The 457,981-nt window shown below is 70.9% G+C and carries 430 protein-coding genes, 5 tRNA genes, 8 pseudogenes and 2 riboswitches (2 of these 445 running past the window's edge); of the genes and pseudogenes, 294 read left to right on the top strand and 149 right to left on the bottom strand.

Annotated features, from left to right (window positions below; genetic code table 11):
- The 4 genes from EG812_RS10005 to EG812_RS09990 all read right to left on the bottom strand — a co-directional run.
- On the bottom strand, positions 1–1,471 hold the 5' portion of the coding sequence (locus EG812_RS10005; protein ID WP_126711385.1) for an acyl-CoA carboxylase subunit beta. It extends 131 nt beyond the left edge of the window; only the first 1,471 of its 1,602 coding nucleotides appear in the window; it begins with the start codon at positions 1,469–1,471; its stop codon lies off the left edge, out of view.
- On the bottom strand, positions 1,468–3,186 hold the full coding sequence (locus EG812_RS10000; RefSeq protein ID WP_126711384.1) for an acyclic terpene utilization AtuA family protein: 1,719 nt from the start codon (positions 3,184–3,186) through the stop codon (positions 1,468–1,470). Before EG812_RS10000 ends, EG812_RS10005 begins: the two co-directional genes overlap by 4 nt.
- A gap of 73 nt (positions 3,187–3,259) precedes the next feature.
- Positions 3,260–3,895 carry a TetR/AcrR family transcriptional regulator gene (locus EG812_RS09995; RefSeq protein WP_013736307.1) on the bottom strand — a complete coding sequence of 212 codons (636 nt, stop codon included), beginning with the start codon at positions 3,893–3,895 and terminating at the stop codon, positions 3,260–3,262.
- Positions 3,896–4,169: 274 nt separating this feature from the next.
- Entirely contained in the window at positions 4,170–4,847 is a 678-nt protein-coding gene (locus tag EG812_RS09990; protein ID WP_013736306.1) for a Crp/Fnr family transcriptional regulator, read from the bottom strand.
- 212 nt (positions 4,848–5,059) lie between these two features.
- Here EG812_RS09990 and EG812_RS09985 point away from each other — a divergent pair, with 212 nt between their 5' ends.
- From EG812_RS09985 to EG812_RS09960, 6 genes are all read left to right on the top strand, one after another.
- On the top strand, positions 5,060–5,722 hold the full coding sequence (locus EG812_RS09985; RefSeq protein WP_013736305.1) for an adenosylcobinamide amidohydrolase: 663 nt from the start codon (positions 5,060–5,062) through the stop codon (positions 5,720–5,722).
- A gap of 57 nt (positions 5,723–5,779) precedes the next feature.
- On the top strand, positions 5,780–6,928 hold the full coding sequence (locus EG812_RS09980; protein ID WP_126711383.1) for a CapA family protein: 1,149 nt from the start codon (positions 5,780–5,782) through the stop codon (positions 6,926–6,928).
- A gap of 54 nt (positions 6,929–6,982) precedes the next feature.
- Entirely contained in the window at positions 6,983–7,792 is an 810-nt protein-coding gene (nth, locus tag EG812_RS09975; protein WP_193386340.1) for an endonuclease III, read from the top strand.
- The gene (locus EG812_RS09970; RefSeq protein ID WP_013736302.1) at positions 7,789–8,442 is read left to right on the top strand and encodes a TlpA family protein disulfide reductase; all 654 of its coding nucleotides are present in this window, start codon (positions 7,789–7,791) and stop codon (positions 8,440–8,442) included. Before nth ends, EG812_RS09970 begins: the two co-directional genes overlap by 4 nt.
- Positions 8,443–8,456: 14 nt before the next feature.
- The gene (locus EG812_RS09965) at positions 8,457–9,164 is read left to right on the top strand and encodes an NUDIX hydrolase (protein WP_126711382.1); all 708 of its coding nucleotides are present in this window, start codon (positions 8,457–8,459) and stop codon (positions 9,162–9,164) included.
- 63 nt (positions 9,165–9,227) lie between these two features.
- A complete protein-coding gene (locus EG812_RS09960) occupies positions 9,228–10,406 on the top strand; it encodes a MarP family serine protease (protein WP_013736300.1) in 1,179 nt (392 codons plus the stop codon).
- 3 nt (positions 10,407–10,409) lie between these two features.
- Here the strand turns inward: EG812_RS09960 and EG812_RS09955 are convergent, their stop codons facing one another.
- The 3 genes from EG812_RS09955 to eccCa all read right to left on the bottom strand — a co-directional run bounded on the left by EG812_RS09955 (position 10,410) and on the right by eccCa (position 16,589).
- Positions 10,410–11,129: a phosphatase PAP2 family protein gene (locus EG812_RS09955; RefSeq protein ID WP_013736299.1), complete on the bottom strand. Its 720-nt coding sequence runs from the start codon at positions 11,127–11,129 to the stop codon at positions 10,410–10,412.
- Between the two features lie 112 nt (positions 11,130–11,241).
- Positions 11,242–12,552: a type VII secretion-associated serine protease mycosin gene (gene mycP, locus EG812_RS09950; RefSeq protein WP_081476214.1), complete on the bottom strand. Its 1,311-nt coding sequence runs from the start codon at positions 12,550–12,552 to the stop codon at positions 11,242–11,244.
- Between the two features lie 86 nt (positions 12,553–12,638).
- Complete coding sequence (gene eccCa, locus EG812_RS09945; RefSeq protein WP_126711380.1) at positions 12,639–16,589, bottom strand: type VII secretion protein EccCa; 3,951 nt, start codon at positions 16,587–16,589, stop codon at positions 12,639–12,641.
- A gap of 100 nt (positions 16,590–16,689) precedes the next feature.
- Between eccCa and eccD the strand changes: the two genes are divergently transcribed.
- Complete coding sequence (gene eccD / locus EG812_RS09940; RefSeq protein ID WP_126711379.1) at positions 16,690–18,087, top strand: type VII secretion integral membrane protein EccD; 1,398 nt, start codon at positions 16,690–16,692, stop codon at positions 18,085–18,087.
- A 27-nt stretch (positions 18,088–18,114) separates the two neighbouring features.
- Here eccD and EG812_RS09935 read toward each other — a convergent pair whose 3' ends face one another.
- Positions 18,115–18,621 (bottom strand): inorganic diphosphatase, encoded by a 507-nt coding sequence (locus tag EG812_RS09935; protein ID WP_013736295.1) that lies wholly within the window; start codon positions 18,619–18,621, stop codon positions 18,115–18,117.
- Positions 18,622–19,034: 413 nt separating this feature from the next.
- Between EG812_RS09935 and dacB the strand changes: the two genes are divergently transcribed.
- The 3 genes from dacB to tilS are packed head-to-tail and all read left to right on the top strand — an operon-like array spanning position 19,035 to position 22,652.
- Positions 19,035–20,528 carry a D-alanyl-D-alanine carboxypeptidase/D-alanyl-D-alanine endopeptidase gene (gene dacB, locus EG812_RS09930; protein WP_043722187.1) on the top strand — a complete coding sequence of 498 codons (1,494 nt, stop codon included), beginning with the start codon at positions 19,035–19,037 and terminating at the stop codon, positions 20,526–20,528.
- A 56-nt stretch (positions 20,529–20,584) separates the two neighbouring features.
- Positions 20,585–21,652, top strand: a complete 1,068-nt coding sequence (locus EG812_RS09925; protein ID WP_126711378.1) for an Rv3626c family coenzyme F420 biosynthesis-associated protein — start codon at positions 20,585–20,587, stop codon at positions 21,650–21,652.
- A gap of 10 nt (positions 21,653–21,662) precedes the next feature.
- The gene (gene tilS, locus EG812_RS09920; protein WP_013736292.1) at positions 21,663–22,652 is read left to right on the top strand and encodes a tRNA lysidine(34) synthetase TilS; all 990 of its coding nucleotides are present in this window, start codon (positions 21,663–21,665) and stop codon (positions 22,650–22,652) included.
- A gap of 2 nt (positions 22,653–22,654) precedes the next feature.
- Here tilS and EG812_RS09915 read toward each other — a convergent pair whose 3' ends face one another.
- Positions 22,655–23,617, bottom strand: coding sequence for a GlxA family transcriptional regulator (locus tag EG812_RS09915; RefSeq protein ID WP_013736291.1), 963 nt, complete (start codon positions 23,615–23,617; stop codon positions 22,655–22,657).
- A gap of 139 nt (positions 23,618–23,756) precedes the next feature.
- On the opposite strand from EG812_RS09915, the gene EG812_RS29935 reads away from it, so the two are divergent.
- The 4 genes from EG812_RS29935 to folE all read left to right on the top strand — a co-directional run bounded on the left by EG812_RS29935 (position 23,757) and on the right by folE (position 27,614).
- A complete protein-coding gene (locus EG812_RS29935; RefSeq protein ID WP_269764264.1) occupies positions 23,757–23,891 on the top strand; it encodes a hypothetical protein in 135 nt (44 codons plus the stop codon).
- A 114-nt stretch (positions 23,892–24,005) separates the two neighbouring features.
- Positions 24,006–24,581 (top strand): hypoxanthine phosphoribosyltransferase, encoded by a 576-nt coding sequence (gene hpt, locus EG812_RS09910; RefSeq protein WP_013736289.1) that lies wholly within the window; start codon positions 24,006–24,008, stop codon positions 24,579–24,581.
- Between the two features lie 319 nt (positions 24,582–24,900).
- Entirely contained in the window at positions 24,901–26,916 is a 2,016-nt protein-coding gene (gene ftsH / locus EG812_RS09905) for an ATP-dependent zinc metalloprotease FtsH (RefSeq protein WP_013736288.1), read from the top strand.
- Between the two features lie 38 nt (positions 26,917–26,954).
- Positions 26,955–27,614 (top strand): GTP cyclohydrolase I FolE, encoded by a 660-nt coding sequence (gene folE, locus EG812_RS09900; protein ID WP_043722182.1) that lies wholly within the window; start codon positions 26,955–26,957, stop codon positions 27,612–27,614.
- Between the two features lie 86 nt (positions 27,615–27,700).
- Here folE and EG812_RS09895 read toward each other — a convergent pair whose 3' ends face one another.
- Both EG812_RS09895 and EG812_RS09890 read right to left on the bottom strand, forming a co-directional pair.
- Complete coding sequence (locus EG812_RS09895; RefSeq protein WP_126711377.1) at positions 27,701–28,417, bottom strand: hypothetical protein; 717 nt, start codon at positions 28,415–28,417, stop codon at positions 27,701–27,703.
- On the bottom strand, positions 28,414–30,969 hold the full coding sequence (locus EG812_RS09890; RefSeq protein ID WP_126711471.1) for an FtsK/SpoIIIE domain-containing protein: 2,556 nt from the start codon (positions 30,967–30,969) through the stop codon (positions 28,414–28,416). The genes EG812_RS09895 and EG812_RS09890 overlap by 4 nt, the downstream gene beginning before the upstream one ends.
- Before the next feature lie 191 nt (positions 30,970–31,160).
- On the opposite strand from EG812_RS09890, the gene EG812_RS09885 reads away from it, so the two are divergent.
- Positions 31,161–31,727, top strand: a complete 567-nt coding sequence (locus EG812_RS09885) for a hypothetical protein (RefSeq protein ID WP_502697180.1) — start codon at positions 31,161–31,163, stop codon at positions 31,725–31,727.
- Between the two features lie 15 nt (positions 31,728–31,742).
- Here EG812_RS09885 and EG812_RS09880 read toward each other — a convergent pair whose 3' ends face one another.
- The 7 genes from EG812_RS09880 to EG812_RS09850 form a co-directional block, all read right to left on the bottom strand.
- Complete coding sequence (locus EG812_RS09880) at positions 31,743–32,342, bottom strand: hypothetical protein (protein WP_013736283.1); 600 nt, start codon at positions 32,340–32,342, stop codon at positions 31,743–31,745.
- Positions 32,343–32,354: 12 nt separating this feature from the next.
- Positions 32,355–33,524, bottom strand: a complete 1,170-nt coding sequence (locus EG812_RS09875) for a M23 family metallopeptidase (protein WP_126711376.1) — start codon at positions 33,522–33,524, stop codon at positions 32,355–32,357.
- Positions 33,521–34,078, bottom strand: coding sequence for a hypothetical protein (locus tag EG812_RS09870; protein ID WP_102655986.1), 558 nt, complete (start codon positions 34,076–34,078; stop codon positions 33,521–33,523). The genes EG812_RS09875 and EG812_RS09870 overlap by 4 nt, the downstream gene beginning before the upstream one ends.
- Positions 34,075–36,015, bottom strand: coding sequence for an MFS transporter (locus EG812_RS09865; protein WP_126711375.1), 1,941 nt, complete (start codon positions 36,013–36,015; stop codon positions 34,075–34,077). Before EG812_RS09865 ends, EG812_RS09870 begins: the two co-directional genes overlap by 4 nt.
- 1 nt (position 36,016) lies before the next feature.
- Positions 36,017–39,292 carry an ATP-binding protein gene (locus EG812_RS09860; protein ID WP_126711374.1) on the bottom strand — a complete coding sequence of 1,092 codons (3,276 nt, stop codon included), beginning with the start codon at positions 39,290–39,292 and terminating at the stop codon, positions 36,017–36,019.
- 112 nt (positions 39,293–39,404) lie between these two features.
- Positions 39,405–39,767, bottom strand: coding sequence for a hypothetical protein (locus EG812_RS09855; protein WP_013736278.1), 363 nt, complete (start codon positions 39,765–39,767; stop codon positions 39,405–39,407).
- Between the two features lie 13 nt (positions 39,768–39,780).
- Positions 39,781–40,098: a hypothetical protein gene (locus EG812_RS09850; RefSeq protein WP_013736277.1), complete on the bottom strand. Its 318-nt coding sequence runs from the start codon at positions 40,096–40,098 to the stop codon at positions 39,781–39,783.
- Between the two features lie 342 nt (positions 40,099–40,440).
- Between EG812_RS09850 and folP the strand changes: the two genes are divergently transcribed.
- The 7 genes from folP to EG812_RS09815 all read left to right on the top strand — a co-directional run bounded on the left by folP (position 40,441) and on the right by EG812_RS09815 (position 45,122).
- A complete protein-coding gene (gene folP, locus EG812_RS09845; protein WP_126711373.1) occupies positions 40,441–41,343 on the top strand; it encodes a dihydropteroate synthase in 903 nt (300 codons plus the stop codon).
- Positions 41,340–41,699, top strand: coding sequence for a dihydroneopterin aldolase (folB, locus tag EG812_RS09840; RefSeq protein ID WP_043725941.1), 360 nt, complete (start codon positions 41,340–41,342; stop codon positions 41,697–41,699). Before folP ends, folB begins: the two co-directional genes overlap by 4 nt.
- The gene (gene folK, locus EG812_RS09835; protein ID WP_126711372.1) at positions 41,696–42,223 is read left to right on the top strand and encodes a 2-amino-4-hydroxy-6-hydroxymethyldihydropteridine diphosphokinase; all 528 of its coding nucleotides are present in this window, start codon (positions 41,696–41,698) and stop codon (positions 42,221–42,223) included. The genes folB and folK overlap by 4 nt, the downstream gene beginning before the upstream one ends.
- A 106-nt stretch (positions 42,224–42,329) precedes the next feature.
- Positions 42,330–42,815, top strand: coding sequence for a DUF3180 domain-containing protein (locus EG812_RS09830; RefSeq protein ID WP_502697182.1), 486 nt, complete (start codon positions 42,330–42,332; stop codon positions 42,813–42,815).
- A gap of 131 nt (positions 42,816–42,946) precedes the next feature.
- Positions 42,947–44,167: a hypothetical protein gene (locus EG812_RS09825; RefSeq protein WP_043725938.1), complete on the top strand. Its 1,221-nt coding sequence runs from the start codon at positions 42,947–42,949 to the stop codon at positions 44,165–44,167.
- A gap of 59 nt (positions 44,168–44,226) precedes the next feature.
- Positions 44,227–44,532 (top strand): hypothetical protein, encoded by a 306-nt coding sequence (locus EG812_RS09820; protein WP_013736271.1) that lies wholly within the window; start codon positions 44,227–44,229, stop codon positions 44,530–44,532.
- Positions 44,533–44,630: 98 nt separating this feature from the next.
- Positions 44,631–45,122 carry a hypothetical protein gene (locus tag EG812_RS09815; protein ID WP_013736270.1) on the top strand — a complete coding sequence of 164 codons (492 nt, stop codon included), beginning with the start codon at positions 44,631–44,633 and terminating at the stop codon, positions 45,120–45,122.
- 53 nt (positions 45,123–45,175) lie between these two features.
- Here the strand turns inward: EG812_RS09815 and EG812_RS09810 are convergent, their stop codons facing one another.
- On the bottom strand, positions 45,176–46,171 hold the full coding sequence (locus EG812_RS09810; protein ID WP_013736269.1) for an ABC transporter ATP-binding protein: 996 nt from the start codon (positions 46,169–46,171) through the stop codon (positions 45,176–45,178).
- A 2-nt stretch (positions 46,172–46,173) separates the two neighbouring features.
- On the opposite strand from EG812_RS09810, the gene EG812_RS09805 reads away from it, so the two are divergent.
- The 4 genes from EG812_RS09805 (at position 46,174) to EG812_RS09790 (ending at position 50,840) form a co-directional block, all read left to right on the top strand.
- On the top strand, positions 46,174–46,860 hold the full coding sequence (locus EG812_RS09805; RefSeq protein WP_013736268.1) for an ABC transporter permease: 687 nt from the start codon (positions 46,174–46,176) through the stop codon (positions 46,858–46,860).
- 37 nt (positions 46,861–46,897) lie between these two features.
- Positions 46,898–47,620 (top strand): ABC transporter permease, encoded by a 723-nt coding sequence (locus tag EG812_RS09800; protein ID WP_013736267.1) that lies wholly within the window; start codon positions 46,898–46,900, stop codon positions 47,618–47,620.
- A 371-nt stretch (positions 47,621–47,991) separates the two neighbouring features.
- Positions 47,992–48,993, top strand: a complete 1,002-nt coding sequence (locus EG812_RS09795; protein WP_126711370.1) for a glycine betaine ABC transporter substrate-binding protein — start codon at positions 47,992–47,994, stop codon at positions 48,991–48,993.
- 146 nt (positions 48,994–49,139) lie between these two features.
- The gene (locus tag EG812_RS09790) at positions 49,140–50,840 is read left to right on the top strand and encodes a hypothetical protein (protein WP_126711369.1); all 1,701 of its coding nucleotides are present in this window, start codon (positions 49,140–49,142) and stop codon (positions 50,838–50,840) included.
- A 28-nt stretch (positions 50,841–50,868) separates the two neighbouring features.
- On the opposite strand, the gene EG812_RS09785 is transcribed toward EG812_RS09790, so the two are convergent.
- Together EG812_RS09785 and EG812_RS09780 are read right to left on the bottom strand one after the other, a co-directional pair.
- On the bottom strand, positions 50,869–52,050 hold the full coding sequence (locus EG812_RS09785) for an NADH-quinone oxidoreductase subunit D (protein ID WP_199743837.1): 1,182 nt from the start codon (positions 52,048–52,050) through the stop codon (positions 50,869–50,871).
- 18 nt (positions 52,051–52,068) lie between these two features.
- Complete coding sequence (locus EG812_RS09780; RefSeq protein ID WP_233579445.1) at positions 52,069–53,367, bottom strand: SAM-dependent methyltransferase; 1,299 nt, start codon at positions 53,365–53,367, stop codon at positions 52,069–52,071.
- A 138-nt stretch (positions 53,368–53,505) separates the two neighbouring features.
- Here EG812_RS09780 and EG812_RS09775 point away from each other — a divergent pair, with 138 nt between their 5' ends.
- The 11 genes from EG812_RS09775 (at position 53,506) to EG812_RS09725 (ending at position 66,478) form a co-directional block, all read left to right on the top strand.
- A complete protein-coding gene (locus EG812_RS09775; protein ID WP_199743836.1) occupies positions 53,506–54,462 on the top strand; it encodes a Rossmann-like and DUF2520 domain-containing protein in 957 nt (318 codons plus the stop codon).
- Between the two features lie 26 nt (positions 54,463–54,488).
- Positions 54,489–55,337 (top strand): pantoate--beta-alanine ligase, encoded by an 849-nt coding sequence (gene panC, locus EG812_RS09770; RefSeq protein WP_126711367.1) that lies wholly within the window; start codon positions 54,489–54,491, stop codon positions 55,335–55,337.
- 29 nt (positions 55,338–55,366) lie between these two features.
- Entirely contained in the window at positions 55,367–55,786 is a 420-nt protein-coding gene (gene panD, locus EG812_RS09765) for an aspartate 1-decarboxylase (RefSeq protein WP_013736260.1), read from the top strand.
- A 157-nt stretch (positions 55,787–55,943) separates the two neighbouring features.
- Entirely contained in the window at positions 55,944–56,840 is an 897-nt protein-coding gene (locus EG812_RS09760) for a septum formation family protein (protein ID WP_126711366.1), read from the top strand.
- A 61-nt stretch (positions 56,841–56,901) separates the two neighbouring features.
- The gene (locus EG812_RS09755; protein WP_126711365.1) at positions 56,902–58,596 is read left to right on the top strand and encodes an L-aspartate oxidase; all 1,695 of its coding nucleotides are present in this window, start codon (positions 56,902–56,904) and stop codon (positions 58,594–58,596) included.
- Positions 58,597–58,622: 26 nt separating this feature from the next.
- Positions 58,623–59,519 carry a carboxylating nicotinate-nucleotide diphosphorylase gene (gene nadC / locus EG812_RS09750; RefSeq protein ID WP_126711467.1) on the top strand — a complete coding sequence of 299 codons (897 nt, stop codon included), beginning with the start codon at positions 58,623–58,625 and terminating at the stop codon, positions 59,517–59,519.
- A 33-nt stretch (positions 59,520–59,552) separates the two neighbouring features.
- Positions 59,553–60,311 (top strand): type III pantothenate kinase, encoded by a 759-nt coding sequence (locus EG812_RS09745; protein WP_013736256.1) that lies wholly within the window; start codon positions 59,553–59,555, stop codon positions 60,309–60,311.
- 157 nt (positions 60,312–60,468) lie between these two features.
- The gene (gene lysS / locus EG812_RS09740; protein ID WP_013736255.1) at positions 60,469–61,977 is read left to right on the top strand and encodes a lysine--tRNA ligase; all 1,509 of its coding nucleotides are present in this window, start codon (positions 60,469–60,471) and stop codon (positions 61,975–61,977) included.
- A gap of 114 nt (positions 61,978–62,091) precedes the next feature.
- Positions 62,092–62,442 (top strand): histone-like nucleoid-structuring protein Lsr2, encoded by a 351-nt coding sequence (locus tag EG812_RS09735; protein WP_013736254.1) that lies wholly within the window; start codon positions 62,092–62,094, stop codon positions 62,440–62,442.
- 457 nt (positions 62,443–62,899) lie between these two features.
- Positions 62,900–65,440 carry an ATP-dependent Clp protease ATP-binding subunit gene (locus EG812_RS09730; protein ID WP_013736253.1) on the top strand — a complete coding sequence of 847 codons (2,541 nt, stop codon included), beginning with the start codon at positions 62,900–62,902 and terminating at the stop codon, positions 65,438–65,440.
- Positions 65,441–65,830: 390 nt separating this feature from the next.
- A complete protein-coding gene (locus tag EG812_RS09725) occupies positions 65,831–66,478 on the top strand; it encodes a C39 family peptidase (protein ID WP_126711466.1) in 648 nt (215 codons plus the stop codon).
- A gap of 94 nt (positions 66,479–66,572) precedes the next feature.
- Here EG812_RS09725 and EG812_RS09720 read toward each other — a convergent pair whose 3' ends face one another.
- The gene (locus EG812_RS09720) at positions 66,573–67,475 is read right to left on the bottom strand and encodes an iron-sulfur binding domain-containing protein (protein WP_043725917.1); all 903 of its coding nucleotides are present in this window, start codon (positions 67,473–67,475) and stop codon (positions 66,573–66,575) included.
- A 97-nt stretch (positions 67,476–67,572) separates the two neighbouring features.
- Between EG812_RS09720 and EG812_RS09715 the strand changes: the two genes are divergently transcribed.
- The 3 genes from EG812_RS09715 (at position 67,573) to EG812_RS09705 (ending at position 69,528) form a co-directional block, all read left to right on the top strand.
- The gene (locus EG812_RS09715) at positions 67,573–68,085 is read left to right on the top strand and encodes a glycine cleavage system transcriptional repressor (RefSeq protein WP_013736250.1); all 513 of its coding nucleotides are present in this window, start codon (positions 67,573–67,575) and stop codon (positions 68,083–68,085) included.
- A 23-nt stretch (positions 68,086–68,108) separates the two neighbouring features.
- Positions 68,109–68,669 carry a peptide deformylase gene (locus EG812_RS09710; protein ID WP_043725914.1) on the top strand — a complete coding sequence of 187 codons (561 nt, stop codon included), beginning with the start codon at positions 68,109–68,111 and terminating at the stop codon, positions 68,667–68,669.
- A 136-nt stretch (positions 68,670–68,805) separates the two neighbouring features.
- Complete coding sequence (locus tag EG812_RS09705; RefSeq protein WP_013736248.1) at positions 68,806–69,528, top strand: hypothetical protein; 723 nt, start codon at positions 68,806–68,808, stop codon at positions 69,526–69,528.
- A gap of 7 nt (positions 69,529–69,535) precedes the next feature.
- On the opposite strand, the gene disA is transcribed toward EG812_RS09705, so the two are convergent.
- The 4 genes from disA to EG812_RS09685 form a co-directional block, all read right to left on the bottom strand.
- Positions 69,536–70,714 (bottom strand): DNA integrity scanning diadenylate cyclase DisA, encoded by a 1,179-nt coding sequence (gene disA / locus EG812_RS09700; RefSeq protein ID WP_013736247.1) that lies wholly within the window; start codon positions 70,712–70,714, stop codon positions 69,536–69,538.
- 107 nt (positions 70,715–70,821) lie between these two features.
- Positions 70,822–72,273 (bottom strand): DNA repair protein RadA, encoded by a 1,452-nt coding sequence (radA, locus tag EG812_RS09695; RefSeq protein ID WP_126711364.1) that lies wholly within the window; start codon positions 72,271–72,273, stop codon positions 70,822–70,824.
- A gap of 103 nt (positions 72,274–72,376) precedes the next feature.
- A complete protein-coding gene (locus tag EG812_RS09690) occupies positions 72,377–73,069 on the bottom strand; it encodes a hypothetical protein (RefSeq protein WP_043722147.1) in 693 nt (230 codons plus the stop codon).
- A gap of 140 nt (positions 73,070–73,209) precedes the next feature.
- Positions 73,210–74,097: a UbiA family prenyltransferase gene (locus EG812_RS09685; RefSeq protein ID WP_431882792.1), complete on the bottom strand. Its 888-nt coding sequence runs from the start codon at positions 74,095–74,097 to the stop codon at positions 73,210–73,212.
- On the opposite strand from EG812_RS09685, the gene EG812_RS09680 reads away from it, so the two are divergent.
- The 4 genes from EG812_RS09680 (at position 74,096) to EG812_RS09665 (ending at position 77,838) form a co-directional block, all read left to right on the top strand.
- Entirely contained in the window at positions 74,096–74,833 is a 738-nt protein-coding gene (locus EG812_RS09680) for a methyltransferase domain-containing protein (RefSeq protein ID WP_013736243.1), read from the top strand. The genes EG812_RS09685 and EG812_RS09680 overlap by 2 nt on opposite strands.
- 108 nt (positions 74,834–74,941) lie before the next feature.
- Entirely contained in the window at positions 74,942–76,108 is a 1,167-nt protein-coding gene (locus EG812_RS09675; protein WP_126711362.1) for an acyl-CoA dehydrogenase family protein, read from the top strand.
- A gap of 34 nt (positions 76,109–76,142) precedes the next feature.
- Positions 76,143–77,192 (top strand): type III polyketide synthase, encoded by a 1,050-nt coding sequence (locus EG812_RS09670; protein WP_013736241.1) that lies wholly within the window; start codon positions 76,143–76,145, stop codon positions 77,190–77,192.
- Between the two features lie 28 nt (positions 77,193–77,220).
- Entirely contained in the window at positions 77,221–77,838 is a 618-nt protein-coding gene (locus tag EG812_RS09665; protein ID WP_013736240.1) for a hypothetical protein, read from the top strand.
- Positions 77,839–77,849: 11 nt separating this feature from the next.
- Here EG812_RS09665 and EG812_RS09660 read toward each other — a convergent pair whose 3' ends face one another.
- Positions 77,850–78,530, bottom strand: a complete 681-nt coding sequence (locus EG812_RS09660) for a hypothetical protein (RefSeq protein WP_013736239.1) — start codon at positions 78,528–78,530, stop codon at positions 77,850–77,852.
- Between the two features lie 480 nt (positions 78,531–79,010).
- Between EG812_RS09660 and EG812_RS09655 the strand changes: the two genes are divergently transcribed.
- The 4 genes and pseudogenes from EG812_RS09655 to EG812_RS29570 form a co-directional block, all read left to right on the top strand.
- Entirely contained in the window at positions 79,011–79,496 is a 486-nt protein-coding gene (locus tag EG812_RS09655; protein WP_007073334.1) for a CarD family transcriptional regulator, read from the top strand.
- Between the two features lie 56 nt (positions 79,497–79,552).
- Positions 79,553–80,269: a 2-C-methyl-D-erythritol 4-phosphate cytidylyltransferase gene (gene ispD / locus EG812_RS09650; protein ID WP_013736238.1), complete on the top strand. Its 717-nt coding sequence runs from the start codon at positions 79,553–79,555 to the stop codon at positions 80,267–80,269.
- Entirely contained in the window at positions 80,266–80,748 is a 483-nt protein-coding gene (ispF, locus tag EG812_RS09645; RefSeq protein WP_126711361.1) for a 2-C-methyl-D-erythritol 2,4-cyclodiphosphate synthase, read from the top strand. Before ispD ends, ispF begins: the two co-directional genes overlap by 4 nt.
- Before the next feature lie 9 nt (positions 80,749–80,757).
- A pseudogene (locus tag EG812_RS29570) lies at positions 80,758–81,384 on the top strand (tetratricopeptide repeat protein); the annotation flags it as partial.
- Positions 81,385–82,268: 884 nt separating this feature from the next.
- Here the strand turns inward: EG812_RS29570 and EG812_RS09635 are convergent.
- Positions 82,269–83,432 carry a homogentisate 1,2-dioxygenase gene (locus EG812_RS09635; RefSeq protein WP_126711359.1) on the bottom strand — a complete coding sequence of 388 codons (1,164 nt, stop codon included), beginning with the start codon at positions 83,430–83,432 and terminating at the stop codon, positions 82,269–82,271.
- Positions 83,433–83,516: 84 nt separating this feature from the next.
- On the opposite strand from EG812_RS09635, the gene EG812_RS09630 reads away from it, so the two are divergent.
- The 4 genes from EG812_RS09630 to EG812_RS09615 all read left to right on the top strand — a co-directional run bounded on the left by EG812_RS09630 (position 83,517) and on the right by EG812_RS09615 (position 87,368).
- Positions 83,517–84,383: a hypothetical protein gene (locus tag EG812_RS09630; protein WP_126711358.1), complete on the top strand. Its 867-nt coding sequence runs from the start codon at positions 83,517–83,519 to the stop codon at positions 84,381–84,383.
- 8 nt (positions 84,384–84,391) lie between these two features.
- The gene (gene fahA / locus EG812_RS09625) at positions 84,392–85,588 is read left to right on the top strand and encodes a fumarylacetoacetase (RefSeq protein ID WP_126711465.1); all 1,197 of its coding nucleotides are present in this window, start codon (positions 84,392–84,394) and stop codon (positions 85,586–85,588) included.
- A 174-nt stretch (positions 85,589–85,762) separates the two neighbouring features.
- A complete protein-coding gene (locus EG812_RS09620; protein WP_013736232.1) occupies positions 85,763–85,972 on the top strand; it encodes a DUF397 domain-containing protein in 210 nt (69 codons plus the stop codon).
- A gap of 151 nt (positions 85,973–86,123) precedes the next feature.
- Positions 86,124–87,368, top strand: a complete 1,245-nt coding sequence (locus EG812_RS09615) for an outer membrane protein assembly factor BamB family protein (RefSeq protein ID WP_126711357.1) — start codon at positions 86,124–86,126, stop codon at positions 87,366–87,368.
- 116 nt (positions 87,369–87,484) lie between these two features.
- Here the strand turns inward: EG812_RS09615 and hisC are convergent, their stop codons facing one another.
- The 4 genes from hisC to hppD are packed head-to-tail and all read right to left on the bottom strand — an operon-like array spanning position 87,485 to position 91,569.
- On the bottom strand, positions 87,485–88,585 hold the full coding sequence (gene hisC / locus EG812_RS09610) for a histidinol-phosphate transaminase (RefSeq protein ID WP_126711356.1): 1,101 nt from the start codon (positions 88,583–88,585) through the stop codon (positions 87,485–87,487).
- The gene (locus EG812_RS09605; RefSeq protein WP_126711355.1) at positions 88,582–89,520 is read right to left on the bottom strand and encodes an RDD family protein; all 939 of its coding nucleotides are present in this window, start codon (positions 89,518–89,520) and stop codon (positions 88,582–88,584) included. The genes hisC and EG812_RS09605 overlap by 4 nt, the downstream gene beginning before the upstream one ends.
- A gap of 22 nt (positions 89,521–89,542) precedes the next feature.
- Positions 89,543–90,352, bottom strand: a complete 810-nt coding sequence (locus EG812_RS29930; protein WP_286047702.1) for an RDD family protein — start codon at positions 90,350–90,352, stop codon at positions 89,543–89,545.
- A gap of 11 nt (positions 90,353–90,363) precedes the next feature.
- Complete coding sequence (gene hppD, locus EG812_RS09595; protein WP_013736227.1) at positions 90,364–91,569, bottom strand: 4-hydroxyphenylpyruvate dioxygenase; 1,206 nt, start codon at positions 91,567–91,569, stop codon at positions 90,364–90,366.
- Between the two features lie 138 nt (positions 91,570–91,707).
- Between hppD and EG812_RS09590 the strand changes: the two genes are divergently transcribed.
- Positions 91,708–92,214 carry an Lrp/AsnC family transcriptional regulator gene (locus tag EG812_RS09590; RefSeq protein ID WP_013736226.1) on the top strand — a complete coding sequence of 169 codons (507 nt, stop codon included), beginning with the start codon at positions 91,708–91,710 and terminating at the stop codon, positions 92,212–92,214.
- Positions 92,215–92,270: 56 nt separating this feature from the next.
- Here EG812_RS09590 and EG812_RS09585 read toward each other — a convergent pair whose 3' ends face one another.
- Positions 92,271–93,257, bottom strand: coding sequence for an ArsR/SmtB family transcription factor (locus EG812_RS09585; RefSeq protein ID WP_013736225.1), 987 nt, complete (start codon positions 93,255–93,257; stop codon positions 92,271–92,273).
- A gap of 65 nt (positions 93,258–93,322) precedes the next feature.
- Here EG812_RS09585 and EG812_RS09580 point away from each other — a divergent pair, with 65 nt between their 5' ends.
- From EG812_RS09580 to EG812_RS09540, 9 genes are all read left to right on the top strand, one after another.
- Complete coding sequence (locus tag EG812_RS09580; protein ID WP_013736224.1) at positions 93,323–94,621, top strand: MFS transporter; 1,299 nt, start codon at positions 93,323–93,325, stop codon at positions 94,619–94,621.
- A gap of 103 nt (positions 94,622–94,724) precedes the next feature.
- Positions 94,725–96,179 carry a collagen-like protein gene (locus EG812_RS09575; protein WP_050814803.1) on the top strand — a complete coding sequence of 485 codons (1,455 nt, stop codon included), beginning with the start codon at positions 94,725–94,727 and terminating at the stop codon, positions 96,177–96,179.
- A gap of 169 nt (positions 96,180–96,348) precedes the next feature.
- The gene (locus EG812_RS09570; protein WP_013736222.1) at positions 96,349–98,010 is read left to right on the top strand and encodes a fumarate hydratase; all 1,662 of its coding nucleotides are present in this window, start codon (positions 96,349–96,351) and stop codon (positions 98,008–98,010) included.
- A gap of 100 nt (positions 98,011–98,110) precedes the next feature.
- Positions 98,111–98,515: a hypothetical protein gene (locus tag EG812_RS09565; RefSeq protein ID WP_043725901.1), complete on the top strand. Its 405-nt coding sequence runs from the start codon at positions 98,111–98,113 to the stop codon at positions 98,513–98,515.
- Between the two features lie 113 nt (positions 98,516–98,628).
- Positions 98,629–99,291, top strand: coding sequence for an Abi family protein (locus EG812_RS09560; protein ID WP_126711354.1), 663 nt, complete (start codon positions 98,629–98,631; stop codon positions 99,289–99,291).
- Positions 99,292–99,308: 17 nt separating this feature from the next.
- Positions 99,309–100,718 (top strand): class II fumarate hydratase, encoded by a 1,410-nt coding sequence (locus EG812_RS09555; RefSeq protein WP_199743834.1) that lies wholly within the window; start codon positions 99,309–99,311, stop codon positions 100,716–100,718.
- A 698-nt stretch (positions 100,719–101,416) separates the two neighbouring features.
- Complete coding sequence (locus EG812_RS09550) at positions 101,417–101,767, top strand: Scr1 family TA system antitoxin-like transcriptional regulator (protein ID WP_126711352.1); 351 nt, start codon at positions 101,417–101,419, stop codon at positions 101,765–101,767.
- Positions 101,758–101,940 (top strand): DUF397 domain-containing protein, encoded by a 183-nt coding sequence (locus EG812_RS09545; RefSeq protein ID WP_126711351.1) that lies wholly within the window; start codon positions 101,758–101,760, stop codon positions 101,938–101,940. The genes EG812_RS09550 and EG812_RS09545 overlap by 10 nt, the downstream gene beginning before the upstream one ends.
- Before the next feature lies 1 nt (position 101,941).
- Complete coding sequence (locus tag EG812_RS09540; protein ID WP_233579434.1) at positions 101,942–102,337, top strand: TIGR03618 family F420-dependent PPOX class oxidoreductase; 396 nt, start codon at positions 101,942–101,944, stop codon at positions 102,335–102,337.
- A 73-nt stretch (positions 102,338–102,410) separates the two neighbouring features.
- Here the strand turns inward: EG812_RS09540 and EG812_RS09535 are convergent, their stop codons facing one another.
- Positions 102,411–102,956, bottom strand: coding sequence for a CGNR zinc finger domain-containing protein (locus EG812_RS09535; protein ID WP_013736214.1), 546 nt, complete (start codon positions 102,954–102,956; stop codon positions 102,411–102,413).
- Positions 102,957–103,039: 83 nt separating this feature from the next.
- Between EG812_RS09535 and EG812_RS09530 the strand changes: the two genes are divergently transcribed.
- Genes EG812_RS09530 through EG812_RS09520 form a run of 3 tightly spaced genes read left to right on the top strand, consistent with a single transcriptional unit; the run spans position 103,040 to position 106,471 of the window.
- Positions 103,040–103,999, top strand: coding sequence for an EamA family transporter (locus tag EG812_RS09530; RefSeq protein ID WP_126711349.1), 960 nt, complete (start codon positions 103,040–103,042; stop codon positions 103,997–103,999).
- A gap of 13 nt (positions 104,000–104,012) precedes the next feature.
- Entirely contained in the window at positions 104,013–104,756 is a 744-nt protein-coding gene (locus tag EG812_RS09525; RefSeq protein WP_126711348.1) for an HAD family hydrolase, read from the top strand.
- A gap of 35 nt (positions 104,757–104,791) precedes the next feature.
- Entirely contained in the window at positions 104,792–106,471 is a 1,680-nt protein-coding gene (locus EG812_RS09520) for a S8 family serine peptidase (RefSeq protein ID WP_050814802.1), read from the top strand.
- Positions 106,472–106,666: 195 nt separating this feature from the next.
- Here EG812_RS09520 and EG812_RS09515 read toward each other — a convergent pair whose 3' ends face one another.
- Both EG812_RS09515 and EG812_RS09510 read right to left on the bottom strand, forming a co-directional pair.
- Positions 106,667–107,632: a PDDEXK family nuclease gene (locus EG812_RS09515; RefSeq protein ID WP_126711347.1), complete on the bottom strand. Its 966-nt coding sequence runs from the start codon at positions 107,630–107,632 to the stop codon at positions 106,667–106,669.
- Positions 107,633–107,963: 331 nt separating this feature from the next.
- Entirely contained in the window at positions 107,964–108,599 is a 636-nt protein-coding gene (locus EG812_RS09510; protein ID WP_013736209.1) for an IclR family transcriptional regulator, read from the bottom strand.
- Between the two features lie 330 nt (positions 108,600–108,929).
- Here EG812_RS09510 and cysS point away from each other — a divergent pair, with 330 nt between their 5' ends.
- Together cysS and rlmB are read left to right on the top strand one after the other, a co-directional pair.
- Entirely contained in the window at positions 108,930–110,345 is a 1,416-nt protein-coding gene (gene cysS, locus EG812_RS09505) for a cysteine--tRNA ligase (protein WP_126711346.1), read from the top strand.
- Entirely contained in the window at positions 110,345–111,466 is a 1,122-nt protein-coding gene (gene rlmB, locus EG812_RS09500; RefSeq protein ID WP_013736207.1) for a 23S rRNA (guanosine(2251)-2'-O)-methyltransferase RlmB, read from the top strand. Before cysS ends, rlmB begins: the two co-directional genes overlap by 1 nt.
- Positions 111,467–111,542: 76 nt before the next feature.
- On the opposite strand, the gene EG812_RS09495 is transcribed toward rlmB, so the two are convergent.
- Positions 111,543–112,634: an ABC transporter ATP-binding protein gene (locus tag EG812_RS09495; RefSeq protein ID WP_013736206.1), complete on the bottom strand. Its 1,092-nt coding sequence runs from the start codon at positions 112,632–112,634 to the stop codon at positions 111,543–111,545.
- Between the two features lie 316 nt (positions 112,635–112,950).
- On the opposite strand from EG812_RS09495, the gene EG812_RS09490 reads away from it, so the two are divergent.
- Together EG812_RS09490 and EG812_RS09485 are read left to right on the top strand one after the other, a co-directional pair.
- Positions 112,951–113,027 (top strand) — tRNA-Thr (locus tag EG812_RS09490).
- Between the two features lie 157 nt (positions 113,028–113,184).
- Complete coding sequence (locus EG812_RS09485) at positions 113,185–113,952, top strand: enoyl-CoA hydratase/isomerase family protein (protein WP_126711345.1); 768 nt, start codon at positions 113,185–113,187, stop codon at positions 113,950–113,952.
- Between the two features lie 70 nt (positions 113,953–114,022).
- On the opposite strand, the gene EG812_RS09480 is transcribed toward EG812_RS09485, so the two are convergent.
- From EG812_RS09480 to EG812_RS09470, 3 genes are all read right to left on the bottom strand, one after another.
- Entirely contained in the window at positions 114,023–114,466 is a 444-nt protein-coding gene (locus tag EG812_RS09480) for an HNH endonuclease (RefSeq protein WP_013736204.1), read from the bottom strand.
- Between the two features lie 335 nt (positions 114,467–114,801).
- Positions 114,802–116,328, bottom strand: coding sequence for an FAD-dependent oxidoreductase (locus tag EG812_RS09475; protein ID WP_126711344.1), 1,527 nt, complete (start codon positions 116,326–116,328; stop codon positions 114,802–114,804).
- Between the two features lie 109 nt (positions 116,329–116,437).
- On the bottom strand, positions 116,438–116,917 hold the full coding sequence (locus tag EG812_RS09470; RefSeq protein WP_013736202.1) for an MSMEG_6728 family protein: 480 nt from the start codon (positions 116,915–116,917) through the stop codon (positions 116,438–116,440).
- Between the two features lie 101 nt (positions 116,918–117,018).
- Here EG812_RS09470 and EG812_RS09465 point away from each other — a divergent pair, with 101 nt between their 5' ends.
- On the top strand, positions 117,019–118,815 hold the full coding sequence (locus tag EG812_RS09465) for a potassium channel family protein (RefSeq protein ID WP_126711343.1): 1,797 nt from the start codon (positions 117,019–117,021) through the stop codon (positions 118,813–118,815).
- Positions 118,816–118,925: 110 nt separating this feature from the next.
- On the opposite strand, the gene EG812_RS09460 is transcribed toward EG812_RS09465, so the two are convergent.
- Together EG812_RS09460 and EG812_RS09455 are read right to left on the bottom strand one after the other, a co-directional pair.
- A complete protein-coding gene (locus EG812_RS09460) occupies positions 118,926–120,158 on the bottom strand; it encodes an APC family permease (RefSeq protein WP_126711342.1) in 1,233 nt (410 codons plus the stop codon).
- 9 nt (positions 120,159–120,167) lie between these two features.
- A complete protein-coding gene (locus EG812_RS09455; RefSeq protein ID WP_013736199.1) occupies positions 120,168–120,935 on the bottom strand; it encodes a phosphatase PAP2 family protein in 768 nt (255 codons plus the stop codon).
- Positions 120,936–120,994: 59 nt separating this feature from the next.
- Here EG812_RS09455 and EG812_RS09450 point away from each other — a divergent pair, with 59 nt between their 5' ends.
- Complete coding sequence (locus EG812_RS09450; protein WP_081476211.1) at positions 120,995–122,260, top strand: DUF4032 domain-containing protein; 1,266 nt, start codon at positions 120,995–120,997, stop codon at positions 122,258–122,260.
- A gap of 7 nt (positions 122,261–122,267) precedes the next feature.
- On the opposite strand, the gene nagA is transcribed toward EG812_RS09450, so the two are convergent.
- The 3 genes from nagA to EG812_RS09435 are packed head-to-tail and all read right to left on the bottom strand — an operon-like array spanning position 122,268 to position 125,295.
- Positions 122,268–123,377, bottom strand: coding sequence for an N-acetylglucosamine-6-phosphate deacetylase (gene nagA, locus EG812_RS09445; protein ID WP_013736197.1), 1,110 nt, complete (start codon positions 123,375–123,377; stop codon positions 122,268–122,270).
- Entirely contained in the window at positions 123,374–124,315 is a 942-nt protein-coding gene (locus EG812_RS09440) for an ROK family protein (protein ID WP_233579443.1), read from the bottom strand. The genes nagA and EG812_RS09440 overlap by 4 nt, the downstream gene beginning before the upstream one ends.
- A 50-nt stretch (positions 124,316–124,365) precedes the next feature.
- Positions 124,366–125,295, bottom strand: coding sequence for an SIS domain-containing protein (locus EG812_RS09435; RefSeq protein ID WP_126711340.1), 930 nt, complete (start codon positions 125,293–125,295; stop codon positions 124,366–124,368).
- Between the two features lie 188 nt (positions 125,296–125,483).
- Here EG812_RS09435 and EG812_RS09430 point away from each other — a divergent pair, with 188 nt between their 5' ends.
- The 6 genes from EG812_RS09430 to EG812_RS09405 all read left to right on the top strand — a co-directional run bounded on the left by EG812_RS09430 (position 125,484) and on the right by EG812_RS09405 (position 130,726).
- On the top strand, positions 125,484–126,269 hold the full coding sequence (locus EG812_RS09430) for a DeoR/GlpR family DNA-binding transcription regulator (protein WP_013736194.1): 786 nt from the start codon (positions 125,484–125,486) through the stop codon (positions 126,267–126,269).
- A gap of 181 nt (positions 126,270–126,450) precedes the next feature.
- Positions 126,451–127,461 carry an ABC transporter ATP-binding protein gene (locus EG812_RS09425; protein ID WP_043722103.1) on the top strand — a complete coding sequence of 337 codons (1,011 nt, stop codon included), beginning with the start codon at positions 126,451–126,453 and terminating at the stop codon, positions 127,459–127,461.
- Positions 127,458–128,471: an ABC transporter permease subunit gene (locus EG812_RS09420; protein ID WP_126711339.1), complete on the top strand. Its 1,014-nt coding sequence runs from the start codon at positions 127,458–127,460 to the stop codon at positions 128,469–128,471. The genes EG812_RS09425 and EG812_RS09420 overlap by 4 nt, the downstream gene beginning before the upstream one ends.
- A gap of 195 nt (positions 128,472–128,666) precedes the next feature.
- Complete coding sequence (locus EG812_RS09415) at positions 128,667–129,056, top strand: DUF3263 domain-containing protein (RefSeq protein WP_013736191.1); 390 nt, start codon at positions 128,667–128,669, stop codon at positions 129,054–129,056.
- An 81-nt stretch (positions 129,057–129,137) separates the two neighbouring features.
- On the top strand, positions 129,138–130,112 hold the full coding sequence (locus EG812_RS09410) for a hypothetical protein (RefSeq protein WP_013736190.1): 975 nt from the start codon (positions 129,138–129,140) through the stop codon (positions 130,110–130,112).
- Between the two features lie 104 nt (positions 130,113–130,216).
- Positions 130,217–130,726: a GNAT family N-acetyltransferase gene (locus tag EG812_RS09405; protein ID WP_013736189.1), complete on the top strand. Its 510-nt coding sequence runs from the start codon at positions 130,217–130,219 to the stop codon at positions 130,724–130,726.
- Between the two features lie 3 nt (positions 130,727–130,729).
- On the opposite strand, the gene EG812_RS09400 is transcribed toward EG812_RS09405, so the two are convergent.
- From EG812_RS09400 to EG812_RS09370, 7 genes are read right to left on the bottom strand one after another with little or no spacing between them, the layout of a single operon-like run.
- Positions 130,730–133,063, bottom strand: coding sequence for an AAA family ATPase (locus EG812_RS09400; protein WP_126711338.1), 2,334 nt, complete (start codon positions 133,061–133,063; stop codon positions 130,730–130,732).
- A 37-nt stretch (positions 133,064–133,100) separates the two neighbouring features.
- A complete protein-coding gene (locus EG812_RS09395; RefSeq protein WP_013736187.1) occupies positions 133,101–133,580 on the bottom strand; it encodes a hypothetical protein in 480 nt (159 codons plus the stop codon).
- Between the two features lie 41 nt (positions 133,581–133,621).
- Positions 133,622–134,374, bottom strand: coding sequence for a GTP-binding protein (locus EG812_RS09390; RefSeq protein ID WP_013736186.1), 753 nt, complete (start codon positions 134,372–134,374; stop codon positions 133,622–133,624).
- Complete coding sequence (locus tag EG812_RS09385; protein WP_013736185.1) at positions 134,352–134,828, bottom strand: DUF742 domain-containing protein; 477 nt, start codon at positions 134,826–134,828, stop codon at positions 134,352–134,354. The genes EG812_RS09390 and EG812_RS09385 overlap by 23 nt, the downstream gene beginning before the upstream one ends.
- Positions 134,825–135,295 carry a roadblock/LC7 domain-containing protein gene (locus tag EG812_RS09380; protein ID WP_013736184.1) on the bottom strand — a complete coding sequence of 157 codons (471 nt, stop codon included), beginning with the start codon at positions 135,293–135,295 and terminating at the stop codon, positions 134,825–134,827. The genes EG812_RS09385 and EG812_RS09380 overlap by 4 nt, the downstream gene beginning before the upstream one ends.
- A complete protein-coding gene (locus EG812_RS09375) occupies positions 135,292–137,814 on the bottom strand; it encodes a sensor histidine kinase (RefSeq protein ID WP_126711337.1) in 2,523 nt (840 codons plus the stop codon). Before EG812_RS09375 ends, EG812_RS09380 begins: the two co-directional genes overlap by 4 nt.
- Positions 137,801–138,973: a hypothetical protein gene (locus EG812_RS09370; protein WP_126711336.1), complete on the bottom strand. Its 1,173-nt coding sequence runs from the start codon at positions 138,971–138,973 to the stop codon at positions 137,801–137,803. The genes EG812_RS09375 and EG812_RS09370 overlap by 14 nt, the downstream gene beginning before the upstream one ends.
- A gap of 371 nt (positions 138,974–139,344) precedes the next feature.
- Here EG812_RS09370 and EG812_RS09365 point away from each other — a divergent pair, with 371 nt between their 5' ends.
- Positions 139,345–142,209, top strand: a complete 2,865-nt coding sequence (locus EG812_RS09365; RefSeq protein WP_126711335.1) for an alpha/beta fold hydrolase — start codon at positions 139,345–139,347, stop codon at positions 142,207–142,209.
- Entirely contained in the window at positions 142,209–143,132 is a 924-nt protein-coding gene (locus EG812_RS09360) for an ABC transporter permease (RefSeq protein WP_233579433.1), read from the top strand. Before EG812_RS09365 ends, EG812_RS09360 begins: the two co-directional genes overlap by 1 nt.
- Positions 143,133–143,205: 73 nt before the next feature.
- Here the strand turns inward: EG812_RS09360 and EG812_RS09355 are convergent, their stop codons facing one another.
- Positions 143,206–143,913, bottom strand: coding sequence for a DUF4232 domain-containing protein (locus EG812_RS09355; protein ID WP_126711334.1), 708 nt, complete (start codon positions 143,911–143,913; stop codon positions 143,206–143,208).
- 263 nt (positions 143,914–144,176) lie between these two features.
- On the opposite strand from EG812_RS09355, the gene EG812_RS09350 reads away from it, so the two are divergent.
- The 5 genes from EG812_RS09350 to paaN all read left to right on the top strand — a co-directional run bounded on the left by EG812_RS09350 (position 144,177) and on the right by paaN (position 150,354).
- A complete protein-coding gene (locus tag EG812_RS09350; protein WP_013736178.1) occupies positions 144,177–144,626 on the top strand; it encodes a DoxX family protein in 450 nt (149 codons plus the stop codon).
- Positions 144,627–144,807: 181 nt separating this feature from the next.
- Positions 144,808–144,943: riboswitch (SAM riboswitch) on the top strand.
- A gap of 9 nt (positions 144,944–144,952) precedes the next feature.
- Positions 144,953–146,239 (top strand): threonine synthase, encoded by a 1,287-nt coding sequence (gene thrC / locus EG812_RS09345; protein WP_013736177.1) that lies wholly within the window; start codon positions 144,953–144,955, stop codon positions 146,237–146,239.
- Between the two features lie 304 nt (positions 146,240–146,543).
- Positions 146,544–147,560 carry a GNAT family N-acetyltransferase gene (locus EG812_RS09340; RefSeq protein ID WP_126711333.1) on the top strand — a complete coding sequence of 339 codons (1,017 nt, stop codon included), beginning with the start codon at positions 146,544–146,546 and terminating at the stop codon, positions 147,558–147,560.
- Positions 147,561–147,607: 47 nt separating this feature from the next.
- The gene (locus EG812_RS09335) at positions 147,608–148,624 is read left to right on the top strand and encodes a GNAT family N-acetyltransferase (protein WP_126711332.1); all 1,017 of its coding nucleotides are present in this window, start codon (positions 147,608–147,610) and stop codon (positions 148,622–148,624) included.
- A gap of 53 nt (positions 148,625–148,677) precedes the next feature.
- Positions 148,678–150,354, top strand: coding sequence for a phenylacetic acid degradation protein PaaN (paaN, locus tag EG812_RS09330; RefSeq protein WP_199743833.1), 1,677 nt, complete (start codon positions 148,678–148,680; stop codon positions 150,352–150,354).
- Positions 150,355–150,497: 143 nt separating this feature from the next.
- On the opposite strand, the gene EG812_RS09325 is transcribed toward paaN, so the two are convergent.
- Positions 150,498–151,028 (bottom strand): GNAT family N-acetyltransferase, encoded by a 531-nt coding sequence (locus EG812_RS09325; protein WP_126711330.1) that lies wholly within the window; start codon positions 151,026–151,028, stop codon positions 150,498–150,500.
- Between the two features lie 219 nt (positions 151,029–151,247).
- On the opposite strand from EG812_RS09325, the gene EG812_RS09320 reads away from it, so the two are divergent.
- The 3 genes from EG812_RS09320 to groL all read left to right on the top strand — a co-directional run bounded on the left by EG812_RS09320 (position 151,248) and on the right by groL (position 154,799).
- Complete coding sequence (locus EG812_RS09320; RefSeq protein WP_013288855.1) at positions 151,248–151,451, top strand: cold-shock protein; 204 nt, start codon at positions 151,248–151,250, stop codon at positions 151,449–151,451.
- Between the two features lie 547 nt (positions 151,452–151,998).
- Positions 151,999–152,901, top strand: coding sequence for a hypothetical protein (locus EG812_RS09315; RefSeq protein ID WP_013736172.1), 903 nt, complete (start codon positions 151,999–152,001; stop codon positions 152,899–152,901).
- Between the two features lie 275 nt (positions 152,902–153,176).
- Positions 153,177–154,799, top strand: coding sequence for a chaperonin GroEL (groL, locus tag EG812_RS09310; protein WP_013736171.1), 1,623 nt, complete (start codon positions 153,177–153,179; stop codon positions 154,797–154,799).
- Between the two features lie 66 nt (positions 154,800–154,865).
- On the opposite strand, the gene EG812_RS09305 is transcribed toward groL, so the two are convergent.
- From EG812_RS09305 to EG812_RS09295, 4 genes are all read right to left on the bottom strand, one after another.
- Positions 154,866–155,108: a hypothetical protein gene (locus EG812_RS09305; protein WP_013736170.1), complete on the bottom strand. Its 243-nt coding sequence runs from the start codon at positions 155,106–155,108 to the stop codon at positions 154,866–154,868.
- An 88-nt stretch (positions 155,109–155,196) separates the two neighbouring features.
- Entirely contained in the window at positions 155,197–156,132 is a 936-nt protein-coding gene (locus tag EG812_RS09300; RefSeq protein WP_013736169.1) for a GNAT family N-acetyltransferase, read from the bottom strand.
- Positions 156,133–156,175: 43 nt separating this feature from the next.
- Complete coding sequence (locus tag EG812_RS29925) at positions 156,176–156,307, bottom strand: hypothetical protein (protein ID WP_013736168.1); 132 nt, start codon at positions 156,305–156,307, stop codon at positions 156,176–156,178.
- A gap of 126 nt (positions 156,308–156,433) precedes the next feature.
- On the bottom strand, positions 156,434–158,842 hold the full coding sequence (locus EG812_RS09295) for a S8 family serine peptidase (protein WP_126711329.1): 2,409 nt from the start codon (positions 158,840–158,842) through the stop codon (positions 156,434–156,436).
- Between the two features lie 124 nt (positions 158,843–158,966).
- On the opposite strand from EG812_RS09295, the gene EG812_RS09290 reads away from it, so the two are divergent.
- Positions 158,967–160,784 (top strand): glycerol-3-phosphate dehydrogenase/oxidase, encoded by a 1,818-nt coding sequence (locus EG812_RS09290; RefSeq protein ID WP_013736166.1) that lies wholly within the window; start codon positions 158,967–158,969, stop codon positions 160,782–160,784.
- 85 nt (positions 160,785–160,869) lie between these two features.
- Complete coding sequence (locus EG812_RS09285; RefSeq protein ID WP_013736165.1) at positions 160,870–161,379, top strand: hypothetical protein; 510 nt, start codon at positions 160,870–160,872, stop codon at positions 161,377–161,379.
- Positions 161,380–161,412: 33 nt separating this feature from the next.
- On the opposite strand, the gene EG812_RS09280 is transcribed toward EG812_RS09285, so the two are convergent.
- Positions 161,413–162,813, bottom strand: coding sequence for an FAD-binding oxidoreductase (locus EG812_RS09280; protein ID WP_013736164.1), 1,401 nt, complete (start codon positions 162,811–162,813; stop codon positions 161,413–161,415).
- Between the two features lie 69 nt (positions 162,814–162,882).
- Here EG812_RS09280 and EG812_RS09275 point away from each other — a divergent pair, with 69 nt between their 5' ends.
- On the top strand, positions 162,883–163,173 hold the full coding sequence (locus EG812_RS09275; RefSeq protein WP_126711328.1) for a DUF4031 domain-containing protein: 291 nt from the start codon (positions 162,883–162,885) through the stop codon (positions 163,171–163,173).
- Here the strand turns inward: EG812_RS09275 and EG812_RS09270 are convergent.
- Positions 163,160–163,822, bottom strand: coding sequence for an HD domain-containing protein (locus EG812_RS09270; protein WP_126711327.1), 663 nt, complete (start codon positions 163,820–163,822; stop codon positions 163,160–163,162). The genes EG812_RS09275 and EG812_RS09270 overlap by 14 nt on opposite strands.
- 98 nt (positions 163,823–163,920) lie before the next feature.
- Between EG812_RS09270 and EG812_RS09265 the strand changes: the two genes are divergently transcribed.
- Both EG812_RS09265 and EG812_RS09260 read left to right on the top strand, forming a co-directional pair.
- Positions 163,921–165,183: an FUSC family protein gene (locus EG812_RS09265; protein WP_126711326.1), complete on the top strand. Its 1,263-nt coding sequence runs from the start codon at positions 163,921–163,923 to the stop codon at positions 165,181–165,183.
- A gap of 89 nt (positions 165,184–165,272) precedes the next feature.
- Complete coding sequence (locus EG812_RS09260; protein ID WP_126711462.1) at positions 165,273–166,766, top strand: PrsW family intramembrane metalloprotease; 1,494 nt, start codon at positions 165,273–165,275, stop codon at positions 166,764–166,766.
- A gap of 37 nt (positions 166,767–166,803) precedes the next feature.
- Here EG812_RS09260 and EG812_RS29270 read toward each other — a convergent pair whose 3' ends face one another.
- Positions 166,804–166,971, bottom strand: coding sequence for a hypothetical protein (locus EG812_RS29270; protein WP_013736159.1), 168 nt, complete (start codon positions 166,969–166,971; stop codon positions 166,804–166,806).
- 90 nt (positions 166,972–167,061) lie between these two features.
- The gene (locus EG812_RS09255) at positions 167,062–167,400 is read right to left on the bottom strand and encodes a GroES family chaperonin (protein ID WP_013736158.1); all 339 of its coding nucleotides are present in this window, start codon (positions 167,398–167,400) and stop codon (positions 167,062–167,064) included.
- Between the two features lie 160 nt (positions 167,401–167,560).
- On the opposite strand from EG812_RS09255, the gene EG812_RS09250 reads away from it, so the two are divergent.
- A complete protein-coding gene (locus EG812_RS09250) occupies positions 167,561–168,868 on the top strand; it encodes an AI-2E family transporter (protein WP_353505299.1) in 1,308 nt (435 codons plus the stop codon).
- Between the two features lie 13 nt (positions 168,869–168,881).
- On the opposite strand, the gene EG812_RS09245 is transcribed toward EG812_RS09250, so the two are convergent.
- The gene (locus EG812_RS09245) at positions 168,882–171,026 is read right to left on the bottom strand and encodes an ATP-dependent DNA helicase (protein ID WP_043725882.1); all 2,145 of its coding nucleotides are present in this window, start codon (positions 171,024–171,026) and stop codon (positions 168,882–168,884) included.
- Between the two features lie 136 nt (positions 171,027–171,162).
- Between EG812_RS09245 and EG812_RS09240 the strand changes: the two genes are divergently transcribed.
- The 3 genes from EG812_RS09240 (at position 171,163) to EG812_RS09230 (ending at position 173,666) form a co-directional block, all read left to right on the top strand.
- A complete protein-coding gene (locus tag EG812_RS09240) occupies positions 171,163–171,669 on the top strand; it encodes a DUF402 domain-containing protein (RefSeq protein ID WP_013736155.1) in 507 nt (168 codons plus the stop codon).
- Between the two features lie 355 nt (positions 171,670–172,024).
- Positions 172,025–172,651, top strand: a complete 627-nt coding sequence (locus EG812_RS09235) for a DUF47 domain-containing protein (RefSeq protein ID WP_013736154.1) — start codon at positions 172,025–172,027, stop codon at positions 172,649–172,651.
- A 10-nt stretch (positions 172,652–172,661) separates the two neighbouring features.
- Positions 172,662–173,666: an inorganic phosphate transporter gene (locus tag EG812_RS09230; protein ID WP_013736153.1), complete on the top strand. Its 1,005-nt coding sequence runs from the start codon at positions 172,662–172,664 to the stop codon at positions 173,664–173,666.
- Positions 173,667–173,733: 67 nt separating this feature from the next.
- Here EG812_RS09230 and EG812_RS09225 read toward each other — a convergent pair whose 3' ends face one another.
- The gene (locus EG812_RS09225) at positions 173,734–174,702 is read right to left on the bottom strand and encodes a Gfo/Idh/MocA family protein (RefSeq protein ID WP_126711324.1); all 969 of its coding nucleotides are present in this window, start codon (positions 174,700–174,702) and stop codon (positions 173,734–173,736) included.
- 88 nt (positions 174,703–174,790) lie between these two features.
- On the opposite strand from EG812_RS09225, the gene EG812_RS09220 reads away from it, so the two are divergent.
- Positions 174,791–175,621, top strand: coding sequence for an NUDIX hydrolase (locus EG812_RS09220; protein ID WP_126711323.1), 831 nt, complete (start codon positions 174,791–174,793; stop codon positions 175,619–175,621).
- A 12-nt stretch (positions 175,622–175,633) separates the two neighbouring features.
- Here EG812_RS09220 and mshD read toward each other — a convergent pair whose 3' ends face one another.
- The 3 genes from mshD to EG812_RS09205 form a co-directional block, all read right to left on the bottom strand.
- Positions 175,634–176,545, bottom strand: coding sequence for a mycothiol synthase (gene mshD / locus EG812_RS09215; protein ID WP_013736150.1), 912 nt, complete (start codon positions 176,543–176,545; stop codon positions 175,634–175,636).
- A 74-nt stretch (positions 176,546–176,619) separates the two neighbouring features.
- Entirely contained in the window at positions 176,620–177,444 is an 825-nt protein-coding gene (locus tag EG812_RS09210; RefSeq protein ID WP_013736149.1) for a polysaccharide deacetylase family protein, read from the bottom strand.
- Between the two features lie 104 nt (positions 177,445–177,548).
- Positions 177,549–178,289, bottom strand: coding sequence for a winged helix-turn-helix transcriptional regulator (locus EG812_RS09205; protein WP_043725879.1), 741 nt, complete (start codon positions 178,287–178,289; stop codon positions 177,549–177,551).
- Between the two features lie 253 nt (positions 178,290–178,542).
- On the opposite strand from EG812_RS09205, the gene EG812_RS09200 reads away from it, so the two are divergent.
- The 5 genes from EG812_RS09200 to EG812_RS09185 all read left to right on the top strand — a co-directional run bounded on the left by EG812_RS09200 (position 178,543) and on the right by EG812_RS09185 (position 182,022).
- A complete protein-coding gene (locus EG812_RS09200; RefSeq protein ID WP_126711322.1) occupies positions 178,543–179,577 on the top strand; it encodes a hypothetical protein in 1,035 nt (344 codons plus the stop codon).
- Between the two features lie 124 nt (positions 179,578–179,701).
- Positions 179,702–180,487 carry an LmeA family phospholipid-binding protein gene (locus EG812_RS09195; protein WP_013736146.1) on the top strand — a complete coding sequence of 262 codons (786 nt, stop codon included), beginning with the start codon at positions 179,702–179,704 and terminating at the stop codon, positions 180,485–180,487.
- 72 nt (positions 180,488–180,559) lie between these two features.
- The gene (locus EG812_RS30050) at positions 180,560–180,637 is read left to right on the top strand and encodes an Ms5788A family Cys-rich leader peptide (protein ID WP_311202345.1); all 78 of its coding nucleotides are present in this window, start codon (positions 180,560–180,562) and stop codon (positions 180,635–180,637) included.
- Positions 180,638–180,848: 211 nt separating this feature from the next.
- Positions 180,849–181,697, top strand: a complete 849-nt coding sequence (locus tag EG812_RS09190) for a sulfurtransferase (RefSeq protein ID WP_013736145.1) — start codon at positions 180,849–180,851, stop codon at positions 181,695–181,697.
- A gap of 1 nt (position 181,698) precedes the next feature.
- Positions 181,699–182,022, top strand: coding sequence for a DUF1416 domain-containing protein (locus EG812_RS09185; RefSeq protein ID WP_013736144.1), 324 nt, complete (start codon positions 181,699–181,701; stop codon positions 182,020–182,022).
- A 273-nt stretch (positions 182,023–182,295) separates the two neighbouring features.
- Here EG812_RS09185 and EG812_RS29265 read toward each other — a convergent pair whose 3' ends face one another.
- The 3 genes from EG812_RS29265 to EG812_RS09175 all read right to left on the bottom strand — a co-directional run bounded on the left by EG812_RS29265 (position 182,296) and on the right by EG812_RS09175 (position 188,385).
- On the bottom strand, positions 182,296–182,436 hold the full coding sequence (locus tag EG812_RS29265; protein WP_013736143.1) for a hypothetical protein: 141 nt from the start codon (positions 182,434–182,436) through the stop codon (positions 182,296–182,298).
- A 13-nt stretch (positions 182,437–182,449) separates the two neighbouring features.
- On the bottom strand, positions 182,450–183,616 hold the full coding sequence (locus tag EG812_RS09180; RefSeq protein ID WP_013736142.1) for a glycosyltransferase family 2 protein: 1,167 nt from the start codon (positions 183,614–183,616) through the stop codon (positions 182,450–182,452).
- A 389-nt stretch (positions 183,617–184,005) separates the two neighbouring features.
- The gene (locus tag EG812_RS09175; RefSeq protein ID WP_126711320.1) at positions 184,006–188,385 is read right to left on the bottom strand and encodes a S8 family serine peptidase; all 4,380 of its coding nucleotides are present in this window, start codon (positions 188,383–188,385) and stop codon (positions 184,006–184,008) included.
- A gap of 288 nt (positions 188,386–188,673) precedes the next feature.
- On the opposite strand from EG812_RS09175, the gene EG812_RS09170 reads away from it, so the two are divergent.
- Complete coding sequence (locus tag EG812_RS09170; protein ID WP_013736140.1) at positions 188,674–189,192, top strand: winged helix-turn-helix domain-containing protein; 519 nt, start codon at positions 188,674–188,676, stop codon at positions 189,190–189,192.
- 55 nt (positions 189,193–189,247) lie between these two features.
- Positions 189,248–190,111, top strand: coding sequence for a hypothetical protein (locus EG812_RS09165; protein WP_126711319.1), 864 nt, complete (start codon positions 189,248–189,250; stop codon positions 190,109–190,111).
- 10 nt (positions 190,112–190,121) lie between these two features.
- On the opposite strand, the gene EG812_RS09160 is transcribed toward EG812_RS09165, so the two are convergent.
- The 3 genes from EG812_RS09160 to EG812_RS09150 are packed head-to-tail and all read right to left on the bottom strand — an operon-like array spanning position 190,122 to position 192,965.
- Positions 190,122–192,164: an amylo-alpha-1,6-glucosidase gene (locus tag EG812_RS09160; protein ID WP_126711318.1), complete on the bottom strand. Its 2,043-nt coding sequence runs from the start codon at positions 192,162–192,164 to the stop codon at positions 190,122–190,124.
- Positions 192,161–192,541, bottom strand: a complete 381-nt coding sequence (locus EG812_RS09155; protein ID WP_013736137.1) for an SCP2 sterol-binding domain-containing protein — start codon at positions 192,539–192,541, stop codon at positions 192,161–192,163. The genes EG812_RS09160 and EG812_RS09155 overlap by 4 nt, the downstream gene beginning before the upstream one ends.
- Positions 192,542–192,590: 49 nt before the next feature.
- The gene (locus EG812_RS09150) at positions 192,591–192,965 is read right to left on the bottom strand and encodes a DsrE family protein (protein WP_013736136.1); all 375 of its coding nucleotides are present in this window, start codon (positions 192,963–192,965) and stop codon (positions 192,591–192,593) included.
- Between the two features lie 12 nt (positions 192,966–192,977).
- Between EG812_RS09150 and mtfM the strand changes: the two genes are divergently transcribed.
- Together mtfM and EG812_RS09145 are read left to right on the top strand one after the other, a co-directional pair.
- The gene (mtfM, locus tag EG812_RS29920; protein ID WP_013736135.1) at positions 192,978–193,079 is read left to right on the top strand and encodes a small membrane protein MtfM; all 102 of its coding nucleotides are present in this window, start codon (positions 192,978–192,980) and stop codon (positions 193,077–193,079) included.
- Between the two features lie 117 nt (positions 193,080–193,196).
- Positions 193,197–193,790, top strand: coding sequence for a heme-binding beta-barrel domain-containing protein (locus EG812_RS09145; RefSeq protein ID WP_013736134.1), 594 nt, complete (start codon positions 193,197–193,199; stop codon positions 193,788–193,790).
- A gap of 11 nt (positions 193,791–193,801) precedes the next feature.
- Here the strand turns inward: EG812_RS09145 and EG812_RS09140 are convergent, their stop codons facing one another.
- Positions 193,802–194,650, bottom strand: a complete 849-nt coding sequence (locus tag EG812_RS09140) for an aminotransferase class IV (RefSeq protein ID WP_126711317.1) — start codon at positions 194,648–194,650, stop codon at positions 193,802–193,804.
- A 68-nt stretch (positions 194,651–194,718) separates the two neighbouring features.
- Here EG812_RS09140 and EG812_RS09135 point away from each other — a divergent pair, with 68 nt between their 5' ends.
- From EG812_RS09135 to EG812_RS09095, 9 genes are all read left to right on the top strand, one after another.
- Positions 194,719–195,147, top strand: a complete 429-nt coding sequence (locus EG812_RS09135) for a Fur family transcriptional regulator (protein WP_013736132.1) — start codon at positions 194,719–194,721, stop codon at positions 195,145–195,147.
- A complete protein-coding gene (ygfZ, locus tag EG812_RS09130; RefSeq protein WP_126711316.1) occupies positions 195,144–196,256 on the top strand; it encodes a CAF17-like 4Fe-4S cluster assembly/insertion protein YgfZ in 1,113 nt (370 codons plus the stop codon). Before EG812_RS09135 ends, ygfZ begins: the two co-directional genes overlap by 4 nt.
- Before the next feature lie 86 nt (positions 196,257–196,342).
- Entirely contained in the window at positions 196,343–197,170 is an 828-nt protein-coding gene (locus EG812_RS09125; RefSeq protein WP_043722058.1) for a beta-keto acid cleavage family enzyme, read from the top strand.
- A 95-nt stretch (positions 197,171–197,265) separates the two neighbouring features.
- Positions 197,266–198,225: an asparaginase gene (locus EG812_RS09120; protein WP_126711315.1), complete on the top strand. Its 960-nt coding sequence runs from the start codon at positions 197,266–197,268 to the stop codon at positions 198,223–198,225.
- A 269-nt stretch (positions 198,226–198,494) separates the two neighbouring features.
- Positions 198,495–199,175, top strand: coding sequence for a helix-turn-helix domain-containing protein (locus EG812_RS09115; protein ID WP_013736128.1), 681 nt, complete (start codon positions 198,495–198,497; stop codon positions 199,173–199,175).
- Complete coding sequence (locus EG812_RS09110; RefSeq protein ID WP_013736127.1) at positions 199,172–200,062, top strand: hypothetical protein; 891 nt, start codon at positions 199,172–199,174, stop codon at positions 200,060–200,062. Before EG812_RS09115 ends, EG812_RS09110 begins: the two co-directional genes overlap by 4 nt.
- Positions 200,063–200,131: 69 nt before the next feature.
- Entirely contained in the window at positions 200,132–200,446 is a 315-nt protein-coding gene (locus tag EG812_RS09105) for a DUF2516 family protein (protein ID WP_013736126.1), read from the top strand.
- Entirely contained in the window at positions 200,443–201,330 is an 888-nt protein-coding gene (locus EG812_RS09100) for an alpha/beta fold hydrolase (RefSeq protein ID WP_043725877.1), read from the top strand. The genes EG812_RS09105 and EG812_RS09100 overlap by 4 nt, the downstream gene beginning before the upstream one ends.
- 11 nt (positions 201,331–201,341) lie before the next feature.
- Complete coding sequence (locus tag EG812_RS09095; RefSeq protein ID WP_013736124.1) at positions 201,342–202,079, top strand: alanyl-tRNA editing protein; 738 nt, start codon at positions 201,342–201,344, stop codon at positions 202,077–202,079.
- Between the two features lie 33 nt (positions 202,080–202,112).
- Here the strand turns inward: EG812_RS09095 and EG812_RS09090 are convergent, their stop codons facing one another.
- Positions 202,113–202,793, bottom strand: coding sequence for a nucleotidyltransferase domain-containing protein (locus tag EG812_RS09090; RefSeq protein WP_126711314.1), 681 nt, complete (start codon positions 202,791–202,793; stop codon positions 202,113–202,115).
- A 77-nt stretch (positions 202,794–202,870) separates the two neighbouring features.
- Here EG812_RS09090 and EG812_RS09085 point away from each other — a divergent pair, with 77 nt between their 5' ends.
- On the top strand, positions 202,871–203,785 hold the full coding sequence (locus EG812_RS09085) for an SDR family oxidoreductase (protein WP_013736122.1): 915 nt from the start codon (positions 202,871–202,873) through the stop codon (positions 203,783–203,785).
- A gap of 17 nt (positions 203,786–203,802) precedes the next feature.
- Here the strand turns inward: EG812_RS09085 and EG812_RS09080 are convergent, their stop codons facing one another.
- The 5 genes from EG812_RS09080 to EG812_RS09060 are packed head-to-tail and all read right to left on the bottom strand — an operon-like array spanning position 203,803 to position 208,357.
- Positions 203,803–204,786: a helix-turn-helix transcriptional regulator gene (locus EG812_RS09080; RefSeq protein ID WP_013736121.1), complete on the bottom strand. Its 984-nt coding sequence runs from the start codon at positions 204,784–204,786 to the stop codon at positions 203,803–203,805.
- A gap of 2 nt (positions 204,787–204,788) precedes the next feature.
- Positions 204,789–205,430: a response regulator gene (locus EG812_RS09075; RefSeq protein ID WP_013736120.1), complete on the bottom strand. Its 642-nt coding sequence runs from the start codon at positions 205,428–205,430 to the stop codon at positions 204,789–204,791.
- Positions 205,427–206,692, bottom strand: a complete 1,266-nt coding sequence (locus EG812_RS09070; protein ID WP_043722049.1) for a sensor histidine kinase — start codon at positions 206,690–206,692, stop codon at positions 205,427–205,429. The genes EG812_RS09075 and EG812_RS09070 overlap by 4 nt, the downstream gene beginning before the upstream one ends.
- An 11-nt stretch (positions 206,693–206,703) precedes the next feature.
- The gene (locus EG812_RS09065) at positions 206,704–207,438 is read right to left on the bottom strand and encodes an ABC transporter permease (protein ID WP_126711313.1); all 735 of its coding nucleotides are present in this window, start codon (positions 207,436–207,438) and stop codon (positions 206,704–206,706) included.
- Between the two features lie 10 nt (positions 207,439–207,448).
- Positions 207,449–208,357, bottom strand: a complete 909-nt coding sequence (locus tag EG812_RS09060) for an ABC transporter ATP-binding protein (protein WP_013736117.1) — start codon at positions 208,355–208,357, stop codon at positions 207,449–207,451.
- A 164-nt stretch (positions 208,358–208,521) separates the two neighbouring features.
- On the opposite strand from EG812_RS09060, the gene EG812_RS09055 reads away from it, so the two are divergent.
- Both EG812_RS09055 and EG812_RS29565 read left to right on the top strand, forming a co-directional pair.
- Complete coding sequence (locus EG812_RS09055) at positions 208,522–209,298, top strand: EI24 domain-containing protein (protein WP_013736115.1); 777 nt, start codon at positions 208,522–208,524, stop codon at positions 209,296–209,298.
- Between the two features lie 3 nt (positions 209,299–209,301).
- Positions 209,302–209,382, top strand: a pseudogene (locus EG812_RS29565) (O-acetyl-ADP-ribose deacetylase); the annotation flags it as partial.
- Between the two features lie 10 nt (positions 209,383–209,392).
- Here EG812_RS29565 and EG812_RS09045 read toward each other — a convergent pair.
- The 7 genes from EG812_RS09045 to EG812_RS09015 all read right to left on the bottom strand — a co-directional run bounded on the left by EG812_RS09045 (position 209,393) and on the right by EG812_RS09015 (position 216,631).
- A complete protein-coding gene (locus EG812_RS09045; RefSeq protein WP_126711312.1) occupies positions 209,393–209,803 on the bottom strand; it encodes a RidA family protein in 411 nt (136 codons plus the stop codon).
- Positions 209,804–209,909: 106 nt separating this feature from the next.
- A complete protein-coding gene (locus EG812_RS09040; protein WP_013736113.1) occupies positions 209,910–210,917 on the bottom strand; it encodes a LacI family DNA-binding transcriptional regulator in 1,008 nt (335 codons plus the stop codon).
- A 19-nt stretch (positions 210,918–210,936) separates the two neighbouring features.
- A complete protein-coding gene (locus EG812_RS09035; RefSeq protein WP_013736112.1) occupies positions 210,937–212,310 on the bottom strand; it encodes a GH1 family beta-glucosidase in 1,374 nt (457 codons plus the stop codon).
- Positions 212,307–213,140: a carbohydrate ABC transporter permease gene (locus EG812_RS09030; protein WP_126711311.1), complete on the bottom strand. Its 834-nt coding sequence runs from the start codon at positions 213,138–213,140 to the stop codon at positions 212,307–212,309. The genes EG812_RS09035 and EG812_RS09030 overlap by 4 nt, the downstream gene beginning before the upstream one ends.
- Positions 213,141–213,216: 76 nt before the next feature.
- The gene (locus EG812_RS09025; RefSeq protein WP_013736110.1) at positions 213,217–214,224 is read right to left on the bottom strand and encodes a carbohydrate ABC transporter permease; all 1,008 of its coding nucleotides are present in this window, start codon (positions 214,222–214,224) and stop codon (positions 213,217–213,219) included.
- 118 nt (positions 214,225–214,342) lie between these two features.
- Positions 214,343–215,650, bottom strand: coding sequence for an ABC transporter substrate-binding protein (locus tag EG812_RS09020; RefSeq protein WP_043722037.1), 1,308 nt, complete (start codon positions 215,648–215,650; stop codon positions 214,343–214,345).
- A 216-nt stretch (positions 215,651–215,866) separates the two neighbouring features.
- Complete coding sequence (locus EG812_RS09015) at positions 215,867–216,631, bottom strand: maleylpyruvate isomerase family mycothiol-dependent enzyme (RefSeq protein ID WP_043722034.1); 765 nt, start codon at positions 216,629–216,631, stop codon at positions 215,867–215,869.
- Between the two features lie 31 nt (positions 216,632–216,662).
- Between EG812_RS09015 and EG812_RS09010 the strand changes: the two genes are divergently transcribed.
- Positions 216,663–217,784 carry a UDP-N-acetylmuramate dehydrogenase gene (locus tag EG812_RS09010; protein WP_286047704.1) on the top strand — a complete coding sequence of 374 codons (1,122 nt, stop codon included), beginning with the start codon at positions 216,663–216,665 and terminating at the stop codon, positions 217,782–217,784.
- 76 nt (positions 217,785–217,860) lie between these two features.
- Here the strand turns inward: EG812_RS09010 and EG812_RS09005 are convergent, their stop codons facing one another.
- Together EG812_RS09005 and EG812_RS09000 are read right to left on the bottom strand one after the other, a co-directional pair.
- A complete protein-coding gene (locus EG812_RS09005) occupies positions 217,861–218,652 on the bottom strand; it encodes a class I SAM-dependent methyltransferase (protein ID WP_126711309.1) in 792 nt (263 codons plus the stop codon).
- A gap of 11 nt (positions 218,653–218,663) precedes the next feature.
- Positions 218,664–218,864, bottom strand: coding sequence for a hypothetical protein (locus EG812_RS09000; RefSeq protein WP_126711308.1), 201 nt, complete (start codon positions 218,862–218,864; stop codon positions 218,664–218,666).
- Between the two features lie 184 nt (positions 218,865–219,048).
- On the opposite strand from EG812_RS09000, the gene mshA reads away from it, so the two are divergent.
- Both mshA and EG812_RS08990 read left to right on the top strand, forming a co-directional pair.
- Positions 219,049–220,395, top strand: coding sequence for a D-inositol-3-phosphate glycosyltransferase (gene mshA, locus EG812_RS08995; RefSeq protein WP_126711307.1), 1,347 nt, complete (start codon positions 219,049–219,051; stop codon positions 220,393–220,395).
- Between the two features lie 140 nt (positions 220,396–220,535).
- Entirely contained in the window at positions 220,536–221,099 is a 564-nt protein-coding gene (locus tag EG812_RS08990) for a type III secretion system chaperone family protein (RefSeq protein WP_013736103.1), read from the top strand.
- Between the two features lie 148 nt (positions 221,100–221,247).
- On the opposite strand, the gene EG812_RS29560 is transcribed toward EG812_RS08990, so the two are convergent.
- Positions 221,248–222,180 (bottom strand): hypothetical protein, encoded by a 933-nt coding sequence (locus EG812_RS29560; RefSeq protein WP_233579432.1) that lies wholly within the window; start codon positions 222,178–222,180, stop codon positions 221,248–221,250.
- On the opposite strand from EG812_RS29560, the pseudogene EG812_RS29555 reads away from it, so the two are divergent.
- Positions 222,068–222,451, top strand: a pseudogene (locus EG812_RS29555) (hypothetical protein); the annotation flags it as partial. The gene EG812_RS29560 and the pseudogene EG812_RS29555 overlap by 113 nt on opposite strands.
- A 469-nt stretch (positions 222,452–222,920) precedes the next feature.
- Here the strand turns inward: EG812_RS29555 and EG812_RS08980 are convergent.
- Together EG812_RS08980 and EG812_RS08975 are read right to left on the bottom strand one after the other, a co-directional pair.
- Entirely contained in the window at positions 222,921–224,222 is a 1,302-nt protein-coding gene (locus EG812_RS08980) for an MFS transporter (protein ID WP_126711306.1), read from the bottom strand.
- Between the two features lie 69 nt (positions 224,223–224,291).
- The gene (locus tag EG812_RS08975; RefSeq protein WP_126711305.1) at positions 224,292–225,599 is read right to left on the bottom strand and encodes an MDR family MFS transporter; all 1,308 of its coding nucleotides are present in this window, start codon (positions 225,597–225,599) and stop codon (positions 224,292–224,294) included.
- 148 nt (positions 225,600–225,747) lie between these two features.
- Here EG812_RS08975 and EG812_RS08970 point away from each other — a divergent pair, with 148 nt between their 5' ends.
- Positions 225,748–226,515, top strand: a complete 768-nt coding sequence (locus tag EG812_RS08970) for a phosphoglyceromutase (protein WP_013736098.1) — start codon at positions 225,748–225,750, stop codon at positions 226,513–226,515.
- Positions 226,516–226,590: 75 nt separating this feature from the next.
- Here the strand turns inward: EG812_RS08970 and phoU are convergent, their stop codons facing one another.
- The gene (phoU, locus tag EG812_RS08965; RefSeq protein ID WP_013736097.1) at positions 226,591–227,232 is read right to left on the bottom strand and encodes a phosphate signaling complex protein PhoU; all 642 of its coding nucleotides are present in this window, start codon (positions 227,230–227,232) and stop codon (positions 226,591–226,593) included.
- Positions 227,233–227,434: 202 nt separating this feature from the next.
- Between phoU and EG812_RS08960 the strand changes: the two genes are divergently transcribed.
- A complete protein-coding gene (locus EG812_RS08960; RefSeq protein ID WP_233579431.1) occupies positions 227,435–228,724 on the top strand; it encodes an ATP-binding protein in 1,290 nt (429 codons plus the stop codon).
- 23 nt (positions 228,725–228,747) lie between these two features.
- Positions 228,748–229,431, top strand: a complete 684-nt coding sequence (locus EG812_RS08955; protein ID WP_013736095.1) for a response regulator — start codon at positions 228,748–228,750, stop codon at positions 229,429–229,431.
- 18 nt (positions 229,432–229,449) lie between these two features.
- Here EG812_RS08955 and EG812_RS08950 read toward each other — a convergent pair whose 3' ends face one another.
- Positions 229,450–230,259, bottom strand: a complete 810-nt coding sequence (locus tag EG812_RS08950; protein ID WP_126711304.1) for a DUF3109 family protein — start codon at positions 230,257–230,259, stop codon at positions 229,450–229,452.
- A 72-nt stretch (positions 230,260–230,331) separates the two neighbouring features.
- On the opposite strand from EG812_RS08950, the gene EG812_RS08945 reads away from it, so the two are divergent.
- Together EG812_RS08945 and EG812_RS08940 are read left to right on the top strand one after the other, a co-directional pair.
- Entirely contained in the window at positions 230,332–231,276 is a 945-nt protein-coding gene (locus EG812_RS08945) for a Ppx/GppA phosphatase family protein (RefSeq protein WP_013736093.1), read from the top strand.
- Positions 231,277–231,352: 76 nt separating this feature from the next.
- A complete protein-coding gene (locus tag EG812_RS08940; protein WP_193386277.1) occupies positions 231,353–232,159 on the top strand; it encodes a sugar phosphate isomerase/epimerase family protein in 807 nt (268 codons plus the stop codon).
- Between the two features lie 7 nt (positions 232,160–232,166).
- Here EG812_RS08940 and EG812_RS08935 read toward each other — a convergent pair whose 3' ends face one another.
- Genes EG812_RS08935 through EG812_RS08925 form a run of 3 tightly spaced genes read right to left on the bottom strand, consistent with a single transcriptional unit; the run spans position 232,167 to position 234,154 of the window.
- Positions 232,167–232,724: a CGNR zinc finger domain-containing protein gene (locus EG812_RS08935; RefSeq protein ID WP_013736091.1), complete on the bottom strand. Its 558-nt coding sequence runs from the start codon at positions 232,722–232,724 to the stop codon at positions 232,167–232,169.
- Between the two features lie 19 nt (positions 232,725–232,743).
- Positions 232,744–233,910, bottom strand: a complete 1,167-nt coding sequence (locus EG812_RS08930) for a glutathionylspermidine synthase family protein (protein WP_013736090.1) — start codon at positions 233,908–233,910, stop codon at positions 232,744–232,746.
- Position 233,911: 1 nt separating this feature from the next.
- Positions 233,912–234,154 carry a hypothetical protein gene (locus tag EG812_RS08925; protein WP_013736089.1) on the bottom strand — a complete coding sequence of 81 codons (243 nt, stop codon included), beginning with the start codon at positions 234,152–234,154 and terminating at the stop codon, positions 233,912–233,914.
- A gap of 267 nt (positions 234,155–234,421) precedes the next feature.
- Between EG812_RS08925 and EG812_RS08920 the strand changes: the two genes are divergently transcribed.
- The 10 genes from EG812_RS08920 (at position 234,422) to EG812_RS08875 (ending at position 243,234) form a co-directional block, all read left to right on the top strand.
- Positions 234,422–235,342 (top strand): proline dehydrogenase family protein, encoded by a 921-nt coding sequence (locus EG812_RS08920; protein WP_126711303.1) that lies wholly within the window; start codon positions 234,422–234,424, stop codon positions 235,340–235,342.
- 87 nt (positions 235,343–235,429) lie between these two features.
- Positions 235,430–236,230 carry an alpha/beta fold hydrolase gene (locus EG812_RS08915; RefSeq protein WP_199743831.1) on the top strand — a complete coding sequence of 267 codons (801 nt, stop codon included), beginning with the start codon at positions 235,430–235,432 and terminating at the stop codon, positions 236,228–236,230.
- Positions 236,223–236,804 (top strand): TetR/AcrR family transcriptional regulator, encoded by a 582-nt coding sequence (locus tag EG812_RS08910; protein WP_043722012.1) that lies wholly within the window; start codon positions 236,223–236,225, stop codon positions 236,802–236,804. Before EG812_RS08915 ends, EG812_RS08910 begins: the two co-directional genes overlap by 8 nt.
- Before the next feature lie 61 nt (positions 236,805–236,865).
- Positions 236,866–238,254, top strand: coding sequence for an efflux RND transporter periplasmic adaptor subunit (locus EG812_RS08905; RefSeq protein ID WP_013736085.1), 1,389 nt, complete (start codon positions 236,866–236,868; stop codon positions 238,252–238,254).
- The gene (locus tag EG812_RS08900) at positions 238,251–239,099 is read left to right on the top strand and encodes an ABC transporter ATP-binding protein (RefSeq protein ID WP_126711302.1); all 849 of its coding nucleotides are present in this window, start codon (positions 238,251–238,253) and stop codon (positions 239,097–239,099) included. The genes EG812_RS08905 and EG812_RS08900 overlap by 4 nt, the downstream gene beginning before the upstream one ends.
- On the top strand, positions 239,096–240,280 hold the full coding sequence (locus tag EG812_RS08895; protein WP_013736083.1) for an ABC transporter permease: 1,185 nt from the start codon (positions 239,096–239,098) through the stop codon (positions 240,278–240,280). Before EG812_RS08900 ends, EG812_RS08895 begins: the two co-directional genes overlap by 4 nt.
- Positions 240,281–240,508: 228 nt before the next feature.
- Positions 240,509–240,718, top strand: a complete 210-nt coding sequence (locus tag EG812_RS08890) for a helix-turn-helix domain-containing protein (RefSeq protein WP_013736082.1) — start codon at positions 240,509–240,511, stop codon at positions 240,716–240,718.
- Positions 240,719–240,940: 222 nt separating this feature from the next.
- Positions 240,941–241,042 carry a 30S ribosomal protein bS22 gene (locus tag EG812_RS08885; RefSeq protein ID WP_007465623.1) on the top strand — a complete coding sequence of 34 codons (102 nt, stop codon included), beginning with the start codon at positions 240,941–240,943 and terminating at the stop codon, positions 241,040–241,042.
- Positions 241,043–241,159: 117 nt separating this feature from the next.
- Complete coding sequence (locus EG812_RS08880; RefSeq protein ID WP_043722010.1) at positions 241,160–242,233, top strand: NAD-dependent epimerase/dehydratase family protein; 1,074 nt, start codon at positions 241,160–241,162, stop codon at positions 242,231–242,233.
- Positions 242,230–243,234, top strand: a complete 1,005-nt coding sequence (locus EG812_RS08875) for a lysophospholipid acyltransferase family protein (RefSeq protein WP_013736080.1) — start codon at positions 242,230–242,232, stop codon at positions 243,232–243,234. The genes EG812_RS08880 and EG812_RS08875 overlap by 4 nt, the downstream gene beginning before the upstream one ends.
- A 23-nt stretch (positions 243,235–243,257) precedes the next feature.
- Here the strand turns inward: EG812_RS08875 and EG812_RS08870 are convergent, their stop codons facing one another.
- The 3 genes from EG812_RS08870 to EG812_RS08860 all read right to left on the bottom strand — a co-directional run bounded on the left by EG812_RS08870 (position 243,258) and on the right by EG812_RS08860 (position 246,324).
- A complete protein-coding gene (locus tag EG812_RS08870) occupies positions 243,258–244,157 on the bottom strand; it encodes an HAD family hydrolase (protein WP_013736079.1) in 900 nt (299 codons plus the stop codon).
- 98 nt (positions 244,158–244,255) lie between these two features.
- Complete coding sequence (locus tag EG812_RS08865; RefSeq protein ID WP_126711301.1) at positions 244,256–245,107, bottom strand: DUF5667 domain-containing protein; 852 nt, start codon at positions 245,105–245,107, stop codon at positions 244,256–244,258.
- Positions 245,108–245,376: 269 nt separating this feature from the next.
- Positions 245,377–246,324, bottom strand: a complete 948-nt coding sequence (locus EG812_RS08860) for an ECF subfamily RNA polymerase sigma factor, BldN family (protein WP_013736077.1) — start codon at positions 246,322–246,324, stop codon at positions 245,377–245,379.
- Positions 246,325–246,866: 542 nt separating this feature from the next.
- On the opposite strand from EG812_RS08860, the pseudogene EG812_RS29550 reads away from it, so the two are divergent.
- The 9 genes and pseudogenes from EG812_RS29550 to EG812_RS08815 all read left to right on the top strand — a co-directional run.
- Positions 246,867–247,028: pseudogene (locus EG812_RS29550) on the top strand (AMP-binding enzyme); the annotation flags it as partial.
- Between the two features lie 45 nt (positions 247,029–247,073).
- On the top strand, positions 247,074–247,325 hold the full coding sequence (locus EG812_RS08850) for a glutaredoxin family protein (RefSeq protein WP_013736076.1): 252 nt from the start codon (positions 247,074–247,076) through the stop codon (positions 247,323–247,325).
- Between the two features lie 51 nt (positions 247,326–247,376).
- Positions 247,377–248,039 carry an HAD family hydrolase gene (locus EG812_RS08845; RefSeq protein ID WP_126711300.1) on the top strand — a complete coding sequence of 221 codons (663 nt, stop codon included), beginning with the start codon at positions 247,377–247,379 and terminating at the stop codon, positions 248,037–248,039.
- Between the two features lie 328 nt (positions 248,040–248,367).
- Entirely contained in the window at positions 248,368–249,138 is a 771-nt protein-coding gene (locus tag EG812_RS08840) for a redox-sensing transcriptional repressor Rex (protein ID WP_013736074.1), read from the top strand.
- The gene (locus EG812_RS08835; protein WP_126711299.1) at positions 249,135–250,463 is read left to right on the top strand and encodes a glutamyl-tRNA reductase; all 1,329 of its coding nucleotides are present in this window, start codon (positions 249,135–249,137) and stop codon (positions 250,461–250,463) included. The genes EG812_RS08840 and EG812_RS08835 overlap by 4 nt, the downstream gene beginning before the upstream one ends.
- The gene (gene hemC / locus EG812_RS08830) at positions 250,460–251,470 is read left to right on the top strand and encodes a hydroxymethylbilane synthase (RefSeq protein ID WP_126711298.1); all 1,011 of its coding nucleotides are present in this window, start codon (positions 250,460–250,462) and stop codon (positions 251,468–251,470) included. The genes EG812_RS08835 and hemC overlap by 4 nt, the downstream gene beginning before the upstream one ends.
- Positions 251,467–253,047, top strand: coding sequence for a bifunctional uroporphyrinogen-III C-methyltransferase/uroporphyrinogen-III synthase (locus EG812_RS08825; protein WP_013736071.1), 1,581 nt, complete (start codon positions 251,467–251,469; stop codon positions 253,045–253,047). Before hemC ends, EG812_RS08825 begins: the two co-directional genes overlap by 4 nt.
- Before the next feature lie 16 nt (positions 253,048–253,063).
- Positions 253,064–254,047 (top strand): porphobilinogen synthase, encoded by a 984-nt coding sequence (gene hemB, locus EG812_RS08820; RefSeq protein ID WP_013736070.1) that lies wholly within the window; start codon positions 253,064–253,066, stop codon positions 254,045–254,047.
- Between the two features lie 10 nt (positions 254,048–254,057).
- Positions 254,058–254,306: a hypothetical protein gene (locus EG812_RS08815; protein ID WP_233579430.1), complete on the top strand. Its 249-nt coding sequence runs from the start codon at positions 254,058–254,060 to the stop codon at positions 254,304–254,306.
- Between the two features lie 42 nt (positions 254,307–254,348).
- Here the strand turns inward: EG812_RS08815 and EG812_RS08810 are convergent, their stop codons facing one another.
- Positions 254,349–255,365, bottom strand: coding sequence for a GNAT family N-acetyltransferase (locus tag EG812_RS08810; protein ID WP_043722003.1), 1,017 nt, complete (start codon positions 255,363–255,365; stop codon positions 254,349–254,351).
- A gap of 72 nt (positions 255,366–255,437) precedes the next feature.
- Positions 255,438–256,889, bottom strand: a complete 1,452-nt coding sequence (locus tag EG812_RS08805) for a lytic transglycosylase domain-containing protein (RefSeq protein WP_502697179.1) — start codon at positions 256,887–256,889, stop codon at positions 255,438–255,440.
- 38 nt (positions 256,890–256,927) lie between these two features.
- Here EG812_RS08805 and EG812_RS08800 point away from each other — a divergent pair, with 38 nt between their 5' ends.
- Together EG812_RS08800 and EG812_RS08795 are read left to right on the top strand one after the other, a co-directional pair.
- Entirely contained in the window at positions 256,928–257,146 is a 219-nt protein-coding gene (locus EG812_RS08800) for an FmdB family zinc ribbon protein (RefSeq protein ID WP_013736067.1), read from the top strand.
- Between the two features lie 174 nt (positions 257,147–257,320).
- Positions 257,321–260,125, top strand: a complete 2,805-nt coding sequence (locus EG812_RS08795) for an ATP-binding protein (RefSeq protein ID WP_126711296.1) — start codon at positions 257,321–257,323, stop codon at positions 260,123–260,125.
- Between the two features lie 68 nt (positions 260,126–260,193).
- On the opposite strand, the gene EG812_RS08790 is transcribed toward EG812_RS08795, so the two are convergent.
- The 3 genes from EG812_RS08790 to EG812_RS08780 form a co-directional block, all read right to left on the bottom strand.
- Positions 260,194–260,730 carry a phospholipase gene (locus EG812_RS08790; RefSeq protein WP_013736065.1) on the bottom strand — a complete coding sequence of 179 codons (537 nt, stop codon included), beginning with the start codon at positions 260,728–260,730 and terminating at the stop codon, positions 260,194–260,196.
- A gap of 191 nt (positions 260,731–260,921) precedes the next feature.
- Positions 260,922–261,647, bottom strand: coding sequence for a methyltransferase domain-containing protein (locus EG812_RS08785; protein WP_126711295.1), 726 nt, complete (start codon positions 261,645–261,647; stop codon positions 260,922–260,924).
- Positions 261,648–261,727: 80 nt separating this feature from the next.
- Positions 261,728–263,365: an ABC-F family ATP-binding cassette domain-containing protein gene (locus EG812_RS08780; protein WP_013736063.1), complete on the bottom strand. Its 1,638-nt coding sequence runs from the start codon at positions 263,363–263,365 to the stop codon at positions 261,728–261,730.
- Between the two features lie 157 nt (positions 263,366–263,522).
- On the opposite strand from EG812_RS08780, the gene EG812_RS08775 reads away from it, so the two are divergent.
- The 3 genes from EG812_RS08775 (at position 263,523) to EG812_RS08765 (ending at position 265,113) form a co-directional block, all read left to right on the top strand.
- On the top strand, positions 263,523–264,275 hold the full coding sequence (locus EG812_RS08775; protein ID WP_013736062.1) for an ROK family protein: 753 nt from the start codon (positions 263,523–263,525) through the stop codon (positions 264,273–264,275).
- Positions 264,276–264,371: 96 nt separating this feature from the next.
- Complete coding sequence (locus tag EG812_RS08770; RefSeq protein WP_013736061.1) at positions 264,372–264,743, top strand: tetratricopeptide repeat protein; 372 nt, start codon at positions 264,372–264,374, stop codon at positions 264,741–264,743.
- 115 nt (positions 264,744–264,858) lie between these two features.
- Positions 264,859–265,113 carry a Smr/MutS family protein gene (locus tag EG812_RS08765; protein WP_013736060.1) on the top strand — a complete coding sequence of 85 codons (255 nt, stop codon included), beginning with the start codon at positions 264,859–264,861 and terminating at the stop codon, positions 265,111–265,113.
- Between the two features lie 6 nt (positions 265,114–265,119).
- Here EG812_RS08765 and tsaD read toward each other — a convergent pair whose 3' ends face one another.
- The 7 genes from tsaD to EG812_RS08730 all read right to left on the bottom strand — a co-directional run bounded on the left by tsaD (position 265,120) and on the right by EG812_RS08730 (position 271,708).
- A complete protein-coding gene (gene tsaD / locus EG812_RS08760) occupies positions 265,120–266,118 on the bottom strand; it encodes a tRNA (adenosine(37)-N6)-threonylcarbamoyltransferase complex transferase subunit TsaD (protein ID WP_102658135.1) in 999 nt (332 codons plus the stop codon).
- Positions 266,105–266,689 carry an L-threonylcarbamoyladenylate synthase gene (locus tag EG812_RS08755; protein ID WP_013736037.1) on the bottom strand — a complete coding sequence of 195 codons (585 nt, stop codon included), beginning with the start codon at positions 266,687–266,689 and terminating at the stop codon, positions 266,105–266,107. The genes tsaD and EG812_RS08755 overlap by 14 nt, the downstream gene beginning before the upstream one ends.
- A 41-nt stretch (positions 266,690–266,730) precedes the next feature.
- Entirely contained in the window at positions 266,731–267,348 is a 618-nt protein-coding gene (locus EG812_RS08750) for a hypothetical protein (protein WP_126711293.1), read from the bottom strand.
- A gap of 9 nt (positions 267,349–267,357) precedes the next feature.
- Entirely contained in the window at positions 267,358–268,074 is a 717-nt protein-coding gene (locus EG812_RS08745; protein ID WP_126711292.1) for an L-threonylcarbamoyladenylate synthase, read from the bottom strand.
- Positions 268,071–268,733: a tRNA (adenosine(37)-N6)-threonylcarbamoyltransferase complex dimerization subunit type 1 TsaB gene (gene tsaB, locus EG812_RS08740; protein ID WP_013736034.1), complete on the bottom strand. Its 663-nt coding sequence runs from the start codon at positions 268,731–268,733 to the stop codon at positions 268,071–268,073. The genes EG812_RS08745 and tsaB overlap by 4 nt, the downstream gene beginning before the upstream one ends.
- A complete protein-coding gene (gene tsaE, locus EG812_RS08735) occupies positions 268,730–269,215 on the bottom strand; it encodes a tRNA (adenosine(37)-N6)-threonylcarbamoyltransferase complex ATPase subunit type 1 TsaE (protein ID WP_086011352.1) in 486 nt (161 codons plus the stop codon). Before tsaE ends, tsaB begins: the two co-directional genes overlap by 4 nt.
- A 120-nt stretch (positions 269,216–269,335) precedes the next feature.
- A complete protein-coding gene (locus EG812_RS08730; RefSeq protein WP_126711291.1) occupies positions 269,336–271,708 on the bottom strand; it encodes a M20/M25/M40 family metallo-hydrolase in 2,373 nt (790 codons plus the stop codon).
- Between the two features lie 198 nt (positions 271,709–271,906).
- Here EG812_RS08730 and EG812_RS08725 point away from each other — a divergent pair, with 198 nt between their 5' ends.
- The 7 genes from EG812_RS08725 (at position 271,907) to EG812_RS08695 (ending at position 280,929) form a co-directional block, all read left to right on the top strand.
- Complete coding sequence (locus tag EG812_RS08725; protein WP_043725852.1) at positions 271,907–273,112, top strand: PP2C family protein-serine/threonine phosphatase; 1,206 nt, start codon at positions 271,907–271,909, stop codon at positions 273,110–273,112.
- Complete coding sequence (locus tag EG812_RS08720) at positions 273,109–274,959, top strand: sensor histidine kinase (RefSeq protein ID WP_126711290.1); 1,851 nt, start codon at positions 273,109–273,111, stop codon at positions 274,957–274,959. Before EG812_RS08725 ends, EG812_RS08720 begins: the two co-directional genes overlap by 4 nt.
- Positions 274,956–275,408: a response regulator gene (locus EG812_RS08715; RefSeq protein ID WP_013736029.1), complete on the top strand. Its 453-nt coding sequence runs from the start codon at positions 274,956–274,958 to the stop codon at positions 275,406–275,408. The genes EG812_RS08720 and EG812_RS08715 overlap by 4 nt, the downstream gene beginning before the upstream one ends.
- A complete protein-coding gene (locus EG812_RS08710) occupies positions 275,401–276,216 on the top strand; it encodes an inositol monophosphatase family protein (RefSeq protein WP_013736028.1) in 816 nt (271 codons plus the stop codon). Before EG812_RS08715 ends, EG812_RS08710 begins: the two co-directional genes overlap by 8 nt.
- A gap of 334 nt (positions 276,217–276,550) precedes the next feature.
- The gene (locus EG812_RS08705; RefSeq protein WP_013736027.1) at positions 276,551–277,555 is read left to right on the top strand and encodes a coiled-coil domain-containing protein; all 1,005 of its coding nucleotides are present in this window, start codon (positions 276,551–276,553) and stop codon (positions 277,553–277,555) included.
- Positions 277,556–277,591: 36 nt separating this feature from the next.
- A complete protein-coding gene (locus EG812_RS08700; protein ID WP_126711289.1) occupies positions 277,592–279,145 on the top strand; it encodes a fused MFS/spermidine synthase in 1,554 nt (517 codons plus the stop codon).
- Positions 279,146–279,216: 71 nt separating this feature from the next.
- Entirely contained in the window at positions 279,217–280,929 is a 1,713-nt protein-coding gene (locus tag EG812_RS08695; RefSeq protein ID WP_013736025.1) for a serine/threonine-protein kinase, read from the top strand.
- Positions 280,930–280,939: 10 nt separating this feature from the next.
- On the opposite strand, the gene EG812_RS08690 is transcribed toward EG812_RS08695, so the two are convergent.
- The 3 genes from EG812_RS08690 to EG812_RS08680 all read right to left on the bottom strand — a co-directional run bounded on the left by EG812_RS08690 (position 280,940) and on the right by EG812_RS08680 (position 283,465).
- Positions 280,940–281,611, bottom strand: a complete 672-nt coding sequence (locus EG812_RS08690; RefSeq protein WP_013736024.1) for a potassium channel family protein — start codon at positions 281,609–281,611, stop codon at positions 280,940–280,942.
- Positions 281,601–282,935, bottom strand: coding sequence for a TrkH family potassium uptake protein (locus EG812_RS08685; protein ID WP_013736023.1), 1,335 nt, complete (start codon positions 282,933–282,935; stop codon positions 281,601–281,603). Before EG812_RS08685 ends, EG812_RS08690 begins: the two co-directional genes overlap by 11 nt.
- 335 nt (positions 282,936–283,270) lie before the next feature.
- Positions 283,271–283,465 carry a hypothetical protein gene (locus tag EG812_RS08680; protein ID WP_126711288.1) on the bottom strand — a complete coding sequence of 65 codons (195 nt, stop codon included), beginning with the start codon at positions 283,463–283,465 and terminating at the stop codon, positions 283,271–283,273.
- A gap of 503 nt (positions 283,466–283,968) precedes the next feature.
- Between EG812_RS08680 and EG812_RS08670 the strand changes: the two genes are divergently transcribed.
- From EG812_RS08670 to EG812_RS08645, 6 genes are all read left to right on the top strand, one after another.
- On the top strand, positions 283,969–285,174 hold the full coding sequence (locus EG812_RS08670) for a substrate-binding domain-containing protein (protein WP_043721991.1): 1,206 nt from the start codon (positions 283,969–283,971) through the stop codon (positions 285,172–285,174).
- Positions 285,175–285,182: 8 nt separating this feature from the next.
- Complete coding sequence (locus EG812_RS08665; protein ID WP_102660801.1) at positions 285,183–285,926, top strand: ABC transporter ATP-binding protein; 744 nt, start codon at positions 285,183–285,185, stop codon at positions 285,924–285,926.
- The gene (locus EG812_RS08660) at positions 285,926–286,705 is read left to right on the top strand and encodes an ABC transporter ATP-binding protein (protein WP_126711287.1); all 780 of its coding nucleotides are present in this window, start codon (positions 285,926–285,928) and stop codon (positions 286,703–286,705) included. Before EG812_RS08665 ends, EG812_RS08660 begins: the two co-directional genes overlap by 1 nt.
- Positions 286,705–287,595 (top strand): branched-chain amino acid ABC transporter permease, encoded by an 891-nt coding sequence (locus EG812_RS08655; RefSeq protein WP_126711286.1) that lies wholly within the window; start codon positions 286,705–286,707, stop codon positions 287,593–287,595. Before EG812_RS08660 ends, EG812_RS08655 begins: the two co-directional genes overlap by 1 nt.
- A complete protein-coding gene (locus EG812_RS08650; protein WP_013736017.1) occupies positions 287,592–288,710 on the top strand; it encodes a branched-chain amino acid ABC transporter permease in 1,119 nt (372 codons plus the stop codon). The genes EG812_RS08655 and EG812_RS08650 overlap by 4 nt, the downstream gene beginning before the upstream one ends.
- A gap of 79 nt (positions 288,711–288,789) precedes the next feature.
- Positions 288,790–289,536 (top strand): SDR family NAD(P)-dependent oxidoreductase, encoded by a 747-nt coding sequence (locus EG812_RS08645; RefSeq protein ID WP_043721990.1) that lies wholly within the window; start codon positions 288,790–288,792, stop codon positions 289,534–289,536.
- A gap of 99 nt (positions 289,537–289,635) precedes the next feature.
- Here the strand turns inward: EG812_RS08645 and EG812_RS08640 are convergent, their stop codons facing one another.
- Entirely contained in the window at positions 289,636–290,430 is a 795-nt protein-coding gene (locus tag EG812_RS08640; protein ID WP_126711285.1) for a hypothetical protein, read from the bottom strand.
- A gap of 90 nt (positions 290,431–290,520) precedes the next feature.
- On the opposite strand from EG812_RS08640, the gene EG812_RS08635 reads away from it, so the two are divergent.
- Both EG812_RS08635 and EG812_RS08625 read left to right on the top strand, forming a co-directional pair.
- Entirely contained in the window at positions 290,521–292,662 is a 2,142-nt protein-coding gene (locus EG812_RS08635) for a RecQ family ATP-dependent DNA helicase (RefSeq protein WP_126711284.1), read from the top strand.
- Between the two features lie 280 nt (positions 292,663–292,942).
- Entirely contained in the window at positions 292,943–293,944 is a 1,002-nt protein-coding gene (locus EG812_RS08625; protein ID WP_126711282.1) for a DUF8832 domain-containing protein, read from the top strand.
- A 44-nt stretch (positions 293,945–293,988) separates the two neighbouring features.
- On the opposite strand, the gene EG812_RS08620 is transcribed toward EG812_RS08625, so the two are convergent.
- The 3 genes from EG812_RS08620 to EG812_RS08610 form a co-directional block, all read right to left on the bottom strand.
- Positions 293,989–294,405, bottom strand: coding sequence for a helix-turn-helix domain-containing protein (locus EG812_RS08620; protein ID WP_043721987.1), 417 nt, complete (start codon positions 294,403–294,405; stop codon positions 293,989–293,991).
- A 119-nt stretch (positions 294,406–294,524) separates the two neighbouring features.
- Complete coding sequence (locus tag EG812_RS08615) at positions 294,525–295,829, bottom strand: class I SAM-dependent methyltransferase (protein WP_126711281.1); 1,305 nt, start codon at positions 295,827–295,829, stop codon at positions 294,525–294,527.
- A gap of 444 nt (positions 295,830–296,273) precedes the next feature.
- Positions 296,274–297,965, bottom strand: a complete 1,692-nt coding sequence (locus tag EG812_RS08610) for a DEAD/DEAH box helicase (protein ID WP_126711280.1) — start codon at positions 297,963–297,965, stop codon at positions 296,274–296,276.
- A 518-nt stretch (positions 297,966–298,483) separates the two neighbouring features.
- On the opposite strand from EG812_RS08610, the gene EG812_RS08605 reads away from it, so the two are divergent.
- Positions 298,484–298,642 (top strand): ferritin-like fold-containing protein, encoded by a 159-nt coding sequence (locus EG812_RS08605; RefSeq protein WP_013736009.1) that lies wholly within the window; start codon positions 298,484–298,486, stop codon positions 298,640–298,642.
- A gap of 66 nt (positions 298,643–298,708) precedes the next feature.
- On the opposite strand, the gene EG812_RS08600 is transcribed toward EG812_RS08605, so the two are convergent.
- Positions 298,709–298,936: a DUF3107 domain-containing protein gene (locus tag EG812_RS08600; RefSeq protein WP_013736008.1), complete on the bottom strand. Its 228-nt coding sequence runs from the start codon at positions 298,934–298,936 to the stop codon at positions 298,709–298,711.
- A gap of 63 nt (positions 298,937–298,999) precedes the next feature.
- A complete protein-coding gene (locus tag EG812_RS08595) occupies positions 299,000–299,638 on the bottom strand; it encodes a TetR/AcrR family transcriptional regulator (protein WP_013736007.1) in 639 nt (212 codons plus the stop codon).
- 1,989 nt (positions 299,639–301,627) lie between these two features.
- Between EG812_RS08595 and EG812_RS08590 the strand changes: the two are divergent.
- From EG812_RS08590 to EG812_RS08565, 6 genes and pseudogenes are all read left to right on the top strand, one after another.
- Positions 301,628–303,022: pseudogene (locus EG812_RS08590) on the top strand (hypothetical protein); the annotation flags it as partial.
- Between the two features lie 24 nt (positions 303,023–303,046).
- Complete coding sequence (locus EG812_RS08585) at positions 303,047–304,021, top strand: alpha/beta fold hydrolase (protein ID WP_126711279.1); 975 nt, start codon at positions 303,047–303,049, stop codon at positions 304,019–304,021.
- Positions 304,018–304,935: a DUF3152 domain-containing protein gene (locus EG812_RS08580; protein WP_013736004.1), complete on the top strand. Its 918-nt coding sequence runs from the start codon at positions 304,018–304,020 to the stop codon at positions 304,933–304,935. The genes EG812_RS08585 and EG812_RS08580 overlap by 4 nt, the downstream gene beginning before the upstream one ends.
- A 125-nt stretch (positions 304,936–305,060) precedes the next feature.
- Positions 305,061–305,795 carry a DUF3152 domain-containing protein gene (locus tag EG812_RS08575; protein WP_233579428.1) on the top strand — a complete coding sequence of 245 codons (735 nt, stop codon included), beginning with the start codon at positions 305,061–305,063 and terminating at the stop codon, positions 305,793–305,795.
- 85 nt (positions 305,796–305,880) lie between these two features.
- The gene (gene moeZ, locus EG812_RS08570; protein WP_193386276.1) at positions 305,881–307,101 is read left to right on the top strand and encodes an adenylyltransferase/sulfurtransferase MoeZ; all 1,221 of its coding nucleotides are present in this window, start codon (positions 305,881–305,883) and stop codon (positions 307,099–307,101) included.
- A gap of 154 nt (positions 307,102–307,255) precedes the next feature.
- Positions 307,256–308,077: a prenyltransferase/squalene oxidase repeat-containing protein gene (locus tag EG812_RS08565; protein WP_199743830.1), complete on the top strand. Its 822-nt coding sequence runs from the start codon at positions 307,256–307,258 to the stop codon at positions 308,075–308,077.
- A 188-nt stretch (positions 308,078–308,265) separates the two neighbouring features.
- On the opposite strand, the gene EG812_RS08560 is transcribed toward EG812_RS08565, so the two are convergent.
- On the bottom strand, positions 308,266–309,507 hold the full coding sequence (locus EG812_RS08560; RefSeq protein WP_126711276.1) for a glutamate-5-semialdehyde dehydrogenase: 1,242 nt from the start codon (positions 309,505–309,507) through the stop codon (positions 308,266–308,268).
- Between the two features lie 77 nt (positions 309,508–309,584).
- Complete coding sequence (proB, locus tag EG812_RS08555; protein WP_199743829.1) at positions 309,585–310,694, bottom strand: glutamate 5-kinase; 1,110 nt, start codon at positions 310,692–310,694, stop codon at positions 309,585–309,587.
- Between the two features lie 61 nt (positions 310,695–310,755).
- On the opposite strand from proB, the gene EG812_RS08550 reads away from it, so the two are divergent.
- From EG812_RS08550 to EG812_RS08530, 5 genes are all read left to right on the top strand, one after another.
- A complete protein-coding gene (locus EG812_RS08550) occupies positions 310,756–311,070 on the top strand; it encodes an MGMT family protein (RefSeq protein ID WP_013735998.1) in 315 nt (104 codons plus the stop codon).
- A 32-nt stretch (positions 311,071–311,102) separates the two neighbouring features.
- Positions 311,103–312,539 (top strand): MFS transporter, encoded by a 1,437-nt coding sequence (locus EG812_RS08545; protein WP_126711274.1) that lies wholly within the window; start codon positions 311,103–311,105, stop codon positions 312,537–312,539.
- Positions 312,536–314,035: a pyridoxal phosphate-dependent decarboxylase family protein gene (locus tag EG812_RS08540; protein ID WP_126711273.1), complete on the top strand. Its 1,500-nt coding sequence runs from the start codon at positions 312,536–312,538 to the stop codon at positions 314,033–314,035. The genes EG812_RS08545 and EG812_RS08540 overlap by 4 nt, the downstream gene beginning before the upstream one ends.
- Positions 314,036–314,143: 108 nt before the next feature.
- A complete protein-coding gene (locus EG812_RS08535) occupies positions 314,144–314,737 on the top strand; it encodes an NADH-quinone oxidoreductase subunit B (protein WP_126711272.1) in 594 nt (197 codons plus the stop codon).
- Between the two features lie 40 nt (positions 314,738–314,777).
- Entirely contained in the window at positions 314,778–316,094 is a 1,317-nt protein-coding gene (locus tag EG812_RS08530) for a DUF2252 domain-containing protein (protein ID WP_013735994.1), read from the top strand.
- A 27-nt stretch (positions 316,095–316,121) separates the two neighbouring features.
- Here the strand turns inward: EG812_RS08530 and EG812_RS08525 are convergent, their stop codons facing one another.
- Positions 316,122–317,168: a glucose 1-dehydrogenase gene (locus EG812_RS08525; protein ID WP_043721978.1), complete on the bottom strand. Its 1,047-nt coding sequence runs from the start codon at positions 317,166–317,168 to the stop codon at positions 316,122–316,124.
- A 181-nt stretch (positions 317,169–317,349) separates the two neighbouring features.
- Here EG812_RS08525 and EG812_RS08520 point away from each other — a divergent pair, with 181 nt between their 5' ends.
- Both EG812_RS08520 and EG812_RS08515 read left to right on the top strand, forming a co-directional pair.
- Positions 317,350–318,153, top strand: a complete 804-nt coding sequence (locus EG812_RS08520; RefSeq protein WP_126711271.1) for an NADH-quinone oxidoreductase subunit C — start codon at positions 317,350–317,352, stop codon at positions 318,151–318,153.
- Complete coding sequence (locus EG812_RS08515; RefSeq protein WP_013735991.1) at positions 318,153–319,115, top strand: complex I subunit 1/NuoH family protein; 963 nt, start codon at positions 318,153–318,155, stop codon at positions 319,113–319,115. Before EG812_RS08520 ends, EG812_RS08515 begins: the two co-directional genes overlap by 1 nt.
- 419 nt (positions 319,116–319,534) lie before the next feature.
- Here EG812_RS08515 and EG812_RS08510 read toward each other — a convergent pair whose 3' ends face one another.
- Positions 319,535–320,581: a glutathione S-transferase family protein gene (locus EG812_RS08510; RefSeq protein WP_126711270.1), complete on the bottom strand. Its 1,047-nt coding sequence runs from the start codon at positions 320,579–320,581 to the stop codon at positions 319,535–319,537.
- A gap of 131 nt (positions 320,582–320,712) precedes the next feature.
- Complete coding sequence (locus EG812_RS08505; protein WP_126711269.1) at positions 320,713–321,288, bottom strand: Uma2 family endonuclease; 576 nt, start codon at positions 321,286–321,288, stop codon at positions 320,713–320,715.
- Between the two features lie 185 nt (positions 321,289–321,473).
- Here EG812_RS08505 and EG812_RS08500 point away from each other — a divergent pair, with 185 nt between their 5' ends.
- From EG812_RS08500 to EG812_RS08460, 9 genes are all read left to right on the top strand, one after another.
- Positions 321,474–322,100 (top strand): NuoI/complex I 23 kDa subunit family protein, encoded by a 627-nt coding sequence (locus tag EG812_RS08500; RefSeq protein WP_126711268.1) that lies wholly within the window; start codon positions 321,474–321,476, stop codon positions 322,098–322,100.
- Complete coding sequence (locus tag EG812_RS08495) at positions 322,097–322,711, top strand: NADH-quinone oxidoreductase subunit J family protein (RefSeq protein WP_013735987.1); 615 nt, start codon at positions 322,097–322,099, stop codon at positions 322,709–322,711. Before EG812_RS08500 ends, EG812_RS08495 begins: the two co-directional genes overlap by 4 nt.
- Entirely contained in the window at positions 322,708–323,064 is a 357-nt protein-coding gene (gene nuoK, locus EG812_RS08490) for an NADH-quinone oxidoreductase subunit NuoK (RefSeq protein WP_013735986.1), read from the top strand. The genes EG812_RS08495 and nuoK overlap by 4 nt, the downstream gene beginning before the upstream one ends.
- The gene (locus EG812_RS08485; protein ID WP_126711267.1) at positions 323,061–325,010 is read left to right on the top strand and encodes an NADH-quinone oxidoreductase subunit 5 family protein; all 1,950 of its coding nucleotides are present in this window, start codon (positions 323,061–323,063) and stop codon (positions 325,008–325,010) included. The genes nuoK and EG812_RS08485 overlap by 4 nt, the downstream gene beginning before the upstream one ends.
- 46 nt (positions 325,011–325,056) lie before the next feature.
- A complete protein-coding gene (locus tag EG812_RS08480; protein ID WP_126711266.1) occupies positions 325,057–326,589 on the top strand; it encodes a complex I subunit 4 family protein in 1,533 nt (510 codons plus the stop codon).
- Between the two features lie 34 nt (positions 326,590–326,623).
- The gene (locus tag EG812_RS08475; RefSeq protein ID WP_126711265.1) at positions 326,624–328,117 is read left to right on the top strand and encodes an NADH-quinone oxidoreductase subunit N; all 1,494 of its coding nucleotides are present in this window, start codon (positions 326,624–326,626) and stop codon (positions 328,115–328,117) included.
- Positions 328,118–328,256: 139 nt separating this feature from the next.
- Complete coding sequence (htpX, locus tag EG812_RS08470; protein ID WP_126711264.1) at positions 328,257–329,129, top strand: zinc metalloprotease HtpX; 873 nt, start codon at positions 328,257–328,259, stop codon at positions 329,127–329,129.
- A 129-nt stretch (positions 329,130–329,258) separates the two neighbouring features.
- Entirely contained in the window at positions 329,259–330,518 is a 1,260-nt protein-coding gene (locus EG812_RS08465) for an MFS transporter (protein ID WP_013735981.1), read from the top strand.
- A 149-nt stretch (positions 330,519–330,667) separates the two neighbouring features.
- Positions 330,668–331,198, top strand: a complete 531-nt coding sequence (locus EG812_RS08460) for an orotate phosphoribosyltransferase (RefSeq protein ID WP_126711263.1) — start codon at positions 330,668–330,670, stop codon at positions 331,196–331,198.
- A gap of 64 nt (positions 331,199–331,262) precedes the next feature.
- Here EG812_RS08460 and EG812_RS08455 read toward each other — a convergent pair whose 3' ends face one another.
- Complete coding sequence (locus EG812_RS08455; protein WP_013735978.1) at positions 331,263–331,484, bottom strand: winged helix-turn-helix domain-containing protein; 222 nt, start codon at positions 331,482–331,484, stop codon at positions 331,263–331,265.
- Positions 331,485–331,698: 214 nt separating this feature from the next.
- Here EG812_RS08455 and EG812_RS08450 point away from each other — a divergent pair, with 214 nt between their 5' ends.
- Positions 331,699–332,898, top strand: a complete 1,200-nt coding sequence (locus EG812_RS08450) for a helix-turn-helix domain-containing protein (protein WP_233579427.1) — start codon at positions 331,699–331,701, stop codon at positions 332,896–332,898.
- Between the two features lie 63 nt (positions 332,899–332,961).
- Here EG812_RS08450 and EG812_RS08445 read toward each other — a convergent pair whose 3' ends face one another.
- Positions 332,962–333,456, bottom strand: a complete 495-nt coding sequence (locus EG812_RS08445; RefSeq protein ID WP_013735976.1) for a YajQ family cyclic di-GMP-binding protein — start codon at positions 333,454–333,456, stop codon at positions 332,962–332,964.
- A gap of 140 nt (positions 333,457–333,596) precedes the next feature.
- Here EG812_RS08445 and EG812_RS08440 point away from each other — a divergent pair.
- Positions 333,597–333,680 (top strand) — tRNA-Tyr (locus EG812_RS08440).
- Positions 333,681–334,419: 739 nt separating this feature from the next.
- Here the strand turns inward: EG812_RS08440 and EG812_RS08435 are convergent.
- Positions 334,420–334,932 carry a hypothetical protein gene (locus EG812_RS08435; protein ID WP_126711262.1) on the bottom strand — a complete coding sequence of 171 codons (513 nt, stop codon included), beginning with the start codon at positions 334,930–334,932 and terminating at the stop codon, positions 334,420–334,422.
- Between the two features lie 241 nt (positions 334,933–335,173).
- Between EG812_RS08435 and EG812_RS08430 the strand changes: the two genes are divergently transcribed.
- The 4 genes from EG812_RS08430 to EG812_RS08415 are packed head-to-tail and all read left to right on the top strand — an operon-like array spanning position 335,174 to position 341,546.
- Positions 335,174–337,015 (top strand): N-6 DNA methylase, encoded by a 1,842-nt coding sequence (locus tag EG812_RS08430; RefSeq protein ID WP_126711261.1) that lies wholly within the window; start codon positions 335,174–335,176, stop codon positions 337,013–337,015.
- Positions 337,002–338,282: a restriction endonuclease subunit S gene (locus EG812_RS08425; RefSeq protein WP_126711260.1), complete on the top strand. Its 1,281-nt coding sequence runs from the start codon at positions 337,002–337,004 to the stop codon at positions 338,280–338,282. The genes EG812_RS08430 and EG812_RS08425 overlap by 14 nt, the downstream gene beginning before the upstream one ends.
- Entirely contained in the window at positions 338,279–341,215 is a 2,937-nt protein-coding gene (locus EG812_RS08420; protein ID WP_126711259.1) for a type I restriction endonuclease subunit R, read from the top strand. The genes EG812_RS08425 and EG812_RS08420 overlap by 4 nt, the downstream gene beginning before the upstream one ends.
- Positions 341,216–341,219: 4 nt before the next feature.
- Positions 341,220–341,546 (top strand): M48 metallopeptidase family protein, encoded by a 327-nt coding sequence (locus EG812_RS08415; RefSeq protein ID WP_126711258.1) that lies wholly within the window; start codon positions 341,220–341,222, stop codon positions 341,544–341,546.
- A gap of 451 nt (positions 341,547–341,997) precedes the next feature.
- On the opposite strand, the gene EG812_RS30045 is transcribed toward EG812_RS08415, so the two are convergent.
- Complete coding sequence (locus tag EG812_RS30045; protein ID WP_158632496.1) at positions 341,998–342,420, bottom strand: GntR family transcriptional regulator; 423 nt, start codon at positions 342,418–342,420, stop codon at positions 341,998–342,000.
- 877 nt (positions 342,421–343,297) lie between these two features.
- Here EG812_RS30045 and EG812_RS08400 point away from each other — a divergent pair.
- The 3 genes from EG812_RS08400 to EG812_RS08390 all read left to right on the top strand — a co-directional run bounded on the left by EG812_RS08400 (position 343,298) and on the right by EG812_RS08390 (position 345,361).
- Entirely contained in the window at positions 343,298–343,642 is a 345-nt protein-coding gene (locus EG812_RS08400) for a hypothetical protein (protein ID WP_233579426.1), read from the top strand.
- A gap of 133 nt (positions 343,643–343,775) precedes the next feature.
- Positions 343,776–344,597, top strand: coding sequence for a GntR family transcriptional regulator (locus EG812_RS08395; RefSeq protein WP_126711255.1), 822 nt, complete (start codon positions 343,776–343,778; stop codon positions 344,595–344,597).
- Positions 344,585–345,361, top strand: a complete 777-nt coding sequence (locus EG812_RS08390) for a glycosyltransferase family 2 protein (protein WP_233579425.1) — start codon at positions 344,585–344,587, stop codon at positions 345,359–345,361. Before EG812_RS08395 ends, EG812_RS08390 begins: the two co-directional genes overlap by 13 nt.
- Here the strand turns inward: EG812_RS08390 and EG812_RS08385 are convergent.
- Complete coding sequence (locus EG812_RS08385) at positions 345,345–345,785, bottom strand: hypothetical protein (protein ID WP_126711253.1); 441 nt, start codon at positions 345,783–345,785, stop codon at positions 345,345–345,347. The genes EG812_RS08390 and EG812_RS08385 overlap by 17 nt on opposite strands.
- A gap of 462 nt (positions 345,786–346,247) precedes the next feature.
- Here EG812_RS08385 and EG812_RS08380 point away from each other — a divergent pair, with 462 nt between their 5' ends.
- The 9 genes from EG812_RS08380 to EG812_RS08340 all read left to right on the top strand — a co-directional run bounded on the left by EG812_RS08380 (position 346,248) and on the right by EG812_RS08340 (position 353,484).
- Positions 346,248–346,643 carry a transcriptional regulator gene (locus tag EG812_RS08380; protein ID WP_126711252.1) on the top strand — a complete coding sequence of 132 codons (396 nt, stop codon included), beginning with the start codon at positions 346,248–346,250 and terminating at the stop codon, positions 346,641–346,643.
- Positions 346,644–346,948: 305 nt separating this feature from the next.
- A complete protein-coding gene (locus tag EG812_RS08375) occupies positions 346,949–348,544 on the top strand; it encodes an FtsK/SpoIIIE domain-containing protein (RefSeq protein ID WP_126711251.1) in 1,596 nt (531 codons plus the stop codon).
- Positions 348,541–348,789 (top strand): hypothetical protein, encoded by a 249-nt coding sequence (locus EG812_RS08370; RefSeq protein ID WP_126711250.1) that lies wholly within the window; start codon positions 348,541–348,543, stop codon positions 348,787–348,789. Before EG812_RS08375 ends, EG812_RS08370 begins: the two co-directional genes overlap by 4 nt.
- A gap of 5 nt (positions 348,790–348,794) precedes the next feature.
- Entirely contained in the window at positions 348,795–348,986 is a 192-nt protein-coding gene (locus tag EG812_RS08365) for a hypothetical protein (protein WP_126711249.1), read from the top strand.
- On the top strand, positions 348,983–349,525 hold the full coding sequence (locus EG812_RS08360; protein WP_126711248.1) for a DUF2637 domain-containing protein: 543 nt from the start codon (positions 348,983–348,985) through the stop codon (positions 349,523–349,525). The genes EG812_RS08365 and EG812_RS08360 overlap by 4 nt, the downstream gene beginning before the upstream one ends.
- Positions 349,522–351,279, top strand: coding sequence for a replication initiator (locus EG812_RS08355; protein ID WP_126711247.1), 1,758 nt, complete (start codon positions 349,522–349,524; stop codon positions 351,277–351,279). Before EG812_RS08360 ends, EG812_RS08355 begins: the two co-directional genes overlap by 4 nt.
- Positions 351,276–351,461: a helix-turn-helix transcriptional regulator gene (locus EG812_RS08350; RefSeq protein ID WP_126711246.1), complete on the top strand. Its 186-nt coding sequence runs from the start codon at positions 351,276–351,278 to the stop codon at positions 351,459–351,461. Before EG812_RS08355 ends, EG812_RS08350 begins: the two co-directional genes overlap by 4 nt.
- Positions 351,458–352,894: a tyrosine-type recombinase/integrase gene (locus EG812_RS08345; RefSeq protein WP_126711245.1), complete on the top strand. Its 1,437-nt coding sequence runs from the start codon at positions 351,458–351,460 to the stop codon at positions 352,892–352,894. The genes EG812_RS08350 and EG812_RS08345 overlap by 4 nt, the downstream gene beginning before the upstream one ends.
- A gap of 35 nt (positions 352,895–352,929) precedes the next feature.
- Positions 352,930–353,484, top strand: coding sequence for a hypothetical protein (locus EG812_RS08340; RefSeq protein WP_126711244.1), 555 nt, complete (start codon positions 352,930–352,932; stop codon positions 353,482–353,484).
- 251 nt (positions 353,485–353,735) lie between these two features.
- Here the strand turns inward: EG812_RS08340 and EG812_RS08335 are convergent, their stop codons facing one another.
- Positions 353,736–354,065: a hypothetical protein gene (locus EG812_RS08335; RefSeq protein WP_126711243.1), complete on the bottom strand. Its 330-nt coding sequence runs from the start codon at positions 354,063–354,065 to the stop codon at positions 353,736–353,738.
- 635 nt (positions 354,066–354,700) lie between these two features.
- Here EG812_RS08335 and EG812_RS29070 point away from each other — a divergent pair.
- The 55 genes from EG812_RS29070 (at position 354,701) to truA (ending at position 396,809) form a co-directional block, all read left to right on the top strand.
- Positions 354,701–354,847 carry a hypothetical protein gene (locus EG812_RS29070; protein ID WP_013735972.1) on the top strand — a complete coding sequence of 49 codons (147 nt, stop codon included), beginning with the start codon at positions 354,701–354,703 and terminating at the stop codon, positions 354,845–354,847.
- A gap of 60 nt (positions 354,848–354,907) precedes the next feature.
- Positions 354,908–357,436 carry a putative bifunctional diguanylate cyclase/phosphodiesterase gene (locus EG812_RS08330; RefSeq protein ID WP_043721968.1) on the top strand — a complete coding sequence of 843 codons (2,529 nt, stop codon included), beginning with the start codon at positions 354,908–354,910 and terminating at the stop codon, positions 357,434–357,436.
- A 92-nt stretch (positions 357,437–357,528) separates the two neighbouring features.
- Positions 357,529–357,601, top strand: a tRNA-Thr gene (locus EG812_RS08325).
- Positions 357,602–357,626: 25 nt separating this feature from the next.
- Positions 357,627–357,699, top strand: a tRNA-Met gene (locus EG812_RS08320).
- Between the two features lie 131 nt (positions 357,700–357,830).
- Complete coding sequence (gene rpmG / locus EG812_RS08315; RefSeq protein ID WP_007073056.1) at positions 357,831–357,998, top strand: 50S ribosomal protein L33; 168 nt, start codon at positions 357,831–357,833, stop codon at positions 357,996–357,998.
- A gap of 127 nt (positions 357,999–358,125) precedes the next feature.
- Entirely contained in the window at positions 358,126–358,572 is a 447-nt protein-coding gene (locus EG812_RS08310) for a MaoC family dehydratase N-terminal domain-containing protein (protein WP_126711242.1), read from the top strand.
- A gap of 1 nt (position 358,573) precedes the next feature.
- Positions 358,574–358,966 carry a MaoC/PaaZ C-terminal domain-containing protein gene (locus EG812_RS08305; RefSeq protein WP_013735969.1) on the top strand — a complete coding sequence of 131 codons (393 nt, stop codon included), beginning with the start codon at positions 358,574–358,576 and terminating at the stop codon, positions 358,964–358,966.
- Positions 358,967–359,092: 126 nt separating this feature from the next.
- Positions 359,093–359,165, top strand: a tRNA-Trp gene (locus EG812_RS08300).
- Positions 359,166–359,376: 211 nt separating this feature from the next.
- Complete coding sequence (gene secE / locus EG812_RS08295; protein ID WP_013735968.1) at positions 359,377–359,769, top strand: preprotein translocase subunit SecE; 393 nt, start codon at positions 359,377–359,379, stop codon at positions 359,767–359,769.
- A 38-nt stretch (positions 359,770–359,807) separates the two neighbouring features.
- Positions 359,808–360,530 carry a transcription termination/antitermination protein NusG gene (nusG, locus tag EG812_RS08290; RefSeq protein WP_013735967.1) on the top strand — a complete coding sequence of 241 codons (723 nt, stop codon included), beginning with the start codon at positions 359,808–359,810 and terminating at the stop codon, positions 360,528–360,530.
- A gap of 204 nt (positions 360,531–360,734) precedes the next feature.
- Positions 360,735–361,166 (top strand): 50S ribosomal protein L11, encoded by a 432-nt coding sequence (gene rplK / locus EG812_RS08285; protein WP_013735966.1) that lies wholly within the window; start codon positions 360,735–360,737, stop codon positions 361,164–361,166.
- An 82-nt stretch (positions 361,167–361,248) separates the two neighbouring features.
- Positions 361,249–361,965, top strand: a complete 717-nt coding sequence (rplA, locus tag EG812_RS08280; protein ID WP_013735965.1) for a 50S ribosomal protein L1 — start codon at positions 361,249–361,251, stop codon at positions 361,963–361,965.
- A 537-nt stretch (positions 361,966–362,502) separates the two neighbouring features.
- The gene (gene rplJ / locus EG812_RS08275; protein ID WP_013735964.1) at positions 362,503–363,048 is read left to right on the top strand and encodes a 50S ribosomal protein L10; all 546 of its coding nucleotides are present in this window, start codon (positions 362,503–362,505) and stop codon (positions 363,046–363,048) included.
- A 55-nt stretch (positions 363,049–363,103) separates the two neighbouring features.
- Entirely contained in the window at positions 363,104–363,493 is a 390-nt protein-coding gene (gene rplL / locus EG812_RS08270) for a 50S ribosomal protein L7/L12 (protein ID WP_013735963.1), read from the top strand.
- 569 nt (positions 363,494–364,062) lie between these two features.
- On the top strand, positions 364,063–367,494 hold the full coding sequence (gene rpoB, locus EG812_RS08265) for a DNA-directed RNA polymerase subunit beta (protein ID WP_126711241.1): 3,432 nt from the start codon (positions 364,063–364,065) through the stop codon (positions 367,492–367,494).
- A gap of 126 nt (positions 367,495–367,620) precedes the next feature.
- A complete protein-coding gene (locus EG812_RS08260; RefSeq protein WP_013735961.1) occupies positions 367,621–371,508 on the top strand; it encodes a DNA-directed RNA polymerase subunit beta' in 3,888 nt (1,295 codons plus the stop codon).
- Positions 371,509–371,615: 107 nt separating this feature from the next.
- Complete coding sequence (locus EG812_RS08255; protein WP_126711240.1) at positions 371,616–371,990, top strand: hypothetical protein; 375 nt, start codon at positions 371,616–371,618, stop codon at positions 371,988–371,990.
- Between the two features lie 514 nt (positions 371,991–372,504).
- Positions 372,505–372,885 (top strand): hypothetical protein, encoded by a 381-nt coding sequence (locus EG812_RS08250; RefSeq protein WP_013735959.1) that lies wholly within the window; start codon positions 372,505–372,507, stop codon positions 372,883–372,885.
- A 507-nt stretch (positions 372,886–373,392) separates the two neighbouring features.
- Positions 373,393–373,767, top strand: a complete 375-nt coding sequence (gene rpsL, locus EG812_RS08245) for a 30S ribosomal protein S12 (protein WP_013735958.1) — start codon at positions 373,393–373,395, stop codon at positions 373,765–373,767.
- 1 nt (position 373,768) lies between these two features.
- Positions 373,769–374,239, top strand: coding sequence for a 30S ribosomal protein S7 (rpsG, locus tag EG812_RS08240; RefSeq protein ID WP_013735957.1), 471 nt, complete (start codon positions 373,769–373,771; stop codon positions 374,237–374,239).
- A 76-nt stretch (positions 374,240–374,315) separates the two neighbouring features.
- Positions 374,316–376,412 carry an elongation factor G gene (gene fusA / locus EG812_RS08235; protein WP_013735956.1) on the top strand — a complete coding sequence of 699 codons (2,097 nt, stop codon included), beginning with the start codon at positions 374,316–374,318 and terminating at the stop codon, positions 376,410–376,412.
- A 215-nt stretch (positions 376,413–376,627) separates the two neighbouring features.
- Positions 376,628–377,821 carry an elongation factor Tu gene (tuf, locus tag EG812_RS08230; RefSeq protein ID WP_013735955.1) on the top strand — a complete coding sequence of 398 codons (1,194 nt, stop codon included), beginning with the start codon at positions 376,628–376,630 and terminating at the stop codon, positions 377,819–377,821.
- Between the two features lie 350 nt (positions 377,822–378,171).
- Positions 378,172–378,480, top strand: coding sequence for a 30S ribosomal protein S10 (gene rpsJ / locus EG812_RS08225; protein WP_007073037.1), 309 nt, complete (start codon positions 378,172–378,174; stop codon positions 378,478–378,480).
- 11 nt (positions 378,481–378,491) lie between these two features.
- Positions 378,492–379,157, top strand: coding sequence for a 50S ribosomal protein L3 (gene rplC, locus EG812_RS08220; protein ID WP_043721961.1), 666 nt, complete (start codon positions 378,492–378,494; stop codon positions 379,155–379,157).
- The gene (gene rplD, locus EG812_RS08215) at positions 379,154–379,804 is read left to right on the top strand and encodes a 50S ribosomal protein L4 (RefSeq protein ID WP_013735953.1); all 651 of its coding nucleotides are present in this window, start codon (positions 379,154–379,156) and stop codon (positions 379,802–379,804) included. The genes rplC and rplD overlap by 4 nt, the downstream gene beginning before the upstream one ends.
- Positions 379,801–380,103 (top strand): 50S ribosomal protein L23, encoded by a 303-nt coding sequence (gene rplW / locus EG812_RS08210; RefSeq protein ID WP_013735952.1) that lies wholly within the window; start codon positions 379,801–379,803, stop codon positions 380,101–380,103. The genes rplD and rplW overlap by 4 nt, the downstream gene beginning before the upstream one ends.
- 12 nt (positions 380,104–380,115) lie before the next feature.
- Positions 380,116–380,955: a 50S ribosomal protein L2 gene (gene rplB, locus EG812_RS08205; protein WP_013735951.1), complete on the top strand. Its 840-nt coding sequence runs from the start codon at positions 380,116–380,118 to the stop codon at positions 380,953–380,955.
- A gap of 12 nt (positions 380,956–380,967) precedes the next feature.
- A complete protein-coding gene (gene rpsS, locus EG812_RS08200; RefSeq protein ID WP_013735950.1) occupies positions 380,968–381,249 on the top strand; it encodes a 30S ribosomal protein S19 in 282 nt (93 codons plus the stop codon).
- Positions 381,250–381,289: 40 nt separating this feature from the next.
- Positions 381,290–381,745, top strand: coding sequence for a 50S ribosomal protein L22 (rplV, locus tag EG812_RS08195; RefSeq protein WP_043721958.1), 456 nt, complete (start codon positions 381,290–381,292; stop codon positions 381,743–381,745).
- On the top strand, positions 381,745–382,599 hold the full coding sequence (gene rpsC / locus EG812_RS08190) for a 30S ribosomal protein S3 (protein WP_013735948.1): 855 nt from the start codon (positions 381,745–381,747) through the stop codon (positions 382,597–382,599). The genes rplV and rpsC overlap by 1 nt, the downstream gene beginning before the upstream one ends.
- Before the next feature lie 3 nt (positions 382,600–382,602).
- Positions 382,603–383,028 (top strand): 50S ribosomal protein L16, encoded by a 426-nt coding sequence (rplP, locus tag EG812_RS08185; protein WP_013735947.1) that lies wholly within the window; start codon positions 382,603–382,605, stop codon positions 383,026–383,028.
- The gene (gene rpmC / locus EG812_RS08180) at positions 383,028–383,261 is read left to right on the top strand and encodes a 50S ribosomal protein L29 (RefSeq protein ID WP_013735946.1); all 234 of its coding nucleotides are present in this window, start codon (positions 383,028–383,030) and stop codon (positions 383,259–383,261) included. Before rplP ends, rpmC begins: the two co-directional genes overlap by 1 nt.
- The gene (rpsQ, locus tag EG812_RS08175; protein WP_013735945.1) at positions 383,258–383,545 is read left to right on the top strand and encodes a 30S ribosomal protein S17; all 288 of its coding nucleotides are present in this window, start codon (positions 383,258–383,260) and stop codon (positions 383,543–383,545) included. The genes rpmC and rpsQ overlap by 4 nt, the downstream gene beginning before the upstream one ends.
- Positions 383,546–383,640: 95 nt before the next feature.
- Positions 383,641–384,009: a 50S ribosomal protein L14 gene (gene rplN, locus EG812_RS08170; RefSeq protein ID WP_007073026.1), complete on the top strand. Its 369-nt coding sequence runs from the start codon at positions 383,641–383,643 to the stop codon at positions 384,007–384,009.
- Positions 384,006–384,326, top strand: coding sequence for a 50S ribosomal protein L24 (gene rplX, locus EG812_RS08165; protein WP_013735944.1), 321 nt, complete (start codon positions 384,006–384,008; stop codon positions 384,324–384,326). Before rplN ends, rplX begins: the two co-directional genes overlap by 4 nt.
- Complete coding sequence (gene rplE / locus EG812_RS08160) at positions 384,326–384,895, top strand: 50S ribosomal protein L5 (RefSeq protein ID WP_013735943.1); 570 nt, start codon at positions 384,326–384,328, stop codon at positions 384,893–384,895. Before rplX ends, rplE begins: the two co-directional genes overlap by 1 nt.
- Before the next feature lies 1 nt (position 384,896).
- A complete protein-coding gene (locus tag EG812_RS08155; RefSeq protein ID WP_007073023.1) occupies positions 384,897–385,082 on the top strand; it encodes a type Z 30S ribosomal protein S14 in 186 nt (61 codons plus the stop codon).
- Between the two features lie 99 nt (positions 385,083–385,181).
- The gene (rpsH, locus tag EG812_RS08150) at positions 385,182–385,589 is read left to right on the top strand and encodes a 30S ribosomal protein S8 (protein WP_007073022.1); all 408 of its coding nucleotides are present in this window, start codon (positions 385,182–385,184) and stop codon (positions 385,587–385,589) included.
- A gap of 16 nt (positions 385,590–385,605) precedes the next feature.
- Entirely contained in the window at positions 385,606–386,148 is a 543-nt protein-coding gene (rplF, locus tag EG812_RS08145) for a 50S ribosomal protein L6 (protein ID WP_013735942.1), read from the top strand.
- Positions 386,145–386,534 (top strand): 50S ribosomal protein L18, encoded by a 390-nt coding sequence (gene rplR, locus EG812_RS08140; protein WP_013735941.1) that lies wholly within the window; start codon positions 386,145–386,147, stop codon positions 386,532–386,534. The genes rplF and rplR overlap by 4 nt, the downstream gene beginning before the upstream one ends.
- A 34-nt stretch (positions 386,535–386,568) precedes the next feature.
- Positions 386,569–387,183: a 30S ribosomal protein S5 gene (gene rpsE, locus EG812_RS08135; protein ID WP_013735940.1), complete on the top strand. Its 615-nt coding sequence runs from the start codon at positions 386,569–386,571 to the stop codon at positions 387,181–387,183.
- Positions 387,183–387,365 (top strand): 50S ribosomal protein L30, encoded by a 183-nt coding sequence (rpmD, locus tag EG812_RS08130; RefSeq protein ID WP_013735939.1) that lies wholly within the window; start codon positions 387,183–387,185, stop codon positions 387,363–387,365. The genes rpsE and rpmD overlap by 1 nt, the downstream gene beginning before the upstream one ends.
- A complete protein-coding gene (gene rplO, locus EG812_RS08125) occupies positions 387,365–387,808 on the top strand; it encodes a 50S ribosomal protein L15 (RefSeq protein WP_013735938.1) in 444 nt (147 codons plus the stop codon). Before rpmD ends, rplO begins: the two co-directional genes overlap by 1 nt.
- A gap of 240 nt (positions 387,809–388,048) precedes the next feature.
- Complete coding sequence (gene secY / locus EG812_RS08120; RefSeq protein ID WP_013735937.1) at positions 388,049–389,374, top strand: preprotein translocase subunit SecY; 1,326 nt, start codon at positions 388,049–388,051, stop codon at positions 389,372–389,374.
- Positions 389,375–390,028 carry an adenylate kinase gene (locus EG812_RS08115; protein WP_013735936.1) on the top strand — a complete coding sequence of 218 codons (654 nt, stop codon included), beginning with the start codon at positions 389,375–389,377 and terminating at the stop codon, positions 390,026–390,028.
- A gap of 93 nt (positions 390,029–390,121) precedes the next feature.
- The gene (gene map / locus EG812_RS08110; protein WP_013735935.1) at positions 390,122–390,973 is read left to right on the top strand and encodes a type I methionyl aminopeptidase; all 852 of its coding nucleotides are present in this window, start codon (positions 390,122–390,124) and stop codon (positions 390,971–390,973) included.
- A gap of 93 nt (positions 390,974–391,066) precedes the next feature.
- Positions 391,067–391,747, top strand: a complete 681-nt coding sequence (locus tag EG812_RS08105) for a DUF1707 SHOCT-like domain-containing protein (RefSeq protein ID WP_233579424.1) — start codon at positions 391,067–391,069, stop codon at positions 391,745–391,747.
- A gap of 229 nt (positions 391,748–391,976) precedes the next feature.
- Positions 391,977–392,198 carry a translation initiation factor IF-1 gene (gene infA, locus EG812_RS08100; protein ID WP_007073013.1) on the top strand — a complete coding sequence of 74 codons (222 nt, stop codon included), beginning with the start codon at positions 391,977–391,979 and terminating at the stop codon, positions 392,196–392,198.
- A 90-nt stretch (positions 392,199–392,288) separates the two neighbouring features.
- Complete coding sequence (gene rpmJ, locus EG812_RS08095) at positions 392,289–392,402, top strand: 50S ribosomal protein L36 (RefSeq protein ID WP_012184307.1); 114 nt, start codon at positions 392,289–392,291, stop codon at positions 392,400–392,402.
- Positions 392,403–392,674: 272 nt separating this feature from the next.
- Positions 392,675–393,055 (top strand): 30S ribosomal protein S13, encoded by a 381-nt coding sequence (gene rpsM, locus EG812_RS08090; RefSeq protein ID WP_013735933.1) that lies wholly within the window; start codon positions 392,675–392,677, stop codon positions 393,053–393,055.
- 89 nt (positions 393,056–393,144) lie between these two features.
- A complete protein-coding gene (rpsK, locus tag EG812_RS08085; RefSeq protein WP_007073011.1) occupies positions 393,145–393,552 on the top strand; it encodes a 30S ribosomal protein S11 in 408 nt (135 codons plus the stop codon).
- 14 nt (positions 393,553–393,566) lie between these two features.
- Complete coding sequence (gene rpsD, locus EG812_RS08080; RefSeq protein ID WP_013735932.1) at positions 393,567–394,193, top strand: 30S ribosomal protein S4; 627 nt, start codon at positions 393,567–393,569, stop codon at positions 394,191–394,193.
- Between the two features lie 98 nt (positions 394,194–394,291).
- Positions 394,292–395,314, top strand: coding sequence for a DNA-directed RNA polymerase subunit alpha (locus tag EG812_RS08075; protein ID WP_013735931.1), 1,023 nt, complete (start codon positions 394,292–394,294; stop codon positions 395,312–395,314).
- Positions 395,315–395,348: 34 nt separating this feature from the next.
- A complete protein-coding gene (gene rplQ, locus EG812_RS08070; protein ID WP_013735930.1) occupies positions 395,349–395,909 on the top strand; it encodes a 50S ribosomal protein L17 in 561 nt (186 codons plus the stop codon).
- A 69-nt stretch (positions 395,910–395,978) separates the two neighbouring features.
- Positions 395,979–396,809: a tRNA pseudouridine(38-40) synthase TruA gene (truA, locus tag EG812_RS08065; protein ID WP_013735929.1), complete on the top strand. Its 831-nt coding sequence runs from the start codon at positions 395,979–395,981 to the stop codon at positions 396,807–396,809.
- 3 nt (positions 396,810–396,812) lie between these two features.
- On the opposite strand, the gene EG812_RS08060 is transcribed toward truA, so the two are convergent.
- Positions 396,813–397,898 (bottom strand): hypothetical protein, encoded by a 1,086-nt coding sequence (locus EG812_RS08060; RefSeq protein WP_126711239.1) that lies wholly within the window; start codon positions 397,896–397,898, stop codon positions 396,813–396,815.
- 126 nt (positions 397,899–398,024) lie between these two features.
- On the opposite strand from EG812_RS08060, the gene EG812_RS08055 reads away from it, so the two are divergent.
- From EG812_RS08055 to EG812_RS08045, 3 genes are all read left to right on the top strand, one after another.
- Positions 398,025–398,630: a class I SAM-dependent methyltransferase gene (locus tag EG812_RS08055; protein ID WP_126711238.1), complete on the top strand. Its 606-nt coding sequence runs from the start codon at positions 398,025–398,027 to the stop codon at positions 398,628–398,630.
- Positions 398,631–398,686: 56 nt separating this feature from the next.
- Complete coding sequence (locus EG812_RS08050) at positions 398,687–400,366, top strand: ABC-F family ATP-binding cassette domain-containing protein (RefSeq protein ID WP_126711237.1); 1,680 nt, start codon at positions 398,687–398,689, stop codon at positions 400,364–400,366.
- Positions 400,367–400,443: 77 nt separating this feature from the next.
- On the top strand, positions 400,444–401,397 hold the full coding sequence (locus tag EG812_RS08045; protein WP_013735925.1) for an aldo/keto reductase: 954 nt from the start codon (positions 400,444–400,446) through the stop codon (positions 401,395–401,397).
- A 76-nt stretch (positions 401,398–401,473) separates the two neighbouring features.
- On the opposite strand, the gene EG812_RS08040 is transcribed toward EG812_RS08045, so the two are convergent.
- From EG812_RS08040 to EG812_RS08030, 3 genes are all read right to left on the bottom strand, one after another.
- Entirely contained in the window at positions 401,474–402,019 is a 546-nt protein-coding gene (locus EG812_RS08040) for a hypothetical protein (protein WP_126711236.1), read from the bottom strand.
- A gap of 61 nt (positions 402,020–402,080) precedes the next feature.
- Positions 402,081–407,921: a ThuA domain-containing protein gene (locus tag EG812_RS08035; protein WP_126711235.1), complete on the bottom strand. Its 5,841-nt coding sequence runs from the start codon at positions 407,919–407,921 to the stop codon at positions 402,081–402,083.
- Positions 407,922–408,208: 287 nt separating this feature from the next.
- Positions 408,209–412,888 (bottom strand): ThuA domain-containing protein, encoded by a 4,680-nt coding sequence (locus EG812_RS08030; protein ID WP_126711234.1) that lies wholly within the window; start codon positions 412,886–412,888, stop codon positions 408,209–408,211.
- Positions 412,889–413,219: 331 nt separating this feature from the next.
- Positions 413,220–413,329, top strand: a riboswitch (TPP riboswitch).
- Here EG812_RS08030 and thiE point away from each other — a divergent pair.
- From thiE to thiC, 7 genes are all read left to right on the top strand, one after another.
- Positions 413,324–413,950: a thiamine phosphate synthase gene (thiE, locus tag EG812_RS08025; RefSeq protein ID WP_013735921.1), complete on the top strand. Its 627-nt coding sequence runs from the start codon at positions 413,324–413,326 to the stop codon at positions 413,948–413,950. (Overlaps the previous riboswitch by 6 nt.)
- Positions 413,944–415,092: a glycine oxidase ThiO gene (gene thiO, locus EG812_RS08020; protein ID WP_126711233.1), complete on the top strand. Its 1,149-nt coding sequence runs from the start codon at positions 413,944–413,946 to the stop codon at positions 415,090–415,092. Before thiE ends, thiO begins: the two co-directional genes overlap by 7 nt.
- The gene (gene thiS, locus EG812_RS08015; RefSeq protein WP_013735919.1) at positions 415,083–415,283 is read left to right on the top strand and encodes a sulfur carrier protein ThiS; all 201 of its coding nucleotides are present in this window, start codon (positions 415,083–415,085) and stop codon (positions 415,281–415,283) included. Before thiO ends, thiS begins: the two co-directional genes overlap by 10 nt.
- Positions 415,284–415,285: 2 nt before the next feature.
- Positions 415,286–416,065, top strand: coding sequence for a thiazole synthase (locus tag EG812_RS08010; RefSeq protein ID WP_043721948.1), 780 nt, complete (start codon positions 415,286–415,288; stop codon positions 416,063–416,065).
- A gap of 74 nt (positions 416,066–416,139) precedes the next feature.
- The gene (locus EG812_RS08005; RefSeq protein WP_233579441.1) at positions 416,140–416,766 is read left to right on the top strand and encodes a thiamine phosphate synthase; all 627 of its coding nucleotides are present in this window, start codon (positions 416,140–416,142) and stop codon (positions 416,764–416,766) included.
- Positions 416,763–417,551, top strand: coding sequence for a bifunctional hydroxymethylpyrimidine kinase/phosphomethylpyrimidine kinase (gene thiD / locus EG812_RS08000; RefSeq protein WP_126711232.1), 789 nt, complete (start codon positions 416,763–416,765; stop codon positions 417,549–417,551). The genes EG812_RS08005 and thiD overlap by 4 nt, the downstream gene beginning before the upstream one ends.
- 14 nt (positions 417,552–417,565) lie before the next feature.
- Complete coding sequence (gene thiC, locus EG812_RS07995; protein ID WP_013735915.1) at positions 417,566–419,158, top strand: phosphomethylpyrimidine synthase ThiC; 1,593 nt, start codon at positions 417,566–417,568, stop codon at positions 419,156–419,158.
- Positions 419,159–419,234: 76 nt separating this feature from the next.
- Here thiC and EG812_RS07990 read toward each other — a convergent pair whose 3' ends face one another.
- From EG812_RS07990 to EG812_RS07975, 4 genes and pseudogenes are all read right to left on the bottom strand, one after another.
- A complete protein-coding gene (locus EG812_RS07990) occupies positions 419,235–421,781 on the bottom strand; it encodes a hypothetical protein (protein ID WP_126711231.1) in 2,547 nt (848 codons plus the stop codon).
- A gap of 77 nt (positions 421,782–421,858) precedes the next feature.
- On the bottom strand, positions 421,859–422,188 hold the full coding sequence (locus EG812_RS07985) for a cupin domain-containing protein (protein ID WP_013735913.1): 330 nt from the start codon (positions 422,186–422,188) through the stop codon (positions 421,859–421,861).
- Positions 422,185–423,135: pseudogene (locus EG812_RS07980) on the bottom strand (LLM class F420-dependent oxidoreductase). The gene EG812_RS07985 and the pseudogene EG812_RS07980 overlap by 4 nt, the downstream one beginning before the upstream one ends.
- Positions 423,136–423,137: 2 nt before the next feature.
- Positions 423,138–423,923, bottom strand: coding sequence for an ABC transporter ATP-binding protein (locus EG812_RS07975; protein ID WP_013735911.1), 786 nt, complete (start codon positions 423,921–423,923; stop codon positions 423,138–423,140).
- Positions 423,924–424,191: 268 nt separating this feature from the next.
- Here EG812_RS07975 and EG812_RS07970 point away from each other — a divergent pair, with 268 nt between their 5' ends.
- Positions 424,192–425,223: an ABC transporter substrate-binding protein gene (locus tag EG812_RS07970; RefSeq protein WP_013735910.1), complete on the top strand. Its 1,032-nt coding sequence runs from the start codon at positions 424,192–424,194 to the stop codon at positions 425,221–425,223.
- A 91-nt stretch (positions 425,224–425,314) separates the two neighbouring features.
- A complete protein-coding gene (locus EG812_RS07965) occupies positions 425,315–426,172 on the top strand; it encodes an ABC transporter permease (protein ID WP_126711230.1) in 858 nt (285 codons plus the stop codon).
- A gap of 115 nt (positions 426,173–426,287) precedes the next feature.
- Here the strand turns inward: EG812_RS07965 and EG812_RS07960 are convergent, their stop codons facing one another.
- Positions 426,288–427,469, bottom strand: a complete 1,182-nt coding sequence (locus EG812_RS07960) for an ABC transporter substrate-binding protein (protein ID WP_043721942.1) — start codon at positions 427,467–427,469, stop codon at positions 426,288–426,290.
- A 448-nt stretch (positions 427,470–427,917) separates the two neighbouring features.
- Between EG812_RS07960 and EG812_RS07955 the strand changes: the two genes are divergently transcribed.
- From EG812_RS07955 to EG812_RS07940, 4 genes are read left to right on the top strand one after another with little or no spacing between them, the layout of a single operon-like run.
- Positions 427,918–431,106 carry a sensor histidine kinase gene (locus EG812_RS07955; protein WP_126711229.1) on the top strand — a complete coding sequence of 1,063 codons (3,189 nt, stop codon included), beginning with the start codon at positions 427,918–427,920 and terminating at the stop codon, positions 431,104–431,106.
- Entirely contained in the window at positions 431,103–431,510 is a 408-nt protein-coding gene (locus EG812_RS07950) for a roadblock/LC7 domain-containing protein (protein WP_007465177.1), read from the top strand. The genes EG812_RS07955 and EG812_RS07950 overlap by 4 nt, the downstream gene beginning before the upstream one ends.
- Before the next feature lie 42 nt (positions 431,511–431,552).
- Positions 431,553–431,915, top strand: a complete 363-nt coding sequence (locus EG812_RS07945; RefSeq protein ID WP_013735906.1) for a DUF742 domain-containing protein — start codon at positions 431,553–431,555, stop codon at positions 431,913–431,915.
- Positions 431,896–432,519: a GTP-binding protein gene (locus EG812_RS07940; RefSeq protein WP_013735905.1), complete on the top strand. Its 624-nt coding sequence runs from the start codon at positions 431,896–431,898 to the stop codon at positions 432,517–432,519. The genes EG812_RS07945 and EG812_RS07940 overlap by 20 nt, the downstream gene beginning before the upstream one ends.
- 98 nt (positions 432,520–432,617) lie before the next feature.
- Here the strand turns inward: EG812_RS07940 and EG812_RS07935 are convergent, their stop codons facing one another.
- From EG812_RS07935 to EG812_RS07915, 5 genes are read right to left on the bottom strand one after another with little or no spacing between them, the layout of a single operon-like run.
- Positions 432,618–433,706, bottom strand: a complete 1,089-nt coding sequence (locus tag EG812_RS07935; RefSeq protein WP_013735904.1) for a uroporphyrinogen-III synthase — start codon at positions 433,704–433,706, stop codon at positions 432,618–432,620.
- Complete coding sequence (gene nirD / locus EG812_RS07930; RefSeq protein ID WP_013735903.1) at positions 433,707–434,054, bottom strand: nitrite reductase small subunit NirD; 348 nt, start codon at positions 434,052–434,054, stop codon at positions 433,707–433,709.
- The gene (nirB, locus tag EG812_RS07925) at positions 434,051–436,573 is read right to left on the bottom strand and encodes a nitrite reductase large subunit NirB (protein ID WP_126711228.1); all 2,523 of its coding nucleotides are present in this window, start codon (positions 436,571–436,573) and stop codon (positions 434,051–434,053) included. Before nirB ends, nirD begins: the two co-directional genes overlap by 4 nt.
- The gene (locus tag EG812_RS07920; RefSeq protein ID WP_126711453.1) at positions 436,570–438,006 is read right to left on the bottom strand and encodes an FAD-dependent oxidoreductase; all 1,437 of its coding nucleotides are present in this window, start codon (positions 438,004–438,006) and stop codon (positions 436,570–436,572) included. The genes nirB and EG812_RS07920 overlap by 4 nt, the downstream gene beginning before the upstream one ends.
- Before the next feature lie 14 nt (positions 438,007–438,020).
- Positions 438,021–440,219: a molybdopterin oxidoreductase family protein gene (locus tag EG812_RS07915; protein ID WP_126711227.1), complete on the bottom strand. Its 2,199-nt coding sequence runs from the start codon at positions 440,217–440,219 to the stop codon at positions 438,021–438,023.
- A 249-nt stretch (positions 440,220–440,468) separates the two neighbouring features.
- Between EG812_RS07915 and EG812_RS07910 the strand changes: the two genes are divergently transcribed.
- The 6 genes from EG812_RS07910 to glmM all read left to right on the top strand — a co-directional run bounded on the left by EG812_RS07910 (position 440,469) and on the right by glmM (position 445,161).
- Positions 440,469–440,726, top strand: a complete 258-nt coding sequence (locus EG812_RS07910; RefSeq protein WP_043721938.1) for a hypothetical protein — start codon at positions 440,469–440,471, stop codon at positions 440,724–440,726.
- Entirely contained in the window at positions 440,704–441,009 is a 306-nt protein-coding gene (locus EG812_RS07905) for a type II toxin-antitoxin system PemK/MazF family toxin (protein WP_013735898.1), read from the top strand. Before EG812_RS07910 ends, EG812_RS07905 begins: the two co-directional genes overlap by 23 nt.
- A gap of 105 nt (positions 441,010–441,114) precedes the next feature.
- Complete coding sequence (locus EG812_RS07900) at positions 441,115–442,482, top strand: MFS transporter (RefSeq protein WP_126711226.1); 1,368 nt, start codon at positions 441,115–441,117, stop codon at positions 442,480–442,482.
- Positions 442,483–442,690: 208 nt separating this feature from the next.
- On the top strand, positions 442,691–443,134 hold the full coding sequence (rplM, locus tag EG812_RS07895) for a 50S ribosomal protein L13 (protein ID WP_013735896.1): 444 nt from the start codon (positions 442,691–442,693) through the stop codon (positions 443,132–443,134).
- 20 nt (positions 443,135–443,154) lie between these two features.
- Positions 443,155–443,619, top strand: a complete 465-nt coding sequence (rpsI, locus tag EG812_RS07890) for a 30S ribosomal protein S9 (protein WP_102658823.1) — start codon at positions 443,155–443,157, stop codon at positions 443,617–443,619.
- A 186-nt stretch (positions 443,620–443,805) separates the two neighbouring features.
- Positions 443,806–445,161 carry a phosphoglucosamine mutase gene (glmM, locus tag EG812_RS07885; protein ID WP_126711225.1) on the top strand — a complete coding sequence of 452 codons (1,356 nt, stop codon included), beginning with the start codon at positions 443,806–443,808 and terminating at the stop codon, positions 445,159–445,161.
- Positions 445,162–445,255: 94 nt separating this feature from the next.
- Here the strand turns inward: glmM and EG812_RS07880 are convergent, their stop codons facing one another.
- Positions 445,256–446,449, bottom strand: a complete 1,194-nt coding sequence (locus tag EG812_RS07880) for a pyridoxal phosphate-dependent aminotransferase (protein ID WP_043725809.1) — start codon at positions 446,447–446,449, stop codon at positions 445,256–445,258.
- Positions 446,450–446,606: 157 nt separating this feature from the next.
- On the opposite strand from EG812_RS07880, the gene glmS reads away from it, so the two are divergent.
- Complete coding sequence (glmS, locus tag EG812_RS07875; protein WP_013735892.1) at positions 446,607–448,520, top strand: glutamine--fructose-6-phosphate transaminase (isomerizing); 1,914 nt, start codon at positions 446,607–446,609, stop codon at positions 448,518–448,520.
- 98 nt (positions 448,521–448,618) lie between these two features.
- Here the strand turns inward: glmS and EG812_RS07870 are convergent, their stop codons facing one another.
- Together EG812_RS07870 and EG812_RS07865 are read right to left on the bottom strand one after the other, a co-directional pair.
- Positions 448,619–450,232: an alpha/beta hydrolase gene (locus EG812_RS07870; protein WP_126711224.1), complete on the bottom strand. Its 1,614-nt coding sequence runs from the start codon at positions 450,230–450,232 to the stop codon at positions 448,619–448,621.
- On the bottom strand, positions 450,229–450,525 hold the full coding sequence (locus tag EG812_RS07865) for a hypothetical protein (protein WP_126711223.1): 297 nt from the start codon (positions 450,523–450,525) through the stop codon (positions 450,229–450,231). The genes EG812_RS07870 and EG812_RS07865 overlap by 4 nt, the downstream gene beginning before the upstream one ends.
- A gap of 172 nt (positions 450,526–450,697) precedes the next feature.
- Here EG812_RS07865 and EG812_RS07860 point away from each other — a divergent pair, with 172 nt between their 5' ends.
- The 9 genes and pseudogenes from EG812_RS07860 to rimI form a co-directional block, all read left to right on the top strand.
- Entirely contained in the window at positions 450,698–452,167 is a 1,470-nt protein-coding gene (locus EG812_RS07860) for an NAD(P)H-hydrate dehydratase (RefSeq protein ID WP_126711222.1), read from the top strand.
- A 91-nt stretch (positions 452,168–452,258) separates the two neighbouring features.
- The gene (gene alr / locus EG812_RS07855) at positions 452,259–453,377 is read left to right on the top strand and encodes an alanine racemase (protein WP_013735888.1); all 1,119 of its coding nucleotides are present in this window, start codon (positions 452,259–452,261) and stop codon (positions 453,375–453,377) included.
- Positions 453,374–454,468, top strand: coding sequence for an alpha/beta fold hydrolase (locus EG812_RS07850; RefSeq protein ID WP_013735887.1), 1,095 nt, complete (start codon positions 453,374–453,376; stop codon positions 454,466–454,468). Before alr ends, EG812_RS07850 begins: the two co-directional genes overlap by 4 nt.
- A gap of 106 nt (positions 454,469–454,574) precedes the next feature.
- Positions 454,575–455,276 carry a uracil-DNA glycosylase gene (gene ung, locus EG812_RS07845; RefSeq protein WP_126711221.1) on the top strand — a complete coding sequence of 234 codons (702 nt, stop codon included), beginning with the start codon at positions 454,575–454,577 and terminating at the stop codon, positions 455,274–455,276.
- Positions 455,277–455,435: 159 nt separating this feature from the next.
- On the top strand, positions 455,436–455,786 hold the full coding sequence (locus tag EG812_RS07840) for a hypothetical protein (protein WP_126711220.1): 351 nt from the start codon (positions 455,436–455,438) through the stop codon (positions 455,784–455,786).
- 45 nt (positions 455,787–455,831) lie between these two features.
- Positions 455,832–455,924 (top strand): annotated as a pseudogene (locus EG812_RS29915) (uracil-DNA glycosylase); the annotation flags it as partial.
- Positions 455,925–456,240: 316 nt separating this feature from the next.
- Positions 456,241–457,401, top strand: coding sequence for a glycoside hydrolase family 11 protein (locus tag EG812_RS07830; protein WP_043721934.1), 1,161 nt, complete (start codon positions 456,241–456,243; stop codon positions 457,399–457,401).
- Between the two features lie 243 nt (positions 457,402–457,644).
- Positions 457,645–457,755 (top strand): annotated as a pseudogene (locus tag EG812_RS30240) (tRNA (adenosine(37)-N6)-threonylcarbamoyltransferase complex dimerization subunit type 1 TsaB); the annotation flags it as partial.
- A gap of 2 nt (positions 457,756–457,757) precedes the next feature.
- A protein-coding gene (rimI, locus tag EG812_RS07820) for a ribosomal protein S18-alanine N-acetyltransferase (RefSeq protein ID WP_193386274.1) crosses the window boundary here: on the top strand, positions 457,758–457,981 show its beginning. Its footprint extends 229 nt past the window's final position; the window shows 224 of its 453 coding nt (coding positions 1–224); the start codon lies at positions 457,758–457,760; its stop codon lies off the right edge, out of view.

The raw sequence follows: 457,981 nt of genomic DNA, 5'->3' as shown, positions 1-457,981 counted from the left end.
GGAACAGCGCCCCGGACTGCGACTCGATCTGCTGCTCGACCATCATCCGCATCGCCGCGTCGGAGTCGGCGTCGAACTCCTGGCCCCGGGCGGCGGCGGCCTGCCGGGCCACGATGGACAGCACGCCGGCCAACTGCGCCGGGCCCATCACCGCCGACTTCGCGTTCGGCCAGGTGAACAGGAACCTCGGCTCGTACGCCCGGCCGCACATGCCGTAGTTGCCGGCCCCGTACGAGGCACCCAGGTTGACCGTCAGGTGGGGCACCTTCGAGTTCGACACCGCGTTGATCATCAGGGCGCCGTGTTTGATGATGCCGCCCTGCTCGTAGGAGGTGCCGACCATGTAACCGGTGGTGTTCTGCAAGAAGATCAACGGGGTGTCGGTGGCGTTGGCCAACTGGATGAACTGGGCCGCCTTCTGCGCCTCGGCGCTGAACAACACGCCCCGGGCGTTGGCGAGCACCCCGACCGGGTACCCGTGCAGCTCACCCCAACCGGTGACCAGGGCGGTGCCGTAGGCCGGCTTGAACTCGTCGAACTCGCTGCCGTCGAGCACACGGGCGAGCACCTCGCGCGGATCGAAGGGCACCCGGAGGTCGGCGCTGACGATGCCGAGCAACTCCTCCGGGTCGTACTTGGGGGGTTGCGGGTGGAGGTTGCGGGGCGGTGGGCCGAGCTTGCGCCAGTTCAACCGGCGTACGCACTGCCGGGCCAGCCGGATGCCGTCCCGCTCGTCGGCGGCGAGGAAGTCGGCCAGGCCGCTCGTCGTGGCGTGCATGGCCGCCCCACCCAGGGACTCGTCGTCGGCGTCCTCACCGGTGGCCATCTTCACCAGCGGCGGTCCGGCCAGGTAGACCTGCGACCGATCCCGGATCATGATCGTGTAGTCCGACATGCCGGGCACGTAGGCCCCGCCCGCGGTGGCGTTGCCGAAAACCACGCTGACCGTGGGGATCTTCTCGGCCGAGAGCCGGGTCAGGTCGCGGAACACCCGGCCACCCGGAATGAAGATCTCCGCCTGGGTGGGCAGATCCGCCCCGGCCGACTCGACCAGGTTCACCATGGGCAGCCGGTTGGCCAGGGCGATCTCACCGGCCCGGCGGGTCTTCGCCAGCGACCACGGGTTCACCGCCCCGCCGCGTACCGTCGGGTCGTTGGCGACGACCAGGCACTCGACGCCCTCGACCACCCCGATGCCGGTCACCACGCTGGCACCGACCGGGAAATCCGTGCCGTACCCGGCGACCGGCGACAGTTCCAGGAACGGGCTGTCCTGGTCCAGCAGCAGCTCGATGCGTTCCCGGGGCAGCAGCTTGCCGCGCCCGTGATGCCGGGTCACGTACTTCTCGCCGCCGCCGGCCCGCGCCTGCTGCACGGTGTCGTCCAGTTCGGCGATGCGCTCCAGCAACGCCTCCCGGTTGGCGCGGAACGCCGCCGAGGTGGGATCGACGGCGGTGTCCAGTGTGCTCACTGTGCTCCCTCCGATGCCGGTCCGGCGGTCAGCTCTGCCGGCAGGTCCACCACCCGGGCGCGCAGCAGTTCGCCCAGCGCCTTGGCCTGCGGGTCGAACCGGGTGGAGGCGGCCACCCCGGCACCCAGCAGCCCCTCGATGACGAAGTTGACCGCCCGCAGGTTGGGCAGCTCGTACCGCTGCACCCGCAGCGCGGCGGTCTCCGGCAGCAACTCGGCCAACCGCTCGACGCTCAGCCAACCGCGCAGCCAGGCCCAGGTCGCGTCCGTACGCGCCCACACCCCGAGGTTCGCGTCGCCACCCTTGTCGCCCGAGCGCGCCCCCACCACCTCCCCCAGCACCCCCCGCCGGGTCGAGTGAAAGGAAGGGCACCTTATTAACGCCTGGTGTTGTATAAGGGGCCCTTCCAAACAGGTCACCGGGGGCGGCGGGATCGACACGCGAGAGCCGTCCGGCAGTACCGCGACGTGCGCGACCGCGCCCTGCGGCACTGTGTCGGCGGTGAAGACCCCGTACGGCGTGGCGTCGCCGGGCAACGTGGTCAGGGTGCAACCCGGATAGGAGGCCAGCGCCAGCTCCACCGCCGCCGCCGAGAAGGCCCGCCCGGCCCGCGACTTGTCACCGTCCCGCAGGTGTACGTGCAACAGCGCGCTCGCCGTCTCGGTGTCCACGGCATCCGGATGATCGGTACGCGCCAGCGTGAACTCCAGCCCGTCCGGGCCGACCGACTCGGTCAACTGCGCCTCGACCAGGGCCGCCTTGGCCGGGATGTCCAGCCCGCAGAGCACGAAGGTCATCGAGTTGCGGAAGCCACCCAGGTTGTTGATGCCGACCTTGAGGGTTTCCGGTGGGGGCGTACCCCGGACCCCGCAGACCCGGACCCGGTCCGGCCCGTCCTGATCCAGGGTCACCGTCTCCAACCGGGTCACCACGTCCGGCCCCAGGTACGCGGGCCCGCCCACCTCGTACAACAGTTGGGCGGTGACGGTCTCGACGGTGACCGCGCCGCCGGTGCCCGGATGCTTGGTCAGCACGGCCGAGCCGTCCGGATGCAGCTCGGCGATCGGGAAGCCCGGCCGGTGCCCGCCGTCGGGCAGTTCGGTGAAGAAGCTGAAGTTGCCCCCGGTCACCTGGGCCCCGCACTCGATCAGGTGCCCGGCGACGGTCGCCCCGGCGAGCGCGTCCAGATCGTCGCGTCCCCAGCCGAAGTGGGCGATGGCCGGGCCGACGGCCAGCGAAGCGTCGGTGACCCGGCCGGTCACCACCACATCGGCCCCACCGTCGAGGCAGGCGGCGATGCCGAACGCCCCCAGGTAGGCGTTGGCGGTCAGGGCGTCCGGCCTGGCGAGAGCGTCGCCCTCGACGTACCCGACCCGTACGGTGAGCCCGAGCCGGTCGGCGAGGGACCGGACGGCTGCGGCCAGCCCCGCCGGGTTCAGCCCACCGGCGTTGGTGACGATCCGTACGCCCCGGTCCAGCGCGGTGCCGAGGGTGCCCTCCAGTTGCCGCAGGAAGGTCTTCGCGTACCCGAGGTCGGGGTCGCGCATCCGGTCCCGGCCCAGGATGAGCATGGTCAATTCGGCCAGGTAGTCCCCGGTCAACACGTCCAACTCGCCGCCGTCGAGCATCTCCTGCCAGGCGGCGAACCGGTCGCCGTAGAAGCCGGAGGCGTTACCGACCCGTAGCACCGCCCCCGCGCCGGTGGCCCGACTCATGCGAGCCGCCCGGTGGCAGCCGGTGTGGTGGGCGGTGCGGGCAGGTCGAGCATGATGCCTCCGGGCGGGATCGTCAGTGCCGCGCGCTCCCCGGCGGGTCGGCAGCGGGGGTGAGCAGGGCGGCGAGCTGGTGTTTCCAGGCGTGCAGCAGGGCGGTCCGCCGGGCCGAGTCGTCGCTGAGCAGGTTGGCCACACCCAGCCCACGCAGCAGGTCGAGCGTCGCCTGCACCGCCTCGCGTACGCCGGGCCGGCGTTCGTCCACCCCGAGCAGCTCGACGGTCAGCCGGTACATCTCCCGGCCCACCCGTGCCTCCAGCGGCAGCAGCGCGGCGCGTAGTTCGGCGTCGGTGCGGGCGGCCACCCAGAGTTCGAGGGCGGCGACGAACAGCGGCCCGGTGAAGGCGGCGGCGAGCAGGTCGACGACCCGGTCCAGCCGATCTGGGCCGGTCGGCAGGGTCTCGGCCTCGCCGCGCAACTCCGCCGCCCGCCGCTCGGTGAGGTGCACGACGGCGGCGGTGACCAGGGCCGCCCTGGTCGGGTAGTGGTGCAGTTGGGCACCCCGCGAGACGCCCGCCCGTTGAGCCACAACCGTGGTGGTGGTGCCGGACCAGCCATGTTCCACCAGGCAGTCGAGGGTCGCCTCCAGCAGTCGGGCCTGAGTGGCGCGACTGCGTTCCTGTTGAGGGACCCGGGTCGATGCGGTGGACACGCGCACAGCCTGCCGCGCCAGAAACAAACAGTCAAGACTGACTTTTTATAGCTCCTGCGGCTGCCGCGGCCAAAAGGGGGCGTGGACATGGGGCGGATGGTCCAACCGACTGGCCCCGGCCCAGCCCGCGGGCACCGAGGGCTGTCAGGGGGCGAGGGCTGAAGGGGGTCGGGGAAAGGGCAGGCACCGAGAACCGGGGAGCGGGTTGGACGTGGAAAAGCGCCACCCGCCCGGTCCGCGGTGGCGGGCCGAGCGGGTGGGTGAGCAGACGGGGTCAGACGCGGGCGCGGCGGGCCAGACGCTCCGGGTCGAGGATGATGATGCTCTTGCCGTCCAGACGCAGCCAGCCGCGCGAGGCGAAATCGGCCAGGGCCTTGTTGACCGTCTCCCGGGAGGCGCCGACGAGCTGGGCGATCTCCTCCTGGGTGAGGTCGTGGGTGACGCGCAGCACGCCGCCGTCGCGGGTGCCGAAGCGGCCGGCCATCTGGAGCAGGTTCTTGGCGACCCGGCCGGGCACGTCGGTGAAGATCAGGTCGGCCAGGGCGTCGTTGGTCCGGCGCAGTCGGCGGGCGAGCACCCGCAGCAGCTGCTCGGCGATCTCCGGCCGGTTGTTCAGCCAGGGGCGCAGGGCCTGCTTGCGCAGTCGGGCCAGCCGGCTGTCGGTGACCGCGGTGGCGGTCGCCGTACGCGGGCCCGGGTCGAACAGGGACAGCTCGCCCACCATGTCCGACGGTCCCATGACCGCGATCAGGTTCTGCCGGCCGTCCGCCGCGCGGCGACCCACCTTGATCTTGCCGGACAGCAGGATGTAGAGACTGTCGCCGGGCTCGCCCTCGTTGAAGACGACCTCGCCCTTGCGGACCTCGATCGTCTCCATCTCCTTGGCGAGCGCCTCGGCAGCCTCCGGGTCAACGCCCTGGAAGATCCCGCTGCGGGCCAGTACCTCGTCCATCGCGCACACCTCCGGTTGCGCGTGCCGTCTGCTCGGCTGGGACTGCCGTCCGCTGATCCCCTCGCGCGCCGCCCAGTCTAGGCGCACGTGAGCAGTAATCAGAGGTCCACCCCTGGAATCTTGATCGTTGGGTGTAACCCGTCCGTTGCCCACGCCCAGTACGATCGCCGGCCCACCCGATCGGGCGAGGCCGCTGGTCGTAAGGTCACGGCGTGCTGAGCGACCCCCTGCTGACCACTCGTCGTGAGGACGGATGGGACATTCCGCTACTCGTGTGGCGGGCGAGACGACCCCTGCGGGCGGTCAGCAGCGCTCCGCTCGGCGGTGGCATCGGCGTACGGCGGTGGGTGCTGAACGCGACAGTGCCGATGTCGTACGACCGGGAGGACCCCGCCGCCCACCTGGGCGAGATGGCCCGCCGGCTCGGCCTGGACGGACCCGGGGTGGGCCTGCTGACCGGGGTCGACGTGGGCGAGGTGCTGACCCGGGCCGACACCGGGGTGCGGGTGTGGGCCACGGTCGGCCTGGGCATCCCGATCCCCGCGGCGGCGCCGGCGACACCGACCGTCGCCCAGCGGGTCGGCACGGTCAACATCGTGGCCTGGGTGCCGGCCCGGCTCGGCGACGCCGCGCTGGTCAACGCGGTGGCCACGGCCACCGAGGCCAAGGCGCAGGCGATCGCCGAACTCGGCCTGCCGGGCACCGGGACCCCTACCGACGCGGTCACCGTGCTGTGCCCGCCGACCGGGCCGGTCAGCGCGTACGGTGGCCCGCGGTCGGAGTGGGGAGCGCCGCTGGCCCGAGCGGTTCACGCCGCCGTGTTCGCTGTCGGGACCGGCACAGTCGTGCCATGGTCGGATCGGCTCCGGGTCTGAACTCCTCGACCGATCGGCCGTCGTGATCCGGTTTTCGGCCCGGTAGGGTCGCCCACGATGTATGCTCCCGCCCCCCTTGCGTCCCGCCGTCGCCGTCCTGCCCTGGCCGTGCTCGGCGGGCTGCTCGCCGCGCTCCTGCTCGCCGGTTGTGCCGAAGCCACCGGAGGGCCGGTCTGGCAACCCGGTGCGGGCGGTGGCGGCACCGGGGCCCCCGTCGAGTCGCCGACGCCGAAGGTCAAGAAGATCTCGCTCTCGGCCACCGGCGACATCGTGATGGCGATGGCCCCCAACCGGCTGCCGCCGAACAACGGCAAGGGCTTCTTCGACTCGGTGAAGAAGGCGCTCGCCGCCGACCTGGTGATGGGCAACCTGGAAGAGCCGTTGACCGTGGACACGGGGGCCGGCAAGTGCGGGGCGGACTCGACCCGCTGCTTTCAGTTCCGGGCCCCGCCGGAGTACGCCGCACACCTCGCCGACGCCGGGTTCGACCTGCTCAACCAGGCCAACAACCACGGCTACGACTTCGGCGAGAAGGGGTACGAGAACACCCAGAAGGCGCTGGAGGAGCACGGGCTGGAGCACACCGGCGCCCCCGACCAGATCACCGTGGTGGAGGTCAAGGGCGTCAAGGTCGCGGTGGCCGGATTCTCGTCGTACCGCTGGTCGAACAGCCTCACCGACATCCCGGCCGCGAAGAAGGTGATCGCGAAGGCCGCCACCATGGCCGACATCGTGGTGGTGCAGGTGCACATGGGTGCCGAGGGTGCGGAGATGACCCGGGTACGACCGGGCACCGAGATGTTCCTCGGCGAGAACCGGGGTGACCCGATCAAGTTCTCCCGAGCCATGATCGATTCCGGGGCCGACCTGGTGGTCGGGCACGGTCCGCACGTGCTGCGCGGCATGGAGTTCTACAAGGGCCGGCTGATCGCGTACAGCCTGGGCAACTTCGCCGGTGGCGGCAACTCGCTGAGCAACAACGGGCGACTCGGCTGGGGCGGGGTGCTGAAGGTGTCGCTGGAGGAGGACGGCACCTGGGCGGGCGGCTCGTTCGTGTCGACGTACATGGACGGGGTTCGCAAGCCGGTGGTGGATCCCGACGACCGCGGCCTCGGGCTGCTGAAGGAAGTCACCAAGCTCGACTTCCCGGAGACCGGCGCCAGGTTCACCGACTCCGGCAAGATCAGCCCGCCCGCCGCGGGCTGAGTCACCCGCCGCTCGACGAGGGCTGAGCCACCCGGCGTACGCGTGCCCGTCGCCGTGTCGGCGGGGCGACGTAGGCTGGCCGTCGTGACCAGAAGTGCCACCGAGACCGACCTCGGGCGTACCCGACGGGCGCGGCGGATCGGCCGCGTGCTGACCGAGACGCACCCCGACGCGCACTGTGAGCTCAACCACACCAGCCCGCTGGAGCTGGCCGTCGCCACCATCCTGTCGGCCCAGTGCACGGACAAGAAGGTCAACGAGGTCACTCCGAAGCTCTTCGCCCGCTATCCGCGCGCCGCCGACTACGCCGGGGCGGACCGGGCCGAGATGGAGGAGTTGATCCGGCCCACCGGGTTCTACCGCAACAAGACCAACTCGCTGATCCAGCTCGGTCAGGCGTTGGTGCAGCGCTACGACGGCCAGGTGCCCGGCCGGTTGGCCGACCTGGTGACGCTGCCCGGGATCGGCCGCAAGACCGCGAACGTCATCCTCGGCAACGCCTTCGACGTGCCCGGCATCACCGTCGACACCCACTTCCAGCGGCTGGTGCACCGCTGGGGGCTCACCTCGGAGACCGACCCGGTCAAGATCGAGCACGCGATCGGGGCGATGTTCCCGAAGCGCGACTGGACCATGCTGTCGCACCGGATCATCTTCCACGGCCGGCGGGTCTGCCACGCCCGCAAACCGGCCTGCGGAGCGTGTACGTTGACGAAGCTCTGCCCGTCGTACGGCACCGGGCCCACCGAGCCGGCCGCCGCCGCGAAGCTGCTCAAGGGCCCCCGCGCCCGTGACCTCGCGGTCGCCGCCGGGGTCGATCCGGAGCTGGTGCCGGTGCAGGCGGTCCGGGCGGAGGCACCGTGATCCGTCGGCTCGCCCTGCTCACCGTGCCGCTGCTGCTGGCCGCCACCGCCGCCTGCACCGCCGAGAGCGAGACGCCCACACCCGCCCGGCAGGACCCGGCCGCCAGCCGCCCGTCGCCGTTCGCCGACTGCGCCGCGCTGACCAGCGCCCCGGACGGCTCACGCGACGACGGTGCGCCGGACGGCTCGGCCGACGACCGCCCGGCCGGCGACACCGGCAGCGGCGGCAGTCAGCTGCCCGAGCTGTCGCTGACCTGCTTCACCGGCGGCGCACCGGTCGCCCTGCGGGAGGTACGCGGCCCAGCAGTGATCAACATCTGGGCCTCCTGGTGCCCGCCCTGCCGCAAGGAACTGCCCGCCTTCCAACGGCTCAGCGAACGCGCCGAAGGGCAGCTCCGGGTCATCGGGGTCAACACCCAGGACAGCCGCAGCGCCGCCCAGTCCATCGGCGAGGACTTCGGCGTACGGTTCCCGATGCTTGTCGACCAGGGGCAGGCGATGCAGCGGGCCCTGCGCCGCAACGCGTTCCCGATGACCCTGTTCCTGACCGCCGACGGGCAGATCCGGCACATCGACACCTCGGGCGCGCTGGACGACGCCCAGCTCACCGAGCTCGTTGCGCAGCACCTCGACATCACGGTCGGAGCGTGATCGGGGGTGGCGCGATGAGTCAGCCACCGGAGACGGCCCGGCGCGCGCCGGCCTGGCTGCAACCACTGCTGGCCCGCCTCGGCACCGCCCGCATCGAGGACTTCACCCAACTGCGTACGCCGGAGCACGGCGGCCGGGAAAGCGCCGTGCTGGTGCTGCTCGGCGAGGGTGAGACCGGGCCGGACGTGCTGATCCTCCAGCGGGCCGCGACGCTGCGCAACCACGCCGGCCAGCCCGCTTTTCCCGGCGGCGCCGCCGACCCGGAGGACGCCGACGCCGCCGCGACCGCACTGCGGGAGGCCAACGAGGAGGTCGGGCTCGACATCAGCAGCGTGACCCTGCTGACCGAACTGCCCCGACTATGGATCCCGGTCAGCGACTTCGTGGTCACGCCGGTGCTCGCCTGGTGGCACGCCCCGCACCCGGTGCACGCGCGGGAGCCGGCAGAGGTGGCCCACGTCGCCCGGCTGCCCGTCGCCGAACTGGTCGACCCGGAGAACCGGATGCAGGTACGCCACCCGAGCGGCTGGATCGGCCCGGCGTTCTCCGTACGCGGGATGCTGGTCTGGGGGTTCACCGCAGGGGTGCTGTCGGGCCTGCTGGACATGGGCGGGTGGAGCCGGCCGTGGTTCCTCGACCGGGTGATCGACCTGCCGCCGACCGAGGCGATGCCCGCCCCCTCGGCCGGCACCGACGACGTCGACGAGAGCGCGATGCGCTGACCTGACGGTCACCTTCCGCTAGCGATCGTCATTCCGCGAGCCGCCGGCCCGTACGCTTGAGCCGTGTCGGCCGTGGATCTCGTCCTGCTGTTACTCATGCTCGTGTTCGCGATCAGCGGATACCGACAGGGGTTCGTCATCGGGGTGCTGTCGTTCTCCGGGTTCTTCCTGGGCGCCCTGATCGGGCTCCAGATCGGGCCGATGTTCGCCCAGCAGTTCGTCGACAGCGGCACCCGGGTGCTGATCTCGCTGGCCGCCATCTTCGGACTGGCCGTGATCGGTCAGGCACTCGCCGGCTGGCTCGGCTCGCACCTGCGCCGCACCATCAACAATGACGTGGCCCGCCGGGTCGACGACGTCGGCGGCGCGTTCGTCTCGCTCTTCGCGGTGCTGCTGGTGGCCTGGCTCGTCGCGGTGCCGCTCGGCTCCTCGTCGCTGCCCTGGCTGGCTGCCTCGGTACGCAGCAGCGCCCTGCTCAACGTGGTCGACCGGGTGCTGCCCGACCAGGCACAGCAACTTTCCACCGCGCTGCGAGACACCGTCGACACGAACGGGTTCCCGGACGTCTTCGACGGCCTGCGGCGTACCCAGGCTCGGCAGGTCGAGCCGCCCGACCCGGCGCTGGCCGGCTCCGAGGTGGTGGCCAGCGGTCAACGGTCCGTGGTCAAGGTGCTCGGTTCCGCACCGAGCTGCTCGCGCCGCATCGAGGGCTCCGGCTTCGTGTACGCCGACGACCGGGTGATGACAAACGCGCACGTGGTCGCCGGCACCCGTTCGGTGGCGGTGGAACTGCGCGGCGAGCGGTACGAGGGTGAGGTCGTCGTCTACGACCCGAACCGCGACCTGGCCGTGCTGTACGTGCCCGGGCTGCCCGGCCCCTCCATGCGGTTCGCCGCCGGCAACGCGTCCACCGGCGCGGACGCCATCGTGCTCGGGTTTCCGCTGGACGGGCCGTACAACGCGCAGTCGGCGCGGGTCCGCGACGTGGACCGGATCACCGGGCCGGACATCTACTCCTCGGGCAACGTGACCCGGGAGATCATCACGATCCGGGCGCTGGTGCGCAGTGGCAACTCCGGCGGCCCGCTGGTCTCCTCGAACGGGCTGGTCCTCGGGGTGATCTTCGCGGCGGCGGCGGACGACCCGAACACCGGCTTCGCGGTGACCGCCGCCGAGGCCCGCCCGGTGGCCCTGGAGGGCGCGCAGCGTACCCGGGGTGTCGACACCGGTGAGTGCACCTGACGCTCAACGGTGCGGTGCCGGACTTCGCCGGTGCGACGCTGCCCGGGGCCACACGCCCAGGGCGGTGGTGGTGGCGATGACCACCGCCAACCCGAGCAGCCAGCCGGCCAGCACGTCACTGCTCCAGTGCACGCCGAGCGCGACCCGGCTGAAGCCGGTGACCAGGGCGATCAACAGCGCGCCGAGCCAGACCGCCGCCTGGACACCCGGCCCGGCCCCGGTCGCGGGCTGACCGGCCCGGGCCGGCGTGGACGGCCGAGGTAGGAACACCACCACGAGGACCCCGGCGGCGAGCATCGCGTTCAGCGCGTGCCCGGACGGGAAGGCCAGGCCGGGCGCCTCCGCCACGGGGTCGGGAAGTTCCGGTCGTGCCCGGCCGACCAGCAGCTTCAACAGCGGCCCGAGCAGACCGCCGACCACCATGGTGGTGACGACCCAGACCGTGAGCCGTCGAGCGCCGCGGCGGGCCAGCCAGAGCACCAGGAACAGCGCCGCGACGCGCAGCGGCATCGGTGCGAAGGCGTCGGTCCACACGCTCATCACCCGGACCCAGATCGGATGGGCGACGGCGTACCCGTGCAGGTGCTCGGTCACCGTCACGTCCAGCCGGTGCAGCGGTGCCCAACCACCCAGCACCAACCCGGCGAGCAGGGCGAACGGCAGGAACGTCAGCAGGCTGACCGCAGGCGTACGGCCCGACGGTGTCGCGCCCGCCGCAGGCAGCCGCTGCTGTCGCCCTGAGGTAGGCGGGAGAATACGCCGATCGCTGCCCACGGCGATCGTTCTACCCGCACCACCGGGTCCGCTACCGGGGATCGGACGAATTCGTCGACGGTCAGCGGTGCGACTGCCGGAACCGACGCACCATGAGCAGGGCGCCGGTGACCAGGGCGACGAGGATCGCCGAGCCGATCCAGAGCCGATCCGTGCCGCTGCTGTCCTGCGCGCCCGCCGCCCGGGCCCGCCAGCGGGTCTCCTGCTGCGGCGCGGTGAAGCCGAGGTGATCGGCGTCCGGGTCCGGGGTGGGGACCGAGCCCGGCGCCGGGCCGAACCCGCTGATCCCCGGTGCCTCGTTGTCGTCCAACGGGTTGTGCTGCACCAGCGGCACATCCGCGGTCAGCGCCGCGATCGGGTCCACCAGGCCGTAGCCGAACCGGTCGTCGCGGCCGGTGGGACCGATGTCCTTGGCGGTGACCAGCAGACGGTTCACCACGTCGCCGGCGGACATCTGCGGATAGCGGGCCCGGACCAGGGCGGCGGTGGCGGCGACCAGCGGCGCGGCGAAGCTGGTGCCCTGCACCCGCCAGTAGCCGGCGGGGGACCGTGCGCCGACGAGACCGCTGGCGGGCGCGGTCAGTACGGTGGCCCGGCCGGTGATCGCGCCGCTCCACAGGTTGTTGCTGGACCGTTCCAGGCCGGAAACCGCGATCACGCCCGGCTCCCGGGCCGGGTACCACACCTTCGCGTCGGGTGAGGTGGCCAGATTGCCGGTGCAGGCGACGACCACCACGTCCCGGGCGAAGGCGTAGTCGATGGCGGCGGCCAGCGCCGGGCTGTCCCCGCTGCCACCGAGCGACAGGTTGATGACCTGAGCGCCGTTGTCGACCGCCCATCGCACACCCTGGGCGACGATCAGGGCGTCGTCGTAGCGGTTCTCCTCGTCGAGCACCCGTACCGGCAGGATCCGGGCGTCCGGGGCCAGCCCCACCACACCCTGGCGGTCGTCGTTTCGCCCGGCGATCAGGCCCGCCACGGTGGTGCCGTGCCCGACCGGATCCGGCTCGGCCGCCCCGTCCGGCGAGACCAGGTCGATGCCGGGCAGTACCCGCCCGGCCAGATCCGGGTGCGAACCGTCCACGCCGGAATCGATCACGGCGACTGTCACGCCCCGGCCGGTCGACGTACGCCAGGCGATCCGGGCACCGAGCTTGTCGAGCTGCCACTGCTCGTCGCGGATCTGGTCGGCACGGTCGGTCACGTCGCCGGGCGCGTACGCCACCGGCACGGTGACTGTCGGGTTCGCCGGTACGGCGGCAGCCGGCACCGCCGCGACGACAGCCGACACGGCGGTGGCAGCCGTCGCGAGCAGCGCCCGGCCGGTCAGCCGTCGAGGCCCCGGCGGGCGACCGTGCCGCACCCTTGTCACATTCTCAGCCGTTCGGTCGCAGCAGACATGACGATCGGAGATTACCGGTTCCGTCCCGTTTCCAGGCACGTTCGCGAGACTCGACGTCACTGTGGCGGCAAGTACGCCAGTTGGACCAGCCGTACGCCCTCCCGCCGGGTGAACAACCGGCCACGCCCGGCGGGCAACGGACCGGGGCGGACCGGGCCGACCAGGGCACCTTCGTCGGGGCTGCCCGACATCACCAGGCCCGAGGTGGACAGTTCACGCAGCCGTTGGACGATCGGCTCGTACTGTGCCCGGCCGGCGCCACCGCAGCGACGGACCAGCACCAGGTGCAACCCGACGTCACGGGCGTGCGGCAGATGCTCCTCAAGTGACCGCAGCGGGTTCGCCGGCCCGCTGGCCACCAGGTCGTAGTCGTCGACGAGGACGAACAGCTCCGGGCCGGTCCACCACGACCGGTCCCGCAACTGGGCCGGCCCGACATCGGGGCCGGGAATCCGGCCCTGCATGTAACCGGCGGCGGATTCGACCAGGTCGCTGGTGTGTGCGGCGGTGGTGCCGTACCCGATCAGGTGGGGTTCCTCGATGACGCCGAGCAGGCTGCGCCGGTAGTCGACCAGGATCACCCGGGCCTGCTCCGGCGTGAACCGGCTGACGATCGTGCTGGCCAGGGCGCGCAGGAACGACGACTTGCCGCATTCGGCGTCGCCGTAGACCACGAAGTGCGGCTCGGTGGTGAAGTCGAGCAGGACCGGGCGCAGGTCCGCCTCGGCGATCCCGATCGGGATGCGCAACCCGGTGGCGGCGTCGCGATCCAGATCGGCGTACGGCAGCACCGCCGGCAGCAGCCGCACCGGGGGAGCGGACGGCCCCGACCAGGCACCGTCGATCTGCTTCACAAGTGCGGCGGTGTCGGAGCCGATGGACTGGGGCAACGCGACGAGGAAGTGCAGACTCGCGGCGGTGATGCCGCGCCCCGGCGTCTGCTCCGGCACGTCCGCCGCCGCGCGCCGGGCGACGAGCGAGTCGGACGGATCACCGAGCCGCAACTCCAGGCGGGATCCGAACAGGTCCCGGATGGCGGGGCGGAAGTCCAGCCAGCGCACCGCGGTCGCCACCACGTGCAGCCCGTACGACAGGCCCCGGGTGGCGAGATCGGTGATCAGTGGTTCCAGGTCGTCGTACTCGCCGCGCAGGGTCGCCCAGCCGTCGACGACGAGGAAGACGTCACCGAACCGATCGCTCTCGGCCGACCCGCCGGCGAGTCGGGTGGCACGCCGCTGCCGCCAGGCGGCCACCGACTCGACCCCGGATTCGGCGAAGGCGTGTTCCCGCTCCGCCAGCAGGGTGGCCATCTCACCCACGGTGCGTCGTACGCCTGTCGGATCGGCCCGCCCGACCACCCCACCGACGTGCGGCAGGTCGCGTACCGCCGCCAACCCACCACCGCCGAAGTCGAGACAGTAGACCTGCACCTCGGCCGGGGTGTGGGTGAGCGCCAGCGCGCAGATCAGCGTACGGAGTGCGGTGGACTTGCCGCTCTGCGTGCCGCCGACCACCGCGACGTGGCCGGCCGCGCCGTCCAGCGCCAACCAGAGCAGGTCACGACGTTGCTCGTACGGCTTGTCGACCACCGCCACCGGCACCTGGAGGGCGCCGTGCAACTCCGGATTGCCGAAGGTCAGGCCCCGGACGGGATCGATCGTGAGCGGCCCGACCAGTTCGTCCAGCGCGGGGGCACCGTCCAGCGGTGGCAGCCACACCTGGTGGGCCGGTGGACCCTGCCCGGCGAGCCGGCCGATCAGCAGGTCGAGCAGGGTCTGACCGGTCTCCTCGTCCGGCTCTGCGGTGATGGCCGGGACGGGCGGCTGCGCAACCGGCGTGAAGTGGGTGGAGAAGGTGAGCAGCCGGGGCCGGTCCGGACCTGCCGCCGAGGCCGACGCTCCCCGCCGCCGGACCGGCCCGGAGACGTACGCGGCCTTGAACCGCAGCAACGGCTCGGTGCCGAAGCGCAGATAACCGTGCCCCGGCGTACGGGGCAGTTCGTAGGCGTCCGGCACCCCGAGCACGGTGCGCGACTCCAGCGAGGAGAAGGTCCGCAGACCGATCCGGTACGACAGGTGGGTGTCCAGCCCGCGCAGCCGTCCCTCCTCCAACCGCTGGCTGGCGAGCAGCAGGTGCACACCGAGGGAACGGCCCAACCGGCCGATCTGGACGAAGAGGTCGATGAAATCGGGCTTGGCGGAGAGCAGTTCGGAGAACTCGTCACAGATCAACAGCAGCGACGGCAGCGGGGCCAGCGGACTGCCCGCCGCCCGCGCCCGTTCGTAGTCGCGCAGGCTGGCGAAGTTACCGGCCCGCCGCAGCAGCTCCTGCCGGCGGACCAGTTCGCCGTTGATCGCGTCGACCATGCGGTCCACCAGCGGCAGCGCGTCCGCCAGGTTGGTGATCACCGCCGCGGTGTGCGGCAGCCGGTCGAACGAGGCGAACGTCGCGCCGCCCTTGAAGTCGACGAGTACGAAGTTGAGCTGCTCCGACGAGTGGGTGGCGGCGAGCCCGAGCACCAACGTACGCAGCAACTCGGACTTGCCCGAGCCGGTGGCGCCGATGAGCAGGCCGTGCGGGCCCATCCCGTCCTGCGCCGACTCCTTCAGGTCCAACTCGACCGCGCCGCCGTCGACGCCGACGCCGAGCGGCACCCGCAGACGCTCGCGGGCCGACCGAGGGGCCCAACCCTGCTCGGCGGTGAAGCCCGCCGGGTCGCCGAGGCCGAGCAACTCCGGCAGACCCGGCTCGACACCGGGCACCGCATCCTTGCCACCGGTGGCGGCGGCCAGCCGTAACGGTGCCAGCCGACGGGCCACCGCCTCGGCCTCGACGATGCTCAAGGCGTCGGCGGTGCCGACCTCGGCGGCCTCGTCCGCCGAGTGGGAGTGCAGCCGGCCATCGCGCAGCTCCAGCAGCAGCGCGAACCGGTCGAGCAGCCGAGGTGGCGGAGTGTCCAGATCGATCAGGCTGACCCCGTCGATGCCACCGTCGCCCGCCAGTTCGGTGGCACCGGTGAGGTCGCCGCCGTCCAGCACGACCACCAGGTGGGGCCCGTCCGTGGCGGGCCCGGCCGGGCTGAACCGAGGCCGGCTGACCAGCACCTCGTCGAGCAGAGGCTCCAGTTCCACCGCCGAACTGGTCACCAGGCGTATCGGGCCGAGGGCGTCGCTGCGCGTCGGGTGCTGGGCGTGCGGCAGCCACTTGGTCCATTCCCAGCGGTCGCGCCGTTCCGGCCCGGCGCAGACGGCGACGAGGAGTTCGTCCGGGGCGTGGAAGACCGCGAGTTGGGTGAGCATCGCCCGGACCAGCGCCTGCGCGGCCGGCGAGCCGGTGTTCCCGGCCGGCGTGCCCCGGACGAACACGCGGGCGAAACTGCGCAGCGACAGCGCCACCGGCAGATCGGGCACCACCGAGTACGCGTCGAGGAACCGGCGCAGCGCGCCCGCCGTCATCGGCTCCAACTCCTCCAACGGGCGGGTGACCGGCGGGATCAGCGGCGTGGCCAGGGTCTGCGGCCCGACCGCGACCCGGACCACGGCGAAGTCCGGGTCGGTGGGGCGGCGTTCCCACACCCGGTGGCTGTCCACCGTCGACCAGAGCAGCCCCGGGTCCGGGTGCCGGTAGCAGAGCCCGGTACGCTGCCGCGCCGCAGCCTGCCGCACCTGCCGCCGCAACGTCGCCAGGTGCCGCAGGTACTCCCGACGGGCCGCCATCATCTCCGACTTGCGTGGGCTGCCCGAGGCGCTGCCCCAGCTGGTGACCAGCATGGCAAGCGAGGAGAGCCCGAACATGGCCCCCACCACGTACGAGTAGGCGCCACCGCCCCGGCCGAACATCATGGCCATGGCGATGGTGCCGCCGAGCATCGGCAGCACCATCAACATCTGGTGCCAACGTCCACCGGTGACGGCGGGTATCTCCGGTGGCGCTTCGACCGGCAGTTCACCGACCGGGATCTGCGGTGCCGGACGCCGGGGTGGCCGCCGGATGACGACAGTGGACACGCGACCTCCTGACCGCGCTCGGTAACCCGAAGCTGGCTCATCGTAGGTAAAGTGCTCCCGTTCGCGCAGCCGTCGCCCCACTGAGCATGGAGGCCGGTCGATGACAGTCGGGCTGACCCGGATCACCGTCAGCACGCCTCAGCGGCGGGTCGACGTGGCCCTGCCGGCACATGTGCCGCTCGCCGAGCTGCTGCCGGAGGTGCTCCGGCACGCGGGCGAAGGGCTGGCGGACGACGGGGAGCGCCACGGCGGCTGGCTGCTGCGACGGGCCGACGGCACCGCGCTGACGGCCGGGCAGGCGCTGCTCGCCCAGGGCGTCCGCGACGGGGAGATGCTGCACCTGGTGCCGGCCAGCGTGCAGTGGCCCGAACTGGACTACGACGACGTGGTCGAGGCGATCGCCGACGGTGCCCGTCGTCGCGGTGGTGCCTGGTCGCCCCGAGCCACCCGGGCCGCCGCACTGGGCGGGGCGGCGGTCCCGCTCGCCGTCGGCCTGCTCGCCCTGCTGGCCGGCGGTCCGGAGCATCCGGTCGGCTGGTTCGCGGCGGCCCTGATGGCGACACTGCTCGTGTTGGCGGGCACGGTGCTGTCCCGGGCGCAGGGAGACGGCCCGGCCGGGGCCACCCTCGGCGGGTACGCGCTGCCGTATGCGGCAGCCGCCGGTGCGCTCGCCGTCGGCTCGGGTGACCCGGTCGGTCCGTTCGGCCCGCTGCGTTGGATCGGCGCGGCGGAACTGCTGGCCGCCTCGGTGGCGCTGCTGCTGGCCTCGGTGCTCGGGCTGTTCGGGGTGGCCACCCGGTTACGGATCTTCGTGGCCGGCGTGGTGGTCGGCGCGGTCGGTGCCGCGGCCGCCGTCGGCGGCCTGTGGCTTCACCCGGCCGGCACCGCTGCCGTGCTGCTCTGCGTACTGGCCTTCGGGATCGGGGCCGTCCCGCTGCTGGCCATCCGGTTGGGCAAGGTTCCGTTGCCGCCGATCACCCTGCCCACCGGCTCGCCGGACGACGCGGACCGGATCCGGGATCTCCCCGACCGCAGCCGGGTGTACGCGGCGGTGGCCCGCACCGAGGAGATGCTCACCGGGATGCTGATCGGGCACGGCCTGCTGGCGGTGGGCGCCGCGCTGGTGCTCAGCGGCTCGGACACGGCGAGCCGGTTGCTCGTCGCGGTGACCTCGGCGGTGCTGCTGCTGCGAGCCCGGCTGTTCGTGGCGGTACGCCACCGGATGCCACCCGTGCTCGCCGGGCTGGCCGGGTACCTGCTCCTCGGCGCGAGCCTCGCCGCTGCGGCGGGGGAGCGGGGTCAGCTGCTCCTGGCGGCCGGTGGGCTGCTGGTCGCCCTGCTGATCGTGGCCGGTGGCACCACGTACGCCCGGCGGCCGGTCTCGCCGTACCTCGGTCGCCTCGCCGACCTCACCGACACCGCGCTGGTGGTCTCCGTGGTGCCGATCGCCTGCGCCGTGCTCGGCCTCTACGAACGAGCCCGGGGCCTGCTCGGCTGAGCAGGCCCCGGGCTGTCGAAACGTCCGTCAGTGCGTGGATTCGCCGCGCTCGGCAGCCTCCCGGGCCCGCCGGTACGACGCCTGGATCTCGGCCTCGGCCTCGGTACGCCCCACCCAGGTCGCGCCCTCGACCGACTTGCCCGGCTCCAGGTCCTTGTACACCTCGAAGAAGTGCTGGATCTCCAGCCGGTCGAACTCGCCCAGGTGGTGGATGTCGCGCAGGTGCTCCTGCCGCGGGTCCTCGTACGGCACGCAGAGGACCTTGTCGTCGCCACCCTTTTCGTCAGTCATCCGGAACATGCCGATGGTGCGGCAGCGGATCAGGCAGCCCGGGAAGGTCGGTTCGGGGACCAGCACGAGCGCGTCCAGCGGGTCGCCGTCCTCGCCCAGGGTGCCCTCGATGAAGCCGTAGTCGGCCGGGTACTGCGTGGAGGTGAAGAGGGTGCGGTCCAGCCTGATCCGGCCGGTCACGTGGTCCACCTCGTACTTGTTGCGGTGACCTTTCGGGATCTCAACCGTGACGTCGAAATCCATCTGCACGCTCCTCATTCGCCCACGCTGGCTTGACGGAACCGGCGGCCGCACCCCCGGACAGGCGAATACCCGCCCGCATACTCCGGCCGCCGCATAGTCTTCGGACCGAAGTAGTGTCACCCAGGCCGGTTCCGGGTGGGGAGGAGGGGGTCGTGGGGAGGGAAGATTCACACTATCGACCCGACGACGCAGGTGACGGCGTTTCCCGCCAACCGCCCCCGAAACCGGCAGCCGGGCGGGTACCGGTGCCCGAGGCCCAGGTCCTCCGGCCGCAACCGGCCGTGCCGACCGGTCCCCCCGCCGGCGAATCTCCGCAGGATGCGGAACGGACCCAGCCGCTGACGGTCGGCGTCGGCGCGGGCACGACCAGAGCTTCCAGCCCACCGCCGCCGGCTGTCGGCAGCGGACCGGGCGTGCCGTCCGGCGTACCTCCGGAGCAGCCCCGACCGACGTCGCGCCGCCGGCTGCCGGTGCTGCTCGCCGCGGTGCTGGTCCTGGTGCTGGCCGTGGTGGGCCTGGTCGTGGTGCGTCCCGGGCCGGTCGAACGCTGGCTGGCCGACGGCCCCGCCGCCCCGAGCGCCGAGCCGCCGGAGCCGTCGCCGGTGGCGGTGCTGGCCGGCACCGACATCGGCGCGCCGATGCCCGCCACCGACGGGCTGCGTGCCGTACTCGATCCGCTGATCGCCGACACCGCGCTTGGCGGTCGGGTCCACGTGTCGGTGACCGACGCGCTGACCGGCCAGCAGTTGTTCGAGCGGGGCGGCGGTACGGGCACCGTGCCGGCGTCGGTGACGAAGCTGCTGACCGCGGTGACCGTGCTCACCGCTCGCGGCCCGGGATACCGGATTCCGACCACAGCCGTGGCCGGCGCGCAACCGGGCGAGGTGGTGCTTGTCGGTGGCGGCGATCCCACCCTGGCGGCGGGCCCCAAGGGCTTCTACCCCGGTGCCGCCAGCCTGGAAGACCTCGCCGAGCAGGTGCGTACCGCGCTGGGCGGGACCGCGCCGACCCGGGTCGTCGTCGACTCCTCGCTCTACTCGGGGCCGCGGTTGGAGCCGGGCTGGGACGACGACATCCCCACCGGTGGATACGGCGCGCAGATGACCGCGTTGATGCTCGACGGTGCCCGCAAGGATCCGAAGGCCGGCCAGGGCTGGGCCGAGCGGGTCAACCAGCCCGACCTCACCGCCGGGCGGGCGTTCGCCCGACTGCTCGGCGTACCGGAGAGCGAGGTACGCAGCGGCACCGCCCCGGCAGGCTCGACGGAAACGACGGAAGCGACGGATGCCCCCGGGGTGACCGGTGCGCCGGTCGGCGCCACCGGCCCGGGCGCGCAACTCGGCGTGGTGCAGTCGCCGCCACTGATCCGGCTGGTCGACATCATGATCAGCGACAGCGACAACATCATCGGTGAGGCGCTGGCCCGTCAGGTCGCGTTGGCGCGTGGCCGTCCGGCCTCGTTCACCGGTGCCGCCTCGGCGATGACCGAGGTGCTGTCCGAGCTGGGCCTGCCGACCGAGGGCCTGGCCCTCGCCGACGGCAGCGGCCTGTCCCGGCGGAACCTGATCAGTCCCACGTTGCTGACCGAGACGTTGGCCCTCGCGGCCAGCCCGGACCGCCCCGAACTGGGCGGCATCTTCGGTGGGCTTCCGGTCGGCGGCTGGTCGGGCACGTTGCGCGACCGGTACGGCTCGGTGCCCGGCACCGCCGCCGGGGCCGGGACGGTCCGCGCCAAGACCGGCACACTGACCGGGGTGCACGCCATCGCGGGAGTGGTGACGACGGCTGAAGGCCGGCCACTCACCTTCGCCGTGCTCACCGATCGCGTCCCGGCCGACGGGATGGAACCGGCTCGCGGGGCCCTCGACCGGATCGCCGCCGCCCTGGCCACCTGCGGCTGCCGCTGACCCGTACCGCCGTCGATGGCGTGGACGGGTGTGCCGGCGCGGGTACGGTGGGTGGCATGGCGCAGTTCGTGGACTGGGATCTGGCCGTCGCGACCGCGGGGGCTCTGGGCAAGACCGGCCCTCGGGTGTCGTACGACGAGGCCACCGAGGTGGTCGCCGAGCTGCGCCGGTTGACCGACGAGGCGGCCGGGCACGTGGCCGACTACACCGGGCTCACCTCGCAGGTGGCCCATCCGCCGGTGCGGGTGGTCGACCGGCGGGACTGGGCCGCCACAAACGTCGCCGGCCTGCGCGAGGTGATCACACCGCTGGTCGGTCGGCTGGCCTCGGACAAGCAGCCCGGCGCGCTGACCGAGGCGGTCGGCTCCCGGGTCACCGGGGTGCAGGCGGGCACCGTGCTGGCGTACCTCTCCGGCCGGGTGCTCGGCCAGTACGAGGTCTTCTCGGCCGATCCGGGCCAGTTGCTGCTGGTCGCGCCGAACATCGTCGAGGTGGAGCGCAAGCTTCAGGCCGACCCCCGCGACTTCCGGCTCTGGGTCTGCCTGCACGAGGTGACCCACCGCACGCAGTTCACCGCGGTGCCGTGGATGCGGGGATATTTCCTCGGCGAGGTGCAGGCGTTCGTGGATGCCGCGCAGGGCAGCGAGCATCTGCTCGACCGGCTGCGCCGGGGCGTGGGCACCCTGGCTGACGTGGTGCGCAACCCGCAGGGCCGCTCCAGCGTGCTGGACATCGTGCAGACGCCCGGGCAGCGGGCGGTGCTGGACCGGCTGACCGCGCTGATGACCCTGCTGGAGGGGCACGCCGAGTTCGTGATGGACGGTGTCGGCCCGCAGGTGATCCCGAGCGTCGAGCGCATCCGGGCCGGTTTCAACCGCCGCCGGGAGGCCGGCAACCCGGTGGAGAAGACCGTCCGCCGGTTGATCGGCATGGACGTCAAGATGCGGCAGTACGCCGAGGGTCGCAAGTTCGTGCACGCGGTGGTCGAGCGGGTCGGCATGGCCGGTTTCAACCGGATCTTCGAATCGCCACTGACCCTGCCCCGGCTGAGCGAGTTGAGCGAACCCGACGCCTGGGTGGCCCGGGTGCACGGCCCGGTCGGGCCGAAGCCGCCCGCCGACTGAGCCGGCGACGATGGCCGCGATCTCCCCGTCCGTCGCTGCGATCCGGGTCGCGGTTCGTCGGGTGCTGGCCGAACTGCCGGCCGACGGGCCGGTGCTGGTCGCCTGCTCCGGGGGCGCCGACTCGCTCGCACTGGCCGCCGCCGCCGCGTTCGTCGCGCCCCGATCGGGTCGGGTGGCCGGTCTGGTGACCGTCGATCACGGGTTGCAGACCGGGTCGGCCGAGCGGGCCGAGGCGGTGGCTCGCTGGGCGGAACAAGCCGGTCTGTCGCCGGTGGAGGTGGTCCGGGTCGAGGTGGCCGGCCGACCCGGTGGCCCCGAGGCGGCGGCTCGCGAGGCCCGCTACCAGGCGTTGGTCGAGGCGGCCGGGCGGCATCGCGCCGCTGCCCTGCTCACCGGGCACACCCGAGACGACCAGGCCGAGACGGTGCTGCTCGCGCTGGCCCGGGGTGCCGGCCCGCGCGGGCTGGCCGGGATGCCGGTACGCCGGGATCTGGGCGGGGTGCCCCTGGTCCGGCCACTGCTGGAGATCAGCCGCGAGCAGACCCGGGCGGCGTGCGCGGCGCTGCGCCTGACGCCGTGGCAGGACCCGCACAACCTCGACCCCGCGTACGCCCGATCCCGGGTCCGGGCCCAGTTGGTGCCGGCGCTGGTCGAGACACTCGGCCCCGGTGTCGTCGACAACCTCGCCCGGACCGCCCGACTGGTGGCGGCCGACAATGCCGTGCTGGACGAACTGGCCGGGGGTGCGCTGCTCGCGGCGCGGCACCCCGACGGCGGGCTGGCGACCAAGACCCTGGCCGATCTGGCCGGCGCGGTACGCGGCCGGGTGCTGCGCGCCTGGGCTCACGAACTGGGCTCACCGCCGGCCGCGCTGTCCCACCGGCACATCGCCGCGCTCGACGCGCTGGTCACCGCCTGGCGGGGCCAGGGGGCGGCGTACCTGCCGGGCGGACTACGGGTGGTGCGCCAGGCCGACCGTCTGCTGCCCGCACCCGACTGAGGTCAGTCGGCGGGAACGCGGTCGCGGAAGGTGACCCGGTAGGCGTTCGGGGTGGCACCGACCCGGCGGGTGAAGTGGTGACGCAGCGCGGCGGCGTTACCGAATCCGGTCCGGTCGGCCACCTCGTCCACGGTCAGCCCGGTCTCCTCCAGCAGTCGGCGGGCCAGCAGGACCCGCTGGTTGGTCACCCAGTCGTGCGGGGTGGTGCCCGTCTCGGCGCGGAACCGGCGGGCGAAGGTGCGCGGTGCCATGCCGACCCGGGCCGCCAGTTCGTCGACGGTCACCTGCCGGTCCAGCCGCTGAATCAGCCACTCCAGCAGCGGCTCCAGGGTCGGGGCCTGCGGCACCTTCGCGATTGGCGCCTCGACGTACTGGGACTGCCCGCCGTCGCGGTGTGGGGGTACCACCATCCGCCGGGCCAGCCGGGTTGCGGTGGCCGAGCCGTGCTCCTGGCGTACCAGATGCAGGCAGGCGTCGATGCCCGCCGCCGTGCCCGCGCTGGTCAGCAGCCGGCCGTCCTGGACGTAGAGCGAGTTGCAGCGGACCCGCGCCTCGGGGTGTCGGCGCTGCAGCTCGTCGACGTGCCGCCAGTGGGTCGTGCACTCCCGGCCGTCGAGCAGCCCCGCCTCGCCCAGCAGGTACGCCCCGCTGCAGACGCTGAACAGGTACGCCCCACGGTCGGCGGCTCGGCGCAGCGCCGCATGCACCTCGGGGTGCGCGGCGGTGTCGCCGTGGTGGGCGGGAACCGCCACCAGGTCCGCCTGCTCGATCGGGCCGAGGTCGGCGTTGGGCACCAGCTGAAAACCGGCGGAGGTACGGACTGTCGCGCCCTGCGGACTGCACACGTCGAAGCGGTAGCCGGGCAGACCGTCGGCGGTGCGGTCGGTGCCGAAGACCTCGGCCAGTACGCCGAGCTCGAACGGGGCGACGCCATCCAGCACCAGTACGGCCACCGAGTTGAGCATGTGACGAGGGTAACCGCAGCAGTGGCGGAAAATCGAGGTTCAGTGGCATTCCTGCCACTGTTCGAGCGGAGGCGCGAAGCGCAGACTCATATCAGTCGGTGCGCACCGGCGGCGACAAAACACCAGAAACCCTGTGAAAGTGAGCGCCGCCATGGAGTTCCTATTCGTGCTGTTCCTCCTCGTCGTCCTCACCTCCGCCTCGGCCGCCGGCCTGACCGCCGACAGCAGGGACTCGGCCGACTGGAAGCCCTCCGACGGTGGCCGCCGGTGGTGATCCGGTCCCCGCTGGGATGATTGGTCGGCTTCGTCGGAAAACCTGGCCGGGGCCGCCCCACGAAAGGGGCGGCCCCGCCGACGGCCCACCCAGGGCGTACGGCAGGCTAGTGGCATGGCTGACGGCTCCTGGTACGACGCCGACATCGACCACGTGATCATTTCCGAGGCGCAGATTCGCGAGAAGACCGCGGAACTGGCCAAGCAGGTCTCCGCGGACTACGCCCACGTCACCGACGGGCTGCTGCTCGTCTGTGTGCTCAAGGGGGCGGTCATGTTCATGGCCGACTTCGCCCGGGCCCTGGGCCGCCAGGGTCCGCCTGCGGAGCTGGACTTCATGGCCATCTCCTCGTACGGGCAGGGCACCACCTCCTCCGGAGTGGTGCGCATCCTCAAGGACCTCGACCGGGACATCGCCGGCCGGCACGTCGTCGTGGTGGAGGACATCGTCGACTCCGGGCTGACCCTCTCCTGGTTGCTGCGCTACCTGGAATCCCGGTCAGCGGCGAGCGTCGAGGTGGTCGCCCTGTTCCGCAAGCCGGACGCGGTAAAGGTGACGGTGCCGGTCAAGTACGTCGGCTTCGACATCCCGACCGAGTTCGTCGTCGGGTACGGCCTCGACTTCGGCGAGCGGTACCGCGAGTTGCCGTACGTCGGCGTCCTCAAGCCCGAGGTGTACGCCCGCAGCTGACCCCGCACCCGGCCGAATCGACCCGTCTGACATACAGCGGGCTTTCAGGTGATTTGGCTACCGTGGAGCACGGTGGTGGGGACTCCGCTCCCGACCATGCCGGTCGACTCCCGGTTCGCCGTGCGCGTAAGTGCTGGGCTCGCCAGCTCACATCCGTCTCGCACGGTGTACCGTCGAATGACCGTGGCGCGGCAATTTCGCGCCCCGGGGTCGAGGCCGGCCCGCATGGCGGCTACGGCAGCCGCCCCGGCGGCGACACCCAACAGTCGGTCAGGACGTCGATCAGGAGGATGCGGGCGTCTCGGCGCTCGACAAAAGCATGGAACGTACGCGTTTCTTCCGCCGACCGGTGTTCTGGGTCATCCTGGTCATCCTCGGCGCCGTTGTGCTCAGTCAGTTGTTCACCTCTGGTCCCAGCTACCACCGGGTGGACACCTCAGTCGCGCTCGACCAGCTCAACAAGGGCGGCATCGAGAAGGTCGTGTTCCAGGACAAGGAACAGACGATCCAACTCGAGCTCGCCCAGGAGGCCGAGTTCGGCAAGACCACCACCAAGCTGATCGAGGCCCAGTTCCCGTACGAGGTCGGCAACGAGGTCTGGAACCAGGTCCTCGACGCCAAGGCCAACAACCGGGTCACCGGGCCGGCCGACACCGAGGTGTCGTCCGACAGCATCTGGGTCAGCCTGCTTGTCAACCTGCTGCCCATCGTGCTGCTCGTGCTGCTGCTGCTGTTCTTCATGTCGCAGATGCAGGGCGGCGGCTCCCGGGTGCTCAACTTCGGCAAGTCCAAGGCGAAGATGATCACCAAGGACACGCCGAAGACCACCTTCGCCGACGTGGCCGGGGCCGAGGAAGCCGTCGAGGAACTGCACGAGATCAAGGACTTCCTGCAGAACCCGGGCAAGTACCAGGCGCTCGGCGCGAAGATCCCGAAGGGCGTACTGCTGTTCGGCCCGCCCGGTACCGGTAAGACGCTGCTCGCCCGGGCGGTCGCCGGTGAGGCCGGGGTGCCGTTCTACTCGATCTCCGGTTCCGACTTCGTGGAGATGTTCGTCGGTGTCGGTGCCAGCCGGGTCCGCGACCTGTTCGAGCAGGCCAAGGCGAACGCCCCGGCGATCGTGTTCGTCGACGAGATCGACGCCGTCGGTCGGCACCGTGGTGCCGGCATGGGCGGCGGTCACGACGAGCGCGAGCAGACCCTCAACCAGCTGCTCGTCGAGATGGACGGCTTCGACGTCAAGGGCGGGGTCATCCTGATCGCCGCCACCAACCGGCCGGACATCCTCGACCCCGCGCTGCTGCGCCCGGGTCGGTTCGACCGGCAGATCCCGGTCGACGCCCCCGACATGGAGGGTCGCAAGGCCATCCTGCGGGTGCACGCCAAGGGCAAGCCGTTCACGCCGGACGTCGACCTCGACTCGGTCGCCAAGCGGACGCCGGGCTTCAGCGGCGCCGACCTGGCCAACGTGATCAACGAGGCGGCCCTGCTGACGGCGCGGAAGGACCAGCGGGCGATCAGCAACGAGTCGCTCGAGGAGTCGATCGACCGGGTCATCGCCGGCCCGCAGCGTCGTACCCGGGTGATGAGCGACCAGGAGAAGAAGATCACCGCGTACCACGAGGGCGGGCACGCGCTTGTCGCCTGGGCGCTGCCGCACGCCGCGCCGGTGCACAAGGTGACGATCCTGTCGCGTGGTCGCTCCCTGGGCCACACCCTGGTGCTGCCCACGGAGGACAAGTACACCCAGACCCGCGCCGAAATGATCGACACCCTGGCGTACGCGCTGGGCGGGCGGGCCGCCGAGGAACTCGTCTTCCACGAGCCCACCACGGGTGCCGGCAACGACATCGAGAAGGCCACCGCACTGGCCCGGGCGATGATCACCCAGTACGGCATGAGCTCCAAGCTCGGTGCGATCAAGTACGGCACCAGCGGCGACGAGCCGTTCCTCGGCCGCAACATGGGCCACGAGCGGGACTACTCCGACGCCGTCGCCGCCGAGATCGACGGCGAGATGCGGGCACTTATCGAACTGGCCCACGACGAGGCCTGGGAGATCCTGGTCGAGTACCGGGACGTGCTGGACAACATCGTCCTCGAACTCATGGAGAAGGAAACCCTCTCCACCGCCGACATGGCCCGGATCTGCGCCCGCGTGGTCAAGCGGCCGCCGATGGCGCCGTACAACGGCTTCGGCAAGCGTCAGCCCTCCACCGAGCCGCCGGTACTCACCCCGGCCGAGAAGGAGGCGCTCAAGGTGCAGGCCGAGGCCGACGGGGCACAGGCCACCGTCGGCAGCCCGAACTCCAACAACTCGGATGGCCCGCACTGAGCACCAACGACCCAGCGGCCAGCCCCCCGCAGCGGGGGCTGGCCGCCTCCTCAACCGAACCCGACGACACCCTCGACTACATCGCCGCACGGCTGGTCAACGGCCGGCTGACCGGCCGACCGGTCGAGGAGATCGTCGACCTCGCCCGCATCGAGAAGGCGGTCCGCGAGATCCTCATCGCGGTCGGCGAGAACCCCGACCGGGATGGGCTCCAGCAGACCCCGGCCCGGGTGGCCCGCGCCTACGCCGAACTCTTCGCCGGCCTGCGGGTCGACCCGGCCACCGTGCTCACCACCACCTTCGAGGCCAACCACGAGGAACTCGTGCTGGTCCGGGACATCGACGTGATGAGCCTCTGCGAGCACCACCTCCTGCCGTTCCGGGGCAGCGCCCACATCGGCTACATCCCCGGCCCGGACGGGCGGATCACCGGCCTGTCCAAGCTGGCCCGACTGGTCGAGGTCTACGCCCGCCGGCCGCAGGTGCAGGAACGGCTCACCTCGCAGATCGCGGACCTGCTGATGGACCGGCTCGCACCGCGCGGGGTGGTGGTCGTACTCGAATGCGAGCACATGTGCATGGCCATGCGCGGCATCCAGAAGTCCGGTGCCAAGACGATCACCTCGGCGGTGCGTGGCACGCTCCAGCGGGACGCCAAGTCCCGTGCCGAGGCGATGGCGCTCATCCATCCCCGCTGACCGGCTTCCTCCGCTGACTGGCGTTCTTCGCTGATCGGCTTTCGCCGCTGATCGGCCGTCGCTGCTCTGCGGGCGGTGGCGGCCGGTCAGGTGGCCAGCATGGCCAGGACGATTCCGGCGGTGGCGACCACCGCCGGAATCAGGCAGGCCAGGGCACCGAACCGGGGAGTCCGGTCGACCCGCTCCCCGGGCTGGGACGGAAACAGCCGCCCCACCGCCAGCCACCCCGCCCCGAAGGCGACCGCCGGGCCCGGCAGCCCCACCACCAGGGCCAGGATGGTCACCGGACCGGTACCGGCGGCCAGGTAGATCGCGATCAGCAGCAGCGGGACCAGCAGCCCCAACGGACCGTAGACCAGCAGGTTGCGCGGGCGAGGCGACAAGTGCGCCACCCGCGACAGGCCACGCGCGGCGAGGATGTCGTCGACCCCGTACGCCCACCGCCGGGCCTCCCGCAACGAGGCGAGCACCGCCGCCGGGCCACCGGACATCGACCGGGTCGCCTCCGACAGTTCCGGCGGGGTCGGCGCCAGCGAGATCGGCGGTACGCCCAGCTCACACAGGCGCGCCTCCTGGGCCGCCAGGCGGGTGCGTACCGTGACCAGTTCCTCCCGGGCCGCTTGGACGGTGCGCGCCTGCTCGCTCGCGGCGGTCGCCGCGTCGCGGCGTACCCCGTCGAGTTGGCGGGCGGCGGCCAGATATTCCGCCCACGCCGTCGGCAGCGACTCCTCGGGCGTCGGTGCCGCGGCTGTCCGCTGTCGACCGGGACGCACGGGCGTGGTCCCCGCCTGGCTGATCGTCATGCCTGCTGCCCGCCCTCCGGCACGTCGTACGGCACCAGCACGACCCCCTGCTCATCCGGGCCGTCCCAGAGCACCACCCGATCGGGGCGCGGCCGCCACTCCACCGGCCGGCCGAAGACCGGCGTGAGCTGAGCACCCGGCACACCCGCCACCGCCACGGCGGTCAGCTTGTCGACCGTCTCCTCGGCAGCGATCAGCGCCGCGAACGACGGCACCGTACGCCACCAGCCCAGCAGATGCTGCCCGGCCGGCGGGCCCTCGCGCAGCAACATCCGCAGTCGAGCCGGCGGCAGGTCCTCCGCAGGCGCCACATCCAGCCCGAACACCACCAGGTAGGCCGGCGCTCCGTCGTCCAGCACGGCCACCAACCCGGCCAGGTCGACCGTCTCGACCGGATGCCGTGCGGCCAACTCGGTGGCCAGCGCGTCGGCCACCGGCCGGGCCTCGACATCCGGTACGGCGATCACGAAGCGCGCCGTTCCCGGCGGATGGTGAGCTGCCGTACTGCGGGCGGCCACGGACAGCAGCCGGCTGCCGTCGGGCCGAGGACCCAGCACCGCGAGATTCCGGCCGGCGGCCGGCCCGAACGGCACCGCTGCGGTGGTCCGCGCGACATCCACCGCCCGCCCCAACAGCGCCGCCGGTGCCAACGACCGCCCGGCAAGGGCCGACCGGTAGCGAGGATCGTTGCCCAACTGCGGACGGGCGTAGCCGGCGAAGACCACCGGCGGGACGGCACCCTCCGTACGGGCCGACCAGAGCCGGTGCCGTAGCCCCTCCACGACCTCCGGTTCGTCCTGCGGATCAGGGAACCGGATCATCCGCTCGTGTCCGCGAATCGCACCCCGCGGCCCACCCAGACCACCGGCGGTGTTGACGACCGCGCTGCCCGCCGGGAGCCCGGCCGCCGAATCGTTCGTCGGCTCCAGCACCGCTCCGCCTCCGGGCAACGCCACCCGGACCGGGAACTGGCCGAGCAGCGAATCCCGCTGCCCGCCCTCAGTGCGTACGCCCAGGCCCAGATCGGCCTCACCGGCGAGGACCAGGTGCACGCCGTGCAGCCGACCGGTCCTGGTCAAGGTGTCCAGCCGGGCGGCGGCGTCGACGGTCAGCCGATCCCGTTCGGCGAACAGCAGAGGCAGATTGTCCACCACGCACACGATGCGGGGCAGCCGCTGATGCTGGCGCAACTCCGCGAACCGCTGCCCGCCCGCGCGGGCGGAAGCCTCGGCCCGCCGCTGGACCTCGGCAGTCAACTGGTCGAACAGGTCGAGCAGGTACTCCCGATCGGCGGCCATCGCCGCCGCCCGTACCTGCGGAACCCAGGACCTGTCGCGCTCGGTCTGAAGGAACTCGGCGAACGACTCGCCCTCGCCGAGATCGGCCAGGTACAACGACAACTCGTCCGGGCCGTACCGGGCGGTGAGACCGAGCAGCGCGGTGGTCAAAAACGTCGACCGGCAGGCCCGCGACCGGCCACTGACCAGCCAGTGTGGCGTCAACTCGGTGAAGCCGAGCGACACCGCTCGACCACCGGCGTCACCGACCGTGGTGCTCATCCCCTCGGTCGCGTCCGCCTGCCACAACTCGTCCTCAGTCGAGGGCAGCAGGCTCGCCAGGGACAGCCGGGTGCCGGCCTCGACCTGCGCGGCGAGCCGCCGACACACCTCCTCCACCAGCCCCGCCTGTGGGTCCGGCTCGACGAACACCGGCGAGTTCAACCCGCCTTCGGAACCGGCTGCGGCGAAGGCGGCACCGGGCGCGTCGCCCAGCAACGCATACCCGGTGCGCATCGCCAGTGCCGTGGCCCGGGGCAGCGGAGCATGGTCCACAGTCGGCCACCCCGCCACCACCAGGTGCAATCCGGCGGCCGGCCCCTGCTCGGCCAGGGACTCGATCCGGGCCAGCTCATCGTTTCCGGTGCGCTCGGGTAGCCCGGCGAGCACCAGCAGCAGCATCCGGTCATGTCGACGCGGCCCGGTCGAGCCCGGCGTCACCCACCGCTCCGCCTCGTCGAGCAGGGCACGCAGCCCCGCGACATCCCGGGCCGGCGGCGACAGCAGCCCGGCATCACCGAGCGCTCCGAACGGCGCCAGCACGTCACCGGTCGGATCCACCGCCCGTACCAGCAGCGTCCCGGCCGGCGTCGCGGCCACCAGCCGCAGCATCAACCCCCGCAGCATGCCGGCCACCCGGGGATCCTGCGCGTCGGTGTCCACCGTCAGGTGGCCGGTGCCGAGCAGCGGAACCAGGGCGGGAAAGCGGGCATCGTCCAACGGCGCGGCGGTGCCGACCCGGACGAAGGGCGGCGGAGCTTCCCCGGCACGGGTCGTCGACTCGATACCGTCCAGCGCGTTGCCCGCCCAATCCGGTGCGAGTACGGCGGCAGCGGTACGCAACCGTTCGGCCAGCGCGTACTGGCGGCGCTGGTCCGCCGGGGCTGGGCGGGTGTCGTCAAGACTGGTGGCCGCGGCCGCGACCGTCGCGGCGGCCCGACGGTGCAACGCGGCGGCACGCAGGGCCCGTACCTTCGGACCGCCCACCGCGTTCACCTCCTCCCGCCCGAGGTCGGCACCCACCCGGCCGAGCAGAGACGACGGTATCCCAGCGACCGCCGGACCTCTGGGACGTGTGCCGGTACTGCGTCGGTGTTGTCGTGAATCTCACCGGTCGGCAGGGGTCCGTCACGATCTGCTGAATCTGGGGCATTGGGTCCACAGCCTCCAGCCGATAGCCTCAGGGGGTGGAATCAGTGCCGCCCCCCGCCGGTTCCCAGGTCTCCCGCGTACCGGCGCAACGGACCCCGCCAGAGGATCTGGCACCGCCCACCGTCGCGCCAGCACCACAGCGACCACGTCGGCGGGTCCGTACGGTGCTGGCGGTGGTCGCCGGAGTGCTCGCGGCGATGTGTCTGGGCGGTGGCGTCGTCGGCTACCTCGTCTACGACCGCGCCACCACTCCCGACCGCAACTCTCCGGTAGTGGTGGTGGACAGCTATCTACGGGCGTTCCTCGTGGACCAAAACGATGTTCGCGCGACCCTATTCGCCTGTGAAGGCAGCGCGGACCTCGATCAACTGCGGTTGCTTCGGAGCGACCTGCAGGCGCGCGAGGAGCGATTCGAGACCACAATGCTAGTTAGTTGGGAAGAGCTTCAGGCGGCTGTCAATGGCAACTCTGCCGAAGTGCGATTAGACCTGGTTTTTGCAGCTCATGTCGATGGTGTTCGTCAGACGGACCGTCAGTCATGGAGCTTCGGGCTACAACTGAGTGACGATTGGCGCATCTGCTCCGCGGGGCGGAAGGACTAGGCTCTACACCTGTCGCTATTCCAGCCACAGCATATGCACAGGAACCTCCAACGTGGTTGGTGGTTGGCCGCGCCAGGCCCAGCGGTACCACTCCACCTCCGGCGCGACCCGTACGCAGATGTCGCCCTCGGCACCCGAGTAGGTCTCGGTGACCGCGCGCAGGTCGCGCTGCTCAACGCCGCCGACCATGTGAACCACCCGGCGACCGACCACCGAGTCCGCCTCGAAGACCGGTGTCGGCGGCCGGTGTGCCGGCGCATCCAGCGAGACGAGCCGCAGGCCCCCGCCATCCACAGTCGGCTTGCTGGGCGCTGAGCCGATCGTCTCGACCCAGACCCGTTCGATGGGCACCAGCGGAGCGAAGACCTCCACCTGGTCGGACTCGGCGCGATACCACTCGTGTTCGGGTATGACAGGCACGTAGGTGCGGCTGTTCTGCACCACCTTCTCGTCGGCCCGCAGGTCACCTCGCCAGCCGAGGCCGGGCAGCCCGACCAGCACCCGTTGTCCGCGCAGGTCCACTCGGCCGGCCGCCGGAACGATCTCCACGGGTCGGGGCGGTTGCGGTGCCCAGTCCGGCTGATCGGCGAACGGGTCCGGTAGTGGCTCGCTCATGACGCAGAAAGGCTACTCCGCGCCCTTGAGCGGAGCACCCTTCGACCGCATGAACGGCACTGGGTCGATGGCGCTGCGGCTGCTGCGGTCGCCATCGGTGTGCACCTCGAAGTGCAGGTGCGGTCCGGACGAGTTGCCACTGCTGCCCACCTCGCCGATCACCTGACCAGCCTCCACGGTCTCGCCTGCAGCGACCCGAGGACGACTCACCATGTGGCAGTAGCGGGTGACGATGCCCTGGGCGTGCAGGACATCGACGAACCAACCGCAGCCACCCTTGTTCGGCCAACCGTCCACGTCGCAGCTGAGCCTGCCTCGCCAGTCCGGGTCGCAGCGGGAGACCAGGACCCGACCGGTGGCCGCGACCCGGATGAGGGTGCCCTTCGGGGCTGCGATGTCGACCCCGTTGTGACCGGGCCGGCTCGCCGTGCGGAAACCGGAACCGACGCCACCCGGAATCGGGGCGGTCCAGCCGGAGGCGGCGATTTCACCCGACGCGGCCGCGTCACACACCTCCTGCCCGGCGATCAGGGCGGTCCGGGCCGCGCCACCGGCCAATGCGTCGACGATCCGGGCGGCGAGTTCCTCGTGCTTGGCGTACGCGTCGGGAAAGGCGCTGATCTGCACGCGTTGGGCGGCCACGGTGAGCGGGAGCTTCTGCCAGTCGGGCAGGTCCACCAGCTTCTCGTAGAACTTCCGAGAGGCGTACTCGGGATTCATCCGTTGCGCGACGGTGCCCCACGACGCGCGTTGCTGGAACAGCCCTACCGAGTCGTGGTCGGCGCCGACGCCCTCGTGCGGGATGTCCTGAGACTCGGCGACCGTGCGGTTGGCCAGGTTGAGCAGCCGTGACTCCTGCATGGCGGTCGCCACCGCGATCACCCAGCCACGGGCCGGCACCTTCATGTCCTGGCCGATCTTGATGATCACTGCGGCGTTGCGGAGTTGGCGTTCCCCGTACTGCGGGATCCGGGGCATCTTGCCGGTCACTTCGACCGTGAAGTCTCCGGTGCACTCCAGGCTCGCCGGCGTGATCTGTTCGGCCGCGTCGCCGCCCAACTCGGTAAGGAAGAAGGCACCGGCACCCCCGGTGCAGCACAGGAACGCCAGCGTCGCGGTGAGCGCGGCGGCCAACGCGCCGATCCGCACCGGTCGGCGGCGGGAAGGATTCGCATCGGTCATGACCGCTCCCAGTCCACGGCGTCCACCAGCCACCGCCCCTGCGGCGCTACCAGTTCGAGTCGGAGGCGTCCGCTGTCGAGCGCGATCAGTGCCTCCACGAAGGTCTCGCTCCGCGGCCGGATGGTCACTTCCTCCGTCATCTCACCCGCCGGAACGCCGGCCGGATCGGCACCAGCGAGCTTGTCCATCAGGGTGGCAGTGGAGAGCGGACGGAGACCCTCGTGCCAGTCCTCGGCGGTCAGGCCCGATCCGCCGAGCCAGGCCACCACGAAACGTTTCGCGACCTGTTCCGGTTTCGCCTCGCCAGGGCTGGTCACCGGGGTCGGAGTGGTGGTGGTCGAGATCGCACCGTCGTCGCCCGCGGTCGGATGCACCGTGGTGATCGGCTCAGACGGCCGGTTGCTCAAACCGGTCGTCGGGTCAGCAGGACCGGCGACCAGCCGGGCCGCACCGACCACGCCGAGCACCAGTACGGCAATGCCGAGGGCGACCCCTAGTCGGGAGCGCAGCAGCCGAGTGACCAGGAATTCGATGACCCGCCGCACTGCGGTCACCGAGCCTCGGAGCGGATCCGGGGTGCTGGCTTCTCGGGTGTCCGTTCAGCCGAACCCGGACGGTAGATGGCGAAGGACGGGTTCTCCTCGGGTACATCCGGCTCCGTCCAGGTGGCGGGCTGCCGACGCCTGGGCCGGGGTGCGACCGGCTGCTTCTCGGGACGCGGCTGTTCCTCGCCCTTGCCTCGGTCGTCGCTGGCTCCGCGGCTTTCCGAACGTTCGCCGGCGGGAGGTGCGCCGCTGGGAACCGGGTCCGGGCGCGCCTCCGGCCGCACCTTCGGCTGTTCCACCATCACAGTGCGGCGCCGTCCCATGGCGGGCTCGGTGGTGCCGCCCGGTTCGGCGACGTCGAGCCGGGCCGCCGTACGCATGTCGCGGAAGAACCGCCGATGCCACGAGCCGGCCGAGCTGACCGCCTCGCTGCTGTCCTTGCCGCCGAGCTGGGTGATCCGCCGATACGGGCGCAACAGCAGCCAGCCGACCACACCACACAGCCAGACAAGCACCACCTGGAGCCAGCCGGGCAGGGTGGGCGTGCTCATGATGAGGTCCACCGCGAAGAGGTAGATCGCCGCACCGGTTCCGAAGATGGCGATGTTGAAGAGGGCGGCCACCACCGCGTTGCCCAGCCGGCGCAGACCGGCGCTGGCCGGTCGGAGCAGGCCGATGGTGCCCAGGATCGGTGCGGCGATCACCGCCCACCGGAAGATCAGGAAGCCGAGCAAAACGAGCAGCGAGGCGGTCAGGTCGAACATCGCGAAGAGCAGCGCGGCCAGCACCGCGATGAAACCCGCGCCGACCCGGTCCATGTCCCGCACACCTTGCAGGTACTCGTACGCCTCCGGATCCTCTCGTTCGATCTGCGCCGCCACCGTCATCCACTGCTGCTTCTTCGCGTTGATAGTGGCTTCGCGAAGCTCGGGATTACTTCGAATCCTCTCCGCCTCACCCCACGACAGCGACTTGGCGTCGTAGAGCGCCGCGCCGTACTTGCGGGCGGTCTCGCTGTCGGCCGAGCCGAGCACGCCGCGCAGCCAGTTCCGGTAGAGCATGCCCTCCGTGGCGGTGTCGCTCGCCCTCACCGCAGGGGGGCGCTTGTCGGTGCAGGCATCCGGGTTCGGCATGGCGCAGCGATCGGGCGGCACGTCCTTGGATGCCGGCCCGACAGCGTCATGTACGACGCCGAGGGTGGAGATGAGTGCACCGTCGGCCAGGTTCGCGGACTTGACCGGCCAGGCGGCCAGCGCCGTGACCGCCACCATCACCACGAGCGCCCATCCCGCCGTGGTCATCGCGCTGCTCATGTCGCTCTGGCGTGAGCGCCAGAGCAGGTAGAGGCCGACCACGCAGAGCGTGATGATGCCGAAGACGCTGAACACCTTCTGGTAGATCGCCTTCGTGGCCTGGTCCACAAGCGGATCCGCCCAGCCCCACATCGTCCCCGGATCCCAGGCGCGTTCCCGCAACGCGTTCGAGGCACCGATGATCGCCGTGGCGATCATGAATTCCCCGTTGGCGATGGTGTTGGTGAACTTGTAGTCAGGGTGCAGCAGCGTGGTCGCGCAGCCGGTTTCGATCTTGTAGGTGGTGTAGCTGTAGCCGGCGTATCCGTAGTCGCTGTAGTAGCCCTTGGGGCCGGCGAGCTTGGAGGCTTCGGGCCGGGACGCGAACCAGCCGGCGATGCCGGAGTCCGGTGCCGTCGGTGTCGGTGGGTTCAGGCAGGTCGCTTCGCTCTCCGCGACCTGGTGGAGCTTGGCGACGCAGGCGCGGAAGTCGGCTTGCCATTCCTCCGTGGTGCAGAGGTCGGTGGGGGCCTGGTACGCGACCGGAGCGGCGTACGCGGGTGTGGCGGTGAGCCCTGGCCAGCTGATCGTGGCACCGGCGAGTACGCCGATCGCCAGGAGGAGCGCCGTGATCCGTGCCCGGGCCCTCGCCATGTCATGCCTCCAGGTCAGGCAGCACGGTCGGCAGCACCCCGGCGGCGGCAGCGATGGCGGCGGGGGTGGTGTCGAGGTGCTCCAAGAGTCCATCCACGTAGGAGACGTCGACTCGGACCTTCTGCACCCGGCCGTCGACGTCGCGCATCACGAATTCGCGGAAGCCGAGCCGGTGGGAGGAGGTCGCGTCGGCGGTGGAGAGCGAGGCGAGGGTCGCCTCGTAACCGTCGTCGACCGGGACCCGCAACAGGCGCAGCGCCTCCGAGGCGATCTCGGCGTCCTCGGCGATCCGGCCGACGAAGACGGTGGAGACCAGGTTCTGGACGTCGAGGCCGAGGATGTCGCGAGGGTTCTGGGAGGCGACAAGCGCGGCGAGGTTCCACTTGCGGGAGTCGCGGGCGAGCCGGACGAGGAAGGAGCGGCCGGACCGCCAGCCCTCCATGAAGTGGGCCTCGTCCAGGCCCACCAGCTTGCGGGACGCCATCGAGCCGCCGTAGCAGCGGCGGACCGCCAGCCGGTGCGCGGTGTGCAGCATCGGCAGGGCCAGCGCCTCCTCGGCCGACCAGTACTCCCGCTCGATCTTGAGGTCGGGCAGCCGGAGGCCGGCCATGGTGATCACGGTGAGCGCTGCGTCCGCGCCGAGCAGGCCCTCCGGCGGCCGGCCGAAGAAGAGCATGGCCAGCGGCATCTCGGCGGTGTCCAGCAGCAGGTTGGCCAGTTCCCGGCCGGCGTCGTCGTCGAGCTGCGCGAGGCAGGTGACCACGTCGTCCAGGGTGGAGGTCTCTTCGGCCGGCACCTGGCGTACGGCGTGCCGGAACAGGGTCGCGGTGGACGCCTCGCGGGCCACCTGCGGCGGTACCAGCATCATGCAGATGTCCTGCACCAGCATCCGGCGTTCGGCCCGGGCGTTGGAGACCGCGATCTCGAACTCGCGGTCCCCGGCGGGGCCGGCACCGAATTCGCTGCGCAGCGGCGTCGGGATCAGCGAGTACGGTGCCAGGGTGCCGTGCTCGGAGCCGGTCAGGTTGAGCACCCGCGAGTACGGCCGCAGCTCCGGCATCGCGCAGAGGCGGGCCAGCGGGCCGGACGGGTCGAGCAGGGTCACCTGCACGCCGCGCCGGGCCGCCAGGTAGCCAAGCGCGCCGAGCAGTGTCGACTTGCCACCACCCGGCTCGGCCACGAAGACCGCGAGGCCGGAGCGTTCCCGTACCTCCATCGGGAAGTGCAGGTCGAGGAAGACCGGCCGACGGCAGGTGCCGGCGGTTCGTCCGATCAGGTCGCCGCGGCGGTCGCCGACCGTCGACGCGGCCTGCGGCAGCGCCGCCGCCAGCAGGTGCACCGGCATTCGCCGGACGTAGCCGGTGTTGGCGATGGGCTCGCCGGGGATGAACTCCCGGGCCAGCCAGTCCTGGTTCTTCGGGTGCTGCAGGGAGATGCGCAGTTCCCGGGAGTAGAGCTGGATCAACCGGCGGGCCCGCTCCAGGCACTCCTCCCGGGTACGCCCACCCACCGCGATCCGGTGCCAACCGTGCGCCCGAGCGGAGTCCACCGGCAGGCCGGTGGTCATCTCGTCGCCGATCACCAGTGCCCGCTTGGCCAGCCGCTCCAGCTCCGGCGGTGCGTCGATGCCGTGCTCGGCGTAGTCGAGCTGCTGCGACCGGATCATCCGCAACCGGTGTTCGAGGTTACGGAAGGAGTCACCGGAGCCGAGGATGTCGACCCGGGTGGAGAGCTCCATCGGCCACGGCAGTCGCTCGTGGAAGTGCAGCCAGGGCTCGTGCCGTTCGGGGATCTCCAGCGGCTCCATCCGACCCACCGCGAGCACGGCGACGTGCCGCTCCTCGCCGGTCATCCGGTTGACCAGCTTCACCGTCGAGCCGTACGGGGTGCGGTAGCGCTCCACCTGCTCGGTCAGCGCGAGCAGGTCACCGCGTTCCCAACGCCCGTCGGTGATCGGCGAGAGCGCACCCGGAGGGGCCATGCAGAGCGCCACCGAGCGGTAGAGCAGCCATTCCAGTTCCTGTGCGGTGACCCGCCGGCCCCGCATGCCGAACGCGCCGAGCACCTCGTCGAACTGCTCGACGGTACGGCCCAGCTTGCGCCGTTCGCCCTCGGCGACGCCACGCCCGAAGGTGCGCAGCAATCGTTCGGTGAGCGAGTCGCCGAGCGAGCGACGGGCGAAGGTGACGCCGAGGTAGGTCTGGCCCTCGGCATGGTTGACCGAGAGCAGGTGCCGTTGGGCGGCCACCAGATGGTCGGCCCAGCTCGGCGTGCCGGGCACGTCGGGCAGCGGGGAGTGGGTGTGGGCGTCGATGGTGCGGGCCCACTCGTCGGCCGGGAAGGGGCGGGTGGTGCGGCGCAGGTGCAGTCGGAACCCGGCCAGGCCGGCGTACTGCTCGGAGATCGCCGAGAGCAGCGCCTCGCGTTCCGCGTCCGGGCGGAAGGCCCAGCGCACCTCGGGCAGCCAGTACCAGGCGGTGACGGTGTTCGGGGTGAAGGTCAGGTGGCCGGCGATCTCGGTGATGGCCAGCTCCACCGCCGGATCACGGTCGCCGAACTTGATCTTCGGGGCGCGGACCCGGACCGGCTTGGTCGGTCGGTCCCGACGGTCGGCCGAGCGCTGCCGGGGTGGGCTGGCGACGCCGGTGGCCGGTGCGCCGGCTCGGCGGCTGGGCGCGGCGTCCACCGGTGGACCGTCGTGCGGACGGTCGTCGGCGGGGGGACGGGCGCTCGGCAATCGGTCGCTGGTGGTGGTGGCGGTGGTGACGGGCGGCGGCGGAGTCGGCGCGGGGGGCACGATCGCCGGGCCGGCCACCGGGCGAGGGGCGTCGGCGGGGCGCTCCGGCGCGGCGATCGGCGTCGGCGGGACGGGTGGTGCGGGTAGCGGGGCCGGCGCCGGTCGGCGGGTCACCGGAGCCGGTGCGGCGGGGGTCGCCTGCTGCGGCAGGGCCCGGGCCGGCTGGCCGCTGCCGCGCAGCGCGGACCCGGGCCGGGCGTAGGTGCCACCGAAGAGGTCGAGGAACGGCGAGTCGATGTCGGCGCTGTCGCGGGTGGCGGGTACGACCGGCGAGGGCTCGGCCGGTGCCGACCGGCGCTGCGGCGGGCGGGGTGCCTGGAAGACTCCCACGCTGCCGTGCCCCGGGGTGGTGGCCAGCGCCGGATCGAGCGAGGCGTCCTCGGGATCTGCGGATTGTGGGTAGTCGAACGATCGCGCACGGTTACCGTGCGGTGCGGCCGAACGCCCGGCCGGGGACCCCGGCGTGGAGGAGCGGCTCATGCGATCGCCCTGCCCGTGTTCGCAGTGGTCACCCGATGGCGGCGAGGCGGCTGCGGATCCGCTTCGCAAGTCGGCGGCAAACCCTCCGACGGCCGGTACGGCGTGCAGCCGGTCATGCCAGTTCCTCCCGGATCCTGATCCCGCTTCCGACCAGACGCGGGTCGCGCTGCTCGGCGGCCGGCTCCCGGGTACGTCGCCAGTCGGTCAGCGCGGTGCGGATCACCATGCGCGCCGGCCGGTCCGGATCGACGTACCGGAAGACGAACGAGGTGGTCACGATGGCGAGGGCGATCTCCCACGCGGGGAAGAGCTCGACCTGCAACGTGAACAGCCAGTGGATGAACATGTAGAGGGGAACGAGCAGCATGAAGAGCCCGTACTGGGCGTAGGGCAGGTGGACCGGAAGGGTGTAGCCGGGCGGCCCGAGATAGACCAGGCGGGCCCGGTAGATGTCGTCGTCGGTGCGCAGCCGCATCTCGTGCCCGCGCCTATTCGAAGATCAGGTTGATCAGGAAGTCGCCGATGAAGAAGAGAGTGGCGGCTCCGGCGATGAATGCCAGTCCGACGATCGCGATGGCGGAGCTGGTCAGCACCTTCGAAATCTCGCCTCGGCTGGCTCGGCCGATGAAGATGACGCCGAGCACGGCGAGCAGGATCGGCGCGATCTTGCTGGCGAAGAAGGTGACGACGCCCTCGGTGTTGATTCCCTTCGGCTCCTCGGCCGCGAGTGGAATCGACGATGCCAGGGCGGTGAGCAGGTGGGCGGCGTTGCTCGACGCCGATTCCATCAGCTCGATGGCGATCACTGGAACCTCCCCAAGTCGCGGCCGGCGGCGCCGCGGTGGTGCAGTAGGCAAGCCTTGCGGGATCGGTGCTTACTGTGCGCAGCGGCCGAGACCCTGCGTGCGTAGCTCGCCACGGTAGGTGGCGATTTTTGGGCGGATTACCCCGCTTTGGCCCTCCCTCCAAGCGTCGCCATCTCGATGCTGGGCAATTCCACAGCGTACGGGCCGCCCCCCTTTGCGACAAGCCGCGAAGAGTCTGCCCGATACGACCCGGACGACCGATCGTACACACGTTTCAATTCGCATGTCAGCGCCCTGACCCGGGTCGATCACGGCGGTCTCGACGACCGGTACCGTCTAGTCGTGACCGATCTGGTGCGGGCCCCGGCCCCGGTGGTGATGGGCGTCCTGAACGTCACGCCCGATTCGTTCTCCGACGGCGGACGCTACGCCGACGTCGGGGCCGCTGTCGCACACGGCGTCCGGCTGCGTGACGAGGGTGCGGGGTTGGTTGATGTCGGTGGCGAGTCGACCCGGCCCGGTGCCGAGCGCGTCGACCCCGAGACCGAGGTGGCCCGCGTGGTGCCGGTCATCCGGGAGTTGGCCGGCGCCGGCGTGCCGGTCAGCATCGACACCACCCGTGCCCAGGTCGCCGCGGCGGCCCTCGCGGCCGGTGCGGTGGTGGTCAACGACGTCTCCGGTGGGCTCGCCGATCCCGACATGGCCCGGGTCGTCGCCGACGCCGGCTGTCCGTGGGTGCTGATGCACTGGCGAGGTCACTCCCGGCGGATGACCGAGCTGGCCGCCTACGACGACGTGGTCGCCGACGTACGCGCCGAACTCGGCCAGCGGGTGGAGGCCGCGCTCGCCGCCGGGGTGGCCGCCGATCGCATCGTGATCGATCCGGGGCTCGGGTTCGCCAAGACGGCCGCCCACAACTGGCAGCTCAGCGCCCGGCTGCCCGAGTTGCTGGAACTCGGCTATCCGCTGCTGTTCGGCGCGAGCCGCAAGTCGTACCTCGGTCTGCTGCTGGCCGGACCCGACGGCGTACCCCGACCCACCGGCGGTCGCGGGGCGGCCACCGTCGCCACCAGCCTGCTGGCGGTCGCCGCCGGCGCCTGGGGGGTACGCGTGCACGATGTGCGCGCCACTGTGGACGCCCTGGCCGTCTGGCAGGCGACCGGTCGTCCACGATTGGCCCCGGCAGCCGGCACCGCGCTGGCGGGCGCGGGTTCCACCGGCGATCCGCAGGGGGTATGGCGATGACGGACCGGATCGAGCTGACCGGGCTGCGGGCCCACGGGCGGCACGGGGTGTACGACTTCGAACGCGTCGCCGGGCAGGAGTTCGTGGTCGACGCGGTCCTGGAACTGGATCTCGCGCCGGCCGCCCGCTCCGACGAGGTGAGCGACACCGTGCACTACGGCGAACTCGCCGAGCGGCTGGTCGCGGTGATCACCGGGGAGCCGGTCAACCTGATCGAGACCCTCGCCGACCGGTTGATCACGATCTGCCTGGCCGACCCGCGGGTCAACGCCGCGACGATCACCGTGCGCAAACCCGAGGCGCCGATCCCGCACGCCTTCACCGACGTGGCCGTCACGATGCGTCGGGCCCGATGAGCCGGGCCCTCCTCTCCCTGGGCAGCAACCTGGGGGACCGCATGGCGCACCTGCGTACCGCCGTGTCGGTGCTCGGCGAGCACGTGCTGATGGCGTCCGGGGTGTACGAGACCCCGCCGTGGGGCGACACCGACCAGCCGGCGTACCTGAACGCCGTGCTGCTGGTGGCCGACCCGGAGGCTGGCCCGTACGACTGGTTGACCCGGGCGCGGGCCGCCGAACAGGCGGCCGAGCGGGTACGCGACCCGAACCGTCGGTTCGGCCCGCGCACACTCGACGTCGACGTGATCGCGGTCTGGGCCGACGACGGCGAGCCGGTGCTCAGTGCCGATCCGGAGCTGACCCTGCCGCACCCCCGGGCGCATCTGCGCGCCTTCGTGCTGCGGCCGTGGATCGACATTCAGCCGTACGGTGAGCTGCCCGGACACGGCTGGTTGACCGATCTGCTGACCTCCGGGCCGGCGGCGGCCGAGGTCGCGGAACTGCGTCCCCGACCGGATCTGGCGTTAGAGTCGACCACATGAGCGAGCGGCAGCGAGCGAGTGATCAACGCGGTGCCGTGGCGCGTCGTGACGGCACGCCGCGCAGGTGGCCGGCATGACCCAGACCCCACCGCCCGACGGGTCGCGGATGCGCCCCACGCGCATCTCCACCCTGGTGGTCGCCGCCCTGGCCGCTGCGGCGGTCGCCTGGCTGCTGATCAGCAGCATCTACTACGACCGGCTGCCACCGCTGCCGTGGCTGCCGGTGGTCACCCTGGCCGGGCTGGCCGTGCTGGAGGCGTACGCCGCGATCAACACCCGGGGGCGGATCGAACGGCGACCGGGCCGCGAACCGGTCAACCCGCTGATGGTCGCCCGGTTCGTCGTCCTCGCCAAGGCCTCCGCCCTGGTGGGGGCGATCTTCGCCGGCTTCTACGCCGGGCTGGCCGGTTGGCTGCTGGTCCAGTCGACGCGGGCTGCGGAGCAGGACCGGCCGGCCGGCATCGCCGGGCTGGTGGCCGCGGTCGCCCTGGTGGCGGCGGCGCTCTGGCTGGAGCGGTCCTGCCGGGTTCCGGAACGGCCGGACGACGACCATGAGCCCGACGATTGGGAGTCGCAGCCGGGTCGCCGCTAGACCCACCTTCCGCACAGGGGTTACGTCCGGCTGCGCTCGCGGGTACGGTGCCTGCGACCGCAGGGCAAGCGGTCACCACCAATATGCCCTTTCGTCGAAGCAGTCCGGGCGGCCGCTGGAAGGCAGGCATGATGGCGTACGACGAACCAGGCCGCAGTGGGCAGGCAGAGTCGACTCCGGTCGGATCCACCGTCGGCACGGACACCGTCGCCGACGACCGTCAGAACGGTGAGCCGGGCGGGGACCGCTTCGGGGTCTACGTGCTCTGGGAGACGCTCCTGCTGCTCGGCTTCGCTGCCCTGGTCTACCTGCTCTGGCTGGAGAACCCGACGGCGCTGCGCGGCAGCGGGCTGCGTGCCCTCATCGTCGACGTGGTCGCCCTCGGTCTGCTGGCGTTGGCTGCCGGGCTGACCCTGCGCACCGCGGCGGTGAACCTCGCGATCGGGCCGGTGGCGGTCGCCGCCGGGTTGAACTTCGCCGAGCAGAGCGACCGGGGCCTGCTCATCGCCGTGGGCACCCCCGCTGCGGTGGCCGCGGTCGGTGGCCTGGTGCTGGGGCTGGTGGTCGTGCTGCTGCACGTCCCCGGCTGGGCCGCGAGCCTGGGCGCGGCGGCCGGCGTGGTCGTCTACATCGAGCAGCGTGCCGCTCCGGTGCTGGTCCAGGGGGACTACGACCCGCGCGACATCGCCGGGCAGCTCTTCGTGGGTTTCGCCGCGCTCACCGTGATCGGTGGGCTGTTCGGTGCGATCGGGCCGATCCGCCGGCTGGTGGGCCGGTTCCGTCCGGTCGCTGACCCGGCCCGACGGCGAGGGGTGGCGGCCGCCGTCGTCACCACCGGCGGGTACGTCTGCTCCACCGTGCTGGCGATGCTCGCGGGCGCCCTGCTCGCGTCGAAGGACGACGCGGTCATCCCGGGGGACGGGCTGGACTGGACCGTGCTGGCCGTCGGTGCGGTGCTGCTGGCCGGCACCAGCGCCTTCGGTCTGCGGGGTGGCGTCTTCGGCACGCTGCTGACGGTCGGCGCGGTCGGCCTGTTCCTCGCCTACGCGCAGGCACGCGGCTGGACGGTGAGCCGGTGGGTCGTCGGCGGGGCGGCGCTGGCGGCCGGACTGGCGGTGACCCGGCTGGTCGAGCGGTACGGCCGACCTGTCGTCGGACCGCCCCGCCCGGTGTCTCCGCCGGCGGCCGGGGAACCCACGGGAGGTGCCGGCGGCTGGGCGATGTCCCAGCCGGAGCCGGTCGGCGACTGGCCGCCCGTCCTGCCGGCACAGTCGACGGGCGACCCGACCGATCCGTGGGGCCCGCGCCGCTGGGAGACCAACTCGCCGATCTGGCAGGCCGACGACCGGTGAACGATGTTCTCGCGCGTCGTCGGCGAGCCGGATGTGATCTCGGCAGTTAGGCTCGGCGCATGACCGACACATCATCGAGCTCCGGCGGCCGGTCGTTCGAGGCGTTGGACGCGCTCAGCACCGAGGAACTGCGTGAGCAGGCGTTCGCGGTGGCTCGGGAGCGCCGGGACGTGAAGTTCTTCTGGTCGGTGCTCCGGCATCTGCCGAACGCCGACGAGGCTGCCGCGCTCGACGGTGCCCCGAACTCGGTGGGGCCGACGGTCGACGAGGCGGTGGCGCTGTGGCGGGAGATGACCGGTCACGGCTACGAGGAGTCCGCCCCGTTGCTGCGCGCCGCCTTCATCGACTATCTGTTGAAGCACTGACCGGGGGCTGCTGACCGCGACATCCGCTTGTCCCGGCATACCGTCACAAAACGCGCCCTCGCGTTTGTTCATGTCGATCCGCTGGGAACTAGCGGGCCATGGCTCTCACCAACCGATACAAGTCCGCACCTGGAGCCGGCACCCTCGCCGCGCTCCTGCTGGTCCTGGTCTTCGGCAGCCCCTGGTACGCCGACTGGGCCGCAGACAACACCGATCCCGACAGCGCCGGCGGGTGGTTCCTCAGACTGCTCGCCTGGCCCGCCTGGCGGTTCGACTCGTCCGACTCCATTCAGGAGATCATCGCGGCGGACCTGAAGGCGATCCTCCTGGTCGTCCTGACCTTCGTCTTCCTCTACCTGCTTCCGGGTTCCCAGCTGGCCCGCGCCCGGGGCACGCTCAGCCAGTTCTTCGCCGGCTGGGCCGCGTACGTCTTCGCAGCGGCCCTGGCGGCCCTGCTCACCGCACTGATCCGGACCAACCCCTCGCTGCTCGGCGCGTTGCAGGCCGCCGGCGATGGTGCGGAGTACGGGCTGTTCACCGGCTGGATCATCGGCATCGCCACGCTGGGCGGTTGGCGGGGACGTCGTTGACGCCGTGGCCGGCCCCGTGACCTGTTCAGGTGGCCGGCCCGGTGCCAGTCACATCAGCCGGTCGGCTCCGCGAGCGCCAGGACACGTTCCCGGCTGAGCAGACCGACCGGCTGGCCCTGCTCGGTCACCACGGCCTGTCCACCGGCCGAGGTGAGCAGCACGGCCAGCGCGTCGTACGCCGAGCCGCCCAGTGCCACCGCCGGCAGGTCCGCCACACCGTCGCTGGGCAGCGGCGCGAGCACCTCCCGGGTGACCGGGGTGACCACCAGCCGGCGGATGCCCCGATCGGCGCCGACGAACTCGCGGACGAACGGGGTGGCGGGCGCGCCGAGCAGCGTCGCCGGGGTGTCGTACTGCTCCAGCCGACCCCCCTCGGAGAGCACCGCGATCCGGTCACCGAGCCGGACGGCCTCGTCCAGGTCGTGGGTCACCAGGACGATGGTCTTGCGCACCTCGGCCTGCAGGCGCAGGAACTCCTCCTGCAGCCGGGTACGCACGATCGGGTCGACGGCGGAGAACGGCTCGTCCATCAGCAGGACCACCGGGTCGGCGGCGAGCGCCCGAGCCACGCCGACCCGCTGTCGCTGACCACCGGAGAGCTCGTGCGGGTAGCGCCGGCCGAACTGCGTCGGGTCCAGCCCGACCAACTCCAGCAACTCGTCGACCCGCCGCCGGGCGCGGTCCTTGGACCAGCCGAGCAGCCGGGGCACGGTGGCCACGTTCGCCGCCACCGTCTGGTGGGGGAAGAGCCCGACGTTCTGGATCACGTAACCGATCTGTCGACGCAGCCGCACCGGATCGGTCCGGGTGACGTCGGCGTCGCCGAGCATGATCCGCCCGCTGGTCGGCTCGATCAGCCGGTTGATCATCCGCAGCACTGTCGACTTGCCGCAACCCGACGGCCCGATCAGGACCACCAGCTCACCCGCGTCGACGTGCAGACTGAGGTCGCGGACCGCCTCGGTGCCGTCCGGATAACGCTTTCCGATGCCGTCGAGAGTGATCGACGCCGCGCGCTGGCCGTCGTCGGCGACCGGGGTACCGTCCACGTATGTCCTTCCGCCTGAGCTACCGGGCCGACCCGGGTAACCCGTGGTTCTCCTGGCAGTACGTGCGGGACAACTCTGACACGGTGCTGGCCGCCCTGCGGGACCACACCACCCTCACCCTGCGCGCGGTGCTGATCGCCACGCTGATCGCCGTCCCGCTGGCCGTGGTGGCGTACTGGTTCCGACCGCTCACCGGGCCGATTGTCGCACTCACCGGGGTGCTCTACACCGTCCCGTCGTTGGCCCTGTTCGCGTTCGTCGCGCCCTATCTGGGCATCGGCGTCGCGACGGTGCTCAGCGTGGTGGTGCTGTACGCGCTGCTGGTGATCGTCCGCAACACCGTGGCCGGGCTCAACCAGGTGCCGGCGGAGGTGCGGGAGGCCGCCGAGGGCATGGGGTACGGCCGTTGGGGTCGCCTGCTGCGGGTCGAACTGCCGCTGGCCCTGCCCGGCATCCTCACCGGCCTTCGGCTGGCCACGGTCTCCACGGTCGCCCTGATCACCGTGGGCGTGGTGATCGGGCGGGGCGGGCTCGGGCAGATCATCTTCGCCGGTTTCAACAACAACTTCTACAAGGCCCAGATCATGACCGGGACGCTGCTCTGCGTACTGCTGGCCCTGGTGCTCGATCTGCTCCTGGTGGGCGTCGGCCGGCTGCTCACCCCGTGGCTGCGCGGGCGGGTCGGATGAGGGCCGCCGGGCCGGCGGGCGTGATGCGGAGGTGCCGATGAATCCCGTACAGCAGGCGGTGGTCTGGCTCAACGACCCGCTGAACTGGACGAACCCGGGTGGCGTCCTGGACCGGCTCGGCGAGCACGTCACCATCTCGGCCGCTGCGGTGCTGCTGGGCTGCCTGGTGGCCTGGCCGCTGGGGCTGTGGCTGGGCCATGCCGGCCGGGGCGGCGGGCTGGTCGTGCTCGTCTCCAACGTGACCCTGGCGGTGCCCACCCTGGCCCTGCTCACCATCCTTCCGTTGACCTTCCTCGGCTTCGGTCGACCGGCCGTGGTCGTCGCCCTGGCGGTGTTCGCGGTGCCACCGCTGCTGGCCAACGCCTACACCGGCGTCCGGCAGGTCGATCCGCAGACCCGGGAGGCGGCCCGGGGCATGGGGATGACCGGGCCGCAGGTGCTGCGCCAGGTGGAGTTGCCGCTGGCGATCCCGTACCTGGCGGCCGGGTTCCGGACCGCCGCGGTCCAGGTGGTCGCCACGGCCGCCCTGGCGACCTTCGTCAACGGTGGGGGCCTTGGCGAGATCATCCGGCTCGGATTCGGTCTGAGCATCGCGGTGGGCGGCGGCCAGATCCTCGCCGGTGGCCTGCTGGTCGCCGGGCTCGCGGTCAGCGCGGAGCTGATCTTCGGGCTCGTCGAGCGGCTGGTCACGCCACGTCCGCTGCGCCGCGCCCGGCGCCGCGCCGCACGTCGCGCCGCCGACGCGGTCACCGGCGGCTGACCTGATCTCCCGCACTGCGGGCCTGATCTCCGGTTGACCGCCGCCGCGCCTCGGTGGTTCCGCCATGGTGGTGACGGGCGCCACGATGCAAGGTCGTAGTTGCGGCGGAATGGCGGTCACCGGGGTGCCTGGTAACCACCATTCCGCCGCAACGGTGTCAAGCAAGGACGGGACGCCGGGCGTCGCCGGCGGATGGTGACGTTCCGGTGACGAACGCGGCGCAGAAGTTGTCGGTGGCGCTCGGCAGGATGTTGGGTGGATCAGCGGGCGGCCGGAAGGCGGGATCGGCGGGATGATCCGCCGCAAGATCGCCGCCCGTCGGACACGCGGCCGGCCCGAACGGGCCGCGCCGGGACACGGAAGGCGGGTCCATGCGCGCAGGTAGAAGACTGTCCATCGCCGTTGTCGGCGCCGTCGCGGCGGCAGGCGTGCTGGCGGGCTGCGGCGAGGCAGGTTCGTCCGGCACCGAGGCGCCACAGCAGTCCGCCTCGGGCGAAGGCTGCGCCCCGGTCGCCGGGGAGCAGTTGATCGCGCTGACGGACGACAAAGCCCTGCAGAACGCTGACAACATCATCCCGGCGATCAACACCAAGGTCGCCACCCCGCAGCTCGTCGCGGCGCTCGACAAGGTCTCGGCGGTGCTCGACACCCCGAAGCTGGTGCAGCTCAACAAGGCGGTCGACGTGGACCGCAAGAGCGCACAGGCGGCGGCGCAGGAGTTCAGCGCCGCCAACGGGCTCGCCGACGGGGTGGAGAAGGGCCCGGGCGGGAAGATCACGGTCGGCGCGGGCAATTTCACCGAAAGCGAGATCATCGCCGAGCTTTACAAGATCCAGCTGACTGCGGCCGGTTACCAGGTGACCGTGCAGCAGATCGGCAACCGGGAGCTGTACGAGCCGGCGCTGGAGAAGGGTGAGATCCAGGTCGTCCCGGAGTACGCGGCGACGATGGCCGAGTTCCTCAAGGGCAAGACCGGCGGGGGCAGTGACCCCGTCTCCTCGCCCGACGTGGAGAAGACCGTCACCGCCCTGCGCGGTCTCGGCGAGCAGGTGGGGCTCAGCTTCGGCCAGCCGGCACCGGCGCAGAACCAGAACGCCTTCGCGGTGACCAAGGAGTTCGCCGAGAAGTACGGCGTACGGACGCTGTCCGAGCTGGCCGCGAAGTGCTCGGGTACCGCCACGGTGCTGGGTGGCCCGCCGGAGTGCCAGGAGCGCCCGTTCTGCAAGCCGGGTCTGGAGCAGACCTACGGGCTCTCGGTCGGCTCGTTCTCCTCGCTGGACCAGGGTGGTCCGCTGACCAAGACCGGGTTGCGTAACGGCACGATCAGCGTCGGCCTGGTCTTCTCCACCGACGCGGCGTACGCCACGAGCTGAACCGACACCGCCCCCGGCCGGCCTGGTCGGGGGCGGCCCGTCGTTGCTGCTCACGGGTCGATCAGCGACCGGCGTCGAACTTCGGTAGCGATCCCTGCCACTGGCCCCGTTCCCAGCCAACGCAACTCTCGGTAGGCTCCGGACCCATGCCCGCAACGGTGCCCACCGATCCGCGCAGCAAGCAGTTGCTCACCGCCCTCTTCTGGGGTGGAGTGGCGTTGGCCCCGGTCGCGGCGCTGATTCTGCTGGTCGCCGACGGGAACGGTCCACTGCGGTTCGCCGCGCTGTTGGCCATCCTGGCGGTGGTGCTGATCGGGCTCTCCATCACGCTGCGCGGCGACAACGGTCACGAGCAATACACCGAGGAACTGCGCGAGGAACTCGACGAGCTGCGGCGGGAACTGCGTAGCGAGATCGTGGCGGCCGCGCAGCGGGGCAATCAGGCGTTGGACGAGCTCCAACGGGTCCAGCAGACGCTGGCCGGGTTGCGTCGCACTGCGGACGCTGCCGGTTCCTCAGCCGGTGATGCTGCGCCCGCCAGTGCGGAACCAGTCGGCGGAGGCCGCGCCCGGGTCGCGGCACCGGAACCCCCACCGCCCGCACCCTTCGCGGACCGGCCCACGTCGACCCCTTTCGGAGAGCGACCCGAACCGGCCCCTTTCGGAGACCGACCTGAATCGGCCCCTTTCGGAGACCGGCCCGCGCCAGCACCCTTCGGGGAGCGGCCTGCACCGGCTGGTGTGGGGGAGCGACAGACCCGCCCCGGCGGGGTCTACGGCTCGGCCCAACCGGCAGGCCAGGGCGTCGTCCGCCACACCGAAACGGTGCACGTCACCACCCGGCACACCATTGTGGACGGTGGTGGGATGGGTGAGGTGCCCCGGTATGGCGGCTACGCCGCCCCATGGTCGGCGGGTGAGCGACCACGCGGCGGACCCGGCGTGGACCCTGCCGAACGACACTGGCCCGACGGCGACGAGCGCCCTCGCCGCGATGACGACAGAGCCTGGTCGGGACCGGCCCGCGACGAGCATGTCGCCTGGTCGGAGCCCCGGGACGAGCGTCCCTGGTCCGGGCCTCGTGACGACCGGTCCACCCACCGCGACGACCGCTCCGCACACCAGGACGGCTCCGCTTACCAGGACCGCTCTGCTTACCAGGACCACTCTGCGTATCGGGACGGCCCTGCACGCCACGACGCCTCTGCACACCAGGGCGGCTCGACATTCCAGGACGGCTCCGGGTACCGGGACGAGCGGGACTGGGCAGCCCCGCGCGACGAGCGGGGCTGGGGTGACGGTGGGCAGCAGTGGGCGGCTGCCGCCGAGGTGGCACCTGGACCGTCGCGTCCGGACGACACCGGCGAGTACTGGGCGCAGCTACGTGCCGGGGACCGCTGGGCCGCCGTACGCGACGACGAGCGGGGGCGCGAACTGCGGGTCGGTGAACGACACGCCGAGGTGAACGCGGACCACACCGGCACCGAGTACCGGATGGCGGACCGCTGGGCCAGCGTGCGCCACGGCGAACCACGTCGTGCCGCCGACGGCGACGAGGGATGGCGGGACGGCCGAGGTGAACCGGAGCGGCGGCCCGGCCTGCCCGCCGGCGGCGTGCCGGTCCCGGACGAGTGGCGTCCTCCACGACAACGCGGACACCAGCCCGAGCCGTCCCGGGCGTACCAGCCCGAACCAGCACGCGGATACCTGGCCGAACCAGCGCGCGGATACCAGCCGGAACCGGCGCACGGCTACCAGCCGGAACCGGAGCCGTACGGCCGGCGGCACGGGGCCGAGGACACCGGCTACGGGCAGCCGGTCCAGGATCCGAACAACCGCTGGCGCTGATCGGATCGCCGCGCCACCGGCCGCCGAATCACTTGTCGATGTCGCCGACCACGAAGAACATCGAGCCGAGGATGGCGATCAGATCCGGCACCAGGCAGCCGGGCAGCAGGGTGGCCAGCGCCTGCACGTTCGCGTACGACGCGGTGCGCAGCTTGAGCCGCCACGGCGTCTTCTCGCCCCGGGACACCAGGTAATAACCGTTGATGCCGAGCGGGTTCTCGGTCCAGGCGTAGGTGTGGCCCTCGGGGGCCTTCAGCACCTTCGGCAGCCGGGTGTTGATCGGCCCGGTCAGCCGGTCGACCCGGTCCAGACACTGCTCGGCCAGATCCAGTGAGGCGTACACCTGGTCGAGCAGCACCTCGAAGCGGGCGTGGCAGTCTCCGGTGGTGCGGGTGACCACCGGCACGTCGAGCTGGTCGTAGGCCAGGTACGGCTCGTCGCGGCGCAGGTCCAGGTCCAGCCCGGAGGCGCGGGCGACCGGGCCGGAGGCACCGAAGGCGGCAGCGTCGGCCGCGGAGAGCACCCCGATGCCGACCGTACGGGCCAGGAAGATGTCGTTGCGCCGGATCAGATTGTCCAGATCGGGCATCCGGCGGCGAACCTCACCGATGGCGGCCCGGGCCCGGCCGGTCCACCCGGACGGGACCTCCTCCTTGAGCCCACCGACCCGGTTGAACATGTAGTGGATGCGCCCGCCGGAGACCTCCTCCATCACCGCCTGGAGCGTCTCCCGTTCCCGGAAGGCGTAGAACATCGGCGTGATCGCGCCGATCTCCAGCGGGTACGAGCCGAGGAACATCAGGTGGTTGAGCACCCGGTTCAACTCGGCCAGCGCCATCCGCAACCAGGTCGCCCGCTCCGGCACCTCCATGCCCATCAGCCGTTCCACGGCCAGCACCACGCCCAGCTCGTTGGCGAACGCCGAGAGCCAGTCGTGCCGGTTGGCCAGCACGATGATCTGCCGGTAGTCGCGTACCTCGAACAGCTTCTCCGCGCCCCGGTGCATGTACCCGACGATCGGCTCGGCGGCGACCACCCGTTCGCCGTCCAGGGTCAGCTTCAGGCGCAGCACACCGTGCGTGGACGGGTGCTGCGGTCCGATGTTGAGCACCATGTCCGTGCCGAGTTGCTCCCCGCCGGTGCCCGCCACCAGCCCGGCGCCGGTACCGACGGTCAGCTCACGCAGGTCGCCCGTGGTCATGCCCGCCATCGTGCCATGACCGGCCGGTCACGACGGCGCAGCGGTGTCGATCGGTCCGGCACACCCCGCCGGTAGCCGGTCCGCGGACAGGCCGACGGGCTGCCACAACCACAAGTGCCCGCCGAGCCCGGCCGCATCGGTCAGCTCGGCCGCCGCCGATGCCGCGGCCAACGCCCGCACATACCCGGCCGGGTCACTGACAGCCAGGCTCAGCGGCGGTCGCCCTCCGTCGGCCCCGAGCGCCCGCAGCCCGTCCCGCTGCGACCCCAGGAGGTACGCACACCGGGCGACCCGCTCACCGGCGGAGGCGACCGAGTCCATGGCCACGTGCGCGGTGACGTCACACGACCCGTCCGGCACCGGCGGCACCTGCCGCCCGGCCCGGTACCCGGTCAACGTCCCGTCGACCGGCCGCTCCGCACGCAGGTGCCCGTAGTCCACCGCCAACGCCAGCCCTCGTTCGACGTTGCCAACCGCGTCCGCCCAGGCTTCGTCCCTGTTCCTGCCGATCTCCACGCGTTCGAGCGGGAGCGGGGTGCGGTCCGTGGGGGTTTCCGGGCAGCCCGACCGGCTCCGGGCGGTCAGGCTTGATCCCTGCGCCGGTCGGGCTGCCCGGAAACCCGACCCGGTCGAGCTGGGCCACCAGGTGGAGATCCAGTCGAGATCTGCTCGGCCGACTGGTTCTCCGATCGTCTCCTCGCCGGAGGTGGGGTCGACGAGTAGGTAGTGCCAACCGGTTCCGGTGTGCACGGCGAGGTCCAGGGGGACGTTGTCGAGCCACTCGGTGGCCAGCAGCAGACCCGTGACACCGGCGGGAATCCGATCGGTCCAGGCGATCTGTTCGGGCAGGTCATCGGGGCGCGGCGCCAGCTCGACGGCGGTGAACCGTACCCGCTGGGCCAGCGGCACTGACCCGCCCACGGTGACGTCCGATGCGTAGCTGTCGCCGTACCCCGTCGTGATCTTCAAAGGGTTGACGGGTGAGGGGCGGACGGTGGCCGTGGTGGTCGGGGTTTCCGGGGAGCCCACCCGCGCAGGGATCAAGCCTGACCGCCCGGAGCGGGTGGGCTCCCCGGAAACCCCCACCCCGACGAACAGCGCCCGAAGCAACTCACCCCGCCCCGCTCCCACATCCACCACGTCGAAGACGGAAGGATGACCGAGAACCCCGTCAAGGTGATGGATCAACCGGAGCAGCGCGTCAGCGAAGACCGGGGAAGCGTGCACGCTGGTGCGGAAGTGCGCCGCCGGCCCCGCACCCGAGACGAAGAAACCGTCGGTGCCGTAGAGCGCCCGCTCCATGGCCTGATGCCAGCGCATTGCCATCAGCTCAGCCCCCGCTTTCAGCGCTTCCACCGCACCGATTCAACGGCGGTGAACGATTTCACACATCCTTGTTTCGGATCCCCGTCGGCGACGCATACTTGCCTCGACCGGTACCCATCTCGAGGACTGGATCGTGACATGAGCGCACCGCTGCGCACGCGCCCGGCCGCCCGTCGACGGCCCGCGACCGTGCCATTCGCCACCATTCCCGCCGTGCTCACCGTCGGCATCGTCGGCGCTGGACGCGTCGGTGCCACGCTGGGGGCCGCACTCGCGGCCGTGGGTCACCGGGTGGTCGCCACCACCGGCAGTTCCGGGGCCTCGCAGGCGCGGGTGGCGCTGCTGCTGCCCACCGTCTCCCGCCGCGCGGCCGCCGAGGTCGCCCGGGCGGCCACCGATCTGCTGCTGATCGCGGTACCCGATGACGCCCTGGCCGGGGTGGTCGCCGGGCTCGCCGCCGAGGGGGCGTTGCGACCCGGCCAGGTGGTAGCGCACACGTCGGGGGCGCACGGCCTCGCGGTGCTCGCCCCGGCCGTCGCGGTCGGCGCCCGCCCGCTGGCGCTGCACCCGGCGATGACGTTCACCGGTACGCCCGACGACCTCAGCCGGCTGTCCGGCATCTCGTACGGGGTGACCGCGCCGGCCGAACTGCGCCCGTTGGCAGCCCGGTTGGTGGCGGATCTCGGCGGGGTGCCCGAGTGGATCGGGGAGGCCGACCGGCCGCTCTACCACGCGGCGCTGGCGCACGGCGCGAACCACCTGGTGACGCTGGTCAACGAGGCGGCCGACCGGCTGCGCGACGCCGGTGTGGCGCAGCCCGAGAAGGTGCTCGCCCCGCTGCTGCGGGCCGCGCTGGAGAACGCGCTGCGCCTCGGCGACGACGCGTTGACCGGCCCGGTCGCCCGGGGTGACGCGGGTACGGTCGCCCGGCACCTGACGCAGTTGACGGCCACCGCACCCGAATCGGTTCCCGCCTACCTGGCGTTGGCCCGGCGTACCGCCGACCGGGCGATGGCCGCCGGCCGACTGCGGCCGGTGGATGCCGAGCCGCTGCTCGGGGTACTCGACCGGGACCAGAGCGGGGTGGCGGCGTGAGCGGATTGGTGGACCAGATGGATCGCGTGACGAGGCTTGTGCACACCCGTGCCGACTTGGCCGAGGCCCGGTCCGCCCTCACCGGAACGGTGGGGGTGGTGATGACCATGGGTGCTCTGCACGAGGGGCACGAGTCGTTGCTACGGGCGGCCCGGGAGCGCGCCGATCACGTGATCGTGACGATCTTCGTGAACCCGCTCCAGTTCGGCCCGACCGAGGACTTCGACCGCTATCCCCGGACCCTCGACGCTGATCTCGAGGTGTGCCGACGGGCCGGTGCCGACCTGGTCTTCGCCCCGGCGGTGCCGGACATGTATCCCGGCGGCGCACCGCAGGTACGGCTCAACCCGGGTCCGCTCGGCGAGGACCTGGAAGGGCTGAGCCGCCCCGGCTTCTTCCACGGTGTGCTCACCGTGGTGCTGAAACTGCTCCAGCTCACCCGCCCCGACCTGACGTTCTTCGGGGAGAAGGACTACCAGCAGCTGACCCTGGTCCGGCGGATGTGCCGGGACCTGGACGTGCCGGTCGAGGTGGTCGGCGTACCCACCGTCCGGGAGTCCGACGGGTTGGCGCTGTCCAGCCGCAACCGCTACCTCTCCAGCGAGGAGCGGCAGGTGGCGCTCAGCCTGTCGCGGGCGCTGCGGGCCGGTGCCGAGGCCGCCGAGGCGGGCCGCGACGCCGGGGCGGTGCTGAGCGCCGCGCACGCCGCCTTCGGAGCCGGCGAGCCCGGTGCCCGGCTCGACTACCTGGTCCTCACCGACCCCGACCTGGAACCGGGGCCGGTGCAGGGGCCGGCCCGGCTGCTCGTCGCCGCCTGGGTGGGCCAGACCCGGCTGATCGACAACGCGCCCGTCCTGCTGCACCCGGCGTCCTGACCAGACACATCAGCGCGAAAGGCGTCCCGATGTACCGCACCATGCTCAAATCCAAGATCCACCGGGCCACGGTGACCCAGGCGGATCTGCACTACGTCGGGTCGGTGACCGTCGACGAGGACCTGCTCGACGCCGCCGACCTGCTGCCCGGCGAACAGGTGGCGATCGTCGACATCACCAACGGTGCCCGACTGGAGACGTACGTGATCCCGGGCCGGCGGGGCAGTGGCGTGATCGGCATCAACGGGGCGGCGGCGCACCTGGTGCACCCGGGTGACCTGGTCATCCTGATCTCGTACGGGCAGATGGACGACGCCGAGGCCCGCACGTACCGCCCCCGGGTGGTGCACGTCGACGCCGACAACAAGGTCGTCGACCTGGGTGCCGACCCGTCGACCGCCGCTCCCGGCACCGCCGGCAGCCCCCTCCCCAACCCGCTGGCGGTGTAAGGAAGGGCCCCTTCTTAACGCCTCGTGAGGTGAAAGGGCCCCTTGTTAACGCCTGCTCCCCGCAGTGCCCTGGAATCCGGTCTGTCACCGGAAGGTCATTATTGGTTACGCTGTGACCGCCGTCGGGGGACGGCCGCTGGCTGGGGGAGGCGGCGTCATGCAGCGTGCGACGAGAACCCTGACCGCGGCCCTGGCCGTCGCGGCGGTGCTGGCGGGCTGCGGTGCGTCGCACGGGCTCGACGGCGACCTGACCGACGACTGGCCGGCCATGGCCGCGCCCGGCGCGTTCACCCCGGCGGCCGAGGTCTGCCACGAGACGGACTTCGCCGACGCGGTGCCGGTGGCGGCGTACGCGCCGGTGGACTGCGCCACGCCGCACCGGGTGGAGACGGTGCACGTCGGAGTCTTCACCGCCGAACGCAACGAACCGCCGCCGATCGCCTCACCCGAACTGCGTACCGCCTTCGCCGACTGTGACCAGCGGACCAACGGCTACGTGGGGGACAACTGGCGGGCCGGCCGGCTGCGACTGGCGGTGGCGGTGCCCTCCGGGGCCGGCTGGGCCGCCGGGTCGCGCTGGTACCGCTGCGACCTGATGGAGGTGACCACCGCCGAGGCGGGAGCCAAGGTGGTGACCCGCAGCGGCTCGCTGCGCAACGCCCTGCGGCCACCGTCACCGCTCTGGTTGGGGTGTCAACAGGCCCGTACCAATCGCTCCGGGGTGGTGCAGGCCCTGGTGCAGGTGGACTGCGCCGAGCGCCACAATGCCGAGTTCGCCGGGGTGTGGCAGGCGCCTGACCGCCCGTACCCGGCGAACGGCGCGGAGTGGGCGCCGTTCTACGCCGGCTGTCGTACGGTCCTCGCCCGCTACGCCGGTCTGCCGGACAGCACCGACCTGCTCTACCGCACCGACCTGGTGGTCCGCCCGCCCAGCGCCGGTCGGTGGCGGGCCGGTGACCGGGGGGTGCGGTGCTACCTCTGGCTCAGTGACCGGCAGGTGACCGGCTCGCTCAAGGGGGCCGGTCCGGCCGGTCTGCCGGTTCGGACGAAGTAGCGGGAACCACTCGTCCCGCCCCCGCCGCCCGAGCCGAGTGACGTTCGGGTTGACTGAGGGGATGGAGCTACCGACCGTCGGCCTGCCGGCGCTGCCCCGCCTGCTGTCCGCTCCGGCGCCGGGTTGGGTGGAGACGACCGACGTGATCGTGGTCGGCTCCGGAGTGGCCGGACTGACCGCCGCGTTGCACCTGCGCGAGGCCGGCCTGCACGTCACCGTGGTCACCAAGGTGAACATCGACGAGGGCTCGACCCGCTGGGCTCAGGGCGGCATCGCAGCGGTGCTCGACCCGGCGGACACCCCGGCGATGCACGCCTCCGACACCGAGATCGCCGGCGTCGGGCTCTGCGACCCGGCGGCGGTCGGTGTACTGGTGGAGGAGGGGCCGACCCGGCTGCGGGAACTCATCCGCATCGGCGCCGCCTTCGACCGCAACCCCGACGGCTCGTTGATGCTGACCCGGGAAGGCGGGCACCGGGCGGACCGGATCGTGCACGCCGGCGGCGACGCGACCGGCGCTGAGGTCCAGCGGGCCCTGCACGAGGCGGTCCGCCGCGACCCGTGGATCCGGTTGGTCGAGCACGCGCTGGTCTTGGATCTGCTTCGCGCCCCCGGTGACGGCCCCGACGGGCTCGGCAGGGCCTGCGGCATCACCCTGCACGTGCTCGGTGAGGGCAGCGAGGACGGCGTGGGCGCCATCCTGAGCCGGGCCGTGGTGCTGGCCACCGGCGGGATGGGTCAGGTTTTCGCGGCGACCACCAACCCCGCGGTCTCCACCGGTGACGGGGTGGCCCTGGCCATGCGGGCCGGTGCCGCGGTCACCGACGTGGAGTTCGTGCAGTTCCACCCGACCGCGCTGATCGTGCCCGAGCAGGCCCGTACGCCCGGCGACGGCCACGCCCAGCAGCCGCTGGTCTCCGAGGCGCTGCGGGGCGAGGGCGCGCACCTGGTGGACGCCGACGGCAAGCGGTTCATGCTCGGTCAGCACGAACTGGCGGAGCTGGCCCCCCGGGACGTGGTGGCCAAGGGCATCCACCGGGTGCTGCTGGCCACCGGTGCCGACCACGTTTACCTCGACGCCCGCCATCTCGGCGGCGACTTCCTGGCTCGCCGGTTTCCCACCATCGTCGCCTCCTGCCTGGCCATCGGCGTGGATCCGGGCGTGGATCTGATCCCGGTGGCGCCCGCCGCCCACTACGCCTCGGGCGGCGTCCGTACCGATCTGCACGGTCGCACCTCCATCCCCGGCCTGTACGCCTGCGGCGAGGTCGCCTGCACCGGCGTGCACGGCGCGAACCGGCTGGCCAGCAACTCGCTGCTGGAAGGGCTGGTCTTCTCCCGGCGGATCGCCGACCACATCGCCGCCGGACTGCCCGAGCAGGCCCGCCCGGCGGAGACCGGGGCCTGGCGCGGTGGCGACGGCTGGGTGCTGCCGGCTGCGGCCACACCCGTCCTGCAACGGGCGATGACCCGGGGCGCGGGGGTGCTTCGATCGTCGGCGACGCTCGCCGGGACCGCCGCCGAACTGGTCGAGCTGGGTGCGGGTCGTGGTACGCCTCGTACCGCCGACTGGGAGGCGACGAACCTGCTGACGGTGGCGACGATGCTTGTCGCTGCGGCGTACGCCCGGCAGGAGACCCGGGGCTGTCACTGGCGGGAGGACCACCCGTCGGCCGATGCGCGGTGGCACGGCCACCTGGTCGGCGCGATCGGGGCGCAGAACCGGCTGGCCATGCGGTGGGAGGAGACACGATGAACGACAACGGTGCCGCAGGGGTGGGCATGAGCGCGGCGACTCAGACACTGCTGCGCGCGGCCGGGCTGGCGCCCGAGCAGGTGCGCCGGATCATCGAGACCGCGCTGGTCGAGGATCTCGGCCCGGACCTGCTCGACGTCACAAGCGTGGCGACCATCCCGGCGACGCAGACCGACACCGTCGACGTGGTGGCTCGGGCCGACGGGGTGGTGGCCGGGCTGGCCGTGGCCGCCGCCGTCTTCGAGCTGGCCGACGAGCTGACCGGCGGTGGTCGTACCGTCGAGGTGTCCGTGGTGGCCCGCGACGGCGATCGGGTGGCCCGCGGCGACGTGCTGGCGACGGTGACCGGCCCCACCCGGGTGCTGCTCACCGCCGAACGCACCGCGCTCAACCTGCTCAGCCGGATGTCCGGGGTGGCCACCCACACCCGGGCCTGGGCGGACGCCCTGGCCGGCAGCAAGGCGATGGTCCTGGACACCCGCAAGACCACGCCGGGCCTGCGGATGCTGGAGAAGTACGCGGTCCGCGCGGGCGGCGGCACGAACAAGCGGATGGGCCTGTACGACGTCGCCATGATCAAGGACAACCACAAGTACGCCGCCGGCGGGATCACGGCGGCCTACCGGCGGGTCCGCGAGACCTTCCCGGACGTACCGGTGCAGGTGGAGGTGGACACCCTCGCCGAGGCGGTGGAGGCGGTCGAGGCCGGCGCGAAGTTCCTGCTGCTGGACAACATGTCCCCGCAGCTGCTCACCGAGGTGGTGGCGGCCGTCGGTGACCGCGCCGAGCTGGAGGCGACCGGCGGGCTGACCCTCGCCGACGCCGCCGAGGTCGGGGCGACCGGCGTGGACTTCCTCTCCGTCGGCGCGCTCACCCACTCCTCGCCGATCCTGGACATCGCTCTGGACCTGCGTACGGAGTGAGCCCCGCAGGACCGGCCGTCTAGGCTGCGTGGCGTGCTGCTCTGCATCGACATCGGGAACACCAACACCGTGCTGGCGACCTTCGACGGCGACCAGCTGGTGCACTCCTGGCGGATCAAGACCGACGCCCGCTCGACCGCCGACGAGCTGGGGCTGATGTTCCGAGGGTTGCTCGCCGGAGACGCCGTCGAGATCACCGGGGTGGCGGCCTGCTCGACCGTGCCGGCCGCGCTGCGGTCGCTGCGGACAATGCTGACCCGCTACTACGGGGAACTGCCGAGCGTGATCGTGGAGCCGGGGGTACGCACCGGCGTGCAACTGGCCATCGACAACCCGAAGGAGGTCGGCTCCGACCGGGTGGTGAACACGCTGGCCGCGTACACCCTCTACGGCGGCCCGTCGATCGTGGTCGACTTCGGCACCACCACCAACTTCGACGTGATCAGCGGTCGTGGTGAGTTCCTCGGCGGCGCGTTCGCGCCGGGCATCGAGATCTCCTTCGACGCGCTGGCGGCCCGCGCCGCCCAACTCCGCAAGGTCGAGGCGACCAAGCCGCGGTCGGTGATCGGCAAGAACACCGTGGAGTGTTTGCAGGCCGGGCTCTACTTCGGCTTCGCCGGGCAGGTGGACCGGATCGTCGAGCGGATGGCCGAGGAGATGGGCGAGCTGAAGGCGGTGATCGCCACGGGTGGGCTGGCGCCGTTGGTGCTCAACGAGTGCCGGACGATCACCCATCACGAGCCGATGATCACGTTGATGGGGTTGCGCATGGTCTATGAGCGGAACGTCTGATCTGTTGTGGGTGGGGTTCAGCCGTTCCTTGCGGGCTTCTCCAAGGGGTGGTGGTGGGGTTGGTCATGGGGGCGGGTTATCCGGTAACGGGGGTTCGGGGGCTTGAGTACGCTCTGGGCTTGACCCCGTCCGAATTCTCCCTCTGAGGAAGCGTGCCGTGACCCAGCAGAGCCCCGTGCCAGTCGACCCCGCCGACGACCTTCCCGAGCAGATGAAGGTCCGCCGGGAGAAGCGGGAGCGGATGCTCGCCGACGGGGTCGAGCCCTACCCGGTCAGCTTCCCGCGCACCAGCAGCCTCGCCGAGGTGCGGGAGCGCTACGCGGAACTGCCCACCGACACGGCGACCGGCGACCGGGTCTCGGTCACCGGCCGGGTGATCTTCGTACGGAACACCGGCAAGCTCTGCTTCGCCACTCTGCGGGACGGCGACGGCACGGAACTGCAGGCCATGCTGTCGCTGGACCGGGTCGGCGCGGAGCGGCTGGACGACTGGAAGCGCCTGATCGACCTCGGGGACCTGGTCGGCATCACCGGCGAGGTGATCACCAGCCGGCGGGGTGAGCTGTCGGTGCTCGCCGAGGAGTGGGCGGTCACCGCCAAGGCCCTGCGCCCGCTGCCGGTGGCGCACAAGCCACTCAGTGAGGAAGCCCGGGTACGGCAGCGTTACGTCGACCTGATCGTCCGCCCTCAGGCGCGCCAGATGGTGCGTACCCGGGCGGCTGCGGTGCGCAGTCTGCGCGATTTGCTGCACGACAAGGGATTCATCGAGGTCGAGACCCCGATGCTTCAGTTGCTGCACGGCGGTGCGGCGGCCCGGCCTTTCGTGACCCACAGCAATGCACTCGACACCGACCTGTATCTACGAATCGCGCCGGAACTTTTTCTCAAGCGCGCTGTGGTGGGTGGCGTCGAGCGGGTGTTCGAGATCAACCGTAACTTCCGTAATGAGGGCATCGACTCTTCGCACTCACCGGAGTTCGCGATGCTCGAGGCGTACCAGGCGTACGGCGACTACAACACGATGGCCGAGTTGACCCGGAATCTCATACAGCAGGCGGCGATCGCGGCAACCGGGTCGACCGTGGTGACGCACGCCGACGGTCAGGAGTTCGACCTGGGCGGCGAGTGGCGTTCGGTGAGCCTCTTCGGTGTGCTTTCCGATGCGCTCGGCGAGGAGGTCACGGTCCGCACCGAACGGGCCCGTCTCGTCGAGTACGCGGACAAGGTCGGCGTAAGCGTCGACCCCAAGTGGGGGCCGGGCAAGTTGGCCGAGGAGTTGTTCGAGGAGTTGGTCGTGCCCGGGCTTCAGGCACCCACTTTCGTGCGCGACTATCCGGAGGAGACCAGCCCGCTGACCCGTGGACATCGCAGTGAGCCGGGCGTGGCCGAGAAGTGGGACCTGTATGTGTTCGGGTTCGAGTTGGCCACCGCGTACTCGGAGTTGGTCGATCCGGTGGTGCAGCGGGAACGGCTGCTCGCCCAGGCGCAACTGGCCGCTCGTGGCGACGATGAGGCGATGCGGCTGGACGAGGACTTTCTCCGGGCCATGGAGTATGGAATGCCGCCGGCCGGTGGCATGGGAATGGGAATCGATCGACTCCTGATGGCGCTGACCGGCCTGGGAATTCGGGAAACCATCCTGTTCCCGTTGGTTCGCCCGGAGTAGTCGTACGGAACTCGTCGGCTCGTTACCGCGTCCTATTGACGTGACAAGCATCTGACAGGTTATTGTTGCTGTCGCAGATGGCAGTATCAGCCCTGCTCGAAAGGAATGTGGGACGTGGCCAAGCAGATCATTCACAAGCTGGTCGATGACCTGGACGGCGGGGACGCGGACGAGACCGTCAAGTTCGCCCTCGACGGCGTTCAGTACGAGATCGACCTGTCGAGTTCCAACGCCGACAAATTGCGTGATGCATTCGCGCAGTACATCGCGCACGGCACCAAGGTGGGCCGTGGCGGTGTGGTCGTCGGTGGGCGCGCCGCCCGTGGTCGGGGTGGAGCCACCGCCGACCGCGAGCAGAACAAGGCCATCCGGGCCTGGGCGCGCAAGGCCGGCAAGGACATCTCCGACCGGGGTCGCATCCCGCAGGAGATCGTCGACGAGTACCACGCCAAGGCGGGGCACTGAGACGACTCCTGCGAAGGTCATCGGCCGACGCCGGCCCGGAGGAACATTCCGGGCCGGCGTCGGCGTCGTTTCCGGCCCGGCCGCGGGGACTAAAGCCGACGGGTCGGGCGTTGTCCACAGCCGGTGGATGTGTTGTCCACACCCTGTGGATGGCGTCGGAAGGGATGCCGTCCGGTCTCCGGGGCCCCTCCGTGCATGGTTCCGGTGGCTTGCGGCTGTCCGCCGAATTTCGCTCTGCGCGTACAGACCCCCCGCCCGGAACACCCGCTGAGCGCGGAGGGTTGTGCAAAACGACGCGTACCGGGCCCACCGCGCAGACACACGAGGTCAGCCGAGCCGGTTCGCGGCGATAGAGTAATGAGGCGCGGACGCCCGTCCCGGGCGCTCGCGCACCGGCCCCGCCGAGAGTCTTGACCACCAAGATCGAGTGCGCACGGCACGTGAGGAGCACGAGGGCATGTTCGAGCGGTTCACCGACCGAGCGCGACGGGTTGTCGTCCTGGCCCAAGAAGAGGCCCGGATGCTCAACCACAACTACATCGGTACGGAACACATCCTGTTGGGCCTGATCCACGAGGGTGAGGGCGTCGCGGCCAAGGCCCTGGAGAGCCTCGGGATCTCCCTGGAGGGCGTCCGCCAGCAGGTGGAGGAGATCATCGGCCAGGGCCAGCAGGCACCGAGCGGGCACATCCCGTTCACACCGCGGGCCAAGAAGGTGCTGGAGCTGTCGCTGCGCGAGGCGCTGCAGCTCGGCCACAACTACATCGGCACCGAGCACATCCTGCTCGGCCTGATCCGCGAGGGCGAGGGCGTCGCCGCCCAGGTGCTGGTCAAGCTCGGCGCCGACCTGAACCGGGTCCGCCAGCAGGTCATCCAGCTGCTCTCCGGCTACCAGGGCAAGGAGCCGGCCGCGGCGGGCACCGCGCCGGGTGAGGCCGCGCCGTCGACCAGCCTGGTGCTGGACCAGTTCGGCCGGAACCTGACCCAGGCGGCCCGCGAGGGCAAGCTCGACCCGGTGATCGGGCGCGAGAAGGAAATCGAGCGGGTGATGCAGGTGCTCTCCCGCCGTACCAAGAACAACCCGGTCCTGATCGGTGAGCCCGGCGTCGGCAAGACCGCCGTGGTCGAGGGGCTGTCCCAGAAGATCATCAAGGGCGAGGTGCCCGAGACGCTCAAGGACAAGCAGCTCTACACGCTCGACCTGGGCGCGCTGGTGGCCGGCTCCCGTTACCGCGGTGACTTCGAGGAGCGCCTGAAGAAGGTACTCAAGGAGATCCGCACCCGCGGCGACATCATCCTGTTCATCGACGAGATCCACACCCTGGTGGGTGCGGGTGCCGCCGAGGGCGCGATCGACGCGGCGAGCATCCTCAAGCCGATGCTGGCCCGTGGCGAGCTGCAGACCATCGGCGCGACCACCCTCGACGAGTACCGCAAGCACCTGGAGAAGGACGCGGCGCTGGAGCGCCGGTTCCAGCCGATCCAGGTGGGTGAGCCGTCGCTGGCGCACACCATCGAGATCCTGAAGGGCCTGCGCGACCGCTACGAGGCGCACCACCGGGTCAGCATCACCGACGCCGCGCTGGTGGCTGCCGCGACGCTTGCCGACCGGTACATCTCCGACCGGTTCCTGCCGGACAAGGCGATCGACCTCATCGACGAGGCGGGCGCCCGGATGCGGATCCGCCGGATGACCGCGCCGCCAGACCTGCGTGACTTCGACGAGCGCATCGCCCAGGTGCGTCGCGACAAGGAGTCCGCGATCGACGCGCAGGACTTCGAGCGCGCCGCCCAGCTGCGCGACAAGGAGAAGCAGCTGCTGGGCCAGAAGGCGCAGCGGGAGAAGGAGTGGAAGGCCGGTGACCTGGACGTCGTCAGCGAGGTCGACGACGAGCAGATCGCCGAGGTGCTGGGCAACTGGACGGGCATCCCGGTCTACAAGCTGACCGAGGAGGAGACCTCGCGCCTGCTGCGCATGGAGGACGAGCTGCACAAGCGCGTCATCGGCCAGGAGGACGCGGTCAAGGCGGTCTCGAAGGCGATCCGGCGTACCCGCGCCGGTCTGAAGGACCCGAAGCGCCCGTCGGGCTCGTTCATCTTCGCCGGCCCGTCCGGTGTGGGTAAGACCGAGCTGTCCAAGGCGCTCGCCGAGTTCCTGTTCGGCAGCGAGGACGCCCTCATCCAGCTGGACATGTCGGAGTTCCACGACCGCTACACGGTCTCCCGGCTCGTCGGTGCCCCGCCCGGGTACGTCGGCTACGACGAGGGTGGCCAGCTGACCGAGAAGGTGCGGCGTCGGCCGTTCTCGGTGGTGCTTTTCGACGAGATCGAGAAGGCCCACCCGGACGTGTTCAACACGCTGCTCCAGATCCTGGAGGACGGTCGGCTCACCGACGGTCAGGGTCGGATCGTGGACTTCAAGAACACGGTCATCATCCTGACCACCAACCTGGGCACCCGGGACGTGGCCAAGGCGGTCTCGCTCGGGTTCCAGGCCTCGGAGGACTCCGAGTCGAACTACGACCGGATGAAGCAGAAGGTCAACGACGAGCTCAAGCAGCACTTCCGGCCTGAGTTCCTCAACCGGATCGACGACACCATCGTCTTCCACCAGCTGCGTCAGCAGGAGATCCTGTCGATCGTCGACATCATGATCGCCCGCATCGAGACCCAGCTGCGGAACAAGGACATGGGTCTTGAGCTGACCGACAACGCCAAGAAGTACCTGGCTGCCAAGGGCTTCGACCCGGTGCTGGGCGCGCGGCCGCTGCGCCGCACGATCCAGCGCGACATCGAGGACAACCTCTCCGAGCGGATCCTGTTCAACGAGCTGATCCCGGGTCAGATCGTGGTGGTGGACTGCGAGGGCGACCCGAACGACATCGACAAGTCCAAGCTCGTCTTCAAGGGCTCCGAGCGCCCGGTCGACGTGCCGGACGCCGTCCCGGCTGATCTCGGTGGCACCGCTACCACCGGTGCGGACGAGACAGCAGCCTGAGTCCTACCAGCTCACATCGACGCCGGCCCGGTGGCATCTGCCACCGGGCCGGCGTGTTTCTGCGGCGCGGCATCGAAACCGGATTCTGATCCGGCACCCGTCTCATACCGGACAAAATGACAGGCCGGCCCCATGGGCGGGCAGACGTTCCGAGGCGTCGGGCAGAGCCGCCAATCTTGTGGTGGCGGTCACGGTTTGCCAGGGCATGTGCGCCCACCAACAGCGGTTGTACGAGGGGTACGCGACGGCACCCACCGGGTGAGGCCGTTGCCGTCCGACAGCCGCCTTGCCGAATCACGCCGAGGCATGCTGCTACTTCCCTCCGACGCGATTCCGCACCCCTCCCCTTTCCGGGTGTCGTGTCGATCCCCGAGATGGAAGGCGATGACCATGACGACTCTGATCTACAAGGCGGCCGCCCTGACCGTCGCCGGTGCCGTTGTCGCTGGTGGAGTGGTCGCCGGTCCGACCGGCGCAGTCGCCGCTTCCCCGAACCCCAGCCAGCAGGCCGCCGACCGCGGTCACGCCAAGGGTGAGCGGCAGCTCAAGGTGCGCTATCAGGCGCAACCCAACTACTACTACTGTGGCCCGGCCGCAGTGCGCAACGCGCTGACGGCCATGGACAAGGACGTCCCGCAGGACGAGTTGGCCCGGGAGATGGGCACCACCGAGCGGGGCACCGACTCCGCGTACGACATCACCAAGGCGCTCAACGAGCGGGTCGGTAAGGACGTCTACCGCACGGTGGAGATCCCCGGCCGGGCCGCTGACGGTGCCGAGACCGATCGGTTGCGGGCCGACATCGTCCGCGCGGTCGACGAGGGGCGCAGCGTGGTGGCCAACGTCGCCGGCACGGCGCTCGACCTCGACGGCGGGACGCACTCCTTCGAGGGCGGGCATTACGTCTCGGTGACCGGCTACCGCGACGGCGGCGCCCAGGCGAAGATCGCTGACTCCGCCGACCCGGCGAAGGCCGAGTACTGGATCGGCATCGAGGCGTTGGCCGACTGGGTCGCCACCCGCGGCTACTCCGCCTGATCCGTCAGCCACCTGATCCGCTGGCCGTCTGATCCGCCAGACATTCAGGGCCGGCCTCCATCCGGAGGCCGGCCCTGACGCGTCGGATCCGGGCTCAGCTCGGGACGGGTGCCGGTGGGCCGTCGCCGATCAGGCGGAAGGACGCCTCGCCGACCGGCTCGACCAGGCCGTCGGTGACCAGGCCGGCCAGCGCCCGAGCCCGTTGCACGTCGTCGTCCCAGACCTGGTCCAGGCGTTGGTGCGGCACCGGGCCGGTCGCCTCCCGGAGCACCCCGAGCAGCAGGCCGCGTACCTGGCGGTCGGTGCCCGCGTACCGCTGCGGTCGCCGGGTCGGCCCGGCCGGGGCGACCCGGCCCGAGGCACGCCAGGCGCAGATCGACTCCACCGGGCAGGCCGGGCAGCGGGGTGACCGGGCGGTGCAGATCAGCGCTCCCAGCTCCATGATCGCGGCGCTGGCCAGGGCGGCGGCAGCCGGCTCGACGGGCAGCAGTTCCTCGGTGGCGACCAGGTCGGCGGGGCGGGTCGCCGGGCCGGCGTCCGGCTCGCCGGCCACCGCGCGGCAGACCACCCGGCGTACGTTGGTGTCGACCACCGGATGCCGCTGACCGTACGCGAAGGCAGCCACCGCCCGGGCCGTGTACGTGCCGACGCCCGGCAGGGCGAGCAGTTGGTCCAGTCGGTCCGGCACCGCGCCACCGTGCCGCTCCACGATCGCCACCGCGCAGTCGCGCAGCCGGACGGCGCGCCGCGGATAGCCGAGCCGTCCCCACATCCGGATCGCCTCGGCCGGACTGTCCTGCGCCAGGGCGGCCGGGGTGGGCCAGCGATCCAGCCACGCGTGCCAGGCGGGCAGCACCCGGACCACCGGGGTCTGCTGGAGCATCACCTCGCTGACCAGGATCGCCCAGGGGCTGACGTCGGGTTTGCGCCAGGGCAGGTCCCGGGCGTTGTGTTCGTACCACCGGCTCACCAGTCCGGCGAATGTCGATTCCGTCATCGCGTCGCTGATGATGTCACGCGCGCCGGTTCCCACGATTGGACACCTCCGGGCGGGCCGTGGCCAATGGCGACTGACGATCGGGGAGAATGCCCGGATGAACGAGCTCGCGATCACCGTCATCGGCCGGGACCGGCCCGGCATCGTGGCCGACGTCGCCGAGGTGCTCGCTCGGCTCGGGGCCAACCTCACCGACAGCACGATGACCCGGCTACGGGGGCACTTCGCGATGACCCTCATCTGCGTCGGTCCGTCGGCCGCGGAGGTCGAGGACGCCCTGGGCCCACTGACCGCCGACGGCCAGCTGCTGGCGACCGTACGGCAGGTGCGGCCGGACGGGGAGACCGTGCCCACCGGTGAGCGCTATGTCATGTCGGTGCACGGCGCGGACCGGATGGGCATCGTGGCCGCGATGACCCGCGCGGTGACCGTGGCCGGCGGCAACGTCACCGACCTGAGCACCCGGCTGGTCGGATCGCTCTACGTGGTCGTCGCCGAGGTCGATCTGCCGGCCGACGTCACCGGCACGCTTCCGGGCCAGCTGGCGGAGGTCGCCGCCGGCCTGGGCGTGGAAGTCACTCTCCGTCCCGCTGACCCGGATCTGCTGTGAGCGGGCAGGTGGGCGGGCCGGATCTGGACCCGCAGACACCGACGGGCCTCGGTGACTGGACACCGGAGCTGCTCGGCCCGGGTCAGGTGTTGCCGGTGGTCTCCGCGCCGCACCCGGTGCTCAGCCGGGCCGGTGCGCAGGTCGACCCGACCGCCGAGGAGACCGTACGGCTGGCGGCCGACCTGGTCGCCACGATGCGGGTGTCGCCGGGCTGCGTCGGGCTGGCCGCGCCTCAGGTGGGTGTGGGTGCGCAGGTGTTCGCGGTGGACGTGACGGGGCACGCCAAGGCGGTCACCGTGCACGGCACGTTCGTGCTCTGCAACGCCCGAGTGGTCGAGGCGACCCGATGGAAGGCGGGCCGCGAGGGGTGCATGTCGGTTCCCGATCTCACCGGGGACGTCAAGCGCGCCAGCCGGCTCGTGGTCGAAGGGGCGTTGCCCGGCAGTGGCGAGCAGGTCCGCCTGGTGACGGACGGTTTCGAGGCGCGCGCCCTGCAACACGAGATCGACCACTGCGCCGGGCTGCTCTTCCTGGACCGGGTGGCCGGCGCACACGCGATCTACCAGCGCAAGGTCTACCTCTGAACCGGCCGCGCCGGTACGAAGAGTGACGACCCCGGGTCGGGTCTGTCGACAGTGGAGGATGTGTTCCGATGGCTCCGGTCTGCCTCGGCGCGTCGTTACCGTCCGTCGCGCACGACGCCGCTACGGTGGGGGCATCATGCGTCTGACGGTCGGCCCCCTGCCTCCCGCCGTGTACTGGCGGCGTCGCGCCGTCGTGCTCGGCGCGGTCCTGCTCTTCCTGATTGTGCTGCTCTACTCGTGCAACGGCCCGCGTGGCGGCAACGATGCGACCGGGGGCAATCAGCCCGATCCGGGCGTCTCCGGCACTCCGGAGCCCACCGGTTCGGTGCTGACTCCGCAGACCGGTTCGCCGCCGCCATCGTCGGGTGACGCCGGTGCCGGTCCGGCCACACCGACCGAGACCCCCGGCCCCGGGTCGAGCCTGACCAACAACCCGCCGGCCGTCGCACCCGTGGCCGACGAGGGCACCTGCACGGACGCGGAACTCTCGGTGACCGCCGTGGCGCTGCCGGCGAAGGTGGTCCGGGGTGCCTCGGTGGACCTGCACCTGAAGGTCCGCAACCGGGCGGACCGGACGTGCAATCGGGATGTCGGTGCGACCGCGCAGGAGATCTACATCAAGTCCGGTGCCGAGGTGGTCTGGTCGTCGGACACCTGCGGCACCGCCGCCGGGTCGGACGTGCAGTCCTTCACCTCGGGCTTCGAGCGTTCGTACCAGGTGGGCTGGAACGGCAAGGACAGCAGCCGGTGCGCCAACGGGCTGGCGAGCGGGGAAACCCCGCCCGCCGGGACGTACGAGGTCTTCGCTCGGGTGGGCACCAAGCTGAGCCAGCCGGTCAAGCTCGTCCTCACCGACTGAGCGAGCGTCAGACGTACCGCTCCAGGATGGACGCCTCGGCGAGGCGGGACAGCCCTTCGCGTACGCCTCGGGCCCGGGCGTCGCCGACGCCCTCGACGGCCTGCAGGTCCTCCACGGTGGCGCCGAGCAGCCGCTGGAGGCTGCCGAAGTGCACCACCAGCCGGTCCACCACGGCCACCGGCAGCCGGGGCACCTTGGCCAGCAGCCGGAAGCCGCGAGGGCTGACCGCCGCGTCCAGCGCGTCGGAGGCGGCCGGGTAGCCGATGGCCTTGGCGACCGAGACCAGGTCGATCAGTTCGGTGGCGGTGAGCAGGTCCAGCTCGACCAGGGCCTCGTCGAGCGTGCGGGGCTTCCGACCGGTCGGCAGGTAGTCCCGGATGACAAGCGTGCGGTCGGCGTCCACCCCGGCCATCAACTCGTCGAGCTGGAGGGCGAGCAACCGGCCGTCGGTGCCCAGCTCCACCACGTAGCCGGCGATCTCGTCGGCGATCCGGCGGACCATCTCCAGCCGCTGCACCACGGCCACCGCATCACGTACGGTGACCAGGTCCTCGATCTCCAGCGCCGAGAGCGTGCCGGAGACCTCGTCCAGCCGGAGCTTGTAGCGCTCCAGGGTGGCCAACGCCTGGTTGGCGCGGGACAGGATCGCCGCCGAATCGTCGAGCACGTGCCGTTGCCCGTTGACGTAGAGGCTGATGATCCGCATCGACTGGCTGACCGAGATCACCGGGTAGCCGGTCTGCCGGGCGACCCGCTCGGCGGTGCGGTGCCGGGTGCCGGACTCCTCCGTCGGGATGGTCGGATCGGGCATCAGGTGCACCGCGGCGCGGACGATCCGGGTGCCGTCACTGGACAGCACCACCGCGCCATCCATCTTGCACAGCTCGCGGACCCGGGTGGCGGAGAACTCGACGTCGAGCGGAAAACCGCCGGTGCACAGCCCTTCGACCACCTTGTCGTAGCCGAGCACGATCAGCGCACCCGTCCGCCCGCGCAGGATGCGTTCCAGACCGTCGCGCAGTGCGGTGCCGGGTGCCATCAGGGCCAGATTGGCGCGCAGCGGATCGCCGGCGCTGCCACCCCCGGTCACGCTGATGCTGATCGGACGGGCGGGCGAGCCCACGGCGCCGGTGCGGGCGTGGGGCGTCGCGCCGGCAGGCTTGGTGGTATCGCGGTCGACTGGCACGGGCACAGTCTACGGACTGCCGTGCGGTGGGTGCTCCTGTGGTTACTGTGATGTGTCACGATCCGTCCCTCCGTCCGGGCCGGGCGGAATCACCCGGGACGTGGCTTTCATTCCGCCGATGCCCGGGCTGCCGCCTGAAGCGCCGAACGGACGTTGTCGACCTCGATCACCCGCATCTGGTCGGGACCGGCACCGGTGCTGGTCGGCCCGCAGCCCGGTGGCACCAGGGCCAGCCGGAAGCCGAGCCGGGCCGCCTCGGTCAGCCGGCGGGGCACCGCGCCGACCCGGCGTACCTCACCGGTCAGACCGACCTCGCCGATCGCCACGAGGTGGGGTGCGATGGCCAGGTTGAGGCCGCCGGAGGCGACGGCGAGCGCGACCGCCAGGTCTGCCGCCGGCTCCACCACCCGGATGCCCCCGACGGTGGCCGCGAAGACCTCCCGGTCGTGCAGGGTGAGCCGTTCGGTGCGGCGTTGCAGCACCGCCAGCACCATCGCCAGACGGGCCGAGTCCAGACCGGAGACCGTACGCCGGGGGGAGCCGGCCACCGTGGCACCGATCAGCGCCTGCACCTCGGTGACCAGGGCCCGCCGCCCCTCCATCGCCACCGTCACGCAGGTGCCCGGCACCGGCTCGGCGTAGCGGGTGAGGAACAGCCCGGACGGGTCGGCGAGGCTGCTGATGCCGCCCTCGTGCATCTCGAAGCAGCCCACCTCGTCGGCCGCGCCGAAACGGTTCTTGACCCCGCGCACCATCCGCAGCGACGAGTGCTTGTCGCCCTCGAAGTGCAGCACCACGTCGACCAGGTGCTCCAGCACGCGAGGGCCGGCCACCTGACCGTCCTTGGTGACGTGGCCGACCAGCACGGTGGCGATGCCGCGCTCCTTGGCGACCGAGACCAGCGCGGCGGTGACCGCCCGCACCTGGGTGACCCCGCCGGGCACCCCCTCGGTGCCGGTGGTGGAGATGGTCTGCACCGAGTCGAGCACCAGCAGGCCGGGCTTGACGGCGTCGAGGTGACCGAGCACCGCCGCCAGGTCGCTCTCGGCGGCCAGGTAGAGCTGGTCGTGCAGGGTGCCCATCCGTTCGGCCCGCAGCCGCACCTGGCTGACCGACTCCTCGCCGCTGACCACCAGCGACGGGCTGCCCGCGCCCGCCGCCCACTGCTGGGCGACGTCGAGCAGCAGGGTCGACTTGCCGACACCGGGCTCACCGGCGAGCAGCACCACCGCCCCCGGCACCAACCCGCCGCCGAGCACCCGGTCGAGCTCGCTGACGCCGGTGGGCCGGGCCCGGGCCGGTGCCGCGCTGATGGTGGCGATCGGCCGGGCCGGCTCGGCGGGCATCCGAGAGCTGACCACCCGTCCCGACACGGTGGGACCGGTGATCGTGCACTCGACCACCGAACCCCATTCGCCGCATTCGGGGCAGCGTCCCACCCACTTCGGTGGCTGGTGGCCGCAGGCGTCGCACTCGTACGCGGGCCGGGGCTCGCGGCCGGCAGCCTTGCTGCGCCCACCGGCGGTGCCTCGGGCCGGAGTCGATCGGGAGATGCTCACCCCAGCGACGCTAACCCCCGGGTACGACGACGGCGCCGCCGGCATGGGGTCACCACGCCGGCGGCGCCGGAATTCGGTCGGGCGGGACCTGCCGCCCGGTGGGTCAGTGGCCGCCTTCGCCCTCGAACTCGGTGTGCCGCTCGATGATGGGCGAGGGCGGCGGCGGCGGGGTGAGCGGCACGGCCACCGGGGCCGGGCTGGTGATCTGGTCGCCGCCACCGAAGTCGAAGTTGACTGTGACGTTCTGGCCCGCGAGCAGGGCCCCGTTCAGCCCGATGAGCTGGAGCACCCGGTCACCCTCGGTGTTCAGCTGCACGTAGCTCAGCGGCGGGATCTCGATCCGGGCCGGCTGGGTGTCCGGCGACGAGGTCGGGTCCGGCGAGGGCGAGCCGTCGGGCGACGGGGAGCCGGTCGGCGAGGGCGAGCCGGTCGGCGACGGGCTGGCGGTGGGCGACGGGCTGGTCGCCGCGCGAACCGTGGTGAGCACGACCTCGCGGGCGTCCGGCGAGGTGACAGTCACGGTGACCGGGTTGTGCGTGTCGTTGTAGAAGACCGCGTTCAGCACCGCGTTGTCGCCGGCCTGGTAGCCCTCGACGCCGGGGTACGCGACCAGCACGCCCAGCACGCCGTACTTGCCCTCGGCGCCCTCAAGGTTGACGCCCTGGACCGACGGCACCTTGTTGGCCGTCTCGGAGATCTGGCCGGCGCCGCACCCGGACAGCAGCAGCGCCGCTGCCGCCGCGATTCCGGGCAGCAGTACGGCAGCTCGCCGGGATCCCCTGATCGAGCGCGTCACGTCGGTCCTCCTCGTCACGATCACTACCCGGCTAACCCGCCGGACCCGCTGGCCATGCCCGCGCAGACCGCGCTCCAGGGTAGTTGGAGCTGATCGTGGCCCGCACGCCGACCCGGCGCAGCCACCTGCCAGGGTGAGGCTCAGACCAGCCGACCGCTCGTGACCAGCAGCACGACATCGATCAGCGCTACCAACATCATCGCCCGGAAGGCGGCCACCGGGCGGACACCCGCTCGTTCGGCGCTGCGACCGGCGTACCAGGCGCTTGCGGTGATCATCAGGGCGGCGGCGACGGTCGCGAGGCCCACGCCCGACGGCGGGCCGGGCGGGCCGAGCACCAGCGTGCCGGTCGCCGCGACCAGCAGCCCGACGGCCGCCAACCGGCTCCCCGCCGGACCCAGCCGGTGTGGCAGTCCGCGCACTCCGGTCCGGGCGTCGTCGGCGAAGTCGGGCAGCACGTTGGCGAAGTGTGCGCCCGCGCCGAGCAGAGCTGCGGCGGCGACCAGCCAGACGGGCGGGGCGGGTGCGCCGGGCAGGGCCAGGACCACGAAGGCGGGCAACGCGCCGAAGGAGATCGCGTACGGCAGCACCGAGACCGCCGTCGACTTCAGCGGCCAGTCGTAGAGCAGGGCCGCGACCAGCCCGATGGTGGCGCAGAGCGCGGCCACCGGGTTCGTGGTCAGCGCCAGCGCCACGGTGGTGGTGGCGGCCACCGCCGCGGCCACCGCCACCAGCCGGCGGCTGACCAGCCCGGCCGCGACAGGTTTGTCGGCGCGGCCGACCAATGCGTCCCGGTCGGCGTCGACCAGATCGTTGGTCCAGCCGACGGCGAACTGACTGGCCGCCACGGTGATCGCCACCGTGGCGATGCCCTGGGGCGGGTGACCGATGCCGACGGCGAGCAGGGCGGCCACTGTGGTGACTGCCGCCGTCGGCTCCGGATGGCTCGCCCTGACCAGCCCTAACACCGTCGACGACATAACGGAAGTCTGGTCGTTACCCGTCAGTCGTGCCACGCTCGATGTCATGCGTGATGCCGGCCTGAGCCTGCCCCGCAACGATCCGCGCCAGTACGACGACCTGGCCGGGGAATGGTGGCGGCCGGACGGCGCCTTCGCCATGCTGCACTGGCTGGCCCAGGCCCGGGCGGCCCTGGTGCCCCCGGCGGCGCGTCCCGGCGCGCTCCTGGTCGACCTCGGTTGCGGTGCCGGACTGCTCGCCCCGCACCTGGTCGGCAAGGGTTACCGGCACGTCGGGGTGGACCTGACCCGCTCGGCGCTGATCCAGGCGGCCGACCACGGTGTGACAGTGGTCAACGGTGACGCCACGGCGGTGCCGCTCGCCGACGGCTGCGCCGACGTGGTCGCCGCCGGTGAGCTGCTGGAACACGTCCCGGACTGGCGCGCCGCGGTCGCGCAGGCGTGCCGGTTGCTGCGACCGGGCGGCCTGCTCGTGCTCGACACGCTCAACGACACCGCCCTGAGTCGGCTGGTCGCGGTCCGGATCGCCGAGCGGCTGCCGACCGTGCCGCGTGGCATCCACGACCCACGGTTGTTCGTGGACGATCGTGAGTTGGTCGCCGAGTGCGCCCGACACGGGGTGGACCTGCGGGTGCGTGGCGTCCGCCCGGCCGTGCCCGGCCTGCTGCGCTGGTTGCTCCGCCGGGCTCGCGGCATCGAGACGCCGTCCGGCCAGGTGCCGCGCATCGTGCCGACCGCGTCGGCCGCCGTGCTCTACCAGGGGCACGGGGTACGCGACGGATAGCGGAACTCGACGGGGGTATGGGGATGGCCGAGGAGGGTTCCATGAACGAGCGTCATCGGGTGGGTGGTCGGCGGGGCGCGGTGGTCCGCGCCGGTGCGGAGCGCCGGCATGGGTGAAGCGGGGGCGGCTGCGGCTCGCAGGTTGGCGCCCCGGTTGGCGGCTCGGGCCGCCGAGCATGACCAGGCCGGCTCGTTCCCGGCCGATGACTTCGCCGATCTGCGCGCGGCCGGGCTGTTCGGGTTGATGGTCCCCGCCGAGCTGGGTGGTGCGGGCGCCACCTTCGCCGAGTACGCGGCCGTCGCCACCGAGTTGGCCCGGGGCAACGGCGCGACGGCACTGGTGTTCAACATGCACGCCTCGGTCACCGGCGCGCTGGGGGCGGTCACCGAGGAACTGGCCGAGGCGCTCGGCGTACCGCCGGAGGCACTTGCCGCCCGGGACCGGTTGCTGCGGGCGGCGGCCGACGGGGCGTGGTACGCCGTCGCGATGAGCGAACGCGGCGCCGGCGCCCGACTGTCCCAGCTCAGCACGGTGTACGAGCCGGTCGACGGCGGCTGGCGGATCAAGGGCAGCAAGACGTTCTGTTCCGGTGCCGGTCACGCCGACGGCTACCTGGTGGCCGCCCGGAGCGCGACCGACCCGTCGATCGTCTCGCAGTTCCTGGTCCCGGCGGGGGAGGGTCTCACCGTCGAACCGACCTGGGATTCCCTGGGCATGCGGGCCACCGCCTCGCACGACCTGCACCTGGACGTCACGGTGCCGGCCGATCGGCTGCTCGGCGGGGTGGAGGGTCTGGCCCTGGTGGTCGCCCAGCTCATGCCGCACTGGCTGGTGGCCAGCTACGCCGCCGTCTACGTCGGGGTGGCCCGGGCGGCGATCGACGCGGCGGCGGAGCACCTCAACGCCCGCAACCTCGCCGGCCTGCCGGCGGTACGCGCCCGCCTCGGTCGGGCCGACGCCGCCGTGGCGGCGGCACAGTTGACGGTGGCCGAGGCGGCCCGCCGGGTCGACGAGGCACCCGGTGACGCGGAGACCAACCGCTGGGTGTGGCGGGCCAAGCTGCTGGCCGGTACGACCGCCGCCGACGTGGCGGCATCCGTGCTGGAGGCGGCGGGCACCTCCGCCACCCGACGTGGCCAGCCGCTGGAGCGCCTCTACCGGGACGCCCGGTGCGGGTCGCTGCATCCGGCCACCTCTGACGTCTGTGCCGACTGGCTCGGTGTCGCCGCCCTCGGTGGTGACCCGGACCGTGAGGGCTCGGCCCCTCGTTGGTGAGGGTGGTAAGTCCGACCAGAAGGAGGGTGAAGCCGTGTCGGTACCGGTGATCGCGGGCCTGGGCACGGCTTCGCCGCCGTCGGCGGACCAGGACGAGTTGTGGGAGCGGTTCTTCTCCCGGCACTACTCCGGCAGCACCCGGGCGCTCGCCGAGCGGATCTTCGCGAACTCGGGGGTCGACCGGCGACAGGCCGCGGTCAACCCGTTGATCGAGGACGTCTCCGACTGGCCGACCGAGCGGCGGATGCGCCGTTACCAGGTCGAGGCGCTGCCGCTGGGCAAGGAGGCGGTCGGCCGGGCGTTGACCAGCGCCGGGCTGGCGGCCGGTGACATCGGGCTGTTCGTCGTCTGTTCCTGCACCGGGTACGCGACGCCGGGGCTGGACATCCTGCTCGCCCGGGACCTGGGCATGGCGCCGTCGACCCAGCGGATGTTCGTGGGTCACATGGGTTGCTACGCGGCGTTGCCCGGGCTGGGCGCGGCGAGTGACTTCGTGACCGCGCGGGGACGGCCGGCGCTGCTGCTCTGCGCCGAGCTGACCAGCCTGCATCTGCAACCGTCGTCGGCGAGGGTGGACACCCAGCAGATCATCTCGCACGCGCTCTTCTCGGATGCCGCCGTCGCCGCCGTGGTGGTTCCCGGCGGCCGTGGGTACGCGGTGCGCTCGGTCACCTCGGTCACCGACTCGTCCACCGCCGACCACATGACCTGGGACGTGACCGACACCGGCTTCCGGATGGGGCTGTCCCCCAAGGTGCCGCAGGTGCTCTCGGCACACGTCCGGGGGCTGGTCGACGAGCTGCTGACCAGCCACGGCAGCCAGCTGTCCGACGTCGACGGCTGGGCGGTGCACCCGGGGGGGCCGCGCATCCTCAACGTGGTCGAGCGGGAGCTGGCCCTGGCCCCTGCCGCCTTGGCCGCCTCGCGGCAGACCCTCGCGGAGCACGGCAACTGCTCGTCCCCCACCGTGCTGCTGATCCTCGACCGGCTGTTGCGGTACGCGCCGTCGCCCCGTCGAGTGGTGATGCTCGCCTTTGGACCCGGGTTGACCCTTTACGCAGCGTTGCTGGAGCGTCACGTCTGAGCGGTACGACGGCGGCTACCCTTTAGGCGTGGACGTCGATGCCATCTACCGCTTGCGCGGCGCCTTGCTGGTCGGCGTCGGCGTCGTCGCGTTGGCCCTGGGCGGCTGGTGGTGGCGGGTGGAAGCCCCGGCGTCGCCGCCGGCGGGGGAGCGCATCGAGGCCGCGTCGGAGGATTCCTTCTGGCAGGAGGATCGGATCGACCGGAGCAGGTTCCGACAGGAGCCGGGCGCATCCTCGTCGATCGTGATCGAGTCCACCACCGGCACGGTACTTGTGGACCCGCACACCGGGCAGGTGATCGGGACGGTCTCCGAGAGCGACGCCGGCCCCGGTGCGGGACGGGGCACCGGTCGACAAGCGGCGGTGTGGACCGAGCGGGCATCGCTGGACGCGGGCACGGCGCTGGCCCGGGAGTCCCGGCTCGATCGCGGCGAGCGGAACGTGTTGATCTTCAGTTGCACCGGTCCCGGCGAGTTGCTGGTCACCGTCGTCGGCGCCAGAGCGGGCGATCCGATGACGGTGGGCTGCGACGGCACGGTGATCACGACGGAGATGGTCGGCACGGGCGCGAACGTGACAGTGCTGTTCTCCACCGCCGGTGCGGCGTCGCTGCAACTGGTGGCCCGCCTGGTCGACCCGTCCTGAGCGGGCGGGCTTCAGCCGGCCAGGGCGGTCAGTTCCCGCTGGTAGTCGGCGATCGAACCGACCTCGGGGACCACCAGCACGATTCGACCGGTGCGGTCGGCGAGCAGGGCGGTGACCGTGTCCGGGCGGGCCGGCAGGTGCAGGAAGGCGCGCAGTCCCCCGGCCGGGTCGCCGAGGGCGCGTGCGTCGCTGCCCGCAGGCGCTGCTCGGGGGCGTTGTGCCCCGACGGTGACGACGGTGACGCCGACGGGTGCCGCTGCGGCCGCCTCGGTGACCCGGTGCGGGCAGGCGCACCCGTCCACCAGCAGCACCACCGCCGGCAGCAGCCCACGCAGCGGCACCGGCGACTGTTCGGCGTCGACGAGGTCCAGCGCGGGCAACGCCCTGCCGTTGAACTGGGCGGGTGTGGGTTCGGGCCCGGCCGTGGTCGGTTCGGGAGTGCCCCGGCCGGCCCGGGGCCAGGTGACGGTGATCAGGCCGGCGACGGTGGCGATGACCGCGACGAGCAGCACCAGCACGGGCACCGTCGGGGGTCGCCACCGACGGGATCGGCTCACCACCTGCGTACGCAGCTCACGGCGGACCTGTTCGGCCTCGGCGGCCAGCGCGGAGGCGTCGTCCGGCACGACCACCCGACCCCACTCGGGAGGCAGGTCGGGCAGCCCGGGACCGTCGGCGTCAGCCTTGCCCATCACGACCCCCTGGTGCTTCCTGGGTACGCGGACAGTGGCCTCTCCAGCGTCCCGTACTGTGCCCGGTCCCGCTACCGCTGCCCACACTTGGGTACGGCGGGATATCATGGGGTGGGTGCGTAGCCTTTGATCTCTGGTTACTTGATCTTTGAGTGCCTGATCATTGGGTGTCTGAGCAATGAGGTACTTGATCTCTGGCGTGGGCGAAATCGCTGACGTAGAGGTATTGGTCTGCAGACGTATTGATCATTGGTGGGTTGATCATTGACGGGCACGCCGAGGTTCACGGCTTTTTCGTCAGCCATGCCCGATCGGTCATGTTCAGATTACAGAGCGTGCTCGAATCATCGGATCGGTCATATGTCAAGCCGAAGAAAGACCTCTCACAGGGCCCCTGAGCTGCGCCAACGGTCAGGACAGCGGTGAGACATCGGTGCCTGAGCGTGTTACCCTAGACACAGCGAAAGGGGTTTCGAACCTATGGTTTTCAGTGTCGGCGAGACCGTTGTTTACCCCCACCACGGGGCCGCACTCATCGAGGCAATCGAGACTCGGGTCATCAAGGGCGAGCCCAAGCAGTACCTCGTCCTGAGGGTCGCGCAGGGTGACCTGACGGTCCGGGTGCCTGCCGAGAACGCCGAGATCGTGGGTGTGCGCGAGGTGGTGGGCGAAGAGGGCCTTGGCAAGGTCTTCGACGTTCTCCGGGCTCCGCACACCGAGGAGCCGACCAACTGGTCGCGACGTTACAAGGCGAATCTGGAGAAGCTGGCCTCCGGCAATCCGCTGAAGGTGGCCGAGGTCGTCCGCGACCTGTGGCGCCGGGAGCGGGAGCGGGGCCTTTCCGCAGGTGAGAAGCGCATGCTCGCCAAGGCCCGGGACATTCTCGTCGGCGAGGTCGCGTTGGCCGAGAAGAGCACCAAGGACGAGGCGGAGACGCTGCTCGACAAGGTGCTGACCGAGGCCTAGTCCGCACAGCATCGTCGTACCCACTTCGTAGCGAAGAAACCATCGAGGACCGCGACGTGACCGCGCAGCTGAATCCGCGCGGTGACGTCGCGGTCCTCGTGCCTGCGGCCGGTGCCGGCGTACGCCTCGGCCCCGGTCGACCCAAGGCGCTGCGGCTGTTGGCCGGGGAACCGCTGCTGGTGCACGCGGTCCGCCGGCTGGCCGCCGCCGCGTCGGTGCACACCATCGTGGTGGCCGCCCCGATCGCCGAGGTCGCGGCCGTACGTGAGCTGCTCGCCCCGATCGCCCCGGTCACGGTGGTGCCAGGTGGGGCCGAACGGCAGGAGTCCGTGGCCGCCGCCCTTGCCGCCGTGCCCGTCGGGCCCGACATCGTCCTGGTGCACGACGCGGCCCGCGCCCTGACCCCGCCCGCCCTGGTGGAGTCGGTGGCCGCCGCGGTGCGCTCGGGCCACGACGCGGTCATCCCGGTGCTGCCGGTGGTCGACACGATCAAGGAAGTCGACGCGGACGAGCTGGTGCTCGGCACCGTCGACCGGCGAGCGCTGCGGGCGGTGCAGACCCCGCAGGGGTTCCGCAGGTCGGTCCTGGCCGCCGCGCACGCCGCCGCCGGTGACGCGTTGACCGACGACGCCGGGTTGGTGGAGAAGCAGGGCGTACCGGTGTTCTGTGTGCCCGGCTCGGATCACGCCCTGAAGATCACCCGCCCCTTCGACCTCGCGCTGGCTGAGCACCTGCTGGCGACCGGTCTCCGGACGCGTACCCTCAATTCATGATCGTTCCTCGGGTGGCCATCGGCACGGACGTGCACGCTTTCGAGGCCGGCCGACCCTGTTGGGTGGCCGGCCTGCACTGGCCGGGCCAGGACGGTCTGGCCGGGCACTCCGACGCGGACGTGGCCGCCCATGCCGCCTGCAACGCGCTGCTCTCCGCCGCCGGGCTGGGCGATCTCGGCGCGAACTTCGGGGTGGACCAGCCGGAGTGGTCCGGGGCGAGCGGGGTACGTCTGCTGACCGAGTCCGCGCGCCGGGTCCGCGCCGCCGGCTTCGCCATCGGCAACGTGTCCGTGCAGGTGGTGGGGGTACGACCCAAGATCGGCCCACGTCGGCAGGAGGCCGAGCAGGTGCTGTCGGAGGCGGTCGGCGCCCCGGTCACCCTCTCCGCCGCGACCACCGACGGGCTGGGTTTCACCGGGCGCGGCGAGGGACTCGCCGGCATCGCGGTGGCCTTGGTGTACGCCCAGCCGAGCGCCTAGGCTCGCGCGATGTCCGCCGACGTCCCCGCCGACCCGCCCGCCGCCGACGGCTACCTGCAGCGCGCCACCCTCCTCGCCGAGTTGGGCCGCTATGACGAAGCGGTCGGTGAGCTCGGGTTCGCGCTCGCCCTCGACCCCGCCCACGTGGAAACGCTTGTCATGCTCGCCCGGGTGCACCTGGCCGCGGACCGGCCCGTCGAGGCGTTGGCCGCCGCCGAATCCGCCGCTGCCGCCGCACCGGGGCAGGTTCCCCCGCTCGTCCTGCGTGGCCTGGCTCTCGGCGACCTGGAACGGTACGGCGAGGCCGCGCGTACCGCCGACGAGATCCTGGCCCTGGGCCCGCAGGACGCGTACGCCCAACGCAGCGCGGCGGCGATCCTGGCGGGTTCCCGCAATGGCCAGCCGGCCCTGAACGCCGCCTGGCACGCGGTGGAGTTGGCACCCGAGGAACCGCAGGGACACCTGGTGCTGGGCCTGGTGGCGGCGAACATGCGAATGTTCGATCTCGCCGAGCGGGCCTACCGGGAGGCGTTGCGACTGGATCCGCGACTGGCCGAGGTGAGCGAGGACGTCGGCGTGCTGCGGTTGGAGCAGCGACGCTGGAGCGCCACGCTGGAGCGACTGGCCGAGGCCGCCGTGCCGACGCTGCCGCCGACCGATCCCCGCCGGACCGAGGTGAACCGTCCGGAACAGGCTCCCGACGATCTGCCCCGGCAGGGCCCGCACCCGTCCAGCGGTCCGGGCACCGACCAGCAGCCCGGCCGGCCGACCGAGGGTCGTACCGGGCCGGGCGGGCCGGCCGACGGGGGTACCTGGCCGAGTGGGTCGGCCGACGGGGGTACCTGGCCGAGTGGGACACCTGCGGGGTGGGACACGCCCAGCGGCGAGCACCGCCCGGGGCCCGGTCCCCAGGACGGTGGGGAGCAGCCGAGCCACGGTGGGGCCGAGTTCCCCGAGCCGGGCCGGTTCGGCGGGCCGGTGGATGCGGGCCGGGCCGGCACCGGTCCGTTCGTCGCGCGTCGTCCGGTGCCGGCGGCGCTGCGGCAGTTCGTGCTCTGGGGGGCCGGCTGGTCGATGGTGGCCGCCCTCGTGATCGCCTGTTCGGCGACCACCGGTTCCGGGTTCTCCCGGTTCATGGCGGTACTGGCGGCCGTCGGCGGGGGCATCGTGCTCTGGCGGCACGCGTCCCGGCTGCCCGGCCTGACCCGGACGGTGCTGCCCGTACTGCGGCGAACCGACCGTCCGCTGGTCCTGGCCGTGTACGCGGCAGCCGCCGCGCCCGCGCTGATCCTGCTCTACGCCCTGGTCGGCACGCCCTGGCCGCTGGTGCTCTCCATCGGCATCGCCACCGTCGCCCAGTTGACGATCGTCTCGCGTCCGGTGGCCTGAGCCCCGCCGTCGCCGTGCGGCAGGCAGCGGGGCTGCGTTGGTGCGACGTGCGCAGCCCAACGCCGGCGACCTGGCGCGTTAACAAGGGGCCCCTTCACCTCGCGAGGCGTTAACAAGGGGCCCTTCCTTCGTCAGCGGCGGGACCAGGTCCAGGCGTAGGCGTCGTCCTCGCAGTCGGCTGCCGCGTCGCACAGGTCGAGCGGGCGGAAGGTGTCGACCATGACGGCCAACTCGTCGAAGAAGTCGACGCCGATCGAGCGTTCCGCGGCACCGGGCTGGGGGCCGTGGGTGAAGCCGGACGGGTGCAGCGAGATGGAACCCTGCTCGATGCCGGATCCGCGCCGCGCCTCGTAGTTGCCGCCGGTGTAGAAGAGCATCTCGTCGGAGTCGACGTTGTGGTGGTGGTACGGCACCGGGATGGCGTCCGGGTGGTAGTCGACCTTGCGGGGGACGAACGAGCAGATCACGAAGTTCGGGCCCTGGAAGGTCTGGTGCACCGGTGGCGGCTGGTGGATCCGGCCGGTGATCGGCTCGAAGTCGTGGATGGAGAAGGCCCACGGGTACATGTGACCGTCCCAGCCGACCACGTCGAACGGGTGGTTGGCGTAGACGTGGCGGGTCCAACCGCGCCGGTGGCGTACCAGCACCTCGACGTCGCTGCCGTCGACCAGCAGCGGCGCGTCCGGCCCCCGGACGTCCCGCTCGCAGTACGGCGAGTGTTCCAGGAACTGGCCGCGCACCGAGAGGTAGCGCTTCGGTGGGCCGATGTGACCGGTCGCCTCGACGGCCAGCAGCCGGGTCGGCGTGTCCCCGGTGGGCACCAGTCGGTGCACCGTCGAGGTCGGAATGATCACGTAGTCGCCGGCCACCGCGTCCAGTACGCCGAAGGTCGACTCGACCCGCAGGGTGCCCGCCTCGACGTACAGGCAGTGGTCGCCGGTGGCGTCGCGGAACAGCGGGGACGGCTGGTCGGCGAGCACGTAGGCGATGCGTACGTCGTCGTTGGCGAGCAGGTAACGCCGACCCAGGATCGGGTCGGCCCCGGTGCCGTCGAGCTTGTGGGTGCGCAGGTGCCGGGGCTTGAGCGGCAGGTTGGGCACCCGGGTCACGGCCGGCGGGGTGAACTCCTCGGCGGCGACGATCGCGGTCGGGGCGTACCGGTGGTAGAGCAGGGAGGAGTCGGAGGAGAAGCCCTCCTGGCCCATCAGCTCCTCCGTGTAGAGGCTGCCGTCGGGCTGCCGGAACTGGGTGTGGCGCTTGCGCGGCAGTTCGCCGACGCTGCGGTAGTACGGCATGTCGCCTCCCGGTCACCAGCTCGATGCGTCCGATTATCGGACGCTGTTGTCCGCTCCTTGTAGCGTCCCGTACATTCTTGTCTCGTGTCAACGCAGCTGCCCGCACTCGTCGCCGGCCTGGTCGACGATGCCGCCGTCTTCCCGCCGGGCAGCGCGTCGCTGCCCGACGCCGTCGCCGCCCACCGGCGACACCGCGCCGACTGGTACGCCGACCTCGTCGGCCCGTTGCTGCTGCCCGCCTCGAAGGTCGCGGCGGGCGAACTGAGCGGGCTGGTCGACCCGGCCGAGGGCTTCGTGATCGGGCTGATCGGCGACACCGGCCTCGACCGGCTGCCCTTCGCGCTGTCGTTCCTGCCGCCGCTCGGAGTGGCCGTCCGGCAGGTGGAGGCCCCGGTCGCCAAGCGGGGCGAGGACCCGCAGCCCGGCCTGGCCGAGCTGTTCAAACTCACCGAGCGGCTGGCCGACGTCGCCGTCTTCGCGGAGATCCCGTTGACGTTCGGGCTGACGGCCGCCCTGGACACGCTGGCCGAGGCGCGCTCCCGTGGGCTGCCGGTCGCCGCCAAGTTCCGTACCGGCGGGTTGGCCGCCGAGCTGTTCCCTACTCCCGCCGAGCTGGCCGCGGTCATCTGCGCCTGCCGGGACCGGCAGCTGCCGTTCAAGCTGACCGCCGGGCTGCACCACGCGGTGCGCCACCTCGACCCGGAAACCGGCATCACCCATCACGGCTTCGCCAACGTGCTGGCCGCGACGCTGGCCGCCGCCGAGGGGGCCGGGGTGGGGACGGTGACCGAGCTGCTCACCGTCCGTGACGAGCGGCCGCTGGTGCAGCAGTTCGAGGGCCGGCACGACCTGGCGCGTCCGCTGTGGGTGGGCTTCGGCTCGTGCAGCATCGTGGAACCACTTACCGATCTGATCCGGCTGGGGCTGGTGAACGGGAGAAATCAGGCATGAGCGAGCGAGTGAGCTGGGTGGCGGGCGCGGAAGGGTCCGGTTTCGGCATCCAGCACCTGCCGTACGGGGTGTTCCGGGTCGGCGACGGGGAACCGCGCATCGGCGTACGCATCGCAGACGTGGTCCTGGACCTGGCCGCCGCGGAGGCCGCCGGTCTGGTGCTGGCCGGCGGGGCGCTGCGCGAGCCGACGCTCAACACGTTCCTGGCGCTGGGGCGTCCGCAGTGGACAGCGGTACGGCAGCGGATCACCGAACTGCTCACCGACCCGGCCCACCGGGCCGCCGTGGAGCCGCTGCTGGTGTCGCTGGAGCAGGTACGGATGGAACTGCCCATCGAGGTCGCCGACTACGTGGACTTCTACTCCTCCGAGCAGCACGCCTCGAACGTCGGCCAGATCTTCCGGCCCGGCCAGCCGGCCCTGCTGCCCAACTGGAAGCACCTGCCGATCGGCTACCACGGGCGGGCCGGCACCGTGGTGGTCTCCGGCACCCCGGTGGTACGCCCGCAGGGCCAGCGGCCGAGCAAGGACGGGCCGGTCTTCGGCCCGTCGGTACGCCTCGACATCGAGGCCGAGGTCGGGTTCGTGGTCGGCGTACCGAGTCCGCTCGGCGCCCGGGTGGCCGTCGCCGACTTCGACGAGCACGTCTTCGGTGTGGTGCTGGTCAACGACTGGTCGGCTCGGGACATCCAGGCGTGGGAGTACCAGCCGCTGGGCCCGTTCCTGGGCAAGTCGTTCGCCACCTCGATCGCCGCCTGGGTGACCCCGCTGGACGCGCTGCGGAGCGCGTACGTGGCCGCGCCGGAGCAGGACCCGTCGGTCCTGGACTACCTGCGCGACGAGCCGCACGTCGGGCTGGACCTGCGGTTGACCGTGCACTGGAACGGCGAGCCGGTCAGCGAGCCGCCGTTCGCCGGGATGTACTGGACGCCGGCCCAGCAGTTGGCCCACCTGACCGTCAACGGCGCCTCGCTGCGTACCGGTGACCTCTACGCCTCCGGCACCGTCTCCGGTGACCGGCGCGACCAGGTCGGCTCGTTCCTGGAGCTCACCTGGGGCGGCGCCGAGCCGGTGACCGTGGGTGGGGCGGAACGCACCTTCCTGCTCGACGGCGACACCGTGACCATCACCGCCACCGCACCCGGACCGGACGGCTCCACCATCACCTTGGCCGAGGTTGCGGGCACGATCGTGCCGGCTCGCTGACCCCTTTCCGACAGGTCTCCCGCTATCGCACCGGCTGTGCGAACGAGTCCCGTCACCGCTCGTTGATCGCCTCGGAATTCCGTCGCCACGTCGCGCCGGGCCGCCCGGCGCCCCCCGTTCCGGTCGGTCCGGTCGCGGCGGGGCGGCATGTCGAAGCCGAGGGAGATGACGACGATGCACGATCTCGTGGGCGCGGTCTGGCGTACCAGCAGCCGCTCCAATGACCAGGGGCTCTGCGTGGAGGTGGCCGACAACCTGGCCCGCCGCCGCGGTGTGGTGGGTATACGTGACTCCAAGGATCAGGCCGGGCCGGTGCTGATGGTCAGCCCTCGGGGCTGGAGCGCGTTCGTCGGTGCGATCCGCGACGGCGACTTCGCCCGCTGACCGCCCAGGGTCTCCGGGGCGGACGATCTGCCCCGGGGCCCCGCATCATGATCTCGCCGGGTCGGCTGCCGCCCTCCGCCGCAGCGCAGCCTGACCGCAGCATCCGGGCCGTTCCGACTGGTGGGTAGGGTGCCGGGCGGGGAGGTACGGCATGGGGTGGACGACGGGGCAGCGGCGGATCGTGGCAGCGGTGGCGGCGACCGGGGTCGCAGCGGCACTCGCGCTCGTCGCGTACCGCGTCCTGGCGCCGGCCGAGGTCAGCACCACTGCCCGAGGCGACCACCCCGCGCGCAGCCAGCCGGCACCCGGGGTGGTGGGCCGGCTGCCGGCCGCCCCGCTGATCGTGGACGGCCGGCTGCGGGTGTACGCGGCACAGCGCCAGGTCTACGCCGATCAGCCGGCCGACGGTCGGCACCGGAGCACGCCGTACTGGTCGTACCGCCGGTGGCCGGCGACGGTGGACGCGGTGGTGGCGAGCGGTACGACTGTGGTGAGCCGGTGGTCCGACGGCAAGCTGGTGGCCCTCGACGCGCGTACCGGGCAGGTCATCTGGCGCGCGGACGGCCCCGAGCCGGACCGGGAACGGGTCACCCGACGGACCGGGTCGGCGATCGTCTGGCAGCCGCGTGGCGTCTCCGTGGTCCGGACGGCCGACGGCCGGGATGCGGTGGTGACCTCCGGTTCCGGCGAGGTGCGGGCTGTGGACCTGGCCGGTGGCGCGCAGCTGTGGCAGGCCGAGGTGGGGCGTGGTTGCCGGGAGCCGGTCGGTGGCAGCGCCGACGGCCAACTGCTCACCCTGGACCGCTGTGCCGGGCCGACGGTTGTCGAGTTCCGGGACGTGGCGACCGGGAAGGTGGGCGACCGGTGGCGTCCTCCGGACGCCGGTGACGAGCTGACGGCGACCCTGATCGGCTGCGCTCCGACGGGCTGCGCGGCCTTGCGTACCGCCGGTCCGGACGACATGTCGGCCCGGGGTTGGTTGCTCGGCTCCGGTGAGCCGGTTGCGGCTCCGGTGCTCGACGCAGCGGACGCCGAACTGCTCGACGGGACGGCCGTCACCTTGACGGACGGGCTACTCGTCGGCCGCGCGGTGCGTAACGGCACTGAGCGGTGGCGGGCGTCGGTCGGGCCGGGCCGGTTGATCGCCGTTCAGTCCGACCGGGTGCATGTGTTGACCGCAGGGAACGAGCTGGTCACGTTGGATGCGGCCAGCGGCCGTGAGCTGTCCCGGTTCGTCCTGAACGTGGGCTCCGACGGCACCGGGTGGCTGCCCGGGGCGGTGCACGCAGCCGACGGATACGTCACGGTGGAGCGGCTGCGGCGGCCGGTCGACCTCGATGGGGACGATCACACTTACTACTTCACCGCAGAACCGGTGATCATCGCCGCGACCTGATCAGCGCCCAAATATCCGCAAAGCGGACAAAGAAGACATAAGCTACTGGTGGTGGGTTTCCGGGCCGGTCCGCTGGGGGATGGCGGACCGGCCCGGTACGGCCTCGGGAGCCGGGCTCAGCCCAGCGCGGCCTCGGCGGCGGCCAGGAAGGCGTCGTTCTCGGCCGGGGTGCCGATGGTGACCCGGACTCCGTCACCCGGGAACGGCCGGACGATCACACCCCGAGCCTCACACGCCTTGCCGAACTCCAGCGCCCGCTCGCCCAGCGGCAGCCAGACGAAGTTCGCCTGGCTGGCGGGCACGTCCGGGATCAGCTTGCGCAGCGCCTCGGTGACCCGCTCCCGCTCGGCCACCACGAGGGCGCACCTCCGCTCCATCTCGTCGGCCTGAGCCAGCGCGGCCAGCGCCCCGGCCTGCGCCGCCATGCTGCTGGAGAAGGGGGTGACGACCTTGCGTACCGCCGCTGCCACCTGCGGCTGGGCGACCAGGAAACCGATCCGCAGACCGGCCAGCCCCCAGGCCTTGGACAGCGTGCGCAGCACCGCCACGTTGGGCCGGTCGGCGTAGGTGAGCCCGTCGGGCACCTCCGGGTCGGTGACGAACTCCCGGTACGCCTCGTCGATCACCACCAGCACGTCGTCCGGCACGTCGTCCAGGAAGCGGTCCAACTCCGCCCGACCGAGAGCGGTGCCGGTCGGGTTGTTGGGGTTGCAGACCAGGATCATCCGCGTCTGGTCGGTCACCGCCGCGGCCATCGCCGCCAGGTCGTGCCCGTGCCCGGCGTCGTTGGGCACCTTCACGCTTGTCGCGCCGCTTGTCGCCGCGATGATCGGGTACGCCTCGAACGACCGCCACGCGTAGACCAGCTCGTCACCGGGCAGGCAGGTGGCGCGTACCAGGTGCTCGGCCAGCGCCACCGAGCCGCAGCCGGTGGCGATCCGGTCGGGGTCCACGCCGTACCGGTCGGCCAGCGCCTGGCGCAGCGCCACCACGCCCATGTCCGGGTAACGGTGCACCCCGGCGGCGGCCTCGGCGACCGCCTCCACCACACCGGGCAGCGGGCCGTACGGCACCTCGTTGCTGGCCAGCTTGATGGCCTCCGGCAGACCCAGTTCGCGAGCCAGGTCGGCCGGGCTGCGGCCGGGCACGTAGTTGGGCAGCGCATCGAGGTCGGCACGGGTCAGCCGCACTGTCGGCTGGCGTCCGGTGTCGGTCATGGGGCATCTCCGGGTGGGTTGGCGCCGTCGGCGGGGGTACGGGGAACCTTGACCACCACGGTCTGCGCCCGCTTGTCGTGCAGCGCCTGTCGCAGCGGGTGGTCGAAGAGCGGGGAGAGTGCGTCGATCAACTGGAGCAGCAGACCGAGGCCGCAGCAGTACCAGAGCAGGGTGGGCAGACCGAGGGTGTTCCACCGACGCAGCGCGCGGCCGAAGCCGAGCGGGGCGTCCGCCTCGACCGGTACCGCCCGGATGCCCATCAGCCGCTTGCCGAAGCTCTGCCCGCTGGCCGCCATCGACGGCACCTCGTACGCCAGCCAGAGCATCGTGGCGATCAGCAGGATCACCACGATCAACGACCCGGTCTGGTCGCCGGCCTGCGGCAGCGGTTCGGTGTTGCGTTCCGGGTTCTGCAGGCGGCGGCCGAACTCGTTGAGCGGCACCGAGATCTCGTCCAGCAGGCGTGCGACGAACCAGCCGTTGACCAGCACGTTGAGCAGGAACACGATGCCGAAGTCGATGAGTCTGGCACCGAGTCGAGCGCCGAAGCCGGCCAGCGGCATACCGTGCGGCCGGGGCTCCGGTGGACGTCCGGGCCAGGTCGGGTACGGCCAGCCGGGCGGTGGGCCGTGCCGCGGATCGCCGGCCGGCGGCCACTGTTGCCAGCCAGCGGGTGGGGGATGTCCCGGGGGTGGGCCGCCGGCCGGTGTGCCGGGCGGGGTGGTCGGTGTGCCGGGCGGGGTGCCTGGTGTGCTCGACGGGGTGGCCGATGTCACCGGCTCGGGTTCCGGTGTCGGTTCGGGCTCGGGCGGGGGTGGGCCCTCGGGTGGGGTGGCGTCGACCGGGATGGGCGCGCCGATCCAGCCCTCGCCGTCCCAGTATCTGCGGGTTTGCGGGTCGGCGGGGTCGACGTACCAGCCGGGTGCCACGCTCACGTCGCGGCCTTGCTGTGCTCGGTCACCTCGACACCTTAACGACGACGGTCCCGGCGAACTTGTCGTGGAGGCACTGCTGCCAGGGCTTGTCCCACAGTTGCCATAGACCGTCGAGGTAGCTGCCGCCCGGCACCAGCGACCCGCCCACGAACTCCACGAGGTACCGCTTCCCGGCCATCCGTCGATCGAGGGTGGCGGTCGGATCGAGCGGAACGACCCGCAGGTTCATCACCTTCTTGCCGATGGTCTGCCCGGTCCGCTTGAGGTACTCGACGTGGTACAGCCAGTAGAACGCGAACATGACCGCGAACAGCGCGACCTGGAGCAGCAGCATCGGCAGCAGGATCTCCGTGATGACGTCGGCGGGGGTGGGGTCCGCCAACGTGCCGTCCGGGTTCGTTTCCGGCAGGTTGGCGAGGAGTCCGACCATGAAGATCAGGAAGACCGGCGCGAACAGCACCAGCAGCACGGCGGTGGCGATCGCCGTGTCGATCAGGTACGCCAGCAGCCGGTCACCGAAGCTGGCCAGCGGCTGCCCACCCGGCCCCAGCACCGGCGGTGGCGGACCGCCCGCCCACTTCGGTGGCGGCTGACCCGGATGCCAGCCGGGCGGCGGCTGACCTGGGGACCAGCCCGGGGGCGGCTGACCCGGCGGCGGGCCACCGGGGACGCCCGGTGGGGGTGGCGAGCTGGCCCAACCTGCGGGGGGCGGGGCGTACTGCGGCGGGAGACCGGCGGGCGGCGGGGCGTCACCGGCGGCCGGTGGCGGCCCACCGATCGGTGCGCCGCCACCGGCCGCCGGTGACGTGGGGTGGGGTGAGGGCTGGGTCACGCTCGACAGTGTTACAGGTTGCCGCGCTTCTCCTGCTCGCGCTCGATCGCCTCGAAGAGGGCCTTGAAGTTGCCCTTGCCGAAGCCGAGCGAGCCGTGCCGCTCGATGAGCTCGAAGAAGACGGTCGGGCGGTCCTGCACCGGCTTGGTGAAGATCTGGAGCAGGTAGCCGTCCTCGTCCCGGTCCACCAGGATCTTGCGGGCCTTCAGCTCCTCGATCGGCACCCGTACCTCGCCGATGCGGGCCCGCAACTCCGGGTCGTCGTAGTACGAGTCCGGGGTGTCCAGGAAGTCGACGCCGGCCGCCCGCATCGCGTCGACACTTGCCAGGATGTCGTTGGTGGCCACGGCGATGTGCTGCGCGCCCGGGCCCTGGTAGAACTCCAGGTACTCGTCGATCTGCGACTTCTTGCGGGCGATCGCCGGCTCGTTGAGCGGGAACTTCACCTTGCGGGTGCCGTTCGCGACCACCTTGCTCATCAGCGCCGAGTAGTCGGTGGCGATGTCGTCACCGATGAATTCGGCCATGTTGGTGAAGCCCATGACTCGCTTGTAGAACTCGACCCACTCGTCCATCCTGCCGAGTTCCACGTTGCCGACCACGTGGTCGACGGCCTGGAAGAAGCGCTTCGGCTGGATGCCGGCGTCGATCATCGGCTGCCGGTCCACGATCGGGCCGCGGGCGACGAAGCCGGGCAGGAACGGGCCGGTGTAGCGGGACCGGTCGACCAGGGTGTGCCGGGTGTCGCCGTACGCGGCGATGGCGGCCATCCGGACTGTGCCGTGCTCGTCGCTGACGTCGTGCGGCTCCAGCAGGCCGGTCGCGCCCTGCGCGGTGGCGTGCGCGTACGCGGCGTCCACGTCCGGCACCTCCAGCGCGATGTCGGAGACACCGTCGCTGTGCTTGGCCACGTGCTCGGCGCCGTCGGCGTCGGGGCGTACCACGCCGGTGAGCACGAACCGGGCCGAGCCGCTGGTCAACACGTACTGGGCGTGGTCGCGGTGGCCCTGCTCCGGGCCCCGGTACGCCACGCAGGTCATGCCGAAGGCGGTGGAGTAGTAGTGCGCGGCCTGCTTCGCGTTGCCGACCAGGAAGTGCACGTGGTCGAGGCCCTTGACCGGGAACGGGTCACGGGCGATGTCGTGGTCGACGGCGCCGACGAGGGCATCGACGTCGACGTCGTCGGTCGACTGGGGTCGGTCGATCGCCTGGGTCATGGTGGCCTCCCTTGCGTACCGGCCGGCCTGCTCGGCCGACGCTGTGCTCGTTCCCCGGACTATCACCGTGACCCCGCTCACTGAGCAACTGTCAGCTCTATCGCTGGTCAGGTTGCACAACAAGTAGGGTGGTCAGCCGTGAACCCTGGACAGGATGTACAGCTCGACGCGCTCGATGTCAGCCTCATCGAACTGCTCGCCGCGGAACCGCGGATCGGTGTGCTGGAGTGCTCCCGTCGCCTGGGGGTGGCTCGCGGCACCGTCCAGGCGCGGCTCGACAAACTCGTCGACCGGAAGGTGATCGGCGGATTCGGGCCGGAGGTGTCGCCCGCCGCGATCGGGTTCACGGTGACCAGTTTCGTCACCCTGGAGATCAGTCAACGGCACGGGCACGTCCCGGTGGCCAACCACCTGGCCGGGATTCCCGAGGTGCTGGAGGCGCACACCATCACCGGCTCCAGCGACCTGCTCTGCCGGATCGTGGCCCGCTCCAACGCCGACCTGCAACGGGTGATCGACCAGATCGTCGCGTACGAGGGCATCCGCCGCGCCTCCACCATCATCGCCCTGGACGAGCAGATCCCGTACCGCGTCCTTCCCCTCGTCCGCTCCGCCGTCCGGGGGGAAGGAAGGGCACCTTCTTAACGTCTCCGGTAGAGCAGGGGTCCCCTCTTAACACGGCTCAGTCCGGCTGAGACGGATCAGTCGGCGCACAGCGCGTCACCGAGCGGGGTACGCCGGTAGCGCACGGCCCGACCGGTGCGGATCCGGCTGACCAGCCCGGCCTCCCGCAGCACCGTGAGGTGGTCGCCGACGCCGCCGAGGCTGAGCCCGAGTTGAGCGACGAGTTGACTGGTGGTGGCGGGCAGGGCGAGCGCCCGCAGCACCGCCGCCCGCGAGCGGCCGACCAGCCGATCCAGGGCGTCGTCGGGGCGGGCCGGGTCGGGCGGCCCGAGCAACTCGGCCACCCCGGAGGCCCGGTAGACGATCGCGTACGGCCAGGGCTGCTCGACGTACGCGATCAGGGTGCCGAAGACGGTGGGCACGAAGAGCAGGCCCCGACCGGCAAGCGAGTGGGTGTCGGGGTCGTTGCTGTCGATCTCGATGACGCCGACGTCACCGGGGATCCAGCGCAGCCGGGGATCCAGGTCCGCGACGGCCGCACCCCAGCCGTAGGCGAGCAGGCGACCCGCCCGACGGACCAGGTCGCGCTCCAGGATCGCGCGCAGACGCGGCCAGTCCGGCTCGACCAGCGCCTTCCACGACTCCTCGATCGCGTCCGCGATCAGGTCGACCACGTTCGGAGCGGCGTAGATCCTGCGGGCGTACGCCGGTGGAGTGGCGCGGGGCCCGGCGAGGTTGCGGGCCAACTCGTCGCGGGCCTGCGCCAACGGGGTCGCCCGGACCGCAGCCAGTTCGCCGTGGAAGTCCCGGGCCGTGCCGTCCGGCGGAGGCTGGATGAAGTCGGCGTTGTAGCCGCCGCGACGCAACAGCGCCAGCAGCGCCCCGACCGCCGGCACCTCCCGGCGCAGCCGCTCGTACGCGGGCCTGGTCCGGGCCACCCACGGCCCCAGCCCGTCGGAGGCCCGTTGACCGGCGTGCAGCCGTAACGCGGACACCGTCTCGCCCAGCGGGGAGACGGCGTACCGACTGGCGGCCACGTCGGCCGGGGTGACCTCGATCCGCATGCCGCACCTTTCGCTTGACAGCGAAAGGATAGAGCGGACCGGGGCCTTCGACCACGCTGATCACCGTGACCGACACGCGTACGCCCACCGTCGAGCGGCCGGCGACCTTCGGCGACGTCTTCGCCGTGGCCGAGTTCCGGGTGATCTTCGGCAGCTTCGGGATCTTCATGATCGGCGAGACGGTGAAGATGCTGGCCCTCTCCGTGCTGGTCTACGAGCGCACCGGCTCCGGGCTGCTGGCCGCACTGGCGTACGTGACCGGGTTCCTGCCGCACGCGCTCGGCGGGGTGTTCCTGCTGGCCCTGGCGGACCGGATGCCGGCCCGCGCGCTGATCGTCGGGTACGACCTGTTGCGGCTGGCGGTGGTCGTGGTGCTCGCCACCGGGGCGCTGTCGCCGCCGCTGATGCTCGGCCTGGTCGCCGTCGTGGCGCTGTTCGGCCCGGTCAGCAGTGCCGCGCGGACCGCGCTGCTGCCCGAGGTGCTGCACGGCGACTCGTACGTGTTGGGACGGTCGCTGCTCTCGGTGGCCGCCGGGGGCACCCAGGTGGCCGGCTTCGCCGTCGGTGGCCTGTTGCTCGGGCTGGTCGGGCCCTACGGCGCGCTCTGGCTGACCGCGCTGACCTGCGGCCTGTCCGCCCTGCTGGTGCGCCTCGGCCTCACTCGCCGTCCCGCTCGCGTCCGCACCTCCCCTGCCACCGATGCCGTAAGCACTGGCGCTGTAGGCCCGGCTACCGGTGCCGTGGGCACAGCCGCGGGCCGGGGCAGGGGTGGTGCCGTTCGGGAGACGCTGCGGGTCAACCGGGAACTGCTCGCCGATCGACGGATCCGGGGACTGCTGCTCGCCCAGTGGCTGCCCGGCTCGCTGCTCGTCGGTGCCGAAGGCGTGGCGGTGCCGTACGCGGCGGAGTTGGGACCGGGTGCCAGTGCCGGCGTGCTGCTGATGGCCGGTGCGGGCGGAATGCTGGTCGGTGACCTGCTGGTGGGTCGGTTCGTGGCACCGGCGCGCCGGGAGCGGTGGACGCCCTGGCTCGCGCTGCTGCTCGGCGTACCGATGCTGGCGTTTCTGGCCGGTCCGGGGTTGCTGCCGGCGGCGGCGCTCTTCGCGGTGGCCACCGCGGGCTTCGCCTACCAGCTCGGGCTGGCCCGGCGCTTCCTCGACGCGGTGCCCGAGTTGCGCCGTGGGCAGGCGTTCGGGCTGGTCAGCACGGGGATGATGGCGATGCAGGGGCTGGCGGCGGCGGGTGCGGGCGGGCTGAGTGAGTGGCTCGCCCCGGGCGTGGTGATGGCGGTGGCCGGTGCCGCGTCGATCGCCGCGACGCTGGCGCTGTGGCCGGTGCTGAAGCCTGCCGCTCACCCGCGTTAACAAGGGGCCCTTCTACTACCGGAGGCGTTAATAAGGTGCCCTTCCTTTCACGACACGCGGTGTGGTGCGCGCGGTGCGAGGGGTGGGTGGCTACCGTGTTCCGGTGGCGAAGGGCAGCGGCCTCGGCGTGCGTGGCTGGCTGCTGCTTGGCCTGACCACTGTCGTCGCGCTGGCCGCGACCGGAGTCTGGAACCCGTTTCCTGGCATGTGGGACTGGGTGAACAGGCGGTCGCCCATCTCCGAGCCGGACCTCGTCTGGCAGCAGCGCATCGGTGGCACCCCGCGCAGCGTCACCATCGCCGGGGAGACGGTGGTGGTCGAACAACGCACCCGGGTCGAGGCCCGCAGCCTGGCCACCGGCAGCCAACTCTGGGAGCGCAAGGCCGACTGGAGCGCGGTGGCCGGCGGCGGTGCCGAGGCCGTGGTCGCCGTCGGTCGCCTGCTGGTCAAGGGGTACGAGGTCCTCGACCCGACCACCGGCGTGACCCGTCGGCGCGACAACGACGCGGTGGCCGTGTGGACCTACCGCAACCTGCTGCTCGACGCGCGTTGCGTGGAGGCGACCGACTGCACCCTGAGCGCCTGGGAACCGCGCGGGGTCGCGCCGCTGTGGACCGCCTTCCTGCCCGGGGTCAGCAGCGGCCTGCTCGCCGACAACCCGAACCTGCTCGACAGCCGTCGGCTGTCCAGCCCTCGGATCCACGGTGAGGTGGCGGGCCCGGAGACCGTACCGGCGCTGCTCGGCTTCCCGGTCGACGGGCGGGTGCACGTGGTGGACACCGCGACCGGTCGGGTGTTGCAGGACGTGGAACCGGGACGCGACGAGCGGCTCGCGGTGATCGGTGGCCGGCTGCTGCGCATCGTCGCCCGCTCCCAGGACGGCAACTGCTACTTCACGATCTCCGGCCGGGACGCGGCCACCGGGCAGGAGACCTGGCAGCGTTCCGGGCTCAACCTGCGTACCGCCGACAGTGCCGGGTGCGTGCAGCGGGAGGATCCGTACGGTGCCCGCAACGTGCTGGTCGGGGTCGCCCCGGACGGCCGTGAGGCGATCCTCGACGGGTACGACGGGCGACTGCTGCTGGCCACCGAGAACTCCGAACGGGTGCTCGCCGTGGACGACCGGTACGCGGTGGTGCGCACCGCCGGCCGGGACGGGATCTCCGGCCGGGAACTCAGCTCCGGTCAGGTGCGGTGGAACCGGCCGAGCGGCGAGAAGGCGGGTGCGGCACTGACCCCGTACGCGGCCGTCGTCGCCGACGAGAAGCCGAACCGGCTGGTGGCTCTGGATCCGCGTACCGGCCGGGAACTGGTCGCGCTGCGGACCTCGGCCAACGCGCTGGCGGTCGGTCCGGCCGGCATGGTGATCGGTGAGGGCCGTGAGATCGGGTACATCCGCTTCGGAGCGGCGAGCGGCGACCCGGCCCGCAACGGTGATCCAGGTCGCAACGGCGACGGGAGTGTGCCGGGGCCGGCGGGCAGTCCCGGCGCGCCGGGGCCGCAGGGCACCTGCGGGCCGAAGAACGAGCTGTGCGACGCCCCTGATTCCGGCAAGTGACGCCGTCCGCCGGGTCGGACGAGGGTGAGCGGCACCACCCCACCCGGTGGGTAGGAGTGATCGAACCTTCTGCCCTAGGCTTTGCCATCATGAGCGAGCGTCAGCGAGCGAATCACGGGTGTAGTGCGGTGGTGCCCCACGGCGGCACGGAGCGCAGTGGAGTGGCGGCATGAGCACGGAATTCTCGTACGCCCCGCTGTTGCCGACCGGGCCGGACCAGACGGAGTACCGCCTGGTCACCGACGAGGGCGTCGACGTGGTGAACGGTCCGGGTGGGCGCCGGTTCCTCACCGTCGACCCGGCCGCGTTGACCGCGTTGACCGCCGAGGCGATGCATGACATCGCCCACTTCCTGCGGCCGGCGCACCTGGCCCAGCTGCGGTCGATCATCGACGACCCGGCGGCCTCGCCCAACGACCGGTTCGTCGCGCTGGACCTGCTGCGCAACGCCAACATCGCCGCCGGCGGAGTGCTGCCGATGTGCCAGGACACCGGCACCGCGATCGTGATGGGCAAGCGTGGGCGGCACGTGCTCACCGACGGCAGCGACGCCGAGGCGATCTCCCGCGGCGTCTGGCAGGCGTACACCCGGCTGAACCTGCGCTACTCCCAGCTCGCCCCGCTGACCATGTGGGAGGAGCGCAACACCGGCAGCAACCTGCCCGCCCAGGTGGAGCTGTACGCCGAGGACCCGGACGGGCACCCGGACGCGTACAAGTTCCTCTTCATGGCCAAGGGCGGCGGCTCGGCCAACAAGTCGTACCTCTACCAGGAGACCAAGGCGCTGCTGAACCCGACGCGGATGATGCAGTTCCTGGAGGAGAAGCTGCGGCTGATCGGCACCTCGGCCTGCCCGCCGTACCACCTGGCCGTGGTGATCGGCGGCACCAGTGCCGAGTACGCCCTGAAGACCGCCAAGTACGCCTCCGCCAAGTACCTCGACGCGCTGCCGACCTCCGGCTCGATGACCGCGCACGGCTTCCGTGACCTGGAGCTGGAGGCGGAGGTGCTGGAGCTGACCCGCAACTTCGGCATCGGCGCGCAGTTCGGTGGGCGGTACTTCTGCCACGACGTACGGGTGGTCCGGCTGCCCCGACACGGCGCGTCCTGCCCGGTGGCCATCGCGGTCTCCTGCTCGGCCGACCGCCAGGCGGTTGCCAAGATCACCCCGTCGGGTGTGTGGCTGGAGCGACTCGAAACCGACCCGGCCCGCTACCTGCCCGAGGTCACCGACGCGCAGCTGGACACCACCGAGGTGGTACGCGTCGACCTGAACCGGCCGATGGACGAGATCCGCGCCGAGCTGTCGAAGTACCCGGTCAAGACCCGACTGTCCCTGACCGGCCCGCTGGTGGTCGCCCGAGACATCGCCCACGCCAAGATCGCCGAGCGGTTGGACGCGGGCGAGCCGATGCCGCAGTACCTGCGCGACCACGCCGTCTACTACGCCGGCCCGGCGAAGACCCCGGAGGGCTACGCCTCCGGCTCGTTCGGCCCGACCACCGCCGGCCGGATGGACGCGTACGTGGAGAAGTTCCAGGCTGCCGGCGGCTCGATGGTGATGCTGGCCAAGGGCAACCGCTCCGCTCAGGTGACCCGCTCCTGCGAGCAGCACGGCGGCTTCTACCTCGGTTCGATCGGCGGCCCGGCCGCCCGGCTTGCCCAGGACTGCATCAAGCACGTCGAGGTCCTGGAGTACGCGGAGCTGGGCATGGAGGCGGTCTGGAAGATCGAGGTGGAGGACTTCCCGGCCTTCATCGTCGTCGACGACAAGGGCAACGACTTCTTCGCCGAGGTCACCAAGCCGGTGCTTACGATCGGCCGCCGCTAAGAAAACTGAGGATTCTGAGTTCCCCTTGATTTTGAGGGGACGGCTGTTGCGCTGAAGATTCTGATGGCGTACTCTCCTGTGTGAGCAGGGGGGTGTGCACATGCCGCAGATCGAAGTTGACGACGCGACTGATAGGTACCTGACCTTCGCGGCGGGCATCACCGGCATGACGAAGGGGCAGTTGGTGGCTCGCCTTGTGGAGCAAGCCCAAGCGGCTGCAGCGCCGGAGCCGGCTACGCCAGATGGTGATGAGCCGGCTTCGGTGCGGGTCTACGCGGACTATGCAGGCCACCGCACCTATGGGATGTTCGTGCCCGGGCCAGGACGAATCGAGATCACATCGGGTCCGCTGGCCGGCCGTTCCTTCCGGACTCCCAGCCAGGCTGCGCGGGAAATCGTCCAGCACTACAACCCGGCCGTAAGCCCGCACCGCAACGGCTGGAGCTTTTTCTTCGTCGCCGCGACCGGCGCCCCGTTGCAGAGCCTCCGGCACCGGTCGGTCTGAGCGGCCGTCCTGCTGTTTCTGACAAGGCAATGCCCCGGGTTGCTTGCAAGCAGAGGCAACATCCGGGGCGTACGCATGAACTTTACCCCAGAACGACAAGAAGGGCGACTGTGATGGCCGACATCGTGGCGCTGGAGAGGGCTCTCTCGGCAGGTCGGCTTGAGCCGTACGTCAAGGCGGCCGGAGGCGGGCTCGCCGAAGGAATCCAACTCTACGAGTGGAACACGGCTGTGTCCGCTGCGTTCTTCGAGGTGCTGGGGCACTTCGAAGTGGTGCTGCGTAACGCGCTCCATGAACAACTCAGGGTGCTGGGCGGGCGGGAGGACTGGTGGTTGGCGCCGCGGTTCGACTTCACCCCTCCTGCCAACGACATGATCGCCAAGGCATGTGCCGAGATGGGGCGCAGAGGCGCCAGCGGCAGCCCGGGCCATGTGGTGGCAGCCTTGCCGTTTGGCTTCTGGGTCGCACTGCTGAGCGCCGGTGGCGACTGCAACTACGAGATGTCGCTCTGGCGGCCGGGTCTCCGCCAAGCCTTCCCTGGATACAGCGGAACCAGAGCGAGGCTGCACCCCCGCTTGAACACTCTTCGACTGCTCCGGAACCGGATCGCCCACCACGAACCGATCTACCGGCGGCACCTGGCGGCTGACCACGACACCGTGCTTGAGGTGGTGGGGTGGACCGTCCCCGGATTTGCCAATTGGATGCGGCAGCGGAGCCGGGTGCCCAACTTCCTCGCCCAGCGCCCGTTTTCTGCCGAGCCGCCCTGCGATTAGCTCTTGGTCCCGGCAGGATGGTAGGCGTGACGACTCCAGAGGCGGCGGGCTACCGGATCGAACGCGACTCGATGGGCGAGGTGGAGGTGCCCGCCGATGCGCTGTGGCGGGCCCAGACACAGCGGGCGGTGCAGAACTTCCCGATCTCGGGTCGGGGCATCGAGCCCGCCCAGATCCGGGCGCTGGCCCAGATCAAGGGGGCGGCGGCCGAGGTCAACGGCGATCTGGGGGTGATCGACGCGAACGTGGCCGCGTCGATCGCCGCCGCCGCCGCGCACGTGGCCGACGGCGGGTACGACGACCAGTTCCCGATCGACGTGTTCCAGACCGGCTCCGGCACCTCGTCGAACATGAACACCAACGAGGTGATCGCCACGCTGGCCAGCCGTGAGCTGGGCCGCGACGTGCACCCCAACGACGACGTCAACGCCTCCCAGTCCAGCAACGACGTCTTCCCGTCCTCGATCCACCTGGCCGCCACCGAGGCCGTCGCCCGTGACCTGCTGCCGGCGCTGGACCACCTGGCCGGCGCGCTGCAAGCCAAGGCCACGGAGTTCGAGACAGTGGTCAAGGCGGGACGTACCCACCTGATGGACGCCACGCCGGTGACCCTGGGGCAGGAGTTCGGCGGGTACGCCGCCCAGGTCCGCTACGGCATCGAGCGGCTGGACGGGGTGCTGCCCCGGCTGGCCGAACTGCCGTTGGGCGGCACCGCGGTGGGTACCGGCATCAACACCCCCCTGGGCTTCGCCGCCCGGGTGATCGAGAAGCTGCGCGACTCCACCGGGCTGCCGTTGACCGAGGCACGTAACCACTTCGAGGCGCAGGGCGCACGGGACGCGCTGGTGGAGGCGTCGGGTCAGCTGCGTACCGTCGCGGTTGGTCTTTACAAGATCGCCAACGACATCCGGTGGATGGGCTCGGGCCCCCGCGCCGGCCTGCGTGAGCTGCGCATCCCCGACCTCCAACCCGGCTCGTCGATCATGCCCGGCAAGGTCAACCCGGTGGTCTGCGAGGCGGTCCGGCAGGTCTGCGCGCAGGTGATCGGCAACGACGCGACGGTGGCCTTCGCCGGCTCGCAGGGCGACTTCGAACTCAACGTGATGCTCCCGGTGATGGGCCGCAACCTGCTCGAATCCATCCGGCTGCTGGCCGCGTCGAGCCGCCTGCTCGCCGACCGCTGCGTGGTCGGCCTGGTCGCGGACGCCGAGGTCTGCCTGTCGTACGCCGAAGGCTCGCCGTCGATCGTCACCCCCCTCAACCGCTACCTGGGGTACGACGAGGCCGCCTCGATCGCCAAGGAGGCGCTGGCCAAGCAGACCTCCATCAGGGAGGTGGTGATCTCCCGTGGCCATGTCGACTCCGGCAAGCTCACCGAGGTCCAGTTGGACGAGGCCCTGGACCTGCTCCGGATGACCCACCCCTGACCGCCCCTCGGTCCGGTGTCGGTCGGTTGCCGGCTGCATTCCGGCGGAATGGCGGTATCCACCCGCATTTGATACCGCCGTTGCGCCGAAACGGTGTGGATCAACGTGGTTGGCACTGTCGCATGACGGTCCGGGCAGTTGCGCCAGCGCAGCCCGCAGGAGCAGTAAGCACGCAGCCCGCGCCAGATCCGGCGGTGCCGGGGCGCGAGAGGTATCGAGCGCTGGTTGCGGGCCATCCGGAACGTCCCGAAGAAGCGGGGCCGCCAAGCGGATCGGAACATGGCGCAGCCTTCCGTTCGAGCTGGGGTCGGGGTTGGGCTGGTCGGATCGGGGCCGGACCGGCTGAGTTGGGCCGGGGTTGGGGCTGGGCTGATCGTGTGCCTGCGCCCGGGTGGTGGGACCGCCGGCCGGGGGAGCGGGCGGTCCCACCTCGACGTCGCGACTCGGGGGATGAGCGGCGAGCGTCGCGCTTCACAGTCTGCTGAGGTGACCATTACGGTCGGAAGGGTTTGGCCGTGCTGTCCGAGGCCCACTGTGGCCGGGCCGGGTTGCCGGTGGCGGTGCGCTGTAGTCGATCGACCGATTCCTGGAGGGCGGCTGGAAATGGCGAGTGGACAGCTGACAGCGGCGGCCTTCCTGGTCGCGGAGCTGCGTCGGGCAATCAGGCGGTGCTGTCGGGTGACTCCTCGCCTCACCTGGTGGCGATCATCGATGAGGCGGCCATTCGCCGATGTGTCGGAGACCGGAAGGTCATCTCCGAGCAGGTGTCGCACCTCGTGCAGGTCGCCAGCGAGCATCCCCGGGTGCGGCTACACGTCATCCCGCAAGCGGCGGCGGAGCACCCCGGCCTGGGCGGCCCCTTCCTTCTGGCCACGGCGAGGGATGGCACCGACAGCGCCTTCCTCGGCAGCCACATCGGTGGACAGGAAGTGGACCGGTCGGCGGATCTCGATCTTCTGAGGCAGGTGTGGGAGGTTTGTCTGGGCGAGGCGTACACGCCTACCCAGTCGATCGAGTTGATGAGGGACGTGGCCGAGTCATGGAACTGACTGGTGCCCGGTGGCGCAAGAGCAGTCGTAGTGCGCAGTCGAACGACTGTGTCGAGGTGGCTACGAATGTGCCTGGGGTGGTGGGGGTGCGGGACAGCAAGGACGCTGCGGGGGCGGTGCTGACCTTTGAGGCGTACGCCTGGCGGGTTTTTGTCGCCGCACCGCCGCGCTGACGTGGTCACCGCACCCGGCGCGGAGGTGCGGGAGCGGTTGGAGCGCGAGCGCGTCGTCTGGCTCTGCACGCTGCGGCCGGACGGCTCGCCGCACCTGACGCCGGTCTGGTTCCTCTACCTCGACGGCGAGTGGTGGATCGGCACCGGCGAGCGCAACCGGAAGGTCCGCAACGTCGCCGCCGACCCTCGCGTGTCGCTCGCGCTACCGGACGGGGACGCGCCGGTCGTCGCCGAAGGCTCGGCGCGCATCGTGCGCCAGCCGTTCCCGGCCGCCGTCGTCGACGGCCTGCGGCACCGGTACGACGGGTGGGACGTCACAGTGGACGGCCCGGACGGACGGTACGTGCTGCTCCGGATCGCGGTGACCCGCTGGCTGATGGCCGGACGCGCCCACTGATCGCCCAATGCGGGGCCTCTGGGTGCGATTCCTGTTGCTCTGGCGGACAACGAACGCACCCAGAGGCGAGGGCTCAGCTGCGGGCGGCGGCTTTGCGGGCGCGGTAGGCGTTGACTGCTGCGCGGTTGCCGCAGCCGGCTTCGCAGAATCGGCGGGAGCGGTTCTTCGACAGGTCGACAAGCACGTTGTCGCAGTCGGGGTACTCGCAGGTGCGTAGCCTGCGCAGTTCGCCGCCGCGCACCACGTCGGCGATCGCCATCGCCGCCTCGACCGCCATCCTGGTGGCCAGCGGGGCATCCCGAGGCACGGCGTGCAGGTGGTACGGCTCGTCGTCGTGGGTGATGAGCTGGGGCAGGGCACGGTGTTCGCGGAGCAGTCCGTTGACGATCGAGACGATCTCGTCGACGTCGGCGTGCCAGATGCGGCGCAGCCGGGGGCGCAGGGCGCGTACGGCCCGCAGTTCCGCTTCGGTGTGTTCGTGGCGTCCGGAGTAGGAGTGGACGGTGAAGAAGTCGTTCAGAGCAGCCACGTCGGGCAGCCCTTCGTCGCCCTGGCCGGCGGTGTTGACCAACGCGGCGGTGGCGATCAGGGAGCTCTCGGTGTCATGAGCGAAGGGCAACTTGACTCCTGTCCTGGCCTGACTCTAGCGTCATCGGCGTAACCATAGTTTGCCTATGTCAAGGCGCCGTGCCAAGGAGAGCCATGCGTCAATCACCCGTCGCCGGTGCCGGCCTCGCGCTGGCCCTGCTCTCCGCGGTCACCTTCGCCACCTCGGGTACCTTCGCCCGATCCCTGATCAACGCCGGCTGGTCGGCCGAATCGGTGGTCATCGCCCGCGTCGGCCTCGCCGCTCTGGTGCTGGCGACACCCGCGTTGCTCGTCATGCGGGGCCGGTGGCCGGTGCTGCGCCGCAACCTCGCCTCGATCGGTGTCTTCGGGGTGCTGGGGGTGTCGGTCGCCCAGGTCTGCTTCTTCAACGCGGTGCGCTACCTGCCGGTCGGCGTCGCACTGCTGCTGGAGTACCTCGGCATCATCCTCGTCGTCGGGTGGACCTGGCTGGTGCAGGGGCAGCGTCCGCGTCGGCTGACCGTGGCCGGTTCGGTGGCGGCCCTGGCCGGCCTCTTCTTCGTGCTCGACCTGACCGGTGCGGGCCGACTCGACCCGATCGGGGTGCTCTGGGGGCTGGGCGCGGCGGTCGGGCTCGCCGGCTACTTCGTACTCGCCGGGCGGGTCGACTCCGCGCTGCCGTCGGTGGTCATGGCCAGTGGCGGCATGGCGGTCGGTGCCGCGGTGCTGCTGGCGCTCGGCCTGGTCGGCGCGCTGCCGCTGCGGGCCAGCTTCGGCACGGTGCAGTTCGGCGGGCAGGAAATGAGCTGGGTGGTGCCGATCGCCGGCCTGGTGCTGGTCGCGGCGGTGGTCGCCTACCTGGCCGGGATCGCCGCGACCCGTGTGCTGGGTGCCCGGATGGCCTCCTTCGTGGGGCTGACCGAGGTGATGTTCGCGGTGCTGATCGCCTGGCTGGTGCTTGGCGAACTGCCCACTGTGGTGCAACTGTTCGGCGGGGCGTTGATCGTCGCCGGAGTGGCGCTGGTCCGCATCGACGAACTACGCGCACCCGCCCTACCCGAGCAGCCGAAGGCAGCGGAGCCGGCCCTCACGTGACACCCTGGTCGGCATGCTGAGCGCGGTGGTGTTCGACGCCGACGAGACTCTGCTCGATCTGCGCCCGGCCGTCACCGGTGGGTTGGCGGCCGTACTCGACGAGATGCGGCGGCTGACCCCGGCGGCGGCCGAGGTGTCGCTCGCCGACCTCGAATCGGACTGGGGTGCCGTCTTCGGCGACATGGCCTCGGCGCCGGTGATGGAGATCCGTCGGGCGGCACTGCACCGTTCGCTGGCTCGGGCGGGCCTTGGCGACCACCTGGACGAGTTGGCCAAGGTCTTTTTCGCCCGCCGGTTCGCGCTCACCCGACCCTTCCCGGACGTGCTGCCCGCACTGGCCACCCTGCGGCAACGGTGGATGCTCGGCTTTGCCACCAACGGCAACAGCCGCGCCGAACGCTGCGGGCTCGCCGGTGAGTTCGCCTTCGAGGTGTACGCACACGAGAACGGCCTGCCGAAGAAGCCCGCACCGGAGTTCTACGCCGGGGTGTGTGAGGCGGCCGGAGTGGCGACACCTTCGCAGGTGGTGTACGTCGGCGACAACTTTGCCTTGGACGTGGTCGCCGCCCAGCGGGCCGGGTTGCGGGCGGTCTGGCTGAACCGGCGGGGCGAGTCGCTTCCCCCTGATGTGCTGCCGGATGCGGCAGTTTGCTCCCTCGCCGAGCTGCCCGCTGTCCTGGTCGGCCTTTCCGGCGAAGCGGACTTTTTACTTCCTAGCGGATATCGGTCTGGCGAAACGTCATGCGTTGATGTCTGATGACGCCACGTCCCTCAACGAGAGGATTCGATGTGGTGAGCAAGCGCTTCACCGTCGGTGTCGTCGCGACCGCGGCGGCACTGGCACTCACGGTGACCGGCCTGGGCGTGCCCGCTGGTGCCGAACCGTCCGGCGTTGCCCGGACCTTCACCGTGGTGGCGGAGGACGGGGTCTCCGCCGACGCCGCCATCGCCGCGATCCGGTCGGCCGGCGGGACCGTGGTGTCCCGTACCGACGAGGTCGGTGTGTACCAGGTGACCAGCGACCGGGCCGACTTCGCGACGAAGGCGACCGCCGCCGCCGCCCTGATCGGCGCCGCCGAGGAGAAGGCCATCGGCCGTAAGCCCAAGCTGGACCGGGTCGAGCAGGAACACCTGCTGGCGGTCGCTGCGGCCAAGGGGGCCGGCAAGCAGCGGGGCAAGAAGCTGGACCCGCTGGACGACAAGCTCTGGGGCCTGGAGATGATCCGGGCCGACAAGGCGCGCAAGATCGAGCCGGGTGACCGGCGGGTCACCGTCGGCGTCCTGGACACCGGCGTCGACGCCAGCCACCCGGACATCGCGCCGAACTTCAACTGGGCGCTGTCCCGCAACTTCGCGCCCGACATCCCCGAGATCGACGGGCCGTGCGAGGTGCCGAGCTGCCTCGACCCGGCTGGCACCGACGACGGCGGACACGGTACGCACGTCGCCGGCACCATCGGCGCTGCCGCCAACGGCTTCGGCCTCTCCGGCGTGGCCCCGAAGGTCTCCCTGGTCAATCTCAAGGGCGGCCAGGACTCCGGTTACTTCTTCCTCAACCCGGTGGTCAACGCGCTGCTGCACGCCGGCAAGTCGGGCCTTGACGTGGTCAACATGTCCTTCTACGTGGACCCGTGGCTCTACAACTGCACGGCGAACCCGGCTGACTCGCCGGAGGCGCAGGCCGCGCAGCGGGCCACCATCCGGGCCATGAAGCGGGCGCTGACCTTCGCCCACGACCGGGGCGTCACCCTGGTCGGTGCGCTCGGCAACAACCACGAAGACCTGGGCGACCCGCGTACGGACGTCTCCAGCCCGAACTACGGGGACGTCGCGCCGTACCCCCGCGAGATCGACAACAACAGCTGCTGGGACCTGCCCACCGAGGGGCCGCACGTCATCAGCGTCTCGTCGGTCGGGCCGTCGGGTAAGAAGGCGGACTACTCCAACTACGGCACCGAGCAGACCGCCATCGCCGCGCCGGGCGGTTGGTTCCGGGACGGCTTCGGCACCGACACGTTCCGCACCGACGCCAACATGATCCTGTCCACGTACCCCTTGAAGGTCCTCCAGGAGGAGGGCTCGGTCGACGAGGACGGCAACATCGTGCCGGGTGCGGAGACCTTCGTGTTCAAGGAGTGCAAGGCCAACCGGCAGTGCGCCTACTACACGTACCTCCAGGGCACCTCGATGGCCGCTCCGCACGCCTCGGGCGTCGCCGCGCTCATCGTGAGCCGGTACGGCAAGCCGCAGGGCCGGGGTGGCTTCGGCCTCGCGCCCGACGTGGTCGAACGGCACCTGCTCGGCACGGCCGCCGAGCGCGCCTGCCCCGAGCCGAGGTTGCAGACCTACACCAACGAGGGTCGGCCGGCCGAGTTCGACGCGTACTGCGCCGGCTCGCGCGACTTCAATGGCTTCTACGGCCACGGCATCATCGACGCCTACGCCGCAGTGACCACCCCGCTGCGCCGCTAGCCTCGCGGGCCCGCGCGTCCGCCGCGCGGGTTCGTGCGACCTGTCTGCGCGGCCCCGTCCGCAGTTTTCGCCGAAGTGGCGGTTACCCGAGTGCTGGGTGACCGCCACTTCGCCGTAACGGAGTGGATCACCCCCCCCGGGGGCTGCCGGGCGAGGCGGCGGGATGGGCCACCGGCCCCGGCTTGCGGCGGGTGGTCAGCGGTGCCAGCCGGCGGCGGCGAGGGCGGTACGGATCTCCCGTACGAGTCCCGGGAAGTCGTGGTGCAGGCGTCGGCTGGTCACGTGCAGCACCCGCCAGCCGGCCGCCACCAACTGGTTGAGCCGCTGCCGGTCGAGGTGGAGCTGGTCGGGATCGCTGTGCCAGAGCCCGTCGTACTCGACGGCCACCCGGTATTCGGGCCAGCACAGGTCAGGGTGCAGGATCCGCCCGGTGGCCAGCCGCACCGGATGTTGGGTGACCGGTCGGGGCAGCCCCGCCAGGATCAGCCGGACCCGTAGCTGCGACTCGGGCGGCGACTGCGCACCCGCATCGGTCAGGCCGAACACCCACTCGGCCCGTCGGCCCCCGGGCCGGCCCGCGTTCGCCCTGGCCATGGCGTCCAGCCGGGTGTGGTCGACCAACTCCTGCCGGAGCATGGCGTCGATGATGCCGACCGCCTGTACCGGCTCCAGCCACACCGCGCATTCCCAGGCCGCGCAGATGACATCCGACCGGAGCAAGGGCTGCGAGCCCACCGGTCCCGCGACGGCGACAGGCCGACAGGCGTGCTCGGCGGACGCGGGCGCGGGCGCGGGCGCGGGTTGCGGCGGCTGGCGTGGACCGAGGGTGTGCACCCGGATGCCGCGCTGCGAGCCGAGCCGGAACTGCATCGGTGCCAGCACGTGAACCTCGTCGGTGAAGGTCGCGGCGTGCTCGATGCCGTGCAGGTAGGCCGCTGAGGGTCCGGCCATCAGCACGCCGGGTGGTAATCGCAGCGAGGCCGCTCGGCAGAGCAACTCGTGATCGCGGTCGAGGCGGGCGTCGGCGTACACGTCGTGCATCAGACGGACCCAGGACGCACCGCGAAGCTGGTGCCGGGTGATCAGGCGGTCGCGGATCGCCTCGGAACCGCGGAACACCTGCCACGCGAGGGCGGCCGGCCGGTACGGGGAAGGAGGCATGCCTCCACCGTGCGGCCTACCGTCAGCCCTGCGGCACCCCTGTGGACAACGGTCGCTCTCATGATCGACCACCCCTGTGGACAACACCCACGCCACAGCCCGGCCGTGGTATGGGCCCGCGCCACCCCGTCATGGACGTCCGGCACGCCACGGGCTCGCTGAGGTGGGGAGGCTCTCGCCGTTACGGCGGAATTGCGGTTTCCGGCGCTCCCGGATACCCCCGTTCCGCCGTGACGGTGCCGGCCAGAGGCCCGGGACCGGCCAGCCGGGCCGTTGGACCAGGCCGGCGGGGTGGGAGCGAGGGCCGGTGTCGGCGGAGGGCGAGGTGGTGTCAGCGGAGGGCGGCGGCGATCGCGGTGGCGGCGGCGAGGACCTGGGCGCCGACCGCGTCGGCGTCGAGTGGGGCGAGCGCGACCACGCCGACGCTCGCCTCCAGGCCGGGCACACCGAGGACCGGGGCTGCCACCCCGTACGCACCGGGTTGCAACTCGCCGACGGTGCTCACCGGGCCGGCGACGCCGGACCGCCCGGCGAGGATGGCCTGCCCGGCCGCGCCTCGTTCCAGCGGGTGCCGGGCTCCGGTGCGGTACGCCACGTGGAACGAGGTCCAGCTTGGCTCGACCACGGCCAGCGCGACCCCCTCGCCGCCCTCGACCACGGTCAGGTGTGCGGTCGCGCCGGCCTGCTCGGCGAGGCGTCGTAGGGCCGGCAGCGCGCCCTCGGCGAGCAGTGGTTGCGCGCGCCGGGCCAGGTGCAGCACCCCGGCGCCCAGGCGCAGCCGACCGTCAGTGTCCCGGCGAAGCATCCCGTGCCCGGCCAATGGTGTGACCAGGCGGTAGACCGCCGCCCGGCCGATGCCCAGCCGGTTCGCCGCCTCGGTGACGGTGAGCCCGCCGGGCGCGTCGGCGACGAGGTGCAGCAGCCGCAGCCCCCGGTCCAGCGTCTGCGAAGTCTCCCCACCCGGCACAACCACCCCGCCCCCACCCGTGCCGCCGGTAGCGCCCGGACCGCCGGTAGTGACCGGACCGCGGGTAGTGCCCGGACCGCCGGAAGCACCCGTGCCGGTAACACCTGCACCGCCGGAGGCACCCGCGCTGGTAGCGGGGCCGCCGATGGCGGGGCCGGCGGGTTCGCCGCTCGGTACGTCTGCGGTCGGCTTGCTGCCGCCTGCCGTGCCGCGATGGGGCGTGGCAGGGGTGGGCGGGTCGGTGCCGGGGGCCGCGGGGGAAGTCACGATCAGCAGCGTACGACCCGGCTCCGGCGGACCGGGAAAACGACGGACGGCTACCCTTGTACGGTGACGCTTCGCCTGTACGACACCGCCACCCGATCGGTGCGGGACTTCGTCCCGCAGGAAGCCGGCAAGGTGGGGGTCTACCTGTGTGGGCTCACCCTTCAGGCGCCGCCGCACATCGGCCATCTTCGTTCCGGTGTGAACTATGACGTGCTGCGTCGTTGGCTGCTGGCCGCCGGTTTCGAGGTCACCTTCATCCGGAACGTCACCGACATCGACGACAAGATCCTGATCAAGGCGCAGGAGCAGGAGCGGCCGTTCTGGTCGATCGCGTACGCCAACGAGTTGAAGCTCGCCGAGGCGTACCGGGCGTTGAACGTGTTGCCGCCGACCTATGAGCCGCGGGCCACCGGGCACATTCCGGAGATGCACCAGCTGATCGCGCAGTTGATCGAGCGGGGGCACGCATATCCGGCCACCGACGACTCCGGCGACGTGTACTTCGACGTGCGTTCGTGGCCGGCGTACGGCGCGCTGTCCAACCAGTCGCCGGACGAGATGCAGTCCGCCGCCGACGCCCCCGAGCGCGGTAAGCGCGACCCGCGTGACTTCGCGCTCTGGAAGGGTGTCAAGCCGGGCGAGCCGGCGGACGCCTACTGGCCGTCGCCGTGGGGGTTGGGCCGGCCCGGTTGGCACATCGAGTGCTCGGCGATGTGCTGGCGGTACCTGGGTGCGGAGTTCGACATCCACGGCGGTGGGCTCGACCTGATTTTTCCGCACCATGAGAACGAACTGGCCCAGTCCCAGGCCGCCGACCTGCCTTTCGCCCGCTACTGGGTGCATCACGGTCTGCTCGGCATCGGCGGCACCAAGATGGGCAAGTCCCTGGGCAACGCCCTCGACCTGGCGTACGTCGCCGGGCTCGGGGTACGCCCGGTCGAACTGCGTTACTACTACGTCGCCGCGCACTACCGCTCCCGGATCGACTACTCCGAGGAGGCACTGCGCGAGGCGGCCGTGGCGTACCGGCGGATCGAGGGCTTCGTGCAGCGCTCCGTCGAGCGGGTGGGTGTCGGGCAGCTCGGCGAGGTGCCGGCCGCGTTCGCCGCAGCGATGGACGACGACCTGAACACCTCCGCCGCGTTGGCGGTGCTGCACGACGTACTGCGGGACGGCAACAACGCGTTGGCCGGCGGTGACGATGTGACCGTACGCACGGCGCTCGCCAGTGTCCGCACGATGCTGGATATCCTCGGCGTCGACCCCCTCGACCCGGCCTGGACCGGCGGTGCCCGGGCGAGTGACCTCCGTGGTGTGGTCGACTCCCTGGTCGCCCTCGCTCTGGAACAGCGTGCGCAGGCCCGTGTCCGCAAGGACTGGGCCGCCGCCGACGCGCTGCGGGACCAGCTCAAGCGGGCCGGAGTGGTGGTCGAGGACACCCCACAGGGCCCGCGTTGGACAATTGGAGAGCATGACTGATGGCCGGCAATTCGCAGCGCCGTGGCCGGCGGGTGGCGTCGAAGGCGAGCGCACCCAAGGGCTCCGGCGGCAAGAACAAGGATTCCCTCGCCGGTCGGGGCCGTACCCTGCCCGCCGACGAGCGGCCGTGGCACAAGGGGTACTCCGGCACGGAGAAGGTGCCCCAGCGCACCGCCTGGAAGCAGGAGAAGGAACGCCGGGCGGCGGCCGAGGAGGGGCGCGCTCCCAAGATCGGCAAGCCGGGCACCAAGGACACCACCTGGGGTCGGGGCGGCGGCCGGGGTACGCCCACCCCGAAGCCCGCTCGCGGCAAGCAGCCCGCCGGGCGTGGTGGTCCCCGGGTCGCGCCCGGGCGTAAGTCGAACCCGGCCAAGGACGCGCCGGAGCTGCTGGTCGGGCGTAACCCGGTGCTGGAGGCGTTGCGCGCCCAGGTACCGGCGACGGCGCTCTACACCGCCCAGGGCATCGACATGGATGACCGGGTCAACGAGATCATCCGTACCGCCGCCGACCGGGGCATCGCCATCCTTGAGATCAGCCGCGCCGAGCTGGACCGGATGACCGGGGGCGTGCTGCACCAGGGCGTCGGCCTTCAGGTGCCGCCGTTCGCGTACGAGCCGTTCGAGGATCTGGTCGCCGCCGCGTTGGAGCAGTCGGCGCCGCTGCTGGTGGCGTTGGACGGGGTCACCGACCCGCGCAACCTCGGCGCGGTGATCCGGTCGGCCGCCGCGTTCGGCGCGCAGGGTGTCTTCGTACCGGAGCGGCGGGCGGCCGGGATCACCGCGACCGCCTGGCGGACCAGCGCCGGTGCGGCCGCGCGGGTGCCGGTGGCCCAGGTCACCAACCTGACCCGGTCGTTGAAGGCGTGCCGGGACGCCGGCTTCATGGTGGTCGGCCTGGACGCCGACGGCGAAACCGACCTGTACGACCTGGAGGCCGCGGTCGGTCCGCTGGTCGTGGTGGTCGGCTCGGAGGGACGCGGGCTGTCCCGGCTGGTCGGGCAGACCTGTGACCTGACCGTCAGCATCCCGATGGTTTCCGAGGTGGAGTCGCTGAACGCGAGCGTGGCCGCTGCGGTCACCCTCGCCGAGGTGGCGCGTCGCCGGGCCGTCGAGGGCTGACGCCTGCGGCACTGCCTGCCACAGCAGGACGACGAAAGGGGCGGCCCGGCGGGCCGCCCCTTTGTCAGTTGCTGTCTCAGATGCGCTTGCCCGTGGTGGCGTGGAAGGCGTGGTTCTGGCCGGCGCGCGGCTTGACGAAGATCGTCTCGCCCATGTTCGGCATGGTCCGCCGGTCGGTACGCACCACGAACCGCTCGGAGGCACCGTCCAGCGCGGCGTGACCGTAGACGTTGGCGTCCGAGCCGAGGTCCTCGACCAGCTCGACCACGACCGGCATGCCGCCCTCGGTCGGGCTGACGATGTCGCAGTCCTCCGGCCGGAAACCGACGGTGACCTTGCCGGCGCCGCCCTCGGCGTTGGCCGCCTCGACCTGCTCGCGGGTCAGCGGGATGAACATCTCGGCGAAGGCGGCACCCTGCTCGGTAAGCGGGACCGTCTTGATGTTCATGGCCGGCGAACCGATGAAGCCGGCGACGAAGACGTTGGCCGGGGTGTCGTAGAGCGCACGCGGCGTGTCGACCTGCTGGAGCACACCGTCGAGCATGACCGCCACCCGGTGACCCATGGTCATGGCCTCGACCTGGTCGTGGGTCACGTAGACGGTGGTGATGCCGAGCTTGGCCTGCAGCGACGCGATCTGGGTACGGGTCTGCACCCGCAGCTTGGCGTCGAGGTTCGACAGCGGCTCGTCCATGAGGAAGACCTGGGGCTCCCGGACGATGGCCCGGCCCATCGCGACCCGCTGACGCTGACCACCGGAGAGCGCCTTGGGCTTGCGGTTGAGGTACTCCTCCAACTGGAGCAGCGCCGCCGCCTCCTTGACCCGCCGGTCGATTTCCGACTTCGAGGTCTTGCGCAGCTTGAGGGCGAACGCCATGTTCTCGTACACCGTCATGTGCGGGTAGAGCGCGTAGTTCTGGAAGACCATCGCGATGTCGCGGGCCTTCGGCGGCAGGTGGGTGACGTCCCGGTCGTCGATGTAGATCGCGCCGTCGTCGACGTCCTCCAGGCCGGCCAGCATCCGCAGGCTGGTGGACTTACCGCAGCCGGAGGGGCCGACCAGGACGAGGAACTCCCCGTCGCCGATCTGAAGGTCGAGCTGGTTGACCGCGGGGCGTTCGGTGCCCGGGTAGATCCGGGACGCCTTCGCGTAGGTGACCGTAGCCATGAGGGGGTGCATCCTTTCACCGGCAGGAACGTGCCGGACGATCCGAGTGAAGGAGCGACCGGTGCTTGGGCGCACCGGCGCCACGGCTGTCAAGGGACGAGCCCATGTCGGCCGTGTCACTGCACGGTAAACGGCTTTTGCCACGCTGCCAAGATGCGGAACAGTGGATGGGACGGACGGCATACGCATACCGGTCAGTCGGGCACGGTCGGACACGAATCGACGTTCGCAGGTCGGGATGTTGACGTTTCCCGTGCTGGGGACCCCTGCCGGGCGGGAAAAGCGGACGCCGGTCGCTATGCTGGCCTCGGACACTGCCCCTGTAGCTCAGCTGGCCAGAGCACCCGCCTTGTAAGCGGGATGTCGCCGGTTCGATCCCGGCCGGGGGCTCCATCCGTACCACGTACGCGGCCCACCGAGCTGACACCTCGGTGGCCCGGCCGCGACGCTCCCTGCCCGGCGGGGCGGCCGGGCGGCACGGCTATCGTCGCCGTACCCGGGCAGGCGCCCTTTTGGCAGGACCGAGACCCGGCCAGAGGGGCGGTGGACAGTGGCGGACGCAGAGCTGACCGTGGCGGTGTCGGGTCAGGTGGCCACGGTGATCATCCGTAATCCGGGCAGGCGCAACGCCATGACCCTCGCCATGTGGCGGCAACTGCCCGTACTGCTGGATCACCTGGAGGCGGAACCGGCGGCACGCGCACTGGTGCTCACCGGGGCGGACGGCACCTTCTGCGCCGGTGCCGACCTCGGTGACCTGGACGAGCAGTTGTCCACCGGCGACGCCGGCATCGCCGTTGCCGCCGAGGAACGCCTGGCCGCCTTCGCCAAGCCCACCGTGGCGGCCGTCCGGGGTGCCTGCGTCGGTGGTGGCTGTCAGCTCGCGGTCGCCTGTGACCTGCGCATCACCGCCGACGACGCCAGATTCGGCGTGCCCCCGGCCCGACTCGGCCTGGTCTACCCGGCACCCACCACCCGCCGGCTGGCCCGGTTGATCGGCCCGGCGGCGGCCAAGCACCTGCTGTTCACAAGCGAACTGATCGACGCCGAGCGGGCGCAGCGGATCGGTCTGGTCGACGAGGTGCTGCCCGGCGACCGCTTGGCCGCCCGCATCGACCAGCTCACCGCCACGATCGTGGAACGCTCGCAGCTCAGCGTCGTAGCCGCGAAGGAGATCATCGACGGGCGGGCCGACGACGCCCGGGTGGACTGGTGGTACGGGCAGGTGCGGGCCAGCGGTGAGGCCCGCGAGGGCATCACCGCCTTCCACGAACGCCGCCCGCCCCGGTTCACCTGGAGCCCTCCGCCCACAGGCTGACCGGACCGGGGGCCGGCGGGTGCCGCGCCGGGAATCCGACGCCGCCCCCCGTTCCCGCCGGCCCGGCCCGTCACCGCCCGGCCAGCGCCGCCCAGCTCGGAGCGACCGGTACGCGCCGCAGCGGCATGCCCGCCTCGGCCGGCGTACGGTCGCCCTTGCGCTGGTTGCAGGCGTAGCAGGCGGCTGTCGTGTTCTTCCAGGTGTTCCGGCCACCGCGCGAGCGGGGCAGGATGTGGTCGATGGTGCTCGCCGGGCCGTCGCAGTACGCGCAGCACCGCCCGTCGCGGGCCAGCACCCCGGCGCGGGACCAGGCCGGGCCGGACGTGAAGCGCCAGCGGGTCACCACGTACCGGACGAGCCGGACCACCCGGGGCACCGGGAAGACCCCGATGACCTGGTCCGGTACGGCCTCGTGAATCTCGGCGACCCGACGGCAGAGCATCCGGATCGCGTGTTGGACGGTGACCCGGTGCAGCGGGCCGAGGTCGGCGTTGACAACGAGGACGGCGTACACCGGTGTCTCCCTCCAGGACGGTGACGGGCGAAGCGGGCCGGACAGCGACGAGCCGCCCGGTCCCAGGGCGGGTGGGCGGCTCGACGGGTACGGGTACGCGCGTCAGCCGGGCCGGCCACCTCGGTGGTGTTCCGTCAGACAACCGTCGCCGAGCAGCCACGACGGCACAGCCGAGTAGTGCTGCTTCGACATGGCTTGCTCCCGGAACGGTGGTTGACCTTGCGCGATCACGGTAGGTGTGCCCCGAGTGCCACGGCAACGCATTTCGATGCGCCCAGCCGGGGTGCGGTCAGCGCGCCCTGCCGGGGTGCGGTAAGCGTCGGCTGTCTCGTGGGTCAGCCTCGGGCGAGCAGGCCACGGGGGCGGACCGACCAGAGCGGTTCGGTGGCCGCACCCGCCGAGCGCAGGATGTGGTTCGCCGCGAGGATGCCGGTCGCCGAGGCCCGTTCCATCAGGGCGCTGGGAAAGTCGGTGTGGATGCCGTCGCCGGCCAGGTAGAGCCCGTCGGCGTCGGTGCGTACGCCCGGTCGGCGGGCATGACCGCCCGGCGCGAACGCGGGTGCCTTCGCCTCCACCCGGGCGTGCAGCTCGCGCACCCGCAGCCGGCTCACCTCCGGCCACAGCGTGGTCAGCTCGGCCCACATCCGGGCCGCCAGCTCCGTCGCGGGCACGTCCGGTTCGCAGGCGTACGCGTGCAGTTCGAGCACGCAACCGCCGGTCTGCTCGGCCCAACGTCGGCTGCCGTGCTCCAACCGGTGGTACAACGTCACCGAGTCCAGGGTGGACTGCCGGGTCACCCCGCTGAAGACCGCGCGCTGCGCGGCGACGTCCCCGTCGCACCAGTAGCGTGCCACCGCGTACGGCGGACCGGGCCTGCCGAACGCGGGCATCGCCGCCACCAGTTGCGGTGCGGCGTCGGCCAGGCCGGGGGAGGCCGCGACCAGCGCGGCGAGCGCGGGCGGGTCGAGGGCGAGCACGACGTGCCCGGCCCGGTACGCCCCCTCGGTGGCCGTCACCCGCCAACCGGCCTGCTCCCGGTGCAGCCCGGTCGCCACGACGCCGGTCAGCACCCGGCCGCCAAGGCGCTCGACGTGTCGGGTCAGCGGTGCCCAGATGGTCGTGGCGTAGTCGTCCTCCGGGCAGTCGAAGGCCAGCCCTTCCGGGTTGCCGAGCAGGTAGAAGTGGAACTGGGCGATCATTTCGGCGGCCGACATCTGCGCCTCGTGGTTGAAGAACGAGTGCGAGAAGACCTCGAACAGCATCGCGCGGGCCCGGTCCGGCAGCCGCAGCGAGGTGAGCAGGTCGTCGGCGGTGCGCTCGTCGAACTCGGCGTAGGTGCGTGTCGGGTGGTAGGTCAGCAGCGGCAGGGCGGCGTCCCGGTCCATCCCGCGCAGGTCCCGCAGCCGCACACTGGGGCTGCGGGCCAACAGGGTGAGCAGGTTCGCCGGTGGGGCGGGCGGCAGCCGGCCGAACTCCTCGGTCGGCCATTGGGCGCTGAGCACCGGGTAGCTCGGTACGGGCCGCAGAAACCGCAGCTTCGGGTCGATTCGGCGCAGGATGTTGCGCCAGTTGTAGTACTGCCGGAAGAACGCGTGGAAGCCATGCTCGTTGACCTGCCGGCTGCCGTCGTCAAGCGTCTGCGGCAAGGCGCCCAGCCGGCCGCCCAGGGTCGGCGCGGCCTCCAGCACGGTCACCTCGACACCCCGCTCGGCGAGCACCACCGCGGCGGACATGCCGGCGATCCCGCCACCGACCACAAGCGCGCTCACCGGTTGCGGTACGCGGGGCAGGCCACCGCCGCCCGACGTCACCTCGTGCCGGCGTACGCCGAGGAGCCGACCCACCACCTGCGACAGCGCCACCCGCCACCCCCTGACCCCCTCAGTCTGCCCGAGATGCCGGGAACAGTCGCGTGTTAACAAGGGGCCCTTTCACCTCGCCAGGCGTTAACAGGGTGCCCTTCCTTGCACCTCAGAGGCAGCGGCGGGGGCGGTCGGAGGGCGGCCAGACGTATTCGAGGTCGGGCGGAACGTCGTCGCCGAAGATCGGACGGTAGTGGGCGGGATCCTTGCGGATCAGCGACGAGCGGTGGCTCAGGTGCAGATCGGCGCGGCCCAGCCAGGGTGGCAGTTCCCCGGCCACCGCCAGCTCCTGCTGGGACCGGACCTGCTCGATGCCGCAGGCGGTGGCCAGGTCGGCGGACAGTGTGCCGGCGCAGGTGTCGGCCCGTCCGGCGGCACACCAGACCTCGCAGACGTCCAGCCCGTAGCGGGTCAGGGCCTCCTCGTACCCGGCCCACATCTTCACCGCCGGGTGGTTGCGCCAGCCGTAGTCGGGCCGGGTCAGCCCGCGCAGCACCTGGATCGCCTCGACCCGTTGCTTGCCCAGCCGGCGCTGGTCCAGGGCCCGGGCGCTGGCCAGGAAGTCCGGATACGGCAGGAACGTCTGCATTCCGCTGGCCTACCCGCCACGGCCCGGCTCATGCCGTTCCGCCGCTGACATGATCATTGCGGGGCTGCGCGGGTTGCGACCGGCTGACTACCATGCCGGACATGGCGGAGCCGCTGCTCGATCGGGCCCTGCGGGCCAGCCGCCGGTTGCGGGTCAACGGGGAGCCCCGGGCCCACTACGTGATCTGCGGTCAGGATCCCCTCGCCTACTGGGTGGTGCGCGCGCTGCGGGGCAGCGAGCCGCAGGCCGGGCGGCTGCGCATCACGCTGATCGTGCCGGGCCGGCAGCGTTCCCCCGCACCGGACGGCCGGGACCTGCCCGGCATCGAGGTGATCCGGGCCGACCGGCTCGACGAGCACACCTTCCGTCGGGCCAACCTGGCCGGTGCGGCCGGGCTGGCCCTGCTGCACCAGGACGACGTGGGCAACATGCACGCCGCGCTCTGCGCCCAGGAGGTCGAGCCCGGGTTGCGCCTGGTGGTGCGGATGTTCAACACCGGCCTGGCCAACGGGGTACGGCAGATCTTCCCCGACTCGGCGGTGCTGTCGGACGCCTCGATCGCCGCCCCGGCCTTCGTCGCCGCCGCGCTCGGCGAGGTCGCGCCGACCCATTTCCGGCACGGTGGTCGCACCCTCTACCTGGCGCGCCGGGAGGACGTACGCCCCAACGAGGTCGTCTGCGGGGTGGCCGACACCCGTGATCCGCAGCAGGACCTGGTGTTGCCGACCGACGACCGGGCGGCCGACGTGGTGCTCGCCGAGGCCGCCGGCCGGCCCGTCGGCACCGAGTTGGCCGCCCGCCGGCTGGCCCGGGCGCGGCGACGACGCCGACCGGTGGCCATGGTGCTCCGGGCGATCCGCAGCTTCGCCACCCGCAAGATCGGCATCACGGTCATCCTGCTGCTCGCGGTGGTGGGGCTCCTCGGCGGGTTGTACGCCAACGCGGCGCACGTCAGCCTGGCCGACGCGTTCTACCTGACCCTGGTCACCACCCTCACCGGGCAGGACCCGGACACCGCCAAAGGCGCCGCCGAGCAGGTCGTGCAGGTGATCCTCAACCTCGCCGGGCTGGCCCTGATTCCGTTGATCACGGCGGTGGTCGTCGACGGCGTGGTCAACGCCCGGCTGGCCCTGCACACCGGGCGGATCCTGCCCGAGCGGTCCGGGCACGTCGTGGTGGTGGGCCTGGGCAACATCGGCACCCGGGTGATGGCCCAGCTCAACGACTTCGGCGTCGAGGTGGTGGCGATCGACAAGAACCGGGACGCGCGCGGCGCCGGGCTGGCCCGGCGGCTCGGCGTACCGCTGGTGGTGGGGGACGCCGCCGAGGAGGAGACGCTGCGGGCCGCCTCGGTGGCCACCTGCCAGGCGCTGGTGGTGGTCTCCACCGACGACGGGGCCAACCTGCGGGCCGCCCTCAACGGCCGGACCATCAACGACCAGCTTCGCGTGGTGCTGCGGCTGTTCGACGGCCACTTCGCCGAGCGGGTCCAGCGCGCCTTCGGCATCGGCACCTCACGCAGCGTCTCCTACCTGGCCGCCCCGTCGTTCGCCGCCGCCCTGCTCGACCGGGCGGTGATCGCCACCATCCCGGTCGGTCGGCACGCCCTGCTGGTCACCGAGGTCGCGGTGGCGGCCGGTTCGGCCCTCGACGGCCGCCCCCTCGCCGCGGTCGGCAGGACCGGCAGCGTACGGCTGCTCGCGCACGCCCGCCCCGGCCAGCGCTACGACTGGTCACCCGACCACCGCCTGGTGATCGTGGCCGGGGACCGCCTGACCGTGGTGGCCCGACGCGCCGGCCTGAACGCCCTGCTCCGCGAGGCTGCCCCGCCCGAGGAGGAGATCACGCCCCCGGTCGGGACACCGCCGCTGCCGCGAGAGACCGAGGAGTCAGCGTGAGTCCGGCGTCTTGTCCGCAAGATCACGCTCGATCTGGGATCGAGTGGCGTTGCATTCACAACGAGACCACTCGATCCCGGATCGAGCGTGGCCATCGTCGACGCTCTGGTTCAGCGACGGGCTGGGCGCAGGGCGTACCAGGCTGAGCCGAGGGCGAGGACGCCGAAGCCGGCGAGCACGCTGCCCAGCGGCAGGTTGACCGCGAGCAGGATGCAGCCGACCAGCCCGGTCCCGGCGAGGGCCTGCACCGGCAGTTTCCGGTCCCGGTCCCGGCCGAGGGTCAACGCCGCCGCGTTGGTGATTGCGTAGTAGACGAGCACGGTGACGCTGGAGAAGCCGATCGCGTTCCGTACGTCGGCCAGCATGACCACCAGGATCACGACGGCTGCCACGGCCAACTCGGCGCGGTGCGGCACCTGGTGTACGGGGTGCACGGCGGCCAGGGCGGCGGGCAGGTCACGGCGGCGGGCCATCGCCAGGGTGGTGCGGCCGACGCCGGCCACCAGGGAGAGCAGCACGCCGGTCACCGCGACGGTCGCTCCGGCGCGGACCACCCAGGCCAGGCCGGGCAGCCCGGCGGCGGTCACCACGTCGGCCAATGGTGCGCCCGAGGCGGCGAGCCGCGCCGGGCCGAGCACGCCGAGGGCGATCACGGCCAGCGCCAGGTAGATGACCAGCACCAGGCCGAGGGCAAGCGGCACCGCGCGGGGGATGGTGCGTTCGGGTTCGCGTACCTCCTCGCCGAGGGTGGCGATGCGCGCGTACCCGGCGAAGGCGAAGAAGAGCAGGCCGGCGGCGGTGAGGACGCCCCGGGCGGAGCCGCCGGGCGCGTCGATCCGGGCGATCGAGACGTCGGCCGCGCCGGCCACCGCGACCAGGGCCAGCACCGCCAGCACGACCAGCACCAGGATGCGGGTGGCGGTGGCGGTCTTGGCGATGCCGCGCAGGTTCACGGCGGTCACCGCGACGACGGCGGCGACGGCGACGAGCCGGGCCTGCCCGGGCCAGAGGTACGCCCCGATGGTCAGCGCCATCGCCGCGCAGCTGGCCGTCTTGCCGACCACGAAACCCCAGCCGGCGACGAAACCGGCGTACGGGCCGAGCCGTTCCCGGCCGTACACGTAGGTGCCGCCGGACTCGGGGTAGCGGGCCGCGAGTCGCGCCGAACTGGTCGCGTTGCAGTAGGCGATGAAGCCGGCCAGTACCAACGCGGTCAACAGGCCGATGCCGCCGGCCGCCGCCGCGGCCGGGGCGAAGACCACGAAGATGCCCGCACCCAGCATCGACCCCAGACCGATGACCACGGCATCGGGTACGCCCAACCGGCGCGCCAGCTGATTCACAGCGGCAGCCTAGACAGGCTTGGTGAACGGCCGGTCCCAGTTTCGTGACCGGGCCGGCAGCGGCAGTTCGTCCCAGGGCACCCGGTGCAGGATCCGGTCCAGCAGCAGCCCCAGCAGCAGCCCGGCCACCGAGTCGCTGAGCCAGTGCCAGCCCAGGTAGGTGGTGGTGCACAGCACCACGGCCGGCGGGACGATCCGGATCGCCGGCACCACCCGGCGCGGCAGCCTCCGGCCGAGGGTCGCCAGCAGGGGCGCGAGCAGCAGCGCGATGACGCCGTACCAGACGATGGCGTTGGCCACGTGCCCGGACGGGTACGACTGAGCGAAGCGGACCGGCAGGTCCTCCTGGAAGAGCGGGAGGGTCTGCTCGGGCGGCAGGAACGGTTCCTTGATGCTGGCGCTCGGTGCCGGCCGGGCGGTCCACACCTTCAGCGGGCCGATGGTGAACAGGGTGAGCACGAAGGCGGCGACCGGGACGAACAGCGGGCGCACCGAACGCAGCCGGATCGCCAACAGCACCGACAGGCCGGCGGCGATCAGGGTCAGCGGGGTGCCCTGACCGAGGTAGTTGAGGATGATCGCGACCCACCGGGCGGCGGTGGGCCGGTGCGCGTCGGCCCAGTCGGCGACCGACCGGTCGATGCCGAAGAACCAGCCGGCGGCGAGTGCCACGGTCAGCCCGACGAGGGCGGCCAGCAGCAGTGCGTCGAACCACCAGCCGGCCGGTCGGACCGGTGCCAGGCGTACGCGTCCGCGTACCGTCGTGGTTTCTCGCACCCGATCACGCTACCGGCCGCGCGCGGCGGCCGGGTTCGGGCGGTGATCGCGGTGACTGTGTGCCCAGCCACGCGGGGAGGCGTTCCGGCGGGGAAAGCGTCAGACTTGACTGCGTGCGGATCACTTCGGCCCTCGTGGACCCGGCGTTGCTCGACCTGCCCTGGTCGACACCGCTGGAGCAGTGGCCGGCCGAGCACCTGGTCGCCCTGCCGCAGGGCATCTCCCGGCACGTGGTGCGCTTCGTCCGCCTCGGCGGGTACGTCTACGCGGTCAAGGAGACCGGGGAGCGGGTCGCCGAGCGGGAGTACGACCTGCTGCGCGCCCTGGAGCGGATCGACTTCCCGTCGGTGCAGGCGGTGGCGATCGTCGCCGACCGGGAGTCCGACTCCGGTGAACCGCTCGACCCGGTGCTGATCACCCGGCACCTTCAGTTCTCCCTGCCGTACCGGGCGTTGTTCTCGCACACGCTGCGACCGGAGACCATGGGCCGGCTGCTGGACGCGCTCGCCGCGCTGCTGGTCCGGATGCACCTCACCGGCTTCTTCTGGGGCGACTGCTCGCTGTCGAACACGCTGTTCCGGCGCGACGCGGGCGCCTTCGCCGCCTACCTGGTCGACGCCGAGACCGGGGCGCTGCGCAACGGTCTCTCCAACGGTCAACGTGGTGAAGACCTGGAGATCGCCCGGGTCAACATCTTCGGCGAGGCACTCGACCTGCAGGCCGCCGGTCTGCTGCACGACTCGATCGACCCGGAGGTGGTCTGCGAGGAGGTCGTGCAGCGCTACGAGCGGCTGTGGCACGAGATCACCTACGAGCAGCAGGTCGAACGGGACGCCCGACACGACATCGAGGGCCGCATCCGCCGGCTCAACGAGATGGGCTTCGACGTGGCCGAGGTGGCCATGTCGACAATCGGCAACGGGCGTTACCTGATCCGGCCGAAGGTGGTCGACGCCGGCTACCACCACCGGCGACTGCTCCGGCTGACCGGTCTGGACGCCGAGGAGAACCAGGCCCGTAAGCTGCTCAACGACCTCGACGCGTACCGGGCCGAGAGCGACCTGACCGACGAGCAGCAGGCCGCCCACCGCTGGCTGACCGAGGTGTTCGAGCCGGTGGTCCGGGCCGTCCCCGCGCACCTGCGCCGCAAGCTGGAGCCGCAGGAGTTGTTCGCCCAGATCATCGAGCACAAGTGGCTGCTCTCCGAGCGGGCCGGCCGGGACGTCGGGATGCGTCACGCCGTGCAGTCGTTCCTCACCGAGGAGTTGGTGCACCGCCCCGACGAGCAGGCGGTGCTCGGCGTGGAGATTCCCGCACCCCGCTGATGCGGGGTCACTGGACCCAGGTGCCGCCGCGCATCACCCGGACGACGTTCAGGTCGTTGTCGAGCACCACCAGATCGGCGCGCAGGCCGGGTTGGAGGGCACCGACCTGGTCGCCGAGGCCGATGGCGAGCGCCGGGGTGGTGGAGACCATGCGTACCGCGTCGGGCACCGGGATGCCGGCGGCCACCGCGTGCCGCAGGGCCGCGTCCATGGTGAGGGTGCTGCCGGCGATCGCACCGTCGCCGGCCAGTCGGGCCACCCCCTCGGCGACGGTCACGGCCTGGCCGCCGAGTTCGTACTCGCCGTCGGGCATGCCGGCGGCGGCCATCGCGTCGGTGATCAGCGCGCAGCGTTCCGGCCCGGCGGTGGAGGTGGCGAAGGTGAGCGTCCCGTCGTGCAGGTGCACTCCGTCGGCGACCAGTTCGCAGATGACGTTCGGAGTGCTCAACAGCGCCACGACCGGCCCCGGCTCGCGGTGGTGCACCGGACGCATGCCGTTGAACACGTGCGTGCCGACGCTCGCGCCTGCCGCGATGGCGGCACGGGTCTGTTCGTACGTGGCGTCGGTGTGACCGACCGCGGCGACCACGCCGTGTCCGGTGAGCAGTTCGATGGCGGCCAGCGCGCCGGCCCGCTCCGGCGCGACGGTGACCATCCGCACCGCCCCGTCACCCAGCTTGATCAACTCGGTCAGCTCGTCGGTGGACGGGTCGCGGAGAAACTGCGGGTTCTGCGCGCCGCAGCGGGCGGCGGACAGGTACGGCCCCTCGAAGTGGATGCCGGCCAGCACCCCGTCGCGGACCAGCGGCGCGAAGGCCGACGTGGCCGAGCGCATCAGCTCGAAGGGAGCGCTGACCAGGCTGGCCAGCAGGCTGGTCGTGCCGTGGCCCAGGTGGAACGCGGCGGCGGCCCGGGCGGAGTCGGCGTCGCCGGTGGTGAAGGTGTGCCCGCCGCCGCCGTGGGTGTGGATGTCCACGAAGCCCGGCACGACCCAGTGCCCGTCGCGTACCGACGGGTACTCGGCGACCGCGGTGATCCGGTCGCCCCTGACCTCGACGCAGCCCTGCCGGACGACCCCGCTCGGGGTCACCACCTTGCCGTTCACCCGTACGGTCATGAGTCCTCCAACTGGTCGAGGGCGAGCAGGGCGGCACCGAGGCAACCGGCCTCGTCGCCGAGGGCGGCCGGGACGAGTCGTGGCTCCCGGTGAAAGGTCAGGCGCTCGCGCAGGGCGGTGCGCAGCGGGTCGAACAACCCGGGGCCGGCCTGGGCGAGGCCGCCGCCCAGCACGATCGTCTGCACGTCGTACAACGCCTGTCCGGTCGCGAGGCCGTCGGCCAGCGCCTCGACGGCCTCCCGCCAGACCCGGGTGGCCAGTTCCTCGCCGGCGGCCGCCCGGTCGGCGACCTCGGCGGCGGTGACCACTGTCGGTCCCGGTGTCGGCCCGGCAGCGGACCCGCCGTCCGACGTGGTGTCGGCGTCGCCGGTCGTGCCGGCGGCGAGTGCGGTGTAGCGGCGGGCCACGGCCGAGGCGGAGGCGATCGCCTCCAGGCAGCCGGAGCGTCCGCAGCCACAGCGCGGACCGCCCGGGCGGACCAGGATGTGGCCGAGTTCTCCGGCGGCGCCGTGTGCGCCGGTGGCCGCCGCTCCGGCGACCACGTGCGCGGCGGCGATGCCGGTACCGATCGCCACGAACAGCACGTGCCCGGCGTCGCGGCCGGCACCGAGACGCGCCTCGGCGAGGCCGCCGGCGCGTACGTCGTGGCCGAGCGCCGTGGGCAGGCCGAGCCGGTCGGTGGCCAGGTCCCGCAGCGGTACGTTCCGGAAGCCGATGTTCGCCGACCAGACGGCGACGCCACGGGTCTGGTCCACGATGCCCGGCACCACGATGCCGAGCGCGGTCGGGGTGAGCCCGGCCGTGCGCGCCGTGCCGACCAGCCCGTCGGCGACCGCGAGGATCGTGTCGACCACGGCCTCGGCCCCACGGTCGGCACCGGTGGGGTGCCGTTCGGCGTGCACCACGGCACCGTCCGGACGGATCAGCGCGCACTTCATCCCGGTGCCGCCCACGTCCAGCGCGACGACGACCCTGCCGTCGCGCTCGCTCACGCGAGCACCACGGACCGGCTCAGGTGCCGGGGCGCGTCGGGGTCGAGCCCGCGACTTGTCGCCAGTGCGACGGCGAAGCGCTGCGCCAGGATCAGGTCGGCCATCGGGTCGACCGGGTTGCGTCCGGCGGCCCAACGACCCAGCACGGTACGGACCCCGTGGGTGCGGCTGTGCACGAAGGCCGCGCCGGTGGCGGCGACGTCCTCGGGCAGTCCGTCGGGCAACTCGCCGAAGGCCCAGACCAGCCGCCCGGGGGCGGCCACCGAGATGGGGCCGTGCCGGTAGTCCATCGCGGGGTACGCCTCGGCCCAGAAGGTGGCTGCCTCCCGGCACTTCAGTGCCGCCTCCTGGGCCAGGCCGATCGTCCAACCGCGGCCGAGGAAGGTGACCTGTTCGATCAGGCTCGGGTCGATCGGCAGCGGGGCGCGGACGGCGACCTCCGCGTCGGCGACCAGCGCGTCGATGTTGTCGCCGAGCTGTGCACGCAGCAGCGCCAACGCGGTGGTGGCGAAGCGGGTCTGCACCACCGACCGTTCGTCGGCGAACGGCAGGGGCACCGCGGCGTCGGCGAGGCTCACCGCCGGGGAGGCGGGGTCACCGACAAGCACCGTGGTCGGGATTCGCCCGCGCAGCGCGGCGAGCAGGTCGAGCACCTCCGTGGTGGTGCCGGAGCGGGTGATCGCCAGCAGCCGGTCGTAGCGGCGGCCGGTCGGGAACTCGCTGGCCTGGAAGGCGTCCGTCTCGCCGTGGCCGGTGGCCTCGCGGCGGGCCGCGTACGCCTTCGCCATGAACCACGACGTGCCGCAGCCGACGACGGCGACCCGTTCACCGTCGCGCGGCAGCCGGTCGAGGACTGTCGGAGCGAGGTCGGCTGCCTGGTGCCAGCAGTCCGGCTGGCTTGCGATCTCCGCGTGGACGTACGCCATGAGAACTCCTCGCAGCGGCTGCGCAATATGGCTCGTTTGACCCGTCTTTCGCGCGTTATTCTGCGCGAAACTCGATGGAAATAGCAACCGCAGGCTTGATCGAGCAGTGTCGGGTTTTGCTGTTTCCGCGTTTTGAGCACTAGTGTGCACGCAACCAATCACATTCGTGCAGACACGGAGGTCCCGGGGTGGACCGTTACGCGAGATGGAACGCCCTGCTCGAGATGCTGACCGAGTCCGGTCGGGTCACCGTCGAGGAGGCCGCTGACCGGCTGGACGTTTCCCAGGCCACCATCCGGCGGGACTTCGACCAGCTCGCCCAGCAGCAGATGATCACCCGCACCCGGGGTGGCGCGGTCGCGAACGGGGTCTCCTACGACCTGCCCCTGCGCTACAAGACGGCCAAGAACTCCGCGGAGAAGCAGCGCATCGGCGCCGCCGCCGCGGCGCTTGTCACGCCGGGCACGGTGGTCGGCCTCAACGGCGGCACCACAAGCACCGAGGTGGCTCGGGCGCTGGCCGTCCGGCCGGATCTCAACACCAACGCCGAGGGCGCCCAGCTGACCGTGGTCACCAACGCCCTCAACATCGCCAACGAGCTGCTGGTCCGCTCCCGGATGAAGGTCGTGGTCGCCGGTGGGGTGGTGCGGCCCAAGTCGTTCGAGCTGGTGGGGCCCCTGGGTGGGGCGCTGCTGCGCGAGGTGACCCTGGACGTCGCGCTGCTCGGCGTGGACGCCATCGACCCGCACCTCGGTGCCGCTGCCCACCACGAGGGCGAGGCGGCGATGAACAACCTCATGGTGGCCCGGGCCAAGCGAGTGGTGATAATCGCTGATTCGTCCAAGCTGGGCGGTCACGCCTTCGCCCGGATCTGCCCGGTCGACCGGGTCGAGACGCTGGTCACCGACTCGGGCGCCACGCCCGACGTGGTCGACGCCTTCCGCGCCGCCGGCGTGCACGTCATCTGCGCCTGAGGCATTTCCTGGTCAAGCCTCCGGCGCGTCGCAGGGGGTCCTTCCAGCAGAACTTCGCGTGTTCTGGCAGGCTTCGGCGTGGCGCTGCATACCGGGTATTGCCTTCGGGTGCATACCGAGTATGGTGTCGTGGTCGCCCCCGCAACGGCGGGCGCCCCACACCCAACGGGGGAGGTGCAGCTTGCCAGCTGTCCTGGAAATCGAAGGTCTACGAAAGACGTACCGCAGTCGACGACGCGGCACCCGCAATGCCCTGGACGGCTTCGACATGCGGGTCGAAGCCGGGGAGGTGCACGGCTTCCTCGGCCCCAACGGGTCGGGCAAGACCACCACTCTGCGTACGCTGCTCGGGCTGATCCGCTCCGACGGCGGCCGGATGTCCATTCTCGGCCAGGAGGTGCCGGCGGCGCTGCCCCAGGTGGCCCGTCAGGTCGGCGCGATCGTGGAGAGCCCGCAGTTCTTCCCGCACTTCAGCGCCCGTGACACCCTCTCCCTGCTGGCCAGCGCCGATGAGGTGCCGGCCCAGCGGGTCGACGAGGTGCTGGAACTGGTCGGCCTGCGCGACCGGGCCGGCGAGCGGGTCAAGACGTACTCGCTCGGCATGAAGCAGCGGCTCGCCGTCGCCTCGGCCCTGCTCAAGAGCCCCAGGCTGCTGATCCTGGACGAGCCGGCCAACGGCCTCGACCCGGGCGGCATCCGGGAGATGCGTACGTTGGTGCGCAACCTCGCCGAGTCGGGAATGACTGTGGTGCTCTCCAGCCACATCCTCGGCGAGATCCAGCTGATCTGTGACTCGGTCACCATCATCTCGCTGGGCCGCCGGGTCGCCTTCGGCCCGGTCGACGAGGTGCTCGCCCAGCACTCCTCCGGCGGGGTCCGGGTCCGGCTGGAAGCCGTCATGGACCTGCCGCTCGCCGCGAACGCGCTGCACGGCAACGGTTACCGGGTGACCGCGAACCAGGACCACCTGATGGTCTCCGGAGTGGACAAGCCGGCCACGATCACCCGGCTCCTGGCCGAACAGGGCCTCTACGTCAGCGAACTCGCCCCGGTCACGGTCGACCTGGAGAGCGTCTTCCTCGAGTTGACCAACACCGCGCCGGTTCCCGGCCAGCACCGGCAGGTCGACCATTCCGTACGAGTCGATGGGGCGGCGCCGTCCGCGCCCACCGGGGGAGGTTGGGGCGCGTGAGTCTCTTCCGTACCGAACTGCGCCGGCTGGCCAAGCGGCGCTTCACCCGCTGGATGACCGCGGGTGGCCTGCTGATCCTGGCCCTCGTCGTGGTCGGTCTGTTCGTCACCAACGAGAAGATCGGCACCGAACAGTGGGCTGAGGCCAGGCGGGCCGCCGACAGCAGCCATGCCGAGCAGGTGCGGTGGGCCGAGCAGGAGCGCGCCAACTGCGAGCGGGCCAAGGCGGCGGGCGAGAACGTCGACTATTACCCGGCCGACTGCGCGTCGATCGCCCCACCGGCACGGGAGGACATCCAGGACGAGTGGTATCTCCCGTCGACCTTCGTCTTCAAGGCCAACGTTCCGGACATGCTCGTCACTCTCGCGGGCATCCTGGCCATGGTCGGCTTCGTGGTGGGCGCCTCCTTCATCGGTGCCGAGTGGAACACCGGCGGAATGATGAACCTGCTGCTGTGGCGACCGAAGCGGTTGAGCGTCCTGCTGACGAAGCTGGGAGCGTTGCTCACCGGGATGCTCGCCGTGGCGCTGTCCGCCTCCGTGGCGTGGTTCGGCATTCTCTGGCTGATCGCCAACTGGCGCGGGACAACGGACGGGATGACCTCCGGTGTCTGGCAGTCGTTCCTGCTCACCGGGCTGCGCGGGGTCGTGTTGGTGCTGGTCGCGGCAACCGTCGGCTTCGCCCTGGCCTCGCTCGGCCGGCACACCGCGATGGCACTGGGCGGGGCGGTCGCGGTCATGGTGGTCGGCCAGGCCGGGCTCGCCATCCTGCTCGACCTGGCCCAGGTCCGATTCGGCGAGGCGTGGCTGTTGCCCACGTACGTGTACGCCTGGATGACCAAGACCTTGACGCTTGAGGACTGGCGGTCCTGCAACGCCTCCTACACCGGTGAGTGCAACCCGGCCACCCTGGACATCACCTGGCAGCACTCGTCGATCCTGTTCACGGTCGCGGTGGTGCTGTTCCTCGGCGGGGCGCTCTGGACGCTCCGTCGGCGGGACATCACCTGATGATCATGACCCGGTGAGGGGCCCGTGGGCGCGATCTCTCCCCGGATCGCGCCCGCGGGCGGTGCCCTGGCCCGCCACCTGCCGGCGCGGCACGCGCATCGGCGCGCCGCGCTGCTGGTGCGTCGGCTGTGACCTGTGGTTAGGCTGGGAACCCGGTTGGCGTCGCCCGTGCCGGCCGCCCCCGTGAGGAGCCCCATGTCACCCGCCGACGCCACCCCGACAGCGGAGAGCCCCGACGCCCGGGTGTCGACCAGCGCCGGTGCGGACACTGCCGCGGTGCCGCCCCCGCGATCGGCCCCGGACGACGAGTCGCTACCCCCGAGCACCCCCGATGCCGTCACCGCCGAGGCGACCGACACTCTTGCCGATCGGGAGCGGGAGATCCTCGCGTTCGAACGGCAGTGGTGGCGGCACGCCGGTGCCAAGGAACAGGCCATCCGGGATCGTTTCGGTCTCTCCGCCACCCGCTACTACCAGTTGCTCAACGCGCTGCTGGACAATCCGGCGGCGCTGGCCGCCGACCCGGTGCTGGTCGGCCGGCTACGACGGCTGCGTGCGTCCCGGGCCCGCAACCGCCGCCGCTGAGCCCACCGCCCGCCGAGCCGAAACGGCACCGAGGGCATGTCGGGGCGTCGGGCGGGTAGCCGGGGCGCGGAGGTGGCGGCGATGACCCGAGGTGACCCCGCCGGTTCGAGGCGGACCGGGGTGCAGGTGACGCACCCGGGCAGCGGCACGGGGCCGCCCGAGGCGACGGCCGACGAGCGTCGGCGCGGCATGGCCGTCGGATCCGCGCCGACCATGCGGGTACGCTCCGCGTCCGCTCCACCACCCGGCAGTACGGTCAACGAGGACGTGGTGTTCCAGTTCGGCCCCCTGGTCGGAGTGCTGGACGGGGCGACCGTGCCGGAGGGCTTCGACACCGGCTGCGTACACGGGCCGCAGTGGTACGTCCGGCACCTGGCCGCCCGGCTGGGGCTGGCCGAGGCGGCTCGGCCGGCGGCGACGCTGGTGAGCAACCTGGCGGCGGCGATCCTGGCGGTTCGCGCCGACCACGGCGACCAGTGCGATCTAGATCATCCGGGTACTCCGGCCAGCACCGTCTGCCTGCTGCGCGACGGCGGTGATCAGGTGGACTACCTGGTGCTCTGCGACAGCCCACTGGTGCTCGACACCGGCGACCGGGTCGACGTGATCGTCGACGACCGGCTGGCCTCTGCGGCGGCCGGCCTGCGGGGCACCGCCGCCACGCTGCCCGAGTCGACCGACCGGGCCACCCGGTTGCGGCACGCTGTGTCGGTGCAACGGGAGCGGATGAACCGTACGCACGGCTACTGGGTCGCGGCCGCCGATCCGGACGCGGCGTACCACGCGGTGGTCGGCAGCCTGCCGTTGCGCGGCCCGTCGGCACTGCGCCGCGCGGTGCTGCTCAGCGACGGAGCCTCCGTCGCCGTGGAGGAGTTCGGGCTGTTCGACTGGGGTGGCCTGCTCGACGTGGTGTCCGCCGAAGGGCCGGGTGGGCTGATCGCCCGGGTGCGGGCCGCCGAGCGGGACCATCCCGACCGGTTGCGCCGGCACAAACGGGCCGACGACGCCTCCGCCGTCTACTGCGAATTCGACCGGCCGGACGACACCGGAATGTGAGGCAGTACCCGATTTCGGCCCGACCGGCCGATCCATTGCACCAGAGGTGCACCTCCTCGCCAACCCGGTGGACTTCCGCTGCCGGGCGCGGAAGACTCCGGCACGTGACGGGTGCGGTCCGGTTGGAGCCGGTGGACGAGCAGAACCTCGAACCGTTGCTCTCCGTAGCGGTCGCCGAGGCGGAACCGGCCGACGTGATGCCGCCGGTGGCGGCACCGGCCGGCTGGTCGCACGCGCGGCGGGAGGCGTTCCGGGAGTTCCACCGGGCCAGCTTCGGTGGGCTCGACGCGGCCACCCGCACCGCCATGTACGCGATCATCGCCGGCGGCGAGGTGGTCGGGATGATCCGGATGACCCGACGCGACGAGCCCGACGTCGTCGAGGTGGGCATGTGGCTCGGCCGCTCCGCCCGCGGCCAGGGCATCGGCGCGGCGGCGTTGCGCGAGTTGTTGAACCTGGCCGCCGCGGCCGGCATGCGGGTCGTGGTCGCCGACACCACACCGGAGAATCGCGGGGCCCTGTCGGTGCTGGAGAAGTGCGGCGCGAAGCTGCGCGAGGACGGCGACCGGGTGCACGCTGAGATCCACCTCGACGCGACACCACCGGCACTCTAGGGCTCAGCCGCGCTGCTCGGCGTACGCGGCCAGCCACGCCACCTGGGCCGGGTCCAGGGACGGCCGCACCCGGGCCCGGGCGGTCTCCACGTGTGCGGCGGTGACCGTGGCGGCGGTCAGCGACTCGCGCATCGCCGCCAGGGCCGCCTCCCGCACCAGCGCCGCGCAGTCGGCGGCCGAGAAACCGTCCAGGTCGGCGCCGAGCGCACCGAGGTCGACGTCCTCGGCGAGCGGCACGTTGCGCGCGGCGGCGCGCAGGATCGCCGCGCGGGCCTCGGCGTCCGGTGGCGGCACGTAGACCAGCCGTTCCAGCCGACCCGGGCGCAGCAGCGCCGGGTCGATCAGGTCGGGCCGGTTGGTCGCGCCGACCACGACGACGTTGCGCAGGGCCTCCACCCCGTCCAACTCGGTGAGCAGGGCGGCGACCACCCGATCGGTGGTGCCGCCGTCGGTGGCCTGGCCGCGTACCGGGGCGAGGGCGTCCAGCTCGTCGAGGAAGACAAGCGTGGGTGCGGCCTCCCGGGCCCGGCGGAACAGTTCGCGTACCGCCCGTTCGCTCTCGCCGACCCACTTCGACAGCAGCTCCGCACCCTTGACCGAGAGCACGTTCGCCCGGCCCGACCCGGCCAGCGCGGTCACCAGGTAGGTCTTGCCGCAGCCGGGCGGCCCGTAGAGCAGCACCCCGCGCGGCGGCTGCACGCCGAGCCGGGCGAAGGTGTCCGGGTAGGTAAGCGGCCAGAGCACCGACTCGGTCAACTGCTGTTTGACCTCGACCAGGTCACCGACGTCGTCGAGGGTGACCCGGGCCAGTTCCAGGGTGGAGGCGGCCATGCTTGTCGGCCGGACCACCTCCAGGGCGGCGGTGAAGTCGGCCATCCGTACCGTCGGGTTCTCGTCCGACTTCTGGCGCAGCGCCGCGCGGATGCCGGCTTCGCGGACCAGCGCGGCCAGGTCGGCGGCGACGAAACCGGGCGTACGCCCCGCCACCTCGTCCAGCCGTACGTCGTCGGCGAGCGGGACCGGGCGGGTCAGCACGGTCAGCTGCTCCCGGCGCAGGGCGGCATCGGGCAGGGGTACGTCGATCCGCAACGAGAGCAGGTCCGGGGCGCGCATCGCCGGGTCGAGGGCCTCCGGCCGGCTGGTGGTGCAGACCACCGCCGCGCCGGCCTGCACGATCTGGGCGAGGCATTGACGGAACACGGTCGCCACCGGCCCCGGGGTGTCCGCCGGGGCGAGCGCCTCCACGTCGGTGACCAACAGCACGGCCGGGCCGTCGGCGATCACCTCCGCGGTGGTCGCCCGCAGCCGGGCGGCGGCCGAGGAGTTGCTCAGGGCGGCGATCTCGGGCGCCCAGAGGGCATGCACCCGGGCACCGACCTGGGCGGCGACCGCCCGCACCAACGCCGACTTGCCGGAACCGGCCGGACCGCTGACCAGCACCCCGAGCGCCACGGTGGTGCTCAACCGGCCCAGCACCTCGCGGTGGTGAAAGCCCAGGTCGAGCAGTTCGGTCAGCTCCTCGGCCTGGGAACGCAGGCCGGGCAGTTCGTCCACCGACGCCACGTGCTCGGTCGACTCGCCGCCCGACCAGCCTGCGGATGCCGCGTCGGCATCGACGTCACCGGCCTGGCCGGCATCGAACCCGCCGAACCGAACGGCGGTGTCGAACCGGGACGTGTCGGTGGGCGACGGCGTGCCCATGCCACCGGCACCGGCCAGGGACGCGGCGCGACCGGCCAGCGAGCCGGCGACACCGTGGGTGCGGGCCCCGTGCTCCCAGCCGACTGTGGTGTCCATGGTGACCAGGGCACCGACCTCGGGTTCGGCGGCAACGACCCGCAGCAGGGTGCTGGTCCAGGCATAGCCGACCCGGGTCGACAGGCTGCGCCGGGCCACTTCGACCAGGCTGCGCGTCGCGGCGTCGGGCAGCACGTCCTGGGGCAGCAGCGACACGTCGTCCCCGGTGGTGACCACCTTGCCCAGCAGCGCCAACCGGAGCATCTCCGGGGAGACCACCGCGACGACCTCCGCCGGCCCGGCGAGCAGCACCCGGGCCGCCGCGACGGTCGGAGCGGCGCTAACCCGCACCTGGCCGCCGTCGCGTACGCCGAGGTTGCCCAGCATCAGGTCGTCGGCGTGCAGCAGGGCGCTGCTCGCGGTCGGCTCGGCCGGGGCGACGATCCCGGCGGTCACCCGCCGGCCGGTCAACCGGACCGGATCGCCCGGCCGCAGGCCCAGCGCGGTGAGCACCTCGGGGTGCAGCCGGACGATGCCGCGCCGGGCGTCCAGTGCGGCCGCCCGCAGGCTCGCGGTCAAGGTCAACTCGGGTTCGCCCATCGCCCGACCCTAAACGGCCCGACCATCCCGTGTGCGGTCAGCCCGGCGGACCCTCGCTGGTGAGCAAGGACGGGTCGCGGCGGATCAGCTCGGCCAGCCGGGCCGCCGGGTCGCCGGTCAGCGACTCCTGGCGGGCGGGCCAGCCGGCGACGGTATTCGCCGACAACGGCCAGGACGGCGGTGCCGCCACTGGTTGCCCGGTGACCGTCACCTCCTGGCCGGTCCAGGCCACCCGCAGGTCGTACGCCTGCCCGTCGTGGTCGATCCGGGCGGTGACCGCCGTGCCCGGATGGACCGCGACGGCGGCCCGCAGCGCCTCGGCGACATCGTCGAGCACGTGCCCGCCCGCCTCCCGGGGCGGAGCCCAGCCGGTCCCGTCGTTCCGTCCGCCGGCACCGGACGGGGGTGTCCCGTCCGCCGACCCGGATTCGCCGTCGGCCGGTTCGGTGGACCGGAGACGCAGTGCCTCCTCGCGCCGCCGCATCCGGGCCAGGGTTTCGTCCAGCCCGCCTCGCATCCGCCTCACCCCTTCCCACGAGGGGCTCCGAGCCGGTCGGCTCAGGCCCGCTTGTCCCGGGTGGCCCGGGCCAGCGCCCGGTCCAGGACGACCAGAAGGGCGTCCCGTACCGAGAGTCGATCCCGGGCGTCGAACTGCACCAGAGGTACATGGTCGCCGATCGCCAGGGCCCAACGGATGGCGCCGAGGTCGTGCGCCAGCCGCCCGTCGAAGGCGTTCACCCCGACCACGAAGGGCAGCCCGGCCCGTTCGAAGAAGTCGATCGCCGGGTAGCAGTCGTCCATCCGGGCGCTGTCGACCACCACGAGCGCGCCGAGTGCGCCGCGCGCCAGGTCGTCCCACATGAAGCCGAAGCGGGCCTGACCGGGCGTGCCGAACAGGTACAGCTTGAGACTGCGGTCGATGGTGACGCAGCCGAAGTCCATCGCCACGGTGGTGGTGGTCTTGTCGAAACGCTGTCCCGGATCGTCGACCCCGATTCCGGCGATGGTCATCTCCGCCTCGGTGGTCAGCGGATCGATCTCCGAGATCGACGCCACAGTGGTCGTCTTGCCGACCCCGAACCCACCCGCGATCAGGATCTTGACCGGGATCGGTGGCGCGGGGCGCGATGGCGTACCGGTCGCGGCCGGCGCGGCGGCCGGCGGATGGTACGGCTGAGGCGGCGGCAGACTGGCCCGCCCCACCACCGGTGGCGGGGTGGGTGCCGGACCGCCGTAGCGGGCGGTGGCGCTGTTGGCGGAGAGCGCGCCCTGCGGGGCGACCGGCCAGTCAGGAGATTGCACGGAGTCCATCAATCACTCGCAGGATGACGTCGGGGTCGAGGGCGTCGTCGGTGTCGGTGACGTGCACGTCGAGATGGCCAGCGGCGCGCAGGTCCCCCACCAGCACCCGGGTCACGCCGAAGTGCAGCCGGGTCTTCGCGGAGATCTCGGCGACCGAGATCGGCTCACTGCAGAGCGCCACGATCGCCTGAAGCTCCGGAGCCAGCCGGGCGGCTGACAGGTGCCACGCCTCGGCGTCCGACCGGACTGTCACCTGGGTTTCCAGGCCGATCGTCGGGTCCGCCCCGGCCACCCGGCCGGCGGTGAGCACGAACGGGCGCAGGCCGGTCGGCTCGGCCGTCTCCGGCTCCGCCCCGAACGCCGCCGGTGCCCCCTCGGCGTCACCGACCGGGGAGGACGCGCGCAGATAGGGCCGGATCCGGGGCTCCGGCCCTGTCTGCTCACCGGCGGCGTCGTGAGTCACTGCTGGACGGAATTCTTGAGTTCGGCGATCAGACGCGGGGTGAGAGCACTGCCGGCCCGACCGGCGAAGAGCGTCATCTCGTAGGCCACGGTGCCGAGGTTGGCCGACCGGTCGGCCACCACGCCGAGCACCGAGCCGCTGCTGATCGCGCTGATCAGCAGGTACCCCTCGGCCATGTCCACCACGACCCGGTTCAGCCCGCCGAGGGCGTACCAACTGGCGGCGCCGCCGGCCAGGCTGGTCATGCCGGAGACCACGGCGGCGAGCCGTTCCGCGTTGGACCGGTCCTTGATCGCGGACATGGCCATCAGCAGCCCGTCCGACGAGACGGCGATCGCCTCCAGCACGCCCGCCGTGCTGGACGTGAAGGTGTCCAGCAGCCAGTTGAAGGTGCGGGCCTCGGGGCTGAGGTCACCGACCGGGTGGCTCGAGTGGTCGAGGTTCTCGTGTACGTGCGGACTGGTCAATGTGGCGTTCCTTCGTCGTTGCTGCGGTCTGGACGGACATCGCGCAGAGCCCGGGCGACGCCGTTCTCGAACGCGTTGATGAGATCGCGCACCTCGGCCGGGTCGCCGGGGTGGTCGGTGAGCTGCTGCCGGTTGGGCGTCGTGACCAGATTCGCGCCGGGAACCCGCCGGGTCAGGTGGGCCGGAGCGCCGGACGGTGCGGGAGCCACCGGCTCGGGGTGAGCGTGCCCCCGCTGCTGTTCGGCTCGGCGTACCCCGGACTCGAACTGTTCGACAAGGGTGCGTGCGGCGGCCGGGTCGGCGGTGGTGGCGTCCGCCGGACCGATCCGGGGGGTGATCCTCGGCAGGCTGGCGCCGGGAACCCGCTGCCGGATCCCGGGCGGCGGGGTGGTGGCACCGGGCGGTGCCGGCGGAACCGGTGTCTGCTGCGTCACAGCCGGGTCGGCTTCGACGCGGGCAGCGGTGGCGAAGGCGTCCCACGACTCGGCCAACTCGATACTCGCGGTGGCCCGGGTCAGCAGCCGCTGGTCGAACCCGCCCGGCCCGCCGGTACCGGCCGCCGCCAGCCCGTCCCCGGGCCGGGCAGGGCTGGCGGGTACCGGTTGCGATGGCGTCGGCAGGGCGGGCCGGACGGTGATCGGGGTGGTCCGCAGATCCGGCTCGGGCGTGCCGAGCACCAGGTCCGGCCGAGCGATCGACAGGGTGGCGGAAACCCCGCCGCCCGGGGTGGCGGAGAGTACGACCCGCCAGCCGTGTCGACGGGCCAGCCGACCCACCACGAACAGCCCGAGCACCTCGGTCGGGACGAGGTCCAGCCGCTCCCGCCGGGTCAGCCGGGCGTTCTCGTCGGCCAGCCGAGCCTCGGTCATGCCGATGCCGTGGTCGACCACGGTCAGCCGGGCACCGTCCTCGGTCAGTTCGCCGTTGACCACCACCCGGGTGTGCGGCGGGGAGAAGACTGTGGCGTTCTCCATCAACTCGGCAAGCGCCAGCACCAGGTCACCGACGATCGCCGGCGCCGCCGAGACCTCGCCGGGAACCTGCACGTCAACCCGGGTGTAGTCCTCGATCTCGCCGAGGGCCAGGCGGACCACGTCGGCGAGCGGGACCGGCGCGGCGTGCACCACGTCGCCGGCCGCGCCCGAGAGCACCACCAGGTTGCCCGCGTTGCGCCGCAGCCGGCTGGAGATGTGGTCGAGCCGGTACAGGTTCTCCAACCGCCCCGGCTCGGTCTCCTGCTGCTCCAACCGGTCGATCAGGGCGATCTGGCGGCCGACGAGGTTCTGCGTACGCCGACCGACGTGACCGAACATCTGGGCCACGTTGCGTCGGCTCGCCACCTGCCGTTCCACCAACTGGGCGGCCGTGGTCTGGACCCGTTCGAAGGCCCGGGCCAGGTCGCCGATCTCGTCGCGGCCCCGGATCTCGACCCGGTCCAGACGGATCGACTGGGCCTGGTCCGCCTCGTCGTCGGCGACCCGCAGCAGCTCGGATTCGGCGACCCGGGCGACCCGGTCGGCGGAGCGGGTGAGCCGGGTCAGCGGCCGGGCGACCGCCCGGCCGATCACCAGGGCGAGCAGCCCGACGACGAGCAGGATCACCAGGACCAGGGCGGTCACCCAGTACGCGGCGGACAGCGCGGCCTGCCGCTCGGCGCGTACCTCGGCGGTGACGTCGGTGACCAGCTTCTTCTCCACGAACTGACCCAGGGTGATCAGCGAGGAGGTGGTCGGGTAGAGCGCCTCGATGGGAATCCGGGACGCCGCGGTGACCGGGTCCAGGGCGCTCTGTTCGAGGAAGTCCTCACCGGCACGGGCGTCCACCGCGGCCTGCTCGATGTCCATCAGCACCAGCTGTTCGGGGGTGAGCAGGCCGAGCATCTGGTTGCTGTCCGCCCGCAGGGTGGCCATGTTTGCCACGAAGGCGGTGGCGAGCGCCGGATTCGGGTCGGCGGCGATCAGCACGATCAGGGCGGCACCGGCGCTGATCCCTTCGCTCTTGCGCAGGATGCGGTCCAGGGCCAGCACCTGCCGGCCGACCGAGGTGCGGGTGTCCACGTCGTACGGCAGCCGCAACGAGTCGATGAGTGCGAGGTGCACCGGCGCGTACGTGCCCAGGATCTGGTCGACGGTGGCGTGGTTGGCGAGCAGGGCCGTGCGTACGGGTGCCAGTTGCCGGACCCCGTCGAGCGCGGCGGTCACCGCGGGGGTCAGGTCGTCGCCCAGCTCCGCCCGCAGGTCGGCGACCAGGTCGTCCACCTTCGCGATCTCCTGGACCAGGTCGCTGCGGTCGGCCTGGCGCAGTAGCAGACCGACGGCGAGCATCCGTTCCCGTTGCAGGTGTTGCAGCAGGGTGCCGACCCGGTTGGCGACCTGCACGGTGCCGGCGATGTCGTCGGCCCGCTGTGCCACCCCGACCCGCTCCCAGACCACCGGCAGGGTCAGCCCGAGCATGCAGAGCACGGGGACGAGCACCAACAGGGCGAGCTTGCCCCGGATCCGAAGCCTATCGAGCAGCATCGAAGGGCCTCCAGCGATCCGGGTCGGATCCCTGTCCGACCGGCACCGGCGGTCGTTGCGCCGCCATCTGCTCCCAGTGGCTGTCGGACGGCCGGTCCGAACCGGCACGCTCCGGCTCGTTGCCGGGCGCGTCGACGGTGCCCGGGTTGTCCCTCGGACGAGACAGCCAGCTGGTCACCGCGAGCGCGATCAGCAGCAGCCCGGCGACCCCACCCGCGCCGAGGACCAGCAGGTTGTCCCGGTTCAGCTCGTCGAGCCGCTCGGCCAGCAGTCGGTCGATCTCGTCGAGCAGGACCGGCTGGAGCTGCTTGGCGGCTTCCTGCGCCTCCAGTCGGGCCCCGGTGAGCCGGACCACGTCGAGCTTGCCGGTCTGGTCGGGTTGGGAGGTCAGCGCCATCGCTTCGACTCCCCGCTGGTAGGCGTCGAACGAGCTGAGCACGTTCGCGCCCAGGTCGGCGCTCTCCGAGCTGTCCATCACCGCCCGAAGGTTGTTGACCAGGTCGTTGGCGGGTTGGAGGGCGGCGACCCGGTGGGCGGCCAGCTCACCGAAGGAGCGCAGCTGGTCGGTGGCGGGTCGCCGTTCGATGAGCGTGGCCAGGTCGGTGAGCCGCCCGGCGGCGACCAGGGCCTCCGGCATCTCCTCGCCGACGCCGTCCTGGAGGAAGTGCGAGTCGGCGCCGGCGTCCCGGATCAGACCGCTGCTCTCCCGCACCTTCGTGTGCAGGGCCAGCAGCAGGTCGGTGACCTCGCGGTAGGCGGCGAAGGCGGCCTCCGGGTCCGTCAGCGAGCGTTCCGGCAGCGCCTCCAGCTTCGCCCGGATGCCGGCCCACCGTTCCCCGGTGCGTAGCTCGCCGCCGATCCGGGCGTCGACCGCCGCGACCTGTTCGATCGCCTGTTCCAGGACCTGCCGGGGCAGCGGTCTGCGGGCGATGGCGGCGCTCTGCGCGTTGACAAGCGCCTCGGTGACCGGCGCGAGGGCTCGCAGGTACTCCACCCCCAGCCGTTCCCGCTCGACGACCTCGCGGTCGGCGTCGACGAGCCGGTGGGCCTGCACGGTGAGCAGCGCCACCGGGAGTAGCAGCGCGACGCTGAGCAGCAGCGGCAACAGCCGACCCCGGGTCCGGGGTCGGCGACGGACCCGCGGAGCGGGAACGGTCATGATGATCTCCTTGGGCGGTCGGCGCAGGTGCGGCAGCGGCGTCGACGAGCCGGTCCCGTGCGCCGGACCGGAAACTAATCGAACACCGTTGGTCCGGTACCGGCCTCTCGGGTCGGCTTTGCGTCACTTCCCGCGAGGTGACGCAGCCTCATCGGATCGATCACCGTGGGTGCTGTTCTTGCGAGGTATTAGACGTACTTCCATATGGATTCCGATAGAAGGTAGGAATTTCCACAATGGGAAGTCGTCCCAAAGGTTGGCCCGATGGACGATGTGCGGTCGACCCCCTCCCGGGTGACGTTCGGCTGAACAGAACGGACGTACGGCGGAACTCAGCTAATACACAGGTTCTGCGCCGTACCGTGTGGCGAATGAAATCGCCGATCTCGGCCGCGCGGCTGCGCCGTGCCCTGCCCACCGGTCGCCGGGCCGTCGCGGTGTCGGTGGCCGTCGTCCTGCTGGCCGCCGTCGTGGTCTGGGCCGCCTGGCCGGATCGCCCGGGTTTCCGCACCGAGTCCGCGATGCTCACCGTCGCGTCCGGACCGAGCGGCAACGAGCCGGTCGACCTGGACACCACGTTGTACCTGCCGAATGACGCCGAGGCGGACCGGAAGGTGCCGGCGGTGCTGCTCGCCCACGGCTTCGGCGGCACCAAGAACTCGGTCCGTACCGACGCCGAGGAGTTGGCCGACCGGGGCTACGCGGTGCTGACCTGGACCGCGCGAGGGTTCGGCCGCAGCGGGGGCCAGATCCATCTGGACAACCCCGACTACGAGGTACGCGACGCCCAGCGCCTGCTGGACTGGCTGGCCGCGCGGCCGGAGATCCGTACCGACGGCGACGGTGACCCGCGGGTGGGCGTCGTCGGCGGCTCCTACGGCGGCGGCCTGGCGCTGCTGCTGGCCGCCCAGGACCAGCGGGTGGACGCGATCGTCCCGATGATCACCTGGAACGACCTGTCCCGCGCGTTCCTGCCGGAGAGCACCGGCGGGGAACCGACCCGTGGGGTGTTCAAGTCCGGCTGGGCCGGCATCTTCTTCGGCGGCGGCGGGAACGTGGGCTCCGGTCCGGCGGGGATCTCCGGCAACACCGCCGAGGCCCCGGAGGGGGCACCGGCACCGGGCCCGCCCAGCCCGGCACCGGGGCAGGGGCCGGGCACCGCACCGGGTGCCCCGACCACCGCCGCCATCCCGGACCCGGCGTGTGGCCGGTTCGCCCCCGACGTGTGTGCCGCGTACCTGAGCATCGCCGTCACCGGGCAGGCCGACCAGGCCGCCGTCGACCTGCTGCGGCGCTCCAGCCCGGCCGGGGTGCTGGACCGGATCAAGGCGCCCACCCTGCTGGTGCAGGGGGCGGCGGACACTCTCTTCCCACTCGGCGAGGCCGACGCCAACGCCCGGGGCATCGCCGCCAACGGCACCCCGGTGCGGGTCGCCTGGTTCACCGGCGGCCACGACGGCGGGGCGGGTCCGCGTACCGACTCCGACCGGGTGAAGTTCCTGACCGCCCAGTGGCTCGACCACTACGTCGCGGGAACGGCCGCCACGCCGGGAGACAGCTTCACCTTCTCCCGGATCGCCGGCTTCGACGCGCTGGACCGGGGACTGGTGGCGACCGGCTACCGCACCACCGACTACCCGGGCCTGAACGGGCAGTCCCGGCAGGAGGTGGCGCTCGCCGGGCCGCCCCAGCCGGTCGCCAACCCGCCCGCCGGCAACCCGGCGGCGATCTCCTCGGTGCCCTTCGCCGGCTCGCTGAGCTCGCTGCTCAGCGGGGTGGCCGCCGACATACCGGGCCAGCACGCCCGGTTCGACTCCGAGCCGCTGACCGAGGCCGTCGACGTGGTCGGGTCGCCCACCGTGCAGATCCGCGCGGCGTCGCCCACCGGCGAGGCGGTGCTCTTCGCCAAGCTCTACGACGTCAATCCGGAAGGGGCGGCCACCCTGCCGAGTGGGCTGATCGCCCCGATCCGGTTGACCGGCCTGCCGACCCAGGTCGCCGAGGCCACACCGGTGACGGTCACCCTGCCGGCGATCGTGCACCGGGTCGAGGCCGGGCATCGCCTCCGGTTGGTCCTGGCCACCTCGGACCAGGCGTACACCACCCCGGTCGAGCCGACCGTCTACCAGGTCGCGGCCACCGGCCCGGTGAGCCTGCCCGCCGTCGACGCCGAGCCGATCCCCACCGAGGCGGTGCTCTGGCGCTGGATCCTGGTCGGGCTGCTCGCCGCGATCGTGCTCGGGCTCGTCGTGCTCGTGCTCCTGTTGCGCCTGCGGCACCGCCGCCAGGACACCTCGGTGCACCCGGAGTACGCGGACACGCCGCTGGCCGTGCGCCATCTGCGCAAGGAGTACGCCGACGGCTTCGTCGCCGTCTCCGAGGTGGACTTCGAGGTGCACCCCGGTCAGGTGGTCGGCCTGCTCGGGCCGAACGGTGCCGGCAAGACCACCACCCTGCGGGTGCTGATGGGGCTGACCCAGCCGACCGCCGGAGAGATCTACGTCTTCGGGCACCGACTGGTCCCCGGCTCGCCGGTGCTCTCGCGGATCGGCGCACTGGTCGAGGGACCCGGCTTCCTGCCGCACCTGTCCGGGCTGGAGAACCTGAAGGCGTACTGGCGGGCGACCGGGCGACCGGAGGCCGACGCGCACTTCGACCAGGCGTTGGAGATCGCCGGGCTCGGCTCGTCGGTGCACCGCAAGGTGCGCAAGTACAGCCACGGCATGCGCCAGCGGCTGGCCATCGCCCAGGCCATGCTCGGCCTGCCCGAGTTGCTGGTGCTCGACGAACCCACCGACGGGCTGGACCCGCCGCAGATCGCCGAGATGCGCCGGGTGCTCCAGCGCTACGCCACCGACGGGCGAGCGGTGCTGGTCTCCAGCCACCTGCTCGCCGAGGTGGAGCAGACCTGCACCCACGCCGTGGTGGTCAACAAGGGCCGGATCGTCGCCTCCGGACCGGTCGAGGAGATCGTCGGTGACTCGCCAAGCGTGCTGTTCGAGGTGAGTGATCCGGCGGCGGCCCGGGAGGTGCTTGCCGATCTCGGCGGGGTGCGGGTGCTCGACGACACCGACGGGCAGCTGGTGGTCGACACGTTCGGCACCGCCCGCAGCGAGGTGGTGGCCGAGTTGGTCCGGGCCGGGATCGGAGTGGACCGGGTGGTGCCTCGGCGCCGCCTGGAGGACGCCTTCCTCGCCCTGGTGGGGGAGAACTCTCGGGGAAGCGGGGACCGGTGATGGCGGGATCGACTGTCGACCCCACGCACGGCGGAGGCGAGCCCACGTCGGCCGCCGGCCGCGGGGTGGCCGCCTCGGGTGCCGGGGCCGGTTACCGGCCCTCGCGGACCCTGCCGTTCGCGGCGGAGTTCCGGCGGCAGGCGTCGCGGCGGCGTACCCAACTGGCGCTCGGCTTCATGGTGCTGCTGCCGTTGATCATTCTGATCGCCTTCCAGTTCGACACCGGGGACGACGACAGTGGCCGGGGTGAGTTCGGCAGCCTGGTCTCCTTCGCCACCTCCGGCGGGCTGAACTTCACCCTGTTCACCATCTTCGTGTCCGCGTCGTTCCTGCTGGTCGTGGTGGTGGCGCTGTTCTGCGGCGACACGGTGGCCAGTGAGGCGAGCTGGGGCAGCCTGCGTTACCTGCTGGCGATTCCGGTGCCGCGGGCCCGGCTGCTGACGATCAAGCTGTTGGTCGCGTTGACCTACTCGGGGTTGGCGCTGGTGCTGCTCGCCGGCACGGCCCTGCTCATCGGCACCCTCCGGTACGGCTGGTCGCCACTGCGCAGCACGGTCGCCGCCCAGTTGGAGCCGGGCGAGGGCCTGCTGCGGCTGCTCGCCGTCCTCGGCTACCTCGCGGTGGTGCTGCTGGTCGTCGCCGGTCTGGCGTTCCTGCTCTCGGTGATCACGGACGCCGCGCTCGGTGCGGTGGGTGGTGCGGTGCTGCTGTGGATCCTGTCCAGCATTCTGGACCAGATCACCGCGCTCGGCGCGATCCGGTCCTTCCTGCCCACCCACTACAGCACCGCCTGGCTGGGGCTGCTCTCCACACCGGTGCAGACCGACGACATCGTCCGTGGTGCCGTCTCCGCGATCTGCTACGCCACCGCTTTCTGGGGGCTGGCCTTCTGGCGCTTCACCCGCAAGGACGTCGTCTCGTAGCCCGGCCGCGCCGCAGGCTCCTGGTCGGTGCGCCCTGTATCAGGACGTCGTCGCACCAGGAGCTCGCGGCGGGTCAGTGCTGCGGTGGGACCGTGGTCGGGGCGAGGGGGGTGGCGGGCGGCAGTGCCGAGGTGGGGGGCTGCTTCTTCCAGGCGCTCACGCCGACCCGGTTGGTGTTGCCGAGATCGATCGGCCCTTCGACGGCGACCTCCTGCGTCGGCTCTCCCTCCGCCGGGGCGACCTCCAGCCGCTGCGCGTTGGTGGCGACCACGGTCGGGTCGTCGACCAGGTTGCGCCAGAGCACCGCTGCGCCCGCGGCTTCGCCGGGCGCCAGCGTCAGGGGTCGGGGCGGGTCGTCGAAGCCCGAAGTGATCCCTCTGGCCCCGGCGATCACCCTGACTTTGATCGGGTTGTCGTCGCTGTCCAGCAGCCGGAGCTGCGGATAGCCGTGCAGCCGGTACGGGCGGCTGCCGCAGTTGACAAGTTCCAGGCCCATCGCCCGCAGGCCCATCGCCGCGCTCACCCCGAGGGAGTTGATCCGTACCCCCTCGGCCGGGCAGGGGCCCGGTGCGGTGGTGCCGGCGGTCGGCGGCGTACCTGTCGACGGGGTGGCGACCGGTGGTGGGGCGTCGGTCGCGCCGGCGGTGGTGTCGCCGGCGTCGGGGGTCAGGGCGCACCCGGCGAGCAGGGCCAGCGTCGCGAGCGCCCCGACCGACCGACGATACGGCCGGGTCCGGCGCTTGGTGGCTGTTGCTGGAGTTGTCCTACGTGTCCCGCACATCGGGACATCGTCACATCGCCCGATACCGCGCGTGGCCCCGACGTCCCGGATTCGTGATCGAGGAGCACACCCGCCCCAATAAGGGGATTCCCGTCGCGCGAGCCTTCCGCGAACCGGTTGGACGCTGAGTGACGGGACAGCGCCCGGAAGTTCCAGCCGCTAGCATGGCTTGGGAGCGTTCCCACAGTCAGAGATTGCATCGACAACAATCTATACATCTCGCATTCTGGATCCCCCATCGGATCTACTACGGAGGTATCCGAATGCGTATCGACCGGTTCGGCGGGCCGGCACTGTCCCTGTTCCGCATGGTTGTCGGCCTGCTCTTTCTCTGTCACGGCCTGGCCTCGTTGTTCGGCGTCTTCGGCGGTAACCGGGGCACCGGTGAACCTGTGCCGCTCGGCCAGTGGCCGGGCTGGTGGGCCGCACTGATCCAGGCGCTCTGTGGTGCGCTGGTGCTGGTCGGCCTCTTCACCCGACCCGCGGCGCTGCTGGCATCGGGCTCGATGGCGTACGCGTACTTCGTGGTCCACCAGCCCGAGGCGCTGCTGCCGCTGCGCAACCACGGCGAGCTGTCCGTGATGTTCTGCTGGTCGTTCCTGCTGATCGCGATCCTCGGTCCGGGAAGCTGGGCGCTGGACAACCTGCTCGGTCAGCGCGGCGGGCGGGAACTCGCCCTCGACGCAGAAGCACGCAGCTCCGTGCCGGCCTGACCCTCCGTGCGAGAGTCGCGATCATGCTCGGACCTGGATCGAGTGGTCATCCGGCGGCGCTGATGCCACTCGATCCAGGAATGGGTGTGACCTGCGGAGCAATCCGCGATCTCGCTCACAAGCTGGGACAGTCAGGCGACGGCCCCGGCACTACTGCCTAGAATCGGCAGCACAACTGCATACCTCATCCAGAGGGGCTGAGGGATACGGCCCGACGACGCCCCGGCAACCACCTCGCGCGCTCATCGTTGAGCGTCCGGCGGGGCAGGTGCCAATTCCGTCCCCGCCGCAGAGTGCGATGCGGGGAAAGATGAGAGGACTTCGACATGACGTCGACGCTCGCCCCCTCCGGCATCAACACCGCCACCAGCCCGGCCCGCGCTCTGGTCTGTCGCGCCTGTTCGGCCCGCTACCCCCTCGCCGCCCAGCACGCCTGTTACGAGTGTTTCGGCCCGCTGGAGGTCGACTACGACCCGGCTGCCCTCGCCGCCGTCACCCGGGAGCAGATCGAGGCCGGGCCGCGCAACATCTGGCGGTACGCCGCCCTGCTGCCCGCCGGTCAGGACCCGACCACCCGGGTCACCCTGGAACCGGGGTTCACCCCACTTGTCGCCGCCGACCGGCTCGCCGCCGAGTTGGGCATCACCGCCCCGCTGTGGGTCAAGGACGACAGCGCCAACCCCACCCACTCGTTCAAGGACCGCGTGGTGTCGGTGGCGCTGACCGCCGCCCGGGCGCTCGGCTTCTCCCGGTTCGCCTGCGCCTCCACCGGCAACCTGGCCAACTCGGTCGCCGCGCACGCGGCCCGGGTCGGCGTCCCCTCGGTGGTCTTCATCCCCAGCGACCTGGAACAGGGCAAGGTGGTGACCACCGCCGTCTACGGCGGCGAACTGGTCGCCATCGACGGCTCCTACGACGACGTGAACCGGCTCTGCGGTGAACTGGTGGAGACCGACGAGTTCGAGGACACCGCCTTCGTCAACGTCAATGTCCGGCCGTACTACGCGGAGGGTTCCAAGACGCTCGGCTACGAGGTGGCCGAACAACTCGGTTGGCGGATTCCTGCCCAGGTGGTCGTCCCGATGGCCTCCGGTGAACTGCTCACCAAGATTGACAAGGCATTCACCGAACTGGTCGAGATCGGGCTGGTCGAGGCGCCCGCGGGCGGTTGGAAGGTGTTCGGCGCGCAGTCGGCCGGCTGCAACCCGATCGCCACCGCCCTGCACGCCGACAGCGACGTCATCACTCCGGTCAAGCCGACCGGCATCGCCAAGTCGCTCAACATCGGCGACCCGGCCGCCGGTCTGTACGCGCTGGAGGCGGTACGTCGCACCGGCGGCTGGATGGAGTACGCCGACGACGACGAGATCCGCGCCGGAGTGCGGCTGTTGGCGCGTACCACAGGGGTTTTCGCCGAGACGGCCGGTGGCGTGACCGTGGCGGTGCTGCGCAAGCTGGTCGAGTCCGGCCGGTTGGATCCGACCGCCGAGACGGTGGTGTTCAACACCGGCGAAGGGCTCAAGACCCTCGACGCGGTGGCCGGTGAGGTGGGGCCGACCCATCGGATCAAGCCGTCGTTGCGGGCCGCCCGCGATGCCGGCCTGCTCGGCTGAGTTGACCATCGGGCACATGATCAGCGGAAATGCTGTGACCAGCGGTAAATGATCAAGCGGGATCGCCGGTGATCGAAGTGGATTCACGTTTCTTCAGAAATGCGGAAAACACGCCGACGAGGACTTGACGGCAAGAACCGCACAGCGGAAGATGCTCCGTGCGGGAGGGCGTATCGCCGTAGACTTTCAGTCTGTACGACCCAACGCCGGAGGCGTTGTGCGATCGACCCTCCCGACCAGCGTCCGAACGGGCCAGCGAGAAATTCGCTGGCCCGTTCGTCTTTCCCTCACGCAGGCTGCCGACATGACCCTCACCATCGCGCCCTTCGGTGCCGGCGACGACACCGCCATCGAGCAGGCGTACGAGATCGACACCGCCGCCTGGGCGGTGGACGTGCCCGACCTGCCCAGCTGCCGGCAACGGTTCTTCGGCATGATCCGGCACCCGATGCCCGGCGACGTGGCGGTGCACCTGCTGGCCCACCTAGACGGTGCGCCCGTCGGCTATCTGCTGCTCGACCTGCCGCAGTTGGACAACACCGAGAACGCCTCTGCCGATCTGGTCGTGCATCCGGCGTACCGTCGCCGGGGGGTGGGGCGCGCGCTGCTCGACCGGGGCCTCGACGTGCTGCGCGAGCGGGGACGCGTGCGGGTGAGCACGATGAGCGCCGCGCACCTGCCCGGCCAGCCGGACCGTCCCTCGCCGGCAACCGCCTTCGCGACCACCGTCGGCGCGACGGACGCCCTGGTCGACGTGCGGCGGCGACTCGACACCCGCCACCTCGACCAGGCGCGGCTCGACGCGCTGCTGGCCGAGGCGCGGGCCCGGACGGCCGGGTACGAGCTGCTGTTCTGGCAGGGCGGTACGCCGCAGGAACACCTCGCCGACGTGGCGTACCTGGACGGTCGGTTGCTTGCTGACGCGCCGATGGGTGATCTCGCCTGGGAGCCGGAGCAGATCGACGCCGAGCGGGTGCGCGGCACCGACCGGGCGCTGGCGGCCCGCGGCCGGCGGCGCTACCACGCGGGCGTACGCCATCAGGCGACCGGGCGGCTTGTCGCGTGGACGTTGCTGGACGTCGGCGCATCCACCGGCTGGCACGCCTTCCAGCAGATCACCATCGTGGACCCCGAGCACCGTGGGCATCGACTCGGCCTGCTCGCCAAGATCGAAAACCTGCGTCACCTGCTCGCCCACGAGCCGGCCGTCCAGGCCATCGACACCTTCAACGCGGACAGCAACGAGCACATGATCGCGATCAATGAGCAACTCGGCTTCCAGGTGCGGGACAGGTGGAGCAACTGGCAGCTGACGGTGTGACGGAAAACCGGTGGCGGGGCCGGGCGGCGGCGGGCAGGCTCGCGGCCATGGATATCGCCGTAGCCCCGTTCGACCCCTCCGACGAGGCGGCGCTGGACGACGCGTACCGGATCCGCGTGGCGGCCCAGGTGGTCGACACGCCTGACGTGCCGGCCGGTGACCGCGCAGAGTTCGGCCTGGTGGCGGCCCATCCGCCGTACGGCAATCTGATCCATCGCGCGTTGGCCCGACGGGGCGGCGAGGCCGTCGGATATCTGTGGCTACGCCTGCCGCAGTTGGACAACACCAGCACCGTCCTCGTCGAACTCTTCGTCGACCCGGCTCACCGGCGGCGCGGGGTGGGCCGAGCCCTGCTCGCCCACGCCCGGGAGGTGGCCCTCGGGCACGGCCGCAAACACCTGATCGCAGAGGTCGACGGGGTGCCGCCGGGAGAGGACCGGCAGCCGCCCGGTGCGGCGTTCGCGGCGGCGGTCGGCGCGCAGGCCGCCCTGCCGATGGTGCGCCGCCGGCTGGACACCACAGGGCTGGACGAGGCGGCGCTCACCGCGCTGCACGAGCAGGCCCGGTCCCGGGCGGCCGGCTACCGCACGGTGGCGTGGCAGGGTGCGGCCCCGGAGGAGCACGTGGCCGACGTGGCCCGGCTGGAGGCCCGGCTGCTCGTCGACGCCCCTACCGGCGATCTCGCCATGGAGGCGGAGCGGGTGGACGCCGCGCGGATCCGCGAGATCGAGCGGTTCCAGGCGCTGCGCGGTCGGCGGCGCTACCACCTGGGGGCGGTGCACGAGCAGACCGGGCGGCTGGTCGCCTGGACGATGATCCAGACCGGCCCGTTCACGAACTGGTACGCCTCGCAGGAGATCACAATCGTCGACCCGGCACACCGTGGGCACCGCCTCGGCCTGCTGGTGAAGATCGAGAACCTGCGTCAGGTGCTGGCGCAGGAACCGGAGCTGCGAGTGATCGACACCTGGAACGCGGCGGTCAACGACCACATGGTCAACATCAACGAACAGCTCGGCTACCGGGTGGCCGAAAGCGCCGCGGACTGGCAGTTGACCCTCTGAGTTTGTGACAGCCCTCTACTGATCGCGGGGCTTCCTGTTGCATGATGGCGGGCATGACGGACACCCCGCACCCCCACTACGACAGGCACGCCGAAACTCTCAACCGCGCGCTGACCGCGATCACGGAGCGCGGGTACTGGTCCGCCTACCCGGAATCACCGAGCCCCCGGGTGTACGGCGAGACCGCGGCGGCCGACGGCAAGGCCGCCTTCGAGGCGTACCTGGGCGGGAACTTCCCGCTCGACCAGCCCACCGACGGCAAGTGGATCGCCACCGAGACCAGCCCGTTCGGCGTCGAGCTGAACGTGACCTACCCGCACGCCACCGCCGACCAGCTGGTCGCCGCCGCGTCCGCCGCACTGCCCGCCTGGCGCGACGCCGGGCCGCAGACCCGGGCGGGCGTCTGCCTGGAGATTCTCGACCGGCTGCACAAGAACGTCTTCGAGCTGGCCAACGCGGTGCAGTTCACCAGCGGTCAGGCGTTCGTGATGGCCTTCCAGGCCGGTGGCGCGCACGCCCTCGACCGGGCCCTGGAGGCGATCGCCTACTCCTACGCCGAGATGACCCGGCACCCGGGCACCGCCGGCTGGGAGAAGGCCGCCGGCAAGGGCGACCCGTTGCGGATGACCAAGACCTTCCACGTGGTGCCCCGCGGCGTCGGCCTGGTCATCGGCTGCAACACCTTCCCGACCTGGAACTCGTACCCGGGTCTGTTCGCCTCCCTGGTCACCGGCAACCCGGTGGTCGTCAAGCCGCACCCGCGCGCCGTGCTGCCGCTGGCCATCACCGTGCGGTACGCCCGCGAGGTGCTCGCCGAGGCGGGCTTCGACCCGAACCTGGTGCTGCTCGCCCCGGAGGCCGCCGACGAGAAGCTGGCCACCACGCTGGCCCTGCACCCGGCTGTCAAGATCGTCGACTTCACCGGTTCCACCGAGTACGGCGACTGGCTCGAAGCCAATGCCCGGCAGGCGGCCGTCTACACGGAGAAGGCCGGCCTCAACACGGTCGTCATCGACTCCACCGACGACTTCGCCGGCATGTGCCGCAACCTCGGCTTCACCCTCGTCCTCTACAGCGGCCAGATGTGCACCACCTCGCAGAACATCCTCATCCCCCGGGACGGGATTGACACCGACCAGGGGCACAAGAGCTTCGACGAGGTGGCCGCCGGCATCGCCGCCGCCGTCGGCAAGCTGACCGCCGACCCCGCCCGGGGTGTCGAGCTGACCGGCGCGATCGTCAACGACGGCGTACTGGAGCGGCTGGACGAGGTCACCAAGGTCGGCGAGCCGGTGCTGGAGTCCCGTACCGTCGAGCACCCGGCCTACCCCGGCGCCGTCGTGCGTACGCCGACGATCGTCAAGCTGGACGCGGGCGACACCGCGACCTACTCGCGGGAGTGGTTCGGGCCGATCTCCTTCGCCATCGCCACCGACTCCACCGCACACAGCCTGGAGATCCTGCGTTCGACGGTGGGGGAGAAGGGCGCCCTGACGGCGGCGGTCTACTCCACCGACGAGTCGGTGCTCGCCGCCACCGAGAACGCCGCGATCGAGGTCGGCGTGCACCTGTCGGCCAACCTCACCGGCGGGGTATTCGTGAACCAGTCGGCGGCGTTCTCCGACTTCCACGGCAGTGGGGCGAACGCGGCGGCCAATGCGGCGTTGACGGACGGGGCGTACGTGGCGAACCGGTTCCGGATCGTGCAGAGTCGTCGGCACTCGTCGTAGGTGGTTGCGGTGGGGGGTTCCGGGGCAGCCCGACCCGCTCCGGGCGGTCAGGCTTGATCCCTGCGCGGGTCGGGCTGCCCCGGAACCCCTGCCGGGTCGGGCTGCGTCCGGCGATGCCGGGTGGGGTGCGGTGGGTGTGGTGGTCAGGCGGGGCGGCGCATTTGGAGTTCGCGGAGGGTGGGGATGGTGGGGTGCGGGACGCGTAGGCCGGTGTCGACGAAGCCCAGTCGCTGATACGCCCGGTAGGCGCGGTCGTTGCCGACCACCACTTCGAGCATGAGGTTGTCGCGCCGTTCGGCTCGGGACCAGGCTGCCACCGCCGTCACCAGGTCCGCGAGCAGGCCGGTGCCGCGCCATATCGGGGTCACGTAGACCGCGTAGATCAGGGTGACCCCGCGCTCGGTGGGGTGGGCGACGCCGCCTATGTGGCCGACCAGGCGGCCGCCCGGATCGGCGACGAACTGGGCATTTGTGGGGCCGGTCGAGGTCTGACGGATCCGGGCCGCGTACTCCGCGTGCGGGCGGGCGGCGGCCTCGGCGAGCGTCTCCAGGAAGGCCAGCGGCGCGTCGGCGAGCATCTCCAGACGCAGCGCGCGCATCCGGGCGGCGTCCGTGGGGCGGACCCGCCGTACCTCGGCCCGCAGGGGGGCCTCATCGCCCGGGGCGCTGATCATGTCGCATACCTATCACAATGACGAGCGACGATGTCGCTGGTCAGAATATGTCCGATTTGTGGTCGTGCGCCGCCGTCACGCCTCGTGTACCGTGCGATTTCGGTCACCCTATTCCGTGGTCGTCGATGACTGCCGAAGACGGTGAGTTTCGGGCCGTCCCGGCGTGCCGCCGGCCCGGCCCGGAGGTAGTGGAACGCCGCGCAGAGTGAGGACAACACCGTGGCACAGGGCACCGTGAAGTGGTTCAACGCCGAAAAGGGCTACGGCTTCATCGCCGTCGACGGCGGGCAGGACGTGTTCGTTCACTTCTCCGCGATCGAGATGGACGGCTACAAGGCGCTGGACGACGGCCAGCGGGTGGAGTTCGAGATCGCCCAGGGCCAGAAGGGCCCCCAGGCCGAGCGGGTACGCGTCATCGCCTGAGTGCGTTCCACCCACGCCGGCAGACCGCCGGTACGGGTGGCGTGGTCGCGGCCGGAGGGGGGCTGCGGTGCGGATACCTCACAAGGGAAGATCGTGAGCCGGAACCAGCTGTCGCTGAGGAGGGTTCATGTCCGACCAGCCGCCCCCGGCAGGTCCACCGCATTCGTCACCAGATGAATCGGCCCCGTCCGTCGGTGCTTCCAGCTGGCAGCCCACCGACCCGACGGCACCTGCCTCGCCGCAACGAGACCCGGCCACCGCCGGCCCGCCGTCCCCTTCGCCGCAGGGGTACGGCCCAGCCCTCGCGACGCCGCCGGGTGAATACGGCCCGCCCGCTGCCGCACCGCCAGCCGGGCACGGCCCGCCGCCACCCGGATACGGCCAGCCCCCGGTCGGATACGGCCAGCCAACCGGCGGGTACGGCCAGCCTGCTGCCCCGCCACCGGGCGGGTACGGTCCGCCGCCGGGCGGGGCGCCGGGTGGTCCGCCGCCCTGGGCTGGGTATCCCGCCTATCCCGGCCAGCCGGTCGGCCATCCTCAACAGTCGGTGCCGGTCTATCCCGGCCAGCCCTTCCAAGGCTGGTACGACCCGGCGGCGTACGGGTTCGATCCCGCCGATGCCCTGGTCACTCCGCCGGGTGCGGGTCTCAATGGTTGGTTCAGCCGCTGCTGGGGTGCGGTGCGCCGGGGCTGGAGCCTGCTGCTGCCGATCGTCGTGCTGACCCAGGTGCTGCCGGCGGCGGCGCTGTCGGTGCTCGGGCTGATCTTCGACCCGTCGGCCCGCTGGGAGGCCGAGCTCGCCGCCGACTCTGCGGCCCTGCCCGCCAACTTCGGTGTCGACCTGGCGAAGTGGATGGGAGTGCTGGTCGCCGGGAGCCTGATCTTCGGTCTGGTGCAGTGCGTCGGGTGGGCCGCCGGCACGTGGGTGATCGCCCGGCAGGCGGCCGGTGCGCAGGTCAGCCTCGGGGGCGCATTCGGCTACGGCATGCGCCGGGCGTTCGGCCTCTGGGGCTGGACGCTGCTGCTCACCCTGATCGTGCTCCTCGGTTTCTGCCTCTGTTTCCTGCCCGGTGTCTACGCGGGCTTCGCGTTGGCCATGGCCGGCCCGGTCTACCTCTTCGAGCGCCGCGACCCGTTCGGCCGCTCGCACCGGATGCTGCGCGACCGGCTGGGGCTGCTGCTCGGCCGGGTGGCGTTGACGGCCGGCGTGGTGATCGCTGTCGGGTTCGTCGCCGGCGTGGTGGAGGGGGTCTTGCTCATGCCGTTCGGTACCGCGCCGCTCGAAGCCGTGGACACCGCCGTCGGCGCGGTCCTGGTGATCGTCGGGGCGGCGCTGGTGGGACTGCCGGCATACCTGGCCCAACTGGTCGGGCTGCTGGTCACGTACGCCGAACAGCGGGCTCACGAGGGCCCGGTGAACAGCGGGCAACTGGCTGCCGAACTCGGCTGAACCGGGCCATCGTGCTTGCACTCGGCAGGTGAGAGTGCTAAACAAGTCATTGGCACTCGCATAGCGTGAGTGCCAACTGGTCGGGACGGTGGGGCTGCGGCCGCGCTCGTGGCATAACCGCGGGTGAGGCACGTGGCCGGTCGTCGCGGGCTATCCGGCCCGGCCGAGGAGACGTCGTCGTCGCCAGGTGGCGACGTCCCAAGGTGCGTACACCAGACGGTTCATCCGGGGCACACACTCGGGTGGCCCGTGAGTGTCCAGGAGGACAACGCCGTATGGCCAAGATGATCGCGTTCGACGAAGAGGCGCGCCGCGGCCTCGAGCGGGGCATGAACCAGCTCGCCGACGCCGTGAAGGTGACCCTCGGCCCCAAGGGCCGCAACGTGGTGCTCGAGAAGAAGTGGGGTGCCCCCACCATCACCAACGATGGTGTGAGCATCGCCAAGGAGATCGAACTCGAGGACCCGTACGAGAAGATCGGCGCTGAGCTGGTCAAGGAGGTCGCCAAGAAGACCGACGACGTGGCCGGTGACGGCACGACGACGGCGACCGTCCTGGCCCAGGCTCTCGTTCGCGAGGGTCTGCGCAACGTGGCAGCCGGCGCCAACCCGATGGCCCTGAAGCGGGGCATCGAGGCTGCGGTCACGAGCGTCTCGGAGGAGCTGCTCAAGCTCGCCAAGGACGTCGAGACCAAGGAGCAGATCGCCTCCACCGCCTCCATCTCCGCCGGTGACAACACCGTCGGCGAGATCATCGCCGAGGCGATGGACAAGGTCGGCAAGGAAGGCGTCATCACCGTCGAGGAGAGCAACACCTTCGGGCTGGAGCTGGAGCTCACCGAGGGTATGCGCTTCGACAAGGGCTACATCTCGGCCTACTTCATGACCGACCCGGAGCGTATGGAGGCCGTCTTCGACGACCCGTACATCCTGATCGCGAACAGCAAGATCTCCTCGGTCAAGGACCTGCTCCCGATCCTGGAGAAGGTCATGCAGTCGGGCAAGCCGCTGCTGATCATCGCCGAGGACCTGGAGGGCGAGGCCCTGGCCACCCTGGTGGTCAACAAGGTCCGGGGCACCTTCAAGTCGGTCGCCGTCAAGGCGCCGGGCTTCGGTGACCGCCGCAAGGCCATGCTGACCGACATCGCCATCCTCACCGGTGGCCAGGTCATCAGCGAGGAGGTCGGCCTCAAGCTGGACGCCGTCGGCCTCGACATGCTGGGCCGCGCCCGCAAGGTCGTGGTGACCAAGGACGAGACCACCATCGTCGACGGTGCCGGTGACGCCGAGCAGATCCAGGGCCGGGTGAACCAGATCCGGGCCGAGATCGACAAGAGCGACTCCGACTACGACCGGGAGAAGCTGCAGGAGCGCCTGGCCAAGCTGGCCGGCGGTGTTGCGGTGATCAAGGTCGGCGCGGCCACCGAGGTCGAGCTCAAGGAGCGCAAGCACCGCATCGAGGACGCGGTGCGCAACGCCAAGGCCGCCGTCGAGGAGGGCATCGTCCCGGGTGGTGGTGTGGCGCTGGTGCAGGCCGGCAAGACCGCCTTCGACAAGCTGGACCTGACCGGCGACGAGGCGACCGGTGCGCAGATCGTCAAGATCGCGCTGGACGCCCCGCTGCGGCAGATCGCCGTCAACGCCGGCCTTGAGGGCGGCGTCGTGGTCGAGCGGGTTCGCAACCTCGACGCGGGTCACGGCCTCAACGCCGCGACCGGCGAGTACGTCGACCTGCTGGCCGCCGGCATCATCGACCCGGCCAAGGTGACCCGTTCGGCGCTGCAGAACGCCTCGTCGATCGCCGCGCTGTTCCTCACCACCGAGGCCGTGGTGGCGGACAAGCCGGAGAAGACCCCGGCCGCTCCGGCTGGCCCGGGTGGCGGGGACATGGACTTCTGAGTCCAGCTCCAACCTGAAGGGCGGGCCGCGTCAGCGGTCCGCCCTTTTCCTATCCGGGCAACTTCGCTATCGGGGCAACGGGCGCTGGTTGCGCCGTTTCTGCGCCCGGCCGTACGGCGGACGGTGTGGCACCGGCTCGTCCACCAGGATGAGTGGCTCCTCGGGTGCTTCGGTCGTCCCGGTCATCTCCGCCAGCTGCTCGGCGTCGCCGTAGTCCAGCCGGTTGATCGGCAGTGTGCCCGGCAGGTCGTGGACCGGGGCCCAGCCGGCAGGCAACGCCTCCGAGGCCTGATCGTCGTCCGTGGTCATGGCTGCCTCCTCTATACCGAACGGTAAGGGGCGTCGATGACCCGGGCGGGCGAACGGCGCTATCGGCGACTATGCGCCTTTCACCCGGTTATGCCGAGCCGAGGCTCTTGCGATACAGGAAGAACACCCGCTCGATCCGGGCTCCCGCACTGCGTGAGTAGAACGGCACCGGACCGACCCAGCCGATCTGCGCGGCCTCGATCCCGGCGGCCCGCTGGTCGGCCAGGCAGCGCCGCAGCAGGACGCCACCGATGCCGGATCCCTCGGCTGCGGGGGCCGTACCCATCGGCCCGAACCAGCTCGGCCGCGCCGAGCCGTAGGCGGCGAAGCCGAGCAGATCGCCGTCGCGTTCGGCCAGGTGGCAGCCGGCGTCCGGGCGTCCGAGCGAGCCGGCCAACTCGGCGTCCCAGGAACCGCCGAAGGTGGTGCGGGCGAAGGCGGCGAGCGCCGGCAGGTCGGCAGGTTCGGCACGGCGTACGGTCACCCCCTGCCCGGCGAGGCGGGTCTCGGCGGCCTCCGTGGAGCGCAGCGCCGGTGACCCGTCGTACGACAGGTCGGCGGTCATGTTCCAGGCCGTGCGGTCCTGCGTGTAGCCCAGGGCGAGGGCCAGGCAGACCGCCGGGGTGTACCGGACGTCGACCCCGGGCCAGGCGTAGTGCGGCGGATTTCCGGCGAGAAGCACCTCGACCGCACCCAGTTCGGCAAGCGCCTGCTCGGCGTGCCCGAGCAGCGCCCGGCCGACGCCCTGACGCCGCCGGCGTGGCTCCACAGCCACCAGGTCCACGTGCCCCGTGCGGCTGTCACCGTCGGCCAACGAACAGATCAGTACGCCGATCAACTCACCGTCCCGGTAGGCCCCGAACGCCCGCACCGTCCGGTCGGCCTCGGCGCGTACCCAGAGGGTCGTCACGAGCGGCTCGGCCTCGGTCGCGTCCTCCGGCAGGTCGAGCGCCCGTCGACACAGCCGCACCACCTCGGGAACCCGTTCGAGGGTCAACTCGGAGACGGTCGTCTCGGTATCCATGGTTGTCGACCCTAGATCATCACCGATCCGGCGTCAGGCTCGCTCATGGCGAGGTGCTGATGCCGCCTCGAACACTCAACGGGTCGTCGACGCTGGACTTGGTGACCACCTGGATCACTCCGCAGCACAGGGCCACGACGAGGGCGGGCACGCCCAGCAGGACCAGCAGCGCCATGCCGCGCCACCGGGCAACCGACGGCGCCAGGGGAGCCCCGGGTGAATGACCGTGCATGAGCCTGCAAGATAGCAGTTCACGAACCGTTTGTGACCCCGTGGCGAGAGCTGCTCACATTGCGTGAGGTCAGCCGCGGGCGGCGCGTACGGCCGCGTACGCGTCGACCAGGCCGGCGCCGATCACGTTGCGGGTACCACCGCAGGCGTCGGTCCGCTCCGCCGAATCGGTACCGGTCGGCACGACGGTGGCCGTGTCGCGCAGCAGTTGCCGGGTCCGATCGAGGTCGCCGATCAGATTCGGATCGGCCGACCACATCAGCGCGACCACGCCCGCCACCTGCGGGGTGGCCATGGACGTGCCGTCGAGGGTGGCGTACCCGCCGCCGGGCATCGCGGAGAGCACGTCCGCTCCCGGGGCCATCAGGTCCGGTTTGGCCACCCCGCCGGGCGCCGGGCCCCGGGAGGAGAAGGCGGCGACCTGACGCCGCTGATCCACCGCGCCGACGGTGAGCACGTCCGGGTACGGCGCGGGCGGGTCCTGTACCGAATCGCAGAGCGGTCCGCTGTTGCCGGCCGCCGCGACGACCAGGATCCCCGCCGCCTCCAGCGCGTCCGTGGCCGGTCGTAGCGCTCCCGGATCGCAGCCCTCGATCGGCGGGCAGCCCCACGAGTTGGTCAGGATCTCCGGTGCGCGGGACGGCCGACCGTCGGTGAACGGGTCACCGCCGGGTGGGAAGGGCGCCAGCATGAACTGGAGGCAGTCGAGGTAGGAGGCCGGATTACCGAGATTGCGGTCGAGGTTGACGCAGCCCACCCAGTTCGCCCCCGGCGCGACACCGATGCCGCCCCGGCCGACCGCGCTGCCCACCGTGTGGGTGCCGTGCCCGCTGCGGTCGGTCGGCGTACGGGTGCCGTTCCACGGATCGAACCAGGAATCGTCGCCGCCCCGGAAGTTCTCGACAAGCGTCGGATGCCGCCCGTCCACCCCGGAGTCGGAACTGCCCACGGTCACCCCGGCCCCGGTGACGCCCAGCGCGGACCAGACCCGGTCAGCGCCGATCATGGTGATGTTCCAGGGCGGGCCGTCCGGTGCCGGTGCGTCACCGACCGCCGGCGCGGCGGGCGCGGGCAACGGGCGCAACCGTTGGCTGACCAGCACCCGAGCCACCTCGGGCCGGCTGGACAGCCAGGCCCGTACCACCGGCCCACCGTCCACCTCGATCGCGTTGACCAGGTAGTACGGCCGGTGTTCCAGGCGCAGCCGGCGCAGGTCGCGACGCAACTCGGCCTGGGTCCGCTCGGCGGTGGCGACCAGTCGCCGGTACACCTGCTCGGCGCGGGCGTCGCGGCCTGCCTTACCCGTCCCGGCCGGCAGGTCGGCGAGATCCGCCTGTTCGTGCAGCAGCACGAAGAGCCGCTCACCGTGCAGGCCGGGCTGACCGACCCCGACTCCGATCGCACCGACCGCGACCAGCAGGACCAGCGCGGTCAGCCCGGCCAGCGCGGGGCGGGGCGGGCGTGCCGCCGGACGGGCCAGCAGCAGGCCGTACGCGATGGCCAGCACCAGCGCGACGACGAGCCCGGCACCGGTGGCGACCGCCACCCAGAACGGCACGTCCCGGGTGCTGGCGAGCAGCAGGCTGATCTCCTCCGGGTCGGTGAACGCCAGCGGACCGAACACGGTGAGCCCGACCAGCCAGGCGGTCCAGGTGCGGCCCGCGGTCCGGGGGTGTCGACGGGTCAGCGCGTGCAGCGCGGCAAGCGCGAAGCCCACCGGTGGCAGCGCCACCAGCAGCGGCAACTGGGCACCGGACTGGCCGGTGCCGGCACCGACCAGCAGCAGCACCACCCCCGCGACCAGCCCACCCAGCAGGACCAGTCGAGCCGGTCGGGGCGGCTGGCCACCGGTGAAGTGACCCCAGAACCGGGCATCGAGCAACGCCGCCGCCAGCGCTCCGACGGCCGCTGCGGCCAGCCCGGCGACTACGGTTTCCAGCAGACCACCGAGCGCGCCCAGCCAGACCCAGGGCACCAGCAGGGCCAGCCCGGCGGCCAGCGCCAGCCAGGTCGCCACCGATGGCCGCAGGGCGCGCGGCTGCGCCGGTGCCGGCCACCGGTCGGCCCCGACCACCCGGCCCGACACCCACCTGGCGACCAGCGCCAGCAGGGTGGCCGTGACGGCCAGCGCGGCGAGGTACGCCTCGTGGTGCACCGGGGGGATCGCACGCAACAGCCCGAGTACGCCCAGCGTCAGCGTCCCGGCCAGCCACACCCGACCGGTGCTCCGGATCGTCGCCGAGCGGGGCACCATGGCCAGCGGCAGGGCGGCCGTGCCGATCGCGAGGACGGTGAGCAAACTGACAAGTGGCCAGAGCAGCACCAGTCGATCCAGTGCGGTGAGCAGCAGCACCTGGTCGACCGCCCACCCGCCGGTCTGCGACACGACGGTGACCCCGACCGCCCAGCAGCCGATCAGCACCGTGGCGACGACCGCCCCAGGGCTGCTGGCACTGCCGGATGAGTAGTCCGCCCGCATCCGCACACCCTACGACGCAGGCAGTACCCGGCCGGTGGGCTCGGCACGAAGGGTGGACGAGGAGGGACCGGGCCAGCCCTGGCGGCGAAGGTCGCGGGTACGGCGGGACGGCTACGGTGGAGCGATGCGCGATCCACACGTACTGCGATCCGTCGCCGGACAACTCTCGTCCTCCCGTCGGGCCGGCGATCTGCGTCGGCTGCGGGCCGAGCGCTTCGACGTGCTGATCATCGGCGGTGGCGTGACCGGTGCGGGCGCGGCCGTCGACGCCGCGTCGCGAGGGCTGAAGGTGGCCCTGGTGGAGGCGCGGGATTTCGCGGCCGGCACCTCCAGCCGGTCCAGCAAGCTGATCCACGGCGGCCTGCGCTACCTGGAACAGTTGGAGTTCAACCTGGTGCACGAGGCGCTGACCGAGCGGGGGCTGCTGGCCACCCGGTTGGCGCCGCACCTGGTACGCCCGGTGCCGTTCCTGGTGCCGCTGCCCGCCGGTGACGGCGTACGCGGCCTGCCCGCCCGGATCGTCCGGCGGGCCTACTACGGCGCCGGGGTGGCCGCGTACGACGCCTTCGCGGGTCTGTTCGGCGGGGGTCGGGGCATGCCGTTGCACCGGCACCTGAGCCGGGAGGGGGCCCGTCGGATCTTCCCGAGCCTGCGCGCCGACGGGCTGGCCGGTGCGATCCGCTACTACGACGGACAGGTGGACGACGCCCGGCTGGTGGTCACCCTGGCCCGCACCGCCGCGAGCCTGGGGGCGACAGTGGTCAGCAGTGCCCAGGCGGTCGGCCTGATCCGGCAGGCCCGGGAGGTCACCGGGGTGCGGATCCGTGACCTGGAGGCGCCGGCCGGCTCCCCGGACGCCGAGTTCGAGGTGCAGGCGCGATCGGTGATCGCGGCGACCGGGGTGTGGACCGACGACATGTCCCGGATGCTCAACGACGTCGGGCTGCGCCCCGGCATCCGGGTACGGGCCTCCAAGGGCGTGCACCTGGTGGTGCCCCGCTCGGCGATCACCGGGGACACCGGGCTGATCCTGCGGACGGCGACAAGCGTGCTGTTCGTCATCCCGTGGGGCGGGCACTGGATCATCGGGACCACGGACACCGACTGGCGGTTGGACCGTTCCCACCCGGCGGCCTCCGCCAGCGACATCGACTACCTGCTGCGGCAGGTCAACACCGTGCTCGACCGGCCGCTGACCACCGCCGACATCGAGGGGGTCTACGCCGGGCTGCGCCCGCTGCTGGCCGGCGAGGCGGACTCCACCTCCAAGCTGTCCCGGGAACACGCGGTGATCGAGCCGATGCTCGGCCTGCTGCTGGTCGCCGGGGGCAAGTACACGACCTACCGGGTGATGGCCGCCGACGTGGTCGACCAGGCCGCGCGTCGGCTCGGCTGGCCACGGCCGTCGCGTACCGCCGACCTGCCGTTGCTCGGCGCCGACGGGTACGCGGCCATGTGGCGGGACCGGGCCGACCTGGCCCGCCGGCACGGGTTGCCGGTCGGCGTGGTGGAACACCTGCTCGAACGGTACGGCAGTCTGACCCTGGATCTGCTCGCCCTGATCGACGCGGATCCGCTGCTGGCCTCTCCGCTGGCCGGGGCGCCGGAGTACCTCGCGGCCGAGGTGACCTACGCGGCTCGGGCCGAGGGCGCGCTGCACCTGGAGGACGTGCTGACCCGGCGTACCCGGATCTCGTTCGAGACCACCCACCGGGGCCTGGAGTCGGCCGAGCACACGGCCGAGTTGATGGGCGCGGTGCTCGGGTGGGACGCCGACCGGCGGGCCCGGGAGGTGGCGCACTACCGGGCCCGGGTGATGGCCGAACGGCAGTCGCAGTTGATGCCGGACGACGCGACCGCCGACGCGGCCCGGCTCGGTGCGCCGGACGTGCGCGGCTACGCCGCCGACCGGGGTGCCGACGATGCCGGACTTCCACGCTGAGCAGTCCGCTTCGGGTATTGTTCGCGGTAGATGTCCACATGACGGGTTCCGCTCGCTACCTACGGTGGGGTAAGTTCCGCGCGTGATGGCGCTTTCCTGGTCACGGCTGGCTCACCTCTGCGCTTCCGCCCTACTGGCGGTTGCTGTCACAGGGTGCGCCCCGTTCGGCGACCAGCGCGACCCGGCGGGCCAACCGGCGGCGGCCGGTAACGCCGCCGGCAGCAGCGGCAAGTACCGGGTCAGCCTGCTGCAGAACGAGGGCACGGACGGCCCGCTGCGCACCCTGAACGTGGAGCCGGACGGGCGCTGGGAGTGCGTCGACTGCGCGGGCGACGGGGTGACCTCCACGGGCGCGTTGAGTCAGGAGCACTCGGAGCGGCTGCAGCTCCTGCTGGCCGACCCGGCGTTGGTGATGGAGACCGACGAGGCGCGCGGCTACAAGGTCACCTGCATCGGTGCGCTGACCTCCAGCCTGCTGACCACCGCCGGGCTGATCACCTCGCAGGACTGCCCGGGTGAGGAGCGCCCGCCGGTGGCGGAGGAGATTCTGCTGCTGCTCACCCAGAACACTCCCGCGCAGCTCACCTCGTCCTAGGCGGAGCGGGCTTACAGGCCCGGGTCGACCGCTTCAGAGCACCTTGCCGGGGTTGAGCAGCCCGGCCGGGTCCAGCGCATTCTTGATCGCCTGGTGCACCCGTACGCCGACCGGCCCGATCTCCCGGGCCAACCAGTCCCGCTTGAGCAGACCGACGCCGTGCTCCCCGGTGCAGGTGCCGCCGAGCTCCAGACCGAGGCGCATGATCTCGTCGAAGGCCCGCCGGCCGCGTTCCAGGCTGGCCGGGTCGTTGCGGTCCACCACGATGTTGGGGTGCATGTTGCCGTCGCCGGCATGACCGACGACACCGATCGGCACCGCACACTCCGCAGCGATCCTGGCCACCCCGTCGAGGAGGGCGGCCAACGCGCCCCGGGGCACGGCCAGGTCGTCGATGATCAAGCCGCCGTTGCCGCCCGGGTACGTGTCGGCGGCGTACTTCTCCATCGCCGGATGGGCCAGCCGGCGGGCCTGCAACAGGGCGGCGGCCTCCGCCGCGTCGGTGGCCGCGTACACCTCCTCGGCGCCGGCCGCCGTGCAGACCGCGGCCAGTTCGGCCAGGTCCTCGGCGGCCCGTGGGCCGGTGTCGGCGGCGGCCAGCAGCAGCGCCTCGGCGTCGGTCCGCAACCCCATCGGCCGGTACGCCTCGATCGCCACCAGATGGGTGCGGTCGAGCAGTTCGAGCAGGCTGGGGGAGAGGCCCTGGGCGGCGATCCGGGCCACCGCCTCGCCGGCCGCGCCGGTCGAGCCGAAGACGGCGACCAGGGTCAGCGACGCCGCCGGGGCGGGTCGCAGCGCCACCGTCACCTCGGTGATCACCCCGAGGGTGCCCTCCGAGCCCACGAAGAGCCGGGTCAGGTCGTACCCGGCGACCCCCTTGGCGGTACGTCGTCCGGTGCGCAGCACCTCGCCGGAGGCGAGCACCACCTCCAGCCCGAGCACGTACTCGGTGGTCACGCCGTACTTGACGCAGCACATCCCGCCCGCGTTGGTGGCGACGTTGCCGCCGATGGTGGACGACTCCCACGAGCCCGGATCCGGCGGATACCAGAGCCCGTGCTCGGCCACCGCGGCGGTGAGCGCCGCGTTGACCACGCCGGGCTGCACCACGGCGATCCGGCTCACCGGGTCGATCTCCAGGATGGCGTCCATCGCCGTGGTGCTGAGCACCACCGCGCCGTCGACCGCGTTCGCCGCCCCAGCCAGCCCGGTCCGCGCCCCCTGCGGCACCACGGGTACGCCGTACCGCCCGGCCGCGCGGACCACGGCGGCCACCTCCTCGGTGCTGCGCGGCCGGGTTACCACCACTGGCGTGCCGGAAGCGCACAGGTCGGCCTCGTCGCGCTCGTACCCGCGCAGCAGGTCCGGATCGGTGAGCACCGCGTCCGGCCCGAGGGCGGCGCGCAGGTCGTCGAGGAGGAGGGAGGCGGCCATGTCGCCGAGGCTACGGCCGGCCGCCGGTGATCATCAAACGGATGCCCGGTCCCGGGTACCGTGGCTGCCGTGATCTACCTGGACCGGCCGGCCTGGCCGGCGCGTGGTCGTCTCTGGTCACACCTGATCAGCGACGTCTCCCTCGCCGAACTGCACGTCTTCGCCGAGGCACTGGGCGCACCCCGGCGCGGCTTCGACCGCGACCACTACGACATCCCCGCCGACCGGTTCGACATGGCGGTCTGGCTCGGTGCCGAGGTACGGCCCAGCCGCGACCTGGTCCGCCTGCTGTACGCGGCGAACCTCCGCCGCCCCAAACACCTGCACCGGGTGCCGAGTCAGCCGGTCAGTCGGCCGTGACGTCCTGATCCGCCGCCTGGAGGGTGCCCAGTTCGCGGGCGAGGTTGGCCCGGGCTCGGGGCTCCCAGCGGGTGGCCGGCTCCGGCAGGCGGAAGATGCCGGGCAGGGCGAGCAGGTGGGTGAGCACCTGGGCGCGGCCGATCCGGTAGGCGGCCGGCGGCACGTGGGCGTACTCGCGGCGGATCGCGCTCGCGTACCTGTCGTACTCCGGCTCGGCTGCGGCCAGCACGGCCAGGTCGGCGTCGCAGAGCAGCACCCCGTCGGCGTCCGCCGGATCCACCTGGTGCCCGGCGGTGAGCAGCACCAGCCGGCGCACCTCGGCCACCTCGGGACCGGGCAGCCCGGCGCGGGTGAGCAGGGTGTCGGCGAGCGCGGCGCTGTCGCGTTCGTTGCGGTCGCCCGGCGCCCGTGGGTCGTACACCGCGTCATGGCACCAGGCGGCGAGCCGGACCAGGTCCGGGCGCTGCCCGGCCGAGGCGTACCGGTCGACGACGTCGAGTACGGCGGTCAGGTGGTCGACCGTGTGGTAGTGCCGGTGCGGCTCCCGCCACCGTTCGAGCAGTTCGCTCCCGGTCGCCTCGATCGCCGCAGGGTCACTCGCCCCGGCGGCCCGGACGGTAGTACGCCACCGCTCGATCAGTCCCGCCATCCGGCCAGTCTGCCGTATCGGGGGACATCGTCGGCCCGACGGTGCGATCGGTACCGCTGCGCGAGGATTGTCCCGGCGCGCGGCGGGTAGTAGCGGCCATGGCGGAGGCCCGGAAGCGACGTTTTCGAGTGCTGCGCCGTGACCGGATACGCCAGAGCCTGTCCGACGTGGGCACGGCACGGATCACCGAAACCGCAGCGCAGGTGCGCCAACGGGGCAAAGCGACCCTGCACGACCGCCTGCACCGGGTCCGGATGTCGCTCGCCCTGGCCGTACAGGCGGGTCTTGCGGCCGGACTGAGCTGGGTGGCCGCGCACGAACTGCTGGGCAACCCGCAGCCGGTCTTCGCCCCGATCTCCGCAGTGGGCACCCTCGCCGTCTCGGTGGGGCAGCGATTCCGGCGGACCGTGGAGCTGATCATCGGAGTGGCGGTCGGGGTGGCGGTCGGCGACATCCTCGTCCACTTTCTCGGCACCGGTCCGTGGCAGCTCGCGCTGGTCGTCACCGTCGCCATCCTGCTGACCATCTTCGCCGGAGGAAGCGTCGCCATCGTCATCCAGGCCGCGGCCACGGCGGTGCTGATCGTGACCCTCAGCCCGACGGTCGAAGCCCTGGAGATCCCCCGGTTCGTCGACGCGTTCGTCGGCGGTGGCATCGCGCTGCTGGTCACCGCGATCCTGCTGCCGCTCAACCCGTTGCGGGTGCTCAACCGGGCCGCCCGGCCCGCCCTGGACCTGCTCGCCGACCAGCTCGACGCCGCCGCCGACGGGCTGCGCGCCCGGGACCGGGACAAGGTCCAGACGGCGCTGGACCGGCTGCGCGACAACAAGGCGGAACTGGCCACCCTCACCGAGGCGATCGAGGGCGCCAAGGAGACCGCCCTGCTCTCCCCGGCGCGCTGGCACCGGCGCAGCGAACTCACCCACTATGCCGAGGCGGCCGACCCGATCGATCGGACGATGCGTAACAGCGGCACCCTGATCCGGCGTGCGGTCACCCTGATCGAGGACGCCGAACCGGTGCCGGAGCCGATGCCGGACGCGGTCGCCCATCTCGCCGAGGCGGTCCGCCTGCTCAAGCGCGAGTTCGCCCAGGGTGAGGAGCCCGAGCGGGCCCGGGAACGCTCGCTCTGCGCGGTCAGCGATGCCGGCCGGGCGTACGCCGAGGGGGTCGGCTTCTCCGGCAGTGTGGTGGTGGCCCAGGTGCGTACCACCGCCAGCGACCTGATTGTGGCCTCGGGGATCAGCCAGGAGGAGGCGAACCGGATGGTCCGGCAGTCCTTCGGCGAGACCGACAGGCCCGGTTCCCCGGCCGGCCCGGAACCGGAAGTGAAGCAGCCCACCGCGCCGCCGGTCGGCTGAGCACGGCCGCCCGGCTCTGGAGCACCCCCGCCCGGTGTGAAGCGCGCCCGCCCGAGCCCGGAGCACGCAGGTGGCCGGCGTTGCCGCCGATGTCTGCGGCCCGGCGAGCCGGACATGACTACGCTGACCGCATGGCCGACACCCCGTCCGGCGGTTCCCTGCCGCCGTCGCCGCCCGTGCCCGCCGCGCCGCCCGGTGGGAACGGGGCACCTGGAGTGCCCCGTCGTCGGCTGGGTTGGCGCCGCGCCCTGGTGCTGAGCGGGGCGATCCTGCTGATCGCGGCCTGTGCGATCTTCATGCTCTTCACGCTCGGCACCAACCTCGGTACGGAGGCGCTGCTGATCGGTGCCGCCGCCGCGATCCTGCCGGTTCCGGTGCTGGTGGCCTGCTTCCTCTGGCTGGACCGGTACGAACCGGAGCCGCTCAAATACCTGATCTTCTGCTTCGGCTGGGGTGCCTTCGTCTCCACCGCGGCATCCCTGCTGGTCAACGAGACCGCCGCCGGGTGGTTCGAGGATCAGGGCCTGCCCGTCGCGCTCACTGCCGTGCTGGTCGCCCCCTTCATCGAGGAGCTGACCAAGGCGATCGCCCCGATCCTGCTGCTGGTGTTCCGGCGTCGGGAGTGGTCCGGCATCACCGACGGCCTGGTCTACTGCGGGTTGTCCGCGATCGGCTTCGCGATGGTGGAGAACATCCTCTACCTCGGTGGGCACGGGTACGCCTCGGGTGCGGAGCAGTACGGCCCGGCCACCGGGGCGCAGCAGGTGATCGCCATCTTCATCGTCCGGATCCTGCTGTTCGGGTTCGCCCATCCCCTGTTCACCGCGATGACCGGTATCGGGCTCGGCATCGCCGCGCGGACGGCGGACCGTCGGGTCCGGGTGTTCGCACCGATCGCCGGTCTGCTGCTGGCGATGATGCTGCACGGGGCGTGGAACCTGATCCCGACGCTCACCCAGGCCACCGGCCAGGTGCTGATCTCGCTCTTCGGCTTCGTCGGCGTGATGGTGCCGATCTTCTTCGGCATGGTCGGCCTGGCGGTGTGGCTACGGGCCTGGGAGGGTCGCCTCACCGAGCGGATCCTGCCTGACTACGTACGCGCCGGTTGGCTCACGCCACCGGAGGTGGCGGCGCTGAGCAGTCTCGGTCGCCGGCACGCGGCCCGGGCCTGGGCCCGGCGGGTGGCCGGCGACGCCGGTCTGCGCGCCATGCGCGGCTACCAGTTCGCGGCGACCCGGTTGGCGCTGCTGCGCGACGGCTCCCTGCGCGGACTGGACCGTCGACCCGTCGACCGGGAGCGGACGGCGCGGGAGGAACGGGAGCTGCTGGACTCGATAAGCGTCTACCGGTCGTTCTTCGTGGGACGGGACCCGCAGACACCTGTCGGCGTCTGGGACGGTCACCGTTACCATCTGCGCTTTCCGGACGGATCGAAGCGTACGGTGGACGCGCCGGAGGATCCGGTGGTCCCGATCCCGGTGGTGCTCGCCGCGCCCCCGCCGCCTGCGCCCTACCCGGGTCACCACCCTCCGCCGGGCTGGTACGGACCGCGCCCGGTGACACCCTGGCCACCGCACCGCTGACCGGTCCGTCGAGGCTGCCGGTCGACTCGGCGCGTGGTCAGGTCATCAGGCTGGTGAGGAAGTCCCCGAACCCCTGGGCCATCATCACCAGGGCGCCGCCGATCGCCTTGAACATCTGCGCCGCGCCCTCGGGGCGGAACGCCATGAAGTAGATCAGGAACGCGAGGCTTCCCCAGGCCAGCACCTTCTTCACGAATACCGGCATCGTCCCTCCCCAGGGCCGGTGGTGCGGCTGGCTTCCCGCCGGGGAGCGTGGCAAACGACGCGGACCGTGTCGGTGCGGTACCGGGGAGGCTCAGAGGTAGAGCCCGGTGGCGTCTTCCTCGACTCGTTCGGCGGCCACCGCGTGCACGTCGCGCTCGCGCAACAACACGTAGCCGCGCCCGTGCAACTCGACCTCGGAACGGTCGTCGGGGTCGAAGAGCACCCGGTCGCCGGAGACGATGGAGCGGACGTTGGGCCCCACGCCCACGGCGGTGGCCCAGGCCAGTCGCTTGCCCACGGCTGCGGTGGCCGGGATCACGATGCCGGCGGTGGAGCGGCGCTCCCCCTCGCTGCCCTCCATGCGCACCAGGACCCGGTCATGCAGCAGCCGGATGGGGAGGCCGGAGTCGAGGTTGTGGTCGGCTGTCACGTCGCAGACGCTACCGTGTCGTTTCCGGCAAGCCGCCGGTGGTCTGCGATTCACCGGACCGTCAGCGGGGCAATGTGTGGTGGAAACCTGACCTACTGTCGAGTCGCCGGGCGTATCCTGTCCGCCCTGGCGCCGTGCACGGGCCGAATCCTGCCGGGAGGTGCGCTTGAGCCGATTCGAGCGGTTACGTGGACGGTTGCGCCGCGCGTACGAGTCGGGCCGGGACACGGTCCGCGCCGCCCGCAGCACGCCGCCCGATGTGCCCACGCCGGCCCGGGCGGCCTCGCCGTCGGAACCGGGGCCGGTGGCACCGCCGGCCGCCACCGTGGTCGGCGCGGAGCCACCGTCCCCGGCCCTGCACCACTCCACCTCCAGTCGCGACGACGCGGACGTGCCGCACGCGCTGCGCATCGCCGCCGCCTGGTCGTGGCGGCTGATCGTCGTCGGCGTGGTGTTCTGGGCGCTGGTGAAGCTGGTCAGCACCATCAGCATCGTGATCATTCCGCTCGCGGTGGCGATGCTGCTCTCGGCGTTGCTGGCACCGGCGGTGGGTTGGCTGCTGCGGGCCCGGCTGCCGAAGTCGCTGGCGACCGCGGTGGTGCTGGTCGCCGGGCTCGCCGCGGTGGTCGGCACGCTGACCCTGGTGGTCAACGAGTTCATCAAGGGTGTGCCGGAGTTGGCCGCGAAGTCGAGCCAGGGCCTGCAACAGATCCAGGACTGGTTGAAGACCGGGCCGCTGCACCTGTCGGACAACGACCTCGACCGCTATCTCGAAGAGGCCCAACAGTGGGTCAACAACAACACCGAGCAGTTCACCAGCGGCGCGCTCTCCACCGCGACGACGCTGGCAGAGGTGCTGACCGGCACGATCCTGGTGCTGTTCGCGGCGTTCTTCTTCCTGCGTGACGGCAACATGATCTGGCGCTTCGTGGTCCGGCTGCTGCCGGTCGCCGCCCGTTGGAAGGTCGACGACGCGGGGCGCGCCTCCTGGGCCACCCTGGTCGCCTACGTCCGGGCGACGGTGCTTGTCGCCTTCATCGACGCCGTGGGAATCGGCATCTTCCTGGTCATCTTCGACATCCCGTTCGCCTTCCCGCTGGCCGCCCTGGTGTTCCTCGGTGCGTTCATCCCGATCATCGGCGCGACGCTCTCCGGCGGCGTGGCGGTGCTCGTCGCTCTCGTCGACAGCGGGCCGGTCACCGCGCTGATCATCCTCGGTGTGGTGATCGGGGTGCAGCAGATCGAGGGGCACATCCTCCAGCCGTTGATCATGGGCCGGGCGGTGGCCATCCACCCGCTCGCGGTGATCATCGGGCTGGCCGCCGGTGTGGTGCTCGCCGGGATCACCGGAGCGCTGGTCGCGGTCCCGCTGATCGCGGTACTCAACACCGCGGTACGTCGGCTCGCCGCCCGTACCGTCCCCGACACCCCGCCCGACGCGGTCGTCGTCGCCTCCCGCGCACCCTGACCGCGCTGGTCGGTCAGCTGTCGGCCAGCCGGGTCAGCGCACCCCGGACCACTTCCCGGCGGGTGGTGTACCAGAACGGCGGCAGCGACCGGCGCAGGAACGGGCCGTAGCCCCGGGCGGTTTCCAGCCGCGAGTCGAGCACGGCCACCACGCCACGGTCGCCGGAGGCGCGAATCAGCCGCCCGACGCCCTGCGCCAGCCGGACCGCGGCGATTGGCACGCTGACCGCGGCGAACCCGGACCCACCCTGCGCGTCCACCGCCGCCGCCCGGGCCGCGGCCAGCGGCTCGTCGGGCCGGGGAAACGGCAGCCGGTCGATCACGACGAGCTGGCACGAGTCACCTGGCACGTCCACGCCCTGCCACAGGGACATCACCCCGAACAGGCAGCTCGACCGTTCCTCCCGGAAGCGGCGGACCAGCAGCGGCAGGGCCTCCTCACCCTGCAACAGCACGGGCAGGTCGGTGCGGGCCCGCAGCAGCTCCGCGGCCTGGGTGGCGGCCCGCCGGGAGGAGAACAACCCGAGCGTACGACCACCCAGCGCGGTGACCAGTTCGAGCAACTCCTCCCCGGCGGCGTCGGGCAGCCCGGAGACGCTGGGGCGGGGCAGGTGCGCGGCCACGTAGAGGATCCCCTGACGGGGGTAGTCGAACGGAGAGCCGACGTCCAGCGAACGCCAGCCCGGCCCCGAGTCGGCGTACTGGTTGGGGGAGTCCTTGGCGCTGCCGCCGGCGGTCGGTGCGGTGCCGCCCGGTCGTACGGTCGAGGCGGCGAGCGCCTCGGCGGCCGGCGACGGCGGGCCGGGCGGTGGCGCTTCGAGGCCCAGCGCCCGGGCCACTGTGTCGAAGCGCCCGCCCAGTGCGAGCGTCGCCGAGGTGGCCACCACCGTGCGCTCGTCGTACAGGTGGGTGGCGAGCGTACCGGCGACCGACAGCGGTGCCACCACCAGCGCCCGGCGGCCGGTGTTGTCGTTGCGTTCCACCCAGGCGACGTCGTGCTCCGCCTCCTCCAGCAGCCGCTGGGCGGTGGTGGACATCTCGTCGAGGACGGCTTTGGCCTGCTGTTTGCGGACCGGGTCCGGGTCGTCGGCCTTGATGTCGCCGATGGCGTCCAGGGCGGCCCGGGTCGCGGCGTCCAGCAACGTGCACGCCTCCCGCAACGGGCCCGGGAGGCCGCTGGTGATCCGTCCGGCCGGGGCCTCGGCCAGCCCGATCGCGAGAGCGTCACCGGCCTCGGTCAGCATCTCGGCCGTCTCCGGACGCAGCAACGGGCGGGCCCGCCGGGCAGAGCGGTCGATGAGATCCGGGGTCAGTTCCGCCTGCGCCGCCGAGGAGACCCGATCGGCCAGTTCGTGCGCCTCGTCGACGACCAGCAGCCGGTGCGGCGGGACGATGTGTCGTCCGGCGAGCATGTCGACCGCGAGCAGACTGTGGTTGGTCACCACGATGTCGGCCTCCCGGGCCCGGGCGCGGGATGCCTCCGCGAAGCACTCCGCACCGTACGGGCAGCGGGCCGCGCCGACGCACTCGCGGGCCGGCATCGAGGCCAGCCGCCAGGCCTGGTCGTCGACGCCCGGGTCGAGTTCGTCCCGGTCGCCGGTGTCGGTCTCCAACGCCCAGTCCCGCAGGCGTTGGATCTGCTTGCCGAGGCGGCCCGCCTCACCGAGCCAGCGGGCGCCGCCACCGGGCCGCTCGGCCGGAGCGTCGAAGAGGGTGTCCGCCGGCTCGTCCTCGGTCGAGTTGTCCAGGCGGGCCAGGCAGAGGTAGTGGTGACGGCCCTTGAGCACGGCGTACGTCGGGCGTCGTCCCAGCAGCGGCTCGACCGCGTCGGCGAGCCGGGGCAGATCGTGCTCGACCAGCTGGGACTGCAACGCCAGGGTGGCGGTGGAGATCACCACCGGGCCGTCGACGGTGAGCGCGGGAGCGAGATAGGCAAGCGACTTGCCGGTGCCGGTGCCGGCCTGCACCAGCAGGTGCTCACCGGAGGCCACGCACTCCTCGATCGCCGTGGCCATCTGCTGCTGACCCGGACGAGCGCTGCCACCGGGCACCGCACCGACCGCGGCGGCCAACAACTCGGCCCCACCCGGGCGATCACCGGACCGACGGGCCCTGCTGCGGGTCGAGGCGGAGCCGGTGGCGGTGCGGGGCGGGGTCACCGTGGCACGGTACCCGCCGGGACCGACGCGGGCGGTACCGATCGGACCGTGTTGCGGTTCACGCAGCGGATACCGCCCTTGCGTCCGGTAACTTCCCGACGGCGCGGCGTGGGCGTAATCGGTTAGGGTGCGACTCATGCCGAGCGACGTGGTCCGAGTGATCTACCGCAAGTACGACGGCAGCGCCCACCGGGACTATCCGGCTCGCCGGCTGGCAGAGGACGACCTCGGCATCTGGCTCGGTGTGCCGGCCGGCACCAGCTCGGTATATCACGGTCGCCCCTCGGTGGAGCAGATCCCCTTCGTCCTGCTGGTGCCACACCAGGCCTGGTGGACGGGCATGTTCAACCCGCCGCCGCGGACCAGCGAGGTCTACTGCGACATCGCCACCCCGGCGCGCTGGGAGGGCGAGGAGACCGTACACCTGGTCGACCTGGACCTGGACGTGGTCCGCCGCCGGGAAACCGGCCTGGTCGAGTTGCGCGACGAGGACGAGTTCGCCGAGCACCGGGCCCGGTTCGGCTACCCGGACGATCTGGTGGTCGAGGCGGAGGCGGCGTCCCGCTGGCTGCTCACCGCGCTGGGCGATGGCACGGAGCCGTTCGCCACCTCGTACCGTAAGTGGCTCGCCCTGGTGGTCTGACCTGGCGAAGGTCCTGGTCAGGCCGGGGCCGACCCGCCGCGCATCTACCCGGACGCCGAGCGGACGCGCCGGCGACGGGTGATGATGCAGCGATGGAGCACGACGGCGTGAGACGTTCGACACCCTGCTCTCGGGGGATCCACCGCCCGGCTTCGACGTCGTGTGGGCGTGCGAAGGCGCGTTGTCGGGCGCGGTGGAAAGCGGTGAAGGTGAACGGAAGTTGAACGACCGGTGAATGACACCTGGCCAGGGGTGGGCCGCCGAATCGCCGGTCGAACCGTTCCCTAGCATTCCCTCAGCAGAGCGCCGGACAGCGCGCTGACACCCCTTCCGCCGACACGACGAGGTCCGTGCTGTGAAGTTTTCCTTCCGCCCCAACGAGGGCGCCTTCTACGAGCTCTTCACCAGGGCCGCGCAGAACCTGGTCCGGGGTACCGAGCTGCTCAACGAACTCGCCCTGCCCGACGTCGAGGTGCAGTCGGTCAGCGAGCGGCTCACCGAGGTCGAGCACGACAGCGACAAGATCACACACGAGCTGTACAAGAAGATCAACTCGACCTTCGTCACCCCGTTCGACCGGGAGGACATATACCGACTCGGCTCGCTGCTCGACGACGTGATGGACCACCTGGAGGCGGTGGGCAACCTGCTCTACCTCTACGGGCTGACCAAGCTGCCGTCGCTGCCGCGGGAGATGCACGAGTTGGTGCACGTGCTTGACCAGCAGGCGAAGCTGACCGCCGAGGCGATGCCCCGACTGAAGTCGATGAAGGATCTTGAGGATTACTGGATCGAGATCAACCGGCTGGAGAACGACGGCGACCAGGCGTACCGGATGCTGCTGGTGCGCCTCTTCTCCGGCGAGTACGACGCGTTGACCGTGCTGAAGATGAAGGAGGTCGCGGACGAGCTGGAGGCCGCCTGCGACTCCTTCGAGCACGTGGCCAACACCGTCGAGACCATCGCGGTCAAGGAGTCCTGATCCGGTGACTGTGACTCCCGAGCTCATCGCGGTGCTGGCGGTGATCGGGGTAGCCCTGGTGTTCGACTACACCAACGGCTTCCACGACGCTGCCAACGCCATCGCGACAAGCATCTCCACCCGGGCCCTGACGCCACGGGTGGCCCTGGGCATGGCGGCGATCGGCAACTTCATCGGCGCCCACTTCGGCGCCGAGGTGGCCAAGACCGTCGGCAGCGGCCTGGTCGAGTTGCCGACCGGGGTGTCCAGCCTCGGCATCGTCTTCGCCGGTGTGATCGGCGCGATCGTCTGGAATCTCATCACCTGGTACTTCGGGCTGCCCTCGTCGTCCTCGCACGCCCTGATCGGTGGTCTGGTCGGCTCGACCGTCGCGGCGTCCGGCACGGTGCTCTGGAAGGGCATCGGCGAGAGCGTGATCATCCCGATGATCCTGTCGCCGATGGTCGGTTTCATCCTCGGCTACATCGTGATGATCGGTGTGCAGTGGCTGTTCCGCAACGGGCACCCGGGCAAGCTGAACCGCGGTTTCCGGTGGGCCCAGACCGCCTCCGCGGCGGCCATGTCGGTCGGTCACGGCATGCAGGACGCGGCCAAGACCATCGGCATCGTGGTGCTGGCCCTCTTCGTCGGCGGCTACCAGAGCGACCCGACCCACATCCCGGAGTGGGCGTTCTGGACCTCGGCCGCCGTGCTGGCCGCCGGTACGTACGCCGGTGGTTGGCGGATCATCCGCACCCTCGGTCGCAAGATCATCGACCTGCGTCCGCCGGAGGGCTTCGCCGCCGAGACAGTGGCCAGCGGCGTTCTCTACTTCAACGCCCTCGTGCTCGGTGCCCCCATCTCGACCACCCACACGATCACCTCGGCGATCATGGGTGTGGGTGCCACCAAGCGGCTCTCCGCCGTCCGGTGGGGCGTGGCCGGCAACATCGTCGGCGCCTGGATCCTGACCTTCCCGGCCGCCGGCTCGATCGGTGCCCTGATGTACTTCCTGGTCCGCCCCCTGTTCAGCTGAGCGGTAAGGAAGGGCCCCCTGTTAACGCCTCGCGTAGTACAGGGGGCCCCTTTTAACACGCAGCACCTCAGAGGTACGAGACACCGATCTGCGCGCGGACCTCGTCGAGCAGCCCCATGATCTCCAGCGTGGCGGAGTGCGGCACCAGCGGACTCTCGGTCAGCCCCTCGGCCAGGCAACGTTGCACCTCGATGGCCTCGTACTGGTAACCCGAGCCGACCAGCTCGACGGTGAACGTCTCCGACTCGGCGCCCTCCCGGTGCAGGTGGAAGGCTTCCGGCCGGAAGAACGGCTCGGGCAGGTCGATCCGCCCGGCGGTGCCGGTGATCGACGCGGTGACGCCGGTGGCCCCGACCAGGCCGCAGCTCAGCGTGGCAATCGCGCCCGAGTCGTACCCGAGGACCAGGCCGGTGTTCTCATCCGTGCCTTCCGGACCCAGCTTCGCCCACGACCGCACGTGCTGCGGCACGCCCAACAGCAGGTGGGCCAGGCTCACCGGATAGATGCCGAGATCCAGCAGGGCGCCACCACCCAGCGTCCGGGCCCGCAGCCGATGCTCGGGCGGGAACGGACCGGCCAGGCCGAAGTCGGCCCGGACGCTGGTCACGGTCCCGATCGCGCCGTCCGCGATCAGCTCGCAGACCCGCAGGATGAGCGGGTTGCAGCGCATCCACATCGCTTCCATCAGGAAGACCCCGGCCGCGCGGGCGGTGTCGACAAGTTCGGTGCTGGTGGGCAGGTCGAGGGTGAACGGCTTCTCCAGCAGCACCGCCCGGCCGGCGGCCAGGCAGGTGCGGGCCGCCTCGTAGTGCGCGACGTGCGGGGTGGCCACGTAGACGACGTCCAGGTCGGTGTCGGCGGCCAGGTCCGCCCAGGAGGCGTACGCCCGGGCAGCGCCGTGCCGGTCGGCGAAGCGCTGCGCGCTCTCGGCGGTTCGTGAGCCGACCGCGACCAGCTCGGCCCCCGGCACCAGCCGGAGGTCCTCGGCGAAGCGGGCGGCGATGTGGCCGGTGGCCAGGATGCCCCAACGAGTCATGGCGTGACGCTACCGAAGATCACCACTGCGTCGTACGGCTGATCCACCCGTCGAGACCGCGACGAGCGCCCGGCTAGGCTGCTGGGCGATGACGACCGACCGTGGATACCCCGCCCCGCCTGCGTTGGTGGAGCACGCCCGCCGGTTCTGGACCAGTGGCGGTCAGCCGCCGGTACCCCGGGTGGCGGCCACCGTTCTGCTGCTGCGTCCGGCCCGGGAGGGCTACGAGGCGTACCTGATCCGTCGGGTCGCCGCGATGGCCTTCGGCGGCATGTACGCCTTTCCCGGCGGCGGGGTCGACCCCTCGGACTCCACCACCGGAGTCGACTGGGCGGGCCCGACGCCGGCGAGCTGGGGCGAGACCCTCGCCCTTGCCCCGGCCGCCGCACAGGCGGTTGTCTGCGCCGCGGCCCGCGAGGTCTTCGAGGAGGCCGGGGTGCTGCTCGCCGGGCCGGACGGGAGCCGGGTCGTCGGTGACGTCAGCGACGACAGTTGGGAACGCGCCCGCGCCGACCTGGAGCAGCGCCGTACCGGCTTCGCCGAACTGCTCGCCCGGCGCGGGCTCACCCTCCGATCGGACCTGCTGTTGCCGTGGAGCCGGTGGGTGACGCCGGAGTTCGAGCCGCGTCGGTTCGACACGTACTTCTTCGTGGCGCTGCTGCCCGAGGGGCAGCGGACCCGGGACGTCTCCGGGGAGGCCGACCACACGCTCTGGATCCGACCCGCCGACGCCTGCGCGCGTGCCGGGGCCGGTGAGCTGAGCATGCTCCCGCCCACCCTGGTCACGCTCGGCGAGGTGGCCGCCTGCCCGGACCTCGACGCGGTGGCGCGAGCCGCCTCGGCCCGGGACGCGGCCACGCCGATCACTCCCCGGCTGGACCTGTCCGACCCGGACGACCCCCGATTCCACCTGACCTGAGCCGGTGAGCCCTCAACCGAGCTGGTAGTTGACGTGGGCGGACCAGCGGGCGAAGCCGATCCGCTCGTAGAGCGCCACCGCCGCGGTGTTCGACTCGTCGACGTAGAGCATCACCCGGTCCAGGCCGCGCTGCTCCCGCAGGTACGTCAGCCCGGCCGTGGTCAGCGCGCGGCCGAGCCCGCCGCCGTGCGCGGACGGATCCACGCCCAGCACGTACACCTCACCGATGCGGGCCGAGCCAGGACGCTCGTGCACCTTCGTCCAGTGGAAACCGAGCAGCCGGCCGGTCGCCGACTCGACCGCGAGCAGGAAGCCGGCCGGGTCGAACCATGGCTCGGCGAGGCGTACCCGCAAATCGTCGGCGGTCCACCGGCCCTGCTCGGGGTGCTCGGCGAAGGCCCGGGCGTTGAGGGCCAGCCAGGCCTCGTCGTCGACGCCGGGACGGAACGCGCGCAGGGTCACCCCGTCGGGCAGGCGGGGTTCGGGCTGCGGGGAGGAGAGCGGCCGACGCAGTTGCCAGAGCACGCGCGCGCGACGGAAGTCGAGGTCGACGGCGAGTGCCGCGGCGGAGGGGTGGTCGCCGTGCGCCCACGCCCGCACTGGTCGGGCGGCGTTCGCCAGTACCTGCTGCGCCAGCGCCCGCCCGATGCCCCGTCGCCGGTACGCCGGATGCACCACGAGTCCTACCCCGACACCCGTGCCCGGGTCGGTGGTGTCGAGGTGCGCGTACCCGGTCAGCGTCTCGTCGGTGCCACGGGCGACGAGGTGGATCGCCGGGGCCCGCTCGTCGCGGAGTCGAAGCAGGATCTGCTCGTCCAGCGGGTCCGCGCCGTCGGTGTCGCCGGCCGCCCGGGCGAGGTCGACGACCTCGGCGATCTGTGCGGGATCGAGCCGGTCCAGCCGGCTCACCTGCGTACTGGTCATACCCGCGCTCCAGGGGCCTCGGTCTGCGTTCGCTCGCTCATCCCCGAAACGGTATCCGCACCCGGCAGGGTCCCTCACGTACCGTGCTTCGGCAGGGCCTGCAGGTCGAAGCGGGCGGTCAGGTCGGGCAGGATGCGGTAGAGCGCGTCGACGGTGCCCTGCCGGTCACCGCCCGCATCGTGCAGCAGCACGATCGATCCGGGGCGGGCCTCGGACAGCACTACCGAGGCGATTCGGGTGGCGCCGGGCGCCCGCCAGTCGGACGGGTCGAGTGTCCAGTGCAGAGGCGTCATGCCGAGGTCGCGGGAGACGGAGATGACCGGGTAGGTCCAGGCGCCGCCGGGCTGCCGGTACCAGGTGACGGGGGCGTCCGGCGCGGCGGCGTGGATCGCGGCGTTGGTACGCAGCAGGTCGTCGCGGATCCGATCCGGCGACCGGCCGCCCAGGCTCACGTCATGGTTCCAGCTGTGGTTGCACAGGGTGTGGCCCTCGTCGACGATCTGCTGGACGAGCCACGGGTAGGCCTGGGCGTTCTGCCCGACCACGCAGAAGGTGGCGGTGACGTGGTACTCCCGCAGGATGGCGAGGATCTGCGGGGTGTAGTCCGGGTTCGGGCCGTCGTCGAAGGTGAGCGCCACCTCGTTGGTGCCGGTGCTCAGCCGGGTGCCCATCGGGCCGAAGTTCGGGTCCGTCCCGTCCGACGGGCTCGGCGGGTTCGACGGGCTGGCGGACGGGTGACCGGGGTCGGCCTCGGCGGACTGGTCGGCGTATTCGGGGTGGTCAGCGCCGGTGGCGGTGACCGCCGAGTCGTGGCGCGGTGGATCGGGGACCAGGCTCCGGCCGAGCAGGTACGCCGAGCCGAGCACCGCCGTCACGACGAGCGTGATGATCCCGAGCACTCGGCCCGTGCCCCCGTGATAACCGCGCACCGCTGCCCCTCCCGCTGGCCAACTTGGCAGTCACCATATGACTGCCAAGCCGCCCAAAAGGGGCATATGCGAAATTAGCCCTCGACGGTGAGGGGCCGTGCAGCGAGCGACGCCGACTCGACGGCGTCGGAGAGCGAGTTGCGCGAGGACGGCACGACGAACTTGTAGCCGACCTGCCGCACCGTGCCGATCATCGACTCGTACTCCGAGCCGAGCTTGGCCCGCAGCCGCCGGACGTGCACGTCGACGGTCCGGGTGCCACCGAAGTAGTCGTACCCCCAGACCTCGCGCAGCAGCTGGTCGCGGGTGAAGACCCGGCCCGGGTGCTGGGCGAGGAACTTGAGCAGCTCGAACTCCTTGTAGGTCAGGTCGAGCGGGCGACCCTTGAGCTTCGCGGCGTAGGTGTCCGGATCGATCATCAGCTCGCCGGCCCGGATGGAACCACCGACACCGGCCGTCGCGTTGCTGAGCCGACCGACCGCGAGCCGCAGCCGGGCCTCGACCTCGGCCGGGCCGGCGGAGGCGAGGATGACGTCATCCACTCCCCAGTCGGCGTTCAGGGCGATCAGGCCGGCCTCGGTCACCACCGCGACAAGCGGTACGCCGAGCCCCGTCGCGTGCAACATCCGGCAGGTCGCCCGCGCCTCGCTCAACTCGGAGCGGGCGTCGACCAGGACGGCGTCCGGGCTCGGCCCGGCGACCAGGGTGCGAACGTCGCGCGGTGCGGTGCGTACCGAGTGCGGCAGCAGGTCCAGTGCCGGCAGCACTGCAGATGGTTCGCCGGCTCGTGCGGTCACCAGCAGCAGGATCTCCACGATCACCTCCGTCCCGGCGGCCCCGTGCGGCCGCGCGCGACCAGCGGCACTCCTTGGCGGATATGGCGCTGGGAACATCCGTGGGTCCCGGCGTCGCTGACGGGCGGGTTTCGGCATGAGCGTAACCGATCGACTGCGCCGAGCCCGGGCGTGATTTCCCGTTTGCCCCATCTGCCCTCGATCGCGGCTCAGGTTTTAACCTGGCGGAAACGCTGGCACCCGCGATCTGCGGTCGGTCTGGCACCATCGGTGGGTGTTTCCCTCCAGCTCACCCGAGATCGGCCGCGAGCCGTGGGCGGACGACCCGCCCCCGGCCGGTGGCGCGGCACCGTCGACCGGCCCGACCGTGGAGAACGACGAGGCGCGTCGCTCCGGCGGCCCGCGACGCCTGCGCCGTGGCGGCTCGGCACGCCGCTCCGACGAGGCGCTCGACGGTGACGACGAGGAGGAGACGGAGCCGCCGGTCGAGGTCAGCCGGCAACTCTCGCTCGCCATCGCCGGGTTCGCCGCGCTCCTCGGCCTCGGCCTGGTCCTCGGTGCGCACACGTCGGGGCCCGACCACCGGTTGCCCTTCACGTTCGTCGTGCTCACCGTGCAGATGCTGTTCCTGCTGGGCTGGACGATGGTCACCCGACCACCCGCCCTGCCGGTGGTGCTCGGCGTCGGCGCACTGTCCGCGTTGGCGGCCGACGCGGTGGCCGTACGCAGCTCCGAGGCGCGACTCGGGCCGCTGCTCTACATCGCGATCGGCGCGGTGCTCGCCACGGTGCTCGGTCAACTGGTGCGCCGGGTGGACCGGGTCCGGGTCACCGACTCGCTGCGGACCACCGCCACCATCATGTTCGGCACGGTCGCCTTCGCCACGCTGATCGTGCTGAGCCGGATCCCCGCCGGCACCCAGGCCATCGTCGTCTGCCTCACCGCAGGCGCGGTCACGGTGGCGGTCGCCCGCGCGACCGACGCCTTCGCCGCCTGGCCCCGCCTCGCACCCCAGGTGCCCCGGGGCGCAGCGGGCGTGGTCGGCGGGGCGATGGTCGGTACGTTGGTCGGCGCGGTGCTCGGCAGTTACCTGGTCACCCCGTTCACTCCGACCAGGGCCGCGATCCTCGGTCTGGTCGCGGCGGGGGTCGCCGTGCTGGCCGACCTCGCGGTCAGCTACGCCGAGGCCGGCCGGTTGATGGCGGGTGAACAGCCCACCGTGTGGGCGGCCCGGCATGTGCAGGGGCCGTTGGGCGCGCTGGCGATGGTGGCACCGGCCGCGTACCTGATGTGCCGGCTCCTGCTGTGACCGACCGCTGCGGCACCGGCGGTGATTGAGCAATTCGGGCTCCGGGTAACACTCGTGCGCCGGCATCGGCGTACGTCAGAGACAGTCGGCGTACGCGCCGGCGTACGTGAAGACAGGAGGCGGCGTGGACCACGAGCAGACGTACGACCGGCGACCGCGGCGACGGGGTCGCAAGCTACTGATCGGGTTCGTCGTCCTGCTGCTGGTCCTCGCCGGGCTGGTCGTCATCGCCGACCGGGTGGCGGCCAGCGTGGCCGAGCGCAGAATCGCCGACGAGGTTCGCCAACAGGTGGCTCGCCAGCAGGCGCAGTCCGCGCCGCCGGAGGTCGAGGTGGGCGGGTTCCCGTTCCTCACCCAGGTCGTCGACGGGCGGTACGAGCGCATCACCATCCGGATGCGTGACGTGCAGGGCGCAGTGCAGGGCGACGCGATCTCGCTGCCCAGCCTCGACGTGGACGCCCGCAACGTGCGGGCCTCGCTGGACACCCTGCGTACCGGTCAGGGCGACGTGGTGGCCGAGACGGTCAACGGCACCGCCACCATCAGCTACCAGAGCCTGGCCGCCCTGCTCGACCGGGAAGGGCTGACCCTCGGTGAGCGCAACGGGCAACTCGCCGTCACCGCCCCCCTGGACGTCCTCGGTCAGCAGCTCACCGTCACCGGCGTCGCCGACATCGTGGTCAGCGACGAGGGGCAGATCGCCCTGCGGTTCGCGGACCTCGACGCCGAAGGGCTGCCCAGCGCCCCGCTGGCCCGTACGTTGCTGAACAACTTCGCCCGCAGCATCTCGGTCGACGTGCCGCTGCCGGAGTTGCCGTTCCAGCTCACCGTCCGGGAGGTGCTCCCGCAGCCCCAGGGGCTGACGGTGACCGCCGATGCGCGGGACGTACCGATCAACTCGGTTGGCTGACCTCGGGCTCAACGTCCCGGATGCTGGTCGGGCCCCTGGAGAAAATTGGGATCACTGGTAGGCTCCCTGGTCATGGGGACGCTCCTCACCAAACGGCGCGCGGTCGACCTGTGCCGCGTGGCCACCTGCCTGTGTCGCCCCGTCATCTGACGGCGGGGCTGCTTCCGGCCGCATAGCGGCCATCGGCACTCGGGGTTTGCGTACTCCATCCCGGTGCACCCACCGGACGCCCGGCAGCGGCGCCGTCGCACAAACCCGTGATCCGTTCCTAGCTATGGGTCCCGCGCGTGGTGCGACAACTTGAACATCCCACAGCCTCCGCGCGCTGGCTCACCATCCATCCTCACCAGGGAGTGATCTGATGAGTCGCGACACCGCACTCGTCTCGGCCGACTGGGCCGAGAAGAACCTCGACGCCCCGGGCGTCGTCTTCGTCGAGGTCGACGAGGACACCTCGGCCTACGACACCGGCCACCTGGCCGGCGCCATCAAGCTCGACTGGAAGACCGACCTGCAGGACCCGATCCGGCGGGACTTCGTCAACAAGGCCCAGTTCGAGGCGCTGCTCTCCGAGAAGGGGATCAGCAACGACGACACCGTCATCCTCTACGGCGGCAACAACAACTGGTTCGCCGCGTACGCGTACTGGTACTTCAAGCTCTACGGCCACCGCGACGTCAAGCTGCTCGACGGCGGTCGCAAGAAGTGGGAGCTGGACGCCCGGCCGCTGGTCAAGGACACCGTGACCCGCCCGGCCACCCAGTACGTCGCCAGCGAGCCGGACAACAGCATCCGGGCCTTCCGCGACGAGGTCGTCGCCGCGATCGGCACCAAGAACCTGGTCGACGTGCGCAGCCCCGACGAGTACGCCGGCCGCCTGCTCGCCCCCGCCCACCTGCCGCAGGAGCAGGCGCAGCGCGGTGGCCACATCCCGACCGCGATCAGCGTGCCGTGGTCCAAGGCGGCCAACGAGGACGGCACCTTCAAGTCCGACGACGAGCTGCGCAAGCTCTACGGCGAGGCGGGGCTGGACGACGGCAAGGAGACCATCGCGTACTGCCGGATCGGCGAGCGCTCCTCGCACAGCTGGTTCGTCCTCCAGGAGCTGCTCGGCCACCCCAACGTGAAGAACTACGACGGCTCGTGGACCGAGTACGGCTCGCTGATCGGCGTGCCGATCGCGCTCGGCGATGAGCCGGGGGAGGCCTGAGATGACCGCACCCACCGCCGCTGGTTGCGCTGCACCCGACCAGGCCGCGCCGCTGCCCGCCAGCATCGATCTGGAGAAGGAAACCGTCATCACCGGTGTCGTCCACTCCGCGCAGGGCGAGGCGGTGCCGGGTGCGTACGTCCGACTGCTCGACTCCACCGGTGAGTTCACCGCCGAGGTGGTGACCTCACCGGTCGGCCAGTTCCGCTTCTTCGCTGCGCCCGGCAACTGGACCCTGCGGGCCCTGTCCCGCCACGGCAACGGCGACATCGCCGTCACCGCCGGTCGGGGCATCACCGAGGTGACCGTCACGGTCGGCGACTGACCCCCCGTACCACTGGCCGCGTGGCCCGTGTCCCTCCCATCGTCGGGGGACCCGGGCCACGCGCCGTTCCCGCCCCGACGAGGGAAGGGCAGGCGGTTTCGCAACAACGCCGAAGTTGCTGGGTGCGGGACCGGTCGATACCGCAACATCGCCGTACCTGCTGGGCGTGGTCCGGGGCGATGCTGCTGGCCTGGGAAGTGCGTACGGCCGCCGGGTTGCCCCGACGGCCGTACCGCGTGTGGTTGTTGCTCTTTCGAGCTGGCGCTCGCGCGATCAGCTGATCTTGCGGCGGGCCTTGGCGCCCAGGTTGGCGACGGTCACCAGCAGGGCGCCGAGCCCCAGCAGGATGCTGCCGACCAGGCCGACGGCGGCCGTCGAGGCGCCGGTCAGCGGGAGGTCCTGGTTTGCGGACATGTGTTCACCTCCCTCACCCCTTCGCACCGACGGCGATGCGGGCCGGGGAGTCCCAGACGCATCGTTCGACGGTGGGTTGACGGATCGCCTTCACCAGGGCGTGCACGAGGATCACCCGGTACAGCAGGTCAGCGACGATGATCACTGGTAGGAAGAGCGGAAGCTGCGGGTGGCGGAGCCGCCAGGCGGCGATCCCCACCCAGATGCCGTGGCCGGCCAGCAGGAACAGCAGGCCGGGGAGCAGCCCGGGGCCGGCGGTGGCGATCAGCCAGAGGGTCAGCGGGCCGCCGGCCACGTAGAGCAGCCAGTGCAGGATCAACAGAAGGTACGCGTAGTCGAAGCGGGTCGCGTACCGGCCGACGCGGTGACCGATGACGCCCTGGAAGGTGCCCCACATCCAGCGCAGGTTCTGCCGGTACCAGTCGCGCAGGTTGGTCGGGTCCTGCAGGTGGGCCAGGGCGCGGGGTGCGTAGACGACCCGGCCGAGGTTGCGTCGGTGGGTCTCCAGCACCCAGTAGGTGTCGTCGACGATGTACGGCGGCTGCGTGGGCAGCACCACGTCGAGCAGTTCGGTCCGGTAGATGGAGTTCGAGCCGGAGATGCAGTTCATGACGTTGAAGTGGCTCTGGATCCGGCGGATCACCGCCTGGTACATCCAGTAGCTGTACGCCCGCTTGGCCAGCCACGGGTTCCAGCGTCGCTCGGGCGGCCACCAGGTGGCGTTGTGCCCCACCACGATGCTGACCTCGTCGGTCATCTTGTCCAGCGCGGCGGTGACGAAGTCCGGTGCGACCACCACGTCGTCGTCGAGGATGGCCACTGCCCGGTAGCGACGGCCGAGTTCGAAGGCCTCGTAGGCGGTATGCAGGGCGGCCGGCTTGCCGACGTTGTGGGTCAACGGCAGAACCCAGGCACCGGCCCCGGCGGCGAGTTCGGCGGTCTCGTCGGTGGAGGCATCGGAGACCAGGTAGACGTCGCTGCCGGTGGCCCGCGCCGCGCGTACCGTCGCGGCGATCGTGGCGGCGCCGTTGCGGCAGGCGATCAGGATGGCGACCTGGTCCGCGCGTACCGGCCCGTAGAGCGGGGGGCGGGCGGCGTGGCGCGGCTGGTAGCCCACGGCCGGACGGAGGAAGCCGTACCCGAAGGAGCCGATGATGAGGAGCAGTACGAGACTACTCACAGTAATCGATACGGTCAGCAGAACTTCGGGCATAGGGGGTCAATTCGCAGGTAGGGGGGAGGTGAGCGCTACTCGCGTTGGAGGTTCGCCGATAACGCTAAGTGATATTTGATAGATCGCCAAGTCTGGTGATCAAATTCGGCCGATCGGACCATCCGTGAATGTCCTCGCGGCGGCGCGGAGCCGCGAACCAGCAGGCCAGGCTGGCTGGCCGGGCTGCCCGAAGTGCCACCGACCCGCCCGTTTGACCGGGTTCAGGACCCTCCGCGACCAGGCGCTCCCCGCCGAAGTGGTCTTCGCCACCCCGGCCGTTCCGCGCGGATCCCCCCCGGCAGAAAGCGGTGGCCGCCGGTCGATGAACGACCGGCGGCCACCAGAAGGTTGTCGGATCAGATGCCGGTGGCTCTGGTGCAGGTGGAAGCCGGGTCGAGGGCGAAGTTCAGCGTGCCCACGATGCCCGCCTCGATCTGGTGACGTTGCACCTGCGGAACCCAACCGTCCTTGGCGACGATCACCTCGTACCGGCCTCGCGGCAGCCACCAGGCGTACTTACCGCTGGCGTCAGCGGTAAGCGTGGTGCCGGTGCCGGCCGAGATCAGGTTCACCCGCACGATCGCCGGGATGCCGACGGTGACGCCGCCGCAGGTGGTACCCGTGACCGTGCCCTGGATCTTGCCCCAGTTGTTCGGCGGGGACACGTTCATCTCCACCGACACCGGGGTCACCGGATAGGGGGTGTTCGAGGCGATCGCCAGCTCACCGGCGTACCGGCCCGGCTGGAGGACGCCTGCCTCGGTGGTGGCGTCGAGCGTCACGGTCACCGTCCGGGACGCGCCCGGAGCGAGCGTGAAGGTGCTCGGCGACGTGCTCAGCCAGGGCAGGTCCGCCTCGGCTGCGCAGAGGTCCAGGCCACCGAGCCGCTCACTGTCCGGACTGCCCACGAACGAACTGGGCGAACCACCGATCTTGTACGCGCCGCAGGCGGCGGCGCCCCGGTACCTGCCGAACCGGGCGTTCGGCAGGTCACGCCACGCCCCGGTGGCCGGGTCGAAGGCGACGGTGCGGTTGGTGACCGCCGTCGACCCGTCGGTCACCCCGCCGGCCAGCACCAGCAGCCCGCCGGCCGCCGCGTACTGCGAGCCCCACAGCTCCAGCGGCATGCTCGGCAGCGGGCTCCAGTTGTCGGCCGCCGGGTCGTACCGGTAGGCGTCGGTGTACTCGGTGCTGCCCGTGCCACCGGCGCAGTAGACCGAGGATCCGATCCCGCCGCAGGACAGCCAGGACACCGGATGCGGGTAGTTGGCACCGGTACGGAAGGAACCCGTGGCCGGGTCGAAGATCACTACCCGGTTGCTGTCGGTGCAGGTGGCGTCGGCGCAGCCACCGACCAGGTAAACCTTTCCGCCGAGCACCGCCGCGCCGGCCGCCGCGACCGGGGTCGGGTTGGTGGCACCCGGGACAGTGCTCCAGGTGCCGGCGGCCGGGTCGAAGACGTCGACCGTGGCTACCGTGTTACCACTGCCACCCCATCCACCGATCACGTAGAGCTTGCCGTTGACCGCTGCCGCTGCCGGCTTCGAGCGGGCCACCGGCAAATCGGGCAGAGCGGTCCAGGCGTTGGCGCTCGGGTCGTACACCCAGGCCTTGCGTTCGGTGCCGGTGCTGCTGCCACCGCCGACCGAGTAGACCTTGCCGTCCAGCCACGCCCCCGCGTTGTCGTAGATCGACGCGGGAAGCTTGGCGATCTCAGTCCACGCGTCGTCGGCGGCGGTCGAAGCGGACTCCGGCGCGGCACCGCCGTACGCGATACCGGACCGCTCCTTGCTGATGCCCTTCATCTTCTGCACCTGCAGAGGCGCGCCAGCACCCTGCGTGAGCAGCGCGAACTGGCCGGAACGCTCCAGCAGATCCACCTCGGCCGGCGCGCTACCGGTGTTGCGTACCGTCACCGTGGTGGTCCGTACGAGGCCGTGCCGCTGGTGCGACTCGATGCTGGTCGGGCTGACCGTCACCCGCCCGGCACCGAGGGCGAAGTTCGTCCGCTTCACCCCGTCCTCGACCACCGCGACGTCCTTGGTGACCGACTGGTACGGCGTTCGGCTGGCGGTGAACGGCCGGGTGCCGGTCAGGGTGGAAAAGATCCAGTAGAAGCCGTCCGGCTGGGCGCCGTCCTCCGGGGTGGCCGTCGACACCGCGCTGTCCTGCGGCTGGTCGTCGCTGACCACCGTCACCCCGTTGATCGCCTCACCGGTGTTGCGGTCGGTGGTGTTGCCCACCACCAGGCCGCCCGGCACCGGCGTGCACTCCCGGTTGACCACCTCCACGTCGTCCACCTGCCACCACCAGGCGAAGGTGCCCTTGAACCGGAATCGGACCAGCGCCGACTCGGCGTTGGCGGCCGGGGTCAGCGGCACCTCCTCGACCCGGGGCCCACGCCGGCTCGACGTCTGGTGCCAGACGTTGGTCCAGGTCGCTCCGGCGTCGGTCGAGACGTCGATGTCGGCCGTGTCGGTGATGCCGACCGCCCGCCAGTCGCTGCGGAAGCGCAGCACCGGTGCGGTCGCGCCGGACAGGTTCAGCGGCGGGGCGACCAGGTCGGTGTCCTGGGTGTTGCCGCTGCCCAGGGCGTCACTGTCGATGATGGCGAACCCGCCCGAGCCGCCGGTCAGGTTGCCGCGCGAGCGCGGGTCGTTGAAGACCCAGCCACCGGAGGCGGTGCGGTTGGTCACCGTCCAGCCCGACGGCGCACTCGTGCCGTCGAAGCTCTGGGTCAGCAGCGGAGCACCGAACTGGCCCGAGTAACCGGCGGCGACGCAGCTCGCCTCGACCGGTACGGCGATGTTGGCCGTCACGTCCCGAGCGGCCACCGCCACGTCGCGGGTGACGGCCTGATAACCCGGGTACCGCGCGGTGACGGTGAGCCGGTACGAGGTGCCACCCGGCGCGGTGAACGAGTAGCGCCCGGTCACCGGGTCGGTGAAGATCGGACCGCCGGGTCGACCGGCCACTTCGATCCGCGCGTACAACGGCCAGCCGTGACCGGAAGCGTCGGTGACCTTGCCCTTCACGGTGACCGTCGGGTTGGCGGTCAACGCGAAGTCGCGGGTGACGGCGCCGCCCTCGGCGACGGTGACGGTCGCCGACTGGCCGACGTAGCCGTAGGCGCTGACCGTCACCGTGCTCTCGCCGGCCGGCACGCTAAGCGTGTACCGACCGTCGGGGCCGGTGCTGGTGGTACGGGTGCCGTCGGTCACGGTCGCCCCGTTGACCGGGTCGCCGTCGGCCGCGTCGGTCACCCGGCCGGTGACCCGGCCGACCGAGCCTCGGGGTGCGTCCCGGACCGCCGCGTACGCGTCCAGCCGGCCCTCGCCGAAGATGTTGTTGTCGGCCGGGGTGCCGCCACAGGTGGTCGCGTCGACGTCGCGGGCCGTGCGGTCCAGCAGTTCCTCGGTGCCGGCGATGTCCCCGCGCAGGCTCGGCGCGGCGGACCAGACCAACGCCACGGTGCCGGACACGTGCGGGGCGGCCATCGAGGTGCCGCTGGCCGAGGCGTACCCGCCGTTGCGGACGCTGGAGCGTACGTTGCTGCCGGGCGCCGCGACGTTCGGCTTGATCAGGTCGGTGCCGGAGCCGCGACCGGAGAAGCTGGCGATGGCGTTGTTCACGTCGTAGGCCCCGACCGCGTACGCGTTGGCGTTGTCGCCGGGGGAACCGGCGCTGCCGCAGCTCGGGCCGTCGTTGCCGGAGGAGAAGACGGGGAACATCCCGGCGGCCCGCCAGGCGGCGATGGTCTGCTGGTACCAGGGGTCACCGCCGTCGCCGCCCCAGGAGTTGTTGACGATGTCGGGACGCAGATCCGGCCGGGGGTTCTGGCCGTTGGCGTCGGTGGGTGCGAGCACCCACTGGCCGGAGGCGAGCAGGGAGGCGTCGGAGCAGCTGCGTGCCTCGCAGCCCTTGGCGGCGATCCACTTCGCGCCCGGTGCCACCCCGATCTGGTTGCCGGCCCCGTCGTCGCCGACCATGGTGCCCATCGTGTGGGTGCCGTGGTCGTTGTTGTCGCAGGGCGCGGTGCCGGTGCAGATCCCGGCCGGGTCGAACCAGTTGTACGCGTGGTCGAAGCTGCCGCCGAGGTTGCCCCGGTAGGAGGCGACAAGTGCCGGGTGGTCGTACTGCACACCGCTGTCGATGTTGGCCACCACGATGCCCTCACCGCGGTCGCCGAACTCCTCCCAGACCCGGGGTGCCCCGATGTTGGTCAGCCCCCACTCGACGGCGGCGGTACGCGCCCGGGTCGCCTCGCTGGAGGTCGGCAGCAGCAGGGGGTAGCTGCGACTGGGCGCGATCCGGGACACCTCGGGCCGACCGGCGATCTCGTCGACCAACGCCTTGTCGCCCTCGACCCGGATCGCATTGGCGATCCAGTACGCCGTGTGCGGCACCTTCCGCTCGTCGAGCAACTCGCGCAGGTCGGCCTGGCTGCGGGCGGCGGTGCTGGTGAGCAGCCGGTGCACGGCGCGGGCCCGCTCATCGGCATCGCGCGTCCTGGCGGCCTCGGCCAGCGGTGCGGTCTCCCGCAGGTAGACCAGGAACGCGGTGGTGTCGCTGGTGGCGAGCCGGTCCACCAACGCCTGGTCGACGGTGGCCCGCTGTGGTGCCGGCTGCGGTGCCGGCGCGGCGACCGCGGGCTGTGCGGTGACGGCCAGCAGCGCAGCGGTCGCGATCGCCACCGCCCGCCATCGTGGTGACCGTGCGGATGGTCGTGTGAACAAAGGTTCCTCCCCCACGTCGTCGTCCCGATCGACTCGGGCCGGGCATCCGCGGGCCGGGTCGTGACACCGCGGAGCGGTCGGACGATGTGGGTGGCTGGTGGTGGTGCCCGCCCGCTGAGAGTCATGCTTCTGCGCCGACGATCAGTGATCAATGGAAGATGTCGGTCAGTACTCGGTCAGTGACGAGGCGCAATCCTGACCGTTAGGCTCACTGCCGGGAGCCATCGGTGGCCGTCGTTGTCGATTGGTGGGAAGTCGCAGGTCAGCGCGGGCTCGTGGGGAGGCAACGTGTCCGGTGTGGAGATCCCGATCCTGGTCTGCGTCAGCTCCGACGCCGCTGTTCGGCAGCGCGTGGTCCAACGACTCGACGGTGTGGGTCCGGTGGTGATCTGCGCCGACCTGGCCCAGTTGCGAGCGATGTTTCCCGAGCCACCGGGCGAGCCCGACCTGACGGATGTCCGACCTCCTGAACGTCGGCCCGACGCCGCGGACGGCTGGCTCGATCTCGTCATCGACCGGGCCGGGCACCTGGTCAGCTGGCGAGGCGTACCGCTGGGACTGACCCGTACCGAGCGGGAGTTGCTCGCCCGGTTGGCCAGCTCGCCGGTCAGCCTGTGGAGTTACGAACGGCTGTTCGCCTCGGTCTGGGGCGGCGCCTACCTCGGCGACACGGCGATCCTGCACTCGGCGGTCAAGCGACTGCGCCGCAAGCTGCGGGCCCTCCCCGGTGGGCCCCAGGTGCAGACCGTCCGCGGAGTCGGCTACCGCCTGACCGCACCCCCCGACGCCGTCGAGGACCAGAACTGACACCGCACCGCTGACCCGGCCCGGGAAGAGTCGCCGCGCGTGACACCATGGCCCGGTGAGCAGTACAGCCCCGACGGGGTACGCCCCTTCCGCCGGCCCGCCGCCACCCGATTCCGGCCCTGGCTGGCCGCGGTGGCTGGTCGCGCTGACCGTGGCCTGGGCGGTGCTGCTCGCCGGCCTGACCTGGCACTCGGCCCGCAACGATCCGCCGACGGTCCGCGAGCAGCGCACCCTGGCCCAGGCCGTGCCGCGGGTGGACGCCGCGATCGGCGAGCTGGTCGCGGCGGCCTCCGGCACCGTGTACGCGCTGGCGCCGGCCGAGATCGAGCAGGGCTGCCGGGTCACCCCGTTCGCCGATGGCGCGATCCTGCGCCGCCACGTCGAGCTGGCCGTGCCGGCCGGTGAGGAGCGGGCCGTGCTGGAGCGGGTCGCCGAGGGACTGCCCTCGACCTGGCGGGCCGGCGTCCGGCTCACCTCCGACGGCCCCCGGCTGCGCGCCGACGCGGGGGAGTTCGTCACCGTTTCGGGTCGTACCGTCGCCGACGGCCGGGTGCGCCTGAGCGTCGAGACGGGCTGCCGCCCAGCCGACGTCGTAGTCGCTTCGTTCCTGCCGGGGTACCCTCCGGGCCCCGAGTCGACGGCCCTGGCCGCCGCGCTGGCCGCCCTCGGCGTGGAGGCCGGAGAGCCGGACGAGTGGGTGCAGGTGGTCTGCCCGAGCGGCGGGGTGGCGCGTACCCTCCGGGTCGACCTCACGGCGGCGGCGGAGTCGCCCCAGGCCGCGCTCGCGCCCCTGGCCGGTGGGACACCCGTGGTGGCCACCGACGAGCTGTACGCCTACCGGCACGACGGCGTGGCGGTGCTGGTGGAGCTGTACGAGGACCGAACGGTCCTGGCGGCCACCACCGGCTGCGCCGGCTGAGGCGCTGCCCTCACTCGTCGTCGCGGTTGCGGCTGCGGCCCAGCGCGTCCACCCGACCCCACCGGCCGGGAATGTCCAGCAGTTCCACCCGGCCCATGCCCTGCGGCACGTACGGGTCGATGATCAGGTGTTCACCCTCTGGTTCGAGCCCGAGCAGGACCCGCAGCAGCAGTAGCGGGGTGCCCGCCGACCATGCCTGCGGGCTGCACGCGGTCGGGTACTGCACCGGAAACTCGGTGAGGTCGCGTTCGTAGCCGGCGAACGCCTCCGGCAGCCGGCCGTCGAAGTAGCGCGAGGCGCCGAGCATCGACTCGCAGATCTGCCCGGCCTCCTGCCGGAAGCCGTACTTCCACAGACCCCAGGCGATGATCGAGTTGTCGAACGGCCAGACCGTCCCCACGTGATAGCCGATCGGGTTGTAGCGGCTCTGGTCGTCGCCGAGGGTGCGGACCCCCCAGCCCGAGAACAGCCGCGGTCCCAGCAGGTGCTCGACGACCCGGGCGGCCCGCGACTCGTCCACGATGCCACTCCACAGCAGGTGCCCCATGTTGGAGCTGAGCGCGTCCACCGGAGTGCCGTCGCCGTCCAGCGCCAGCGCGTAGTACTCCTTGTCCGGCAGCCAGAAGTCCCGGTTGAACCGTTCCTTCAGCTCGGCGGCCTCCCGCTCAAGCTGGTCGGCGTACTGCGGGTCGTTCCAGAACAGCCGGGCCATCCGGGCGCCGCGCAGCTTCGCGTCGTAGGCGTAGCCCTGCATCTCGCAGGTGGCGCGGGGAAAGCCCGGCAGCCGCCCGTCGGAGTAGGAGATCCCGTCCCAGGAGTCCTTCCAGCACTGGTTCTCCAGCCCGTTGCGAGGGTTGCGGGTCTGATACCAGAGGTAGCCGGTGCCGAGCAGATCACCGTACGTGTCGATCCAGGCCAGCGCTGCCCGGGCGGTGTACTCCAGCTGTTTGACGAGCTGGCTGTCGCCGGTCCACCGTTCGTACTCGTCGAGCAGGATCAGGAACAGCGGGGTGGAGTCGGCTGAGCCGTAGTACGGCGAGTGCGGCTGCTCCTCGAACCCGGCGGTCTCGCCGTAGCGCAGCTCGTGCAGGATCTTGCCCGGCTCCTCGTCGCGGAAGTCGTCGATCCGGTGGCCCTGCAGTCCGGCCAGCATCATCAGTGTGGGCGGAATGGTGTCCGGCAGGAACGGCAGCACCTGCAGTGAGGTGATGATGCTGTCCCGACCGAACAGCGTCATGAACCACGGCAGCCCGGCGGCCATCAGCCGGACGCCGAGGGCGATGGACTCGTACCGCAGCGCAGCCAGGTCCTCCAGGCTGCGCTGGTACGCGGTGGCCAGCGGCTCGCAGTCGCAGCCGAGTTTGGGCGCGTTCGCGACGAGCTCCGCGTGTTCGGCCTGAATGGCCGCCGTGCTGCGGCTGCCCGCCATCGGCAGTCGGGTCCGGACGTCCTGACCCCGCGGGCCGTAGATCACCGTGGTGATCCCCAGCCGGGTGGTCCATTCGCCGTGCGGACCGATCCGGATCGAGAAGGTCATTCCCCGCTTGTCGATCGCCGCGGGTGCGCTGCTGCGGACCACCGTCTCGCGGTGGAACGCCTCCCGCCGGTACGCCAGGCGCAGTGCTTGATCCTCGACCGTGACGGTGAGGTCGCCCTGCTTGCCCCGCGTGTCCTTGATCTCGAACAGGTCGGCGAAGTCGGCGGCGATCTCAAGCCGGACGGTGAACGTCATGTCCTGCCCGGAGTGGTTGAGCACGGTCAGGTCCTCATCGAAGCTGTCGCCGATGGCCCGGCTCCGGATGATCGAGACCTTCGTGTCCAGGAAGTGGGTGGGTTCGCCCGGCACGAGGAAGTAGCGGGTCCGGTAGGACTCCGCGTCGTCGACGGACAGGGGCTGCAACCGCTCGCCGTCGAGCAGCAGCAGCCAGGTGGAGAGGAACCGGGTGTCGAAGGCGAACAGGCCGGTGGGAAAGTCGAGGGAGGGCTCGATGTCCCCACAGCGATCACTGACCAGGAAGGTGTTGCCGTCCAGGATGCTGACAAGCTCCTTCACCGGGTCCGCCTGACCTTCTCCCGGGCGACCTCGCGCGGGTCCCTGGTGTCGGGCGCGGGCGGGAAGAACCGCCGGAACGCCAGGAACAACATCACCCTGCCGCTGAACGTGCTCTCGTTGCGAAACAGCGCGGCCAACGCATGAGCCCGGCCGGTCACCAGCCGGTCGAACAGGTCCACGCTGCTGTACCAGATGGCGTCGGCCTCGGCCGGCCCCTGGTCGACGTCGACAGCGCCCGGCCGCATGCGGAGCACCCAGTGCTCGGTACGGCCATCGTCGGCGAGGTCGATCCGTAGCGTGCCGGTGAGCGGGGCGCGCAGCACCTGCGGGGCGCGGGCGGGCAAGGTTGCAAAGAACTGCTCGATCGCCTCGGTCACACCCGAATCGTAGGCATTCGTCCGAGTTGCCGGGCAGGTTCCGTCGGGCTCAGTAGACGAGCGCCTGCGCTCCCTCGGTCATCGTCTCCTCCACGAACACCGCCGCGCCGGCGATCCGGATTCCCGGGATGACGTCGTCGGTGCCGATGTCCCGGCGGGCCGCGCACTGGGTGCAGGCGGTCACCGTGCCGGTGGTGAGAATCACGTGCAGCAGCTCGGCCAGCGGCGCCGAGTGCGGCAACTCGAAATTCTGCGCCCGTCCGGGCAGCGCGAACCAGGTCGATTCGCCGGTCAACCAGAGCGAGACGTGCACACCGGCGGCAGCGGCGGTGGCCGCCACCGTGAACGCCTGGGCACAACGCTCGGGCGCATCGGCTCCGGCGGTGGCCTTGACGACGAGAGAGCGGGCCATGGTGCCCAGCATAGGATGAGCCCGATGGTCACCGAGATCGGGTTCGTCAGCCTGCTGGTCGCCGGCCTGGGCGCGCTCGCCGGTGGCCTGATCTATCTGGCCGTCCGCATCTCAAGAGGCAAGTGAAGCGCGAGGAGTGAGCCGGTTCTGCGAGCCCCGCAGTCGCGAACGAAGGTAAGTGCCGTGAAGCGCGAGGAGCGAGCCGGTTTTGCGAGCCCCGCAGTCGTGAACAAAGGTGATGCTGTGAGTGACGACAATCCGTTGGCACCGCCGCCGTGGCTGAACGCGCCGCCGGTCGACCCGTACCCCTACGAGGAGAGCCACGACCTGCGGGTGGGGCCGAAGCTGCACCCGAGCCTGGACGGCCTGCTGCCGTACATCGGGGTGTGGCGGGGTCGGGGCCGGGGTGGTTTCCCCACCATCGAGGACTTCGACTTCGCCCAGGAGATCCGGATCAGCCACGACGGACGGCCGTTCCTGTCGTACGAGTCGCGGGCGTGGATCCTCGACGAGCAGTCCCGCCCGGTGCGCCCGGCGGGACGGGAGGTCGGCTGGTGGCGGCCGGTACTCGACGGTGACCGGGTCACCGACGAACTGGAGGCGCTGCTGACCGTCCCGACCGGGGTGATGGAGCTGCACATCGGTCGGCGCAAGGGCACCCAGATCGAGTTCGTGACCGACGCGGTGGTGCGTACCGCCACCGCCAAGGAGGTCACCGCCGGGCACCGGCTGTTCGGCATCGTCGAGGGTGCCCTGCTGTACGCGCAGGACATGGCCGCCGTGGGCCAGCCGCTGTCGCCGCACCTGTCCGCCCGGCTCATCCGGGTCGCCGGCTGACCCGGCGGCGGTCAGGGCAGCGGAAAGCCGAGCAGGTCCCGCAGCGCGTGGGTACGCGGGCTGCGGGGCAGCGGCTCACCGTCGAGGGCGTGCACCTCCACCAGGCCGCGGACGGACGAGGTGAGCCAGACGGCGTCGGCGTCGCGTAGCCCGGCCGGGGTGACCATGCGTTCGGCGGCCTGGCAGCCGACCTGGTCGGCGTTGGCGAGCAGCCAGGCGACGGTGGTGCCGGGCAGGATGCCGGTGCGCCCGGCCGGCACCGTGCAGAGCGTGTCGCCGGTCGACCAGACCACGTTGGCGGTCGGCCCTTCCAGCACGTAGCCGTCGGAGGAGACCCAGAGCACGTCGTCCACCCCGGCACGGGCGGCCCACCGGCGGGCCGCCGTGCTCGCCCCGTACGACGTCGACTTGATGCCGGCCGGCAACCAGTCCAACTCGGGGCGGGCGTCGGCGGGTACCCCCAGGCTCAGTGTGGCCACCCGTACCCCGTCGTGTCGGGCCTGCCGGACCGCGGCCGGGACGGCCGTGAGGGTGGCGTACACCGTCGGTGGGCCGCCGCCCTCGGGCCCGCGGGTGCAGACCAGCCGCAAGGCGCCCTCGACCTCGGCCGGCCACCCGGCGGCGACGGTTTCCAGGAGCTCGACGAGCGCCGCGTCGTCGGGCAGGGGCAGCTCCACCGCTGCGGCGCCGGCGCGCAGCCGGGCCAGGTGCGCCTCGCGCAGCCAGGGCCGTCCGTCCCGCAGGTGCATGGTCTCGAACAGCCCGTCGCCGCGCAGCACCCCGAGGTCGTCGCCGCGCAGCACCGGCTCGGTGACCGGTAGCAACCCCCGACCGAGTACGCCGATCCGTGTGACCTCCACAACTGGGCAGGATAGTGGGCAGTGGTCTCCGTCGAACGCTTCGGAGACGGCCGAACTATGATCGGAGGGTGTCCGAATCCTCCCTCGCGGAACTGCTCCGCTCCCGTGGCCTGCGGCTGACGGCGCAGCGGCAGCTGATCCTGCAAGCGGTGCTGGACCTGGGGCACGCCACGCCGGAGCAGGTGCACACGGCGGTGCGCGAAGTCGCCGCCGGGGTCAACATCACCACCATCTACCGCACTCTCGAACTGCTGGAACGACTCGGCCTGGTCACCCACACCCACCTGTCGCACGGGTCGCCGACCTATCACGCGGCCGGTGAGCACCAGCATGTCCACCTGGTCTGCCGCGAGTGTGGCGCGATCGACGAGATGGACCCCGAGTTGATGCGCCCGCTGGCCGAGCAGTTGGCGCGGGAACGTGGCTTCCGGATGGACATCGGCCACGTCTCCTTCTTCGGCAACTGCGTACGGTGCGGGGACGGGAGTCCGAAATGATCGACATCGCGGGTGCGGTGGCCGTGGAGAGCATCGACGAGTCCAGCCGCGACCAGCCGGAGCCGGCGCACGTGGCGGCCGGCGTGCGCCCGGTGGCGGCCCACTACGGCGACCCGATGCGCGAGCAGCGCCTGCTCGACACCGAGGTCGGCCTGGTGGACCGATCCCACCGGGGCGTGATCGCGGTGCCGGGTGCGGACCGCATCTCCTGGCTGCACACCCTCACCACCCAACATCTGGCCGAGTTGGGCCCTTGGCAGGGCACCGAGCTGCTGGTGCTCTCGCCGAACGGGCACATCGAACAGCACGCCATGGTCGCCGAGGACGGCGACACCACCTGGTTGGACACCGAGCCGGGTGCGACCGAGGGCCTGTTGACCTACCTGGAGAAGATGCGGTTCTTCAGCCGGGTCGAGCCGCGTGACGTCACCGCCGATCAGGCGTTGCTGTCGCTGGTCGGGCCCCGGGTGGCCGAAGCGCTGGCCCTGCTCGACGTGCCCACGTTGAACGCACCGGACGTCAGCGGCGTGCCGGGGCCCAAGTTCCGCTCCGGCGAGGTGCCGCCCCGACCCACCGCCCGCTACGACGTCAAGCCCCTGCCGTCGGGCGGGTGGGCGCGACGCGGGCCGCTGGGCGTGGACCTGCTGGTGCCCCGGACCGCGATGGACCAGGTGGTCACCCGGTTGCGCGACGGCGGGGTCGGGGTCGCCGGGCTGTGGGCGTACGAGGCGGTGCGGGTGGCCGCCCGACGGGCCCGGGTCGGTGTCGACACCGACCATCGCACCATCGCGGCCGAGGTCGACCTGATCGCCCCGGCCGTACACCTGGACAAGGGCTGTTACCGGGGGCAGGAGACGGTCGCCCGGGTGCACAACATGGGCCGTCCGCCGCGTCGGCTGGTGCTCCTGCACCTGGACGGGGTGACCACCGACCAACTGCCGGTCGCCGGCACCCCGGTCGATTTCGCCGGGCGTACGGTCGGCTTCGTCGGCACCGCCGTGCACCACCACGAGCTGGGTCAGGTCGCGCTCGCGGTGATCAAACGTTCGGTGCCCGACGACGCGGTGCTGCGCGTCGGCGAGAGCGCCGCCGCCATCGACCGGGAGTAAGGAAGGGCACCCTATTAACGCCTCCGGTAGAGGCCGGGCCCCCTGTTAACACCAGTACCTTCAGCGGGCGTTCTAGGATCGCCGGCATGACAACAGGGACGTTGATCACGGTTGCCCCCACCGGCGCGGAGTCGGCCAAGACGGAGGTACCGGCGCTGCCGGTGACCCTGGACGAGCTACTGCTCACCGCCAAGGAGTGCGAGGCGCTCGGCGCTTCGATCATCCACGTCCACATCCGCGACGACGACGCCCGACCCACCCTCGACCTGGGACGACTGCGGGCCACCGTGGCGGCGTTGCGGGAGAGCACCGACCTGATCGTGCAGCTCTCCACCGGCGGCGCAGTCACCGACCCGGAGGCCGACCGGCTCGCCGTGCTGGACGCCGCCCCGGACATGGCCTCCTGCACGATGGGCACCGTCAACTTCGGCGACGACGTCTTCCTCAACCGCTGGGAGTTCATCGTCGACCTGCACACCCGGATGCAGGAACGCGGCATCGTGCCGGAGTACGAGATCTTCGACCTCGGTCACCTGACCGCGCTGCGCCGCCTGCTCGACAAGTACGGCCTGCCGCACGGCGGTCACGTGCACGTGGACTTCGTGATGGGCGTACCCGGCGGGATGCCCGGCACCACGGCGACCCTGGTCGCGGCCCAGCAGATGCTGCGCGACCTGCCCGAGGGCACCACCTTCTCGGCGACCGGCATCGGGCGCAGCAGCATCCCGGTGATGCTGGCCTCGCTGTCGGCCGGCGGCCACCTGCGCGTCGGCATGGAGGACACCGTGACGTACGCCAAGGGACGCCCGGTGGAGTCGAACATGCAGCTGGTCGCCCGGGCGGTCGGCTTCGCCCAGCTCGCCCAGCGTCCACCGCTGAACACCACCCAGGCCCGCGAACTGCTCGGCCTGTAAGGGCTGACCCCGCCCGGCGTTGCTGTACACCCGGAGGGGGAGTCCCTGCTCACCCCGACGTCGGCACGCCATCAACCGTCGGTACCGTCCACACCGTGGGAAAGACGTACGCGGGCGGGGTGCCGCTCGCCGAGGTGGTCCGGTCCGACTTCGTGGAGGGCGTGCACCGCGGCTCGGTGGTGGTGCTCGACGTGACGGGTGCCGTGCTCGACGCGGCCGGTGACGTGAGCGGGCCGATCTTCCCGCGATCTGCCAACAAGCCGATGCAGGCGGTCGGCATGCTCCGGGCCGGGCTGCCGCTGACCGACCCCGCCGACCTGGCGTTGGTGGCGGCCAGCCATGCGGGGGAGGAGTTCCACCTGGCCCGGGTCGCCCGGCTGCTCGCCGATGCCGGGCTCGACGAGGAGGCGCTGCACTGCCCGCCGGACCTGCCCGTCGGCGAGCAGGCGCGGGAGGCGGTGCTGCGAGCCGGCGGCGGCTCCACCCGGATCCAGATGAACTGCTCCGGCAAGCACGCCGGGATGCTGCTGACCTGCCGATCCGCCGGCTGGCCGGTGGACGGTTACTGGCGGCCGGAGCACCCGTTGCAGCAGCGGTTGCGCGACGCGATCGAAGACCTCACCGGTGAGCAGGCGGCGGCGGTCGGCGTGGACGGGTGCGGCGCACCCGTGTTGGCGGTGTCGTTGACCGGGCTCGCCCGGGCGTACCTGCGGTTGGTGTCGGCTGAGACTGGAACCGTGGAGCGGACGGTGGCCGACGCGATGCGGGCGTACCCGGAGATCGTCGGCGGCACCGAGGCGGACGACACCCGGCTGATGCGCGGCGTGCCGGGACTGCTGGCGAAAGTGGGCGCGGAGGGCGTGATCGCCGCGGCCGTGCCCGGTGTCGGTGCCCTCGCGCTGAAGATCGACGACGGTGCGGGGCGGGCCCGGATGCCCGTGGTGACCTCCGCGCTCCGCCGACTCGCGATCGACGCCCCGGTGCTGGCCGAGTTCGCCGAGATCCCCCTCTTCGGCGGCGGCCTCCCCGTAGGCACCATCCGCCCCCTCTGGTAACCCCACCCCCCTCCTTCCCCCCTCCTTCACGCCCGCCCGTGCCCTGGTCCGCCCGTGCCGCTGTGGTCCGCCCGGCGCTGTTGTCGGCGCGCGCCCTGTTGCCCGCGATCTTGCACTTTTGGTCGCTGATTCGCGCCGTTTGTGGCATTTGCCCCGACAGAAAGTGCAAGATCGCGGGTGGGGGTGGGGTGCGGGGGGGTGGGGTGAGGCTGCTAACTGTGGCTAGCGGATTGCTTGCAGGTGCTAGCAGAGCGAGCTAGCGTTGAGTCATGGCCACTTCCAAGGACCTTCCCGACGTCGGCGGGTTCATTCGTGACCTGCGGCGAAACGCGAAGATCTCGTTGCGGCAGCTTGCCGAGCAGGCCGGGGTCAGCAATCCCTACCTGAGCCAGATCGAGCGAGGGCTGCGCCGACCAAGTGCCGAGGTGCTCCAGCAACTCGCCAGCGCGCTGCGGGTCTCGACGCCGGCGATGTATCTGCGGGCCGGCCTGCTCGATGACAAGGAAGGCCAGGGCGTGCTGGCCGCCATCGCGGTCGATCCGGACCTGACGATGGCGCAGAAGCAGTCCCTCACCCAGATCTACGAGACCTTCCGCCGGGAGAACGCCCGGCTCGCCGAGGCCACCGCTGCCGCGGCCGATGCTGCCCCGGGTGGACCGGCCACCGCCACCCCAGGCGGAACCGCCACCACCGGGTCCGCCCCGGTCGGCCCCGTCCACGGTACGGACACCAGTGGCGAGGAGATTGTGCCGATCACCGCGCCCGACGTGGCCAACCTGGCCGCGACCGGCCCCACCACCCCTGAGGGCACACCGACCGAGGCCGTCCTTGAATCGGTCGCCGTGACCGAGGCGGGTCCCGCTCCGGCACCGGCCCGCCCCCCTGCCAAGAAGGCCGCCCGCAAGGTGGTCCGCAAGGCCGCCGTCGCGGCCGAAGAGGAGAAGTCGTGACTCAGCCGAAGACGAACCGTATCCCCGCTCCGATCTACGCTGCCGCCGGTGCCGGTGACCTCGCCCTGGAGCAGCTGCGCAAACTGCCCACGGTGGTCGCCGAGCTGCGCGAACGGGTCGCCAGTGACGGCAGCCGGGTCGCCAACGACCTCGGTGGCAAGGCCGTCGTGGCCGGGTTCGAGCTGCGCCAGAAGGCCAACGAGAAGCTGCGCAACGCCAACCTGACCGCCGAGTCGCTGCGGCGCAACGCCGACCTCAACCGCCTGCGCGAGGCCGCCGATCTCAAGCGCCTGCGTGAGGCAGCCGACCTCAACCGGCTGCGTGAGGCAGCCGATCTGGACCGGCTGCGTGAGGTCGCCGACTTCAACCGGCTGCGGGAGGCGGCCGACCTGGATCGGCTGCGGGAGAGCGCCGACTTCAACCGGCTGCGTCAGGCGGCTGATCTGGACCGGCTGCGTGGCCTGGCGGCCCGTAACGCCGCCGTGGTCGTCGCCGGTGCCCATGCCGCGCAGGAGCGCGCGTTGGCCGTCTACAGCAAGCTGGTGACCCGGGGCGAGCGGGCGGTCGGCACCGGAGTGCTGGAGGCCGCCGACACGGTCAACGCCGACATCGAGGCCACCCAGGCCAGCGTGCAGGCCGCGCCCGCCACCACCGAGGCCGCCGCGACGACCGAGATGGCCACGACGAAGAAGCCGGCTGCCAGTGTCGAGTCGGCCGAGGTGCCGAGCCCGGCCGAGGTGGCCGAGATCGCACAGGCCAAGCCGGCCGCTGCCAAGAAGGCCACCCGCGCCAAGGCGACGACCCGGCAGCCGGCCGCGAAGCGGACGGCAACCCCGTCGGCGAAGCTGCCCGGGGCCACCAAGCGGACCCGTCCGGCCGCCGAGTGACCACCTGCCGGCGACCCCGGTGACCGTCCTGTCGGACGGATCCGGGGTCGTCGGCATAAGCTTGCCGTCATGGCCTACGCCGCGCCGATCTTCGCCTTCGATGTTCGCCTCGTGATCGATCTGATCCTGTTCGTGTTCGCACTGATCGTGCAGGGGGTCGCGCTCGTGCACGCCATCACGCAGCGCTCCGACGCCTTCCCCGCCATCGGCACTCTGCCCAAGGGCGGCTGGATCGCGATTCTCGCGGTCACTCTCCTGCTGACTCTGCTCACCCAGACCACGCTCAGCATCTTCGGGCTGATCGGCATCGCGGCGGCCCTGATCTACCTGCTCGACGTCCGGGTCGGCCTACGCGAACTGGGTGACAACAGAGGGTCGTGGTGAGGGCTTTCCGCTGGCCACCACCACCTGACGGCGGGCCTCGCACCTGGGGGCCCGGACCGGGTGGGCCACGCAGCGGACGTCCGGCGCTACCCGAGCCGGACACCGAGCTGGTCGCCACGCCGCACGGCGTACGGCTGGAGCGGCTGGTCACCGGCACCGGTGATCCGGTGACCGTGTTCGCTCACGGGCTGGGCAACGGCATCGCCGTCACCCGCCCCTTCGGCAGCGGCGTCACCGGCCGCAAGGTCTTCTTCCAGTTCCGTGGGCACGGTCGCTCGGACGCGCCGGAAGGTCTGTGGAGCTATCTCGACCTGTCCCGGGATCTGCGGGCGGTCGCCGACCTGTCCGGTGCGACCCGGGCGTTCGGTGCCAGCCTCGGCGCGGGTGCGCTGTGTCGGCTGCTCGTCGAGAGCCCGGAACGCTTCGAGCGGCTCATCTTCTTCCTGCCTGCGGCGCTCGACCAGCCGCGGCCTCCAGTCGCCCGGACCCGGCTGCTCGAACTGCTGTCCGCGGTGGAGAGTGGGGACGCCTCGGCGGTTGCCGAGGTGGTCGCGGCGGAGATGCCACCGGCAGTACGCAACACGCCGGCCGGATGGGCGTACCTGCGACAGCGGCTCGATCACCTGCTGCGCGACGGTCTCGCCGCAGGCCTGGCCGATCTGCCCGGGCAGGCACCCGTCACCGATGCCGGGGCGCTCGGCGCGGTCACCGCTCCGGCGCTGATCATCGCCTGCGAGGGCGACGACCTGCATCCCGTGGAGGTCGCCGAGCAGCTTGCCGCCGCGCTGCCCCAGGCCACCCTGCACCGGTACGCCCGCCCCGGGGTGCTCTGGACGGAACGCGCCGACGTACGGGCCCGGATCTCCGAGTTCCTCAACGGGTAGCCTGCCCTGTCATGGGCGTCACACACCATGGCCGTACGCACCGGCTCGATCTTGCTGATCCCAGCCTGCGCGAGTGGCAGTGCACGGTGCTGCACAGCGACCCCGAGCAGGGCATCGTGCTCGACCGCTCGGCGTTCTACCCGGGCGGCGGTGGGCAGCCGCCGGATCACGGCGTACTGCTCTGGCAGGGGGTGCAGACCCGGGTCGTGGGCACCCGCAAGGCCGACGACCTGTGGTTGATCCCCGCCGAGGGTGACCCGTTGCCGCCGACGGGCACCACCGTCACCGGTGCGGTGGAGGACGATCGACGCACTCGGCTGATGCGTACCCATTCGGGGTTGCATGTGCTCTGCGGGGTGGTGTTCCGCGACTTCGGTGCCCTGGTCACCGGCGGCAACATGGAACCCGGCGAGGCCAGGATGGACTTCAACCTGCCCGAGGTGCCGTCGGACTTCAAGAGCCGGATCGAGGAGCTGGTCAACGCGGAGGTGGCCGCCGATCGCGCGGTCGCCACCCGGGTGCTGCCGCGCGTGGAGGCGCTGGCCCTGCCGGACATCATCCGTACCCAGTCGAATCTGATTCCGCCCGACGAGGCGGAGGTCCGCATCGTCGACATCGTCGGGTTGGATGTGCAGGCCGACGGGGGTACGCACGTCGCCTCCACCGCCCAGATCGGCAAGGTGCGGGTGGTCAAGGTGGAGAGTAAGGGCCGGGCCAACCGTCGGGTCCGCATCCGCCTGGCCGACTGACCCGGGCCGGACCGACCCGGCAGGTGTGCCCGGTCAGCGGGGCAGGTGGGCGGCGCGGACGTCGAGCAGCCAGCGCTCCACCGGCTTCTCGTCCGGCCGGTCGGGCAGTGGCGTCCGGATCCGGTCGAAGTCGAGTTCGGCCTCGGCGAGCAGGGTGCGCGCCTCGTCCAGCGCGCCCTCGGCGACCCGGTTCCCGAAGCCGCGGAACCACTCCGGGTCGGCGAGCCGGATCTCCAAGATCCCGGTGGCGTAGAGCAGTCGGCCCTGGTGCACCAACCGGGCCAGGTGTCGGGCGTGCTTCGCGGTGCGCCGCCGGGTCTCCGACGAGAAGGTCCCGTCGCCCCGGGACTCCAGCTTGCGGAACTGCTGGGCGGCGTAGCCGAGGTAGGCCTCGCGGACCCGGGGTGCACTGAGGAACGCGGACCGGATGCCGATCAGTCGCTCGCCGAACTCGGTACGGGTCTCGTAGCAGTCGTCGGGGAGCCAGGCCAGCTCGCTGGCGGTCGGATTGCCGCTCAGCGCCAGCCGGCACCACTTGCGGGCCTCGTGCAGCGTGGTGTCCGGGTCGGTGGTGACCGCCGACTCGCGCGGCGGGTGCAGACCGTGGAAGGCGACCGTGGGTGCGGCGAAGACGCCGATCCGGTCGACGTCCGAGCCCGGCCCCGCCAGCCCGTACGCCACCGAGCCGACGATGCCGGAGAGCAGCAGGTGCATGCGGGGAGCATGACGGATCACCTGTCGTCCGCGAAACCTGACATCGGCTGTCATGTTTTGCTGGCAGCGTGGCAGCCATGACGAAACCGCTTACCGCAACGGTGGCGCTGGTGGCCGGGGCGACCCGGGGCGCCGGCCGACAGATCGCCGTGCAACTGGGTGCCGCAGGCGCCACCGTCTACACGACCGGCCGCAGCAGCCGGGCCGGCCGCTCGGAGCTGGACCGGCCGGAGACCATCGAGGAGACCGCCGAACTGGTGACCGCCGCCGGTGGCACCGGCATCGCCGTCCGGGTGGACCACCTCGTGCCCGACCAGGTACGCGACCTCATCGCGCGGATCGACACCGAACAGGGCCGACTCGACGTGCTGGTCAACGACGTGTGGGGTGCCGACCCGCTGATCACCTGGGAGAAGCCGGTCTGGGAGCAGCCGCTGGACGCCGGTTTCCGTACGCTGCGGCTCGCGGTGGACACCCACATCATCACCAGCCACTTCGCGATGCCGCTGCTGATCCGCCGCCCGGGCGGCCTAGTGGTGGAGATCGGCGACGGCACGCGGGCGTACAACGAGCAGAACTACCGCCTGTCGGTCTTCTACGACCTCGCCAAGACCTCGGTCAACCGGCTCGCCTTCAGTTGGGCGCACGAACTCAGGCCGTACGGCGGCACCGCCGTCGCGCTCAGTCCCGGCTGGCTGCGCTCCGAGGCGATGCTGGAGCACTTCGGCGTCACCGAGGCCAACTGGCGCGACGGCGCGGCCAAGGACCCGCACTTCCTCATCTCGGAAACCCCGGCGTTCGTCGGCCGGGCGGTCGCCGCCCTGGCCGCCGACCCCGACCGCGCCCGGTGGAGCGGGCACTCCGTGTCCGCGGGCGACCTGGCCAAGGTGTACGGCTTCACCGACGTGGACGGCAGCCAGCCGGACGCGTACCGCTACATCACCGAGGTGGTCGACGCCGGCAAACCGGCCGACGTCACCGGCTACCGCTGACCGAGCGACCAGCGGGGTCAGCGGTCGCCGGGGGCGGTGTAGAGGGCGGCGGCGCGGGCCGCCGCCTCGGCCAGCCGGGCGCGCAGGTCGGGCGGGTCGAGCACCTCCACCTCCGGGCCCAGTCCGAGCAGTTGGGTGTACGCCACGTCGACGGACTCGACGGGCAGCCGGGTGGTGACCCAGCCCTGCTCGTCGGGCTCGTCGGCGGCGGCGACCGCCTCGGCGTACCCGAACGGGATGTCGCTGCGGTGCTTGAGCTGGCGCAGGCCGGCGGGGCTCAGCCGGATCCGCACCTCGGCCCGCAGCATGCCGCGCAGGAACGCCTCCGCCTGCGCGTGCCAGTACGCCGGCAGGTCGAAGTCCGGCTCCCGCTCGAAGGCCTCCTCGTCTGGCTCGACGTCGACGATCCGGTCCACCCGGTAGGTGCGCAGGTCCGCGTCGACCCGGCCGACGAGATACCAGATGCCGTTCTTGAGGACCAGACCGTACGGGTGGACCCGCCGGGTCACCTCCCGATCGCCACGCCGGTAGTGCAGGGTCACCACCCGGTCCCGCCAGACCGCGCCGGCCAGGTCGGCCAGCCACGGCGGTGGGGCGTGCTGCGCGTACCAGCCGGGCACGTCCAGGTGGAAGCGTTGCCCGGTACGGGTCGGTGCGTCACGCAGGCTGGGCGGCAGCGCGGCGAGGACCTTCAACTCGGCTGCGGCGACCGCGTCGGCCAACCCCATGTCTCCGGCCGGTCCGGGCAGCCCGGCGAGGAAGAGCGCCTCCGCCTCGTCCCGGGTCATCCCGGTCAGCCGGGTCCGGTAGCCGCCGAGCAGCCGGTAACCCCCGGCCCGACCCCGGTCGGCGTAGACCGGCACCCCGGCGGCAGAGAGCGCCACGATGTCCCGGTACACCGTCCGCTCGGAGACCTCCAGCTCCCGGGCCAGCTCCGCCGCCGTCATCGCCTCCCGCGCCTGCAACAGCAGCAGCAACGAGATCAGCCGCGCCGCCCGCACGGTCAGCGTCCGCCGGGGGTCAGCAGACCCCGGTCGTACGCGACGGCCACGGCGGCGGCCCGGTCGTTGACCCCGAGCTTGGCGTACACGTGTAGCAGGTGGGTCTTGACGGTGGCCTCGCTGATGAACAGTTGCGCGGCGGCCTCCCGGTTCGTCGAGCCGCGCGCCACCAGGGTGAGCACCTCCAGTTCACGCTGACTCAGCGGCTCCTCCGCCGGGGCACGCAGCCGTCCCATCAGCCGTCCCGCCACGGCGGGAGAGAGCACCGATTCGCCTCGTGCTGCGGCGCGTACCGCCCGGACCAGTTCGTCGCGGGGGGCGTCCTTGAGCAGGTAGCCGGTGGCACCGGCCTCGATCGCCGGCAGCACATCGGCGTCCGTGTCGTACGTGGTGAGCACCAGCACCTTCGCCGTACTGCCGGAGCGGACCAGCCGACCGATCGCGGTCACCCCGTCCATGCCGGGCATCCGAAGGTCCATCAGCACCACGTCGGGACGGTGCCGGGCGGCCAACGCCAGCGCCTCGGCCCCGTCGGCCGCCTCACCGACCACCTCGAACCCGGGATCACCGGTGAACATGCCGCGCAGCCCGTCCCGCACCACCGGATGGTCGTCGACGATCAGCAGGCGTACCGGATCGGTCACCCCACACCCCCTGGCAACGCCGGTACGGACGCCGAGATCGCGGTGCCGCCGCCCGGCTCGGACTCCACGTCCAGGCGGCCGCCGACCTCGGTGACCCGTTGCCGCATGGCGGTCAGCCCGTAGCCGCCGTCCGGCTTCGGTGCGGCAGCCTCGGCGTCGAAGCCGGTGCCGTCGTCCCGTACGTCAAGCGTCACCACATCCGACATGTAGGACAGGGTCAGCCCCACCCGGGAGGCAGCGGCGTGCCGAGCCACGTTGGCCAACGCCTCCTGGGCGGCCCGCAGCAGGGTCACCTCGACCTCCGGATGCAGCGGCCGAGGGGTGCCGGTGGTGTTGACCTCGGCCCGTACCCCGTGCCGCGCGGACCAGCGTCCACCCAGCTCGGTCAGGGCATCGGGCAGCCTAGCGGCCTCCAGCGGCTCCGGACGGATGGCGCGGACCGAGCGACGGGCCTCGGTGAGGCTCTCCCGGGCCAGCGCCAGGGCATTGTCCACGTGCCGCCGCCAGTCGCCGGAGCGGTCGCGGGTCTGCTCGGCCGCCTCCAACTGGGTGATGATGCCGGTGAGCCCCTGCGCCAGGGTGTCGTGGATCTCCCGGGCCATCCGTTGCCGTTCGTCGAGCACCCCGGCCTCCCGGGCCTGGGTTACCAGTTGGGCGTGCAGACCCTCGTTCTCCCGTACCGTCTCGGTGAGCTGACGGTTTGCGGCGGCCAGCTCCGCCACCAACCGCTTGCGCTTGGCGTCCTCCCGTTCGGCGACGATGTTGAACCAGATCACCGCGCCCGCGACGAGCACGTTGAACAGCACCAGGACCAGCCAGAGCTGCGAGCCCGACAGGGCGGCGGACACGCCACCGCCCTGCGCGGTGGCGAGCAGTACGGCGGTGACGGCCACCCCGCCGATCCGCCATCGCCAGGACAGCACCGGGAAGGCGTGCACGTAGCCGATCCAGGCGAAGTAGCCGTACCACGGGCTGGCCACCACCAGCACCGCGGCGAAGGTGAGCAACCCCGCGTAGTAGACCGCCATCCGGGTACGACGGCTCTGCCAGCCCGGATGCAGGTTGATGAACCAGGCGACCCAGGCCCCGGCCGCCACGACGACGGTGAGGGTGAGCCATATCGGAAGGCCGCGGGGTGCCGGTGTGAGCAGGGCCAGCAGCGTGCCCACGGCCAGCCCGCCGTAGGGCAGCAACCGGTAGAGGGCGGCCTCCCGTGCCTTCCAGGTGGCCAACCGGTCGTCGCCCTCGCCGCTGCTGGTCATCGGCTCCCCGCTCACTGCCAGCGGAACAGTTTCGTCGCGAGAGCACCGGCGGCCACCGCGACCACCGCCATTATCGCCAGGTGCAGCGGGTGCGGGGCGGTGCCCGTCCAGGCGTCCAGCAGGGCCTGCACACCGGGCGGAGTGTAGGCGCCGATCTCGGCCAGGAAATCGGGCAGCAGGAACCTCGGCAGGTACACGCCACCGAAGAACATCACCGCCATGAACACCGGTACGGTCAGCGCCTGGGCCGACCTGGCGGTGGGCGCGACCGCCGCCACCAGCAGTCCCAGCGCGAGCAGCGCCGCGGTACCGAGGATCAGGGCGGCGGCGAAGCCGAGCGGGTGCTGCGGCAGCGGTACGCCGAACGCCAGCCGGGCCACCACGGCGAGCAGCACCGCGCTGGCCAGGATGCCGATCAGCGCCAGCACCAGTTGGGCCAGCAGCAGGGCCAGCGGGCTGGCCGGGGTGGTGGCCAGCCGGCGCAGGATGCCGCGCTCCCGGTAGGTGGCCAGCACGGTGGGCAGGACGTTCACGCCGACCATCGCCAGGGTGACCACCAGCAGGGACGGGGTGAAGTAGGTGACGAAGGACTGGCCGCCGAGATCCGGAGTGGGCTTTCGGAGGGTGGGGATGAGTCCGAGGACCACCAGGATCAGGGTGGGCAGTGCGATGGTGAGCACCATCGTCGAGGTGTCCCGCAGGTAGAGCCGGGCCTCGGTCTTGAGGATCTGGCTGAAGGCGTGCATGGCGTTCCCCTCAGTCGGTGAGCCGGCGCCCGGTCAGTTCGACGAACGCGTCGTCCAACGTGGCCTGCTCCAGCCGCAGGTCGGCGGCGATGATCTGGTTACGGGCGAGGACGGAGGTGACCGCGTGCAGCACGTCACCGGTGCCGGTCACCACCACCTGGGCGCCGCTGCGGGTCACCGAGGTCACCTGCGACAACCCGGTGAGCAGGTGATCGTCGAGCGGGGTGGACGGGCGGAACCGGATTCGTTGCTCGGGTACCACGGCCGAGACCAGCCCGGCCGGGCTGTCCAACGCCACCACCCGCCCCTTGTCGATCACGGCAAGCCGGTCGCAGAGCCGCTCGGCCTCCTCCATGAAGTGGGTGACCAGCACGATGGTCACGCCGCGATCCCGGACCCGCTCGATCAGGTTCCAGGTGTCGCGGCGGGCCTGCGGATCCAGCCCGGTGGTCAACTCGTCCAGGATGGCGATCCTCGGGTTGCCGACCAGCGCCAGCGCGATGGAGAGCCGTTGCTTCTGGCCGCCGGAGAGCTTGTCGTACGGGGTGTTGCGCTTCTCGCCGAGCCCCAACTCGTCGATGAGCTGGGCCGGGTCCGCCGGGTCGCGGTAGAACGAGGCGTACAGGTCCAGCGCCTCGGCGACCCGGAGCCGATCCGGCAACCGGCTCTCCTGTAGCTGCACCCCCACCAGTTGTCGCAGCCGGGTGGCGTCCCGGCGAGGGTCCAGCCCGAGGACGGACACCTCGCCCCCGTCGGGGACGCGCAACCCGGCGACACACTCCACGGTGGTGGTCTTGCCCGCACCGTTCGGGCCGAGGACGCCGAAGATCTCGCCCGCCGCGACGTCGAACGACACGTCCTGCACCGCCACCGTCTCGCCGTACCGCTTGTGCAGGTGGGACACCTCGATCACCGGCATCGCATCGCCCTTCGCTCGGTTACCCGTACAGCGTCGCGGCGGCGGGCCGGTGTGGGATCGACCAGCTGTAGATGATCTCGTTCGGCTCCGGTTGACCCGAACGATCCGTCGATCGGTTGATGTGCCGACCGGTGACTAGGCTCAGCGGCGTGAACGTTTCCGAGATGTCCGGCACCGCCACGAGCACCGCGCGGCGGTTCGCCGACGGTGCCGGGTTCCTGCTGCGTGGCATCGGGCTGTACGTACGCAATCCCGGTCTGATGCTGCTCGGCGTGGTGCCGGCGCTGATCTCCGGCGTGCTGTTCCTGACCGCGTACGCCATCCTGGTCGTCTTCGTCGGCGACCTGGCCACGGCGGTGACCCCCTTCGCCGACGACTGGTCGACGGCGACCCGCAGAGTGGTCCGGGTGATCGCCGGCCTGGCCATCCTCGGCCTCGGTGGCCTGCTCGCCGTGCTCACCTTCACCGCCGTCACCCTGGTCATCGGCGATCCGTTCTACGAGAAGATCTCCGAGCGGGTGGAACAGCGGTACGGCGGCGCGCCCGACGCGGTCGAGGTACCGTTCTGGGCGTCCCTGCGGCGCAGCGCCGTCGACTCGATCCGGCTGGTCGCCCTGGCGGCGCTGTTCGGCATCCCACTGTTCGCGGCCGGGTTCATTCCGCTGCTCGGCCAGACGGTGGTACCGGTGATCGGTGCCGCTGTCGGCGGTTGGCTGCTCGCCGTGGAACTGGTCGGCGCGCCCTTCTACCGGCGCGGCAAGGGGCTGCGGGAGCGCCGGGCAGCGCTGAAGGTCGACCGTCCGACCGCGCTCGGCTTCGGGATGGCGGTCTTCGTCTGCTTCCTGATCCCGCTCGGGGCGGTACTGCTCATGCCGGCCGCGATCGCCGGTGCCACCCTGCTCGCCCGCCGCACCCTCGGCCAGCCCGTCACGGAGGACTGACCCGTGGACATCACCACCGAACAGGTGTACGCGGTGGTCAACGCCGCCAACTCGTCACTGCTCGGCGGCGGTGGAGTGGACGGTGAGGGCAGGCTCAGGAGGCGGGGACGGCGGCGATCGCCTCGACCTCGACGAGTTGGTCGCGGTAGCCGAGCACGGTCACCCCGAGCAGGGTGCTGGGGGCGTCGTGGTCACCGAAGGCCGCCCGTACCACCTCCCATACCGTGACCAGGTCCTCCTGGCGGGTGGAGGCCACGTACACGGTGCTCTTGACGACGTCGGACAGGGTGGCGCCGGCGGCGGCCAGGGCGGTCTCCAGGTTGGCCATCACCTGCCGGGCCTGGGCCGCGTGGTCGCCGGGGGCGACGGTGCGGCCCTCGGCGTCGAGCGGGCAGGCGCCCGCGGTGAAGACCAGGCGGGTGCCGGGTTCCACGGTGGCCAGATAGGCGTACGGGGCGACGTCGGCGAGTGCGGGCACGGGCAGCAGGCGAACCGGGTGGGACATGCGGGGCAGGCTAGCCGCCCGCCGAGCCGGGTGCCACGCGATAAGGGTTGTTAACAAGGGGCCCTTGCTCTACCTGAGGCGTTAACAAGGTGCCCTTCCTTACAACTCAGGCGGAGTCGCGGAGGATGAGTTCGGTGGGGAGGATGAGGGCGGGCTCGACCTCCTCGCCGGCCGCGAGGCGCAGCAGCAGACGAGTGCCCTGTCGGCCGAGTTCCACGATCGGCTGCCGCACGGTGGTCAGCGGCGGTTCGGTGTACGCGGCGGTCTCGATGTCGTCGAAGCCGATCACGGCGACGTCCTCCGGCACCCGCCGTCCCGCCTCGCGCAGGGTACGCAGGGCGGCGTGCGCCATCAGGTCGGAGGCGGCGAAGACGGCGTCCAGGTCGGGGTGGGCGGTGAGCAGTTCCCGCATCGCCGCCGCACCGGACTCCCGGGTGAAGTCGCCGACCGCCACCATCTGCGGCAGCCCGGCGGCGGCCACCGTGTCCCGGTAGCCGGCCAGCCGTTCGATGCCGGCGACCATGTCCTGCGGCCCGGCGATGGTGGCGATGCGTCGCCGACCGGTGTCGATCAGGTGTCGTACCGCCTTGGTCACCCCGGCGACCTGGTCGACGTCGACGTACGGCACGTTCGCGCCGTCGAGGGGTCGGCCGCTGCACACCACCGGGATGCCCAGCGCGGCGAGCTTGGCGGGCAGCGGGTCGGCACCGTGCAGCGAGGCGAACAGCACACCGTCGACGTGCCGCCCGGTGGTGTACCGCTCGACCCGTTCGTGCCCGGCCGGTGAGCCGGCGAGCATCAGCACCAGCTGCTTGTCGGCGGCCTCCAACTCCTGCGCGGCGCCCCGGATGATGCCGGGGAAGACCTGGTCGTCGGAGAAGACGCGGGTCGCCTCCTCGGGCATCACCAGGGCGATCGAGTCGGTCCGCTGGGTGACGAGGGAGCGGGCGGCGAGGTTCGGCACGTACCCCAACTCGGCCACCGCCTGGCGGACCGCCTCCCGGATCGGCTCGGCGACCGTGGTGGAACCGTTCACCACCCGGGAGACGGTGGCCCGGGACACCCCGGCCCGCCGCGCCACCGCTTCCAGAGTGGGCCGTTGCGCGCCCGTCATCGGAGAAACCACCGCCTTGTCACAGTCCGTTCCGGGAGATCACCTCCTGGTACCACCGGGCGCTGGACTTCGGTGTACGCCGCTGGGTGAGGTAGTCGACGTGCACGATGCCGAACCGCTTGCGGTACCCCTCGGCCCACTCGAAGTTGTCCAGCAATGACCATACGAGATAGCCGCGCAGGTCGACGCCCCGGGCGATGGCCTCGTGCGCGGCACGCAGGTGTCCGTCCAGGTACGCGATCCGGTCGTCGTCGCGTACCGGGCTGGTCCCGTCCGAGCTGCTCTTGTCCGGAAACGCCGCGCCGTTCTCGGTGACCATCAGGGGCACCGGCGGATAGTCGGTGGCGATGCGTTCCAGCAGCCGGGTCAGCCCCGCCGGTTCGATCATCCAGCCCATGTCGGTCAGCGGACCGACCGGCGGCAGGAACTCCACGGCTGCGGCGGTGCCCGGGTACGCGCCGCCGCCACCCGCGCCGTCCGGTCGCCCGGCGACGTAGGTCGGCGCGTAGTAGTTGATCCCGAGCAGGTCGATCGGCGCCGCGATGATCTTCTCGTCGCCGTCGACGACGAACACCGGCTCGACGATCCGGGCCACGTGCTCACGCACGTCGTCGGGGTAGCCGCCGACCAGCAGCGGATCCAGGAAGATCCGGTTGTGCAGGCCGTCGACCAGGCGTACCGCGTCGGCGTCGGCGGCGCTGTCCGCGTCGGCGGGGCGTACGTCGGCCGGGTTGAGGGTGATGCCGACGCGCTCGGCACCGCCCGCGCGCAGCGCCTGCGTGGCCAGGCCGTGCGCCAGCAACAGATGGTGTACGGCGCTGAAGGCGGCGCCCGGGTCCTGCACCCCGGGGGCGTGCACGCCGTTGCCGTAGCCGAGGTACGCGGAGCACCAGGGCTCGTTGAGCGTGGTCCAGGTGTCGATGCGGTCACCGAGTCGGGCGTACACGGCGGCGGCGTAGGTGGCGAAGTGCTCGGCGGTCTCCCGCGCCGTCCAACCACCCCGGTCCTGCAACGTCTGCGGCAGGTCCCAGTGGTAGAGGGTGACGATCGGGTCGATGCCCCGACCCAGCAGCGCGTCGGTCAGCCGGTCGTAGAAGTCCAGGCCGCGCGGGTTGACCGGGCCGCTGCCGTCGGGCTGGATCCGGGGCCAGGAAACCGAGAAACGGTACGCCTGCAGGCCCAGCTCGGCCATCATCGCCACGTCGTCGGCGTACCGGTGGTAGTGGTCGCAGGCGACGTCACCGGTGTGTCCGGCGTACACCTTTCCCGGTGTGCGACTGAAGGTGTCCCAGATCGACTCCCCGCGCCCGTCGTCGCGGGCCGCCCCCTCGATCTGATAGGCGGCCGTCGCCGCTCCCCACAGGAAATTCTCCGGGAACCGGATTCCACTCACGATTTGACCGCACCTTCCATGATTCCGCCGATGATCTGGCGTCCGAACAGTACGAACACCAGCAGCAGCGGCAGCGTGGCGATTGCCGTACCGGTGAACACCTGGGACATGTCCTGGTAGTAGCCGTCGGACAGGGCCCGCAGGGACAACTGCACGGTGGGATTCTCCGGATCGTTGAGCACCGCGTACGGCCACAGGAAATCGTTCCAGGTGGTCATGAACGTGAGCAGCCCGAGCACCGCGATGGCCGGCCGCAACGCGGGCAGCACCACGTTCCAGTAGATCCGTGCGGTGCCGCAGCCGTCCACCCGCGCCGCCTCGATCAGCTCGGTGCTGATCGCCTGTCCGGCGTACTGCCGCATCATGAACACACCGAAGCCGGTGACCAGGGCGGGCAGGATCACCGCGGGCAGCCGGTCGTTGAGGTTCAGCTTCGTCATCAGCATGTACAGCGGGATGATGCCGAGCTGGGTGGGCACCATCATCGTCGCGATGATGATCATCAGCAGCGCGTTGCTGCCCCGGAAGCGCAGCTTGGCGAAGGCGAACCCGGCCAGCGAGGAGAAGAACACCACCGAGATGGTGACCGTGATCGCCACGATCGCCGAGTTGATCAGACCGGTCAGGAAGTACGCGTCGGTGTTGGCGAACAGCCGGGAGATGTTCGCGCCCAGGTTGCCGCCCGGCGTGACCGGCGGCGGCAGTTGCCCCATCGCGTCGCTGGAGCGGCTGGCCACCACGAACATCCAGTAGATCGGGAAGACCGACAGGACCCCGGCGGCGACCAACGCGAAGTACGTGAGCGGGCTGGCCCGCCACAGCTTGCTCATCGCGCCACCTCGCTTCGCTCGGCACCGCGACGAGGCTCCACCGCACTGAGCCGAATGATTCGCTCGCTGCGCTCGCTCATCGGAACCCTCCCTTTCGGTTGCCCTCCGGCGGTCGGGCGGAGGAACCGAGCCGGCGGATGATCAGTACGTTGATCGCGGCGACGATGGCGATCAGGGCGAACAGCAGCCAGGCCACCGCCGAGCCGTAGCCGAAGTTGTAGTACGGCGCGAAGGCGTTCTCGAACATGTACATGGTCATCGTCTGCGACTCGCGCAGCGGCCCGCCCCGGATCGCGTTGGTGCCGGAGTGGAACAGCCGGGGCTCGGTGAACAGTTGCAGCCCGCCGATGGTGGAGATGATGACGCAGAAGATGATCGTCGGCTTGAGCAGCGGCACGGTGACCGACCAGAACTGCCGGGCCCGGTTCGCGCCGTCGATCGCCGCGGCCTCGTACAGGTCGCGGGGGATGGCCTGCATGGCGGCCAGGAAGATCAGGGCGTTGTAACCGGTCCACCGCCAGTCGACCATCGTGGAGATGGCCACCCAGGAGGCGAACCGGTTGGACTTCCACTCGATCCCGTCGATGCCGACCAGGTCGAGCAGCCAGTTGATCATGCCGAACTCGCGACCGAACAGCACCCCGAAGACGATCGCCACGGCGGCCGTGGAGGTCACGTTGGGCACCAGCACCGCCATCCGCCAGCCGGTACGCATCCGCAGCTGCCGGTTGAGCAGGTTGGCCAGCCAGAGCGCCAGCAGCAGCTGCGGCACGGTACTGAGGACGAAGATGCCGAGGGTGTTGACCACCGAGTGCCAGAAGTCGCCGTCGGCCAACAGCCGGGTGTAGTTGTCCGCGCCGATGAATGTGGGATTGCTGCCCAGCAGGTCCCAGTCGTGCAGCGAAACCCAGAAGGTGTACGCCAGCGGCCAGGCCCCGAAGATCGCGAAGATCACGAAGAACGGGGCGATGTAGAGGTAGGGCGAGTACTTCGCGTCGATCCGGCTGAGCCGGCCGGCCCGCAACAGCCGGGACCGGCCCGGTGCCGGCGCGGTCGGCCCTCGCGCGTCGAGCTGCAACGCCATGACCCGTTGACTCCTTTCCACGCCCCCGCCCCGCGCCGATCCTCCGGCCGGTGGCCACGCGCGCCCGGCGAGCGTGGCGGTCCTGGATCGGCGGCGGGGGTGGAGGCCGTCGGGCCGGTTACTTGGCGGCGGCCTTCTTGGCGTTGTTGACGGCGTCCTGCCAGCCCTGCTCGGGCGTACGCTGTCCCAGCTCGACGGTGCGGACGGCGTTCTCCACCTCGGTGCGTACCGCCTGGTTCTTCGGGCCCATGTAGACCGGCTTCAGCGTCTTCGCGCCCTCGGCGAAGATCGTTCCGATCGGCGCACCGGAGAAGTACGCGTTCTTGGCATCGGCGATCGCCGGGTCGTCAAGCGCCTGCGGCGAGGACGGCAGCGGGCCCTTGGCCTTGAAGGCACCGATCTGACCCTGCGGGCTGGTCAGGAACTTGACCAGCTTGATGGCCTCTTCCTTGTTCTTGCTCTGTGCCGGCACGGCCAGGTGCGAGCCGCCCCAGTTGCCGCCGTCGCCGGGCACCCGGGCGATGTCCCACTTGCCGCTGGCCTCCGCGCCGGCGTTGCCCTCGATCACCCCGGTCATCCACGCCGGGCAGGCGATGGTGGCGAACTTGGCCTGCTTGAAGGCCGAGACCCACTCCTCCGACCAGGAGCCGTACTTGCCGGACAGGCCGGCACCGATGATCTTCATGGTGGTGTCCCAGGCCTGCTTGACCGCCGGGTTGCTGTCCACCACCAGGTTGTTGCTGGTGTCGTAGTAGTGGTAGCCCTGCGCCTTGCCGGCGGTCTGCAACACGATGGTGTTGAACGTGTTGGTCGCCGCGTCCAGGAACGACGCACCGGTGTCGGCCGCCTTGAAGCGTTCGCCGACCGCGATGTAGTCCTCCCAGGTCGGCCAGAGCTTGGAGACCTCGTCGCGCTCGGTGGGCAGCCCCGCCTTGGCGAACAGGTCCGTGCGGTAGCACATCGCCATGCCACCCACGTCGGTGCCGAGCCCGATCAGCTTCTGCCCGTCGGCGGTCAGCCCCTGGTTCCACTTCCACTCCAGGAAGTTGCCCTTGAGCTCGGCGGCGCCGTGGTCGAGCAGGTTGACGAAGTTGTCCGGGTTGGCCTTGTACTCGACCATCAGGCCTTCTTCGATGGCGACGACGTCACCGGCGCCCTTGCCCGCGGCGAGCCACTGGGTCAGCTTCGGCGAGTACTCGTCGAGGTTGCCGCCGGTGCCCCGCTCGACGATCTTCACGTTGGGGTTGGCGTCCATGTACTCCTGGTAGAGCTGTTCGTAGCCGAGCTGTCCGAAGACGTCGACGGTGAGCGTTATCTTGCCGTCGCCCGCGGCGTCCTCGTCGCCGGCGCAGCCGCTGGTGGCGAGTAGCGCACCAACGGTTGCCAAGGCGACCGCCGCAAGGCGATGGCGGGGAAAAGTGGCCATGGTCTGTGACCCCTCTCAGGTGGGTGAGTGGTGGTGGATGAGTCTGAGAGCGCTCTCACGTAGCCTGCGTCCCTCGCCGGGGCGGTGTCAAGAGAGCGCTCTCTCGGCTGGGTCACAGAATGGCCACGGCCAATCGGTGCGAGGTCACCGTTACAGCGGAATGGCGGCTACCAGGGTGTCCGGTAACCGCCATGCCGTCGTAACGGTGTCAATCAATCAGCCGGTGCGTACCCCGTCGAGGAGGGTGGGGTCGCCGGCCACGGACAGGGTGTCGAAGCTGACCCGGCCCCAGAGCGCCAGCAGCAGGTCGCTCGCCGTGCCGCTGACGTGCACCCGGGCGTGGTGCTCGTCGTGGTCGAGGATGGTGCCGGTGTCCAGCAGCGCCACCCCCTCACCGCGCAGCCGCAGGTACCACTCCTGCGCCGCGTCGGTCGCGCTGAGTCGAACCACCCCGCGCCACTGACCGCTGGCCGCCCGGCGGCCGGCCGGCAGCCAGGTGTCGAGCACCTCGCTCACCCCGTCGGCCGCGAGCTTGGCCTCGATCGGTTCGCCGGCGGCGATGGCGAGCTGGGCGTCCCAGCGGTGCAGGGCGGTCTCGTGCGCCATCCGGCGGGGCCAGAAGCCGGCCTTCTTCGGCTGCGGGGCCCAGTTCCAGGCCGGGGCCTCCGGGTCCAGGGTGTCGAAGAGGACCATCAGGTCGTCGTACGCCTGCTGCCACTGCTGCGCGGCGGTGAGCCCCGGCAGGAGTTCGGGACGCTGCGACCGGCGTTGCTCCGGCGCGGTGGCCCGGCCTGACCCGGCGACGTCGCGTACCCACTGGTAGATGCCGGTGAGGTGCAGGGCCAGGTCGGTCACCGTCCAGCCGGGGCAGGACAGCACGGGTGTCTCGGGCGGGGCGTCGGCGACCGCGGCGGCGAACGCCGGGCCCTCCGCGCGGAGTGCACCGATCCAGAAGTCCTTGCTGCCGTGCATTCTGCTCATCGCCATCCTCCCGGGGGTGACCGGGCCACCAATGGGTGCCACGGCTACCTCTCAGCCTAGGGTGAAAGATGTGCCTGACGTCTACGCCCAGCCGACAGCCGCCGCCCAACCCGTCATTTCCGGCGAACTGTCGCAATACACCACATTGCGCCTAGGCGGACCCGCCCGGCGGATCGTCACCGCAACCACCGCCGAGGAGATTGTCGCTCACGTACGCCAGGCGGGTGAACATGCGCTTCTGCTCGCCGGGGGCAGCAACGTGGTGATCGGCGACGCCGGGTTCCCGGGCACGGTGATCCTGGTCCGCTCCCGAGGTCTGCGGGTGCTGACCGAGGACGAGCAGACCGTCACCATCCGCGTCGAGGCCGGCGAGCCGTGGGACGACCTGGTCGCCGCCACGGTGCGCAACGGCTGGTCCGGCCTGGAATGCCTGTCCGGCATCCCCGGCTCCACCGGCGCCACCCCGATCCAGAACGTCGGCGCGTACGGCCAGGAGGTCGCCGAGACCATCGTCGGCGTGCAGGTGTACGACCGTACCGCCGGGACGATCACCCAGCTGGACGCCGCCGACTGCGGCTTCGCCTACCGGGCCAGCATCTTCAAGTACAGCGAGCGCTGGGTGGTGCTCGCTGTCGACTTCCGGCTGGCCCGCTCGCCGCTGTCCGGCCCGGTCCGGTACGCGGAACTGGCCCGCGCGCTCGGCGTCGAGGTCGGTGACCGGGTGCCGCTCGCCCACGCCCGCGCCACCGTGCTGGAACTTCGCGCGGGCAAGGGCATGGTGCTGGACGCCGCCGACCCCGACACCCGTTCGGTCGGTTCCTTCTTCACCAACCCCGTCCTCGATGCCGCCGAGTACGAGGAGCTGCGGCAGCGCGCCGCCGACATCGGTGAGCCGCCCGCCTGGCCGGGCGCGGGCGACCTGGTCAAGGTCAGCGCCGCCTGGCTGATCGACAAGGCCGGCTTCGGCAAGGGCTACGCCGGCCCCGAGGGCGTCGCCATCTCCAGCAAGCACACCCTCGCCCTCACCAACCAGACCGGCACCGCCACCACCGAGGCCCTCCTCACCCTGGCCCGCGAAATCCGCGACGGCGTCCACGCCCGCTTCGCGGTAACCCTCCACCCCGAACCCGTCCTCATAACCTGCACCCTCTGACCCACCCACCGCCCACCCCGCGCTTCTCCGCCCACCCCGCGCTTCTGCGCGTTGATCAAAAGGGGTGGGGTGGGGGTTAGGGGGTGGGGGAGGGCCAGGGGAGGGTCAGTTCGCCTTGGCGCCAGCGGCGGGGGCGGTGGAGGATGGGCCAGCCCTGGGCGCGTACGGCGGCCACGGTGTGCAGCCAACGCTGGCGGGGGCCGTACGGGGCGTAGCCGGCGGCGGCGTGCCAGGCGTCGTCCAGGGCGCGGATCAGGTCGTGGATGGGTTCCCCGGGGACGTTGCGGTGGATCAGCGCCTTGGGTAGCCGTTCGGCCAACTCCGCCGGGGTCTGCAGAGTGGACAGGCGGGCGGCCAGGGTCAGCGTGCGCGGGCCGGTGGCGTCGAGCAGGATCCAGCCGGCGAGGCGGCCCAGTTCGTCACAGGTGCCCTCGACGAACAGTCCGCCGGGTGCCAGTCGGCTGGTGACGGTGGCCCAGGCGGCGGCCACCTCGCTCTCGTCGTACTGGCGTAGCACGTTGAACGCGCGTACCAGGGCCGGGCGCAGGCCGGCGAGTTCGAATCCGCCCCGGGCGAAGGTGAGGCCGGGTGGGTCGGCGGCGGGTTGGGCGTCCGCGACGCGGATCGGGTCGATCTCCAGGCCGACCACCCGTACGTCGGGGCGTACCCCGGCGGCCAGCCGGGCGCGCAGTTCCACCGCTGTCACCGGGTTCGCGCCGTATCCCAGGTCCACCACGAGTGGGTCCGGTGCGGCGCGTAACGCGTCGCCGCAGGTGTCGACGATCCAGTTGTCCACCCGTCGGAGCCGGTTGGGGTTGGTGGTGCCGCGGGTGATGGTTCCGAGCGGCCGGGGCGTACGCGCCGCCATGGCTGTTTTCCTCAGGCTCCGGCTGGTGACCGGTCACCGGCACCTGTGCCGCTCACCCGCTGAACGATGTGGGCGGCCTGCACCAGTGAGCGTACGACGAGACGGTCCACGTTGACGTGTGGTGGCCGGGTGGCGTACCAGGCGATGCAGTCGGCGACGGTCCCGGCGCCGATTTCGCTGGATGCCCCGGTGACGACGGCGACACGACTCATCCGGCCATTCTCGCCCCTGTCGCGCCGAGGGTCGGAGCTTCCCCGGTGATGAGGTCGGTCACGCCCGTCGCCCTGGGCGACGTATTACCAGCCGCCGATCGGGAAGATGACATCTGGCGCGGAGGTTGACGCAGAGGCACGTCGGTCGTGCAGTACGGCATCAACCCTGGCATAGGGAGCAAAAGTGGCGGAATTGCACACCGGCGTCGGTCGTCAGCGAGGTGCCCTGCCGTGGCCGAGACCCCGGCGGATCGCGACGCTCTCAGTGCACACCTCGCCCCTGCACCAGCCCGGCACCGGGGACGCGGGCGGCATGAACGTCTACATCCTGGAGGTCGCCCGGCGGTTGGCCGAGGCCGACGTCGAGGTGGAGATCTTCACCCGGGCCACCTCGGGTGACCTGCCGCCGGTGGTGGAGGTCGCCCCGGGGGTGCACGTCCGGCACGTGATGGCCGGCCCGTTGGAAGGGCTGACCAAGGAGGAACTGCCCGGCCAGCTCTGCGCCTTCACCGCCGGCGTACTGCGTGCCGAGGCGGCCCGCCCGCCGGGCCACTACGACCTCATCCACTCCCACTACTGGCTCTCCGGCCAGGTCGGCTGGCTGGCCAAGGACCGCTGGGGAGTGCCGCTGGTGCACACCGCGCACACCCTGGCCAAGGTGAAGAACGCGCAGCTCGCCGCCGGTGACCGGCCCGAACCGAAAGCCCGGGTGATCGGCGAGGAGCAGGTCGTCGCCGAGGCCGACCGGCTGGTGGCGAACACCCGGGTCGAGGCGCAGGACCTGATCGACAGGTACGCCGCCGACCCGGCCCGGGTCGCGGTGGTCGAGCCCGGGGTGGACCTGGACCGCTTCCGTCCACCGGTCGGTGACCGCGACGCCGCGACAAGTGCCGCGCGGGCCCGGCTGGGCCTGCCCACCACCGGTTACCTGGTGGCCTTCGTCGGTCGGATCCAACCGTTGAAAGCCCCGGACGTGCTGATCCGCGCGATCGCCGCGTTGTGCGAGCGGGATCCGGCGCTGGCCGAGGAGGTCTCCGTGGTGATCTGCGGTGGCCCCAGCGGCAGCGGACTCGACCGCCCCACCGCCCTGATCGAGTTGGCCGCGTCGCTCGGCGTCGCCGATCGGATCCACTTCCTGCCGCCGCGTACCGGTGCCGAGCTGCCCCTGCTGTACCAGGCGGCCGACCTGGTCGCGGTGCCGTCGTACAACGAATCCTTCGGCTTGGTCGCCCTGGAGGCCCAGGCCTGCGGTACGCCGGTGGTGGCCGCCGCCGTCGGCGGCCTGGTGACCGCGGTACGCGACCAGGTCAGCGGGATGCTGGTGCGCGGACACGACCCGGTCGACTGGGCGAACACCCTGGCCCGCCTGCTGCCCGACCGGTCCCGTCGGGCGGAGCTGTCGCTCGGCGCCGCCCGGCACGCCCGCAACTTCTCCTGGCACCGTACGGCCGAGGGTCTGCTCGCCGTGTACGGCGAAGCGATCACCGCCCACCGAGCCCATCTCACCTCCGCCCTCGCCGCCTCCTGCTGATGGAAGGAAGGGCACCCTCTTAACGCCTCGTGCATAGGAAGGGCCCCTTGTTAACGCCCGCCCGCCCGCCCGCCCGCGTGACGCCGCCCCGCCGCCCCGCCGCCCCGTCGCCGGGCAGCGGCAGGTTGGGCGGCCGTAGAGTGGAGCCGATGAGTGACCTGGGTGCTCTGATCGAGTCGGTCTGCGCCGAGCGGGAACTGCCCTGCGAGCCGACCGGTCCCGGCGCGTACGCGGTGACCCTGCCCGGCACGCACAAGCTCAAGACGATCTGCAACCTGATCGTGGGCGAGCACGCGCTGCGGATCGAGGCGTTCGTGATGCGCCAGCCGGACGAGCGCCGCGAGGAGCTCTGGGCCTGGCTGTTGCAGCGCAACGCGCGGATGTACGCCGTCTCCTTCTCCATCGACGCGGTCGGCGACATCTACCTCACCGGTCGGGTCAATCCCGCCGGAGTGGACGCCGACGAGTTGGACCGCATCCTCGGTGCGGTGCTCAGCTACGCCGACGAGTCCTTCGACACGATGCTGGAGATCGGCTTCGGCAGCTCGATCCGGCGGGAATGGGAGTGGCGGGTCAAGCGGGGCGAATCCACCGCGAACCTCGCGGCCTTCGCGCATCTCTTCGAGCAGTCGGGGCAGACCCCTGCCGACAACCCGGCAGCCGCCGCTGGCGCGGCCCCGGAGGGTGGCGCGGGCCGGCCCTGATCGGGGGGCCGCGGCACGGCAGCCGGCAAACGCGTTGACCGCGATGTGGTTTAGCTCGCCGTCACGGGGTAAGCCGCACCGCGCGGTGCGGCTTTGGGACCCGCCGCGCGCCGAGACTTCAGTGTCGAGGAGCGTGAGCGTCCATGGCTCAGCGAAACAGCGCGGGTCGCGGCGGGACCGCGACCAGGACCAAGCGGCAGGCCAGCAACCAGACCCCGAACACGCCACGGATCTCCGAGTCGGAGATCTCCCGGATGCGGGTGGACGACATCCGTGGCCAGTTGCGTCGGTACGGGGTCTCCGGCATCTCCGCCCTGCGCAAGCCGGAACTGGTGAAGAGGCTCGCCAGTACGCTGCGTTCGGGTGGGGCGGCGCGCGGCAGCAGCGGACCGGCCGGCCGGGCCAGCAGCACGAAGACCACCGCGACGAAGCAGTCGGCGTCGGCTCGTACCGCCACGGGACGGGCGAAGGCCGCACCCGCCAAACGGACCGGCCCGGCGCGGACGGCGTCGACGGGCACCGCCCGTAACGCCGGCACGGCCCGCACGGCGAGCACCGCCCGCAAGGCCAGTACCGCCCGTAAGACGACGGCGGCGCGCAAGGCCAGCACGGCCCGCAAGACGACAGCGACTGCGCGGACGGCCACCGCCGGGGCCAGGAAGGCGGCCCCTCGCAAGACGGCGCCGGCCGCGAAGACCGCGCCGGCCGGCAAGACCACGTCCGCCCGCAAGACCGCCCCAGCCCGCACGACCACGTCCGCCCGCACGGCGACATCGACTGCGCGGACGACTGCGGCCGGGGCCAGGAAGGCGGCTCCCCGCAAGACCGCGGCGGGCAGCACCGCCAAGACGGGTACGACGACGCGCGCGGCCACCCGGCAGGCACCCGCCCGTGGCGCGGCGAAGACGGCGCCCGCTCGCGGTGCGGCGAAGGCTGCACCCGCTTCCCGTAGTGCGGCGAAGACGGCCGCAGCGGGTGGCGGGGTGCGGACCGGGAGGTCGACGGCCCGTTCGACGCGGTCGTCGCAGATGATCTCGTCGTTGCAGGACCGGCCGGAGCGCCCGGGGCGGAGCCTGGTCACCACCAACCACGACGTGATCCAGCGGTGGGCCCGGGAGCGTGGCGCGAAGCCGGCGACGATCAGCGGGACCGAGCGGGACGGTCGGGCCGGGGTGCTGACCTTCAACATCCCGGGATACCGGGAGAGCAGCCGGATCCGCGAGATCACCTGGGACGAGTGGTTCCACACCTTCGACCTGCGCCGGCTGAACCTGATCTACCAGGAACAGCTGCGGGACGGCCGGCAGAGCAACTTCTTCCGTACGGAGTCACCGGATCGGGAGGATGCGTGAGGGTTTGCGGGAATCCCCGTCGGGTATGCGCTGTTGGCCGTGAACGAAGCCCCATCAAGCAGCCCAACGGGACACGGGCGCGCTGTGACGGGCGAGACAGCCAACCAGGTTGAATCCGTCCCATGGGGCGAACTAGCGTTATTGCACCGCGCCACGCTTGGAACCGTTCGGGGGAGCGGCGGATCGATCAGATCTGTGCACCAAGCGAGGTGTCGGGGGACGGGTGGATCCACCGTTGGGGGACGGTGCCCGCCTGTTTGGACCGGCGGCGCGAGCGGGCGTCGCTTACGGGGGTGAGTGCCGCCCGCCGCCGCCGGTCGTAGCGATGAACCGATGTGCCCGGTGCCCACGTGCCGGGCACATCGTCTTGTCCGCGCGCGGCCCATCGCCGTTACGCCGCAATGGCGGTTACCAGGGCATCCGGTAACCGCCATTGCGCCGTAACCGTGTTGATCAGCCGCCTGGGGGATCAGTTGGGTGCGGGGAGGGGGGCCCGAGCGGCCTCGTCCGCGGCCGGGGTCGCGGAGGTGCGGCGCAGGGCGGCGACCCGCCGCTCCCGGGGCGGCCCGGCGAGCAGATGGCCACCGGCGGCCAACAGGCCCAAAGCGCCCATGGCCAGCCAGTGGCCGTCGCCCCACGATTGCAGGCTGAACCCGCCGAGCGTGGGCGCGACGAACGACGCCGCCGGGAAGGCCAGGTAGAACACCGACTGGTAGCGCGCCCGCAGAGCCGGTGGGGCCAGGTCCGCGTTGATCTGCGCGTTGGGGGGTGCGGCCAGCATCGAGCCGACCGTCCAGACCACGCAGGCCCCGAGGTAGAAGACGAGGTCGTCGGCGACGGCCAGGGCACCGAAGCCGACCGCGAGCAGTGCGGTGGAGACGGCAAGTACGGTCCCCTTGCGCCGCCGGTCGATGAGCCGGGGTACGAAGAGTTGCCCCAGCACGATCAGCACCCCGCCCAGGGCCACCACCGTCCCGTACGCCGACGGGCCGAGCCCGTCCGCGCGCATCGCCAGCGGCATGATCGTCGACGCCTGCATGGTCAGCACGGCCAACACGAAGGTCAGCCCGACGAAGATCATGAAGTGCCGGTCGGTCAGCGCGGTGTGCAGCCCGGGCCGGCGACCGGCGGCAGCCGGTTTCGTCTGCCCGTACGCCCGCAGGCTGGGTAGGGTCTCCGGCACCTTCCAGGCGATCAGCACCGCGGTGGCCAGGGTGGCGGCGGCGTCCACCAGGAAGAGCGCGACGTAGCTCGCCTCGGCCAGCAGGCCGGCCAGCAGCGAGGCCACCGCCATGCCCAGGTTGAACGCCCAGAACTGGAGGTTGAACGCGCGGGACCGGCGTTCCTCGGGCACCACGTCGACGATCGCCGCGACGAAGGCCGGGCTCGGCATCGAGTGGGTGACGCCGACCAGCAGGGCGAGCGCCGCGATCACGCCCAGGTGCTGACTCAGCGCCAGCGCGACCATCAGCGCGGCGGTGACCAGGTGCGCTGCCACCAGGGTCGAGCGTCGTCCCCACCGGTCGGCCAGCACCCCACCGAGCAGTACCCCGGCCGCTCCGCCCGCGCCGTATGCGCCGACCACCACTCCGGCCAGCGACTCGCTGGCACCCCGGGCGGCGGTCAGGTAGAGCGACAGGAAGAGCATCGCGAACGCGCCGGCCCGGTTGATCAGCAACCCGACCCAGAGGTACCAGAAGGTGGCGGGCAGCCCGCCGGCCGTGTCGGCGAACCACCCGCGTACGGCTGTGGCCACCTGACGCTCGCGCACCCCGACCCCCCGGATCTGTTCGGTTACCTAACAGATCTTGCCTGATCGGAGTTCGGGCTCCTCTGCGGCCTACCCGCCGGTGGTCGCAACCGGCTCGGCCGTCTTCGGCGCGGCCGGCTGGGGTGCCGTCGACTGGGGCGTGACCACGGGCGGGGCGTCGGTGGTGCGCAGCGCGAGGGCCCGCCGCTCCCGGGCGGGCCCGGAGAGCAGATGACCCACCGCCATCACCAGTCCGATGACGGCGCAGCCGAGCCAGAGCGTGGCATTGCCGGCCTGTTCCCGGACCAGGCCGCCGAGGATCGGCGCGGCGGCACCGGCCAACTGCCAGGACAGCGAGAAGACCCCCTGGTAGCGGCCGCGCAGTTCACTCGGCGAGAGTTCGGCGATGAGGGTGGCGTTGGACGGCGAGTTGAGCATCTCGCCGAGCGTCCAGATCAACACCGTCAACCCGTAGAACCAGGCCACGTCGGCGAACGCGGTAAGCCCGAAGCCGACGCCCATCACCACCGCCGCCAGCGCGAGTACGTGCGACCGGCTGCGGCCCCGGATCAGCCGGGGTACGAAGAGTTGACCGATCACGATGAGGACGCCGTTGAGGGCGATCACCGAGCCGAACGTGGCGGGGCTCAGCCCGGAGTCGGCCATCGCGATCGGCAGCATCGAGATGTGCTGGAGGAAGACCAGCGCGCCGAGCAGGTTCAGTGCCACGAACCCCAGGTAGACCCGGTCGTTCAGGATCGTGCGGAGCGCGCCGACGCCGGCCGCGCCGACCCGCGTACTGACCGTGATCGTCCGGGTCTCCTTCACCTTGACGAAGATGATCACGGCGGTGACCAGCGTGGTGCTCGCGTTGACCGCGAAGAGCAGGAGATAGCCGGCCTGGGCGGCGAAGCCGGCGAGCACCGCGGCGCAGGCGAAGCCGAGGTTGACCGCCCAGTAGTTGAGCGAGAAGGCGCGCAGCCGATCCCGTTCGGGCACCACGTCGATCATCATCGCGCCGAACGCGGGGCGGGCCGCCTCGGCGAAGAGGCCGAGCAGCAGGGCACCCAGCCCGACCGCCCACAGTTCGTGGGCGAAGCCCAGCGCGAGCATCATCACCGCGCCGCCCAGGTGGGCGACGAGCAGAGTCGGCCGCCGCCCCCACCGGTCGGTCAGGGTGCCGCCGACGGTGGTGCCGACCGCGCCGCCGGCTCCCCAGAGGCCGAGCACGATGCCGGCCTGGGTGGCGGAGAATCCGCGTTCCTGGGTCAGATAGATGGCGAGGAAGACGAGGACGAACGAGCCGAGCCGATTGATCAGCGTGCCGGTCCAGAGGTACCAGAAAGTCCTGGGTAGGCCGCCGGTGGTGTCCCGGAACCAGCCCCGTATCGCGTGCACTCCGGCGTCCCCGTCCGTAATGAGTGATGATCTAGCCGACCCTTACAACCTAGTGGTGCGCCGAGAGCAAGGTCATCCGGTTTTCCACGTGGTGGTCGTCACGACCCTTCCCGCGCGAGCGATCCCGGGTTGCGGCAGGATGATCGGCATGACAGCTAGCGAGGGACCCACCGTCGGGACGCTGGTCCTGTTGCGGCACGGCGAGAGCGACTGGAACGCCAAGAACCTCTTCACCGGCTGGGTCGACGTGGACCTGACCGAGAAGGGTGAGAACGAGGCGCGCCGCGGCGGCGAGCTGCTGCGCGAACACAACCTGCTGCCGGACGTGGTGCACACGAGCCTGCTGCGCCGCGCCATCCGGACCAGTGAACTGGCGCTCAACGCGGCCGACCGGCACTGGATCGCGGTGCGTCGGTCGTGGCGGCTCAACGAGCGGCACTACGGCGCCCTGCAGGGCAAGGACAAGAAGCAGACCCTGGAGGAGTACGGCGAGGAGCAGTTCATGCTCTGGCGCCGCTCCTACGACACCCCGCCCCCACCCATCGCCGACGATGACGAGTGGTCCCAGGTGGGCGACCCGCGGTACGCGCTGCTGCCGACCGAGCTGATGCCCCGTACGGAGTGCCTCAAGGACGTCGTCGAGCGGATGCTGCCGTACTGGTACGACTCGATCGTGCCGGACATCCTGGCCGGCCGGACGGTGCTGGTGGCGGCGCACGGCAACTCTCTGCGCGCCCTGGTCAAGCACCTGGACCAGATCAGCGACGAGGCGATCGCCAAGCTGAACATCCCGACCGGGATTCCGCTGCGCTACGACCTCGACCCGCTACTGCGTCCGCAGACCCTGGGCGGCACCTACCTCGACCCGGAGGCGGCCAAGGCGGCCGCCGCCGCCGTCGCCAACCAGGGCCGCTGACCCGGCAGTCGTTCCGTTGTTAAGAAGGGCCCCCTGCTATACGCGAGGCGTTAACAGGGGGCCCTTCCTTGCACCTCAGACGGGTTCGCCGGTGATCAGGTAGACGACGTGCTCGGCGCTGTTGACCGCGTGGTCGGCGAACCGCTCGTAGAAGCGGCCGAGCAGGGTGGCGTCGATGGCGGTCTCCACCCCGTACGGCCAGTCCGCGCCGAGCAGCACCCCGAACAGGCCCTTGTGCAGCTCGTCCATCGCGTCGTCGTCGCGGTCCAACTCGGCGGCGAGGTCGGCGTCCGGGTGGGCCAGCACCGCCGCGATCTTCTCCGCCATCCGGTCGGCGATACCCGCCATGTCGGTGAAGACCGGCCGCAGCTCCGCGGGCACGGCGGGCGAGGGGTGCCGGCGCAACGCGGTCTTGGCGACGTGATCCGCGAGATCACCCATCCGTTCCAGATCCGCTGCCACGTGCAGCGCGGTGATCATGGCTCGCAGGTCGGAGGCGACCGGCGCCTGGCGGGCCAGCACGTCACACACCCGCTCCTCGACCTGCCGGTAGAGCGCGTCGATCCGGGCGTCCTGCTCGATGACGGTCTCGGCGGCCTGCCGGTCGGCGGTGAGCAGGGCCCGGGTGGCCTGTCGTAGTGCCGCCCGTACGCCTTCGGCCATCTCCACCAGCAGTTGGCTGACGGCCTGCAGTTCGGCCCGGAACTCGTCGCGCATACTCACGTCCTGTCGATCGTCGGTGCGCCCGCGCCGTTCGGCTGCATCAGCGCAGGTCGCCGCCAAAGTAGGGCGGGCGGGAGGCGCGGAGGTGAACGCCGGTGAACTAAGCCGGACGCGAAAGTGAACTTTCCCGGAAGTGAGCGTGCTTCGTCCTATTTTCGCCCGGTAGTCGAGCGAGGATTGACCCTACGATCACCGAGTGACATGGGCGGTGGCGGTGAGCGTGGCCGGGGCTCTGGCGGCCGGAGTGGTCGTCGGGTTGTTGCTGGCCCGGCTCGTTCCCGACGCACGTCGTACGGGCAGTTCCCGCCGGAGCGGCTCAAGCCGGCTCCGGTTCGGCAAGGGGAGGCACACGATCGTCGAGGATGTGCAGGTCGGGCTCGGCCGACGAGCGATCGACTCGCTGCGCGTGGGGGTCGTGGTGCTCGACGCCGAGGACGTGCCGGTGCTCGTCAACCCCGCAGCGCGGGCCCTGGGTCTGCTGCGTACCGGCGCTCGGCCGGGTTCGGTCATCGCCCATCCGTTGGTCCGTACCCTGGCCGGGCAGGTCCGGCGCACCGGCGTGCGTCGCGAGATCGAGCTCGACCTGCCCCGGGGTCGCGACAACGGCGGGGAGAACCCGCTGGGCGTGCATCTGCGGGCGATGGGGCTGGGCAACGACCACGTGGCGGTGGAGGCGGTCGACGTGACCGAGTCCCACCGCCTCGCCCGGGTCCGCCGCGACTTCGTCGCCAACGTCAGTCACGAGTTGAAGACGCCGATCGGTGCGCTGCAACTGCTCGCCGAGGCGCTGCTCGACGCCACCGAGCCGGCCGGGGCGGGGCCGCCGGACCGTTCCGAGGACCTGGTCGCCGCCCGGCGGTTCGCCGAGCGGATCCAGCACGAGTCGACCCGGCTGGGACGGCTGGTGCAGGAGTTGCTGGAGCTGACCCGGTTGCAGGGCGCCGAACCACAGCCCGCCCCGGAGCCGGTCGCGGTGGACTGGGTGATTTCCGAGGTGATCGACCGCACCCGGACCGCGGCCACCGCCCGACGGGTCACCGTGACGGTGGACGCGCAGCGCGGGCTGACCGTGTACGGCAGCGACAGTCAGTTGGCCACGGCCGTGGCGAATCTGGTGGAGAACGCCGTCAACTATTCGAGCGAGGACACCACTGTCCTGGTCACCGCACGGGCCACGCCGGAGCATGTCGAGATCGCCGTCACCGACCAGGGCATCGGCATCGCCCCGACCGACGTGGACCGGATCTTCGAGCGGTTCTACCGCGCCGACCAGGCGCGTTCCCGCGCGACCGGCGGCACCGGGCTCGGGTTGGCGATCGTCAAGCACATCGCCAGCAACCATGGCGGACGGGTCGAGGTGACGAGCACTCTTGGTGGTGGGTCGACGTTCACCCTCCGGCTGCCGGCCCGTCCTCCGGACGACCTGCTGTCGACACTGCCGTCGGTTGGTATCGAGCCTGGTCCGGCCGAGGCCCGGCAGAGCTGAGCGCACATGGAAAGGAAAGGCCGTTGAGCCGCGTACTGGTGGTCGAGGACGAGGAGTCGTTCTCCGACGCCCTGTCGTACATGCTTCGCAAAGAGGGCTTCGAGGTCTCCGTGGCAGCCACGGGCACCTCGGCGCTCACCGAGTTCGACCGGGCGGGCGCCGACATCGTGCTGCTCGACCTGATGCTGCCCGAGATGTCCGGCACCGAGGTCTGCCGCCAGCTGCGCCAGCGCTCGCACGTGCCGATCATCATGGTCACCGCCCGGGACAGCGAGATCGACAAGGTGGTCGGCCTGGAGATCGGCGCCGACGACTACGTCACCAAGCCGTACTCACCCCGTGAGCTGGTCGCCCGGATCCGGGCGGTGCTGCGCCGGCAGAGTCCCGAGACCGTCGAGTCGGGCACGGCGACGTTGGCTGCCGGGCCGGTCCGGATGGACATCGAGCGGCACGTGGTGACCGTCGACGGGAGCACGGTGCAGCTGCCGCTCAAGGAGTTCGAGCTGCTGGAACTGCTGCTGCGCAACGCCGGTCGGGTGCTCACCCGGGGGCAGTTGATCGACCGCGTCTGGGGCGCCGACTACGTGGGCGACACCAAGACCCTGGACGTGCACGTCAAACGCCTGCGCTCCAAGATCGAACCGGAGCCGTCCTCGCCGCGGCACATCGTCACCGTGCGTGGTCTCGGCTACAAGTTCGAGCCCTGATCCCACCGGCCCGGCCGGTCAGGCCGGGTCGGCGGGGTGCGGGGCGACCATGCCCTGCCGCAGCCGGGTCGCGCACAACTCGGCCAGCTTCGCGTACGCGGGCGCGCCGATCAGCGCGGTCAACTCCGGGCCGTACGACAGGTACATCGGCTCGGTCCCGACGTGTGCGTCCGTGGACGAGGTGCACCACCAGTCGAGGTCGTGGCCGCCGGCACCCCAGCCCCGGCGGTCGAACTCGGCAAGCGTGGAGACCAGCACCTTGGTGTTGTCCGGCCGCTTGACCCAGTCCTGGTCCCGGCGGATGGGCAACTGCCAGCACACGTCCGGCTTGTACTCCAGCGGATGCGCCCCGTCGCGCAGCGCCTGGGCGTGCAGCGCGCAGCCGCCACCACCGGGGAAGTCGGCGTCGTTGAGGAAGACGCAGGGCCCTTCCGCGTCCCGGGTGGCGGTCCGCCGGGCCGGGTTCTTGCCGTCCACGGTGTCGTTCTCGGTCCAGTTCTTGAACCCCCGGCGGAAGTGCTGCCAGGTCGCCGGGGTGAGCCGCTTCACCGCCGCGCGGATCCGCTTCTCGTCGTCGGAGTCGGTGAAGAACGCGCCGTGCGAGCAGCAGCCGTCGGCGGCCCGCCCGGCGATGATGCCGTGGCAGCCCTGACCGAAGATGCACGTCCAACGGGAGAGCAACCAGGTGAGGTCGGCGCGCACCACGTGCCGCTCGTCCGCCGGGTCGACGAATTCGATCCACTCGCGGGGAAAGTCCAGCGGCACCTCACGGCTGCGCGGGTCCGCCGGGTCGTCCACCAGCACGTGAAGCTCGATCTGCCCTGTCACCCGGCCCAGCGTACGCGTGGTGCGCCCGGCAGGCCGGGCAGTGACGCGAACGGGTTGCCCTAGGGTTCTCCCATGCGACTGGGTGTCCTCGACGTCGGTTCCAACACGGTGCACCTGCTTGTGGTCGACGCCCATCGCGGCGCACATCCGTGGCCGGCGCACTCCGAGAAGGCGGTGCTGCGACTCGCCGAGCAACTCGGGCCGGACGGTGCGCTGCCCGAGGCCGGTGCGGACGCCCTGGTCGAGGCGGTCGGCGCGGCCCGCGCCTCGGCCACCGCGCTCGAGGTCGACGAACTGCTCGCCTTCGCCACCTCCGCGGTACGCGACGCGACGAACAGCGCCGAGGTGCTCGCCCGGGTTCAGGAGGCCACCGGCGTACGCCTGGAGGTGCTCTCCGGGGCCGACGAGGCGCGGATGACCTTCCTCGCGGTCCGGCGGTGGTTCGGCTGGTCGGCGGGGCGGCTGCTGGTGCTGGACATCGGCGGCGGCTCGTTGGAGATCGCGGCCGGTGTCGACGAGGATCCGGACGTGGCGGTCTCCCTGCCGCTCGGCGCGGGGCGACTGACCCGGGACCGGCTCGTCGTCGATCCGCAGAGCGCGGCTCCGCCCGGCCCGCAGGTGGTGGAGGAGCTTCGGGAGTACGTCGACAGCCTGCTCGACCCGGTGGTCGAGCAGATGGCCGAGGTGAGCTGGGAACGCGCGGTGGCGACCTCCAAGACGTTCCGTACCCTCGCCCGGTTGGCCGGGGCCGCGCCCAGTGGCGCCGGGATCTGGGCCCGCCGCCGGCTCACCCGCGGTGGGCTGCGCCAGGTGTTGGGATTCATCCGGCACATCGCCCCCGCGCAGGTGGCCGAGTTGGAGGGGGTCAGTGCCGCGCGGGCCCACCAACTGCTGGCCGGTGCGGTGGTCGCCGAGTCGGTGATGCGGCGACTCGGTGTCGACTCGTTGGACATCTGCCCGTGGGCGCTGCGGGAGGGCGTGATCCTCGACCGGCTGGATCGGTTGGCTCCGGAGTGACATCGGATGCCAGTTTTGCCCGCTTCATGGAGTTCTCGTCATATTGGTTCAATCGACGGCGGCTACCCTCGGTGGTGTGACTTCCCGCGTTCCGGTGCTCCTGTCCACGTCCTCGGTCTTCCCTGAGCGGACTGCGGCGGCGTTCCAGCTGGCCGCCGAACTCGGCTACGACGGGATCGAGGTGATGGTCTGGACCGACGCCGTCAGCCAGGACGCCGGTGCGCTGCGCGGGCTGGCCGAGCACTACGGCGTGCCAGTGCTCTCCGTGCACGCCCCCTGCCTGCTGGTCACGCAGCGGGTCTGGAGCCCGGACCCGTGGGAGCGGCTGCGTCGTTCGGCCGTCCTCGCCGAGACCCTGCAGGCGCCGACGGTGGTGGTGCACCCGCCGTTCACCTGGCAGCGGGACTACGCGCGTACCTTCGCCGACGGGCTGGACAAGGTGACAGGCGAGTTCGGCGGACTGCACATCGCGGTGGAGAACATGTACCCGGTCCGGATGGCCGGCCGGCAGTTCGTGCCGTACGCGCCCGGATGGGATCCGACGGAGGTCGGTTACCCCTCGTACACCCTCGACCTGTCACACTGCGCCGCCTCGCACACCGACGCGCTGGCGATGGCCGACCGGATGGGTGCCGGCCTGGCGCACGTGCATCTCGGCGACGGCACCGGCGAGGGCCGCGACGAGCACCTGGTGCCCGGTCGGGGCGGCCAGCCCTGCGCCGAGCTGCTGCGCTCGCTTGCCGGTCGGGGCTTCACCGGCTCGGTCGCGGTGGAGGTGACCACCCGGGGCGCGAAGAGCCGGCAGGTCCGCGAGGCGGACCTGCGCCAGTCCCTCGCCTTCGCCCGCGAGCACCTCAGCGCCGCGTCGCCGGTCGACGCCTGAGGGCAGGTCAGGAGACGGGCGTCAGCGGGTCGGTCTGCGTCGGCACGGCGGCCCGCTTGCGGGCCCGGTGCGCGGCCACGTGCGAGCGGGTGGCGCACCGCTCCGAGCAGAAACGGCGGCAGCAGTTCGAGGACGTGTCCAGGTAGACGTTGCCGCAGCGGTCGTCCGCGCAGACGCCGAAACGGGCGCTGCCGTACTCGCAGAGCCAGACCGACAACCCCCACACCGCGCCGGCGAGAAATTCCGAACTCACCGAGGCGCCCCGGCTGGTCACGTGCATGTGCCAGTCGCTGGAGTCGTGGCCCGAGATGCGTGGCTGCACCGGGAACGCCTCCAGCAGCGAGTTCAACTCGGCCACCGCCTCGGCATCGCGCCCGGACGTGCCGTACTCGAAGACGTCGCGCAACCGCTTCTGCGCCCGCCGGAACACTGCCAGGTCGCGTTCCACGACCTCGTCGCGCATCCAGGCGTTGTCGTCAGGGAAGATGGACCGCAGGTCGTCGAGGCCGTCCAGACGGGCGTTGACAAGGTCAACTCCGGTCCGGGCGTACGCGTCGAAGTTCACCCCTCCAACGGTAGACGACTCACCCGCCTCGCGGCGCGTCGATGTAGTGCGGCAGGAACCGCGCATAGCCGTCGGTGATCAGGCTCGCGCTCTCCCGCAGCCCGGTGCCGGCCGACTCGCCGTCGACGATCCAGCTGCCCAGCACCAGCCGGCTGCCGGCGAACTCGGGCAGCGCCCGGAACTGCTGGTAGCAGAAGCCCTCCTCACCGTAGTCGCCCGGATTGTTGATCTCACCGGTCGCGGTGACGATCCGTACCGACGCGCCTTCCCGGCCGAGCAGCGGCTTGGCGACGTACTCCGACATGCCGCGCGGCGAGTCGAGGTACGCCGGCAGCAGCAGTTCGTGGTCGGGGTACAGCTCCCAGAGCACCGCCAGCAACGCCTTGTTGGACAGCAGCAGCTTCCACGCCGGCTCGATCCAGGTGGTCGGCGTGCCCGGCTGAAGGGCCAGCGGCCCGTACGGCTCGGCGAGCATCCACTCCCAGGGATACAGCTTGAAACAGGTGGTGATCGGCTGGTCGGCGCGGTCGACGAAGCGGCGGCCGTCCCAACCGACCTCCTGGATCGGCAGCAGTTCGACGTCCAGCCCGGCCTGGCGGGCGGTCTCGGCCAGATAACCGGCGGTCATGTGGTCCTCGCCGGTCTCCTCCTCGTTCGACCAGACCACGTGCACCCGCCGGTCGTGCAGGCCGGCGCCGATCTTCGCCCAGGCCCCGACGAGTCGCTCGTGCAGGCTGTTCCACTGGTCCAGCTCCGGCCGGGTGTGCTCCAGCCAGTACCACTGGATGATGCTCGCCTCGACAAGCGCGGTCGGGGTGTCGGCGTTGTACTCCAGCATCTTCGGCGGCCAACTGCCGTCGTACCAGAGATCGAACCGGCCGTAGAGCGTGGGCGGGGACTCACGCAGCGACCGGGCCACCGCCTCGGCCGCCCACCGGGGGATGCCGAACTCGGCGTACCGGTTGCGGGCCACCACGTGCTCGGCGGCGGCCACCGACATCCGGTGCAGCTCCTCGGTGGCCTCCTCCAGCCGCAGCACCTCCGCCAGGTCGAAGGCGTAGGCGGCGGTCTCGTCCCAGTACGACATCACCCCGCCGTCGGGCAGTTCGGTGTCCACGTACACCAGGCCCTGGGCGCGGATGGTGGCGTCCCAGTCGGGGCGCGGGTCGACCCGCTCGCGGCGCATCTCAGCCCCCGCAGGAGGCCTGGTGGGAGCCGAACCCACCGCGGTCGGGCACGGCCGTGGCCACCGGCTCCGTGATCGGGCTGCCGACGCCCATCTCGGGTACGGGTGCCGGAGTCCGCAGCGTCATCGCCACGGTGTCACCACCCCCGCCCGGACCCATCGCGCAGTCGTCATCGTCGTCGTCGGAGACCAGGTTGCAGCCGGAGAGAGCGAGCGCCAAGGCGGTGAGCGCGCCAAGTTGCACGGAGGTCGAGCGGAGGCGGCGTCGGGGGTGTGATTTCACGCCATCGTTGTAACCGATGAACGCCAGGCTCGTCGCCCCGGGCTACCCCTGCGCTGCTGGTGCGCTGCTTGTGTGCTGCTGGTGTAAGGAAGGGCACCCTGTTAACGCCTGCGGTATAGAAGGGTTCCCTTCTCACATCCAAGTGTTAAAAAGGGGCCCTTCCTTACAACGCGGGCGGGGTGGGCCGGGGCCGCAATTGCGCGGTGGGGTGGGCGTTACGCTCGGCTCATGCTCCGTTCCGTCATCCTCGCCGCCTCCCGGTCATCCCGGGTCGAGCGGCTCGTCGCGACGGCCCCGTTCTCCCGGGACGTCGTACGCCGGTTCGTCGCCGGCGCGCAGACCGACGACGCGTTGCGCGCAACCCGCGAACTCGTCGACGGCGGCCTCGCGGTCACGCTCGACCACCTCGGCGAAGACACGGTCAGCCCCGAACAGGCCATCGCCGTACGCGACGAGTACCTCACCCTGCTGGGGCGGCTCGCCGAGGCGGGACTGACCCCTGCCGCCGAGGTGAGCGTCAAGCTCTCCGCGCTCGGTCAAGCCTTCGACGAGCAGCTGGCCTACGACAACGCCCGGGCGATCTGCGCTGCCGCCGAGGCCGCGCAGACCACTGTCACCCTGGACATGGAAGACCACACCACCACCGACTCGACCCTGGACATCCTGGCCAAGCTGCGCAAGGACTACCCGTCGACCGGGGCGGTGCTCCAGGCGTACCTGCGGCGTACCGAGTCGGACTGCCGTGATCTGGCCACGGCCGGGTCGCGGGTGCGGTTGTGCAAGGGGGCGTACAAGGAGCCCGAGTCGGTGGCCTACCAGTCGCCTCGTGAGGTGGACAAGTCGTACGTCCGGTGCCTGAACATCCTGATGTCGGGTGATGGCTTTCCCATGCTGGCCACCCACGACCCGCGGCTGATCGCCATCGCCGAGGACCGGGCCCGCTGGTTCGACCGTGCGCCGGACCGGTTCGAGTTCCAGATGCTCTACGGCATCCGGCCCGAGGAGCAGGACCGGCTGGTCGGTGACGGCTACACGGTGCGCACCTATGTGCCGTACGGCGACGACTGGTACGGCTACCTGATGCGCCGGCTCGCCGAGCGCCCCGCCAACCTCGCCTTCTTCGCTCGCGCCCTGACCTCGCGCAAGTAGTCGCCGCCCGGGCGTCGGGACTCCCCCGCAGGACCTCGCTGTGGGTTCGCCTTGACGCGACTGGCTAATGGCATTAGCTTTATAGCTATGGCAGCTAGCTTTGTGGGGCGCGACGGCGGACGGATCGCGTACGAGGTCCACGGTCAGGGGCCCTTGGTGGTTCTCTCGCACGGCATGGGGGAGAACCGCCACTCCTACCGGCACCTGATTCCGCTGCTGGTGGCAGCCGGCTACCAGGTGGCTTCGGTCGACGTGCGGGGCCACGGCGACTCCACCACCGGCTGGGCGACGTACGCCCCGGCCGAGGTGGGGCGCGATCTGCTGGCGGTGGTCCGTGACCTGGGCGGCCGCCCGGCCACCCTGGTCGGCAACTCCTCCAGCGCCGCGGCCGTGGTCTTCGCCGCCGCCGAGGCACCCGACCTGGTCAGCGGGATCGTGCTGGAAGGCGCGTTCGTCGAGCAGCCGAAGCTCAACCCCGTCATGCGGCTCGGCGTGTGGGCGGTGGTCCGCAGTCCCCGACTGTTCGGCATGTTCCACCGCACCCTGTTCCCGGTCCACCGGCCGTCGGACGACGCCGCGTACCGCAAGAGCCTGGTGACCGCGCTGCGCCGACCGGGCCGGATGCTGCCGGTACGCGAGGTGGCCGCCCCGGTCGACCCGCACTGGACCACCGTCGCCCCGCAGGTGCGTCAGCCGGTGCTGGTGCTGATGGGCACGAAGGACCCGGACTTTCCTGACCCCGGCGCCGAGGCCCGGGCCGCCCGGCGACTCTTCCCGCTCGCCGAGGCGCGGATGGTCACCGACGCCGGGCACTACCCGCACGCCGACCGTCCCGAGGCGACGGCGGCCGCGCTCACCGACTTCCTGGCGGTGACCGATCGTGCCTAGGGCCGGGCTCAACCCGCAGGTCGTGGTGCGCGAGGCGGCCGTGCTGGCCGACGAGGTCGGCTACCAGAAGCTCACCCTCGCCGCGCTGGCCAACCGACTCGGCGTCGCGTTGCCGAGCCTCTACAAGCACATCAAGGGCGCCGACGCGTTGGCCCAGAAGCTCTCCGCGCTGACCACCGCCGAACTCGCCGAGGAGATGACCACGGCCGCCGCCGGTCGCAGCCGCGAGGACGCGCTGCGGGCCGTCGCCACCGCCTACCGGTCGTACGCGCGCCGGCATCCCGGCCGCTACCCGGCTGCCCAGCGGGTGCCGGATCCGACCGACCCGGCGCACGTGGCCGCCAGCGAGCGCGCGGTCGGCGTCGTCTTCGCCATCCTGCGCGGCTACGGCATCGAGGGCGACAGCGCGGTCGACGGGGCCCGCATGTTCCGGGCCGCCGTGCACGGCTTCGTCGCCCTGGAGGCGGCCGGCGACTTCGGCCTGCCCCGCGAGGTCGACCGCTCCTTCGAACAGATGATCACGGCTCTCGGCGTGGCCTTTGCCGCCTGGCCGGGTCGTGGCGACGTCGACTGATCTACCGTCACTCGGCATGGCGGGTCATCGACGGTTCGCGGCGGGCTCGTAGCATGAGCCGGTGCGCCGCCTCGACCCGCCGCGGCTGCTCGCAGCCCCGCGGCCCCGTCTGCTCACCGCCCTGCTCGCCGTCGCCGTCCTGACTCTCACGAGCGCCGCCTCCTGCGGCAGCGACGAGCCACCGATCGCGCTGGCCTCGGCCGTGCTGGCACCCGTGACGGAGGAGATCGACGCCCCGGCCACTGTCGTCGCCCGGGCAGCGGCCACGCTCACCGCCCCCGCCGACGGGACGCTGCGCAGCCTCCGCGTCGAGCCGGGTCAGCAGGTCAAGCGTGGCCAGGTGCTCGCCGTGGTCGACTCGCCGTCGGCCCGGGAGCGGCTGCGGCAGGCCCGCGCGGCGCTCGACGCCGCCAAGCGGGCCGGCGGTGGCGGTGGCGGCAACCTCACCGGTTCGCTGCGGGGCACCGACCGGGCCGCCGCGCAGGCGCACGCCGCCGCACGCGCCGCCGCCGGGAAGATCAGCGATCCGAAGCTGCGCAAGGCACTGCTCGCCCAGGTCGAGTCCGCGCAGCGGCAGTACGACGCCGCCGCCCGCGCCGCCGACCGCGCGGTACGCGAGGTGCAGCGCGGCGTACGCAGCCTGAACTCCGCCGTCGGCGCGCTGGCCACCGCCCAACGCCTCCAAGCCCAGCAGGCGTACGACCTGGCCAAGGCGACGGTCGACGCGTTGACCCTGCGGGCACCGATCGCCGGTGTCGTGCAGCCGGGCGGCGTCAGCAGCGGTGCCGGCTCGACGGGTGCGCTGGCCGGGTTGCTCGACGCCGCCGGTGGTGGCCTGCCGTCCGGGATCGACCCGGGCGCGCTCGGTGCCCCGGCCGCCGGCCCGCCCGCCGGGGTGGACACGGCGATCCCGGTGGGTGGTCGGGTCACCGCCGGCACCCCCGTGCTGACCGTGGTCGACACCCGTGAGCTGGGCCTGCTGGCCGAGGTGGACGAGACCGACGTGCTGCTGGTCCAGGTCGGACTCACCGGCACCGTCGAGTTGGACGCGGTCACCGGTGCGACCTACCCGGCGACGGTCCGCTCGATCGACGTGCTGCCCAGCACCTCGGCCCGAGGCGGGGTCAGTTACCGGGTCCGGCTCTCGCTCGGTGCAGGCCGGTACGGCGAGGCGGAACCGGCACCGGCGCCGCGACCCGGGATGAACGCGGTGCTGCGACTGCGGGTCCGTGAGGCGAGCGACGCGGTGACCGTACCCGCCTCCGCGATCTTCTCCGCCGACGGCCGGGACACCGTCTGGGTGGTACGCGACGGTCGGGTGGGTCGGGCCTCGGTCACCGTCGGGGTGCAGGGCCAGGATCTGGTGCAGATCGTCGACGGGGTGCAGCCCGGTGACCGGATCGTGGTCCGCGGCACCGACCAGGTGCGCGACGGCCAGGAGGTCGGGTGAGCGTAGGCGCCGGCCGGGACCGGGGCGGCTCGGCGCCCGCCCCGGCGATCGAGGCGGTCGACGTGTCGCGGACGTACCAGCTCGACGGGGTCTCCGTACCGGCGCTGCGGGGCGTGTCGTTGACCGTCGCGGCCGGTGACTACGTGGCCCTGATCGGGCCGTCCGGCTCCGGCAAGTCCACCCTCATGCACCTGCTCGGCGGTCTGGACCGGCCGACCGGTGGCCGGTTGGTGATCGGTGGACGGGAGGTGGGCGCACTCTCCGCGCCCGAGCTGGCCCGGCTGCGCAACGAGACCATCGGCTTCGTCTTCCAGGCGTTCCACCTGCTGCCACGGACCACGGCGGTGGACAACGTGGCGCTGCCGCTGGTCTACCGGGGAGTGGGCGCCCGCCAACGGCGGGAACGGGCCGCCGCGATGCTCGGCCGGGTCGGCCTGGGGCACCGCCTGGACCACCGGCCCAATCAGCTCTCCGGCGGCGAGCAGCAGCGGGTGGCGATCGCCCGCGCCCTGGTCACCGACCCGACCGTGCTGCTCGCCGACGAACCGACCGGCAACCTGGACAGCACCACCGGCGCGGCCGTGCTGGAACTGTTGGAGCGGCTCAACGCCGAGTCGGGGGTGGCGCTGGTGATGGTCACCCACGACGCGGAGGTGGCCGCCCGGGCCCGCCGCCGGATCACCATGCGCGACGGCGTCGTCGTCGCGGACAGCGCCCAGGACGCGGACAGCGCCCAGGACCCGCTGACCGGCGGCGTTGGCTTCGACGAACCCGGCGCGGTTGGGCTGGGCACGGCCCGTGCGGGTGGGGGCGGCGCGGTCGGTGCGGGCGGGGGCGGGTCGTGAGGCTGGCCGAGGCGTGGCGGGTGGCGGCGGACGCGCTGCGGGCCAACCGGATGCGCAGCCTGCTGACCATGCTCGGGGTGATCATCGGGGTCGCCTCCGTGGTGCTGCTGGTGGCGATCGGCACCGGCACCAAACAGACGGTCGAACAGCAGGTCGAAGGGCTGGGCTCCAACCTGCTGCTGGTCGTGCCGGGTCGGCTGGACGTGGGCTCGGCCCCGGCGGTCTCCCCGCTGACCCTGCAGGACGTGGACGCCGTCGGCCGGGTGGTCGGTGACCCTGCCCGGGTTGCCGTGACGGTCGCCTCGGGTGCCACCGTCCGGGCCGGCAACCGGCAGGATTTCACCACCGTGCAGGGGGTGCTGGAGACCACCCCGACGGTCTTCGCCCGTGACCTGGGCCGGGGCCGCTACCTGACCCGATCCGACGTGGACACCGGCCGCCGGGTCGCCGTGCTGGGCGACTCGGTCGCCCGGGTCCTCTTCCCCGACCGGGAGGCCGTCGGACAGCAGGTGAACGTCGCCGGGGTGCGGTTCCGGGTGATCGGTGTGTTCACCCCGCTCGGGCAGAGCCTCGGCGTTGACCGGGACGACGAGGTGCACATCCCGGTGACCGCGGCGCAGCGGCTGTACGGCACCCAGCGGGTGGACGCGATCGCGGTCCGGGCACCGGATCGGGATCGGATCGACGAACTCGGCCAGCGGATCGTCACCGAGTTGAACGGTCGCCACCCGGGCACCGAGTTCAGCGCTGTCACCCAGGAGCAGATCCTCGGCGTACTGGGCGACATCCTCGGCATCCTGACCGGGGTCCTGGCCGCCATCGCCGGCATCTCGCTGCTTGTCGGCGGGGTGGGCGTCTCCAACATCATGCTCGTCTCGGTGCGCGAACGGACCAGGGAGATCGGGCTGCGCAAGGCGGTCGGGGCCCGCCCCCGGGACATCGGCGTGCAGTTCCTGCTGGAGGCGGTGCTGCTCACCTCGATCGGCGGGCTGACCGGGATGGCCCTCGGGGTGGGCGGCGCACTGCTGGTGGCCGCGGTCTCACCCATCCCGGCGGCGGTGACCTGGTGGTCGTTGGCGCTGGCGTTCGGCGTCTCGGCAGCGGTGGGGATCATCTTCGGGGTGGTACCCGCCCAGCGGGCCGGTCGGCTCGACCCGGTGGTCGCGCTGCGGGCCGAGTGACGTCGCCGGCACCGCTGGCCGAAGATGATCATTGCGGGCGTTTCGGCTGTAGGCCACCCGACCAGGGGTTTTTCGTCTGCGGCCCGGTTCCGGATCGTGATCAGTTGCAGGAAGGGATCGCGCCGGTCACAGCCGTCCCGCTACCGTACTGGTAACACGCGCGTCGCCGGCCGCGCGGGAGAACCCGTGGGGCGGCACGCGCAGGGCATGGGATGGGTCGGGTGAGCCATGGCCGGGTCACCGTCCGACGGTCGGCTGTCGGATGTCAAGTTCCTGACCGTCGCCGAGGTGGCGACCGTCATGCGGGTGTCGAAGATGACGGTTTACCGCCTCGTGCACAGCGGTGAGCTGGCGGCTGTGCGGGTCGGCAGGTCGTTCCGGGTGCCGGAGCACGCGGTGCACGAATACCTCCGTGGGGCCTTCCAGGAGACTGCCTGATCCGCGTGTCAGGCCGATCCGAGAGGCCCGCCTGACGGGCATCGACCGGGGGCGCGTTGGCCCGGTCGACGCGGTCCCGCTACGCTGGAGCGTGATCGTGACCGCTGGTGCGCCCTGCCGCCCACCCCGCCGGTCCGGTCCGTTGTCCGTAAGCGGTCGCCGACGTCACCGGTTCGTGGCGTCTCGCCGGTCGCGCCGCATGTTGCATCGAAAGGCTTTCGTATGGGCTCGGTGGTCAAGAAGCGCCGCAAGCGCATGGCTAAGAAGAAGCACCGCAAGCTGCTGCGCAAGACCCGCGTCCAGCGTCGCCGTCTCGGCAAGTGATTGATGCCGGGCGCTGACCCGGCATTCGTCGCTTGCCAACTGTCGACCCTCGGAGGCCCAGGTGATCAGGCCGTGGCTGTCCCGGCTCGGTCCCGACCGTCGGGGTGGGTGCGAGACATGACCCCCGGTGACTCGTCGAGTCTCCCGGGGGTTGTCGTCGTGACCGGGGTCAGCCGATACCTCGGTGCCCACGTCGCCGCCCGGCTGGTCACCGATCCCCGCATCGAGCGGGTCATCGGCATCGACCTGCGCGACCCGAGCCCGGAGGTCGCCGGCCTGCTGGACCAGGTCGAACGCATCCGGGTCGACGCCGGCTCGGTCGGCGGGCTCCTCGCCGACCTCGACGTCGACACGGTGGTGCATCTGGCCCTGGCCAGCGCCCCGGATCAGCAGCAGGGTGGCCGGGCGGCGATGAAGGAACAGAACGTCATCGGCACCATGCAGCTGCTCGCCGCCTGCCAGCGGGCACCTCGGCTACGCAAGCTCGTGGTCCGGTCCTCGACTGCGGCGTACGGGGCCTCGTTCCGGGACCCGGCCGTCTTCACCGAGGAGACCGAGCCGCGCGAGGTGCCGCGCGGCGGCTTCGGCCGCGACATCCTCGACATCGAGGGGTACGTCCGGGGCTTCCGACGGCGGCGACCCGACGTGACGGCGACGGTGCTGCGGTTCGCCCCGTTCATCGGGTCGACGGCCGACACCACGTTGACCCGCTACTTCTCGCTGCCGGTGGTGCCGACCATCCTCGGCCGCGACGCCCGGTTGCAGTTCCTGCACTTCGACGACGCGCTGGAGGTCGTACACCGCTCGGTCACCGAGGACCATCCGGGGACGTACAACGTCGCCGGGCCCGGGGTGCTCGCGCTGTCCCAGGCGATCCGTCGGGCCGGCCGGCTGGCCGTGCCGATGCTGGAGCCAGGGCTGTCGGGCGCCGCGGCGCTCGCCCGGACCATGGGACTCGGCCGCTACGGCCTCGACCAGGTCGACCTGCTCGTGCACGGCCGCGTCGTGGACACCACCCGCCTGGAGCGCGAGTACGGCTTCACGCCGCGATCCACGGCCGCCGCCTTCGACGACTTCATCCGCGCCCACCATGGCCGGTCCGTGGTGACGCGCGAGCAACTGGCCGCCGCCGAGCAGCTCGTGCTCGACCAGATCCGCCGGGTGCGGGCGGCTGTGCAGGAGCAGCCGTGAGCGAGCCGGACATGCGACGTGACGAGACGGGCCCCGACAACGGTCAGGTGGCGCGGGCGCAGCCCGACCCGGCTCGGCACAACGGGCGGCGACCAGCGGCAGCGGGCCAGCCCGCTCTGCCCGCCGAGCCGCATCCGCCGGCCGTGCCGGACCGGCCCGGCGACGTCTGGGATCAGCGGATCGCCGGTGGGTTGGCGTTTCTTCGGCGCAGGCTGGCCGGCGACTACGAGGTGGACGAGTTCGGTTTCGACCCGGAGCTGACCGAGGCGGTGTTCCATCCGCTGCTGCGGCGGCTCTACCGGGACTGGTTCCGTACCGAGGTGACCGGGCTGGAGAACGTGCCCACCGAGGGTGCGGGACTGGTGGTCGGCAACCACTCCGGCACCGTGGCCCTGGACGCGCTGGTCCTCTCCACCGCCCTGCACCACGAACACCCCGCGCGGCGTTACCTGCGGCTGCTCGGTGCCGACCTCGTCTTCCGGATGCCGGTGGTCTCCGAGATCGCCCGCAAGACCGGCGGCACCGTGGCCTGCAATCCGGACGCCGAGCGGCTGTTGCGCGGCGGCGAACTGGTGGGTGTCTTCCCGGAGGGCTTCAAGGGCGTCGGCAAGCTGTACGCGGAGCGTTACAAGCTGCAACGCTTCGGGCGCGGTGGCTTCGTCTCGGCGGCGCTGCGCACCGGCACCCCGATCATCCCGGTCGCGATCGTCGGTGGCGAGGAGATCTACCCGATGCTCGCCGACATCAAGCCGCTCGCCCGGCTGCTCAAGCTGCCCTACTTCCCGGTGACGCCGACCTTCCCCTGGCTCGGGCCGCTGGGCATGGTGCCGCTGCCGAGCAAGTGGCTGATCGAGTTCTGCCCGCCGATCCCGACGGCACACCTGGTCGACTCCGCGGACGACCCGCTTGTCGTGTTCAACCTCGCCGACCAGGTCCGCGAGACCATCCAGCAGACGCTGCACGAACTCCTGGAACGGCGTCCGGATCCGTTCGGTCCCTAGCTCACCGAAGCGCCGACACCGTCTCAGCGGGTGGCGCGCCGTTCTGCGGCGGCCCGGCTGTCGCGGCGGCGACGCTGCAACGCCATGCCGGCGGTGACCGCTCCCGCCACCAGCCCGGCGGCGGCCGTCGACGGTACGGCGATCTTGACAGCGCGACGGCCCGTACGGAAGTCGCGTACCTCCCAGCCGTGCTGGCGTGCCTGACGCAGCAGCGCGGCATCCGGATTCACCGCCACCGCCCGGCCCACCGCCGACAGCATCGGCAGGTCGTTCGCGGAGTCGCTGTAGGCGCTGCACCGACCCAGGTCCAACCCCTCCACCGCGGCGAGCGAGGTGATCGCCTCGGCCTTGGCCGGCCCGTGCATGAGGTCACCGACCAACCGACCGGTGTACGCCCCGTCGACGACCTCGGCGACGGTGCCGATCGCGCCGGTCAGCTTCAGTCGAGCGGCGATCACCCGGCCGATCTCCACCGGGGCGGCGCTGACCAGCCAGACCCGCTCACCGGCGTCGAGGTGGCCCTGCGCCAGCCGCCTCGTCCCCGCCCAGATCCGCGGCGCCATCAACTCGTCGAAGATCTCCTCTGCGAGGACTTCGATGTCGTCGACGCGCCAGCCCTCGATGAAGGCGAGGGCGGCCTCCTTGGCCTGCGACATGTCCCCGGTGTGCTCGCGGGCGAGCAGCCGGTAGCGCAGCTGTTGCCAGGCGAACCGGGCCAGGTCGGTGGTGGTGAAGTAGTTGCGTGCGGCGAGGCCGCGAGCGAACCAGTAGATGGAGGCACCCTGCATCATCGTGTTGTCCACGTCGAAGAAGGCGGCGGCCCGTGGATCCGGGGCGACCGGGGGAGCGGGCTCGGTCTGGGCCCAACCTGCGGTGTGCCCGTGCACGTCGGTGCTGACGGTCACCTTCCGGCTGCGCCCCACCGACGCTCCCCCTCACATCGCCCGCATCTCTGCTGCCCCTCCGCGAGGGTAACCGCCGTCCGGCCCGCGAACCGGGCCGGCGGTCTGGTTACGTACCGTCAGGTGCAGGTGCCCGGCAGGGGGCCGAGGCTGTCGCTGGCGGAACCGACCGGCTGGCCGCAGGCGATCGTGGTCCGCAGGGCGTCGGCACGTTCGGTCACCGATGCCAGCAGCTTCAGCGACTGGGCGGTCCGCTCCCGGTCGGCGCGCGAGCCGCTGTCGCGCAGCGCGTCGAGTGCCCGGCGTTGCGGGACGAGGAAGGCGTCGACCGCGTCGAGCGCCGCCGGATCCGAACGCTGCACCGCCGCTGCGGTCAGCAGGCGTACGCCCTGACGGGTGTCGGCGTCCATGTCGTCGAGCACCGCGCCGTAGCCGGAGCGGCTGCCGTGCAGCGCGGACGCTTCGGCCAGTCGGGTACGCGCGAAGTCGAGGAAGAGCTGCCCGCGGCTGATCTCGGAGCTGGCGAGCGCGAGCTGGGCCCGTTCGGTGCCGCGCTTCATCCCGTACAGCGCGTCGCCGGGAACCGCGTTCTCGCTGGCGGCCGAGATGCCGGAGACGGCGATGGCACCCGCGGCGATGCCGACCAGGATGGCACCCCGGGCACGGGCCCGGCGCGCGGTGACGGCCGGTAGCAGGGCGCCTCGGCTGGTGCCGACCTTCTCGGTCGAGGCGGGGGCGGCGATGCCCTCACGCTCGGCGGTGGCCAGCAACATGGCCCGCAGGCCGGCCCGGAACTCCGGATCCACCTCGGGCTCGGGCGGGCCGGCCGTCAACTGCCGGCCGAGCCCGACCAGCGGCGTGAGCCGGTCGTCGACTCGGGAACGGACGTGATGGCGTCGGCCACCGTTCGCTTCGTCGAGAAGCTGCGCGAAGCGCTCGGCGCGCCGACGGGAGAAGAGGGCGTTGTCCACCGCGGCACCTCCTCTCGCTGGGCGCGGCCGGTCGGCCGCGATCACCGCCAGCGACCGATGACCGCAGAACGCGAGCCGGACGCCGCTGGCGTCGTTGCCCGTCGTCCGTAGCCCGGGGCCGGGCTGTCGCCGGTCGCACCCGGAGAAACGCGCCGTGCCGGGATCGGGTTACGGGCCTGCCGGAGTCGGAAATCACGCAAAGTGATCGCTGTGACTGCCGCGCACGGACGCGCAGCTACCGGCGACGACCGTACGGACGGCGTCGAGAGCTACGCCTGGAAGCCGTCGGGCAGCAGCCGGGCCAGGGCGCGGACCGCACGGTACTGGAGGGCCTTGATCGCGCCTTCGTTCTTACCCATCGCCCGCGCGGTCTCCGCCACCGAGAAGCCCTGAAGGAAGCGGAGCACGATGCACTCCTGCTGTTCGGGATTGAGGCGTTTGACGGCGGTCAGCAGCGCGACGTTCGTGATGTGTTCCACCACTGCCGCCTCCGGGCTGCCCTCCGGGCCGCGATCCTCGCGATCGGCGTCGAGCACGTCACCGGTGGTCACCTCCAGCCGGTAGCGACCCGACTTGAAATGGTCAGCGACCAGGTTGCGGGCGATGGTGACCAGCCAGGCGCCGAGGTCACGGCCCTGCCAGGTGAAGCTGCCGATGCGCTTGAGCGCCCGCAGGAACGTGTCGGAGGTGAGGTCTTCGGCGAGTTGCCGGTTGCCGACCCGGAAGTAGACGAAGCGGAAGACGGTGTCGACGTAGCGGTCGTAGATCAGCCCGAACGCCTCGGCCTCACCGGCCTGGGCGCGTTCGACCAGGGCCCACACCTCGGTGGCCGGATCGGACGGGTCAGGGCGGCTCGGGTAGCCGGTGGAGGTGTTGACCGGGTCGGTGACCGCGGGGATCACCGCGGTCTCGGCCGCCGGCACGTCGGTGACCGGCGCGTCGCCGCCGCTGCGTCGGGCCTGGGCCGGCATCGTCGGCCGGCTCGGCGTGGCGACCCCGCCACCGGTCGGCATCGCGTTCGCGCCCGGCACCGCTGGTCGGTGTGGTGGCTCGTTCGGATGTGGTCGGTTACCGGCCCGCGTGCTGCTCTCACCTCGGTTGACCAGGTTGCCCGCCGCGTTCTGCTGGGCATGGGCGCCGCCGCGTTCGTTGACCGGGGTGCGCGCCGCCGGACCGGTCAGGCCCGTCGGGCGGTGCGTGAAACCGAAGGTGGTCATCGGGACACCTCCGATTCATCACTGGCGCACGCGCCGGCGGTGGCCGGGTGACCGGCCAGATCACCGCCGGGCAGGGCGGCTCCGGGGTGTGCCGACGGGCGGCAGTTCCCCTTGAGGTGCTGGTCCAATGCGCTGACGGGCACGGGGGCCTCCTCGGGCTGAGGGGTGTCGACTCACGGCAAATGGGGTGAGCCGACCCGAGTGATGATAGGGCCAACGTCACCCGCGCGTGGCAAGTCCGTTACACAGGGCCGAAGTATTTCCCGACGTGTCGCACCGGTGCCGGACCGGTTGTCCGTCGAGTGTGGTTGACAATCGCTGACCCACCTGATCTGAGACAGATAAGCAGGTCAGATCGATGATGGTGATCGCTGTGAACATACCTCGCGAGTCCGGTCGTGGTCGACAGGCGTCCCCGCCCGGACAGTGTGGACCGGTGGTGATCCGTACCCACGGTGACGCTGCCTGGTCCCGTTGACGGGACTGGACGCTGCGGGGGCACCGGGTCGGCCGGGTGCAATGTGTACCCGGACGAGGTCGAGATGCTCCTCTCCGCCCATCCGGCGGTGACGGAGTCGGCGGTAGTGGGCGTGCCGCACCCGGGTACCGGGGAGACTGTCCGGGCGTACGTGGTGTCGGGGCCGGGCAGTCAGGTGGCCGGCGTCGCACTGATCGCCCACTGCGCGCGTAACCTGGCGAGGTTCAAGTGCCCGACCAGCCGGCACCACCCGGCACGACGGAGGAGACCGATGCGTGAGCCCCGCCTGACCCTGATCACCCGCCCCGGCTGTCACCTGTGCGAGGACGCCAAGGCGGCGCTCGACCGAGTGGTCGCGGTCACCGGCGACCGGTGGACCGAGCGGGACGTCAGCGGTGACATCGAGCTGGAGCGCGAGTACGGCGACCGGCTGCCGGTGGTGCTGCTCGACGGCAAGGAGCACGGCTACTGGCGGGTCGAGGAGGAACGGCTGCTGCGTGACCTGACCACGCCGCAGCTCTAGGGCGCTCCGGCGCGCCCCACCGGTACCCGGCGTCGCCGATAGAGTGCGCCGATGACCCCTTCGAAACCCCATCTGGTCTGGGACTGGAACGGGACGCTGCTCGACGATCTGAGCCTGGTGGTGGCCTGCACGAACGCCGTTTTCACCCGCGAGGGTGGGCCGACGGTGACCGCGGAGGAACACCGGGTCCGGTTCCGCCGGCCGATCGCCGACTATTACGCGGAAGTGCTCGGCCGGGCGGTGGACGACGAGGCGTTCGGCCGGCTCGACCGGATCTTCCATGACGCGTACCGGCTGGGTCTGACCAGTTGTGAGCTCGCCCACGACGCGGTGGACGCGATGGCGGCCTGGCCGGGCAGCCAGTCGCTGCTGTCCATGTGGTTCCACGACGAGTTGGTGCCGGCGATCCAGACGTACGGACTGACCGGCCGCTTCGCCCGGGTCGACGGGCTGCGGGCCTCGGTCGGCGGTGATCGCAAGGCCGAGTCGCTGGTCCGGCACCTGGCCGAGTTGGGCGTCGACGGCCGCTCGGTGGTGCTGATCGGCGACTCGCTGGACGACGCCGACGCGGCCCGCGCCGTCGGCGGGCGTGCTGTTCTCTACGCTGGCGGTTTCACCGACCGCGCCCGCCTGATCGCCTCCGGCCACCCGGTCGCCGACACCCTCACCGAAGCGGTGACCCTCGCCACCACCCTCGTCGAGCCGGCGCAGTGATCACGAAATCGCCGTATCGAGCATTAACGTCATGATCAACAAATTGGGATGGACCGATGGCGCGCGTGTGATTGGTCAGAGAAGTCGGAATTGAGCAATAATCGCGCGGGCGGTCCCGGGAAGTGGGCGCGCGTCGATCTTGTTGGACGGAGGGGCTGGTGGGGGCAGGGGGCGGGGCAGCAAGATCGCGATTTGTGCACGTCTTCACAAGCGCCTACTCTGTAATTCCGACGCGCCCTGCTAGCACAGCCGGCAATTTCGGTCGCCAGCGGGAGTCCCGAACGGCCGGCCGGTGGAGTTGGTCAAGGATCGCACCGCACGGAGTCTCATGAGTCAGCACCGTCACCCTGGCACGCCCGGTCGCGCCGGTGGCGTCCCGGCGCTCCCGGACCTACCCGAGGCGACGGTGGCGCGGCTCCCCGAATACCTCCGTGCCCTGCACAATCTCGCTGAAACCGGTAACGAGACGGTGTCCAGCGAAGGGCTGGCCAACGCCGCCGGGGTCAACTCCGCGAAGCTCCGCAAGGACCTGTCCCACCTCGGCTCGTACGGCACCCGGGGCGTCGGCTACGACGTGGCGCTGTTGATAGAGCAGATCGAGTACGTGCTCGGGCTCACCCAACGTCGGGCGGTCGCCCTGGTCGGGGTGGGTAATCTCGGTCACGCGCTGGCCGGCTACGACGGCTTCGCCAGCCGTGGCTTCCGGATCGCCGCCCTGCTCGACGCCGACCCGGCCCGGGTCGGTGAGGAGATCCACGGGATGGTCGTGCGGCACGTCGACGAACTGCCCCAGGTGGCAGCCGAGGAGTCGATCGCGATCGGCGTCATCGCCACCCCCGCGTCGGCCGCCCAACGGGTCGCCGACCAACTCGTCGCCGTCGGCGTGACGAGCATCCTGAACTTCGCGCCCTGCGTACTCTCGGTTCCGGACGGAGTCGACGTACGCAAGGTCGACCTCGCCATCGAGCTGCAGATTCTGTCGTTCCACGAGCACCGCAAGGCATCCCTGACCGGGCTGCCCCGCACCGGCGGATCCGCCCTGACCGCCCTGCCCGGCGGTCTCGCGGTCACTGAGGGTCAGGAGGCGATCGGAACGTGAAACTCCTCGTCGTGGGTGCCTCCTACCGCACCGCGCCGGTCGCCACCCTGGAGCGGCTCGCGGTCGCCCCGGAGAGCCTCACCCGCATCCTGAACCGCCTGGTCGCCCAGCCGTACGTCAGCGAGGCCGCGCTGGTCTCCACCTGCAACCGGGTGGAGGTCTACGCGGCGGTCTCCGGTTTCCACGGCGGCCTCGGCGACATCTGCGCCGTCCTCGCCGAGCAGGCCGACTGCCAGCCGTCCGCGCTGGCCAACAACCTCTACGTGCACTTCGACTCCGCCGCGGTCGACCACGTCTTCCGGGTCGCCGCCGGCCTGGACTCGATGGTGATCGGCGAGGCGCAGATCCTCGGTCAGCTCCGGGACGCCTACCACGGGGCCACCGGCGCGGACACCACCGGCCGGCTGCTGCACGAGCTGATGCAGCAGGCGCTGCGGGTGGGCAAGCGGGCCCACTCCGAGACCGGCATCGACCGGGCCGGCCAGAGCGTGGTCACCGCGGCGCTGGGACTGGCCGCACGTCATCTCGGCGACGAACTCGCCGGTCGGCCCGCGCTCGTCGTCGGCGCCGGCGCGATGGGATCGCTGGGCGTGGCGACGCTGTCCCGGCTCGGCGCCGGCCCGTTGACCGTGACCAACCGCAGCGCCGAGCGGGCGGTACGGCTGGCCGAGTCGTACGGCGCTGCCGCGCGACCGATGGCCGAGCTGGCCGACACGCTCTCCACAGTGGACATCGTAGTGGCCGCCACCGCGGCCAGCGAGCCGGTCCTCACCCGCGACGTCGTCGCCGGCGCGCTGGCCGACCGGGACCCGGAGCGCGGGCCGCTGGTCCTGCTCGACCTGGCCGTACCCCGTGACGTCGGGTCCGGTGTGGCCGAGCTGCCCGGCGTCGAGGTGATCGACATCGACCGGATGGCCGAGCTGCTCGCCGACGGCCCGGCCGCCGCCGACGCCGCCGCCGTCGAACGGATCGTGGCCGGCGAGGTGGAGTCCTTCCTCACCTGGCTGCGGGGCGCGGACGTGGCACCGACCGTGGCCGCCCTGCGGGGCCGGGCCGAGGACGTGGTCAGCGCCGAACTGCGCCGCCTCGCCCAGCGCCGTCCCGACCTCAGCGACGACCAGCGTGCCGAGGTGGCCCGCACCGTGCACCGGGTGGTCCAGCGGTTGTTGCACCAGCCGACCGTACGGGTCCGCCAACTCGCCGCCGAGCCCGGCGGTGACCAGTACGCCGCGCTGCTGCGCGAACTGTTCGACCTGGAGGTCCCGCAGACCTCCCAGGTGGACACGGTCCCCGACATCACCCCGACCAGTGGAGGTGAACGATGAGCCAGCGGCAACCGAGTGGCCCGCTGCGTCTCGGCACCCGGGGCAGCAAGCTGGCGATGGCCCAGTCCGGGCACGTCGCCGAGGCACTGACCGCCCGCACCGGACGCCCGGTCGAGTTGGTCGAGGTGATCACCGCAGGTGACCGGTCCAGCGCGCCGGTGCACCGCCTCGGCGTCGGGGTCTTCGTCTCCGCGCTGCGCGACGCGCTGGTCGCCCGGGAGATCGACTTCGCGGTCCACTCGTACAAGGACCTGCCGACCGCGATGCCGGCCGGGCTGCACATCGCCGCAGTGCCCCCGCGCGAGGACCCGCGTGACGCGCTCGTCGCTTGCGACGACAGGACGCTGGCCGAGCTCGCCCCCGGCGCGTCCATCGGCACCGGCGCGCTGCGTCGGATCGCCCAACTGCACGCCCTGGGCATGCAACTGTCGGTCAGCCCCATTCGCGGCAACATCGACACCCGGCTGGCCCGGGTGCTCGGCCCGGACGCCGACCTCGACGCGATCGTCCTCGCTCGGGCCGGGCTGGCCAGGATCGGCCGGCTCGACGTCATCACCGAGACGCTCGATCCGATGTTGATGCTGCCGGCCCCCGCACAGGGCGCGTTGGCGGTGGAGTGCCGGGTCGACGACCCGGAGATGGTCGAACTGCTAGGTACGCTTGACCACGCAGCGTCACGCGCCACGGTCACCGCGGAGCGGGCAATGCTGGCCACCCTGGAGGCCGGATGCTCCGCTCCGGTCGCCGCCTATGCCGTCGTCGCCGAAGGCGAGCCAACCGGCTCCGGTGTCGAAGGTGATGTTGTCCAGGAGATCTACCTGCGCGGGGCGGTGATCAGCCCGGACGGCAGTCGCGACATCCGGCTGTCCCGCACCGGAACGCTCGCCGATGCGGCGGAGATCGGTAAGGCCCTCGCCACCGAACTCCTCGACCTCGGCGCCGACTCGATCCTCGGCCCGCAAGGACACAACGGCCCGGGGACCCAGCAATTTGGGAGCACAGAATGACCCGCACCCGTAAGCCCGTAGGCCGGATCGCGTTCGTCGGGGCTGGACCCGGCGACCCGGGCCTGCTGACCCGCCGGGCGCACGACGCCCTGGTCGACGCCGACCAGGTGGTGTACGACCGGGGAGTCCCCGAGTCGTTGCTCGACGTCGTCCGGGCCGAGGCCAAGGCCGAGACCGAGTTCACCCCGGCCGAAGGCGTGCCGGGCGATGTGGCGAAGGTGCTCATCTCGGCCGCCCGCGCCGGGCAGAACGCGGTGCACCTGGTGGCGGGCGACCCCTTCGGCCACGACTCGGTGGTCAAGGAGGTGCAGGCGGTGGCGCGTACCGCCGCGCACTTCGAGGTGGTGCCGGGCGTCAGCCAGGCCGAGGGTGTGGCCACCTACGCCGGTGTGCCGCTGCCCGGCGTACGCACCACCGCCGACGTCGAGGACGTCAGCACCCTGGACTTCGACGCGCTGGCCGCGGCGGTGCAGCGAGGCTCGCTGGCGCTCGCCGTGGACGCCGGTGACCTGGCGGCGATCCGCGACGGGCTGCTCGCCGCCGGAGTGGACGGCGGGACCGCCGTCGGAGTCACCGGTGACGGCACGGGCGAGACGCAGTACACCACCACGTCGAGCGTGGACTCGTTCGTCGCGGCGGCACTCGGCTTCACCGGCCGGGTGGTGCTGACCGTCGGTGAGGGTGTGAGCCAGCGGGACAAGCTCAGCTGGTGGGAGAACCGCCCGCTGTACGGCTGGAAGGTGCTGGTTCCCCGGACCAAGGAGCAGGCCGGGGTGATGAGTGCCCGGCTGCGCGCGTACGGTGCGATCCCGTGCGAGGTGCCGACCATCGCGGTCGAGCCGCCGCGTACCCCCGCCCAGATGGAGCGGGCGGTCAAGGGCCTGGTCGACGGCCGGTACGCCTGGGTGATCTTCACCTCGGTCAACGCGGTCCGCGCGGTCTGGGAGAAGTTCGCCGAGCACGGCCTGGACGCCCGGCACTTCGGCGGCGTGAAGATCGCCTGTATCGGTGAGGCCACCGCCGAGGCGGTCCGCGCCTTCGGCATCCAGCCGGAACTGATCCCCACCGGGGAGCAGTCCTCCGAAGGGCTGCTGGCCGAGTTCTCGCCGCACGACGAGGTGCTCGATCCGGTCGGCCGGGTGCTGCTGCCGCGCGCCGACATCGCCACCGAGACCCTCGCCGCCGGGCTCACCGAGCGCGGCTGGGAGGTCGACGACGTGACCGCCTACCGTACGGTCCGGGCCGCCCCGCCGCCCGCCGAGATCCGGGACGCGATCAAGTCCGGTGGGTTCGACGCCGTGCTCTTCACGTCAAGCTCGACGGTGCGCAATCTTGTCGGTATCGCCGGCAAGCCGCACGCGCGTACCGTTGTCGCAGTGATCGGGCCCAAGACCGCGGAGACCGCCACGGAGTTCGGCCTGCGGGTCGACGTCCAGCCGCCGCACGCCTCCGTGCCCGACCTGGTGGAGGCGCTCGCCGGCTACGCCGTCGAGCTGCGGGAGAAGCTCGCCGCGATGCCGGCGAAGCAGCGCCGTGGCTCGAAGGTTCAGGGGCCGACCGCGCTGAGGTTCCGGTAACGCTAGGAGACTCACCATGTCGTACCCCGAGCACCGGCCCCGCCGGCTGCGTCGCAACGCAGCCGTGCGGCGGCTGGTCGCCGAGACCCGTCCCGCCCCGGCCGAACTGGTCGTACCGATGTTCGTCAAGGAGGGGCTGACCGAGCCCCGCCCGATCGGCTCGCTGCCGGGTGTGCTTCAGCACACCCGGGACTCCCTGCGCAAGGCCGCGGTGGAGGCGGTCCAGGCCGGGGTCGGCGGGATCATGCTCTTCGGGGTGCCGGCGGAGCGTGACGAGTGCGGGGCCGGCGGCATCGACCCCAACGGCATCCTCAACGTGGCCATCCGGGACGTGGTCTCCGAGGTCGGCGACGCGACGGTGGTGATGAGCGACCTCTGCCTGGACGAGTTCACCTCGCACGGGCACTGTGGGCTGCTCACCCCCGACGGCTCGGTGGACAACGACGCCACCCTGGCCGCGTACGCCGAGATGGCGGTCGCCCAGGCCGCCGCCGGAGTGTCGGTGGTCGGGCCGTCCGGGATGATGGACGGCCAGGTCGGCGCGGTACGCCGGGCCCTGGACGCGGCCGGGTACACCGACGTCGCGGTCCTCGCCTACGCGGTCAAGTACGCCTCCGCGTTCTACGGCCCGTTCCGGGAGGCGGTCGAGTCCTCGCTGGAGGGGGACCGGCGCACCTACCAGCAGGATCCGGCGAACCTGCGCGAGTCGCTGCGTGAGGTCGAGCTGGACGTGGCTGAGGGCGCCGACATGGTGATGGTCAAGCCGGCCCTGCCCTACCTGGACGTGGTCTCGGCGGTCCGGGCCGCGGTGCAGGTCCCGGTGGCCGCCTACCAGGTCTCCGGCGAGTACGCGATGGTCGAGGCGGCCGCCGCGAACGGCTGGATCGACCGCGAGCAGGTGATGCTGGAAACCCTCACCTCGATCCGGCGCGCGGGCGCGCAGATCATCCTCACCTACTGGGCGGTCGAAGCCGCCGAACTCCTTCGCCAGCGCTACTGACCCACACCGCGTGCCCAGCCGGACCCGTGTGGTGCGTCGGGCCCGGCGCATCGTCGGGCTCAGCCAGCTGCGGATGGCCCGTTTCGCGAAGGTTGCCCCGTCGACCGTTGCGCGGGTCGAGGTGGCTCGCCCGCCGGAGACGTTCCATCGCTGCCCCGCCGATCGGGAGGCCCGGCGGCGGCGCAGCCAGTGGGAGGTGCGGGTGGCGAAGTATCGCAACGTGCCCCCGCCTCCGGACCCTGGAAGCGGGCGCTACTGACCCCCGCTCAGCGGGACTGGAAGCGGAGGCTTCTGAGCCCGCTCAGCGGGAGCTGTCGAGGCGGTGCACCAGGTCGGCCACGTCCACGCTGTATTCACACCACTCGCGGTCCGGTCGGTAACCCAGCTCGGCGTTGACCTTGAGCATCGTCTCGTTGGCCTGGGCGTTCCAGGTCTGCACCTCGGTCAGCTGCGGCTCGGTCGAGCGCAGTTCCAGCAGCATCCGGGCCTTGATCGCCCGGTCGATGCCGTAGCCACGGTGGTCCTGCACCACGATCGTGTCGTACTGGTCGGCACGGGTGGGGTGCTGCACCGGCACCACCACCTCGGTCAGCCCCGCCACCTCGCCGGTCTGCTCGTGCAGGGCGAGCACGATGTAGGGCTTCATGCCGCGTCGGTGCAGGCAGTCCAGGCTGTCACGGAGCCGCTGCGGATCGTACGAACTCGGCCGCAGTTCGCCGTCCTCGATGTCCCGGATCTCGGCCTTGGCCCGCGCGTACGCCTCGATCAACTCGTCCGGTGGCCCACCCGGGTGGAACTGGACGTGGTAGCCCGCCCCGACCCCGGTGGACATCTCGGCCAGCTCGGCCCAGTCGACGCCGGAGAGGTCGAGCACGCTGCGAGTCTCGACGTACTCCCGGGCGAAGCCCAGCGACTCGTAAAAGGCGATGGCGGGCGTCCCGCCGACCACCTCCACCCCGATCGACTCGAAGCCCTCCTGGTAGACCCGACGGGCGGCGCGCAGGACGAGCTCCCGGCCGAGCCCGCCGCGCCGGACGGAGGGGTGCACCAGCACTTCCAGCACACCGATGCTGCCGAGCAGCAGCACGTGCACATGCCCCAGGATCGGCCCCGGGGTGCCGTCGGCGGCCGGCTCGGCCTGGGCCACCCAGGAAATCCGCCGCTCGCCCGGCATCACCTCGGCGAGATATTCCCGCAGGCAGGTCTCGCGCCATGGCGGATCCTGCGGGAGATCGGTCGCCAGGACCGCGTTCAACGTGTCCAGCAGCGACGCGATCTCGGCGGACGACGCGTTCCTGGGGTCCCACTCGCGCACCATCACCCGTCTAGCTTGCCGTCAAGAGCAGCCTGGGGGAAGTGTCCAGTTCTCCAATGTATGGGGACGATCACTTCACGTACGACTGGCCTGTCCGTACCTGTTGGCAGTGTTGAACACGTCCTGGGCGTACGGCCGCACGTTGTTGTACGACAGGATGGCGTTCCACCAGTCGCCCGGGATCGTCAGGTTGCGGTTGCCTTTGCACAGGTAGATCCCGGCGGCCAGGGCCGCGTCGTGGATGTTGTGCGGGTCCTTGCGGCCGTCGTTGTCCGCGTCCGTGCCGACCTCCTGCCAGGTGGTCGGGATGAACTGCATCGGCCCGACGGCCCGGTCGTAGGCGGTGTCCCGGTCCAGTTCACCCCGGTCGGTGTCGGCGATCCGCATCCGGCCACCCTGGCCGTCCAACGGCAGGCCGATGATCTCCGGTACGGCTCGACCGTCCGCGCCCAGGGTTGCGTTGTTGGCCTGCCCGTGGCGTGATTCGACGAAGCCGATCGCGGCCAGGGTCGTCCAGCTCAGACCGCAGCTGCGGTTGGTCTCGGCGAGGACCAGCTCGGCATAGCCGTACGCCTGCATGGCGATCGGGTCGATGCCGGCCTTGGCGCCGACCTCCCGGGCCCAACCGGCAAGTGCGTCGGAGGGTCGTCCCCCCACCGGCAGGCCACCGGGTGACGCGGTGGCGCCCGGTGCGTTCGGCGGCACCACGCCCGGCGGTAGCGTCGCGTCGGGCGGCGGGAACGCACCGGTCGGTGGCGCCTCGTTCGTCGGCGGCAGGTCGCCGGCGGTCCCGCCCGCGGTGGCGTCGGCGGCGACCGGCCGCTGTGCGCCGATGGTCGCCGGCACCAGCATCGCGCCGACCGTGGCGGTGGCCGCCACCAGCGCGAGGAGGAACACCCCGGGCAGGGTCAGTCGGCCACTCGGCCGCCGCGACCAGTCCCGGGTCGCTTGAGCCGCGGCGCGCGGACCCGGCAGGCGTACGGCGTGCGCGAACCGCGTCCGCCGACGTCGAGCACCCGACGCCCCACCCTCCGGCGTGGACGCCACCGCCGAACCTTCGCCGACCGGCTTGCTCTCGGTCTGGTCGGCCGGCTCGTCTCCAGCCTTGCCGTCCAGCTTGCCTTCGGCCTTGTCCGCCGGCTCGTCTTCGGCTTTGTCGGCGGGTTGGTTGGCTGCCTCGCCCGGGGGTTTCTCGTCGACCTTGGTGCTCGGGGCGGCCTCGGCGGCGCTGCTCTGTGGAGTGTCGCTGTCGGACTTGTCGGGTGCGGCCGGTTGTTGAGCCGTGGGCGCGACGTCGACAGCTTCGGCACCGGCGTCAGCGCTGGGTGGCGCGGGTGCCTCGCTCGCCGGCTCGCTGGTCGGCTCGCTCGCCGGCTCGGTGGCGCGTAGCCAGGGCCGGCGAGGTCGCGGCAGCCTGCGGGTCGGCCGGTCCGCTGCGACGTCGGATCCGGCGCGCGGCGTGGCCGGCCGGAGGGGGCGTAGGGGGGTGCTCTCGTCGCCGTCTGCCACCCGTCGAGTATCACCCATGTTCCGGTGGACGTCAGGTCCGGTCGTACCCTGATGTCATGCCCCGGTACGAGTTCCGTTGCCGCGCCTGCGGCGACACCTTCGAGGTCAACCGCCCGATGGCCCAGGCCGGTGAGCCGGCGTCCTGCCCCGCGGGGCACACCGACACGGTCAAGCTGCTCTCCACCATCGCCGTCACCGGCCGTGGTGCGGGTGCGGCCGGTGCCGCGCCGGCGCCGTCCGGTGGTGGCTGCTGCGGTGGCAGCTGCGGTTGTTAGCCCGCTTCCGTACGGTTTTTTGCAGCGTCAGTTGCTGAAAAGGATGATGACTGTCTTGCCCGGACGCCCGGTCTGATGGCACCTTGGGGCGTAGCCTCGGCCGACCGTTCTCGCGATGCGTGACGATTCGGCTTCGTGAAGTATGAGGTCGAGGCCAGGGGGGAGGTGCCACGGGTGTCGTCACGGATCCACCTCCCGAGCGGCTGGGTGACGTTCGTCTTCACCGACATCGAGGGCTCCACCCGACTGGCACAGCTGCTCGGCCCCGGATACCGGCCGGTGCTGGCGGAACACCGCCGGCTGCTGCGCCGCACCATCGCCGCCACCGAGGGGGCGGAACTGCTGACCGAGGGCGACTCGTTCTTCCTGGCCTTCGGCGACGCCGGTGCCGCCCTGACCGCATGCCTGACCGCCCAACGTGCGCTGCGCGAACACGAATGGCCCACCCCGGAGGCCGCGCCCCGGGTACGGATGGGCCTGCACACCGGTTGGGCCGAGCCCCGCGACGGCGAGTACGCCAGCCCCGAGGTGCATCGGGCCGCCCGGGTGGCCGCCGCCGCCCATGGCGGTCAGGTGCTCTGCTCGGCGGCGACCGCGCAGCACGCCGATCCGTTGCCGGCCGGTGCGTCCCTGCTCGACCTCGGGCTGCACCGGTTGCGCGGTTTCGACGACCGGGAACGCCTCTTCCAACTCGTCGCCGCCGGACTGGAGCTGCAGTTCCCGCGGCCGCGTACCGCCGACGCGGATGCGCACAACCTGCCTGTCCAGGTCACCTCGTTCATCGGCCGGCAGGCCGAGCGAGCCGAGCTCCGCCAGCTTGTCGCCCGGCATCGCCTGGTCACCGTGCTCGGTGCCGGTGGCGGTGGCAAGACCCGGCTGGCCGTGGAACTCGCCACCGACCTGGTAGAGGAATACCCGGACGGTGTCTGGTTCGTCGACATCGCCTCGGTCACCGACCCGGGGTTGGTGGCCTTCGCGATCGCCGCCGTGCTCGGGCTGCGTCCGGAGCCGGGCCGCCCCATGGTCGACACGCTTGTGGAGTACGCGGCCAACCGCCGGATGCTGATCGTGCTGGACACCTGCGACGCCCAACCGGCGGCCTGCGCGGACGTGGTGACCCGGTTGCTGGCCGGCGGGGGTGGGGTCCGCGTGCTGGCGACCACCCGGGAACCGCTGGCGCTGCCCGGTGAGGTGGTGTGGCGGATCCCGCCGCTGTCGGTCGACCCGTCCCCCGACGGTACCGAGAGCGATGCGGTCGCGTTGCTGCTGGACCGTACGGCGGCGGCCCGGGGCGGCCGACAGCCGGATCCGGCGGAGTCTGCCGACCTGCGTCGGGTGGTACGGCGGCTGGACGGTCTGCCGCTGGCCATAGAGCTGGCCGCCGCCCGACTGCGGGTGCTCTCGGTCGGGCAGCTCGCCGAACGGCTCGACGATGTGCTCGGCACCCTCGACGCCGGTCGGGACGACCCACCGTCGTCGGCCGCCGGTGTGCCGGTCGGCAGCTGGGGTGACGGCGCCGGAGCCGCCGAACACGACCGGCCGGAGCGGTCGGCGCGGACGGCGGTCGAACGGCACCTGACCATGCAGGCGACCGTGACCTGGTCGTACCGGACGCTCGGCCCACGCGCCGCGCGGCTGCTGCGCTGGCTGGCGGTCTTCGCCGGCCCGGTGGATCTCGACACGGTGGAGTGGCTGCTCGGCGACGATCCACTGGACCCGCTCTCGGTGCTGGTGGACAAGTCCCTGGTCCTGGCCGAGCCGCACGCCTCGGGCTACACCTACCGGATGCTCGATCCGATCCGGGCGTACGCGGCCCGCCGGCTGATCGAGGCCGGCGAGGAGCAGGACGCCCGGAACCGGCACGTGGCCTGGTCCGTGCACGCTCTGGAGCAGGCCCATCTCGGCGCCGACGGGCAACCGGTGACCCTGTCGCTGTACTCGCTGGATCCCCTGGCCGGTGAGTTGCGCGCCGCCCTGCGCTGGTGTGCCACCGGTGGCAGCGCCCGGATCGGGCTGCGGTTGGCCGGCGGCCTGGAGCAGTGGTGGCGTGAGCGTGGGCTGGCGCGGGAGGGTCGGCTCTGGCTGTTCCGCCTGTACAGCCGGATCGCGGAGACCGGCGAGGTGATCCCGGAGGGGGAGCTGGCGGCGGCGTACCACCTGCACTCACTGCATGCCGGCGCCGACGGCGAGTACGCCGAGGAGCTGCGGTACTCGCAGCGGGCGGAGGCGGCGGCCCGGCAGGCCGGCGACGTCGGCCTGCTGGCCCGGGTGCTCGCCGGACGGGCCGCCGCGCTCGTCGACATGGGGCAGTTCGCCGAGGCCGAGCGGATCTGCCGGGAGGTCATCGACTGGGCGCACGACCAGGGGGTGGAATCCGAGGCGCTGTTCGCCGTGTGTCGGCTCGCCGAGTTGCTGTGGCTGCGCGGCGCGTTGGACGAGGCAGCGGAGCTGCTCGGCGCGGCCCGACCGGTCGAGGCGGCCCGGCCGGTCGAGCGGGGCCGCCGGTCGGTGGACATGCTCCTCGGCATGGTCGCGTTGGCCCGCGGTGACCTGGTGGCCGCACACGAGCACCTGCTGGCGGCGTTGCGCTCCCGGATGAACCACGGCTTCCACGGCCGCGCCTGCGACACGTTGAACGCCATCGCCGTACGCTGTGCCGTCGGGGGTGCGCCACTGACCGCGGCCCGTCTGTTCGGTGCGGCGCAGGCGACCCGGGCGAGTCTGCGCTCGACGCCCGGGATCTACGACGCCTACTGGACACAGCAGCAGGTCGCGCTGCGACGCGTCCTGGGCGACGCCACCTTCGACGAGGCGTACGGCGAAGGTGCCGAGTTCGGCCTGGACGAGGCGGTCGCGTTGGCGCTCGGTGTCGAGCATCCGGACCTGGCGGCCGATTCCGCGCGCTTCGCGGGACGGGCCGGCGCCGGTGTGCCCCGCCAGTCGGCTGCCGCTGCCGATCGACACAGCGAACACGCCTGAAGCGGTTCGTCTCACCCTGTTCACACCGGCACCGGGCCCCCGGTCGGGGACCCGGTGCCGGTACGCGGTCAGAGTCGGGCGTGGCGCTCGGCGTCGGCCTTCATCCGGGCGGCCCGGTCGATGTCGGCCTGTTCGACGGCGGCAACCGAGCCGAAGATGGAGACGGCCTGGTAGTAGGTCCAGGCGAGGCTGGTGCAGGCCGGCCGGACGACGGAGTTGTAGGTGGCGCAGACCCGCTTCAGGTCCTCGTAGAAGGCGCTGTCCAGGCGGGACTTGTTGGCGCTGAACTGGCCGACCGCCTTGTAGTTGCGGTAGCCGAAGTCGTGCCGGAAGCAGGAGAGGGAGAAGTTGAATCCGAGCGGGTTGTCCGGGCTGGACGAGCAGTAGTCGGTGGACCAGTCGAACTTGTACTCCGCCCAGGCGGCGCGGTTCTGCCGGGCCGAGTTCCAGGCGTTGTAGCTGCTGACGCTGGTCTGCGTCCAACTCGACAGCACGGACAGCTTCTGTGCCGGAGTGACGGCCGCTGCCGCGGGGGAGGCGGTGGCGAACGCGGTGAGCAGCGCGAGAATGCCCGAGGTGAGGAGGGTGGCGAGTCGTTTGAGCACGAGGGGGACCTCCGCTGGGGGTGTGCGGTGGACGGGTGGTTACCGGCGAGTCACCGGCTTCATCAGTGTCGATCAATGCGCTGGCGGCTGGGTGTTACTCGCGGGAAATATTGATGACCTGCGCTGAAACAGACGAATGCCCCGGGAGCCAGGTGCTCCCGGGGCATTCGCCACCAGCGTGGCGTGCCGGCCTAGTCGAAGAAGCGGGCCAGATGGGTGGGGGAAGGGCCCTCGTCAGCGGGCCCGAGCGGGGTCAGGTCCGCAAAGATCGAGGCGCCGTCGGTGCCGGCGTGCAGCGGATACCAGCGGGGTGTGCCCGGTGGACGCATGACGCAGACACCCTTGATCGTCTGCACGTCCAGCAGGCGGACATGAGTCGGATCGGCCACCGCGTTCACGTGGCCCCACCACGGGCTCATCACGTGCAGTACGCCGCCCGGGCGGAGCACCCGGTGGCACTCGTCCAGCAGCGGCAGGAAGTCGATCAGGTGCTCCAGGATGTGCACCGCGAAAAGCACATCCACGGAGCCGTCGGCGAGCGGGAGCGAACCCGACAGGTCGGCCACCGCATCCACCCCGGGCGCCGGGAAGATGTCCAGACCCAGGTTGCCCGGCCACTGCTTGGTGGCCCCGCACCCGAGGTCCACCACCACCGGATCGCGCCCGCCCACCCGTACCCGGCACCAGATGCCGAAGACCCCGGCCAGCCGGCCGACCTGGTCGCGTACCAGCCGTAGCTGCGCCGGCTCGTCGACCTCCCCGGTCAGGTGGGCGACACCCCGGTCGAAGCGCACCTCGACCCGCAGCGAGCGCAGTCGATCGTCGTGACCGACCTGGTCCGCCCACGCCTCGGTGAGGAATCCGTCCACCGCCCGCAGCCGCTCGGCCGAGGGCGGAGTGTGTGCCAACGCCACCATCCAGGCCACCTCCGGCCGCCCGTTACCCGGATCTGTGACCGGTATGCGTCGGATGTCCCAGAAGCTGCGCGCGCCTCGGCTCAGGACTCCACGATCCGCCCGGCGGTCACCTCCAGCCGGCGGTCGAGGCGTACCGCGTCGAGCATCCGTCGATCGTGGGTCACCAGCAGCAGCGTGCCCGGGTAGCTGTCCAGCGCCGATTCCAGTTGCTCGATGGCCGGCAGATCCAGATGGTTGGTCGGCTCGTCCAGCACCAGCAGGTTGACCCCGCGCCCCTGCAACAACGCCAGGGCGGCCCGGGTGCGTTCACCGGGCGACAACGTCGCGGCCGGGCGCAGCACGTGCTGCGCCCGCAGACCGAACTTGGCCAGCAGCGTCCGCGCGTCGGCGGGCGACAGATCCGGTACGGCCGCCCGGAAGGCGTCCAACAGGGGTACGTCCCCGAGGAACAGCCCTCGGGCCTGGTCCACCTCGCCCACCACCACCCCCGGGCCGAGCGCGGCCTGACCGCCGGTCAGCGGCAGTCGGCCGAGCAGGGCACCCAGCAGGGTCGACTTGCCGGACCCGTTCGCCCCGGTCACCGCCACCCGGTCGGCCCAGTCGATCTGCAGGTTCACCGGCCCGAGAGTGAACTCGCCCCGACGTACCACGGCGTCGCGGAGGGTGGCCACCACGGCGCCGGCGCGGGGTGCGGCGGCGATCTCCATCCGCAGTTCCCACTCCTTGCGCGGCTCCTCCACCACGTCCAACCGTTCGATCAGCCGCTCGGTCTGCCGGGCCTTCGCGGCCTGCTTCTCGCTCGCCTCGGAGCGGAACTTGCGGCCGATCTTGTCGTTGTCGGTGGCCTTGCGCCGGGCGTTGCGGACACCCTTGTCCATCCACGACCGCTGGGTCCGGGCACGCGCCTCCAACGACGCCTTCGTGTCGGCGTACTCCTCGAACTCGGCGCGTGCCTGGCGGCGCGCCACCTCCCGCTCCTCCAGGTACGCCCCGTACCCGCCGCCGAACTGGTTGACCTGCTGCTGATGCAGGTCCAACTCCAGCACCCGGGTCACCGTGCGGGACAGGAACTCCCGGTCGTGACTGACAAGCACCGTGCCGGCCCGCAACCCGGTGACGAACTGCTCCAACCGGTCCAGCCCGGCCAGATCCAGGTCGTTCGTGGGCTCGTCGAGCAGGAACACGTCGTACCGGCTGAGCAGCAGTGAGGCCAGCCCGGCGCGGGCCGCCTGACCACCGGAGAGGCCGGTCATCTCCTGATCGAGGTCGACGGTGAGCCCCAACTCGGCGGCGACCTCCTCGGCCCGCTCGTCCAGATCCGCCCCGCCCAGGCCGAGCCAGCGCTCCAGGGCGTCCGCGTAGGCGTCGTCCGCGCCCGGCGTACCGGCGGTCAGCGCCTCGGTCGCCGCGTCGAGAGCGGCCTGCGCACCGGTCACCCCGGTGCGCCGCGCCAGGAACGCCCGTACCGTCTCGCCGGGTCGCCGATCCGGCTCCTGCGGCAGGTGCCCGATGCTCGCGCCGGGCGGGCTCACCGTGACACTGCCGGCCTCCACCGGCAACAACCCGGCAAGGGTACGCAGCAAGGTCGACTTGCCCGCACCATTGGGCCCGACCAGGCCGATCACGTCACCCGGAGCCACCACCAGGTCCAACCCGGTGAACAGGCTCCGGTCCCCGTGCCCGGCGGCAAGATCCTTGACGATCAACGTGGCGCTCACAAGCAGCCGAGCCTACCCGTGGACCCGTCAGTGGTCGCCGGATTAACCTCCCGGCCCGTCCCTCGTCGCCCACCTGCCGCCGGCTTCGCCTGTCGGTCGGGGGTGGTTGCGGTGACCTGCCGTGCCGGCCGGCGGCGCACGAGGCAGACTCACGGTCGTGCAGACCACTCTGGCGATCGACTGCGGCGGCGGTGGGATCAAGGCGTCCGTGCTCGACGGCGCGGGCACCATGCGGGCGCAACCGCTGCGGGTGCCCACGCCGTACCCGCTGCCGCCGGAACTGTTCGTCAAGACCCTGCTCGACCTGGGGACCCGGCTGCCGTCGGCGGACCGGGTCACGGTCGGGATGCCGGGCATGATCCGCCACGGCGTGGTGGTCGCCACCCCGCACTACGTGACCCGCTCCGGCCCTCGCAGCCGCGTCGACCCGACACTGCTCGCCGAGTGGTCCGGGTACGACGCGCGCACCGCCCTCGCCGGCGCGTTCGGGCTGCCCACCCTGGTGCTCAACGATGCCGAGGTGCACGGTGCCGGGGTGGTCGCCGGTACCGGCTGCGAACTGGTGCTGACCCTGGGCACCGGGCTGGGCAGCGCACTGTTCGACGGCGGGCGGCTCGCCCCGCACCTGGAGCTGTCGCACGCCCCGGTGCGCTGGGGCACGACGTACGACACGTACGTCGGCGAACCGGAACGCCGTCGCCTGGGCGACGCGTTCTGGTCCCGGCGGATCCGGCAGGTGGTGGAGGGGCTGCGCCCGGTGTTCCGCTGGGACCGGCTCTACCTCGGCGGCGGCAACTCCCGACTGATCCGCCCCGAACAGCTCGCCCGGATGGGTGACGACGTGGTCGTGGTCCCGAACAGCGCCGGCATCGTCGGCGGCGTCCGCGCCTGGGACCTCGCCCCGGTGTAGGGGTTCCGCGTGACAACGTGGTCGGGGAACACTCGCGGTACGTCCGGTGTTGTGCCAGCGTCGGGACAGTGCTGCGGCACGGAAGGGGTGGTCGGAGTGGATCTTTTGACCGAGTACCGGCGGGCGACCCTGTTCTTCGAGTCGGGCGACCCGACCGGAGCGGCCCGGCTGCTCGAACCGATCATCGAGGCCGAGCCGGACAACGCGGCGGTACGGCAGCTGCTGGCCCGGGCGTACTTCCAGTCCGCCCAGCTCGGCCGCGCCGAGGAGCACCTGCGGGAGCTGGTCGACCGCAACCCCAGCGACCACTACGCCCACCACGTGCTGGGCCGGACGCTGGAACGGCTCAACCGGCACACCGACGCGCTGCGTCACCTGCGCATCGCGGCGGCCATGCACAACGCCAACAACGACTACACGACCGCCCTGCGGCGGGTCGAGACCCGGCTCGGCGCACGGGCCCGCTGAGCACCGGCAGATCCGAAGGGGCAGCCCGCACGGGCTGCCCCTTCGGCGCGTCCGGACCGGCCACCGCCCTGCCTACCATGGCTCCCAAGGGAACCGACCGGACGGTGGACGCGGCATGAAACTGAAGCTGGACCTGCACGACATCTTCAACAAGGGCCACGACATCGACCGCGCGCTGCGCGGGATCATGGACGAGGCGGTGGCGAAGAAGGCCACCCTCGTCGAGATCATCCCCGGCAAGGGCTCCGGCCAACTCAAGAAGCGGGTGCTGCGCTTTCTCGACCAGAAGGACGTCAAGCAGCTCTACCACCGGGTCGAAAAGGACTCCAAGAACTTCGGCCGCCTCTTCGTCCACTTCCGCTGGAAATAAAGCTGGTCAGTACTGTTCGATGCTCAGCCTCGACGTGGGAGCCAGGTCGGTGCCCTGGCCGGCTCGTACGTAGTCCCAGGCCGCCAGTGCGATCATCGCGGCGTTGTCCGTCGACCATTTCAGCGGCGGCAGGCACAGCTTGACGTCAAGGGATTCGCAGAGCTTGCCGGCGACCTCCCGCAATTGCGGGCTGGCCGCGACCCCGCCGACGATGACCAGGGACTCGGAGGGGTATTCGACGAGCGCCCGCTCGCATTTCTGGGTGAGCACGTCTAGGCAGGCGGCCACGAAGGAGGCCGCGACATCCGCGGCTTCGAGGTTCGGATCGCTTTCGAGCAGGCGACGTACGGCCGTCTTGAGCCCGGAGAACGAGAAGTTGAGGCCGTCGCCGAGCATGGGACGGGGCAGCCCGAAACGGTCCTGGCCCTGCAGCGCCAGGCGGTCGATCACCGGGCCGCCCGGATAGCCCAGGCCGAGCATCCGCGCCACCTTGTCGTACGCCTCGCCGACGGAGTCGTCGCGGGTGGAGCCGACCAGGGAGATCGTGTCCTGATCGCGCATGTGGGCCAGCAGCGTGTGGCCGCCGGAGACGAGCAGGATCAGCGCCGGGTAGGAGACCCGGCGCTCGTTCAGGTCGGCGCTGCGCAGGTGGCCACGCAGGTGGTTGATGCCCAGGACCGGAAGTCCCCAGCCCTGTCCGAGCCCGCGCGCGGTGTCCACGCCCACCATCAGCGAGCCGATGAGCCCGGGGCCGCGGGTGACCCCGATGGCCCGCAGATCCTTCGGTCGGATGCCTGCGTCCTCGATCGCCATCCGTACTGCGGGGATCGCCTTGTCGACGTGGGCGCGGCTCGCCACTTCCGGATAGACCCCGCCGTAACGATCGTGGAGGCTGGCCTGCGAAACGATGACCGACGACAAGACCGTGCCGTCCTCCGCGACCACGGCAGCCGCCGTGTCGTCGCACGAGGATTCAATTCCCAGAATCAACTCACCGGTCGACATTCAGCATCCTCAGGATCTCGGTTTCGGACACCACCCCGACCCGTTCCACGACGGGTGGATCTTTTCGGCAGTTCACCAGTGTGGAAGGCACTTTGGACAGCGGCCCTCGGTCAACTGTCACATCGGGTTCGAACAGCAGCGAGGACAGGATGGATGGCACGTTTTCGTGGGTCGGGCCACCGCTGATGTTGGCGCTGGTGACCAGGAGCGGCCCGGTCTGCGCCAGGATGGCGAGCATCGCCGGATGCGCCGGGATGCGAACCGCCACCTCGTCCCGCCCTGCCAGCCAGGCCGGACGCCGGCCGTCCTCGACGAAGCCGACCGCCAGCGTGAGCGGGCCGGGCATGTACGGCGACGCGAGGCAGCGCGAGCACGCCTCGTTGATGTCGACTCCCAGCTCGCTCAACTGCTCGCCGGAGCCGACCATGACGGGAAGGTTCTTCTCCCGGGGCCGGCCCTTCATGGCGAACAGTCGGTCGATCGCCGTCGGGCTGTCCGGGCGTACCGCGAGCCCGTAGACGGTGTCCGTCGGCAGCAGGGCGACCCCTTCCGCCAGGATGATCTCCGCCACCCGAGTCAACTCGTCCGAAGACCCAGAAATGGACATGCTCCTCACGCGGCCCCTCGGTCGGTGGATTGGAGAGGAATGGTCTCTGGCGCATGATGACCCAGGAACATCGCGCCCGCTGCGGCCAGGATGTTCGGCGCCTGGTCAGGGGTCGCACGGGCCAACGCGGCCTGGACGAACAGGATTGCCGCCCGCTTCTCACTCAGCCGTTCCGCCGCGATACGTGCCTGCTGGTGTACCCGGAAGACGAAGAACGAATGCGTTGCCAGGGCGGCCAGCGCGGCGGCGGCCAGCGCCGTCAGCTCCTTCTCGGGGAACTTCAACCAGTAATGACCGGCGAACGTCGCCGCGAGGACGGCCACGACGGATGCGGGCAGCAGAAAGAAGCCCTGCCGGTACTGCGACCGGGCGATGTTCTGCCACTGCGTCGACTCCTCCTGCATCCCGGCGAGGAGCGAGATCCATTCCGTCCCGACCTGCCGGCCGGGCAGTTCCGCGAGTTTGAGCGGCACCCCCTGGTAGAGGCCCTTCAGCAGCCGTGCAGCCTCTCGCTCGGTCAGTTCGTCCTTCTGATAACGCGCCAGGACCTGGTCGACATCGGAGTCATCGACCAACGCGCTCTTGCGGGCCTGCGCGATCAGGCGTTGAAGGTCTTCCTCCATCGGAAATCCTCACCACCTGTCCAGGTCGGAAGCGGGGAGCCAGTGCGTCGACTGCCGTATGGTCTCGAACGGTATGTCTCCCTCGCGAATGAGGCCGACCTCCCCGGACTGGTCGACCCGGACCACCGTCGAGTGCTTCGAGTAGAAGGAATCACGTCCTTCGACCGCGTGCCAGCGGGGGGACCCTACCGCCGCTGCGGCAGCAGTAACGATCTTCAGGGCCTCGTCGAACGACTGGACGGGCTCGTCCCGCTTGTCCCGTACCGCGGTCGTGGTTATCGGCCACCGCGCATGACTCGCGACGTCCCTCTCGATCTTCGAATCGGGGATCCGGAAGCCGAGGGTACGGTCGGGCGACGCGGTGGACTTGGCGGCGAACTTGTGAGCGCGCTGGTTGGCGGGGCAGACCAGCGTGATCGGGCCCGGGGTGAAGCGCTCCACCAGGTGCAGCGCCGTGGCGTTGAGTTCCAGGTAGCCGCGCACCTGGTCGAGGCCGGAGAATGCGACCGAGACGGGACGGTCGGCGGGACGCCGCAGCAGGCTGTTGATGAACTTCCAGGAATCCTCGTTATGGGGGACGAGTGCGATCGAGTAACAGGTGTCGCTCGGCAGAAGGACGAATCCTCCCTGGTTGAGCCGGGTGACGATCAGGCTCAGAGCGCGGGTGGTGAGCGAACCGCCGGGGGTCAGGTCACCGGCCCTGAAAACGTGGTCGGGACCACTCATAGGAACGTTTCCGATTCCTCGGTCAGCGGACCCACGGGGCCGGGTGACATGCGCTCCTCGCCCGCCTGTGCCATCGCAAGGAGCGTGCTGGCGTCAGGTGCGGCCGGACCTCCGTCCTGCACCTTCAGGCTTGTCGAAACGTCCGTCATCTCGGGCCGGTACGCACCGACCACGGTCAACGCATCGAAGCCCTGCTCGGCCAGGGAGGTGGCCAGCTCGTCGATGATTACCCAGTAGTCGCCTCGGCTGAGCGAGGCCGGTCGGCCGGGGACGTAGATGCCGGCGTAGACCTCGCTGCTGGCGACACCGCGGGCCGGGCGCAGCGCCAGGACGGGCGCATCCGCCGGTACGGAATGGGCCATCACGCTCAGCGAATCGGTGGCGAAGATCGGCAGATCCAACGCGTACGCCAGACCGTTGGCGTACGCGACACCCGCACGCACCGACGTGAGGTTTCCCGGGCCGATGTCCACGGCGACCGCGGCGAGGTCGCTGCTGCGGATGCCGGCCTCGGCGAGAGCCTTGTCCACGAGTCCGGCGATGCCGTCGAAATCCGGCTCGAAGCGGGTGGTCGTCAGCCTGACGCTGGCCGCACTCTCGGTGCCGATGGCGACGGAGTAATCCTTGGTGGACGTCTCGATCGCAAGAATGGCTTTCACTTTACCGCCTGGGTGATTCGACGCTCTAGCTCTTGCAGGACCGGCTGCCAGCGCTGGCATTCCGACGACAGGGTGAAAGTCCGAACCTCAGAACCGGGCTGGGAGGCGATTTCCACCCGCAGATGACACGGGAACTCCCCGGAGACCAGGTCGCCCCACTCGACAAGCGTGACGCACTCGTCGGCATAATCGGCCAACCCCAGATCGCGGTATTCGGCGACGCTGGAGAGCCGGTAGGTGTCGACGTGGAGGACCGTTGTCTCGGTGCCTCGGTAGAAGTTCGCGAGCGTGAAGGTCGGGCTGGTGACCTCGTCGGTGCAGCCGAGTGAATCGGCAAGGGCCTGCACGAAGGCGGTCTTTCCCGCACCGAGATCCCCTCGGAGCAGCACCGCGTCCCCGGCGGAGAGGCATGGTGCGAGGGCAGCCGCCAAGGCATGAGTCTCCGAAAGACTCTTGGCGACATACTCCAAGCTGGCCATCATCACCCCAAATTCTCCGGGTCGCGGTTCCAGACCATTTGATCTTTGATCTTCCAAGCTGCGGCTACACATGTTACCCGGCTAAGGGCGGGATACCTCTGGGCAGGACCGCCGGGCGGTGGGTCACAGGGCATAGGTGCGGGCCACGGCGAGCATCTCGGAGCTGTGCGAGCCGACCACGCCGACGCCCGTAGGGCGAGGACGGAAACCCGGCAGCGCGTCGAGGCCGTCGCTGACGTCCGTCGCTCGCAGCGCGACAGGCGTTGCCGACGGTACGACGGTCAGGACGACCTCGAATCCCTCCGTCGGTGGGGCGTGGAAGACCACGCCGAAGCCCCACCGGCCCTCGCGCTGCTCGACCGGCACCGGGCGACCGGCCACCTGAGCGCTGCGGACCACCGCCGTCGAGGTGTCCACGTGCAGGGTGGCCAGGCGTACCTGCCGTTGGGGGGTGAACCGCAACCGCAGGGTGCGCTCCCCGGCCGTGCCGGTGTCGGACAGCACCTCCAGCCGGGGCGCGGGCAGGTCGGCGGCCTGCGCCGGGCCGCCGAGCAACTCGTCGCGACCGAGGCCGGGAAAGTCGTCGGCGATGGAGACCGTCGAGTCGACGTACTCCGCGGTCCAGGGTTGTGGGTCGGATTCGAGGCTGAGCCAGCGGGCCTGACCGGTGCCGGCGTCCAGGGCGTACATCAGGTGGGTGGGTGCGGGATGCGCGGCGTCGAAACGGTCGGCGGCGATTCCCACCCCGGCGAGCACCGCCGCCGTCAGTGCGGCGGCACCGGCGGGCAGCGCACCGCGGCGGCGGGCCCGCAACGCGTCCATGCCCCGCTGACCACCGGCTTCCGGATGCAGCAGGTCCACCACCGGCAGCGCGGCCAGGCCGAGCAGTACCGCGAACAACGCCGCGACACCGCCCATCGCCATGCCCAGGGCCGGGAAGAGCAGCACCACCACGGGCAGCAGGATGACCACCGCCACCGCGCCGGTCAGGGTCACCGCGATCACCGGCACCGGGCCGTCGATGCGGGCGGCCAGCGCGACCAGCCCGGCGAGCACACCGGCCAGGGCAGGCAGAGTCGCCAGGTACGCCCCACCGGGCACCAGCACCGCGAGCAGTACGCCGAGCAGCGCCAGCCAGCCCAGTCCGCCGATGGCCAGCGCGGCGGGACCGACCCGACGGCGGGTCAGCGCGTACCAGGCGAACAGCACGGCGGCGGCGAGCGCCAGCACGGCCAGCCGATACCAGATCGGCCGGTACGGGTCGAGCAGCATGGCGTTGCCGGGCCGGATGACGCTGATCGCGGCCCAGAGCAGTTGAGCGCCCAACGGGGCGACCACGATCGGTACCAGGGCCAGCCCGAACCCGGCGGCCAGCCGACCACCGGTGACCCGACCTCGACGCCGCGCCCACCAGCCGAGGACGATCACCCCGGCGAGCGTGAGCAGCGCCAACGGCAGCACCAGCGTTCCGGGGTAGCGGGCCAGGCCACCGGGCACCGGGAAGTAGGTGGCGTCGTGGTCGGCGGCCAGGTCGGCCAGGTCGATCCGGCCGAATTCGCGGGCCAGGCCGAGCGCGTTGGCGCCGTGGTGCTGGAGGCTGGCCCGGTCCATCGACTCGGGGGTGTCCAGCGGGGTGTGGTAGATCGCGCCGCCGTCGAGGTAGGCCGAGTTCAGCCCGACGAATCCATGGTCGAGGAAGGCGGTGAAGTCGGTGTCGTTGGGCAGCGCGCGGTAGACCTCCACGGCGAACGAGGTGCCGACGGGATGCGGTGCGGCCCGGCCGAAGACGTCGACAAGCGCGGCGTTCTCCGGTGAGGTCTCGAACATGATCACCGGCCCGGTGCTGCCGCGGGCCTCCAGATTGAGCACCACACCCTTGCCGGCGGCCAGCGGGTGGTCGGCGGCGAACGCCGACGCTCCGCACAGGCAGGCCTCCTCGGCGTCGGTGAAGACGAAGACGAGATCGTTTCGGGGTCGCGGGCCGCTGGTCAGCGCCCGGGCCACCTCCAGGATGGCGGCGACGCCCGCCGCGTTGTCGTTGCCGCCCGGCCCGGTCTGCACCGCGTCGTAGTGGGCCACCAGGAACACCGTGCCGGTCGGGTCGGTGCCGGCCAACCGGGCCACCACGTTGCGTACGCGGGCCAGCGTGGCGCCACCCGCGGCCCCGCTGAGCTGACCGGCCTCTTCGGCGACGGTGTCCTGAACCTCGGGGGTCATCCCCAGCGCGCGTAGCCGGGCCTCCAGATGGGCCCGGACCTCGTCGTTGGCGGCGCTGCCGGCGGGGTGTCGCTGGCGCGCGACGACCGACACGTGCTCGTACGCCCGATCGGCGCTGAACTCGTCGCGCGGTGCGTCGGCCGGCCGGGGTGTCGGGGGACGAATGGCGAGCAGCGCGAGTGTGCCGACGGCGGCGAGGGCGACCAGGGCGGCGAGCGCGGCGACCAGGCGGTGACGCGGTCGGGACAGGGCACGATCGGCGGCGGGGGGTGCGCCCACGACAGGCTCCTCGGGGGTGGGGTGGGTGCACATCATCCTCTATGCCGCCCCAGGGCGCTCCGTCGTGTTGTGTGCGAACGTTGTCTAATACAGGATCAGCAGGGCACTCGGAAGGAGCCCGACATCACCAGCGATCTCCCGCCCGTCGCGGCGGTGGGCCGGCCGCACCGAGGGACCGCCAAGACCGGTCCCTCAGTCGTGTCATGGCCATATCCGCAAGGTGGCCTGGGCGGCAATCCGAACCTGCCGCCCGGGGAACGGCTGCGGGTGCTGCTGGTCGAGGACGACGAGGGCGACGCCTTCCTCGTCGGCGAGCTGCTGGCCGAGACGAATTCCGGGATCGACCTGCTGGTCGCCACAAGTCTCAGCGAGGCCCGTCGACGGATGGCGGGGGTGGACTGCGTCCTGCTGGACCTGGGCCTGCCCGATGCGCAGGGGCTGGACGGTCTGCGGCAGGTGTTGGAGATGTCCGGCAGCGCCGCCGTCTGCGTGCTGACCGGCCGCAGCGACGAGCACCTGGGCATCGTCGCGGTCGCCGAGGGCGCGCAGGACTACCTGGTCAAAGGCCAGGTCGACGGGGTGCTGCTGACCCGGGCGCTGCGCTACGCGGTGGAGCGCAAACGCGCCGACGAGAATGCCCGCCGGCTGCGCGAGGTGGAACTGCGGCAGGCCGAGTCGGCTCGGTTGGAGCGAGGCCTGCTGCCCCAGCCACTGATGTCGACCGACAAGATCGCCGTGCACACCTTCTATCGACCCGGTCGGCATGCCGCCCTGATCGGGGGCGATTTCTTCGACGTTGTGCAGACCCGTCCCGATCAGGTCGACCTGATCGTCGGCGACGTGTGCGGACACGGGGTGGACGAGGCGGCGCTCGGGGTCGAGCTTCGGGTGGCCTGGCGGGCGCTGATCCTGGCCGGGGTGCCGGACGACGAGGTGCTGCCCGCGCTGGAGCAGGTGCTGATGAGCGAACGCCGGCTCCAGGAGATCTTTGCCACGGTCGCGACGGTGCGCCTCGACCTCGACGCCAACCGGGGGACCGTACGGCTGGCCGGCCACCCTCCGCCGGTCCTGCTCGCCGGGGGCAAGGTGGCGCCGGTGCCCGCGCCGGGCGGACTGCTGCTCGGCGTACGACCCCGGCGTCCGGTCGCCTTCGATCTGGAGTTCGACACCGAGGACTGGTCACTGCTGATGTACACCGATGGTCTGATCGAGGGCCGGGTGGGCGAGGGCGACGAGCGCCTTGACGTGCCCGGGCTGACCCGACTGTTGCAGGAACCGGACAGCCGCCACGTCGCGCTGCCCGCGCTGCCGGCCTGGCTGGTCGGGCGCGCGGAGCAGCTCAACGGCGGCCCGTTCGCCGACGACGTGGCGATGCTGCTGGTCACCCGGGGCGGTGGCCGATGAGCGTCGACGTCAGCTGGTGGACGCTGCGCCGCCGGGTGCTGGCGTTGCTCGGGGTGGTCGGCGCACTGCTGCTCAGCGTCGCGGTGGCCGAGGCGGTCGTCGCCACCAAGAACCGCGAGTACACCGACGTGCTGCTGGTGGAGGTCGGCCCGCTGCGGGTGCAGGGCCAGGAGATGCTCAACGCCCTGCTCGACCAGGAGACCGCCGTACGCGGCTATGCGGTGACCGCCGATCCGGAGGACCTCGCCCCGTACGAGCAGGGTCTGGCTCAGGAGCGGGCGACCGCGCAGGAGATCCGGAAGTTGTCCGCCAAGTACCCCGCGATCGTGGCGGACCTTGAGGCGGTGGAGCAGCAGGCGGACGAGTGGCGGCGCGGCGTGGCCCAGCCGGTGATCGAGACGACTCGGACCGAGGGCACCGAAGCCGGCCAGGCGCTGCTGACCGACGAGGCGCGACAGCGGTTCGACGAGGTGCGTGGTGCGGTCTCCGCGCTCCAGGACGAGATCCTCACCGCTCGGGAGGCCACCGCCGACAACGTGGAGCGGACCGGCAACCTCCTGGTCATCCTGCTCATCGTCGCCGCACTCGTGGTGGGCACGGCCGGCATCGCCCTGCTGCTGGCGCTGGATCGGATGGTGCTGCGCCCGCTGACCGGCCTGGCCGGGCAGGTCAGAGAGGTCGTCACGGGTGACTACGCGCACCGGATCGTCGGCACCGGGCCGCCGGAGTTCCAGACCCTCGGCACGGACGTGGACGCCATGCGGCAGCGGATCGCGGCCGACCTCGCCGAGGTACGCGAGGCACGGGAGCGCATCGAGTGGGTCAACGCCCAGTTGCAGAAGCAGGCCGAGGAGTTGACCCGATCCAACCGTGACCTGGAGCAGTTCGCCTACGTCGCCTCGCACGACCTCCAGGAGCCGCTGCGCAAGGTGGCGAGCTTCTGCCAGCTGCTGCAACGCCGGTACGCGGGCCGCCTCGACGAGCGGGCCGACCAGTACATCGCCTTCGCGGTGGACGGCGCCCAGCGGATGCAGCGGCTGATCAACGACCTGCTGGCGTTCTCCCGGATCGGTCGGCTCACCGCCGGCTTCACCGAGGTCGACCTGAACAGCCTGATGGCCGACGTCGCCGCACAGACCGAACCGGCCCGGCAGTACGCCGACGCCGAGCTGACCTGGGGCAACCTGCCGGTCATCCGGGGCGAGGAACCACTGCTGACCAACCTGCTGGTCAACCTGGTCAGCAACTCGGTCAAGTTCCGCCGCCCCGACGTACCGCCGAAGGTGCATGTCTCGGCCCGGCTGGTCGGCGAGGAATGGGAGATCAGCTGCCAGGACAACGGCATCGGGATCGAGCCGGAGTTCGCCGACAAGATCTTCGTGATCTTCCAGCGGCTGCACGCCAAGGACGCCTATCCGGGGACCGGCATCGGGCTGGCCATCGTCAAGAAGATCGTGGAGTACCACGGCGGTCGGGTCTGGGTGGACACCGACGTACCCGAGGGCACGGCCATCCGGTTCACCCTGCCGGCCATGCCGGGCGACGTCGAGGCGGCCCGGCAGAGCGGCCCGCCGACGGGCGCGGCGGAGTCGGATTCGGACCCGGCCGACCGTGACGCCGCACCGGCCGTCGGCGAGCAGGCCGGCGGTGACGGTACGGTCAGCGTGGACGCCGACACGGCTTCGGCTGCCCGATCGGCCGACGACGCGGCAGCGGACACCGCCGGGGCGCGGCCGGCCGACGTGGCTCGCCAGGGCGGCGCGGACGCAGCCACCGGCGAGGCGCCCGGTAGGGGTGGGCGGTCGGGCAGCGGTGACACAGGTGGGATGAAGGAGGCGGTGGGATGACCGCGCCAGCGGACGGCAACAGCCCGATCGAGGTGCTGCTCGTCGAGGACGACCCGGGTGACGTGCTGATGACCCGGGAGGCTTTCGAGGAGCACAAGCTGCGTAATCGGCTCAACGTCGTCTCCGATGGTGCCGAGGCGCTGGCCTACCTGCGCCGCGAGGGCCAGTACGCCGACGCAGTGCTGCCGGATCTGATCCTGCTCGACCTGAACCTGCCGCGCAGGGACGGCCGGGAGGTGCTGGAGGAGATCAAGAACGACGAGCAGTTCCGCCGGATCCCGGTGGTGGTGCTGACCACCTCCCAGGCCGACGAGGACATCCTGCGCAGCTACCAGCTGCACGCGAACGCGTACGTCACCAAGCCGGTGGACTTCGAGCGGTTCATCTCGGTGGTCCGGCAGATCGACGAGTTCTTCGTCAGCGTGGTGAAGCTGCCGCCGCGTGGCTGACACACTGCTCGACGACGTCGCCGGACTGCTGCGGGAGACCGCCGACCGGATCGTACTTCCGTTGTTCCGCCACCTCGACGACGCCGACGTGACCGAGAAGGCCCCGGGCGAACTGGTCACGGTCGCCGACCAGCGGGCTGAGGAGGCGATTGCCGCCGGGTTGCGTCGACTGCGACCGAACTCGCTGGTGGTGGGCGAGGAGGGCGTGGCGGCGGACCCGAGCCTGCTGCGCCACCTGCGCTCCGCCGGAGACGTGTGGCTGGTCGACCCGATCGACGGCACCGCCAACTTCGCGGCCGGACGCCGCCCGTTCGCCCTGATGATCGCCCTGCTCACCGCCGGTGAGCCGGTGGCCGGCTGGATCTTCGATCCGCTGGCGGACACCCTGGCGACGGGCTGGCTGGAGACCGGCGCCTACCTCGACGGGAATCCGCTGCGCCTGCCGACCGACGCACCGCCGATCGGCGAGCTACGGGGCGCGGCGATGACCAGGTTCCTGCCGCCCTCGTCGCGGCGAACCGTCGAGGCGGGCGGTGCGCAGGTCGGCGAACTGCTGCCCGGCCAACACTGCGCCGGCCGGGAATACCTCGACCTGCTCACCGGTGACCAGCAGTTCGTGGTCTTCTGGCGCACCCTGCCCTGGGACCACGGCCCGGGCACCCTGCTGGTACGGGCCGCCGGCGGGGTGGCCCGCCGCTTCGACGGCACGGACTACCACCCCGCCGACACCACCGAAGGCCTGCTGGTAGCCACAAACGAAAAGATCTGGCACCAGGTCCAAACCACCCTCCTGCCCACTCGCACCTGACCCACCCCACCCTGCGCCCCGCGTCCTCCGCCAGTTTTGGTCGCCCTCAGCCCGGAGCTCGACCAAATCTTTTGATCACGCGGCAGGTCGGGCTGCGGGTCGGGCCGGCGGGTTGGCGCGGGGGTGGTGGGCGGAGGGTTAGGTGAGGGTTGCGGTGGGTGGGTTATTGACGGGTGTGGGGGTCGGGGGACTGGTCGGGGAGGGCGGTTCCGGTATTCTGACCGGCGGTCTACCGCCAGCAGGCCGCCGATCGGCGCCGGCGGGGGCCGCCGCCGCGCAGTGATCTCACCGGGGGGCCGGCGGACGACGAAAGGATGCTTTCGTGCGCAGGTCCATGCCCGTGCGGCGGCGCTTACATCGGCCGCTGATCACCCTGCTCGCCGCCGTGGCGTTGCTGCTCGGCGTCGGTGCCGTCCCGGCGTACGCCGAGCCCAACGAGGGGGGCAGCAAGAAGCTGCGGGACACCTTGGAGGCCACCGCCAAGGCGCACATCGAGGCCAAGCGCAAGCTCGACAGCTCCAAGAAGCGTCAGAAGAAGATGGCCAAGGAGCTGTCCGAGCTGGAGGGGCGACTGTCCGAGCTGAGCGTGATGGTCGGTGAGGTGGCCGCACAGTCGTACCGGATCGGTCGGCTCAGTGCCGCCGCCGCGCTGCTGGACAGCGGCACCCCGGAGGCGTTCGTGCAGCGGGCCGCCAGCCTCGACATGATGGCCCAGCGGGACGGCCGTCGGGTGCGCGAGCTGACCGAGGCCCGCGAGCAGGCCCGGCAGGCCAAGCTCGCGATCAACGCCGAGGTGCGGGAGCAGACCAAGCAGCTCGCCGTGATCGCGAAGAAGAAGAAGGAGACCGAGGCGGCGCTGGCCGCGGTCAGCTCGGGTACCAGCGGCGGCTTCAGCGGCGGCAGCGCCACGTCGGCCAAGCCGGCGCCGCGCAACGCCAACGGCTCCTGGCCGTCCGAGTCCTGCTCGGTGAACGACCCGACCACCTCCGGCTGCATCACGCCACGCACCCTGCACGCGCTTCAGCAGACCAAGGCCGCCGGATACAAGCGGTACGTCTCCTGCTACCGCAGCGGTGGTTCCGGCGAGCATCCCAAGGGTCGGGCCTGTGACTTCTCCGCCGCCACCAACGGCTTCGAGAACCGCACGGCCACCGGCGGGGACAAGGCGTACGGGGACAGCCTGGCCGCCTGGCACGTACGCAACGCCGACCGGCTCGGTGTGCTGTACGTCATCTGGTACCGGCAGATCTGGCATCCGGGCACCGGCTGGCGAGCGTACGGCGGCAGCGGCAGTCCCGCCGCAGACCACACGAACCATGTTCATCTCTCGATGTACTGACCCGCGGCCGTCTACGGGCTGCGTACCATCGCCACGATGAACTCTCCATCACCTGACGTCGCGGCACCCACCGCGTCGGCCGAACCGGCGATCCCACGGGCGCTGCCCAGCGGGCTCGCCGCGTTTCTGGTCTTCTACTCCAGCGGTGCCGTCCTGGTCCTGGAGACCGCCGCGCTGCGCCTGGTCGGGCCGTACGTCGGGGTGACGCTGCAGGTGACCAGCTCGGTCATCGGCATCGCGTTGGCCGCCATCGCGTACGGGGCCTGGGCGGGTGGCTGGCTGGCCGACAAGCGCAATCCGCGTACGCTGCTGGCCCCGGCCCTGGTGCTCTCCGGCATCGCCACCGCGATCACCCTGCCGGCGGTGCGCTATGCGGGCGAGGTGCTCAAGGGTGACACCGCGAGCGCGATCCTGCTGCTGGTCGCGGTGGCCGTGTTCGCCCCCGCGATGCTGCTGTCCGCGGTCACCCCGCTGGTGGTCAAGCTGCAACTCGCCGACCTGCGCCGCACCGGCCAGGTGGTCGGTCGGCTCTCCGGTATCGGCACGCTGGGTGCGGTCACGGCGACCCTGGTCACCGGGTTCGTGCTGGTCGCCGCGCTGCCCAGCACGGTCATCCTGTTCGGGCTCGCCGCCTCGCTCGGCATCACCGGCATCGCCCTCGGCGTGTACCTGCACCGCCAGGACCGGGCGACGCTGCCCGGCCCGGCCCGGGTCAAGGCCGCGTTGGCGGTGCTCGGCCTGGTCGGCGCGGGGCTGACCATGGTCGCGCCGAACCCGTGCGACGTGGAGACCGCGTACCACTGCGCAAGGGTCGAAACCGATCCCGGCCGCGAGAGCGGGCGGACGCTGCTGCTCAACTCGGCCCAGCACTCGTACGTGGATCTCGCCGACCCGACCCACCTGGAGTACGCGTACACCCGGTGGATCGGGGCGGTGGCCGACGTGATGGCCCCCGAGGGGCAGCGGCTCGACGCACTGCACCTGGGCGGGGGCGGGTTCACTGTGCCGCGCTACCTGACCGCCACCCGGCCCGGCACCGACAACCTGGTCTTCGAGCTCGACGGCGGGCTGGTCGCCTTGGGCGAGCAGCACCTCGGCGTACGCCAGGGGCCGGATCTCGAGGTGATGGTGGGCGACGCCCGGCTGTGGACGGCCCGGCAGGCGACGGACAGCCGGGATTTCGTGGTCGGTGACGCGTTCGGGCATCTGGTGGTGCCCTGGCACCTGGCCACCCGGGAGATGGCCGCCGACATCAGGCGGGTCGTCCGCCCCGGCGGGGTGTACGTGCAGAACGTGATCGACTATCCGCCGCTGCGGTTCATCCGCAGCGAGGTGGCCACCGTCGCCGCCGAGTTCCGGCATGTCGCGCTGGTCGCCCCGCCGGAGGCGCTGGCCGGCGAGCGGGGCGCGAACTTCCTCATCGTCGCCTCCGACGCGCCGTTGCCGCTGGCCGCGCTCCGCGCCCGACTGGACGCCGACAACGAGCCGGTCAGCCTGCTCAGCGGCGGGGACCTGACCGACTTCGTCGGTGACGCGCTGGTGCTCACCGACGACTACGCACCGGTGGACCAACTGCTCGCCACCGCCTGATCGGGTGACATCGGTGACCGAATCCGCTCAGAAAGGTGTAGCGGGGTTCGCTTCGGGCAACAAGGCCGACCATGGGTGCAGAGGTACGCAGGGGCGCGCAGCTGCTTGGTGAGCGGTACCGGTTGATCGAGCAACTGGGCACGGGCGGCATGTCCGTCGTCTGGCGTGGCTACGACGAGGTGCTGGGCCGGCAGGTCGCGGTCAAGGTCCTGGCGTCCCGGCTGGCCAGCGACCGGGCGTTCCGCCATCGGATCCGCAGCGAGGCCCAGGCCGCCGCCCGGCTCTGCCACCCCAACATCACAAACGTGTACGACTACGGCGAGTCCCAGCAGGTCGGCCTGACCGTGCCGTACGTGGTGATGGAGTTGATCGACGGCGCGCCGCTGACCGCCCGGCTCTCCGGCGTGGGCGTCCTGCCCTGGCGGGAGGCGGTGACGATCGCGGCCGAGGTCGCCTCCGCGCTGGCCACTGCGCACGCCCGTGGCGTGGTGCACCGCGACGTGACCCCCGGCAACGTGATGCTCACCGCGACCGGCGTGAAGGTGGTCGACTTCGGCATCTCGGCGTTGGTGGGGGAGAGCGAGAAGAGCGCGGACGGCACACTGCTCGGCACGCCCGCCTACCTCGCCCCGGAACGCCTCGACAACGGTCAGGTCAGCCCCGCCACCGACGTGTACGCGGTGGGCCTGCTGCTCTACCGGATGCTGACCGGCCGGCTGCCCTGGCAGGCCGAAACGACCACCCAGATGTTGCGGGCGCACATGTACCGCGAACCGGAACCCATGCCGGCGGTGCCGGAGTTGCCCGCCGGGGTCGCCGAGCTGGTGCACCGCTGCCTGGCCAAGCGCCCGGTGGACCGGCCCGGTACGGCCGAGCTGGCCCTTACCCTCGCCGAAGCGGTCGGCAAGATCCCGGCCGTGCCGGTGTCGCTGGCCGACCAGCGAACCGATCCGATGCTGCTGGCCAGCGCCGGTACCACCATCCTGCCCTGGTCGGTGGCGACGGATGCGCTGCCGCTGACGGGTCTGCGCACCGCTCGGCGGCGGGACCGTCGACGTCGGGTCGAGGCGGGGGTGGCCGCCGTCGCGCTGATGGCCGTCACGGCGGCGGTGTGGGGAGTCACCTCGCGCAGCCCGGCCAGCGGCGGCATCGACCAGCCCACCCAGGCTCGGATGGGCGGCGAGGACCGGATTCCGTGCCAGGTGTCGTACGCGCTGCGCAAGGACTCCGGCAAGGACTTCACCGCCGAGTTGAGCCTGACCAACACCGGCGACCGCGAACTGCGGGACTGGACGGTCCGGTTCGCCTTCCCCGGTGGGCAGCAGGTGACCGGGGCGAGCCCCGTGCCGGCCCGCCAACAGGGACACGCGGTCGCGGTCCAGGCCGCCCCGGAGCATCCCGCCCTGAAACCCGGCGCGACCGAGAAGTTGCGCCTGACCGGGACGTACACCGGGACGAATCCGCTGCCGGTGGAGTTCCGCCTGGGTGACGAGCAGTGCGGGGTGCAGGTGTCCGGCATCGCCGGCAGCGCACCGACCCCGAAGCCGGTGAAGGCGGCCGGCGGCAAGGCCGGTTCCGGTGGCTCGGACAAGGCGAAGACCAAGCCGGAGAAGGCCAAGCCGGGCAAGAAGGCCGAGCCGGGCAAGAAGGACACCCCTGCCAAGAAGAAGGGCCCCGACAAGAAGGAGCAGCAGGCCAAGGGGACTCCGGCGAAGGGGAAGCCGGAGAAGACAAAGGCGGCCAAGCGGGGCAAGCCGAAGACGCCACCCGGCAGGAAAGCCTGAGCGATCGGGGTCAGGTCAGCGAAGCGAAAGCCTGAACCTGATCGATGGTTCCCTCGACGATGACGATGTCGTCGGGGCCGAGCAGCAGGCTGTCGGAGACGTAGCGATAGCGCTGCTCGGCTGGCCGCTTGACCCCGATGATCCGTATCCCGTAGCGGTCGAGCAGTTGCTGTTCGCTGACACGATGCCCAGCCATCGGGGCGGGCACGTGCATCTTCGCGATGGCGAAGGCGTCACCGAACTCCATGAAGTCGAGCATCCGGCTGGCGATCAGATGGGCCATTCGCTCGCCGGTCTCCTTCTCGGGAAAGATCACGTGTTGCGCGCCGACCGCTGACAGGATCTTCGAATGCTGCGTCGAGGTGGCCCGCGCCCAGATCTGCGGCACGCCCAACTCGACAAGCGCGAGCACGGTGAGCACGCTGGACTCCAGGGAAGCGCCGATGGCCACGACGACCCGGTTCAGGTCGGCCACCCCGAGTTGGCGTAACGCCTGGCCGTCGGTGGAATCGGCCTGCGCCACCTGGTCGAGCAGGGCCGACCATTTCTGCACCCGCCGGGAATCACGATCGATGGCGAGCACTTCGTGACCGAGAGCGCTCAGCGATTCGGCCAGCCGGGAGCCGAACCGGCCGAGGCCGATCACGGCGATGCCATCCGTGTCCGGTTTGCTAGCCGACAATGGGTTGCTCCTCTGGATAGCGGTAGAGCCGGTGACGGGTGTTCAGGGCGATCGCCGAGCCGAGCGTGAGCGGACCGACCCGGCCGATGTACATCAGCACGGTCAGCAGGAGAAGGCCGCTGTCAGGCAGGGCCGACGTCACGCCGGCCGACAGACCGGTGGTGCTGAACGCCGAGGTGATCTCGAACAGCGCCGAGTGGAACGGCACCTTGTTGGTCACGGCGATCAGCAGGGAGGTGCCGACGGCCACGATCGCGACGCTGAGCAGGCTGACCGTGACCGCCTGCCGCTGGCTGGCGGTGGCCACCCGCCGGTGCCCGACCGTGACGTCCGGCTCGCCCCGGATCTCCGCCCAGATGACGAAGGCGAGCAGGAAGAAGGTGGTGACCTTGATGCCTCCGGCGGTACTCGCGCTGCCACCACCGATGAACATCAATCCGGTCAGCAGCGGATAACTCTCCTCCCGCAGGCCGGTGGTGGACACCACCTCGATCCCGCCGGTACGCGACAGCGCGATCTGGGTGAACGCGGCGAGCAGCTTGTCGGTGACGGCGTACTGGCCGATGGTCCGGGCGTTGCCCCACTCGATCAGCAGGAACGTCAGGAAACCGAGGCCGACCAGAGCGGCGCTGCCCCAGATGGTCAACTTGGTGGCGACCGCCCACCGGGTCGGTCGGCGCCACTCGCGGGCCGCCTCGAACAGGGCTGGAAATCCGAGGCCGCCGATGATGCTGCCGAGCGCCAACGGCAGGCTCACCCACGGGTCGCGGGAGAAGGACAGCAGGCCGTGCGGGTAGAGCGAGAAGCCGGAGTTGTTGAACGCCTGGATGGCGTGGAAGCCGCCCGACCACAGGGCACGCCCCAGCGGGTAGTCGTAGCCCAGCCAGAGCCGCGCGGTGACGATGGCCGTCATCACCGTCTCGCAGACCAGCACCGTCCCCCCGATGTGCAGCAGCAGGCGACGGAGGTTGCCGATCCCGTACTCCAGCGTTTCTGCCTGCACCAGCATCCGGTTGTGCAGACCGAGCCGCCGGGACACCGTCAGGATCACCAACGCGGCGCCGGTGAGGATGCCCAACCCGCCGATCTGCGTGAGCACCGTGATCACGATCAGGCCGGGGGTGGACCAGAATCCCGGTGTGTCCACGACGGCCAGCCCGGTGACCGAGATCGCCGAGGTGGCGGTGAACAGTGCGGTGAGCGTCGGCGCTGCCTCGTGGCGGACCGTCATCGACGGCAGCATCAGCAGACCGGTGCCGATTCCGATCGCCAGGAGGAAAGCGAGCGGCACCAGCCGTACGGGGTGACGAAGGAACCGGCGCACCAGACAATCCTCTGATTTCAACCGATCCCGAACTGCGGAAATCGAAATCCCGAGGATTCGCCGGACGGTCAGGTGCGGACCAACTGACCCGACGGACCGGACGGTTCTGCTGAGCCGGGCGTCTTCACCGACCACCCGTACACCGCAGTCGCCGCCCGCGCCGGCTTTCCCCACCGCTGAGTTTCGCCGCTGAACTAGCCCTTGATCACGCTCGATCTAGGAACGAGTGGCTTCGTCATCGCAGCGATGCCACTCGATCCCGGATCGAGCGCGATCATGTTCCTGTTCGAGTGGGCTCGTGCTCGTTGCGCGAACTCGATCGGGTGGCGCGGCCCTCAGCGCGGCGACGATCGATCGTCCGATCCTGATCTGAGGCCGGCGTTGATGAACGTGATTCCTAGGAGCACGCCGATGCCGGTCAGGACCATTGCCGCCGTGATGATGCCGAACGTTAGCGCGAGGCCGACCAGCGCCAGCCCGCACGCCGCGACCAGGAACGCACCGCCTTTGACCAGGTTGTTGTCGGCCAAGGTCGACTCCACTCCACAGGGTAGTTGTCGTGTCCCCGCATTGTCGGACGGCCAGTGCTCGCAGGGGCGAGGGATGTCGCCTTGGGATTGTCGCGCGAGATGCTCAGCGACGTAAGACGGCCGGTACGACAGTCTCCGCAGAGGATGCGCCAGCCGTACGTCAGTGGGTGTTCTGTGACCAGCCATTCGACGGCGGCGGCCGAAGCGTGCGCACCGCCGAACACGGCGGACCCCTGCCAGCGCTCCTGAGTCCGGCGCTCTGCATGCACGATGACCCGACGGGCCGGGTGGTGGGGGAGGGCGACACAGGGTGGGGCTTGGCCGTGGGAGGTTGGGCCATGGTTTCGCCGACGGGTCACTACCTCATCGTTATCGCTGTAACCGGAAGCCACCCACCTCTGGCGACTTGTGTGCTTCCGCCACATAGCCCGTGGGTGACGTCACTTCTAGCGTGAGCCGACACATAAGGTTTCCCTCCCTCTGAGTCCTCACGTGGAGTCGCAATGACGGTCCGGACGACACGGCGGGTGTTCCTGTCCGCCGCAACGATGATGGCCGCGACGATGGTCGCCACGGCCTGTGGCAGCCCGCAGGACACCGCCAACGGCGGTGGCGACAGCGCCGCGCCGGTGAAGGTTGGCCTGGTCTACTCCCAGTCGGGTGCGCTGGCCAGTTACGGAAAGCAGTACATCGAAGGGTTCCGGGCCGGTCTGGACTTCGCCACCGGCGGCACCAACAAGGTCGGCGACCGGGCGATCGAGATCACCGAGGTCGACGACGCCGGTGACCCGGCGAAGGCGGTCTCCGCGGCGAAGGATCTGATCGGCAAGGGCAACAAGATCATCGCTGGCTCGACAGCGTCCGGTGTGGCGCTTCAGGTCGCCCCGATCGCCGCCCAGAACAAGGTGCTGTTCATCTCCGGCCCGGCCGCCACCGACGCGGTTACCGGCGTGAACAAGTACACCTTCCGCTCCGGCCGTCAGTCGTACCAGGACGTGGTGACCGCCAGGTCGTTCATCGGTGACCCGACCGGCAAGAAGGTCGTGGTGTTCGCCCAGGACGGCGCGTTCGGTGACGCCAACGAGGCGGCGGTGAAGGAGATCATCGGGGGTGCCGGGGCGACCGTCAGCGCGGTCCGGGCACCGGCCAGCGCCACCGAGTTCACCCCGTTCGCCAGCCAGATCAAGTCCGCCAAGCCGGACCTGCTCTTCGTCGCCTGGGCCGGCACCACCGCCCCGGCGATGTGGCAGACGCTGGACCAGCAGGGCGTACTCAGCTCCACCACGGTCGTCACCGGCCTGGACATCCGCGCCTCCTGGCCCACCTTCGGCGCGGCCGGCACCAAGATCTCCTTCCTGTCGCACTACTTCGACGGGGCCAGCGACACCGAGGCGGCCAAGGCCGCAAAGGCGAAGATCCCCGGTGGCACCCTCGACCTGTTCCACCCGGACGGCTTCGCCGCCGCCCAGATGGTGGTGCGGGCCGTGCAGGAGGGCGGCGACGACGTCGAGAAGATGATCACCGCGCTGGAGGGCTGGAGCTTCGAGGGCGTGAAGGGCACCATGACCATCCGCGCCGAGGACCACGCCCTGCTCCAGCCGATGTACCAGGCGAGCCTGACCGGCAGCGGCGACACCTTCACCGCCACCGCCCAGAAGGCACTCACCGGTGACGAGGCCGCGCCGCCGGTCCAGGCGATGAAGGGCTGAGGTACGCCATGCTCGCCACCCGCGGTCTGACCTGGCGGATCGGTGAGGTCGCCATCGTCGACGCCGTCGACATCGACCTGGCACCCGGGGAGTTCCTCGGCGTGATCGGGCCCAACGGCGCCGGCAAGACCTCACTGTTCAACCTGATCACCGGCCTGCGTCGGCCCACCGAGGGCCAGGTCACCCTGGACGGGCAGGACATCTCCACCCTGCCGCCGCACCGGCGGGCCCGGCTCGGCCTGGGGCGTACCTTCCAGGCGTCCTCGGTCTTCGGCTCGCTGAGCGTGCGGGAGAACGTCCGGCTCGCTGTGCAGGCACACCGCGGGGGCTCGATGAAGCTGTGGCGGCGGGCGGCGGCCGACCGGGAGGTGGCCGCCGCCGCCGACGCGGCGCTGGACCGGGTCGGCCTCACCCACCGAGGTACGGCGTTGGCCGGCACCCTCGCGCACGGCGAGAAGCGCAAGCTGGAGATCGCGCTGCTGCTGGCCGGCGAACCACGGGTGATGCTGCTCGACGAACCGATGGCCGGGGTCAGCGCCGAGGACGTGCCGGAACTGGTCCAGGTCATCCGCTCGTTGACCGGCGACAGCGGTCGGTCGGTGCTGATGGTCGAGCACCACATGGACGTGATCCTCGAACTGGCCGACCGGATCGCCGTGATGCACCACGGTGCCCTGCTGGCCTGCGACACCCCGGAGACGGTGATGGCCAACCCGACGGTGCAAGAGGCCTACCTGGGGGAGGAGCTCTGATGGAGCCGATCTTGGCAGTGCAGGACCTGTCGGTACGGATCGCCGGACTGCACATCCTGCAAGGGGTGTCGTTCACGGTCGCGCCGACCGGGGTCACCGTGCTGCTCGGCCGCAACGGCGTCGGCAAGACCACCACGCTGCGCGCCCTGGTCGGGCTGACCCCCCGCGACGGCGAGGTACGCGGCACCGTCCGGATGCAGTCGGCGACGCTGCTCGGCCAACCGACACACCGGCTGGTGCGCGGCGGGCTCGGCTACGTGCCGGAGGACCGGTGCGTCTTCGCCGGACTCACCGTCGCGGAGAACCTGCGGCTCGCCGAACGGCGCGGCAGCACCCCGGCGTACGACCGGGTCTTCGCGCTCTTTCCCGAGTTGCAGCGACGGTCCCGGCAGCGGGCCGGTTCGCTCTCCGGTGGGCAGCAGCAGATGCTCGCCATCGGCCGGGTGCTGATCAACGACAACCGGCTGCTGCTGGTCGACGAGCCGACCAAGGGGTTGGCACCGAAGGTGGTGACCGAGGTGGCCGAGGTTTTGGCGCGGGTCGCCGAATCCGTGCCGGTGCTGCTTGTGGAGCAGAACCTGGCCGTGGTCCGGCGGCTGGCCCGGGACGCGGTGGTGCTGGCCGCCGGCCAGGTGGCCTGGACCGGCGACGCCCAGCGGCTGCTGGCGGAGACCGAGCTGACCCGGTCGCTGCTCGGCGTCGGCTCGGCCGAGGGGCACCACGCCGCGCCCGGCAGCCATCACGCCGCGCCCGGCGCCGGACGGAAGGACGGGCACTGATGGACGCGGTCATCCTGTTGACGCTGACCGGGCTCGGTCTGGCGGCGCTCTACTTCCTGGTGGCCTCCGGCCTGTCACTGGTCTTCGGCCTGGCCGACGTGCTCAACTTCGCGCACGGGCTGTTCCTCGGCGTCGGGGCGTACGCGACCTGGTGGGCGGCGGGGAACCTGCCCGGCGCGGGGCCGGACGGCTTCGGCTTCGTGGTCGCGGTCGCCTTCGGGGTGGCCGCCGGCACGCTGATGGCGGTGCTGGTCGAGCTGGTGCTGATCCGGCCGCTCTACTCCCGCACCATCGAGCAGGTGCTGGTCACCGTCGGCCTCTCCCTGGCCGGAGTGGCGTTGTTGCAGGCCACCTGGGGTGCCGACGCCCGACCGTTCCCACGTCCGGAGTGGACCCGGCAGGTGACGACGATCCTCGGTGCACAGGTACCCAACGGGGGGTTGCTGCTGATCGTCGCCGCGGTGCTGGTGCTCGCCGCGATCCTGGCCTTCCTCCAGTGGACCCGCTACGGCCTGATCATCCGGGCCGGGGTGGAGAACCGGGAGATGGTGACCGCGCTGGGCATCGACGTCCGCAAGGCGTTCACCCTGGTCTTCGCCATCGGTGGCGCGGCGGCGGCGCTGGCCGGCGCGCTGGGCAGCGTCTACTTCGGCACCGTCTCACCCCAGCAGGGCGGCTCGCTGCTGATCTTCGCGTTCATCGTGGTGGTCATCGGCGGCATGGGTTCGGTCGTCGGGTCCGCGTACGCGGCGGTTGCGGTCGGGCTGCTGCAACAGTTCGTCAACTACTACGGCACCTCCGGGCTGGGCGACATCTGCGTGGTCGCGCTGCTGGCCGTGGTGCTGCTGCTGCGCCCGCAGGGCATCGCCGGAAAGGTGGCTACGGCATGACCGAGGTCAAGAGTCCCGAGGTCACGGCACCTGCGGCGGCGGTGCCGTCGGAGTCGACCGGCTGGTCCCGGCTGCGCCCGTTCCTGCCCCTGGTCGTGCTGGCCGTGGCGCTGATCCTGCCGTACTCGACGCTGCACCTGCCGGGCGTCTTCGAGGGCGCGCTGAACTCGCCCGGCACCCTGCAACTGCTCGCCGTCTGCCTGGTCTTCGGCGGCCTGGCGGCCGGCTACGACCTGCTGTTCGGGCGGACCGGGATGCTCTCCTTCGGGCACGCCCTCTACTTCGCCGCCGGGGTGTACGGCACCGACATCCTGATCACCCGGGTCGGGTTGCCGCTCTGGCAGGCCGCGCCGCTGGCGATCGTCGGCGGGATCATCCTCGCCGGTCTGGTCGGCGCGGTGGCCCTGCGTACGGTCGGCATCGCCTTCGCCATGGTGACGCTGGCCTTCGCCCAGGTCGGGGCGATCCTGGTGGCCCGCGACTTCGGTGGGCTCACCGGTGGTGAGGAGGGGCTGCCGCTGGACGTGACCGGGGTGCCGTCCGGGCTGGTCGGGGTGGCCAACACGGTAAACCTGTACTGGCTGGCGTTGGCGTACCTGGTCGTGGTGGTCTTCGTGGTGCACCGGGTCAGCAACTCGCCGACCGGGCGGGTGCTGGCCGGGGTACGCGACGACGAGCGGCGCATCGGCGTGCTCGGGCTCGATCCGTACCGTTTCAAGCTTGTCGCCTTCACCCTGGCCGGTGGTCTCGCGGCGGCGGGCGGGGTGGTCTACTGCCTGATCGTCGGCGGTGCCTCCCCGCACATCACCAGCAGTGAGCTGACCCTGTCGCTGCTGGTGATGGTGGTGCTCGGTGGCCCTGGCACCCGCTGGGGCCCGGTACTGGGCGGCATCCTCTACATGTACCTGGACCACCGCCTGATCTCGGTGGGCAGTTCCGGTGCGATCGACGCGCTGCCGGCCTTCCTCAGCCGGCCGCTGTCGCAGCCACTCTTCGTCCTCGGCACCGTCTTCATCCTGGCCGTCTACTTCTTCCCCGGTGGCCTGGCCAGTCTCGCCCCCCGGCTCGCCCTGCTGCGCAACGCTCTGCGCCTCGGCCCGCGTCGGGAGAGCTGACCACGGGCTGGCGGGCGGCACACCGCGCCGCCCGCTAGCCTCGTGATCCAGGGAGCACCGGGACGCGGGGGAGCGTGGCGTGGACGAGCGGTTGGCAGTGGTCAGCGGCGGTGGTACGGGAATCGGGGCGGCCGTGGCGCGGACGCTCGTCGCCGACGGGTGCTCGGTGCTGGTCCTCGGCCGGCGGGCGGAGGTGCTCGCGACGACCGCCGAACGGATCGGGGCGGAGACCGGCCGACCGGAGGCGGTACGCGCGGTAAGTGTCGACCTCACCGACCCCGAGCAGATCGGCCGGGTGGTCGAGGCGGTCGACGGGCGGCCGGTCGACGTGCTTGTCAACAACGCAGGCGGCTTCCACAGCGCGCAGGACGACACGCTGGCCGGGATCGCCGCGAACTGGCGGGCGACCCTGGACACCAACGTGCTCACCGCCGTGCTGCTCACCGCGGCGCTGCGACCGGCGCTGCGTCGTCCCGGCGGGCGGGTGATCCTGATCAGTTCGATCGCCGCCCAGCGGGGCGGAGGTGACGCGTACTCGGCGGCGAAGGCGGCACTGCACGGCTGGGCGTACAGTCTCGCGGCCGAACTCGGGCCCGAGCAGATCACGGTCAACGTGGTCAGCCCCGGCTACGTCGCGGAGACCGAGTTCTTCGTCGGCCGGATGACCCCCGAGGGCCACGCCAAGCGGGTCGCCGCGACCCTCGTCGGCCGAGCCGGCACCCCCGACGACATCGCCGAATCCGTCCGCTACCTCGCCAGCCCCGCCGCCAGCTTCGTCACCGCCCAGATCCTCGGCGTCAACGGCGGCTCAGTCCTGGGCCGCTGACCCCCGCGCGCCTCCCCCTCAGCCCGCGTTGATCAAGAGGTTTGCGTCTGGATCGGGGTGCCTGCAGACGCAAACCTCTTGATCAACCTCGCGCTGCGGTCAGCCGTTGAGGAGGTCGTAGGCGGAGGTGGGGGCCTTCTGGGCCTTGTCGGGGGTGAGGGCGGTGATGGGGGGAGTGGTGCCGAAGTCGTAGTACTCCACCACGTACTCGCTCGCCTTCTTCTTGCCGGCGGCGGGGATCTTCAGGGTGAGCGTGGTGAGGTTGCCGTCCGCGCCGACGACGGCGGTGAACGGGATCGGCTCGGCGGCGTCGCCGAGCGTGGCGATTCCCTCCAGGGCGTCCGCCAGGTCCGGCTGGTCGGTCGGGTCGATCACTCCGGTGTACGACCCGGCCTCGCCGGCCTGCACGTCGCTGGCGGCGCGAATGATCACCTCGGCGTTGCCGGGGTCGGTGCCCTGGTACGTGGGCAGCGTGTCCGGACCGTCGAGCTTCGCCGGGTCCATCTCCATCCATTTGGTGGGCAGCTTCATCAGCTTCTGGATGTCCTTCGAACCCTTGAAGTTGACCTTCATCCAGGTCCGCGAGTCGACCATCCGGAAGGACATCTCCAGGGTGAAGTCCTTGTCCTTGGTGACGGTGTCGATGTCCATACCCTGGTTCGCCGGGTCGATCACGCCGGACACGTCGCCGGAGGTGTCGCTGGTGGTGAAGCGGAAGGCCGGGTCCTCGTCGGTCGGCACCGCCGCCAGCAACTCCTGCTTCGGGTCCGGTGGCGGCGGCGCCGCCTGCGGCGTCTCGTCGTCGCAGCCGGCCACCAGAGCGACGGTGAGCAGGGCCACCGCGGTGACCGCGATCCGCCGGCCCGTGACGGTGATGCCGGTTCGCTGTGTCATCTCGTCCTCTCTCACTGATCGAACGGCATCGTATGCCAGCGGTTGCGGCCGCGCTGTCGGTGACCCTTCGGGCGCTGGTAGAAAGGCCGGATGAGCCAGGAACGCAGCATGGTCCGGGAACGCGCCGAGGAGGTGCTGCGGCGGTTGGCCGGCAGTCACGCCCGGCTCCGCGAGGACCAGTGGAGGGCGATCGAGGCGCTGGTGGTCGACCGGCGGCGGGTGCTCTGCGTGCAACGTACGGGCTGGGGCAAGTCGGCCGTCTACTTCGTGGCCACCGCGTTGCTGCGCGACCAGCCCCGCCCCGCCGGGCCGACGGTGATCGTCTCGCCGCTGCTGGCGCTTATGCGTAACCAGGTCGAGGCCGCCGCCCGCGCCGGCATCCGGGCTCGCACCATCAACTCCGCGAACCTCGACGAGTGGGACGCGATCACCGCGGAGATCCACGCCGGAGCGGTGGACGTGCTGCTGATCAGCCCGGAACGGCTGAACAATCCGGACTTCCGCGACGGTGTGCTGCCGAAACTCGCCGCCACCACCGGCCTGCTGGTGGTCGACGAGGCGCACTGCGTCTCCGACTGGGGGCACGACTTCCGGCCGGACTACCGCCGGCTGCGTACCTTTCTGGGCAACCTGCCGGCACACACGCCGGTGCTGGCCACCACGGCCACCGCCAACGCCCGGGTGACCCGGGACGTGGCCGAGCAACTCGGCACTGAGGTAGCTGTCCCCGGGCCCGAGGTGCTGGTGCTGCGGGGCAGCCTGGACCGCGAGTCGTTGCGGCTGGGCGTACTCGACCTGCCCACCCCGGCGCACCGGCTCGGCTGGCTCGCCGACCACCTGGACCGACTGCCGGGCTCTGGCATCATCTACACGTTGACCGTGGCCTCGGCGACGGAGACCGCCGAGTTCCTGCGGACCCGGGGCTGGTCGGTGGCGGCGTACACCGGGCAGGCGGAGGACACCGACCGCCGCGCCGCCGAACAGGACCTGCTCGACAACAAGATCAAGGCGCTGGTGGCGACAAGCGCCCTCGGCATGGGCTTCGACAAGCCGGACCTCGGTTTCGTGGTGCACCTGGGTGCCCCGCCCTCACCGATCGCCTACTACCAGCAGGTCGGCCGGGCCGGTCGGGCCGTCGAACACGCCGAGGTGCTGCTGCTGCCCGGCGTCGAGGACGTGGCCATCTGGCGGTACTTCGCCTCGCTCGCCTTCCCGCCCGAGGAGCAGGTCCGCGCGGTCCTCGCCGCCCTGCACACCGACCGGCCGCTCTCCACCCAGGCCCTCGAACCACTTGTCGACCTGCGGCGGGCCCGCCTGGAGATGATGCTCAAGGTGCTCGACGTCGACGGCGCCGTCCGTCGGGTCCGCGGCGGCTGGCTCGCCACCGGCGAGCCCTGGACCTACGACGCCGACCGGTTGCGCCGCGTCGCCACCGCCCGCGCCGCCGAGCAACAGGCCATGCTGGAGTACGCCTCGACGACCGGTTGCCGGATGCGTTACCTGCGCGAGTGCCTCGACGACGCCGGGGCCACCGACTGCGGCCGGTGCGACCGGTGCGCCAAACCCCTGTTCACGCCCGAGGTGTCACCGGCGGCGTTGACTGCCGCACAGACCTTCCTCGGCCGACCCGGTGTGCCGATCGCGCCGAAGAAGCTCTGGCCGACCGGGCTTGAGGCGGTCGGCGTACCCCTCAAGGGGCGGATCGCCCCGGCGGAGCAGGCGCTGCCCGGCCGGGCCGTGGGCCGGCTCTCCGACCTCGGGTGGGGTGACCGGCTGCGCGGCCTGGTCGGGCCCGGCACCCCGGACGGGCCGGTGCCCGACGACGTGGCCGCGGCCGTCATCGAGGTGCTCAAGGCGTGGGCGCACGGCGACGACCCGTGGCCCAGCCGCCCGGCCGGGGTGGTCACCGTCGACTCGACGAGCCACCCCATCCTGATCGACTCGCTGGCGCAGCGAATCGCCGCCGTCGGACGCATCCCGCTGCTGGGTCGAGTGGTCCTCACCGGCCCGTCCGGCGCCCCACGCGGAAACAGCGCCCAGCGGGTACGCGCCCTGCACGGCACCCTCACCGTGCCCGACCCGCTCGCCGCCGCCCTGGCCGCCCTGACCGGCCCGGTCCTGCTCGTCGACGACCTGGTCGAAACCGGCTGGACCCTCACCCTGGCCACCCGCGAACTCCGCCGAGCCGCCGCCCCCGCCATCCTCCCCCTAGCCCTAGCCCTCACCGCCTAACCCCACCCACCCACCCACCCTCTCTCCCTCCCCACCCCCACCCCCACCCCCACCCCCACCCCCACCCCCACCCCCAGCCCCAGCCCCACCCCCTCCCACCCTCGCCCCCGCGATCTTGCACTTTTGGTCGGGGTATATCGGGCATAGGTGGTGTCTTGGCGACCAAAAGTGCAAGATCCCCCGCGAGTGGGTGGGGTGGGGTGGGGGTGGGAGGGAGGGCGAGTGGGGGAGGGGGCGGGGGTGGTGGTTACGGTGGGTGGGGAGCGGGAGGGAGAAGTGCGTGCTCGGGTCGGTGCGGGGGGACGAGAAGCAGGCTGAGCAGGGGGATCTGCCGGAGGCTGCGGTGGCGGTCGGTGACGGTGACCTGGCTGCGGCGGCACCCGATGGGGGGACCGTCCGGCTGGCGCTGGTGGTCGGTGGTCTGGTGCTGGCCGTACTGCTCGGGTTCGGGCTCGGTCGGATCAACAGCGGCGGAGCGGTGGCGGCGAGCGGGCCGCTGGACAGCGCGCTGACCGGCCACACCCACGCGCCGGGAACCGGTGCCCACTCGCACGAGGCGGGGCAGGCGGAGGCGACCGAGGCCGGTGGCCTGGCAGTCAGCCGTGCCGGCTACACCCTCGTACCGCTGTCCGCTGAATTCACCGCTGGGCAGGCAGGTGAGCTGCGGTTCCGCATCCAGGACGGGCAACGTCGACCGGTGACCCGGTTCGCGGTGGTGCACGACAAGCCGATGCACGTGATCGTGGTACGCCGTGACCTGAGCGGCTATCAGCACCTGCATCCGACCATGGCGGCCGACGGCACCTGGTCGGTGCCGCTGACCCTGCCGCAGCCGGGCATCTGGCGGGCGTACGCCGATTTCACGGCCCTCGCCGACGACGGCCGGCAGACCGCGACGACCCTCGGCGTGGACCTGGTCGCACCCGGGGCGTACGCGCCACGCGCCCTTCCCGACCCCGCGCCCAGCACCACCGTCGACGAGTTGACCGTGGGATACCAGGGCAGCCCGGAGCCCGGCCTCACCGTGCCGGTGAGCTTCCGGGTCACCGACGCGGACGGCAGCAGCCCGACCCTGGAGCATTACCTCGGGACGTTCGGCCACCTGGTCGCGCTGCGCGAGGGTGACCTCGGCTACCTGCACGTCCACCCGGAACCGGAGCTTGTGGACGGTGCGATCCAGTTCTGGCTGACCACGCCCGGGCCGGGGCGTTACCGCCTCTACCTGGACTTCGCCACCGGCGGTGTGGTGCGCACCGCCGAGTTCACCGTGCTCGTGCGCTGACCCGCGGGACGGGGTGACCGGGGCTCCTGCCCGGGCTCGCTACGTCAGCCGGCGCGGCGGATCGGGCGGCGGGCGAGGTAGCGCAGCAGGTCACGGATGTGGTGCTTCTCCTCGGCCGGCACGGTCGGATCCGCCAGCCGCTGCAGGATCACCCGGACGTCCGCCTCGACCGGGCCCTCGCTGCCCAGTCGCACCGGTCCCGAGCCGGTGTCGGGCAGGCCGAGCGCGCGGAATGCTGCCGCGACCGGCAGGTCCAGGGCGGCGCAGAAGCCGCGTACCTTGGCCAGCTCCGGGTAGTCCTGCCAGTCGCCGGCCAGCCAGCGAAAGACGGTGGAACGACCGACTCCGGTGTGCGCGGCCAGGTCGGTGACGGTCCACCCACGTTCCTCGCGAGCGTCGTCGATAGCCCGTCGCACGAAGCGCGCAAACGCCATCTGTGGCGATATTTCTGCCGAACCCATCCGGTGGGTCTTCCCTCCCGACCGGCACCTGACGGTGCGTTCTTCGAGAGTAGTACGGGAGAAGCAGGAAACAATTGACTGGCCGACCAAGTGGTCTCGGGGGCGGGACCCGTACCCGCCTAACGATCCGCAGGCTTCTGACTGAGCAGGGTTTCCAGCCGGGGTGCGACACGCCACTGCTCGACCAACTGTCGGTATTCCGCCTGTTGATCGCGGGTCGGGGCGGCACCCGTACGCCTGGCCCGGATGAGCAGGTTGCGTGGCGTATGCGCGGACTCGACGAACTCGACCACCTCGGCCCGGTAGCCGTGCAGCCGCAGCAGCGCGGCACGCAGCGCGTCGGTGAGGACGTCCGCGAAGCGCTCCCGCAGGATGCCCTGCCGGGTCAGCAGCCCGTACGGCGCCGGCGTCCCACCGGCACGAAGCTGCGCCGCCACGTCGTGATGGCAACACGGTGCGGCCAGCACCCATCGCGCCCCCCACCGCACCGCCCGCGCCAGCGCCTCGTCGGTGGCGGTGTCACAAGCATGCAGTGCGAGTACGAGATCAGGCGCCGGCTCGACCACGGCGTCGGCGATGCTGCCGGCCACGAAACGCACCCGATCAGCCCAGCCCAGCCGCTCGGCCAACTCGGTGTTACGGCGACGCTGATCCTCGCGTACGTCCACACCGACCAGTTCCACGTCCAGACCACGCTGGGAGAGATACCGGTACGCGGCGAAGGTCAGGTAGGCGTTGCCGCAGCCGAGATCGACCACTCGCAGCGGCCCGGTCAGCTCACCGGGCAACGTGGCAGCCAGCGCCCGCAGGAAGGCGTCCACCTGCCGCCGCTTGGCCGCCGAACCGCCGATCTCCGCGAAGATCGGATCCCCCGGATCGAGCAGGTACGCCTTGGCCCGGTCATGCCCACCCGGCACCGCAACAGCCGACTGCTGGGACGCCGGTTCCTGCTGCCAGCGCTCCGTCACGCCGGCTGCCTGCTGCTGCCGCTCGGCCGTGTCGGCCAGTTGTCGGCCCTGCGTCGTGCCGACCTGCTGTTGTGCGCCAGGCTGGTCGCCGTTGGCCTGGACCGGCGGTGCCGTCCGCCTGCGGTGCACCTGCGCCTCGCCCGACTTGGTGACCCGCAGTTGCAGCGTGAGGTCCGTAGTCTCGACGTGCCAGTTGCCGAAAGGCTCGGCCAGCAGCGCCTCGACCGCCACGTCCGACTCCGGGCCCGGCGCCACATTGCGGGTGTACGGTCGCGCTCCATCGGAAGTGACGATCTGCAACCGAGAGCCGGCCTTGAGCGCGACCGGCCGCAGCTCCGCCCGGACCACCGAAGGACGTTGACCACGCCGTCGACCGGCGGCTACGGCTCGGGTCAACCCGGCACCGAGCAGCATCGAGCGGACCTCGGCCAAAGCAGCGTCCAACGGTTCGGGCATAACCCCATCTTCCCTGTCGACCCACCTCCCCCCGCCTCGGGCCTGCGCGTCCCCGCCTCGGGCCTACGTGCCTGGTCGCCCTAGCCACCTCAAGATCGCGCTCGATCAGGGATCGAGTGGCCTGGCAGAGCGAGCGACACCACTCGACCACTGATCGAGCACGATCATCGCGGTGGTCTGGGACGGTGGCGCTGCGTGCGCGCGAGTGGCACCGGGACAGAGACGCTGGCCGCAGGAAGAGGATGAGGTGCCAGTCGGAGTGGGCGCACGATGGCCGGGAGCGGCGGTGCGCGACCTCCGACGATCGGCTGAGGCGTCAACCCTTCAGAAGCGGTCGCGACAGAAAGGGCTCGGCGGGAGAAGTGCTGAGAACAAGTCGCAGGAGGGCAGAGACAAAAGGCCGCACCGCCCGGCAGGGGCGGTGCGGCGACGGGTACGGGTCGGTCAGTCGGTTGCTTCGGCTGCCGTACCGGCGGTGGATGCGACGCCACGGCGGCGCCGGCGGCGACGGGGGCGCGGGGCCTCGCCGGTGGCGCTCTCGGTGCCGGCGCTGGTCTCGGTGGTCGTGTCGGCGGCCGAGGTGGCGGCGTCGGTGCCGGTGACGACCTCGCCGGCGCGGCGGCGACGGCGACGGCGGGGGGTACGGCTGCTGCCCTCGCCGGTCGGGTCGGCGGACTCGGTGGTCACCGGGTCGGCGTCGCCGTCCTGACGCGTGCGGCCTGCGCCACGGTCGCGACCTTCACCGCGTTCGCGACCTTCACCGCGTCCACGCTCCCGGCGGCGTCCGCCGCGCGGTTCGCCTCGGCGTGAGCGGCCGCCGCCCAGGTCTTCCTCGACCTCGGCGGAGAGCCCGGCGCGGGTGCGCTCGGCGGTCGGCAGGGTGCCGGTCACGTCGGTCGGGATGTGCAGGTCGGTGTAGAGGTGCGGGGAGGTGTGGTACGTCTCCTGCGGCTCGGGCATGTCCAGCCCGAGGGTCTTGTCGATGATCCGCCAGCGCGGCATGTCGTCCCAGTCGACGAAGGTCACCGCGACACCGCTCGCGCCCGCCCGGCCGGTGCGGCCGATGCGGTGGGTGTAGGTGTCCTGGTCCTCCGGGCAGTCGTAGTTGATCACGTGGGTGACGCCGGTGACGTCGATGCCCCGGGCCGCGACGTCGGTGGCGACCAGGGTGTCGATCTTTCCGGCCCGGAAGGCCCGCAGGGCCCGCTCGCGGGCACCCTGGCCGAGGTCACCGTGTACGGCGGCGACGGCGAAGCCGCGGAAGTCGAGATCCTCGGCGACCCGGTCGGCGGCGCGCTTGGTCCGCGTGAAGATCATCGTCAGGCCGCGGCTCTCCGCCTGGAGGATCCGGGCGACGATCTCGACCTTGTTCATCGAGTGGGTGCGGTAGACCAGCTGCTCGGTCTGCGGGGACGGGCCGGTCTCCGCGGTGTGCCCGGCGTGGATCGTGATCGGGTGGCGCAGGAATCGCCGGGACAGCGTCACGATCGGGTCGGGCATGGTGGCCGAGAACAGCATGGTCTGCCGGTCCTCGGGCAGCATCGCCAGGATCCGCTCGACGTCGTCGAGGAAGCCCAGGTCGAGCATCCGGTCGGCCTCGTCCAACACCAGCGCACGGATGCCGTTCAGGCGCAGGTGCTTCTGCTTGGCGAGGTCGAGCAGCCGGCCCGGCGTGCCGACGAGGATCTCCACGCCCTTGCGCAGCGCCTCGACCTGCGGCTCGTACGCCACGCCGCCGTAGATCGGCAGCACGCGTACGCCCCGGGTGCGGCCGGCGGCCGCGATGTCCTTGGCGACCTGGATGCCCAGTTCGCGGGTGGGTACCACGACCAGCGCCTGGGGCAGGCCGTCGCCGCTGCCCTCGCCGGGCGCGAAGACCCGCTCCAGCAGCGGTACGCCGAAGCCGAGGGTCTTGCCGGTGCCCGTCGGTGCCTGCCCGATCAGGTCGGCGCCGCGCAGTGCGATCGGCAGCGCGTACTCCTGAATGGCGAAGGCGCGGGTGATGCCGGCCGCGGCCAGCGCCTCGACGGTCTCGGCGCGGGCGCCGAGCTCGGCGAAGGTCGGTGCCTCCGGTCGGACCGGGGCGGTCGGGGCCAGTTCCTGGCCTTCGGTGAGGTCTTGAGTCAGCTCACTCATATGGATTTGGGGGTGCCCTCTCGTGGGTGCGCCCCGTCATGTCCTCAGGGCGCGTTCGGTTTGGCGCGGGCCACACGGTCGGCGGCAGAAAGCCGAGCGGACCGGGCCGCACGCGCGCCGTGGGTCGGACTTCGACTCGGAATCGACCGTCACTCGGGATGGAAGCCATCCTCGATCGACTGCGACTCCGGCCGGATCGGCGCCTACGGCAACTCCTCCATGCTACCTGAACGGGCCTTACGCCGTCCTGATTCCGAACCGGCAAGCGTCACCGGGCGGGGTTGTATGTGATGTGTATCACCAGGTAGTGGGGTCTGTCGACCAGTTCGACGCTGGGTCGGGCGTCTCGTTGCGCTCCCCGTGGGCGGTAACCTGCGCGGGTGTCGCCCCGACGCGCCCAATTCCGCAGTGGTCGATCTTCTCGGCCTGGTGGCCCTCGGTGAACTGCTCGCCTTCGAACGAATGGCGGCGACGCGCATCTTGCGCCGGATCTGCCGCGTCGGGCCGCGTTGGGCGAAATGGCCGCCGAGGTCGGGAACTACCGGCGTCCCGCGGACCGCCTCACTGCGCTGGGCGTACGACCCGACGACGCGATGGCACCGTACGTGGAACCGCGGCAGGCGTACCACGAATTGACCGTGCCGCACGACTGGGCCGAAGCGGTCACGAAGGCGTAATTGATCCGGCGGCTGACCGACTCGCACACCGCGCGGATGGCCGCCGCCGGACTCAACAACTGACCGTCAGCGGACGGTGAAACCCACTGCTCGGGGAGACGCCTCGGCGATCTCCACGTAGGCGACCTTGCTGACCGGCACGATGATCCGCCGGCCCTTCTCGTCGGTCAGGGACAGAGTGCCCTCGCCCCTGGCGACGGCGTCGGTCACGATCCGCTCGATCTCGGCCGGCGACTGCGCGCTCTCCAGGACCAGCTCGCGCGGCGCGTACTGCACGCCGATCTTGACCTCCACTGTGCCTCCTCCGTCGGGCGAAATGGCCGCCCTGCGAAGGCTATCCGATCACAAGGCGGTAGTTCAGGCTGACTCACCTTGCAACGGGAAGCTGGCGATGCCCCGCCAGGAGAGCGCGGCCACCAGTGCCTCGGCCTCGGCCTTGGGCACCTGGCGGCCCCCGGCCAGCCAGAACTGCGCCGCCGTCTCGGCGGCACCGACCAGGCCGGAGGCGAGCAGTTCGGCGTGGGCGCGGCTGACCCCGGTGTCGGAGATGATGGTGTCGGTGATCGCCGCGATGCAGCCCTGCTCGACCCGTTCGACCCGCTGCCGTACGGCCGGGTCGTTGCGTAGGTCGGATTCGAAGACCAGCCGGAAGGCTTCGCTCTCGTGGTCGACGAAGTCGAAGTAGGCCCGCACCGACGCGCCGACCCGCTCCTTGTTGTCGGTGGTGCTGGCCATCGCGTCATGCACCTTGGCGACGATGGCGTCACAGTGCGTGTCGAGCAGGGCCAGGTACAGCTCCATCTTTCCCGGGAAGTGCTGGTACAGCACCGGCTTGGAGACTCCCGCCCGCTCGGCGATGTCGTCCATCGCAGCGGCGTGGTAGCCCTGCGCGACGAACACCTCCTGAGCTGCGGCGAGCAGCTGCTTGCGGCGCGCCGAACGAGGTAGGCGCGTGGGTCGGCCGGCGGTCTGGGCGCCGTTCCCCACAGCGGTCATGGGAACCTCCGAGAATGTTGTACGGGCCGGCATATCCCCCAAACCGGCCGGGGCCTGGGTGGCCCCTTGCGGAATTGGCCCGCCGCTGTAACTTATCGCCACTGTCGCCACACGGTAGCCTCAGCGGGGGCGACCAAGGAGCGCGCGGTGAGTGAAGCAGGACAGCCCGGTGCCGCCACCCCGGGAGAACACGGCGACGGTATGGGTCAGCGGGATGACCTGGTCCGTTCCGGCAACGGGTGGGCTCCACCGACCGGTGACTGGTCCTGGAACGCGGAGGCCTCCCAGGAGACCGGGGAACGTTGGCGGGTGATTCCGCCGCCGACCGGGTGGTCCACCGCGTCGTCACGCTATGCCGACCTTCCCGCCCCCGCAGGCGAGCCGACGCAGCCGCAGCACTCGGAGCGGGTCAACGGTCAGCAGGTCAACGGTGTGCACCACGGTTCAGATGATCCTTCGGCCGACTGGCACGCTCCAGTGAGCGCCCCGCCCGGGTCACGTGATTCCGGACACGATCCCGCTCACGAACGCCTCGTCCTGCCGGCACCGCGTCCCGTACCGGCCAGTGAGCGCCCCGTGCCGCCGGCCGGCAGCCTGCCGACTTCGGCGCCGCCGACCAGCGGCCTGCCGACCTCCGCGCCGCCGGCTGGAGTCGTGCCTGCTTCCGCGCCGCCGATAAGCGGCGTGCCGATCTCTGCGCCGCCGACCGGCGGCCTGCCGACTTCTGCGCCGCCAGCCGCACAGGTGCCGCCGGTCGGTACCGCCGCGTCGGGCTTCGAGATGCCGCCCGGTCTGCACGCGCCGACCGCCGAGCGCGGTGCGGACGAACCGAGCCGTCCCTCGCGCGGCTGGGACGAGCACCTCGGGTCCGCGTCGAGTGCCGATCCGCAGTGGGCGTCCGCCGACCCCGTCGCCCCGGGCACCACCGACCAGTCACCAAGCGAAACCGGCGGGTCCTGGCCGACGGAGCCGTCACCGGCCGAGGCCGCGCAGCCCGACTGGGCGCGCCGAGGTCCGGCCAGCGACTGGGCGCCGGCCTGGGCGCGCGGCGAGGGCGACCCGTCCGGTCGACGTTCGCGTGAGGCATCCGGCCCGACCTGGGCCCACGAGCCGAATCGGCCGTACGAGCCGGTGCGCGCCGACCAGACCCGCCCCTACGAGGCAGTACGCGTGGAGCAGCCCCGACCGTACGAGGTGGCCGGGTTCGCTTCCGGTCAACGGCCGGGAGAGGTGGCCGGGTTCGCTTCCGGTCAGCGGCCGGAAGCGGGCGCGCAGCAGTCTCCGCCCGATCGACCTGAACAGGGCCCCGCCTGGGCCGAGCAGAGCCAGCCCAGCTGGGCCGAGCAGGGCCCGCCAGGTTGGGCCGAGCAGGGTGGGTCGGACCGGCCGGATACGGCGCTGGCGCCGACCAGCACCCCACCGGCACTGGGACGACCGACGTGGGCTCCCCGTCCGGTCAGCGCTGCGCCGGCCGACGAGGGTCTGCCCTGGGGTTCCCGGGTCGCCCCACCGCCGACGGATGAGCGGCTGCCCTGGGCCCTCGGCCCGGCCAGCGCCCCGCCGGCCGGTGCGTCGCCCTCCTGGGAGGGCGCACCCGAGCCCCACTCGGCCGCCTCCGCCCCGGAACCCAGACCCGCCCCGGAACCCAGACCCGCCGGGGAACCGTGGCCCGCTGCGGAGTCCTGGCCCGCCGCAGAACCTTGGCCGCCCGCCCCCGAGCCCTGGCCGGTGGCCGACGCCCGGACGCCCGCTGATCCCCGGCCACCCGCCGATGCCAGGCCACCCGCCGATGTCACCTCGGCCGCGGACGTCAGGTCGCCCGCCGACGTCAGGTCGGCCACCGATGGTAGGCCGCCCGTCGACGGAAGGCGGCCCGTCGATGTCAGACCGTCCGCCGATGCCAGGCGGCTCGCCGACGTCGGGCCGTCCGCCGAGCCCAGGCAGGCCACGGAGCCCAGACCGACTGGAGAGACCAGGCCGGTCGACGCCAGGCACGCCTCTGATCCCGATGCTGGCTCGGATGCGCAGCGGGCGAGCGACCTGTCCGCCCATCGACCGTTCCGGCTCGGTCCGGTGTCCAGTGAGCGGACGCCGAATCGTCCGGCACCCGTCGACCCGACGATGGCAGCGGGCGCGGCCGATTCGCTGGCCAGTGCTGGCGCGGGCGGGATCGGACGCCACGAGCAGACGCGTGCCGCGAGCGGTGTGCCGACCGCGGCGCCCTACGCGGCACGTCGGTCCGCGCCTGAACCCGTACCGCCGGCGGAACCGGGCAACGGCCGGTCGCCGGACCGCACCTCGGCGGTGTTGCCGCAGCGCGTCCCCGCCGAGCCGGATGTGCCCGTCGTGCCGGAGCCGCCTGCTGTGGAGCCGCCTGCCGAAACGCCGGAACTCGCCCGGATCGCCACCCACCTGCGTCGCGACGACGAGCCAGCACCGCTGCGTGAGCGGCCGGAGGGGTTCGACGTCGACGCAATCATCGATGCTGTCCGGGGGGTCGACGGCGTACGCGGTGCGTTGTTGCGCCGTACGCCGGCGGGTGCCCACAGCCTGCGCCTCGACCTCGCCGACGGTGCCGACCCGGCCGAGGTGAGTCGGCAGGTCGCCCGTCTGCTCCAGGAGCGGATGGGGCTGGCTGCCGCGCCGCAGGGCGTGCCGGGGGTGCCGGCTGCGCCGGTGCGGCGTCGTTCCGCCGACAACCGGGGTGGTGACGGCGAGGGCCGGTCGACCGGCGAGCCTCGGCGTCCGACCAACCGGCCGGCGGGTGCCCGTGCGGAGACCGTGGCGGCCCGGACCGAACCGGCGACGGAGCAGTTCCGGCGTCGCCGTCCGGCACCCGCACCGCAACGTGGCCGGGCCACCGTGGAGGAGACCGGCCCGACGGGGAGCCCGGCGACGCTCGGTTCGTCGTACTCCGGGGGGCAACTGACCACCACCGAGTCTGCGCCGTCACGGCCGTTGGACACCGGCGGCCGACCCGGCCCCCGGGTCGTGCTCGACCACGTGCAGGTGAGCACCTTCGGGCTCGACGCCACCGTCGAGGTCCGGTTGATCGCCGGGGAACAGAGCGCCGCCGGGTACGCCACCGGCCCCGCCGTGGACGGTTACGTGCTGCGGCTCTGCGCAGTCGCCGCCGCGGCGTCGATCGACGAGTTGCTGCGTGGTGCCGGCGGCACCGCCGAGCGGGGACGGTGCTTCGTCGAGCACGCCGCCGTGGTGCCGTTCGGCAACTGTGAGGTGGCCACCGTCGTGGTGCTGCTGGTCTGTGACGGGTGGGTCGAGCAGCTCGCCGGTTCGGCACTGGTCGCCGGTGACCCCCGGCAGGCCGTGGTACGCGCCACACTGGCTGCGGTCAATCGTCGGCTGGAGGCCCTGCTGGCATGAGCGGTACGCGGGCAGACTAGAACGGTGAAGCCCGCCATCCTCTCGCCCGACCGGCTGCTGCCCGCCCACTCGGTTCCGCCACCCTGGCCCGGCCGGCAGGTACGGCTCGACGGCACCGTCACCTACGTGCGCGACACCCCGGCCACCCGGCCGGACGCGGAACCGGCGTTGTACGTGCACGGGCTGGGTGGCTCCTCGCAGAACTGGACCGACCTGGCCGGCCTGCTCGCCGACCGACTCGACGGCCAGGCGATCGACCTGCCCGGCTTCGGTCGCAGCGAGCCGGGCCGGCGGTACACCGTGCCGGTCTTCGCGCAGCGGGTGATCCGCTGGATCGAGCACTCCGACCGAGGGCCGGTGCACCTGTTCGGCAACTCGCTGGGTGGGGCGATCTCGGTGCGGGTGGCCGCGCTGCGACCGGATCTGGTCCGGACATTGACCCTGGTCTCGCCCGCCCTGCCGTTCCTCGACTTCCGCCGGTCGTTGCAGGGCCGGATGCTCCCCGTGCTGGCCGTCCCCCGGGGCGAGCGGCTGGTCGCCTGGCGGCTGGGCCAGATGGCGCCGGAGGTGATGGCGCGGCAGGTGATGGAGGCGTGCGTGGCCGACCTCAGCCGGATCAGTGATCAGCGCCGGCTGGAGGCGCTGGAGGAGATCCGGGTGCGCTATCAGGCGGAGCACCATGCGGCGGCCTACGTGCGTACGTTCCGTGGGTTGGTCTACAGCTTCCTGCGGTCGTACCTGCCGGGGTCGGACTCGTTGTGGCGGCTGGCCCGGTCGGTACAGGCGCCGACCCTTGTCGTCGGTGGCCGCCGGGACCGGTTGGTCGACGTCCGGGTGGCGCCGCAGACCGCGCGGATGATCCCGGACAGTCGACTGTTGATGCTCGACGGTGTCGGCCATGTGGCACAGCTGGAGGTGCCGCGCCTGGTGGCGCGGGCAGTGGTCGGGCTGCTCACCGAGACGGGGGACGCGAGGAGCCGGGCCGACCTGGCAGGATGACCGGGATGGTCATCCCTCGTAGCCACCGTCGGCAGCCGGGCCGACACGCCCGTCGCGCGAGTCGGTCGGGGCAGGGTGCCGGCCATCGACCCAAGCTCGCTGCCCGGCTGTCCGTGCTGGTGGCGGTCAGCGCCGGGGTGATGCTGGTGGCCGGGGGTACGGGTTGGCTGCCGGGTGCGGCCGATGCCGACGAGGTGCAGGCGGTCCCGCCGCCGGTGGCAGCGGTCGTACCGCCCGCGGAACCGCAGTTGTCCGGGCCGTCGTCGTCCGCGCCGCCGGTGGTCACGCCGTCGCCCACGGCACCGGTGTTGCAGCAGCCCGGCCGGGTGCCGTCGGGCGGGCGGGGCCGCTTCGACCACGACGAGCGGACCGGTCCGGTGCTGGGCAAGGCCGGTGGGCTTCAGCGGTACCGGGTGGCGGTGGAGGCCGGCGCGGGCGTCGACCCGGCCGAGTTCGGGCTGGCGGTGCAGGTGGCGCTGACCGGGCCGGGCAGTTGGGTCGACAGTGGGCGGCTGCGGCTGCGCCAGGTGGAGACGTCGTCCCGGTACGACTTCACCGTCTACCTGGCCACGGCGGCGACGGCGGGCCGGATGTGCGCGGCCGGCGGGGTCGACATCCGGGTCGGCGGGCGGCCCTACACCTCCTGCCGGGCACCCGGAAAGGTGATCATCAACCTGGAGCGGTGGCGGCGGTCCGTGCCGCACTTCGTCGAGGCGAAGGTGCCGCTGTCGGTCTACCGCACGTACGTGATCAACCACGAGGTCGGGCACCAGTTGGGCAACCGGCACGAGCGCTGCCCGGGCGCGGGCAAGCCCGCGCCGGTGATGATGCAGCAGACCCTCTTCCTCAAGGGGTGTGTCGCCAATCCCTGGCCGTACCTCGACGGCCGGCGTTACGCCGGGCCGCCGCTGTGACCGGGCGGCGGAGCTGACAGCTGTCGATTATGCGGGGTTAAGCCCGATATGGGTGCGACGATGAGGTCATGCCCTCTTCACCCCTTGATGGGCGTCCGGCGGGCTCGCCTCGACCGTCGGACCGCTTGCCCGTTCGGCCTCGTGACCTCGCCCTGCCCCTCGGCCTGATGCTGCTCGCGGTCGCCGTCACGGTGGGGCTGGCGCAGGCCGGTGACCGGGCGGCGCGGGATTCGGAGGGCCGCGGTCGAGCCGTGCAGGGTGTGCTGGAGCAGGACCCGCCGCCGAGCGCGTACCCGGCTGCCGGTGCCGGACAGTTCCTGGTGGCCGGCGAAGACTCACCGGTGCACGGGGTGGACGGGCCGGTCGCCCGCTACCGGGTGGCCGTCGAGCAGGAGACCGGGCAGGATCCGGCCGGATTCGCGGCCGACGTCGACGCGGTGCTCTCCGACCCGCGCAGCTGGATCGGGTCGGGTGATCTGCGGGTGCAGCGGGTCGCCGAACTCGACCGGGCCGACTTCACCGTCTACCTGGCCACCCCGGTGACCTCGGAGGTGATGTGCGCCGAGGGTGGCCTGAGCACCGAGGGCTATACCTCGTGCCGGCTGCCCGGCAAGGTGATCATCAACCTGGCGCGCTGGCTGGAGGCGGTGCCGGACTACGGGGCGCCGCTGGAGGTCTACCAGGCCTACGTGATCAACCACGAGGTCGGGCACGAGTTCGGTCAGTGGCACGAGCAGTGCCCGGGCCCGGGTCACCCGGCGCCGGTCATGCAACAGCAGACGTACGGTCTGGTGGGGTGCCTGGCCAACGCCTGGCCCTACCTCGACGGCCAGCGGTACGCCGGCGACCTGGTCCCGTGACCCGCCCGACGGTTCGTTATTCCCGCTCCCGTATGCCGGGCGACGTGTCCCCGCTCATGGCCGACGGCCATGTCGGCGAGCAACAATGGCCCGGTTGCCCACCATCGATTCCGGGGAGTTCACCGTGTCGTTGCCCCCGCTCGTCGAACCCGCCGCCGAGCTGACCGTTGACGAGATCCGCCGCTACTCCCGTCACCTGATCATCCCCGACGTCGGGGTGACCGGCCAGAAGCGGCTGAAGAACGCCCGGGTGCTCTGTGTCGGCGCAGGTGGCCTCGGTTCCCCCGCCCTGATGTACCTCGCCGCCGCCGGGGTCGGCACCCTCGGCATCATCGACTTCGACACCGTCGACGAGTCGAACCTCCAGCGGCAGATCATCCACGGCGTCTCCGACATCGGCCGCTCCAAGGCCGAGTCGGCCGCGGCGAGCATCCGCGAGATCAACCCGCTGGTCAACGTGGAGATCCACAACACTGCGCTGGACCGGGACAACGTCCGCGAGATCTTCGCCCAGTACGACCTGATCGTCGACGGTACGGACAACTTCGCCACCCGCTACATGGTCAACGACGCGGCGGTGCTGCTCGGCAAGCCGTACGTCTGGGGGTCGATCTACCGGTTCGACGGCCAGGCGTCGGTGTTCTGGGCCGAGCACGGTCCCTGCTACCGCTGCCTCTACCCGGAGCCCCCGCCGCCCGGCATGGTGCCCTCCTGCGCCGAGGGCGGCGTGCTCGGTGTGCTCTGCGCCTCGATCGGCTCGATCCAGGTCAACGAGGCGATCAAGCTGCTCGCCGGTGTCGGTGAGCCGCTGGTCGGCCGGCTGATGGTCTACGACGCCCTGGAGATGAGCTACCGTAAGATCAAGGTCCGCAAGGACCCGAACTGCGTGCTCTGCGGCGAGAATGCGACCCTGACCGACCTGATGGAGGACTACGAGGACTTCTGCGGCGCGGTGTCGGTCGAGGCCCAGGAGGCGGTGGTCGACTCCACCATCACCGCCGCCGAGCTCAAGGAGTGGCAGGACGCCGGCAAGGACATCTTCCTGGTCGACGTGCGGGAGCCGGCCGAGTACGAGATCGTCCGCATCCCCGGCGCCACGCTCATCCCCAAGGGCGAGATCCTCTCCGGTGAGGCGCTGGCCAAGCTGCCGCAGGACAAGCAGGTCGTGCTGCACTGCAAGTCCGGCGTCCGCTCCGCCGAGGCGCTGGCCGCGCTGAAGGCGGCCGGCTTCCGCGACGCCGTACACGTGCAGGGCGGCGTGCTCTCCTGGATCAAGCAGATCGACCCCTCCCTCCCGGCTTACTGAGGTGTAAGGAAGGGCCCCTTCTTAACGCCTCCGGTAGAGGAGGGGCCCCTTCTTAACATCAGCCGCAACGCCCTGCTCACACCTGCCGTCGGGTCGGTGTCGGCTGCCCGATTCACCGAGGCGAGATCAGGTACGCGCCGGTAGCCTGACCGCCGTGGTCGACATCGACGCCGCGATCGGATTCGTGGTGGCACACGGAGATGCGGTGGAACGTGCCCGCCTCTCCTGGTTGCGCACAGGCGCGCCGCCACCCCCCGAGACGCTCGACAGCGCCGAGGTCGGGCAGACCCTCGGCGGCGGCTGGCCGGCCTCCTGGGGTGACGAGGTCGCCTCGGTCGATGCCACCTGCTTCCGCCTCGCCGAACTGGACGACCTCGGCGCGCTGAGCCGTCCGGCCGCCCGCCGAGCCCTGGACTGGCTGGCCGCCGCCCAGCGGCGGGACGGCTGCTGGGAGGAGGACGAGGCGCTCGCCGACGTCGCCCCCGAGTGGGCCCGACCAGGTGATCCCGAGGCACGGCTCTACCTCACCGCCAACGCGGCCTTCTGGCTCACCGTGGCCGGGCTGGACGCCCGCGCCGCCGGGCCGCTGGACCACCGGGTCGGCGGGGCGTACGCCGGCGTGGTGCACGCCGCCGGCCAGGCGCTCGCCGCGCACCTCAACCCCGACGGCAGTTGGCCGTCGTTCCTGGCCACTGGCTGGCTCACCGCCGCAGTACTGCACCGCCAGCAACTGTTCTACGAGTCCGCGCGGATCAAGGCGGTGCTCGCCGAGCGCCTCCCGCAGTCCACGCCCGCCGACGCCGCCTGGCTCGCCTCGACGCTACGCCGCGTCGGCGTCGACGAGCAGGAGTGGACCATGGTCGCGGCCCGCCGCCGACTGACCGAGACCCAACGCTCCGACGGCGGCTGGACCAGCGACGACGGCCACCAGTTCGACGTACACACCACCCTCGCCGTAATCCGCGCCTTCCGCTGACCCCACCCCTCACCCTCGTCGTCCCCGCCCACCCTCGCGTGATCCCCACCGCCTCCGCGCACCCCGCCCACGCCCGTCGATCTTGCAGTTTCTGTCGCGACAAAAGCCCTAAAAGGGGGCGAAATGGCGACCAAAAGTGCAAGATCGCGGGGGCCGGGGGCCGGGGGCCGGGGCCGCGAGGGGGTGGGTTAGCGGAGGTGGCCGGTGCCGGTTACTACGTACTTGGTGCTGGTCAGTTCGGGGAGGCCCATGGGGCCGCGGGCGTGCAGCTTCTGGGTGGAGATGCCGATCTCGGCGCCGAAACCGAATTCGCCGCCGTCGGTGAACCTGGTCGAGGCGTTCACCATGACTGCGGCCGAGTCGACGCGGGCCACGAACTCCCGGGCGGCGGACTGCGAGTCGGTGACGATGGCCTCGGTGTGGCCGCTGCCGTACCGGCGGATGTGCGCAACCGCCGCGTCGAGGGAGTCGACGACGGTGACCGAGATGTCGGCGCTGAGGTATTCGGTGGCGAAGTCTTCGTCGGTGGCGGGGACCACCGCGTCGGAGAACCGGGCCACCTCGGCGGTGCCGTGTACGGTCACGCCGGCCTCGGCGAAGGCGGCCAGCATCGGCGGCAGGAAGTCGTCGGCGACGGCCGCGTGCACCAGCAGCGACTCGGCGGTGTTGCAGGTGGACAGCCGCTGCGTCTTGGCGTTCAGAGTGATCGACACGGCCATCGGCAGGTCGGCGGCGGCGTCGACGTAGACGTGGCAGTTGCCCACCCCGGTCTCGATCACCGGCACGGTGGACTCCTCGACCACGGTCCGGATCAGCGACGCCCCGCCGCGCGGGATCAGCACGTCCACCAGGCCCCGGGCGCGCATCAGTTCCTTGACCGAGTCGCGGGTGCTGGAGTCGAGCAGTTGCACCGCGTCCGCGGGCAGGCCGGCACTGACGATCGCGTCGCGCAGCACCGCCACCAGCGCGGCGTTGGAGTGGGCAGCCGACGAGGAGCCGCGCAGCAGCGCCGCGTTACCGGACTTCAGGCAGATGCCGGCAGCATCCACGGTGACGTTCGGCCGCCCCTCGTAGACGATGCCGACCACGCCGAACGGCACCCGGATCTGCCGCAGCTCCAGCCCGTTGGGCAGGGTCGAGCCGCGTACCACCTCACCCACCGGGTCGGGCAGCGCGGCCATCTGGCGCAGCGCGTCGGCGATGCCGGCCATCCGGCCCTCGTCGAGGGCGAGCCGGTCCAGCACGGCCGCGCTCAGTCCGGCTTCGCGTCCGGCCGCCAGGTCCGCGGCGTTCGCGGCCAGGATCTCCGGGGTACGTGCCACCAGCGCGTCGGCCATCGCGTTCAGCGCGGCGTCCTTGGCGGTACGCGTCGTTACCGCCAGCGTCTCCGCTGCGGTCCGTGCCCGACGTGCCTGCTCGCTCACGCTCATCCCATGCTCCTCACAGTGTTAGGAAGGGGCCCTTGTAATACGCCAGGCGTTAATAAGGGGCCCTTCCTTACCAGCATCTACAGCAGTACGAGGTCGTCGCGGTGGACGACCTCACGTTCGTACGCCGGGCCGAGCGCCGCAGCAAGGTCGGAGGTGGAGCGTCCGAGCAGGCCGGGCAGCTCGACCGCGTCGTAGTTGACGAGTCCTCGGGCGACCGGGGCGCCGGCGGTGTCGACGAGGTCGACGGGATCCCCGGCGGTGAACGCCCCGTCCACGGCGGTGATCCCGGCCGGCAGCAGCGACTTGCGTCGGCCGACGACGGCGGCGACCGCACCCGGGTCGAGGTGCAGCCGGCCCCGGGGCGAGGTCGCGTGGGCGAGCCAGAACAGCCGGGCCGCCGGCCGTTTGGAGCTGGGGTGGAAGAAGGTGCCGACCGGTTCACCGGCCAGCGCCGCAACGGCCTGCGTGGCGGAGGTGAGCACCACCGGGATGCCGAATCCGGTGGCGATCCGGGCCGCCTCGACCTTGGTCACCATGCCGCCGGTGCCGACGCCGGAGCGGCCGGTGCCGCCGATGTCGACGCCGGCCAGGTCCGACTCGTCGCGTACCTCGGCGATGCGGCGTGCGCCGGGGCGCGACGGGTTGCCGGTCCAGAGGGCGTCGACGTCGGAGAGCAGCACCAGCAGGTCGGCGTCGACGAGCGCGGCCACCAGAGCGGCCAGCCGGTCGTTGTCGCCGAATCGGATCTCTTCGGTGGCGACCGTGTCGTTCTCGTTGACGATCGGTACGGCCCGCAGGTCGAGCAGCTTGCGCAGGGTGCGGTACGCGTTGCGGTAGTGCGCCCGTCGGGTCACGTCGTCGACGGTCAGCAGCACCTGGCCGACGGTGCGACCGTGCCGCGCGAACGCGGCGGCGTACCGGCCGATCAGCAGGCCCTGGCCGACGCTCGCGGCGGCCTGCTGGGTGGCCAGGTCGCGCGGACGCCGGGCCAACCCGAGCGGCGCGAGACCGGCGGCGATCGCGCCGGAGGAGACGAGCACCACCTCGCGGCCGTCGGCGGTACGCGTGTCGAGCGCGTCGACAAGCGCGTCGAGACGCTCGTCGTCCAACCCGCCGGTGGCGGTGGTCAACGAGGAGGAACCGATCTTGACGACGACCCGTCGGGCCGTGGTGACTGCGTCGCGCACCCGCCTATTCTGCGCTGTCGTCGGTGAGCCACCCGTCGGCGTTCCCATACTCTGGCTGGTCGTGACACCAGACGAGTACGTCGAGGCGGTGCTGGAACTGGTCGACCGGATCCCGCCCGGTCGGGTGATGTCGTACGGGGCGGTCGCCGACGCGCTCGCCGAGCGCTCGGGTCGGGCGTCCGCCCGGCTGGTCGGCTCGATCATGGCGCGGCACGGTGCTGCCGTCGGATGGCACCGGGTGGTCAACGCCAGCGGTGCGATGCCGGCCCGGATCGCTGCCGAGGCGCGGGCGCGCTGGCTGGCTGAGGGTACGCCGCTGCGCCAGGACCGGGTGGACATGAGAGCCGCCGGTTGGCGGCCCGGTGAGGGGGTGTGACGAGAGCCATGACGTGAGTAACATTCGGCGCCATGACCGCACCGCCGAGTGGATCCGGCGCACCGGCCCTGCCCCGCAAGGTGCACGCCGGCTATGCGCTCGGCTCGCTGGCCACCGGGGCGTTCGGCACCGTGCCGGGGCTGTTGCTGCTGCCGTACCTGACCGACACGCTCGGCGTGGCCGCGGGCGTCGCGGCGTTGCTGGTGCTCCTGCCGAAGGCGTGGGACGTGCTGGTCAACCCGGTCGCCGGGCGGATCTCCGATCGGACCCGCTCCCGCTGGGGTGCCCGGCGGCCGTACCTGCTCGTCGGTGGGCTGGCGCTGGCCGTACTCTTCGGGTCGATCTTCGCGGCGCCGTTCGGTGCCGGGTCGGCGGCCGGGGCGTACGTCGCCGTCGCCTTCCTGGCCACGGCGACCGCGTTCGCCTTCTTCCAGGTGCCGTACGTGGCCATGCCGGCCGAGTTGACGAGCGACTACGCCGAACGTACCCGGATGATGACCTGGCGGATCGCGGTGCTGGCGCTTGCCATCCTGGTCTCCGGTGCGGTGGCCCCGCTGGTCCGTGACGCGGCCGGCGGTGGCCTGTCCGGACACCGCTGGATGGGGCTCTTCGTCGCCGCGCTGATCGCGCTCGGTGCGGTCGGCGCGTTCCTGGGCACCCGGTCCGCGCCCCAGCAGGTGGTCACCGAGAGTGAGCCCAGCCTGCGGGCCCAACTCGCGGTGGCCGGCCGCAACCGGCCGTTCCGGGCGCTGCTGCTCTGCTTCGTGGTGCAGTCCGCCGGGGTGGCGACGATCCTCGCCGGGGTGCAGTACTTCGCCGACCAGATCCTGCGCGACCCGAAGACCGGCCCGACCCTGCTGTTCCTCTGTTTCGTCGGGCCCGCGCTTGTGGTGATGCCACTGTGGTCGCGGGTGGGTGCCCGGCTGGGCAAGCTCGCCGGGCTGGTGATCGCGTCGCTGATCCTGGCCGGCGGTGGGCTGGCGCTGGTCGCCGCACCGCTGCTGCCCGCCGCCGTGATCTACCTGCTGGTCGCGTTGATCGGGGTCGGGTACGCCGGGCAGCAGGTGTTCGCGTTGGCCATGCTCCCGGACTGCATCGCGTACGACACCGCCCGCACCGGCCGCCGTCAGGCCGGCGTCTTCACCGGCCTGTGGACCGCGGGGGAGACCTTCGGCCTGGCACTGGGCCCCGGCATCTACGGCCTGGTGCTCGCCCTGACCGGCTACGTCTCCTCCACCACCGGCACCGCCGCCGCCCAGTCCGACACCGCCCGCCTCGGCGTCCTCCTGGGCTTCACCATCCTCCCCGCCCTCCTCATCGCCCTGGCCACCCTCCTCCTCCGTCCCTACAACCTCACCGAAGCCCTCCTCACCACCCTCCCCACCCCCACCCCTTTGTCCGCCGATCATGGAGTTGTGGTCGGGACAAAAGCCGCTAACCACCATGAAGAGGGGACGACAAGTCCATGATCGACGAGAGTATGGGGGCGCTGCCCGCGCGCGGTGTGGCGGCGGAGCGGGTGTTGGGGGAGGTACGGGAGCTGCGGGGGCTGGATCGGCCTACGCACGGGGGGCGGTTGTTCGCCTATGTGTACGACCCGGGGGTGGCGGGGCTGGATGAGTTGGCTGCCGCCGCTTACGCCGAGAGTGCACATGTCAACGGGCTCGATCCGACTGCTTTTCCGTCGCTGTTGGCGATGGAGAACGCGCTGGTGGGGGCGGCGGCCCGGGTGCTCGGCGGTGGGCCGGGCACGAGTGCGCCGGAGGTGGTCGGCAGCGTGACCAGCGGTGGTACCGAGTCACTGATCCTCGCCGTGAAGACGGCCCGGGACGCCCGGCCGGAGATCGACGCGCCCCGGATCGTGGTGCCGGCGAGCGCGCACGCGGCGTTCGCCAAGGCGGCGCACTACCTGCGGGTGGAGATCGATTCGGTGCCGATCGACCCGGAGACGCTCCGGCCGGCGGTCGCCGACGTGGCCGCCGCGATCGGTCCCGAGACGGTCCTGGTGGTCTGCTCCGCCCCGTCGTACGCGCACGGTGTCATCGACCCGGTCGCGCAGATCGCCGAGGTGGCCGCCGCAGCCGGGGTGCGCTGCCACGTCGACGCCTGCTTCGGCGGCTGGACCCTGCCGTACCTGCGCCGCCTCGGCGAGCCGGTGCCCGAGTTCGACTTCGCCGTACCCGGCGTCACCTCGATCTCGGTGGACCTGCACAAGTACGCGTACGCCCCGAAGGGCGTCTCGGTGCTGCTGCATCGCGATCCGGCGCTGCGGGCACCGCAGTACTTCGCGTACGCCGACTGGCCCGGCTACACGATGATCAACCCGGTGATCTCCTCGACCCGTTCGGGTGGGCCGATCGCCGCCGCGTACGCCACCCTGCGACACCTCGGCGACGACGGCTACCTGGAGCTGACCCGACGGACCCGCGACGCCGTACGGGTGCTGGCCGACGCCGTACGCGGGGTCGACGGGTTGCGGCTGATCACCGAACCGGAGTCGACTGTCGTCTGCTTCACCAGCACCGACTCCGGGCCCGACCTGTTCGTCCTGGTCGACGAGTTGGCGGCCCGGGGCTGGCACACCCAACCCCAGCTCACGTACGCCGGACTGCCGCGCAGCGTGCACCTGACGGTGACCGCGGCGGTGGCCCCCCGCGCGGCGGAGTTCGCCGCCGACCTGGCCGAGGCGGTCGCCGCGGCCGCAGTCGCCGGGCCGGTCACCCTGCCACCGGAACTACTCGCGCTGGCCGGTGCGCTCTCCCCGGAGGCGCTCACCGGTGACCTGGTCGCGGGCCTGGCAGCCGGGCTGGGCCTCGGCGTGGTCGGCGGGCCGGACTCCGGCGCAGGCGGTGGGCTGCCGGAGCGGATGGCGCCGGTGAACACTCTGCTCGACGCCGCGCCACCGGCGCTGCGCGAGCGGCTGCTCGTCGAGTTCGTCAGCCTGCTGCAACGCCCGTCCTACTGACCGGCCGGTGTTAGGAAGGGGCCCCTGTACAACGCCAGGCGTTAACAGGGTGCCCTTCCTTACCGAAAGGGCTGTGGTTGACTGTCGGGGAAACGGAAGGGGGCGGTCGTGCAGCTGCCGGCGGTGCTCGGCGAGCCGATCCGGTTCGTGCTCAACTGGGGTCGGCGCTACTCGCTCTGGGTCTTCAACTTCGGGCTGGCCTGTTGCGCCATCGAGTTCATCGCGACGAGCATGTCCCGGCACGACTTCATGCGTCTCGGCGTCATCCCGTTCGCGCATGGCCCCCGTCAGGCCGACCTGATGGTGGTCTCCGGCACCGTCACCGACAAGATGGCCCCGGCGATCAAGCGGCTCTACGACCAGATGCCCGAGCCCAAGTACGTCATCTCCTTCGGCGCCTGCTCCAACTGCGGCGGCCCCTACTGGGACTCGTACTCGGTGACCAAGGGTGTCGACCAGCTCATCCCGGTCGACGTCTACGTGCCGGGCTGCCCGCCCCGGCCCGAGGCGCTGCTGCACGGCATCCTCCGGCTCCAGGAGAAGATCGCCGCCGAGCAGTCCGGCATCGGCGGGGTGTCGCGCCCCGACCCGCTCGCCCCGCCCACCGACACCGCGCCCGGCGACCTTTCGCCCGGCGGCGGCGTGATGCCGCGCTCCACCGCCTCGCTGACCGCCCCGCCGGTCCGCCCGCCGAACGCCTGATCCGCCGTCGAGGTGGCGGCCGGGAGCTAGCGTACGGATCATGACCGACCTCGCGGAGAAACGTTCCGCCTTCATCGTCGAGGTGCTGGCCCAGGAGTTCGGCGCGCTGATGGCGCTCGACCCGGCCGCCTTCCGCCGTAAATTCCGCAAAATGGCTGCCTCCCCGTTCGCCTTCTACCGGGGCAGCGCCAGCCTCTTCTACGCCGACCAGCGTGGCGACTTCGCCGACGACCGCTTCCTCGACGACCAGACCAGTCGAGTGTGGATCCACGGTGACCTGCACGCGGAGAACTTCGGCACGTACATGAACGGCTCCGGCCAGCTCGTGTTCAACGTCAACGACTTCGACGAGGCGTACGTCGGACCGTTCACCTGGGACCTGCGACGCTTCGTCGCCAGCGTGGCGCTGATCGGCTACACCAAGGCGCTCTCCGACCGGGTGATCAGCGAGCTGGTGGCAGGCTTCGCCGAGAGCTACCTGACCGAGCTGCGGGCCATCGCCGAGGGCGGTGACGACGCCATCGGGTCGATCACCCTGGACAACGCCGACGGTGTGCTGCGCCGGGTGCTCCAGCAGGCCCGGCTCAACACCCGGGTCGACCTGCTGCGGGAACAGACCACCATCGACGCGTACGAGCGGCGGTTCTCCCTGCGCGACGGGGTGTACGAGGTCGACGGCGACGTACGGGCCAAGGTCTGTGCGGCGTTCGAGGCGTACCTGGACACCCTGCCGGCGGCGACCGCGCAGAATCGGCCCCTGGCGGCGCAGATCAAGGACGTGGTGCTGCGCAAGGGCGTGGGCATCGGTTCGGCCGGGCTGCCCTCGTACAACCTCCTGTTGGAGGGGCACACGCAGGCGCTGGAGAACGACGTCATCATCTACATGAAGCAGGCCCAGGTGCCGGCGGTCGCCCGGCACGTCGACGACGAGGGGGTCCGCGGCTACTTCCGGCACCAGGGCCACCGCACCGCCGAGTCGCAGCGGGCCCTGCAGGCGCACGCCGACCCGTGGGTGGGCTTCACCGAGCTGGACGGGGTGGGGCAGCTCGTGGCCGAGGTCTCCCCGTACGCCGCCGACCTGGACTGGGCCGACGTCAACGAGCCCGAGGAACTGGCCGGGGTGCTGGCCGACCTGGGTCGGGCGGTCGCCCGGATGCACTCGGTCGCCGACGACGAGTCCAGCCACGACCTGGTCGACTACTCGACCGAGGAGGCGATCGTCGCGGTGGTGGCCGCCGACCCGGCCGGCTTCGTCGCGCACCTGGTCGACTTCGCCCACGCGTACGGGGTCCGGGCTCGCCAGGATCACCAGCTCTTCGTCGACCTGTTCCGCAACGGTCGGCTGCCCGGCATCTGACGCAGGTGTCCTCCCCCGGTCGGCGGGTCAGGCGGTGAAGTCGAGGACCACCTTGATGTCCTGCGGGCCGGGGGAGTACGCGGCGGCGTACTCGGACAGCGGCACCCGCCGGGTGATCAGCGAGGCCAGCCACGACCGGTCGGCGCGGGACAGCGCCTTGGCGGCCTCGTCCCAGTGCCGCCGGTTGGCGTTGACCGAGCCGAACACCACGTTGTTCTCCAGGACCAGGGTGCGGTTGAGCGAACCGGCGTCGAGGTCGACGGTCCGGCCGCCGCTGGAGACCCCGGCCAGGCAGACGATCCCGGTGGGCGCGACCTTGTACATCGCTTCGAGGACGACCGCCGGTGCGCCGGTGCACTCGACGATGACGTCCGGTTCGAAGTCGAGCTTGTCGATCGAGCCCGCGTGGTAGGTGGCGCCGAGCGCACCCGCCAACGCCGGCTTCGGCCCGTCGGTGGCCAGGTCGAGCACGTGTACGGAGAGGCCGCGCTGACTGGCCAGCAGGGCGGCCAGCAGGCCGATCGGGCCGGCCCCGGTGATCAACGCCGTACGTGGCTGCCACTCCGCCCGCTGCCCGATGCGGAAGATGTGGTCCCACGCCTTGACCACCACGCTCGTCGGTTCGAGCAGCACGCCCACCTCGCCCAAGGCGGGGTCCAGCCCGACAGCGAACCGGGGCTGGACCCGCCAGCGTTGCCGGGCGAAGCCGGGCAACGCCTTGATGCCGTGCTCGGTGAACATGTCGTTGCGGCACATGTCCCACTCGTCGACCGCGCAGTTCGGGCAGGGCACCGGGTCGGGATGCCTGACGATCCCGGCCACCAGGTCGCCGGCTTGCAGGGTGCCGGTCGGGTCCTCGATCACCCGGCCCAGCGACTCGTGTCCGAGCACCAGATGATCCGTGCCGGGTGGGGCCTCACCGTACTTGCCCTCGATGATTTCGAGGTCGGTGCCGCAGACCCCCACTGCGACCGCCTCCACCAGGATCGACCCCTCCTCCGTGGTCGGCTCCGGGTAGTCGTCGAGCAACCGCAGCGAGCCGGGTACCCCTGGAATGACAGTCACAGCGCGCACGCCCCCATCCTGGTCGGCAGCCGCCGCACCCCGCCGGAAAAGCCGGGATTGCCACCCGGCCGCGTGCCCTGCCTTGTCGTCCACGTCGCACCGGGGTTTGGCGGTGGCGTCGCACCGCGGTTGGTGGTGGTGTCGCACCGGGGCAGCGCGGCACGCCGGGTGCGGCCATAGGATCAGCTGCATGACACCGGAAGAGGCCGGCCAGCGGCTCGTCGCGCTGCTTGCACCCGTCGAGGCCACCGCGATGGTCTCCGGAGGTCAGGCGCATGCGCGGGCCACCGTCGACGTACCTGCTTTCCGGTGGCGGGCGGCGCTGCTGGCCGCGCGCGACGACGCCGAGCTGGCCTGCGACTTCTTCGACTGGCTCTCCGCCGTCGACGAGTTGGCCGAAGGCTTCGACGTGGTGGCCCACCTCTGGTCGACCACGCACCGGCACGGCCTGCTGCTGCGGGCGCGGGTGCCCCGGGCGACACCGACGATCGACTCGGTGGTGTCGGTCTATCCCGGCGCGGCCTGGCACGAGCGGGAAACCCACGAGATGTTCGGCATCGACTTCGCCGGGCACGACGACCTGCGCCCGCTGCTGCTGCCACCGGAGTTCGAGGGCCATCCGCTGCGCAAGGAGTTCGTGCTCGCCTCCCGGGTCGCCAAGCCCTGGCCCGGCGCGAAGGAACCGGGCGAGTCCGAGGCGGGAGGTGGCCGTCGACCTATCCGGCCACCCGGCGTACCCGCCCCGGGGGAGTGGGGCACCACCCCGACCCCGGCCGGTGCCGGTGGTGCCGGAGAGGGACCGCGCGGCGGCACCCCGGCTCGACCCGTCCGGGAACGACCGGCCCGTCCGGCCCCGGGCGCACGCACCCCCCGTACCCCTCCCACCTCCGGTGCCCCGGCCTCCCCCGAGGCTGGCGCGACCCCCGCTCCGGCGGGCGACGGCCCGGCGACCCACGTCGAGGGCGGGCAACCAGACGAGGGGGGTACGCCCTGATGCCACTGTGGCTGGAACTGGTGATCCGGATCGGCGGCGTGCTCGTCGCCTTCCTCGTGCTGCCGCTGCTGGTCGGACAGGCCGAACACAAGGTGATGGCGCACATGCAGGGCCGGCTCGGCCCGATGTACGCGGGCGGGTTCCACGGCTGGGCGCAGCTCGTCGCGGACGGGGTGAAGTTCGTACAGAAGGAGGACGTCACCCCGCGTGCCGCGGACCGGCCGGTGTTCCGGCTGGCGCCGGCGGTGGCCCTGGTGCCGTACCTGCTGGCCCTGCTGGTCATCCCGCTCGGCCCGAACGATCTGGTGGGGCAGCCGCTCGACGTCGGTCTGTTCTTCGTGCTCGCGGTGGTCGGCGTGGGCGTGCTCGCCGTGCTGATGTCCGCATGGGCGTCGGCCAACAAGTACAGCCTGCTCGGCGGGGTACGCGGCGCCGCCCAACTGCTCGGCTACGAACTGCCGCTGGTGCTGGCCGCCGCCTCGGTGGCAATGGCAGCCGGGACGCTGAGCCTCTCCGGCATCGTCGAGGCCTGGCAGCCGTGGTGGCTGATCTGGCAGGCGCCCGCGATGGTGGTCTTCTTCCTTGCCGGGCTGGCCGAGATCCGCCGGCCGCCGTTCGACATGCCGGTGGCCGACTCGGAACTGGTCTTCGGCTACATGACCGAGTACACCGGCCTGCGCTTCGCATTCCTGCTGCTCGCCGAGTACGTCGGCATCGTGGTGATCGCCGCGCTGACCACCGTGCTGTTCCTCGGTGGCTGGCAGGGCCCGTTCGCCGACGCCCAGCTCGGCTGGCTCTGGACGCTACTCAAGATCGCCGCCGTCAGCTTCGTGATCATCTGGCTGCGGGTCTCCTATCCCCGCCTCCGCGAGGACCAACTCCAACGCCTCTGCTGGCTGATCCTCGTCCCCACCGCCCTGGCCCAACTGGTCCTCACCGCCGCCGTCCGCCTAGCCCTCTAAACCCACCACCCCCACCCCAGGGCGTCCCCGCACACCCCGCGAACTCTCACGCCCCGCCCCGCCCTGCCCCCGGCCTCGGGCCGCCCCCGGCCTCGGGCCGCCCCCGGTCCCGCGATCTTGCACTTTTGGTCGCTGCTTTGCGGCCTATGCGCCTTTCGCGGCGACGAGAAGTGCAAGATCGCGGAGTCGAGGCGCCCACGACCACGCGATCTTGCACTCTTGGTCGCTGCTATGCGGCTTATGCGCCTTTCGCGGCGACAAAAAGTGCAAGATCGCGGGACCGGGGGCAGCGCGGGACCGGGGGCGGCGCGGGACCGGGGGCGGCGCGGGACCGAGGCGGCGCGTGCCTGGGGTGGCGCGAGCATGGGGTGTGGAGTGTGGGCCCGAGCGCCGAGCGTGGGCTGTGCGCGGGGTCGGGGTTAGTGCAGGGGGGTGTGGGCGGGGTTGACCTGTTCGGTGGGGGAGGGGGGTGGTGGGGGTGTGCCGTTGCCGAAGGGCCGGCCGCCGAGAGCTTCGCGGTCGTGCGGGGTGAGCCAGTTCGACAGGTCGGGGCCCAGCGGCACCACCCCGGTCGGGTTGATGTCCCGGTGCACCTCGTAGTAGTGCCGCTTGATGTGGTCGAAGTCGACAGTGTCGCCGAAGCCGGGGGTGGTGAACAGGTCCCGGGCGTACGCCCACAGCACCGGCATCTCGCTGAGCTTCTGCCGGTTGCACTTGAAGTGGCCGTGGTACACCGGATCGAAGCGCACAAGCGTGGTGAACAGCCGCACGTCCGCCTCGGTGATGGTGTCGCCGACCAGGTAACGCTGCCCGGCGAGCCGGTCGCTGAGCCAGTCCAGCCGGTCGAACAGCCGGTGGTACGCCTTGTCGTACGCCTCCTGGCTGCCGGCGAAGCCGCACTTGTACACGCCGTTGTTGACGTCTCGGAAGACCACCGCGTTGACCTCGTCGATCTCGGCCCGCAGGTGCTCGGGATACAGGTCCGGGGCACCGGGTCGCTGGTAGGCGGTCCACTCGGTGGACAGGTCCAGGCTCATCTGGGCGTAGTCGTTGGTGACCACCTGCCCGGTCGGCACGTCGACGATCGCCGGCACGGTGATGCCGCGCGGATAGTCGGGGTAGCGGGCGAAGTACGCCTCCTGGATGCGTTCGATGCCGAGCACCGGGTCCCGGCCGCCCGGGTCCAGGTCGAAGGTCCAGCTCCGTGCGTCGTGGGTCGGTCCGGTGACGCCCATCGACAGGACGTCCTCAAGACCCAGCAACCGCCGTACGATGATCAGCCGGTTCGCCCACGGGCAGGCGCGACTCACCACCAGCCGATAGCGTCCGGGCTCGACCGGATAGCCGTCCCGCCCGTCCGCGGTGATCCGGGTGGTGATGTAGTTCTGGTCCCGGTTGAACTCCCCGCCCGGCTCCACGTACTTCCCGCCGGTCTGTCTCTGGCCCACGCCGTTGTCTGCCGTCATCGCCCTGCTCCTCGCCCACGCCGCCTGCCATGCCGGTCCCATCATGGCTGACACTGCGACCGCTGGCCCGGCAGAAGGGGCGGTGATCGAGCGGAAGCGCGGGAACCACCGTGCGATACCCGTCGGGCCGATCAGAGGTATCGGGGTGTCAACTGGGCCACGGACAGGTTCACCGGAAATGGCTCGCCGGTGTCGACGAACTTGGTCCACCGTCCGGTCTCGGTGTAGACCTCGTGCACCGGATCGATCCGGTGGGTGTGCACCACGAGACCGGCCGGATCGGTCTCGATCCGCCAGTAGTAGGGGATGCCGGCCTGGGCGTACAGCGCCGGCTTGAGCACCCGGTCGATCGAGCGGGTGCTCGGCGAGACGATCTCGACGGCGAGCACCACCTCGTGCGGCTCGTACCGTGCGGGTCGGCGTTGTGCCGCCGGTGCGGTGATGACCAGGACGTCCGGGACGAAGGAACGGGTGCGATCGATCCGCACCTCGACACCCTGGGTGACCTCGTACTCGTCGGGGCACTCCGCTTCGAGCGCGACGCCGAGTCGCATGGCGATGGTCTGGTGGGCGGCGGTGGGGGAGGGGGACACGAGCAGCACTCCATCGAGCAGTTCGCGGCGGCGGCCGTCGTCGGGCAGGGCGTCGAGGTCGTCCGTCGTCCACTCGCCCGACGGCGGTTGGTCGTCGTGCAGCGCGGCGGTCATCTGACGGGTCCTTTCCGATGTGTCGTTCTCCCCGTGGTCACGGTACAACCGGCAGAGCCCGGGTGGTGGTCGCGCGCGCCGTGCCCACAGGGCAGGATGGTCGACATGAGCGAGCGTCAGCGAGCGAATCATCGGCTCGGCGCATTGGTGCCTCGTGACGACACGGAGCGCAGCGGAGTGTCGGCATGAGCGAGCGAAGCGAGCCGGCGGGTGTGCCGGGCAGCGGGCTGGTCAAGGGGCTGGCGGTCACGCTCAAGACGATGACGAAGCGCTCCACCACCCAGCAGTACCCGGACGTCGCCCCCGAGCTGCCGCCCCGCTCACGTGGGGTGATCGCCCTGCTGGAGGAGAACTGCACGGTCTGCATGCTCTGCTCCCGCGAGTGTCCGGACTGGTGCATCTACATCGACTCGCACAAGGAGGAGGTGGCGGTGCCCGGCGCCGCCCGCCCTCGCCAGCGCAACGTGCTCGACCGGTTCGACATCGACTTCTCGCTCTGCATGTACTGCGGCATCTGCATCGAGGTCTGCCCGTTCGACGCGCTCTACTGGTCGCCCGAGTTCGAGTACGCCGAGTACGACATCAAGGACCTGCTGCACGACAAGGATCATCTCGGCGAGTGGATGGCGACCGTACCGCCGCCACCGGCACATGATCCGAACGGTGAGCCGGCCAAGGAGGAGACCGCCGCCGCGCGCAAGGCCGCGATCCCCGCCGCGCCCGCCGCCCGGCCGACCGCCCCGCCGGTACGCCCCGAGCCGGCATCCGGCGGTACGGCTGCGCCCGGCGACGGGGAAGGTGCTTCCGAGTGACCGGCGTGGACGTGCTGCTGCTCGCCCTGGGCGCGGTGGCCGTCGGGTCCGGGGTGTTGGTGGTGTCGACCCGGCACCTGGTCCGCGCCGGGCTCTACCTGGTGGTCTGTCTCGGTGCCGTGGCGGGCATGTATCTGGTGCTCACCGCCGAGCTGGTGGCCTGGGTGCAGGTGCTGATCTACGTGGGCGCGGTGGTGGTGCTGCTGCTGTTCGCGGTGATGCTCACCCGGGCGCCGATCGGTGCCTCGGACGATCTGGACCGTCCGGGGTGGCCGGCCGCGCTGATCGGCGGCGGGGTCGGGTTGGGGCTGGCCGCCCTGCTGATCGACGCGTTCCGCTGGACAACTGTGGAGCTGCCCGAGGCGGGCACCGCCGAGCGCATCGGCGAGCAGGTCTTCGCCAGTTGGGTGCTGCCCTTCGAGGTGCTGTCGATCCTGCTGCTGTCGGCGCTGGTCGGCGCGATCGTGCTGTCCCGCCCCGACATCGGCCGCACACCGGGGGACCGCGCTGCGCGGGACCGCACACCGGGAGACCGCACACCGGAAGACCGCACATCCGGGGACGAGCCGGCCGAGCGGGCCGGCTCGGGTGGCGAGGGAGGGGCCCGGTGAGACCGGTCATCCCGTACGTCACCGCCGCGCTGCTGTTCGGCCTCGGTGTGTACGGCGTACTGCGGCGACGCAACGCCGTGCTGGTGCTGATGGGTGTCGAGTTGATGCTCAACGCGGTGAACCTGATCCTGATCACCGCCGACACCACGACCCGGGCGCTGCTGCCGCACAGCGGCCAGGTCTTCGCGCTCTTCGTGATCGTGCTGGCCGCGGCCGAGATCGGGGTGGGGCTGGCGATCGTGCTCCAGCTCTACCGGATGCGGGCCAGCGTCGCCGTCGACGAGGTGCCGCTGGACACGGTGCCAACGGACGAGGTGCCGATGGACAAGGTGCCGTTGGAGGGTCAGCGGTGAGCACCACGACGCTGCTGGGCGCGCTGCTGCCGGTCGTACCGCTGGTCGCCGGTCTGGTCGGTCTGCTGCTGCCACCGGCCGCACGGGGCGCGACCACCGACCGGGACACCTCCCGGCGCGCGGCGATCGCCCTCGGTGTGGCCGGCGCGGCGGGTGCGCTGGTGCTGGCGGTGGCGCTGCTCGTCACTCTGGACGCCCCGACGGAGTCCTCGACCACCTGGATCCGCTTCGGCGAGCTCACCGTCACCCTCGGGGTACGCCTCGACGGCGCCGCCGCCCTGGTCGCCGTGGCGGTCGCCGCCGTGGCCCTGGCCGTGCAGGTCTACTCGGTCGGCTACCTCACGCGGGGGCCGCACGACGACACGGACGTCGACCACCGCTACCCGCCGTACGCGGCACAGATCAGCCTCTTCACCGCGGCCATGCTGCTGGTGGTGGTCTCCGGGGACCTGATCATGCTGCTGGTCGGCTGGGAGGTGATGGGCATCTGCTCGTACCTGCTGATCGCCCATGACCGGTGGCTGCCGCAGGCACCGGCCGCCGCGCAGAAGGCGTTCCTGGTGACCCGGGTCGGCGACGTCGGGTTCCTGCTCGGCATCGCGCTGCTCGGGGTTTCGGCGGGCAGCTTCCGCATCGCCGACCTGCTCGCCCACGACCACGGCACCGGCACGCTGACCGCCGCCGGTCTGCTGCTGCTCGCCGGGGTGGCCGGCAAGAGCGCCCAGTTCCCGCTGCACACCTGGCTGCCGGACGCGATGGCCGGCCCCACCCCGATCTCCGCGCTGATCCACGCCGCCACCATGGTGGCCGCCGGGGTGTACGCGCTGACCCGGCTGTGGCCGCTGTTCGAGGCCACCCCCACCGTGCTGGCGGTGCTCGGGGTGATGGCGTCGGTGACGCTGCTGCTCGGCGCGTTCGCCGCCACCGCGCAGGACGACATCAAACGGGTGCTCGCCTGGTCGACGGTCTCCCAACTCGGCTACATGACCGGTGCGCTGGCCGTCGGCTCGCCGCCCGCCGCGCTGTTCCACCTGCTCACCCACGCCGCGTTCAAGGCGCTGCTGTTCCTCGCCGCCGGTGTGGTGATCCATGCTGTCGGCACCGCGGCGATGTCCCGGATGGGCGGGCTGCGGCACAGCATGCCTGTCACCTTCTGGTGCACGCTGATCGGGCTGGGCGCGCTGGCCGGCGTACCCCCGCTCTCCGGCTTCTGGAGCAAGGAGGGCGTGCTCGCCGCCGCCGAGGGTGCCGCCCTGCACGGCGACGGCGCGGCCCCGGCCTGGGTGGGCTGGCTGGTCTGGCTGGCCGGGCTGGTCGGTGTCGCCGTCACCGCCTGGTACGCCACCCGGCTGCTGCTGCGTACCTTCTTCGGCACGACCCGTACCCCGCTGACCCACCCGCACGACCCGCCTGCGCTGCTGCGCTGGCCGGTGCTGGCGTTGGCGGTGCCGGCGGCCCTGCTCGGCCTGGCCGGCTTCCCCGGCTGGTTCGCCACCCAGTTGCTACGCACGACGCCGTCCGACGCCGAGGGGGTGTCGGATCTGATGCCGCCGGACGGGCTGATCCACCTCACCCCGACCGTCCTGCTGCCCCTGGCGTTGCTGCTGCTCGGGGCGGGCCTGGCCGGGGCCGGTTGGCGGCGGGACACCGCCGCCGATCCGGCGGCGGCGCTGGGTCCGCTGCGGCCGGTCTTCGCCCGCGCGTTCCGCCTCGACGACGTCCAGCACACCCTTGTGGTACGCCCCACGACCGCGCTGGCCCGGGCGGCCCGGGTGGCCGACGAGCGGGTCGTCGACGGCGCGGTCACCGGCACCGGCCGGGGTGCGGGTGCCCTCGGCGGCGGCCTCGCCGCCCTGCACCGCTCCGCGCTGCCCCGAGCCGTCGTCGCGGTGCTCGCCGGTGCGTTGCTGATCGCCCTGGCCGCCACCCTGATCGGAGCAATGTGATGAGCCGCAGCGCATCGCGGGTCACATCGCGGATCGGAGCTGCCCGATGAGCTTCGGTGAGTTCCTGCTGGTCGCGGTCCTCGCGCTGCCGGCGCTCGGTGCCCTGGCGGTGGCGGCGATCCCCCGCGACCTGCCCGCCCGCGTGGCCGGTACGGTGGCCGCCGCGCTGACCCTGGTCGCGGCGCTGGCGCTGGCCGTCGACCGGGCCGGCAGCTGGACCGCCTACGCGGCGACCACGCCGGCGGTACGCCCCTGGCACGCCCTCGACCTGCCCTGGGTGCCCGGCCTGGACCTGCGTTTCCACCTCGGGGTGGACGGCATCTCCTGGCCACTTGTGGTGCTGACCGCCCTGCTCACCCTGCTCTGCTGCGGGTACACCTGCTGGCGGGTGCCGGCCGGTGGCAGCGGGCGGGCTCTGGTGGCGCTGCTGCTGGTGGTCGAGGTGGGCATCCTGGGCACCTTCCTCGCCCTGGACCTGGTGCTGTTCTTCCTCTTCTTCGAGATCGTCCTGCTGCCGATGTACGCGATCATCGTCGGCTGGGGCGGCGACGGCACCGACCCGGCGGCGGTGGCGGCACGGCGTCGGGCGGCCCGCAAGTTCGCCCTGTACACCCTGTTCGGGTCGGTGCTGCTGCTGGTCGGGGTCTACGTGGTGGTGGCCGCCGCCGGTACCGCCGACATCGTCGCGCTGACCGGCGGCAACGGACTGGCCCGGGGCACCCAACTGGCCGCGTTCACGCTGCTCGCGGTGGCCTTCGCGGTGAAGAGTCCGCTCTGGCCGCTGCACTCCTGGCTGCCCGACGCGCACACCCAGGCCCCCACCGTCGGCAGCGTGCTGCTCGCCGGGGTGCTGCTCAAGATGGGCACGTACGGCCTGATCCGGGTGGCCGTCGGGGTGGCCCCGGAAGGGGCCCGCTGGGCGGCACCGGTGCTGGGCGTCCTCGCCGTCGCGGCGATCCTGATCGGATCACTCGTGTGTCTGGCGCAGACCGAGCTGAAACGGCTCATCGCGTACTCCAGCGTGGGGCACATGGGCTTCGTGCTGCTCGGGATCGCCACGCTGACCGCCACCGGCATCCAGGCGGCGCTGATCGGCAACGTCGCGCACGGCATCATCACCGGCCTGCTGTTCTTCCTCGCCGGAGCGATCAAGGACCGGACCCACACCGGGGCGCTGCGCGAACTGTCCGGGTTGCGGGAGACCGCCCCCCGGCTGTCCGGGCTGCTCGCCTTCGCGGCGGTCGCCTCGCTGGGGCTGCCCGGCCTGGCCGGGTTCTGGGGTGAGGCGTTCGCCGTGGTGGCCGCCGTCGAGGTGGGCGGCGCGCTGTGGATCACCCTGGCGGTGCTTGCCGCGTTCGGTGGTGCGTTGACGGCGGCATATCTGCTGCGGCTGTTGCGGCAGGTCACCCACGGCCGTGCGACGCCTGCGGTGGCCGGGCTGAAACCAGGGCTGGCCGGGGCCGAGGTGGCCGCCTGGGCGCCGCTGGTGCTGCTCGCGCTGGCCGTCGGGCTGGCACCGACCCTGGTGCTGGGCGTCGCCGAGGCACCGGTGACGGCCCTGGTGGAGGTCCTGCGATGACGACGACCCGCGACCGCGCCGACGGGAGGCAGCCGTGAGCAGGGTGCAGAGCGTCGACAGTGTGGCGCTGCTGCCGGCGTACCTGGCCGCCGGGACGGCCGTGCTGGCGCTCCTGGTCGACCTGGTGCTGGCCCGCAGGACGGCGACGATCGTCGCGGCGGCCACCGGTGCACTCGCCACCCTCGTCGCGGCCGTGGCGGTCGGTGCCGGAGCCGAACGCCGTACCTTCTGCGTCGGGGCCGACTGCTCGTACGTCTTCGGTGGGCGGGCCGCGCTGGTGGCCGGGCTGGTGGCGCTGCTGGCGCTCGGGGTGTTGGCGTTGTCCGGGCCGCTGCTGCGCGACGGCGTGACCCCGGTGGGGGAGTTCTGCTTCCTGCTCGCCTGCTCGATGACCGGTGGCGTGGTGCTCGGCGCGGCCGGCGACCTGATCACCCTGATCGTGGCGGTGGAGGCCCTGACCCTGCCGCTGTACATCCTGGTCGGGCTACGCCGAGGGAGCCTGGCCAGCGCCGAGGCGGCGGTCACCTTCTTCGTGGTCAGCGTGGTGGCCACCACGCTCACCCTGCTCGGTGCGGCGCTGCTCTACGCGGTCACCGGCAGCCTGCACCTGGAACGGCTGGGCGCGATCCTGGCCGACCGCTCGGACCTGCTGGACCTGCCGCTGACCACGGTCGCGGTGACGTTGGTGCTGGCCGGGCTGGCGTTCAAGGTGGCGGCGGTGCCGTTCCACGCCTGGGCCCCGGCCACCTACGACGGGGCACCGCTGCCGGTGGCCGCGTACCTGTCGACGGCGTCGAAGCTCGGCGGGGTGGTCGCCCTGCTGGCCGTGGTGCAGCACGCGCTGCCGCTGAGCGTCGCGGGGCCGGTGCTGGCCCTGGTCGCCGCGCTGACCATGACCGTGGGCAACCTGGTGGCCCTGCGTCAGCGGCGTACGGTGCGGCTGCTGGCCTGGTCCTCGGTGGCCCAGGCGGGCTACATCCTGGCCCCCCTCGGCGCCCTCGCTCTGGCCGACGTCGACGCCCGTTCCACCGCGTACGCCGCCGCCCTGGCGTACGCCGTCTTCTTCGTGCTGTTGGAACTGGCCGCCTTCGCCGGGGTGGTGGCCCTGCGCCCGGCCGGCGCGGACGGCGGGCACCTCGACGACCTGCGCGGCGCGGCCCGGCGACACCCCTGGGTCGGCGCGGGCCTGGCGTTCGCGCTGATCGGGCTGGCCGGTCTGCCACCGGGGTTGGCCGGGCTGTTCGCCAAGGTGACGGTGGTGCGGTCGCTGCTCGGCGGCGACGCGGCCTGGCTCGCCCTGCTGGTGGCGCTGAACGCGGTCATCGGCCTGGCCTACTACCTGCGCTTCGCCGCGCTGCTCTACACCCCGACCGGCAGCGCCCCGGCAGGCAGTGCCCCGGCCGGTGACGCGCATGTCGGGGCGATCCGACCGGCCCGGGTGGTGGTGGCCGCGCTGGCCGTGGCGACCGCGATCGCCGTGATCGTCGGCTTCGCACCGCAACTGGTGCTCGACCTCGCCGGGAGCTGAATCCGGCCTGACCTGCCGGTTCATTCCCCAACATGACTGTCACTCAGGTAACTCTCAGTCATGAGACGGATGGTTGACGGGTACCGGGTTGTTGTACCGGTCGACGGATCCACGCATCCGTGCACCGAAGGAGTGATTCGTGCACCACAACCGTCTGAAGACCGCCGCGCTGCTCGGCCTGCTCACCTCGCTGATCCTGGCGGTGGGCTACTGGTTCGGCGGCAGTGGCGGCCTGGTCATCGCCGTCGTCATCTCGCTGGTGATGAACGGCGTCACCTACTTCTACTCCGACAAGCTGGCGCTTCGCTCGATGCGGGCACAACCGGTCAGCGAGGCACAGTTCCCCGAGCTGTACCACATGGTGCGGGAGTTGGCGGCCGAGGCACGGCAGCCCATGCCCCGCCTCTACATCAGCCCGACCGCCCAGCCCAACGCGTTCGCCACGGGTCGTAACCCGCAGAACGCGGCGGTCTGCGTGACCCAGGGGATCGTCGAACTGCTCGACTACCGGGAGTTGCGGGGCGTCATCGGGCACGAGCTGTCCCACGTCTACAACCGGGACATCCTGATCTCCAGCGTGGCGGCCGGCCTTGCCGGCATCATCACCATGGTGGCCAACCTCGCCCTGTTCATCCCGCTCGGCGGCAACGACGAGGACGGCCCTAACCCGATCGTGCTGCTGCTCACCATCATCCTGGGCCCGATCGCGGCCAGCATCATCCAGCTGGCGATCAGCCGCAGCCGGGAGTTCCAGGCGGACGCCTCCGGCGCCGAACTCACCCGTGACCCGCTGGCCCTGGCCAGCGCGCTGCGGAAGATTCACATGGGTGCCCAGCGTCGGCCGCTGCCGGCCGAGGGGCAGCTCACCAGCACCGCGCACCTGATGATCGCCAACCCGTTCAAGGGGGGTGGAGTCGCGGCGCTGTTCGCCACCCACCCGCCGATGGAACAGCGCGTCGCTCGGCTGGAGCAGATGGCCCGCAACACGGGACCGGTCCGCTACCAGCGCTGACCAGCACCTATCCTTCGCCGCCCGCGCCGGGTCCACCCGGTGCGGGCGGCACCCTGTTCGGTTGCGGGTCACCCGGGCAGCGTTAGGGTCTAAGCCGCTATCGCTCATTACACACGTGGAGGTTCGTCGGTGGCTGGTCTGCGCCGTTACCTGGGTGTCTGGCAGCTTCCGGGGGCACCGACGCTGCTGATCACCGGCATCATCGGGCGGCTCGGGATCGGCATGACCCCGCTGGCGCTGCTGCTCGTCATCGAGCAGGTCACCGGCCGTTACTCACTTGCCGCCCTCGCCGGCGGCTGCTACGCCCTCGCCGGTGCCGCGCTCAGCCCGGTGGCCGGGCGGATCGCCGACCGCATCGGCCCCACCCCGGTCCTGATCGGCACCGCGGTCGCCCACCCACTGGCCCTGATCGGCCTGCTCTGGGCGGCCCGCTCCGAGCAGACACCCTTCGCCCTGGTCCTGGTGGCCGCCGCCCTGGCCGGCGCCTCCTACCCGCCGCTGACCGCCGCGATCCGCGGCGCGTGGAACGACCTGACAAGCGTCGCCTCCGGCCGGTACCACCTGCGCAACACCGCCCTGGCCGCCGAGACCACCCTCTTCGAAGTCGTCTTCGTGCTCGGCCCACTGCTGGTCGCCGGCTTTGTCGTGTTCGCCGACGCCGGGGCCGCCCTGATCGGCTCGGCGGTGGTGACCTTGGTCGGCACCGTGGCCGTGGCGCTCGGCCAGACCATGCGCGGCTGGCAGCGGCACGCAGGGGAGCACCACACGCGGGGCCTCGGCCCGCTGCGGGTCCCCGGATTCCCGGCCCTGCTGCTCTGCGTGGCCAGCCTCGGCATCGCCTTCGGCGCGGCCGGCGTGACGGTGCCCGCCTTCGCCACCCGCTACACCCCCGACGACCCGGACAGCCTGGCCGGCGTACTCCTGGCCGTCTGGGGCGTCGGCAGCGCCGTCGGCGGCTTCTGGTTCGGGATCCGCCGCCCGGCTCGCAACATGACCCGACAGTTCGCCTGGCTGCTCGCCGCCGTGGCGGGCAGCTTCGCCGTCTTCGCCGTGATGCCCACCCCCTTGGCGCTCGGCACCGCCCTGGTGGTCGGTGGGGCCACCATCGCGCCGGCCCTGACCCTGGAGAACACCCTGGTCGGGCGGATCTCGCCGACCGGCATGCTGAACGAGGCGTACACCTGGGTGGTCACCATGTCCGTCGGGGCGAGCGCCGCCGGTGGCGCGGTGGCCGGCCTGATCGTCGACCATGCAGGTGGGGTGCCCTGGGCGTTCCTGTTCGCCGGTGCGGCGGTCGCCGCCGGGGCCGCCATCGCCGCCCTGCCCGCCGGCCCCATCGCCCGCGCAGAAGCCGCCACCGTACGCGTCGAAACCCCCGCCCCGGTCTGACCGGGCCGCTGGTGGGTATCACCGAGGCATGTTCGCCTTCTTTTCGAACCGCCTCGGCTGCCTCGGCTCGCTCCTGGTCAGCGCCATCGGCACCATCGTGCTTCTGTTGATCTTCAACCGCTGACGGGTCGCGTGCCAGGATTCCTCACGTGAAGCTTGAGGATCTCGCGCGTCAGGTCAATGCCAGGGCTCGCCTCACCGGAGAATTCGTCCTGCGCTCCGGGCGGACGGCGAACGAGTACTTCGACAAGTACCAGTTCGAGGCGGACCCGGTCCTGCTGGATGCGCTCGCGGAGCAGATGGTCGCCCTGGTGCCCGCCGGCACCGAGGTGCTGGCCGGTCTGGAGATGGGAGGCATCGCCGTCGTGACGGCACTCGGTCGACACACCGGCCTGCCCTGCGCGTTCGTGCGGAAGACCGCAAAGCCGTACGGGACAGCTCGGCTGGCTGAGGGAGCAGAGGTGGCGGATCGGCAGGTGCTCGTCGTCGAGGACGTGGTGACCTCCGGTGGGCAGGTGGTGCTGTCGACCAGGGATCTGAGGAGCCTGGGAGCCCGGGTCGACGCCGCCGTCTGTGTGATCGACCGTCAGGAGGGCGGAAGCGAGGCACTGGCGGCCGAGGGCATCACCCTTCGCGCCCTGCTCACGCGCGCCGACCTCGGGGCACACGGAGGGCACTGAGCCCGCCAGGCTGTCGAGATAGAAGACGCGTGACGGTCGCACGCCCTGGACTGTGGCCGGCCGGTCAGGGGAGAGGGTTTGCGATGTAGACGCCCTTGCCCTGTCTGCCGTCGATGAGCCCTTCGGCTTTAAGGATGAGCATTGCCGCGCGGATCACCGTGTTGCTGACCTTGTACTGGTCGCACAGGGAGGCGAACGACGGCAACTTGTCACCCGGCTTCAGTTGGCCGGAGCTGACCTGCTCGCGGATGTCCCGGGCGACCTGTAGGTACGCAGCTTCTGACATTGGTCGTGCTCCCAGCTTGGCGGCTGGTGCAAGCAGACCACGCGGTAGCCCCAACTTGCAACGCTATGTGCTGTCAGTTCTTGACCCTGCGTACATTGCGTCTTAAGTTGCTCGTAGGGCTATCCAGCTTGGCGGCCGGGTGGTCCCTGCCGTGGGTACTCCGTTCTGGAGCGAGTGCCCACGGCTTCCCTGGCATGTGTCGTTGGGAGGCGCGGTGACCAGAGGTGACCCGGTGCCGATCGGTCGGCGGGTGGCGTACCTGCGGGTTCGGCGGAGGCTGTCGCAGCAGACGTTCGCGGACAGGCTGGGCAAGTCGAAAAGCTGGGTGGACAAGGTCGAGCGTGGCGTCCGCTCGCTGGAACGGGTGTCGACCATCCGCGATATCGCCGCCGTCCTGCGCGTCGACGCCGCCACTCTGCTTGGACACGACGAGCAGCCCGCCGAACTGGTCGACCGCAACGAGGGCGTCGCCCGGATCAGGACGGCGCTGTCCGCGTACGAGATATCACCGGGCCGTCCCCCCGGTCGCCGGCCGCCGATGTCGCCGCAACGACTGGACCAGGAGCTTGCGCACGCCTGGAGCACCTACCAGCACGCCCGGTACCCACACCTGATCGAGCTGCTGCCGACACTGCTGACCGAGGTCCACCGCGCTCACGCGCAGACACCGCAGGCGTGCCGGGCTGCGCTGGTGGAGGCGTACCGGATCACGGCGGCTCTGCTGGTCAAGCTGGGCGAGCGGAGCCTTGCCTGGCTGGCCGCGGACCGGGCGATGTCCGCCGCGACCGGCGACCAGCTGCTGGTGGCGTGCGCGGCGGTGCAGCTCGGTCAGGCGCTGCCGGCCTCGTCGCGGGCCAGGTCGGTGATGCTCGCCGCCGCCTACCAGGCCGCACCACCCGACCTCGACGCCGGTACGCCCCAGGAGCTGTCGCTGTGCGGCACCCTGCTGTTGGAGGCGGCGATGATGGCGGCCAGATCAGGCGACGAGCGGGCGACGGCCGGGTTGCTGGACGAGGCGGCGGACATGGCCGCCCGAGTGGGCGACGGGCAGGACCATCACCACACCGCTTTCGGACCGACCACCGTCGAACTGGCCCGGACAGCCGCCGCCATCGAGGCCGGCGACACCCGGCAAGCCGTCACCCGACACCAGAAAATCATCGGGTACGACGGCTGGCGCTGCCTACCTGTCGAACGCCGAGCCGCGCACCTGATCGACGCGGCACGCGCCTACCTGCACGCAGACGCCCCCAGCGCGGCGGCCCGCGTCCTGCTGCAAGCCGACCACATCGCACCGGCCGAGGTACGCCACCGCCCAGCGGGCCGCGACACCGTCGCCCAGGTCGCCCGTGACCCGGAAGCCCCCACCACGATCACCCAACTCGCCCTCACCCTCGGCCTGCTCTGCCCCTGACCAGCTCAGCCGTAAGCCGAACGCCAGCCGTCAGGGGCAGCGGAGGGCGGCTGGCATCCGTGCCTAGCGGTAGTTGGTGAACTGGAGGGCGACGCCGAAGTCCTCCGCCTTGAGCAGCGTGATGACGGCCTGCAGGTCGTCCTTCTTCTTGCCTGTGACGCGCAGCTGGTCGCCCTGAATCTGCGCCTGCACGCCCTTGGGGCCCTCGTCGCGGATCTTCTTGCTGATCGCCTTGGCCTTCTCCTGGTCGATGCCCTGCACCACCTTGGCATCGATCTTGAAGATCTTGCCCGACGAACGAGGATCCCCGGCGTCCAGCGACTTCAGCGAGATGTTCCGCTTGATCAGCTTCTCCTTGAAGACCTCCAGCGCGGCCTGCACCCGCTCCTCGGTCTCCGCCTGGAGGCTGATCGCCTCCTCGCCCGACCAGGAGATCTCCGCACCCGTACCCCGGAAGTCGAACCGCGTCGCAAGCTCCTTCTCCGCCTGGCGAAGGGCGTTGTCGACCTCCTGGCGGTCAACCTTGCTGACGATGTCGAACGACGGGTTCGCTGCCATGCTCATACTCCTGCTGTTTGTGATCGTTTGCCCCTGGATGACCAGGGGTGCGACCCCCTGACGGTACCCGGTTGCGCCCAGGCCGGGAGGAGCCGCTATCCTTGCTTCCGCCGCCGCACCTCGGTGCGGAGGTGTGCCCTGGCGGGTTGCCCGAGCGGCCAATGGGAGCGGACTGTAAATCCGTCGCGAAAGCTACAGAGGTTCGAATCCTCTACCCGCCACCAGGTGCAGACACGGCCCCTGACCAGCAGAGATGCTGATCGGGGGCCGTTGTCGTTGGTCTGGTCGAGTCCGGCTGGGTCCAGGCGTCTACGACTGGTTGTGGGCAGATGGTGGGCAGGTCGATCTTGCCCGCTGAGGGCTCTTCTGAGGCTGCGATCGCTGGAGTTGGTGCCTGGGTTCCGGTCTGGCGGAGTCCGTGCGTGTAACGATCGGCTGAGGGGTCCGCGGTGATGTGTCGTCGGCTGAGGGAGAGGATCGGTGGCAAGCCAGTCCCGGGGTTGGACTGGTGCGGCAGTCGGAAGCCCAGATCGTCGACAAGGCCGTCCGGTTCGGCTTCCGTACCGCTTGGCCGTGATCGTGCTGCCGGCCGGATCAGCAGACCCGGGGCGGCGGTCCGGCGGCAGTCGGTGGCTCTCCGTCCCGGCGCCGGAGGCGGCCGGGGCGGCTTGCCGCCGGCCGGCTTACCGCCCCGCGACGCGCGGAGCGCGGCACCTTGATCCAGAACAGAGGAAATCGGCAACAAACCTAGTTCCCTGGCGAGTTGCTGGGGCTAGTTGGCCGGGGGTTCGTCCCGCTGGCGGTCGGAATCCAAGGACGAGCTTGAGGTGGCCGCCCTCGCACGGTCCCAGACCTGATACACGTCACCAGCCAACGCCGGCGCGGCGCCCGGACTCCGACGCTGCTTCGCTGAGCACCACAGGGGGTCATAGGCGGAGCCTGTCGAGAGCCGGGTAGCTCCTCCTAGCAGCTGCGATTAGCCGTCGTTGACGGGTAGGTCAACAGAGCCTGATCGCGTGGCACGACCATCGAGCGAAGACCTTCGTCGAGGATGGCGCAATCACTGTCGGACAACTGAACCAGGGGCCGCCGGAGGTATGTGTTCCATACGTGTGGCTTGGGAAAGGCGTCGAGCCGCTCCACCAGCGGCCGCAACTCCAGCCCGCCGGGGTAGGGCACCACACCTTGGATCTGGAGCCTGCAGACAGAGGGGAACGGGCGGCCCGCGATCTCTATCGGCTCATCCAGACGGTGAACGGCCGTCACAGGAGTCGCGGTGCCGATGAGGCGGCCCTGGTCGCGCTTGGGGTTGTGCCATGCACCCCGGGTTGCGTACAGGAACAGCCGATCACCGGGCGCGAGTCGTGCTACCTCGGCTCGCGGGGTAGCCGGGAACGCCATCCTCTGTTCGTGAAGAACCCACCAGATGGCCTCACGTTCGCCCAGCACGACCAGGTATGCACCTGAACCACTCACCCTGGAGACTCTACGAGCACGTGACCAATGACGCGATAAGCGGCTCCTTGGCCGCCGCCTCTGTACGGGCGCCCTTGCGTCTCTGCTGGTCCGCGCGATGTCGACGCGCTAGCTGGAACGACGTCCCGCGTACGGTCTGTTAGGCCAGGCCGGTCGGCTGGCCAGCAGTCGTAGGTGCACGCTCATGTTGCCCTGGCGTGCCACCTTGCCATCGGCTTGCGATATAGCAATCATGGCAAACATGACACGTATCGAGTCCGTGCCGGCGACGCTTCGAGCTATCCGGGCAAACCTAAACCTCACCCAGGTTGACCTGGCCGAGCGCCTCGGCGTGTCCTTCGCGACTGTCAACCGCTGGGAGGGTGGGGGCAACAAGCCCCAGAAGGCGGCCATAGGTAAGATCGTGGCGCTCGCAGAGGAGGCCGGTGTCGACACTGCCGACCTCCCTGCTGCTGGCGCCGTTGTGGCGGTGAACCGCAAGCGCGGGCGCCGGCCGAGCACTACAACGCCGACTACTAAGCCCATGGAGCAGATGCTGTGGGACGCCGCCTGCTCGATCCGCGGCGAGAAGGACGCTCCGCGATTTAAGGACTACCTCCTACCGCTGTTGTTCCTGAAGCGGCTGTCAGACGTATTCGATGATGAGATCAGCCGCTTGGCCGAAGACTACGGCGACCATGACGTAGCGCTGGAGATCGCCGAGTCCGACCACGAGCTGGTGCGCTTCTACCTGCCGCCCGAGGCTCGCTGGGGTGTTATTGCAGGGCGTCTTCCCTTTGACTGGCCGCTCGACGAGCGTGGCCGTTCAACCGCGCCAAAGGACATCGGCGAACACCTGACCAAGGCGGTGCGCGCGGTTGTACGTCACAATCCCGGTCTGGCTGGCGTCATCGATGTCGTCGACTTCGCTGCCGAGCGCAACGGTGAGCGTGACATCAATCCTGCAAAGCTCCGCACGGTAGTCGAGAAGTTCTCGGACCCACGCTATCGGCTCGGTCTGGCAGACGTACAGCCTGACTTCCTCGGCCGAGCGTACGAGTACCTGCTTCGGAAGTTCGCTGAGGGATCGGGCCAAAGCGCCGGTGAGTTCTTCACGCCGACGGAAGTCGGTTTCCTGATGGCGCGCATTCTACGCCCCAAGCCGGGGGAAACCTGCCATGACTACGCCTGCGGCTCGGGTGGGCTTCTGATCAAGCTGCAGCTCGTCGCTCGAGAGCTCGACCCCACCAGCAAGGTGCCACTGAAGATGTACGGCCAAGAGCTCCAAGCTGAGAGCTATGCGGTCGCGGAAATGAACTCGATCATTCACGACATGGAGGTCGACCTGCGTAGGGGCGACACTATGATCAATCCTAAGTTCCGCGATGCAGCAGGATCACTCAAGCGATACGACATCGTCGTTGCCAATCCGATGTGGAACCAACCGTTCTCGCCGGACATTTTTGAGGAAGATCCATTTGATCGCTTCAACGAGGCCGGCGGCGTCACCTCAGGTAAGGGTGACTGGGCCTGGCTGCAGCACACCTTGGCGACCATGTATGACGGTGGCAGGGCTGCAGTTGTCCTCGACAGCGGTGCAATGACGCGCGGCTCCGGCTCGAAGAACGAGGACAAGGAGCGAAACATTCGGAAGTGGTTTGTCGAGCGTGATCTGATCGACGGGGTCATCCTGCTGCCAGAAAACCTCTTTTACAACACGACTGCTGCGGGCGTGATCGTTGTCCTCGCGAGGCGCAAGAGCACTGCCCGCAAAGGCAAGATTGTCATGCTCAACGCCAGCAGCCGGTTCGTAAAGGGCAAGCCCAAGAATCACATCTCGTCCGAGGACATCGTTGAGATTGCGCGGCTCTTCGTAGCGGGAGAGGAATCTAAGGGCGAGTTGACCGTCATCACCACGGACGACGCTCGCGGCGCTGACTACAACCTTAGTCCTACACGGTGGGTGACCAGGCGCAGTGAGAAAGACGAGATCGGCAGCGTTGACACTCTGCTCAGCGAGCTGCTCGAACTCGACGCGCGGGCGCAGGAGCTGACGGCGTCGCTTGGACGCACCCTTCAGGGGGTGCGCCGTGTCTCTGCTTGATCTAGAGGCCGAGAGCATCCGCGCTTGGGGGAGGGTCCGCGACTTCTTTGAGGTGACCCGCAAGCCCCGGGCGCTTGACTTCCAAGAGGACGTTATCCCGTTCGCACCGATGGAGACTGTGCCGCAGAACCACTACCGCGACCCCGCCTACGAGACTCGTCCCTGGGATGGCCGGGGGGGCGGAACGTACTTCGAGCGCGGAGACCTGCTCGTCGCCAAGATCACACCATCGTTTGAGAATGGCAAGCAGGCGACGACCAACGAGCTCCATACGCCGTTTGGGTTTGCTACTACAGAAGTGATCCCGCTCAAGCCGATTTCGCCGGGCAGCACGGACCGACGATTGCTCTTCTTCTTTCTCCTTCACCCCGAGGTGCGCCGGTTCGCAGCCAACAGGATGGAGGGCACGACCGGTCGACAGCGGATCTCGGAACAAACTCTACTCGATCTTCCGTATCCCATCTTCGACGCCGAGGAACAGCGCCGGATTTCTGACGTGCTTGTCGGCATCTACGAATCAATCGACGCAGAGACGGAGGCGGAGCGGGCGGCATTAGCGCTACGGCGCGCACTCCATCACGAGTTGTTCGGCGACGCCGCGGACAGCACTCTCCGTAAGGGATGGGTGCGAGAGGACCTCGGTCAACGGTGCACGGTATCTTCGGGCGGGACGCCGGCCCGAGGCGTGGACGCCTACTGGGTCGGCGGGACCATTCCATGGGTCAAGACCGCCGAGGTCAACTATGGGGTCATAACCAGAACCGAGGAGCACATCACTGAAGAGGGGCTCGAATGCTCGGCCGCCAAGATGCTTCCGCCGAGCACCCTGCTCCTCGCGATGTACGGACAGGGAGTAACGCGGGGGCGCGTTGCGATGCTCGGGGTGGAGGCGACGAGCAACCAGGCGTGTGCTGCGATTCAGCCTGATGCTGAGGTGGTTCTCCCCAAGTTCTTGTTCCACTACCTCATGGCGCATTACGATTTCATTAGGAGCCGGGCGCACGGTGGCCAGCAGCAGAATCTCAACCTTGACTTGGTTCGAGGGCTGCCCATTGCCTATCCGGCTGACCTCGAGGAGCAGCGCCGGATTGTCGCTGGGTTAGATGCAATCGGCGAACTTGCAGAGCTTCATGCACAGAAGCAACGCACCCTGCGCGGCCTCTTCGTCTCTCTGCTCCATGGCCTACTTACTGGCGAAATCGAGCCGGCCAGCCTCGGAACCTGGATTGCTCCTGAGCGGCTGCTCGCGGTAGGAGGCCGCAGATGACGACCCTCAAAATTGGCGAGGCGTGGACCGTGCAATTCCCCATGGTCAAACACGCCAATGAAATCGGGTGGACCGTCCTACGGCCGGAGGAGGCGGAAGCCATGCGCCGTGGGACCGCCAACACGCTGTTCACCAAGGTTCTGGAGGGCAAGCTCCAGGAGTTCAACCCGTGGCTCACCGAGGACCAGGCGCGCGCCGTGGTGGAGAGCATTGAGGCACTGCCGCCCACGATTGAGGGCAACAGGGAGGTACTGCGCTGGCTGCGAGGTGAACGGCAGTGGCCGGACGAAAACGAGAAGCGCCACCGGCCGGTGCAGGTTGTGGAATTCGGCGACCCCAACGCCAACGTCATGCACGTAACCTGGGAATGGCGGATCCAGCCGCTCGCCCGTAAGGGCAATCGAGCGGACGTCGTATTCGTCCTCAATGGCATCCCGGTAACCATCGTAGAGCACAAGAACCCGAAAGACAGCGACGCCCTGGAGCGTGGCATCAAGCAGCTGCGCCGCTATGAGATCGAGACACCCGAGCTTCTAGCGCAGCCCCAGGTATACAACGTTACGCACCTCCTCGGATATTGGTACGGCGTCACTTGGAACGCCACTCGCCGGAACATTGCCAAATGGAAGCACACGGAGGACGAGAATTACCGCACTGCAGTGCAAGCATTCTTTGAACCCACCGACTTCCTACGCACCCTCAAGCACTGGATTCTGTTCTACGTTGAGGACGGTGAGACCAGGAAGTCGGTGCTCCGCGAGCACCAGCGCAAGGCGGTCGACAAGATCGTGTGGCGCTGCGCCGACACGGAGAAGAATCGCGGTCTTATTTGGCACACGCAGGGCTCCGGCAAAACTTTCACACTACTCACCGCCGCCCAGCAGATCCTTGAGGACAAGGCTCGATTCAGTAACGCCACCGTGCTGCTAGTAGTCGACCGGAGCGAGCTAGAAGGCCAGCTAAAGGACTGGGTTGAGCGTCTCCTCGGGGAGATGCAGGAGAACGACATTGCCGTGCGTCGCGCGAATAGCAGGCAGGACCTGCAGGACATTTTTGATTCCGACTTCCGCGGTTTAGTCGTCTCGATGATCCACAAGTTCGAGGAAATCAAGAAAAACAGCTCCGCCCGGGACAATATATTCGTATTTATCGATGAGGCGCACCGCTCGGTCGCCGCTGATCTCGGCTCGTACCTGATGGCTGCCGTTCCCAACGCCACCATCATCGGCTTCACTGGAACGCCGGTCGGCAGCGCTAAGGATGGCTCGGGTTCCTTCCAGATATTTGGTGTCGATGACGAGGGTGGCTACCTTGACAAATACTCGATTGTTGACTCGATCACCGACGAGACGACACTTCCGATCAAGTACATGCTTGCTCCGTCCTCGATGCGTATGAGGACTGAGGATCTTGACGAACAATTCTTCGCGCTAGCCGAGCAAGAGGAAATCACCGACGTCGAGGAGCTCAACAGGGTCTTGGACCGGGCTGTCGGGCTTCGCGCATTCCTCAGCGCGGACGATCGAGTCAAGAACGTTGCCGAGTTCGTTGCGAAGCATTTCGAGGAAAACGTCCTGCCGCTCGGGTATAAGGCGTTCCTGGTCGCTGTTGACCGCGAGGCATGCGCCAAGTACAAGAAGGCTCTCGATCGGCATCTCCCGCCTGAGTGGTCAGAGGTCGTCTATAGCAAGAACCCTAATGACGTTGTTGACCGCCCCGCCGTGGCTGCAATGCAACTGTCGGACGAGCGGGAAAGGGAGGTGCGCCGGCAGTTCAAGAAGCCTGGTCAAGCACCGAAGATCCTAATCGTGACCGACAAGCTCCTTACCGGATACGACGCTCCGGTCCTTTATGCCATGTATCTCGATAAGCCGATGCGCGACCATGTCTTGCTGCAAGCCATCTCGCGCGTTAACCGTCCCTACATTGATGACGAGAACGTCCGGAAGCGCGTTGGTCTCGTCGTCGATTTCGTCGGCATTCTTAAGCAGCTCAACAAGGCCCTGCAGTTCGACTCGGACGCGGTCGAGGGTGCCCTTGAGGACCTCGATGTCCTCATGATGGACCTCCAAGATAAGCTTGCTGCGTCGGCCGCGGAGTACCTCGAGGTAGACGCCAAAGTGTCGCCCGATGCCCAACTCGACGAACTCGTCTGGAAGCGGTTTGGTACCCCGGAAGCCCGTAAAAAGCTTTTCGATGATTATAAGAACATTGAGAGTCTGTGGGAGATTCTCTCGCCTTCCGCCGAACTACGCGACCATATCAAGACCTACAAACAGCTTAGCCAGTTGTACGCAGCAGTCCGGAATGCTTACTCGCAGGCAACAAGTTTCCTCGCCGATCTTGAGCACAAGACACGTCGTTTGGTTGAAGAGACAGCTGGCCAAGACGGTCTCGGCCGCTTCTCGAAGGTCGTCACTTTCGATGTCGAGACCCTTGAGTCTCTCAAGAGCGACGAGGGCCCAGAGGAGGGTAAGGTCTACAACCTGCTGCGCGGGCTGCGCAGGGAGATGGGCGGCGATCCGGCCGCCGCAGTGGTTCTGCAAGGGCTCATGGAGCGTGCCGAGCGGATCATCAAGAACCTCGAGGAGCGCAAGACCACCGGGCTAGCAGCTTTGGATGACCTTGCCGCTTTGGCGGTCGAGAAGGGCGAAGCCCGAAGGAGAGCTGAGAGAAGTGGTCTCTCTAGAGTCGGCTTTGCTCTCTACTGGGTACTCGAACAGGACGATAAGGTGATCGATGCCGGCGTCGATCCGATGACTGCCGCTCGTGAGATTGAATCTGTTCTTACCAGATTCCCGAGCTGGCGCGAGAACGTGGACGAGAAACGCCAACTGCGGCGCAACCTCTATAAGCCGTTGCTAGCCATAGGGAAGGAAGAGCGCGCGCGAGTTATCGAGCACGTGATGCAGGTTTTGGAGAGGACGGCCTAGTCCGATGACCTTTTTCTACCCAGAACAGCAACTTCGGCGCCGAACGATGGCGTGGGCACTAAAGCTAAAGGTCAACCCTGAACGGGTCGTTATCGAAGAAATGCCCAAGAAGTGGGGGTCGTGCTCCCCGGATGGCACAGTCAAATTTGCCGAAGATTTGGCGGAGATGGAGCCTGGCTTTCAGGACTACGTCATCGTTCATGAACTGTTGCACCTCCGCTACAGCGACCACGGCCAGCGCTTTAAAGCCATGATGACCGCTATGGTTCCAGGCTGGCGCGAGTTCGAGGCTGGGGGCCGCCACAGCACCGACCGGCAGCGGAGGTACTGATCACCCGGCACGATCTGGTGCGAGCTCCCGTGATCCAGCTGGCCTGTTGGTCATTACAGCACGACAAGTGGGCAAAGGTCGTAGTGGGAACATGCGGCGCGATGAGGTGGTGGTGGCGGGCGCGTGTCCTCCTCGGCGGACCGGGGCCTGTCCAGTGACGGCCGGCAGAGGAGTCGCAGAGGCTCTCAGGTCAAGAGCGGCGCTCAGGGCCGTTGCGCAGCCGCGCATTAGCGCCCTTGGCATTGGAGGGGGGCCCCCGCGGGCTTCTTGCGCCAGCGTGCCACGAGCGGGCGTCACAGCGGGCCCTGCCGGTCACGACTGGCGGGCAGTGTCCTACTGGGCGAGCCCGGCCGGCTGCCGCCCCCAGCGTCATTAGGCCCTGATCGCTGTTGGCGAGCTGCCGCCCGGCAAGGGGCGGCCCTGCAAGAAGGATCGAAGCTGCGGGCCTGGGCTACTGGCTCGGTGAGCGCAATCTGTAAATCCTGACGACTGCTTCAACGGCTCCGCGTGATTGTTCGATGCTCTGTAGTTCGACTAGGGCTGTACCCACCTCGACAGCGAAAAGGGCTGCAAGCTCTGGGTCTGCGGCGACTTCTCGCTGTCCTGTCGTAAGTAGAGGAGCCGTCGTTTCTCTGCTTCCTGGCGGGCGGGGGCGTGCGTAGGTGCCGCGACCATGCTCGGTGACGACCAAGCCGGCTTCCCGCAAGGCCGCTATGGCCTGGCGGATTGTGCCGCGGCTCGCCCGGAACTCGGCAGTGAGGACACTCTCGGTTGGCAAGAGGGCGCCGGGAGGGATGGCTCCGTTCTCGATGCGCCTTCTTAGGTCGTCAGCGATGACGCGGTAGCGGGGCTGTCCGTAGTGCGGGGTGGGCACCCGCCCACCGTACCTGGCACTTGTCTTACCAAGTGCCAACCAAGTGACCCGTTTCGACGTCTAGACAACTCATTCACTTGTAGATACCTTTCGTGGTGTGCGGCCGGGGTGACGGTTCGTATCAGGGGTGGTGCCGCGCCGGCCCTGGCCGCACATGAGGCGCGGCGTCCTGTCGGACCGGTTGCGGTAGCCGCGCGACAAGTTGGCTCGGCGATACCCGACCCGTCTGCGTCGGACGGTGCGCCGTGCCTTCATCCGGGCCGGTGGCCGGCTGCATTCCCCCGTGGTCGGTCACCGGTCCCCGTCTACCCGTGGAGGTGTAGTGCCTGGCTCTCACCGCCGGCGCCACTGGCTGTCGTCCTGGTGGTCCCGAAAGAAACGCCCGCTGAACCGGAACGCCTACGGCAAGATCCAAACCGCTGCACCGCCGCCTCCCGCGGCAGCTTCGCCCTGCTGGTCGGTCGGTCCGACGAGGGAAGTGCCCGTGATGCGGTATGCGCCGCTGATGACACTGGCGCAGACCTACCGGGGCAACGGCGGGCGGTGGTCGCAGTGACAAGTGTGGACAAGTCGGCTGTCGAGATGAGTCACCCGGACTGGTGTGCCCCGGACCGTTGCGGTCACCTGGTTCCGCCACTGATGACACACATGGCCCGCCGCCATCGCGGCCCGCTCTATCGAATCGGTGAGGTGCGGACTGGTGGCGCGGTCGTCACGTACCTGATCGGCGTCGACGCCCGGACGCCCCTCATCGCGGTCCACGCGACACACCGCGCCGGTAACGCTTGGGCGGAACTGTCCTTGGAGCAGACAGCCGAGTTGATCGAGCGGCTTCGGAGCATGCTGGACCAGGCCGCTGGACCAACTGGGAGCGACCATGACTGAACGCGAGGTCCAGACCGACGAGCTCCGCGAGACGCAGCCCGCTCCTGCTGGATGCCCGACGTGGTGCCAGGGCTGCGGGCCGAACGATCCGATGCACCGCGGGCTCCTAGCCACCATCGGCCGGGAGCGGACCGGCTGGGTCAGCGTTCAACTGCTCCTCGACCACTTCGCGCGTCGCGAGTTGGCGGTGAAGCTCGACGCGACCCGCGACGGCGCTACTCAGCCGATTCTGCTCGACCGGATCCAATTGGACCGGCTCATCTACGAACTGACCTACGCCCGGCTGGTAATGATGACCAAGGGCCAGTCTCTGGAGGAGCGCGATGGGGACCACTGACCGACGGCTCACGGCGCGGGCAGCCGCGGTAGGCAAGCAGCAGCCTCGGCGGGTACCGGCTCCTGTCGCCGCGCTGCCCGAGCGGCCCGCCGGCGGGACCACCTGGCAGACGTTGGAACGACTAGGGGGTACGGTGACCGGTGTGCATGGCCGGGACTGGCGCCCTCGCTACCTGCAACTCGCGGAAGAGTTGCGGGCAAAGATCACGCGCGGAGAGCTGGCCCCCGGCACGCTGATGCCGAGCGAGACGGAGTTAGCCGACACGTCGGGCCTGTCCCGCACCAGCGTGCGCAACGCCATCCGCCAGCTTCGCGAATGGGGCTTGGTCCGGGCCGAGCAGGGGCGCGGCACCTACGTTCGGGCTCCCCGCCAGCGCGTGCGCCGACGTAACGCCGAGCGGTACCAGTGGGAGAAGGACCGGGCCCTGCTCGACGAAGCGGAGCGGGTGAAGACCGGAGCCATCGAGCACGACACCGGCCTAACCGTCGACGACCTCAAGTTCCATGCTGAGTATGCACGCGTCGAGGCGGACGAGGACATGGCCGCGGCCCTACGGGTCGAGCCGGGTACTCCGCTGCTGCGCCGCGTCTACTGGACGTCCTCCCGGCACGAGAACGCACCGCTGACCATGTCGTACTCCTTCCTGCCTTACGACCTGGTGACGGCGAACCCGGATCTGCTCGACGCGGGCAAAGAGCCTTGGCCGGGCGGCACGCAGCACCAGCTCCACACGCTCGGCATCGAGGTGGACCGGATCGACGACGAGATCCGCGCCCGTCCACCGTCCCCCGACGAGGCCGAGCTACTGGACATCGACCCGGGCGTCTCCGTGCTCACCGTGCGCAAGACCTCGATCGACACCACCGGCCGTGTCGTCGAAGTCGCCGACGTGGTCATGCCGGGTGACCGGACCGAGCTTGTCTACTCCCACAAACTCCAACGGTGGAAAACTTGACGCAGATCGTCTCGGTCGTCACGCCCGTCCATGCGCCCAGCATTGAGCACGTCGCTGGCGCCTACGAGTCATTGGCCAAGCAGGACATGCCCCCGGGCTGGGACTGGCAATGGCTCGTCCAGGAGGACGGGCAGACCGGCGCCCTGGTCGACGTGCTCCCCGAGGATCCGCGCATCAGCCTCGGCGCCGGCCGCCCCGGTGGGCCTGGCGTCGCTCGTACCCTCGCCCTTTCCCGGGTTTCCGGTGATCTCATCAAGGTCCTGGACGCTGACGACCAGTTGACCCCCGGCGCGCTCGCCCGAGACATCGCCGCGTTCGACGCGCACCCACAGATCGGCTGGACCACCTCGCGGGTACTCGATCTGCTGCCCGACGGGTCGACCGCGGGATGGGACAAGGATCCAGCCGCCGGCGTCGTCGACCGCGGCGCGGTTCTGTCGTTCTGGCAGGCCAACGACTACCGAGCATCGGTGCACCCAGCGACGATGTGCCTGCGGCGGGATCTCGTCTTCGCCCTGGGCGGCTGGATGGCCCTTCCCGCCTCGGAGGACACGGGCCTGCTGCTCGCCGCCAACGCCGTCAGCGCCGGCTACTTCACTCGGGAGTACGGACTGCTCTACCGCAAGTGGCCCGGCCAGGTCACCAGCCAGGCCGCGCACCGGGAGCCGGCTGAGTTTCAGGCGCGAATGAGGATCATCGAGGCCAGAGCAAACGCCCTGGCCTCGATGCTGCCGAACGGTCTACAGCTCACTCCTCTGGCTTAGCCTCGTGCCCCGGCATGCCGTGGGTACGCCGCCGCTCCTTCATCTCCGCCTCGTAGATGTGCCGTCGACCGCCGGCTAGCTTCTCCCGCGCGTCCCGCTCGATCTCCTGGAACGCGGCGTAGTAGCCGTCGTCGAACTCCTCCATGATCTGAAAGGTCCAACGACCGGGTAGCAGATTGCGTCCCAACAGTTCGTGTTCCACTCGGTCGGCCGTCTCGTCGTGCCCGACCTCCCGGAGCAACTTCACCACCCGGTCGAGGGTGAGATCAGCGCCGCCCACGAGCTGATGCGCCGAGTACAGGTGGCCACGTACCCGGTGGATCGTCTCTAGCGCTTTACTCAGCTCGCCCAAGGCCTCAACGGTCTTGTCGTCGAGCCCACGCGGACGGGCATGTCTCTCATCAACCCTCGCACCGTTCGTCATGTTGGGCTCTTACCCAACGAGCCGTAGACCTACCAACTTCCCCTGGTGGGACCTTTGCATGGCCTAGCGAGCCACGGGAATCAGCTGCAGCGCAACCAGCAAGGCCATTGCAATGCAGGTAACAAAGGCACGCGAGACTTTTAGTGACACGTTCAAAGAAAGCATGGGTTTTCTCCAAAAGAGCAGGGATTCGTCCGCTGCGCAGCTTGTCGAAAAGGTACCCCAGGCGCGCCATGAAATGCAAACCCCCAAATACTACTCCGCTCTCGGTAAATGCGCTACACGGTGTTGCGCATTTATTTTCCGTCGTATTAAGGAAGCCTGGCGCACTGACAGTTATCTAGACAAATCATCACCAAGCCTCCGTCGGCTCACCCGAGATGCGTTGTTGACTTGTCTGCCAAGTGCCGTCTACCTTGGACCGCAACTTGGCAGACAAGTTAACAAGTAGGAGGTTGAGCGATGGCTCTGCGAGGCGGCACGCGGTTCGCCGTGCGGTTCGAGGACGTGTTCCCGGCGGGGTGCGCGTTGGTGCCCGAGTCGCTGGGTGAGGTCGAGGACTACGACGAGAAGACCGGCCGGCGTAGCCCGGCGAAAGACAAGGTGACCGGTCAGCGGGTGTGGCAGGTCCGGGTGATGGACCTTGACCCTGAGCTGGGGAAGCGGTCGCGGGAAACCACGGTGAAGATCTCGGCTGACTACCAGCCGGTGCCGCCGTCGGGTGCGCCGTTCGAGGCGGTGGAGTTCGACGGCATGACCGTCACGCCGTACGTGGCGAACAACGGTCGGATGGCGTATTCGCTGCGGGCGACCGGGCTACGCGCTCCGGTGGTCGGCGGCAAGAAGGCGGCGGCGTAGCCGCATCAGGTCGGGGGCGGGGCTGTCTGGTCTTGGCGGACGGCAGCCCCGCCCCCTGGTGTCTCTTCCCCTGCTCTGTCGAGAGAGGTCGTGACTGTGTCCAAGGGTAGGCGTCGGGCTGGCCGTGGCTGGCCCAGGTGTGCCGCGTGTCAGGTCCGGTTCGATCCGGCCACCGGTGTCGACGGTCGCTGTGGTTGCTGCGCCGGGCAGCTCGTTCTTCCGTTCCCCCCGCTCCGTGACGCTGCGGGCCGGTTCGTGTCGCTGCGGAGTGCCAAGTGATCGGGCGGCCTCGCGGTGAAGTGGTAATGACCTCGGCCGGGGATCTGATGGTGATCCGGCCGAAGCGCTTCGAGCTGCCCGTCTGGGCGGTGCTGCTCGGCCTGGTGCTGCGCTGGTCCGGCCGGGCTGTCTGGTGGTGCCTGCGGCATCCGGTCGCCACCGGCTCGACGCTGCTGGCGCTGTGGCTGTACGTCGAGTTCGGCTGGTCCGGGCTGGTGGTGCCGCTGGTGCTCGCGTCGGCGGCCTCGGCGGTGTGGCGGTGGCGAGACGAGTCGTCCTGGTGGACCTGGCTGGCCGGTCCGCTGCTCGGCGCATTCCGACGGGTGTTCGTCTACCAGCGCGCGTGGCGTGAGGCCATGACGCTGTGCCGGCTCGCCGACATCTACGACCATCGGCCTGTCCTGCCGCAACTGCTGCGGGTGCGCTCGGATCAGGCGCTCGACGTGCTGACCGTCCGCATGGTCCGGGGCCAGACACCGGAACAGTTCCAGGCGGTCAGCGCCAACCTGGCGTACGCCTTCGGCCGCCGACACGTCCGGGTCTACTCGGAACGCCCCGGCGACCCACCGACCCGCACCGGACACGGGACCTGGCTGCTGCGGCTGGTCGACCGGGTGCGGTACCGGGATCGGCCGACGCTGGTCTACCTGGCGGTGGTGCGTACCGACGCTTTGCGCACTGTGGTTGCGCCCTTCGACGTGCCGGCGGTGCCGGACTTCACCGCGCTGCCCCTGGCCCGGCGGGAAGACCTGCGCCCCTGGTCGCTGCACCTGCTTGCCACGCATGTTCTCGTCGGTGGGGCGACCCGGTCGGGCAAGGGGTCGGTGTTGTGGTCGCTGGTGCGGGTCCTCGGCGGCGGAATCGCCTCCGGCCTCGTCCGGCTCTGGGTGATCGACCCCAAGGGCGGGATGGAGTTCGCGCTCGGCCGTCCGATGTTCGCCCGGTTCGCCTGCAAGTCGTTCGAGGCCATGGCCGATCTCCTCGACGAGGCCGTCACCGTGCTACGCGAACGGCAGACCCGGCTTGCCGGCACGGTCCGAGTGCACACGCCGACCGAGGCTGACCCCCTGGTCGTGGTCGTCGTCGACGAGATGGCCGCCCTGACCGCGTACCTGCAAGATGTCGAGCTGCGCAAGCGCATCGCGTCGTCGCTGGGACTGCTGCTGTCCCAGGGTGCCGGGGTCGGCGTCCTCGTGGTGGCCGCGTTGCAGGACCCGCGTAAGGACGTGCTGCCGTTCCGGGACCTGTTCCCGACCCGCATCGCGCTCGGCCTCACCGAAGCGTCCCAGGTCGACATGGTCCTTGGTGACGGTGCCCGCAACCGAGGAGCGCTGGCTGACCAGATGCCCCGGTGGGCCAAAGGCGTCGGGTACGTGATTCTCGACGGCACCCCCGACCCGATGCGGGTCCGGTTCTCGTACGTCTGCGACGACGACATCCGCGACATGGCCCGGCAGTACCCGGCACCCGCTCACGCGGCGGACATCCTCGCCCAGGTCGGCCGGGAAACCGCCCCCGAACCGGCCCGGCCTCCGCTGCCGCGCACGCCGTCCGGGCCGCTGCTGCCCGAATCGCTGCTGCGCAACCTGCTCGACCGCGACACCGGGGGTGAGGGCCGATGACCGCGACCGGCCGCCGCTTCTACCGGCTGCGTACCCCCGAACCGGTCACCGCCGTGTCCGTCCGCGTCGACCCGGACCGGCCCGACCCGTACCCGGTCTATCTCGCCGTGGGTGCGGGACGGCGGCGGATGTCCCTGACCCCGGACGAGGCGTGGGCGCTGTGGCGCTGCCTCTCCGAAGCGGTCGCTTCCCTCGGCACTCCACCCGACTACATCCGCACCGACATCCGACCGGCCCGGAGGTAACCGCCGTGAACCCTCTCACCCGCATCATCAACCGGCTCCGGCGTCCGCTGCGCATCCGGCTCGTCGGCCCCTCCCACCAGACCGCCGCCGCACTGCACGGCCTGGCGCACATGGTCAACCGCCGCCACGACCTGAACGGCCGGCGCATCCGCATCGACCTGACCATCCGCGAGAAGCCGTTGCAGGAGTGGCGATGACCGCACGCACCGAATCCGCGGTACGCCTGGTGATCCTGCTCGCCATCGGCACTATGGCCGGCGCCGCTGCCTTCACCCATGTTCACGACCTGTCCGTTGCCCACGGCCAACCGCACTGGATCGGCTGGGCCAACGCCGTAGCGGTCGAGCTGATGGCCATCTACCTCGGCCTGGAACTACGCGCCCGCCGTCGCGCCGGCCGCCCCGTCGGCCTGGTCGCCTTGCTCCTGGTGGCGTTCGCGCTGCTGTCCCTCGCCGCCCAGGTCGCCGAAGCCGAACCGTCCGTGTGGGGCTGGATCGTCGCGGCCGTGCCATCGCTGGCGTTCCTCGCCCTGGTCAAGGTCGTCCTCTCCAACGCCCCGGTCACCCCACCGGCCGTCGAGCCGGACCAGCCGACCGCGTACCGAACCGAGGAACCTGAGCCGGCCACCGCCGTCGAACCGGTCCGCCCGGCTGAACCGGCGGCCGTCATCCCGGCGGCGCTGCCTCCGCGCGTCGTTCAGCCCAACCGGCCGCACGTCGTCGGGATCATCCGATGACCGCTGCCACCCTGCCCGGCCTCGAACCCGCCCCGACCCCGGCTGCACCACCTCGGCCGGGGTCGCGGGCGGCCCGCATGGCGCTACCCCGCTCGGTTGACGTCCTCAAAGAGATCGCCGCTGAGTACGGCGTCTGCGTCCGCCCGCTTGCCATGCGCCGCACCGACCTGAACACCGGCCTGACCGAGATCATCGACCTGCCCTGCGGCGCGACCCGCGAAAACAAGTGCGCGCCGTGCGCCAAGAAAAACCGCCGGCTGCGACAGGCACAGATCCGGGAAGGCTGGCACCGCGACGACGAACCGCTACCGCCACCTGAGCCAGCGACTGAGGAACAGAAGGCGCTGATCCTGCTGCGCGGGCACCTGGAGTTCTCCCGTGACGAGGCATCCCGCGCAAGCCAGTGGGACCAGGTCGAAGACCTCGACGAGGCAATCCGCGAAGTAGAAGAAGCCATCGCGGCCGAAGGACTCCGGGGCCGCGTCGCCCCGCCACACTCAACCGGCGACGACGACCAGGCCGACGACGACAACGGCCCACGCCGCAAGCGCTCCACCCGCCGCCGCCAGGACGCCCCCGACCTACCTCGGCGCAAAGTCGAACGCCGAACCGTCGGCAAGACCTACACCGCCCCCGACGGCACCACCTACCGCCCGTCGATGTGGCTCACACTCACCCTCGACTCCTACGGCCCGGTACGCCCCGACGGCACCCCGCTCAACCCCGACCGGTACGACTACCGCCGCGCCGCCTGGGACGCGGTGCACTTCCCTCGACTGCTCGACCGGTTCTGGCAGAACCTGCGCCGCTGCGAAGGATGGAACGTCCAGTACGCTGGCTGCGTCGAGCCCCAACGCCGACTCGCCCCACACGCACACTTCGCCATCCGGGGCACCATCCCCCGCGACGTTCTCCGCACCGTGGCGGCGGCCACCTACCACCAGGTGTGGTGGCCCAGCGTCGATATCCAGCAGTACACCCTCGACCGGCTACCCGTCTGGGACGAGCAGGCTTCCGCGTGGGTCGACCCGGACACCCGCGCGCCGCTGACCACCTGGACGGAAGCCCTCGACGCCATCGACGACGACCCCGACGCCGAACCGGTGCACGTCGTGCGCTTCGGCTCCCAGGTCGACGCACGCGGCGTCATGCCCGGCACCGAAGACGCCGAACGGACCATCCGCTACGTCACGAAGTACATCACCAAACACACCGGAGACGTCCACAAGGCGACCACCGACCGGCAACGGGCGCACTTCGACCGGCTCTGGCAGGAACTCCAACTCACCCCGTGCACCGACCGCTGCGCGAACTGGCTGCTCTACGGCATCCAACCGAAAAAGGCACACGCCAAACTCAAGCCGGGCCGCTGCAAGGGCAAAGTCCACCAGCGGGACACCCTCGGCATCGGCGGCCGGCGCATCCTCATCTCCCGCGACTGGTCCGGCAAGACCCTCTCCGACCACAAACACGACGTACGTGCCTGGGTGCGCGCCCTGCTCGGCGTCACCGTCGGTCTGGAGGGCGTCGACGCCCAGGGCGACACCGCCGAACCCGTCCGCCACGCCTGGGAACTCGCCCGACCCGACGACCCCGACGTCGGCCCCATGGCCCACCGACTACTGCGGGCAATCGGCGAACGCGCCCGCTGGCGCTCCGAACTCCTCGCCGCCAAGGACCGCGCCGCCCAGGGGCCGCCAGAGCTTTCGGCAACTCAGCAGGACGCGCAGCACATGGGGGAGGAGTCGCAATGAACGAGGAACTGTTGACCGTGCCGGAAGTGCTCGCCGAACTGCGCGTATCGCGCTCGACCTGGTTCTACTGGCGGCAGACCGGCAAGGGACCACGGGTGATCAAGCTCCCGAACGGTCAGCTGCGGGTCCGCCGGTCGGCGCTCGGTCGGTGGCTTGGCGACCTGGAGCAGGACGCCGCATGAAGAGTTACGAGGTCCAGATCTGGGAGATCACCAAACGCGCCGACCGCAAGGCGCGACCGTGGCGAGTCCGTTGGGCAGTGGGCGGCCAGCGTCACGAGGAGATGTTCCGTACCAAGGCCCTGGCGCACTCGTTCCGCGCAGAGCTGGTCCAGGCGGCCAACGCGGGGGAGCCCTTCGACCCGGCCACCGGCCGCCCGGTCTCCGAGGCCAGAACCAAGAACCCCACCACCTGGTACGCACACAGCCGCGCGTACGTCGAGATGAAGTGGCCCCGGGCGGCGGCCAAGACCCGGCGGTCGATCGTCGAGGCGCTGACCTCGATCACGGTCATCCTGACCCGACCGGCCAAGCGGGGCCGACCCGATGACGCCCTACTCCGCGAAGCGCTGTACCTCTACGGCCTCAACCCGCGCCGCTGGTCCGACGAGATCCCGGCCGAACATGCGGCGGCGCTCGCCTGGCTGGAAACCGCGTCCCTCCCCGTCGTCGAGCTGGACTCACCCGCCATGGTCCGCCGCGTCCTCGACAGCCTCTGCGTACGCCTCGACGGCAAGCCCGCGGCTGCCTCCACCGTCCAGCGCAAGCGCGCCACCTTCTACAACGCCCTCGGGTACGCCGTCGAGCTGGAGCTGATCGACTCCAACCCGGTCGACCGCGTCCAGTGGACTGCCCCCGAGGTCGCCCAGTCCATCGACCGCCGGGTGGTGGCGAGCCCGGCCCAGGTCGCCGCGCTGCTGGAGGCGGTGAAATCTCTCGGCAAACGCGCCGACAAGGTCACCGCCTTCTTCGGCTGCCTCTACTACGCGGGGCTGCGTCCCTCGGAAGCCGCAGATCTACGGCGGGAAGACTGCGACCTTGCCGGCCGGTGCGCCGACTGCGGAACCGACTTCGACGACCTGGCGGCAGTCAAGCCTTCCCGGCCCTGCGACCACGAAAAGATCGAATATCGCTGGGGCCGTCTGGTGCTCGCGGGCACCTCGCCGCGCGCCGGGTCGCACTGGACCGATGACGGTGGCTCCCACGAGCGGCGCGGACTCAAACACCGGGGGAGGGCTGAGACTCGTACGGTCCCGATCCCGCCCCGGCTCGTCGAGCTGTTGTGCGCGCACGTCGAGAATCACGGGGTTGGCCCGGACGGTCGGTTCTTCCGGGGCCTGCACGGTGGGCCGCTGTCCGAGTCGGTCTACGACCGGTGGTGGAAGCTCGCTCGCGAGAAGGCGCTGACTGCATCGCAGGTTGTCTCGCCGCTCGTCCGCCGGCCCTACGACCTGCGGCACGCGGCGGCCTCCCTTTGGTTGAATGCCGGCGTCCCGCCGACCGAGGTCGCCCGGCGCCTGGGCCATAGCGTTGCCGTTCTGCTCCGCGTCTACGCCAACTGCATCGACGGCGGCGACGACACCATGAATGACAAGATCGGCGACGCGCTGCGATGACTCGACGTATTGCGGCTGGTTACCACAATGGATGGGTGGCGTGGGAGTGGCTTGGGCCGGTAACGACGGCCGTGGTTGGCGTGGCGGGCGTGGCGGGAACTGTCTGGACCGCTCACGCGGGTCGCCGGCATCAGCTTGAGGCGATGAAAGCGCAGGGAACGATCGGTGTCGCTGTAGCCCTGGCGGCGGAGAAGCGGATGGTCTACGCCAGATTTCTCCAACTCGCCCGTGCTGCGTTCGAGGAAGCGAGCGTCCTGGTTTTTGACGGGACCGCGTTGCCCATGGACGAAGCTTCGCTGCCACCTCTGCCGCCCGGCTCGAAGCTCGAATACACCGGCCGCTACGAGGCCGGAACGCCGTTCGCCCTGGCGATGGCTGAGCTCAACAAGTGCTATGACGAGGTGGTCATCGTCGGAGGGCATGAGGTTGGAACGGACGCGTCGGCAGCGATGTCGGCGATCAGTGGTTACGTGTCGGGCACGGTAGACGTCTGGGGCGTCCACCGGACCTTGGGAGACCTGTCCACCGCGATGCACGAGGATGCGAATCGAGTGAGGGTGAACGGCTCGTCTTCCAGGCGGACTGCCTAAAGGTTTCGGGCTGTGGGCAGATGATGGGCAGCACGGCTCTGCCCGTGACCCAACTGCTTTGAAACGGCAGGCCAGAGGCGCTGATCGGTGCATGATCGCTAACGCCCTGTAAATCCGTCGCGAAAGCTACAGAGGTTCGAATCCTCTACCCGCCACCAGGTGCAGATGCGGCCCCTGACCGGCAGAGATGCTGATCGGGGGCCGTTTTCGTTGATCACCTCTTGGGCTGACGCGGTAGTCGGAAGCGTCGTTCAGTAGCTCAGCGCTGTGGTGTCGTTGATGAGGCGGCGGGCTTCGGCGATGACGTCCGCGTCGAGGTCGCCGTCCATGTTGTCGAGGGCCTTGGGCCCGGTGGGATGGGCCAGGTGGGCGACGATGCTCCACCAGACGTGGTTGTCGAGGCCGCTGGCTTGAGTCACCAACCACGGTTGGAAGCCGCTCAGCAAGGTTCCTGCGTTCGCCTGGTTGCACCCTTCGATGAAGGCCACGACGCAGGCGAAGTCTTCGCGGATGAGCCACATCCTCGGGCGTTTGCGGACGTTGGCGAACAGGTCCCGGTAGCTGGTGATCGTGGCGGTCACTGGTGAATCGTGCCTGACCCGTTTGCTGCTCGCGGTCGCACTGCCCCTCAGGTCGGGCAGCCGCAGGTCGGGCTGTCGATGCTGGCCATCGGTCTGGTGTCGGCGGCCACGATTTGTGGCGTGCGTGATCCGACACTTCACTGTGGCGGCGGGCTCCGAGTGGCGGGCGAGGGGTCCTTGCTGGGCATCGGCAGCTGTTCGCGGCCGTCTCGGCGGCGTCGGTGCGGACTGATTGGCTGAATCATCCATTCATGGGGGTGACTGAATTGGTATGTCGCGCCTACTCTGGTCGTGGTGCGGGCGGCGGTCGGGGAGGCGGCCGTCGGGGGGGCGTTGACTGGGTGCTTTCGGCGGTGTTATAGGACGCTGCCGGCCAGTGACGGCAGGGGTGGCGCGGTTGGTCCGCTAGACCCGCTAAGCCACCTAAGTGGTGTATGCGCGGATAGCGTGTTCTTCCGGCTAGCTGTCGTCCGGGTGGCCTTGACCTGGTCGGATGTGGTGCGGCGGTGCACGTGCAGCTGATGTCAAGCGGCAACCCGACCAACATCGGGTTTGCGAGCTTTCCACCGCCCCGCTGGCTGTGGCACCATCGGAGAGCCCCGTTACGCACATTCGTCACCCCGCCAGGAGCGCTCATGTCTGCTCACCGTCTGGGCCGGCTACTCGGCTCCCTTCTGCTCGTCTCCGGCCTGGTGGTCGCGGTCGGCGTCGCCAGCGAGTTCGAGGTCCGGACCCACGGCATCGAATGGATGATGCCGCTGTTGGGCACGCAGGTGCGCTGACGCGCGTCCCGTCCTGACTCGGGCTCTACACCTCCAGCACCCCACGTCGCGAGGAGAGCCATGACGCCGCCGAGGTCTGGCTCTTCTCGCGGACGTACCGAACGGGCCTGGTTGATCACGGCTCCGCTCGCGCTCTGTGCGGTCCTCTTCTCACTCCTGCTGGGCCTGACCGTTCGGCCCGCCCTGGGTGACTGGCTGCTCACGCTGCTGCTCACGGTGGCGATGATCATTGCCGCCATCCCCACCATCAACGTGGTGGTGCGTCGGCAGGCGCTCGGCACCACGTTCACCGAGATTCCGCTCGTCGTCGCGCTCTTTGTGCTGCCACCGCTGTCGGTGGTGCTGGCGTACACCGTGGCCACGCTCGTGGTGCAGGTGCGCCGCAAGCTGCTGCCGCCCAAGCTCTGGTTCAACGTGGCCCTCGCGGCGGCGGCGACCGCCCTGGCGACGATGGTCTACACGGTCCTGCCGACGCCGGCGGGTGCCGGGCCCGCCACCTGGGGGTTGCTGCTCGCGGCGATCGGTACGCACGCCCTCGTCGGGTTCATCGCGGTGGTCGCGGTGATCTCTGTCGTGCAGGGCTGGCAGTCCGGCCGGGAGTTGATCCGGGCGGTTCCACCGATGTCGCTCACCGTGGCGATCAATCTCTCCGTCGGCATCCTGATCATCATCGGCCTGGAGAGCACGCCGTGGGCGGTTTTCCTCTTCGCCGGTCTCGCCGTGGCGTTCGCGCTCGTCTACGACACGTACACGCAGGTCATCCGGCAGCACCGCACGCTGACGGAGATGTACGAGCTGACCAAGGCGATCACCGAGAGCGGGTCGGACGGCAACCTCATCGACGCCCTGCTGGTCCGCATCCGCAGTCTCATGCAGGCCGAGTACGCGACGCTGTGGCTGCCCGCCCAGGGGCGGCACCCGGAGGTGCTGCTCACCGCCCAGGAGGGCAAGCCCGGTCTGCTCGACTCGGCGCTCACCCCGCAGGCGCTGCGGGACGCGGCAGTGACCCGCCAGTCGACGGTGGCGGTCGGCAGCCGGTTCGGCGCCGACCCGGAGTTGCGGGAGTCGTTGGGGCGGGTGGCCAAGGACGTGATCGTGGTGCCGCTGCGGTCGGGCAAGGCGGTCATCGGCACCCTGGAGGTGGCGAACCGCCTCGGCGACGTCAACTCCTTCCGCCCGGCGGACGTGCCGGTCCTGCAGACGGTGAGCGCCCACGCCGCGGTCGCACTGGAGAACTCCCGGCTGGTCGACCGGTTGCGTCACGACGCGTACCACGACGGGCTCACCAAGCTGCCCAACCGGCGTCGGATCCTCGGCGCGCTCGCCGAGGCGGTCCGGATCCGGGCCCCCGGCGAGGTGGTCGCGCTGCTGCTCTTCGACGTGGATCGGCTGCGTCAGGTCAACGAGTCGCTGGGGCATGCCGCCGGCGACAAGGTGCTGACCGAGGTCGCCAACCGGCTGCGCGGCTGCGTGCCGTCGGCCGCCCTGGTCGGTCGTGCCGGTGGCGACGAGTTCCTGGTGACCCTGCGACTGGAGAGCGCCGAAGCGGCGGTGGAGTTGGCCGGCCAGCTTCGCGAGCAGATTCGCGACGAGATGGTCTTCGACGCGCTCACCCTCGACGTGGACACCGCCGTCGGGGTCGTCGTACACCCGGATCATGGCAGTGACCCGGCGACCCTGCTGCAACGGGTCGACGTGGCGGCGACCGCCGCGAAGTCGGTGCCGGGCAGTGTGCAGCTGTACAACCCGGCGCTGGAGTCGCGTTCGCTGCGCCGCCTCGGGCTCGCCGGTGACCTGCGCAGCGCCCTCGACAACGGCGAGCTGGAGATCTACTACCAGCCCAAGGTGACGCTGCGGGACCGCCGACTCGTCGGGGTCGAGTGCCTGGCCCGCTGGGAGCATCCGACGCACGGCACGGTCGCCCCGGCGGACTTCGTCGCGGTCGCCGAGCACACCGGCCAGCTCGGTCGGCTCACCGAGTTCGTGCTCCGGGAGGGGCTGCGGCACAGCCGCGACTGGGCGCACGGTGGCCAGTCGCTCGCCGTCGCGGTCAATCTGTCCGCGCGTACGCTCAACGACGAACACTTCCCCGAGCAGGTCCGCGAACTCCTGGCGGAGTACGACGTCCCGCCGCAGTTGCTGACGCTGGAGATCGAGGAGGCCGGGGTCCTCGACGGCACCGACCGGCCGATCCCGAGCCTGCGTCGACTGCGTGATCTCGGCGTACGGCTGTCGGTGGACGACTTCGGCACCGGCAGCTCGTCGCTGGCCCACCTGCGCCGGCTGCCCGTGCACGAGGTGAAGGTGGACCGCTCCTTCGTGCAGGGCATGGCGACCGACCCGGGGGATCTGGCCATCGTCAACGCCGTGGTCACCCTCTCCCAGCAGTTCGGGCTGACCGTGGTTGCCGAAGGGGTGGAGAGCGAGCTGACCCTGGAGCTGCTCCAGGACATCGGCTGTGAGATCGGGCAGGGATTCCTGTTCAGCCGGCCGCTGCCGTACGAGCGGCTGGAGGCCTGGTTCGGTGCCCAGGTCGACTCCGAGTCGATCTCCAGCCGCGAGCTTCCGCGCCTACGTGCAGTGCCCTGAGCTGGGCGTACGCCGGCACCGGGGATCCGATTTCACCAGCAGGGGAGAGCCGTGTACTCTTACCTCTGCGCGGCCACCGAGTGATCGCGCAGGCCCCCTTAGCTCAGTCGGCAGAGCGTCTCCATGGTAAGGAGAAGGTCTACGGTTCGATTCCGTAAGGGGGCTCAGAGGGTCCGGCTGGGCCCACCACGGCGGTGTAGCTCAGATGGCAGAGCAAGCGGCTCATAATCGCTGTGTCGCCGGTTCAAGTCCGGCCACCGCTACTCTCCGCCGCCGGGGTGAACCCGGTGGTCAGTGGGACGGGCGCCACAGGCGCCCGCTTTGCGTGTCCGCCCCGGCGGCACGTAGGCTTTGACGCCGTAGTTGTATCCGTTAGCGAGGAAGGCACTCCGCCGTGGCGAAGGCGACCGATGTCCGGCCGAAGATCACTTTGGCGTGTGTGGAGTGCAAGGAGCGCAACTACATCACGCGCAAGAACCGCCGTAACGACCCGGACCGCATCGAGCTGAAGAAGTTCTGCCCCCGGGACGGTCGGCACACCGTTCACCGCGAGACGCGCTGAGCGTCGCCGGGCCTCGCCCGGCACCTTGTTGAACCATCACGATCGCCGGTTCACGCGGCGGGCGCGGCTTTCCGCCGCCCCAGACCGCGTGGATCGGCGATCTTGCTCTGCGTGTAGGTTCGGCGGCATGTCCCTGGACCAGTCCTTCGTCGGCCGGACCTATCCGCCGACCGCCCCCTATCAGGTGGGCCGCGAAAAGATTCGTGAGTTCGCGCGCGCGATCGGGGCCACCGATTCCGCCTACCACGACCCGGAAGCCGCCCGTGCGCTGGGCCACCCGGACGTGGTCGCGCCACCGACCTTCCCGATCGTGCTCACCATGGCTGCCAACCAGCAGATGATCGAAGACCCGGACCTCGCCATCGACTACACCCGGGTCGTCCACGGCGACCAGCGGTTCGCGTACACCCGTCCGGTGGTGGCCGGCGACGAGCTGGTCTGTGTCAACGCCATCGAGGAGATCACCGGCCGCGCAGGGCACGTCTTCGTGACCAGCCGGACCGAGGTCACCACGACCGCCGGCGAGCCGGTGGTCACCGCCTGGATGAAGCTCGTCGTACGCGGGGAGGCCTGAGATGGAACTGCCCACCCAGACGTTCCGGGTGACCCGGGCGGACCTGATCCGCTACGCGGGCGCCTCGGGCGACTTCAACACGATCCACTGGAGCGACCGGTTGGCCACCAAGGTCGGCCTGCCCGGGGTGATCGCCCACGGCATGTTCACCATGGCGCTGGTCGGTCGCGCGGTCACCACCTGGGCCGGCGCGCCCGACGCGGTCGTCGACTACGGGGTCCGGTTCACCCGGCCTGTGGTGGTTCCCGACGACGATTTCGGCACCGAGATCGTGGTGACCGCGGTGGTCCGCGAGGTGACCGAGGACGGTCTGACCAGGCTCGACATCACCGCCACCTGTCAGGGGGACAAGGTGCTGTCGATGGCGCGTGCCACCGTACGAACAGCGGGCTGACCTGCACCGAAGGGCGCGATGGCCAGACCGGTTGGGAAACTCGGGTCCGTACCCGTACACTGGTCCGCCGTGGGGCAAGTGACTCCTGCCTGGTCGTGTGACCGGGAGGGATGAGCGTTGCCGCATAGGGGTGTAGCTCAATTGGCAGAGCAGCGGTCTCCAAAACCGCAGGCTGCAGGTTCAAGTCCTGTCACCCCTGCGCCTCAGGCCTGACCGTTCCGTGGGTCGCGCCGCCGAAAGGTGGCGTCCGGCCCGTGGTGGTGGCATCGGCGGGGAGGTTCCGAGGCATCGGGCCTTCCGGCTGATCCGCCGGCCGCGGCCCGTCCCGGGACGGTTGGGTCCGGCTGGCGTGACCAAACGCCGCGCACGCGAACCGCGTGCGACCCCGATATCCCGCGACGGAGGGCGAAGTGGCCGACAACAAGCGGCGCGGCGAGGACGCCGACGACGAGCGCCTGAACGACGAGGTCGTCAGTGACGGCGCCGACGACGACGCCACCGACGCGGACGAGCCGGTAACCCGGGGCGGCACCGCCACCCGGGAGCGAGCGAAGGCGGAATCCGCTGACAGCCGGTCGAAGACGCGTGCCGATGGCGAGAAGGTGGGCCTGTTCGGCCGCATCGCGCGTTTCATCCGCGAGGTCGTGGCGGAACTGCGTAAGGTCATCTGGCCGACCCGCAAGGAGTTGCTGACCTACACGGGCGTGGTGATCGCGTTCGTGTCGATGATGCTGGCGATCGTCGCCCTCCTTGACTTCGCTTTCGCGAAGGGCGTGCTGTGGGTCTTCGGCAACCCCAGCTGACCGGCTGACTGTGCCGATAGTGACGGAAGTGAGCGAGCGTGCCTGAGTACGACGAGACCGCCGAGACCCCGGACGAGCAGTCCACGGTGGCGACGGCGGCTGGCGACGAGTCGGTCGAGGCCGCCAGCGAGCCGGAGTTCGCGATGACCGAGCCCGCGCCCGACGAGGACTACGACCCGGTCGCCGAGCTGCGCCAGAAGCTGCGCTACGCGCCCGGCGACTGGTACGTGGTGCACTCGTACGCCGGTTACGAGAACAAGGTCAAGACCAACCTCGAAACCCGGATTACGTCCCTCGACATGGAGGACTACATCTACCAGGTCGAGGTGCCGACCCGGGAAGAGGTCGAGGTCAAGAACGGCAAGCGGTCCCAGGTGCAGGCCAAGGTCTTCCCCGGCTACATCCTGGTCCGGATGGAGTTGACCGCCGAGTCGTACTCCTGCGTACGCAACACGCCGGGTGTCACCGGCTTCGTCGGGGCCACGGACCGGGCCGACCGCCCGGCGCCGCTGAGCCTCGACGAGGTGCTCAAGTGGCTGGCGCCGGCGGTGGAGACCGAGCAGAAGAAGGCCAAGCCGGAGATCAAGGTCCTCGACTTCGAGGTCGGCGACTCGGTCACCGTCACCGACGGTGCCTTCGCCTCGCTGCCGGCCACGATCAGCGAGATCAACGCCGACCAGCAGAAGCTCAAGGTGCTGGTGTCGATCTTCGGCCGCGAGACGCCGGTGGAGCTGAACTTCAACCAGGTCGCCAAGATCTGATTCAACGACCGCTGGTGACGGCTTTCGGGCTGTTGCCAGCGGTCGTTTTCTGTCCGCTTCGCCCCGCCGGTCAACCTCCGTGGGTGCGCCGGTCTCGGCCTGCGCTACCCTAGAACGTCGCTGCTACCGTCCCGCGCTGACCGTGCGCGCCCCGGTGGTGGTGTCGGTGCGAACCATTCCCAGTTCCAAGCCCCAGGAAGAGACATGCCTCCGAAGAAGAAGCTCGTCAAGACGTTCACGCTTCAGCTGCCGGCGGGCCAGGCCACTCCGGCGCCGCCGGTCGGTCCCGCGCTCGGTCAGCACGGCGTGAACATCATGGAGTTCTGCAAGTCGTACAACGCGCAGACCGAGTCGCAGCGGGGCGACATCGTCCCCGCCGAGATCAGCGTGTACGAGGACCGATCCTTCACCTTCGTGCTGAAGACCCCGCCCGCCGCCCGGCTGCTGATCAAGGCCGCCGGTGTGCAGAAGGGCTCGGGCGTCCCGCACAAGGAGAAGGTCGGCTCGGTGTCCCGCGCCCAGGTGCGGGAGATTGCCGAGAAGAAGATGGCTGACCTCAACGCCAACGACCTCGACCAGGCTGAGAAGATCATCGCCGGCACCGCCCGGTCGATGGGCCTCAACGTCACCGACTGACCTCGGCCACCACCGACCCGTACGGATCGTGGGAGGGCGCGCGAGCATCGCGGCCCGCCAGAAACCACAGGAGTAGACAGAAATGCAGCGCAGCAAGAGCTACCGCAAGGCCGCCGAGGTCATCGACCGGTCGAAGCTCTACACCCCCGCCGAGGCCGTGAAGCTGGCCAAGGAGACCACCAACGTCAAGTTCGACGCCACGGTCGAGGTCGCCATGCGCCTCGGCGTCGACCCCCGCAAGGCGGACCAGATGGTCCGCGGCACGGTCAACCTGCCGCACGGCACCGGTAAGACCGCCCGCGTGATCGTGTTCGCCGCCGGCGCGAAGGCCGAGGAGGCCGTCGCCGCCGGTGCCGACGAGGTGGGCACCGACGAGCTGGTCGCTCGGATTCAGGGTGGTTGGCTGGACTTCGACGCGGCCATCGCCACGCCGGACCAGATGGCCAAGATCGGCCGGATCGCGCGGATCCTGGGCCCGCGCGGCCTGATGCCGAACCCGAAGACCGGCACGGTGACCATGGACGTCACCAAGGCGGTGACCGACATCAAGGGCGGCAAGATCACCTTCCGGGTGGACAAGCACTCGAACCTCCACCTGATCATCGGCAAGGCCTCCTTCAGCGAGGCCCAGCTGGTCGACAACTACGCGGCCGTGCTGGACGAGGTGCTGCGGGCCAAGCCGTCCGCGGCGAAGGGCAAGTACCTCAAGAAGGTCACCCTGACCACCACCATGGGCCCGGGTGTCCCGGTCGACCCGAACCTGGTGAAGAACCTTCAGGAAGGCTCGGCCGACAGCTGAGCACGACGCACCGGAAGGGCCCTGCCACGCGTACGTGGCGGGGCCCTTCCGCCGTCGCAGGGTACGTGCCGGGGCTCGCCCGCTCCGGCGCTCACGTAGGCGCAGGGCGGTAGCGGTCAGCACGGTGATCGACTCCGTTCTGTGATCAACACCGTTGCGCCGAAACGGCGGTGTCCCGTGGCGGTTTACTCCGCCGTTTCGCCGATACGGCGAGCGGTGGGGTGGGCGATTTGGCGAGTGAGGGCGGGGTCGCGTAGCCTGTTGACGTCGCGCGACTTCGTCGTGCGTGAAGTTCCACCCAAAGACCGCTGGTCACCGTGCTCCGGCACGGTCGAAGGTTCCGCGAAGACGGGCGACCCGCGCAGGGCGGTAAGCGAAAATCGGCAGCATCCCGTGGTCCGCCGACTGCGGTGAGCGTTGCCCATCTCGCCCCGTGCGCCCTGCGCCGGGGCTTTTCTGTTCTCGCGATGCCCTCGCTCCAGTCGCAGGCACCCGCCTGTGCTGGCGACCAGCCTCGAGCAACGAGAGAGGAGGGACATGGCGGACAAGCCGATCCGGGCCGACAAGGCCACGGCTGTTGCTGAGCTGACCGAAAGCTTCCGCAGCGCGGGTGCCACCGTGCTGACCGAGTACCGCGGCCTGACGGTTTCCCAGCTCACCCAGCTGCGGCGCTCGCTCGGTAAGGAGACCAGCTACACGGTTGCCAAGAACACGCTGGCCAAGCGTGCTGCGGCGGACGCGGGTATCTCCGGCCTCGACGAGCTGTTCACCGGTCCTACCGCGCTGACTTTCGTTTCGGGCGACGTCGTCGAGGCGGCGAAGGGGCTTCGCGACTTCGCGAAGGCCAACCCGAAGCTCGTCATCAAGGGCGGTGTCTTCGAGGGCAAGGCCATTTCTGCGGCCGAGGTCACGAAGCTCGCCGACCTGGAGTCCCGCGAGGTGCTGCTGGCCAAGCTGGCCGGCGCGATGAAGGGCAACCTGAGCAAGGCTGCGGCCCTGTTCCAGGCCCCGCTGTCGAAGACCGCCCGTCTGGCGGCCGCCCTGCAGGACAAGCGCGAGAAGGAAGGCGCCGAGGCGGCCTGAGGCCGTACGGCGCACCCACGTTCTTAGTTAAACCTTTTAGGAAAGGACGCCAGACATGGCGAAGCTCAGCACCGAAGAGCTGCTCGACGCGTTCAAGGAGATGACGCTGATCGAGCTCTCCGAGTTCGTGAAGCAGTTCGAGGAGACCTTCGAGGTCACCGCCGCCGCCCCGGCCGCGATGATGATGGCGGGTCCGGCCGCCGGTGGCGCTGCTGCCGAGGCCGAGCCGGAGAAGGACGAGTTCGACGTCGTCCTCGACGCCGACGGTGGCAAGAAGATCCAGGTCATCAAGGTCGTGCGTGAGCTGACCGGCCTGGGCCTCAAGGAGGCCAAGGACCTGGTCGAGTCGGCCCCCAAGGCCGTCCTGGAGAAGGTCAACAAGGAGACCGCGGACAAGGCCAAGGCCAAGCTGGAGGGTGAGGGCGCCAAGGTCACCCTCAAGTGACCTGAGCACCACCTGGCCGCCCCGGCTCACGTGAGCCGGGGCACACCATGTCGCGGCGGGCGGCGATCCGATCTGACGGATCGCCGCCCGCAGTGCAGGTGGACGCGGGCGCAGCGGGCATGAGCAGGCGTGGGACCGGCGTGGGGAGCTGTGGACGCGTCGGACGGCCGTCCCGCCGGTAGGGAAAGAGCAGCGGATGGCAATCTCGGCCCTTGACGCAACCATGGGCTGACAGGCACGCTGACATAGCAAGACCTTCCGCGCTTGCGACGGCCACCGCGTGGGTAGATCACGGCAGCGCCACTGCCGCCGACACCCGAGCGGCCCGGCAGGAACGTTGCGTTCCGAGCGGCCCGGTACGACCCGGTTACGGGGTCCCGTGGCCAGATCCGCAACGTCCTGCGGGATGGGCTGGACAGCGGTTAGCCTCTCGGCTACACTGCTAGTTTGCGCTGCCTTCCGACTTGACCCCTGCTCGGAAATGTCCGGTTATGGATATTTTCTGGTGGGGTCATTGGAGTGCACGCGTACCAGCCGTTCTGCAGCACCGGTCCTCGGAAGGACGCATCTTGGCAGCTTCCCGCCCTGCGAAGACCAGTCGTACGTCGAGCGCATTCGCTCCCCGCCGAGTTTCCTTCGGCCGGATCACCGAACACCTCGAGGTCCCCAACCTCCTCGCCATTCAGAACGAGTCCTTCGACTGGCTCGTCGGCAACGAGGCTTGGCAGGGCCGGTCGGCGGACGACCCGCACGCACGCTCGGGTCTCGCGGAAATCCTCGACGAGATCAGTCCCATTGAGGACTTTTCCGGCACCATGTCGCTTTCCTTCTCGGCTCCGCGCTTCGACGAGGTCAAGGCCTCGATCGAGGAGTGCAAGGAGAAGGACCTCACCTACTGCGCGCCACTGTTCGTGACCGCGGAGTTCACCAACAACACCACCGGCGAGATCAAGAGCCAGACGGTGTTCATGGGTGACTTCCCGATGATGACGCCGAAGGGCACCTTCATCATCAACGGCACCGAGCGTGTGGTGGTCAGCCAGCTCGTCCGGTCGCCGGGCGTCTACTTCGACAAGCAGCCGGACAAGACCTCCGACCGCGACCTCTCCAGCGTGAAGGTCATCCCGAGTCGGGGTGCCTGGCTGGAGTTCGACATCGACAAGCGCGACACGGTCGGTGTCCGCATCGACCGCAAGCGTCGGCAGGCCGTCACGGTGCTGCTGAAGGCCATCGGGTGGTCCGCCGAGCGGATCCGTGAGAAGTTCGGCTGGTCCGAGCTGATGATGACCACGCTCGAGAAGGACCACATCGCCGGCCAGGACGAGGCGCTACTCGACATCTACCGGAAGCTGCGCCCTGGCGAGCCGCCGACCCGCGAGAACGCCCAGACCCTGCTCGACAACCTCTTCTTCAACCCGAAGCGGTACGACGTCGCCAAGGTCGGTCGGTACAAGTTCAACAAGAAGCTCGAGCTGGACGTGCCGATCACCACCGGCACGCTTACCGAGGACGACATCGTCGCCACCGTGGAGTACCTCTGCCGGCTGCACGCCGGTGAGGAGGGCTACGAGGCCGACGACATCGACCACTTCGGCAACCGGCGGCTGCGTACCGTGGGCGAGCTGATCCAGAACCAGGTTCGGGTCGGCCTGTCCCGGATGGAGCGGGTCGTCCGCGAGCGGATGACGACTCAGGACGTCGAGGCGATCACGCCGCAGACCCTGATCAACATCCGCCCGGTGGTGGCCGCGATCCGGGAGTTCTTCGGTACCTCGCAGCTGTCCCAGTTCATGGACCAGACCAACCCGCTGGCGGGCCTGACCCACCGGCGCCGGCTGAGCGCGCTCGGCCCGGGTGGTCTGTCCCGGGAGCGGGCCGGCTTCGAGGTCCGCGACGTGCACCCGTCCCACTACGGCCGGATGTGCCCGATCGAGACGCCGGAAGGCCCGAACATCGGCCTGATCGGCGCCCTGTCCACCTTCGCCCGGGTCAACCCGTTCGGCTTCATCGAGACGCCGTACCGGAAGGTCATCGACGGTCGGGTCACCGACCAGATCGACTACCTGACCGCGGACGAGGAGGACCGGTTCGTCAAGGCGCAGGCCAACGCCCCGCTGCGGGCCGACGGCACGTTCGCCGAGGACCGCGTCCTGGTCCGTCGTAAGGGCGGCGAGACCGAGGACGTCCCGCCGGCGGCCGTGGACTACATGGACGTGTCGCCGCGGCAGATGACCTCGGTCGCCACCGCGATGATCCCGTTCCTCGAGCACGACGACGCCAACCGTGCCCTGATGGGCGCGAACATGCAGCGCCAGGCGGTGCCGCTGGTCAAGGCCGAGTCCCCGCTCGTCGGCACTGGCATGGAGTACCGTGCCGCCGTCGACGCCGGTGACGTGGTCGTGGCCGAGGTCGGTGGCGTGGTCGAGGACCTCTGCGCCGACTACATCACCGTCCACCAGGACGACGGCCACCGCCGGACGTACCTGCTGCACAAGTTCCGCCGCTCCAACGCCGGCTCCTGCGTCAACCAGAAGCCGGTGGTCTTCGAGGGCGACCGGGTCGAAGCCGGCCAGGTCATCGCCGACGGTCCGTGCACCGACGAAGGCGAGATGGCGCTCGGGCGCAACCTGCTCGTGGCTTTCATGTGCTGGGAGGGCCACAACTACGAGGACGCGATCATCCTGTCGCAGCGCCTCGTGCAGCAGGACGTGCTCACCTCGATCCACATCGAGGAGCACGAGGTCGACGCCCGGGACACCAAGCTCGGCCCGGAGGAGATCACCCGCGACATCCCGAACGTCAGCGAGGAGATGCTCGCCGACCTCGACGAGCGCGGGATCATCCGGATCGGTGCCGAGGTCGTCCCCGGCGACATCCTGGTCGGCAAGGTCACCCCGAAGGGTGAGACCGAGCTGACCCCGGAGGAGCGGCTGCTCCGCGCGATCTTCGGTGAGAAGGCGCGTGAGGTCCGGGACACCTCGCTGAAGGTCCCGCACGGCGAGACCGGCACGGTCATCGGTGTGCGTACCTTCTCCCGCGAGGACGGCGACGAGCTGCCGCCGGGCGTCAACGAGCTGGTCCGGGTCTACGTCGCCCAGAAGCGGAAGATCCAGGACGGTGACAAGCTCGCCGGCCGCCACGGCAACAAGGGCGTCATCTCCAAGATCCTGCCGGTCGAGGACATGCCGTTCCTGGAGGACGGCACCCCGGTCGACATCGTGCTCAACCCGCTGGGTGTGCCGAGCCGAATGAACATCGGCCAGGTGCTGGAGACCCACCTGGGCTGGGTGGCCAAGACCGGTTGGAAGGTCGAGGGCGACGACGCCGAGTGGAAGCGCCAGCTGCAGAGCATCGGCGCGGACTCCTCGGAGCCGGACACCAACGTGGCCACTCCGGTCTTCGACGGTGCCCGCGAGGAGGAGATCTCCGGTCTGCTCGCGTCGACCCTGCCCAACCGGGACGGCAAGCAGCTGATCGGTGCCACCGGAAAGGCGCAGCTGTTCGACGGCCGCTCCGGCGAGCCGTTGCCCGACCCGATCGCCGTCGGTTACATCTACATCCTGAAGCTCAACCACCTGGTCGACGACAAGATCCACGCTCGGTCGACCGGCCCGTACTCGATGATCACGCAGCAGCCGCTGGGTGGTAAGGCGCAGTTCGGTGGCCAGCGTTTCGGTGAGATGGAGTGCTGGGCCATGCAGGCGTACGGAGCCGCGTACGCCCTGCAGGAGCTGCTGACGATCAAGTCCGACGACGTCCTCGGCCGGGTGAAGGTCTACGAGGCCATCGTCAAGGGCGAGAACATCCCCGAGCCGGGCATTCCGGAGTCGTTCAAGGTGCTGCTCAAGGAGCTGCAGTCGCTGTGCCTCAACGTTGAGGTGCTCTCCAGCGACGGCGTGGCCCTGGAGATGCGCGAGACCGACGACGAGGTGTTCCGGGCTGCGGAGGAACTGGGCATCGACCTTTCCCGGCGTGAGCCGAGCTCGGTCGAGGAAGTGTGACGTTGGGGCTTCGGGGCGGGGCAACCCACTCCAGGCGGTCAGGTTGATCCCTGCGAGGGTCGCCCCGCCCCGAAGCCGAACCCGGTGAGCTGCTGACGCAACAAGCGACGTGTGAGGGAATTGAACGTGCTCGACGTCAACTTTTTCGACGAGTTGCGAATTGGGCTGGCGACCGCGGACGACATCCGTCAGTGGTCGCACGGCGAGGTCAAGAAGCCCGAGACGATCAACTACCGTACCCTCAAGCCGGAGAAGGACGGTCTCTTCTGCGAGAAGATCTTCGGTCCGCAGCGGGACTGGGAGTGCTACTGCGGTAAGTACAAGCGGGTCCGCTTCAAGGGCATCATCTGTGAGCGCTGCGGCGTCGAGGTGACCCGCTCGAAGGTCCGCCGGGAGCGGATGGGCCACATCGAGCTGGCCGCCCCGGTGACCCACATCTGGTACTTCAAGGGCGTGCCGAGCCGGCTGGGCTACCTGCTGGACCTCGCCCCGAAGGACCTCGAAAAGATCATTTACTTCGCCTCGTACGTCGTGACGAGCGTGGACGCCGAGTCGCGTCACCGTGACCTCTCGACCATCGAGAACGAGATCCTGGCCGAGAAGCGGCAGTCGGAGAACAGCCGCGACTCGGAGATCGAGAAGCGGGCCGCCAAGCTCGAGGCCGACCTGGCCGAGCTGGAGGCCGAGGGCGCGAAGGCGGACGTCCGGCGCAAGGTCAAGGAGGGCGGAGAGCGCGAGATGCGCCAGATCCGCGACCGGGCCCAGCGCGAGATCGACCGCCTGGACGAGGTGCTGGACACCTTCCGCAAGCTGGAGCCGAAGCAGCTGGTCACCGACGAGCTGCTCTACCGCGAGCTGCGCGACCGGTTCGGCGAGTACTTCACCGGTGGCATGGGCGCCGAGGCGATCAAGGCCCTGGTGCAGAACATGGACCTCGACGCCGAGGCGGAGAGCCTGCGCGAGACCATCCGTACCGGCAAGGGCCAGCGGAAGATCCGGGCGCTCAAGCGGCTGAAGGTCGTGGCGGCGTTCCAGAACACCCGCAACTCGCCGCTCGGCATGGTGCTGGACTGCGTACCGGTGATCCCGCCGGACCTGCGTCCGATGGTGCAGCTCGACGGTGGCCGGTTCGCGACCAGCGACCTGAACGACCTCTACCGCCGGGTGATCAACCGGAACAACCGGCTCAAGCGGCTGATCGACCTCGGTGCGCCCGAGATCATCGTCAACAACGAGAAGCGGATGCTCCAGGAGGCCGTCGACGCGCTGTTCGACAACGGCCGTCGGGGCCGGCCGGTCACCGGTCCGGGTAACCGTCCGCTGAAGTCGCTGTCCGACATGCTCAAGGGCAAGCAGGGCCGGTTCCGCCAGAACCTGCTGGGCAAGCGCGTCGACTACTCCGGCCGTTCGGTCATCGTGGTCGGCCCGAAGCTCAAGCTGCACCAGTGCGGCCTGCCCAAGCAGATGGCGCTGGAGCTGTTCAAGCCGTTCGTGATGAAGCGGCTGGTCGACCTCAACCACGCGCAGAACATCAAGTCCGCCAAGCGGATGGTCGAACGGCAGCGGCCGGTCGTGTGGGACGTGCTGGAAGAGGTCATCGGCGAGCACCCGGTGCTGCTCAACCGGGCGCCGACCCTGCACCGCCTGGGCATCCAGGCCTTCGAGCCGCAGCTGGTCGAGGGCAAGGCCATCCAGATCCACCCGCTGGTCTGCACCGCGTTCAACGCCGACTTCGACGGTGACCAGATGGCGGTGCACGTGCCGCTGTCCGCCGAGGCCCAGGCCGAGGCGCGGATCCTGATGCTGTCGTCGAACAACATCCTCAAGCCGGCCGACGGCAAGCCGGTCACCATGCCCACCCAGGACATGGTCATCGGCCTGTACCACCTGACCCACCTCACCACCGGTGAGCGTGGCGAGGGTCGGGCGTTCAGCTCGGACGCCGAGGCGCGGATGGCGTACGACAACGGCGAGCTGCACCTGCAGGCGCCGGTCAAGATCCGGCTGCAGGGTGTGGTCGAGGTCGACAACGGTGCCGGCGCGCAGCCGTGGACCGCGCCCGAGGGCTGGACCCAGGGTGAGCCGCTGACCGTGGAGACCACGCTCGGCCGGGTGCTGTTCAACGAGACCCTGCCGCAGGGCTACCGGTACGTGAACTACGAGATCCGCAAGGGTCAGCTCTCCGCGATCGTCAACGACCTCGCCGAGCGGTTCCCGAAGGTGGCCCTGGCGGCCACCCTCGACGGGCTCAAGGAGGCCGGTTTCCACTGGGCCACCTGGTCCGGCGTGACCATCGGCATGGAGGACGTCATCGCTCCGCCGCGCAAGCGGGAGATCCTGGAGAAGTACGAGAAGGAAGCCGACCGGATCGACAAGCAGTACCAGCGTGGTCTGATGACCGCCGAGGAGCGTCGCGGCGAACTCATCGAGATCTGGACCAAGGCGACCAACGAGGTCGCCAAGGAGATGGACACCGCGCTGCCGCAGGAGAACCCGCTGTGGAAGATGATCAACTCGGGTGCTCGCGGTAACCTGCTCCAGCTCCGGCAGATCGCGGCGATCCGTGGTCTGGTGGCCAACCCGAAGGGTGAGATCATCCCGCGGCCGATCAAGGCCAGCTACCGGGAAGGTCTGTCCGTGCTGGAGTACTTCATCTCCACGCACGGTGCCCGTAAGGGCCTCGCGGACACCGCCCTGCGTACCGCCGACTCGGGCTACCTGACCCGTCGTCTGGTGGACGTCTCGCAGGACGTCATCATCCGCGAGGAGGACTGCGGCACCGACCGGGCCATCCCGATGCAGATCGGTCAGCAGCTCGACGGCCGGCTCGTGGTGCACGAGCACGCGGAGACCAGCGTGCACGCCCGTACCCTGGCCGACGACATCAAGGGGCCGGACGGCACCGTCGTCGCCGAGCGGGGCTCGGACATCAACTCGATCCTGGTCGACAAGATCGTCGCCGCCGGGGTGGAGACCGTCCGGGTGCGCAGCGTGCTCACCTGCGAGTCGAAGCTGGGCGTCTGCGGTGCGTGCTACGGCCGTTCGCTGCCGACCGGCAAGATCGTGGACGTCGGCGAGGCGGTCGGCATCATCGCCGCCCAGTCGATCGGTGAGCCGGGTACGCAGCTGACGATGCGTACCTTCCACACCGGTGGTGTCGCGGGTGAGGACATCACCCAGGGTCTGCCCCGTGTCCAGGAGATCTTCGAGGCCCGGATCCCGAAGGGCAAGGCGCCGATCGCCGACACCCCGGGCCGGATCCGGATCGAGGACGGCGAGCGGTCGCGCAAGATCGTCGTCATCCCGGACGACGGCAGCGACGAGATCGTGTACGACAAGATCTCGAAGCGGGTCCGGCTGCGGGCGCACGACGGCGACCACGTCGAGGTCGGCGAGAAGCTCACCGAGGGCACCATCGACCCGCACGAGCTGCTGCGCATCCTCGGCCCGCGGGCGGTCCAGGTCCACCTGACCCAGGAGGTCCAGGAGGTCTACCGCTCGCAGGGTGTGCTCATCCACGACAAGCACATCGAGATCATCATCCGCCAGATGCTCAAGCGGGTGACGGTCATCGACTCCGGCTCGACCGAGTTCCTGCCGGGTGTGCTCGTCGACCGGGCGCTGTTCGAGTCGGAGAACCGCCGACTCGTCGGCGAGGGCGGCGAGCCCGCGGCAGGCCGTCCGGTGCTGATGGGTATCACCAAGGCCTCGCTGGCCACCGACTCCTGGCTCTCGGCGGCCTCCTTCCAGGAGACCACCCGGGTGCTGACCGACGCGGCGATCCACGCCCGCAGCGACTCGCTGATCGGTCTCAAGGAGAACGTGATCATCGGTAAGCTCATCCCGGCCGGTACCGGCATCAGCAAGTACCGCAACGTCCGGGTCGAGCCGACCGAGGAGGCGAAGGCCAAGGTCTACTCGATGACCGGCTACCCGGAGACCGACTACGGCTTCGGGCCGGCCAGCGGCCAGGCGGTTCCGCTTGACGACTTCGACTTCGGGTCGTACCGCTGAGTTGTTCGCTCTGACGACGAGGCCCCCGGCAACCCGCCGGGGGCCTCGTCGTCGGTGGCGGCGGTCATGCTCCTACCGATCCGCCATGGGCGGGGCATGATGGAGGCATGACGACCGCCGCCGGACCGATGCCGGTCGCTTCACCGCCCGGGCCGCCCCGGCACCCGCTCGACCCGGACCCGGTCCGGGCCACGAAGGCGCGGGCCGTCTTCGCGCTCGGGCTGATGGGTGCGCTGACCGGACTGTTCATCGGGGGAGTGGTACCCGCTACCGTGGCGCTCCAGTTGGCCCGGCAGGCGCGCCGCGAGGCGTACGCCTCAGGGGGTTTTCTGACCGGCGCGGCCTGGCTGCGGCGCGGAGAGACCCTGGCCTGGACGGGCCTGGGGTTGGTCGCGGTCAGCGTGGTCGTCGCGTTGGTGATCGGCGTGATCCGGCTCGCCGAGGCACCCTACGGGCACGACTTCGCGCCGAACGTGGACTGAGCTCGCTCTCGCGCCGCAGGCCGGTGGGCTGACCGGCGACGGTAGCCTGACGGTGTCCGCCGCGCGGCGGTGGACGCGGCCGATGAGGAGGATTCCCGTGACGGAACCGGCGCGTCCCGAGAGCGGCGAACCCGCTCAGCCCACCGCCGGGCACTCGGAGGCCGGTGCACCGGAACCGGACAGGTGGGCACCACCGGGACCGATCGGGGCAGACTTCTCCGCCGGGTACCCGCCGTCCCCACCTGCCCCGTACGGACCCGTACCGTCCGCGCCGCCGTTCGGGTCCGCACCCTCCGCAGCGCCGTTCGGGTCCGCACCCTCTGGGCCGTCGTTCGGGCCTGCCCCCTCCGCGCCGTCGTTCGGATCCGGTCCGTCCGGGCCGTCGTTCGGGGTTGTGCCGTCCGGGCCGGGTGGGCCGGGTGTGGGCGCACCCGGCGGGTGGGGTCCCGGCCCGGGGCACGGCGGTGGTGGCCCGGTCCCGCCGCCGCAGGAGCGGCCCCGACCGCCGAGTCGGGTGGAGCCCGTACCGGGCACTCCGTTCGCGATGGTGCACCTGGATGTGCCGCCGGTCACCTCGGGCCTGGCGGTCGGCTCCCTGGTCGCGGGCGTCATCTCCATCCTGGTGTCGTTCCTGGTCATCTGCGTGGGTTCGGTGGGCGGCGGGCTGAACGGTGTCTGGGCGGCCGGTTCCTTCGCCACCCTCGGCGGCCTCACCGGGGCCGGCGCCCTGGTGGCCGGCCTGCTGGGCGTCCGGCAGATCCGGCGGCCGGCACCGGCGCCGGCGGTGCGGTTCACCGGCCGTGGTCTCGCCATCGCCGGGATCAGCTGCGGCGGCGTCGGGTTGCTGTTGAGCCTGCTCGGCGTGGGTCTGGCCCTCCTGCTGACGCTGGCCTGAGCAAGATGCCTGATCACAGCGGCTGATGCTGCGCGTCAGACTGCTGGCGTCGGCTCGGGGGCTCGGCGGGTGGTTTCCGGTGGAGCCGGTACACTTGTATCCGTAGGTGCCCATCACGGGCGGGTGGAGCGACGGAGCCGGTTGCCGAGCGGTGAGAAGTTCGGCAGGTCTCCCGTTTTGACCTGCGCGGCTGTGGTAGGTACTCTTTCCCCTTGTGCCCGGGCCAGCCCGGGCAAATCGTGCGTGCGCTGGATCCGGCCTCCGGTTTCCGGAAGGCGCCACGAATGAGCCAAAGATCCGGCGCACGGTCTCGTGTGCCGGTGACAGACCCCCGGGGCTGCGCTCACAAGCGTGCGGAACCGGGACCGTGGGCGGGCGACACGCCCGACCGCGGGTGCCGGGACCTCCGTGAGGTGGCCCTGGTCGGAATGTAGGAGAGCCGGTCATCAGGTCGGCTACAGCAGACGGCGCGGTCGCGACAGCGGCCGAAGGGAGCGGAGAAACCCGGTGCCCACGATCCAACAGCTGGTCCGAAAGGGCCGCCAGGCGAAGACCACCAAGACCAAGACCCCGGCGCTGAAGGGTTCCCCTCAGCGGCGCGGCGTGTGCACCCGCGTGTACACCACCACCCCGAAGAAGCCGAACTCGGCGCTGCGCAAGGTTGCTCGTGTCAAGCTCAGCAGCCAGGTCGAGGTGACCGCCTACATCCCGGGCGTCGGGCACAACCTGCAGGAGCACTCGATCGTGCTCGTCCGCGGTGGTCGTGTGAAGGACCTCCCCGGCGTGCGTTACAAGATCGTCCGCGGCTCGCTGGACACCCAGGGTGTCCGCAACCGCAAGCAGGCGCGCAGCCGTTACGGCGCGAAGAAGGAGAAGAGCTGACATGCCGCGTAAGGGACCTGCCCCGCGTAAGCCGCTGGTCGCTGACCCGGTGTACAACTCGCCGCTGGTCACCCAGCTGGTAAACAAGATCCTGCTTCGCGGCAAGCGTCAGCTCGCCGAGCGCATCGTCTACGCCGCCCTGGAGGGCTGCCGCGAGAAGAGCGGCACCGACCCGGTCGTCACGCTCAAGCGTGCGATGGACAACGTCAAGCCGACCCTCGAGGTCCGCAGCCGCCGTGTCGGTGGCGCGACCTACCAGGTTCCGGTCGAGGTCCGTCCGGCCCGGGCGACCACCCTGGGCCTGCGCTGGCTGGTCACCTACTCCCGCGCCCGTCGCGAGAAGACCATGGTCGAGCGGCTGATGAACGAGCTGCTGGACGCGAGCAACGGCCTCGGTGCCGCCGTCAAGCGGCGTGAGGACACCCACAAGATGGCGGAGTCCAACAAGGCCTTCGCGCACTACCGCTGGTAACACCTGAGGTCCCGGCGCCCGATCGGCGCCGGGGCCGCCACCAGTTGTGTCGAGACGACGATAAGTAGGGATTGAAGTGGCCGCCGCAGACGCGCTCGCCAACGTACGCAACATCGGCATCATGGCGCACATCGATGCCGGTAAGACCACTACCACCGAGCGAATCCTGTTCTACACCGGTATCACGTACAAGATCGGTGAGGTTCATGAGGGCGGCGCCGTCATGGACTGGATGGAGCAGGAGCAGGAGCGCGGTATCACCATCACTTCCGCCGCCACGAAGTGCGAGTGGAAGGGCCACACGATCCAGATCATCGACACGCCCGGCCACGTCGACTTCACCGTCGAGGTGGAGCGGTCGCTTCGGGTGCTGGATGGTGCGGTCGCGGTCTACGACGGTGTGGCCGGCGTGGAGCCGCAGACGGAGAACGTCTGGCGTCAGGCGGACAAGTACAACGTCCCCCGGATGTGTTTCGTCAACAAGCTCGACCGCACCGGCGCGGACTTCTTCCGCTGCGTGCAGATGATGATCGACCGGCTGAACGCCACTCCGCTGGTGCTTCAGATCCCGATCGGCGCCGAGAGCGACTTCATCGGCGTGGTCGACCTGGTCGAGATGCGCGCCCTCACCTGGCGTGGCGAGACCCAGAAGGGTGAGGACTACGCGGTCGAGGAGATCCCGGCCGAGCTGGCCGACTCCGCAGCCGAGTGGCGCGAGAAGCTGATGGAGACCCTGGCCGACGTCGACGACGCGGTGATGGAGAAGTACCTGGAGGGCGAGGAGATCTCCGTCGAGGAGATCAAGGCCGCCATCCGTCGGGCCACCATCGCCGGCAAGGCCAACCCGGTCCTCACCGGTACCGCCTTCAAGAACAAGGGCATCCAGCCGATGCTGGACGCGGTCGTCGCGTACCTGCCGTCGCCGCTGGACATCCCGGCGATCGAGGGTACGGCCACCGACGGCGAGACCCCGATGCAGCGCAAGCCGTCGGTGTCCGAGCCGTTTTCCGGCCTGGCCTTCAAGATCCAGACGGACAAGCACCTCGGCAAGCTCACCTACGTGCGGATCTACTCCGGCACGCTCGAGTCCGGCTCCCAGGTGGTCAACTCCACCAAGGACCGCAAGGAGCGGATCGGCAAGATCTACCAGATGCACGCCAACAAGCGGGAAGAGCGCAGCACCGCGAAGGCCGGCGACATCATCGCGGTGCAGGGTCTGAAGCAGACCACCACCGGTGACACCCTGGCCGACCCGGCGAACCCGGTCATCCTGGAGTCGATGACCTTCCCGGAGCCGGTCATCGAGGTGGCCATCGAGCCGAAGACCAAGGCCGACCAGGAGAAGCTCAGCACCGCCATCCAGCGGCTGGCCGAGGAGGACCCGACCTTCCGCGTCAAGCTGGACGACCAGACCGGTCAGACGGTCATCTCCGGCATGGGCGAGCTGCACCTGGACATCCTGGTCGACCGGATGCGCCGCGAGTTCAACGTCGAGGCGAACATCGGTAAGCCGCAGGTGGCGTACCGCGAGACCATCCGCCGCAAGGTGGAGAAGGTCGAGTACACCCACAAGAAGCAGACCGGTGGTTCCGGCCAGTACGCCCGGGTGATCGTCAGCCTGGAGCCGCTGCCGCTGGGCAACGACGCGCCGACCTACGAGTTCGCCAACGCGGTCACCGGTGGCCGTATCCCCCGGGAGTTCATCCCCTCGGTGGACGCGGGTGCGCAGGACGCCATGCAGTACGGCATCCTCGCCGGCTTCCCGCTGGTGGGCGTCAAGCTGACGCTGCTGGACGGCCAGTACCACGAGGTCGACTCGTCGGAAATGGCGTTCAAGATCGCCGGCTCGATGGTGATGAAGGACGCGGCCCGCAAGGCCGATCCCGCGCTGCTCGAGCCGATGATGGCCGTTGAGGTCACCACTCCTGAGGAGAACATGGGTGACGTCATCGGTGACCTGAACTCCCGCCGTGGCATCATCCAGGCGATGGAGGAGCGCAGCGGCGCCCGCGTCGTCCGGGCTCTGGTGCCGCTGTCGGAGATGTTCGGCTACGTCGGCGACCTGCGGTCGAAGACCCAGGGCCGGGCTAGCTACAGCATGCAGTTCGACTCCTACGCCGAGGTTCCGGCCTCGGTGGCCAAGGAGATCATCGCCAAGGCGACGGGTGAGTGACGTCCGCCTGAGCTGATCCGACGGTGGTCGCGGGAGGTTTCCCCGACCGCGACCACCTCGGTCGGATTGGGTGAATTCCGGGCCTGTAGGCTTCATCGCCGCAGAACCCACAAAAGCTTCCCGGCCGTCAGGCCGGAAAGGCTGTCGACAGAGTCCTAAGCGCCACTCGTGGCGTACCGGGGCGAACGAACCAAGAAGTCCACAGGAGGACACCAGTGGCGAAGGCGAAGTTCGAGCGGACTAAGCCGCACGTCAACATCGGCACCATTGGTCACATCGACCACGGTAAGACGACGCTGACGGCGGCCATCACGAAGGTCCTGCACGACCAGTACCCGGACCTGAACCCGTACACCCCGTTCGACGAGATCGACAAGGCGCCGGAGGAGAAGGCCCGCGGCATCACGATCTCGATCGCGCACGTCGAGTACCAGACCGAGGCGCGGCACTACGCGCACGTCGACTGCCCCGGTCACGCCGACTACATCAAGAACATGATCACCGGTGCCGCCCAGATGGACGGCGCGATCCTGGTGGTCGCCGCGACCGACGGCCCGATGCCGCAGACCCGCGAGCACGTGCTGCTGGCCCGCCAGGTCGGCGTGCCGTACATCGTCGTGGCGCTGAACAAGAGCGACATGGTCGACGACGAGGAGCTGCTGGAGCTCGTCGAGCTCGAGGTTCGCGAGCTGCTCTCGTCGCAGGAGTACCCGGGCGACGACCTGCCGGTCGTGCGTGTCTCGGCGCTCAAGGCCCTCGAGGGTGACCCGGAGTGGACCGGTCGCCTGCTGGAGCTGATGAACGCTGTCGACACCGCGATCCCGCAGCCGGAGCGCGAGACCGAGAAGCCGTTCCTGATGCCGATCGAGGACGTCTTCACGATCACCGGTCGTGGCACCGTCGTCACCGGTCGCGCGGAGCGCGGCATCCTCAAGCCGAACGAGGAGGTGGAGATCGTCGGCATCCGCGAGAAGTCGCAGAAGACGGTCTGCACCGGCATCGAGATGTTCCGCAAGCTGCTCGACGAGGCCCGCGCGGGTGAGAACGTCGGTCTGCTGCTGCGTGGCATCAAGCGCGAGGACGTCGAGCGCGGCATGGTGGTCATCAAGCCGGGCACCACGACCCCGCACACCGAGTTCGAGGCGACCGTCTACATCCTCTCCAAGGAGGAGGGTGGCCGGCACACCCCGTTCTTCCAGAACTACCGTCCGCAGTTCTACTTCCGGACCACGGACGTCACCGGTGTCGTCACCCTCCCCGAGGGCACCGAGATGGTCATGCCTGGCGACAACACCACGATGACCGTGAAGCTGATCCAGCCCATCGCGATGGAGGAAAACCTCAAGTTCGCGATCCGGGAGGGTGGCCGTACGGTCGGCGCTGGTCGCGTCACCAAGATCATCAAGTGAGCTGGGTAACCCCGATTAGACCCGCCGCCGGTCGTGCGGCATACTAGTCAGGTTGCGTAACGACAGTTCGCTGCCCGCGTTCGACTCACGTCGAACCTCCGGGTAGGCAGGACAGTCGGGCGTGGGGTGGTTGGCGGTTCACCCGTCAACCACCCTCGCGCGGCGTTCAGGTCGCGGTAGTGCGATCGGCGCCTCGACCCACCGCGGTCAGGATCGCTCCGGAAGGTCGGGGCGGAGCTGGGCCACAGAACGCGACACGCCCGACCGCGGGGGTGGGCGAAGAGGGTCTGTACCAGCCGGTACAGGACACCCGCAACACAGCGGCATCGAGAGAAGGAACAGAAGCCACCATGGCGGGACAGAAGATCCGCATCCGGCTCAAGGCCTATGACCACGAGGTCGTCGACTCCTCGGCGCGGAAGATCGTCGAGACGGTGACGCGTACCGGGGCGCAGGTCGCGGGCCCGGTGCCGCTGCCCACGGAGATCAACCGTTTCTGCGTCATCCGCTCGCCGCACAAGTACAAGGACTCGCGCGAGCACTTCGAGATGCGTACGCACAAGCGGCTGATCGACATCATCGACCCGACCCCGAAGACGGTCGACTCGCTCATGCGCCTCGACCTGCCGGCTGGCGTCGACATCGAGATCAAGCTGTAGGGACCGGACACATGGACAGGCAAGTTAAGGGGATCCTGGGCGCGAAGCTCGGCATGACCCAGGTCTGGGACAACAACAAGGTTGTTCCGGTGACCGTGGTTCAGGCCGGCCCGTGCGTCATCAGCCAGGTTCGTGACGCCGACAAGGACGGTTACTCCGCGGTCCAGCTGGCGTACGGCACGATTGACCCGCGCAAGGCCAAGAAGCCGCTGCGTGGGCACTACGCGAAGGCTGACGTGGCGCCGCGCCGGCACATCGTCGAGCTGCGCACCTCCGACGCCGCCGACTACTCGCTCGGTCAGGAGATCACGGTCGAGGAGTTCCCGGCCGGCATCTCGATCGACGTCACCGGCAAGACCAAGGGCAAGGGCTACGCCGGCCCGATGAAGCGGCACGGCTTCCACGGTCTGCGCGCCAGCCACGGTGTCGAGCGCAAGCACCGCTCGCCGGGCTCCATCGGCGCCTGCGCCACCCCGGGCCGGGTCTTCAAGGGCACCCGGATGGCGGGTCGCATGGGCGGCGTGCGCTACACCGTGCAGAACCTGACCGTCCAGGCGGTCGACACCGAGAACAACCTCCTGCTCGTCCGCGGCGCCATTCCCGGCCCCAAGGGCGCGCTGGTCCTGGTCCGCACCGCGGCCAAGACGAAGGCGAAGAAGGGCGGTGCGGCCAAGTGACCACCGTTGACGTCTTGAACTCCGAAGGCACCAAGACCGGCTCGGTCGAGCTGCCCGGGGACATCTTCGACGTGCAGGCCAACGTGCCGCTGATGCACCAGGTCGTGGTGGCACAGCTGGCCGCGGCTCGGCAGGGCACGCACAAGACCAAGACCCGGGGCGAAGTCTCCGGCGGCGGCAAGAAGCCCTACAAGCAGAAGGGCACCGGTCGGGCCCGGCAGGGCTCGATCCGCGCGCCGCAGTTCGCCGGCGGTGGCGTCGTGCACGGTCCGGTGCCGCGCGACTACAGCCAGCGGACCCCGAAGAAGATGAAGGCTGCCGCGCTGCGTGGCGCCCTCTCGGACCGGGCCCGCGCCGGGCAGGTGCACGTCGTCGAGGCGTTCGTCTCGGGCGAGAAGCCGTCGACCAAGGCCGCTCTGGCCGCGCTCACGAAGGTGACCGAGGCCCGTCGGGTGCTGGTCGTGCTGAGCAGTGTCGACGAGCTGAACTGGGTGTCGCTGCGCAACGAGCCGCGGGTGCACCTGATCGAAGCCGGTCAGCTCAACACGTACGACGTGTTGGTGGCCGACGACGTGGTCTTCACCAAGGAGGCCCTGGACGAGTTCCTGGGCGTTCCCGCCGAGACCACCGAGGAGGGTGGCAAGTGAGCACGATCGCCGACCCGCGCGACATCATCGTCGCGCCGGTCGTCTCGGAGAAGAGCTACAGCGAGCTGAACCGCAACTGGTACACCTTCCTGGTGCACCCGGACGCGAACAAGACCGCGATCAAGATCGCTATCGAGCAGATCTTCAACGTCCGTGTCCTGACGGTCAACACGCTCAACCGCGAGGGCAAGCGCAAGCGGACCCGCACCGGGTTCGGCAAGCGCAAGAACACCAAGCGCGCGATGGTGAAGCTGGCTGAGGGCGACCGTATCGAGGCCTTCGGCGGCCCGGTCAGCTGAGGGGTGTAGACAATGGCTATCCGTAAGTACAAGCCGACGACGCCGGGCCGGCGTGGCTCCAGCGTCGCCGACTTCGCCGAGATCACCCGGTCGACGCCTGAGAAGTCGCTGCTGGCACCGCTGCCGAAGAAGGGTGGGCGTAACGCCCACGGGCGGATCACCGCCCGGCACCAGGGCGGCGGCCACAAGCGGCAGTACCGGATCATCGACTTCAAGCGGGTCGACAAGGACGGCGTGCCGGCCAAGGTCGCGCACATCGAGTACGACCCGAACCGCACCGCGCGCATCGCGCTGCTGCACTACGCCGACGGCGAGAAGCGATACATCATCGCGCCGAAGGACCTGAAGCAGGGCGACCGGGTCGAGTCCGGTCCGGGCGCCGACATCAAGCCGGGCAACAACCTGCCGCTGCGCAACATCCCGGTCGGTACCACCATCCACAACGTGGAGCTGCGTCCGGGTGGCGGGGCCAAGCTGGCCCGCTCGGCCGGCGTCGGCATCCAGCTGCTCGGCCGGGAGGGCGTGTACGCCACCCTGCGTATGCCGTCGGGTGAGATCCGGCGCGTGGACGTGCGGTGCCGGGCCAGCATCGGCGAGATCGGCAACGCCGACCAGTCGAACATCAACTGGGGTAAGGCCGGCCGGATGCGGTGGAAGGGCAAGCGCCCGACCGTCCGTGGTGTGGCCATGAACCCGGTCGACCACCCGCACGGTGGTGGCGAGGGCAAGACCTCCGGTGGTCGCCACCCGGTCAACCCGCAGGGTAAGCCCGAGGGCCGCACCCGTCGTAAGGGCCAGCCGAGTGACCGGCTGATCGTCCGCCGTCGCTACGCCACGCGTAAGCGCGGCTGAGGGAGATAAGACATGCCTCGCAGCCTGAAGAAGGGCCCGTTCATCGACGACCACCTGCTCAAGAAGGTGGAGACGCAGAACGAAAAGGGCTCGAAGAACGTCATCAAGACCTGGTCGCGGCGCTCGACGATCATCCCGGAGATGCTCGGGCACACGATCGCGGTGCACGACGGACGTAAGCACGTCCCGGTGTTCGTGACCGAGGCGATGGTCGGGCACAAGCTCGGCGAGTTCGCGCTGACCCGCACGTTCAAGGGTCACGAGAAGGACGACCGGAAGAGCCGCCGGCGCTGACGCCGCGGGCATACGGATAGAGGATCAAGGGGTTACAGCGATGCCAGGAAAGGGCGACGCTCCGGTGCTTCCGGGCGCGCGGGCGGTTGCGCGATACGTGCGCATCTCGCCGATGAAGGCGCGCCGGGTGGTCAACCTCGTCCGCGGCCTGCCCGCGAAGGAGGCTCTCACGGTGCTGCAGTTCGCGCCGCAGGCTGCGAGCGAGCAGGTGTACAAGGTGCTCGCGAGTGCGATCGCCAACGCGGAGAACAACGAGCGGCTGGACCCCGACGCGTTGCTCGTCAGCGAGGCGTTCGTGGACGAGGGCCCGACCATGAAGCGGTTCCAGCCGCGGGCGCAGGGCCGGGCTTACCGGATCCGTAAGCGCACCTGCCACATCACGGTGGCGGTCGAGGCGGTGGCGCCGGCCGCGCCGAAGAAGTCGGCGAAGAAGGCGGCACCGGCGGCGCAGAGCGCACCGGCCGAGACGCAGAGCAACACGGAGGGCGCCGAGTAATGGGTCAGAAGGTTCACCCGCACGGGTTCCGCCTCGGCATCTCGACCGACTGGAAGTCCCGCTGGTTCGCGGACAAGCTCTACAAGGACTACATCGGCGAGGATGTCAAGATCCGCCGGATGATGTCCAAGGGCCTGGAGCGCGCCGGCATTTCCAAGGTCGACATCGAGCGCACCCGCGACCGGGTCCGCGTCGACATCCACACCGCCCGGCCGGGCATCGTCATCGGCCGTAAGGGTGCGGAGGCCGACCGGATCCGCGGCGAGCTGGAGAAGCTCACCGGCAAGCAGGTGCAGCTGAACATCATCGAGGTGAAGAACCCCGAGTCGGACGCGCAGCTGGTTGCCCAGGGCGTTGCCGAGCAGCTCTCGAGCCGGGTCAGCTTCCGTCGGGCGATGCGCAAGGCGATGCAGTCGGCGATGAAGAACCCGATGTGCAAGGGCATCCGGGTGCAGGTCTCGGGTCGCCTCGGCGGCGCCGAGATGAGCCGCACGGAGTTCTACCGCGAGGGTCGGGTTCCGCTGCACACGCTGCGGGCCAACATCGAGTACGGCTTCTTCGAGGCCCGTACCACCTTCGGCCGCATCGGCGTGAAGGTCTGGATCTACAAGGGTGACGCGGTGCCGGGTCGGGAGACTCCGGCCGAGGCGCCGTCGCGCCCGCGCCGGGATCGCGGTGACCGCCCCGAGCGGCCGCGTCGTGGTCGCTCCGGCTCGTCCGGTACGACCTCCGGTGGCACCGAGGCCGGCCGGGCTGCCGCGACGACCGTCGCGCAGCAGGCCGAGACGCCGAGTGGCGAGCCGGTGGACGCGTCCGCCGTCGCCGCCGCGGCAGAAACGCAGCAGGAGGGCTGACAGATGCTGATGCCGCGCAAGCCCCCGAAGGGCTTCCGCAAGCCGCACCACCCGGACCGTAGCGGCGCGTCCAAGGGCGGCAACCGGGTGGTGTTCGGCGAGTTCGGGATCCAGGCTCTCGAGCCGGCGTACGTGACCAACCGGCAGATCGAGTCGGCGCGTATCGCGATGACCCGCCACATCAAGCGTGGCGGCAAGGTCTGGATCACCATTTTCCCGGACCAGTCCCTCACCAAGAAGCCGGCCGAAACCCGGATGGGTTCCGGTAAGGGCTCGCCGGAGTGGTGGGTCGCCAATGTCAAGCCGGGACGGGTTCTCTTCGAGATGTCCTTCCCGAACGAGCAGATTGCGCGAGAGGCGATGCGTCGCGCGATCCACAAGCTCCCGATGAAGTGCCGGATTGTGACGCGCGAAGTGGGTGAATCCTGATGGCAGCGGGCGTCAAGCCCTCCGAGCTGCGTGAGCTCTCCGAGGAGGAGCTGGTCACGAAGCTGCGTGAGGCCAAGGCGGAGCTGTTCAACCTCCGCGTGCAGGCCGCAACCGGGCAGCTGGACAACAACCGGCGGCTGCAGGTCATCCGTCGGGAGATCGCCCGGATCTACACGATCATGCGTGAGCGTGAGCTGGGGCTCTCGGCCGCGCCGACTGAGGTGGCTTCATGAGCGAGAACACGACGACCGCGGGCGCGGAGCTCGTGCGGGGACGCCGTAAGGTCCGCGAGGGCCTGGTGGTCAGCGACAAGATGGACAAGACCGTCGTGGTCGAGGTCGAGGACCGTGTCAAGCACGCGCTGTACGGCAAGATCATGCGCCGGACCAGCAAGCTCAAGGTCCACGACGAGCAGAACTCCGCGGGCATCGGCGACCGGGTCCTGATCATGGAGACCCGTCCGCTGTCCGCCACCAAGCGGTGGCGGCTCGTGGAGATCCTCGAGAAGGCCAAGTAGCGAAGGCTCGAGCTCGGCCGGATCGGTCGGGCGCAGGTTCCGCCAGGCTCCGGCCGCTCCGGCGGCCGGAGAACCGGCAGACATAGGAGATAGACGTGATTCAGCAGGAGTCGCGACTGCGCGTCGCCGACAACACGGGTGCCCGGGAGATCCTGTGCATCCGAGTTCTCGGTGGCTCCGGTCGGCGCTACGCGAGCATCGGCGACGTCATCGTCGCCACCGTCAAGGACGCGATCCCCGGTGCTGGTGTGAAGAAGGGCGACGTCGTCAAGGCGGTCGTCGTGCGTACGGCCAAGGAGAAGCGTCGGCCGGACGGTTCGTACATCCGCTTCGACGAGAACGCCGCCGTCATCATCAAGGACGGTGGGGACCCGCGGGGCACCCGCATTTTCGGCCCGGTCGGTCGTGAGCTGCGGGACAAGCGGTTCATGAAGATCATCTCTCTCGCGCCGGAGGTGTTGTGACCGTGAAGGTCAAGAAGGGCGACACGGTCGTCGTCATCGCCGGCAAGGACAAGGGTGCCAAGGGTAAGGTCATCGCGGCCTACCCGCGGCAGGACAAGGTCCTGGTCGAGGGCGTGAACCGGATCAAGAAGCACACCCGCATCAGCACCACTCAGCGTGGCGCCAAGACCGGTGGCATCGTCACCCAGGAGGCCCCGATCCACGTGTCGAACGTGATGGTCCTGGACTCCGACGGTAAGCCGACCCGCGTCGGTTACCGCATCGACGAGAATGGCCAGAAGGTCCGCATCGCGCGTAGCACCGGTAAGGACCTGTGATGACCACGGCTACCGAAACCAAGACCACGCCGCGCCTCAAGGAGCGGTACCGCAACGAGATCGTGGCCAAGCTGCGCGAGCAGTACGACTACGGCAACCCGATGCAGGTCCCGCGGCTGGTGAAGATCGTCGTGAACATGGGTGTCGGCGAGGCTGCTCGCGACGCCAAGCTCATCGACGGCGCGGTCCGCGACCTGGCCACGATCACCGGCCAGAAGCCGCTGGTCCGGCGGGCGAAGAAGTCCATCGCGCAGTTCAAGCTGCGGGAGGGAATGCCGATCGGCGCGAAGGTCACCCTGCGCGGCGACCGGATGTGGGAGTTCCTGGACCGGCTGCTGTCCATCGCGCTGCCGCGTATCCGTGACTTCCGCGGCCTCGACGGGCGCAAGCTCGACGGGCACGGCAACTACACGTTCGGTCTGACCGAGCAGTCGGTGTTCCACGAGATCGACCAGGACAAGATCGATCGCCAGCGGGGCATGGACATCACGGTGGTCACGACCGCCACGACCGACGACGAGGGCCGGGCGCTGCTCAAGCTCCTGGGCTTCCCGTTCAAGGAGAACTGAGATGGCCAAGAAGGCGCTGATCCTCAAGGCGGCCGCGAAGCCGAAGTTCTCGGTTCGCGCGTACACCCGCTGCCAGCGGTGCGGGCGTCCCAAGGCGGTCTACCGCAAGTTCGGGCTCTGCCGGGTGTGCATCCGGGAGATGGCCCACCGCGGTGAGCTGCCCGGCGTGTCCAAGGCTTCCTGGTAATAGCCCGGCGCGCCCCGCGCGTTAGCTGGACTGTCTCTTCGCCGTAGGCCTGCGCTGACAAAGCCGCGGGAACCCCGGCGAGAAAGGTTGACGAGTTTCATGACGATGACCGACCCGATCGCAGACATGCTCACGCGTCTGCGTAACGCCAACCAGGCGTATCACGACCGGGTGACGATGCCCTACTCGAAGATCAAGGCGAACATCGCCGAGGTCCTCAAGACCGAGGGTTACATCGCCACCTGGTCGGTCGAGGAGCCCGAAGAGGGTGCCGTCGGCAAGCGACTGGTCGTCGAGCTGAAGTACGGCCAGAACCGGGAGCGGAGCCTGGCCGGCATCAAGCGCGTCTCCAAGCCCGGTCTGCGGGTGTACGCCAAGTCGGACGGGCTCCCGCGGGTGCTCGGCGGGCTGGGCGTGGCGATCATTTCGACGTCCCAGGGGCTGCTCACCGACCGGCAGGCCCGCAAGCGGAGCGTTGGCGGGGAAGTCCTCGCCTTCGTCTGGTAACGGGAGACAGGTAGAAATGTCGCGTATTGGACGTAAGTCGATCCCGGTACCGTCCGGCGTCGACGTGACGATCGACGGCCGGACCGTCAAGGTCAAGGGCCCCAAGGGCGAGCTGTCGCACACTCTGGCCGAGCCGATCTCCATCGAGCGGGCCGAGGACGGGCAGCTGAGCGTCAACCGCCCGAACGACGAGCGCAAGGCCAAGGAACTGCACGGCCTGAGCCGTACCCTGGTCGCCAACATGATCGTCGGAGTCACCGAGGGCTACCGCAAGAGCCTGGAGATCTCCGGCACCGGTTACCGGGTCACCGCCAAGGGCAAGGACCTCGAGTTCGCGCTCGGGTTCTCGCACCCGGTGACGGTCCCCGCGCCGGACGGCATCACCTTCACGGTGGAGAAGCCGACGCTGTTCCACGTGGCCGGCATCGACAAGCAGCAGGTCGGTGAGGTCGCCGCCAACATCCGGAAGATTCGCCCGCCGGAGCCCTACAAGGGCAAGGGTGTCAAGTACCAGGGCGAGGTCATCCGACGTAAGGCCGGAAAGGCAGGTAAGAAGTGAGCGCCACGCTGCTCAAGCGCCGCCGCGGCGTCGCCGCCAAGCGTGCCGTCGGGCGTGCGCGTCGGCACTTCCGGGTCCGCAAGAGCGTCAACGGCACGCCCGAGCGTCCGCGCCTGGTCGTCACCCGTTCGCTGCGGCACATCGTCGCCCAGATCGTGGACGACACCAAGGGGCACACCCTGGCGTCGGCCTCGACCCTGGACGCCTCGGTGCGCGGCACGGAGGGCGACAAGAGCGCCCTGGCCGGCAAGGTCGGCACCCTGCTCGCCGAGCGGGCCAAGGCCGCTGGCATCTCCAAGGTCGTCTTCGACCGCGGTGGCAACCGGTACGCGGGGCGGGTAGCCGCGCTTGCCGACGCCGCCCGCGAAGCCGGGCTCGAGTTCTGACAATCCCCGTCACGAGAGAAAAGGAAGGCTGCTGATGCCAGGTCAACAGCGCCGTGGCGGCGGGTCCGGTGGCAACGAGGGTGGTCGCCGCGACAACCGCCGTGAGGGCGGCCGCGGAAACGCGCCCGCCGAGAAGACCCCGCACCTTGAGCGGGTCGTCGCGATCAACCGTGTCGCCAAGGTCGTGAAGGGTGGTCGTCGCTTCAGCTTCACCGCCCTGGTGATCGTGGGCGACGGCGACGGCACCGTGGGCGTGGGCTACGGAAAGGCCAAGGAGGTGCCCGCGGCGATCGCCAAGGGTGTCGAGGAGGCCAAGAAGCACTTCTTCAAGGTGCCGCGGATCGGCTCCTCGATCCCGCACCCGGTGCAGGGCGAGGCCGCTGCCGGTGTGGTGCTGCTCAAGCCGGCCTCGGCCGGTACGGGTGTCATCGCCGGTGGCCCGGTGCGTGCCGTGCTGGAGTGCGCGGGCATCCACGACGTGCTCTCCAAGAGCCTCGGGTCGTCGAACCCGATCAACATCGTGCACGCCACCGTGGCTGCGCTGAAGGGGCTCGAGTCCCCGGAGGCGGTTGCCGCGCGTCGTGGCCTGCCGGTGGAGGATGTTGCGCCGGCCGCCATGCTGGCGTCCCGGGCGGGGGTGGCTTCCTGATGGCACGTCTCAAGGTCACCCAGGTCCGGTCCGGGATCGGGACCAAGCACAACCAGCGTGAGTCGCTGCGTTCGCTCGGTCTCAAGCGGATCAACGACGTGGTGGTCAAGGAGGACCGGCCCGAGATTCGCGGCATGATCTTCACGGTGAGCCACCTCGTGAAGGTCGAGGAGGTCGAGTAATGACGATCAAGGTCCACCACCTGCGCCCGGCGCCGGGGGCCAAGACCGCGAAGACCCGTGTGGGTCGTGGTGAAGGCTCCAAGGGCAAGACCGCCGGTCGCGGTACCAAGGGTTCCAAGGCCCGCAAGAACATCTCGGCGGCGTTCGAGGGTGGGCAGATGCCCATCCACATGCGACTGCCGAAGCTGAAGGGCTTCAAGAACAAGTTCAAGGTGGTCTTCCAGGTGGTAAACCTGGACCGCCTGGCTGAGCTGTTCCCGAACGGCGGTCAGGTCGGCCCGGCCGAGCTGGTCGAGGCCGGCGCGGTCCGCAAGGGCCAGCCGATCAAGGTTCTCGGTTCCGGGGATCTGGGCGGTGTCTCGCTCCAAATCTCGGCGCACGCCTTCAGTGCGTCGGCCAAGGAGAAGATCGCCGCCGCCGGTGGCTCGGTCACAGAGCTGTAAGCTGCACAAACGCTTGGCGCCCGCCAGTTGATTCCAGCTGGCGGGCGCCATGCTCTCAACTCGGGCGTGTGCGCCCGGTAACATCGGATTCGGTTTATGTAGCCGGGCACATCTGCCCGGACCGGGATCGGGCTGTTAGAGTCCCTTCCCAGCATGGAGAATCGGGCACCCTGCCCGACACCACCACCACCCCGATCCGCCTGGGATGCCCGGCGGCCCGCCTCGCGCAGGAGGAAGAAGTTGCTGTCCGCCTTTCTCAGTGCGTTCCGTACGCCTGACCTGCGCAAGAAGCTGCTGTTCACAGTAGGCATCATCGCGATCTACCGGCTTGGCGCCACTCTGCCCAGCCCAGGTGTCTCGTACGGCAACGTGCAGAAGTGCCTCGACACGATCGAGGGCTCCACCGGTGTGCTGAACCTGCTCGACCTCTTCTCGGGCGGCGCACTGCTTCAGCTGTCGGTCTTCGCGCTGGGCATCATGCCCTACATCACCGCGTCGATCATCCTTCAGCTGCTGACGGTGGTGATCCCCCGGCTGGAGCAGCTCCGCAAGGAGGGCCAGGCCGGCCAGGCGAAGATCACCCAGTACACCCGCTACCTGACCCTCGGCCTCGGTGTCCTCCAGGCCTCGGCGTTCGTGGCGCTGGCCCGCTCCGGCCAGCTGTTCAACAACCAGTGCGACGAGTTCCCGATCATCCCGCAGGGCACCGGCATCCCGGACTGGCTGACGCTGTCCATCCTGGTGATGACGATGACCGCGGGTACCGGCGTGGTCATGTGGCTCGGTGAGCTGATCACCGATCGCGGCGTCGGCAACGGCATGTCCGTCCTGATCTTCACCTCGATCGCCGCCCGGCTCCCCAGCGAGGGCTGGCGGATCAAGGAGAGCCAGGGCTGGTTCAAGTTCTTCCTCGTCATCGCTCTGGTGCTGGTGGTCATCACCGCGGTCACCTTCATCGAGCAGGCCCAGCGCCGCATCCCGGTGCAGTACGCCAAGCGCATGATCGGCCGGCGGATGTACGGCGGCACCTCGACCTACATCCCGCTGAAGGTCAACCAGGCGGGTGTCATCCCGGTCATCTTCGGTTCGTCGCTGCTCTACCTGCCGCAGCTGGCGCTCCAGTTCTTCGACCAGAACGACCCGGGCAAGACCCAGGCGTGGATCCAGAACAACCTGGTCGACCCGACCAGCCCGATCTACATCTCGGTCTACTTCCTGCTGATCATCTTCTTCACCTACTTCTACGTCTCGATCACGTTCAACCCGACCGAGGTCGCGGACAACATGAAGAAGTACGGCGGCTTCGTGCCGGGCATCCGCCCCGGCAAGCCCACCGCCGACTACCTGGACTTCATCCTCAGCCGCATCACCCTGCCGGGGGCGCTGTACCTCGCGATCATCTCGATCCTGCCGAACTTCTTCTTCATCTGGCTGGACCGGCAGCAGTACCTCAACTTCCCGTTCGGTGGTACCGCTGTGCTGATCATGGTTGGTGTTGCTCTCGAGACCAGCAAGCAGATCGAGAGCCAACTGATGCAGCGGAACTACGAAGGGTTCCTGCGGTAGATGAGACTGGTTCTGGTTGGCCCGCCGGGTGCGGGCAAGGGCACACAGGCAGAGTTCATCGCCGCGCACCTGTCCGTTCCGAAGATCTCGACCGGGGACATCTTCCGGGCCAACGTTTCGCAGGGCACGCCGTTGGGCGTCGAGGCCAAGCGGTACATGGACGCCGGCAAGCTGGTCCCGGACGAGGTCACCATCAACATGGTCCGGGACCGGCTCGCCGAGCCGGACACCGCCGAGGGCTTCCTGCTCGACGGCTTCCCGCGGACCACCCCGCAGGCCGCGGCCCTGGACAAGCTCCTGGCCGACCTGGGCACCGCCCTGGACATCGTGCTGGAGCTGGTGGTCGACGACGACGAGGTGATCCGGCGGCTGTCCGGCCGGCGCACCTGCCGGGGTTGCGGCAAGATCTGGCACGTCGAGTTCGACGCGACCAGCCGGGAAGGCATCTGCGACAGGTGCGGTGCCGAGCTGTTCCAGCGTGACGACGACAAGCCGGAGACCATCGCGGCACGGCTGCGGGAGTACGCGGACAAGACCGCGCCGTTGGTGGACTACTACGGCGCTCAGGGCAAGCTGGTCGGCATAGACGCCACGGGCCCGGTGGAGGACGTCACGGTCCGCGCGATCGACGCCCTGCGCTCCTACGGGAGCTGACCGCCGTCGGCTGACCGACGCCCGGATAGAGTGCGAACAGCGGGGTACGCTCGGCGTGCCCCGCTGTTCGTGGCAACGAAAGGTAGCGCCTCCATGCGTCGTCCCCAGCTGGACATCCAGCTGAAAACCCCCGAGCAGATCGAGAAGATGCGAGCCGCCGGCCTGGTGGTCGCGGAGGCGCTTCGCAGGATGCGGGAGGCGGTCGCGCCCGGGGTGACCACGGCCGATCTGGACGCGATCGCCGAGTCGACGATCCGCGAGGCGGGCGCCGTTCCGTCCTTCAAGGGCTACCACGGGTTTCCGGCGTCGATCTGCTCGTCGGTGAACGAGCAGATCGTGCACGCCATCCCGTCGCCGGAGCAGGCGTTGGCCGAGGGAGACCTGATCTCGATCGACTGCGGTGCGGTGCTCGACGGCTGGCACGGCGACGCGGCGATCACCGTCGGCGTGGGCGAGGTCGATCCGGCGCTGCTGCGGATGGCGACGGTTGCCGAGGACGCCATGTGGGCCGGCATCGCCGCCGCCGCCCGTGGTGCCGCCAGCGGCAAGGGCCGGCTGACCGACATCTCGCACGCCGTGGAGAACGCGGTACGCAAGGGGGGCCGGTACGGCATCGTCGACGGTTACGGCGGGCACGGTATCGGCACCGAGATGCACCAGGACCCGCACGTGCTCAACCACGGCCGGCCGGGCAAGGGGCCCCGACTGGTGCCGGGCATGGCGCTGGCCATCGAGCCGATGATCACCATGGGTTCCCCGCGTACCGTCGAGTTGGCTGACGGATGGACGGTCGTCACCCGGGACGGCTCGTGGGCCGCACACGTCGAACACACCATGGCGCTGCTGCCCGACGGTGTCTGGGTGCTGACCGCCCCCGATGGTGGTCGTGGCCGCCTCGGTGACCTGGTCACCGCCCGCCAGCCGAGCAACGCGCCGTCCGCCTGACCCGCGCCCGATCGGGCATCGACCGACCCATCCGATCGAGGGTCGGGTGGTGCCGGGTAGGCGGACTGGCGGGCCGGTGGCATGCTTGCCGGCATGGATGGGCGTGACGGGATGCGAGCGGCGGACGCCGACCGTCAGGCCATCGCGGGGAGGCTGCGGGTCGCGCTCGACGAGGGCCGGCTGAACCTGCACGAGTACGACGAGCGACTCCAGCGGGCGTACACCGCTCGCACCTACGCCGACCTGGACGACCTGGTGCGTGATCTGCCGGCGGCGGGTGCGGTGGCACCGATGCCGGGTGCGGTGCCTGCGCAGCGGGCGGCCGCCGGTGCGGTACCGGTGTCGGACGGCGCCGGCGACCGGACGGTGACCGCGCGCTGGCTGGTCGAGGTCTGGGAACCGTGGCTGAAGACGGTGGGGATCGTGGTGGCGATCTGGGCGGTGACCTCGTTCGCAGCCCGCGACCTGCTCTACTTCTGGCCCGCCTGGGTGGCCGCGCCGTGGGGTGCGATCCTGCTGGTCCAGACCGTCACCGGGTTGGTCGGCGGCGAGCCCCGGCGGTGGGCGGCGGACCGGGAGCGCCGTCGGCAGCGGCGGGCCGAGAAGCGGGCGGTCAAGCGGGGCCACAAGGCCGTCCGGCACCAGCTGCACGGCAGTCAGCGATCGGCGGGCGGAACCGATGCCCTGACCGAGGCGCCAGGGCCGCAGCGTGACCTGGGTCACCAGGCGACCGAACCGGGCTCGGTGCCGCAGCAGCCGGAGGGGAATGCCTGAAAGGCACGTTTCTCGTGTCGGTCCCGGCGTATTGGCCGGTCGGTTTGGCGACGGCGTGCATGCGGGCGTACACTTTCTGATCGGCGCACAGCGTCCACTCCGCCATGCCCACCAAGCGCTTCGGTGGGACGCGGAGCCGCGGCTGGCGCGGGTCAACTGATCATGATCAGCACCCGTGTAAGGCGTTGTGAGCCGGTCCGGAGTAACCGACGTCAGGACAGCGGAGGACATGCCGAAAAAAGACGGAGCCATCGAGATCGAAGGTCGGGTCATCGAGCCCCTGCCGAACGCCATGTTCAGGGTGGAGCTCGCCAACGGCCACAAGGTGCTGGCTCACATCAGCGGCAAGATGCGGCAGCACTACATCCGCATCCTGCCGGAGGATCGGGTCGTCGTGGAACTCTCGCCGTACGACCTGACCCGCGGGCGCATCGTCTACCGCTACAAGTAGTCCTGACGACGGCCGGAAACGTCCCGTGTCCGTCTTCGACGTCCGGCGTCGCGCCTCGTGGTGCCGGGCCAGATGGGAAGTAAGGCAACCGTGAAGGTCAAGCCGAGCGTCAAGAGGATCTGCAACAAGTGCCGGGTGATCCGCCGGCACGGCCGGGTCATGGTCATCTGCACCGACCCGCGCCACAAGCAGCGCCAGGGCTGATTTCGTCACGACCGACCGGCAGTTGACGGTCGGTCGAGGGCGTGCTCCCGGGCCGCAGATCCAGCCAGCACATCACACATGCTCGTCCCAGCCGCGAGCGGTGCGCAGCGCGTACTCAATCGTGGTTGACCCCCGGTCGGAGGCCGGGGCCCGCTTGGGCAGCGACCGAACCCGGTCGCCGGCGTATCACACGCCGGAGGAGACAGGTCGGTCGGTAGCGGGGTGGGACGGGTCCACACCTCCGCGAGACAACACAAGGAGTACGCCCACAGATGGCACGTCTAGTCGGCGTCGACCTCCCCCGCGAGAAGCGGCTGGAGATCGCGCTCACCTACATCTTCGGCGTGGGTCGCACCCGCGCCCTGGAGACGCTCGCTGCCACCGGCATCTCGCCGGACAAGCGTGCCCGGGACCTCACGGACGAGGAGCTGGTCCAGCTCCGTGACCACATCGAGGCCAACTACAAGGTTGAAGGCGACCTGCGCCGCGAGGTCGCCGCTGACATCCGCCGCAAGGTCGAGATCGGCTGCTACGAGGGCATCCGGCACCGCCGGGGTCTGCCCGTCCGTGGTCAGCGGACCCGTACCAACGCCCGCACCCGCAAGGGCCCGAAGCGGACGGTCGCCGGCAAGAAGAAGCCCGGCAAGAAGTAATTCTCTTTCACCGGAGTGCGGGTCCGGGTCTGCGCAGGTAGGCCAGGCCGCAACCCGTGCCGGGAAGTCAACTAGGAGCGCACAGACTTATGCCACCGAAGGCTCGTGCCGGGGCCGCTGTAAAGAAGGTCCGGCGCAAGGAACGCAAGAACGTCGCCCACGGGCAGGCGCATATCAAGAGCACCTTCAACAACACCATCGTGTCCATCACGGACCCGACCGGTGCCGTCATCTCCTGGGCCTCCGCGGGCCAGGTCGGCTTCAAGGGTTCGCGCAAGTCGACCCCGTTCGCCGCCCAGCTGGCCGCCGAGGCCGCTGCGCGTCGGGCCATGGAGCACGGCATGCGCAAGGTCGACGTGTTCGTCAAGGGCCCCGGCTCCGGCCGGGAGACCGCCATCCGTTCGCTGCAGGCGGTGGGCCTGGAGGTCGGTCAGATCTCCGACGTCACCCCGCAGCCGCACAACGGATGCCGTCCGCCGAAGCGTCGTCGGGTCTGAGAGGTTAGAGAGAGATGGCTCGTTACACCGGTGCTGACTGCCGCCGTTGCCGGCGGGAGAAGATGAAGCTGTTCCTCAAGGGCAGCAAGTGCGATGGTCCGAAGTGCCCGTTCGAGTCCCGGCCGTTCCCGCCCGGGCAGCACGGCCGCGGCCGCACCAAGGAGACGGAGTACCTGCTCCAGCTCCGTGAGAAGCAGAAGGCTCGCCGGGTCTACGGCGTGCTGGAGAAGCAGTTCCGCGGTTACTACGAGGAGGCCGTGGCCAAGCAGGCCAAGACCGGTGAGGTCCTCCTGCAGATCCTCGAGTCGCGGCTGGACAACGTGGTCTACCGGGCTGGCTACGCCAAGTCCCGGGACATGGCCCGTCAGCTGGTCAAGCACGGTCACTTCACGGTGAACGGCAAGAAGGTCGACATCCCGTCGTACCGCGTCAGTGCACACGACATCATCGAGGTTCGGGCGAAGAGCAAGGAGCTCACCCCGTTCATCGTGGCTCAGGCCGAGGCCGGTTCGAAGACCGTGCCGGCGTGGCTGGAGGCCATCCCGAGCCAGATGAAGGTTCTGGTGCACTCGCTCCCGGCCCGCCAGGTGATCGACACCCAGGTCCAGGAGCAGCTGATCGTCGAGCTCTACTCCAAGTAAGGGCTCGTTGCGGTGGTCCGCCCGGCGACGGGCGGGCCACCGGAACAGTTTGTGTCGTGGGCGTCATATGGCGGGCGCCCCGGAAGAGAAGAGAAGACATGCTCATCAGCCAGCGACCGACCCTCTCCGAGGAGTCGATCAACGAGACCCGGTCCCGGTTCACCATCGAGCCGCTGGAGCCGGGCTTCGGCTACACCCTGGGCAACTCGCTGCGGCGTACGCTGCTGTCGTCCATCCCGGGTGCGGCGGTCACCTCGATCAAGATCGACGGTGTGCTGCACGAGTTCACCACGATCCCCGGGGTCAAGGAGGACGTGGTCGAGCTCGTCATGAACATCAAGGAGCTCTGCGTCAGCTCCGAGCACGACGAGCCGGTCAGCATGTACCTGCGCAAGCAGGGCCCGGGCGACGTGACCGCCGGTGACATCCAGCCCCCGGCCGGTGTCTCGGTGCACAACCCGGACCTGAAGCTCGCCACCCTCAACGGCAAGGGCCGGCTCGACATGGAGCTGACCGTCGAGCGGGGTCGTGGCTACGTCACGGCGGCGCAGAACAAGCAGGCGGGCGCGGAGATCGGCCGGATCCCGGTCGACTCGATCTACTCGCCGGTGCTCAAGGTGACGTACCGCGTCGAGGCGACCCGTGTCGAGCAGCGGACCGACTTCGACCGGCTGATCATCGACGTCGAGACCAAGCCGTCGATGGGCCCGCGTACCGCGCTGGCCTCGGCCGGCTCGACGCTGGTGGAGCTGTTCGGGCTGGCCCGGGAGCTGGACGAGACGGCGGAGGGCATCGACATCGGCCCGTCGCCGCAGGACGCGCAGCTGGCGGCGGACCTGGCCCTGCCGATCGAGGAGCTGGACCTCACCGTCCGCTCCTACAACTGCCTCAAGCGCGAGGGCATCAACTCCGTTGGTGAGCTCATCGGGCGTACCGAGGCCGACCTTCTCGACATCCGCAACTTCGGCCAGAAGTCGATCGACGAGGTCAAGATGAAGCTCGCCGGGATGGGTCTGGGGCTGAAGGACTCGGCTCCGAACTTCGACCCGGCGCACGTCGTGGACGCCTTCGGCGAGGCGGACTACGACACCGACGACTACCGCGAGACCGAGCAGCTCTAGTCCGCGCTGCCGCCACACCTGAGGAGCACCAAGCATGCCCACGCCCACCAAGGGCCCCCGCCTCGGCGGCAGCCCCGCGCACGAGCGGCTGATGCTGGCCAACCTGGCCACCGCGCTGTTCCAGCACGGCAAGATCCAGACCACCGAGACGAAGGCCCGACGGCTCCGTCCGCTGGCCGAGCAGCTCATCACCAAGGCCAAGCGCGGCGACCTCGCCTCGCGCCGCCGGGTGCTGGGCGTCGTCAAGGACAAGGACGTGGTCTACGCCCTGTTCGACCAGATCGCGCCCCGGTACACCAACCGCAACGGTGGCTACACCCGGATCGTGAAGACCGGTCCGCGCAAGGGTGACGCCGCTCCGATGGCGATCATCGAGCTGGTCGAGGAGCTGCAGGTCACCGAGCCGACGGCGAACCGCAAGACCGCCGCCCGCAAGGCCGCCCAGCAGGACAAGGTCGAGGCGCTCGCCCCGGCCGAGGAGGCCCCGGCCGCGCGTTCGGCCGACCAGGACTCCGAGGCGCCGGTGTCGGCGTCCGGTGACACCGCCGCCGCCCGCGAGGACAGCGACCTGGCCACCGAAGAAGGCAAGGCCTGATCCAGGCCGTCGTCGGGCCCGGCATCCCCACGGGGTGCCGGGCCCGAGTCGTCTTGAGGGAGGTACGACGTGGACGAGCGGGTCCGGCTACGGCTGGATGTCGCGTACGACGGCACGGACTTCTCCGGCTGGGCCGCCCAGCCGGATCGGCGTACGGTCGCCGGGGTCCTGGTGCAGACGCTGGATCTGGTGCTCGGCGCCGGGACCGCGACCGGGTTGACGGTGGCTGGCCGTACCGACGCGGGGGTGCACGCCTCCGGGCAGGTCTGCCACCTCGACCTGCCCGTCGAGGTCTGGCGCGAGCACGAGGGTCGGCTGCTGCGTCGGCTTGCCCGGCTGCTGCCGGGTGACGTGCGGGTACGGGCGATGACCGAGGTGCCGGCCACCTTCGACGCCCGCTTCTCCGCCACCTTCCGGCGGTACGAGTACCGGGTCACCGACGCCCCATGGGGTGCCGAGCCGCTGCGTCGACACGAGGTGCTGGCCTGGCCGCGCCCGCTTGACACCGATCGGCTCGCCGCCGCCTCCGCCGGGCTGGTGGGGGAGCACGACTTCGCCGCGTACTGCCGGCGCAAGGAGAACGCCACCACGTTGCGGGAGGTGACCCGGCTGGACTGGCGGCGTGACCCGGACGGGATCCTGGTCGCCACCGTGCAGGCCGACGCGTTCTGCCAGGCGATGGTGCGCAGCCTGGTCGGCGCGATGCTGGTCGCCGGGGACGGCCGCCGACCGGTGGAGTGGCCGGCCGGCCTGCTGACGCGGCGGGAACGGTCCAGCGAGGTGACCGTGGCACCCGCGCACGGGTTGACCCTGGTGGCGGTGGGCTACCCGGACGATCCGGCCGAGTACGCGCGCCGTGCCGAGGCGACCCGACGGTTGCGGGTCCCGGCCGACGCCTGAGGCTCAGTCCTCGTCGGACCCGTCCTGACGCCCGGTGCTGTCGGTGGGCTCGGGCGAGGGCTGGTTGGCGACACCGCCGTTGGCCCGCCGCTCCAGCACGTCCCGGTTGAGGTGCAGTTCGAGCATGTCGAAGAGGATCTCGCGGACGACCGTGTCGCCGGAGCGGATGGTCGCGCCGTCGGCGCGGGAGACCACCGCGTACGCGACGTAGTGGCCGCGTACCTGCCAGCCGACGCGGGCGGGGGCGCTGGCGATGGCGTCGGTGCCGTCGCCGGCGGGCATGCCGCGGAAGCGGCCCTCCCGCTCGTCGAGCACCTGGCGGATCCGGTCGCGGGCCCGTTCGGCGCTGGACCGGTCGGTCAGGTTGAACAGTCCGGTGGTGACCAGGTGTTCCTGGTCGGGGGCGCGCAGGGTGGCCCGGACGACCTGGTTGCAGCCGAGCCGGACGAGCAGGTCCGCGACCTCGCCGGTGGCCGCCACCGGGCAGCTCGCGCTCGACTGGGTGCGCAGCACCTCGTACCCGTTCTGGCTGTCGCCGATCGCCAGGGTGCTGCTGGGGAAGACTTCCCGGGCGGTCAGCGGTGCCTGGTCGGTGTCGCGGGAGTCGAGGTCGCTCGCCTGGGTCGGATCCGTGCCCGGGGTGTTGTCCGGTGTGGTGTTCGGGGCCGCCTGCTGGTTGATCAGCTGCCGGCCGTCGAGCAGCGCGGCACCGGCCAGGCCGCAGAGGGCGAGCAGCACCAGCGCGGCGGCGCCACCGATCAGCACCTGCCAGGTGCGGCCACCGCCGCGACGTGGCGGTGGCGCGGTGGTGGACTCCTGCGGCGGGGGTACGGCGGCGGGCAGGTCGTACTGCGCCGTCGCAGCGGCCTCGTAGTGCGGCACCGCGTCCTGTACCGGTGGCGAGGCTGCCGTCGACGTCCCCGTCGAGGGCAGCACCAGCTGGTTGGGCCGGGGCAACGACGGCGCGGGGAAACGCGACGGCGAAGGGCCGGCGGGCACCGCACCGGCTGCGGGCGGTGGCTGCCCCTCGGAGTCGTCGTCCCGGTACGGGACGACGGCGTCCTCATCGGAGTCGTACCGATATACCATGCCGTCCAGAGTAGGGACTTTTATCCCTTTAGTAGGTTTTTTTGGGAAAAACGAACGGCGGGTCGTGTCGCCGGCAGGGGACTCCGTCCCGTCGGGCGGGGCGAGGCCGGTGCGAGAATGACAGGCGTGACCGGGGACCATTACTTCACCACCGCACCGAGCGCATCCGCCCAGCCGCGCGAGGTGCAGTTCGCCGTCGCCGGCCGCGACTTCACCCTGACCTCGGCGTCCGGGGTGTTCTCGGCGACCCGCCTCGATCCGGGTACCGCCGTGCTGCTGCGCAAGGCCGACCTGCCACCGGCCACGACCGAGGGCGCCCTGCTCGACCTCGGCTGCGGCTTCGGTCCGATCAGCTGTGTGCTCGCGACCGTCGCACCGACGGTGACGGTGTGGGCGGTGGACGTCAACGAGCGGGCCCGGGAACTCACCGCCGCCAACGCCGACCGCCTCGGTCTCGCCGACCGGCTGCGGGTGGCCGCACCCGAGGAGGTGCCCGCCGACCTGACCTTCGCCCAGATCTGGTCCAACCCGCCCATCCGGCCCGGCAAGGACGAGCTGCACGCGCTGCTGTTGCGCTGGCTGCCCCGGTTGACCCCGGACGGGGTGGCCTGGCTGGTGGTGGGTCGCCACCTCGGCGGTGACTCGCTGCACCGCTGGCTGGTCGAGCAGGGCTGGCAGGTGCAGCGGCACGCCAGCCAGAAGGGCTTCCGGGTGCTTCGCGTCACGCGGTGAGCCGCCGACGCCGGTAATCGGTTGGCTCCTCCGTCGGGCTCCGGGAGGATGCCCGCGTGGGATACGTGGACGTGGCAGCGGTCGGATACGTCCTGCCGGACGGGCGGGAACTCTTCGCCGACGTGTCGTTCCGGGTCGGTGAGGGTGCCAAGGTGGCACTGGTCGGGCCGAACGGTGCCGGCAAGACGACGTTGCTGCGGATGGTCGCCGGGGACCTGCCGGTGCGTACCGGCACCATCGCGCGTACCGGTGGGCTGGGCGTGATGCGCCAGTTCATCGGCATGATCGGGGACGAGTCGACGCTTGCCGACCTGGCGTTGTCGCTCGCCCCGCCACCGCTGCGCGAAGCCGGTCGCCGACTCGCCGAGACCGAGGCGGCCATGCGCGCGGCCGAGCTGCGCGGCAAGTACAGCAGCGCCGCCGGCAAGGCCCAACTGGCGTACGCGGACGCGCTGGCCGCCTGGGGCGAGACCGGCGGGTACGACGCCGAGGTCCTCTTCGACACTGTCGCCACCATCGTGCTCGACCTGCCCTGGGACACCGCCCGGCAGCGACCCGTGCGTACCCTCTCCGGCGGTCAGCAGAAGCGCTTCGCGCTGGAGTTGCTGCTGCGCGGCACCGACGAGGTGCTGCTGCTCGACGAGCCGGACAACTTCCTCGACGTGCCCGGCAAACGGTGGCTGGAGGCGCGGCTGCGCGAATCCGGCAAGTCGGTCCTCTACGTCTCGCACGACCGGGAGCTGCTGGCGCACACCGCCGACCGGGTGGTCGCCGTGGAGGGCGGCGGCGCCTGGGTGCATCCGGGTGGCTTCGCGAGCTGGCACGAGGCTCGGGTGGCCCGGCACGCCCGCCTCGATGAGCAGCGCCGCCGTTGGGACGAGGAGCACCAGAAGCTGCGTGAGCTGATGCTGATGTACAAGCAGAAGGCCGCGTACAACGACGGGTTGGCCTCGCGCTACCAGGCCGCACAGACCCGGTTGCGCAAGTTCGAGGAGGCCGGGCCGCCGCCCGTACCGCCGAAGGACCAGGACATCCGGATGCGCCTGACCGGCGGACGGACCGGCAAACGCGCGTTGGTCTGCGAGCAGTTGGAGCTCGACGGCCTGACCTACCCGTTCGACCTGGAGGTCTGGTACGGCGACCGGGTCGCGGTGCTCGGTGCCAACGGCACCGGCAAGTCGCACTTCCTGCGGCTGCTGGCACGCGGCGGCACGGACCCCGATCCGGCCAACCCGCCGGTCGACGGCGCGGCGGCGCTCGCACCGGTGGCGCACGGCGGTGTCGCGCGGCTCGGCGCCCGGGTCCGTCCCGGGCACTTCTCGCAGACCCACGACCGACCCGAGCTGATGGCGAAGACCCTTGTCGAGATCCTCTGGCGGGGTGACGAGCACCGGGACGGCATGGACCGGCACGCGGCGATGGCGGCGCTCAGCCGGTATGAACTCGCCGGTCAGGGCGACCAGCGCTTCGGCACCCTCTCCGGTGGGCAGCAGGCCCGTTTCCTGGTGCTGCTGCTGGAGCTGTCCGGGGCGACCCTGCTGCTGCTCGACGAGCCCACCGACAACCTCGACCTGGCCTCCGCCGAGGCGCTGGAGGCCGGCCTGGCCGCCTTCGCCGGCACGGTGCTCGCGGTGACCCACGACCGCTGGTTCACCCGCACCTTCGACAGGTTCCTGCTGTTCCGGGGCGACGGCGAGGTGGTCGAGACCGACGAACCGGTGTGGGACGTCGGTTGACGGTGGCCGCCCGGGTCACCGTCCGGTGAGGCCGCCCGGCCGCCGAGCCTGCGGCATATGGTGATCTCGTGAGTGAGATGACCTATCGCCGGTTGGGCGACTCCGGGCTCGTGGTGTCCGCTGTGGGGATCGGCTGCAACAACTTCGGCCGCAAACTCGACCTCGACGGCACCCGTGCGGTGGTCGACGCGGCTCTCGACGTCGGAATCAACTTCTTCGACACCGCCGACATCTACGGCGAGCCGCACGGCGCGTCGGAGGCGCAACTCGGTGCCGCCCTCAAGGGCCGCCGCGACGACGTGGTGCTGGCGTCCAAGTTCGGCATGTCGATGAGTGGTGCCAACGGGCGGGACTTCGGCGTACGCGGCTCACGGCGGTACGTGATGCGGGCGGTGGAGGCGTCGTTGCGCCGACTGGACACCGACCACATCGACCTGTACCAGTTCCACGAGCCCGACCCGGGCACCCCGATCGACGAGACCCTCGCCGCCCTGGACGACCTGGTCCGCGACGGCAAGGTGCGCTACCTGGGCAACTCCAACTTCGCCGGCTGGCAGATCGCCGACGCCGACTGGACGGCCAAGACCCGGGGGCTGACCCGCTTCATCAGCGCCCAGAACAACTACAGCCTGCTCAACCGGGACGCCGAGATCGAGGTGCTGCCCGCCTGCGAACGCTTCGGGCTCGGCATGCTGCCGTTCTTCCCGCTGGCCAACGGGCTGCTCACCGGCAAGTACAAGCGGGGCGAGGCACCGCCGGCCGGTAGCCGGCTGGCCGGCGGCGGCCGGTACGCCCAGCGGCTCGCCGCCGCCGACTGGGACACCATCGAGGCCATCGAGGCGTACGCGGCCGAGCGCGGCGTATCCATGTTGCATGTGGCCATCGGCGGGCTGGCCGCCCAACCGTCGGTGGCCTCGGTCATCGCCGGAGCGACCACGCCCGAGCAGGTACGCGCCAACGCGGCGGCCGGGTCCTGGCAGCCCACCGACGCCGACCTCAAGGCGCTGCGCGAGGTGCTCGACCGCCGTTAGCGGCCTGCGGAACGGCCCGGGATGCGAAACGGCCCGGCGCGCGTGGTGCGTGCCGGGCCGTTCTGGTTGACGCTGGTTACGGTCGGCGGCGCCGCCGTCCGAGCAGCGGTGCGGTCAACGCCACCACGATGAGCGTGGCGACACCGAGCCCGACCGCCCACCACCAGCCGGGTGCCGCGCCGTCGCCGACCCGGTCGGCCCGCGCCGGGTCGGCGTCCCGGTTCTCGGAGACGGGCACCACCGGCGGCGGCTGCGCCACCCGTGCCTGCACCGTCGCCGATGTCGTGCCGGAGTAGGGCGCGGCCGGCTTCACCCGCACCTTCCACTCGCCGGGGGAGAGGATCGGGCCGGTGGTGTAGAAGCCCTGTCCCTCGGCGGCCGGTTCCAGCTGCACCGGGCCGACCGTGCGGCCCTCCGAGCCGGTGGCGGTGAGCACCAACCGGACCATCTTGTCCAGGTAGTGACCGTCGGCGTAGGTGGCCTGGATGGTCACCCCGTCGGCACCGTCACCGGCCACCGTCAGCTTGAGCTTGTTGTTGTGCGCCGCCGCCGGGTTCGCGGCGATGACCGCCAGGAGCAGAGCGGCGATCATGGCGGTGGCCACCGTCCGGATCCGGGTCACGGTGCCTCCTCACTACGTTGAGCGGGGCCCCGCCCGGACATCGCCGGGCGGGGCCCACTGATCACAGGCGACGGCCGGGTGCGAGCCGGGTGGGATCACCACCGAGGCGTCCAGCGCCCTTGACGGACTTGCCGTCGTTGGCCTTGACGCCCGCCGTGCTGGCCGTGCCGCCGAGCCGGACGATCATCGCGTCGGCGTCCCGGATCAGCACCTCCCGGATCTCCGCCTCGGCGACCAGCTTGGCGTCGGCGGCAAGGTCACGGAACTTGATCAGCTCCTTGATGGCCTTGTCGTCCTTGCCCTTGGCCTCCTCCTTGCGGACCTTCTCGAGCTGCTTCGACAACTGGTCGTACGCCTTGTTGGACAGGCGTCCGGTCGCCTTGAACCGGTCCAGCAGGTTCTGCATGTCCCGGAACGAGGTGGTGACGAAGAACCGGACCGACGCGGTGGTGGCGTTACCCGCCTTGTCGGTCGCGGTCACGGTCAGCTCGTGCAGACCCAACGGCAGCTCGTACATCGCCTGCAGCGTGCCGCTGGCGTACGGCCGGCCGTTGAGGGTGCCGACCACGGTGGCGATGCCGGAGGTCGGGTCGACCGCCTGCCAGGACACGCGTACGTCCTGGCTGTCACCGTAGAGCTGGCCGTCGGCGATGCCGGAGACCAGCAGGGTCGGCTTGGTGCCGTCGATGCGTACCACCGCGGACTTCAACGTCTCGGCGTTGCCGACCTTGTCGGTGGCCCGGTACAGCAGCTCGTGGGTGCCGTCGCCGCTGATCTCCACCGGCTCGGTGTACGGCGTCCAGGCGCCACCGTCGAGCGACCACTCCAGCAGCTGCATCCCGGAACCGGCGTCGGTCGAGGTGAGCACCACCGGGATGGTGCCGTTGTGCCAGCCCTCGTCGTTCGCCGGAGCGAACGACGCGGTGCTGACCGGCGCGGTGGTGTCGATCCGGACGGTGACCGTCTTCGTCTCCTCCACGTTGCCGGCCTCGTCGACGGAGCGGAACCGCAGCTCGTGCTCGCCGTCCCCGGTCACCTGCACCGGGTCGGTGTAGGCGGTCCACTCGGTGGCCTCGCCGAGCTGGTACTCGGTGCGGGCCACCCCGCTGCCGCCCTCGGAATCGGTGGCGGAGAGCGTGACGGTCACCGGACCGGTGTGCCAGCCCTCGACCGGCGTACCGGACACCTCGGCGGTGGTCACCGGAGCCACGGTGTCGCTCGGCACCTCATCCGCGGAGAACCGGAAGTAGTCGAACGACGCCACCTTCGAGGCGGTCTGGTTGCCGCTGAGGGTGAACACACCCACCTTCGGGGTCGCCCCCACGGCCGCGTTGACCAGTTCGGTCAACGCCGTCCAGGTGGTCCCGTCCGCCGAGTACGACGCGGTGAAGGTGTCACCGGCACGGGACACCCGCAGGTACCACTCGGACGAGGTCAGGTTCTCCGCACCCGGCTGCGGGTTCTGGATCACCCCGTCGATCTCGCTGCGGAACTCGATCCGCCGCGTCACCGGCTGACCGGCCTGGTTGTCCACGACGAAGTCGAACTTGAGGTAGTTGTCGTCGTCGCCGTACACGATCAGACCCGCCTGCTGGTACTGCTCGTCCAGCAGACTGCCGTCGATCCTGGTCTCCATCGTCCAGTCGCCGGTCGGGGCGTTCTGCATGATGAAGTTCGTCGGATCGGTGTTGTTGGTGCCGTAGATGTCACCGTTGGGCACGTCGACGTAGAGCTTCCCGCCGCTGACCCGGTAGGCGCTCGGGTCCTCCCGCAGGATCGCGTTCCACCGGCACTTGTCCAGCGAGATGCCGTCGAACTCGTCGGACGGGTCGACCGGCCCGGCCGGGGAGTCCGGCGTCACCTGGAACCAGTCGAACACGGCCTCCACGACGGGGGCGTCGGTGCCACCGTTGAGGGCGAACAGGCCGATCCGCGGGTTCTCGATGCCGGCCAGCGCGGCGGACCGCCCGACCGGACTGAAGGTCTGCCCGTCGGCCGACATCTCCGCGGTCAGGTTGGTGCCGTCGCTGCTGATCCGCAGGTAGACGGTGTCACCGTCCGGCGCGGCGACGTTGTCGGCACTGTCGTTGCGCGGCGTGCCGGCAGTCTCCCGGAGGAACTCCACCCGCCGGCTGCCGTTGAAGAGCAGGTCGACCTTGGCGTAGTTGTCGTCGTCGCCGTAGACGAGCAGACCGGCCTGCTGGTAGGTCGCCGTCACCGGGACAGTGACCTTCGTGGTCGCCTGCCAGGCACCCGACGGTGCCGGCTGGAGCACCAGGTTGGTGGCGTCGTTGCGGCTGCCGTAGAGGTCACCGACCCCGGTGGGCAGGCGCAGCGCGCCGTCGGAGACGGACAGCAACTGGTTCTCCCGGACCACGCTGGTCCACCGGTCGCGGTTGAGCGTGTCGCCGGTGAAGTCGTCCGAACGCGCCCCGAGGCAGGAGGTGTTCGGCGATTCGATCCGGACCGGCACGGTCGCGTACGACCGGGCACCCCGGCTGTCGGTCACCGTCAGGGTGGCGGTGAAGTTGCCGGGCGCGGCGTAGGTGTGCTCGGCGTTGAGCGTGTCGGCCGTACCACCGTCACCGAAGTCCCACTCGTACGTCAGCGGGGTGTCGCCCTCGGGGTCGGTGGCCGTACCGCTGAACGCGACGGTGAGCGGCGCGGTGCCGCTGGTCGGCGTGGCGTTGGCGGTGACGACCGGCGGGGCGTTGTCGGTGACACCCTTGCCGAGGAAGTCGATCCAGTTGACGTTGAACAGGCTCGCCGAGCCGCCGGCCGGATCGCGGGCGACGAAGAACAGCTTGCCGTTCGAGTCGGCGTCGGCGGGCACCTCGGCCGTGACGTCGGTGTACGACTGCCAGTCCCCGGTCCCCGGTACGACGACCGAGGTGACAAGCGGACCGTCGGCCGCACCGGCGCGGACCTCAAGCCGGCCGCCGGTGGTGGCCGAGGCCACCCGGAAGCGGATCGACTCGATGCCGGTCAGGCTGGCCGGCTCGACCGACCACCAGTCGCCGTCCTCGATGAAGCCGATGTTGTCACCACCGCCCGCGGTGTCCCCGGTGGCCTCCTTGCCCACCCCCGGGTCGCCGCCGCCGGTGCTACCCGCCAGCCGGCCGGTGTTGGAGTAGTACTCGGCCTGCTTGCGCTTGGGCTGGAGGATCTCCAGCGCCCGGCCGGTCAGCGGGCTGGCCCCACCGGCGCCACCCTTGTCGGTGTAGGTCGCCTCCAGCACGGTGAAGACGTTCGCCTCGGCGCCGTGTCCGGCGGCGAGCTGGGTCTGCACCACGCCCTCGCAGCCGGTGTGCTGCTCCAGCGGGTGGGCGTGCTCGTCGTGACCGAGCAGGACCTGAAGTTCCACGTCGGCGCAGTCGATCTCGCCGTCCTCCGGGTCGGTCACCTTGATGGTGTACTTGACCTGGTCACCCCAGTCGAAGAAGCCGCCGTCCGGCGGGAACTCGATGGTGACCGTCGGTACGGTGTTGCCGACCGTGACCGGCACGTTCGCCACCGCGGTGCGCCCCTTGGGGTTGGTCACGGTGAGCTGGGCGTTGTAGTTGCCCGCCGAGGCGTACGTGTGGGTGGGGTTGGCCTCGTCGGAGCTGTTGCCGTCACCGAACGTCCAGGCGTAGGTGAGCGCGCCACCGTCCGGGTCACGCGAGCCGGCGCTGGAGAAGGTGACGGTCAGCGGAGCCGGCCCGGAGGTCGGGTCGGCGTTGGCCACCGCGACCGGGGCCCGGTCACCGGCGATGTAGTCGATCCGGTAGACCCCGGAGTTGTCGTTGTTGCCGCCGAAGCCGCTGCCCCACTCGATCATGTAGAGCGCGCCGTCGGGGCCGAACTCGAAGTCCATCGGACGGATGAAGCTCATCCCGTCCAGCAGGCGGTTGATGTCCACCAGGGACTTGCCGTCCGCGGTGACCTGCATGGTGTACATCCGCGACTGGTTCCACTCACCGAACATGGCCTTGCCGTCGAAGTACGCCGGCCACTTGCGGTCGGAGTTCAGGTCGGCGTCGTACCGGTAGACCGGGCCGCCCATCGGCGCGCCGCCGCCACCGATCTCGGGGAACAGCGGGTTGGGCGCGTAGCCGTAGTCGACGGTGGCCGAGACGGCCGGCGGCAGGTTGGTCAGGCCGGTGTTGTTGGGCGAGTCGTTTACCAGGTTCGCGCAGTCGAACTTGGCACCACTCGGCCCGGACGGGAACTGGTAGTCGTTGTACGCCTTGTTCGCGCCGTGGCAGTACGGCCAGCCGAAGTTGCCCGGCCGGTCGATGATGTTCCACTCGACCAGACCCTCCGGGCCCCGGTTCGGGTTGGCGGAGTTGGCGTCCGGCCCGTAGTCGGCCACGTAGAGCACGTTCGTGGCGAGGTCGATGCCGATCCGGAACGGGTTACGGAAGCCCATCGCGTAGATCTCGGGACGGGTCTTCTCGGTGCCGGGCGGGAAGAGGTTGCCCTCCGGGATGGTGTACGTCCCGTCGTCCTCCGGGTGGATCCGGATCACCTTGCCGCGCAGGTCGTTGGTGTTGCCGGAGCTGCGCTGCGCGTCGTAGTCGGCGCGGCCGGGCCGCTCGTCGATCGGCGTGTACGCGTCGGACGAGAACGGGTTGGTGTTGTCCCCGGTGGCCAGGTAGAGGTTGCCGTCCGAGTCGAAGACCATCGTCCCGCCCGCGTGGCAGCAGGTGTTGCGCTGCGTGTCGACCCGCAGGACCTGCTTCTCGCTGGCCGGGTCGATCGAGTCGCCGGTGACGGTGAACCGGGACAGCAGGTTGCGCGCGATCCCGTCGTTCGGGGCGTAGTAGAGATACACCCAGTTGTTGGTGGCGAAGTTCGGGTCGAGCCGGATGCCGATCAGGCCGTCCTCGTTGCCGGTGAAGACGTCGAGGTCGATGGCGGTGACGGTGTTACCGGTGTCCGGCTTGATGATCTGGACCCGGCCGTCACGCTCGATGTAGAAGACCCGGCCGTCGGGCGCGATGTCCAGCTCCATCGGGTTGCTGGTGTTGCTGTCCAGCGTGACCTTCTCGAAGCTCGACGTCAGCGAGGCGCGGCAGTCGGCGTTGCTGACCCCGGCCGCGGTCCGGATGCCGCCGAGCAGATGCTGGAGGAACTCCGGCTCGGCGTACGACTCGCGGGTGTGGCCGCCGCCGGTGTACCAGGTCCGGCCGCCGTCGTAGTCCCGGCACCAGGCGATCGGGTGGTCGTGACCCATCGCGCCCGCGCCGGGGGAGTAGCTGCGCTCGTCGAGCGTGGCCAGCACGTGCACCTTGCCGCGCGGGTTGGTCCGGAAGTTGTACCACTCGTCGTAGCGGGACCAGCGCTCCGGCAGGTGGGCGGTGGACTCGTGGGCCGGGTCCTCCACCTTGACGGTGGCCGTCTGGTTGGCCGGGTGGTTGGCGAAGTACGCGCCCACCAGCTCGCCGTACCAGGGCCAGTTGTACTCGGTGTCGGAGGCGGCGTGGATGCCGGCGTAGCCACCGCCGGCCTGGATGTAGCGTTCGAACGCCTCCTGCTGCTCGGCGTTGAGCACGTCGCCGGTGGTGGAGAGCCAGATCACCGCCTCGTAGCGGGCCAGGTTCTCATCGGTGAACGCGGCACCGTCCTCGGTGGTGTCGACGGTGAACCCGTTGGTGGCACCGAGTTGCTGGATCGCGGCGATGCCGGTCGGGATCGAGTCGTGCCGGAAGCCTGCGGTCTTGGAGAAGACCAGGACCGAGAAGTCCTCGGCTGCGGCGTTCGCGGCGGGCGCGGCCTGGTTGACGGGTGCGCTCTGCGCGACGGCCTTGGTGCTCGGCGCGGCCTGTGCGGCGGGGACGCCGACGAGGCCGGTCGCGGCGAGGCCGAGGGTGAGAAGTGTGGCGGTGATGGGTACGCGGGCACGGGGTGGTCGGGACACTCCGGTCTCCTCTGTCCTTGCTGGACGGGGTCGCGGGGGCCGGTTCGCCGAAGACCGTCCCAGGTGGAGCCGGACCGGACACCTCGCCGGTGGTGTCCGTTCCAGCATTATGTCGATTCGCTGAACAAATTAGCCCCGCTGAAACGGTTTATGGCAACACTTCGATGGATAACGTTTCGGTAACTGCGCGTGACATTCCTGGTCAGGTCGCTTCAAACGCCGTATCTCCGACACAGAGCGGCCGGCCCGTACCTCCGTGGAGGTACGGGCCGGCCCCCAGCCGTCGGCTACCCGGGCGTGAGCCGGAAGTAGTCGAACGCCGCCGTCTTCGAGGCGGTCTGGTTGGCGCCGAGGGTGAACAGGCCCACCTTCGGAGTCGTACCGACCGCAGTGCTCGTCAACGAGCCCAGGGTCGTCCAACTCGTGCCGTCCGCCGAGTACGCGGCGGTGTAGGTGCTGCCGCTGCGGGTCAGCCGCAGGTGCCAGATCCCCTGCGTCAGGCCGGTCGCCTGCGGTTGGGTGCTCTGCACCGCCCCGCCGACCTCGCTGCGGAACTCGATCCGCCGCGAAATCGTCTGACCTGCCGCGTTGTCCGTGACGTAGTCGAACTTCAGGTAGTTGTCGTCGTCGGCGTACACCAGCAGACCGGCCTGCTGGTACTGCTCGTTGAACAGGCTGCCGTCGACCCGGGTCTGGATCGTCCAGTTCCCGGCCGGGCTGTTCTGGAGGATGAAGTTGGTCGGACCGGTGTTGCTGGTGCCGTAGATGTCACCGTTCGGCACGTCGATGCGCAGCGCGCCGTCGGTGACCCGGTACCGGGTCGCGTCCTCCCGCACCATGGCGTTCCACCGGCACTTCTCCAGGGTGCTGCCGGTGAACTCGTCCGAGGGTGCGGTGCTCGTGCCGGTGGTGGCCTCCGGGGTGATCCGGAACCAGTCGAACTCGGCGTTCACCACCGGCGCGGTGGTGCCGCCGTTGAGGGCGAACAGGCCGATCCGCGGGTTGGTGATCCCGGCCAGGGCAGCGGACCGGCCGACCGGAGTGAAGGTCTGCCCGTCGGTCGAGTAGGCCGCGGTCAGGTTCGTCCCGTCGCTCGTCAGTCGCAGATGGATGGTGTCACCGGTGGGAGCGGCGGTGGCGTCCGCGCTGTCGTTGCGCGGCGTCCCGGAGGTTTCCCGGATGAACTCCACCTTGCGGTTGCCGCCGTAGACCAGGTCCAGCTTGGCGTAGTTGTCGTCGTTGCTATAGAGGATCAGGCCGGCCTGCTGGTAGTCGGCCCGGGCCGCGACGGTGACCCGGGTGGTCGCCTGCCAGGCCCCGCTGGGTGCGGGCTGGAGCACCAGGTTCGTCGCGTCGTTGCGGGTGCCGTACAGGTCACCTGCGGCGGTGGGTAGGCGCAGCGCACCCCCGGAGACCGAGAGCGACTGGTTGTCCCGCACCACACCGCTCCACCGCTGACGATCCAGCGAGGTGCCGGTGAACTCGTCGGACCGTAGTGGCCCCTGCTGCACCTGGCAGGGCTCGTTGCCCCCGGTCCCGTCGACCCGGATCGGCACCGTGGCCTGCGCCCGCGCGCCCCGGCTGTCGGTGACCGTCAGGGTGGCGGTGTAGTTGCCCGGCGTGGTGTACGTGGCGGTGGCGTTGAGCGTGGTCGCCGTTGCACCGTTGCCGAAGTCCCAGGCGTACGTCAGCGGGGTGTCCCCGTCCGGGTCGGTCGCCGTACCGGTGAAGGTCACGGCCAGTGGCGCGGTCCCGCTGGTCGGGGTGCCCGTGGCGGTGACCGTCGGTGGGGCGTTGCCGCTCACCCCGGGGCCGACGAAGTTCATCCAGTTGACGTTGAACAGGGTTCCGGTGCCACGGTTGGGGTCCCGGGCGACGAAGTACAGCCCGCCCTCCGAGGAAGCGCCGTTGGGAATCTGCGCGGTGACGTCGGTGTACGTCTGCCACCCCCCGGTGCCGGCCACGGTGGCGGTGGTGATCAGTGGCCCGTCCGCGGCACCGGCGCGTACCTCGATCCGGCCGCCGGAGGTGGCCGAGGCGACCCGGAACTGGATCGACGTGACGCCGGTCAGGCTGGCCGGGCTGACCGACCACCAGTCGCCGTCCTCGATCCAGCCGATGTTCTGCCCGCCGCCGGCGGTGTCACCGGTGGTCTCCTTCTCGACCCCGGCGGTGCCGCCGCCGGTGGCACCCGCCACCCGGCCGGTGGCCGAGAAGTACTCGGCCTCCTTGCGCTTGGGCTGGAGGATCTTCAGCGCCCGGCCGGTCTGCGGCTCGGCCCCGTCGGATCCGCCCTTGTCGGTGTAGGTCGCCTCCAGCACGGTGAAGACGTTTGCGTCCGCGCCGTGGCCGTCGGCGAGCTGGGTCTGCACCGTGCCGGTGCAGCCGGTGTGCCGCTCCAGCGGGTGGGCGTGCTCGTCGTGACCGAGCAGGACCTGGAGTTCGACGTCGGCGCAGTCGATCGTGCCGTCCTCCGGGTCGGTGACGCTGATGGTGTAGGCGACCTGGTCACCCCAGGCGAAGAAACCACCGTCCGGCGGGAACTCGATGGTGACGGTCGGTGCCGTGTTGCCGACGGTGATCGGCACGTTCGCCACCGCGGTCCGCCCCGCCGGGTTGGTGACCCGAAGCTGCGCGGTGTAACTGCCGGACCGGGTGTACGTGTGGGTCGGGTTGGCCTGGGTGGAGGTGCCACCGTCACCGAACGTCCAGGCGTAGGTCAGTGCCCCGCCGTCCGGGTCACGGGAACCGGCACTGGAGAAGCTCACCGCCAGCGGGGGCGCCCCCGAGGTCGGGTTCGCCGAGGCGACCGCGATCGGGGCGCGGGCACCGGCGGTGTAGTCGATCCGGTAGACCCCGGAGTTGCCGTTGTTGCCGCCGAAGCCGCTGCCCCACTCGATCAGGTACAACGCGCCGTCGGGGCCGAACTCCATGTCCATCGGCCGGACGAAGGTCATCTGGTCGAGGATCCGGTTGATGTCGACAAGCGTCTTGCCGTCCTTGCTGACCTGCATGGTGTACATCCGCGACTGGTTCCACTCGCCGAAGATCGACTTGCCGTCGAAGTACGCCGGCCACTGGCGGCGGGACGAGATGGTCGGGTCGAACCGGTAGACGGGGCCGGCCATGGGCGCTCCGCCGCCGCCGATCTCCGGGAAGCGGCTGTTGCCGCCGTAGCCGTAGTCGACAGTGGCCGGGATGGCCGCCGGCAGGTTGGTCAGGCCGGTGTTGTTGGGGGAGTTGTTCACCGGCGCGGAGCAGTTGAACTTCGCCCCGCTCGGGCCGGACGGGAACTGGTAGTCGTTGTACGCCTGGTTGTTGCCGTGGCAGTACGGCCAGCCGAAGTTGCCGGGCCGATCGACGATGTTCCACTCGACCAGGCCCTCCGGGCCCCGGTTCGCGTTGGTGGTGGTGGCGTCCGGGCCGTAGTCGGCGACGTAGAGCACGTTGGTGACCGGGTCGACGCCGATCCGGAACGGGTTGCGCAGGCCCATCGCGTAGATCTCCGGACGGGTCCGGGCGGTGCCCGGGGCGAACAGGTTCCCGCTCGGGATGGTGTACGTCCCGTCGGCCTGCGGCCGGATCCGGAGCACCTTGCCACGCAGGTCGTTGGTGTTGCCGGCGGTGCGCTGCGCGTCGTAGTCCGCCCGCCCGGAACGCTCGTCCAACGGGCTGTAGCCACTGGACTCGAAGGGGTTGGTGTTGTCCCCGGTGGCCAGGTAGAGGTTGCCGGCCGAGTCGAAGGTCATCGTCCCACCCATGTGGCAGCAGGTGTTGCGCTGCGTGGGCACCTCCAGCACGACCCGTTCGCTCGACGCGCTGATCGTGTCACCGGTGACGGTGAACCGGGACAGGTGGTTGCGGGAGCCGCCCGCGCTCGGGGCGTAGTAGAGCCAGACCCATCCGTTGCTGGCGAAGTTGGGGTCGAGTCGGATGCCGAGCAGGCCGTCCTCGTTGCCGGCGAAGACGCTCAACCGCAGGGCGGTGACGGTCTGGCCGGTGTCCGGCTTGATGATCTGCACGCGGCCGTCGCGCTCGATGTAGAAGACCCGCCCGTCGGGCGCGATGTCCAGCTCCATCGGGTTGCTGGTGTTGCTGTCCAGCGTCACCTTCTCGAAGCTGGCGGCCCGGCCCGCACCGCAGTCGGAGTGCACCACCCCGGCCGCGGTCTGAATGCCGCCGAGCAGGTGCTGAAGGAACGCCGCGTCGGAGAAGGACTCCTGGGTGTGCCCACCGCCGGTGTACCAGGACCGGCCGCCGTCGTAGCCCTGGCACCAGGCGATCGGGTGGTCGTGCCCCATCGCCCCGCTACCGGGGCTGTAGCTGCGCTCGTCGAGCGAGGCCAGCACCTGCACCTGACGGGCGCGGGGGTTGGTGCGGAAGTTGTACCACTCGTCGTACCGGGACCACCGCTCCGGCAGGTGCCGGGTCGACTCGTGCGCGTAGTCCTCGACCTTCACGGTTGCGGTCTGGTTCGCCGGGTGGCTGTTGAAGTACGCGCCGACCAGCTGGCCGTACCAGGCCCAGTCGTACTCGGTGTCGGAGGCGGCGTGCACGCCGACGTATCCGCCACCGGCGCGGATGTAGCGCTCGAAGGCCGACTGCTGGCTGGCGTTGAGCACGTCGCCGGTGGTCGACAACCAGATGACCGCCTTGAACCGGGCCAGGTTGGTGTCGGTGAAGGCACCGCCGTCCTCTGTGGTGACGACTGTGAAATTGTTCGCGGTACCGAGTTGTTGGATCGCCCGGATGCCCGCCGGGATCGAGTCGTGGCGGAACCCGGCGGTCTTGGAGAACACCAGGACGGAGTACGGGTCAGCGGCGGCAGCGGCAGCGGTACGGCTCGCGGCCTGGGCGGCTGCGGGGCCGGTGACCGGAGCCGGCGCACCGGCCAGCACGAGTACGAGGGCGAGTAGCGCGACAGTAAATAGGCCGGGCGTTGCTCGTCGACGGCGGGTTCGGGGCACGAAAGTCTCCTCTTTCCGTATGGGACGGGTCGGAGCGGGCGGCGGTGACTACTCCGGTTCGGTCCGAGCGCTCGTACCTGACGGTGAGGGTCTGGCTGCCGAGGAACTGAGCCGATCATTCAATTTGTGTTCGTCGATCGGTTTCGAGCAAGACTCATTGATGTAACAGATTGGTAACGAGGGCCTGGGGAATTGGCATGAGTCGCTGCATATCGGGGTCTTTTTTCGGTCACCGCGTCCCGGCGAGTCGGATTGACGCGGCTGCCCACGGCCCGGCTCGTGTGGCAGCACGGGGGTTGGCGGCACAGCCGAAACAACGTACGGTGACACCCAACGAACCCACGGGAGCCCGGTGTACCGGGCTGAGAGGGGGGCTGCCAGCCCCCGACCGTCGAACCTGATCCGGGTAATGCCGGCGCAGGGAGGAGAGTTGCCGTGCCGTCCCTCGGACGACTGCATCTGATCACCGATACCCGCCCCGGGCGGGATGCGCTCGCCGTGCTCGCCGCCGCCCTGCCGGTGGCCCACACCGAACTGGTCGTCCAGGTCCGGGTCGAGGACACCACCACCGACCGCGAGGCGTACGAGCTGACCCGCCAGGTGCTGGTGCTCTGCCGCCCGTACGGGGTCACCTGCCTGGTCAACGACCGGTTGCATGTGGCGTTGGCGGCGGGCGCGTCCGGCGGCCACGTCGGTGCCGACGACCTGCCGGTGGCGACGGCCCGGCGGGTACTCGGCCCGGATGCGGTGCTGGGCGCCACCGCGCGCGAGCCGGTGTCGGCGGCCGAGGCGGTCGCCGCCGGAGCAAGCTATCTGGGCGTGGGCCCCTGCCACGCCACCACCACCAAGGACGGCCTGCCGCCGGCGATCGGCGTGGCGGGCGTCCGGGCGGTGGTCGAGGCGGTCACCGTGCCGGTGATCGCCATCGGGGGAGTGACGGCGGAGGACGTGCCTGTGTTGCGGTCCGCCGGCGTGTACGGGGTGGCGGTGGTCGGCGCGCTTTCCGGGGCCGCCGACCCCGCCCACGCCGCAGCCGAGTTCGTGGACGCGCTGGCGTGTTAACAAGGGGCCCTTCCTCTACCGGAGGCGTTAACAAGGGGCCCTTCCTTGCACCGCAGGTGACGGTGGTGGGGGCGGGGCCGATCGGGTTGGCGATCGCGTGGCGGTGCGCGGCACGCGGGCTGCGCGTCGTGGTGCACGATCCGGCGCCGGGCTCGGGTGCCTCGCACGTTGCTGCGGGCATGCTGGCGCCGGTGGCCGAGGCGTACTTCGGCGAACACGAGCTGACCGGGCTGCTCACCGAATCCGCCCGACGCTGGCCGGGCTTCGCCGCCGAGCTGACCGAGGCGACCGGGGTCGACATCGGGTACCGGACCGAGGGCACCCTGATGGTCGGGCTCACCGCCGACGACCTGGCCGAGGCGCGTCGACTGTGGTCGTACCAGCAGGGGCTGGGCCTGCCGGTGAGCTTGCTGCGCCCCTCCCAGCTGCGGGAGCGCGAACCGGCGCTGGCGCCGAGGGTCCGCGGCGGCGCGCTCGCCGCCACCGACCACCAGGTCGATCCGCGGCGCCTGGTGCCGGCGCTGCGCCTCGCCGCCGCGCGGGCCGGCGCGGTGCTGGTCACCGAACCGGTCAGGCAGCTGTCCGAGCCGTCGGGCGGGGTGACCGTGGTCGCCGCCGGCTGCGGCGCCGCCGCCCTCACCGGGCTGCCGGTCCGCCCGGTGAAGGGCCAGGTGCTGCGGCTACGCACCCCCGACGGTGGTCCGCCGGGCTTCCGGCACGTCATCCGGGGGTACGCCGACGGCGAGCACGTCTACCTGGTGCCACGCGAGTGCGGCGAGGTGGTGGTCGGTGCCACCGTCGAGGAACGCACCGACGTGGCGGTCTCCGCCGGTGCGGTGCTGCGGCTGCTGCGGGCCGCCGTCGATCTGATGCCCGAGTTGGCCGAGTACGACCTGGTGGAAACGATCGCCGGGCTGCGTCCGGGCACCCCGGACAACGCGCCGATCCTCGGGCCGCTCCCGGGCCGACCGGACGTGCTGGCGGCCACCGGCCACCACCGGCACGGGATCGTGCTCACCCCGGTCACCGCGGATCTGATCACCGGCCTGATCACCGGAGAGGGGACGGACGACCCGCTGCTCACTCCGTTTCGGGCCGACCGGTTCCACCCGGACAGCAAGGAGGAGGACCTGTGGAGTTGACGGTGAACGGTGTCGAGCGGGACGTGCCCGACGGTGCCACGGTCGCCGACCTGGTTCGGCAGGTCACCCCGCAGCAGCGCGGGGTGGCGGTGGCGGTGAACGGTGAGGTGGTGCCGCGTACCGGCTGGCCGGCGACGGCGCTGCGCGGTGGCGACCGGGTCGAGGTGCTCAGCGCCGCGCAGGGCGGGTGACCATGGACTCCGACGGCTTCGAGATCGGCGGCACCCGGTTCGGGTCGCGGCTGATCCTCGGTACCGGTGGGGCGGCGAACCTGCACGTGCTGGAGCAGGCGATCCGGGCCTCCGGCACCGAGCTGGTCACCCTCGCCCTGCGCCGGGTGGACACCGTCCCCGGCGGCTCGGGCGGTCTGCTGGATCTGCTGGACCGGTGCGGGGTACGGCTGCTGCCGAACACGGCCGGCTGCTACACCGCCGGGGAAGCGGTGAAGGTGGCGCACCTGGCGAGGGACGCGTTCGACACCGACTGGGTCAAGCTGGAGGTGATCGGCGACGAGCGTACGCTGCTGCCCGACGGGGTGGAACTGCTGCGCGCCGCCGAGGAACTCGTCGCCGACGGGTTCACCGTGCTGCCGTACACCTCGGATGATCCGATCCTGGCCCGCCGGCTCGCCGACGTCGGCTGCGCGGCGGTGATGCCGGCCGGCTCGCCGATCGGGTCGGGGCTGGGGGTGTCCAACCCGCACCACATCCGGCTGATCCGGCAGAGCGTCGACGTGCCGGTGATCCTGGACGCCGGGATCGGTACCGCCTCCGACGCGGCGCTGGCCATGGAGTTGGGCTGCGACGCGGTGCTGCTGGCCAGCGCGGTGACCCGGGCCGCCGATCCGGTGGCGATGGCCACCGCGATGCGCCACGCGATCACCGCCGGTCGTCTCGCCGCCGGTGCCGGCCGCATCCCCCGCCGTTTCCACGCCCTCGCCTCCACCCCCGACGAAGGCCGCCCGGATCTATGACCCCCCCACCAGTCGATCTTGGGACGGAAGTGCCCCTCCAGGGGCCGTTGCGCACCAAGATTCCCGGCGGGGTCGTGCTGTTGACCGATCGGCGGGCGGCGCGGGGCGATCTGCTCGGCGTGGTGGCGGGGGCGGTGGCCGGGGGAGTGCGGTGGGTGGTGCTGCGCGAGAAGGACCTGCTGCGCGAGGAACGTCGGGCGCTCGCCGACGAGTTGCAGCCGATCCTGGCCGAAGCCGGCGGCAACCTGATCGTGGCTGGTCCCGACCCGCTGCTCGCCATCCCCGTACCGGCTGCGGGCCGACCGCTGGTGGCCCTCCACCTGTCGGCCGCCGACCCGTACCCGCCGCCGGAGGCCGACCTGGTCGGCCGATCGTGCCACGACGAGGGGGAACTGAGCCGACTGACCACGGAGGACTACGTCACGCTCTCCCCGGTCTTCCCCACCAGATCCAAGCCCGGCTACGGCCCACCCCTGCGACCCGTGGGACTGGCCAGGCTGATCCGGCTGAGCCCGTTACCGGCACTGGCCCTCGGCGGCATCGAAATCCCGGCCCAGGTCCGCGCCTGCGTGCAGGCGGGCGCTGTCGGTGTCGCCGTCCTCGGCGCGATCATGCGTTCTCCCGATCCACAGCAGACCGCCGCCGAACTGACCAGCGCCTTCGAGGCAGCCCCAACCGCAACCGTTGAGGAAGACAGATGACCCCGACGACCGTGCTCACCGTGGCCGGCTCGGACTCCGGCGGCGGCGCCGGCATCCAGGCCGACCTGAAGGTCTTCGCCGCGCTCGGCGCCTACGGCACCAGCGTGATCACCGCGGTGACCGCGCAGAACACCCGAGGCGTGGACGCCGTCCTGCCACTGCCCCCGCAGACCGTCACCGACCAGCTCGACAGCGTGCTGTCCGACTTCGCGGTACGGGCGGTCAAGACCGGGATGCTCGGCACGCCGGCGGTGGCGGGGGCGATCGCCGACGCCGCCGCGGCCGGGCGACTGCCGCAGCTCGTCGTCGATCCGGTGCTGGTGGCCACCAGCGGGCACCGGCTCGGCGTGGTGGCGGCGGTGGAGCGGCTGTTGCCGTACGCCCGGGTGGCGACCCCGAACAGCGCGGAGGCCGCGGCGCTCACCGGCGCTGCGGTGACCGACCTGGCGGAGATGACGACGGCCGCCCGGGCCCTGGCGTCCGGCGGGCCGGAGTGGGTGATCGTGACCGGCGGTGACGTCGACACCGGCGGCGAGGCCCTGGACGTGCTGCACGGGCCGGACGGGACGACGGTGCTGCGGGCCCCTCGGGTGCCGACGCGGCACAGCCACGGGACCGGGTGCTCGTTCTCGGCGGCGACCGCGGTGCGGCTGGCGATGGGCGATTCGGTGCCGGTGGCGGTCGCCACCGCCAAGGAGTACGTGACCCGCGCGCTGACCGGCGCACGGGCCTGGGAGTTGGGCGCGGGACGCGGCCCGTTGGACCACTTCGGCTGGTCCGCCTGAGCAGGGAGGTTGTCATGCAGGTACGGCGCAAGGTGTACGTCGAGGGATCGCGGCCGGAGATCCGGGTGCCGTTCGCGGAGGTGGGGCTGACCGGGGACAACCCGCCGGTGCGGCTCTACGACACCTCCGGTCCGGGCTCCGATCCGCAGGTCGGGCTGCCCGCGCTGCGCGGGCCGTGGATCGCCGAGCGGGGAGATGTCGCCCCGGTACGCGGACCGGGCACACCGTTGGCCGGGGCGGACGGGAAACGGCCGACCCAGCTCGCGTACGCCCGGGCCGGGGTGGTCACGCCGGAGATGGAGTTCGTGGCGATCCGGGAGGGCATGTCGCCGGAGTTCGTTCGGGACGAGATCGCGGCCGGGCGGGCGGTGCTGCCGCTCAACGTCAACCACCCGGAGTGCGAGCCGGCCATCATCGGCAAGGCGTTCCTGGTCAAGGTGAACGCCAACATCGGTACCTCGGCGGTGAGTTCGTCGGTGGCCGAGGAGGTGGAGAAGCTGACCTGGGCGACGCGGTGGGGCGCGGACACGGTGATGGATCTGTCCACCGGCAAGCGCATCCACGAGACCCGCGAGGCGATCGTGCGCAACTCGCCGGTGCCGATCGGCACGGTGCCGATCTACCAGGCGCTGGAGAAGGTCGGCGGTGACCCGGTCAAGCTGAGCTGGGAGGTGTTCCGGGACACCGTGATCGAGCAGGCCGAGCAGGGCGTGGACTACATGACCGTGCACGCCGGGGTGCTGCTGCCGTACGTGCCGCTGGCGGTGAACCGGGTGACCGGCATCGTCTCGCGCGGCGGGTCGATCATGGCGGCCTGGTGCCTGGCGCACCACGAGGAGAACTTCCTCTACACCCACTTCCGGGAACTCTGCGAGATCCTGGCCCGCTACGACGTCACCTTCTCCCTCGGCGACGGGCTGCGGCCCGGCTCGATCGCGGACGCCAACGACGAGGCGCAGTTCGCCGAACTGCGCACGCTTGGCGAGCTGACCAAGATCGCCTGGGAGTACGACGTGCAGGTGATGATCGAGGGTCCGGGTCACGTGCCGATGCACAAGATCAAGGAGAACGTGGACCTGCAGCAGGAGTGGTGCCACGAGGCGCCCTTCTACACGCTCGGCCCGCTGACCACCGACATCGCGCCCGCGTACGACCACATCACCTCGGCCATCGGCGCGGCGATGATCGGCATGTTCGGCACCGCGATGCTCTGCTACGTGACCCCGAAGGAGCACCTGGGACTGCCGGACCGCGACGACGTGAAGGCGGGCGTGATCGCGTACAAGATCGCGGCCCACGCGGCGGACCTGGCCAAGGGGCACCCGGGCGCGCAGGCCTGGGACGACGCGCTGTCCAAGGCGCGGTTCGAGTTCCGCTGGGAAGACCAGTTCAACCTGTCGCTGGACCCGGAGACCGCGCGGTCGTACCACGATGCGACGCTGCCCGCCGAACCGGCGAAGACGGCCCACTTCTGCTCGATGTGCGGGCCGAAGTTCTGCTCCATGAAGATCACCCAGGATCTCAAGGAGTACGCCGCCCGGGGAATGAAGGACAAGTCCGACGAGTTCCTCGCCGCCGGCGGGCGGGTCTACCTGCCGCTGGCCTGACCTCCCGCTGGCCCGACCTGCGCTTGCCTGACCTGCGCTGGTCTGACCTGTCGCGCGCTCGGCCGGCAGGGCACCGTCAGTCCCGGTGGTGCCGGCCGGTCGAGCGCAGCGAGCGACGGGACTTCTTCGGGCCGGGTTCGTCGTCGGCCACCGGCCGACCGAGCCCGGTCACCCAGTCCACGTACTCCTCGTCCTGGGCCGGCAGCGGCTCCTCGCCACCCTCGGTGTTGTCCGGGCGGGGCTTGCCGCGCCGGAACAGGCCGCGGAGTCCCTTGTCGCGTTCGCCGCTCGGCTGGACGTCCTCCGGGGCGACGGCGGGCGGCCTGGTGAAGGCGGCGGAGAGGTCGCGGGCGGTGGCGGCCGGGTCGCTGGAGAGACTCGGCGCGGCGGCGAAGGCGGCCGAGACCTCCCGTGCGGTGGTCACCGGGTCGAGCCCCGCAGGCGAAGCGGGATCGAGCCCGGCGGGCGAGGTCGCCGCCGGACCGGTGGGTGCCGCTGCCGGCCCGGCGGGCGGCGCGGGGTCGATTCCGCCGCGACCGGTCGGCGTCGGCGGCTCGACGGCGGCCGGACCACCGGCAGCGCGACCCTCCTGGGCAGCACCGGTCTTCTCGTCGCCCGGCTGCGGATCGGCCGGCCGGGTCGGCGCGAAGGCGTTCCAGGACGCCGCCGGGTTCAGCTCGGGCAACGACAGGCGGTGCCGGGGGCGCGGTGTCGGCTCAGGTCGCACGGTGGCGGCGCTCCCGCCGGTGCCACCGGTCGGCCAGGGCGAGCCAGTGGTGTGGGCGACGGGCTGAGCGTCGGCGACGGGCGGGGCGGCGACGGGCGGGGTGGCGGCAGGCGGGGTATCGGCGGCGGGCTCAGCGGTGGCGGACTGGGTGTCGGCGGGCGGGGCCAGGTTGGCGTCAGGAACGACGTGGGCGGGCTGGTGCAGGGTCGGCGCGGCAGCTTGCCCGTCCTCGGACGGTTGGTCCGAGCCCACAGCGGTCGTGCTGGTCCGGGGTTTGCGCGTCCGCCGGGGCGTGGGCGTCTTGCCCGCCGGTGCCGGGTCCGCGAGCGGGCCCGAGGTCGGAGCCGGCTCTGAAGCCGGATCTGAAGGCGAAGCCTGGCCTGGGGCAGGAGCCTGGCCCGGAGTCGGAGCCAGGCCCGAGGTCGGGTCTGAAGGCGAAGCTGGGCCCGGAGTCGAAGGCCGGGTTGCTGCCCGCGGTGACCTGGCGGTCCGCCCGGCGCGGGGGATGTCGCTGCCATCTCCCACCGGTGCCGGGTCGACCGCCAACTCGGCGTCATCCGGCGTGGCAGGGGTCTCCGCTGACGCGGGGGCGTCGGGCCGCAGGGGCTCGACGGTCGTCGTGGCGGCGTCCGCTGGCGCGGGTGCCTCCGCCGCCGGCGTGCGGCCGGTGGCTGGGGCGGGGTGTCGGTCGTCAGCTGCCGGCAACTCCTGCGCGTCGAGCCCGGCACCGGTCGCGACACCTACCGTTGCCGGTGGTGCGTCGACGGACTTCTCGGTCGCGGCTGAGCCGGTGTCCTCCGCGCCGACGGTGGTGTGCTCGGCGGGGGCCGGTGCGCTGAGCGACGGTGTGTCGGGGCGGGTGGGTGCCACCCCGGCGGCCGTGGGGAGGGAACTCGTCCGCTGGTCCGGCCACTGCCAGTGTGGTGGCGGGTCCGCCGGTTGCTGCCCGGTCGGACGGCTCGGTGAGGTGGGCAGGGCCGGGGTCGGGGGTAGCGGCTGGAGAATCGCGGTCGGCTCGATGGCCTGGGTGTCGGGACGCGAGCGGCCGGTGAGCGGCCAGGGCAGCAGGGCGGCAGCGGTCGAGCCGAGCGCGCCGACGGCGATCGCGATCAGGGCCCCGTAGTACGGGGCGAGTTGATAGCGGTCGGCCGAGTCGCCCGGCCCGGCGGCCAGGTAGGCGAAGGCCACCAGCACCGGCCCGGCCACCCCGCTCGGCCCGCTGACCAGGGGCAGGTGCCCGCGCCACCGAGCCGCCCACCCGCCGGCGACGCCGGCCAGCAGGGTCATCATCGGCAGGATCAGCAGGGCCAGCTGCTGCGCCGTGTCGGCGGAGAACCACACCGGCTCCAGCACACCGAGGCGGACCGGGGTCAGCGGCCCGCTGGCGCCCAGTGACGGTACGACCGACAGCAGCGCAATCAGCCACACGGCCCCGGCGACGGCAGCCATGTTCCAGGCGAACGGTGGCCTGACGAGTACGGCCAGCGCGGCACCCGCACCGACGATCGCACCGAGGACGGCGCAGATGGCCACGGCCCAGACCGGATCGACGGAGATGAGCTCCGCGTTGCGGGCCGGTTGCATGCACAACGGTGCCACGACCGTGGCACCGAGCGCGGCGCTGCCGGCGACCGCCAGTTGCCGGCCGGTGCCGGTGAGCTGGCGGTCCTGCCGGGCCGTCCGCTCGGTGAGTACGGCGCCGATCACGGCGGCGTTCGCCGCGAACCAGCCGACCCAGACGAGCTGGGCCGGCCACTGGTTGACGGTGGCGCCGCTGAAGGCGCCGGTGAGCCGGACGATGCCGAAGCCGAAGGCGAGGCCAAGCTGACCGGCCCCGGCCAGCAGGCTGACGCCGAACGCCGTGAGCAGTAGGCGGCTCAAGGTCCGATTGGCCATGTCCGGCACGTTACGGTCCGTTGCCACCGATCGCCACCGGCGCGCCGTGAACGCCGTCCGACCTGCTTGCGGTAGGTCTACTTGAGTTCGACCAGCCGGGCCAGGTATGTCGTGTCGCCGACATTGGTCAGCATGTGCACCGCGCCGGGGTCGCGGTAGACCACCCCACCGGTCGGCTCGTCCGCGTCGATCCGTACGCCGTCGACAGTCTGGATCACGTTCTTCGCACCCTGCACGGCCACCACCAGGTAGGGGTGGTCGTGGCGGTGCAGCGGCTGCTGCTCACCCGGCTCGAGCCGGATGTGCCAGACCCGTACCCGGTCGTTCTCCAGGACGATCTCCTGGCCCACCGGGCCGAGCACGAGATCCTGGTCGGTCGCCGGGGTGGCGGGGGAGTTGCCGGTCATCGGGTCGCCTCCAGTCGGGGGAGCACCTCGCTGGCGATGAGCTCCAGGTGGTCGAGGTCGGTGAGGTCGATCAGGCGCAGGTGCACCCGCTCGGTGCCGATCGCGGCGAACTCGCCGATCCGGTCGACCAGTTGCTGCGGCGAGCCGATCACCGCGTCCTCGGGCGGCAGGGCGCTCTTGACGTGCAGGGGCGCGGCCCGCCGGGCGGCCTCCGCGTCGGTACGCCCGACCGCCACCACGATGCCCGCCGAGAGCACCAGCGGGGCACGTCCGCTGTCGGCGCGGCCGATCCGCTCGCTCGCCTGCCGTGCCCGCTCGTACGCGTCAGCGGTCTACTCAAGGCTGGTGAACGGAACGTTGAACTCGTCGGCGTACCGGGCGGCCAGTTCGGGGGTACGCCGGGGACCACGCCCGCCGACGATGATCGGCGGGCCCGGGGTCTGCACCGGCTTCGGCAGCGCGGGGGCGTCGGTGAGCTGATAGTGCTTCCCGGCGTAGCTGAAGCTCTCGCCCGACGGGGTGGCCCACAGCCCGCTGATCACTTCCAGCTGCTCGGCGAACCGGTCGAAACGTTCGGTGACCGAGGGGAACGGAATGCCGTACGAGATGTGCTCGCGGGCGTACCAGCCGGCGCCGATGCCCAGCTCGACCCGGCCGCCGCTCATCTGGTCCACCTGGGACACCATCACGGCCAACGGCCCGGGCAGCCGGAAGGTGGCCGAGGTGACCAGGGTGCCGAGCCGGATCCGGCTGGTCTCCCGGGCGAGCGCGGCCAGCGTCAGCCAGGCGTCGGTCGGGCCGGGCAGGGCCGGCTCGTCGCCCATCGCCTGGTAGTGGTCGGCGCGGAAGAAACCCTCGAACCCGCCTTCCTCGGCGAGCCGGGCGAAGCGGAGCTGGTCGTCGTAGCTCGCGCCCCGGTGCGGCTCGGTGAAGACGGTGACCCGCATCCTCAGCGCCTTTCGGGGCCGGCGGCCACCGGCTGGTCGCGTTCCATCAGCAGCTCGTGCAGGTCGGCGCTGACCTGGGCGACCTCCGCCAGGTGGGCGTTGCGGCCGAGCGTACGCGGGCGGGGGATGTTCACGTCAACGATCTTGCGGACCCGGCCCGGGCGCGGGCTGAGCACCACCACCCGGTCGGCGAGCAGGACGGCTTCATCGATGGAGTGAGTGACGAAGACGACGGTGGCCCGGCTGCTCATGTGCACCCGCTGGAGTTCCCCGGACAGCTCCTCCCGGGTCAGCGCGTCGAGGGCGGAGAAGGGCTCGTCCATCAACATCACCCGGGGGTTGCCGATCAACGACCGGCACAGCGACACCCGCTGCTGCATGCCACCGGAGAGCTCGTGCGGCAGCCGCTTCTCGAAGCCGGCCAGGCCGGCGACGTCGAGCAGTTCCCGGGCCCGCTCGCGGTGGTCGGCCCGCTTCCAGCCGAAGATCTCCACGGGCAGCAGGACGTTGTCCAGTACGGTCCGCCACGGCAGCAGGGCCGGGCGCTGGAACAGCATGGCGATGTCCTGGCGCGGCTTGGTGATCGGCGTACCGCCCACAGTGATCTCACCGGAGCTGACCGGGATCAGCCCGGCGATCAGTCGCAGCAGAGTGGACTTGCCGCACCCGGATCGGCCGAGGACTGCGACGAACTCGCCCTCGCCCACGTCGAGGTCGATGCCGCGCAGCGCTTCGACCCGGCCGGTGCGGCCGTCGAAGGTGCGGGACACCTCGGACAGACGGATCATCTCCGGGGGCCTCCGCTGAGTGATTGATCAGGAATCCGCCACAGGCTAACCGGCCTCGTCCCGAAAAGCACCGTCCGGGGTGGACATGACTTTGTTTCCGTACCGCAACCCGATACGCCTGGCGGCACAAAGGTGGACCTCTCGTACGCTGTGCCCGCGCAGAATCCCCTCGATGCGCGGTGTCGGCTCCCCTTCCGGCTGCCGGCGCCGCCCGACACACTCCCTCCCGGCGGCCCGACGCCCCGGTTGGAAAGGACAAGGTGCACTGATGAGAAGGCTGACCCGTACGGTCGCCGCGGCCACCATGGCCACCGCGCTCGCCCTCGTCGCCGCGTGCAGCAGCGGCTCGGACGACACCGACGACACCAACAGCGGCGGAGGCGCGGCCCTGGAACAGGTGACCTACCTCACCTCGTTCGGCAACTTCGGACGCGACTCCTACGCGTGGGTGGCGAAGGAGAAGGGCTACTTCAAGGAAGCCGGCTTCGAGGTAGACATCAAGCCCGGCCAGGGCACCAACGCCGTGATCCAGACGATCGTCGGCGGCCAGGCGCAGTTCGGCCCGATCGACCTGACCGGTGGCCTGCTCCAGCTCGGCAACGGCGAGGCCAAGGACTTCATCGCGGTCGCGGCGATCCAGCAGCGCACCATGGCCGCCATCGCCACCGTCGAGGGCACGGGGATCAACACCCCCAAGGACCTTGAGGGCAAGAAGCTCGCCGACACCCCGGGCTCCGTCGTGCGCAACCTCTTCCCGACGTACGCGCGGATGGCCGGCATCGACTACGAGAAGGTGACCTGGGTCAACGGTGAGGCGCAGACCCTGATGGGCATGCTCGCCGCCAGCTCGGTCGACGGCATCGGCCAGTTCGTCGTCGGTCAGCCGACCGTCGAGGCGGTGACCAAGAAGAAGGCCGTCCTGCTGCCGTACAGCAACGTGATGCAGGACCTCTACGGCAACGTGCTGATCACCTCCAAGCAGTACGCCGCCGACAAGCCGGAGTCGGTCAAGCGGTTCACCGCAGCGCTGCTCAAGGGCCTGGAGTACGCCCTGGCGAACCCGCAGGAGGCGGCCGACATCCTGGCCAAGAACGCCGAGGCGGTGAACCCCGTTGCGGCCGCCGCCGAGCTTCAGCTGATGGCGGGGTACGTCCGCTCCAGCAACTCCGGCACCGCTCTGGGCACGCTGGACAGTGGCCGGGTCGCCAAGAGCATCGCGATCCTGCGCGGTGCGGGTGCGCTGAAGTCCGACCTGACCCCCGAGCAGGTCATCGACTTCAACCTCGCCCCCAAGGCCTGAGCCCCACCACGTCGACGGCGGGTACGCCGCACCGGTTGTCCGGTGCGGCGTACCCGCGTCGGCACCGAACCACAAAACGTAGGAGGATCCAATGACCGACGTCCGCCCTCGCCAGACGGCGGGGAGCGTGCCCGAGCCGCTCCATGCCGTACCGCGCGGCCGACGAGTGCGCGCCGGTGACCTGCGGCTCGCCACCGTCGCGGCGTTGCTGCCGGCCGTTGGTCTGCTTGTCGCGTTCGGTCTCTGGTGGCTGGTCGCCCGGCTGGAGCTGGTCCATCCGGCCGCCCTGCCGCCGCCGGGCAGCGTGCTGTCGGCGTTCCTCGAGCGGCCGGACCGACTGCTGGAGCACACCGCCGTCACCACCCGCGCGATCCTGGTCGGCTTCGCGCTCTCCGCGGCGGCGGGAGTGCTGATCGGCCTGGCGTTGGCCGCCTCGCGGACGGTCGAGCGGATGTTCACCCCACTGCTGGTGGCCGTCAACGCGGTGCCGAAGATCACCTTGGGCCCGCTGCTGGTGGTGGCGCTCGGTTGGGGTCAGAAGCCGATCCTGACCATGGTGTTCCTGCTCTGCTTCTTCCCGATCGTGCTGTCCACCGCGACCGGTCTGACCACCACGCCGGCCGAACTGGCCGAGCTGGTCCGGTCGTACAACGCTTCCCGCTGGCAGTCGTTCCGGAAGATCCGCTTCCCGGCCGCCCTGCCGCAGATCTTCGTCGGACTCAAGGTGGCCATGCCGCTGGCCGCGATCGGCGCGGTGATCGGCGAGTTCCAGGCTGGCGAAGGCGGCCTGGGCTACGTGATCCAGCAGTACGCCGGCGTCGGCGACACCGCCACGGCGTGGGCCGCGATCATCCTGATCGCCCTGGTCAGCATTCTGCTCTACGCCGCGCTGGTGCTCATCGAGCGCTTCAGCCTGCCCTGGCTCCGCGAAACCACCTCCAGCCGCTGACCCGGACGAACGCAGGTGTGGCCCCAGCACAACCGGCGCAGGGATCAAGCCTGACCGCCCGAAGCCGGTTGTGCTGGGGCCACACCCCACCGAGTTCACAACAAAGACGGAGGACTCAGCTGGCCAACCGCCAGCGGCCGTTCCGGGCGACCAGGGTGGTCAGCGCCTGCGGCATCAGCCCGGAGTGGTTGTCCGGCGTCATCCGGATCGGCCCGGACAGCCCGTCCATCTGCGAGGTCTCCAGCACGTCGCGCAGCCCCTCCCGGTCGACAGTTGCCGGGGGGCCACCCGCGCGCAGTTCGGCGTCGACGATCAGCTGCACGGCGTCCGCCGCGAACGACGACGAACCGTGGTATCCGCCGAAGCGGGCGGTGTAGTCCTGGAACCACTGGCGGCGGGCGGCCTTCGCGGGGGTGGTGGCGATGACGTCGTCGATCACCATCGTCTGGGTGAAGACCAGCGTCGCCCGCTCGGCGGCCCGGCCCGACGCACCGAGGAAGAGGTCACCCGCCGCGGACGCGTCGAAGTACAGCGGACCGGTGAAGCCGGCCTGCTTGACCGCGCCGGCGGCGAGCATGGCCTGCTCCGGCGGGGTCCAGATGACCAACGCCTCGGGTTCGGCCGCGGCGAGCGTGCCGGCCTGCCGGTCCACCTCGGTGTCGGTGGTACGCAGCGACGCCTCGGCGGTCAGTTGGATGCCGGCCTTGCGGAACTCGCCGCGCAGGGCTTGGACGCCCTCCCGGCCGTAGGCGTCGTCAGTGCGCAGCAGGCCGACGGAGGTGACCCTCCGGCGGACGAGTTCGACGGTGAGAGCGCTGGCGTTGTCGGCAGCATTCGGTGCCAACTTGAACACGTAGCGTCGATCTGCGACCGGATTGGCCACTGCGCCGGCCGAGGCCAGTGCGACGGTGGGGATCTGCTTCTCATTGATGGTGCGTGCCGCGCCGATCGCGCATTCGTTGCATCCGCCCATGATGATGGCGCTGACACGTTTATCGTTGCCGAAGTCGGCGATGTTGCGCAGTGACTCACTGGCGTCGGAGCGGTTGTCCTTCAACAACAGTTCGACAGTCCTGCCGTTCAGGGCTCCGGAGTCATTCAGCTGTTGGACTTTCAACTCCAGTGCCTGCCGGTACGCCTTGCCGACGCCGGCGGCCGCCCCGGACAGTTCCAGGTCGGCGGCGATGACGATCGGCGAGGTGTCCTGCTCCTGTCCGCCGAACTGGCAGCCGGTGAGGGTGGTGGCCAGCATGGCTGATGCGGCCGCCAAAGCGGTCGCGGAGCGGAAGGGGGTCAACTCGGTCCTCCTGATGCGGCGCGGGCGGGGCCCGGTCACCGGCGGCAGCCAGATCCTCAGTGGATATTCTGGGTAGGTCTGCCGTACCGTGTGCGCGAAGCCTGCAAAACCTTGCCAATGCCGGGCGCTGGGGTCAAGCGGAGCCACCGGGGAGCGTTTCGGGACGTCAATCCCACATGTTGGCGTAGCCAGATGTTTTCGTATGCTCACGCTGGCGACATGAATGACCACTCTGGAGTGACATGCCCTGATCAAGGGCACTGTGGAAATGTAGGTATTAGTTGAGCGGACAACAGGATGCGTGTCCACCAACCGTTTCCTGCCTCACTGCGGCTTCCCAAACCCGATCTCGTCTGATGAAATCGCGGCCGTGCCGCGCGTGGCGCCGGCCGTCGTTCCAACTACGGGTCGACGGGTCAGGCGCGGAGAATACGACGGAGGCGATGTCGTGAGCACCGGACCGACGACCCTGCCCGCCAGCGGCGATGCCGAGCACAGTGGACGGCGCAGGCTGCCCCGGCTGCGCGACGCCCGGATTCGGTCCAAGCTGGCGCTGATCCTGGTCGTTCCGGTGGCTGCGGTCATCGCGTTGGCCACGGTCCGTCTGGTCGCCGTTGGTGAAGGCGCCTACGAGGCTTCCCAGGCTCGCTCGCTCACCGTCCTGTCGACGAAGATCTCCGCCTTGGCCAACGACCTGCACGCCGAGCGGATGGCGGCTGCCGCCTACCTTGCCTCGACGCAGCAGCAGGTCGACGCGTACAACCTGCGGGTGCGTCGGACCCAGGAACGGGTCGATGCGTACCGCGCGGAGCGAGCCCGGATCGGCGACGTCCCCACCGCGGTCCGCGACCGGCTGACGGCCATCGACCGGCACCTGGACACCCTCGACGGCACCCGACAGGAAGTGCTCGACCGCCAGCAGATGCAGGTCGCCGAGGCCGCGTTGCGCTACGGCGTCGTCCTGGCCGACCTGGTCGGCTACAGCGACGGCCTGGCCCAGTTGCCGGGCGAGGAGAGCCTGGCCGACAACCGGCGCGCGGTCGCCGCCTTCGCCCGCGCCAAGGCGGCCGTGGCCGAGGAAGAGGCCGTCGCGTTCACCGCGCTGACCACCGGACGACTCGACACCGAGCAGTTCTCCGCGTTCGTGGCCACCCTGACCGGCCAGCAGGAAGCGCTGCTGTCCTTCTCGTTGGCCGCCGACCCGACCCAGCGGGCGCTTGTCGAGAGCACCGTCTCCGGTGACGCCGTGGTGCTGGCCGACCGGATCGCCACCGACATCACCCGCTCGGTCGGCCGGGGCTCGCCGGTCTCCGCCCAGGACGCCACCGCAGCGATCGGCGCGGTGCACGAGCTGATGCGGTGGGCCGAGGGCGAGCTGGAGAACCGGCTCCTCGCCAAGACCGAGCAGGCCCGGTCGGACGTCATCCGGCAGGCGATCGTCGAGACCACGCTTGTGTTGCTCACCCTGGTCATCGCGGTGACCCTGGCCGTGGTGCTGGCCCGCTCGCTCAACCACTCGCTGCGTCGGCTCCGCGAGGGTGCGCTCTCGGTGGCCAACCACGACCTGCCCGAGGCGGTGCGCCGCCTGCAAGGGATGGGCAACGTCAGCGACGGCAGCGTCGACGAGATCGTCCGCGAGGTACGAGACCCGATCCAGCTCAACAACCGTGACGAGGTCGGCCAGGTCGCCTCGGCGTTCAACGTCGTGCACCGGGAGGCCGTCCGGGTCGCGGCCGAGCAGGCGGCCCTGCGGAGCAGCGTCTCGGCGATGTTCCTCAACCTGGCCCGTCGCAGTCAGACGCTTGTCGACCGGATGATCGGCGAACTCGACGCGATCGAGCGCGGCGAGGAGGACCCGAAGCGGCTCGCCCAGCTCTTCGAGCTCGACCACCTCGCCACCCGAATGCGCCGTAACGACGAGAACCTGCTGGTGCTGGCCGGTGCCGACTCCGCCGTGCCGCGTCGCGACGACGCGTTGCTCGTCGACGTGCTGCGGGCCGCACAGTCCGAGGTGGAGCTCTACAACCGGATCGAGTTCGGGACTGTCGACACCGACGTGTCGGTGGCCGCACACGCGGTCAACGACGTCGTCCGGTTGGTGGCCGAACTGCTCGACAACGCCACCCGCTTCTCGCCGCCGAACACCACGGTGGTTGCCGACGGCCGGCGGATCCGCGACTACGTGCTCATCCAGATCGAGGACCGTGGTCTCGGCCTGACCGACGAGCAACTGGACTCGCTGAACAAGCGACTCGCCGCCCCTTCCACCGTGGACGTCGCGGCGTTCCGGCTGATGGGTCTGGCCGTGGTCAGCCGGCTCGCGGCCCGCTACGGCATCCGGGTCGAGCTGCGCCGCAACGTCGAGGGTGGCACCGTCGCCCAGATCACGCTACCGGCCGCCACGGTGATCCTGCCGAGTCTTCGGGGCCGCGACCAGGCGATCACCCGCCCGCGCCAGCCGCTCGCGGTCGAGCAGTCGCCGGCCGGTGCCGGTGAACCGCTCGCCGGAGCGGGACGCAGCACCACCGCCACCCTCAGCGACAGGTGGCGCAGCGCACCGGCCGCCACGCCGTGGCCCGCCGCCGACCCGACACCGCAGCACACACCACCGGCGCACACGTCCCCACCGGCGTACGCCGGCGGGTTCAACGCCGGTACGCCCACCGTCGCTTCGCCGACCATCGACCCGCTGTCCTACCGGACGGCGAACGCCCCGGGCGAGCCGCAGCCGGCCGCACCCGTGCTGCCGGCCGGCCCGGTCGCCGGTGCTCCGGTCAGCACCGCGAACGGGTTCGCGCCCGCCGCCCCGAACGGCTTCACGCCGACTGCCGCCCCGAACGGCTTCACGCCGACTGCGGCTCCGAACGGCTTCACGCCGGCGGCGGCGCCGAGCGGGTTCGCGCCGGCGGCGGGCCAGGGGTCGGGCGGCGGCCAGGACACCCCGATGTTCGGTGGGCTGGGCGCCAGCCTGGCCGCGACCGCTCCGGTCGCCAGCGCACCGATCACCGCGCCGCCGGAGCCGCAGGCCGAGGCGCCGATCTTCCGCGAGATGGAGGCGGTCTGGTTCCGGTCGCACGGCAACGACGTGACGGCCATCTTCAGCCGGCCGCAGTTCGACGAGCCACCCGCGACCGCGGCCGCCGGCCCGCCGGCCGCCAGCCCGTCGGCACCGGCCGTCGAGCCGACCAAGGGGCGTACGCCGCTGCCCACCCGTACGCCGGGTGCGGCTGCCGGCGACGCATCCCTGTCGCCACCGTCGTACCCGACCTCGTCCGCCGCGTCGACCGGTACCCCGCCTGCGGCGCCCCCGCCGGCCGCGCCACCGACGCCGGCTGCCGCCCCGTCCGCCGCTGCCGGCGACGACGCCTGGCGGACCGCGGCAGACGAGGGCTGGACGCGCGCCAGCCAGGCCGCCGAGCCCACCCCGGCCGGTACGACCCGGTCCGGCCTGCCGAAGCGGGTGCCGCAGGCGCAACTCGTTCCCGGCGGGATCGAGCCCCGGACCGGACGGGAACACAGTCGGCGTACGCCGGACGAAGTACGCGGTCTGCTGTCGGCCTACCACCGCGGCGTCCAGCGCGGCCGAACGGCCGGCGCGACTCAGAACAGCACCTCGACCAAGGAGACGAGCCGATGAACAGGCCCGCGGCCATGCAGGACATGGGTTGGCTACTGACCAACTTCGCCGACAGCGTGGCGGGTATCGCCCACGTGGTGGCGGTGTCCGCGGACGGGCTGCTGCTCGCCTCCTCCCGCGATCTGCCGGGTGACCGGGCTGATCAGCTCGCCGCCATCACCTCCGGTGTGGTCAGCCTGACCGAGGGCGCCGCGCGGATGTTCAGCGCCGGCGGGGTGTTGCAGACCGTCATCGAGATGGACAGCGGCTACCTGTTCCTGATGTCGATCAGCGACGGCTCGTCGATGGCGGTGCTCGCGGCACGCAGCTGCGACGTCGGCCAGGTGGGTTACGAGATGGCGTTGTTGGTCGAGCGCGTCGGCGCGGCGCTGGTGCCGTTGCCCCGGGACGCGGTGCGGTCATAGCGCGCACGGTGCGACGGCGGACGGGAGAGGAGGTGATTGCGGATGGATCCGCGACGTGACCCGCGGGGTGCTCTGGTGCGACCGTACGCGGTCACCAGGGGCCGCACCGAACCGCTCCAGGACATCGCCCTGGAGGCGGTGCTGATCGCCAGCCCCACCCAGATCGCCGAGTCGCGGTTTGCCGGGCACGACAAGCATCGCATCGCCATGGTCTGCGAGGGCCGCCCCGAGTCCCTGGCGGAGATCGCCGCGTACACCCGGCTACCGCTGGGTGTCGCCCGGGTGCTGGTCGCCGACATGGTGGCCGACGGCCTGTTGACGCTACAGACGGCCGCTCCCGCCACAGGTTTTGAGGAGCGGATGGAAATGCTGGGAAGGGTGCTGAGTGGACTTCGCGAGCTATGACCCCGCCGGGGCCCGCCAGAGCCGGGGAATCATCTCCGCGAAGATCGTCGTCGCGGGTGGCTTCGGTGTCGGCAAGACCACGTTGGTCGGTGCGATCTCGGAGATCACACCGCTGACCACCGAGGCGGTGATGACCGCGGCGGGCGTCGGGATCGACGACTCGTCAAAGGTGCCGGGCAAGGAGACCACCACGGTCGCCATGGACTTCGGCCGGATCACCATGGCGCAGGATCTGATCCTGTACCTCTTCGGCACACCTGGGCAGACCCGGTTCTGGTTCATGTGGGACGAGATCATCCGTGGTGCGGTGGGCGCCGCCGTGCTGGTGGACACCCGCCGGATCACCGACGCCTTCGCGCCCCTGGACTACTTCGAGAACCGCAGGCTGCCGTACGTGGTCGCGCTGAACCGGTTCGACGGCGCGCCGCAGTACGAGCTGGACGAGGTACGCGAGGCGCTGGCCATCTCGCCGGACGTACCGCTGGTGATGACCGACGCCCGGCGGCGTGAGTCGGTCAAGCAGGTGATGGTGACAGTCGTCGAGCACGCCATGGCGCGGCTGCAAGCTGAACACGACAGGGGTTTCCCGACCCCGGTCGGCTGACCTCGTGCGGGCACTCGTCCCGCTGCCCCGGGCCCACCCGGTGCGGCGAGACGGGTGCCCGTCGTCCGTCCGTACGGGCCCTGCGGGCCCTGTGCAGGTCAGTCGACGCGGAGGCGGTAGCCGCGCTTGACGACCGTCTGCACCACCCGGGGAGCCTTCAGACCGGCGCGTAGCCGGGCCACCGCCATCTCCACGGCGTGCTCGTCGGCACCGCGCGGCAGCGTCCGCAGCAGGGCGGTACGCGACAGCACCCGACCCGGAGACTGGGCCAGTGCCCGCAGCACCGCCATCGGCGCCGGCGCCAACGGACGCAGCTCCCCGTCGATCACGGCGGCGTGCCCGCGCAGCGTGAGCAGATGTCCGGCGACCTTGATGGTGACCGTACGGCGGGGCAGTTCGTCGACGATGGTGCGCACCAGCGCACCCAACCGGGCCCGGCTCGGCGCGCTCACCGGCACGCCCCGGCGGACCAACGGCTCGGCGGTCACCGGGCCGACACAACTGGCCAGCACGTCGCTGCGCAACGCGGCCAGGACCGCCTCCGTCCGGTCGCCCGCAGCGCGGAGCAGCGCCTCCGCCGCCGGCGCCGAGGTGAAGGTGACCGCGTCCACCAGCCGGCCGGCCACCAGGTCGACCAGCCGGTGCAGGGGCGCCGGATCGGTAGGTGGCGCCCAGCGGTAGACCGGGATCTCGATGACGGTCGCCCCGGCCTCCTCCAGGGCACGGGTGCACTCGGGCTGCCGATCGCCGTGCAACTGCATGGCGATCACCTGCCCGGCCACCCCCCGCTGGCGCAGGTGCTCGACGACCTCGTCACAGCTCTCCGATTCCGGAGACCACTGGTCGTACAGACCGGCCGCGCGGATCGCGCCACGTGCCTTCGGGCCCCGGGCCACCACGTACGCGTCGCTGAGCACCGAGCGCAGCGGCTCGGCGACCCCCCAGCCTTCGGCGGCCTCCAGCCACCCGCGCATGCCGATTCCGGTGTTGGCCATCAGCACGTCCGGTGGCCGGTCCAGGCAGGCCCGGGTGGCCTCGCGCAGCGCGCTGTCGTCCGCGAGCGGCACGATCCGCAGCGCGGGCGCGAGCACCACCCGCGCGCCGCGCCGCTGGAGCAGCGCGGCGAGTTCGTCTCGCCGCCGGTCGGCGGTCACCCCGATGGTGAAGCCGGCCAGTTCCTCGCGCATTCACTCCTCCTGTCGCAGCCGCACCTCGACCATGCCGTCCCGGCAACGGATCTCGTGCCGGGCAACACAGACACCTGGCAGGTCGAGACAGTCCCCCGTACGCAGGTCGTACACCTGCTTGTGCAGCGGCGAGGCGACCGTGGGCACGCCGCGGCGGCTGCCCACGATGCCCCGGGACAGCACGTACGCGCCGGTGACCGGGTCCCGGTTCTCGATCGCGTACAACCCGTCGGCGGTCCGGAAGAGCGCGACCTGGACGCCGTCGATCAGGGCGGCGACGCCCCGGTCCAGGTCCAGTCGGCTCAGCGGGCAGACGGTGTGCCAGCGCACGGTCGTCACGGTGTTCATCGCCGCACCTCCGGCAGCCCGAGGGTGACCGGTTGCCGGCCCTCCGATGTGGCAGGTCTGCCCCCGGCGGGTACGGGTTGCCCGCGTTCGGTGACGAAGGTGATCGACGGGTCGGGTACGTCCGGCGCGTTGACGAAGGAGGTGAACCGGCGTAACCGGTCCGGGTCGTCGAGCACGTCACGCCATTCGTCGGAGTAGGACGTGACGTGCCGGGCCATCGCGGCGTCGAGGTCGGCGCAGAGGCCGAGCGAGTCGTCCACGATGACTGCTCGCAGGTGTTCGAGGCCGCCGTCCATGGCTTCGATCCAGGCGGCGGTGCGTTGCAACCGGTCGGCGGTGCGGATGTAGTACATCAGGAATCTGTCGATGAGCTGGATCAGTGCTTCCGTGGACAGATCCGTGGCGAACAGGTCGGCGTGCCGGGGCCGGAAGCCACCGTTGCCGCCGAGGTAGAGGTTCCAGCCGGTCTCGGTGGCGATGATGCCGAAATCCTTGCTGCGCGCCTCGGCGCACTCCCGGGCACAACCGGAGACCGCCGACTTGATCTTGTGTGGGGCGCGCAGTCCCCGGTAGCGCAGTTCGAGCGCGACGGCGAGGCCGACCGAGTCCTGCACGCCGTACCGGCACCAGGTCGAGCCGACACAGGACTTCACCGTCCGCAGCGCCTTGCCGTACGCGTGACCGGACTCGAACCCGGCGTCGACCAGCCGACGCCAGATCTGCGGCAACTGCTCCACCCGGGCCCCGAACAGGTCGATCCGCTGGCCACCGGTGATCTTCGTGTAGAGCTGGAAGTCCCGGGCCACCTCGCCGATGACGATGAGCTTCTCCGGGGTGATCTCACCGCCGGGGATCCGGGGCACCACCGAGTAGCTGCCGTCGCGTTGCAGGTTCGCCAGGAAGTGGTCGTTGGTGTCCTGCAACGCGGCCTGCTCGCCGTCGAGGATGTGCCCGTTGCCGAGCGAGGCGAGGATCGAGGCGACGACCGGCTTGCAGATGTCGCAACCCCGGCCCTGCCCGTGCTCGGCGATCAACCGGGAGAAGGTCCGGATGCCGCGTACCCGGACGATGTCGAACAGCTCCTGCCGGGTGAGGTCGAAGTGCTCGCACAGCGCCCGGGACTGGGTGACCCCGGCCGCGTCGAGCAGTTGCTTGAGCATCGGCACGCAGGAACCGCAGCTGGTGCCGGCCCGGGTGCACGCCTTCAGGGCGGCCACGTCCGCGCAACCGTCCGCGATTGCCGCGTCGATGTCCGCGCGGGTCACCGCGTTGCAGGAACAGACCTGCGCGGACGCCGGCAGCGCCCCCACCGTCGCGCCCTCGGCGCCGGCCGGGGCGAGCAACGCCAGAGGGGGCGCCGGCAGCGGCCCGCCCACACTCGCCCGCAGGGTCGGGTACGCGCCGGCGTCACCCACCAGCACCCCGCCGAGCAGCGTCGTCGCGTCGTCGGAGAGAACCAGCTTGGCGTAGACCCGGGTGGCCGGATCGGTGTACGTCACGTCCAGGCAGCCCGGCGTAGTGCCGTGCGCGTCACCGAACGAGGCCACGTCGACGCCGAGCAGCTTGAGCTTGGTGGCGGTGTCCGCGCCGGGGAAGGTGGCAGCACCGCCGACCAGCCGGTCGGCCACCACCTCGGCCATCGCGTACCCGGGCGCGACCAGCCCGTAGCAGGTGCCTTCGACCGCCGCGCACTCGCCGATCGCGTAGATCCGCTCGTCGCGGGTGCGGCAGGCGTCGTCCACCAGCAGCCCGCCGCGTGGGCCGATGTCGAGTCCGGCCGCGCGGGCCAGCTCGTCGCGGGGGCGGATGCCGGCGGCCACCACCACCAGGTCGGCGTCGAGCAGCGTGCCGTCGGCCAACTCCAGGGCGGCGACCGTACCGTCCGGGCCGGGCCGTAACGCGGTGGTGGCCACCCCGAGGTGGCAGCCCACCCCCAACTCCTCCACGTAACGGCGCAGCAGGGCACCCCCGGCGGTGTCGATCTGAGCCGGCATCAGCCGGGGCGCGAACTCCACCACGCTCGTGGACAGGCCGAGCAGGCGCAGGGCGTTGGCCGCCTCCAGACCGAGCAGACCGCCCCCGATCACCGCGCCGGTCCGTCGGCCTCGGGCGTGCTCCTCGATCGCCGCCAGGTCGTCAAGCGTCCGGTAGACGAAGACCCCGGGCAGGCCGACGCCGTCGACCGGGGGCACGAACGCCGACGAACCGGTGGCGAAGACCAGCACGTCGTACGGGTACTCGCCGTCGGCCGTGGTCACCACCCGACGTGCCCGGTCCACCCCGAGGGCCGCCTCACCGAGGCGCAGCCGCACCCCGTCGTACGCGGTGTGCAGGTTCAGGTCGTCGGCCGAGACGCCGTCGAAGTACGCCGAGAGCCGCACCCGGTCGTACGCCGGTCGGGGCTCCTCGGCGAGCACGGTGACCCGCCAGCGGCCCTGCGGGTCCCGCGAACGCAGCGCGTCCACGAACCGCTGCCCGACCATGCCGTTGCCGATCACGACCACGTTGCCGCCGGTCATCGTCCCACCTCCACCGGATCCGCTCTGGACAACCAGTCGACGATGCCGGCGACCGCGTCCCGGCAGCTGCCGCAGCCGGTACCGGCCCTGGTCCCGGCGACGACCTCGTCGAACGTGCGCGCCCCGCCCCGCCAGCAGGTCACCAGCGCGCCCTTGCTGACCGTGTTGCACTGGCACACGGTGGCCGTGTCGGGCATCAACGCCGGGGAAGCGGCGGGTGCCGCGACGGCCCCGCCCACGGCCCGGCCGAGCAGCAGTGCCCGCCGGTCGGCGGGTACCGGTTGGCCCCGGTCGAACAACTGGATGACCGTGCCCACCGACGGGTTGTCGCCGAGCAGGATCGCGGCGGCCAACCGCTCGTCGTGGATTCGCAGCCGGGCGTACGTGCCGCGGGCCGGATCGGCGAAGGTCAACTCCTCGCCGGGGCCGCTCGTCGGGTCACCCATCGCCGCGAGGTCGATGCCGGCCGCCTTGAGTCGGGTGACCACCGGCCGGGGATGGTAGCGGGCCTGCGGGTCCTGCCCGGTCAGCAGCTGGGCCACCACCCGGGCCTGCGCCCAGGCCGGTGCGACCAGGCCGGTCGGGGCCGTGCCGTGCTGCGCGCAGTCGCCGATCGCGGAGATCCGTGGGTCGCTGGTGCGCAGCCGGTCGTCGACCAGCACACCCCGGTCCACCGTCAGGCCGGCCGCCTCGGCGAGCGCGGTGTCGGGGCGTACCCCGCAGGCGAGGACCAGCAGGTCGGCGTCGAGCGTACGGCCGTCGGACAGGCTCAGCCGGACCCCGCAGGCGTCGGCCGTCAGGCCGGTCGGGGTGACGGCCAGATGAGTGGTCACGCCGAGTTCGGCGAGGGTGCCGGCCAGGATCTCGCCGGCCATGGCGTCGAGTTGGCGTTCCATCAGGTACGGCACCCGGTGCACCACCGCGACGTCCAGCCCTCGCGCGGCCAGCCCACGGGCGGCCTCCAGGCCGAGCAGCCCACCGCCGAGCACCAGGGCGCGGCGCGCGCCGCCGGCCAGGGCGAGGATGCGCCGGCAGTCGGCCAGGGTCCGGAACGCGACCACCCGATCCGGCGGCGACGTCGGGTCGAGGCCGGGCAGCGCCGGCACCACCGCCCGCGCGCCGGTGGCGAGCACCAGGTGGTCGTAGCCGATCCGGTCGCCGTCGTCGGTGCGTACCTCCCGGGCGGCACGGTCGATGGCCCGTACCGCGACTCCGGTGCGCAGGTCGACGCCGCGACCGGTGGCCTCCGTCAACTCCACGTCCGGCTCGCCGATCTTCCCGGCGAGCAGCGTGGACAGCATGATCCGGTTGTACGCCCGGTGCGGCTCCGCCCCGACCACCGTGACCTTGTCCTGGCCGCGGGCGTGTAATTCGGCGGCCAGGCGGGCCCCGGCCATCCCGTTGCCGACCACCACCACCCGCTCGCCGCTCATGGCGCTGTGCTCGGTCACGATGCCACCCTCTCCACGCGGACCGCGCAGATCTTGAATTCGGGCATGCCGGAGATCGGGTCGACGGCGTCGTTGGTGACGGAGTTGGCTCGGGCGGCACCACCCCAGTGGAACGGTGCGAAGACGGTGTCCGGCCGGATCGCCGGGCTGAGTCGGGCCGGTGCCTGGAACTCGCCCCGCCGAGACAGCACTCGGACCGGTTCGCCGTCGGCCACCCCGAGCCGCCCGGCGAGGTCGGGATGCAGCTCCACGAAGGCGTCGGGGGCGGCCTGGCGTAGCGCGGCCACCCGACGGGTCTGGGTGCCGGACTGGTACTGGGCGAGCACCCGGCCGGTGGTGAAGTGCAGCGGGTACTCCGCGCAGACCTCCTCGGCCGCCGGCCGGTGCTCCACCGGATGGAACCGGGCCCGCCCGTCGGGGGTGGGGAAGCCGTCGGCGAACAGGCGCGGCGAGTCCGGCCCGTCCTCGCTCGGGCACGGCCAGAACACGCCGTCGGCGGCGTCGATCCGGTCCCAGTCGATCCCGGCGTAGTCGGCGATCCCGCCGGCCGAGGCCCGCCGCAACTCCGCGAAGACGGTACGCGGGTCGGCGGCCAGCGCCTCGCGCTCACCGTCGACGGCCGCTTCGGCGGCGCTGTCGGCTGTTAACAGGGGGCCCTTGCTATGCACGAGGCGATAAGAAGGTGCCCTTCCTTTCAACCGGGTGGTGAGGGTGGCGAGGATGGCGAGGTCGGTGCGGACGCCGGGTGGGGGCGGGCGCAGCGCGCGGCGGCGCAGCACCCGACCCTCCAGGTTGGTCATGGTGCCGTCCTCCTCGGCCCACTGGGCGGTGGGCAGCACCACGTCGGCAAGCGCCGCCGTCTCGGAGAGCAGGAGGTCGGTGACGACGAGCAGGTCCAGCTCACGCAGCCGGCTCTCGATCCTCGCCGCCCGAGGGGCGGAGACCACCGGGTTGGAGCCGAAGACCAGCAGCGCGCGGGGACCGTCCGAAGTGCCCAGCGAATCCAGTAACTGGTACGCGGGCACGCCGGGGCCGGGCAGGTCGTCGGCGGACACCCCCCACACCTGTGCGACGTGGGCGCGGGCCGCCGGGTCGTCGATCCGGCGGTAACCGGGCAGCTGGTCGGCCTTCTGCCCGTGCTCGCGGCCACCCTGCCCGTTGCCCTGCCCGGTCAGGCAGCCGTACCCGGAGCCGGGGCGGCCGGGCAGGCCGAGCGCCAGGGCGAGGTTGACGAAGGCGGTGACCGTGTCGACGCCCTTGGCGTGCTGTTCCGCGCCCCGCGCGGTGAGGATGATCGCCCGTTCGGCGGTGCCGAGGGCGCGGGCGGTCGCCTCCAGGTCGGCCACCGGCACGCCGGAGAGCGCCTCGGCCCGCGCCGGCCACCAACCCGCCACCGTGCGCCGGACGTCGGTGAAGCCGGTGGTACGGGTGGCCACGTAGTCGTCGTCGACGTAGCCCTCGGTCAGGGCGAGGTGCAGCAGCGCGTTGGCCACCGCCAGGTCGGTGCCGGGCAGCGGTTGCAGGTGCAGGTCGGCCTGCCGCGCGGTGGCGGTGACCCGGGGGTCGACCACGATCAGCGTGCCGCCGCGCTGCCGCAGCTCGGTGAGCCAGCGCACCAGCGGAGGCATGGTCTCCGCCGGGTTCGCGCCGACCAGCAGCAGGGTGTCGGCGTGCCCGAGGTCGGACAGCGGGAACGGCAGTCCACGGTCGACACCCAAGGCGCGCATCCCGGCGGCCGCGGCCGACGACATGCAGAACCGTCCGTTGTAGTCGATGTTGCGGGTGCCCAGCGTGACGCGGGCGAACTTGCCCAGCGCGTACGCCTTCTCGTTGGTGAGCCCGCCGCCACCGAAGACGGCGACCGCGTCGCGGCCGTGCCGTCGCTGCACCTCGCCGATGCCGGTGGCGATGCGGTCCAGCGCGGCCTCCCAGCTGGCCGGGCGGAGTTCGCCGCTGGCCGGGTCGCGCAGCAGCGGGGTGGTCAGCCGGTCCGGGTGGGTCAGCAGCTCGGCCGAGGTCCAGCCCTTCTGGCACAGGCCGCCGCGGTTGGTGGGGAACTGCCGGGGGAGTACGGACACCCGGCCGTCCTGATCACGCAGCGTCATCCCGCACTGAAGGGCGCAGTACGGGCAGTGCGTCGCCACCTCCCGGGGCGGGTGCCCCGATGCAGTCGCCGACCGTGCACCGTCTGTCATGTCGGCAAAGCGTGCCGCCGCCCAGTTTCCGGCCCGCGTCCCGTTTGTTTCGGTCCTGTCAAGTGCCGCTCACACCGCACGGTGGCGGCGCACCGGATCGCATGGCCTGGAATGTGGAACGAGTCTCCCGCATATCGGGAAGGGTGGAGTGGTCGACATGGATGTGACCGAGGCGTTCGACGCGGCAGCCGGTAGCTACGGTGTGCGGATCGGATGACTGGCGGTCATACCAGCGGTAGTCTGTCTGGCATGACAGCCAAGGTGACTCTGTCGTTCTCCGACGAGACGATCGCGGACGCCCGACGGTTCGCCAAACGGGAGGGACTCTCCCTCTCCGCCTGGATGGACCAGGCCGCCCGGGAGAAGGCGCTGCGCGAGGTCTTCGCGGCCCACGCCGCCGCGGTGGGTCGGGCCGGGCTGGATCTGGAGTCTGCCTCGCTGGCCGATGCGCAGGAGGTGGGCATGGTCGACGACCTGCTCTTCGGTGGTCGCCCACGTGCTGCGTAGGGGCGAGGTCTGGCGGATCGAGGGGGCCCGCGAGCGGCTCGGGCTGGTGATCAGTTCCGACGTCTACAACTCCACAGCCGTGCCCATCGTGATCGTCGCCGAGGTGGTCGAGGCGGCGTTGCTGCGGGACTCACCGCTGGCGGTGCCGATGGGGGGCTGGGTGGTGATGCCCGACCGGATCTCCTCGCCGATGAAGAAGTGGTTCACCGAGTGCGTGGACGTGGCCGACGCCGAGACGATGCGCCACGTCGACCGGGCACTGCGCATCCTCCAGCAACTCTGAACCGGCGGGTCTCACCGCGCACCCCGGCCGGTGGTGCGCGTCCCGTTGCCGGGTCGACCCGAAGGACGAACGCCACGGTAACTGTCGATTCCTAGCTTCGGCGCCATGACCACCACGAGCGTGCAACCCGAGGCCGTCCAGGAGGAGACCCTGGACCGCCGTCCCGGCCGCTGGATCGGGCACTGGGCACCGGAGGACCACACCTTCTGGCGTACGACCGGCAACCGGATCGCCCGCCGCAACCTGATCTGGTCGATCTTCGCCGAACACATCGGCTTCTCGGTGTGGCTGCTGTGGAGCATCGTCGTCGTCCGGCTCGGTGACGCCGGTTGGCAGTTGAGCACCAGCCAGGCGCTCTGGCTGACCGCCGTACCGAGCGGGGTCGGCGCGTTGCTGCGGTTGCCGTACACCTTCGCCGTGCCGGTGTTCGGCGGCCGGAACTGGACGATCGTCTCCGCCCTCCTGCTGATCGTGCCCTGCGTGGGCCTGGCCTGGGCGGTCGAGCGCCCGGAGATCGGCTTCCCGGTGTTGTTGCTGATCGCTGCCACCGCCGGGTTCGGCGGCGGCAACTTCGCCTCCAGCATGGCGAACATCTCCTTCTTCTATCCGGAACGCGAGAAGGGCTGGGCGCTAGGTCTCAACGCCGCCGGCGGCAACATCGGCGTGGCGGTGGTGCAGTTCCTGGTTCCGCAGGTGATCGTGCTCGGTGGCGGGCTGGCGCTGGCCCGGGCCGGGCTGATGTACATCCCGCTGGCGGTGATCGCCGCGGTCTGCGCGTACCTGTTCATGGACAACCTGGTGGAGGCCAAGGCGGACGTACGGCCGGTCTGGTCGTCGCTGCGGCATCGGGACACCTGGATCATGTCCCTGCTGTACATCGGCACCTTCGGTTCGTTCATCGGCTACTCGGCGGCCTTCCCGACCCTGCTCACCTCGGTGTTCGGTCGGCCGGACGTCGCACTGACCTGGGCGTTCCTCGGCGCGGCGGTCGGCTCGTTCTGCCGCCCCTTCGGCGGTCGGCTCTCCGACGTGGTGGGCGGCGCGCGGGTGACGATGGTCAGCTTCGTGCTGATGGCCATCGGCGCGCTGGCCGCGCTCTGGTCGGTCGAGCAGCGCAGCCTGGGTGTCTTCTTCGTGGCCTTCCTGCTGCTGTTCGTGGCCACCGGCGTCGGCAACGGCTCGACCTACCGGATGATCAGTCGGATCTTCCAGGTCAAGGGGGAGGAGCTGGGGGGCTCGCCGGAGGTGATGCTGGCGATGCGCCGGCAGGCCGCCGGCGCGTTGGGCATCATCTCGGCGGTCGGTGCCCTCGGTGGCTTTCTGGTGCCGATCTGTTACGCCTGGGCCCGGTCGACCTACGGTGGGATCCAGCCGGCGCTGCGCTTCTACGTGGGCTTCTTCCTGGTGCTGCTCCTGCTCACCTGGGCGGCGTACCTGCGTCCCGGGGCCCGGCTGGCCCGGGCCGGGGTGTGATCAAGGCCATTTCCGGTGCCGTCGGCGCGCCTGCCGGACCCCGTTTTGACCGGCCGGTCGGGCTGCGGGTATCGTTGCCTGCTGTTGTACGACATCTGTGGGCGTGCCGCCTGAGGTACGCTTGGTCGTTCGTGCGCGCTGGTCCGGCTGGGATGTCCTGGTCACCTCGGCGCGCGACCCCAGACCGACGACGAGACAAGGTAGACCTGTGCGTACGTACAGCCCGAAGCCGGGTGAGATCGAGCGTCAGTGGCACGTCATCGACGCCTCTGATGTCGTGCTGGGCCGCCTGGCCACCCACGCCGCCACGCTGCTGCGGGGCAAGCACAAGCCGACTTTCGCGCCGCACGTCGACACGGGCGACTTCGTCGTCGTCGTGAACGCGGGCAAGGTTGCGCTGACCGGCAACAAGCGCCAGCAGAAGATCGCTTACCGGCACTCCGGTTACCCGGGTGGCCTCAAGCAGGTCGGCTACGAGGAGCTGCTGTCCAAGCGCCCCGAGCGGGCCATCGAGCTGGCTGTGAAGGGGATGCTCCCGCACAACAAGCTCGGCCGTCAGCTGATCAAGAAGCTGAAGGTCTACGCCGGTGCAGAGCACCCGCACGGCGCGCAGCAGCCGGTGCCGTTCGAGATCAAGCAGATCGCGCAGTGAGCGCGGGCGAAGGAAGCAGCATGACCGACATCACCGCCACCGAGGTTGCCCCTGAGGCCACCGAGGCGCCGGCGCCCGTCGCCCGCGCGCCTCGTGGTGACCGCCCGATCCAGACCGTGGGCCGCCGCAAGGAGGCCATCGTCCGGGTGCGGATCGTGCCGGGCACCGGCAAGATTACCTGCAACGGTCGGGACCTTGAGGCCTACTTCCCGAGCAAGGTGCACCAGCAGCTGATCAAGGACCCGCTGGTCACCGCCGAGAAGCCCGAGGCGTTCGACGTCATCGCCAACCTGCGTGGCGGCGGCACCACCGGCCAGGCCGGTGCGCTGCGGCTGGCCATCGCCCGGGCGCTGATCGTCAACGAGCCGGACGACCGCCCGGCCCTGAAGAAGGCCGGCTTCCTGACCCGGGACGCCCGGGTCAAGGAAAGCAAGAAGTACGGCCTCAAGAAGGCCCGTAAGGCTCCTCAGTACTCGAAGCGCTGATCTTCAGCCGCACCTTGTACTTCTGACGGACGGCCGGTCCGCCTCCCCTCGACTCGGGAGGTGGGCCGGCCGTTTCCGCCTTTTCGTGACAGGGCAGGTTCCGCCCCTTCTCACAGGGCAGTTTCCGTCCTCCTTTCCAAGGGCAATTTCTCCCACGACGGCAAGTTTCATCGGAGGTTGGCGGGTATGGGCCGGTTGTTCGGCACGGACGGCGTACGCGGGCGCGCGAACGCCGATCTCACCCCGGAGTTGGCACTCTCGGTGGCGGTCGCGGCTGCACACACCCTTGCCGAGTCGGATCGAAGTCATGCCCCGCTGGCCGTGGTCGGGCGGGACACCCGGGCCAGCGGCGAGATGCTGGAGGCGGCCGTGGTCGCCGGGCTGACCAGCGCGGGCGCGACCGTCGTCCGGGTCGGAGTGCTGCCCACCCCGGCCGTGGCGTTCCTCACCGCGGAGGCAAAGGCGGACCTCGGGGTGATGCTGTCCGCCTCGCACAACCCGATGCCGGACAACGGGATCAAGCTCTTCGCGGCCGGCGGGCACAAGCTGCCCGACGAGATCGAGATGCGGATAGAGGCGACCGTCGAGGCCAACGGCAGCACCGCCTGGGAGCGCCCAGTCGGCGCGGGAGTCGGTCGGGTGCACGACCTGCTCGATGGTGCCGACCACTACGTGCAGCACCTCGTCGGCACCGTGCCGCACCGCCTCGACGGGATCAAGGTCGTGGTGGACTGCGCCAACGGGGCCGCCGCCGAGGTGGCGCCGGCGGCGTACCGGGAGGCCGGTGCCGAGGTCATCGCGATCCACGCCGAGCCGGACGGGCTGAACATCAACGACGAGTGCGGGTCGAACCACATCGCGACCCTGCGTCAGGCAGTGGTCGAGCACGGCGCACACCTGGGCATCGCGCACGACGGTGACGCCGACCGGTGCGTCGCGGTGACCGCCGACGGCGACGAGGTCGACGGCGACCAGGTGATGGCGATCCTGGCCCTGGCCATGCGGGAGGCCGGCACGCTGACCGGGGACACCCTGGTCGCCACCGTGATGAGCAACCTCGGCCTGCGCCTGGCCATGTCCGCCGAAGGCATCCGGCTGATCGAGACCAAGGTCGGCGACCGGTACGTGCTGGAGGAGCTGCGCGCCTCCGGGCTGGCGCTCGGTGGCGAGCAGAGCGGACACATCGTGATGCCCGCGTACGCGACGACCGGCGACGGGGTGCTGACCGGGCTGCACCTGATGGCCCGGATGGCGGCCACCGGCCGTACCCTGGCCGACCTCGCGGCGGTGGTGACCAAGCTGCCGCAGGTGTTGATCAACGTGCCGGTCGGCGACCGTACCGTGGGTGCCGCCGCGCCGGCGGTCCGCGCCGAGGTGCAGCGGGCCGAGGCCGAGCTGGGCGAGACCGGCCGGGTGCTGCTGCGCCCGTCGGGCACCGAACCGCTGGTGCGGGTGATGGTTGAGGCGGCCACCGAGGCGGTCGCCCAGGAGATCGCCGAACGCATCGCCACCCAGGTCCGCACCGCCAGCCCTGCAGTGTAAGGAAGGGCCCCTTCTTAACGTCTCGGGTAGAGAAAGGGCCCCCTATTAACAACCGCAGCCAGCGGTCCGGCTGAGAGCGGGCGGAACTGGTGGGTCAGCGCTCCCAGGTCGCGCCACCCAGGCGGGACACCGCCTCGGCGAGCAGTTCTGGGCGTTTGCAGAAGGCGAACCGGACCAGGCGGCGTCCGGCCTCGGGGTCGTCGTAGAAGACCTGGGTGGGTACGGCCACCACGCCGCAGCGCTCGGGTAGGGACCGGCAGAACTCGACGCCGTCGGTGCCGCCGAGGGCGGTGATGTCGGCGGTGACGAAGTACGTCCCCTCCGGGCTGAGCACCTCGAAGCCGGCGTCGACCAGCCCGCCGATGAGTTGGTCCCGGCGGGCCTGCATGCCGGCGCGGAACTCGGTGAAGTAGGCGTCGGGCAGGCCGAGCGCGACCGCCACGGCGGGTTGCAGGGGTGCGGCGTTGACGAAGGTGAGGAACTGCTTGACCCGCAGCATCGCGGAGACCAGCGCGGCCGGCCCGCTCGCCCAGCCCACCTTCCAGCCGGTGCAGGAGAAGGTCTTGCCGGCCGAGGAGATGCGCAGGGTGCGCTCGCGCATGCCGGGCAGGCTCGCCAGCGGGACGTGTTCACTCGCCGCGTCGGTGAAGACCAGGTGCTCGTACACCTCGTCGGTGACCGCGTACGCGCCGTGCTCCTGGCAGAGTTCGGCGACCAGCGCCAGTTCGGCCGGGGTGAAGACCTTGCCGGTCGGGTTGTGCGGCGAGTTCAGCAGCACCAGCCGGGTACGCGAACCGAACGCGGCGCGCAGCGCCGCCGGGTCGAAGGCGTACCGACCGTCGGGGCCGGGGCGCAGGGTGACCGGTCGCCGTACCGCACCGGCCAGCGCGATCGAGGCCGCGTACGAGTCGTAGTACGGCTCGAAGCAGACCACCTCGTCACCGGGCTCGCAGAGGGCGAGGATCGCTGCGGCTATCGCCTCGGTCGCACCGGCGGTGATCACCACTTCGCCGTCCGGGTCGTACTCCAGGCCCCAGAAGCGGTGTTGGTGGGCCGCCACCGCCGCCCGTAGCTCGGGGATGCCGGGGCCCGGCGGGTACTGGTTGCGGCCGGAGCGCAGCGCCTCGGCCGCGGCGGCGAGCATCTCCGGCGGGCCGTCGGTGTCCGGGAAGCCCTGCCCGAGGTTCACCGCGCCGGTCCGGACGGCGAGGGCGGACATCTCGGCGAAGATCGTCGTCCCGAACGGGCGCATCCGGTTCACCAGGGGGTCGACATCAGTGCTCGTCACGCCCGTCAGGGTACGGGTGCGCGCCATCGCGACGCCCGGCCCGACCTGAGTGCTTTGTGACCTCGACCACCCGAACCTGCCCAATCGCTCAAATTCAGTGATTGTTTACCCGGCTTTCGCGCAGACAACGTGAGCGAAACTGGTTAGGCTGCCACCCATGTGTGGAATCGTGGGTTACGCCGGTGCCCGACCGGCGCTCGGCATCGTGCTCGACGGTCTGCGGCGCCTGGAGTACCGCGGCTACGACTCGGCCGGCGTCGCCGTCGCCTGCGACGGACAGCTGTTGACTGAGAAGAAGGCCGGCAAGCTGGCCAACCTGGAGAAGGTGCTCTCCGAACGCGCCGCCGAGGACCCGGACGGTTGCGGCGCCAGCCCGCTCGGCATCGGCGACGGCACCACCGGCATCGGCCACACCCGCTGGGCCACCCACGGCGGACCCACCGACCGCAACGCCCACCCGCACCTGTCCCCGGACGGCCGGGTCGCGGTCATCCACAACGGCATCATCGAGAACTTCGCCAAGCTCCGCACCGAGTTGGAGGACGACGGCGTCACCTTCGCCAGCGACACCGACACCGAGTGCGCGGCGCACCTGCTCGCCAAGGCGTTGGCCGAGCTGCGCGCGGCCGGTCAGCCGGACGGGCCGCACCTGCTCTCCGCCGCCATGCAGGTGGTCTGCCAGCGGCTGGAGGGTGCCTTCACGCTGCTCGCCGTGGACGCCGCGATCCCCGGTGCGGTGGTCGGCGCCCGCCGCAACTCGCCCCTGGTGGTCGGCCGGGGCGACGGCGAGAACTACCTGGCAAGCGATGTCGCCGCGTTCATCGAGCACACCCGTGAGGCGGTCGAGCTGGGCCAGGACCAGATCGTCCTGATCACCGCCGACACCATCGAGATCACCGACTTCGCCGGTCAGCCCGCCAGCGGCAAGGACTTCCACATCGACTGGGACTCCTCGGCCGCGGAGAAGGGCGGCTACGACTGGTTCATGCTCAAGGAGATCGAGGAGCAGCCGCAGGCCGTCGCCGACACGCTGCTCGGACGGCTGACCGAGAGCGGCGAGATCATGCTCGACGAGGTGCGCCTCAGCGACCAGGATCTACGCGACGTCGACAAGATCTTCATCGTGGCCTGCGGCACCGCGTACCACTCCGGGCTGGTCGCCAAGTACGCCATCGAGCACTGGACCCGGATCCCCTGCGAGGTGGAGCTGGCCAGCGAGTTCCGCTACCGCGACCCGGTGCTCGACCGGTCCACGCTGATCGTGGTGATCTCGCAGTCCGGCGAGACGATGGACACCCTGATGGCGTTGCGGCACGCCAAGGACCAGAAGGCCCGGGTGCTGGCCATCTGCAACACCAACGGCTCCACCATTCCCCGCGAGTCCGACGCGGTGCTCTACACCCATGGCGGGCCGGAGATCGCCGTCGCCTCCACCAAGGCATTCCTCACCCAGTTGGTCGCCTGCTACCTGATCGGCCTGCACCTGGCCCAGGTGCGCGGCATCAAGTTCGCCGACGAGGTGGCCGCCGTGGTGGAGCAACTGCACCAGGTGCCGGACAAGCTGCGCGAGCTGCTCGGGCGCATCGAGCCGGTCCGGGAGCTGGCCCGCGAGCTGGCCGACCAGCCGACGGTGCTGTTCATCGGCCGGCACGTGGGCTACCCGGTGGCGCTGGAGGGTGCGCTCAAGCTCAAGGAGTTGGCGTACATGCACGCCGAGGGCTTCGCCGCGGGCGAGCTCAAGCACGGCCCGATCGCCCTGATCGACCAGGGCACCCCGGTGATCTGTGTGGTGCCCTCGCCGGTGGGCCGCGGCCTGCTGCACGACAAGATCGTCTCCAACATCCAGGAGGTACGCGCCCGAGGCGCCCGCACCATCGTGATCGCCGAGGAAGGCGACGAGTCGGTGGTGCGTTACGCCGACCATCTGATCTACGTGCCGCGGACGCCGACGCTGCTCGCGCCGCTGTTGACGACCGTGCCGTTGCAGATCTTCGCCGCCGAGATCGCCGCCGCGCGGGGGCACGACGTGGACCAGCCGCGCAACCTCGCCAAGTCCGTCACCGTCGAGTAGCAGGTCGCGCCGGGCGGTCACCGCTGACCGCCCGGCCGCCGCGCTTCTGCCGAAGCGTTCGTCACCGCCTGGCCGCTGCCTCTGCCGCTGGAGCGCTGTCACTGGCCGAGGACGATCCGGGCCATGCCGTCCAGCGCCGGATTGTCCGGATGCCAGTAGCCGCTGTGGCCGTACCGGCCGCTGGGGAAGCTCCGGCCGCCGAAGGACGCTTCGGCCGGGTCCCGCCCGAACCAGCGTTTGTCGTCGTCGCCGGTCAGCAGCCCGATGATGCCGGCGGCGGGGGAGAGGCTGAGCACCGCGTGCCGGGCCAACTCGCCCGGCGACCGGGCCAGCCGGATCACGTCGTCGGGTGCGCGGCTGGCCCACACCTGTCCGGCCGGTACGCCCAGGTCGGCGGCGTGCTGCACGCCGACTCCGGGCGAGCCGACGAAGACCAGCGCGTCGGCGGCGAGCCCGTGATCCCGGGCGGCACCGCCCACCACCAGCGACCCGTAGCTGTGCCCGAGCACGGTCTGCCGGGCGGCCGGCCCGTCGTGGGTGGCCCGCAACCCCTCCTGGAACCGGTGCAGCGCGTCACCGGCCGCGTGGGCCTGCCTGTCCCAGGCCGCCTCGTGCAGGAAATCCGGGGCGTCGTAGTCCAACCAGAGCACCGCCGAGGTCTCCTGCCCCGGTGCCAGGTCGGCACAGCGGGACAATACCCGCGCGGCGCGCCCCAGATCGTCGGTGGCGTCGTGCAGCCCGGAGGTCGTGCCCGGCACGTGGGTCAGGATGTTGGCGGCCCGATCCGGGTTGCCCAACGCCACCACCGTCCGCCCCTCACCGCCGACGTCCAGCCCGAGCAGGTACGTGCGCGGCGCGTCCGGCGACGCCAGCCGAGACGTCAACGCGTCCAGCCCGCTCAGCGCGGCTTCGACGGCGCGTAGCCCGACCATCTCGGCGGGGCCGCGGGGCATCCGGGCCAGCAACTCCTCCCAGCGTCGCACCAGCGCGGCCCGGCGTACCTCCAGCAGCAGTCGGTTGGCCTGGTCGCGGGCGGCGGCCGGAATCCCGTCCAACCCGCCGATCAGCTCCGGCTCGTGCCCGACCAGCCAACGGCGCTGCGCGGGGCTGAGCCCGTTCCACCAGCGGTTGACCTCTGCGGGATCGGAGTGCGGTGCAGGTCGGCCCGCCGGTGGTCGGCTCAGCCAACCCGACTCGGCGTCCGCGGTCAGTTGGTCGAGACGGCCGGCGGCCTCCCGATCCGCCGCCGTGGCCAGGTCGAGGGCGTCGCGCAGCGCCGTCGTCACCGGCGCCACCGTCTGGACGGCCCGGTGGGCCGGCACCCGGCTCGGATCGGGACTGGTCCGACCCCATCGGTCGATCAGCACTCCGACGCTGGCGGCCAGGGTCACTGCCGCCGCCAGCCGTGCCCGGGCCACGGTCAGCCGGGCGGCGAACTCGGCAAGCACCTGGTCGATCTCGATCGCCACCGGGGCGAGGGCGAGCAACTCGACCCGCAGGTCGGAAACCTGCTTCTCGGCTGCGGTCGCGGCCAGACCCGACCACTGCGACCGCAACGCCGCAGCGTCGTCCGCCAACTCGGTGGCCCGTCGCCGGGTCGGGTCGAGCAGTCCCGCCCAGGCCGTCCCGGTGGCCCGCCAGCGCGTCGGGTCGGCCGTCGAGAGCTGGGCGTAGCCGACCTGGTCCGGTCGGACCACTCCCGGCCGGGTCACCGGGGCAGGGCGGAAAGCCGGGCCGCCGCCCGACCGTCCACCGACTCGTAGGACCGAGCGGCGGCGCGTACCGCGTCACCGGTCCGGGTGACCCGGGCGCCGAGCCGAGCCGACCAGGAGTGCACGGCCGCCTCCAGGGTGCCCAGCGCAACCCCGGCCGACCAGCCCGGGGTCGGTGCCGTCAACCCCGCTGTCCCGGCCAGCCCACTCGCCAGCCGATGGCCCTGCTCACCCAGCGATCGCCCGGTCCGGTCCAGCCGTTCCGGCTGCACGGTCAAGTCCTGCTCGCTCATTGCCTCTCCCACCCCCCGTAGCGCCAACGGGCAGGACGCTAGGCGGTGCCGGGCGGTGCGACGGTGCCCTGTGGACAACCACTGTGGGGCGTACCGTCGGGTTGTCCACAGGCGTTGCCCGGTCGGCGACGGAGGGCTATCTTGCGACCCGCGCGCCGGTAGGGTGGGCCGGGTGAGATCAGTCTGGCGGGTCGCGGACGTACGGGCGGCAGAGGCGGCACTGATGGCCGAACTCCCGCCGGGCACGCTGATGCAGCGCGCCGCGGCCGGGCTGGCGCGCCGCTGCGCGCTGCTGCTCGCCGAGCGGGGCGGGGTGTACGCCGCGCCGGTGCTGCTGCTCGTCGGCTCCGGCGACAACGGCGGCGACACCCTGTACGCCGGTGCGCGCCTGGCCCAGCGGGGTGCGGCGGTGTCGGCGTTGCTGCTCACCCCGGAACGTGCGCACGCCGACGGGCTGGCCGCGTTGCGCGCCGCCGGTGGACGGGTCGTGGCGCATCCCCCGGCCGTGGTCGACCTGGTGCTCGACGGCATCGTGGGCATCGGCGGGCACGGTGGGCTGCGGGAGACCGCCGAGCAGTTGGCGGCGAGCCTGCTGGACCACGCCGGGCGCGACGGTGCCCGGGCGACGGTGGTGGCGGTGGACGTGCCGAGCGGGGTGGCGGTGGACACCGGCGACGTCCCGCTGACCGCCTCCGGCCGACCCAACGCGGTACGCGCCGACGTCACGGTCGCCTTCGGCGCGCTGAAACCGGCCCTGGTGGTCGGCCCGGCCGCCGCGCTGGCCGGGCAGGTGGAGCTGGTCGACATCGGGCTCACCCCGTGGCTGCGCGGCACCCCGGCGCTGCACGTGGTGGAGTGGTCGGACGTGGCGCAGTGGTGGCCCCGGCTCGGTGCCGCGTCGGAGAAGTACACCCGGGGCGTGGTCGGGGTGGCCACCGGTTCGGCGACGTACCCGGGTGCCGCGATGCTCTCCGTCGGTGGGGCGCTGGCCGGGCCGACCGGCCTGGTCCGCTACGCCGGTGGCGCCCGCGACGACGTGGTACGCGAGCACCCGTCGGTGATCGTGACCGGCCGGGTGGCCGATGCCGGCCGGGTGCAGGCCTGGGTGTGCGGATCGGGGTTGGGCACCGACGAGCGGGCGACGACCGAACTGCGTACGGTGCTGGCCGCGCCGGTGCCCGCGGTGCTGGACGCGGACGCGCTGACCCTGCTCGTCGACGGGTCCCTCGCCGACCAGTTGCGCCGACGTGACGCCCCGATCGTGGTCACGCCGCACGACCGGGAGTTCACCCGGCTCTGCGGCGAGACGCCGGGTGCCGACCGGGTGGCCGCCACGCTCCGGCTGGCCGCCTGGATGAACGCCGTGGTGCTGCTCAAGGGCGACCGTACGGTGATCGGCACGCCGGACGGTCGGGCGTACGTCAACCCGACCGGCACCCCCGCGCTGGCCACCGGCGGGACCGGGGACGTGCTGGCCGGGCTGCTCGGCTCGCTGCTCGCGGCCGGGCTGCCGGCGGAGCGGGCCGCCGCCTCGGCGGCCTACCTGCATGGCCTGGCCGGTCGGGAGGCGGCCCGGTCCGGCCCGGTCACCGCGCCCGACGTGGCCGCCGCGCTGCGGCCGGTACTCGCCCGGCTGCCCTGACGGACCCCCGACCCCGCCCACCGGGGCAGTCGACCGGCCGGACCTGGCCGGGTCGCCCTGCGGTGATCAGCGCGGAAAGTAGGGTGGAGGCATGTGGCAGGCTGAGGTGCGCGTGGATCTCGACGCGATCCGGGAGAACGTCGACCGGATGCGCGCCGGCACCAGCGCCGAGCTGATGGCGGTGGTGAAGGCCGACGGCTACGGCCACGGCATGGTCCCGGCCGCCCGCGCCGCGCTCGACGCCGGGGCGACCTGGCTCGGTGTCTGCACGCTGGACGAGGCGTTGGCGCTGCGCGCGGCCGGCATCGACGCCCCGGTGCTCGCCTGGCTGCTCGCGCCGGGACTGCCGCTGCACACCGGTGTCGCGGCCGACGTGGACCTGGGCGTGGCGAGCCTGCCGCAGCTGGACGAGGCGGTCGAGGCGAGCCGCCGGGCGCAACGGCCCGCCCGCGTCCACCTGAAGATCGACACCGGGTTGTCCCGGAACGGGGCGACGGTCGCCGACTGGCCGGCCCTGCTCGACGCCGCGGCCAAGGCGCAGGCCGACGGTCTGGTCGAGGTGGTCGGGGTGTGGAGCCATTTCGTGTACGCGGACATGCCCGGTCATCCGACCACGGACCGGCAGTTGGCCGTCTTCCACGAGGGGCTGGCCATGGTCGAGCGGGCCGGGCTGCGCCCCCGTTACCGGCACCTGGCCAACTCAGCCGCCACCCTGACCCGACCCGACACCCACTTCGACCTGGTCCGGCCCGGGTTGGCCGTCTACGGCCTCTCCCCGGTGGCCGGCGAGACCCACGGGCTGCGGCCGGCGATGACCGCCCGCGCCCGGGTGATGTTGACCAAGCGGGTCCCGGCCGGCACCGGCGTCTCGTACGGCCACACGTACACCACCGAGCGCGACGCGAACCTGGCCGTGGTGCCGCTCGGGTACGCCGACGGGGTGCCCCGGCATGCCTCGAACACCGGCCCGGTGCAGCTCGGCGGACGCCGCCGGACCATCTCCGGGCGGGTCTGCATGGACCAGTTCGTCCTCGACTGCGGCGACGACCCGGTGGCCGCCGGTGACGTGGCGACCCTGTTCGGCAGCGGTGCCGACGGTGAGCCCACCGCCGACGACTGGGCCGAGGCGGTCGGCACGATCAACTACGAGATCGTCACGCGCTTCGGCAGCAGCCGGGTCCCTCGCGTGTACGACGGCACCGATTCATGAGTCGGCACCTGATACCTCGGCCGCGTACGGCGGCGGGGCGGGCCGCCGGTCTGGTGGGTGCGGCGCTCGGGGTGGCCGCCGCGGTGACCGCCGCCGGGGTCGCCACCGAACGGGCCCTGGTCCGCCGGCTGAAGGCGGACCCGACCGATCCGTACGCCGGTGAGGTCTTCGGCCAGCAGCGGTACGACGAGGCGTACCGGCTGGAGATGCCGGACGGCACCGACATCCACGTCGAGGTGGTCGAGCCGACCCGTCCGGTCGAGGGCAACCCGACAGTGGTGCTGGTGCACGGTTTCTGCCTGGACATGGGCACCTTCCACTTCCAGCGCAAGCTGCTCGCCGAGCGGGGCGAGCACCGGGTTGTCGCGTACGACCAGCCCGGTCACGGCCGTTCGGGCCGGCTGGAGACCGGCGAGTACGACCTCGACGCGCTCGGCCACACGCTGCGCCGGGTGATCGACGAGGTGGCCGCCGAGGGGCCGTTGGTGCTTGTCGGCCACTCGATGGGCGGCATGACCATCATGGCGCTCGCCGAGTTGTATCCGGAGATGTTCGACGACCGGGTGGTGGGCACCGTGCTGATGGCCACCTCGGGCGGGTTGCTGGCGGAGACGAAGCTGGTCGCCCCGGCCCTGCTCGGACGGGTGGGCAGCCCGGTGCTCTACATGGCCGGCAACGTCACCCGCTACACCGGACCGGTGATCGACCGGGCCCGCAGGTCGACCACAAACGTGGCCTGGCTGCTCACCCGCAAGTACGGCTTCGGCACCCGCAATCCGAGCCCGGCGCTGGTGTCGTACGTCGAGCAGATGAACTCGCGTACCTCGGCCGACACGGTGACCCGCTACCTGCGGACCATCGCCACCCACTCGCGGTTCCCGGCGCTTGTGGCGTTGGAGGGCACGCCGGTGCTGGTGATCGTCGGGGACAAGGACATGATCACTCCGGTGACCCATTCCGAGGAGATCGTCCGGCGGTTGCCGCACGCCGAGTTCGTCAAGATCAACGACAGTGGGCACGTGGTGATGCTGGAGCACGCCGACGAGGTGAACGAGGCGCTGCTGGCGTTCCTCGGCACCTGCGGGCGGTAGCGACCGGCTCGCCGGGGGTGCGGAGCGGCTGAGGGCCCTGGGCCGAGGGCCGTCGTACCCTCTGCCTACAGTGCCGGGGACCGACCTCGCCACTGAAAGGCCGCTGATGCCCGACGACGTTGTCACCCTGGACCTGCCGGCACTGCTCCCGAGCGAGTGGCGGGAGGTGCTCGCCCCGCACCTCGACCCGGCCCGCACGGCCGCGTTGGGCGAGTTCGTCGCCCGGGAGTACGCCACCGGCACGGTCTTCCCGCCGGTCGAGGACCTCTTCTCGGCCTACCGGCTCTGCGCTCCGTCGGCCTGTCGGGTGCTCATCCTCGGCCAGGACCCCTACCACCGCGTCGGCCAGGCGCACGGGCTCAGCTTCAGCGTGCGCGAGGGCGTGTCCGTGCCGCCGTCGCTGCGCAACGTCTTCAAGGAGTTGGGCGAGGACCTGGGGGTGCCCAAGCCGGCCAGTGGCAACCTCGACGGCTGGGCGGCGCAGGGTGTGCTGCTGCTCAACTCGGTGCTCACCGTCCGGCAGGGCACCCCGGGCTCGCACGCCAACCGGGGCTGGGAGGAGTTCACCGACGCCACCATCCGGGCGCTCGACACGATGGAGTCGCGGGTGGTCTTCCTGCTCTGGGGCGGCTACGCGCGCAAGAAGGCCGCGTTGGTCGGCAACCCGCAGCACGTGGTGCTGGAGGCGGGGCATCCCAGCCCGATGAACCCGCGCGGCTTCCTCGGCAGCCGGCCGTTCAGCGCCGCCAACAAGGCGCTCGCCGACGCCGGCCTGCCCACCATCGACTGGGAGCGTACGGCGGGCTGATCGTTGCAGAGCGGTTGCACGTTCACCCCCTTCGATGCCGGTGGATTAATTGACGCGTTGACATTCCATAGTTGGACAGTCGACCATGCAACTAGTTGGTGAGGGTCGATCCCTGCGACTCGTCGCCGACCTGCCACCACCCGCATCAAGGAGGACTGCATGCGCCCGTCGAAGTCTGTCCGGACCGCCCTGCTCGCCACCATCGGTGCCGCCGCGATCGCGGTGACCGGAGCCCCTGCGGCTGCGGCCGAATCCCGCAGCTGCACCTACGTCGACGGCACCCTGTGCCTGCACGAGTCCAAGTGGTTCAACGGCGCCACGGTCGAGTACCCGGCACCCTTCGGCGCCGACTGCGTGAACAGCTCGATGAGCTTCCTGGGCTGGCTGAACCTCACCGACTACTCGCTGCGGGTGTACGAGGGCGCCAACTGCACCGGGATCAGCTACTACGTGCCGAGTGGTGACCTGCACAACGTGCAGGCTCCGCTGAGCAGCTTCAAGGTCGTCTGACCTCGGCGCGCCCACGACCGACGGCGCCGTGTTCCGTGCGAACACGGCGCCGTCGGCAGTCGGCCGTTCAGCGTCGCCAGTTAGGCGCTCGCCGACGCCGGCCTGCCCACAATCGACTGGGAACGGTCGGCTGGCTGAGCCGTGTGCTCCTCCCTCCACACTGCCCGCACCTACCAGGTGATGGCAGCCGCCTGGTAGTTCCGGAAGTGCCGGTAGGACAACATTTCTTGACTGGCGTCGATATTTGGATAACGATATCGAAGTCATAGATGCTGGCTAACTTCTTCAGTCTGGGGGTCAGTGGCGACGCGAAGTAGCAGTGGAGCACCCATACAACCGACAGTCCGGAATTCATACACCCAAGGCGCAGCATCGACGCGCGGTGACCGTCCCTCGACCACACACACCCCGTCGATTACGCCACGCCGTCTCTCTCAAGGAGAAGCACACCACCATGAACGAAGTCCCCACTCACCGTAAGAGTCGCCGACGCGGCCGCCTCAGGATGCTGGCTGCCGCCGCCTTCGCCGCAGTGCTGGCCACCACCGGCACCATCGCGATCTCGGCCGGCACCGCCCACGCCGAGGCCGACCGGCAGGTCTGCTCGAACACGGAAGGCACCCACAACGGGTTCTTCTTCTCGTTCTGGAAGGACAGCGGCGACGCCTGCATGGTGTTGCGCGAGAACGGCCGCTACTCCAGCTCGTGGAGCAGGAGCACCAACAACTGGGTCGGTGGCAAGGGCTGGAACCCCGGAACCCGCCGCACGATCACCTACTCGGGCAGCTACAACCCGGGCAACAACAACAGCTATCTCGCCCTGTACGGCTGGACCCGTAACCCGCTTGTCGAGTACTACATCGTCGAGAACTTCGGCAGCTACAACCCGAGCAGCGGCGCCACCCGGCTCGGCAGCATCACCACCGACGGCGGCACCTACGACATCCTGCGCAGCCAGCGGGTCAACCAGCCCTCGATCGACGGCACCGCGACGTTCTACCAGTACTGGAGCGTCCGGCAGCAGAAGCGCAGTAGCGGCACCATCACCACCGCCAACCACTTCGACGCCTGGGCCCGCGTTGGCCTGAACCTGGGCAACCACTACTACCAGATCATGGCCACCGAGGGTTACCAGAGCCAGGGAAGCTCGGACATCACCGTCTCGGAAGGCGGCACCCCCGGCCCCGGCCCGACCAACCCGACCAACCCGACCACCCCGCCGCCCAGTGGCGGTAGCGGCCAGATGATCGTCGGTCAGCAGTCCGGCCGGTGCCTGGACGTGCCGAACTCGAGCACCAGCAACGGCACCCAGATCCAGTTGTATGACTGCTGGGGTGGCTCGAACCAGCGGTTCACCCACACCTCGAGCCGGCAGCTGACGGTGAACGGCAAGTGCCTGGATGCCGCGAATCAGGGCACCAGCAACGGTACGCGGGTGACCATCTACGACTGCCACGGCGGCGCGAACCAGCAGTGGAACATCAACTCCAACGGCACGATCACCGGAGTGCAGTCAGGGCTGTGCCTCGACGCCGGTGGCAGCGGTAACGGGGCGCTTCTCCAGCTGTACAGCTGCTGGGGTGGAGCCAACCAGCAGTGGAGCCGCCGCAACTGATCCGTCGCAACCGATCCATCACTACGGGGCCAGGCGCTGACGTGCCTGGCCCCGTTCCTCGTTGAGGACCACAGCAATATTGAGTATCGATTGCTCTGTGCAATCACAGCGCCGGTACCTGGTGCGACTGACGCCGTTCAATGTCCTGACCGCCCACCGTCATGGGTGCGGTGCGCGCGAGCGCTACGGCGATGGCGGGCGGGCGTCCAAGGGCCGGAGGCGATGCGGCTAGGCTGGGCCATTGTGCTCGTACTGGTGGTGGACAGTTCGACCCCGGCGGTGACTGCGGCGCTCGTCGAGGTCACCGCGAGAGGCGGTACGCCCCGGGCGGTCGCCGCGCGTAAGCCGGCCCGGCCGTGAGCCCGGTGCGGCTCGACCGGTTCCGCTGGTGGCACATCGACGAGGTGCTGACCATCGAGGCGGACCTCTTCGGTGCCGAGCAGTGGTCCGCCGCGATGTTCTGGAACGAACTGGCCCACGGGCACCACTACCGGATCGCGACCGACGACGACGGTGCGGTGCTCGGCTACGCCGGGCTGGCCGTCGCACCCCCCGACGAGGCGTGGGTGCAGAACATCGC

It is taken from the genome of Verrucosispora sp. FIM060022 (assembly GCF_003977705.1).
In the GTDB taxonomy this organism is placed as follows: Bacteria; Actinomycetota; Actinomycetes; order Mycobacteriales; family Micromonosporaceae; genus Micromonospora; species Micromonospora gifhornensis.
This window is presented reverse-complemented; position numbering and strand designations above follow the sequence as displayed.

Excerpts from the sequence above, each read along its gene's own strand:
- EG812_RS09795 (WP_126711370.1), top strand. The coding sequence starts at position 47,992 with ATGCGCGCAGGTAGAAGACTGTCCATCGCCGTTGTCGGCGCCGTCGCG.
- EG812_RS07970 (WP_013735910.1), top strand. The coding sequence starts at position 424,192 with ATGAGAAGGCTGACCCGTACGGTCGCCGCGGCCACCATGGCCACCGCG.
- EG812_RS09720 (WP_043725917.1), bottom strand. The coding sequence starts at position 67,475 with ATGACGGAATCGACATTCGCCGGACTGGTGAGCCGGTGGTACGAACAC.
- EG812_RS08705 (WP_013736027.1), top strand. The coding sequence starts at position 276,551 with ATGCCCGTGCGGCGGCGCTTACATCGGCCGCTGATCACCCTGCTCGCC.
- EG812_RS08695 (WP_013736025.1), top strand. The coding sequence starts at position 279,217 with ATGGGTGCAGAGGTACGCAGGGGCGCGCAGCTGCTTGGTGAGCGGTAC.
- EG812_RS09730 (WP_013736253.1), top strand. The coding sequence starts at position 62,900 with ATGTTCGAGCGGTTCACCGACCGAGCGCGACGGGTTGTCGTCCTGGCC.
- EG812_RS08305 (WP_013735969.1), top strand. The coding sequence starts at position 358,574 with ATGGAACTGCCCACCCAGACGTTCCGGGTGACCCGGGCGGACCTGATC.
- EG812_RS08105 (WP_233579424.1), top strand. The coding sequence starts at position 391,067 with ATGGATGGGCGTGACGGGATGCGAGCGGCGGACGCCGACCGTCAGGCC.
- EG812_RS09260 (WP_126711462.1), top strand. The coding sequence starts at position 165,273 with ATGTCTGCGGCCCGGCGAGCCGGACATGACTACGCTGACCGCATGGCC.
- EG812_RS09390 (WP_013736186.1), bottom strand. The coding sequence starts at position 134,374 with ATGGACTCCGTGCAATCTCCTGACTGGCCGGTCGCCCCGCAGGGCGCG.
- glmS (WP_013735892.1), top strand. The coding sequence starts at position 446,607 with ATGTGTGGAATCGTGGGTTACGCCGGTGCCCGACCGGCGCTCGGCATC.
- EG812_RS09570 (WP_013736222.1), top strand. The coding sequence starts at position 96,349 with ATGAGCACGGAATTCTCGTACGCCCCGCTGTTGCCGACCGGGCCGGAC.
- EG812_RS09305 (WP_013736170.1), bottom strand. The coding sequence starts at position 155,108 with ATGACCACGGACGACGATCAGGCCTCGGAGGCGTTGCCTGCCGGCTGG.
- EG812_RS08915 (WP_199743831.1), top strand. The coding sequence starts at position 235,430 with ATGGCAGCTAGCTTTGTGGGGCGCGACGGCGGACGGATCGCGTACGAG.
- EG812_RS07950 (WP_007465177.1), top strand. The coding sequence starts at position 431,103 with ATGAACAGGCCCGCGGCCATGCAGGACATGGGTTGGCTACTGACCAAC.
- EG812_RS08920 (WP_126711303.1), top strand. The coding sequence starts at position 234,422 with ATGCTCCGTTCCGTCATCCTCGCCGCCTCCCGGTCATCCCGGGTCGAG.
- EG812_RS08520 (WP_126711271.1), top strand. The coding sequence starts at position 317,350 with ATGACACCGGAAGAGGCCGGCCAGCGGCTCGTCGCGCTGCTTGCACCC.
- rpsG (WP_013735957.1), top strand. The coding sequence starts at position 373,769 with ATGCCGCGTAAGGGACCTGCCCCGCGTAAGCCGCTGGTCGCTGACCCG.
- map (WP_013735935.1), top strand. The coding sequence starts at position 390,122 with ATGCGTCGTCCCCAGCTGGACATCCAGCTGAAAACCCCCGAGCAGATC.
- EG812_RS08255 (WP_126711240.1), top strand. The coding sequence starts at position 371,616 with ATGACGACCGCCGCCGGACCGATGCCGGTCGCTTCACCGCCCGGGCCG.
- EG812_RS09060 (WP_013736117.1), bottom strand. The coding sequence starts at position 208,357 with ATGCCGGTGATCGAGGTGTCCCACCTGCACAAGCGGTACGGCGAGACG.
- EG812_RS07985 (WP_013735913.1), bottom strand. The coding sequence starts at position 422,188 with ATGACCGGCAACTCCCCCGCCACCCCGGCGACCGACCAGGATCTCGTG.
- EG812_RS29925 (WP_013736168.1), bottom strand. The coding sequence starts at position 156,307 with ATGGCGCTGCTGGTCCTGCTGGGCGTGCCCGCCCTCGTCGTGGCCCTG.
- rlmB (WP_013736207.1), top strand. The coding sequence starts at position 110,345 with ATGGCCGGCAATTCGCAGCGCCGTGGCCGGCGGGTGGCGTCGAAGGCG.
- EG812_RS07830 (WP_043721934.1), top strand. The coding sequence starts at position 456,241 with ATGAACGAAGTCCCCACTCACCGTAAGAGTCGCCGACGCGGCCGCCTC.
- EG812_RS08385 (WP_126711253.1), bottom strand. The coding sequence starts at position 345,785 with ATGACGAACGGTGCGAGGGTTGATGAGAGACATGCCCGTCCGCGTGGG.
- EG812_RS09440 (WP_233579443.1), bottom strand. The coding sequence starts at position 124,315 with ATGAAGTGCGCGCTGATCCGTCCGGACGGTGCCGTGGTGCACGCCGAA.
- EG812_RS09470 (WP_013736202.1), bottom strand. The coding sequence starts at position 116,917 with ATGCAGACGTTCCTGCCGTATCCGGACTTCCTGGCCAGCGCCCGGGCC.
- infA (WP_007073013.1), top strand. The coding sequence starts at position 391,977 with ATGCCGAAAAAAGACGGAGCCATCGAGATCGAAGGTCGGGTCATCGAG.
- panD (WP_013736260.1), top strand. The coding sequence starts at position 55,367 with ATGTACCGCACCATGCTCAAATCCAAGATCCACCGGGCCACGGTGACC.
- EG812_RS08560 (WP_126711276.1), bottom strand. The coding sequence starts at position 309,507 with ATGAGCGTGAGCGAGCAGGCACGTCGGGCACGGACCGCAGCGGAGACG.
- EG812_RS09070 (WP_043722049.1), bottom strand. The coding sequence starts at position 206,692 with ATGACCAGCAGCGGCGAGGGCGACGACCGGTTGGCCACCTGGAAGGCA.
- EG812_RS09560 (WP_126711354.1), top strand. The coding sequence starts at position 98,629 with ATGGCCGACATCGTGGCGCTGGAGAGGGCTCTCTCGGCAGGTCGGCTT.
- rplK (WP_013735966.1), top strand. The coding sequence starts at position 360,735 with ATGCCTCCGAAGAAGAAGCTCGTCAAGACGTTCACGCTTCAGCTGCCG.
- rplB (WP_013735951.1), top strand. The coding sequence starts at position 380,116 with ATGGCTATCCGTAAGTACAAGCCGACGACGCCGGGCCGGCGTGGCTCC.
- EG812_RS09105 (WP_013736126.1), top strand. The coding sequence starts at position 200,132 with ATGGCCTACGCCGCGCCGATCTTCGCCTTCGATGTTCGCCTCGTGATC.
- EG812_RS07990 (WP_126711231.1), bottom strand. The coding sequence starts at position 421,781 with ATGGCCAATCGGACCTTGAGCCGCCTACTGCTCACGGCGTTCGGCGTC.
- EG812_RS08010 (WP_043721948.1), top strand. The coding sequence starts at position 415,286 with ATGGACTCCGACGGCTTCGAGATCGGCGGCACCCGGTTCGGGTCGCGG.
- EG812_RS09395 (WP_013736187.1), bottom strand. The coding sequence starts at position 133,580 with ATGCGAGGCGGGCTGGACGAAACCCTGGCCCGGATGCGGCGGCGCGAG.
- rpsJ (WP_007073037.1), top strand. The coding sequence starts at position 378,172 with ATGGCGGGACAGAAGATCCGCATCCGGCTCAAGGCCTATGACCACGAG.
- EG812_RS09915 (WP_013736291.1), bottom strand. The coding sequence starts at position 23,617 with ATGCTCAACTCGGTGGCCGTACTGGTGCTGGATGGCGTCGCCCCGTTC.
- EG812_RS09805 (WP_013736268.1), top strand. The coding sequence starts at position 46,174 with ATGTCCTTCCGCCTGAGCTACCGGGCCGACCCGGGTAACCCGTGGTTC.
- EG812_RS09545 (WP_126711351.1), top strand. The coding sequence starts at position 101,758 with ATGGAACTGACTGGTGCCCGGTGGCGCAAGAGCAGTCGTAGTGCGCAG.
- EG812_RS09280 (WP_013736164.1), bottom strand. The coding sequence starts at position 162,813 with ATGGCCGCCTCCCTCCTCCTCGACGACCTGCGCGCCGCCCTCGGGCCG.
- EG812_RS09185 (WP_013736144.1), top strand. The coding sequence starts at position 181,699 with ATGACCGCACCCACCGCCGCTGGTTGCGCTGCACCCGACCAGGCCGCG.
- EG812_RS09680 (WP_013736243.1), top strand. The coding sequence starts at position 74,096 with ATGCGTGATGCCGGCCTGAGCCTGCCCCGCAACGATCCGCGCCAGTAC.
- EG812_RS09125 (WP_043722058.1), top strand. The coding sequence starts at position 196,343 with ATGACAACAGGGACGTTGATCACGGTTGCCCCCACCGGCGCGGAGTCG.
- EG812_RS09565 (WP_043725901.1), top strand. The coding sequence starts at position 98,111 with ATGCCGCAGATCGAAGTTGACGACGCGACTGATAGGTACCTGACCTTC.
- groL (WP_013736171.1), top strand. The coding sequence starts at position 153,177 with ATGGCCAAGATGATCGCGTTCGACGAAGAGGCGCGCCGCGGCCTCGAG.
- ispF (WP_126711361.1), top strand. The coding sequence starts at position 80,266 with ATGATCGTTCCTCGGGTGGCCATCGGCACGGACGTGCACGCTTTCGAG.
- EG812_RS08500 (WP_126711268.1), top strand. The coding sequence starts at position 321,474 with ATGAGCGAGCGAAGCGAGCCGGCGGGTGTGCCGGGCAGCGGGCTGGTC.
- rplC (WP_043721961.1), top strand. The coding sequence starts at position 378,492 with ATGGACAGGCAAGTTAAGGGGATCCTGGGCGCGAAGCTCGGCATGACC.
- EG812_RS09660 (WP_013736239.1), bottom strand. The coding sequence starts at position 78,530 with ATGGGCAAGGCTGACGCCGACGGTCCCGGGCTGCCCGACCTGCCTCCC.
- EG812_RS08635 (WP_126711284.1), top strand. The coding sequence starts at position 290,521 with ATGAGCCAGGAACGCAGCATGGTCCGGGAACGCGCCGAGGAGGTGCTG.
- EG812_RS08115 (WP_013735936.1), top strand. The coding sequence starts at position 389,375 with ATGAGACTGGTTCTGGTTGGCCCGCCGGGTGCGGGCAAGGGCACACAG.
- EG812_RS09410 (WP_013736190.1), top strand. The coding sequence starts at position 129,138 with ATGACCCGAGGTGACCCCGCCGGTTCGAGGCGGACCGGGGTGCAGGTG.
- rplA (WP_013735965.1), top strand. The coding sequence starts at position 361,249 with ATGCAGCGCAGCAAGAGCTACCGCAAGGCCGCCGAGGTCATCGACCGG.
- EG812_RS08430 (WP_126711261.1), top strand. The coding sequence starts at position 335,174 with ATGACACGTATCGAGTCCGTGCCGGCGACGCTTCGAGCTATCCGGGCA.
- EG812_RS09365 (WP_126711335.1), top strand. The coding sequence starts at position 139,345 with ATGAAATCGCCGATCTCGGCCGCGCGGCTGCGCCGTGCCCTGCCCACC.
- EG812_RS09990 (WP_013736306.1), bottom strand. The coding sequence starts at position 4,847 with ATGGACGAGGTACTGGCCCGCAGCGGGATCTTCCAGGGCGTTGACCCG.
- hppD (WP_013736227.1), bottom strand. The coding sequence starts at position 91,569 with ATGACCCAGGCGATCGACCGACCCCAGTCGACCGACGACGTCGACGTC.
- EG812_RS09825 (WP_043725938.1), top strand. The coding sequence starts at position 42,947 with ATGGCGTACGACGAACCAGGCCGCAGTGGGCAGGCAGAGTCGACTCCG.
- EG812_RS08370 (WP_126711250.1), top strand. The coding sequence starts at position 348,541 with ATGACCGCGACCGGCCGCCGCTTCTACCGGCTGCGTACCCCCGAACCG.
- EG812_RS09725 (WP_126711466.1), top strand. The coding sequence starts at position 65,831 with ATGACGACTCTGATCTACAAGGCGGCCGCCCTGACCGTCGCCGGTGCC.
- EG812_RS09055 (WP_013736115.1), top strand. The coding sequence starts at position 208,522 with ATGTCCGGCACCGCCACGAGCACCGCGCGGCGGTTCGCCGACGGTGCC.
- EG812_RS08530 (WP_013735994.1), top strand. The coding sequence starts at position 314,778 with ATGACCGACCTCGCGGAGAAACGTTCCGCCTTCATCGTCGAGGTGCTG.
- EG812_RS08155 (WP_007073023.1), top strand. The coding sequence starts at position 384,897 with ATGGCCAAGAAGGCGCTGATCCTCAAGGCGGCCGCGAAGCCGAAGTTC.
- EG812_RS08650 (WP_013736017.1), top strand. The coding sequence starts at position 287,592 with ATGACCGAGGTCAAGAGTCCCGAGGTCACGGCACCTGCGGCGGCGGTG.
- EG812_RS09495 (WP_013736206.1), bottom strand. The coding sequence starts at position 112,634 with ATGGCTACGGTCACCTACGCGAAGGCGTCCCGGATCTACCCGGGCACC.
- EG812_RS09115 (WP_013736128.1), top strand. The coding sequence starts at position 198,495 with ATGGCCACTTCCAAGGACCTTCCCGACGTCGGCGGGTTCATTCGTGAC.
- mtfM (WP_013736135.1), top strand. The coding sequence starts at position 192,978 with ATGGTCACCGAGATCGGGTTCGTCAGCCTGCTGGTCGCCGGCCTGGGC.
- ung (WP_126711221.1), top strand. The coding sequence starts at position 454,575 with ATGCCCGACGACGTTGTCACCCTGGACCTGCCGGCACTGCTCCCGAGC.
- rplJ (WP_013735964.1), top strand. The coding sequence starts at position 362,503 with ATGGCGGACAAGCCGATCCGGGCCGACAAGGCCACGGCTGTTGCTGAG.
- EG812_RS08355 (WP_126711247.1), top strand. The coding sequence starts at position 349,522 with ATGACCGCTGCCACCCTGCCCGGCCTCGAACCCGCCCCGACCCCGGCT.
- EG812_RS09800 (WP_013736267.1), top strand. The coding sequence starts at position 46,898 with ATGAATCCCGTACAGCAGGCGGTGGTCTGGCTCAACGACCCGCTGAAC.
- EG812_RS29070 (WP_013735972.1), top strand. The coding sequence starts at position 354,701 with ATGTCTGCTCACCGTCTGGGCCGGCTACTCGGCTCCCTTCTGCTCGTC.
- thrC (WP_013736177.1), top strand. The coding sequence starts at position 144,953 with ATGACGTCGACGCTCGCCCCCTCCGGCATCAACACCGCCACCAGCCCG.
- rpmC (WP_013735946.1), top strand. The coding sequence starts at position 383,028 with ATGGCAGCGGGCGTCAAGCCCTCCGAGCTGCGTGAGCTCTCCGAGGAG.
- tsaE (WP_086011352.1), bottom strand. The coding sequence starts at position 269,215 with ATGATGGCCAGCTTGGAGTATGTCGCCAAGAGTCTTTCGGAGACTCAT.
- EG812_RS09780 (WP_233579445.1), bottom strand. The coding sequence starts at position 53,367 with ATGGCAATGCGCTGGCATCAGGCCATGGAGCGGGCGCTCTACGGCACC.
- moeZ (WP_193386276.1), top strand. The coding sequence starts at position 305,881 with ATGGCCCGGTTGCCCACCATCGATTCCGGGGAGTTCACCGTGTCGTTG.
- EG812_RS08945 (WP_013736093.1), top strand. The coding sequence starts at position 230,332 with ATGCGACTGGGTGTCCTCGACGTCGGTTCCAACACGGTGCACCTGCTT.
- EG812_RS09360 (WP_233579433.1), top strand. The coding sequence starts at position 142,209 with ATGGCGGGATCGACTGTCGACCCCACGCACGGCGGAGGCGAGCCCACG.
- thiD (WP_126711232.1), top strand. The coding sequence starts at position 416,763 with ATGACCCCGACGACCGTGCTCACCGTGGCCGGCTCGGACTCCGGCGGC.
- paaN (WP_199743833.1), top strand. The coding sequence starts at position 148,678 with ATGACGGACACCCCGCACCCCCACTACGACAGGCACGCCGAAACTCTC.
- EG812_RS09190 (WP_013736145.1), top strand. The coding sequence starts at position 180,849 with ATGAGTCGCGACACCGCACTCGTCTCGGCCGACTGGGCCGAGAAGAAC.
- EG812_RS09270 (WP_126711327.1), bottom strand. The coding sequence starts at position 163,822 with ATGGCGGGACTGATCGAGCGGTGGCGTACTACCGTCCGGGCCGCCGGG.
- EG812_RS08540 (WP_126711273.1), top strand. The coding sequence starts at position 312,536 with ATGATCGACGAGAGTATGGGGGCGCTGCCCGCGCGCGGTGTGGCGGCG.
- EG812_RS08605 (WP_013736009.1), top strand. The coding sequence starts at position 298,484 with ATGGCCGCCGAGGTCGGGAACTACCGGCGTCCCGCGGACCGCCTCACT.
- EG812_RS08620 (WP_043721987.1), bottom strand. The coding sequence starts at position 294,405 with ATGGGTTCGGCAGAAATATCGCCACAGATGGCGTTTGCGCGCTTCGTG.
- EG812_RS09370 (WP_126711336.1), bottom strand. The coding sequence starts at position 138,973 with ATGACCGTTCCCGCTCCGCGGGTCCGTCGCCGACCCCGGACCCGGGGT.
- EG812_RS08655 (WP_126711286.1), top strand. The coding sequence starts at position 286,705 with ATGGACGCGGTCATCCTGTTGACGCTGACCGGGCTCGGTCTGGCGGCG.
- EG812_RS09980 (WP_126711383.1), top strand. The coding sequence starts at position 5,780 with ATGTATGCTCCCGCCCCCCTTGCGTCCCGCCGTCGCCGTCCTGCCCTG.
- folK (WP_126711372.1), top strand. The coding sequence starts at position 41,696 with ATGAGCCGGGCCCTCCTCTCCCTGGGCAGCAACCTGGGGGACCGCATG.
- nirB (WP_126711228.1), bottom strand. The coding sequence starts at position 436,573 with ATGACCGGCGGCAACGTGGTCGTGATCGGCAACGGCATGGTCGGGCAG.
- EG812_RS09010 (WP_286047704.1), top strand. The coding sequence starts at position 216,663 with ATGGGTGCCACGGCTACCTCTCAGCCTAGGGTGAAAGATGTGCCTGAC.
- ygfZ (WP_126711316.1), top strand. The coding sequence starts at position 195,144 with ATGATCGACATCGCGGGTGCGGTGGCCGTGGAGAGCATCGACGAGTCC.
- EG812_RS07910 (WP_043721938.1), top strand. The coding sequence starts at position 440,469 with ATGACAGCCAAGGTGACTCTGTCGTTCTCCGACGAGACGATCGCGGAC.
- EG812_RS08330 (WP_043721968.1), top strand. The coding sequence starts at position 354,908 with ATGACGCCGCCGAGGTCTGGCTCTTCTCGCGGACGTACCGAACGGGCC.
- rplF (WP_013735942.1), top strand. The coding sequence starts at position 385,606 with ATGTCGCGTATTGGACGTAAGTCGATCCCGGTACCGTCCGGCGTCGAC.
- EG812_RS09015 (WP_043722034.1), bottom strand. The coding sequence starts at position 216,631 with ATGAGCAGAATGCACGGCAGCAAGGACTTCTGGATCGGTGCACTCCGC.
- EG812_RS08400 (WP_233579426.1), top strand. The coding sequence starts at position 343,298 with ATGACTGAACGCGAGGTCCAGACCGACGAGCTCCGCGAGACGCAGCCC.
- EG812_RS29270 (WP_013736159.1), bottom strand. The coding sequence starts at position 166,971 with ATGCCGGTATTCGTGAAGAAGGTGCTGGCCTGGGGAAGCCTCGCGTTC.
- EG812_RS08970 (WP_013736098.1), top strand. The coding sequence starts at position 225,748 with ATGACAGCTAGCGAGGGACCCACCGTCGGGACGCTGGTCCTGTTGCGG.
- EG812_RS08595 (WP_013736007.1), bottom strand. The coding sequence starts at position 299,638 with ATGACCGCTGTGGGGAACGGCGCCCAGACCGCCGGCCGACCCACGCGC.
- EG812_RS09335 (WP_126711332.1), top strand. The coding sequence starts at position 147,608 with ATGGATATCGCCGTAGCCCCGTTCGACCCCTCCGACGAGGCGGCGCTG.
- EG812_RS09225 (WP_126711324.1), bottom strand. The coding sequence starts at position 174,702 with ATGACTCGTTGGGGCATCCTGGCCACCGGCCACATCGCCGCCCGCTTC.
- EG812_RS08075 (WP_013735931.1), top strand. The coding sequence starts at position 394,292 with ATGCTCATCAGCCAGCGACCGACCCTCTCCGAGGAGTCGATCAACGAG.
- EG812_RS08665 (WP_102660801.1), top strand. The coding sequence starts at position 285,183 with ATGCTCGCCACCCGCGGTCTGACCTGGCGGATCGGTGAGGTCGCCATC.
- phoU (WP_013736097.1), bottom strand. The coding sequence starts at position 227,232 with ATGCGCGACGAGTTCCGGGCCGAACTGCAGGCCGTCAGCCAACTGCTG.
- EG812_RS07840 (WP_126711220.1), top strand. The coding sequence starts at position 455,436 with ATGCGCCCGTCGAAGTCTGTCCGGACCGCCCTGCTCGCCACCATCGGT.
- folB (WP_043725941.1), top strand. The coding sequence starts at position 41,340 with ATGACGGACCGGATCGAGCTGACCGGGCTGCGGGCCCACGGGCGGCAC.
- rpsD (WP_013735932.1), top strand. The coding sequence starts at position 393,567 with ATGGCTCGTTACACCGGTGCTGACTGCCGCCGTTGCCGGCGGGAGAAG.
- EG812_RS08850 (WP_013736076.1), top strand. The coding sequence starts at position 247,074 with ATGCGTGAGCCCCGCCTGACCCTGATCACCCGCCCCGGCTGTCACCTG.
- EG812_RS09095 (WP_013736124.1), top strand. The coding sequence starts at position 201,342 with ATGGGCGTCACACACCATGGCCGTACGCACCGGCTCGATCTTGCTGAT.
- EG812_RS10000 (WP_126711384.1), bottom strand. The coding sequence starts at position 3,186 with ATGAGTCGGGCCACCGGCGCGGGGGCGGTGCTACGGGTCGGTAACGCC.
- rpsH (WP_007073022.1), top strand. The coding sequence starts at position 385,182 with ATGACGATGACCGACCCGATCGCAGACATGCTCACGCGTCTGCGTAAC.
- EG812_RS09755 (WP_126711365.1), top strand. The coding sequence starts at position 56,902 with ATGGAGCTACCGACCGTCGGCCTGCCGGCGCTGCCCCGCCTGCTGTCC.
- EG812_RS08930 (WP_013736090.1), bottom strand. The coding sequence starts at position 233,910 with ATGCGCCGCGAGCGGGTCGACCCGCGCCCCGACTGGGACGCCACCATC.
- rpsE (WP_013735940.1), top strand. The coding sequence starts at position 386,569 with ATGCCAGGTCAACAGCGCCGTGGCGGCGGGTCCGGTGGCAACGAGGGT.
- EG812_RS07965 (WP_126711230.1), top strand. The coding sequence starts at position 425,315 with ATGACCGACGTCCGCCCTCGCCAGACGGCGGGGAGCGTGCCCGAGCCG.
- EG812_RS09525 (WP_126711348.1), top strand. The coding sequence starts at position 104,013 with ATGCTGAGCGCGGTGGTGTTCGACGCCGACGAGACTCTGCTCGATCTG.
- EG812_RS09815 (WP_013736270.1), top strand. The coding sequence starts at position 44,631 with ATGGCTCTCACCAACCGATACAAGTCCGCACCTGGAGCCGGCACCCTC.
- hemC (WP_126711298.1), top strand. The coding sequence starts at position 250,460 with ATGAGCCAGCGGCAACCGAGTGGCCCGCTGCGTCTCGGCACCCGGGGC.
- rplQ (WP_013735930.1), top strand. The coding sequence starts at position 395,349 with ATGCCCACGCCCACCAAGGGCCCCCGCCTCGGCGGCAGCCCCGCGCAC.
- EG812_RS08345 (WP_126711245.1), top strand. The coding sequence starts at position 351,458 with ATGAAGAGTTACGAGGTCCAGATCTGGGAGATCACCAAACGCGCCGAC.
- EG812_RS08805 (WP_502697179.1), bottom strand. The coding sequence starts at position 256,889 with ATGGGTGATACTCGACGGGTGGCAGACGGCGACGAGAGCACCCCCCTA.
- EG812_RS08615 (WP_126711281.1), bottom strand. The coding sequence starts at position 295,829 with ATGCCCGAACCGTTGGACGCTGCTTTGGCCGAGGTCCGCTCGATGCTG.
- EG812_RS08840 (WP_013736074.1), top strand. The coding sequence starts at position 248,368 with ATGAGTCAGCACCGTCACCCTGGCACGCCCGGTCGCGCCGGTGGCGTC.
- EG812_RS09030 (WP_126711311.1), bottom strand. The coding sequence starts at position 213,140 with ATGAGCAAGCTGTGGCGGGCCAGCCCGCTCACGTACTTCGCGTTGGTC.
- EG812_RS09265 (WP_126711326.1), top strand. The coding sequence starts at position 163,921 with ATGGCGGAGGCCCGGAAGCGACGTTTTCGAGTGCTGCGCCGTGACCGG.
- EG812_RS09635 (WP_126711359.1), bottom strand. The coding sequence starts at position 83,432 with ATGCCGTACTACCGCAGCGTCGGCGAACTGCCGCGCAAGCGCCACACC.
- EG812_RS09000 (WP_126711308.1), bottom strand. The coding sequence starts at position 218,864 with ATGAGTCGTGTCGCCGTCGTCACCGGGGCATCCAGCGAAATCGGCGCC.
- EG812_RS09375 (WP_126711337.1), bottom strand. The coding sequence starts at position 137,814 with ATGCTGCTCGATAGGCTTCGGATCCGGGGCAAGCTCGCCCTGTTGGTG.
- EG812_RS09715 (WP_013736250.1), top strand. The coding sequence starts at position 67,573 with ATGAACGAGCTCGCGATCACCGTCATCGGCCGGGACCGGCCCGGCATC.
- EG812_RS09965 (WP_126711382.1), top strand. The coding sequence starts at position 8,457 with ATGAGTCAGCCACCGGAGACGGCCCGGCGCGCGCCGGCCTGGCTGCAA.
- glmM (WP_126711225.1), top strand. The coding sequence starts at position 443,806 with ATGGGCCGGTTGTTCGGCACGGACGGCGTACGCGGGCGCGCGAACGCC.
- EG812_RS30050 (WP_311202345.1), top strand. The coding sequence starts at position 180,560 with ATGGGGACGCTCCTCACCAAACGGCGCGCGGTCGACCTGTGCCGCGTG.
- EG812_RS08360 (WP_126711248.1), top strand. The coding sequence starts at position 348,983 with ATGACCGCACGCACCGAATCCGCGGTACGCCTGGTGATCCTGCTCGCC.
- EG812_RS08845 (WP_126711300.1), top strand. The coding sequence starts at position 247,377 with ATGACCCCTTCGAAACCCCATCTGGTCTGGGACTGGAACGGGACGCTG.
- EG812_RS09020 (WP_043722037.1), bottom strand. The coding sequence starts at position 215,650 with ATGGCCACTTTTCCCCGCCATCGCCTTGCGGCGGTCGCCTTGGCAACC.
- EG812_RS09090 (WP_126711314.1), bottom strand. The coding sequence starts at position 202,793 with ATGCACCTGCTGCTCTCCGGCATCGTCGGCTCGGTGGCGTACGGGCTG.
- rpsI (WP_102658823.1), top strand. The coding sequence starts at position 443,155 with ATGACCGACATCACCGCCACCGAGGTTGCCCCTGAGGCCACCGAGGCG.
- EG812_RS09620 (WP_013736232.1), top strand. The coding sequence starts at position 85,763 with ATGCACGATCTCGTGGGCGCGGTCTGGCGTACCAGCAGCCGCTCCAAT.
- EG812_RS09935 (WP_013736295.1), bottom strand. The coding sequence starts at position 18,621 with ATGGATTTCGACGTCACGGTTGAGATCCCGAAAGGTCACCGCAACAAG.
- EG812_RS09220 (WP_126711323.1), top strand. The coding sequence starts at position 174,791 with ATGACGACCGACCGTGGATACCCCGCCCCGCCTGCGTTGGTGGAGCAC.
- EG812_RS07935 (WP_013735904.1), bottom strand. The coding sequence starts at position 433,706 with ATGCGCGAGGAACTGGCCGGCTTCACCATCGGGGTGACCGCCGACCGG.
- EG812_RS09860 (WP_126711374.1), bottom strand. The coding sequence starts at position 39,292 with ATGAGCCGCTCCTCCACGCCGGGGTCCCCGGCCGGGCGTTCGGCCGCA.
- EG812_RS09415 (WP_013736191.1), top strand. The coding sequence starts at position 128,667 with ATGTCACCCGCCGACGCCACCCCGACAGCGGAGAGCCCCGACGCCCGG.
- EG812_RS09855 (WP_013736278.1), bottom strand. The coding sequence starts at position 39,767 with ATGCGGCTGCGCACCGACGACGACATCTACCGGGCCCGCCTGGTCTAT.
- hemB (WP_013736070.1), top strand. The coding sequence starts at position 253,064 with ATGTCGTACCCCGAGCACCGGCCCCGCCGGCTGCGTCGCAACGCAGCC.
- EG812_RS08750 (WP_126711293.1), bottom strand. The coding sequence starts at position 267,348 with ATGGAGGAAGACCTTCAACGCCTGATCGCGCAGGCCCGCAAGAGCGCG.
- rpmD (WP_013735939.1), top strand. The coding sequence starts at position 387,183 with ATGGCACGTCTCAAGGTCACCCAGGTCCGGTCCGGGATCGGGACCAAG.
- EG812_RS09290 (WP_013736166.1), top strand. The coding sequence starts at position 158,967 with ATGCGCGATCCACACGTACTGCGATCCGTCGCCGGACAACTCTCGTCC.
- EG812_RS09150 (WP_013736136.1), bottom strand. The coding sequence starts at position 192,965 with ATGCTGGGCACCATGGCCCGCTCTCTCGTCGTCAAGGCCACCGCCGGA.
- EG812_RS08350 (WP_126711246.1), top strand. The coding sequence starts at position 351,276 with ATGAACGAGGAACTGTTGACCGTGCCGGAAGTGCTCGCCGAACTGCGC.
- EG812_RS08610 (WP_126711280.1), bottom strand. The coding sequence starts at position 297,965 with ATGAGTGAGCTGACTCAAGACCTCACCGAAGGCCAGGAACTGGCCCCG.
- mshD (WP_013736150.1), bottom strand. The coding sequence starts at position 176,545 with ATGACCAGTACGCAGGTGAGCCGGCTGGACCGGCTCGATCCCGCACAG.
- EG812_RS09585 (WP_013736225.1), bottom strand. The coding sequence starts at position 93,257 with ATGCGGATCGAGGTCACCCCGGCCGACGTGGCCGCCAGTCGGTACGCC.
- EG812_RS09790 (WP_126711369.1), top strand. The coding sequence starts at position 49,140 with ATGCCCGCAACGGTGCCCACCGATCCGCGCAGCAAGCAGTTGCTCACC.
- EG812_RS09040 (WP_013736113.1), bottom strand. The coding sequence starts at position 210,917 with ATGACGGGCGCGCAACGGCCCACTCTGGAAGCGGTGGCGCGGCGGGCC.
- EG812_RS08310 (WP_126711242.1), top strand. The coding sequence starts at position 358,126 with ATGTCCCTGGACCAGTCCTTCGTCGGCCGGACCTATCCGCCGACCGCC.
- EG812_RS09760 (WP_126711366.1), top strand. The coding sequence starts at position 55,944 with ATGCAGCGTGCGACGAGAACCCTGACCGCGGCCCTGGCCGTCGCGGCG.
- EG812_RS09295 (WP_126711329.1), bottom strand. The coding sequence starts at position 158,842 with ATGCGGGCGGACTACTCATCCGGCAGTGCCAGCAGCCCTGGGGCGGTC.
- EG812_RS08880 (WP_043722010.1), top strand. The coding sequence starts at position 241,160 with ATGACCCCCGGTGACTCGTCGAGTCTCCCGGGGGTTGTCGTCGTGACC.
- alr (WP_013735888.1), top strand. The coding sequence starts at position 452,259 with ATGTGGCAGGCTGAGGTGCGCGTGGATCTCGACGCGATCCGGGAGAAC.
- EG812_RS09355 (WP_126711334.1), bottom strand. The coding sequence starts at position 143,913 with ATGTGCGGGACACGTAGGACAACTCCAGCAACAGCCACCAAGCGCCGG.
- EG812_RS09685 (WP_431882792.1), bottom strand. The coding sequence starts at position 74,097 with ATGACATCGAGCGTGGCACGACTGACGGGTAACGACCAGACTTCCGTT.
- EG812_RS09880 (WP_013736283.1), bottom strand. The coding sequence starts at position 32,342 with ATGAGCGAGCCACTACCGGACCCGTTCGCCGATCAGCCGGACTGGGCA.
- EG812_RS09350 (WP_013736178.1), top strand. The coding sequence starts at position 144,177 with ATGCGTATCGACCGGTTCGGCGGGCCGGCACTGTCCCTGTTCCGCATG.
- EG812_RS08045 (WP_013735925.1), top strand. The coding sequence starts at position 400,444 with ATGACCTATCGCCGGTTGGGCGACTCCGGGCTCGTGGTGTCCGCTGTG.
- EG812_RS09400 (WP_126711338.1), bottom strand. The coding sequence starts at position 133,063 with ATGGGCGAACCCGAGTTGACCTTGACCGCGAGCCTGCGGGCGGCCGCA.
- rplP (WP_013735947.1), top strand. The coding sequence starts at position 382,603 with ATGCTGATGCCGCGCAAGCCCCCGAAGGGCTTCCGCAAGCCGCACCAC.
- thiC (WP_013735915.1), top strand. The coding sequence starts at position 417,566 with ATGCAGGTACGGCGCAAGGTGTACGTCGAGGGATCGCGGCCGGAGATC.
- EG812_RS07900 (WP_126711226.1), top strand. The coding sequence starts at position 441,115 with ATGACCACCACGAGCGTGCAACCCGAGGCCGTCCAGGAGGAGACCCTG.
- EG812_RS08580 (WP_013736004.1), top strand. The coding sequence starts at position 304,018 with ATGACCGGGATGGTCATCCCTCGTAGCCACCGTCGGCAGCCGGGCCGA.
- EG812_RS09045 (WP_126711312.1), bottom strand. The coding sequence starts at position 209,803 with ATGTCCCACCCGGTTCGCCTGCTGCCCGTGCCCGCACTCGCCGACGTC.
- tsaD (WP_102658135.1), bottom strand. The coding sequence starts at position 266,118 with ATGTCGACCGGTGAGTTGATTCTGGGAATTGAATCCTCGTGCGACGAC.
- rpsS (WP_013735950.1), top strand. The coding sequence starts at position 380,968 with ATGCCTCGCAGCCTGAAGAAGGGCCCGTTCATCGACGACCACCTGCTC.
- rpsC (WP_013735948.1), top strand. The coding sequence starts at position 381,745 with ATGGGTCAGAAGGTTCACCCGCACGGGTTCCGCCTCGGCATCTCGACC.
- EG812_RS09285 (WP_013736165.1), top strand. The coding sequence starts at position 160,870 with ATGGCGCTTTCCTGGTCACGGCTGGCTCACCTCTGCGCTTCCGCCCTA.
- EG812_RS08715 (WP_013736029.1), top strand. The coding sequence starts at position 274,956 with ATGACCGCGCCAGCGGACGGCAACAGCCCGATCGAGGTGCTGCTCGTC.
- EG812_RS08545 (WP_126711274.1), top strand. The coding sequence starts at position 311,103 with ATGACCGCACCGCCGAGTGGATCCGGCGCACCGGCCCTGCCCCGCAAG.
- EG812_RS08745 (WP_126711292.1), bottom strand. The coding sequence starts at position 268,074 with ATGAGTGGTCCCGACCACGTTTTCAGGGCCGGTGACCTGACCCCCGGC.
- EG812_RS09515 (WP_126711347.1), bottom strand. The coding sequence starts at position 107,632 with ATGCCTCCTTCCCCGTACCGGCCGGCCGCCCTCGCGTGGCAGGTGTTC.
- EG812_RS08810 (WP_043722003.1), bottom strand. The coding sequence starts at position 255,365 with ATGGTGCGCGAGTGGGACCCCAGGAACGCGTCGTCCGCCGAGATCGCG.
- rplO (WP_013735938.1), top strand. The coding sequence starts at position 387,365 with ATGACGATCAAGGTCCACCACCTGCGCCCGGCGCCGGGGGCCAAGACC.
- EG812_RS07920 (WP_126711453.1), bottom strand. The coding sequence starts at position 438,006 with ATGAGCGGCGAGCGGGTGGTGGTGGTCGGCAACGGGATGGCCGGGGCC.
- EG812_RS09530 (WP_126711349.1), top strand. The coding sequence starts at position 103,040 with ATGCGTCAATCACCCGTCGCCGGTGCCGGCCTCGCGCTGGCCCTGCTC.
- EG812_RS09435 (WP_126711340.1), bottom strand. The coding sequence starts at position 125,295 with ATGGCGTACGTCCACGCGGAGATCGCAAGCCAGCCGGACTGCTGGCAC.
- EG812_RS09465 (WP_126711343.1), top strand. The coding sequence starts at position 117,019 with ATGGCGGAGCCGCTGCTCGATCGGGCCCTGCGGGCCAGCCGCCGGTTG.
- EG812_RS09240 (WP_013736155.1), top strand. The coding sequence starts at position 171,163 with ATGCCGAGCGACGTGGTCCGAGTGATCTACCGCAAGTACGACGGCAGC.
- EG812_RS08510 (WP_126711270.1), bottom strand. The coding sequence starts at position 320,581 with ATGACGGCAGACAACGGCGTGGGCCAGAGACAGACCGGCGGGAAGTAC.
- EG812_RS09555 (WP_199743834.1), top strand. The coding sequence starts at position 99,309 with ATGGTAGGCGTGACGACTCCAGAGGCGGCGGGCTACCGGATCGAACGC.
- EG812_RS08800 (WP_013736067.1), top strand. The coding sequence starts at position 256,928 with ATGCCCCGGTACGAGTTCCGTTGCCGCGCCTGCGGCGACACCTTCGAG.
- rplL (WP_013735963.1), top strand. The coding sequence starts at position 363,104 with ATGGCGAAGCTCAGCACCGAAGAGCTGCTCGACGCGTTCAAGGAGATG.
- EG812_RS08860 (WP_013736077.1), bottom strand. The coding sequence starts at position 246,324 with ATGACCACCTTCGGTTTCACGCACCGCCCGACGGGCCTGACCGGTCCG.
- rpsM (WP_013735933.1), top strand. The coding sequence starts at position 392,675 with ATGGCACGTCTAGTCGGCGTCGACCTCCCCCGCGAGAAGCGGCTGGAG.
- rplE (WP_013735943.1), top strand. The coding sequence starts at position 384,326 with ATGACCACGGCTACCGAAACCAAGACCACGCCGCGCCTCAAGGAGCGG.
- EG812_RS09705 (WP_013736248.1), top strand. The coding sequence starts at position 68,806 with ATGCGTCTGACGGTCGGCCCCCTGCCTCCCGCCGTGTACTGGCGGCGT.
- EG812_RS08445 (WP_013735976.1), bottom strand. The coding sequence starts at position 333,456 with ATGGCAGCGAACCCGTCGTTCGACATCGTCAGCAAGGTTGACCGCCAG.
- hpt (WP_013736289.1), top strand. The coding sequence starts at position 24,006 with ATGGCTGACGGCTCCTGGTACGACGCCGACATCGACCACGTGATCATT.
- EG812_RS09895 (WP_126711377.1), bottom strand. The coding sequence starts at position 28,417 with ATGACGATCAGCCAGGCGGGGACCACGCCCGTGCGTCCCGGTCGACAG.
- EG812_RS08670 (WP_043721991.1), top strand. The coding sequence starts at position 283,969 with ATGACGGTCCGGACGACACGGCGGGTGTTCCTGTCCGCCGCAACGATG.
- EG812_RS08700 (WP_126711289.1), top strand. The coding sequence starts at position 277,592 with ATGAACTCTCCATCACCTGACGTCGCGGCACCCACCGCGTCGGCCGAA.
- EG812_RS08660 (WP_126711287.1), top strand. The coding sequence starts at position 285,926 with ATGGAGCCGATCTTGGCAGTGCAGGACCTGTCGGTACGGATCGCCGGA.
- hisC (WP_126711356.1), bottom strand. The coding sequence starts at position 88,585 with ATGACCGACACCGGACGCCAGCCGACAGTGCGGCTGACCCGTGCCGAC.
- EG812_RS08890 (WP_013736082.1), top strand. The coding sequence starts at position 240,509 with ATGGCCGGGTCACCGTCCGACGGTCGGCTGTCGGATGTCAAGTTCCTG.
- EG812_RS08765 (WP_013736060.1), top strand. The coding sequence starts at position 264,859 with ATGAAACTGAAGCTGGACCTGCACGACATCTTCAACAAGGGCCACGAC.
- EG812_RS09065 (WP_126711313.1), bottom strand. The coding sequence starts at position 207,438 with ATGCACGCCTTCAGCCAGATCCTCAAGACCGAGGCCCGGCTCTACCTG.
- EG812_RS08785 (WP_126711295.1), bottom strand. The coding sequence starts at position 261,647 with ATGGTGGCGTTGGCACACACTCCGCCCTCGGCCGAGCGGCTGCGGGCG.
- EG812_RS09025 (WP_013736110.1), bottom strand. The coding sequence starts at position 214,224 with ATGGCGTTGCAGCTCGACGCGCGAGGGCCGACCGCGCCGGCACCGGGC.
- EG812_RS09340 (WP_126711333.1), top strand. The coding sequence starts at position 146,544 with ATGACCCTCACCATCGCGCCCTTCGGTGCCGGCGACGACACCGCCATC.
- EG812_RS07850 (WP_013735887.1), top strand. The coding sequence starts at position 453,374 with ATGAGTCGGCACCTGATACCTCGGCCGCGTACGGCGGCGGGGCGGGCC.
- EG812_RS09615 (WP_126711357.1), top strand. The coding sequence starts at position 86,124 with ATGGGGTGGACGACGGGGCAGCGGCGGATCGTGGCAGCGGTGGCGGCG.
- EG812_RS09830 (WP_502697182.1), top strand. The coding sequence starts at position 42,330 with ATGCGCCCCACGCGCATCTCCACCCTGGTGGTCGCCGCCCTGGCCGCT.
- EG812_RS09300 (WP_013736169.1), bottom strand. The coding sequence starts at position 156,132 with ATGGATACCGAGACGACCGTCTCCGAGTTGACCCTCGAACGGGTTCCC.
- EG812_RS09325 (WP_126711330.1), bottom strand. The coding sequence starts at position 151,028 with ATGATCAGCGCCCCGGGCGATGAGGCCCCCCTGCGGGCCGAGGTACGG.
- EG812_RS09875 (WP_126711376.1), bottom strand. The coding sequence starts at position 33,524 with ATGACCGATGCGAATCCTTCCCGCCGCCGACCGGTGCGGATCGGCGCG.
- nadC (WP_126711467.1), top strand. The coding sequence starts at position 58,623 with ATGAGCGCGGCGACTCAGACACTGCTGCGCGCGGCCGGGCTGGCGCCC.
- ftsH (WP_013736288.1), top strand. The coding sequence starts at position 24,901 with ATGGAACGTACGCGTTTCTTCCGCCGACCGGTGTTCTGGGTCATCCTG.
- EG812_RS08515 (WP_013735991.1), top strand. The coding sequence starts at position 318,153 with ATGCCACTGTGGCTGGAACTGGTGATCCGGATCGGCGGCGTGCTCGTC.
- EG812_RS08640 (WP_126711285.1), bottom strand. The coding sequence starts at position 290,430 with ATGACACAGCGAACCGGCATCACCGTCACGGGCCGGCGGATCGCGGTC.
- EG812_RS07865 (WP_126711223.1), bottom strand. The coding sequence starts at position 450,525 with ATGAGCGAGCAGGACTTGACCGTGCAGCCGGAACGGCTGGACCGGACC.
- EG812_RS29265 (WP_013736143.1), bottom strand. The coding sequence starts at position 182,436 with ATGTCCGCAAACCAGGACCTCCCGCTGACCGGCGCCTCGACGGCCGCC.
- eccD (WP_126711379.1), top strand. The coding sequence starts at position 16,690 with ATGACAGTCGGGCTGACCCGGATCACCGTCAGCACGCCTCAGCGGCGG.
- EG812_RS08380 (WP_126711252.1), top strand. The coding sequence starts at position 346,248 with ATGGCTCTGCGAGGCGGCACGCGGTTCGCCGTGCGGTTCGAGGACGTG.
- EG812_RS09785 (WP_199743837.1), bottom strand. The coding sequence starts at position 52,050 with ATGGCGGGCATGACCACGGGCGACCTGCGTGAGCTGACCGTCGGTACC.
- EG812_RS09925 (WP_126711378.1), top strand. The coding sequence starts at position 20,585 with ATGGCGCAGTTCGTGGACTGGGATCTGGCCGTCGCGACCGCGGGGGCT.
- EG812_RS08420 (WP_126711259.1), top strand. The coding sequence starts at position 338,279 with ATGACGACCCTCAAAATTGGCGAGGCGTGGACCGTGCAATTCCCCATG.
- EG812_RS09675 (WP_126711362.1), top strand. The coding sequence starts at position 74,942 with ATGGGTGAAGCGGGGGCGGCTGCGGCTCGCAGGTTGGCGCCCCGGTTG.
- EG812_RS08825 (WP_013736071.1), top strand. The coding sequence starts at position 251,467 with ATGACCCGCACCCGTAAGCCCGTAGGCCGGATCGCGTTCGTCGGGGCT.
- EG812_RS08415 (WP_126711258.1), top strand. The coding sequence starts at position 341,220 with ATGACCTTTTTCTACCCAGAACAGCAACTTCGGCGCCGAACGATGGCG.
- EG812_RS08455 (WP_013735978.1), bottom strand. The coding sequence starts at position 331,484 with ATGTCAGAAGCTGCGTACCTACAGGTCGCCCGGGACATCCGCGAGCAG.
- EG812_RS07915 (WP_126711227.1), bottom strand. The coding sequence starts at position 440,219 with ATGACAGACGGTGCACGGTCGGCGACTGCATCGGGGCACCCGCCCCGG.
- EG812_RS07945 (WP_013735906.1), top strand. The coding sequence starts at position 431,553 with ATGGATCCGCGACGTGACCCGCGGGGTGCTCTGGTGCGACCGTACGCG.
- EG812_RS08375 (WP_126711251.1), top strand. The coding sequence starts at position 346,949 with ATGACCTCGGCCGGGGATCTGATGGTGATCCGGCCGAAGCGCTTCGAG.
- tilS (WP_013736292.1), top strand. The coding sequence starts at position 21,663 with ATGGCCGCGATCTCCCCGTCCGTCGCTGCGATCCGGGTCGCGGTTCGT.
- rplV (WP_043721958.1), top strand. The coding sequence starts at position 381,290 with ATGCCAGGAAAGGGCGACGCTCCGGTGCTTCCGGGCGCGCGGGCGGTT.
- EG812_RS08885 (WP_007465623.1), top strand. The coding sequence starts at position 240,941 with ATGGGCTCGGTGGTCAAGAAGCGCCGCAAGCGCATGGCTAAGAAGAAG.
- EG812_RS09085 (WP_013736122.1), top strand. The coding sequence starts at position 202,871 with ATGACGAAACCGCTTACCGCAACGGTGGCGCTGGTGGCCGGGGCGACC.
- nirD (WP_013735903.1), bottom strand. The coding sequence starts at position 434,054 with ATGAACACCGTGACGACCGTGCGCTGGCACACCGTCTGCCCGCTGAGC.
- EG812_RS09005 (WP_126711309.1), bottom strand. The coding sequence starts at position 218,652 with ATGGCGGCGCGTACGCCCCGGCCGCTCGGAACCATCACCCGCGGCACC.
- nagA (WP_013736197.1), bottom strand. The coding sequence starts at position 123,377 with ATGACCGTACGGGTGAACGGCAAGGTGGTGACCCCGAGCGGGGTCGTC.
- rpsK (WP_007073011.1), top strand. The coding sequence starts at position 393,145 with ATGCCACCGAAGGCTCGTGCCGGGGCCGCTGTAAAGAAGGTCCGGCGC.
- EG812_RS08480 (WP_126711266.1), top strand. The coding sequence starts at position 325,057 with ATGAGCTTCGGTGAGTTCCTGCTGGTCGCGGTCCTCGCGCTGCCGGCG.
- EG812_RS08505 (WP_126711269.1), bottom strand. The coding sequence starts at position 321,288 with ATGACCGCCGCGCTGCACGACGACCAACCGCCGTCGGGCGAGTGGACG.
- EG812_RS08720 (WP_126711290.1), top strand. The coding sequence starts at position 273,109 with ATGAGCGTCGACGTCAGCTGGTGGACGCTGCGCCGCCGGGTGCTGGCG.
- EG812_RS07975 (WP_013735911.1), bottom strand. The coding sequence starts at position 423,923 with ATGATCCGTCTGTCCGAGGTGTCCCGCACCTTCGACGGCCGCACCGGC.
- EG812_RS09775 (WP_199743836.1), top strand. The coding sequence starts at position 53,506 with ATGAGCGCACCGCTGCGCACGCGCCCGGCCGCCCGTCGACGGCCCGCG.
- EG812_RS09820 (WP_013736271.1), top strand. The coding sequence starts at position 44,227 with ATGACCGACACATCATCGAGCTCCGGCGGCCGGTCGTTCGAGGCGTTG.
- EG812_RS08060 (WP_126711239.1), bottom strand. The coding sequence starts at position 397,898 with ATGGTATATCGGTACGACTCCGATGAGGACGCCGTCGTCCCGTACCGG.
- EG812_RS09655 (WP_007073334.1), top strand. The coding sequence starts at position 79,011 with ATGGTTTTCAGTGTCGGCGAGACCGTTGTTTACCCCCACCACGGGGCC.
- EG812_RS09865 (WP_126711375.1), bottom strand. The coding sequence starts at position 36,015 with ATGGCGAGGGCCCGGGCACGGATCACGGCGCTCCTCCTGGCGATCGGC.
- rpsQ (WP_013735945.1), top strand. The coding sequence starts at position 383,258 with ATGAGCGAGAACACGACGACCGCGGGCGCGGAGCTCGTGCGGGGACGC.